The sequence below is a fragment of the Bradyrhizobium diazoefficiens genome (genome assembly GCF_016616885.1).
GTDB classification, from domain to species: Bacteria; Pseudomonadota; Alphaproteobacteria; order Rhizobiales; family Xanthobacteraceae; genus Bradyrhizobium; species Bradyrhizobium diazoefficiens_F.
Genome location: NZ_CP067102.1, coordinates 1,596,577 through 2,057,949, shown reverse-complemented (window position 1 = coordinate 2,057,949; position 461,373 = coordinate 1,596,577). Strand labels below are relative to the sequence as shown.

Genomic DNA, 461,373 nt, shown 5'->3' with positions numbered 1-461,373 from the left:
TGCTGCGCGAAGGATTCGGCTCTCGAATGGCGAGGGTAGACGGCGAAATTGAACGCTCTGGAGGAAGGCGATACGTCTAAGACGAGGCGTAGAAGCTGTAACAGCTCTTCTGTGGCTGGCTTCTGCCGTTTTCTTGCCTGGCATCAGGCGCGTTATCCCATCCGAATAAAGCCGCACAGCCAGAATCGGTGTATTGGAGCGCATAGGCGGCAGCTACGGCTGCTCTAGTCGCTGAATTGCGCTTCGCTTCTGCGACAGGATGGGAGGCTATGAAGCGAAACGGTGGCGCGCATCCTACCGGCACCGGCTCCGGACAGTATGAGCTTGCTTTCAGGTCTGAGCGGAACCCCTCCTTTTGGTAGGATTCATGTTGCAACCAACGCGAGATGAGGAGCATTCTTGCACTTGCAATTAGGACCACCTACAGAAAGTCAGGGAGCTCGAAAATGAACGACAATGTGTCTTCAGCGCAAAGCGATCTGCAGGGACTTAGGCTGATCCGCGCTTTTCTCCGGATCCGCGATCCACGCACCCGGTCCGAACTCGTCGAACAAGCCGAAAGGCTCGTCGCGGAAGAGGAGCCTGCGGAATCTGGTTCGAGCTTGCCCGGTTCACCTGATTTCGCCGAGCGTCCGGCGGATCCTCTTAGTTGATCTCTCGCCTTCTTCGTGTCGCCCAACGACACGTTCCAGTACCGCTCCTGTCTGCCCGCGTTGCAGGAAGCCCCTGATCTGCCCGCAATCGTCATAGCAGCGAGCCACGGCGGTCGTCGTCAGGATCGCCGCCTTTGCTTTCGCAGGGACGCGGCCGACCTCGGCGTTCGGCTCGCAGGTTAGAAAGCGCGAAGATGTCGGCGGGTTGCTTGGCCTTGCGCACGCTGGTCCAGTTGGTCCAGAGACCTCGCGAATGCGAGGACAGGGCAGCTCTCCTCGGGAGCGAACCGGACCGCGGCACCTTCTTGCCATCGATAGTGTCCGGAGAACGACGTGAACGGCACGAGGCAGCGGCTCTCCAGATCAAGCCAGCGCCCTCGATGCGTGCTCTTACTTGCGGACGTTGGTAGTGCCGCTGGATCCTCAGCAGCTCTTTCAAGTCGACTGGCCTGCCCTTTGCATCGAGCTTCTTCGTGGCGTCATCAGAACCCGGCGCGAGCTCGGCGTGCTCCAGCGCGCCATCACGAGTCCGAGTCCGCGCGGGAGAGTGAGGAAAAATCCTAGGCAGCGAAGGCAGGTCGCCGGTCCGCTTGTTCGCCGGCATGCCCCCGAAGAGCCGAATAACCCGGGCATCTATTTTTCTGCCAGAAACCCTTGCTTCCGGAAAGGACTAGCCCTATTTGAGCCCCGCCCGCGCTAGCACTCGCTGGCATTGACTGCTAACAACTCTGAAATCCCAACCCGAGCAACTACTTAGGAGAAACTGCATGAACTTCCGTCCGCTTCACGACCGCGTCGTGGTCAAGCGCATCGACGCAGAAGAGAAGACCGCTGGCGGCATCATCATTCCCGATACGGCCAAGGAAAAGCCCTCGCAGGGCGAAGTGATCGCCGTCGGCCCCGGCGGCCGCGACGAGAGCGGCAAGCTGGTTCCGATCGACCTTCAGGTCGGCGATCGCGTGCTGTTCGGCAAGTGGTCGGGCACCGAGGTCAAGATCGACGGCCAGGAGCTGTTGATCATGAAGGAGAGCGACATCATGGGCGTTCTCACCGACGCGTCGGCCAGGAAGAAGGCCGCCTAATCCAACGCTCGCACCGCTCACCGCTGAGGAGCGCCTGCGGGCGCCTCGCAAAGGGTGAGATGACATCAGTCAACTCAGGGACACCAATATGTCAGCTAAAGAAGTCAAATTCGGCGTCGATGCCCGCGACCGCATGCTGCGCGGCGTCGACATCCTCAACAACGCGGTGAAGGTCACGCTCGGTCCGAAGGGCCGCAACGTCGTGCTCGACAAGTCGTTCGGCGCTCCCCGCATCACCAAGGACGGCGTCACCGTCGCCAAGGATATCGAGCTCGACGACAAGTTCGAGAATATGGGTGCGCAGATGGTGCGCGAAGTCGCCTCGAAGTCCGCTGATGCGGCCGGCGACGGCACCACCACCGCGACCGTGCTCGCGGCTGCCATCGTCCGTGAGGGCGCCAAGGCGGTTGCCGCCGGCATGAACCCGATGGACCTCAAGCGCGGTATCGACCTTGCCGTCGATGCCGTGGTTGCGGACCTGCAGAAGAACACCAAGAAGGTCACCTCGAACGACGAGATCTCTCAGGTCGGCACCATCTCGGCCAACGGTGACGCGGAGATCGGCAAGTTCCTCGCCGACGCCATGAAGAAGGTCGGCAACGAGGGTGTCATCACCGTCGAGGAAGCCAAGTCGCTCGAGACGGAGCTCGACGTCGTCGAGGGCATGCAGTTCGACCGCGGCTACATCTCGCCCTACTTCGTCACCAACGCCGACAAGATGCGCGTCGAGATGGACGACGCCTACATCCTCATCAACGAGAAAAAGCTCTCCTCGCTGAACGAGCTGCTGCCGCTGCTCGAGGCCGTGGTGCAGACCGGCAAGCCGCTGGTCATCGTCGCCGAGGACGTCGAAGGCGAGGCGCTCGCGACCCTGGTCGTGAACCGCCTCCGCGGTGGTCTGAAGGTCGCGGCCGTCAAGGCTCCGGGCTTCGGCGATCGCCGCAAGGCCATGCTGCAGGACATCGCGATCCTGACCGGCGGCCAGGCGATCTCGGAAGATCTCGGCATCAAGCTCGAGAACGTCACGCTCAACATGCTCGGTCGCGCCAAGAAGGTGATGATCGACAAGGAGAACACCACGATCGTCAACGGCGCCGGCAAGAAGACCGACATCGAGGCGCGCGTGGCCCAGATCAAGGCGCAGATCGAGGAGACCACCTCGGACTACGATCGTGAGAAGCTCCAGGAGCGTCTCGCCAAGCTCGCTGGCGGCGTGGCGGTGATCCGCGTCGGCGGCGCGACCGAGGTCGAGGTGAAGGAGCGCAAGGATCGCGTTGATGACGCGATGCATGCGACCCGCGCCGCGGTCGAGGAAGGCATCGTCCCGGGCGGCGGCGTCGCCCTGCTCCGTGCCTCCGAGCAGCTCAAGGGCCTGCGCACCAAGAACGACGACCAGAAGACCGGCGTCGAGATCGTGCGCAAGGCGCTCTCGGCGCCCGCTCGCCAAATCGCGATCAACGCCGGTGAAGACGGCTCGGTAATCGTCGGCAAGATCCTCGAAAAGGATCAATACGCCTATGGCTTCGACTCGCAGACCGGCGAATACGGGAACCTTGTCACCAAGGGCATCATCGACCCGACCAAGGTGGTCCGTACCGCGATCCAGAATGCAGCTTCGGTTGCGGCCTTGCTGATCACCACGGAAGCCATGGTCGCCGAGCTGCCCAAGAAGGGCGGCGCCGGTCCGGCGATGCCTCCGGGCGGCGGCATGGGTGGCATGGGCGGGATGGACTTCTGATCCAGCCGTTAAGGCCAACCGCGGAAATGCGAAACCCCGGCAGCGATGCCGGGGTTTTTGGTGTGTGCCGAGCATGTTCGACAGCTCTGCGGAGATCAACCTGTTTAGCGGACTCGAACATCTGCTGAGTCGATGGGGCAGCCGCTGCCTGCGACGAATAGTTTCATCGCGTGCTAGCATATGAAGGACGCCAGTGGCTCAGCGAAAAGGCGATCGATTGAGATGATACGGTGTCGCGAGTTTGAACATATGATCGGCATCCTACGTCAGCGATCGAGCGAGATGGGCAATAGCCCTCTCTGAGGCCGGCGGAACTGTAATACGTCGGCGAAAAGCAAGGATGTGCCTTGGCGTGGAGCTCGCGATTACCGAGAACTGACGGTCAGAGCCGGGCTTCGGTGAAATGAACGAGTTGCGCCCCGATGCGATAGAGCGCCTCCCGCGTGGCGCGGAAGCGCGGCTCCTCCACCGGTGCGATCGGAAGCGGAAGATCTTTGTCCGCAACCTGCCCTAGCACATAGGAGGCGAGCACGCCTCCGAACACAGTGGCCGGCGCAATTCCGCGGCCGTTGTATCCATTGAACCCAATGACGTTGCGGTCTAACTTGTGAAAGCGAGGTAGGTTGTCCGAGGTCATACCGATCGTCCCGAACCAACCGGCCTCGAATTCGATGTCGGAGAGCTGAGGAAACAGCTTGCCGAGCGAACGGATGGCCCACGCCCTGTGCACTGCTGCACTGCTCCGCTCAAGAGCACCGACGCTGCCATAAACGAGCCGGCCTGCACGGTCGAAGCGAAATGAACTGAGCACCTGCTTCGTGTCCCAGGCTCCGTGGCGTTCGGGCAGGATCGATGCTCTCAAATGATCCGGGAGAGGTTGGGTCGCAAAGTTGAAGTAAGGCAGTTGGATCTGCTCCTGCCGGACCAGCGACCACGGTCCTCGCGCGTAGGCGTCGGTGGCAACAATCACCCAATCTGCACGCACAGATCCGGCTGCCGTATTGACCTTCCAGCGCGAGCCGCCATCGCTGGCGGCGAGAGCAGCGCTGTGGGTGAAGATTTTCGCGCCCGCAGCAAGTGCGGCGCCAGCCAAACCACGAACATAGGCCAGCGGCTGAATTGTGCCAGCGCGTTTATCCAGCAGTGCACCGGCGTAGTTGCCACCGCCAATCCTCCGGCGCGTCTCCTCGGCATCGAGAATCTCGACCGGCGCACCACGTCGCTGCCATTGTTCGGCACGAGCCTTGATTTCTTCCAATCCCCTGCGTCCGACTGCACAATGCAACGTGCCCGCGGGCTCTTGCTCGCAGTTAATATCATGTTGCGCAATAAGATCGAACACCCGTCGCGGCCCGTCGCCGAGCAGATCGATCAGGCGCTCCCCAAGGGTTTGTCCCAGCGTCGCCGCGAGAGCGTCCGGCATGACCCACATACCGGCATTCACGAGACCGACATTGCGTCCGGAGCCGCCGAAGCCGATTTCAGACGCCTCGAGGACAGCGACGCGCGCTCCTCCTTCTGCAAGATGGAGAGCGGACGAAAGCCCGGTATATCCGCCACCGATGACGAGGACATCGACGTCCATCTCGCCAGCCAGACGATCGGTCTGAGGTGCATGCGGAGCCGTCAGTTCCCAGAGCCCGTGCGATCTCGGATCCCCTTGCATCAGGTAAACTCCCTCGGCTGCAATTGTCCGTCACGTCAGCAACGCGCCAACAAGGCGCCCCGAGCTCCGCGGCCGTAGCGTAGGAACTCCGGAAGTACCGCGCAAGCTTGCGAACAATTCGCGGGGAGGTCAAATTTGAATGCCGATTGACAGCCTGGGCATGAAGCCCGCAAAGCGGATTTTCCTGAGGAGGCACAAGTCCCCATGGCACGAAACACCGCGATGGCTTCTTCACTGCATCGGGCTCGAGCACGTTGTTGACCGGAATCAGGCGAAAAAAGCCTGATCCTAGTTATCAGCTCCCAATCCGGACAGCCGGGCTAGCGATGTCCTGCCGGAACGCGCTGTGACGACGTCATTCATGGGGTAGCAGCTCCGCGGAGCGTGACGCGTCCCCGCCGAGCATCACCATTCGGCGCTGCGCGACCTCGATAAGCGATAGCAACAGCAGGGCGGGGCGCACCCGACGCTATGCCGACAACACATGTCATTCGCGCTCGCGCCGGAAATCAGACATATCACTTGACAATCAAGCCAGACGAAATCGCGAATTAAAAAAGACGTCGGGTTGGAGCGCCACTCGACCAGCTCACGGAGCCTTCTTCTGCGGCAAGATCGAGGGCAAAAGCTTCCGCCCTATACCGAACAGCAACTCATTTTCGTGGACGAGCCGCAGCGGGCCTTGACGCAGCAATCAACTTGATTGCTTGCTGCTGGGCCATTCGCGCCGAGATCGAGCTGAACACGGAAAAAACCTCCGGCCGCTTGCGCGCGACCGGAGGTTTGCCGATAAGAGTTGCCCGCGTTAGTGGCGCTTGCCGGCGGTCGGCGTGCCGCCGACTGAGGAATCGTCAGTTGCCCCCTTGTTTGGAGCGATTCCGGTGGTGCCGGCTGCACCCTTTGTGCTCTTGAGCGGCTTCATACCTGCCTTTCGGTCCGCAGCGCCGAGCTGAGCGGTCGAATCCTCATCATCATCGCCCATGCCCCCCTGTATGCCCTTGCCTTGCATGCCGCCGCGACTCTTGGCGTCGGTCGAAAGGTCTTGCGCAAGCACTTGGCTTGCAAACAAAGCCGAAAGGACACATGCGACTACAGAGGTCTTCACCAACTTCATCATCTCTCCTGGACTTGTTCGCGATTGAACGATTCCATCACTCCGACGCCATTCGCTTTCACCGGATCGTTCAACGCGTCAACACTGCGAACGGCGCCGTCAGCAGGAGCATGATTCTTGTGGTCATCGTTTAGAGATTTTGAGGCGATTTCGCGGAGTTACCTTCCTGTCGGCGGTGCATCGAGCATCTGCGCAAGGAATTCAACTGCCGGACCGAGATTCTCAATGTCAGGCCATGATCCGCACCGGAGGAAGCTTCTTGGGATCCGCTGATGGCAGCGGATGAACAAATGATGGCTGCGAGCAGCCCCACGACTGCCATCGCGGTAACAGGAGCAGAATGCGCATCTTGAGCCTCAACAGATCCGGGGCAGTTGTTCGCCCGACAACCAGTCGACGATCCGGGCACCGCCAAAGCTCGTCGCCATCTGCACGAAGTGATGATCATCGGGCACCGCTTCGCCGATATCGGCGGCATCGCGACCGAGCGGATGCGCTCTCATGGCGGCCAGCACGGCTCCGGCGAGATCAGGCGAGACGATCGCGAGCAGCTTCCCCTCATTGGCGACGTTGAGCGGATCGAGCCCGAGCAGCTCGCAGGCAGCCGCCACCCCCGGCTTGACCGGGATCGCCTCTTGCTGGAGACTGAAGCCTAGTTCGGACTGCTGGGCGATTTCGTTCAGTGTCGCCGCGAGCCCGCCGCGCGTGGGATCTCGCATCAGACGGATGCCGCAGCCGCCCGCCGCCACCATCCTGGCGACCAAATCATGCAGGGCGACCGAATCCGAGACGATCTCCGTTTCAAAGGCGAGGTTCTGGCGCTTTGACATGATGGCGACGCCGTGATCGCCGAGTGTGCCGGAGATCAGCACCCGGTCTCCGACCCTCGCATTCTCAGCGGAGAGATCGAATCCCTCAGGCACCAGGCCAACGCCCGCGGTCGAAATGAACAGGCCATCGGCCTTGCCGTGCTCGACCACCTTGGTGTCGCCGGTGATGATATGGACGCCGGCGGATTGCGCCGCCTGGCCCATCGAGTCCGCGATTGTCTTGAGGTCTGAAAACCGAAAGCCTTCCTCGATAATGAAGCTCGCAGACAGATAAAGCGGTAGGGCACCGGCCATGGCGATGTCGTTGACGGTGCCGTGCACCGCAAGCGAGCCGATATTGCCTCCGGGAAAGAACAGCGGCGAGACCACATAGGCATCAGTCGTCATCACCATGCGCCCGGCGCCGACGTCGAAGGCGGATTGATCGTTGCCGCGCGCCAGCCATTCGTTGCCGAATGATTCGTGGAACAGGCCCGAGATCAGTTGCGCCATCGCGCGGCCGCCGGAGCCGTGGGACAGGTCGACGCAGCCGTGCTTGATGTCGAGTTTGCGCTGATGGGCTTTCATGACGCCCGCTTCTGCTGACTATCGCGGAATCGACCATAGGTCCAATGCGCGGCACATGCGCCCTCCGAGGAGACCATGCAGGATCCCATCGGGGTCTCCGGCGTGCACACCATTCCGAACAGCTCGCAGTCGACCGGCTTCTTCACACCGCGCAGGATCGCGCCGCATTCGCAGGCCGGGTTGTCGGCGACGCGCAGCTCGCTCATGGCGAAACAGATCTCCGCATCAAATCTGGCGTAGGTTTGCTTCAGCTTCAATCCACTATGGGGCACGAACCCGAGGCCTCGCCATTCGAACGCGTCGCGCAGTTCGAAAATATCCGAGACCTCCGCCTGGGCACGCCGATTCCCATCGCGCATTACGGCACGGCTATATTGGTTCTCCACTTCGCTTCGGTGCTCGTTCACCTGACGCACCAGCATCAGAATCGCCTGCATCATGTCGAGCGGCTCGAAGCCCGAGATCACCACCGACTTGCCGAATTCCTCGGCAAAGACCTCGTAGGGCTCGGTGCCGATGATGATGCTGACATGCGCGGGCCCCACGAAGCCGTCGATCTCGGCGCGGCCGACGCTGCGAATGTCGGGACTCTCCAAAATTTTCTGCATCGCCGGCGGCGTCAGCACGTGGTTGCAGAACACGCTGAAGTTTTCGATCTGCTTCTTCTGGGCGCGCCGGATCATGACCGCGGTCGGCGGCGTCGTGGTCTCAAAGCCGATCGCGAAGAACACGACTTCGTGCTCGGGGTTTTCTTCCGCGATCCGGATTGCATCGACCGTGGAATAGACCATCCGCACATCGGCACCACGTGCCTTTGCCTTCAACAGCGAGGCACCTTGCGAGCCCGGCACCCGCATCAGATCGCCATAGACGCAAAGGATCACCTCCGGCCGCTCAGCCAGCTGGATCGCCATGTCGATACGTCCCGCCGGCAGCACGCAGACGGGACAGCCGGGACCGTGGATCATCCGCACGTTCTTGGGCAACATGTCCTCCAATCCATAGCGCGAAATCGCATGCGTATGTCCGCCGCAGAACTCCATGAAGCGGTAGGGCCTCTGCGGATCGGCTTCAGACCGGATCGCCCTCGCCAACCCCAGCCCGATTGCCTTGTCGCGAAATTCGTCGGCGTATTTCACTGCATTGCTCCCTGCCCTTCGCTGCTGAGCTCACGCATGAGCTCCAGCGTCCGCCTCGCCTCATCCGGATCGATCTTGGTCAGGGCATAACCGACATGGATGATCACGTAGTCGCCCACGGCGAGATCTTCGATCAGCATCACCGAAACCTCCTTGCTGACGCCGTCGATCGAGGCGACGGCCATCTCGCCGGGAAGCAGCTTTGTAACCTCTGCAGGTATGGCGAGACACATCAGGCGTTTCCTTCCAGCCTTTGTTCTTCGAGCATTTGGAGAGCGGCAACCCAGGCTTGGCCGAGGCTCAAGCCGCCGTCATTCGGCGGCACCTGGCGCGAGAGCCGCGGATTGAGCCCGACAGCGATGCAGCCGCGCTGCACCTCCTCGCTCAGGACCGCGTTGAGGAAGCAGCCGCCGCTCAAAATGACGGTGGCGAGGCCGGTCTCTCGTGCAGCACAGGCGATCCAGTCGACGCAGGCCGCGCCAAACGTGCCATGAAACAGCTCGGTGCCTACGGTCGGATCGGGGGCATCAGCCACAAGACGTTCAAACAGCGGATACAGCGACAACACGCCTTGTTCGATTGTCCAGGCGCCCTCAGCGACGCGTGTGCGACGAACACGCGCCTCCAGCTTCATCGCGGCTTCGCCTTCATAGCTCTGCCGCGTGGAGAATCCCAGCAATCCGGCGGCTGCATCGAACATCCGGCCGGCGCTGGTCGTCGTCGGCACGTCGGGCTGGTCGAGCAGGGCCAAAACACCCGCCGCCAACGGCTGCGCCGCAAACCGACGCGGAATCTCCGCGCCGCGCCCGAGCGCGTGAAGCACGCCGGCAGCCATCCGCCAAGGCTCGCGCGCGGCGCGATCGCCGCCTGGCATCCTGAGCGGCACCAGATGTCCGATCCGCCGGAAGCGCGCGCCCTCACATCGCAAGAGCTCGCCGCCCCAACTCCCGCCGTCGCTACCATGACCAAAGCCGTCAAGCACCAGTGCCAGCACAGGCCCGTCGATACCGTGCTCCGCCATCACGGACGCCGCATGTGCGTGATGGTGCTGAACCGCAATCAGCCTATGGCCGCTCGCCTCGGCAAAGCGGGTGGAGGCCATATCGGGATGAAGATCATGCGCCACGACGGCCGGCTCAACATCCAGGGTCGAGATCAGGTGCTCGATCGTCTTCTCGAAGAAGCGAATGGCCTCCACGGTATCGAGATCTCCGATGTGCTGGGAGACGAAGGCTTCATCACCGCGCGTAATCGCGACAGATGCCTTCAGCGCGCCGCCCACTGCGAGCACCGGCGGCACGGCACGCGCCAACCGAATCGGCTCGGGAACATAGCCGCGGGCCCTCCGGATGAATTGCGCGCGTCCGGCAACGACCGACACCACGGAATCATCAGCACGCGTGACGATATCGCGATCATGAGTGACGATCAGGTCGGCAATGCCGGCAAGTCGGCGCTCCGCCTCGTCATTCTCGATGACCGGCGGCTCGCCGCCCGGATTGGCGCTCGTCGCCACGACAACCCAAGGAGAGCCGTCGGCACGCTTGTGTGCCGAGTTCAGCACATGAAAGACCAGATGATGCAGCGGCGCGACCGGCAGCATGACGCCGATCCGCGACAGGTCCGGCGCGATTGCCGGCGCGAGTTGCCGACGCGACGTCAGTAATACAATCGGGCGAGCCGTTGACTCCAACAATTCCAGCTCTGTTGCATTCGCGCTAGCGATGTTCGCGACAGCGTCGACTGCGGCAATCATGACCGCAAACGGCTTCTGCTCCCGCTGCTTCCTCTGCCGCAGACGCCTCACCGCCTCATCGTCTCGGGCATCGCACAAGAGCTGATATCCACCGAGTCCCTTCAGCGCAACGATTTTGCCGCCGGCGACCTCAGCAGCGATCTCCTCGATGCCGTGGCTCAAGCGCGGACCACACAACGGACAGGCGATCGCCTCGGCATGAAAGCGGCGGCTTGCGGGATCGGCATATTCTGCGGCGCAAGCTGCGCACATCGCGAAATGCTTCATCGCGGTGGTGCCGCGGTCATAAGGCAGCCGCTCGACAATCGTATGGCGCGGACCGCAATGGGTGCAGTTGACGAAGGGGTAAAGATGGAAGCGGCTGCTCGGGTCTAACAGCTCGCTCAGGCACCGGGCGCAGGTGGCGGCGTCGGCGACGATCCGCGTCGATACCCTGCCTTGCTCGCTGGCGCGAATACAGAACTCGTCGCTGTCAACGGCGCCGATCTGCTGCACAGAGATCCCGTCGATCCGCGCCAGCGGCGGTTTCTCCAGCGGCAGCGCAGCGACGAAATCGGCAGCACGCGCACCTTCGACCTCGATCACGACGCCGTGCGGGTCATTGGCCACGAAGCCGCCGAGGCGATAGCGCATGGCAAGGCCATAGACATAGGGGCGAAAGCCAACGCCCTGCACGGCGCCGCGCACGTGCAGGCGCAGCCGCCGAGCATCGCGCGCTGCGGCTCCGCCGCTCATCATCATGCCGACACGGCACTCAGGGACGCCGCCCTCGCCTTCTCGGCGCGCTTCCGGATCCAGGCATAGAATGCCGCAAATCCCGCTCCGGTCCGCGCCGATACCGTCAGCACCTCGATCTTTGGGTTGACGCGCCGTGCATATTCGATCGTCCTGGCAAGATCGAGGTCGAGCACAGGCGCGAGATCGATCTTGTTGATCAGCATCAACGAGGACGCTGCGAACATGTTGGGATATTTGAGCGGCTTGTCCTCGCCCTCGGTGGTCGACAACACCACGATCTTGCAGGCCTCGCCGAGATCAAACGCCGCCGGACAGACGAGGTTGCCGACATTCTCGATAAAAAGGATGCCGCCGTTGAGCCAGGGCAACCGGTCATAGGCCTCGCCGATCATGGCCGCATCGAGGTGGCAGCCCTGACCGGTGTTGACCTGGACCGCCGGTACGCCTGTCGCGCGGATCCGCTCGGCGTCGTTCGACGTCTGCTGATCCCCCTCGATCACGCCTATCGGGCAATTGTCTTTCAGTTCGGACACGGCGCGGGCCAACAGCGTGGTCTTTCCGGCGCCGGGGCTTGAGACCAGGTTGAAGGCGAGCACGTCATCCGCGCGGAACCGCGCACGATTGTCGGCCGCAAGGCGGTCGTTCTTGCCGAGGATGTCACGCTCGACCTGGATGATGCGGTCGCTGCTCATGCCGGCGATCGTCTGCCCGGCCGGGTCGGCGCCGCAGTCGAGCAGGCCGGGATCGCCGCGCGTTCGATCGTGGTGATCGCGCGTTCGATCGTGGTGATGATGAAGGTGATGATCATGGTCGTGATGATGGTGTTCATCGTCACCATGATCGTGATGACCATGATGAGGAGGCGCGTGATCATGCCCATGGGGATGATCGTGCCCGCGCTCAATGGAAGCTTTGCCGTCACCGCAGCCGCATACTGTACACATCAGTCGACCTCCAATGCCCTGACCCGCATCTCTTCTCCACCGGCCACCTGCAACTGATAGCTGCCGCAGGCAGGGCATGGCTCGTCGCGCCGCTTGATTTTGACGCTTCTCGAGCAGGCCATGCACCAGGCGGTCCCAGGCGTCTCGACGATGTCCAGGGTCGCACCTTGTGCAATGGTATGTGCGGCGACCGCTTCGAAGCAGAATTTTATCGCCTCCGGCGCAACATGGCTCAACGCGCCGATCTCGATGCACACTGCCTTCACTTTGGCGAACGCGCGCCTGCGCGCTTCCTCCTCGACGATCTCGACGATCCCCTGGCAAACCGCCATCTCATGCATGGCCGACCTTACGAAAGCTGAGGTTAAATCCGACGCAGGGATCGAAGGAGCCGACGAGCGTGCGGACGGCATTCTGCCCCTCTTGACCGGCGGCAAGCGCCGAACCCTGCAGGCTGCGGACCAGCGGTCCACGCGCATGGAAGTTCCATTCGGTTGGAGCCAGCGATTCCAAGCGGACGATGCGGTGTTCATTATCGCACTCGACGAGCTGATAGAGCCGGCCGCGGGCGCATTCGACGGCCGCCGCACCTCTGCCGGCGCCAAGCCGATAGCTCTCGACGACGCCGTCCTCGAGCGCCTCATTGCCCGTCTCGAGCCAGGAGCAGAGGCGCGCCACTTCCGCAATGCGCGCCTTCTGTCGCTCGGCAGGCCTGCCGCGCGGCGGCAGGACCGGCTGGCGCCGGACCCGGCGTGCCCACACACCCGTCTCGGGAATTCGACCGTGGAGATCGGGGGCATCGGAGAAGCTCGCGCCATCCGCAAGCAGCCGCATGACGACATCGCGATCATCGGTGACGGAAAGAAACGAGTGTTCGACGACCGGCTGCAGCAGCGCATGCCCATCGAAGCTCGAAAGATGCGCTGCCAGCGCGCTGCCTGGCGTCGGCGCCTCTCCTTCGCCCGCGATTCCGAGTGCAGCGAGCACAGCCTTGATGTGCGATACCGCCTCGCAACGCGCCAAGACCTGCCCGCCTTCGCCGAGGACGCCAGCAAGGACGGCGGTCGCCTGCATCATGGCGCGGACCGCGGTGGCGCTCGCGCCATCCAGGGTGAGCTGGCCGACGAACAGACCACGGAACAGGTCCGTCAGGCGCTCGGCGACGACAGCGGTGACGCGGCGATGCATGGTCTCTGGAGGACAATCCTCGCCGCGCGCGGCTTCCACCGCTCCCAGAAACGCCACCTGATGTGCAACCGAGCACAGCGAGAACAGCCGCGGCAGCACGGAGAGCAGCAACGAGACGGGCTTGCCCGCAAACAGGCTCGTCAACGGCAGCCGGCTCCGGGGCAGGATTGCGACCTCGGCGATCGTATCCTTGGCGAGCCACACCGTGATGTCGATCTCGCTGCGGAAGCCCGGGTTCATTCGTGCTGCTCCGTCAGAACAGCCCGCATGAAGCTACGCCGATCGATCGCGCTTGTAGCGGGCTCGCGGCGTCGGGTCGCCTCCTTGCCGTCGGCCGGCAACATGAGTTCGTTGATGGCGGCTTCCGCCGTTGCCCGAGCGGAGGCCGCGTCAGCAAACCCGATCATGGGCGAGAACAGCGAACAGCTCGCGATGCGGCCCGCATGGTTGACATCGCTGAGGATGAACTCAATGTCGCCGGCCGGAAAGCGAAGGCGCAAGGTCGAAGCTGAGCCCGCCGGCGCCATTTCGCCGGTCGGCATCACCAAATTCATGAACCAGGGCGTGACCATGATACCGATGATCGTGCCGTTGAATCCGCGGAAGCCGACTGCCTCAACGTCGAGGGCGTCGTTGTAGATCGGCAGGTCGCGCATCGCGCGAGCGCCGATGTCCCGGTAGACGTGAGCCAGCCGCTGCCCCCAAGCTGCCGCGTCGGCGTCAGTGGCAGGCGCTTGCGCATCAGGTTTCATGCGATGGCCATGAATTTGGATTTCGGCGCGTCACAGTTCGGGCAGCGCCAATCGTCAGGAAGGACCGCGAAGGGCGTGCCGGATGCGATCTGCGCGACATCGTCGCCATCGGCGGGATCGTAGACCGTCCAGCAGATGCCGCATTCCAGCTGCGTGCCTTCGGTAACATCCTGGCGAACGCCAAAATTTTCGAATGCGCTCATTTGAAATAGGCCTCGATGATTTCCTGGAGGCGCTCAGCGGAGTCTTCGAAGTCCTCGTCAGCCGCGATTGCCACGGTCGGCACACCGCCAACCTCCAGCGTGTCAAGCATGATGGCATCCATGGCGTTGAAGAACTGCACCGACCAGACGTTGCGGATAGCCGTCGAGAGCACCCGGCAAGTGCCGTAGCCGCGCGAAACGAGCTGGACCGGCCCATTCCTGATGGTGTCCTGGAGGAAGCTCATGTCGACGGGGCTCATCGGCAGCAGCGTGAAATTGATGATTTGCGAGCGAATGCTCGGCCGCCAGGCCAGCGCGCGCTCGCGGATTTCCGCGAGCACCGGCAGCGCGTTCATCGCGCCTTCCGGCGCCTGCCCGATCTCGAAATCCGTAGTGGTAAGATCAGCAGCGGCGCGCTTGACGATTTCCGGGATTGCGCCGACTTCGAGGTACTCATGGTTGGCGTCGGTCTCGAGCCGGACGTGCCAGATTCCGGCCAGCACTGATTCCTGGATCTGCGCCATCGATCCGTCCGGCAGCGCGACGAAGCCGGCAATCTCACCTTCGCCGAGCACGTCCGCAATCAGCTTGCGCTCGAGATCGTCGAGATTGCCGAGCCGGAACAATCGGGTCGGCGCGTCGGTCTTCTGGCTTGCGATGGCCACGACCACTTTCGACAGCAGATCGATTGCATTCGGACAGCGCTTGGCCAGCTCCGCGCTGTCGAGCGTGGCAAGCTTCGCCAAGGCGCCCGCGGCTGTCAGGCTGCCGCTCGATGCATTCAGGCTTTCCTCGCCGAACGGAAACACGTTGATCGGCTGTTCGGCGGCTCCAGGCGCGGTCGGGAAACCCGCGTTCATGGTTCGATACCCTGTGAGCGATGCTGGGGAATGATGAGTGTCACAACAACACGCTCCCGCCGCGCGGAGGTCGATCAGCTTGGCGATGCGGTCGACATAGACCGGCCAGTCCTGGATCTTGGCGATCAATCCGAGCGTTTCGCCCTTGGCGACAAAGATCAGCGTGGGCTGCACCCGCACGCCAAAGCGCTGGCCGAGCTCGCTCTCGGCGCGACGCGCGATCACGGCCCCCCGCAACTGCCCCCGAAAGGCGTCAATCAGTTCCGGCAACACGACCGCGACGTCGATCGCCTCCATAAAACGCGCGGGATCGCCCGTCGACAACAGCACGGCCACCGCACCGGCGTCATTGGCCGCGCCAAGAAACCGATCGACATTCGCGGCATCGACCTCGGGCAGGCCGCGCCGCGTCAGATCATGCTTTCCCTGCTGGAATTCCATCAGCCTTCTGGCAAGCCTATTTCTCTGACGCGAGAGGTTAGCAAGGCACATGTCACGATTAGTTATCGCCTTTCCTGAGACCGATCTCATTGAGATAGATCATTCATTTTTCGCGTCCGCGAAGAGGGATGGTTTCGAATGATGACTGTCTTTCCGCATTCAACGGAATAGCTTGTCATCTGGAAGCTTGTCTTTCATCCGCAGCGGACCAACCCGAGCCGCCCGCGACGCGGGTTACATCGAGGATCGGATTTGGAATATGGGCCGCTTGGTCGAGCCGGAGATGCTCGGGCAGTTGCGGCTCTCGCTCGATGAGGTCGGCGAAGAAACGGTCGCAATCCTCGCCACCGAGCACCGCGGTCAGCCCCTCGATCGCATCAGCGATCAGTCGCGCCTCTGCCTCATCGAGCAGACGGATCGCGGTGTCGATATGGACGAGCACCTTGGTTCCGACCGGCAGGTTGCAGAGCAAAAGCATCGAGACGCGCCGCCGCTCGCCGCGAAACTCGCATAGCGCCGAAACCCCGTCAGTTTCAACGATCGTCATCGGCAGGCCAAGGCACATCCCGCGTCTCCGGTCGCGCACGCCGGTCAGACCGGCCGCATCCTCATCTCGTAGTGCTGATGGTCGATATCGTTGGCGAGCAGCCGTTCGGACTCCGGCAGCGGCTCGCTACGCAGACTCGCCGTCGCGCCCCACTCAGCCAGGATTGTGCAGACCAGCTCGATCGCCGGCCCGATCTGATCGCTCACCGGCTTGGTCAAAGGGCCGCCCCAGGCTTCGAGATCGCGCGGTTGGCAGCCGATCAACGCGAGATGCTTCGGGCAGCGCCCGAGCAGATCCGCCGCGCTGATGACTTCCTGAAATCCGGTCTGATGCAAGCTCATCTTCTTCGCACCCGTGAAACGCGGAACTTCCTCGTCGCGCACCAGCTTCAACTCTCCCGTCTCGAGCCCATAGTCGATCGCGTCGAACACGATCAGACGATCGGCCTCTTCCAGATAGCTGACGAGGTAGAGGCCCTGCGTCCCGCCGTCGAGAATGGTGACATTGTCCGATACGGCGTAGCGGCGGTGGAATTCCTCCACGGCGCGCACGCCGAACCCCTCATCGGCCCACAGGATATTGCCGATGCCGAGCACCAGAATGCGGTCTGTTGAAGATGTCGGCATAGGCCTCGTTTCTGGGTTCAGTCGCGAGATTGCCGTTCGCCGGAGACCATCGAGGAGATGATGCTCTGACGCGACATGATGTCTTCGCGGATCGCGGCATAGATGTGCACTATGACGAACGTCACGAGCGCCCACATGCCGAGATGATGCCAGGTGTGCACATCCTGGCTGTTCGGCCAGATCGCGAACACCCAGCCGAACAGCTTGTGCTGCCAGCTATCGATTCCGCTGGCTTCCGAATAGAGTGCAAAGCCGGTGATGATCATGTAGGCCACGAACAGCGTGAAGCCCGTGAACATCCCGGTCCGCGCCAAGGGATTGTGGCCGACATACATTTTCGGCTCGTGTTCCAGGAACGCGTACCAGCGGATTTCATCCAGCATTTCTCGCCAGAACTGCTTGCGATGAGCCGGCAAATAGAAGATCTGCCGGGAATGATGGTTGCCGACGAAAGCCCAGAAGAGGCGGGTGAGGAAGAACACTGCCAGCACCTGACCGGCCGCGAAGTGGACGAAGCGGATATAGCCCATTACGAAGTTCGCCTCGCCCTCCATCGACGGCAACGGCATTCCGATCAGGTAGCCGGTCACCATCAGCGCGACGACCGAGAACGCATTGACCCAGTGGCAGATTCGCACTGGTGCTTCGTAGACATAGACCATGGGACGTCCGATCGCATGTCCACCGTCCCCGTCCGCTGCGATCGCAGCGAGATTCGGCTCAGATTTCGAACGACCGTCAACCGCATCCGTCATGGTGCTTCATCCCTGGTTTACCTGACCTTGACGCTCGCCAGTTTCTGGCCATCCGGACTCATGAGGTGGGTCGAGCACGCCAGGCACGGATCGAAGGAATGAATGGTGCGAAGGATCTCGAGCGGCTGCTCGGGATTCGCCATCGGCGTATCCATCAAGGAGGCCTCGAATGCGCCGATATTTCCCTTGGGATCGCGCGGCGAGCCATTCCAGGTGGTCGGCACCACGCACTGGTAGTTGTCGATCTTGGTTTGCTTGATCTTGATCCAGTGCGCGAGCGCGCCGCGCGGCGCCTCGGTAAAGCCAAAGCCCTTGGCCTCCTTTGGCCAGCTCTCCGGCTTCCACTTCTCGACATTGGCGGTCGAGCTATCGCCGGCCTTGATATTGGCGACGAGCTTATCCTGGAAATAGCGCATCTGGCGCCCGGCCCAGACCGATTCCAGCGCGCGCGCCGCGGTGCGGCCGAGTGTCGAGAACAGGGCCGACAGCGGCAGGTCGAGGTCCTTCAGGAATTTGTCGACCGGATCCTTGAACTCCGCCTTGTTCTGGGCGTAACCGACGACCCAGCGCGCGAGCGGACCGACCTCCATGGCGTGGCCTCGCCAACGCGGCGCCTTGATCCAGGAATATTTGCCGCCCTCATCGAGCTGCTCGATCGCTGTCTTGGTGCCCTTCGCATTGGGCCCGAGCACGTAGTTCGGCTCGGTGACGCCATCCCAGGGGTGCAGGCCCTCGGTCTCGTCAGGATATTTGTACCAGGAGTGAACGACGAATTCCTGGATCTCCTCGGGGTTGGCATGGTCGACTGGAAACACCTCCGAGAGATTGCCGTTGATAATGGCCCCTTGCGGCAGCTTCAGGTTCTTTGAGGAGTAGTCGTTGGCGTGTTCGGGCACGTCGCCATAGGTGAGGACGCTCTTGCTCGAAAGACCCCCGCCATAGAGCCAATCCTTGTAGAAGGACCCGATCGCCGCCACGTCAGGCAAGTAAACCTGCTCGTTGAATTCGATCAGACGATCGATGATCGAGGAGATCAGGTTCAGCCGCTCCATGTTGATGGCTCCGACCGCGCCGGTCCCGTCGACATTGATCGGACAGGGCACGCCGCCGACGAGCCAGTTCGGATGAGGATTTTTGCCGCCGAAGATGGTGTGGACCTTTACGATTTCCTTTTGGAAATCGAGCGCTTCCAGATAATGCGCCACAGCCATCAGATTGGCTTCGGGCGGCAATTTGTAGGCCTTGCTGCCCCAGTAGCCGTTCTTGAAAGGACCCAACTGTCCCGACTCGACGAACTTCTTGAGGCGTGTCTGGAGGTCCTTGAAGTAGCCAGGCGATGACAACGGCCAATTCGACATCGACTGCGCGAGCGTGGAAGTCGCCCGCGGGTCGGCCGAGAGCGCCGAGACCACGTCGACCCAATCCAGCGCGTGCAGGTGATAGAAGTGAACGACATGATCGTGCACCTGCAGCGCGAGCTGCATCAGGTTGCGGATCGAATTGGCATTCTCTGGAATGATGATTCCGAGGGCATTCTCGACAGCGCGCACCGATGTCAGGGCGTGCGTGCCGGTGCACACGCCGCAGATCCGTTCGGTGAAGGCCCAGGCGTCGCGCGGATCACGATCCTTCAGGATGACTTCGATGCCGCGCCACATCGTGCCCGTGGATACGGCGTTCCGGATGACGTTGTTTGCGTCGACATTGACCTCGAGGCGCATGTGACCTTCGATGCGAGTGACCGGATCGACGACAATGCGCTTGCCGGAATTGTCGAGTTTGAATCCGTTCGGTGTCTGGATGCGCATCGTTAATCCCCTGAAATCGACTAACGATCTTGATTTGCGTCTGCGCGCCTGGAGGCGAGCCGCTTCACAGCGGTCACGGCCGCGTGCACCGCCACGGCGGCACCGACGGCGCCGGCCGCAGCCACGCCGATCTGGTCAGCGTTCTTCTCGATGCCAAACTCCTGGATCTTGGTGAGACGATCGTAGAACGAGCCCTTGTCCCAGAAGCCGTCCTCGGAGCAGCCGATGCAGCCGTGGCCCGACTGGATCGGGAAGGACACGCCGCCGTTCCAGCGCACGGTCGAGCAGGCGTTGTAGGTGGTCGGGCCCTTGCAGCCCATCTTGTAGAGGCAATAGCCCTTCCGCGCCGCCTCGTCGTCCCACTCCTCGACAAACTGCCCGGCATCGAAATGCGATCGTCGATAGCACTTGTCGTGGATGCGCTGTGAGTAGAACATTTTCGGCCGGCTATGACGGTCGAGCTCGGGCAGCTTGCCGAAGGCCGTGATGAAGGTGAGGACGCCGGTCATCACTTCGGCGATCGGGGGGCATCCCGGCACCTTGATGATCGGCTTGTTGGTAATGACCTTGTCGATGGGCGTGGCCTGCGTCGGATTGGGTTTGGCCGCCTGCACGCACCCCCAGGACGCGCATGCGCCCCAGGCAATGATCGCCATAGCGTCGTCGGCCATCATCTTAAGTTTCTCGACGAAGGGCTTGCCGCCGTCGATGCAGAACATGCCGCCCTCGTTCAGCGGCGGATTGCCTTCCACGGCAAGAATGTACTGACCCTTGTGTTTGGCGCGGGTCTCTTCGAGGATCGCTTCCGCCTGGTGGCCTGCGGCCGCCATGATGGTATCGTCATAGTCGAGCGAGATCATCGACAGCACGGCATCCTTCGCCAACGGATGCGCGGAGCGGATGAAGCTCTCTGAGCAGCAGGTGCATTCAAGACCATGCATCCAGATCACCGGCACACGCGGTTTGGCTTCGAGCGCGTTGGCGATGCGACCCGCCGCCAACGGCTCAAGCCCGAGGCTTGTCGCCGTCAGGCTGCAGAATTTGTGAAAACTCCGGCGCGTGATGCCCTGCCGCCTGATCACGCTGTAAAATGTTTCCATTGCCGCGCCCATGCCCCCTCCCGTCTTCGGCTTTGACTTATCGCTGCAACAAGGACAGCAAGAAGCAGGCCAGCCGCAGCGGCGCGCGCAAACTGGGGAAACTCCGAGATGTTACGGATTTGAATCGCCCAATTCACAGCGCGCGAAGAGATCGCGACAGTGAGAAACGGAACAATTCGATTTGCAGCTGGCAAGGAAGTTTACGGGAAGCATACCGAGCGATTCGGAAATATCTTGCAGAGTTCGTTCGCGAACTCATTTCTCCCGTAACATGACGCAAAAAGGGAGATGCCAAACAACCGGTTGGAAATCGTCATCTCCTGCTCATTCTCCGGCGCAATGACGCTTTCATCGAACAGCCGTTCTGCCACAACTCGCGCGAAACGCCTGATGATGCCTATGTCGGTTTGGTCGAGGCCGCGTACGGCAGCCAGGCATTGGATGGCCGGGTAGTGATGGCAGGATCGAGCGCTATCAGATGAATGCGCGACCGCCTGGAATTTCTCGCCTCGCGATTGCTTCGATGCCGACGGGCCGCTGTAGGCGGCACGGTCTTCAGCGTCTTAACTAGTAGTCAGGCTCACGCCGAAGCTTCTCATGAAATGAGACGGCGAAAGCTTGCTGACGGTTTCGGTTGGAATTGGCTGGGAAAGGTGCTCGGTCATCCGGAATATTAGCGGGACATTTAAAGGAGCGGCAGAAATACGCGAATGCGTATATCTTGGCTTTATACGCGCTCGCGTCTATTTTCTTGATATACGCACTTGCGTATATTGCCGATGTATACGAGATCGCGTATATTGGTGCTCGAGGTTCACATGCCGCAGCACATCGCCCGCACCGAAAAACAACTGGGAGCCATTCTGCGAAGGGCTCGCAAGCAGGCCGGACTGACGCAATCCGGGCTCGGAAAAAACATCCATCTGCGTCAGGGAACCGTCTCCCGACTTGAGGCGGGTGCACCCGCCATTCAACTCCACACCCTCATGGAAGCGCTGGCTGCCCTTGACTTGGAATTGGTGGTTCGCCCGCGAAGTAAAGCGAGTGCGGCCGATATCGAGAGCGCATTCTAATGCCCCGTCCGAAAGCCAACGCTCCGTTAAACGTGTTCGTAAATGGCCGCCTGGTCGGCGTACTCAAGCGCGAGTCCAGCGGCGCCATTGATTTTCGCTACGACGCGCAATGGCTCTCATGGCAGTCGACCTTCCCGATCTCGCTCTCCCTCCCCCTTCGCGAGGACCGCTATATCGGTGCTCCGGTCATCAACGTGTTCGACAATCTGCTGCCGGACAGCGAACAGATACGCAGGCGCGTCGCCGAACGTGTCGGCGCGACCGGTACGGACGCCTACAGCATGCTCTCGGCTCTCGGACATGACTGCGTCGGGGCACTCCAATTTCTACCGGAAGGCATCGATCCGGGGCCGGCGGGCAAGATCGAAGGCAAGCTCATCAGTGACGATGAAGTCGCGCATATCATTCAAAATCTGGCGACGGCTCCGCTCGGTCTCGATGAGGACGAAGATTTTCGAATCTCCATCGCCGGTGCGCAGGAAAAGACCGCTTTGCTGCGCCAGGACGGCAAATGGTACAAACCGGTGGGGACCACCGCCACCACCCATATCCTGAAGCCGCAAATGGGCCGCTTGCCGAACGGCATCGATCTCTCAAACAGCGTCGAGAACGAATTCTTCTGCCTCAAACTCATTTCAGCTCTTGGTATCCCGGCAGCGAACGTCGAGATGACTAAGTCTGGAGGCCGCCGGACGCTCGTTGTCGAGCGTTTTGATCGCCGCTGGACAAGCGACAAGCGATTACTGCGCCTGCCCCAGGAGGATTGCTGCCAAGCGTTGTCGGTCCCGCCGACCAGAAAATATCAGTCGGATGGCGGGCCCGGACTAAAGGACATTCTGGAGCTGCTGAAAGGAAGCGATGCACCAACTCAAGATCTCACGATGTTGCTCCGTGCGAGCATCGTGTTCTGGCTGATTGGAGCAACTGACGGTCACGCCAAGAATTTCAGCGTCTTTCTCGGCCCCGGAGGCCGCTTTCGTCTGACACCACTTTATGATGTGCTCAGTGCACAACCCAGTCTTGACGCAAAGCAAATTCAACCCAAGGTACTTAAGCTTGCGATGTCGGTCGGCAAGAGCCGACACTACACCGTGAATGAAATCCTACCTCGGCATTTCATACAGACGGCCGAGATTTCCGGCGTCGGGCTTGCCGTCGTACGCTCCATCTTCAAGGATCTCGCAGAAACGTTCGAAACAGCGTTTAACGATGTGCTCAAAGCCCTTCCTAGGGACTTTCCCGAGCAACTAACAAGCTCGATACGGACTGCCGCCCTTCATCGCACCAGCCTCATCGCCGAGGCCTGACATCCCTATAGCGATCTTGGCGTTGTTCGAAATCCGCCAAGATCATCTCGACGCGAGCGGCCAGACAACCAGTTGGTCGTCATCGTAGCGAGCGGCAACTCGGTCTGTTCGGTAGCGCGACGACATGGATTGTCGCCGCACCAGTTGTTCAGCTGGCGACGTCTGTTGCGAGAAGCAGCAGGCGGTTATTGAAGAAGACGTACAGGGTGTGGCGGCGGTGGTGGATGCCGTGGTGCCGGCGGCTGTTCTTGGCCATGAGCGCCGAGCGGTGCGCTGAAAACTCTGTTCAGACAACGGGGACCAGCTCTGTTGTTCACTTCACGGGAGCATATAGTGCCAATATATCGGCTGTAATTCTCCGAGATATCCGATCATTTCCATCCTCGCCATAATGCCCGCCGTCCATGTAAATTGGGCTGGCAACATCGGCAAAGATAGTACGCAAGTCATGAAACAGGTTTTGCTCCAAACTCTCATCTTCTCTCTTGACCAACTTGCTTCTCATCAGAGAGTAAAGATCGTTTTTTCCTGGAAGCCGTTTCTCTGATTTTAAAAGCTGATCCTCTTCATATTTTGTCCTGTGTGTTTTATCAGACAGCTGAGGCTCAAGGTAGAATAATGTTTTAAAGGATAAGCTCCTTGAAATAGCCTCTATAAACCGAACATTCCCTAGATAGACATCTAGAGCTCCGTCAGACAACACGTCCAATTTTTTCGAGCACCCAGCGAGCTGTGGTTTGCCGGTGAGCAGTCTTATCAGCGCGAAGTTTTCTAATCTTATACTTATGCGCGCTTTTGCCTCCTTTTTTGGAGGCCTTTTTTCGAGGTTTGAGTTGCCAAGCGGAACGCCCGGTTCTCCTTCATAACAAGCGGAGAAAGCCTCAACCGATCCGCCGTAAAAGACCACCAAATCAGGAACATTCCGCTTTCTCAATTCGAGAACGAGGCGAATCAAGCTTTGGGTCGTTACATCCCCAATGACTGCATAATTTGTGACGTCGGCGCTGATTCCATTTTCGGCTAACATTTTGGCGACAAGGGAGGGAATGGTGAAGTCGTCCCCAGATCCAAGCCCCCACAAAGTCGACCCGCCAAAAAAGAATATTTTCAACCTGGTACGCTTATCATCCTTAATTGCCTCGGAGTGCCACGTTCTTCTGGTGCCTTGGTGTACGTTAATGAATTTGCCCGCATAGTCCGTTTGTTGTGATTGCGTATATGAAGCCCACACCCGCGCCTTGGCATCGGTGAGTTCTTTGAAGTATTCTTCCGCCAGGTAGGGATTTGCATATACGCCAGAATTGGCTGCAGCCTTGGCGGCGCTTTGACGCTCTCTCTTGTCAGCTCTCTCGTAGTAGGATGTCAGCGATACTTCCAGAGTCGTCAGCAAAAGGAGAGCGACACCAAGGATTGCCCATATCTCGTTCAATAGGGCCGTCAAGCGAACGACCCTCGTCCTCACAGCGGCCGTTTTCAGCAGCGCATCTGCTTCCACACGGTTTTCCGTGGAAGAGGATTCCTTCAATTTGCAGACCCTCGAAAGTCTTCGGGAATTTGGGCCACAAGGACTCTCATAATTGAGTCGGCGTAGAGTCCGGCCGCTTTACCGTTTGGGTGGGAGTCTGTGTTCGTGACCCAGAGGGACCGTGGGGCTTGATTTTCCACAGCCGGAAGAAGGTCCAGAAATGGTATACTGAGCGCTTTCACCTTGGAGGCAACGAGACTCGTTATGTCCTGAAATGGATATGGGGACAGCTCGTGCAGTTCCGGGTAGTTAACTACAATGAGCTTGATGTTTCGCGCCTTGCAATAGCTCGCAAGTTCTTTCAAGGCAGCCTGTGCAACCAACCAGCCGGGTTCATTCTCTTGGTAGAGACCGCGGTAATAGTGCTGCCAATCAGCCTTGCCGAAGTATGTTCGCAGAAGGGCATCGAAACGACCCGCGATGAATACTGCTGAATAGAAGTGCTCTAGAAGGACATTCTCCGTCCTTCGCGGTGTTGGCTCTGCGTCATTGATAAAATAGTTCAGTACGACGATGTCAGGCTTGTATACGTAAGCCTTTTTCATGAAGTACGTCGCTTCCATAGCTGTGTTGGCATTTCCAATCCCAGCATTTATGACCTCGAATTTCTTTTCCTTCGCGTTCAGCAATCTTTCCAATCGGTATGATGTGACGTCTTCAGGTCTTGCGCCCCATCCAAACGTCAAGGAGTCGCCCAGCATCATGATTCGGACTGTGCCATTCTCTTTCTCCACGGAATGTTCGCGATCGCGCCAACCTGCTGAGTTGATTGTGACTGGCACCCCCATGTAAACACCACCCTTTCCAGGGGTATGTTCGTGCCCTGCACCGGGTATGTCACTAACCACTTTCAGGTCTTTGGCGTAACGCCACATTTCGATGTCAAAATTAGTGCCGTCTGCCTGCGTTAAACGCACATAGAATTCCAGTAGGGCGGCAGCCGTAATCAGGCTAGTAGCGATTGAAAGCATTCCGAAGATTGCGTTTTTTGTTTTGACATCCATGCGGATGGCTTTCTTCGAAATGCGCGCCAAAATCGTTCGTACAGGAGATAGAAATCACGACGGCTGCCAGGCGCACAGCTTGAACGCCTCGCGTTCTAATCGAGTTCATAGCAACGACGATAGTTCTTCATCAACGTTCTGCTCTGGTCTTCCTTCCGTAAGAGCGAATTGCCGACGGCCAGCACTTCGATTTCCGTTCCCATGAAACAACGGAACGCATCCTCTGGAGTGCAAACGATCGGTTCTCCTCGCACGTTGAATGAGGTGTTCACGAGAACAGGGCATCCGGTTAGCTCCTTGAACTTCGATATCAATCTGTGAAACCGCGGATTGGTCGTGTTGTGCACAGTCTGCACGCGCGCGGAGTAGTCCACGTGTGTGACGGCCGGAATTTCCGAGCGCACGACATTCAATTTGTCGATACCGAAGAGCTGCCTTTGCTTTTCTGACATCGGCAACTGCTTCGTGCTCAGCACGTCGGCCACAAGGAGCATATAGGGGCTGTCGGAATGAAGCTGAAACCATTGCGACACGTCCTCTCGCAAAACACTCGGCGCAAATGGGCGGAAAGACTCGCGATACTTCACCTTCAGATTTAGCTGCTTCTGGACAGTCGCTGAGCGGGGATCAGCAATGATGGAACGTCCGCCGAGCGCTCGCGGGCCGAACTCCATCCGACCCTGCATCCACCCAACCGCCTTACCGTCGACCAGAGCATGTGCGACACTGTCGATCAGTGCTTCATCGTTTTCCGCCGTGAATACCGCGCCGGCTTTTCCTAGACGCTCTTCGATTTCGCGCTGACTGAACTCCGGTCCGAGGTACGCGCCGTTCATGCTGTCGCCCGCATGGACGCTCCTGGGCTTTTCAAGCATGAGATGGTAGGCAGCCAGTGCTGCGCCCACTGCGCCGCCGGCGTCGCCAGAAGCCGGCTGAATCCAGATGTTGTCGAAGAGTTTTTCCCGCATGAGCTTTCCGTTCGCAACACAATTGAGCGCCACTCCTCCTGCGAGGCAGAGATTTCTCTGGCCGGTTGTAGTCCGGATTTCTTTTGCAAGCCGTAGGATGACCTCCTCGGTAACGGCCTGAATGGAGGCCGCTAGGTCCATCTCCCTCTGCGTCAACCCACTTTCCGGGCGTCTGGCCGGACCACCAAATAGCGTCTCGAAGCGACCATTGGTCATTGTTAGTCCGGTACAATAGTCAAAGAAGCTCATGTCCAGGTGGAATGACCCATCCTCCTTGATGTTGATCAGGTGCTTCTTTATTAGATGCACATACTTTGGCTCGCCGTAGGGCGCCAGTCCCATTACCTTGTACTCACCGGAGTTCACCTTGAAACCGATGTAGTAAGTGAACGCTGAGTACAACAAGCCAAGCGAATGCGGAAAGTGAATCTCCTTGTAGACTGATAGTTCCTTTCCCTTACCGATCGCAAGCGAGGTTGTCGTCCATTCTCCGACACCATCCATCGTTAACACTGCGGCTTCGTGGAATGGCGACGGGAAGAACGCCGACGCCGCGTGACTGAGATGGTGCTCTGAAAAGCGGAGTCGCCTCGACCAATCAACATCACTCCCGAGGTGCTCGTTCAGGGCCTCGGCAATCAACGTTCTTTGAAACAGCTTGTCCCTCAGCCAAACCGGCATCGACGTTGCGAAACTCTTAAATCCCTTCGGCGCGAAAGCTAGATAGGTTTCAAATATCCGCTCGAATTTACTAAAGGGTTTGTCGTAGAAGACTACATAGTCGACGTCGGCTGGACATAGCCTTGCAGCGCCGAGACAGTAACGAGCCGCACAGGCAGGAAAGCCTGGATCGTGTTTTTTCCGCGTAAAGCGCTCTTCCTGCGCGGCAGCTACCAGTTGGCCGTCTGAGACGAGACAAGCGGCTGAGTCGTGGTAGTAAGCTGAGATACCCAGGATATTCACTGGTCAGAACAGCGTGTAAACGAATGGCGCCATGACAGAGCCTTGCGCCAGAACTAGCAGAGCGGCTATGAGCACCATGAGAAGAATTGGGGGGGCGAGCCACATCTTTTTGCGAACACGCATGAAAGCCCAGAGTTCCTTGATGAAGAGAAACATATGCGCCTCAGAACTGGTGTGTGAAGGACTGACCTGTCGGACCTGGCGGGCTACGACTGATCCAGTAACTTGCGACCGGTCGTCGCTTCAAATGAAGCTCATCGCGCCCGAGCAAGCGAGCGATGAAGGCGATCGGTACTAGAAGCCCGAAATAAATGATGCCCAGAACCAGCGGGCTGACGATCCGTCCAAGCAACTCGCCGAAGTAGAACCAGAGTAGGTTGGGCGGCGTGAGAATTCGCGGGACGATCAATGCTATGCCGCCGAATGCGACACTAACCGCAAAGAGCGACACGTAAGCGGCAGCGACTTGTCCCTTGACGGCCACGCATGCGCCCAATGCAAGAAATACGGCGCAAAATGTGAGGCCGAAGCGTCGATTGGACGGCAGTTTGGCCGGCACTCTCATGCTATGGCCCCCGCTATGTATCGTGACTCACAAGAATGGCTGCGCGGACATACTCCGATAGTGTGGCGATCTGAGCCAGAAGTCCGGACGAGATTATTCCAAGGGCAACTGCTCTCGCGATGGCTCCGTTCGTCTCCGCGAAATAAAGCCAGCCTGTGTTGGGTGGCTGCAGACTCGCTGTGACGTAGACAGGTAGATGCCGCGCGAGATCATCGACCGGCTGCCGAAATGACGCCAGCCTGAGGATATCGATAATGTTGACGAGAGACGCGACCGAGCGCCAATTCAATGGACCGATACCGAACCATGTCATGACCAATCGCTTGGGCGCGAATGTCGCAGACAGAGAATGCTGAAATCCGGAACCAATCGTCAGCAGAGCATTCTTCAACCAGGCCCTCGTTAGCGCATCCGCACAATGCAGTGTTCTGAATACCACTGCGAACGCCTTTGAGAGGTCGCGCTGCCCAACGTCCCTGCGGCGGATGAACCTAGCTCCGCCGCCTGGCTCGTTCACGCGCATACGAGTGAAGCGGACATGCCAAGCGCGCCTCTTCCCGGTCTTCTCCGGGTCAACCTTCAGCGCGTGCTCGATAAGCAGCTTATTCCGGATAGGTTGCTCCGCGCAGCCCATGATTTCTGCGATCTTGCGAGTGGTGACGGTACTCATGCTCCCCTCGGAGTTCCCTGTTGGCATTGACGGCGCTCGGCCAAGGTTTGGCAATGATCGTGCCAAGACTGCGTCAGAGGAACAAATCCGTGCATTTGAAAGCAGATAGCGCGCGCGAGCGGCCTATCCGAACATTGTTGTGATCCCGACTTAGCCGCAGACCGCTGTTACAAACCCGACAACATCTGGCATCAACAACCCCTGCGTTTGCTGGTAGTGATGACAGTCACCAGCGCGCGCTCAGCAGGACAGCACCGGCTTCGTGGTTGCAGACTTGATTTGTTCGGATCGAGGTCGTCCGATAAAGCTCGAATGTGAATGGACAAAACGGACGCCTCAGCTTCTCATCGAGCAAAAGCAGCCGCAGGAGCGTCAGCATCGCGCCGCCCCTAGGCGGCGGGACGCGGGATCGACAGCCATCCTAGTTGCGATCAACAAGGACGACCGCTTACCCTGAGGCGCTTGGCGCCAATTCTGTCGCCTAGTTCACCGACGTCCTGACGGGTATCATCAACGGACAGCCAAATCGCGTCGACCGGCTACTGCCCTGGACCTACCGCACTCAAGATCTTAAGGCGGCGGCCTGAAAACGACGGAAATCCTCGGGTAATCGAATGATCCGCTACGTCGGGAGACCGGAGTGCCGAGGTGCTTTAGTCCGGAGGTCAAGTGGATCGAATCGCGTCCGCGACACGTGACGTTCGCTCGACGTGCCGCTGCGCTCGCAGTTAAGCTGCTGAGCAAAATACAGAACGACTTTTTTGGGGGCCCGTCTTGCGGAGTTGGCACGACTCTTGAGTTTCTCTCATTGTGCGGCGGCAGGGAGCTATCGCTAAATTTTGGTGACGGCCTGGCCGGTCAGGCGGCGGCGGTTATGGGCTGACGGTCAGTCGGTTTGGCGATGACCTCGATCCCGTCGTTGAATGTCACACCGAGAACGAGTTTTGGCAACTGGTTGTGGCCATCGAGACGACGCCAGCTTTTCTGCGCGGCTTCAAGCAGTTTGAAGACCATCGCGAGCGCCGTCCTGTTGGACAGGCAACCCTTCGATCGGATCGTGCGGTGGCGCACGGTAGCGAAGGTGCTTTCAATGGGATTGGTCGTCCGCAGGTGTTTCCAGTGCTCGGCCGGGAAGTCGTAGAACGCCAGTAGCGTGTCCCGGTCCTTGCTCAGGCAGTCGGCCGCCTTCTCGTATTTGGGCGTGTAGCTCTCGATGAAAGCGTCGAACGCCAGTTCGGCGGCGGCCTTGGTTTCGGCCATCCAGATCTCCTGCAACGCGCGTTTGGCCTTCGGCTGCTGGCTCGTCGGCAACTTGGCGATCACATTCGCGGTCTTGTGCACCCAGCAGCGCTGCTCGCGCGTTTTCGGCCAGACCTCGCCGGCGGCCTTCCAGAACCCGAGCGCGCCGTCGGTGATGGCGAGCCGCGGCGGCACGTCGAGCCCGCGCCGCTTCAGGTCGAGCAGCAGATCGCGCCAGTCCTGCGCGCTCTCGCGGGCGCCATCGGTGAAGCCGACCAGTTCCTTGCGGCCTTCCGGCGTCGCGCCGATCAGCACAAGGATGCACTGCTTTTCGTCTTCGAGGCGTGCTTGGAGATGGATGCCATCGGCCCAGATGTAGACGTAGCGCTTCGTCGACAGATCGCGCCTCTGCCACGCAGTGTGTTCGTCGAGCCAACCGTCCTTCAGACGGCCGATAGCCGATGCCGACAACCCGGCAGCATCCTTGCCGAGCAGCGCCGCCAGAGCCTCGGAGAAGTCGCCGGTGGAGATACCCTTCAGGTAAAGGATCGGCAGCAGCGTCTCGATCGATTTCGAGCGGCGCATGTAGGGCGGCAGGATCGACGGAGAGAACCGGATGCGGTCGGGGTCGATAGCGTCCGCCTCGCGATCGCGTACACGCGGCTGGCGGACGGCGACCGGACCGATACCGGTCATCACCTCGCGTTCCGGCAGGTGACCGTGGCGCACGACGCGCTGGTGGCCGTCCGCGGTCTTCAAATCGGCATGCTTGCCGAGAAAGTCCGCGACCTCGGCCTCGACCGCCTGGGCCAACAGAGCACGCGCCCCATTGCGCAAGATTTCGGTGAGTTGATCGTCGACGTTTCCTGGTTGAATCAGCTTGATGATGTTATCTTTGGACACGGCATATCGCTCCTTCGGTGGAGAAGTGGAGGCGTCAAGCACCCCCACGATATGCCGCCTTTCCGATTCCCGCCGTCACCAACTTTCAGCGATAGCTCGGCGGCAGGAGCTGCCAACCGGCCTCACTTACTGACCTTCGCATTTGAGAAGGAGCTAACAATGAAGACCGATATGTCACCCTATGGTGTGACCGAACTAACTCCGGAAAAAGGCGACCGCAACTTCGGGAAGGTGGTCTTGGGCGAATGGTGGCGTCGCAGCCGCTGTAGCCATATATGCGCGCGTTCGGTCCCTTGCACATAAACCGAAGAGCACAAGTGGCGCAAACGCCATCCTGAATGCGGATTAGCAGGTTCGAGGGAAACTGCTGACTGTGACTTGTGGCGTTGAGAGGACGGCCTTCAGGCATTCATCTGCTTTGGCAATCGACGGGTTAAGTCATGGATCGTCTGGACTTTCTTTGGACAAACATAGCGAACAAGGAGCTGCCAACCTATGTCTACGGCTATCCTTCGAAGCGAGCATATCGGGCTTTTTCCCAGCCACTCCGCATGACTGATGTCGTTGAGCAGGCCAGTCGCTCAAAGCAAATCAACATCTATATCCATATTCCGTTCTGTCGCTATCGCTGCACCTACTGCACGCTTTTTCTTACAACGCGCCATAGAGGGGAGACCGCGGCGTCTTACATTGCTCGACTGGTGGAGCACATCGCTCGATATGGAGAATACTTCGGAGATCGAGAGGTTGTAAGTATCTATTTCGGCGGCGGCACCCCAACCCTTCTGACGCAGCGTCAATTTGGTGAGCTCTTCGCCGCCCTCAATGCAGCCTTTCCAAAACGAAGCCCGCGATGTGAGACGACGGTCGAGAGCACGCCAGACTCTTTCGACAACAACCTCCTGGATTGCCTGAAGGCACTTGGCGTTGACCGAATGAGCATGGGTATCCAAAGCATGGAAGCCGACGAGCTTGCGCACTCTGGCAGGCCATATTCGCTCCAGACTGCAAAAGCGGCAATCAACGCCCTCATCGCGCGTTTCTCTCACGTCAATCTTGATCTGATCTACGGCTTGCGTGGTCAAACCCGTGATTCTTTGATCTCTTCGCTTGGCCGGGTGCTCGACTATGAGCCGCAGACCCTCTCTCTGTATCCCGTCGTTGTTCGTCCGATGACGAGCATCACTATCTCGAAGGCGCACAATCCTGAACTATTCCTCTCTGAGGCGGAAAAGTATGAGGTCTACGATCAGAACGTTGCACTGATGGCGTCCAAAGGTTACCGCCAGGAATCCTTCACACGCTTCACCAGGATTGCTGGCGATCATGCCTATCGGCAGGAGGTGTCGGATTTCAAGGGAACGCCCCTGCTAGGACTGGGGGCCGGCGCCAGAAGCTATTTTGGCCAATACCATTGTAGCACGGACTATGCCGTAGGCTCGAGTGCGGCTTTGCCCATCATCAACGCCTTCTCGGCCCGCCCCTTCGATCCCGACGCGATAGCATCGCACGGAATCAGGCTGACGCAGGACGATCTTCGGCATCGTTACGTCCTGCTTGGCCTCACATTGTCAGCTTTGAGCAGAAGTAGTTACGCTGCAGTATTCGGACGAGCGCTCGCGGCTGATTTTGGCGAAGAACTCGAGGCGCTTGAATCTTTGCAACTCGTGAATTTGGCAGATGGTGACGCTTATCAACTGACTCGAACGGGTTTTAAGTACTCCAGCATCATAGCTCGGATGTTTTACTCCGCCAGGATGGCAGCCCTCGAGGAGCAATATCAGGCAGCGTGAGGTGTGGCATGCAAAAGATGGCCAAGCATTCACCCTTTTGGTGGGATTCGGGCTACGCCGACCACGAGGTGTCGTGTATGGGCGGTCCGAGTCCCGAAATCTTCGAGATAACCCCAGCTCTGCGCGCCAAGAGTGTGATTGTCGAGCTGGGTTGCGGTGAGGGGCGCAACGCCCTCTATTTGGCCCAGTTTGGCCATCAGGTCATCGCAAGCGACATATCTGAAGCCGCCGTCGCCAAACTGAACCGGCTCGCAGGCGCTCTCGGCGTGAATGTAGCGAGCGGTGTCGCTCCTGTTGAAGCATTCCAGTCGCCTGCTTACCTCGACGTCTTTATCGCGCACTGCGTGTTGCATTTCACGGAACGGGCCGTCTGGAAACCGCTCGTGACTGTATTGATGGATCGGACACGACCTGGAGGGTTCCACTGCTTCACCAACACGCTTGATCAGGCAGACCATCCTATCCCTGAGGAGAGTTTGGCATGCGGTCACAAGAAATCGTTCTCGCGTGGAGAGCTTGAGGCAATCTATGCGCAGGCCGGCTGGGAGATCTTACGGTCCGATCATTACATTAAATGGGACTCGCACCCCGGCATTCCAATTCATTCTCACTGCATCGAGAAAGTTGTGGCTCGTAAGCCAATTGGATCTGAAAATCTCTCGCGAATGAGAGCTGAGCCCATTAAGGCAGGCGGAGTGATTCCGGCCAAACAGTTTGATACCTTGAAACTCGGCACACTCCGCGCTGCCGCAATTGAAATGTTCGGTCCTCCGGCAGGCAAGCAAGTAATGACAATCGCTCAGAAGACAGTTGGAGGCAACAATCAAGAAGCCATAGCCGACGGCTACGTGCGTGAGGATATGATTTATGGCAATCACGGCCTGCAGTTCGTTAACGGCACGCTCGCCGGCAAGTATCGATACTTTACGCCCCCGAAACGCTTAATCATTCGATGATGCGTGATCCTCGAGCGGAAGTTCTCACTGGCCGCCTTGGCCGCTGAGGGTTCGCATTGCCCTTGTCCAGCTCAAAGAAGAATATTTGCAAGCTTGCGAGGCCGCTCGAGCAAGAGACGAACTATTTGGCAAGAGAGCGGTGACGTATTCAATCCGGAATCGCCGAGCATGCGGGACGCGGTTTGTGTCCGTCATAAGACGCATCGCGTTTCAAATCCGCCATCCTTGACAGGAGAGGACGACCGCGCCGACGAAAAACCGCAGGCGATGCGCATCGCGTCTGCTGGCCTCGATCCTGCACACCTTAAGCGGCGTGGAGGCGGCGCCAACAACATCGGCCATTCGGGCTTGGTTGCAAGATGGCGCGCGCGTTGTGTTTTCGTGAGGTGAGATGCGATCTGGAGTTCTTTCTTGGAGTGCAGCAACAGTTGCGCTCGTTGCAAGCGGTGCGGTCAATTCGGCAGATCTTAAGCCCGCAGTAAAACCCCCACCGGTGCTGTGGAGCTGGACCGGAGGATATTTCGGCGCGCACGTCGGCGGGGGCTATGGCCGGACATCATTCACGGATCCGTACGGTCCGTCACTCTATGGGGACCTCGTCGATACGCCAGTGTTCCTGCTGGGAGGTCAGATCGGTTACAATTGGCAGAAGGACCGCTGGGTCTTTGGCGTTGAAGTGGATGCCAGTGGCGCTGCGTCGGACGGTACCAACACCTGTCTTGCCGTTTCCGGATCTGTTGTGAGCGCAACCTGCAATGCGAATCCAGACGTCTTTGTCACCGGCACCGGGCGCCTCGGTTACGGGTTCGGCTCGCAGGGACATACGCTGGCTTATCTCAAGGGAGGTGTGGCCTGGCAACACAATCAGGGCGATGTCGTCAACAACCAGGAATTTAGCTGGGCGCCACAGAATGCAACTCATTTCGAGTATGGTCGGGTCGGCGGCACAATCGGCGCCGGCGTCGAGCAGGCGATCACGCCTGCATGGTCCGTTGGACTTGAGTACGATTATCTGTGGTTTGGTGGACCAGGTGTTGCAACCCCTCCGACCGCAAGACTTCCGTTGGCAACCGTCCCAGCCAACATCACCCACCCGTCCAGCAGCTATCATATCGGCAAAATTGCTCTTAACTATCATTTCGGTGCTGATTCGACGACGCCGGGATGGTTCGAGACGCCGCCATACGGGGCAAGGCCCACTGTCAGCGCGTCGCCGATTGCCTTCACGCGGGGTTGGTCACAGGAAAGCGGCACACGCTTCTGGCTGAGTCGCGGAAAGTTTCAATGGGGCTTCGGGAGCGAGCTCGCATCAAGGCTGACCTACCACAAGCTGGATGGGATCTCCGGTGAGTTGTTCGAACGTGTGGACAGCCCATGGGGGATATTCCTGAAGGGCAATATCGGCGTCGGCCGCTTCAACAGCGGAAATGTGAACGATGAAGATTGGGGCGCGGGCTTCGCCTATTCCAACACGACATCGGGCCAGGCGAACGGAAGATTCATGTACTACACGGCCGATGCGGGTTACGATTTCTTGCGCGGCACCGCCTTCAAAGCCGGCGGGTTCATGGGCTGGACCTACTACGGCCAGAAATCTGACACGACAGGATGCACGCAGATCGCTTCCTCACCGCCATGCCATCAAGCAGTTGGCGGAAAGATGGTCATCGGCAGCCAAGACACTGATTGGAATGCGCTGCGCATCGGTCTGAGTGCTGAAACCATATTGCTCGACCGCTGGCGCATCAGCGCCGACGTTGCTTACCTGCCCTGGACAAACTTCCAGGGCCGTGACAACCATCTGTTGCGAGACTTGACGTTCTTCAGCGATCAACGCGGGAGCGGTGGCGGTGGTGTGCAGGTAGAAGGTACTCTCTCATATTTCCTCACCAACAATTTCAGCGTCGGTATCGGCGCCCGGTATTGGGCCATGTGGACTCAAAAACATAGCAAGATACTCCCCAATGAAGCCCAACGGGAGGACAGCTCTCCTGTTGCCTTGGGGGTCTTTCCTGCGAACTATCGCATGGAGCGATGGGGCACGTTCCTGCAGGCCTCCTACAAGTTTGACTGAAACTGCTAGCTCGCCGCTCCAAGCTTCGGAAGCCGTAACTATAGATGACGAAATCGCGGAGCTTGGGCTCGCGTCGGGCGGAGACCGAGAACAACGCTGCGTGCTTTCGGGCCGTTCGAGCCCGAAAGCACGCATTGCTTTGCCTCAGCTAATGGCTAGGCGCCATTGGATACCAACCGCTTTCTTGATTGGTGCCTGCCGCAATGGGAAGTCACTGAATCTCTGCAAGGTAAACGTCCGACGCAGTCCTGCCATTTTCTGGTTCGACCCGTCTGCCACAGCCCGCCAATTCGTAGCGATTGGAAAGGCTCATCTCGCGGCGTTGGCTGGAGTATCGGTCTGCTCAAGCGTTACCTTCAACGCCTGGCGCGCATCCATTCGGCGCAGGCCGCAGGGTCCCCGGGCAAGCAGTCCACGGCTTTCTTTGTAGAATCTGATCAGCTCGATCAGGCTCTTCGATTGCGAAGTCCGTGAACGCATTGAAGCCGTCTTCGCCAAGGCCTCAGACTCAGATCACCCTGCGCTCGGTCTCCATTTCAATCGAAATGTAGCCCGACCTCATCTTGATCCCGGGGTGATGGCGTGATGGACCTTGTTCACGTGTACAGGTTCTTCTGGCCGCTGATGCCGAGCCGCGCGACGAGGAGATCGCCGCGAGCGTTGGCGTGAGCGGCTCGACCGTGTCGCGGACCAAGGGCCGTTTCGTGGAAAGCAATATGGAGCAGGCGATGAGCGAAGAGCCGCGTCCCGGAGCAACCCTCGCGAAGCCCAGCCGCAGAGCACCACAAGTGAACAGGCCGAGAAACACCACTATAGCTGCATGGCTCCTGCACATTACGTGCGTCACTTCTTGAGAGCACTACCTCCACGGCTATGTAGGCTCAATGCTCCGGTCAGCGACGATGTCCGTGGTCAGATCAACCCGCGATCCCGATCGGCCTTGAAGTTGCGTGCCGGAGCGCTCGTCTGAGCTCAGCAAACTGGTGGAACATGACAAACAGTGCAATCATTCCAGCACCCAGCTCAGCGATCGCCTGACTGGCCAACAGCCCGTTGAAACCAGATATGACTGGCAACAACAGTACGGCCGGTATGAAGAAATAGCCGTGCCTGGCCAAGGAGACAATCACGCTGAGGCGTGCTCTCCCGAACGACTGAAGCATCGTCGTCACGAAACTCTCAACACCAAAAAGCCAAAAAAAGAGATGGAAAACGATACAGGTCAAGACGGCAATTTCCGTGACGTTCTCGCTATCGCTGAACAGCTTGACCAAAGGTCGGGCAAAACTCACAACGGCCGCAGAATACGCGACCGAAAGCGCGACAGTCATGAACAGCATGAGCTTTGCAGTCTTCCATACGCGGGGAAGATCGCGTGCGCCCCAACCGAAACCCAAGACAGCCTGAGAGCCCATACAAAAGCCGGTGACAGGCAGTGCGCCGATCGTCAGCAATCGCACAGCTATTCCCATGGCCGCGATGCAGTCGTCCCCGAACGGCGCAGCAGCTCCGTACAAGAGCATAGAGGCAATGGCAGACAAAATGCCGGTCATGGTTGCTGGCGCTCCTATGAACGCGAGCTGTCTGATGCGACGTGTTCGCAATGAGACGTAAGATATCTTGACGAGGACTATTCCGCGTAGCTTCGAAAAATGCGCAATATAGAGGCCAATGGCAGCGATCTGAGATACCAGCGTTGCGAGGGCTGCGCCTCGTACACCGAGATCCAGTAAGAAGATGAAGGCCGGATCGAGCACCGCGTTCAGTATGAAGGCGGTAAGCATCGTCCACATGCTGAAACGTGTGTTGCCCTCGGCTCTAACGATGAAGCCGTTGACGATGTTTAGAAGCATCAGGGTGTACCCGAACAATAGCGTCGCCGCATAGTCGAGCGCCACGGGCATGATGGTTGGAGTTGCCCCGAGCGTTACGAAGATCCGTCGCAAGTTTAGCAGTAGGAGAACCGTAAACATGACACCGATCGGAGCGGCCAGGGCCAGTGCAGTACTCGCGCCCCTACTTGCCTCCAGGTACTCACCAGCACCAAGATGACGAGATATGAACGAGGCTGTTCCAACCCCGATTCCCTGACCGACTGCCGTCAGCAGGACCACGACAGGCAAGGTCATGCTGACAGCTGCGATCGCCTGCGCGCCAAGTGCACCAACAAAGATCGCATTGACGGCCTGCTGTACCGCGTTGATCGATAGGCCAACAATAGAGGGAATTGCGAGTCGCAGGATAAGGCTCGCCAGATTGGGATCCGATAGATCGATGTTATGCTTCTTCTTTGCCATCACATCCCGATCGCACTCGACCGCTACTTCCGCATCCGGCTCATTCACGGATGACAGTGTCGCCGGCTCTTCCGAATTCGCTGATCGTCAGCAACAGCTCCTGTTGCAACACGTTGCAAAGATTCCGGGTCGCCTCATAACCGATCTCAGTTGGATCATATCTAGTTTCAATCTGTAGACGGCCGGCTTGATATCCGACATCAAACCAGAAGAGGTGACTCGCGGCTGCTTCATCCATGTCTTCGCCGATCCAGATTGGAGACGGTTCCTGGGCTAGGAGGCGGCGCGGAAAATGGCGCTGCAAACCCGCTCGATAATTCAGTCCAATTTTGGGTAAGGGCAGACGATCGATCCGGCTCCGCACGGCCGGATCTCGGTTTAGGAATTTCAAGGCCCGAAACCCTATTCCCCTGCGTGGCAGGACATTGCGCTGGCGGTTTATTGAACGAGCACGATCGGGACGGGACTCCGTTCCGGAAAGACTCAAGGAAAGCGGAACCAGTTCGCTGATATGGCCAATGATCTGCGATGGATCAATATCTGCAAACAGCTGACCTCGGGTCGAAGTAAGGCTATCAATCCAGAGCGAATAGTTGCCGTAAACACGTCCACAGGCGCCCGATATGGCGGCAAGAAATACGTCAATGTCCTTACAATGCGCCGATCTGGTTGCAATCTTGAGGAGATCAGCTGTCGCTTCGTTGCCAATCTCCAGATGATGCTTGGCGTGATCTTCCCCAAGGGATCGGCAATTTGCGTCCTCCTTGCGGCCTTCAAGGCGTGCATAATGCAGCTCTCTAGCGGTCACGTCCGAAAAGCTCGCGCCGCCGGATGAGGTGTCGCTGACGTCCAAATTGAATTGATCGTAGTCGATCCCCTCCCAGTATTCGAGTTCGGCTGGCGCTTCGCTGTTCGCGTAGTGCTCAAGGCGTCTCAGCCATCGAGAGAGCATTTGCATGTTCTCGGGACTGCTTATGGCGTGGCCTGAGCCAAAGCCGTCGTATGCCGCATCCAATGCTTCCAGGAACAGGCGATAGCCTATCCCGTCTGCTACGAAATGATGCATCAGGACCAGCAGATAGTAATCGCCGCTTTCCGATGTGCGGAACACCGTGACGTTAACAAGAGGCGTCTGGCCGTCAAAAACGAACATATGTTGACGTCTTGCTGAGATGCTCTCGATTGCCTTACGCTGCCGCAGGCTGGTCATTCCGACAAGATTGATCTCCTCCACGAGGCGCTCGGCCATGGAAGCTGCGATCGTCAGACGTAGACCATCGTCGGTTCGCGCGATACGGAGCCTGAGGCCTTCGTGCCTATCCATGACATGGGCAAGGGCGCGCTCCAGCAGCCGGATGTCCAGGATCCCGCCGGGCAGGAAGAACAGATCGCCTATGTTGTAATGCTCATCGAAGCCGACAAGAGCCTTCCAAGATGCGATCGCGGGGATAACTGGCAACGAGCCATCCGCGGAAGGGACGGTATGGGGTGTAACCGTCGCTCCATCTGCCGCCAATTCCCTAATGGTCGGGGTTCGATAGAGTTGGTCAACAGTAAGATTCAGCCCGGCTTTGCGCGCCAGCGTCACGCAGCGCACGCTCAGGAGAGAATCTCCGCCGATATCAAAGAAGACCTGATCAATTCCGACCCGCTTGACGCCCAGTAGATCCTGCCAGATCCCAGCAAGAACACGCTCCTTCCCCGTGCGGGGCTCGGCAGATGGAGCAGGCCCGACTTCTCGGTAAGGAACCGACATCAGGCCCGCACGGTCTATCTTCCCGCTCGTCGTGAGGGGGATACTGTCAATCAAACGAAAGGCTGCGGGAATCATGTAGGACGGCAATGTGTGGCGCAGGTGGACGACAATATCTTCAGAGATTAGAGAGTCGCGCGCGGGAATCACGTTGGCGATCAAGCGACAATGGCCGTCCATGGCTTCTGGGACGACCGCGGCCTTTGCGATTGCCGGATGAGACTCAAGAGCCTTTTCGACCTCCTCCAGCTCAATGCGATAGCCCCGTACCTTGATCTGGTTGTCCGACCGGCCGCAAATTTCGAGAAGGCCGCTGGTTGAGATGCGCGCGATATCGCCACTTCGATAGAGGACGCTGTATTGTCCATCACCATAAGGATTCGGCACGAAACAACGGGTTGTCCGCTCCTGATCCCGCCAGTACCCAGCGCTTACGCAGCGTCCCGCGATGCAGAGTTCACCGGCGGCTCCGACAGGGACTCTCTTCAAGCTGCCATCGAGCACGTAGAGCTTGACGTTATCGATTGGGCGCCCAACGGGGACGAGCGACGCGCCGTCGTCGGCATCCGACGTTTTGTAGACTGCGGCGTTGGATGCACATTCCGTAGTGCCATAGAAGTTCCACAACGGCACGTCCGGGAAAGACGCACGCCAGCGAACGGGCAGCGAAGACGGCATCGGTTCAGCGCTGCTTGTGACGAACCGCAAGGAAGTGGATCTTGGCTGCCGTTCTTGGGAAGCAATGAGGCCGGTCAGGAGTGGCGGCGAGGCAAATAAGTGTGTCGCGCGACGTCCCGCCAATGTGCTCAACAACAGATCTGGATCCAGCAACTGCTCCTGGGTCAGGATTAGCGTGGATACGCCTCTCAGAAGCCCCCCGAAGTATTCCCAAGCGGACGCAACAAGTGATGCGGACTTCTGGACAACCATTACGTCAGTATTGCCGAAGGGAGCGCTTCGCCACATCCAGTTCAGTCGATTAAGAACTGACGATTCCGGGATGAGAACCCCCTTCGCCTTCCCGGTCGAGGACGACGTGTATATCAGGCTCGCAATTCTCTGATCTGATGGTCCGCCGCTGCATATACACTCGTGCGCGAGCGCACCGCGTCCTTGAAGGGTCAACAGACAAATCGACGGCAGGTCAACACCAAGGTCAGTGGTATTTGCGTGTACCAAAAGCTTTGCCTGACTATCTCGCAGGATATGGTCGATCCGATCACGCGGATAATCCGGTGATATGGGGACAACGATTGACTGCAAGGCGCGTGCCGCAAGAATAACAGCGGCCACATCAGGCGACCGGTCGACCAGCATGGCGACCCTGTCGCCAGCCCCAACGTCAGACGCTTCCAGTAATGACCTGATCGCCGTTACGCGCTCACGCAGATCGCCGAATGTGATCTCACCGAAATCACCAAAATATGCCACCTGGGTGCAATGAGAGGCGCTGATTTGCTCGAACGCTTCGACAAGTGGACATTCAGTCGAGTATGACTGCGCCGAGCCATCCAGCGAGTCCAGCATAACGACATCGGCCGCGCTGAGGCAGCTCAGATCCTTAACGGGCGCAAGCGGATTATCAACGCAGGCTGCAATCAGACAGCGCAGATTATCAGCCATACGGCCGATGAGATCGCTGGAAAATATGTCTTGGGCATATGCTAGCTGGAGGGCCATTTCATCGCCCTGATCTTGTGCGTACAAGGTCAGATCGAATTTTACATAGCCGGTGTCGTATTCGCGGAAAGTCAGATTGAACTCATGCTGATCCGGTGGCTCCGCGGCCTCGGAGTACATGTTGAACATGACCTGGAAGATCGGCGATCGTTCCGCTTCGCGATATAGCCGGCTATCCCTTACCATCCAGCCGAACGGATATGCCGAATTTGCGATGGCATCGCTGACCAGGCCCTGGACGCGCAAGGCATGAACCGCAAAGGACTGACCAACATCGATCGCGGAACGGATCGGCAGCATATTCAGGAAAAAGCCGACAATGTCGGCACTGCCGGGCTGATCCCGTACGACGTGCGGTATGCCGACGATAACATCATCCTGACCGCTGTACATCCGTAGCAACAGCTTGAAGCACGCGAGGAGCGTTGTCGACGTGGTGCATCTATGTCGGCGCGCAAACTCCCGTACCTGATTGGAGAGCTCGCTGCCGAGCAGCACCGCATGCGACGCGCCCCGGTGAGACTTTGCCCGCGGCCGCGCTTGTCCCGTTCCAAGCGAAAGCACCGGCGGATCATCACCAATCTGACGGCGCCAATAGCTGCGCTGGCTTGCCAGCGCCTCTGGGGTCGCGTGCTGTTTTTCCCAGATCGCGTAGGTCGAAAGGGAGGCGCGGTTCTTTGGCAAAGACGCCGCAGCATGTAGGTACCTTTGTCGAAGGTCTCTGAGCAGAACAGAGATCGACCAGGCATCGATAATAATTTCGTGAGCGGTGATCAGTATCAGATGGTGGTCGGGGCCAAAACGGATCATGCGCCCGCGAAACAGATTGCCCTGGCTGAGATCAAAGCTGCCGTTCAGCTCTGTTCGCCGCAACTCTGCGATCAGCTCCTCAGCTTCCTGCGCCGACAGATGAGATGCATCAGCCAATTCAAGATGTGCACATTGCGGAGCATCAAAGAGCTGGACCGGACCATCCTCGTCGATAAAACGCGCAGAAAGGGCCTGATGGAAGCGAACGACATCGGTCCAGGCGCGATTGAACCCGGCCAGATCGATGATGCCTCTTATTCGCAGGCCGCCTTGAATGATGTAGTTCTTGGCAGACGGATCGAGCTGGGAGAGAAACCATAGGTGTTCCTGAACTCGCGTCAGAGGCGATCGCATAAGCTTTCCGTGCGCGGGGCCCATGCACGGTTTGGACTCGCTTCGGGTCGAGATCGAAGCCGCAAGGGATCGTATCGTTCCATTCAGGACGAGCCTGAAATCCGCTCTTACTCCGAGATCGGTCTGCAATTGGCCCAATATGAGCATCGCTCGGAGCGAGTCTCCGCCGAGGCTTATGAACTGATCATTCACGCCAATGTTCTCAATGCCCAGAATGCCTGACCAGATTTGACACAGCTTGGCTTCAACCTCTGTTCGCGGCCCCTCGAATGACGTCGGCATTGGAGGACGAACACTGGTCGGGTCCGGCAATGCTCCAAAGTCGACCTTTCCGTTTCTGGTCCGTGGAATACCGTCGACGTGGATGATCCTTTCTGGGAGCATGTAGGTAGGAAGCGCTTCGGCAAGAAATTCCAAGAGCTCGCATTCCGTCACTTCAGCCGGAGCTGACACATACGCGACGATTCGTCTCGATCCAGTTTCCCCCTCGGCGCCGGTTATGTCTCGCGCCGTAAGCTTTACGCCTGCGCAGACGGACGCCACCGCGACAGCGCGACCTACCAAGTGATGAGCGGAGAGACGCGCCTCGATTTCTCCGAGTTCAATTCTGTGCCCGCGGATTTTGACCTGACGGTCCCGTCGACCAAGACATTCCAAAAGGCCATCGGAACGAACGCGTCCAAGATCACCTGTCCTGTACAGGCGCCGGAACGACGGATCGTTCGAGAACGGGTTTGGCCCAAAGGCATCCTTGGTGCGGACGTGGTCATTGACGTAGCCAGTAGCCACACCAACGCCGCTAACGCAGATTTCGCCGATCTCTCCCGTGTCGCATAGACGAGATCCATCGGCGATGTAGACCTCAAGATTCGCAATCGGCTTGCCGATCGGCACATAAATGTCAGCCACCGCGGGCGGTACGGAAACCAGATTGTGGGTAACACCGTCGGCGCATTCGGTAGGCCCGTAGTGGTTTAGAATGGGGACCGTTGGATATAAGGCAAGCCATGCGCGCGCCAGCCCGGGCGTTAGGGGTTCTCCAACCGTGGAAATAATCCGCAAACTGTCCAGAGTTCGCTCAGCCGGCGCAAGGCGCTGCAGATATTCAACAAATGCTGCAAGCATTGACGGGACGAATTGAGCAACCGTCACGCCGTACCCTTGAAATGCTTTGAGAAGAGATACTGGTGATTTCAGTGTCGCATCATCAATGATCGCGATATTGGCTCCGATGCAAAGCCCTGCCAGAAGCTGCCACAGCGAGATGTCAAAACAATGCGATGCGGTCTCGGCAATGCAATCCGTTCGAGTGAGGGTCAGGGCATCAATTTTTGCCGCCAAATGATTGTTGAGGGCTGCACGCGCAATCATTGCGCCCTTAGGCTGGCCCGTCGAACCAGAGGTAAACAGAATGTAGGCGTGTCCATCCGCGCACGATGATGGCTGGAAGGCCGAAGGCTGGCGCTCACGCAGCTCCGCCTGTATCGGCATGAATTGGATGGTGCCTTTGCTGCTCGTCTGGAACAGGCTGAGCCAATGCTGCTGGTCGGGACCAATAATCAAAGCACAGCGACTCTGCTCAATTATGAACGATGTACGTGAAGCCGGTAACGATGGATCCAGCGGTAGGTACGTTGATCCGGCCTTCAAAATTGCGACGACCGCCGTCGCCCAGTCGAGGCCACGCTCACCCCAATATCCGACGACCGCGCCCCGAGCGCCATGCTCTCGTAGCCTGCTTGCGAGGGCATCCGATCTTAGTCGCAGCGCCTCGTAAGTGAGTTCGTCGGCGCCGCTCCTCAGCGCAATTCTCTCCGGATCGGATCTTGCAATGCGATCGATCGCCGTGTTCGCCTCGATCGGTTGACGTTCCACGTACGGGTTTTTGTCGGGTAGATCTCGGCTAGGCAAATGCGTCCCCCATTCATCGCCTTCAGGGGCCCTTGAATCAGAACACCGATGATCCTGATTGAGGGCATGCATTGCGTAGCCTCTCCGGTATCGGCCAGGCACAGTGTGCCGTTTGTCTGTTTCTTAGCTTCCCGTCCTTTGCGTTCACCACTGTTTCCTCGATGATGTCAGGGGAACGCGGCCGTACGCTAGGGCCTCAAATTTGCGTTGGCACCTACCGGATCTTGTAGTCGACACGCGTCAATCTGCATGGCACCCGCAACCAACGGGTGCCTGGACCATGGTTTGGTGCTCTCCTCACGAAAGCGGACTTGGCGCTCGCCGGGCTGCGGATCCCTACGGCGCCCAAGCGGTAACACCGATTGCGCGCGACTGATTTGTGCCTTTGAGACGACGCCAAGTCCTTGATGCGGCATTGAGGTCATGAACCCACCGGCAAAACACGCCGCCTGATCACCCCGTCACCTAAATCCCGAATAGCTCATGTTATCGAGCCGTCGAATTCAATGGAGATTTCTGAATGATTATTGATAACGAACAAGAAGTACCACCGGCTCAGGCCACCGGTGCGACGCATATGCTCATCGAGCTATGGGGAGCGAAAAACCTCGATGATCCGGACCTTGCGGAAGACGCAATCCGAAAAGCCATCCATGCAGCGAGTGCGACGTTACTCCACCTTCATGTGCATAAATTTTGTCCAGGCGACGGCGTGTCGGCAATAGCCTTGCTGGCTGAATCGCACATGACCTTACATACTTGGCCTGAGAGGTCCTACGCGGCCGTTGATGTTTTCGTATGTGGTGACAGCAATCCTGCGAATGCCGTGCCAGTTCTAGTTGAGGCTTTTCAGCCCGAACGGTCGGACGTTCGCAGCTTCCGGAGAGGTGTGTCAATCAAGCCAACCGGTTGAGAGGTAGTCGACCCCTTGGATCAGTCATCGAGATCGCTGCATCAATCGGACAACCATCTTGTGGCGCAGCTTCGGCGCGAGTGCGCCTTGGCAATGCCCATTGCCGCATTGCATCTTCAATCGATGCCGCCTCAGGTCGGCCGCAGCGCCTTGGAGCCGAGACCCAGCTCCTCGATCTGCTTGTTCCGCACGGACCCGGTCTTTGCACGGTGGTCGGTCGCTAGCACCACATAGACCGCCGGCAGCACGAACAGCGTGAACAGTGTGCCGATCGACATGCCGGCGACGACCACGAGACCGATCGAGAAGCGGCTGGCGGCGCCCGCGCCACTCGCGGTCAGGAGCGGAATCAGGCCGGTGATCATCGCGGCCGTCGTCATCAGGATCGGCCGCAGGCGGATGCGCGCGGACATCTCGATGGCCGAGCGGCGGTCCAGCCGCTCGTTGAGCTGGAGTTCGTTGGCGAACTCCACCATCAGGATGCCGTGCTTGGTGATCAGGCCGACCAGCGTCAGCAAGCCGACCTGGGTGTAGATGTTCATGGTGGCTGCGCCGAAGAACAGCGGGATCAGCGCGCCGACGATCGCCATCGGAACCGAGATCATGATGACCAACGGGTCGCGCAAGCTCTCGAACTGCGCCGCCAGCACCAGGAAGATGATGATCAGCGCGAAGGCGAAGGTGATTGCGAGCTGATTGCCTTCCTGGACGTACTGCCGGCTGTCGGCAAGGTAGTCGTGGCTGAAGCCCTGCGGCAGCTTCTTGGCCTCGCCTTCAAGGAACTCGACGGCCTGGCCGACGGTCACGCCGGGCATCGGCACCGCCGAGAAGGTCGCCGAGTTGAGTTGGTTGTAGTGGGTCAGCGAATTCGGCGCGGTCGTAGTTTCGATTGACACCACCGTCGATAGCGGCACTTGCTGGCCGGTGCTGGTCGCTACGTAGTAATTGCCGAGCGATTCCGGCGAGAGCCGCTTGGCGCGCGGCACCTGCGGGATCACCTGATAGGAACGGCCCTCCAGGTTGAAGCGATTGATGTAGTTGCCGCCGCCCAGGAGCGCGAGCGCGCTGCCGATGTTCTGCATGTTGATGCCAAGATCCTGCGCCTTGGCGCGGTCGACGTTCACCTTCACGGTCGGCTGATTGAAGGCGAGATCGCTGTCGGAGACGATGAACATACCACTCTTGCGCGCGGCGTCCTTTAACTTCTCCATCTGCTCGTAGACGGCCTGGAATCCCGCGGTCGAGTTGATCACCATCTGCACCGGCAGGCCGCCCGGGCCGCCCGGCAGCGGCGGCAAATTGAAGGCGAAGGCCTGCACGCCTTCGATCTTGGACAGTTCTGCCTGGACCAGCGGCTTCAGCGCGATCGAGGAACGCTTGCGTTCATCCCACGGCTTCAGCAGCATGCCGGCGATACCGTTCTGAGGGCCGTTGATACCATTCAGCACGAAGCGCAGATCGGTCTCGGGGAAGCTTTGAAATTTCTTGTCGAGCTTGTCGCCATAGAAATCGAGATAGTCGTTGTTGGCGTATTTCGGTGCCTTGGTCACCGCGAACACGATGCCTTGGTCTTCCTCGGGCGCGAGCTCACTCGAGGTGTGCAAGTAAAGGAACCCAACGAGGCCGAGGATCGTCATCGCGAATAGGCCCGTTACCGCCTTGTAGTCCAGCGAGCGGTCGAGCTTGCGGCCGTACCAGCGCGTCAAGGCACCAAACACCTTGTTCACGAGCATGGCGAAGCGGCTCTCTACGCTGTTCTTGAAGAGCACTGAGCACATCATGGGCGACAGCGTCAGCGCGATCACCCCGGACACGACCACCGAGCCCGCGAGCGTGAAGGCGAATTCACGGAACAGCGAGCCCGTCAATCCGCCGAGGAAGCCGATCGGGGCGTACACGGCGGCGAGCGTGATGGTCATCGAGACGACCGGACCGACAATTTCGCGCGCGCCTTGCAGCGAGGCCTGCACCGGTGTCTTGCCCTCCTCGAGATGGCGGTGGATGTTCTCCACCACCACGATGGCGTCGTCGACCACGAGGCCGATCGCGAGCACCATGGCCAGCAGCGTCAGCAGGTTGAAGCTGAAGCCCAGCGCCAGCATCAGCGTGCAGACACCAATCATCGACAGCGGGATAGTGACGACCGGAATGATCACCGAGCGGAACGAGCCCAGGAACAGGAAGATCACGACAACAACGATAACCACGGCCTCGCCCAGCGTCTTCTCGACCTCGTCGATCGAGGATTGGATGAACTTGGTCGAATCATAGGCGACCTTCATCTTTATCGACGGCGGCAGGTTGCGCTCCAGCTCGGGAAACAGCGCGCGCACGCCCTTCACCAGCGTCAGCGGGTTGCCCTGCGGCGTTGCGTTCATGCCGATGAAGATCGCGTGCTCGCCGTTAAAGGCCACGCTCGCATCGGTGGTCTGCGCGGCAAGCTCGACGGAGGCGATGTCCTCCATCCGGACGAACCCGCCATCCTTGGCTTTGACGATCAACTTCTTGAACTGGTTGACGTCGGTCAGGCCCGTGTTCGTCGTGATGTTCGAGACGATAAGGTAGCCCTTGGTCTGGCCGGCCGCCGACTGGAAGTTGTTGGCGGTGATCGCGGCCGCGACATCAGTCGGCGACACGTTGTGGCCGGCCATCTTCAACGGGTCAAGCCACAACCGCATCGCAAACGTCTGGCCACCCAGTATATCGGCGGACGCTACGCCATCGACGGTCGACAGCACCGGCTGTACGACGCGCGTTAGGTAGTCGGAGATCGCCGAGCCGGACAGCTCCTCCGAGGAGAAGCCGAGATACATCACCGCTGTCGTCTGGCCGGTGGTCTTAGTGACGACCGGATCGTTGGATTCCTTCGGGATCAGATATTTGATCGAATTCACCTTGGCGAGCACCTCGGTGAGTGCCTGGTTCGGGTCGACGTTCAGCTTGATGTAGACCTGGATCGTCGAGGTGCCGAGCACCGAGGACGAGGTGATGTAGTCGACGCCCTCGGCGGAACCGACCACCTGCTCGATAGGCGTAGTGATGAAGCCCTGGACCAAGTCCGCGGACGCGCCGGGATAGACGGTCGTGATGTTGATGACCGTGTTCGACAGCTTCGGATATTGCCGTATCGGCAGTACCATCGCCGCGCGGAGGCCGATCAGCAGGATCAGCAGACTGACGACGACCGACAGGACCGGGCGCTTGATGAAAATGTCGGTAAAGGCCATCTTGGCGATCTCGAATTCGTCTGCTTGAGGGGTGTGACCCGGCGTCAGGCCGGATCACGCGAGCGCGTTATCATTAGAGCGGGGGCTGGAATGGCCGGCGCCGGCTCGGACGAAATCGGTAATGCCGCACCCGAGTGCAGGCCGAGCGGTCCGACGGCGACGATCTTGCCGCCCGCTTCAGGCCGTTCGGCGCCTCCTTCGTGCTTGCCGGGCGTGACCTCTGGGCCAGTCGCTTTCCAATTCAGATCGGCGAACACGACTTGGCCCACGTTTGAAAACCGCTTCGCAGTCCTTTGTTACGCCTTTTTTTTGTGCCGAAGTGGCAACCGCGCGGCGCGTTGACTTTCTGGGCGGACTTTCAAAGCGGGATGCAAGCGACGCTACCATGTCGTCGGCCTCCTGAAGGCGCGTGTCGAGGACCTGTTCGACTTCGCCGCAGATTCCGACGCGAAAGCGGCAGACGCTGGCATCCTTGACCGCCTAAGTTTGGCGGCGCTGGCCGGTTGTGAATGCTCAGACATAACTCTCTAGACCGGTTTGACGACAAGACGCGATCGGCGGCTTCTGTCCTCCCTATTCGACCGTCACGGACTTGGCGAGATTCCGCGGCTGATCGACATCAGTGCCCATCACGACGGCCGTGTGATAGGCTAGCAGCTGCACGGGGATCGCATAGACCATCGGCGTGAAGACGGCAGGCATGTCCGGCAGCACGATGGTGGCGAACGTATCCAGTGTCGCCTCCTCAGCGCCCTTGGCATCGGTCATGAGGACAATGTTGCCGCCGCGCGCTGCCACTTCCTGCATGTTTGAGACCGTTTTCTCGAACAAGCGGTCATGCGGTGCGATCACCACGACTGGCACGGTCTCGTCGATCAGCGCGATCGGGCCGTGCTTGAGCTCGCCCGCAGCATACCCCTCTGCATGGATGTAGGAGATTTCCTTCAGCTTCAGTGCGCCTTCTAGCGCGATCGGGAAGCTCGTGCCGCGACCGAGATAGAGTACGTCGCGCGCTTTCGCGATGTCGCGCGCAAGCCTCTCGATCTGCGGTTCGCTGGTGAGCGCTGCCGCCATCAGGCGAGGAGTTTCCACCAGGCCGCGCACCAGCTCGATCTCCTCATCCTCGGACAGTTCACCGCGCGCCTTGGCGGCCGCGATGGCGAGCGCAGCTAGCACTGTCAGTTGACAGGTAAAGGCTTTCGTCGACGCAACGCCGATCTCCGGGCCGGCCAGCGTCGGCAGCACGGTTTCGCTCTCGCGAGCGATGGTCGACGTTGGTACATTGACGACTGCAAGTGTGTGTGCACCTTTCGCCTTGGCGTAGCGGAGCGCAGCAAGCGTATCTGCGGTCTCGCCCGACTGCGACACAAAGATCGCGAGATCACCTCTGCCCATGGCAGATTCGCGGTAGCGGAACTCGGAGGCGACGTCGACTTCAACGGGCACGCGGACAAAGCGCTCGAGCCAGTATTTCGCGACGCAGCCAGCATAGCTCGCTGTGCCGCAAGCGATGATCGTGATGCGGCGGACGTCTCTGAAGTCGAACGGCAGCTCGAGCGGCAGAGCAACGCGTTCGCTGGCTGCGTCGATGTAGCGCGCCAGAGTCTGCTCGACCACCTTCGGCTGCTCATGGATCTCCTTGGCCATAAAGTGCCGATAATTCGCCTTGTCAACCAGGAGCGACGACGCACCCGATTTCAGCGTCTCGCGGCGCGCGACTGCTCCTTTGGCATCGTAGATGACGTGGATCTTGCGGGTAAGCACGGCGCAATCCCCGTCTTCAAGATAAGTGATGGCGTCGGTGAACGGCGCGAGCGCAATGGCATCCGAACCGACATAAACCTCGTCATTGCCATAGCCGATCGCGAGCGGGGATCCCTTCCGTGCAGCGATCATGAGATCGTCGTGCTCCTTGAACAGGAATACCAGGGCAAACATCCCGCGCAGGCGCGGTAAGGAAGCCTTGACTGCCTTTTGGGGCGAGTAGCCCTCCCTCAGATAGGATTCGACCAGGTGCGCCACCACCTCGCTGTCAGTGTCGGAAACAAATCGAGCACCTTTCTGCTCAAGTTCGGCGCGCAACTCACGAAAATTCTCGATGATCCCGTTATGGACGACCGCGACGTTGTCCGTCGTATGCGGATGCGCGTTGTACTCCGTGGGCTTGCCATGAGTGGCCCAGCGGGTGTGACCAATACCGGTGTGACCCGCTAGCGGACTACGGCGGAGGCTGGTCTCAAGATTTTTCAGCTTGCCCTCGGCGCGCCGGCGCTCAAGATGATTGGCCTCGAGCGTTGCGACTCCCGCTGAATCATAGCCGCGATATTCCAGCCGAGTGAGCGCTTCGATCAACCGCTCCGCAACGGGTTCGCGCCCCAAAATGCCTACAATCCCACACATGCGGATCAACATCCCCCAATTTCAAGAATGGAGTTTTTGGAGCAGCTAGACTTTTCTTGAGACCTTCGATTGAAGGTGCTCAATGATTGTTGCGGATTTGGGTGCTTTGGATTCTGCGGCCCAATCCAAGCGCCCCCGACCGAAGCGCGGTTCGGGTGAGCAGGATCGAATACAAGCATGTGGCGGCAGTAGAAGGCGGTAAGACGCGTGTGCGTGGCGAACTGAAAGCCATGGCAACTGCAGACTGTTTGGAAGACCACAGTGTAGTCGCGGTGGGGGTGCTTGGTCACATCACGCAAGTTGCGTCTGCAAGATCGATGACACTCGATCCAGATCGAGGACCCGCGCGGTGTCGAGTTATCTGCCGGCATGAACTCCATCCATTGGATCCGTTGAGAGCCAAGCGTCATGGCGCAGCCTCCTTCGCAAGGCATTGGTAAAGCGGATGCTGGATAGTGGAATTCCATCTCGAAGCTGTCGCTCGTACATGGCACACAAAAGAAGCCCGGCGGCTTTCTGCGAACGGGCAGAAGTCAGCCTCGGCGGAACGGCGCTATTGCGCCAGCTTCCGTCGACGGTGGCAGGGCCTACGGGCCGCAGTACCCGCCCCAGCACGTGGCCGGATTAAAATGCACTGGATTGATGCTCGAGATGCACCGAAACTTTCCCCAGCTCTAGGCAAAGATCGAACACCAATTCTGATGGCCGAAGCCTTTTCTCCAGACCAATGTCTTTCTTATGCGGGATCTTATAGGCTTGGTAAAATCGATTGTGTTGATGGGCCGCATCTACAGAATGGATAGCTTCTTAGTCGAAGCGGCCGCAGTGACGCAGGCCCTCACCAATTTCCCGACCTGAACAGCCGCTATTCCAACCTGGCCGGCCGCCGGCAGAACCAAAAGTGTTTCGCCGCCCTGCAGCTTCCCCCGGCGCGCTGGGTGCATACAGTGCCGTCAAGTAATTGGCGAACAACGAGGCGCCGACCTCGGCTCTATACCTTTTGGCGTACCGAAAAGGTCCGCGCCTGGCACGCGAATATATTCGGCGAGGCCACCATTTCTGGCCATTCCGATGCCGGCGTAGCGGCTTGCGCTTCCGTCACGATCATTCGCACACCGGACCTCAACCCAGGGAGCGCGACTGCGCTAAGCACGAAAGGAACAGACAATGAAGCATCTGGTTTCATCATATTTGCTGCCGAATTGATCGCCTCTCCCCTTTGAATCCCCGTCCTTCTGCACTGGCGCAAAAACGTGATATCGAGGTCATATTGTTGCGTCGCGCTTGTTTCGCTGGGACACACGCGCTGCGCATCGATGGCAGAGAGATGCTAACGGGGAGCAGCGGGCTCGTCTTTGGCACCAAACACGCCTCGATACCAGATCTTTGCGCAGTGTGACCCTATGTGCTCGATCTCCGCCTCGCTCGGATCTTCCGACGCGAGATCAAATTTCATATAGGCAACCTGCTCCATGGTGGCGCCGAGCACTTCAGCAGCCATTTCAGGATCGAGTTCACGGCTGAGTTCGCCCACGCCCTGAAGCCGTATCAGCCAAGTCGCGGTGCGCCTTACGAAGCGGCTACGTTCCGTGACATACAGAGATAGAAACGTGGCTTTCTCGCCTCGAGCCGCCGCCTCGCGCATGACGCGCAACAGCTTGCGATGTTGGACATAGATCTTGAGATACGCGATCGTATTCTCAACGAATTCGGCTTCGGTTGCCTTCAACGAGCGGCCCGACCTTCGCTTACTCGCAACGTAAATCTCGTCAACCAGTGGCCGCAATACGGCCAGCAGAATCTCGTCCTTGTTTCGGAAGTGCCGGTAGAAGTTGCCGTAAGACGTTCGAGCGATCTTGACGATGTCCTGGACCCGGGTCGCCTCGTATCCTTTGCGCGCGAATACGCGCGCCGAGGCGTTCAGCAGGCGCTGACGCATTGCCGCCCCCTTCGCCGTGGCAGGGGTTAACGGCTCGAGCTCAGAGTCGGTCTCCAGCATTTGCGACCCATAGCACCGCGGCTGCTTGACCGCCAGCTCGGAACCCGGTAATATGACGTCAATGTCAGTTTTAAGGCTAGGCTCGAATCACAATGAATTCAAGGCCGGGAACTGCAGAGCTCGCCTGGCCTATCGATGCAGTCAGTAGCCCCGAGCAGGGGTGGGCGCCGTCGGTCGCGGCAATTCCGTCGCATGCAAAATTTCGCCTCTCCGTTGAAAGGCGACATCCAGGAATGTGTTGATGTATCCGGGCACCCACGCGCGAACAAATCCGGGCCGCCCTGTGCTCAGCATGGCGGCGGTCGGTGATGTCGTGACGTACGCCGAATTTGAGGATCGGTCTCGACGGGCTGCAAACCGGCTCTTCGACGCCGGCCTGCGGTCCGGCGACGTCGTGGGAGTGCTCTCTGACAACAACTCTCTTGGTTTTTTGATGTCTACTGGGCCACTCAGCCCTCCGGCCTGCATCTGATGCCGATCAATTGTTCGCAGAGCCCCAGTGAAGTCGACTACGTGCTCGAAAACTCCGGCGCGGCGGCGTTGTTCGTGGACGTGGTGAATTCGAGACGACATCAAAAATCGACGACCAGGAAAAACTAAAGCAGCGCATGTGGTCTGAAGGAAGCCTGGCAGCTTACGAACCGTACCAGGAGATCCTGGAAGCCTGACATCAAGCGCCTGGAATCAAATGAACCGCTCTGCTCTGCCGCCTCGCCATCGCATGTATGCCGCTGAATTTGGTCAACACAACACAATCCCATGTTGCTCCGCAATACGCTCCGTGACTATCGCTTGCCGCTCGATTCCTCCGATGCCGATGCTCTCGGCGTCGAGGCTGCCCTAGCAGTGCAGCACTTTCTCCAGCATAGGCAGGGGGCGGCCCCTACTCCGATGGTTTCACTGCCTGCCGTTGCGCGTCGTCTGGATGTCGGATCCATTTACGTCAAGGACGAAGGACAACGACTGGGCCTCGGTAGCTTCAAAGCACTGGGCGGGGCCTATGCAGTAGTACAGCTCGTCCTTGGGCTCGCGTCGCAACGGTGGGGCCGTCCAGTGGATATTTCCGAGTGGCGCTCGCCGGAGGTCGCCACGGTCGCCGCGGGCATCACCGTGACATGTGCCACCGACGGCAATCACGGCCGATCGGTCGCACAAGGCGCGCAACTCGTCGGTGCAAACTGCGTCGTCTTTGTTCATGCTGGAGTCAGCGATGAGCGCTGCCGAGCGATCGCGCGGTATGGTGCCCGTATCGAACGTGTTCAGGGCAATTACGATGATTCCGTTGCGTCGGCATCGAAAATCGCCAGCGAACGGGGCTGGATTGTGGTCTCAGACACATCTTGGCCGGGTTACGAACGGATTCCTCACCTTGTTATGCAAGGTTATACAGCATTGCTTCGTGAGGCCCTTGCAGCACTGCCGAGGCCTCCAACTCACGTGTTTGTCCAGGCCGGTGTTGGCGGCATCGCAGCGGCGACTGCCGCTCATTTTTCGCTTGTATTCGGAAAGGACAGACCCTTCTTCACTGTGGTCGAGCCGGCTCGAGCCGCCTGCCTTCTCGAGAGCGCCAAGGCCGGCCAGATCGTGAAGGTGCCGCACGACAGACCAACTGTTATGGCGATGCTTGAATGCTACGAGCCATCACTTGTTGCCTGGCGCATCCTCTCGCGCGTTGCCGATGCATTTATGACCGTTGATGATGCCGAGGCCGTTACGATGATGAAGCAGCTTGCTTATCCCGTTGACGGCGATGCGGCGATCGTCGCCGGCGAAAGTGGCGCAGTCGGTCTCGCTGGATTGGCAAAGGTGGCGGATGATCCGGCATTGCGTGTGGAGATCGGGCTGAAGTCAAATGCCTGTGTCTTCCTGATCAATACCGAGGGCGCGACTGATCCAGTGCTGTATCAGAAACTCGTGGGCGCTCGCCCCGAGGACTTGACCGGCTGAACCGACGGAGGAGAGCATACCATGCCGAGTTGTCCGACGTTTATGGGGTTTGCAGTGGCCGCGCGTGACCGCCGTGTCTGTGGCGGTCGCGATGAGACAGAGCTTTCGGTTTTTCACATGCCTTGCAAACACCGGCCATTGCATGTGGATTTCAAATACGATTCTGCGCTCTGGAACGGTTCGCGTTCCTTCGCCGGTTTGCAGTTATGGTTGATAGCTGCAGCCGCCTGCTCGCGTTTCACGGCAAACCCAAAGCGAAGTCGGAGGGCTTCTCGACTCTACGGAAGCAAGTAGCTGATATAGAGGCGGCGGGCGTTCGCCTGATCGCGTACAGCAAACCTTGGTATAGCTTTTCCAACCCTTTGTATGCAGCAGTTTGTCATCGAACTGCTATGTCTTAACTCTAACTCTCCATCTAAAATTTTGCCGCGACTCCCGTGAGCAGGTAAAATCGATTGTTTAGATGAAGCACATCCACACGATGGATAAATTCGCACCATGCGTTTCAACGGCCTTGATCTAAATCTTCTCGTCGCGTTCGACGCTCTCATGACGGAGCCGAACCTCACTGCGGCGGCGCGGCGAATCAACCTGAGTCAGCCGGCCATGAGCGCGGCCGTGGCCCGGTTGCGCACCTATTTCCACGACGAGCTTTTTACGATGATGGGTCGCAAGCTTGTTCCCACGCCGCGAGCCGAAGCGCTTGCAGCCCCCGTTCGCGAGGCTCTGTCGCACATCCAACTCTCCATTATCTCCCCCGACATCTCCCCCGGCGGATTTAAACCGACGCAGTCGAATCGTCGCTTCAGGATCATCCTGTCAGATTTCATGATGACCGTGTTTCTTCGAAAGATCGTGGATCGCGTCGCGCAGGAAGCTCCGGCCGTCTCCTTCGAATTGCTGCCACCCGAAGAGGACCCCGATCAACTTCTCCGGCGGGGTGAGATTGACTTCTTGGTTTGTCCGGATTTGTTCATGTCGCACACGCATCCCAAAATGCCGCTGTTTGACGAAAGATTCGTGTACGTCGGCTGTCCCAAGAACAAGCAGCTAGCTGAGCCGCTTACATTAGAGCGATACTTATCGATTGGACAGGTTACGGCCAGATTTGGGAGGACGATCAGACCTTCGTTCGCTGAATGGCTTTTGCTCGAGCATGATCTCAAGATTCGCGTCGAAGTCGCTGTGCCGGGCTTTAGCCTGATTCCCCCGCTGATATTGGGAACTGATCGCATAGCGACAATGCCATCGAGGATGTTCAAGCATTTCAAGAACACGATGCCCTTGCGAACGATCCAAGCTCCTTTGCCGGACTTCGCGTTCACCGAATCCGTCCAGTGGCCTGCTCTTCACAACGCTGATCCGGCGAGCATTTGGATGCGCAACATTTTTGTGCAGGAGGCCTCCCACATCGCATGAGTTCGCCTGAACTTGAATGCGCGGCGTAATCAACCACGGCACGTGGTGATCCACGATCTATCGAGTCACCGACTTGAGACGTAGGCATCCGCGCAGACCGTAGCCTGATTGGATTATTTGGCTGCGAGTGCTTGAGCCGGGTGGGATTTTAATTGTCTATCCGTTCGACCTCGATCAGGTTGATCCATACCGAATTCGGTGGAGGCTACGATACCCCCTTTTCTCGGAAAAGATGGACTCGGATGACGCCGTCCTCGATCTCAATCGTCGGCCAGCCAGTCTTCGTTTCGCCGAAACGCGACACCGTTCGCGAGAAAGGCGTCGCCTGATCATCAACGCTGGTTCGTGCTCGGTTCGGAGATCAGTGGCGCACCCCCGACCGAGACCGGCCCTTCTGGCTTAGCGGGTTGGACGGCTCGCTTGACCGGGCTCGAAACGGGACGGGAAGGCGGGGGAGAAGAAGGCGCGAGAAGAACGGGGGCAGGGACGGCCGGTTTCTGCAACAACTCAATTCTCGATGTCAGCGCCTCGATCTGATCCGCCATGCGTTTCAGGTCGTCTTGCTGCGCACCGATGTTACGATTGATCTCTCCAATTTGATCACTTGCCTTCTGCTGCTCGGAGCGAATCTCCAAGAGTGCCTCCCTATCTTCAGGTGACAGGCTTGTCGTTGGGACGACTTCAGGAGCCGACGGCTTCTCAAAATTTGCTTCGGCATTGATCCAAAAATAGGCTGCCCCGGCGCAGAGGCCGATGGATACGGCCGCGAGCGAGAAAAACGACGCAAACCGTCTTGACGACCTGTGCAAGACGGGCGGTGGTTCCAAGCTGCTCGCTTCATCGATCAGATTCGTCATCAGCCTGCCATTCTCATCCGTGTTGGCTTGTCTCGTGACGCGATAAAGGGCGATGGTCAAGAGATCCTGGGGACGAGAGCGCATCGTTTGCGCAACTTTGTCCAATCGCTTGGTCTCATGAGACGCATTGACAGCCACGCGACCAGCCGCGTGACCCTTACTTCGTTGAAACTGAGTTGCGACCCACGAGTGAGCGGTGCCCAAGGGAGTGCCGTCTTGGCAAGATCGCGCTCGTCGAGCTCCAGTGATCTCCTTTCAGACAAGCGCTAACGGGAGCGCCTGTCTCCTCGCCGCCCGTCGCCGCAAAAGGCTCAATCCTCGCAATCGCATATTTGAGTATCCAATTGGCTTACGCGGACGGTCCGTCGCGTTCAGCCCGTCGTTGGAAATGCCGGCATTTTTGCGCGCAGTCAAATGATGCTTCTGCTTGCGCTTTAGCCGCCGAACAGTCAGCTGCATGGAGAGATCATGGGACTGCAATCCAGCGCTCCTCGTCGCCGGCTCGCTCGTTCACTGCTTTCTTACGCAAAACGCAAACTCACGCACAAAAGCTGCAACGTGAACAGAAAAGCGCAGCCTGCATGCCTCGTCTCGGGTCTAATTTGCATCGCCGCAATGGGGGCTCACGTGACGAGGCACGATGGCGCGTGGCGCAATCGTTAACTCGCATCTGATTTGTCTTGGGGAGGTGCCCCCACCGCTTAACTCGATTTCGTTTGAGGGTCCGGACGCCCGAAAATTTAGAGGAAATTGAACAGATAAGAATGCAAACTATCCGCAATCATTTGCCGATGGGCTTTTTGATCACGGGCCGTGACCCGCGACTCTCATTGCCGAATCTACCGGTGCATGAGCCATCATCGCGAGATGGGTACTGCATCAGGACACGTCCTGCCGCCACGGGGACATCCACGCATACGCCAGCGCAGGAGTCGATGCGATGCCGATTGCCGAAATTGAATTGTCAGACAGAAGTCGCCATCGGAGTTCTGGCTCTTATGAGGATGGCTCGGCTGAGGCCCTTCACGTTCGCAGGCTTCGATTAAGAACGTAGAAGGGCTCAGCTAGGGTCTAAACCTGATCTGGTCGCGCAAGGCAGCAATACGGGATGTCTGCCTTGCCCCGTGAGAGATCAAGCGCGCCTGACGGCGCGACACAGCCGCCACAATCCGCGTAAGTGCACACACAATTTATGCAAATGTTGCGACGATTGAGTCCGGGATACCGCGTCGCGGTGCGCGGCGCCGCCGAGATTCCACCCGGGTTGGAGCCGCAGGGCTACCCTGAGCTGGGCCGTGCAACGGCAATTTGAGGCGCGGGCCAATCTCTGAGAAACCGAGCTTCAAGTACAATGCTGAGTTGGGACTGCGGTTCCACATCGGCTGCCTTGGCGCTCCCACTTCGAGTTGGCCCCAGCCTTTTGTAGTCCCATGGGTAACGGCCGCGTCGATGAGCGCCATCGCAACACCAGATGATCGCTGATCCGGCACCACGTAGAGCTCAGTGATAATGCCGTAGGTTCCGCGGGCAAAGAGGGCGGCGCTTTCCGATAGCATGATGAGGCCGACAGGGTGTTCCTCCGCAAAAGCAAGAAACCCCGAGATGCGCTCTTTCATGGCAAGCAGTTCCGCAACCAGCTGAGTATCTACTCCGGCCTCCACGTGACCGGCCCCAAGTTCGGCAAGCAGAGCACTGACCATCCGAGTCACCGTTGCGGCATCGTCGACCGAAACCTCACACGTCGTCACCATGTCACATCCTCCACCACGCAGTTCAGCGGCAAGGAACGGAGCCGCCGCAGCCAACAACCAAGAGTAGATACGCTGACAACTTGAAGGTCCCATGACGCGTTCGTTCACACCATTGAGAGGTCGCTAGATCTCCGCTTGGCTCCCAGCTGACGGTGACAGCTCAACGTTTAATGAAACCCACTTCCTCAGCGATCTGCGCGAACTTTCGATGTCGCCGGCCTCACTGCTAGGGCGTTGTTCGGGCGCCGCAACAAGACTACCAGACAGATTTTGCATCCTATGGGGCGACCCTATGAGGGGTTCGGTGGTGTTCTGCCTTACTTGGCGAGCTAAATGAGCTCGACGCAGGTCGCATTTTGCTCCATGCGAGCAGGTCCTCGGCCGTTTAATGCGACGCCAAACAATCGTTTATGGGGCATTCCGCGATCGGCGGTGTCAGCATGTTGACCCGACGTGAGTTAGGCCAAAAAACGACGCGCATGTCGGATCGTGCCGTGTGACTCGGAGTTGTCGAGCTCGTCGAAGGATCGCTCGATCTCATCAGTGTACCACGACGCACGAGCCATTGGGCGATAGTCTCAGAGAATGAACTACGGCGCGAGTCGAAGACGCACTCTTTTTTGTCGTGTTTGGAAAACCAGCTTTCTTATATTTGCGACGCACGGATCGTTTGTTGCCGCGTGAAAACATCACCGCCTGCTGCAGACGTATCTGACCAGTGCAACTGCATTGATCGCACCTCAAACAAGTCCTTGGCGGTTGCGGCCGTCCAACCAATTAGGGGGAAGCTGAAGAAGATGCCGAGGGAGCCTTGGTCGGGACACCATTTTGGTTTCTTCGCTCGAAATGATGCTTGTCTTGCTCGAAGCTGTTCCTCGCGCATCACTCAAGGGCGGCCAGCTGTGACGTGCGGCGGTCGAGGCCCGGCGGCATTGCGCCGGACGATCTCGGAAAATTACACGCGTCTGCGCAAGCGCGGCGATGATGCGGACGCTCCGCTTTCGCGCTCTTTTTCGGACTGCCGAAGCAGGACCCGACGCCTTGCGCCAAAATGCCGCGAAGACGTTCTATGGGCATTGTCGTGTTTTTTGGATTGGCTCCCCAATGCCGCCTCGGCCCAGTCTTTGATGCGTAGACGGCGTGAGCATGTCCTTGCTGAGGTATCGTCTGTCGCTCTCGGCTCGTTGCGCCGTTCTCACCGCGTTCTCACCTCGCCAGAGCCTGGAGCGGTGATGGTACTGCTTCTCTCGTCTGGGGCCAACATTTCAATCCCACTCGATCAGCACTCGCCATAGGTTAAGGGTGAAGCTCGCTTAGGCCATATCGTCCAACCAGCCGATCTTGCTCTTCAGGAATCGAAAACCAAGCACCTGAAAGCTGGCATGCTCCTTGTTGTCCCTGCCATAGCCGTGCCCACCCGCGTCTGCTTCGTAGAAATAGGCCTCGTAGCCCATCACCTGCAGTTTCGCTACCATCTTGCGGGCGTGCCCCGGATGAACCCGATCGTCCCGCCGCGTGGTGGCAATCAGAATCGACGGATAGCTTTGGCCCGGTTTGGCTGCATGATAAGCGGAATAAGTCTTGAGCCATTCCCACTCCTCAGGCTTGTCGGGATCACCATATTCCGCGATCCAGCTCGCACCGGCCAGCAGCTTTGTGTACCGACGCATGTCGATCAGCGGAATCGTGCAAAACAATGCGCCGAACCGCGCAGGATAGCGCGTGAGCATGTTGCTGATCAGAATGCCGCCGTTCGACCCGCTTTCGGCGGCTATCCGCCTCGGGCCAGTCACGCCGCGGCGCACCAGATCGGCGGCCACGGCCGCGAAGTCATCATGCGATAGTGTCTTGCCAGCGAGCCGCCCGGCGTCGTGCCAACGTGTGCCGAACTCGCCGCCACCGCGCAGGTTTGCCTGTACCGTGGTGCCACCACGCTCCAACCAAAGCTTGCCGAGAGCCGCATCGTAGTACGGCCTCACTGAGAGCCCAAAGCCGCCATAGCCGCTTAAATGGACCGGCGCGTTGCCGGTCTCCGCGGCTGGACCGGTCTGTACGTATGGAATCCGCTCGCCATCGATCGAGATCGCCTCGTGCTGCGTGACCACGAGGCCATCGGCGCTAAACGTCTTTGGCGCCTGCTTCAGCACAATCGGGCTGGAGATGCTGCGTTCGATCAACATCAGTGAAGGGGATGTGAGCGGATCCTGCACGGTGGCGAGAAGGTCGCCGTTGCTTTCGGTTGGATGGCGATCGAGGGGCCACACGTCGACCACGCCGATGCTGGGCAGCCCGCGCAAATTCTCGTGGCTCCAGCCCGCGGATGAAGGCGTGCAAGTCTCGAATATTGGGCGTAGCTCGTCGAGAATGGAAAGAACGAGTTTGTCGTCGGCCCAGAACAATCCCTGCAGTGCCCGGCGCGGCCCCGGCGTGAAAACGATCGTGAAGTTGCGATCGCCGGCCAGAAAGGCAGACAACGACATCCCAAGCACAGTATCGGGCGGGTGGGTGACCCCGGCAATGCTCCATGCTGAGCGCAGCTTGACGACAAGCCAGTCCCGGTGCACTCGCAGCCAGATGTCGGAGGGAAGGTCGAGCTTCACGCTCGCCCCGGTTTCGGTTCCGAGCCAGACGTCGGAGTTGAAGAAATCCAGGTGATCGACGAACCAGACACGTGGCAATGGTCCGGTCCGATCGACTTCGCAACAGGCCCACATGCGATCTGGTGTGGTCTCGAACACCACCGCGGCACGGTCCACAGGCTCGCCACGGCGCCACAATCGTACAGTCCTCGAATAGCCCGCTGTCGTTGCCATGCCGCGGCCATGCGCACTGGACAACAGCAGCGTGTCGGGATCGACCCAGGTGGCGCCACTCTTGGCTTCCGGCAACGTGAAGCCGTCGGCCACAAAATCTTTCGTGTTAAGGTCGAATTCGCGCAAGACGGCAGCATCGCTTCCGCCGCGCGACAGGCCCAAAATGATTCGTGGATGATCTCGTGGCAGCGAGGCCATTGAGTTCAAAAGCCAGTCCTCGCCTTCCTTTGCCGCGAGCTGGTCGATATCGAGCAAGGTTTCCCAGGAAGGATTCGGCTTGCGAAATTCGTCCGGTGTGGTCATTCGCCACAGGCCGCGTAGGTTGCTGGCGTCCCTCCAGAAATTGTAGAGATGATCACCACGCCGGGCGACATAGGGAATATTGTCCGATCGATTATAGATCGAGGCCAGCGCATCGCGATCCCGCTCGAACGCCGCTCCGCCGAAAGCCCGCATCGTCCTGCCGTTCTGCCGCTCGACAAAGTTTAGCGCTCGTCCGCCGTCTATCTCTTCCAGCCAGAGATAGGGATCATCATCGGGAGCGGAGGGCGTCGGCCTTCCAGCTTGCGACTTTGTCGTCGATCTTGCTTTCGACACTGTTCACTCCTCGGGCTGGCATTGGTGCGCACTTTTCGATGCGCCATCGGCTTGCATCATGCGCGGTTTGATCGCCACGCCGAGCCTACAACCTAACGCGGCATGCGATTCAAGTCCTTCCTTCGAAGTGCTCCGCAGATTGGGGCATTGACGTTGGCGCCGCGCCTTCAGCTCGTCGACGAGCGCCGTTAGTAGTTGGCGCTTTTATCATTCATTTGGCGACGCATGCATTGGAGGGATTTCCGGTCAAGACGCCGCAATGATAGTTGACCCAAGCACAAAGGCTGCAAAATGGACGTGGCAACAAAAGAGCGACGCGCGCGGCATTCTGCGCCGCCGTCAACGACCGATGTTAGTAATTGACGCCGACAACGGCGCGTCGTTCCTGGTTGATGACCTTCTACGGTGCGGACTCGCGAGGGCGACAGATCCAAGAACGCAACGCTGGATCACGACCGCGGGGTCCTATTGCGCGGTTTACCAAAGACGCGTGGTTTACCAAGGCGCTTCAGTGATGAGCAATCGTGATCCGTTCCGGTACGGTGACACTGAGTGGGTGCCATATGCAATGGGAGCAATCGACTTGCCTCAGAGCGTGCACCAGCAATCTCGCACTTAATTTGTCAGCGTGGTGGTGGATCTGAAAGGTGTTCACTTCCTCAAACGGCAGGCCCTTTTGGAGTGAAGATCGCCATTGTCCGATATACGACCATGTCGGAGGCGCAACATCGCTTGATCGAGCCGCCCTTTGTATTTGCGAAGTTTCCTCTTTGGCACGGCTAATGCTTTGGGGATTCGCATCGCGTTGGACCGACATAGTCCTGCGGAAGCGCACAGACTCTCGATTGGATTATCGGAGAGTCTAGAGCAACCGAGAGATGAAAATCGTTCATCCCTCATTCTTTATTCCTGACGAACTGCAATGGAGCTTTTGAACAGCCATGCCGATCCAGCAACTGATGAACTATGTCGACGGCAATATTGGAGCCAAATGCCGCGCGCTCTATCGTGCCTTCTCCTGGGATCTTTGGGCTCGGATATTTACACGAATCTCAATGTCCTCATACCGATCTGCGGCTTGCCTTCTTGCTGCACTGCTCGCGAGTTGCAGTCTTTCTAGCGCCAGCGCATTTGCCCAGACGACGCTCACGTCGGCGCGCCCCGCCAGCTTCACCCTCAACAACGGGCTTCGGGTCGTGGTGATCCCGGATCATCGCACGCCCGTGGTCACGGAGATGATCTGGTACAAGGTCGGCTCCGCCGACGAGACGCCGGGCAAATCCGGGCTTGCCCACTTTCTCGAGCATCTGATGTTCAAGGGCACGGAAAAGCACCCGATCGGCGAATTTTCCAAGACCGTGTTTCGCGTCGGCGGCAACGAAAACGCTTTCACCTCATTTGATTACACCAGCTACTTTCAACGCGTCCCGCGCGAGCAACTGCCGACGGTGATGGAGTTCGAGGCCGACCGTATGAACGGCCTCATCCTCAAGGACGAAAACGTGCTGCCCGAGCGCGACGTCGTGCTCGAAGAGTACAACATGAGGGTCGCCAACAGTCCCAATGAGCGTCTAATCGAACAGACCATGACTGCGCTCTATCTCAATCATCCGTATGGCCGGCCCGTGATCGGCTGGCATCAGGAGATTGAGAAGCTCGGCCGCGAGGACGCGCTCGCCTTCTATCGCCGCTTTTATTCGCCGAACAACGCAATCGTCGTGATTGCCGGCGACGTCGAACTCCCCGAAGTCCGCTCGCTGGTCGAACGCAATTTCGGTCCCATCCCGGCCCAGCCCGCGATCCCGGCGCAGCGCGTCCGCCCGCAAGAGCCGGAACCGGCAGCCCCGCGCACTGTCACGCTGTCCGACCCGCGCGTCGAGCAGCCCGTCCTGTGCCGCTTCTACCTAGTGCCCTCGGCGAGCACGGTCGCTCCGGGGGAGAGCGCGACGCTCGCCGTGCTTGCGCATTTGATGGGCAGCGGCAGCAACTCGTATCTTTACCGTGCGCTTGTCGTCGACAAGCCGCTCGCGGTGTCCGCCAGCGCCGGCTATTCGACCATCTCGCTCGATGCGACCCAGTTCTCGGTCTCGGCCTTGCCGAAAACCGGCGTGGGCTTTGCCGAGGTCGAGCAGGGGATCGACGGCGTCATCGCCGGCATCGTGCAGAACCCGATCCCGGCGGAGGACCTCGAGCGGGTCAAGACGCAGCTCGTTGCAGGAGCGATCTACGCCCAGGACAACCAGGTAACGCTAGCGCACTGGTATGGCGGCGCGCTGAGCACGGGCCTCTCGATCGAGGAAATCCGTAGCTGGCCGGACCGAATTCGCGGCGTGACCGACGAACAGGTCCGTGCGGCTGCACAAAAATGGCTCGATAAGAAGCGCTCGGCCACGGGCTATCTGATCAAGGACACCACCACCGCCAAGACTAACGGCAAGACTACCACCAAGCGCCAGGAGAAACGTTCGTGATCCATCCCATCCTTTACGCCCGACGCATCGTCCTGTCGTTGGCCGCTGGCGCAGCGCTCGCTTTGGCTCCGGTTTCGCCCTCCAAGGCCGCTGCAAAGATCCAGCGTCTGGTCTCGCCAGGCGGCATCGAGGCCTGGTTCGTGCATGACGCGACCGTGCCGCTGATCGCGATGGAATATTCATTCGCCGGCGGCTCGTCCCAGGATCCCAAGGACAAGCCGGGCGTCGCCAATCTCGTCGGCAATCTCCTCGACGAAGGCTCCGGTGATTTCGACTCCAAGACGTTCCAAGAACGTCTTGATCGCCGCGCCATCGAGCTGCGCTTCCGTGCCAGCCACGACAGGTTCCAGGGTAGCCTGCGCATGCTGCGCGACAACAAGGACGAGGCCTTCGACCTGTTGCGGTCCGCACTGACCTCGCCGCATTTCGACGCGGCCGATGTCGAGCGCATCCGTTCCCAGGTCATCTCTGGCCTGCGCCGCGAGACCACCAACCCGACCTCGCTGGCAAGCCGCAAATTCCTGGAGGTCGCTTTCGGCGATCATCCCTACGGTCGGCAGACCAATGGCACGCTGGACGGCGTGCCGACCATCACGGTCGCCGACATGAAGGATTATGTCGGCCGCATCCTCGCCAGGAATACGCTAAAGATCGCGGTGGTCGGCGACATCGATCCGGACACCCTCGGCAAGCTGCTCGACGACACCTTCGGCGCCCTGCCAGCCAACGCCAAACTAGCACCGGTCCCGGAGATCGAGGCCGCAAAGCCACCGCAGCGCGCCTTCGTGCCGCTCGACGTGCCTCAGACTGTGATCACCTTCGGCGGTCCTAGTTTCAGGCGCGACGATCCGCACTTCATGGCGGCTTATGTCGTCAGTCACATCCTCGGCGGCGGAATGTCCTCGCGGCTCTATCATGAAGTCCGCGAGAAGCGCGGCCTGGCTTATTCGGTATCGGAATCGCTGCACTGGATGGAGCACTCGGCGCTGTTCATCGGCAATACCGGCACGCGCGCCGACCGCGCCGGCGACACCATCGACGCCCTCGAGAAGGAGGTACGCCGCGTTGCCGAGGAGGGACCGACGCAAAAGGAGCTCGAAGATGCCAAGTCCTACCTCAAGGGCTCGCAGATGCTGGCGCTCGACACCTCCTCCAAGCTAGCCCATGCGCTGCTGCAATATCAGCATGATAAGCTGCCGATCGATTATATCGAGAAGCGCAACGCCATTGTCGATGCGGTCACGCTGGACGACGCCAAGGCGGCTGCCAAGCGGCTGTGGGGCCAGGGCCTCCTCACCGTCATCGTCGGCCGCGCACCGCAAGCCGCGGCACTCCCTGCCGCCGATCCGGTGCCGAAGTCAGACTGATTGGGCGCACATCGATGGCTGGGCTTGTCCCGGCCATCGACGTCATGATGGCTATTGGTATGTATTCTTGCTAATTCCCGGCGCCCACGCCGGTACACCTGCTGCGGTGGTCCCGCGACCCGGCCATTGCCGACCCGACATGCTGAGCCGGCCTCCCCTGCGCCTCAAGCGCGGCCGCACAAAGAGCAAAACCGTCGAGCGATGTCTGCTGGCGAAGCATCCCGACTGGCAACCTGTGTTGACGCTGGCTGGCCCTTCAGTTCGAAAAGGATGCTCGTGTCCTGGTCCGATAGGCCTCGCCAGAGACTTGCTTTGGAAAACTGCACAAGGCGCACGCCGATATGGCTCCTGGCCTCAGCCCCCGCTTGCCAAAGCAGGAACTCTAGATGAGGCGCAGGTTATCGGCTGATATTTTCCCCGAGCGGCCGATCTTCGGTTCGTAGCTGATCTTGTCTCCTTCTGGGAGCAAGACCAAGCCAGCCTTCTCCACCGCAGAGATATGAACGAACACGTCACGGCCGCCGTCGTCCGGCGCGATGTAGCCGTAGCCTTTAGTCGGGTTGAACCATCTCACGGTTCCAATCGCCACTGTCCTTGCTCCCTAAAACGACACTGAATCACGCGCTGCGATCTAGCAGCCGCGTTGCTCACCTCAGCAACTCGCGTGCCGCTCCCAACGCGCTGTAGATAGATGTGGAAGGCCGTGTGTTTGGCGCGAATTCGCGGGATTCTTTGTCTGTCGTTCTTGAATGCCACCCAGCGAATGTCTTCAATCCGACAACACTGGTACGACAAGATACGAGGGCGATGACTTCGGCCCCTCTCATTTGTCCTGTGCAGATCACATCACGGGACTCGCTGGACCGGCTTATTGAAGTGATGTTGAAGTTCGACGAGTGAAGTTTGGCAGTGGTCCAATTGACCAGGAGATCGCTGCGGGCCTCGGGCGAGCCGCTCGATCATTGGCAGACTTGAATTTTGATGGCAGTCGGCCATCCACCGCCAAATCACGTAACGTGTGCGCTACCTTCCAGATTCTTCTTGTGGCATGCTAGGCTCATGCATTTTGGACGGCTCGCAGGATCGGCACCGTCGAGCCGGGATGCAAACAATGCCACAAAGATCCGATCCGCGTGGCTCGCCGTTGGATCAGACGATGGGTCGTTTCAACGTTTCTTTCATTCGCCGATGGAGAGTCGATGTCTACCAGGCAAGCGATATGCCAGCTGAAACAGTCATTGGGAATGCTCGCTGGACTCGCCGGCATTGTTGGGATCTCCTGTGCTATCGCAGCGAGCAATCCGCGATGGGACAGCGCACAGGGCTTTGGTGCTGGAACGACGGGCGGCCTGGGAGGCGAAGTGGTTCAGGTCAGCTCACTCAAGGATCTGACTTATCAATTGTGTCGTTCGTATAGCTCTGGAATCTGCAATGACGATACTCCGCGCGTTGTCCAGATCGTCGGGACCATAGATTTCACAGGAACGGAAGGGCGCGGTAAGGGTCCGGGTTGCCAATACAGCAACACCTGTCAGACGCCCTACCAGGGTGAATCGCTTCTCCTCTTGGATGGGCTCGATACGCACTGCGACGGCAAGCTCAAACTGGACGTCAGCTTCGATAAGGCGGGCAAGCATCCCTTGGAGGTCGGATCAAACAAGACCGTGATTGGCGTCGGATCAAACGCTGCAATTAGGGGCAAGGGACTGCGACTGAATGGTGTGAGCAACGTCATTGTCCGCAACCTGACCATCAGTGACATTAATCCCGGCATTGTCTTCGCGGGCGATGCGATTGCGATTTCGCGAGCGAACCGGGTCTGGATCGATCATAACCGCTTTCATAACATCGGGCGCCAGATGATTGCCGGGGGCCTTGGGGCGACGACGAATATCACGGTCTCGTGGAACGATTTTGATGGCAGGGATAACTACTCCTCGTATTGCAACGGAGCGCATTACTGGAACCTGCTTTTCCTTGGCAGTCCTCAGTCGATCACGGTTGCCAACAACTACTTCCATGAGGTCTCCGGACGGGCTCCGCACATTGACGGTCTAGGGTCGGTCATTCACCTAGTGAACAACTACTTCCACAACACTGAGCTGCTGCAGCGCAATGGTTTCTTCCACGCCCTGGATGCCGGACCATCCGTTGAAGGCCTGGTTGAGGGCAACTACTTCGACAACATTGAAACCCCGATCAGGGCCGAGAGTGGGCATGTCTTTGGCGCGCTGGGGCACGTAAATCGGGAAATGCAAGACCACTGCCGAGCCACGCTTGGACGCATGTGTGCGGGCAACATCGCGAGGCCCGCCCCGCGCATCAATGGATTCCGGCTGGATGAAAGCGTCATTAGATCTTTTGGCGCTCTTCCGAAGGCGGCTGTTCATCGTCCTATCCAGCCGGATGATGTCCCGGCATTGGTCACCGCTAATGCAGGTCCCGGACACCTTTGAATTTTCCGATAGGATCCAGCGAAGCCGCAGCCGCACGCATCTGGGCCGATGGTCCGGCGGAATTCCTCCCTTTTTCCGGCAGACCAATTGCCGGTCCGTGACAGCTGCGCTTCAAAGAGCGCCTTAAGCGTTCAGGCGAATCGGTGCTCACTCCGGGACGCATGGATTTTTTGCAAGAGCGCAACCGCCTCGAAGCTTTGGCGGATCTAGTTCGGGCTCCCGCTCGCCCAAGTCTCAAATCCACGAAACACGATAGCGTCTGAACTGATTGAGACCTCATCGGCTGCCGTCGGTTCAAATACAAATGCCCGGCTTGTGTCGGCGAAAGCAGCTCTTGCTCCGCCGGGCTGCTTCAATGGGCTGACACAAAAAGACTTTCGGATGCAGCGTCCTATTCCTGCTGTTGCAGCCAAAGAACGCATTTTTCCATCGTGACTGCCGGACATTTAGCGGCCTTGCGGCGAAGACAAAGCAATATCTCGAGCTTGAGAGAGCTGGCATGAGTAAGTTGGATTAGCAGTCTTCCGGAGCGATGGCTTGATGCCACGCATGCATCCGGGGTGGCCAGTGAGAGTGCGTCATGGGCAGGAATTCTATAGAGAACTGGCGCAGCAGGCACGTGGTCTCGCTGAGCGGGCCGATCCGTTCACCAGGCAGCGGTTGCTGAAGCTCGCCGGCAGCTACGACGTGAAGGGCGGAAATTTTGCACGGTCGCCACGGCCGATGGAGCGTCCGCTGCCGATTCCGCGTACCACGCCGCCGGCATCGATCTTTTCGGGTCCGAGCGAGGTTGGATGAAGTTCGGTGCAGGCCACCCGTTCGCTGATCCGGAAGCCGCGGCACGCAAGCGATCGCTGGCGGCATCGAGTCCAATCTATAGGCCGTTCCTTTGCGATGCCAGCGGTACCGCCAGGAATTTCGAACGCGACTGGATCAAGCGGCATGAGTCCGGCACGCATGTGAGGCTGACTGGGGTAAGCACGGAGTCGGATCTCTGCTACTCGTCGAGCGCGAAACCAAGCGCTCTCCCTTTCGGTTGCTTTCGCTGGAGCCGACCAGCCCTGAATCGATCGCAAGTTCAGGCCGATCAGGCACGCAAAAAGCATGATCGACGAGCATTGGAAGGATGACGGCCATGATAGAAGACAATTTGGCTCGCATGCGGACACATCGGAACGCCATCGAGCGCCACCGAAGGCTGCTGAAAACCAAGCTCACCGAACAAGACCGGCAGTACGTCTGCAGACGTCTGTCGGAGGAAGAGTCCGCGCTCGAAAGCTTGCGAGCGGCGATTTTTCCGATGGTGTTCACCGAGAGCTCCAGGCCGATCACGTCAGCCTCCTAGACGGTACGGTCGTGTCGATAGCGACGGATTCCGCGCACAGGAGCGCCGCTATGGCACCCGCGTCTGCGAGTTCATATATCGGCTACAAATATTGGAGTCTTTTTTGGATGCGTGGCCTAGTGATTCTTTTTGTGGCCTTTGTGATTATGCTGGCGGCGCGCGGCCAGCATAAGATTGGTTTCGTGCCGCGTCCAACCGCATCCATGCCACCGGTCAATGTGCCCTAAGCCGAACGTTTGGGCCGAACTGCGCGGATTGCGCTACAACTTGCTTCCGTGTCTCCGGAAGCTCGGACCGGTTTGATCAGGCGGAGCCCGCTTTCCAATTTCTCTGAGGACCTGCAGGAAGCGGGCAAGCCATGCCTCAAGCCATGCGTCAGTTGAGGCCATTTGTGCTGCTGCGATCGAGCGCGCGCCCGTGTCGTCATCAAGGAAGATTTGAGGACGGCCGTTTTGGTTTCTGATTGGACCCTGCATTTCTCCCACCCTTTCGCGAGGAGCGTGGCAGGGAGGTGTCCGGACCTCCCAAGCCACGCAGCCGCAACAGCTCGGTCGGCGAGCGGTTTTGGCATGTGCAAAACTGTATCGCTTCCCGGGCAGGTTGAATTGATCTAGCGCAAACACGAGAGCCGTTCGTCTCTGACCCAGCAGATTTGTGGATTGTCCCGGTTGTGCAATCCGAGAGCACCAGCTGCGTTTTTCTGGGCGCGTTTTCAGGGCCGCGCTTTCAATGATAGTGCAGATAGCGCAAGTTTCCTGATCGTGATCGTCTTTTGCTTGCTCTGCGATGGAGTGTTGCCCGATGAAGTCTCTACAGCATGCCCTCAAAACGAGCGGGACCAAGTGAGTAGACCGGGCATCGGCGCTGGCTGGCCCTGCCTTGATCCTCTGAAGCTGCGGTCCGGCCGAATGTTCCGTGCGTGCGAGCGGGTCAGGACGCGTTTGCACTTCTTCGCAGATCGTCGGAGCGGCGGCGCTGCCGCCGCCCGCGTCGACCTGAGCGCGCGAGCACCGGCAGCGGGGCCGCGGGGCTGGAGTATTCAGGCGGATATTTTGCTGGCTCCGGACGGCTGGGGCGCGCTTCCATGAATTCCAAGACGGCGCGTCCCTTTTCGGTTATGCGCCACCCGCCGTTCATACGTTCAATCAGGGCTTGCGAGAAGATGTCAAGGTCGGGCACGAGCGAACCCAGTCGTCGGGTGCGTTCGGCCCAATCTTTACCGCTGGTCGCCAGGATCGCCATGTCGCGCTTCAAGTCCGCCATCACGGCAAACCCGTCCGGATAGCTCACCAGGATCTTAAGAACTGTGACCTGGAAGTTCACCCCGCCCTCTTGTGACTATCGCCACATCGTCGACGGCTTCGAGAGCGCGTCGTGGCGAACCTGCGGTACACAGTCGGACGACGTCTCTCCTGAGTGGCTGCTTTCAGGATTTTTGAGGCGACATTGGTCTGGCCGTCGGTGTCGCACCGGGACACATACTCGCGGATATCGTCAACAACCATGCGCATCAGAGCAAGTATGACCACCTGAATGTCGATGAACTAAAATATAAATAGAATAAGCCCGACCCAAGCTACGCCTCGGGATCGCAAGCTGCAACACCCCCCTCGAGGATACTGGTCGTAGTCCGAGGAGCCAAACCGCAAACAACACGGCGACTGGGTGTAGACCACGTCCAGGGTGACATCGGGTTTTAACGCCGTATGGGCCGCCATCTCGTTCCGTGCCGAGTCCTCCCACGGCATTGCCGCCGATGACAGGCCGTTGGCCCGGACGTCAGGAACCGCGGGCCGATGGGCGCCGATTATCAAGGTCGGCATGAGTTCGCGGGATCCAGGCGGCTGCCGGTTGCCTCCGATTATCCCATTGATGATGCAGCTGCCGATCCGACCGGCGACGGCACCATCATGACAACCATCATCATCGACATGTGCCTGGTTTCAGTCGGCGCCGTCCTATCGCCGGATGCGCAATCGCGACGGTCGTCACATCTCGGAATAAATGGCGTTTTCCCGGGCTCGGTGAAAGCAACGTTCGGATCGCACCAATTCACGCGAGGCGTCGATCAGGGCCTCCTTTGACCTTGGCGTTACCGATCGCGACGACTTTGACGTCTGGCGCCGACGGCCATCTCTCGTTCCTTGACTGGCGGCAAGACGAGCGAGATCGCTGGCCACGTCCCCTTCGTCCTCGCCACCGGTCCGGAAGGTCTGATCGTGACCGTCTTCCCGGACCGGGCCCCCGAACTGGCGGCGCGCTGGCGCGTCAGAATTTATCACGCGGCGGATAGCCGCTGTTGGCCGATGAGCTTCAGAGAGCATCCCTATGTGGGCAGCGGCAACCTAGGTGCGCCATCCATCCTCGCACCAGCGCCACTTGGCGCGATCCACGGCAGGGGACCTCTTTATGTCGCGACTGCGTCTTTAGCAACCTTGAGCGGTGACGCCTTGACCGACTTGCTGGCTGGCTTGGCTGCGAATTCCATCGGCTCCTTGGTGAAAGGATTAACTCCGCTGCGGGCTTCAGTAGCAGGCTTGTTCACGACCGACATCTTGGCGAAGCCGGGGATGACGAACTCGCCAGCCTCGTTCAACTCCTTATAGCCGACGATCGCCAACTGCTCGATGACGGCCTTTACGTCTCCTTTGGAAACCTGCGTTCCTTGAGCAATTGCGTCGATGAGCTGGTTCTTGGTCATCTTGGTCACGATGAAATCCTTTGTAACGCGGAACGATACAATGCGTGAAGCACGCCGGCGTCTGTTGCTCTTGTTCGAGCAGGGCAAAACTACACGAAATTGCTTCGTTCACTGACGTGCTGAGGCACCTATGGGAAGCGAAAACACAACGATCAGTTCGATCTGTGTTTCCAGCATTGGTTCACTCGTCACAGGTGGACGGCGCATGCCCTATTCGGTATGCAGCTCAATCTTTGAAATCGGCCGATGCAGGAGTCAGCGCGACAATCAGCCAATCCATCTCGGTTCTCGCAGACGAGTGATGATCGCATGACTTCATTCGCGATGACAGAGCCAGCCTCGTTCCATTTCAAACTTCGTAACGCTCGCGCGGACAGGTCACCTGCGAAGAAAACTCAGGGGTCCGCGATTGCTCTGTCGGGAGAGAAGCACAAGCTATTCCCCTCTATCTTACCGGCGATGCCCTAGAGAGATGCCGAGCTTGATTGCCTTTTGACGGAGAGAACCTTCCGTCCTTTTCATTGACTTCGCGATCTTCGCCACGGGCACCCTCGCCTTGGAGTGCGCGCGAAGTTCTTTGACGTCCGCCTTCGTGTACTCGCGGCGGACTACTTTCTTCACTTTCTTTGCCATTGGACATCTCCACTCGTTGTTGAGCGGGGCTTCTAGCACGAAAGATCAAATTGGCAATGTTGCGACGCGTCGAATTTCGTGCGATTTATAGACCGCTTTAGCGAATTCACTCCCCACTGATGCCTGCAAAAGTGCTGCCTTATTCAGCCAACCACATTGAGACGCTGAAGGGTTTCCGGACCTGATAGCGGCGCGATGTTTGTGCGCGCGTCATAGTACCACCGCCGGGTGTGCCTCGCATGCGATTAGGAGTGATGTGGGCACTGGGACTCGGTCGCGGCGCTGAATCATCCGTGTGTGCGCCTGCACTAGGATGCACTTACTCAGGAAACACATTCCTGTAACTCGCCTCGACCTTGGCGATCTCATCGTCGGTCAGTTTGGCGAATTCCTTTTCCCGGCCACGTTTCGACAGAACACCCGTGTTCTGGCGCAGGAAGCGAAACAACAGGTCGACGGTGCCGTCCGGCATGTCGACGATCTCCGTCACGCTACGCCTGAAGGTGTCGTAAGCTTCCAGATATCTGGCTTCCGCTGGCAAATCGATATCGATCGTCCTTGCCACGCATTCATAGAGGAATTCGGCGTGAGGCGTGGCATGAAAAGTCGAAATCTTCCACGAAAATCCATAACTTTTAAGCCGTTTGCGTGAAATATAGGGCCTCGTGACAAGAGGGGATGGTGCGGAACGGGCATTTCCTTGCTGACCTGATGGATAGAGCATTGTCGTTTAGGCAGGAGATCCGCCGATCCAAACCGCGTGACATTCATGATGGCCCTCAGTCATCCGCACTTCGGCCAGCAGTGGTTTCGGGATCAGCTCATTCAGGGGCGGCGCATTTGTGCTCAGTTGGATCGCCTTCATTTTAAACCGGGGTTTGAAGGCGAGCGGACGACCGCGGGCCTCCCTCGCGTTGCAGGGCTGTCCCGGGAATGATTCACTATGTCGCAGCGCATGCCCGGCCAATCCAGCGTGAACCGGATACTTTCTGGTTGTCGAGACACAGAAAAGGGCCGGGCATGCAATACGTGAATAGCATCTTTGGGCAGCTCCTCAAACCGATTGATCGACGGCAATTTCGGGACATCGTCGAGCGGCATAACGGCAATGCCTACGACAAGACTTTCAAAAGCTGGGATCATCTCGTGACGATGGTGGGCGCTCAATTGGGTGGGGTCGCAAGTCTGCGCGCTGTCGAAGCGACCTTTAAGGCAAACTCCCATCAGCATTATCATTTGGGGGCGAGGAACATTCCTCGCTCGACGCTCTCGCGTGCGAATGCACGTCGCCCGGTAGGCGTTTTCGCGGAAACCTTCGCCATGCTGGCGAAGAAAGCCGATCGGCACGCGCGAGTGGAAGGCGCCGAGATGGTTCGGTTGATCGACTCGAGCCCGGTCCCATTGGGCAAGATGTGCGAATGGGCCGAGTGGAATGGTCGTATCCGTGGCATGAAGATGCACACGGTCTACCAACCAGCGGGCAAATACCCGTGCTGCGTCGAGATTACGCCCGCGACCGTCAACGACGTCGAGATCGGTCGCCAAACCGAACTCGAAGCCGGCGCGACCTACGTTTTCGACAAAGGCTATTACCACTTCGGCTGGTGGAAGAAGATCAATGATGCCAAGGCTTTCTTCGTCACGCGCACCAAGGTGAGCACGCGCTTGCGCAAGACGAAGTCGCGGTATGTGCGCAAGAAGATCGGCGATGGCTTCAGAATCATCGCCGATGCCGACGTCGTTCTCGCCAGCAAGGGCGATTCCAAGCTGGAAATCCCGTTGCGGCGTATCAAGGTCAAACGCGACAAAGGTGGGACCATCACGCTTATCACCAACGATCTCGAACGCACGGCCATCGAGATTGCGGCGCTCTACAAGAGCCGCTGGCAGATCGAGCTTCTGTTTCGCTGGATCAAGCAGCATCTCAACCTCCGCAAGTTCATGGGCAAGAACGACAACGCCATTCGTCTGCAAATCATCGCCGCGATGATCGCCTATCTGCTCCTGCGCCTCGCCCGGCGTCTGAACTCCTTGCGGATGCTGGACCTGCGCTTCGCCGAACTGGTTTGCCAGCGCCTGTTCATGCGAAAGCCCATCGCGGAAATCGACGAGCCTCCACCTGTCAATCCGAGCAAACCAAGGCCCAAGCTCTCTCCTGATCAGCTGAGGTTCAACTATGTATGACTTTTCCCGGGACAGCCCTGCTCGCGTTGGGACTGCGGGCGCAAACAACTTTTCCAGGCCGACGGCGTTCTGACTATCGGGGCAAAGTCAGCACCGTCAGAAGGCGTTCGCCCTGTTCGCGGATGGCGTGCCGGCGCTCACGGCGTACGCGCCGACCGTGGTGCGTCAACGCCGCAAGCTGAGATGGGCAAAAGTCTGGAGCACTCAGTTTGAGCTTTTTCGGCCACCGGCGACGACGAGCTTCCATACTCTCCGACACGGCGCGTCCATTTTCCACTTTATGCAGCACCCGCGGGTTCGTGCGCTAGATCAGAGCTTGTGAAAAACGTCAGGGTTGGCATGTGCGAAGCCGGTCGTCCGGTGCGTTCGGCCCAATTCTGGCCGCTGGTCGCCAGGACCCTCATGGTAGCGTGAGGCCCGCCATCGCGGCGAATCTGTCCGGATAGCTTACTAGCAATGCCAACGTGACCTCAAGGTCGCCGCCTCGCGATTATCGCCACATCGTCGGCGCATGCGAGAGAGCTTCGTGGCCGACCTGCCGCAGACTGTCGGGCGAGGTTTCCCCCTTTGTGGCGGCTTCTAGAATTTTGGACGCCACATGGGTGCGGGCGCCGGTCTCGTGACGGGACACGCCCTCGCAGACCTCTTCCAGGACCGCGCGCAAGAGCGCGGTGGTAGCTGTATCCAACATTGGGAAGCCCCCAGCGGAAAGCTTCCTCCTAGCAGGTTTCTTCCTCCCGGAGATTCAACAGTGTTAAACTGACGGAAAACTTTTACGAGCCTCAAGGTCGCGGCGTGCATGGGTCGAGCTTCCTCTTTTTGGCTTCTACCGGCGCGCGCTTTTGCTCGCCATCTTCGTGCGAGTTCAGCGCGTGCTCGGCGGTCACGATGCTCTCGTGCTCAAATTCGGCCTTGCTCGCTTCGACCGGAGGGGACCTATCCTGCGTCAGCCCCAAATCTCCCTTCAAGACAATGACCATGGGTGCGGACGCGATGAGAAGATCGTCAGTCTGTGGGTAATGGTTGAATCGAACTGAATACAGTCTCCAGGATAGGTTGCGCCAATCCCGATGGCCACGCTGTCGACAACGGACTGCAGAGCTCGGTTGAAATCAACAGACGAGCGGCCGTCACGAGTGGAACGGCAATCACTGACGCGGCCATGCGAAGCGAGAGCATTCTCCTCCATCATCACCGGCAGAAGCAATGAAACGATTTTCGCGCGCACGAGCACGCGCCTCGTTAATTCTCCGCCGAGATGGCAGCTGCGCGCGCGAAAGAACTGTACATTCCCATGACTCTTAGCGCGGACCTGCCTAAAGCGGTCTCGCTCGCACAACCCTCACGTCCGTCAGCTGGCGGTCAGCTTCGCTGACTATGACCCTCGCCGGCATCATCAGCCGCCGGCAGTGTAAACGAATCACTGATAGGAACTCGACTCACCATGGACCGCCGAACCGGCCGCTACATCCACTTCAAATGGCCCGCGAGCGATGCAAACCGAGCTTATCCGCTGACGCAATTCCGACGAACGGAACTGGATCGGACCAATGTAGAGTGTCTGCAATGCCATGCTGAGCTGTGAGACGTTCTCGAAGCATCAAAGTGATCCTCCATTGATCTGGCAAGGGGGTCGCAGGCTAGCGAGAAGATCATCTCGGTCCACAGCTGAGTTCAGCTAGGGTGACCCGGCTCCGTGATGATCCAGTCTCTCGAAATGAGCCGAGTTCGGTTCCTACCTCGTGCTTCAAAAGCCTGATTGTCTGGCAGAGCGCGATGACCAGGGCCGTTGAGAAGCGGGAACGAGCCGGCGAAGACGCCTATCGCGCCGAGACGAGCAGCACTCGCGGGCAACAATCGAGTCGGAGAACCACGCTCGCCGCATGAGGCTTTCTCGCCGACATGTGACGGCTGATGATCGGAGCTTATCAACACCAGCATCGTGGCCAGTCGTAGCGGGTCGCGTTCGCTCTGGCCGACCAGTTCGGACCTCCGATCGACAATTTGAAACACGGAATAGGAGATGAATGATGCACTGGCGCACACCAAGACTACACCTGAATGAGGGCGAGGGCTATTTTTCGTCTGATGCCTCGAAGCCCCTGAGGACCTGGAGTCGCTGGCCGCTTGCGGCCCTTCTCCTCATCTTGATGCTTTGGGGCGCTCTCTTGCTCTTCGCCATGTTCTCGTAAACGCCAAGCCACCCACGGGCTCGCGGCCATCTGGCCGCGCTCCCGCTGGCTTGCACGAGCAAGCACATTCGATGGATCGAGATATCGGCGAATGCCACGTTTCGAGCTCAACAACACGCCCCCTCAGCGCCACAAAGCCCATGTGCGTTCCACAAGCACACCGTTGGTTCCAAGGACTGCCTCCTGCAGCTGGCAATGCTGTTCCCAGTACGATTCGTAGCTAGACGCGAACGAGCCAAGCCCATCCCCATGGACGCGATCAAGGCGCCAGCTGCGTCGATGCGGTTGGTCGGTCCGGGCTGCATACGGAAACTGCCGACAGCGCAACTCCCCTGAACGACCATGCAGCAGCTCCTGCTTGCGCTCTCTAACGTCAAAGGCGCAAGTTCCCGCATCTTCGGCATCCGGACTCAATTGGGCCGCGGGCGGCGACCATCTTCATGCAGCACGTCGCTGGACCTTGCAACGAGCGCGCGTGATGTCCAAACCGACTTGTTTTCGGACTCTTGGGTAACGCTTACAGCTCCCGAAGCACGTTTCGTAGAAGGCCGCTCCTGACCGACGGTCATCCCTGTTTATGCCATGCTCCATCGAGATGCCGCAGCATCTTGGAGCTCGGTTCACTCCGCTTGAAGAAGATCGCGCGAGACATTTGTCATGCCAGCATCGATTTGCAAATGAGTGATGGCGTTTTGCGCGAGAACAAGGCGGCTCGGTTCAGGTGTCGTAATTTGGATCGATCCCGAGTGGCAAGCCCGGACCTGCGCTGGTTGCGAGGTCGCGCACCGCCGGGCCGTTTTCCTGTTCATCCGAACCCAGCAGCATGGGGCAGATATGCGCACCATCACTTTCCTCTGCCCAATCACACGAGTTATGGTTCAGCACCGTCTAGCTGACGACGAAGCGGCCGAACACCAGTTTCAAGGCATGTTTTGCCCCGCCTGTTCCCAGCTGCACTTCGTAGATCGCAAGACCGGAGGGCTGCTAGGCAGGAAGACGAATGACAGCGCGTCCTCACAAAGCGGCTGAAGTACGGCGCCGCCGAAAACCAATCCACTGGCGATACGCGAGCATTGGGCTCCGAGTACCGGCAACGCGTGCGTGACTACGCAGCCTTCGTCCTCGATCCCGACCGCAACCGGATCGAGGCGGTGACGTTTCCGGCCGAATAGTCCTAGAGCTTCCGCGCGACTTCGGGAGCGAGCTGCTTTTCCGCCTCGGCGATCTGGGCCGCCGCCGATTTCAGTTTCGGCAGAATATCCTGGATGCAATCGGCCTTGAGGATATCGACGGAAAAGCCGACGCGGATGAACTCGGTCTGGCGCATGTGCGATAGCAGCGAGAACAGTGGCTCCCAGAAATTGTCGATATTGGCGAGCAGCACAGGCTTGGCGTGACGGCCGAGCTGCTTCCAGGTCAGTTGCTCGACCAGCTCCTCCAGGGTGCCGACGCCGCCCGGCAGCGCCACGAAAGCGTCGGAGCGCTCGAACATGAGCCGCTTGCGCTCGTGCATGTCGGGGGTGACGATCATTTCCTGCACCCGGGCCAGTGCTTTCTCGCGCTTCCGCAGGAATTCGGGAATGATGCCGGTGACAGTGCCGCCGTGATCCAGAACGGAGGTCGCGACCGAGCCCATCAGGCCGAGCGAGCCGCCGCCATAGATAAGGCGGACGCCATTCTCGGCGAGCGCTTTGCCGAACGCCTTGGCACCTTCGGTGAAGTGGGGATTGGTTCCGCGACCGGAGCCGCAATAGACACAGACGGTTTTGATTGTGCTCATTGGCACCATGATGGATTACAGCGAAGTCTGTCGATAGTCCAAGGTGTTGCGACGAATGATCCGCGCCAATTTGCATCTGAACCCGCGAGCTTTGCCTTGACGGGCTCCTGATCGCAAACGGCGCTCTTCGGCAACTCGACCGCAAGAGCAAGTGCAAGTTGCAACTTGGTCCGGCACCACCGATCTCGTGACTAGGTTTCTGGCCTGAATTCCTTGATGTGTCCCTTCTTTGCAGTTTCGATTGACGGCTGCAGGTGCCGGCCAGAGAGACAAGCTTGTGTCCTGCACTTATCGATCCATGTTCAGCCGATCAGAGGTGTTGCCCACCATTGATCGGCACTTCGACGCCGGTGATATAACTGGCGTCATCCGAACACAGGAAGAAGATGACTTTAGCGACCTCTTCAGGGGTCCCCACCCGGCGCAGCGGAATGTTCGGTACGACCCGTGCTTCCGTATCCGGTGACAAAATGTCCGTCTTGATCTCGCCCGGGGCAATCGCATTCACACGAATTCCATGCGGCGCATAGTCGTGAGCCATCTCGCGTGTGAGACACGCAAGAGCGGCCTTCGAAGTCGCGTATGCGCTGCCGGCGAAGGGGTGCACCCGCGAGCCTGCAATTGAGGTCACGTTGACGATAGATCCAGACGCGGCTTTCAATTCGGCAAAGAGCCCTTGCGCGAGCAGAATTGGAGCCACCAAATTGAGATGGAATACATCCATCCAGGTCTCGATCGAGGTCGCCAACGATGTGAGTCGTGCGCCGCTCGACGTCTTTGGTGACATCGCTGCATTGTTGATCAGGGCGTGCAACGGCGCGCCCGCGAGGCGCTCTTTGACGTCTGCGACGGCGCGCGGCAGCAAGCGATGGTCGCTGAGGTCGAGCTGGACATGATTATTGGATGCGGCCTCCCAAGGGCATCGCCGGGCATCGATCGGTTGGCGCGCACAAGAAATGATACGCCAGCCGGCTTCCGAAAACAGCTTTCCGGTGGCGTAACCTATCCCACGCGATGCTCCCGTCAGCAGCAGCGTCTTTCTTTCTCTCCGCCGGGCGCGTGCCTTATCGGATTTGAATGAACTGCCCTCGTTGTCAACCGACATTGGTCTGGCGACCGCATCCTTGTTCGGCAGATCGGCCCTCAAACACGCCTCCTATCAGATTACGCTCAACCTTCTTGGTGCAGGAATTGGGCCACCTCAATCGACAGAGTGATTCACGCGTGTTGGCGGAGCCAAGCCCGCGGTTCACGACCTGCTTGGCGAGTTCCGGACATCAATTCCGTTGGCTTTCCGACAGCGGCAACGCGAGGCCGCGCACACGGCCTTCGCTTTTTTCGCGCACAGGTGCGCACAATTTCGTTCAGTAGATGTGGGCTGAAAGCGCGAGTGAAGGTCCTGCCGACGTTGTGTGCCGCCGCTCGCGGCTCATCTCGATCCTCGAGAGAGTTATCAGCACCAGGAGGGATAATGGCACCCATCCGGTCATCCACTCGTGCATGCTAATTCGAGCCGCCCCTCGCTGGCAACTCCAGCGGTTCATACCGCTGCTCTTGAGGAGCTTCCACCAGGGGGCATTCGAACGCAGGCGCCGCGGTATGGAAGGCCATTCTCAGGCATCAACAACCTCAAAGTACCTGGCGTCAGGTCTCTCTTTGAATTGGCGACGCAACTCATCAAAATTCTCTACGGTTTGGTCTAGCGGTCGCACCTCCTGGCGCTGAAGTTTGACGCGACCGGAAACCGGCCGCACAGGAAGACCGAGGAATTCCCAAACCAATTCCAAGCACAGGTGCGGCTCGCGAAGAAGCCTCTCATACTCCAGCTCAAGGATGTTGGTCGGAGCGAAGGAGTGCCTGATCCTGTAGTGGAACTCAGCGGTTGTCTTGAAGTAGGTTTCGCATGCGCTGAGGCTTAGGCTGACGAGTGGCGGTGGCTTGCCGTCTCGATCAGAGCCGTATTTCAGCCATTCACCGGTTTGCCTCGCCTGCACGAGTGAGCGGAGTGATTCCAGCGGATTTCTACGACACACGACGACCTTAAGGCGCGGCCAACGAGCCAGCTCAGCCATCATGCCCGGGCGATCATAAAACTGCGGTTCGTTGATCTTGCACCCAACATGAGTCACGTCGATTTTGCCGCTCCGCGTCGGATAACGCAAGTAGGCGCACTCCAGAAGCTCGCGATCGCTACGTAGGAGCCGCGCCTTGTCGGGCCAATTTGGATCATATTCATTGAGCAATTCGCCGTTGCTCACCACGTTTGGATGCTCATTGAGCAATTCTTCCAGATAGTGGGTGCCACTCCTCGGCATGGCGAGGATCACGAATGGCTCAGGCGATCGTTCGGATTTCAACATTGTGACAGCTGCTGATTGACTCGGTCGAGGCAGTTCGACCCTTAACGAATGAGGCTAGGTCAGCCCACACGCGATACTATCGTTCCATAAGGCCGACATAACAGCGAGATACGAGCATCCTTGCCGTTGGCTTCCGCCCGTGACTTTTTCCGCAGAACTAATTCACACTATCTCGGGGATGGTTTGTTCAACGCATCAGGCGGCGGCGAAGCAGTAAAGCCGAAACGACGAACGCGACGACAGTGTATATGCAAAGTACGCCAACATGCAGGCCGACGCTGCTGGCGTCCCGATCCAGCATTGCCGGCCGAATGAGGTCAATCGAATGTGCTAGCGGCAACGCCTCTGCTACGCGCTGCAGCGCGATGGGCAGTTGAGCTACGGGAAAGATCGCGCCGCACAAGTACATCATGGGTGTGAGAAAGAGGGTCTGATAAAATACGAAGTAGTCGTAACTGGGCGCGAGCGCTATCACGACCATGGCGAGGCTGGCGAAGGCAACACCCGTGAGCGCAATGGCTGGCAGCGCGTAAGGGATAGAGGGCCACGCTGCATAGCCCAGCGCGGCGGCTACAATCGTAATTCCTGTTCCTGCCAGAACGGCCTTTGTCGCTGCCCACGCTAATTCACCGAGAACAACGTCGCCAAGTGTGAGCTCCGTGCAAAGGATCGCATCCCAGGTGCGCTGGGCGTGCATCCGAGCAAAGGCCCCATACACGGTTTCAAAGGTCGCGGAAATCATCGCGCTTGTCGCGACCATCCCAGCGGCCAGAAAGGCGATGTATGAAATGCCATCAACTTGGCCGATCATCAATCCCAGGCCGAAGCCGAGACCGAACAAGGCGCTCATGGGCTCAGCGAGGTTGCCAAGCAGCGATGCCAGCGCCGCTTTGCGCCAAGCCATATAATTCCGGCGCCATACGGCGCTCCAGTTCCACGCATTGGCGGGCAGAGCCGCCGCATACTGCTCCCACATCGTTCAGTCCCTCATCTCCCGTCCGGTCAGCCGTAAGAAGACATCCTCAAGGTTCGGTGGCCGCTGAAGCAGACGAAGACCGGTCCGCCCACGCAGCCGCGCGAGCACCTGCTCCGGATTGGGCGCATAGCAAAAGAGCGTCTCACCGCTGATTTCGGTGCGTTGAGCGAGCGGCTTGACGAGTGCGCAGAGCTCGTTCGGGTCACCACCGTAGACCTCAATGACTGGGCAACCGATCTGTTCGTCGATCAACGTGTGTGGCGGCCCTTCGGCGATCTTGCGTCCTGCCTCGAGGACGCACAGGCGATCGCACAATCGCTCCGCCTCCTCCATGAAGTGCGTCGTCAAAAGGATGGTCTTGCCGCGCGACAGCAGCGCGCGCAGCCGCTCCCAAATCAAATGCCGCGCATGCGGATCGAGCCCGGTGGTCGGCTCATCCAAGATAAGGATCTCCGGATCGTTGATGAGCGCCCGCGCCAGCGTAAGACGCCGTTTCATGCCACCGGACAGTTCGGTCACCCGCGCATCTGCCTTGCTCTCAAGGCGGGCGAACTCGAGAAGTGACGGCGTGATCTTCTCGACATCCTTTGCTGTCATCCCGAAATAGCGCCCGAACACCAGCAGGTTTTCACGGACGGTGAACTCGAGATCAAGATTGTCGGCTTGTGGAACGACGCCGATGCGCTTGCGCGCCAATCGAGCGCGTGCCGGCACTTTCTCGCCGAGCACAGTTATCTTGCCAGTCTCGGGCGAGGACATCCCGAGAATCAAACGCGCAATTGTGCTCTTGCCCGCGCCGTTCGGTCCCAACAGGCCGAAGCACTCTCCCGACGCCACCGTGAACGACAGCTGGTCGACGACCACCTTCTCGCCATAGGACTTTTTCACGGCCGTGAAGTCGATCGCCACGTTCGACACGCGCTCGGCCCCCTTGTCAGCCGGCGTGACCGGCGCCGGCTCCATCGCGATTGTTCGCCTTGAAATTGGCGCTGCTTCGACGCCGCCGAGCATTTTTCTATTCCTTCTGTTACAATTTGTCGCCGCGGCCAGCTCGCTGATCTCGCCTTCAACAGTCGCTATGCCATCCGTCTGCGTACGACCATTCTGACATATCGATATGTCAGCCTGCAAAACGGATCGCCTATGCAGCCGGCCTCCGAAAGCTGGCGATCAAGCAATCTTCGTTATCCGACTCACCTTGGCATTGGATACGCTCGACCTCGACCAGCGCTTCATTCAACATGGCGATGACCGTCTCTGCACCGGCCACGTGACCCCAGCGTCGGCAGATATGGTCGCGCGCCGATCCGAACACCACAAGCCCGCCTGGCGCGAGCATTCCTGCCAGGTTGTCGACCGCTGCGCGCATCTCCAGCGTGTCACTGAGGTAATAGAGGACTTCTGCTACAACAATAAGGTCGAACCGCTCTGGTGGTGAAAAGTGTTGAAGGTCGGCGACTTTCCAGCCGATGTGTGACCATCTTTCCGTCCGGCGACGTGCGCGGCTAATGGCCTGCGGCACGACGTCGACGACCGTGAGCCGTTTGCAGTGAGGCGCGAGCATTTCGGTAAATGCGCCGGCAGCGCACCCGACTTCCAACGCACTTGTGATGCTTTGGCGGGAGAGCGACATTCGAAGCATTTGCGTGTATCGCTCCCGCTCGAACGGATTCGCGTCCAGACGCCACGGATCATCGGCGACCAACTCTCGTTCCAGCAACTGATAGTTCTTGTCTAGGCTCACGAGCTTCTCACCTCTTTGACGCGCACAGTTAGACGCCGCCTCCAGGCCTGTCAGGTACCGTCAACGTCAAAAGCATGTGCACGTGTAGTCGTTTCGCCCATCGACGGTGCAATACCCGAATGGCCTGTGGCATCTAACCTGGCGCTCTGCCTCAGCGTGCTGGCCTGGCCTTCACCTGAATCTGGCATATTGGCGAACTTGCGGGACAACCAGTCGCTGTTGCTCAACGTACACAACGCATATGCCTTCACAGGAAGTAGCAGGAACATGCTGATCGGCTTGTGCAGAGCGAAAGCCAGAAAGCGAAGCTGTCGGGTCCGAAAGGCTGCCAGGCTGCAGCGAACCATGGTCATGGACGCGATGATCAGTATTGTCGGCCACGGCAACTCGCTCGCAACTGCGATTTGCGCAAGCGCGGTCAGTATTGAAACGCCGAGCAGAAGCGGAAGGAGGTTCTGCCCGACAATGTCCAGCGTGATGTAGAAGTCGAGCCTTGGCAGCAGGGGTAGCGCAAGCCCCGTGTCCCGGAAGGTACTGCGTGCCCACCGCAATTGTTGACGCAGATATGGCACCAGCCTATCCGGAACGACGGTTGCTGCGATCGCGTCAGGAACGTACTCAGTTCGAAATCCGGCCGCGAGCATCAGGATCGTGAGATGACGATCCTCGCCGAAGTCGCTTGGCTTACCTCGAAAATACTGCGTCTCGTACTCGTGAAGGACCAAATCGAGCGCCGATCGGCGATACATGGCGCACGGGCCGCAGCAACACAAGACGGCTCCGAAGCGAGCTTCCGCCAAACGCTCTTCATTACAGGCCAGCCAGTACTCCATATCTATCAGCCTGGTCAGCCAAGTGCCGCTTCGATTGCTGGCTGTGAGCTGCCCCATAACAGCGCCAACCGCTGGATCTTGCATCTTCCGCACAAGCTTGGTCACCACGTCGACGGCGATGGTCGTATCGGAATCGACGTTGAGAACCAAATCGCCGGACGAGCGGTGCAGCGCTGCAATTTGCGCTTTGCGCTTGCCGACATTCTTTCCGAGCCACATGAAATTGAACCGTGGATCATCTGCGTAGGCGTCCTGTACAGGCCACAGGTATTTACGATTTTCCGAGCCGTCATCTACCACGTACACCCGCACTTGCCCTTCGTAGTCTTGGCTTGCGATCGACTCCAGGCAAGCCGACAGAGTGCGCGGGTCCTCGTTAAAGCAGGGCACGATCACGTCGACGCTCGGCAGCGGGCCGATATCTGAAGCGTAGTCAGTCGGGGTCGGCACCTCTGTTCGGAGCGCGTTGAGGGTCTGCACGCTCCTGTACATGGCGGACAGCAGCGCATAGGACGACACGGCGACAACGCTTGTTGTTGCAAGCAGATTCATGGGGGCGGCTCTTTTTCAATGAGATTGAGGAAGTGAGCAGATGGCGAACCCTTGCTCGCCCAATGCTGGAATAAGCCGGGAAAGCGCCTCGAGGGTCTGATCGCGACCGCAATCGATGGCTTGTTCGCGCTCGACGGGAGGACATCCGTCGTGCAAGAGCACAACAGCACCGGGCCGGACCGACGCCAGCACTGCCTCAACAATCGCCGCAACCCCGGGACGAGACCAGTCTCTCGGGTCTATTGACCAGTGCAAGGGGATCAGTCCGGCTTTGGTTGACATCGCACGTACTTGGTCAGTCCAGATGCCGTACGGAGCACGTATGTGCCGCAGTGGCGCCTCGGGACAAATTGCCCTGATGACGTCGCTCGCCGACTGAATCTCATGTTGCACCTCAGCTGGTTCGCATCTGGAGAGATCGGGATGAGTCATCGTGTGGTTTCCGACTTCATGCCCTTCTGCGATTATTCGTTGGATCAGCTTCGGATGAGCTGCCGCGCACGCCCCGATGACGAAGAAAGTCGCCGGCACGCCGTGCTCCGCGAGAACGTCAAGAATAGAAGCCGTCCAGCGTGGATCCGGACCGTCGTCAAAGGTCAGATAAACGTTACGAGCTCCGGTGGCGCTCACGTGCTCGTTTCGCGCTTCCGACAAGCCGAGAGAGGTCACAGCTCTGGCCCGTTCCGGTCGATCATGGTCCCGGCCGGCCAATCGCTTATCGGACGTCCGATTGGGAAGACCAGAACCACCAAATCGTGGTCGGTACGGGTCGGCGGCAGGTCCATATGAATATCCGGCCGAGTTGAGCGCACGCTCACTCCCGGCAAAATCGTTGCGAGACCCTGACGGCCGACCAACTTGGTCACATGCTTCTGCAAGGCCGGCCGGACAGCCCCAAAGCCAAACGGAACGCCGAGCTGCTGCAGCAGCGGATACATCACCCGCATTGAGTGCGTGATCCCCAGCCCCTCCAGATCCGGACGTACGCCATACAATCCCAGCTCGGCCACGAGCAGGTCGACCTCTCCGACCTTGATGAAGCGGCGGAGTGCGCTGATGTGAGCTGCTATGCCGTTTGCATCGTAGCCGATGACACGAAGCTCAGGCCTCGCGCCGGCCCAGCTTCGTCCGCCTTCGAACGGTTTTGCATTGAATTCACCGGTGGGCCCGTATGTCTTGCGAAAGAACTCGGACAGTTCGATGTGTTCGGCAAGTTCTAGCTCGTTTTCCCAGCACACCCTCCACCGCACTTTGGAGTGCGTGGAGAACACTCCTGTATCGTTGGATATGGCAATGTTCATGGTTGTCCCCGTTGTGACGTTCGAGATCTGATCTGGCATTTTATGCATGCGAGTCACTCATTCCCGCCGGTTCATGAGCCAACGGGACACGTCGGCGCGCGTTGCCCAGTGCCCGCCGTTCGGAGGAGCCGCGTTCACGATGGAGATGACATCGAGGAGCGGCGCCATTCGCATGAGATCGGGCTGACATTTCGGCACCGCTTTGGGCAGATCGCCTTCGAGCCGCGATCCACCTGGACGCGCGAGCGCGCTTGACATCCGTGCGCGGACCGAGGAACGGCGGGGTCGCGGTGGACATGCGCCGCAGTGGATGCTTAGAGGACGCTAGAAAATCCCTCACGGGGCTGGGGCAACGATGAATAATCATTGTGGTACGCCTGACTCCGATCCGACGTTTTTGGTATCCCGCACCGCACCAAATTGGTAAAATCGATTGTTTCTATGGTAGACATCCACGGATTGGATACTTCCCACGATGCGCTTCAAAGGGCTTGATCTGAACCTTCTCGTGGCGCTCGACGCTCTCATGACGGAGCGCAACCTCACCGCGGCTGCGCGCAGAATCAACCTGAGCCAGCCGGCTATGAGCGCCGCGGTGGGCCGTCTGCGATCCTACTTTCGCGACGATCTATTTGCGATGAGGGGTCGAGAACTCGTCCCGACCCCACGCGCTGAGGGACTCGCCGGCCCAATTCGCGAAGCCCTGCTGCACATCCAGCTCTCCATCATTTCGCGGGATGCGTTCAATCCAGCTCTATCGGATCGACGGTTCAGGATCGGCGTTTCCGACTTCGTCATGGTCGTGTTTTTTCAGGCCATCGTGGAGAGGGTCGCACGAGAAGCTCCAGGTGTGGCGTTCGAATTTCTGCCGCTCGCCGACGACCCCGATGAGCTTCTCCAGCGCGGTGAGATTGACTTTCTTATCTTGCCGGAAATGTACATGTCGCGCTCCCATCCAAGGGCGACGCTATTCGAGGAGAAACTCGTATGCGTGGGGTGCCGGACCAACAAGCTGCTTTCACGCCAGCTGACGTTCGAGAAATACATGTCGATGGGACACGTAGCAGCCAAATTCGGGCGTACGCGAAGGCCTTCGATCGAGGAATGGTTCTTGATTGAGCACGGTCTCAAGCGACGCCTCGAGGTTGTCGTGCAGAGCTTCAGCATGATTCCGCCCATGCTCTTGGGCACTGGTCGTATAGGCACGATGCCATCGTTGCTGGCCAGGCATTTCGGAAAGACGACGCCCCTGCGGATAGTCGATCTTCCGCTGCCAATTCCGTCTTTCAGCGAGGCGGTCCAATGGCCGGCCCTTCACAATACCGATCCGGCAAGCATCTGGATGAGGACAATATTGTTGGAGCAAGCCTCGCGCATGCCTTCGGCGCGCGCGACTGCAGCAACTCGCAAGGCCATGGTAGAGTATTCGCCTTCCAAGTGAATGGAAGATTATTTCGCCGTTCAGATGTCAGCTGAAAGCCACCTGCTGGTGAACAGCTGGATAAGGAACCGAATTTTCTTCTATGGCACTTTCGCATTTGACGGCCATGCGTGATGCCGGACAAGAGCGAATGGCTGAACGAATGCTGCGACACTCGGCTGCTGACGGTGCCAAGCGTGCCGCCTCGAAGTCACTCTCCCCGCCCCGAAAGTTTGACGACGCCTCACTTTGATGGTAGCGGCGCACTCCTGCCGGTTTCATCGTCATGCAACGTGTCGTCCGCGAGCGCTTCGAGCAAAGAGCCAAGATGTTTGTCTCTCGCTGTGCTGATCGATGCCGATGATGGCCTGCTAGCGGATCAATTGGCACGATCGGCAAGGCGCAATGTGCGGCCGATTCAGATGTCGAACACGTCAAGGGGGTGCACGGATGTCCAAGTCGAGCTTGTCAGACCTTTTATGCGAAAACGGTCTCGCGCCCGCAGCAGCCGGAGTCATCCCTTTCACCACTGCGCGGACGTCAGCAGACAGCTTGCCCCAAGTATCCGCACGGGCACTGGATAATAGCTCGGTGCCATTGGCCGCTCGCGCAAAAGAGCGCCGGCTCTCCCTCAGTGACGTACCGCAACCGAGCCGCTCTCATGCGTCGTTCCCGCTTGCCATGGCCGGGCCGTCTATAATCCTGCCCCATCTCCGGCGCTCCCTCGCGGATGATCGTTCAGGCGCCGCGGTGCTCTGACACGAACAGTTCGACGTCAGTTTCGCGCACCATTCAGCTTTCGGATTCCGTAGAGCGTTCGACTACCTAGATTCGCCTGGCATCGGCTGCCTGCCCAAAGCCGGTCGCTGTTGCACAACCGTGTCACTTGAGCGCTTATCGCGCCTTCCTCGATGAACGCCGCCGATCTGTCGTCTTTTCGCCCAACGGCGCAGTCAAGCGCCTCGGCCACCCAACACGATCACAAACACGGAGCCGAATGTTGCTGCAGAATAGTGGTATCTACGATCCGGAAGATCTCACGGTCCTCGGCGCGATCTTCGATAAAGCCATCGCGTCGCTGCCGGCATCTATGCGAACGCCTGAAAACCGGATCACAATCGCCAAACTTATTCTGGAGCGTACAGCAGCAAGTCAATCCGGTTTGGCGTCCCTTATGCTCTTGCTCGACGTGCTTCCATCTGCCCACTCGCTTGAGCGGCGATCTGAGGAGAGCCAGCCTGCTTGCGCCAGAATGGACGACTGTTCAACCAGCTGATTCAAGTAGCTTGATTCTCACGTGACGTCAGGTTGTAGGCTTGCCAATTGAACATCATGATCAAAGCTACACCACGAAGGCGTCGATGGCGCATTGGAGAACTTGCGGAGGCGACCGGGGTAACGGTACGCACGCTGCATCACTACGAGCATACGGGTCTGCTCAGTGCGTCTGAACGCACGGACGGCGGTCACCGAATGTACGAACGCGAAAGCATTCAACGAGTGTCGCAAATTCGCGCCCTGCGCGAGCTTGGCTTCTCGCTGAATGATATTCGCACAGCAATGGGGGGCAAGACTTCACTTACTGACCTCCTGCGCAAGCATTTGGAGCAAATTGAGCTTCAGGTCACGCGCACGACCCAGTTGCGGGATCGTTTGCGAAACATGACGACGGGCTCTGACACGCAAGTCAGCGTGCATGAGCTGCCTGCTGCTCTGAATGCGGCTTCGCGCGCTGAAGCGCGCCCCCAGACTCCGCGATGCACGTGCGCGCTCGGCGTTGAGCGAGAAGAGCGCTGGCGAAAGATCCGGGATGAGCTGCGCGATTGCGTCGATCGTGGCGAGCACCCTTGCAGCGAGCGGGCCGCTGCCGTGGCGCTCAAGGCGCGCTCGCTCATCGAAGAAATTGCGGGGACTGACCCGGCGGCCTCAACCATGCTGAAAGTTCTCGCGCGACTGAGCACGCCGCGCAACCTGGCCGGCTGGAACCACAGCTTGATGCAGTACCTCGATCTCGCCATGGCCGCATTGCAGGATAGGCACTAACGCAGCCGCCGATTTAGCTGCGTCCTTCATTTACATGATTGGCGGCCGCAGGTTGCGACTGCGGCGATTCCGGCTCGGGCTCTTCCGTGCCTTCCCATCAACCTTGCGCTGTCGCCCCTTCCACGAGAACCACTCACGACCATTCGAGAGATGCGTATCTCGAACGGGCTTGAATCGGACGTAACGTCAGATTGTATGATTGAATCAGGCTGACGCAGGATCAGCACGGGGAACGCTCTCATGAGCGAGAGTTGCCCTGGCTCCGCACGCCTGGCTTTCCAAGGTGCGCGTTCTCGGCGTTCGACATACAATGAAGGATCGTTATGGCGCTACCAGAGTCTGATCAGCGCGAACTCGTTTGCGCCGACCGCGAGTGCGGTCCGAGCCGGCTTTCCTGCGACCCTGCCCGAGTGCTGGTCGGAAGAGAGGATCCTTGGGGCATACTTCGCCCATCTTCCGCTCCCCGCGGCACGCGCGCGAGCACCGGGCGGAGAACGGCTCACAGCAAGGGCCTCAGGTCCCACAGCTGTCATTGTGCGACGCCTCAGCAACAATAATCAATCCAGGCAAAGCCGCCCGCAAACTCAAGCCCACATGGGGATCTCATAATGTCAATCCATGGCGCCATTTCTCTCGCAGCTATTCCACTCCTTGCTTTGATGTCCGCTGCATCTGCGGCCGACATCAATATTGCTGTGGCAGGACCGATGACTGGAAGCAATGCTGCGCTTGGAGCGCAGATGCGAGATGGTGCCGCTGCCGCCGTCGATGATTTGAATGCGTCAGGCCTCCTTCCAGGAACGAAGGTCGTGTTGAGCATCGCCGACGACGCGTGCGATCCCAAGCAGGCCGTCGTAGTTGCCAATCGGCTTGCAACAGATCAGGTCAAGTTGGTTGTTGGCCACTTTTGTTCGTCTTCGTCGATACCAGCTTCCAACGTTTACGACGAGGCGCAACTTGTTCAGATATCACCCGGATCCACGAATCCTGCGCTCACAGAGCGTGGCATCAAATCCGTGTTTCGCATCTGTGGCCGCGACGACCAGCAAGGTGTCGTGGCAGCCGAATATATCGGCCGGCATTTCCCCAACACCAAGATTGCCGTACTCGACGACAGGAGCACCGCCGGCAAAGGCATTGCCGATGTCGTCGCGAGGCATCTTCGGGAGCAAGGGATCTCGGATGTCAAGCGACAAAGCTATGTGGCCGGGGAGAAGGACTACATGGCTCTGGTTTCGAGGATGAAAGCGGACGGAATCAAACTTGCTTACATCGGCGGCTACTACAATGAGATCGGGCTGATCGTGCGTCAGGCCTCAGACGCAGGTGCAGATATGACCGTGATGGCCAACGATCCGCTGATGACCCACGATTTTGCGATGATCGCGGGCAAAGCCGGAAACGGAACACTATTCACCTTTATGCCGGACCCCACCAGGAATGTTGACGCGGCGAGCGTCGTGGCACGACTCAAGGCCTCCAACCGTTCTGCAGAAGGTTACTCGCTTTACGCCTATGCCGCTGTCCAGGCATGGGCGCAAGCCGCAAAACGCGCCGGCACTTTTGATTCGATGAAGGTGGCAGCTACGCTTCATTCGCAGCCAATCGACACGGTGATCGGGGTCGTCCGGTTCGACGCCAAGGGAGACAATTCGGCTCCCGGCTTCATTGTCTACCGTTGGCAAGACAACATGGTCGAACAGGCCGAGTGAATTGATCGCAACTCATCTCGCCTCGATGGGGTCGTCCAGCCGCTCGATGCAGTGATGCACATGTCGAGGGGACGAGCGCACTGCTCGTGATTTTCGTTCCCCGTAGCAGGACTTCCCCGGAACTCTCGATAGTCGATCCAGCCGGTCAACTGGTTGCGGTTTTCCGCGCTTGTTGACCTGGGGCTGCACCACACCAAAACGGAGGCTCTCTAATGTGGAAGATACTTGTAGCTTGTAGCATGCTCGTTCTCGCTCAAGCTCAAGCCAATGCTCAAGATTCTCACCTGCTTGCCGCGGTGGAGCAACATGCCGCGCTAGGTGAAGCTGATGATCGATCGCCCCCAGCAATGTCTGCAAGGAAGCCATCTGGAACGCCAGAGGCTCCAAGCCCAGTTCCGACTGAGACCGCGGAGTTGGGGTCCATTGATGCGACCGTCATGTTTCTCGCGGACGTATATGGACCCGCGCCAGAAACAACGCAGCGTCGCACTCTTCGTTATGAACGAGCCAAGAGATACATTGACGCGCATCCGGGTACGCCTGGCGTGCTGTTCATTGAAGACGTCATCGATCACCGCGGCTCGAACGACTTAGCGCCGCATCACGAACTCGAGTATCGCGAGACCCCAGCTCACTATTACGTGGGCGGCGGGACCCTAAATGACACTGTGTTCGGGTTCGTTGATGGACCGTACCCTCCCGTCTGGACGATTGAAGCGGCACCGGTCTATTCCAGCCTCATCTATGTCGATGCACAAGGCAACGAGACGTATGTTAGCGAGAGCAAAGTCCAGCAGATGAACAGTCTCGACCCCGAGGTGCTCGACGAGATGATGCGACGCCAGGATGCGGATCGACGTTATCATGCCGGTCAAGGCTTTTTGGCGGATGAGATCAAGCGAGCCGCGGATAACGGCGACAACTTCCGCGTGGCCGAACTCACCGAGCAGCAACGGCAAGCACAAGCTGCGCATTGTGCGGCGATGCAGATGCGTCAGCAGCGTGACGCGGAGATTGATCGGATGTATGACCTCAAAGTGAAGGCCGATCTCGGCACGATCAGCGCTCCCGAACGAGGGGAACTCGACAACTACTCCAAGCGATCTGAGTTCATCGAGTCGACTGCACCGATTTCTGACCGCGATGCCGCTGGTCCTCCGCCAATCAGCTGCCCAGTGTGTCGGAGCACAAACATCGCAGTGTTGCGAACTCGACATTTTACCGGGACATTCCAGTTTACCTCCAACGATGACCGGTCTGTGGTCATGGCTTATCGCCACGGCGACACTGGTCCCGTTGGCGTGCTAGTCGGCCTGCCGAAGGATCTGTCAGGACCGATATTTGGCAGCTGGACCAGCGCGGGAATGACCGTGCCGCCTCCCCAGAAGTGACGGCAGTTTGCGCCGCCGCCCAGCATTGTCTGCGCAGGCACGATCAGGACCGGTCTTGCCCGTGCGGAGCTAAGCCCGTGCAGGCTGAAACACTCGGCGTCTGCTGAGGGCTTGGCGGCAGCGAAGCTGCGAAAGCGGTCGTCCGCGAGCACAGCTCGCCACGGCTACGTACGGCTCGAGGCGAGCCCACTTTTGTGGGTTGCACATCCAGGACGGTCGTCTCTCACCGAATGATCCGGTTGGTGCAGGGGCGGGCTGGGCATTCAAATGAGGTTTTGGCGAATCGCCTTTGCAATTCCGTGGGTCCGGTTTGAAGTACCGAGCTTTCGTATCGCGTTCTTGAGATGGAAGTTGACCGTATTCTCGCTCACCTCGAGTATCTTGCCTATTTCCCAGGAGGACTTGCCCTCTCCCACCCATCGCAAGCAATCCTTTTCCCGCTCAGACAGTGCAACTTCGCAATTTGAGCCGCTAACGGAGGGGCGCGAGATCTCGGCAAGGGCAATGTGGAAGTGCCAGGCTAGTACGTTGAGATGGCTCATCTGGCACTGCGGATCAGCATCGTCGAACGGGGATGCAAAGGATGCCAGAGCCACTTGCCCCAATGGTCCGTACAACGGCACGCTCATACCGTGCTTCAGACCTGCCTCTTTGGCCTCTGCGAGTACGCGCTGCTCGCTGGGTTGCAATTGACATTTCTTGGCAAGTTGATCCCACAGGAAAGGCCGCGAAAGCGTTGGTGCCCGTCGTACCACCGGATCGATGACACGGTACTTGCGCTCAACGTACCGGCCGCACCAATCGGGCGGGAAGGTCACCGTCACCGCAGAGGGCAGATACTCGGGCAGACCACATCCCTCCGCGAAGGTGAGGGCTCCATAAGCGACTTCACTGAAGCCTTTCTCGCTTGCGCAGCTTACGAGAAGGTCGAACAAGACCTTGATGGAGTGCGTTGCCTTGGCGCATTCGATGAAATTGAAAAGATCCATGTAGCGCCTCACGAGGCCGCGCGCCCCAAATGTCGTACTGCGTCGTTGCGCGGAGCTTGTTGAGGGCGGAGCGTCGCTCAATCGCCTTCAACGTTGGGCTTCGCGTCTCTGCAATGCGAGCGCTCGAGCGTTGCGGCACGCACTTCCCGAGTTGGTCAAGATCTCCCGAAACGCGCTCGGAAGGGATAGGCGCCTGGAAGCAGCGATCCGTCGAGAAGCTCGCGGACGCGTGTCGACGGCCTAAGCGCGCGTGCACACCGTAGCTGTCGTGCAGGCAGCTCTGTGAGATGGCTGCAGGAAGCAACCCGACGAGGAGCACGGTGCGGCGGCCTATTCGGCCCCAGGTCGGCTCCTGGATGCAATTCGGCTCGTCGCGGCGCGCAGGGCCGGCTATCACGAAGAGCGGAAGCGGCCGCTATCGCGCTGTCGGCGAGCATCTCGCTGCCTTGGGCATGACTGACCTCTAAAAAGGAGCGGTCGTGCAATCGCAGGCGCCATAGGGGCAGCGGAGCCTCGAGATCTCCGCAGCCCGGATCCACGGTGGAGCGAATCGCTTCCGCTCTCTTTGTTCGATGCCGGTGAAGACGCGTTCGGTGAGCCGCAGGAGATGGCCGTTGGCGAAGATCAGAGCCTCGCGCAAGACTCGCACGCCATCTCAAGCGCCAATGGCCAAGAGTCTCGGCTCGTCCCATCAGATGTTCCCTTGCCTCCGCCACTGCTCGCGCTGCGATCAACTCGTGCGGTCCAGCATGGTCGGAAGTACGCCGGCGCGCCGGAGCTAGAGCTCGGACGCGGACCCGGGCGCAGCCACAACTTTGCTTCATCGAGACGAAACGGTGCATGCGGGACTCCGGACCTTCCGAGCTGGCCTGAGGACAGCAAGTGTCGTACCAACTTCCGGCAGTCCTGAATTCACACCTGAACAGTCTGTTGAGCCACGCGGCGGTCATTCGCCCGGTCAGAGGACAGAAGCAACTCCGACATTCGTCTGAATGCGACACTGCGCTTTGCTACAGCCGCGACATTTGGCGATGCAGGTCAGCAAAAATACCGCCAACAACGAGATATGTACCCGTCTGCGGCACAAGGCAGGCGCGCAAGGGGCGGCCCTGTATTCCCATGCGCGGCGAAGCGCAGGCCGAGACCCGCTAAGCGCACAATCCTATGCGTTGCGATCGGCGATCGCGCTCCCCCTCGATGGTACAGCGTACTCGGCCGCTGGCTGGTTGACTTGCGGATTGTCTTGCGGGTCGTCGGCCAGCTCGCCCTTGCACGGTTGAGGACATTTTGCCGTCACGTGCTAGCTATCGAGGACTGGAATAAGCGAGAGGGAACACGTCATTCCAATTGCTCGGGACGACACCACTCCTCGATTGGGCTTTTCAAGGCGCGATCGTGTCAGATGGTGGACCGAATGCGGCACATGGTTGTTGCCAACAGCCTCCGTCGCGCTGCACCAGACACAGAACGTGTGACGACGGGGATTGTGGCGCGCAGCATCCCGTCGTCCTGGAGCGTTACGTCGCGCCGAAGGGAATGCGCCACAACCCAAATGCGCCACCCGCGAACAATACCCTCGGCGCCGTTTACATCCGACGTACGCCGAGGGCTTTTGCGTGCACGGACAATGACTCCGCTCGCAAACTCACATCAACTCTTTGGGCCCATTCATTGCAACTCACCGGTACGCGGACCGACGAATTCCAGAATCGACTCTGCCTTCCGAACCTCGCGCGCGAGGCGCTTGAAAATTCGAATCGCAGACGCCGGCGTAATGACGAGCCCAACTCTCTTGCAGGCGAGTTCGAAATGATGCGCAACCTGTTCGTTACTAGGGGCAACCCGACTCTGAAGCGCGCATCTGGTTAGTGAGGCGAGCATGTGCTCGACGACATCCATTTCAGCCTGGATCACCCCTCTTCCTTCTTTCAGCTGTTGGCCCCGCCCGCAAACGTCATCTCGCTAATTGACGGCCAAGTTGTGACCGACACACCAGCGAACCATCCGCGGCGAGGCCCGCCTCGCGAAGGCGCTAGCATGATGTGCGATCATGACACAACTCGCGATAATCTACGTCGATGCTCATGCTGCACACTTGGCTGCGCGATGCACCTCAACTGCCAAGCTGTCGAAGCTTCCAACAAGTCTACACTTCAGTCGAACGACCTCTGATTCGACCGCGGCACAGCGCACAATCTCCTCTTTCGGGTAAGCTGTTCCTGCCCCCCTGATCCAGTTTTTTCTGGCACTCGCGAGACCCGCTCTCGTTTGCCACGATATCTTGCACCCGCTCCGCTTCTAACGAGCGATAGACGTCGAACGTGCTTGGCGTTCGGAGTTCAAACCTGACGCAACGTCAGATCGGAGACGAGGGCCGCAGTCCGGATTCTCTGGGCTATCAGAAGGCCGCGAACCTGACGTAGAGCGTCGCCACGTCAGACATCATTCGTATAAATTTGCAAAACTTCGCCTACCTCTTCTTTCTGCCATGTTCACGTCCAAAGCAAAGACCGTCGATCGCGCCTCGCGGTTGGCGTAGCGTGTGTCTTCAAAGGGAATTCGATGGCGAAGCCGGTTGTGATTGTGGTGGGCGCGGACAAGGGTGGGGTCGGCAAGACGACCGTATGTCGGACGCTTCTGGACTATTTCAGCGTGAAAAAGGTGCAGACCCGCGCTTTTGATACGGAGTCACCGCGAGGTACGCTGAAGCGCTTCCATTCCAACATCACTGAGATCGTCGATATGACGACGACGGCGGACCAGATGAGGATCTTCGACACCTTGAACGCAGGGTTGTCGGTCACCGTGATCGACGTCCGCGCAGGCTTGCTATCGGTCGCCCTGAACTCATTGCGCGACATCGGGTTCTTGGACTCAGTAAAGTCCGGGCAGATCACCTTTGCCGTCTTCCATATCCTTGGCCCTTCGATCGCTTCTCTGGATGAGATCGCCGAAACTGCCAATTTCATGAACGGTGCGAAGTATTTCCTGGTCAAGAATTTCATCAACGATACCCAGTTCTTTCAGTGGGATCAGTCGACTTACGATTCGTATTTTCACCGGATCAAGGGCGCCACCGAACTGACAATCCCGAAGCTCAACGAGATGGCCTATGAGCAGGTCGAGGTCGCTTCCGTTTCGTTTGTCAACTTCGTCGCAAACAAGGGGCCGCTCGATGAGATCGCGAACTACTCCTTTGTGCTGCGGGGCTATGTCCGGCACTGGCTGGCTAATGTCTGGTCCGAGTACGACCGCATCGACTTGACCGATCTGACTGGCACCACGTCAGTACCCCGCGGCAGTGAAACGTAGCCCTTTTGGTATGCACCTTGGGGAATATACGAACCCGTTTGACGCCGCTGGAGATGCCACCTACGCCGGTCTACATCATCTGCTCTCCCAGCCTGCAGGTCGGCAAGACTCTGATCGCGCGGCTCTTGAGCGAGTTCTTGCTGCTCAAGAACGGATCCGTGCTCTCCTTCGATATCAATTTGAGGGAGCCGTCGCTGGTCGATTACCTGCCCTCAATTACCGAGACGGCAGACGTGACCGACACCTGGGGCAAGATGCAGCTGATGGACCGGCTCATCCTCGACGACGGAATCGCGAAGGTGATTGATCTCGGCTTCCACGCATTCGACGAGTTCTTCAAAATGTGCATCGAGATTGAGTTCGTGAGGGAGGCCGTACGCAACCAGGTCGCACCAATCATCCTATTTGTCGGGAGCGCCGATCGCGTCTCCTCACGCAGCTATGAGGTGTTACGGCACCAGATCCGGGCACCTGCGCTGATCACGGTCCATAATCAGTTCGTGCTGCGCGGCGAATTGCCCGAAGCAATGGACCGCGGTCCTGTGCTGCGCATTTTCGCACTGCCGCAATTTTTGAAAACCTATATCGATCGCCTGACGTTTTCCTTTACGGGGTATTTGCGCCACGAGAAGGATTCGACCACGGAGCTGCACCAATGGATTTGGCGGAATTACACCCTGTTCCGCGACATCGAGTTGAGCCTCATGCGGAGCGCTCGTCTCGGGGCGAGGCGATGAGTCGCTGACCCGTACAGGCGACGGACTGTCTCCATCTTGAAACACCGCAGGAGACGTGGACCGGTGGGGTCCAGCGTCCGAGTGGATTGGGCCGGGTGCCAACGGTGCACGCTGCCGATCACGAACGTGCTCTCATTCGTGCCAACAGCGACGCCGCCTCGGACGGTCCGAGGCCGACGACGCCTATGAAGGATGCCGGCGGCCTTGGAATGTTCTCACGAATGGGCTTCCAGAGGTGCAGGCAGTACCTGCTGTTGTTCACATATTGCGAATAAGGCGGGTGCAGCTGCATGACGCATTCCTCTTCATCCCAAAACAGGTCCTTGACGAAGCACATCTCTTCCCAGTTCGGACAACGCCGCGGCGTCGAGACGGAGACGTGCTCCCATCCCGGACGAACCAATGCTGCGATCTGGAGTTTACAGCCGCACGGTCCTTGAACAAAAAAGAGACCACAAGGACCTGACCCTGGCGCGCTGGCGAACTGCCCATGTTGTACGCGGCCGACCTCCAGTCTATCTATGATCTGCGCTCTCACGCGTCCTCCTTGGTCTTGCTAACTGCTTCGAAGTCGGCGCACACGACGGTGTCGGCCGGTGCTTCATCGACTCTACCCGATGCTACCGCACATAAGTCAGCCTGAAACAATCCCAATACGTCATCTATGTGGCCGCAGCCGTTGAGTTTGTCAGGTCGGTCGAACCAGCGCTCGCATTCGTCGCTCCATAACTCTCGCTCGAACGATCAGCCTGCTGGAAAGTGGCCTTCGGCGACGCGTTCCGAAAGAGCTTGGATAGCTGCGGATTTGAATATTTTCACGGGACATGTTGAGCAACAGCCGACTCATGGTCTGCGAACGCATGAATCCAAATGTCGCCGACTCCAAACCGCGGGATTCGAGCAACCTCAATATGGCCTTAACGAGTTTGGTTGACGCGAACGACGGTAAGAGACAACCCGCGCGCCGCTGAGCATTCACGTCCGGTTGGTGACAAGGATGTCGGAAACCGGACCATAAGCACGACACACCATTTGCCGGCGGCGACGCCAAGACCCTCGGCATTCGCGCGTCAGCGAACGCCTACGGCACCACTTCCTGCGGCACGACGATTGCTGAGTGGAACATGCGGCAGCGATCGCTTTCGCACAGGCCACCAACGCGGGATCGCCCGATGACACTTGCTAGACGCATGCCGATCAACCCGCGGACGATTCGCGGCTTGGCGCTTGTCCCAGATACACTTGACGGTCGTCGCAATCAGGATCGCACCGATACATGCCTCGACCATTGCGAGACCGGCCAGGGCTCGGCCTGCTTAACGTCCCATTCGGCTGCCGATGAGGCTGGCCGCGCGCTGGGCATTCCAGTCATCGATTTGCGAGAAACAGGCCGTTTCACCCGGTCATCGTGACTTTCGATTTCGCACGGATCCCGACGCTCGCCTCGATCCACCATGGCATGGATGAGCACTGATGATGCACTGGCGTGAACCAAGACGAGTTCCGATCAAGGCGCAGGACGCGGTGCGAGCAGCGCGTTGTGATCTTCTGCTGAGGTCGGTCACGCCACAACTTTTGTCGCTTGCTGCCATCGTCCTCGCCGCGCTTCTCTGCGTGAGCATCTGCTGGCTTTCCGGAGCTCTGTGAATGGGCGACCTCAACCGGCCACGGGCGCGCGCTGCGCTCAATGCGCCGACGACGGGGCTCGCCGAGTTCGCCCGCGCCCAGGCCAGATACAAATGATTTGGGGCATCGCGTTTTCGGTCAGCTTGTGGGCAATGCTGATCGCCTACTGCGTTGACAGTCCGGGGGCGTTCATCGCTGCGAGTCTTGCCGCAGCGCTGAGCCTGTGCCGCCTTTTTGATTAGGCCAAGTACCCGGAGGACGACGCAAATCCGCAGGCGAGAGTTGTGCACGAATCTCCTTTGCGGCACCCCGATTGTCGATGGGCGCCTCAACCGCGTCGGATCCTTGGCATTCGTCTTCGCTCCATGATCACAACTCCCATCTTGAGACACTCAGCCACGCACTTGGAAGGACGATCGGGAGCTGCGGCGTTGCTCGGCTGGAGCCGCGCGATGGTCCCAAGAGCGATGTCGGCGGTCGATGGAAGGATGAAAACGATCGCAGTGCCTCAACATGAAAAAGCCCGACGCCCTCGGGGCAGGAGGAGGTGCGCCGGGCCCAACCTGGCGAGGTTGGGGCATCGACGCGGCGCTGAGGGAGCCCATGTCCATGCCCACGATGATTGTTGCAAATGATGTGCCGCGGAAATTGGCTGAGAACTTTTCGCGAGGATCATTGAATGTGTTGCCGCGAGCTGTCGCCGGCCCTCCTGCGTGAGGGTCTGTCGCTATTTCTTGCGTGCCGATAATGTCCCAAGTCCTACGAATCCAACACGACGTGTCGATGTTCAACACCGGCCAAGGATGTCATATGCTGGTGGATACGGCTCAATGACCACCTCTCTGCTGAGCAGCACGAAAAGCCCGACGCGCCTTGCCGGGTCAGAAGGCGCGTCGGGCCAGCGAGGCGTAGGCCCTGGACAACCTACCCCTCAAAGGGCTTCAGCAAAACACGTGCCACGCTGAAGGCTGCGCGACAATCCGTCGTGTATGAATTGGCGGGACCACGCGCGTGCTCACTCCCAAATATGCGAGCCGTCCCGATCGTCCAGTTGGTGCCGCTCCTGGCCGACAGCACGAATGATCGTCGCATCGCTAGATTCGCTTATCTTCGAGCCGGTGAGGAATGTTCGGCATTTCCGAGGTCGCGTGCAACATGCGGATCAGGGGGCTGACGTGTCAGCGGTGCGAGCGCATAGGCCGCGGTCGCTTCAAATGCTGCCCGCCGGAGCCCAGAGAGATCTTCGCTGAAGGCAGCCAGATTGAAGATGCTCATTGCTCGTCATCGACATCTCTTAATCTTTCCCGCTCGTCGGCCCTCCGTTCCAACTTCCGATATTCCTCGCCGATCTTAAGCAGCTTGGCTTTTGACTTTGGACAATCGAACGACTCCGCCTTGGCAAGCGTCTCTTGCGCTCGCTGCCGCCAGTGTCTTGGACTTAACGATGGGCCTTTGCGTTTCATGGAAATGGATGTGCAACCGCTAGACCAGGTGAAGCGGCGTCCGACATCCGTGGTGATACGTAGGAACTTCTCGGGGTCACAATACCTTCAATATGGGAAGCGGCGCCATTTTCGGTCAGGGCGAACGTTATTGACGCAGATCGTTGGCGGAAATGCCTGAGGCGAAACGCGCGGGCCCCGGTTGTCTGAACGGACTCTCCGCGCTGACAAGTGAAGAGTCGGCGGCGGCTGGGCCGCCCTGCGGACCGGGATCTGGTGACGACGTCTGCGCAGCGAATTGTCCGCGGAACGGCGTGAGCCCGAACACACTCGCACGACCTTCATGGGGGCTTGAATCGCACGTGGCGTCAGATTGTACGGTTTTCGGATCAGGCGGGCGGGCCTTTGTTCGCCCTCGATCTTTTCCCGCGCAGTCACAGGAGGTTACACATGCCTTGCGGTTTCGGGTGCACGGCGCACGGGCTGCCGGTACGGAGTGGACCTGCGCATGACTGGCAGACCGCGGCGTCACAGACGTGCTGCCGACGGCAGACCTTCTGGATGCGGGCGTTCCTCGGGTCACTGCGCCTCGTAGCTCCGCCGCAGTCGATCGGTCGTTTCGTGCTCCTGACCTCGGGTCTGATCGGTCGTCCGTCAGCTACAGCATGCGCAGGACGTTAATCCTGGCTGCAGTCGGGGCCGCCACAATGGTCTCTCAAATGATGAACACCGCTCGATCGGCCGATCACGGATCGTCAGGTATGCCGACGATCGCGGTGTCGGCGGCTCGGCACCTCAAGCTTGACCGTCCGACGCTCGCTCCTATGGCATACACCATGTTCTGCCTGCGCTATCAGGATGAATGCCGCGCCCGCCTCCTGTTTCGCGGCGGTCCGGTCCACCTGACCGAGGCACGGTGGGCAGATTTGAAAGAAGCCAACCAGACCGTGAACAGCGCCATTATCCCGGAAGCCAGTGAACCCGGTCCCCCGGTGGAAGCCTGGCTCATTGATCCGGAGCGCGGCGACTGCAACGACTACGCCGTCAGCAAGCGCCACAAGCTTCTACAGCGTGGATGGCCGCCGCGAGCGCTACTGCTCGCCGAGGTCGTGACGACCTCGGGCCAACATCACCTAGTTCTGGTGGTACGGACGAAGAGCGGCGACCTCGTGCTGGACAATCTGACTCCGCAGATCCGATCGTGGTCGCACGCTCCCTATCGCTGGGTTCGCGTTCAGTCGCCAGGCGATCCGCGATATTGGCGTACTATCGCGCAGCGCGGCGAGTAAGCCCTTCACGGAGGAGATCGGAAATGTTCCCGGCTAGCGCCACGGGCGCACTGCAGATGATCGCGCCCTTGGGCGACTTCGTTCAGCGCGCCACCGGCCACTCTCCGACCGGCACCGCAATTGATCTGTGGTCCCGCGCTCTGATCGGCGGCTGTCAGCTATGACGATATCGCCTGCAATCAGACCCGCATCGCGCGCTGGTGAGATCGCTCTCTCAAGGCGCCGTTTTGATTCATCCATTCTCCCTGTTCCTTGGATATTTGCCTGGCGTGGTCGGGCGTCTTGGATCTGCGGAGCTTCAGAGCCGGCGAACATCACGCCTCTTTTTGCCCTCTGAGAAAACATGGATGATCACAATGAATGAATATCAGGGCCGATCCGACGCGCTCACGGGCCGCTATTTGTGGTGCCGTTGATGGTCCTCCGCCAAACTGACGGAAGAGATTCGCTATTGCTGTGCCACCCGCATCATCCCGGAGCATTTCTGGGAGATCGGCTTCTCAGCCCCGACGGGCTGTTGTGGCTAGCAGACTAGATGCTGGGTTTGGAGCGGAAGGCAGATCAAGCGGATCGATCACGCTGAACCGTACCAGGAGAGTTCACCTATGCGCTGCCCGAAATGTGAGGCCGACAAATGGTACGAAGTTGCAACGCACGATCCCTGGAGCGGTCGGCCGGTGATCGCCTGCAAGATCTGCGGCGAATATGCCGAGCCCGAGGCGCTCAGACGTGAGACCGCGCACGATGTGATTGCCCGCGCGCTGGCGGCCGACTGGGTCGGCGAAGGGCAGGCTGACGCGCGGGCCATCGCGAGCAAGATTCTCCGAGCGCTAGAGAATGCCGGTCTGACAATCAGCCGCTCCTGACGCGATTTCCTCGACCCTACCTCGTTCCGTGCCCGCGGAATCAGACACGATGGGGTCCCGTTCAAGGTTCTAAGCGGTTGGGACACTGAGGATGTCGTGCCGTCCGCGACGGGCTGATGTCTGTCAAGTCTCGATGATCGGTCGCAAAGCTGAAGCCCGGCCCATCGGACCTTGACGGGGCGCGTAGAAGTGCCCGCAGACGTGGTCTCGACCGTTAGCCATGACGATGGAGCTGCTTGTCTCCTCAATGCCGGTTATTGCGACGAGGCACATTTCGTTGTTTTCAGAGTGAAATAAGCTCCACTCGGCCATCGAAAAGGGCTTGAACCTTACGCTGCGTATGATTGTAGGCTTGCGGTTGCGGCGAAAGCTGGCTTGGCCTGCCACCGCCGAGATTATCGAGCCGCCAGAAGATCTGACTATTCGCTTGACATCGGCGGCTGTTGCTAAGGACGAACCGATGATACCGGCGCGAATGACGACGACAGTCACCTCAATCGACCGCATGTTTCTGAAGATTCGGGAACTGATCGACACAGACGACTCGATCCCGCTTGAGCTTCGTGCGTCGCTGCATACGACACTGGACAGACATCTTCGCCTGGCAAAGGAAGGAGTCTTCAAGGCGCCTGTGAGAAGCCAATAAGCGGCTTGCGTCGGCCGCCTCCTCCTCGGTTTACCGGCGGAGCCCGCGTCTCGGTGAGTTGGACCGAATTCACAACCGTTGCCGCGGCAGCAAACGTGGACTTTGTGACACGAGCATCATCGCACGCCGATAAACTTCTGCATCTGGATGCTAACGCGCCAGTTGCGTGCAGTTGCCTCTCGGATGCACAGCTCCGTCGCCTTCGGGCTTTGGCTCAAAGGTTGTAGCCATATCTCTGGCTTGAGCGCGTGATCGATAGGGAGGCTCAGCAGGTTTTGGATGTCGCCAGGCTTGCCCACCGGGTGTTTGATCTCATTGGCACGCCGCAAGGTTTCAGCCAGAACGGACCGCCTACCCGGCATGCCAACTTTCGGGCTGACCGTCACCCATGTGTAGGGATTCGCCTGAATGGCTTGGGTGCCCGATGTTTCCAACTGCACCGAGAATCCGGAACCGACGAGCAGCGTGGTCAGTGGCCGCAGGTCATACAGCGCGGGCTCGCCACCCGTAATCACGACATGTCGGGCGCTGAACGCCTGCACCGCGAGCAGGACGTCCTCCGGCGACATCATGGCCCAGGTGTTGGTGTCCTCGGTCTTGATCATCATATCGGCTATCGAGACCCGCCGCTCTGGATCGACGAACCAGGTGTGCTTGGTGTCGCACCACGGACACCTGACCGGGCATGCCTGCAACCGTACGAACACGGACGGTGTGCCCGCCTTGCAGGCTTCCCCCTGGATGGTTTCAAATATTTCGTTGATCGGCAGCACGGCCTGCCTCCCGATAGATGGCGCTGTTCGCGCCGTGCTCCTTCACTTCGACTGAGACCAGCCGGCAACGCGGAGCAAGTCCTTTCTCGAGCAGCCAGTTGCTGCCGACGCGATAGACGTGTTCGGCAAATTTTTCACAGCCGACTGCCGGTAGGACAACGATGTCCGCCAAGCCGCGCCGTGCGGCTTCGCGGAACCACTCAAGCTCGGGATCGTCCGCGGCTACGACTGTCTTGTGGTCAAACGTGCCTTCGAGGATCGCCCTCAGCTCCTTGAGGCCGCCAAAATCGACGACCCAATTCTTGTCGTCCAAAGTGTTGGCTTCGAATTCGAAACGAAACGACAGCGAATAGCCGTGCAGCAGGCGACAGTGCGACTTCGCGCGCCACTGGCGAAACGTGGCAGATAGGCCGACCTCATGTCCGTATGTCTTCGTCGATAAGTATGCCACGCCTAGTCCCTGATCTGTGCCATAAATTCGCTACGCATTGCCTTGCTGTCGCGGAAGGCTCCGCGCATGATGCTGGTCGTCATGATGGTTTCCGTTTCGCGGACACCGCGCCAGACCATGCACTGATGCTGTGCCTTGAGGACAACGGCCAGTCCCTTCGGCTTGAGACGGCCCTCGAGCTCGTCCGCCAGCATGACGGTGGCTTCCTCTTGCAGGTGGGGTCGCGACAAGATCCAGTTGGCGAGGCGTACAAACTTGCTGATACCGATCAGCTTGTCACCGGGCAGAACGCCGACCCACATGCGGCCGGTGACGGGTACAAGGTGGTGGGCGCACGCCGAACGCACTGCGATAGGGCCAAGCGAATAGACCTCATCCAGGCCGCTGTCGTTCTGAAACTCCGTCACCTCGGGGGCGGCCTCAAAGCGGCCGGCAAACACCTCGCGCACGTACATTTTTGCAATTCGCTTCGCGGTCCCCTGACTGTTGTGGTCGCGATTGGTATCGATGACCAAGGCATCCAGCACGGCCTGCATGTGCCGCTCGACCTCGCCCTGTATCACCTCAATGTCACCAGGCCGCAGGTGTTCTGCGATGTTGGCGTTCGGCGCAAACGACACGCCGGCATCGAGGAGGCGTTTACGAATTGCCTGCGTTGACCTCATCAAAACTCCCTGCCAGATGCTTTGCCCTTTTCCGCCAAGCACTGATCTGCAGTTGGATCGCGTGATCCACCCACCCCATCTGATCTGTCGGCCGAACGAGCCGAGGAATGGCCGCGTGGAGAAACGGCATTTTGGGGCGTTACTTGTGATTGAGAGCCCATCAAAGACGGGCCGTGAATCAGCGGTGCAGGCGCACGCTTTTTGATTTGTACAAATCGAGACATTTGAAATGAACTCCTGGGTTGGCACCCTGCGAGTACGCAATTGTTGAAATGAGTCTTCTGATCTCTAGCAATCAACATGCCGGATACGGCGTTGCGCAAGGTTGGCCGAGGAGACCACGGGCTTTGCGCCGCTCGTGGGGACGGCATACGTCGTCGCGTTGCGCCCCAGATATGGACGCCTTCGACCCGACGCGACTGATACGAAGATACGGCCACTCATTCTGCGACTCAATCGGCTGCCAGAGAAATGACGCTTCCCGTTCATCGGCTGGAGTCCGCGGCCAAGCGGCTCGATCTGGAAACTGAGAGGCAACCATAGAAAAGGAACGCCTCGCCGCCAAATGTGCGAAACGTCTTCTCACCGGCCTGGTGGCGGTCGATCACGCTATGTCGTTGACGCCCCGTTTGGTGCAGCGCATTGGCCCTGAGCTTCACGCTGTCAGATGTTTCAGCGTCGAGTTGCAGGCTTGCTCGGCATCGGCAAACGTCGTGAAGGGCGAGCCAGCGATCTTGATTGCGCTACGACTTCGATGAAGTGGGCGCCATGACGCCACATAGCCGGGACGTCCGTGAAAGCCGCGGCCTGCGCGGCTCGCATAAGCGATCACGAAGGAGAAGCCGTTTCCGCTTGCACTCCACACGTCCAAATGCTCGACGGCGCAGTGGAAACGCAGGATCATCGCCACTCGTAGCCTGCAACGTTCGGCTTAACGTTCTGTTCACGCACTCTGTCCGGCGCAAGCTTGTCGACGGCCGCTGCTCGTCCTAGCCGATTGCCCGAACCTCTCGCCGGGTCATGAGCCTCGGGCCAGAGCGGCGAGCTCGGTTTCAAGCTTGGGCTTCTGCTTGAAAATGGTGTCGATCAACGCCTGCGCCGGCTGCTCGGCCGCCTCTACGAGCGTCGCCTTCTCAGCCCGCGCCGAGGGCGCGAAGACGCGTTTGACAACGGTGGGCGAGCCTCTGAGACCGCATTTGGCGAGATCCTCGACACCAGCCTCCTGGGCATTCCATTTTACAATAGGCGCTCGAGCGGCGCGCAAAGCATCTGCCATTGCGCCGCGCCGAATCTGGTTGGTCGCCTCCATCATGGTGATGAGCGACGGCAGGCTTGCGCGCAGCACCTGGCTGCCGCCCTCGGAGCGCCGCTCCGCTTCGATTGTGCGCGCGGTAAGATCGATAGTCATGATCTTGGCAACATAGGTTAGCTGTTGCACAGCAAGCCGCCTTGCGATACCTGGCCCGACCTGCGCGGTGTCGCCATCGATCGTCTGCTTGCCCGTGAATATGAGGTCAGGCTGGCCATAGTCCTTGCCGATCTTGCGGATGGCGGTTGCCAGCGCGTAGGTGGTTGCCAGGGTGTCCGCACCCGCGAAGCAACGGTCGGTCAGCAGCACCGCGCGATCGGCGCCAAAGGTCAGGGCTTTCCGTAGAGTATCCTCGGCCGACGGTGGGCCCATTGTAAGGACGGTGATCTCACCACCAAACTTGTCGCGCAGATCGAGCGCGGCTTCGAGTGCGAACAGGTCGTAAGGATTGATGATGGTTGGTACGCCCTGGCGCATGATCGTGTTGGTCACAGGGTGCACGCGGATCTGTGCGGAATCAGGGACCTGCTTGATGCAGACGACATTGTGCATGTGGTTCTCCAGAGACTTTCGCAATCCGGAGAAGCACAGCAAATGTCGTACCATCTGCCGTTCAAGGTATGAGGCGATGAAAACAATGAGTTCTGAGGGCCTGACGTGCTCGAATACGTGCAGACGCATTTCGGACATTCGTCGTCATCGCGACAGCGCTATGTACGCAGCGACACCACACCGCTCAGAACCGCTTGATCTCGATACCGTATTTCCTCAGCGCGTAGCCAATCTGGCGGGGCGTAACGCCAAGTAGGCGCGCCGCCTTTGCCTGAACCCAACCCGATCGCTCCATGGCCGCGAGGACGCGCTCGGGATCGGTCATCTGTCCGGTACTTACGAGTGCGGCGCCGGCTGGCCCAAGCCCAACCTGCTCGTCCCGGACAGGCGAGACAGCGCCGGCGGCCGACCGACCAGCTTCAGCGCCGGCGCTGTTCGGCTTCGGGACCCCTGCGCAAGTTGGGCGTGCATGCTGCGGCACGTCTTCAGATCCCCCCTTCCACAGCATCGCCGAAAGGCACTGGCCATGGCAGCAGGCGAAGTCGTCTCTGCAGATCGAAGGTCCTGGGGCAAGGGTCGCTGTCCGCTGCACGCAATTTTCGAGTTCGCGGACGTTACCCGGAAACCCGCAATTCATCAGGACGTCCGTCGCACTTTGATCGAACGTCAACGTGCGGCCATTTTCGCTGTTGAAATTCCTGAGAAACTCCGCGGCGAGCAGCGGAATGTCGCTGCGCCTTTCGCGCAAGGGCGGCAGCAGCAAAGGAACCACGCTCACACGGTAATAGAGGTCAGCGCGGAACGCGTTATTTGCGACCGCCTCCTCCAGATTTCTGTTTGTAGCGGCAATTACGCGAACGTCGACTTTCATGGTCTGATTGCTGCCGACACGCTCGAATTCCTGCTCCTGCAGGACGCGCAGCAGCTTTGCCTGAAACGAGGGCGAGATCTCGCCGATCTCGTCCAGAAACAGCGTACCCTTGTCGGCCAGCTCAAAGCGCCCCTTGCGTGAACTAAAGGCGCCGGTAAAAGCACCTTTCTCATGGCCGAACAATTCGGACTCCAGAACCGTCTCGGGAAGCGCCGCACAGTTGAGCTTGATGAACGGCCGCTTGGAGCGCGCCGATAGGGCGTGAATAGCCTTGGCCACCAGCTCCTTCCCGGTACCGGATTCGCCGCGCAGCAGGACCGTGCTATTCGATCTGGCAACCACAGCGATCTTGTCGAGCAGCGCGCGCAGCGCCGGACTATCGCCAATAATGCCTTCCACATTGACCTTCTTGCGCTCGCGCGCGGGTTGCTGGATCTCGGCCAATTGCTTTTGCAATCGATCCTTTTCCGCCATCAGTCGCTCGCGGTCTGTCGCAAAGAGCCGATGCAGCTTCACGGTCTGCCCGACCAGATTGGCGATCATGGTGAGAAGTCTCACGTCGTATTCGAGTCGTACGCTTGAGCTGTCGTCCAGAACACGGTCGATGGTCAGCGCGCCAACGGCTTTTGCGTCGATCCGAATGGGAACACCGATGAACGACACCCGTGCGTTATCGGTGGCACCGAGCACTTGGAGGTCGGCCGTAGTGAACGCCGAATGGACTGCAATGTCCTCGGCGACGAGCGGCATGTCTGTCGCCACGATCTGATCGATTGCTCTCGGTGGCAGGCGCATCCGATACTGCTCGTCGCTGCCTTCGGTCCAGCCGACGCCGACCGTAACGTCTGGCTGGCCATCATGGTCGAAGAGCGAGACGATGCCGTGCCGCATCTGAACAAACGAATGCAGAATATCCACGACGTTGGCCAACGTGAGCTCGAGCCGGCAGGGGGCGGTGAGTATCTTCGAGATTTCGAAGATCCCGACAACCGCGCTTTCGTGCAGTGTCACAATGGGAACGGTTTGGCTCGTCTCCGACACTGAGTCGGACCTTTCGTGTGCGGAAGCGATGTTCAACATGACGACGTCTCCGTTATTCTCAGCATCCTCCCTACCATCTTGTTTGGATTTTGCGAGTTTGATGCTGCGTCTGATGCTCGTGCGCAATTCAGGGATGCCAGCGAGAGATATCGCTCTTTCATGGCACTGCTATAAACGCATCGTGGTCCTAACGTCCTTGTTACGAGGTCGTCCTGCGTTCACAGTGCACTGCATGAGTTCCATGAATCTGCGTCTACGATTTTCCGACTCCATCTGTAGCCGACCGCGAGCCGTCGGCAACCTTTGAATAGCAACTTGGCGCATGCGTCATCTTTTTCCCGATCAGAATGGAATTTTTTCCCGGCCAAACATTCGAATGCGACGCTAATGGTCTCTTCTGGTGCAGTCCCACGGGAGGAGCGCCGTAGGGATGCTCATTCGTGACATGCGACAAAACGCCTACTCGCGCATGCAATCGCACTGCCCGGAATCTGACGCAGTGTGTTGATGCGTGCGATTTCGCTCGTAAGACTCGGGAACCTCGCTTTGCAAGCAGGCTGATCGCTGCTTGCCAAGGCAGGTAAGCGCGCCGGCGATCACGATATCGATGCCGGCGTTGCTCTTAGCTAACGAACAGGATCACGCGGTCGACATCGGCTGCCCGGTTCAAGTGGAATAGACCGAGCGAAGTCCTGACTGAACTCGTCAACGGCGAGCTTCGTGACGTCCGGCGCCGTCGCAGGAATGCCGCCAGTGTCGATCCAGGCATGCGATTGCGTTCGCGAGCCATTCTTCGCGCCGCGATTGACGCTGGTCGCAGGGTCGCAGCTGGATCGCTCACGGACGTGTGCAGAGGGCCATCGGCCAGCCGGCTGCTCGAAACGGCGCTCCAGCAAGGCACTCGGGATTGCGCGAGGCCGCGGCCGGAACCAGCGTCTTGCGTCCTCGCTCGGGATATTACCTTCGAAAGCGTGAGGCCGACGGGCGCCAGTCGTCGGCTCCGGCCGACTGAATGTCCCACATTCTTCGCCAAGATCGAGGCACAAACACACACCGTGTTCCCATAACGCCATCTTTGAGCGCGTTGCAGGACCTGGGCCACCGCGATCAACAGCGTCGGAATTCGCAGCCAGATGTCGTCTCGCGAAGGGACGCGGACTCAGGACATCGGCTGTGTTTGCTTTCTGACAAAAGGGCAGAATTCCAACACGGGCCCGACGAGCCTTCCGCCACACACTTGCGCGAATTCGTACGAGGAGCACGTCGACAGGACTTGATTCGCACGTAGCGTCAAATTGTAGGTTCGGCAAACAGGCCGCCACGGCCTTCAGAAACACCGGCGTAGGTCAGTGCCTCGCCGGGGAGCATCGCATGACGCTGCCACGTATGTACCGACTTTCACATCAAGGCTTGCGAGTCGATCGCGCTGGGCCTGCAAGGGCTGGTTTAGCGACCCCACACCGCTACAAGCTGTCGAGGCTGGGATTGACAGAGCGCTCGCAACGTCGCGCACCAACAACCAGGTCGTTCTTGCGAGGCGCAGCACTTCAAGCGCCGCTATTTGGCTCGTGCATCGCCAACGTCCCAGGCGGCCGCCACGCCAGGTGTGCGAAACGGGCTTCTCGTTAGACCGCCTCAGGACACTCTCAGTGGCGACTGCCGTCTGCGCATCAAGAGGGAACATAATATGGTCGATGTAAAACTGCAAAGTGTGCTCTCTTCTCTCGCGCAGCCGGCCAAAGACCTAGAGGCCCAGTCGCCCGGCCAGCGGGCGCCAGATGCGCGTTACGTGAAGCTAAACACCAATGAGAATCCATTTCCACTACCAACAATGGTGTGGCGAAGTGCGATCTCGGCGCTCGAGCGTCAGTATCTGTATCCGGAAGACGATAACATCGGTTTGAGGGAAGCTGCCGCCAGTGCCTACGGCCTCTCGAAGGACCATGTGATCGCCGGCAACGGATCGTCGGAGCTTCTCGGCCTGATCTACAGGGCCTTTCTTGGGCCCGGCGACAGCGTCGCAATGATGTCTCCCGGGTTTTCGTTCAATCGCAAGCTAGCTGTGTTGCAGAGCGCCAAATTTCTCGAAGTTTCGTGGAGCGATTCGCATTCGATCCCGATTGACCAGTTGCTGTTCGGCCCGGCAAAGGACGCCAAGTTCATCTTGTTAGCCAATCCCAACAATCCGACTGGGACGTTCGTCCCTATCGCCGAGATCGAACGCCTCGTTGCACAGTCGGAGCGCTTAGTCGTGCTGGATGAAGCCTATGTCGACTTCGCACCTGATAACGGTCTAAGGCTCGTCCGCCGCTACCCCAATCTCCTGCTCTTGAGAACTTTGTCGAAGAGCTATGCGGCCGCCGGCATTCGCGTTGGCTTCGGCCTTGGTCATCCAGAGGTTATTGGACGACTGCGAAACATCCAGAACGTCTTCAACATGAATGTCATAGGGCATGCCGTTGGCGTCAGCATCCTCTCACATCGCGCGGCCTACGAAGAGAACCATAGGCATATCAAGCAGGAGAGAGAACGAGTTGCGGCCGAATTGCGTCAATTCGGGTTTTGTGTAGCGCCTTCCCATACCAATTTCTTGCTGGCGCGTGTGCCGAACGGACGGGACGGCAGGTGGTGGCATGCCGCGCTGGAGAGAGCCGGAATACTCGTTGCTGTTTTTGCAGATAACGGCCTCGACCACTGCATCCGCATCAGCATCGGCACAACGGAGCAGATGGACTCGTTCTTGGCAGCGGTTGCCGCGATCTTAGAAAACCCGACATGAGATGCGCGCGCCGATGTCCGCTCTTCTCACTGTACCGCAGATGGGCCGGGAAGACCACGACAGCGGCTCGAGCCAAGCAGAGATCGCCTCCAGCTGCCGGCCACGACGCCGCGCATTAAGCGCCTCCCCCTGCGCATGTTGCAGAACCGAAGCCAGACCGCGATCTCGTGCGGTCGGTGGCATGGGCACCGATCGAAGTCCAGACCCGACGACCGCGAGATGCGGCGACAATAAATACGACCCTTTAATCCCCCGGAAACGAGCAGGCAGTCGCCCCTCAACAAGGAGCTATTCTAATGACACACCCGCCTTCGTCAAAACTCACATGCGGCATTTTCGATCACCTGGACGACGACGGCCGCGATATTGGTCGTCAATACGAAGATCGCCTCATCTTGGCGGAGGCATACGATCGCCTCGGCTTCTATGCGTATCACGTGGCTGAGCACCATTGCACGCCTCATGGAAGAGGCCCTTCGCCGAGTCTTTTCCTGTCGAGTGTCGCGCAGCGTACGCGGCACCTCCGTCTCGGCCCGTTGGTCATGCTGCTTAATTTCTATCATCCGCTACGCGCATTCGAGGAGATCTGCATGCTCGATCAGTTGAGCGGCGGCAGGCTCGAGCTGGGTCTCGGACGGGGCGCTCTCCCGGTCGAGCGCGGCTATTTTGGAATTTCCGAGGACGTGGCGCCAAGCCGGTATGAGGAAGCCAACGACATTCTCCTGAAGGCAATGGAGGGCGGAGCCTTGTCCTACCAGGGTCGACATTTCCAGTTGGACGAGGTCCCCCTGACACTAGCCACGCATCAGCGTCCATGTCCCCCGATATGGGTGACCACCAATCGACCCGAGACGGCCATCTGGGCCGGGGGCAATGGCGCAAACCTAGCCTGCGTTGGGCCCGCCGCCGGCGTCCGCAAAATTACCGATGCCTACCACACCCATCGCGAACGCAGCCCCAGCGCCCCCGATCGTGGGCCATTTGTTGGATTGGTGCGCATGATCGTGATCGGTCGATCTGAGGCGGACGCTTATTCGCTGGCCAGATCCGCATACGAGCAATGGCTGCGGAGCTTCAAATTCCTTTACGAGCTCAATGATATCCCGCTGCCACAACCCCTTCCGCTGACATTCGATGCGGCAATCGAGAGCGAATTGTGCATCGTCGGAACGCCGACCTCCGTTCGAAACGTTCTGCTTCATCAGCTGGAGGAAGCAGGCGCAAATTACCTGCTTTGTCAGCTCGCATTTGGCAATTTGCCGCTAGATGCTTCGCTCTACACCGCGACGACGATCCAATCCGAGTTGCTCGGGCAATCCTGAGGCATCATTCCGTAGTTTCAACAGTAGTTCGCCTTCTATGCTCGTTCGCGTTTCGTCAATGCGCGGAACCAGCCACGACCTCGACCTTCGCCTACTCCATCAGGCGTTGGTCGCGGTGAACAGTATCATGACGAATGCGTTCGTCCGCGTTTGCAATGCGCACGTTCAGTCCAAGTTACTCCTCTTGCGCGCGCAGTTTCTGAATTGCGCGTGTCCTCCGAGGCAGGAACGGCGTCAGCAGTGGCGATCGCCGTTTCCACATCGGTCAGATCGACCCGCCGTTCAAGGCGTGCATGCAGCGTGGTCCGGTTGAGCTCGCCTTCCCACCAGGACACGAACACAACGGCAACGCCATTGCCTATGATATTAGTAAGTGCGCGCACCTCGCTCATGAACTTGTCGATCGAGAACACGATCGCCATCCCTGGCACCAGAGCCGGGTTGACCGCGGACAGTGTCGCTGCCAGCGTGATGAAGCCGGCGCCGCTGACGCCGCTCGCCCCTTTCGAGGTCAGCATCGCCACGATCAAGATCGTGAGTTGTTGGTCGAAAGCAAGGTCGAGCCCAAGGGCCCGCGCGATGAACAATGTCGCGAGCGTCATATAGATGTTGGTGCCGTCGAGATTAAAGGAATAGCCGGTCGGCACCACGAGGCCGACCACGGACTTCGAGCATCCCAGCCGCTCGAGCTTCTCCATCAACTGCGGCAGCGCACTCTCTGATGAAGATGTGCCGAGCACAACCAGGAGCTCGTCTTTGATATAGGCGATGAACTTGAAGATGGAGAAGCCGACGAACCGCGCGATCAGCCCGAGAACCACGATCACGAATAGCGCGGCGGTCGCGTAGAACAGTGCGATCAATCCGATCAGATTGGCCAGCGCCGAAGGTCCGAACTTGCCGATTGTAAATGCCATGGCGGCGAACGCTCCGATCGGCGCGGCCTTCATAATGATGGCGATCACGCCGAACACGGCCTGCGCAGCGTCGTCGATCGTGCTCCGCAGCCTCGCGCCGCGCTCTCCGAGCGCCATCAGTGAAAAGCCGAGCAGAATCGCAAACAGCAGCACCTGCAGGATGTCACCGCGCGCGAGCGCGCCGACCACGCTGTCTGGAATGATGCTCAGAACAAAATCAACGAACCTGGTCGCTTTCGCCTGCTCGACATAGTTGGCGACTGCGGCCGCATCGGGCTTGGCGGCAAGGCCGCGACCGATCTGGAACAGATTGCCCATGACGAGACCAATCACGAGCGCGAGGGTGGAGACGATCTCGAAATAGACCAGCGCCTTGATCCCGACCCGGCCGACCTTCTTCGCATCCTGAATATGAGCGATGCCGGAGACCACGGTGCAGAAGATGATCGGCGCGATCACCATCTTGATGAGCTTGATGAAGCCGTCGCCGAGCGCCCTCATCCAGTCAGAGGTGGCAAGCGACGGCCAGCCCCAGCCGACGATGATGCCGAGGAGGATTGCGAACAACACCTGGACGTAGAGGACCTTATACCATGACCGAGACGCCCGCGCGGTTGGCGCAGCTGCAATGGTTGTCATAACGCTCCTCCCAGGTTTGGCGGCGGTCCCGCTCGATGAGGTACCGGAGTTGCTCCGACACCATCCCGCGAGCGAACTTCTGACCCCACGAATCGTGGGCCAGAACATCTCGATGACGAGCGGTCTCTCGCTCTTCGTCAAAACGCGCCGATGGCGTTCCCTTCACTACTCGTTCACGGCCGACTTCTTTCCTGGCCAAGCCAAGGTTCGGCTTCAAGTTGACGGCGCTTAAGCTCGTTTGGGGAGCTCAGCGACGAGCGCATCATCGTTGTCCGGATCAACACGACTGCTTCTTGTCTCCCAAGCCGCATCGAGCGCCTGATACATATCCGCGATCAGGTCGCTCGCGTCCTCCAAGCCCGCGTGAACCCGTATTAGCGGCCCAGCGAGAGCAAGCGATGTTTCCGCGCGCTTCAGTGGGTCGACATGCATCACGAGGCTTTCATATCCGCCCCACGACCAGCCGATGCCAAAAAGCCGCAGCCGATTGAAGAAGGTCGAAAGCTGCGGTTGCGACATCGGCTTCAGCGCAAGGCCAAAAAGGCCGCTCGCCCCCGAAAAGTCTCGCTTCCAAAGCGCATGGCCAGGGTCGCTCGGACACGCCGGGTGCAAAATGTTATCGACAGCTGGATGCGACTGAAGGCTTTGGGCCAGCTCGAGGCCATTGTCCCAATGACGCCTCATACGGACGGCCAGGGTACGTAGTCCCCGAAGGGCCAAATAGATGTCATCCGGTCCAGCGATCTCTCCGAAGTCATGGGCACTCGACCGCAGCGCCGGCCACGCCGATTCGTTCGCAGTGGCAATACCAAGCAGGGCGTCTGAATGGCCGACGATATATTTGGTCGCCGCTTGGATCGAGATGTCGACGCCGTGCGCAAAAGGCTTGAAATACAGAGGCGTTGCCCATGTATTATCCATGACCAGTAGCGCATCGGAGCGACGGGCGATGGCAGCAAGCGCAGGGACGTTTTGCACCTCAAACGTGAGGGACGAAGGTGATTCCAGATAGATGGCCCGGGTATTGTGGGTGATTTTCGCTGCAAGCTCTGCAGGCCGCGTTGGAGAGAAGTATTGCACCGTGATCTGAAGTCTTGAGAGAACCTCGTCTGCAAATGTCCTGAGAGGTGTATAGACGCCGTCGCTGATCAGAACGTGATCGCCTGCGCGCAGAACGCCGAGAAGCGAATGCGTGCAGGCAGAAAGCCCCGACGGAAACAGCAGCGAGCGATAGCCGCCCTCCAGTTCGCAAACGGCCAGCTCGAGTGCTCGGGAAAGAGGCGAGCCAAAGCGGCCGTAGTTGGCCGCCGGATCGCTTTTGTTCCGCGATTCGTATTCCTCCAGGGTTTCCGAAACAATTGTGGAGCCCCGGTACACGGGCATGTTGACCATCCCGGAATGTTCGGCGGGCGCACGGCCGAGACGAGAAAGCCGGGTCTCGATGTCCAGGTCCTTGCTGTCCTCCAAGTACTTCATTGCTTCTTGCTTTTGAGATTGTGTTCGGCCTGCTCGGGGGAAAGGGCACCAGGTGCGGTTCGGATGGGCCTAATAGCCGCGAGTCGGTTTTGCAGGTCGCCTCCTCGTTCTAAATGAAATCGGCTCGTTCCTTCGCACCAGAACCACCTGCGTTGCGTTCGCCGCATCAAGATTGGTCGCACATCAGGACGGCGCAGTATCAAAGCGCGACTCCTTGTAAGATCCACCAACGGGCCGGCATTCACCGCCTCCTATCAAGTCGAGCCAAATCCTTTAAACGCCATCGAAGCAAGAGGTGGGCCAAACCTGCTGCGCCCTCGATCGCAACGGCTCATCGTGGATGCGCAGCGGCGTGGACGTCGCGCGCGCAGTTTGTCTCGAACGAAACGCGTCGTGTTGAGAACCCGCCATTATCGGCAACTATGTTCGAAGCGGTCTGTGATAGGTTAGCGGCGTGCGTGCCGCGTTTGATGCCAGTGCCGGTCTTGATCGTTTGAGCCTTCAGCCCAGTCACGGACCGTGACGTGATCCGTCATGAGGGACCAGATAGTGGCTGTTTCCGGTTTCCGGGTCGTGACGATCAGAGGAAATGGAACGACATGGTAGCGCTCGCTCGTTTCTCTACGATCGTCGCTGCATCAGTGCACGCGCCTGTCGTGATCGCTCTGGTTCGAGTGCAACGACGACTTCACTTCCATATTGGAGTTGACGCGTACGCTGTTGGGTTCGATACACGATGGACCACTGCGTGTTGTGTCGGTTTGATCATGATTGACGAGCGCACAACCTGACGCAGCGTTAGATTCAAGCGCTTCTGAAAGCGAGAATGTTGCGCGACAGCTACAGCAATTCGCGACAGCACTGTTAAGACGCGCGTGGCGCAGGGGACATGTGAAGGAGCGTATTCGAAATGAAGAAGTTGTTGCTTGTGACTGCCAGCATCGTCGCGTTGATCGGGGTAGCGCCCGTATTCGCCGCCGATCTCGCTCAGCAGCCCATCTACACCAAGGCACCGCCGCCGCCAGCACCGGTCGCGGCCGCAATCTATGACTGGAGCGGCTTCTATCTCGGTGCCAATGGCGGCTGGGGTTCGACCCATAGCTCCTGGGATTTTGGAGGCGTCACGCCCGAAGGCTCTCATGACGCGAGCGGCGGAACCGTCGGTGGCCAGTTTGGCTATCGCTGGCAGATGGGCCAGGTCGTTTTCGGTGTCGAAGGCCAAGGCAACTGGGCCGATTTCAACGGCTCCAATGTCAGCGCCGCCTTCCCGGGCGACATCAATCAGACCAAGACCGGGTCGTTCGGCCTGCTTACAGGCCAGGTCGGCTATGCCATCAACAACGTATTGCTCTACGCCAAGGGCGGTGCCGCGGTGACCGGCAATACCTATCAGATCAACACCCTCGCCGGCGCGCCGCTGGCGAGCACCGACAATACCCGCTGGGGCGGCGTGGTCGGGGCGGGCATCGAACTCGGCTTCGCGCCGAATTGGTCGGTCGGCGTCGAGTACGACCATATATTCCGGCAAGACGCGAACGTGAACTTCAACACCCCCGCGGGTGCGGTCGCTAGCGATCGCATCGGGCAGGATTTCGACCTGCTGACCGCGCGGCTCAACTACAAGTTCTGGGGCCCGGTCGTTCTTAAATACTGATTTCCATCGCGTTACAGCGGCGGATCGAGAGCCCCGGCCCCAGGCCGGGGCTCTTTTTTCAGCTGTTCATTTGCCTCCAACAACGAGCTGCGTGCCTTCTCGTGCAGGCCAGGTGTTGCGCCACGACATTAAGCTTGCGTGTCGTATCGGTTGAGTGTGTTCAGGTGACCGCATCGGGAACGGTCTGATGGCGCTGGCGTGGATGTGGCGGCGCCCGTTCTTCGTCATGGCTGACATCGAAGAGAATGCCCGGCGCAAGGCCGCCAGCAAAAGGGAAATCCCGCTCTCTCCGATCGCGATCGAGGTCGTGCGCCGGATCGATGCGTTGTTCGAGATCGAGCGCTCCATCAACGGAAAAAGCGCCGAGGAGCGTCTCCAAGTGCGGCGGACGCTGAGCTGCCTCTGGTCGAGGACCTTCAGGTCTATATGCGCGAGCAACTCGCCAAGCTCTCCCGGGGACACGACCTGGCCAAGGCGTTCAGCCTCGCCAGGATGCGCATCGCCCTCATTTTTGGCCTGCTCAAGGCTCACGAGCTTCAGCAATATAATAAGATCCTGACTTTTCATGTAAATTCGCTTCCGTCCTTTGTCCTAGGACCAAGGACAGGAGGCCATGGCGGGCCTTCCGATCAAGATAGACTGCTTTGTGGCGCCACGAACGACGGGAGATCTATCCCACTTTTTGGTTGCACATTAGATTTATCACTACTTCAAACAATTGCTGCTTCAAGTCTGCCCTTCCGGTCAGCCGAGTTCGAACCGGCCCGCCAGCGTTTCTAAAGAACCATAACCGCTCCCTGGCTGTGGCGCCCGTGTGGATTTCGCCTTACATCGAGCGCGGTTTGCGTGCCGTGGCGGCGATCATAAAGACGGCTCCGGATGCTCCCCTTGTAGGAACATCAGGCGACCACTCTCTCGAGAAATGGAAGTGGCAGAAGATGCTGTCTTTCAGTAACGTCGTCAGTGCATGCCATGTGCTGCCGTGTCAGAATCTAGAAGATCGATATCGTTCGAACCAAGCACCTGATCGCCGACAAGGCGGCCTCGGATCCGAATCGCGCAAATCCCTCGGCCAAGTTTAGCCCGTCGATCGGTTCATAGTCTTGCGTGGCCGCCCACTCCTCCAACAGCGGCAGGAAGCGTGCCGAGGTACTCCGCATACGTCCTCAAGGCAGGATCGAACAAGGTCAATCTCTGCGCCTCCTCGAGAAAAGTCATCAGGTGCCTGCACCGGGAAGAATCGGATCCTCGCCGAAGGGGCGGTTGATGATCGACAGGGCATCAGGCGCGGCAAAGACACGGTTGCGCGCATAGCCGGTACGCTCGTTCAGGATTTTATTCTCGACCAGCTGCTCCACCGCCTGCGACGCTGCAGGCACGGTAATGTCGAGAAGCGATGCGAGGCGCTTGACCGTCAGCACCGGATAATGCGGCAGAAGATCGAGCGCGCGCAGGCTGGCCGAGCCTTGACGAAACTTCCGCCGCTCCCGCCACAGATTGCCAAGTGCGGACAATGCATCGCGGGTTTTCAGAAGCTCATCGGTGGTTCCAACAATCGCATCCGCCATGAAACCGACCGCTTCATGCCATTCCAGGCGCTGCTGCGCTGCCTTTAGGGATTCGTAGTAGGCGTTTTTGTGTGCTTCGATATATGGCGACAGGTAAATCGGCATCATGCCTTCCGCGGCCATCATCAACGGTAGAAGCAGACGGCCGACGCGGCCATTGCCATCACGAAACGGGTGGACCGCCTCGAAATGCGCGTGCGCAACCGCCATTCGCACGATGGAGCTCTGGTATATAGCCTGCATGCCCTCACAGCGCATGTACTTCATCGTGTCCTCAAGACACGCGGCAATGTCGGACGGTGGCGTGGGATTGTAGCTTGAGTAAGCAATATCGCCTCTGCCGCCGATCCAGACGACAACCTGGCGAAGCTCGCCGGGCTTGTCCTTGTTTTCGGCGTCGCCGCGCATGACTGCACGATGCAGATCCTGCACCAAGCCGCTCGTGAAGATTTCCAGTTTCTCTTTCTTGGCCTGAGGCAGGAAGTCATCGAGCGCGAGCGCGTAATCACGTACCTGGACCGCCGCTGCGCTCTGCTGGGAATCTTCGCTTTCTTCACCGGACAGTAGTTCGTCGAGGGTGCTGTTGGTCCCCTCGATCGCGGAGCTGCTGACAGCTTCCCGCCGCGGCAGTATGCGGCTGATCAGATATGGATCCCTCAGTTCGGCGGCGAGCGTCTCGATTCGCACGAGGGCTGCATCCGCCGCCCTGACCCGTGCGAGGACCGGCCCCACGGCAACACCGTCCTCAGGTGGGGGAAGTGGAACCACGCCATAATGCGCGGCATGCGGTGCCGGAAGCCGCTTCAGTCGTTCCCGCACGGCATGGGTGAGATTATCGCGGTTCAAGGAAAACCTTTCGCAGGGGAGCTAGTTCTGGTCTCATAATAAAGGTTATTTCTATAAACTCCAATAAAGGCTCGATAAGCGGTCCGACCACAAAGTTTTCAAGTCCTTTAGGGAACCATTGTCACGTCCTCGCGCAGAGGTAGAGATAGCGACACGGCAACGCATGCTCCCAGGCAAGCCAGGACCGGATCATACTGAAAGTCGATTGCGCCGCTGGATTGCCTGTTCAGGCGCCTGACGAGACGGCCGTTCAAGAAGACATTCAGCGGGATATGCCGCCGCGGGCGGGCCATCAAAAGATGTCCTCGATCTCGGGCGCCTTTGCCTTCGTCCTGGAACGGATAACGAACTCGAGGTCGAGCGCTGCAAGAATGCCGCAAAGCGTTCCGAGCTGAGTCCCGGGCGCGCCGCTCTCGACCGCCTAGCTTTGTCTTGTCCCTGAGGCTGGTTGAGGCCGAGCTAGCGCCGCTGCCGGCGGATGGCAATCTCCGATTTGCTTGGGCGTTCGGACGATTTGGTCCACGGCGTACTTCTCTAGGCACGCCATATACGCTTCGGGGATAACTGTCAGTATACGCTTGAGCGTATAATAGCTGATATACTCATAGCGCGCTCTACGGGAGCTCTGGCTCCTCACAGCCCGTGAGCGCGCAGTTCGTAAGGCCCGCGTCCGAGTTGGACGACGAGGCCCTTTTGCTTCACGCGGGCGATGGTCGCCGCCGTGACTCGCGCCCTGGCAACTCGGAAGGGCGCGCGATGCCGCGCTCCTTGAGGAGTTCGATGGCACGGTCCTTTGCGTCGTTGATGGCTTGGCCATGGCGTTAGGATCTGATGTGTCGGACGTAGTCTGTTTATACCGTCCATTTCATATCGCCTGCGATCGCCGCGGTGTTCGCGTCGATGTGTCCAATGTCATCGAAAGGGCTCGAGCCAACACGTTTCGATTTTCCGGGACACTCATCATCGTGAGGTGGTCGCCTGGAACTGGCACCGCATGAATGGCCGTCGGAGTTAAAACCTGGTCCCATCCCCTCATGGGAGAACTTGCTTCGGGACCTATCGAGTTGCGTGATCGCGCCCGGCGGCTGAGGAGGGGCGCATCGGCATAAAATTGGTATATCTCGATCGGCAGGGATGGGACTTGGTAGGAGTTCAGCGCCCTTTGGAATTGGATCGCCTTTTCGTACCTCAGAGCGAGATTTTGGAGATCACAATCAAGGGGTATTGCCCGAATTTGCTGCGCCGTTTTAAGCAGCTGGGCGACTGAATTTTGCTCAGCTGAGCGCTCAAGCAATTCGAAGCGCTCATCATCCAGGAATTCAAAGGCATCCAGCAGCACTGCTCGTCTCGTTTGGCTGGTTGATAGGCTCGATCGATTGGCAGGTAACGCAACGTCGATGAACGCCATGAATGACACAGCTTCACCGAGACTCAGTAAGCGCTGCGCGATCGCATAAGCCAAAATTGCCCCTGAGGAGTATCCAGCAAAGCGGTATGGGCCGTGCGGCTGGATTTCTCTAATTGCCAGAATGGCCGCCGCGGCTATCTCCTTAAGAGATGGCGGATAAATGTCATTGAATGGCGGCCATGACAGCGCATAGACAGGAGAGTCTACGTCCATGTCCTTCACCAAACTGAAGACATAGGAGTAATCGCCCAAACCTGTGGGAACAAAGAAAAGTGGTGGCTTTGATCCGTTTGCCTGGACGGCAATGACGTCCGAACTGCTGAGCTGTCGCTGCCCAAGAGTTTTCAATGCAAGATCCTGTAGGATGGGGGCTTGGAAGAGATCGGCGGCGTTAAAGGACAGTCCAAGATCCAATGCCCGACGCAGGAATTGCACCGCCAACAGCGAGTGCCCGCCGAGCGCGAAGAAGTGGTCGTGGCGTCCGACCCGCTCGACGCCGAGCAGCTCGGCCCAGATCTGCGCGAGCGCGGTCTCGATCTCGCCCTGCGGGGCGGCGTAGCTGGCGCGCGCAAAGGCATCATCATCCGGCGCCGGCAGCGCGCTGCGGTCCAGCTTGCCGTTCGGGGTCAGCGGCAGCGCCGCGAGCCGCACCAGCGCCGCGGGCACCATGTAGTCCGGCAGCCGTGCGCTGAGGTGCCGGCGCAGCGTCGCGGCCAGATCGGCCAGATCGGCGTCGGCCGCATGCTCCGCCGCTGCAACGACATAGCCAACCAGCCGCGGCTCGCCGCGACCATGCTGTTGCGCCACCACCACCGCCTCGCGCACCAGCGGGTGCTCGGCCAGCCGCGCCGCGATCTCGCCCGGCTCGATGCGGAAGCCGCGGATCTTGACCTGGTCGTCATTGCGGCCCAGGAACTCCAGGTTGCCGTCCGGCAAGTACCGGCCGAGATCGCCGGTCCGGTACAGCCGGTCGCCATCGACAAAGGGGCTGGCGATAAACCGCTCCGCCGTCAGCTCGGGCCGGTTCAGATAACCGCGGGCAACGCCGGCGCCGCCGATATGGATCTCCCCCGTCGCCCCGAACGGAACGGGCGCGCCTCCACCGTCCAGCAGGTAGACCCGCGTGTTCGCGATCGGCCGGCCGATCGGGACAATGGCGCCGTCAAACGCGTCGGGGCAGCTCCACGCCGTCACGTCGATCGCAGCTTCGGTCGGACCGTACAGATTATGCAGGCCGGTCCAGGGCAACAAGCGACGGGCCTGATGCACGCTGGCGGCAGCAAGCGCCTCGCCGCTGCACACGAGACGCCGCAGCGATCTGCAGTGCTCGACTCCCTTTGCCGCCAGGAAGCTGACCAGCATGGACGGAACGAAGTGGAGCGTCGTGATGCGCTGGCTGATCACCAAGTCGACCAATGCAGCGGGATCCTTGTGCGCTCCCGGAGGCGCCAGCACCAGCCTTGCGCCTTGAAGCAGGGTCCAGAAGAACTCCCAGGCCGAGACGTCGAAGCCAAACGGCGTCTTCTGCAACACGACGTCGGTTGCCGCGAGCCCATAGGCCGTCTGCATCCAGACCAGGCGATTGACGATGGCGCGGTGCTCGTTCTCCGCTCCCTTGGGCGTGCCGGTTGAGCCCGAGGTGTAGATCACATAGGCGAGGTGGCGCGAACTCAGCCCGAGCGCGCGCGGGTCGAGGTCCGAGGCCGGCCGCTCGGCCCAATCGGGTGCGGCTGTCGCAAGATCGACCACCGTCAGATCGGCCAGCGCATCGGCGCCGAGCGCAGCGCGTCCGGCGGCATCGACGAGCAAGAGCTGCGGCGCCGCATCCGCGAGCACCTGCGTGAGCCGCGCCGGCGGATAGGCCGGGTCGAGCGGCAGATACGCCCCGCCGGCCTTGAGGATCGCCAGCAGCCCCACCACCATCGCCGGGCTGCGCTCCAGGCAAATCGCCACCGGCTGGTCCGGCGTGACGCCGAGCCCGACCAGATGATGCGCCAGGCGGTTGGCCTGGGCGTTGAGCTCGCCATAGCTCAGACGGGCGTCCGCACAGACCAGCGCGACCGCCTCCGGCGCCTTGCGGACCTGCTGCTCGAACAGCTGATGGATGCAGGCGTCTGACGGATAAGGCGCCGCCGTCCGGTTCAGCTCCTCCAGCAGGTAGGCTCGTTCAGCAGACGACAGCAGCTCAATGCGCCCGACCGCCTGCCCTGCATCGGCGGCCATCGCCCGCAGCAGCGTCAGCAAATAGCCGCGCTGCCGCTCGATCGTCGCCGGATCGAACAGCGCCGTCGCATAAGCCAGCGTCCCGGCAATGACCTCGCCCTGCTCGTGCAGACTCAGCTCCAGATCAAACTTGACCTGGTCGCCGCCGTCCCCCGCCGCCTCGACCCGCAGCCCGGGAAGTTCGAACGACCCGACCGCCTCGTGCTGCCAGGCCAACATCACCTGGAACAACGGCGTGTGATCAAGATGCCGGGGCGGCTGCACGATCTCCACCACCTGCTCGAACGGCAGGTCCTGATGCTCCTGCGCGCCCAGCGCCACACATCGCGTCCGTTCCAGCAGCTCCGCCACGCTCGGGCGGCCCGACAGATCGAGGCGGAGCGCCAGGGTGTTGACGAAGAAGCCGATCAACTCTTCGACCTCGCGCCGGCCCCGATTGGCGCTCGGCACCCCGATCACGATGTCGTCCTGTCCCGACAGGCGCGACAGCACCGCAGCCCACGCCGCCAGCACCGTCATGAACAGCGTCGTGCCATGCCGCCGGCTCAGCCGCTTCAGCGCTTGGGTCAGATCCGCATCGATCTCGACAGCGACACGGGCTCCGGCAAACGACTGTTGCGCCGGCCGCGGCCGGTCGCCCGGCAAGGCCAGACGGGCCGGCGCACCGGAGAGCGTGGTGCGCCAATACTGCGCCTGGCTTTGCAGCCGCTCGCCCGACAGCCATTGGCGCTGCCAGGCGGCATAGTCTGGATACTGGATCGCAAGCGGCGGCAGCGGATCGTCGTCTCCGGCCACGAACGCCCGGTACAGCTGGCTGAGCTCACGCAGCAAGACGCCCAGCGACCAGCCGTCAGAGACAATGTGATGCTGCGTCAACAGCACGACGTGCTCCTGATCCGACAGCCGGATCAGGCGGCCGCGGATCAGCGGACCGCGCGCCAGATCGAACGGCGTGCGCGCCTCCTGCTGGCACAGCTCCACCAGCGCCGCCGCCGCATCCGGCCTTCCCTGCAGATCGTGCTGCGCCAGCGGCAGCCCCGCCTCCGCCGGCACCAGCTCCACCCACGGCGTCCCCTCCGGCGCGACAAAGATACTGCGCAGCCCCTCATGACGCGCCAGCACGCGGTCCAGGCTGCGCTGCCAGGCGCTGCGGTCGAGCTCGCCGTGCAGCCGCAACAGCAGCGGCATGTGATAGTTCGTGCGGCTCTGGTCCAGCTGCGCCAAGAACCACAGCCGCTGCTGCGCAGACGACAGCACAAGCGGCGCATCACGCGGCACGGCGACAATCGCCGGCAAGGGGTGCGGATCGGAGCCGCTCAACAGCGCGACGAGGCTTGCCGCCAGATCGAGCAGCACCGGTTGGGCGAACAGCGTCGTCAGCGGCAGAGCGAGACCCAAAGCCTGCGAGACCCGGCTCAACAGCTGCACCGCCAGCAGCGAGTGCCCGCCGAGCGCGAAGAAGTGGTCGTGGCGTCCGACCCGCTCGAGGCCGAGCAGCTCGGCCCAGATCCGCGCGAGCGCGGTCTCGATCTCGCCCTGCGGGGCGGCGTAGCTGGCCCGCGCATAGGCCTCATCGTCCGGCGCCGGCAGCGCGCTGCGGTCCAGCTTGCCGTTCGGCGTCAGCGGCAGCGTCGCGAGCCGCACCACCGCCGACGGCACCATATAGTCCGGCAGCCGCGTGCTGAGGTGCCGGCGCAGCGTCGCGGCCAGATCGGCCTGCTCGGCGTCGGCCCCGTGCTCCGCCGCCGCAACGACATAGCCAACCAGCCGCGGCTCGGCACGACCATCCTGTTGCGTCACCACGACCGCCTCGCGCACCAGCGGGTGCTCGGCCAGCCGCGCCGCGATCTCGCCCGGCTCGATGCGGAAGCCGCGGATCTTGACCTGGTCGTCATTGCGGCCCAGGAACTCCAGATTGCCGTCCGGCAAGTACCGGGCGAGGTCACCGGTTTTGTACAGCCGGTCGCCGTCGACGCCGCTGAACGGATCGGCCATGAACCGCTCCGCCGTCAGCTCGGGCCGGTTCAGATAGCCGCGGGCGACACCGGCGCCGCCGATATGGATCTCCCCCACCGCCCCGAACGGAACGGGTGCGCCCTCACCATCGAGCAGGTAGATCTGCGTGTTCGCGATCGGCCGACCGATCGTCTCAACGACAGCGTCTCCCCGTCGCATGCAGATCCAGGTTGAGTATGTCGTGGTCTCGGAAGGCGCGTAGAGATTACAGATCTTCTCGACGCAACTGTGCTCGAAGGCCTTCTCTATGAGGCTCGCCTTCAGCCGCTCACCGGCCAAATTGATGACGCGCGTCGAACTCGGGAGCGCTTCCTTGTCGAGCAGAGCGGCAATCGCGGAGGGCACGGTGTTGACCAAGGTGACATCCAAGGACGTCTGCGTCAGCGCAAGCGCATTCTCGACCAGATAAATTGTGCCCCCTTGGGACAGCGGGACGAAGCACTCATAGACGGACAGATCGAAACTGATCGAGGTCGAAAACAGCGTGCGGCTGATCTCGGACGCTGCGTAGACTCCGCTACTCCAATGCAGCAGGTTCACAGTGCTCGCATGCTCGATCATGACGCCCTTGGGCGTGCCGGTTGAGCCCGAGGTGTAGATCACATAGGCGAGGTGGCGCGAACTCAGCCCGAGCGCGCGCGGGTCGAGGTCGGAGGCCGGCCGCTCCGCCCAATCGGGTGCGGCTGTCGCAAGATCGACCACCGTCACAGCGGCCAGCGCCTCGGCGCCGAGCGCAGCGCGTCCGGCGGCATCGACGAGCAAGAGCTGCGGCGCCGCATCCGCGAGCACCTGCGTGAGCCGCGCCGGCGGATAGGCCGGATCCAGCGGCAGATACGCGCCGCCGGCCTTGAGGATCGCCAGCAGCCCCACCACCATCGCCGGGCTGCGCTCCAGACAGATCGCCACCGGCTGGTCCGGCGTGACGCCGAGCCCGACCAGATGATGCGCCAGGCGGTTGGCCCGGGCATTGAGCTCGCCATAGCTCAGGCCGGCGTCCGCACAGACCAGCGCGACCGCCTCCGGCGCCTTGCGGACCTGCTGCTCGAACAGCTGATGGATGCAGGCGTCTGACGGATAAGGCGCCGCCGTCCGGTTCAGCTCCTCCAAAAGATATGTGCGCTCGTCGGCCGGCAGGATGTCCAGCTCCCGCACCGGCGTCGCCGGCGCCCGCTCCAGCGCCTCAGCCAGCTGTGCCAGCGCCTGCTGCATGTAGCCGCAGACCCGATCCGCGCAGATCCCCTCCGCCACCTGCGCCGTCAGGCCGAGCGCGTCGCCAAAATCCTCCACCGACAAGGTCAGCGGATAGTTGGTGCGCTCCTCCCCGCCCAGCCATTCCAGTCCGGGCAGAGCGTCATTGGTTGCGGCGGCGAGAGCCGGCGTGGTGTGGCGGTAGTTCAACAGCGAGCTGAACAGCGGCGCTGGCGCTGCAATTTGGCTGCAGCGTTGCGCCAGCGCCAGCGAGGCGTGCTCGTGCGCCAACAGCTCGGCCAGCCGGGCGTGCGTGGTCCGCACGCTGGCCTCGACCGCGGTGCCATCCAGATCAAGCCGCAGCGGCAGCGTGTTGATGAACAGGCCCAGGGTGCGCTCGCTCCCCGCACCGCCATGCAGGCGGCCAAACAGCACCGTGCCGAACACCACCTGTTCGCGCCCGCTGCTGCGCGCCACCACCTGGGCGAACGCCAGATGGCACAGGCTCGCCAGGCTGATGCCGAGCCGCCGCGCCTGGCTGCGCAATTGCGCCTGAAGCGCCGCTGGCAGCCGCCGCCGCGCCTCACCGACCGCGCTGCCGTCGCCGCGCACCTCGCTGAGGCCGAACGGCGTGGTCGGCGCATCGATCCCGGCAAGCATGCTCCGGAAGAACGCTTCATCCGCGCTGGCATCAGCACCGAGATGGGCCTGCGCCACCAGATCGCGGAACGGCTGCGGGGCTGCCAGCTCATGCGCGCGTCCCTCCAGCACGGCCCGCACCTCGGCATGCATCACCTCCAGCGTGGTGTGGTCCCCGATCAAATGGTGCTGCAGCTGCAACAGCAGCCAGCGCGCACTGCCGGGCTCGCGGGCCATCACAAACCGCAACAGCGGCGCCCGGCCAAGCGCGATGCGGTGCCGGCGCGGATCAAACCGCTCCTTGAGCTGCTCCGGGCCAGGAGCGCCTGAGTCATCGAGAGCGACCTCGCTCACCTCCAGCACCGCCTGGCGCCACACCACCTGGGCCGGGCGCGACAGCCCCTCCCAGACAAACGAGGTGCGCAGAATGTCGTGCCGGTCCACCACCCGCTGGACCGCGGCAAGGTAGCGGTCCAACAGGCCGCGGTCGGCAAACGCCATCTGCGAGGTCAGCAGGTAGGGATCGCCCTTTGCCGCCAGCAGATGGTGGAACAGGATGCCGTCCTGCAGCGGCGACAAGCCATAAATGTCCTGGATGTTGCCGATGCCGCCGGGCACCGTGGCGACGATCCGGTCGATCTCGTGCTGCGCCAGCGCGATCAGCGGCAGCATCTGCGGCGTGATCGCCGCACTCTGGTCGGTGATCAAATTGGCCGGGACCGCCACCTCGCGATGACGGCCCAGGCTCGCGGCCAGATCGGCCAGCACCGGCCGGGCGAACAGGGTGCGCACTTCCACCCCCAGCGACAGCTGCCGCAGACGCGCCATCAGCTGCACCGCCAACAGCGAATGGCCGCCGAGCGCGAAGAAGTGGTCGTGGCGCCCGACCCGCTCGAGGCCGAGCAGCTCGGCCCAGATCCGCGCGAGCGCGGTCTCGATCTCGCCCTGCGGGGCGGCGTAGCTGGCGCGCGCATAGGCCTCGTCGTCCGGCGCCGGCAGCGCGCTGCGGTCCAGCTTGCCGTTCGGCGTCAGCGGCAGCGCCGCGAGCCGCACCAGCGCCGTCGGCACCATGTAGTCCGGCAGCCGCGTGCTGAGGTGCCGGCGCAGCGTCGCGGCCAGATCGGCCAGATCGGCGTCGGCCCCATGCTCCGCCGCAACGACATAGCCAACGAGGCGCGGCTCGCCGCGACCATCCTGTTGCGCCACCACCACCGCCTCGCGCACCAGCGGGTGCTCGGCCAGCCGCGCCGCGATCTCGCCCGGCTCGATCCGGAAGCCGCGGATCTTGACCTGGTCGTCATTGCGGCCCAGGAACTCCAGATTGCCGTCCGGCAAGTACCGGGCGAGATCGCCGGTCCGGTACAGCCGGTCGCCATCGACAAAGGGGCTGGCGATAAACCGCTCCGCGGTCAGCTCGGGCCGGTTCAGATAACCGCGGGCAACGCCGGCGCCGCCGATATGGATCTCCCCCGTCGCCCCGAACGGAACGGGCGCGCCTCCACCGTCCAGCAGGTAGACCCGCGTGTTCGCGATCGGCCGGCCGATCGGGACAATGGCGCCGTCAAACGCGTCGAGGCAGCTCCACGCCGTCACGTCGATCGCAGCTTCGGTCGGACCGTACAGATTATGCAGGCCGGTCCAGGGCAACAAGCGACGGGCCTGATGCACGCTGGCGGCAGCAAGCGCCTCGCCGCTGCACACGAGACGCCGCAGCGATCTGCAGTGCTCGACTCCCTTTGCCGCCAGGAAGCTGACCAGCATGGACGGAACGAAGTGGAGCGTCGTGATGCGCTGGCTGATCACCAAGTCGACCAATGCAGCGGGATCCTTGTGCGCTCCCGGAGGCGCCAGCACCAGCCTTGCGCCTTGAAGCAGGGTCCAGAAGAACTCCCAGGCCGAGACGTCGAAGCCAAACGGCGTCTTCTGCAACACGACGTCGGTTGCCGCGAGCCCATAGGCCGTCTGCATCCAGACCAGGCGATTGACGATGGCGCGGTGCTCGTTCTCCGCTCCCTTGGGCGTGCCGGTTGAACCCGAGGTGTAGATCACATAGGCGAGGTGGCGCGAACTCAGCCCGAGCGCGCGCGGGTCGAGGTCCGAGGCCGGCCGCTCGGCCCAATCGGGTGCGGCTGTCGCAAGATCGACCACCGTCAGATCGGCCAGCGCATCGGCGCCGAGCGCAGCGCGTCCGGCGGCATCGACGAGCAAGAGCTGCGGCGCCGCATCCGCGAGCACCTGCGTGAGCCGCGCCGGCGGATAGGCCGGGTCGAGCGGCAGATACGCCCCGCCGGCCTTGAGGATCGCCAGCAGCCCCACCACCATCGCCGGGCTGCGCTCCAGGCAAATCGCCACCGGCTGGTCCGGCGTGACGCCGAGCCCGACCAGATGATGCGCCAGGCGGTTGGCCCGTACGTTGAGCTCGCCATAGCTCAGGCGGGCGTCCGCACAGACCAGCGCGACCGCCTCCGGCGCCTTGCGGACCTGCTGCTCGAACAGCTGATGGATGCAGGCGTCTGACGGATAAGGCGCCGCTGTCCGGTTCAGCTCCTCCAGCAGGTAGGCACGTTCGTCCGACGACAGCAGCTCAATGCGCCCGACCGCCTGCCCTGCATCGGCGGCCATCGCCCGCAGCAGCGTCAGCAGATAGCCGCGCTGCCGCTCGATCGTCGCCGGATCGAACAGCGCCGTCGCATAAGCCAGCGTCCCGGCAATGACCTCGCCCTGCTCGTGCAGACTCAGCTCCAGATCAAACTTGACCTGGTCGCCGCCGTCCCCCGCCGCCTCGACCCGCAGCCCGGGAAGTTCGAACGACCCGACCGCCTCGTGCTGCCAGGCCAACATCACCTGGAACAACGGCGTGTGATCAAGATGCCGGGGCGGCTGCACGATCTCCACCACCTGCTCGAACGGCAGGTCCTGATGCTCCTGCGCGCCCAGCGCCACACATCGCGTCCGTTCCAGCAGCTCCGCCACGCTCGGGCGGCCCGACAGATCGAGGCGGAGCGCCAGGGTGTTGACGAAGAAGCCGATCAACTCTTCGACCTCGCGCCGGCCCCGATTGGCGCTCGGCACCCCGATCACGATGTCGTCCTGTCCCGACAGGCGCGACAGCACCGCAGCCCACGCCGCCAGCACCGTCATGAACAGCGTCGTGCCATGCCGCCGGCTCAGCCGCTTCAGCGCTTGGGTCAGATCCGCATCGATCTCGACAGCGACACGGGCTCCGGCAAACGACTGTTGCGCCGGCCGCGGCCGGTCGCCCGGCAAGGCCAGACGGGCCGGCGCACCGGAGAGCGTGGTGCGCCAATACTGCGCCTGGCTTTGCAGCCGCTCGCCCGACAGCCATTGGCGCTGCCAGGCGGCATAGTCTGGATACTGGATCGCAAGCGGCGGCAGCGGATCGTCGTCTCCGGCCACGAACGCCCGGTACAGCTGGCTGAGCTCACGCAGCAAGACGCCCAGCGACCAGCCGTCAGAGACAATGTGATGCTGCGTCAACAGCACGACGTGCTCCTGATCCGACAGCCGGATCAGGCGGCCGCGGATCAGCGGACCGCGCGCCAGATCGAACGGCGTGCGCGCCTCCTGCTGGCACAGCTCCACCAGCGCCGCCGCCGCATCCGGCCTTCCCTGCAGATCGTGCTGCGCCAGCGGCAGCCCCGCCTCCGCCGGCACCAGCTCCACCCACGGCGTCCCCTCCGGCGCGACAAAGATACTGCGCAGCCCCTCATGACGCGCCAGCACGCGGTCCAGGCTGCGCTGCCAGGCGCTGCGGTCGAGCTTGCCGTGCAGCCGCAACAGCAGCGGCATGTGATAGTTCGTGCGGCTCTGGTCCAGCTGCGCCAAAAACCACAGCCGCTGCTGCGCAAACGACGGTGCAAGAGGGCTTTCGCGCGCAACCGATGGGATCGAGGGAGCTTCTTGGGCTCCGTTGCGGTTTCTCTTCTTGGCGAGTGCAAGGAGCTTCGCTAAATCTTGCGCATCGAGCTTCTCCAACTCAGTCCTGACGACATCGGTCATTTCCGGGCACCCAGAGAGACCAGCTTCTGAAGCTCGTCGTGGTCAAACTCGCGTTCGAGCAAAGCAATGGAAGCCTCGCGCGCGAGCTCGGCCAGCACTGGCTTGGCAAACAGCGTCGTCAGCGGCAGTTCGGCCCCCAATGTCCGCGCGACCCGGCTCAACAGTTGCACTGCCAACAGCGAGTGGCCGCCGAGCGCGAAGAAGTGGTCGTGGCGTCCGACCCGCTCCACGCCGAGCAGCTCGGCCCAGATCTGCGCGAGCGCGGTCTCGATCTCGCCCTGCGGCGGCGCGTACGTGGCCGAGGCGGAGGCGGCCCCGTCCTCAAGCGGAGGCAGCGCATTGCCGTCCAGCTTGCCATTTGGCGTCAACGGCAGCGCCGCGACCCGCACCACCGCCGTCGGCACCATGTAGTCCGGCAGCCGCGCCCGCACATGCGCGCGCAGGTCTCGGGCCAGCGCGCCTGCACCTTGCGCGTCCGGTCCGGCCTCAGGCGCACAGACCACATAGGCGACAAGATGTTTGGCACCTCTGTGGTCCTCGCGCGCCACCACGACAGCCTCGCGCACCAGCGGGTGCTCGGCGAGCCGCGCCGCGATCTCGCCCGGCTCGATGCGGAAGCCGCGGATCTTGACCTGGTCGTCATTGCGGCCCAGGAACTCCAGATTGCCGTCCGGCAAGTAACGGGCGAGATCGCCGGTTTTGTACAGCCGGTCGCCGTCGACAAAGGGGCTGGCGATGAACCGCTCCGCCGTCAGCTCGGGCCGGTTCAGATAGCCGCGGGCGACGCCGGCGCCGCCGATATGGATCTCCCCCACCGCTCCGAACGGAACCGGCACGCCTTCACCGTCCAGCAGATAGACCCGCGTGTTGGCAATCGGCCGGCCGATCGTCTCAATGACAGCCTCTCCCCGTCGCATGCAGATCCAGGTTGAGTATGTCGTGGTCTCGGAAGGCGCGTAGAGGTTACAGATCTTCTCGATCCGACTGCGCTCGAAGGCCTTCTCGATCACAGCTGCTTTCAGCCGCTCACCGCACGAGTTGATGACTTTTGCCGAAACCGGCACGGTCTTCTGGTCGACCAGAGCAGCGATCGCCGAGGGCACGGTGTTGACCAAGGTGACATCCAACGACGTCTGCGTCAGCGCAAGCGCATTCTCGACCAGATAAATTGTGCCTCCTTGGGACAGCGGGACGAAGCACTCATAGACGGACAGATCGAAACTGATCGAGGTCGAAAACAGCGTGCGGCTGATCTCGGATGCTGCGAAGACTCCGCTACTCCAATGCAGCAGGTTCACGGTGCTCCTATGCTCGATCATGACGCCCTTGGGCGTTCCGGTTGAGCCCGAGGTGTAGATCACATAGGCGAGGTGGCGCGAACTCAGCCCGAGCGCGCGCGGGTCGAGGTCCGAGGCCGGCCGCTCGGCCCAATCGGGTGCGGCTGTCGCAAGATCGACCACCGTCAGATCGGCCAGCGCATCGGCGCCGAGCGCAGCGCGTCCGGCGGCATCGACGAGCAAGAGCTGCGGCGCCGCATCCGCGAGCACCTGCGTGAGCCGCGCCGGCGGATAGGCCGGGTCGAGCGGCAGATACGCCCCGCCGGCCTTGAGGATCGCCAGCAGCCCCACCACCATCGCCGGGCTGCGCTCCAGGCAAATCGCCACCGGCTGGTCCGGCGTGACGCCGAGCCCGACCAGATGATGCGCCAGGCGGTTGGCCCGTACGTTGAGCTCGCCATAGCTCAGGCGGGCGTCCGCACAGACCAGCGCGACCGCCTCCGGCGCCTTGCGGACCTGCTGCTCGAACAGCTGATGGATGCAGGCGTCTGACGGATAAGGCGCCGCTGTCCGGTTCAGCTCCTCCAGCAGGTAGGCACGTTCGTCCGACGACAGCAGCTCAATGCGCCCGACCGCCTGCCCTGCATCGGCGGCCATCGCCCGCAGCAGCGTCAGCAGATAGCCGCGCTGCCGCTCGATCGTCGCCGGATCGAACAGCGCCGTCGCATAAGCCAGCGTCCCGGCAATGACCTCGCCCTGCTCGTGCAGACTCAGCTCCAGATCAAACTTGACCTGGTCGCCGCCGTCCCCCGCCGCCTCGACCCGCAGCCCGGGAAGTTCGAACGACCCGACCGCCTCGTGCTGCCAGGCCAACATCACCTGGAACAACGGCGTGTGATCAAGATGCCGGGGCGGCTGCACGATCTCCACCACCTGCTCGAACGGCAGGTCCTGATGCTCCTGCGCGCCCAGCGCCACACATCGCGTCCGTTCCAGCAGCTCCGCCACGCTCGGGCGGCCCGACAGATCGAGGCGGAGCGCCAGGGTGTTGACGAAGAAGCCGATCAACTCTTCGACCTCGCGCCGGCCCCGATTGGCGCTCGGCACCCCGATCACGATGTCGTCCTGTCCCGACAGGCGCGACAGCACCGCAGCCCACGCCGCCAGCACCGTCATGAACAGCGTCGTGCCATGCCGCCGGCTCAGCCGCTTCAGCGCTTGGGTCAGATCCGCATCGATCTCGACAGCGACACGGGCTCCGGCAAACGACTGTTGCGCCGGCCGCGGCCGGTCGCCCGGCAAGGCCAGACGGGCCGGCGCACCGGAGAGCGTGGTGCGCCAATACTGCGCCTGGCTTTGCAGCCGCTCGCCCGACAGCCATTGGCGCTGCCAGGCGGCATAGTCTGGATACTGGATCGCAAGCGGCGGCAGCGGATCGTCGTCTCCGGCCACGAACGCCCGGTACAGCTGGCTGAGCTCACGCAGCAAGACGCCCAGCGACCAGCCGTCAGAGACAATGTGATGCTGCGTCAACAGCACGACGTGCTCCTGATCCGACAGCCGGATCAGGCGGCCGCGGATCAGCGGACCGCGCGCCAGATCGAACGGCGTGCGCGCCTCCTGCTGGCACAGCTCCACCAGCGCCGCCGCCGCATCCGGCCTTCCCTGCAGATCGTGCTGCGCCAGCGGCAGCCCCGCCTCCGCCGGCACCAGCTCCACCCACGGCGTCCCCTCCGGCGCGACAAAGATACTGCGCAGCCCCTCATGACGCGCCAGCACGCGGTCCAGGCTGCGCTGCCAGGCGCTGCGGTCGAGCTCGCCGTGCAGCCGCAACAGCAGCGGCATGTGATAGTTCGTGCGGCTCTGGTCCAGCTGCGCCAAGAACCACAGCCGCTGCTGCGCAGACGACAGCACAAGCGGCGCATCACGCGGCACGGCGACAATCGCCGGCAAGGGGTGCGGATCGGAGCCGCTCAACAGCGCGACGAGGCTTGCCGCCAGATCGAGCAGCACCGGTTGGGCGAACAGCGTCGTCAGCGGCAGAGCGAGACCCAAAGCCTGCGAGACCCGGCTCAACAGCTGCACCGCCAGCAGCGAGTGCCCGCCGAGCGCGAAGAAGTGGTCGTGGCGTCCGACCCGCTCGAGGCCGAGCAGCTCGGCCCAGATCCGCGCGAGCGCGGTCTCGATCTCGCCCTGCGGGGCGGCGTAGCTGGCCCGCGCATAGGCCTCATCGTCCGGCGCCGGCAGCGCGCTGCGGTCCAGCTTGCCGTTCGGCGTCAGCGGCAGCGTCGCGAGCCGCACCACCGCCGACGGCACCATATAGTCCGGCAGCCGCGTGCTGAGGTGCCGGCGCAGCGTCGCGGCCAGATCGGCCTGCTCGGCGTCGGCCCCGTGCTCCGCCGCCGCAACGACATAGCCAACCAGCCGCGGCTCGCCACGACCATCCTGTTGCGCCACCACCACCGCCTCGCGCACCAGCGGGTGCTCGGCCAGCCGCGCCGCGATCTCGCCCGGCTCGATCCGGAAGCCGCGGATCTTGACCTGGTCGTCATTGCGGCCCAGGAACTCCAGGTTGCCGTCCGGCAAGTACCGGCCGAGATCGCCGGTCCGGTACAGCCGGTCGCCATCGACAAAGGGGCTGGCGATAAACCGCTCCGCCGTCAGCTCGGGCCGGTTCAGATAACCGCGGGCAACGCCGGCGCCGCCGATATGGATCTCCCCCGTCGCCCCGAACGGAACGGGCGCGCCTCCACCGTCCAGCAGGTAGACCCGCGTGTTCGCGATCGGCCGGCCGATCGGGACAATGGCGCCGTCAAACGCGTCGGGGCAGCTCCACGCCGTCACGTCGATCGCAGCTTCGGTCGGACCGTACAGATTATGCAGGCCGGTCCAGGGCAACAAGCGACGGGCCTGATGCACGCTGGCGGCAGCAAGCGCCTCGCCGCTGCACACGAGACGCCGCAGCGATCTGCAGTGCTCGACTCCCTTTGCCGCCAGGAAGCTGACCAGCATGGACGGAACGAAGTGGAGCGTCGTGATGCGCTGGCTGATCACCAAGTCGACCAATGCAGCGGGATCCTTGTGCGCTCCCGGAGGCGCCAGCACCAGCCTTGCGCCTTGAAGCAGGGTCCAGAAGAACTCCCAGGCCGAGACGTCGAAGCCAAACGGCGTCTTCTGCAACACGACGTCGGTTGCCGCGAGCCCATAGGCCGTCTGCATCCAGACCAGGCGATTGACGATGGCGCGGTGCTCGTTCTCCGCTCCCTTGGGCGTGCCGGTTGAACCCGAGGTGTAGATCACATAGGCGAGGTGGCGCGAACTCAGCCCGAGCGCGCGCGGGTCGAGGTCCGAGGCCGGCCGCTCGGCCCAATCGGGTGCGGCTGTCGCAAGATCGACCACCGTCAGATCGGCCAGCGCATCGGCGCCGAGCGCAGCGCGTCCGGCGGCATCGACGAGCAAGAGCTGCGGCGCCGCATCCGCGAGCACCTGCGTGAGCCGCGCCGGCGGATAGGCCGGGTCGAGCGGCAGATACGCCCCGCCGGCCTTGAGGATCGCCAGCAGCCCCACCACCATCGCCGGGCTGCGCTCCAGGCAAATCGCCACCGGCTGGTCCGGCGTGACGCCGAGCCCGACCAGATGATGCGCCAGGCGGTTGGCCTGGGCGTTGAGCTCGCCATAGCTCAGACGGGCGTCCGCACAGACCAGCGCGACCGCCTCCGGCGCCTTGCGGACCTGCTGCTCGAACAGCTGATGGATGCAGGCGTCTGACGGATAAGGCGCCGCCGTCCGGTTCAGCTCCTCCAAAAGATATGTGCGCTCGTCGGCCGGCAGGATGTCCAGCTCCCGCACCGGCGTCGCCGGCGCCCGCTCCAGCGCCTCAGCCAGCTGTGCCAGCGCCTGCTGCATGTAGCCGCAGACCCGATCCGCGCAGATCCCCTCCGCCACCTGCGCCGTCAGGCCGAGCGCGTCGCCAAAATCCTCCACCGACAAGGTCAGCGGATAGTTGGTGCGCTCCTCCCCGCCCAGCCATTCCAGTCCGGGCAGAGCGTCATTGGTTGCGGCGGCGAGAGCCGGCGTGGTGTGGCGGTAGTTCAACAGCGAGCTGAACAGCGGCGCTGGCGCTGCAATTTGGCTGCAGCGTTGCGCCAGCGCCAGCGAGGCGTGCTCGTGCGCCAACAGCTCGGCCAGCCGGGCGTGCGTGGTCCGCACGCTGGCCTCGACCGCGGTGCCATCCAGATCAAGCCGCAGCGGCAGCGTGTTGATGAACAGGCCCAGGGTGCGCTCGCTCCCCGCACCGCCATGCAGGCGGCCAAACAGCACCGTGCCGAACACCACCTGTTCGCGCCCGCTGCTGCGCGCCACCACCTGGGCGAACGCCAGATGGCACAGGCTCGCCAGGCTGATGCCGAGCCGCCGCGCCTGGCTGCGCAATTGCGCCTGAAGCGCCGCTGGCAGCCGCCGCCGCGCCTCACCGACCGCGCTGCCGTCGCCGCGCACCTCGCTGAGGCCGAACGGCGTGGTCGGCGCATCGATCCCGGCAAGCATGCTCCGGAAGAACGCTTCATCCGCGCTGGCATCAGCACCGAGATGGGCCTGCGCCACCAGATCGCGGAACGGCTGCGGGGCTGCCAGCTCATGCGCGCGTCCCTCCAGCACGGCCCGCACCTCGGCATGCATCACCTCCAGCGTGGTGTGGTCCCCGATCAAATGGTGCTGCAGCTGCAACAGCAGCCAGCGCGCACTGCCGGGCTCGCGGGCCATCACAAACCGCAACAGCGGCGCCCGGCCAAGCGCGATGCGGTGCCGGCGCGGATCAAACCGCTCCTTGAGCTGCTCCGGGCCAGGAGCGCCTGAGTCATCGAGAGCGACCTCGCTCACCTCCAGCACCGCCTGGCGCCACACCACCTGGGCCGGGCGCGACAGCCCCTCCCAGACAAACGAGGTGCGCAGAATGTCGTGCCGGTCCACCACCCGCTGGACCGCGGCAAGGTAGCGGTCCAACAGGCCGCGGTCGGCAAACGCCATCTGCGAGGTCAGCAGGTAGGGATCGCCCTTTGCCGCCAGCAGATGGTGGAACAGGATGCCGTCCTGCAGCGGCGACAAGCCATAAATGTCCTGGATGTTGCCGACGCCGCCGGGCACCGTGGCGACGATCCGGTCGATCTCGTGCTGCGCCAGCGCGATCAGCGGCAGCATCTGCGGCGTGATCGCCGCACTCTGGTCGGTGATCAAATTGGCCGGGACCGCCACCTCGCGATGACGGCCTAGGCTCGCGGCCAGATCGGCCAGCACCGGCCGGGCGAACAGGGTGCGCACCTCCACCCCCAGCGACAGCTGCCGCAGACGCGCCATCAGCTGCACCGCCAACAGCGAGTGGCCGCCGAGCGCGAAGAAGTGGTCGTGGCGTCCGACCCGCTCGAGGCCGAGCAGCTCGGCCCAGATCCGCGCAAGCGCGGTCTCGATCTCGCCCTGCGGGGCGGCGTAGCTGGCCCGCGCATAGGCCTCGTCGTCCGGCGCCGGCAGCGCGTTGCGGTCCAGCTTGCCGTTCGGCGTCAGCGGCAGCGCCGCGAGCCGCACCAGCGCCGCCGGCACCATGTAGTCCGGCAGCCGCGTGCTGAGGTGCCGGCGCAGCGTCGCGGCCAGATCGGCCCGCTCGGCGTCGGCCGCATGCTCTGCCGCAACGACATAGCCGACCAGGCGCGGCTCGCCGCGACCATCCTGTTGCGCCACCACCACCGCCTCGCGCACCAGCGGGTGCTCGGCCAGCCGCGCCGCGATCTCGCCCGGCTCGATCCGGAAGCCGCGGATCTTGACCTGGTCGTCATTGCGGCCCAGGAACTCCAGATTGCCGTCCGGCAAGTACCGGGCGAGGTCACCGGTTTTGTACAGCCGGTCGCCGTCGACGCCGCTGAACGGATCGGCCATGAACCGCTCCGCCGTCAGCTCGGGCCGGTTCAGATAACCGCGGGCGACACCGGCGCCGCCGATATGGATCTCCCCCACCGCCCCGAACGGAACGGGTGCGCCCTCACCGTCCAGCAGGTAGATCCGCGTGTTCCGGATCGGTCGGCCCAGCGGCACGCGCTTGTGGACATCGCATGGAGCAGGCACCGGATAGCAAAGACTAAAAGTGGTGTTCTCGGTTGGGCCATAGATATTTGAGACCTGCAGCGTCGGATGTCGTTTTTGACATACACTGATGGAAGCTGCGGAGACCTCTTCGCCCCCGACAAGCAGCTGCTGCAGCCGACCCGTGCTCCGCCCCTCCCCAACATAGAGGTCGAACAACCGGGCAGTCATAAAGGCGATGGTGACGCCTCGATCTCGAATGATTTGGGCCAGCGTTGCCGTCGAGAGGTGACGTTCAGGATAGAGCACAGCGCTGCCGCCGTTGCCCAAGGCGCCCCAGATCTCGAAAGTGGTTGCGTCGAATGTCGGCGAAGAGGCGTTGAGAAAGACGTCTTTGGGCGAGATTTCGACGAAATCATTTTCCGCCACCAGACGCACCACGCTCCGATGCTCGACCATGACGCCCTTGGGCGTTCCGGTTGAACCCGAGGTGTAGATCACATAAGCGAGGTGGCGCGAACTCAGCCCGAGCGCGCGCGGGTCGAGGTCCGCGGCCGGCAGGTCTGCCCATGCGGGTGTGGCTGTCGCAAGATCGACCACCGTCACAGCGGCCAGCGCCTCGGCGCCGAGCGCAGCGCGTCCGGCGGCATCGACGAGCAAGAGCTGCGGCGCCGCATCCGCGAGCACCTGCGTGAGCCGCGCCGGCGGATAGGCCGGATCCAGCGGCAGATACGCGCCGCCGGCCTTGAGGATCGCCAGCAGCCCCACCACCATCGCCGGGCTGCGCTCCAGACAGATCGCCACCGGCTGGTCCGGCGTGACGCCGAGCCCGACCAGATGATGCGCCAGGCGGTTGGCCCGGGCATTGAGCTCGCCATAGCTCAGGCCGGCGTCCGCACAGACCAGCGCGACCGCCTCCGGCGCCTTGCGGACCTGCTGCTCGAACAGCTGATGGATGCAGGCGTCTGACGGATAAGGCGCCGCCGTCCGGTTCAGCTCCTCCAAAAGATATGTGCGCTCGTCGGCCGGCAGGATGTCCAGCTCCCGCACCGGCGTCGCCGGCGCCCGCTCCAGCGCCTCAGCCAGCTGTGCCAGCGCCTGCTGCATGTAGCCGCAGACCCGATCCGCGCAGATCCCCTCCGCCACCTGCGCCGTCAGGCCGAGCGCGTCGCCAAAATCCTCCACCGACAAGGTCAGCGGATAGTTGGTGCGCTCCTCCCCGCCCAGCCATTCCAGTCCGGGCAGAGCGTCATTGGTTGCGGCGGCGAGAGCCGGCGTGGTGTGGCGGTAGTTCAACAGCGAGCTGAACAGCGGCGCTGGCGCTGCAATTTGGCTGCAGCGTTGCGCCAGCGCCAGCGAGGCGTGCTCGTGCGCCAACAGCTCGGCCAGCCGGGCGTGCGTGGTCCGCACGCTGGCCTCGACCGCGGTGCCATCCAGATCAAGCCGCAGCGGCAGCGTGTTGATGAACAGGCCCAGGGTGCGCTCGCTCCCCGCACCGCCATGCAGGCGGCCAAACAGCACCGTGCCGAACACCACCTGTTCGCGCCCGCTGCTGCGCGCCACCACCTGGGCGAACGCCAGATGGCACAGGCTCGCCAGGCTGATGCCGAGCCGCCGCGCCTGGCTGCGCAATTGCGCCTGAAGCGCCGCTGGCAGCCGCCGCCGCGCCTCACCGACCGCGCTGCCGTCGCCGCGCACCTCGCTGAGGCCGAACGGCGTGGTCGGCGCATCGATCCCGGCAAGCATGCTCCGGAAGAACGCTTCATCCGCGCTGGCATCAGCACCGAGATGGGCCTGCGCCACCAGATCGCGGAACGGCTGCGGGGCTGCCAGCTCATGCGCGCGTCCCTCCAGCACGGCCCGCACCTCGGCATGCATCACCTCCAGCGTGGTGTGGTCCCCGATCAAATGGTGCTGCAGCTGCAACAGCAGCCAGCGCGCACTGCCGGGCTCGCGGGCCATCACAAACCGCAACAGCGGCGCCCGGCCAAGCGCGATGCGGTGCCGGCGCGGATCAAACCGCTCCTTGAGCTGCTCCGGGCCAGGAGCGCCTGAGTCATCGAGAGCGACCTCGCTCACCTCCAGCACCGCCTGGCGCCACACCACCTGGGCCGGGCGCGACAGCCCCTCCCAGACAAACGAGGTGCGCAGAATGTCGTGCCGGTCCACCACCCGCTGGACCGCGGCAAGGTAGCGGTCCAACAGGCCGCGGTCGGCAAACGCCATCTGCGAGGTCAGCAGGTAGGGATCGCCCTTTGCCGCCAGCAGATGGTGGAACAGGATGCCGTCCTGCAGCGGCGACAAGCCATAAATGTCCTGGATGTTGCCGATGCCGCCGGGCACCGTGGCGACGATCCGGTCGATCTCGTGCTGCGCCAGCGCGATCAGCGGCAGCATCTGCGGCGTGATCGCCGCACTCTGGTCGGTGATCAAATTGGCCGGGACCGCCACCTCGCGATGACGGCCCAGGCTCGCGGCCAGATCGGCCAGCACCGGCCGGGCGAACAGGGTGCGCACTTCCACCCCCAGCGACAGCTGCCGCAGACGCGCCATCAGCTGCACCGCCAACAGCGAATGGCCGCCGAGCGCGAAGAAGTGGTCGTGGCGCCCGACCCGCTCGAGGCCGAGCAGCTCGGCCCAGATCCGCGCGAGCGCGGTCTCGATCTCGCCCTGCGGGGCGGCGTAGCTGGCGCGCGCATAGGCCTCGTCGTCCGGCGCCGGCAGCGCGCTGCGGTCCAGCTTGCCGTTCGGCGTCAGCGGCAGCGCCGCGAGCCGCACCAGCGCCGTCGGCACCATGTAGTCCGGCAGCCGCGTGCTGAGGTGCCGGCGCAGCGTCGCGGCCAGATCGGCCTGCTCGGCGTCGGCCCCGTGCTCCGCCGCCGCAACGACATAGCCAACCAGCCGCGGCTCGCCGCGACCATCCTGTTGCGCCACCACCACCGCCTCGCGCACCAGCGGGTGCTCGGCCAGCCGCGCCGCGATCTCGCCCGGCTCGATCCGGAAGCCGCGGATCTTGACCTGATCGTCGTTGCGGCCCAGGAACTCCAGATTGCCGTCCGGCAAGTACCGGGCGAGGTCACCAGTTTTGTACAGCCGGTCGCCTTCGACAAAGGGGCTGGCGATGAACCGCTCCGCGGTCAGCTCGGGCCGGTTCAGATAACCGCGGGCAACGCCGGCGCCGCCGATATGGATCTCCCCCGTCGCCCCGAACGGAACGGGCGCGCCTCCACCGTCCAGCAGGTAGACCCGCGTGTTGGCGATCGGACGGCCGATCGGAAGTCGACCGACTGTCTCGTCGATTGCGGTGATCTCGCAGACTGTCGCAAAGGTCGATGTCTCGGTTGCGCCATAGCAGTGCAACAGACGTTGCGGCCTACACCGGCGCAACACCCGTGCGACCGCCGCCACATCGACTGCGCCGCCGCCAACCAATAGCAATCGCAAACTCGCCAGCACCGGCGCCAAATGATCGGCGCTCCGGTTGAACAGTCCGGCTGTCAAATGCAGCACGGTGACGCTGTTCTGCTGAACCAGCCCGCACAGGATGTCCGGCTGCAGAACGGCACTGTATGGAACAACGATCAGGCGGCCACCGTGGAGCAGTGGCGCCCAGACTTCCAGCGTACTGATACTAAAGGCGGGATTGCCCACCCACGCCACCCGATCACTCCAGCTAAACTCCGCATATCCATTGTTGATGACAAGCCGGTTGACGGCACGATGAGGAACAGCAACCGCCTTGGGAACGCCAGTCGACCCGGACGTGTACATCACGTAAGCGGTGGCCTCGGCGGTCAATGTCAAGCCTGGATCGGCATCACGTCCCTCTCCAGCGATGATTGGCTCAATGGCCAGAACAGGAATGGCAGCCTCGACCACGGCATCATCGTCAGTTGCCGTGAGCACCAGGCGCACAGCACAGTCGATCATCATCCAGCTCTGTCGCTCGCATGGAAGACCCCGATCGATCGGGACGTAGACTGCGCCTGCCTTCAGGATGGCGAGCTGCGCCACGACAAGGGCGATGGAGCGATTCAACACTGTCGCGACGCGATCTCCCGGCTTGACTCCAAGCCCAATGAGATGATGAGCGAGCCGGTTCGCCTGCCCATTGAGCTCGGCATAAGTTAAGTCCGTCTCCGCATCGACCACCGCTACCGCATGTGGCGCTTTCCGGACCTCGGTTTCGAACAGCTCATGGATGCACTTATTCGACGGATAGGGCTGAGCTGTTCGGTTCAGTTCCTCCAAGAGGTAGGTGCGCTCATCACCCGACAACAGCGCAATCCGCCCCAGCGGCTGCCCTGCATCGGCCATCACGGCATGCAAAAGATGTTTCAGATGCGCCGTCATCCGCTCGATTTGCGTAGACGCCAGCCGACTTGTATCAAAGTGCCATCGAAAGCTCCCATCGAGCCCGCAGATTTCCAGCGTCAGCAAATCACCACATGGAGCCGCGTCGGAACTCGCGCGCGAAGCCAGATCACCAGCAGCCGAAGAGCTGATTTCAGTGATGGTGATGCCAATCGGCCAGGGTCGGCAGGACCGCAGCATCCCGATCTCCCGCAAGGCGGGGCAGCGCGCGATCAGATCCAAGGCAAAACTATCGTGCGCTCTCAGAACGGCGCATTCGGCCGTAACGACCCTGTGCACCTGCGCAAAGTCATGAGCAAGATCAATGGACACCTCCATCGGCACCACGGAGGCGACCAGCGCATCACCCGCCTTCAGGCCCGCACGCGGCCGGTTGGGTGCGGACTCCCAGCCGAGTTGAAGCTCAGATTCGCCTGTGATGCGGGCAAGATAGATCAGGAAAGCCGCTAGTACGCACTCCGTGCGATCGATCGGCAGCAATTCGACCAAAGCATCGGGAGACAGCCAAGCACTCGACTGCCGTCGGGGCGATACCTCTTGTGAAGGCGACGCAAAGGGAAGCTCTAATGACTTGAACCGCTCAAGTCGCTGTCGCCAAAAACTCTCCCGAGGCGCCAACATTTCATGGGCAACAGTCATGTGGGCGCACCTCGTCGTCGCTTAGAATCGGAAGGCCAGCGCCCCGGTTTAGCTTGCAGCGACTTGACAATGTGCGCGCATTCAGCGCCCAACCATCCGGGCCGCCGAACCAGACGCCAACAGACCTGTCGCGACACGCCAATGGCCGGGTGATTTTCAAGCCAGCAACTGATCGGGCGGCTGGAGCGCTGAGACGGCACCTGCAGGCTCCTGATGCGGACGATTTCGTCGCTGTGAATGCCTTTGGCGAACACAGCGGACTGAAGCGATGCGGGCCAAAGAAGGCGCGCACCATCCATCGATCAGCGAATACCGGCTTGTCGGCGGCGGTCAGCTTAGAGACCATAGGGCCGGCATCCCGCGGCAACAGATGGCCGCGCTTGAGCTGCAGGTTGACGGCGGCCAAATCGATTGTCGGATCGGAAGCTGAGAGAGCTAGCAAGACAGTCGTGCGCCTTGGACGCGAGCGCACCAGCAGGCCTCCGACTTTGATCAATCGCGCAAGTTTCATCTGAATACTTAGACCAGGTGCTGCAAGGCCGTCGTTGTCGCAACGGACGTCCCCCATTTTAAGCAACCGACATGCCAACGACGTAGCGTGCATTCTCTTCAAGAAACGATGAACATCCCGCCGCGCTGTCTGGGTGCAGACAGTTTGCTGTCGCGACTACGCTAACGACGTCTTGAACGAGACACAGCTCACAGCACAGCCGAACGCGATGTTTACCGATATCACCCTTGCCGGTCAGAACGCTCTCACCATCTTCGAGTGACGCGTTGTTGAGAGTCAGAACATCCTACCGATAGGCATGCCGCTCGATGCGGCCTACGCGCAAACGCGGCGAGAAGATCGTCCGAGCAAAGCAAAAGATCAGTTTGCTGGAGCGCGGCAATCCCCGGGCAGCCAATGCAATGAGAAAGACGGCAGAAACGAAGCGAGCATCATCGTGGCGTCACCGATTGTCGAAATGGATAGCTGGCCATCACCTCAGGATCGAACTCGCCGAAACCGCCAGACTTGCGTTACCAATAGCGCTAACGCAGCTTGGGCAGATTGCGATGATGGCGACAGATCTTGCCTATATCGGCCGCATCGGCACCGAGGCGGTTGCCGCAGCCGCCCTCGCCGGCATGGTCTTGTCGGTCGGCCTGACCTTCGGAGCAGGCGTGATATCAGCGGTAGGTCCGCTCGCCGCACAAGCCTGTGGTGCTGCCGATGCCCCCCTTGTTCGGCGTTCGCTGCGCATGGGCCTGTGGATCGCAGTTGTCCTGTGGGTGCCGATCATGGCCTTGCCGGCGCATGGCGAGCGAATTGTGCTTGCGCTAGGCCACGGCCCAGCGACGGCACGGCTTGCTCAGCAATATCTGTTCGGACTCGCCTGGGGCATCTTGCCGTCGCTGTGGTTCTTAGCGATCCGCAGCTTCATGGCAGCCGTCAACCGGCCAACGCCAGCCTTATGGATCACCCTCGCCGCCATCCCGATCAACGCGCTGCTGGCCTATCTGTTGATCACCGGCAAGCTTGGCCTGCCGCAACTTGACTTGTTCGGGGCGGGGCTTGCGACCAGTCTCGTGAACTGTGCGACTTTCTTGGCCGGTTTATGGTTCGTCACAAGGTGTCATCCCTTTCGTGACTACCGGGTGCTGCTCTATTTGTGGCGCTTCGACTGGCCACTGATGCGGCAGCTCATCGTGGTCGGCACGCCGATTTCGGCCGCCATTTTCATGGAATCGGGGCTTTTCTCTGCGACGGCGCTCCTGATGGGTGTGATCAGCACCACGGCGGTGGCCGCCCACCAGATCGCGTTCCAGGTTACCACGATCCTGTTCATGATTTCTTTTTGCATCGGCATGGCCGCCAACGTGCGGATCGGGCACGCACTCGGCCGCAACGATCTGTCGGCCATCAGGCGAGCTGGTTTGGCCGCCATCTTGCTCGGAGTCCTGATCGCGGCGATTGCTACGCTTGCGGTGATCGGCGCACGCTTTGAGATCGCCGCGCTGTTCGTCGGCCAAGCGGCCAGCAATGCCGGCGCGACGATCGAGCTGACTGCAGCGCTCATTCTTGTTGGGGCGAGCTTCTTTATGACTGACGCCTTGCAGAGCATTGCGGCGGGTGGCTTGCGCGGTCTGAAGGACACGCGCGTGCCGCTCCTTTTCGCCGCCGTCGCTTACTGGCTGATTGGCCTTTCGCTCAGTTACGTGCTCGGCTTCAAAACCGGCCTCGGCGCCATCGGCATCTGGATTGGCTTGTCGATCGGCAAGGCCGTTTACGCGGCGCTCCTTGTGCTCCGCTTGCAGCTCTTGGCGAACAGACCTGGGTTCGCTTCAAATCGAGCGTCGAACCAGGGGTAGGAGCCAACTCCAGGGGCGGGGCACCAGCTGCGGTGAGCGGCAGCGACGTGGCGTGCGGCAACTAGGGAACGGCGCAAATTTGTTCGCCACGAAGCCAAGCCCCTTGAGCCCAGGAACAGCCATTGCGCTAAGGCCGCTTAGCGCACCTTCAGGCCCACAACGTAGCCGTCGTCGCGCTTGGCTTTGGTCGAAAGACTGAATGGCAACGCCGGGTCATCGAGGGTTGATCCTGAGCAAAACGGCGCTTCGAACAATTCCCCGTAGTTGAACTTCGTCGTCGTTTTGGCCGGCACGATTCTCACCGGGCTGTGGCCAGTCGAGGTCCTGGCATCAACGCTGTAGACAAGGACACCATCGCCGGTTGTTGTGTCGCAAGATTCGCCCAATATTGCGTAATGAAGCTGCAATCAGTTGGGCGTTTGTGCGAGGACGAATTATAGAACTGACCAAGCTCACGCTCCTCCCAATTATGATAGTGAGCTGCGATCCGGCTTCCGGTATTCTTCCATTCGAACCAATAAATCGCTCGTAACGGAAATCGCCAGGGCGGGTGGAGAATGATGGATCAGTAAATTCAAAATCGTGAGACGCTCTCCGAGCCATCGTGGGACTTCGCCCCAGCGAGCGGAAGCAAGTTGAGAGGTAAGAACCTGAGGCCGAGCATGACTCCAGTATTCGCAGGTCACGTGCGCGAGGGCGCATCCGATGTCCTGCCGCGCGGTCTGGATGCGAGCGAGGTCAATCGCTTCCAGGATAGACGCAACAGCCTTTCTTCGAACGGTTGCGAAGGGACGATCGCGGCCACTCCTTTAGAGATACTCCCTATGGTCCGTATGGTCCATGACATCGTCATGAGCTCGAGCTGTTAGTGCATCCGGTTCCTCGACATTCAGATAGACCTAGGGGCAGTCAGCTTAGTGGAGGGACGACTGCATTTGGCGTGATGTCGAGAAGATGCTCGCAGTCAGCCTCGAGGCGGATCCCCCTACATCTTGGAATGTCGCGGCAGATTTGGCCGTCGCTCTACGTCTTCACTCCGCCTCAATGTCCAGCTTCAGCATCAATGCGACAAGCTGCAGGGCTCGCGGAGGGAGAATGACTGGCGCGGCGCAGCTTTCAAGAATTGGGGTGAGGCAGAGCGCAAAAGCATCGTGGGGTTCATACATCGGCCAACATCTGCGATGAGAGGAGTACTGGTCGAGGCAACAGCCTTAGGCGTGCGTGCAAATTGAAATGTGGAGACGTTGGGTTGCGAGCAGATTTTTCGCGTATCAATCGGGATAAAGCTATCTTCGATGACATTTACGCTTTGGATGATCCAAGAGCGTATTTCTCCGTCCTGGGAGGCTTGGATTATATGATCCCGGATGTGGCAGAGCCGGTCGTGCGTCAGATTCTGGCAGCGAAAGCTTCGGCAACCAGCGTTAAGCCGATCGTGCTTGATGTCGGCTGTTCATACGGCATCAACGCGGCGGTGCATCGGTTTCCACTGACCTTCGGCGGCTTGCGTCACCGCTATGCCCGGCGCGAGATGAGGGCGATCAGTTCCGAGACACTGGTGGATCTCGATCGCAAGTTTTATTCGGCTTGGCCTGATGTTGGTCTAGCGCGGTTTATCGGTCTCGATGTATCCGCACCGGCAATCCGCTATGCAACGGCCGTTGGCCTGCTTGAGCAGGGTATTGTCGCCGACCTTGAAAAGGAATCGCTTTCGACGGAAGGCGCGCGTATTCTCCGTTCCGCTGATGTCATCATGTCGACGGGCTGCATCGGCTACGTCACCGAGAAGACGTTCAGCAAAATTCTCGATGTGACAGAGACGCGTCCATGGATCATCTCTTTCGTGCTGCGGATGTTCCCGTATGATTCCCTGGCTGCGACGTTCGAAAAGCGTGGTCTTGTGACGGAACGCCTTACTGGTGCGACATTTATTCAGCGTCGATTTCGCGACGCCGAGGAATTTGAGAGGAGTTTGGCCACTTTGGCAGCTCTTGGCATCGATGCGACCGGACTTGAATCGGAAGGTCTGTTCCACGCCGATCTGATCTTGTCCCGCCCTGCATCGGATGCACGCGCCGCTCCCCTGGAAGACATTGTCACCGTCGCCAGCGGTCGAGGTCGGCCAATCGGACCGCGTTACGTTCACGTTGGAAGTCACGAGGGTTTGCAGGTCACACTGGAGCCGTGAGAGGTTCGCGTTTTCAAAGATAGCCGCGCGTGCGCCGCCGGAACGGCGGACGCAATTAGATCATGCTCCCTTCCTTTCGAGGTTGGAGCATGATCAGGCTTTGACTGCGCGGCTGCGACAAGCGTATCCGCCGAGCGTGGCGATGCCGGGTCCGGGCGAGGCGCGCATCGAGTAGCGCGCTGCCCGATATCTCTCTTGCTCGACTTGATAGCACGGTAAGCAAATTGGCTTCGCCCTTTCCGGGAGTGAAACGGAGCGACACCCCGACACCGATCGGTCAGTGAGGTGTCAGGATTTGCCCGCTCAATACCATGGTGTGAGTGGCCAGTATCGAAACGGCGCTCAGCGCTGCCGATCCGGAAGATGCCGACGACTTCAGAGCGAATGCCGCGCGGCTCAAGGGGTGTAACGCGACCCAGCACGCCTTAATTCGCATCTCACCTGCGAATAGCGCTCGCGCTCTGGATATCCCATGAGCTCGCAATAGCGGGCGAATGCGGCCCATATCGAGCATTGGGCTTGCGCCTCCGTTCGGCCCAACCCGCCCTGGCAGCGCATCGGTCTCAATCTATTCTCACAAGTGGCTCTCAAGAGGCTTGAATCGGACGTAACGTGAGCTTGTATCATACAAGTAAGGTGGCGGACCGCGTCCGACCTCCGGTCACTTCCTGACGCGCGATGAGAATTGTGAATCTTTCAGACCTTCGAACCTGCATCGCAAGACTTCTGTGCTGATGCCCGGGCACTCCCGACACGGCCAATCGGTCGCGATGCGAGCCGCCGGTCCGCTGGCCGCTCGGGTGATTCGGGCATCTGAGATCGGAGCACGACGTTCTCGGATCGCGGCGGGCTTGAACGCAACTCGCCCATCGCACGACCATCACGCGGTGCAGCATGAACAATATCGTAGATCACCCCGACAGAGGACAGCCGTGAACCACATGCAGCGCACCAACCGCTCGTCGCGCCCCAGAGCGCATCGCTATACAATTTCTCTTTTTGGCGTTTGGATGACGACAGCTCTGTGCTGCGGAAGTGCAGGTGCGCGAGATCGGCCGGTCCCAGTGGAGGCGCGACAGGCGTGCACACCGGATGCGTTTCGCCTCTGCGGCGCCCACATACCTGATGAGGACGCCGTTGCGGCCTGCCTCAAAGCCAATATCCAGCGCCTGAGCGTGCAATGTCGTCAGATCATCTCAGTTCGGGATGCTGCCACAGGAAATGGGAACCCAAGATGAGGTATGCGCGACAGCTGGTTTCGCTTGATCGTATTCGTGCTGCAGCAAGTGAACGTTTCGCCGCCTTAGACCGATCCGATTATCTGTTGTGACACGTGACGCTGGGCTGACCGGACGATCGTCCGCGCCCGAGCTCAACGTCTGTAGTCGGGCACACCAAGTAACTGAAGGTACGAGAATGCATGAACTCCCTTTTGATACCGTTCTGATCGCCAACAGGGGAGAGATCGCCGTTCGTATCATCAAGACCCTTCGCAAGTTGGGGCTTCGTTCTGCGATCGTCCACCACGACATTGATGCCCGCACGCTTGCGGTCTCTATGGCCGATGCAGCCATCGCGATCGACGGACCCACGCCGATTGCTGCCTATCTCGACATCCCGCAGATTATCGCCGCCGCCCGACAGGCGAGCGCTGGTGCACTGCATCCAGGTTATGGATTTCTGTCGGAGAATGCGAAGTTCGCCAGGGCCGTTACGAGCGCCGGCATCACCTTCATCGGACCTAGCCCCGAAAACATCGAACTGATGGGCGACAAAATCCGAGCTCGCAACTTCGTTCAGCAACACGGCTTTCCAGTCGTTCCTTGCGCCATCGAGGAAGATGATCCAACGACCTTCGTGCGCAGAGCCCGGGCCATGGGATCCCCTTTGCTGGTAAAACCTTCCGTGAGCGGCGGCGGCAAAGGCATGCAGATTGTGCGCGACGTCGGCGTGCTGGAGGACGCAATTGCGCAGGCGCGAAGCGAGGCGCAGCGCTACTTCGGAGATGGCCGGCTTTACGTCGAACGACATATCGAAAACCCGCGCCATATCGAAGTCCAGGTGCTCGGCGACGCCTTCGGAAACGTTGCTCATCTGTTCGAGCGCGAGTGCTCGATCCAACGTCGGTTTCAGAAGGTCATCGAAGAGGCGCCCGCGTCGGGGCTGTCGTCGGAGTTGCGCCAAAGGATCTGCGATACTGCCGTCGGCATCGCGCGTGCAGCCAACTATCACAGTGCCGGCACTGTCGAATTCCTCCTTGGCGGAGGAGAGTTCCACTTTCTGGAAATGAATACACGTTTGCAAGTTGAGCATCCCGTGACCGAGATGATTACGGGCGTTGATCTTGTTGCCGAACAGATCCACATCGCTGCGGGCCGCCCACTTGGATTGGCGCAGTCCGACGTTGTGCCGAGCGGACACGCGATCGAAGCCAGGTTGTGTGCCGAAGCGCCGGAGCGCGGATACGCTCCAACAACAGGTAAGGTCCTTGTGCTCGACTATCCCGGCGGCGAGGGTATCCGCATCGACAGCGGCCTTTCGCGAGGTCAGAAGATCACGACAGCATTCGACCCCTTGCTCGCCAAGATCATCGTGCATGCGCCCTCGCGTATCGAGACTGCGCAAAAGGCGCATCGCGCCATGCGGGACTTGGTGCTTCTCGGTTGCACAACCAACGCCAGCTTCCTTGCCCGTATCCTCGCGGACGACGGATTTCTGCATGGACAAATTCACACTGGCTATCTTGAGGAACATCCGCATATCGCCGCAGGTGACCCCCGGGCCGACTTATCGGCCTTCCTGGCAGCAGGCGCCCTCCTGACCGGACCGGTCCGCGAATCGGCAGATGCCGTGTCCGAGCTCCACGCGGCGCTGGGCAGTTGGAGAAACTAACGTGAACCACTGTTTTGAGGTCGATGGCGTCGAATACCAGCTATGGCTGTCACGATGCCGAGAGGACTACCGACTCTGCTTGCATGACAGGGTGATTGCCCCGGTCGCGTTCTCCCATCGCGGTGACGGCTGCGGTGTTGTTATCATTGCGGGTGAAAGCCAACCCGTCAGGTTCGCCATTGATGGCGACACCGTTCACGTGCACATCAATGGCGAAACGCGCAGTTTGCATTACCGCGACCCATTGCGAACGCTTGCTAGGTCGAAGCAGGAGACAAGCCAAGCCGTCGCTCGCGCGCCCATGCCGGGCGTCGTCATTGTCACCCGGGTTTCGCCTGGTCAGGCCGTTTCTGTTGGAACGCCCCTGATGACGATCGAGAGCATGAAGTTGGAGACCATCATACGTTCTCCACAAGACGGCATTGTCGACCGTATTCACTTCAAGCAAGGCGAGAGCTTTGAACAGGATGCTGTCCTGGTTACGCTCCTCGAGGAGCGGACCTGAAATGCAGCAGCTCTCGTCTCTGGTGGACGTCAGGTCAGAAGACTATCGGCTCAACGAACTTCATAACAGGCGACTTGCAAAAGAACTGGAGGAGCGTCAGCAGGCCGCCCGCTTCGCGCGTCCGGTACGGGATCTTGAGCGACTCAAGCGGCAAAACAAGCTGTTTGTGCGTGATCGGATCGAGGCTTTGCTTGATCCAGACACGCCGTTCCTCGAGCTTTCGACGCTGGCGGCTAACAAGGTCTATGACGGTGAAGTGCCCGGCGCCGCTCAGGTCGTCGGGATCGGCATTGTCGCGGGTCGAGAGGTCGTCATTCACGCAGATGACGCCAGCGTCAAGGGCGGGGCCTGGTATCCACTATCGGTCAAGAAGATCGTGCGGGCCTTGGACATCGCGATCGAGAATTGCCTACCGGTCGTTCACTTGTGTGACTGTGCCGGAGGTTTCTTGCCCTTACAGGCAGAGTTCTTCGCAGATCGCTATCACGCGGGTCGGATCCTTCGCAATCAGTCCATTCTCTCAAAGATGGGAGTACCGCAGGTCGGTATAGCCATGGGCCATTGCAGTGCCGGCGGGGCATATGTCCCGGCGCTTAGCGACTACAACATCATCGTTGAGGGCACGGGAGCGATTTTTCTGGGCGGTCCTCCGGTCGTCAAGGCTGCCACCGGCGCAGAGATTTCTGCCGAAGAACTTGGCGGCGCTCATATGCATACCAGCGCATCGGGGACGAGCGACTACCTTGCAAGTTCGGAGCTGCATGCGATTGCAATTGCCCGAGATATCGTCGCTCGCTTCAGTGATCCTGTAAAAGCCCCGATCAACCGAGCCGCTCCGGAGCCTCCCGCCTATAGTGCATCCGAACTGTACGGCATTCTTCCGAGGGATTCCCGGACGCAATTCGATATGCGGGAGATCATCGCCCGCCTGGTTGATGGCAGCCGGTTCCACGAACATAAGGCACGTTATGGCGAGACCCTTGTGTGCGGCTTCGCGCGTCTGCATGGCTATCAGATTGGCATTCTCGCAAACAACGGTGTGCTGATGAGCGAAAGCGCACTGAAAGGCGCTCACTTCATTCAATTGTGCGACAAGTCTCGAACGCCTCTCCTCTTCTTCCAGAATACGACCGGCTTCATGGTCGGCCGCGACTACGAGAGGCGTGGCATAACCAAGGACGCCGCAAAGCTGATCATGGCCGTCTCCGGAGCATCTGTGCCAAAATTCACAATCGTCTGTAACGCCTCCCACGGAGCGGGAACCTACGCTATGGCGGGACGGGCTTTCGATCCGCGTTTTGTGTTTACTTGGCCGCAGTCTCAGATTTCGGCGATGGGCGCCGAGCAGGCAGCGGGCGTCCTCACACACGTCAAGGCAAGACAGCTGGCCCGGCACAATGGGCACCTCTCCACGGAGGAGTTGGCAGCCATTCGCCAGCCGATTCTGGACGAATATCGCGAGCGGTCGAGCGCGTACTATGCGACATCCGAGTTGTGGGATGATGGCATCCTTGATCCCGTCGATACCAGAAATGCGCTTGCAATTGTTCTGAGTGCCTCGCTCAACAGCCCAATCATTTCGCCGCATTACGGCGTATTCCGAATGTGACGGTGGCAGTGAAGGCCGCGCACGGGGCGCGAGATGCCCTACTCCAGATGTCCGTCAGCATAAAGGTCAACTATCCCATCGCCAGAAACAGCTGGCCCGCTTGCGGGCCTTGAAGGGAACACCGAATCGCCGGGGGTTCATTTACGCCTTGAAACTCACGCGACGTCAGGTTGTAGGCTCGAAAGAGATGATGATCGATACTGCACCATGCAAGCCGCAACAGCTACACTGCACTCCCCTCAGTTCGTCACGCTGCCAGTGCAGAAGCCGCGGTCTACTTAAAGTCGCCACGAGATCAAAAGCCTGAACGAGGTCTTAGGCGCACTTGCGACGACGAGCGACCGAGGTTCGATCCACCATTTGATTGCGATTGCCATCTCCGTCGCCACGAGTGAGTGGCTCTAGATTCGAACGCGCCGGCGGCAGCTGGCGCAAGTGAAACCGCGGGTGACTGATGATGGATCTCCTTACACTGATTGAGCGCAACGTGGCGTTCGCTCCGGACAAGGCGGCGATCCGTTTCGAGGGCACGATCTTGAGCTACGACGCCTTCAGTAGGCGCATCGAACTGGCGGCGCGCGCCCTCAAAAGTCAGCTCGGCGTCGAAAAAGGTGATCGCGTTGCGATCCTGAGCCTCAATCGGCCTGACTATCTGGTGCTGCTGTATGCCTGCGCGCGGCTTGGCGCAATACTCGTGCCGTTGAACTGGCGGTTGGCTGTCACCGAGCAGCTCTTCATCCTGTCTGACGCTGCCGCCAAAGTGCTGGTACTCGAGCACGCTTTTGAGTCGATCCTATCAGCTTTAGCGGAGAGACTGCCCTGGACCGCCATCGTCGGTCTTGATTTCGCGCCGCGTTGCGGAAGCGGATGGGATGAGCTGCTTGAAGGAGGTCGGGGCGATGGCCGCAATGCCCACGCTGGCCTGTCCTGCCCGCTTGTGATTGTCTACACATCAGGCACGACGGGCCGGCCGAAAGGTGCCGTCCTGCGCCAGGAGGCATTACTGTGGAACGGGATGATGAGTCAGCACATGCACGGACTCACCTCAGCCGATCACGTCTTGACCGTGTTGCCGCTCTTCCACGTCGGCGGCCTCAACATTCAGACCACGCCAGCATTGCATCACGGCGCGACAATAACGATGCACAAGCGGTTTACGCCGGCCGCAACACTTGCTGCGTTCGACCGGGATCGACCTACGTTAACGGCGCTCGTACCTACCATGATCCAAGCGCTGATCGATCATCCTCAGTGGCCGACGACCGACCTATCCTCGCTGAAGGCGATCTCTACCGGTTCAACTATGGTCCCGCAGCAGACTATCGCAGGTGTCGCGGCGCGTGGGATCTCGGCGTTGCAGGTTTATGGGTCCACGGAGACCTGCCCCATTGCGATCTATACAAAGCTCGGCGGCGATCTTGCCCGTGAGGGATCGACCGGCCTGCCCGGCCTATGCTGCGAGGTGGTAATCATCAACGATGCTGGCGACAGATTGCCGGCAGGGATCCCAGGCGAGATCGCGGTCCGAGGACCCAATGTGTTCTGCGAATACTGGGGCAATCGACAAGAAACGCGCGAGGTGCTGCGCGACGGCTGGTATCGCACGGGCGACATCGGGCGTTGTGATGCCGATGGATATTTTTGGGTCTGTGATCGAAAACGAAATCTGATCATTTCCGGCGGAGAGAACATCTATCCGGCGGAAGTGGAGCGTGTACTCCTGGAGCACCCAGATGTCGCGGAATGCGCGGTCGTCGGACGGCCAGATCCGAGTTGGGGCGAGGTTCCGGTCGCCTATGTGATTCGGCGTTCAGGGGCTCAGATTGAACAACAAGCGCTGACGGCGCATGTGCAGTCGCAACTCGCCCGCTTCAAAGTGCCTCACGAGATTATCTTCACGGATGATTTGCCTCGAACGGCGTTGGGGAAGATCGAGCATTTTATCCTGAAAGCAATTCAAGCGGGATCACGCCCCTAGGTGAACAGAAGTTGGGCTAAGCCTTTTGCGTCTCGTCGTCTTACAGTCCAACTGATGTTGTCGGATATCATTCAGCGCCGATTGTCGGTTTTGAGACATTTCGCGCAACGTGACGCGACGCACGATTCAAGGCTCTTGAGGATACTTGTTCAAGGGCTTGCAGAAGCGCCAGTTTCAGTTCGGCACGCCATTTGCGTGTTGGGAGGACATCACCAAGCAATCGGTGATGTGGGGCGGATCCAGCGCCTGACAATACCCTACGTTGGGCCACCCCGTTTGTAATCGGAACAAGGCGGTATGCAGCGGTACGTCCGGACGGTTGCGGCGCGGTCGCGGTCACTCACAGGCTTCGTCGTGATGCCCTCGGGCTGTACGAACACGAAGCCCCGCGCGTACGACAGGACAGGTACCTCTACGCAGAAACATAGTGAATAGGTGGAAATCCCAATGCAGCCTATCGAACGAGCCGCGTTTGCAGATCCGGACCACTGGCGCTCCATGTTCGAAGATTTGCCTTTGCTGATAGAGGGCGAATCGAAGGTGATCCGCGCTATCGATGATCAAAACGTCATCGTGCGTTTAAAGCCCACGTTGTTTTCGTACTCCGCAAATCGCGCTGCCACAGTTGAGGGCACCGACTGGTTACGTCTACGCATCAGCGAGCGGCTTTGGCGGATGCTAGAGACTGAGGGTGTGCCTTCCACGATCGTTCACGTTGGTGAAGACTATTACATCAGTCGGCGAGTTGCGGCTCCGCCTATCGAGGTCATCGTGAAGGCCGCCTACATCGGGACACCAAAACATATTTACCTCGGGTTGGAGACTTTCCCAACGCGTCATGGCGGATACCTCCGACCCGATCAGCGACACGAACCCTATGTCCGCTTCGACTGGCGCAACCCACTACCGCATCGGGACGAATGCATGCCGAATTGGCTCGCGGACCGCTTCATCGATACGGATGCGGCCAGGCATTTGGCTTTGCGAGCCTTCACGGCGCTGGCGACAGTCTTGGCATCGTGCGAAATTGAACTGCTCGATATCTGCTTTTTTATCACCGCCGAAGGCGATGCGATATTTGGCGAGGTTTCACCAGACTGCATGCGAGCCAAGCACGCGTCAAATGATCTAGATAAGGACCTTTGGCGTAAGGGCAAAGATCCAGAGACTGTTCTCCGCCAGTGGCGAGCGTTTCTCGATCGGCTGAAAGCGCTTCCATGAAGACGAGCACTCCTATAGCCATCATCTTTGATTGGGGTAACACCCTTTGCGACTATCCATTGCGGACCGAGGCCGAACAGATTGAGTTCTTGCATGATTTCCTCACCGATCCGTCCAGCTTTATAGATTTGGCCACTGTCTCAGCGCCGAGATCCATCGCTAGCGCAACGTTGCAGGCGCTGAACAGAGAGCGTGAGGACTGTCGTGTGGTTTCTTTCGCCGATCGGTTCAGATGCGTACTGGCACCCGACATTGATGACGCGGATGCAAGGCTACTCGAGCTGCGTCTCTGCAAAAGAATCTTTGCTAATGGCCAGCTCATGCCACAAGCGGAGAAAGTCATTGCTACTGTTCGCCGAATGGGCTACCGGACGGCGATCTTGTCTAATACACCTTGGGGAACGAGCCACAGGTTGTGGCGAGCCGAGGTCGCTCGGCATACAAATATCAGCCGCAACTGCGATCTTGTCATGTTCTGCGGCGATTGCGGTTATCGCAAGCCCAGCCAAGCCGCCTTTGAAGCCTGTCTAAAATTTTTTCGTGAGGCGCCAGACAGGGTCATCATGGTAGGTGATAGCTTTCGCTCGGATGTTCTAGGCGCACGCGGCGCGGGCTGCCGAGCAGTCTGGTTTTGCCGCGACGCCTCGTTGCCAAAAGACGAATCGGTCACTGTCATGACGACGCTCGACGAGATCATTTCGCTCCTCTGCAAGGGCGCGTATCGTTAATTTTCATTTCTAAAAAGCGTTTGTGACTCCGGATGCCTATGCGCCACCGTCAGATCTAGCACTACGATTGGTGCGCCGGGAAACCGGCAAGGAGTAGGTGGCGGAAGTCCACTGCCAAGAGGGAGTAGGTGTGATACTCTTCGCTCCTCATCAGGACGAAGCGCATGCTCGGTCGCATCTCCGCCTCGCAGATTGCTTCTGCATCGGCCGCGTCGTTCTTGCCGCGCTAGAGGTAGGCCTTGACGTAGCTCGGCGACACTAGCTGGACCTGGTGGCCGAGCGCGATCAATTCGCGCGCCCAATGGTGCGCAGTCGCGCACGCCTCGATACCGATCAAGCACGGAGCGAGCCTGGCTAAGAACGCCAGCAGATCGATCGGTCGCGCAGAAAAGCTGGTGTCGTCTCGATGGCCACAATCACTAGCCAAAACTCGCTCTCAGTCTGACATTCAGGGACGGGATCAAGGTCAGTCGCACAGCCGCCGCCTCATGACCGGCCCAATCCGGCACCAGAATTCAGCGATAGCTCGCGATGACGCCGCAACCAGCTGAGCGGTTGTGCGAGGAACGATTCTAGCAGTGAACGCAAGCTCACGCACCTCCCAATCCTGATAGGGGAGCTGTGCTCCGGCTTGCGATATGTTCGACATTCAAACTGATCAATCGCTCGCGACCGAAAGGGCTGCAGCGGGCGGAAAATGATGGGTCGGTCCATTCGAAAATCGTCGGAAGCTCTCAGAGCCACCTTGGGCATTCGCCCAGACGAACGAAAGCAAGATGAGAGGTTTAGGCCGGAGGGCGATCATGAATAAAATATTGGCAGGTCACGCGCGCGAGGGGGCATATGATGTTGGTCTGAGTGATCTGGATGTCAGCGACGTCAAGCGCTTTCAGGATGACAGCATCTGGCCTTACTTCGAGCGGTTACGAAAGGAAGATCCCATCCACTACTGTCAAGATAGCCCCCACGGTCCGTATTGGTCCATAACAAAATACCACGACATCGTTGCAGTCGAGATGACTCACGGAGTGTTCTCGTCAGAGCAAGGCGTCACGATCGTCGATTTGCCGGAGGAGTATTGGACTCCGAGTTTCATTAAGATGAGCCCTCCGAAACATGGCGAGCAGCGCGACACGATCAGTCCGATAGTGGCGCCGGAGAACCTGGCCAAGCTAGAGGGCTTGATCCGTCGGCGAGTCAAGGCTGTTCTGGACAGCTTGCCGCGCAATGAAACCTTCGACTGGGTCGACAAGGTCTCGATCGAGTTGACGACGCAAATGTTGGCGACGCTGTTTGATTTTCCGTTTGAGGATCGGCGGCTGCTGACCTATTGGTCGGACGTCGCCGCCACAACTCCGCGAACTGGCCACGAGATCGACACCTGGGAGAAGCGACGGGCAGTCCTGTCCGGGTGCTTGGACTATTTCACCAGATTTTGGAACGAGCGCAAAAATGCCGAGCCCCGCGCAGATTTGATTTCGATGATGGCGCACTCACCAGCGACTCGGGATATGGAGCCACGCGAGTTCCTGGGCAACCTCATCCTGCTGATCGTGGGCGGGAACGATACCACGCGCAATTCAATGACTGGAAGCGTGTTGTTCATGGACCAGAATCCGTCCGAGCTCCGGAAGCTACGCGAGACTCCTCGGCTAGTGTCGAGCGCCGTCTCCGAGATCATACGGTACCAGACGCCGATCGCACACATGCGTCGCACCGCCGTGGTCGATATCGTGATACGTAACAAGCAAATCAGACGAGGCGATAAGGTCGTCATGTGGTATATTTCCGGGAACCGGGACGATGAGGTCATCGACCAGGCTGACAGCTTCATCATCGATCGGAAGAACCCACGGCAACATCTCTCATTCGGGTTCGGTATCCATCGCTGTGTCGGAAGACACCTTGCGGAACTGCAGCTGAAGATCCTTTGGGAGGAAATGCTGAATAGGCGCCTCGACATCAAGGTCGTCGGCGATCCGGAACGCGTCGCATCGAACTTCGTGCACGGTTTCTCCGCCCTCCCAGTGCAGATGGTCGCTTAGGGAGCAGGCTTGCCCTTGGGATCGATCTGAGATGACTCGGAGCTTGCAACCGTGAGCGGGTCCGGGGGTGCTCGCCCAAACTGAGGTGATAGTCCAGTCCGTCCGCTTCAGCAGAGCGGTCGAGTATCGCCGGCCTAACTGATTTCAGCTTCTATGCCTTCAGCGATCCGCGCGACGTCCTCATACCGATCGCCGGCAGAACCCGACCCTGCACGCCAATCCAAGCTGGACCTTCCACGCAGCCTTCGCCGGCCCGTTGGAAGCAGCCGTGGCCTTCGGCGTCTTCGCTCGCCGCGTCGGCTTCGCCGGCCAGCAGTCTTTGGCGGCCTTGCGGCCATGCCATCGAGGTCGCGCCAAGTACCAAGACTTTACGACGAATGCCGGTGCGATGCCTATCCAGTTCGATACCAGGGCAATCAACTTTGCTGGCTGCTCGGCTTCAGCGCATGGCAAGCCATCGACAGTACGCGCCAGCCTTCGTGGTGGCTCCTTTGAGCGGGATGTCTCTTCGACCAAGCCCTCAGCATGGCGCCCAAGGGATCTGAAACAATCATCGAAAGTGCCACGCCAAATTTGGGAGCCATTGACAGCTCGCCCCTCGGCCCGCGCTGATGTGGGGGAAGGCGCGATTGGCCGCAAGCGCCACAACAACACTTGGAAGGCCCGATCCCAAACATATCCCGACGATTGAAGCCCGAGCTCGATCAACTCCTCAAAAAGGTAGGTTTGCAGATTCGTTCGCAGCATTTAACTTTTGTGACGGTGCTCTAACAAGACCAACTTCGAACCGTAGAACTTTCTTGCGGAAGGCTCGATGACCGAGAGCGAGATGGCCAACAGAGCTGTCCCAAGCTGGCGGGGCATCGAGTCAGATCTTCGAACGGCCATTGACAACAATGAGTTCGGCGTCGGAAGCCAACTGCCGACCGAAGTCGAACTGATGCGCAAATTTGGGGCGACGCGCTACGCGGTGCGACGCGCGCTGAGTGCTCTACAAACGAGCGGCATCATCCGTATCGAGCAGGGACGCGGCACGTTCGTGCACGATGCTTATCTCGTGTCCTACAACATTGGCCGCCGCGCGCGATTCACTGATGTTCTCATCGGCGACAACATCACGAAGGTTCAAGAGATCCTAAGGATCGAGATCGTAGATCCCGATGATGACGTGCGCGACTTCCTACAGTTGCCGCGCGGCGGATCCACTATGTTCATGGAGATCTTGGGATATGCGAATGGGCAAGTGGTCAAACACGACAGACACTACTTCCCGCTGCCGCGCTTTGAGGGCTTTGATAAGGTGCTGAAAGTCAGCCAATCGGTGACGGAGGCGCTCACCCGGGTCGGGATCTCCGACTATCAACGCGTCAGCACCTCAATCATCGGCCGACTACCCACGGCGGCAGAGGCTCGACTGCTGCGACAATTGCCGAGCCAGCCGATCTTTGAATGTCAGCGCGTGGAGGCCGATGAGAGCAACTATCCAATCATCTACGGAATTACGGTGTTCAGCTGCGAGCGTGTGCGATTGACAGTGTAGACGCTTATGTGCCGGAAACGCGCTGACGCCCACCGGGCCCGGCCACGGCTGGATTTATCCGGTGGGCAATGTATCGCGCCTCGGGCGCGGACATGAGATTCCATCGCGCCGCAACGCCGGGACAGTGAGCGCGAAGCTGCGATGACTTACGCGCTTACGAGGGGTCCGTCGCAAGAGTTCTATTTTCGTGTCGCGGGGATGCTCAACCGCGTTCGTAACCGGGCACCTGGCGCGGAGATGGATAGCATCCCAGGATGCTTTTTCTCGCTCGGCTACAAGCAAAGATCCTCGAGCTCACTTTGAGCAGGATCTCGCGGTTCAGCCGTTTTTGCTGCAGCACACCCCCGATCGGCGCATCTATCGTCGGTAGCGGTCTATGCACAGTATGCACATTGCGGCAGTGTCCGCACTCCAATACGCGCGAGGGCTGGCGGCTGAATGATGCTCGGCGCCCTAGAAGATCAGCACTTCGTTGATAGGCCTTAGTCGCCCGACGATCGCAGGCTGTCGAGCGCTGCACCTTGGGTGAAACATGGCCCAATTATCCAGCAGGGCTACTGACTGAGATGCGCCGCCTCGTATGCCGGGACCGAAATGCGAGAGCACCAAAAATGATTAACTGAACGGCGTCTGCGACATAAGCTGATCGCACGCGCGCGAGCACACCGGATCCATAGCCTTGTAGCGGACGAATTCATCCCGAATTTGTTCTGCCGATTTGTATACGAAAATAGTCTCGGGGGTCGGCTGGCTGACCGACCGAATCTTTGCAACGACTAGATGCGGTCCGGGCCGGACCAACACATGATTGAGGGTGACGCGGAGCTCACACTCGCTGACGCACTCGCTGGCAGTTTTGTAGCCACAGGTCGCACCGATATCCCTCAGTGAGACAGTAGATGCAGCTGTGGCTTGGGCACCCGTGCTCTCGTAGACTCCGTTATCCAGGATGACATGCAGGAGACCCGGTCCACCTTCCGCCGCCGCGGTCGCCAAGAGACCGAGATGCATGAGAACAGCCCCATCGCCGTCGAGAACGATGCTCGTCGAATCTCCTTGTGCAAACCCCAGCGCGATGGCGGCGGCATGCCCCATTGATCCTAGCATATAGAAATTTCGCCCGCGATCCCTGATCCGGCGAAGTTCGCGGGCGATGAATCCAGTCGTAGCAATGATGGGCACGTGATCTTGTACTTGTTCACGCAGGACGTCGAGCGCGCGCGACCGAGTCAAAGAGCGATCTCGCACCCCGAGCCGTCGCGGCCTATCCGAGCCCGTTATGGCTCCACGCGCGACACTGAGCACTATTGGGCGGCCGTCTGATCGAGCGGCAAGCAAATCATCTGCGAGAACACTGAAATCCACAGTCTCGGCTGTAATCTTAATATGCGGAAGCTTAAGATGATCGATGATGACATCTACGAGCTCAGCCATAGCACGGTGCTGCAACTCGTCGGTACGTGCGTCGTGGCGGCTAACAATGATTAAGGGAGCCAGCCCATATGTTAAGGCAAGTGAAGTTAAGGGATTAACGAGATTCCCGAAGCCGGAATCCTGAATAATTGCGGCTGCTTTTCGACCGGCCAGTTCGTGCCCGCATGCGATCCCTAGCGCGGGCCCCTCGTTTGGCGCTGCCACGTAGGCCAATCGCGGATGCTGCTGTAAGGCTTTAATTGCGTGCCTCAGCAGGGAACACGGAACACCGGCGACTGCCACGATCCCAACTCGAAACAGCATCGATGCAAATTCACTTGCCGGGATTCCCACTACGGATTTACTCCTGAGGATCGCACCGGCGTGTTGGCTCGTACGGCACGCCACTTCCCGGCGCCGAATTGCGACTGAAACACAGGTCCAAGATGCTCGTCAGCAGCTGCGCCGAGTTGCAAGGTACCGGACATACTGTCGCCAGCGACCGCTCCTTCAAACCGGTAGTATGTCGCCATAGGCGTTGTCGAATGACGAGAGATCGCGTTAACTCGATTTTTCTCTACGGTTCCGATTATGTCGCCAAGCGACCCGAGCGCCGAATGACTCCCTCGGATTTCACCGCCTTGTTGCGTGAGGCAAAGGCAATGTTCGGCATTACCGTGGAGAAAGTCTATGAGGACCCGCCATTCGCCGGTCGTGTCGATGGATGGAGCAGCGGCGGACGATGAGCGCGTGGCGCGTGTTCGTGCTCGTCCAAGCACAGCCGAGAGAACCTCCCCAACCAGTGACGCTTCGTGTTTGGACAAATTGAATGGATCTATTGTGATGGAATTCTGAGTTGCCCAAAAATCATGAATCATTATTCGCGGCTTGTGATGAAGCAACCCTTGGCGAATGTCCTCGCTGTTTATAGGATACGCATCGGCCTTCCATGAGATCCGCAACCGAGGGACGACTGTTTCCGCGGTCCCGGGCGATATATCTGACGCGACTCCAGGCAAATCTCGAAGGTGCCATGCAATCGCATGCAAACGGTTTGACCATTGATTCTGATCGTAGGTGTTGTCACGGCTGAGCCACCGATCAAGAGCCGAAACTGCGCCAATTATTTCTTCTTTCCCAACCTTCATCGGGCGTCCCCAAGCCTGATGGGGCGCCGCATGGAGCCATGCCGAATGTGTAAGCGCCTTGTTGCCGAGAAGGAAACCTGTCGATTGAGGGCCGCGGACGTATTTGCCGCCAGCATACACGACGAGATCAGCTCCTCGCGACAGCCATGGGTCAGGCGAGGCCGGAGCCTGGGCTGCTGCGTCCACGAGCACCGGAACAGCTGACTGGCGACATAGGGTCGCGAACTGCTCGAAAGAACCGAGTTCGCCCAAATCCTTGCGCCCCAAGGTGCATGCCATTGCAGCCCCAGCGTCAAGGGTCCTCATCAGCTCATCAAGCGTCGAGACGGTAACGATCCGAGTCCCTGTCATGCGGATAGCGTGGTCATAGGCGAAGCGATGGCCGACAGGCATGATGACACAGGGCTGGGGCCCGAGGTGCCAGGGCAACGCAAGCATCAGCTGTGGATTATTCCCCGTTATACAGGCGGCGGTTGCGAGAGCCAGGCCGGCCGCGCTGCCCGAGGTCACTATACCCCACTCGGCCCCGGTAAGTTCTGCAAGACGCTGCCCCACGCCTGCCATCAGTTCGTCCATGTCGACAAACGCTTCGCTTGCAGCCCCCATCGCAAGCACTACGTCTGGCCCCGGATTGCTCCCGCCATAATTAGTGCGCACGCCGGCGCAATTGATGATCGGCTCGACCCCGAGCTCCCGATAAATCCAACCTGGCTGCCGAGCAAGCTGGCGATTCGTGCGCGGTCTATCCGTTGGAGTAAGAGACGTCATCAAGTCTCCCCCCATCTGACAAGCGCCACCGACGCGGCAATACTGAAAAGCGCAATGAACGCGTACATGACTTTGTTCGGGGCCGGCACGCGGATCGGCGCTACGTGTAGTGCTGAAAGGAGAAGAAGGCTCACGTTGAGGATAATTGCAAAAGCTCCCACTTCGAGCCATGGCCGAACCAGAAACAGCACTGCAAGCAATGGAACGTCATAAGACAACGGAACGCCCATAAAGCACTCGTCCTTGGAAAGGCCAAAGTTGTTGAAATAGCTAAGCCGAACCGTGCCCGAGATTAGTACTCCCACGGCGGCGAATAAGGACAGGTAGGATGCGCTCGCCTTAAGCACAATTACCGCCGGAAACGCGGCGCCATAGAGTAGGTCTGCAAAGCCGTCAAGGCTTTTGCCCATCTTGGCGAAATCGCCTGATCGATTAGGCGTATGCTTCGCGACGACGCCGTCGAGTTGATCCGCCAGCATCGCCCAGAGTACGATCGCGACAGCGAGCTCCGGCCTCCCTAACACGGCAAAGTGAAGGCCAATGGTGGAAAGCAGAATCCCGACCGTAGTGATCGCGTTTGCTGGATCAATAAGGTAACGAACCATCTCCTCCTCCATCCTCTAAGAGCTGATGGCATGGCGTAGAATGGATCGAATTCGCCAGCTGGAAGACATGTGCGGCCGCACCAAGACCGGTTGGGGCGCGGCCATCCTCGCCGGCGGCTTCGGCTCCCAAAGGCCGCTGAACTCTTCATGCGCCTTGAGGGGATGAGGCCCTTTGCGAGCGCCAAGCGTGGAGGTCATCGTAAAGTGCACCACCAAACTCTCTGCTGTTGGGAAGCTTGCGGACCTTTGTCAAACTCAAAGTTGACGCGATCTGACAATTCCGTAAACTACTAACTCTAGTTGTTGCCTGGAGCTTGATTGCAATTGCTCTGACGGTTCGAGGCTTCCAGGGCGTCCCCCGCGCGTGTCAATTTAGAGACCACCCCTTAGTTGCTGAAGCGATCGGGAAACAAACCGCGGGCGACAAAGTCATCTACTGGTGAACGGCCGCTCGGTTGTTCACGCTGCAATAGGCCTGGCGGCAGCTGTGCGCCGTCGCCCTTGCGCCCAACGGCGATTGCGATCTCGACCGCAAACCCCTCGGGCACCTTGAGCTCAGTGTGCGCCTTCACCACGTCAAATCCACTCATGCCGTGTGCGGCCCAACCAGCGGCCGTGGCTTGGTTGGCAAAATTGGCCCATGCGGCGCCACTGTCGAAGGAATGCGTGCGCGAGAATTGCGGCCTGGTCTTCCCAGGCGCGGTAAATTCCTTTCTCGACAGCAGATAAATCAGCGCCGCCGCCTGTCGCGCCCAACACTGATTGAACTCAATAAGAGGGCTAAGAAACCGTTCGAACTCTGAGTGGCCGCGCAAGGCATACAGAAATCGCCATGGCTGAGAATTAAAAGCGGACGGCGCCCACCGTGCGGCTTCGAAGAAGGTGTTCAGAACTCCTTCTGGAATCTGATCCTCGGCAAACCCGCGCGGCGACCAGCGGCTGACGAATATCAGATCCGCTGGGTAATCTGGCGCACGGCCATTGGAAAGCTTTTGAACAGTCAATGTTGTCTCCTTTTTGGTTCTCGGCCTCCGCGAACCTGTGGCGTCAATCGAAATAGTCAGGCTGCCCGAACCGTCAATATCAGGGACTAGGGGCCACGACGATTTCCCGGCCGGCGCTAGACGCTATGCAAATTGTTTGCCATTCAAAGTCGATTTCATCTGCATAATCCGTAGCAAAACAAGCAAACGCGACACGATTCTTTAAAAAGGCAGTTCGACACACTGACATCCGCGATTCCAAAGATCCGCTTTATCGAGTGCCCATGCGCTCGCATGACCACCAGTCCCGGCGGCAGGCATTTTTCTCGCGGGCACGTCGCGATATGCCGTAGCGGGCCGGACAATTGTTGCGTTGCTGATTACTATGGCAAAGATCGACGAACGCGATCCGCGGGCCCATTTGGCCGATGTGCTGGAGCAATCCTTTCTGGTCAAACCCAAGAGCAACCAGTTGCACAACCTTTTCCCCTGGAAGCGTAAGGCGGCCCCGCGAGCTCAGCGTACGGATCGCTCATGAGCCGGAGCCGCCGTCCATCATCACTGAAGCATTGACGACGGCAGCCGCCATCCCGCTCGGGGGATTGATCCTTGGCTGCGGGAGCATCGCGTCGGCTAGGAGACTTCCCATGCACAAGCTAGATCAACACGATCGCGGCTGGTCCGGTCGATGATTCCGCCTAACTGGACATGTCCGCTACTCGCTGCCGACGTAACCGCATTTTGACCATCGGGCGCGCCGCAGTTCGCTGTTGTTTCGGCCGTCGGCCACCCCGATATCAGTAGCGTTCCTTCCAAGCCAAATCGACCCATGCCCGTCCATGCCCGCGAGCCGAAAGGCGAGTTTGATCGGCGGCCTTGGTGCCATGAATTTTATGCCGCCATGCGGCCGCGACTATCGGTCCGGACAGGCCGCTCCACATCAGCGACATACGTTACGGCTTGGTCTTGCCCATCTCGCTGCACCACCTCGACAATCGAGAGCGTCCACTGCTTGGTACCAAAGAGGGGCCGCAAGACCTAGGAATTCCCGCGCAACGCCTAGGCCGACATTCCGATCCGCTATGGCCGCGCGCGCTGATCACTGAAGAAATGGGAGCTCACAGGGGTTACAGAACAAAGGATACTGCGACCCGGAAGTTTTGCCCTTTGAAGGCGCTTCCGAAACACGGGCTAGGTGGATAGCTTTGTCACGGAAGTGGGCCATCACATGCAAACCGCGTACTTCGGAGGAATCGATATCATTATGCGAGCATTACCTGCCATCAGAGGCCCCTCCTCACTCCAGCGCTTCTTCCGCGCAGTTCCTGGATGAACCACTTCCCCGGGGACTGCCTGAAACGTGAAACTTCGGCTGCCCCTCCAGCAGAGCCGGGGACTCCGTTGCGAGGCCAGATCAATGGGGTTGAGTGCATGCTTGGGACGAAACAACGGACGACTGGCGATCCGTGCTTGCGAACTGATTGAGTGGCCGCTTGAGACCGAGATTCTCTCTCAGTGTCTGTCCGGAGTATGCGGATCTGAATTTGCCTCGCCGGCGCAATTCAGGAACAACGAGCTCAACAAAATCGTCGAGTCCGCCGGGAACCGTCGCCGGTATTACGTTGAACCCGTCAGCCGCATGTTCATCAAATGTCGTCACCATGGTGTCGGAAATTTCGTCCGGTGTTCCGACAACCATCAGATGGCCCCAGCTATCTGATATTGAACGGACCAGTTGTCTCCACGTGAATTTCTGGCGTACGGCCAGGTCGAGAAGCACCTTCTGACGACTTTGGGTAAAATTGGTCTGCGGTAAAGTCTCTGGGACCAATGAGTCGAGATCCATTGAACGCAGGTCGGTGACAAATCCTAGCAAACGATCGGCCACTCCAATTTGGACGTCGATGTGCGTATATGACTGTAGTTTTTCAAGCTTCTCAGCTGCTTCTTGCTTGGTCCTTCCAACGATCGGGACGATTCCAGGCATGATTAGCACCTGATCATCCTCCCGCCCAAATGCGCGCGCTTTCTCTTTGAGAGCCGCATAGTATCGTTTACCATCTTCTAAGACTGGCTGAGCGGTAAATACAACTTCTGCAACCTCCGCAGCGAACCGTATCCCGGCATCGGATGCCCCAGCCTGAATCAACGCGGGATATCCTTGTGGCGACCTCGCGATGTTCAATGGGCCTCTTACTGACAAATAGTCCCCTCGGTAGTTAAGCAAGTGTAGCTTCGTGGTGTCAGCGTAAATACCACTTTGCTTGTCGCGGACGAAAGCATCATCTTCCCACGTATCCCAGAGTCCCTTGGCAATTTCTACGAACTCTCTCGCTCGAGCATAGCGCGTGTCATGATCTGGAAGTTCCTCATCGCCGAAATTTGGGGCTTCGAATTTCTGCTCCGAGGTGACAATGTTCCAGGCTGCTCGTCCTCGTGACAGATGGTCAAGGGAAGCGAACATGCGTGCAAGGTGATAGGGTTGGTGGTACGTCGTCGTCGCTGTTGCGACGAGGCCGATTCGTTGTGTTTTCGCCGAGAGCGTTGATAACTGCGTGATTGGCTCGAAACCGTCGTTCCGGCTTAGACGAGCTATGGTCGTGTGATCTTGATCTGCGACGCTTGGACTGTCGGCGCGAAACACGAAGTGAAATGCTGCCCCTTCGGCAAGGGCTGCCATTTGAGCATAAAAGTCGATATCAACTCCGCAATGCGCGGGCACGCTCGGATCGCGCCATGCACCTGCGTGATATCCCGCCTGAACGAGGTACAGTCCAAGCTTCATTTCATCATTGCGCTGCATGCCCTATCTCTCTTTAAATTGCACTACGCTCGCCAACTCGTCGCTTGATGCCGCAGCTGCCCGCTTGTTTGGCGCTTGGCGAGGTCCAATGTTCATCAGCTGATAGGTGACCCCCTGCTGCTCTTCAAAGCAATTGCTAGTATTGGTGGTTGACTGGGGACGTAGATTGCTACATCGCCATCGCGGCCAAAACAGTGATAGGCAGAAGGTCACGGCTTTGGTGGAGGAGATTCTTAGATTTAAAGCAGGCTCACTTTTGAGCATTGGGGAGATGGGTCCGCCAAAATTTGGAGACGTGACGTCGCGGTTCGTGCCTCATGTTGAGGATCTCACAAACGCGATCGGAACCGGAGCAAGCAACTCTCTATTCGTCTCGTTTATTGCGAAGCTGGCGAACTAGAATGCTTCACACCAGCCTCACGCCATGATCCGCCCTTGAGGGACTGCGCTCACCGGCTGAACACTGGAAACAACGAACCCGGTGCAACGTCGTGTTCGCAACAGATTAGCCACCGCTAGACAAGCTGGTTTACTTTCGACAGACAGCACGTGACGCGCGTTCAGTGTGAGCCCATTTCTTCCTCGGAAGCGTCGGGCAATTGGCCTGGCGCCTTCACAGGAATGGAGTGGTCGATGGGCGCGCCTGTGTTGAGGCCCACTCCAGATTTTTTTCACTCAAATAAGTTCGAGGTTCGCTGAGAAAGATAACACTGACATTTCCGATCTCCGTGGTTTGCACACCAAATACTCGGTCTTTGCCTTGTAAATTATTGTTGCCAGGCCCAAGAACCTACGCGGACCAAGGCAGCGAATAGGTTTTGATGTTAGTGAAGCTTTTCATCGATTCCCAAAGGCCCTCTTTATAGCCAAGGCCGGAGTCCTTTATGCCGCCGAACGGCGACATTTCAATCCGATAGCCGGGCACCTCCCAGACGTTCACGGTACCCACGTCGAGCTCGTTCACAAACCGCGTAATGTAGTCCAGCCGGTTCGTGCAGACACCTGAGGACAGACCGAATGCGGTCGAATTGGAGATGCTGATCACGCTTTCGATGTCATTTGGGACCCTGATGATCGGAACCACCGGTCCGAACGTTTCTTGCATCACCAACTCGCTTGTGTGGGGAACACGATCCACGACCGTCGGCGGATAAAGCGCACCCTTGCGGTCATTGCCGTGAAGCAGTTGAGCGCCATCATGAACGGCCGTATTGACGCGGCGTTCGAACTCCTTTGCTGCCACTTCAGTAATGACAGTGCCCACATCGACCGAGGGGTCCATGGGATCCCCGCATTTCAGAGAGCGGGCTTTCTTAAGGACCAGTGCAGAGAAATCATCTGCCACTGCCTCCACGCACAGGATGCGCTTGACCGCCGTGCAGCGCTGGCCGGAATTCTTGGTGGCCCCGATGACGGCCAGCTCTGCGGCTTTTTCCAAATCGGCATCTTCCATGATAATCAAGGGATCATTACCGCCGAGCTCAAGCACAATCCGCCTGTATCCTGCCGTAGCGGCGATGTGCTTTCCGACGCGGACCGATCCGGTAAAGGTCACTAGGTCAGCATCCGGGTCAGTGATCATCGCCTCGCCCATCGAATGGGGATTGCCCGTCACTACCGATAACATTTCCGGCGGCAAGCCGGCCTCGTAGAGCACATCAGCCAACGCGAGCGCTGTCAGCGGCGTTAGCTCGGTCGGCTTCAGTACGATACGGTTATTGGTAGCGATCGCTGGTGCGATCTTATGGCTCACCGTATTGAGCGGGTGGTTGAACGGCGTGATCGCCGAAATCGCACCAAGCAGCGGCGCTCGCGTCGAAAAGATCTTGCGCGCCTTGCCCTGCGGGCTGATGTCACAGGAGAAAGTTTCTCCATCGTCACGGATGGCAAGCTGCCCTGCAAAGGAAAACACGTCATAGGCGCGACCTACCTCGTACTGTGAGTCTTTGCAGCAAAGCCCGGATTCGGCGGTAATCAACCCCGCAAAGTCGCTCTTGCGGCTCGCTAGGATATCAGCCGTTTTCAGCAGTATCTGCTGACGTTCGTAACGCGTGAGTTTTGACTTGAATGTCTTGGCTTTCGCGAAAGCGTCGCGCACATGCTCCGGACGAGCAGCGGGCACCGAGCCGATAGGCTTCCCTGTGTACGGATTGAATACCTCGACCCGTTCTTCAACATCGATCTGAGCTCCTGCGATGCGCATTTGTTCGTGCCTGAAGGCTGGCGCCTGGACCTTCATGATTACCCCCTTGCTCTCACTGAATGCGATTTAGTGCGACATCGAACGCGTCGAAGTTTCGCAACGGATAGTCCGGCGGAAGCGCGATCTTTCGGTTCGAGATCAGCGGGACGCGCTGCTCTGTCAATCCGCCATGGGAGCGCAGTGGCTCGTGCAGGCTTGAAAGATCGTGGCGGCCGCGGCTGCTACCCAGTACCTTGTGCTTCGACGAGAGTACTACAATATCGCCGATCCGATCGGGCGGAAGCTCGAATTGTGCGCAGGCCTCCTCGCGCATCAAAGCCAGGTCGACGCCGTGAACAAGCCGCAGCCTTTGCAGCAATTCTTCAGCCGGCCATTCGCCGATGTAAACAGTCGCAAACGAGCCGAGCGAGCCGTGATGGGCGACGTAAGGATCGGTGATTGGGAGAATCACGCGCGCCTTCCCCTTACCAATCCATTCGTCCATCAGATCCTGAAGGTAAATGACGTCAGGTGCGCCATTGGCCAGGTGCTTGTCGTTCATCCCATGATCGGCGGTTGCCACGATGTTGCAGCCGAGCGCATCCAGCCACGCTAGATAGCCGTCGATCATCCCGTAGAAACGGTTTGCGATCTCCGCGCCGGGTGGCACCTTGTGCTGGATGTAATCCGTTGTCGAAAGATACATCAGGTCGGGCCGATGCACTTCTAAGAGCTTCACGCCGGCAGCGAATGCGAATCTCGACAGATCTGCGGAGTAGACCTCCGGCAATGCTTGCCCGACGAATTCGAGCACCTGGCCGATCCCATTTTCCTTGATGCTCGCCTGGTCGGCTTTTTCCGAGGAGAAAGCGATGGCGCGGCCAGTGGAGTAGTCCAGCCCGTCCGACAAAAGTGCGCGCAGTTTGTCTTTGGCGGTGATAGTTACGACCTTGTAACCCGCGTTATGCACGGCGGCCAGAATCGTCGGCGCGCGGAGAAAACGCGGGTCGTTCATCATCACTTCGGCGTCTCTGGCGGTGTCATAGAAATAATTGCCTGCGATCCCGTGAACTGCCGGAGGTCTCCCGGTGATGATCGAGAGATTGTTCGGATTCGTGAAGCTTGGAATGACGCAGTTTGCGTGGACATGAGTTCCGTCCTTCATGAATCGAGCGAACGTCGGCGCCATTCCGGCCTCGATCGCCTTCTCGATGTAACCTGGCTCTGAACCATCCAGACAAATCACGACGGTAGGCCGCTCCGGCGCCATATAGATGCGACCATTAACGGAGATGGTGCTTCCGTGGGATTTCATCATCGCTCTCCTCTCGCGCTCAATGCGGCGCGACGTGTTCCTTGCCGTGATCGGATGCGCCGGCGAGCCGCAGCCATATTTGATTGCCCCGTGTCGCGACAGGGGTTCGGAGACGACCAGCGCCGCATCATCGTCGCCGAAAACTGCATCAGAGTTGTAGAAGGCCCCCAACGGGCATGTCGGGAGCCTTCCCGGAGGTCAAACGTTTCTTTCTCCTTCTGTTGATTTCATAGAGGCTCACCAGTTGCGCTGAACGCGGAGCAACATGGTCAAGCTATTCTGATCTTTCAGCTCGTGAACCACGCCGGGCTTGGCTACGCCTGACTGAACCGGGAGCGTCACCGTGCTCCCGCTCGCATACTTCTGGTCGAGCATCGAGTAAGTGAGGTCGGCCGAGAAGCTCAGATTTTTGACAGGAGTCCAGATAGTCATTGAACCGATAGCTCCATAATTGAAGTCAGGATTGCAACCGGCTACGCCACTCGACAACGCAAGGTTCGCAGCGAACGCGCCGCAAATGTAGCCCTTGGCTGTGTTGTCATACCGTACAGCTGCCCACCCGCCATAGATGCTAGTGGCCCAGTTTGGATTCCAATTGTGGGTATAGCCACCTTGGAAGCCAAAGGTTCGGGTAAGCTCCTGGCCAGAGCCGGTCACGAAAACCGAGTCAGAAACACCCCCAAGGCCGACGCTCTGGTAAGCGCCCGCTAGTCCCGTACCGCCATACATTGCGAACGTCGTGGTGTTCATCTGGTCGTGGAAATTGTAGCGACTCGCACCATTGGTGTAGACCGCCGACATGTTGATTGTATCGCCCGATCCGCTCGGGATGTTCTTGATCGATAAGGCTAGCTGAGCAGCCCAACCCCACCTGTCACCCGCATAGCCGCTCGCCTCGGTCGCACCGTAGTAGGCGGAGTGATTGTTATGTGCGGCGAACGAACCTTGGAAAAGACCCCAAGCCTGATCAATGCGAACTGCTGCTATTAGGTCCGGTGCGCGCGAACCACCAATGTCGCTGGCCCCATACGCACCGGTTGCGAGACCAGCCAGCGTCGCGCCGCTCACGTTCCAGATATTTGTCGACTCTGCAACCGGATCCTGGGCCGAGAATGAAGCCGTAACCCCTTGACCGAAGTCAGCGGTGTAGGAGAACTGGTTCACACCAGCGGTCCAGCTTCCGGCGCCCGGCAATCCGTCGAAATTGTTGGCCGGATAGTTGGCCCAAGGTGCAGAGAACTGTGAGACCGCCCTACCCATCGTAAAGCCAGCGAATTGGATGAAGGCGGCAAAGACCCCGAGCGAACCACCACCGACCTGAGAACCAATCGATGTCGTATAGGCAGTCGATCCGTTCACGGCAGTTGTGCCTGCCCCCGTGTAGGTGCCCGAGATCCAGGTGAATACACCATTGAAGTAGGTGCGAACGACGCCGTACTCGGTCGCCGTGCGCGTATCGATGTTTAGAGTTTCCCGAGATTTGGCGTAGTAGTAGTTGCTGAGACGGTTATGTGCGCCGGCCAGACCAGTGTTGCCGGCGTCATATACGGAGTTTGAAGCGAAAGCGGCTTCGGCGCGTAGATAACCGCCCAGCTTGATGCAAGTATCGGTACGTGGAATGTAGTAAAACCCAGCACCATAGAGCGTGCACACTTTCACGTACTCGACTGCCTTCGCCTTCACGGGCAGGTCTGCCGCCTGCGCGGAGCTTAGCGCAATGAGACCAGCGGTCGAGCTGAGCAACAGGCTTTTCGCCATCTTCATAAAAGTCCCCCAATTTCATTCGCCTCAAGATGGCCGCTCGACTGTTGCGGAGGAAGCCAGCCACCTGCCCTATATCATTCTCGCACTACAGGGCTCTTCTCGAACGCCAACTGACAAGATCCGGCAGCTAACGTCGCGGTGCGGATCATTCCGCCTCTCGCATGATTACGATGCCAAATTGCGCGCGCGATCGGTAGGCGAACTGTGTATGGATCAGACGAAAGCGCGTAAGCTCTCGGCGGGCGTGCTTTGGTGGCCTCAGAAATGTTTGTTTCCGACCGAGGCCAGCTATGGACGAGCGTCTGCAACGGCACTGCGCCGCTGAAAGAATGTTGAACCGAATTGTGCTGAAGGTAGTCGCAGACGTATTGACGCGCTGTTGCAGACCACGCGCACTGGCTCCGTTGCCTGTAATCGGTAGGTCAGAACGTTGTCTCAGCTAGGCCGCGGGATATTCCGACGGTATCGCAGATTCAGAAAGCGTATACGCGCCAGAAATGAGCCTGTAACAGTTGCACGTCTTTTGCTCGAGGCGCTTGCGTTCATCGATTTGCAAGACGCCTCTCGTTTTCCGAATCAGGCCTTCTTCTGCGAGTTTGATTAGCGTCTCCGTGATCCCCGCTCGGGGCATTCCCAAGACGGACGAAAGGTACTCATGGGTAACCGGAAGCACGTGAGAGTCTGCAGCATCACTCGCTAAGCACAGCCAGCTTGCAAGTCTGCGTTCGCGATGGTGCCAAACGCCACAGAAACCTGTCTGAATACAATGCGAGGTTAGCGCTCGAACATACCGAGATAGATGTTCGCGGATTTCAGATTGCTCGCTCATGAGCTGCCGCAAATCCTCAACACGGATCCTAAGAGCGCTTCCGGGAAATAACACGACAGACTGATGCGTAAAAAGGTGCCCCCCCAGCAACAGCGAGGCACCGACGGCGCCGCGATATCCTATCAACGCTGTCTCGAAGATCCTTCCCGCCTCGACAATTCTCAATGAGGCCAGGCCTGTTTCGATAAAATAGACGTAATCAGGATATCGGTACGGCTGATGCAGAACCATACGTTCTCTTAAAACGATAGGCTCAAGGAGCCTGCCTATTGCCGCTTGATCTTGAAGGGAGAGCTTTGCGAGAATCGCATTCTTGACAAACCGCCGCGAATGGGGACGCAACCTCGCCTCTCTGGCGCCTGATCTCAGTCCGTCGGGCCATACCATCCTGCAACCAAGACGGCCGTTGGTATTCCCAAGAAGTGTATTTGCGTGGTCCTCGGTCACTGGCTCAGCACACCTTGGATAATGGCGGCTGCACCTTCAACGTCGTCAACTGAGATGCCCCAATGCGTGACGAGCCGCAAGCGGCCGCGACGATAGTTGGACACTAGTAGGCCCTTCAATCGCAGCGAGGTCATAACGTCAGCGGCTTCGGCATCCGATCGTAGCTGGAGCATGACGATATTGGTTTGCGGCGGACACACTGACACGCCATCCGGCAGACCACTCTCTAGGATCTTGGCCAGTTGTCGAGCACGTTGGTGCGCCCGTTCAACGCGTTCGGTCCACTCGTCCAGCGCAGTGGCAGCTGCGGCCGCGAGAACACTGACCGGGCGCCACAGGCCACCAAACATTTTTTGAACGCGTAAGGCTTGGGCAATGAAGTCGTGGTTGCCGAGGAGCATCGCGCCCTGTGGAGCTCCTAGCCCCTTGTTCAAACAAAGCGTTAGACTGGAAACACCAGCGGTCATTTGCTCAGGGGGCGCTTGGGAGGCGAAAATCGCATCGAACAGGCGGGCCCCGTCGAGGTGGATCGGTAGTCCGTGCGCTTGGCAGATCGCAGCGATTTTCTCCTGCCAGCCAGCGGGCATGACCGTCCCCCCGGCGCGATTGTGGGTATTTTCGAGCCACACGAGGCGGAGCGCGCGTTCCGGTGCCGAGCCTGGAAGCGCCTTGATCGCGGCTGGGATCGCGTCCGGGTGCAGATGACCCAGTTCTCCAGTAATTGTCCGTATGACAGCACCTCCGAGCCCCGCAACCGAAGCCGCCTCACTGCTCGCAACATGGCTTTCGGGATCTGCTAGCAGTGCCTCGCCGGGTTGGCACCAGAGCCGGACCGCGATTTGATTGGCGAGCGTTCCAGTCGGCAGGAATAGTCCGTCTTCGAAACCGAACATCTCTGTTAAGCGCTTGACCAACTTTTGCTGCTGAACATCTTCGCTGCGTAAGAAGGCAAGCGGCGCGCGAGCAGCCGCGGCCATCGCAGCTATGATTCTCTCAGAGGACGGCGCAAGGACGTCGCTGCGCATGTCAATGGTCGCCGAGCGCTCATGTGTCGATTCGGGACCGCCTATACCGACGAAGCGATGCAGAATTGTTCGGTCATCAATGATGCATTCAACGATACCGGCGGTTGTTCCCTTCGGAACGAATGGTGGCGTCGACTCGTTGAGCGCCAGACGTGATGCGGTCGGAATAAAGACACACTGGATACCGTCGCGATTCACGACACGGTATTCATGGCGATGACCACTAACGACGAGACGCACTGCGTGCTGGCGTAGAAGATCCCATAGTCTGGTCCGGACGTTCTGAGGTAGGGTGGCAGTACCAGCCTGCGGCTCGTCAGAAGCGGTGAGGAAAATCGGCTTGTGGACGAAGACCGCAATTTCCTGTGACCCGGCTCCCGCGAGTGCTTGTTGAAGGAAGGTCCATTCAGCCTCTTCCTGCGGAAGGCCCGAACCGAACAACATACTGTTGGTGCCGATCAGCCGCCACTTCTCGATATCGAGACTCCAATGTGATGCGTCGTATGTTTCGACGAAAGCATCGACAAGCGCTTGGGTGATGGTCATAGTCGCCGGTGGACCATCGCCTACATCATGATTGCCGGGAATGGCCAGCCATTTTGATCCTAGGGCATCGAGGTGTTTGCGCGCGTACGCATGATCCTCGCGACAGTCTGGGCGGTCCAAGACTATGTCGCCTGTATGGATGACGAGGTCTGGCTGCGCGTCTTGAATGCAGGACGCAAGATCCTTCCAACCGGTGTTGGTGCAGCCGTGGTCGGCGGAAAAATGTGTATCGCTGATCAGGATAAGTTTAAACATCAGTCCTTTTCCAGTCCGGCACGAACGCAGGCTGGGCCTTTGGCAAGTGCGGAGATTTTGGTAAAAAGCGAGATCGTGCAGCAGGAATCACACGCCACAGTCCGAACTCGGATGCAGACGTTCAGGCCGTATGACTTCCAACCCCGGTATTTTTCCTGGGCTCACGCAGGACCCCAGCTCGGGATGGCAGCAACGGTAATCATCGGATCCGAACCGCTCTTTCCGAGCAGGCCACCACGGTTCGAATAGCTACTGGCGATCTGGATTGTCGGGGGTTTTGGCATCTCACGATTTCCTCGATTGGAGCGGGCAAGCTTTTCAGGCCGTCGAGCGCGCGGACCAGGTCAGGCGACTGACAAAGGCAGCAGCAGCGGACGACGGCTCGAACAGCGCGTGCGGTGTTTCTACGGCAACGATCCTTCCGTCGCGCATAAGAACGACTTCGTCGGCTACTTCGCGAATAAATGCCATTTCGTGGCTCACAACCAACATCGTGGTGCCGACGGAGGCCAGATCACGAATGACTGCGAGCACCTCGCCAGTTAGTTCCGGATCGAGCGCTGAGGTCACCTCATCTAGGAGAAGCAATTCCGGCTCAAGCGCCAAGGCACGGGCAATCGCGATGCGTTGCAGCTGCCCACCGGACAGTTGGTGCGGATAGCGATGCTGAAAACCGGGTAGCCCGACTCGCGCCAGCCAGTGATCGGCCAATTCCGATGCTTTGGTACGCGAAAGCTTTTTTACGTGACGCAGGCCGAGAGTAATGTTGTCTTCAACACTGAGGTGCGGAAAGAGCGTGTAGCTTTGAAACACCATGCCGATACGCGACCGCTCGCCTGCCAGCAAACGGTCCGGCAGACGTCGTCGCGCGGAGCCTTCGCCGGCATAGCTTAGTTGCTTGCCAGCAAGGCGAATCTCGCCGGCCTGGTAGTCTTCAAGCGCATTGATACAGCGGAGCAGGGTCGACTTACCGGCGCCGGACGGGCCGATCAGCGCGGTGACAGTACCACGGCGCACACTGAGGCTGACATCGGTTAAGATCGACTGAGTGCCGATGAGCTTGCTTAAGCCTTCGATGAAAAGTATCGGGCTTTGATTAGAAGCTAATATGCGCAAATCTTTGCTCCAACCGGCTGCCGAGAACCGCGGTGACAAGACACAACACGACGTAAGTAAGCCAGAGGAGCAGATAGGTTTCCGGAATGTACAAGGTGCGGATGGCAACCTGCTGGCCAGCGAGAAAGAGATCGCTTACCCCAAGAACGGAGATCAGCGTCGTCGACTTGATGATCTCTATTGCGATATTTGTGGCTGACGGAATGGCGCGCCGGAGTGCTAGCGGCAAGACGATGAGTACGATGCGAGCGGGAAATGTCAGTCCGATCGCCTTGGCGGCTTCGAATTGCGAATGGGGGATTGCCTGAATGGCGCCGCGGAAGATCTCAGCGAACTGCGCGCCAGCGAATAGCGCCATAACCGCGACTGTCAGAGCAAAAGCCGGCAGCGCCGGCCAAAGGGCGCCGACGCCGAAGTAGGCGAATAGGATGATGACAAGCAAGGGCAAGCCACGCAGCAGATAAATGTAGAGGCTAATGGCCGTGCGTAGAACTTGCGAACCGAACACCGCCGTGACGGCGGCCAAGGCGCCGATTGCAATGCCAAGCCCCACAGAGAGGCAAGCGGCGAGGCACGTCTCTCCAAGCCCGTTGAGGAGCGCGAAGCGGCTGTTCCATAATGCAAGGAGCGCAGAATGATCGGACATCAGGCACTCCGTCCGGGCAGGCGCCGCTCAATGATTTGCAGGGTCAACGCGATCAGCGCAGAGGCGACGAGATAGATCAAGGAAACAGCTGACCAAGCCTCGAAAACCCTGAAATAATTGGTGCTAATCTCCTTTGCGACATACGTGAGCTCTGCGACCGCAATGACGGAAGCAATTGAAGTATCTTTGAAAGTCGCAACAATACTATTGGTTAAGGCGGGAAGGGCGTGACGCACCACAAGTGGTAGAACTACATAAAACTGGCGTTGCAAGCCGGTTAACCCGATACTCTTGGCCGCATCCATCTGATGCCGCGGCAGTGACTCGAGGCCGGCGCGAAAGTTCTCCGCTAAATAGCCTCCAGCGGTAATCGACAAAGCCGCGACGAAAGCGGAGTAAGGGCTGAATAAGCGGATACCCCATTGCGGGAGGACCAGATAAAACGTGAAGACCAAGAGTAGCAACGGGGTTGACCGGATGATCCGTCCCACTATCGAGGCGGCAACGCGGATGCGAGTCGACGATGCCACATTGAGATAGGCGAGACAGAGGCCGAATGCTAAGCCGATGACAATCGAAGCCGCAGCGAGCATCAGCGAAAGGCAAAGTGCGTCGGACAACGCCGCTCGATATTGCCAGATGATTTGCCAATTCCAATTGTAACGCATCATCGCCGCAGTCACGCTTCAAGAGATCAGCTCGTGTGGATATCCGATCTTCGGAGTGGGCACTGTCACGCCCAACCATTTCTTCAGCATGCCCGCATAGCGCGTATAGTCGACGCCGATCATGGCTTCACGCAGCGCCGTATTGACAAAGTTGAGAAATCGGAACTGGCCAGGGGCAATGCCGCAGGCAAGCGAACCCGCTTTATGGGTGAAACCGCTGTCGATATAGCGGTCTGGCATCTTCGCCAGCATATAATCGATCTGGCTGTGATCGATATACTGCGCATCCGCCTGCGCGGCATTGAGCGACTGGAGAGCCGCGTCCGGCGTCGGATACTGAACAACCTTTGCATCAGGCAGGATCTCGTGGACCCAGTCGGCGATGAAAACGTTTTGCAACGCGCTGATGGTCGCGCGGGCGCCAGCGCCCTTCAGCTCGTCGAACGACTTGTAGGGGCCGCTCTTGCGCATCAGCAAACCCTGGCCAGTCCGATAGTAGGTGATAGAGAACTCGATCTGCTGTGCGCGCGGCGCGGTCACAGTCAGATTTTGGATGGTGATATCGACGCGGTTCGATAAGAGATTCGGGATGCGCGAGTCCGATGTCTGCACAACGAATTCGACTTTTCTTTCATCGTTAAACAGGCCCTTGGCGAGAAGCCGTGCCAGATCAATCTCCAGCCCGTCGAAATCTCCGTTTTCATTGGTGAAATAGAAGGGCGGGAGATCGCTGCCGGTACCTACGATGAGGTGGCCCCGGGCCAGCACCTGCTGCAGCTTATCGCCGCTACTCCCCTGCGCTCGCGCCGGTGTGGGGGAAATGAGTGTGCTCGTGCCCGCGAGCGTTGCCGCACCGCCCAGCACGCCCATTCCAAACAAGTTGCGACGACTAAAGTTGAAGCTCATGGCCAGCGCCCTCATAAAAAGGTTTGCGAATTGGTTCGAACCATTGAACTAGTCCTGTGACGGTGCTATGACAGCTCGCGTGCGGGGAAAGTAATTTTTCTGGGAAGGCTCAATGAGTAACGGCGAGGTGGACAACAGCACTGCGCTCGGCTGGCGCGAAATTGCATCGCGGCTTCGAACAGCTATTGAAAACAATGACTTCGGAGTCGGAGGCCAAATTCCGACCGAGGTCGAACTGATGCAGAAGCTAGGTGCGACACGTTACTCGGTGCGGCGGGCGCTGGGTGCGCTACAGCAGAGCGGCTTGATCCGCATCGAGCAGGGCCGCGGCACATTTGTGCATGACGCCTATTTGGTTTCCTACCAGATCGCTCGCCGCGCGCGCTTCACTGATGTGCTCGTAGCCAACAACATTACGCCGGGCCAGGAGATCCTAACAATCGAGATCGTCGAAGCGGATGATGAGATACGAGATTTTCTCAAATTGCGGCGCGGTAGCTTCGCGATGTTCATGGAGCTGTTGGGATATGCAAATGGACAAATCGTCAAGCACGACCGAAACTACTTTCCTCTTCCACGTTTTGAGGGATTCGAGAAGGCTTTGAGAGCCAGCCCATCAGTGACGGAGGCGCTCGCGACGGTAGGAGTCTCCGACTATCACCGAGTGAGTACCTCGATCATCGGCCGACTACCGACAGCTGCAGAGGCTCGGTTGCTGCGACAATTGCCGAGCCAGCCCATTTTTGAATGTCAGCGCCTGGACGCCGACGAGAGCAATGATCCAATCATCTACGGGACTACGGTATTCAGCTGCGAGCGAGTGCGCTTGACCGTCTAAAATCGCTCCATCAGAACAGCCGGAGGCAGAAATCCGCGCCTGCTTCACATTTGCTGCAAATTGAAAAGTGTCAAAAATAGCTTCCTCGCACCATAGAGTTTCTGTTTCCGGACATTCATGATTGCCTGACCGTCAAGCTGGACGCAATGTGGCGGTTGAAGCGCAGGCACGTCTTCATCGGCGCACATTCGCCGCTGGGTGCACCGTGACACACACGCAATCTCAGCGCGGCCGCGCGTAGGCTCGTCCGCGGCTCTTTCGAGCGCTAGGAAACATGGAACGATGGCCAACAACCCGATGAGGCGAACGAGAAACTGAAGTCGAACTCGGGATCAACGATATTTCTCTTCATCCAGTCAACCGCCCGGAAATTTGTCGGAGCTATCACGATTAGCCTTTACCTCGCGCCGAGCGCCCCTTAAGTTTTCAATTTTTCACGTATTGGTTGAACCTGAAAGCGAGTCGACGTGCAAGAGCACCTACGATCCATTTTGCACCTTCAAGATGAACTTCTTAGTTCGAACAAGATGTATATCGTCGACGAGGTCATTGCAGAAATAGCGCGTGCAATACCGCAAGATGGAAAAGTATTGTTCTATATGCGGCAGCGGCGCCACTTCTCCGACCCGCATGCCGCGGAATCCCCCTACTTGCTTTTTCCTTATCTTGCGTTCGAAATTCTACATGGGAGTATTCGGAGGTTCGGACACAGGAATGACCTGCAAAAAAGAGAATCAGAGATAACAGGCGAATATTCGGAGGATTCTCTCTCCGAGAGCGCGGTGGTGCGCTGGGTTCCGCATGCTGAAATCAGTCGGTTTCTGGTAGAACAGATCCGCCGTACCTTCTTGGTGTTTTACCACGTGAGCGGCTCTCGCGAGCACTTCATCGAAAGTGTTTCAAGAAGGTTTGTTCGCGAATTCGTGAGCAGCAAAACGGGGCGCGACATAATTGACTACGATCATCATTTCGCTGAAATTCGACGGCGCCTGGGCATAGATATCCTGCTTGGACTTCAAAGAAATCCGTTTCTGAAACTGGATGAAGTCCAAAAGATAGACGATATCATCGATATCGATCGCGGCTCATCGGGCGTTTTGAAAAAAAATCGCCAAGAACAAGGATTTCCTGAAAGACCTGTTTGGGTCAATCGCGAGGAAAACCGTCAACTACGGATACATAGATAAACCAAAGATATATTATTGTATCAATACATTGACGGAGGAGCATTTTTTCCTGGACCGGGGAGGTCAAGACACTGCGTTTCAAGTTGCGAGGCAAGCTGTCCTGATTTTCATTAAGGGAGGCGACCGGCTCAGTCTCGACGCGGTCCATAACGCAACGAAGCTCAGCCGCGCTCGCCTCGGCGCGCTGTGCCGAACAATAGGGACTGATCTGAGGAGTACCGCGGCGCCGACTCGCGGGTTGCGCATGTGCGGGTGCCGCCAAATGCCAGCCAAAGCCATCCATCTTGTAAGTTTCCGATTTTCTTGATGCATCGCCGGCCCTATGTCGCACCCTGCGCCATCCTTTCATCAAACAAACGGGCCGGACAGTAATGGAAGATACTATTTTCCTGTAGGCGGCAGTGGCGTTGTGTCAGTCCGCGTGGGCAATATCGGATACTCGATCTTGGGCAGCTGCCCGGTCAGCGAGTTCAGAAACGCGACGATATCGTTCTTTTCCTTATCGTCGAGTTTAACGCCAAGCTGGACTTCAGCCATCACGCCAATAGCTTGCTTAAGGCTCCAGACCTGACCCGAATGGAAGTATGGCGGTCGCAGCGCGACGTTGCGCAACGGCGCTGCGCGAAAAACGTACTCATCGCTGGCCAGCTTGGTAACCGCGGATCGGCCCTTGTCGGCGGCCGGAAGCAGGCTGGCGGCTGGCCTTTCGACCGCGCCAAACGGAAAATAGTCCTGGCCACCGACGTTGATTCCATTGTGGCAAGACGAGCATCCTGTTTCCATGAATAGCTTCAATCCAGCTTTCTGCTGATCATCGAGAGCATTCGAATTGCCTTCAAGGTACCGATCCAAAGGGGCCGCGGGCGTAATGAGAGTCGCTTCGAAGGCCTCGATCGCCCTTCCGAAATTGTCAAAGGTGACTGGCGATCCCTCATTTGGAAACGCCTTTTTGAACATGACGACGTAGTCGCTCATCGAGTTTAGCGTGCTGATCACATGATCTGGGCTCGCGTTCATTTCGACACTAGCCTGCACGGGGCCCTTTGCTTGCGCTTTGAGGTCCGCGGCACGTCCATCCCAGAACTGCGCCACATTGAATACTGCGTTATAGACGGTTGGGGCCCGACGTGGCCCTCGTTGCCAGCCGTGCCCCACCGAAGTCGGTCCGGCATCCACTCCGCCTGTACCTAGATTGTGACAGCTATTGCAGCTAATAATCTCGCTACCGGACACGCGCGGATCGAAGAATAGCATCTTACCGAGTTCGACCTTCTCGCGGGTGACCGGGTTGTCCTTCACCGCAGGCACGACCGGGGGGATCGGTTTAAATGTCCGCCTCGCAGCCCTCATCAGATCATCATCTGCGCCAGCTTGCGATGAGACCAGGATCGCAACGACAGCAACACATAACGCGCGTACAAGGCGGAGTTTTCGGATCGCGGACTTTCTCCTGATAAGCATCATCGACACCAGTTCCGGAACATTGGAAGCCACGATGGCACATTCGGCGCCCGCCCGGGCCAGCGTGCTGCAACACCACTCGATATTCATGCTTCAGTTCCACAGCAAGTATTCAAGAGAGCAAAACGCCTCAGTCATGTTTCACGCATAGTCTTAAGAGACGCATGCCGCATTTCGAACCATGCGCTGGCACCAAATGCGACCGACCTGCACCCGCTTGCGTGACCGCGCCCGCACCTTGATGCTGCATTTGGTCGGATTTGGTCGCGCGAGAGTGGCCTCAAGTGATGGCAGCGGCCGAGTCCGTGAGTTCCCTACATAGGCGAAGTCGACGATCATTGCGTTCTTCAATGCCGATCGTGGGATCAGGTCAGCGCCTTTCGCGCGGACGCCTCCGTGGGAAGTCCGGCTACGATAAAACTGATAGTGGTTCCCCTTCCTTTTGGCCTATTGGTTATAGATGACCGGACGCACGCAGGATTGCGCGAAGTCGGCAAGCTGCTTGATAGCTGGGCACGCGGTCCTCCATAACGTTCGGAAGACCTGGGATGAGCACAGCAAGTCCCGTACCAGTTGCGACGCTCGGGCAATCCGCGTGGAGAAGACGCGCTTGAAAACATCGACGATCGATTGCGTCGCGTCACGCAATCAAAGCAATTGCGGCCCACGTCGGAAATAGGACGTTTCCGTTTCGATCAGCCCAGACAGTGGCTGATATCGAACGCGCTCGGCTTGTGACGCGTTTGTTGACTGCATCCGTGCCGAGAGCGAGGCACGCAAGCAAGGCGAACGATCGCGACGTTCACGGAGGAAGGAGAAACGTCGACCCAACTCGCCTGGATCAGGCTTTGCCGCGTCACGATCCAATCGAGATATCCAGATTTGCCGCAGGTCGGGCAACGCGAGAAGCCGCGGGGCTGATAAGATTTGCCGGCTGGCAAACGCGTGCGCTCTTCGACTTTCCGCCGACACGACCAAATGTTTTGCGATCGGAGTATCCGCAACTCAAGCGCTAATTACAAGGAGGTCGAACACGCCGTGCCCTGGTCAACTACCAACGCTGGTCCTTGATCAGGATGACAGACGTGTGTCAGCTATAGATTGAGCTGCGGGATCGCCCAAACGACTTGGTCATCCAGAACTGGACCAAGCACGCAGTGTACGCTCGACAGGGGCGAATGAATCAAGGAATCGGCATGCAATATCAACCAAAATCGGCTGTCGAAAATCGCCAAGAGCGAAGCGCAGGCCCCTCACTCTCACAAGAGCTTCGCGCTGAGATCTGTTCCGAGAGCGACCTCTTCTTCCTGATGGAGGCTCACGATGCGCTTTCGGGCGCGATTGCCAAGCGCGCAGGCTTCAAAGGCCTCTGGGCGTCGGGCCTATCCATTGCAAGCTCTCTTGGCTATCGCGATGCCAACGAGGCCTCGTGGAGCCAGTTCGTCGATGTGGTCGAGCGCATAGTGGACGCGACCGAATTGCCAGTCCTCGTAGACGGCGATGGCGGATTCGGGAATTTCAACAATGCGCGCCTTGTGGCACGCAAACTTCGACAGCGTGGCGCTGCCGGGATTGCGCTGGAGGACAGCTGTTTTCCGAAGATCAACTCGTTTGTTGGAGATCGGCATCCGCTAGCCGATATCGGCGAGTTCTCCGGTCGACTGCGCGCCGTAAAGGATACAGTGGCGGACGACTTGGTCCTGGTGGCGCGGACCGAAGCGCTGATAGCCGGCCATGGATTGGACGAAGCAATTTCACGTGCTGGAGCTTACGCTGCGGCCGGTGCTGATGCGATCCTCATTCACTCACGCAAGAGCACCGCGGAGGAGATCATCTCGTTTGCAACTGCCTGGCGAAACCGCCTGCCTGTGGTGATCGTCCCGACGAAATACTATCGAACACCTGTCTCTGAATACCGTGATGCCGGCATCTCCACAGTGATTTGGGCCAACCATTCCGTGCGGGCTGCAATATTGGCTATGCGACACGTCTGCGGTCGCATCATTGCGGAAGAAAGCATTGCCGGCGTTGAGCCGAATATCGCAGCTCTCGACGAGATTTTTGAATTGTTGAGGTACGACGAACTTGCCCATGCGGAAGCGCGATATCTCAACTTCACCTGACCTACCCCACTCCCCCTACTGGCAGTACCCGCCTTGACTAAGTCCCGCCAGGCAAGACTCCCTTCCCATCGTCACACGCTTCACGGGAATGTCCATCCACGCTTGAGGTTGCCTTCCTGACACCGGATATTTCACACAATAGCGCGAGGGCTCTCATTGATCACTTTCTCTGCGTTGCCGCTGCTTTTGGTTTCTCCGCACGGATATTCAGGTCGCGATCAGCCCCTAACGCCTTAAATGACGGTTCCCTCCCAATGAAAGGTCATTCGATGGCTAGCAATGCTACCAAGAAGGCCGTCATTCTAGCGGCCGGCTTGGGCTCGCGCCTGCGTCCGCTGACAGATCTGCGTCCCAAGCCCCTGGTCGAGATCAACGGCACTCCGATCCTTCACAACGCTCTCCACAATCTGCAAGCGGTCGGTGTCGAGGAGGTGACGATCGTCGTCGGTTATCGGAAGGACGCTATTCAATATGCCTGCGGCAGCTGCTTTGGGAAACTCAAAATCAAATACGTGGAGTCGTCTGTCTTCGCCCACACCGGCAGCGCATATTCCTTATGGTTGGCACGCGACGCACTTCTTTCGGACGACTGCTTTCTTCTCGAGGGTGATGTCTTTTTCGAGAAGGACGCGTTGCGTTACCTTCTGCTCGGGCCGGCGGCCGATATGGCTGCGGTAGCCCCCTTCGACGAGCTGATGGAAGGGTCAGCAGTCCTGTTGTCGGATAGCGGCTTCATCTCAGCTTTCCGCATGAAGCAGACCGCCGCCAACATTGCAGCGGATGGTCCAAGTCTATTCAAGACGATGAACCTGCTGCGGTTCTCGGCGTCGACCCTCCGGGAAACAATCGTCCCGGCGCTCGACGATATCATCGCTTCGGGAGCTAGGCAGGCATACATCGAGGAGCTTCTTGCCGACTTGGTGGAAAGGCGGGGTCTAAAGCTCGCAGTGGCACGTTGTGACGATCTCAAGTGGTACGAAGTCGACAGCATCGACGATCTGCGCGCGGCGGAGCGCATTTTCGCCTGAACGAACGCGTTCGGTCGTGTCGAATGAACTTCAGGCTAAGTGGCAGGTCGAGGTGGCCAGCGACGATGGTGAAGCGCCCTCGGCGCGGTCCGCAGACGTCAAGGCGGGCGCGCGATACGATCACAATTACCTTGCTCTGCCGGCGGTCATGACGGGGGAAAATGCCTTTTGGTGGCGCCCCGAAATTGTTGTCAGCGATCTCGTACGTGGCGGCGTCCTGCACCTGGTACCGGGGTCACGTGCTGCAAGCGGCATGCAATATCGGGCCTATGCGGTCGACCGCAGTGACAAGACTGAAATCGCACGTGCTTTTTTGCCGCTGGCTGTCCGCCTCTGCAAAAAGGCAGCTCTCCTGGAAGCCGCTTGACCTCCCAAAAGCTATCGCTGGGACCACTAAGGTGAAAGTAGCATTCACGCCTCGGCGTTGAGATGGATATTCGAAAGTTGACGCCCAACGAACACCGCCTTTCCTTGGACCCGCAGCGATAGCCATATCGGGCTGCTAAGGGGAGGCTCCAACAACTGCTGAGAGCTGGTCTGGTCAGCCCGCTAGACCGGGCGCGCCAACAGAAGCCGGCTAGGTCAAAGGACTCTAAAGTTTGGGCGGAAGCGAACGCCGCGCGCGAGCCTGTTGGTTAGCATGGATCATTCGCGCCGAGAGCCGCGAATGATAAGGCGCGTTCAGCAGCATCAGAAAAAGCGCTCGGTCGGCTTCATAGCGAGCATCTGATCGGCTGCTTCTTGAACCTGTCATGACCAGCGTGCCGCCGGTCGTGCGGACCGACCACACCCAGCTTCGTCTGCGCTGTTCCAAGATAACGTCAAAGATTGGAAATCGATCAGACATCTCATCAGCCCCTGAACAAATAATCTCCACCGTCGTGTGCACGTCTGCATCCATAGCCAAACCTATCCGGTGTCGGCTTTCCGCTTCCGCCCTACTGGTTCTACGCATGCTCGGTTTGGGTTCTCAGAAAACATTTTGGCCGCTCCATCTGTCGCTTTTGAGCGAAATCTCTTCAGCGGCGAACCCGTGGCTCCGGTGGGCGATGCTGATTTGGTCATTTCGGCAGGCGTCCGGGTCTGAACTCACCGAAATCGGTAAAGGGCCGCAGGCGTCTCGCCGAGGATTCGCCCTCGGGCGTCCTCGTCTGGGACGAGGTCCTGAAGCCACTCAAGTGTCTGCGCATAGGATGGCGCGTAGGCGTGGGCGGCTCCGACGTGCGGCCACTCCGAGCCCCAGAGTAGCTGTTTCGGCCCGAGCTCCCGCAGCATTCTGGCCGCAGCTGCATGGGCCCAGCCGTCTGGGACGCGTCCGATCCCCGACAGCTTCACCCACACCTCGGCGCCCTGCGCGAGCGCCAGAAGCCGTGCGAGGCGAGGATCCCAGGCAGGATCGCGGGCGCTATCCGCAAGTCCGAAGCCGCGGAAAACCAGTCGATGGCCGTCGGCGAGGAGCAACTCTGCGAGGTGCTCACGTCCTTCGAGGCCACCCGACACCTCCAAGTGCAGGCCCAGCTGGAGCGCGGCCTCGAGGGATTCGGCGAGCGGATCGGAATCGGTGAGGGTTAGCGCTAAACCAATGGCGCCTGATCGAGCCCACTCCTCCAGCACCTCAGGCGCCACCGGTTGCACGAGGGGCGGAATGAGCCTCACGGGTATCCGGGTCTGGCTCGCCCGGGCGAAGAGCTCGGCCGGGTCGCCGTTCAGGAAGGCAGGCTGAACCAGGACCAGGCCGGTGATCTCCGATCCCCGCGCGGCGCCTTCCAGCGTTTCCATGGAGCCGTCGATGATGGGCGCAGCCTGCCGGCTCTTAAGACGGAAAGCATGCACCTCGCAGTCGATCTTCATGAAGCGCCCTCGCCGCAGAGCTCCGCCTGAACAACGCTCATAAGGCCGCAGCGCGCACCCATATTCACATCCTCGATGCCAGCGCGAGGGTCGAGACTTTCCAGCTCCTGCTCAAGCACTCTGCCGGTGATGTCCGGCTGCGCGTCCGCGCGATAGAGATCGGCCGCCATGCCTTCACCGATCCGGCCGAATCCGACACGGAGTGCTCGCGCGCCGCTGCAAATTCGGGCTCGCGGCAGATGCTCTTCTTGGTCATTTGGCCGGCCATGTAAGTCTCGTCGCGAAAAAAGATACGGGATGCAGATAAGTCAACACGGTCCGATTCTCTTGCAGTGACGCCATTCGGAATGGCTTCGCTATGACAGGCCCTACGATCATTTCGCGCGATGCAAATACCGTGCGAGCGAAATCCAGATCGTTCGCAGCGCCGTGCGTATAATTATCATCCTTCCGCCAATGCCGCCGCCCGCATTTGTCACGATTGAGCGCGCCCGGCCGCCGTCTTATGCTTGCGGTCGGCTCTAACAACCGTAAGGCCTACATGAGATTTATGCGTGCAGCATGCCTTCTTTGATGACACCCAACTCCCTTAGCAATCTCGCGTAAGGCATTTTCTAGTCCGGATAGCAGTTCGCTTTGCAGCAAGCTCGCAACGCAGAATTAAGTCGCGCAGAAATCCAGCAATTTTTGCTCCATTACGCAGGATGCCACCCTCCGCAATGACCGATGATTGCGCGCCATCGACAAGGCTAAGGCGCCCGCCCCTCGCTTTCCGGCAGCGGATGGCTGCAGGAACTGGAGCGGCCGGCGATTGAGCTTGGGAAGTCGAAGAGGTGGTCAGCTATAACAGCAGCGAACTCACCAGCAACACGATCTTGACCTCGAGCTCGGGACATCAAGGCTGCCAGCAGCATGGGCCTCGTTCACTCTAGTCACGCACGCAGGGGCGGCCTTGCAAAATTGAACACGTGAACCAGAAAGCACAGCAATGACTGAGCACATCAGAGCACAATTTTTGCCTGCAGCGCCGCGTGAATTCGGCCCTCAGCTGGCGCCTGGAGATGAGAAGCGCGTCGTGGCGAGCAGGTAGCTGATTGATCGGCCGGCTCCTTGATCGTAGATCGATCATCGATTTCCGAAAGAACGACGACACGGCCGTCGGGAACGTTTGCAAGTTCAAGGCTTCGAACGACCATGGCGGCAACTTCAGGCGTGCCCAGAGGGCGAACCCTGCCGGCTTGCTTCGTGATAGCGGTGCAGACGTCGATCGCGGAGCGCGATCATGGGAAAACCGTCAAATCCGCATCCACCGAGCGGATTTGGGCGCTCGGAGTGCGATCCAATCAGGATCCGACCACGACCGCTCCACCTCAAACCGAACAAAGGAATCAGATAGTCCCGTATGATGATCGTACGTGAGCTTCGCTGGCTTCATCCTCGGTCAACTGCTTCGCCTCATTGGCATCCGCATATTGAGTTGTGGTCGGGATCAAACGTCTCCTTCCGAAGGAAAACCTCACATCATCGAAAAGGAACAGAGCACTAGGCCTCAATAGCCGTATTGCTGCAAAAGCAGCCGCCAGATCGACATAGATCGAATGGCTACCGTCGAGATAGATGATGTCGAAAGTCTCTCGATTTCTCGCCAACCTGATCAAGTTGAACAGGTATGTTCCTGACGCATTTCCCAGAAAGGTGATGTTTCGATCGGCGATGCCGGCACTGGACAGATCGGCACGGCGTTGGGCGCAAACATGTTCGAAGTCCAGGCCCACATAGCGGATGTCGAGCTCGTTGATAGCCCTGAACCGCTCCTGCCTGAAGGTCGGCCCTACGCCGATCTCGAGAAAGCGGCACCCCGGATTTTGTCGAAGCAACTGGACCAGCGGAACATGAACAGACTGCCTGTATGCCCGGTAGTTGCTGGGCAGAGGATGGCTACCGTCAAATAGAACGTCGTGACGGTCACCATTCATCAATCGTCTCGCAGTTGATCAGAAGAATGCGTCTGGCATGCAGTACGCACGGCCAAGAGCCCCACCTTCCCGGCCACGACCAACGATGGCCAATGTCGGGCCGTTTCCGGCGAATACTGCAAGATCAGAATGCCGAGGGCCCGCTCAAGCCGAAGCGGCGACATTCATGCCGGCACTTTGCTAAGGGCGCGTGATGGAGTCGCTTGATCGCGGTTCGCTCCATCTGTCGTGAGCGCCGCCAAATAATGAGCAAAGAGCGAGATTGTCCGGGTGTGCGAGTCGAGGGAACTCTTCTCGCTCCTCCCCGCCAGCCAATCGTCAAACAGCCTCTTGCGGCCAGCGCCAAGATCAGCGTTTCGGACAAGCGTGTCCCGTGCGGGATAACGCCGCTCGCGTAAAACTGCGCCGCCGAGGAAACCGGCATTGCGCCAAAGCGTGATGTGCGCCTCCCTTCTCAGTTCCGGGTGATCTTCCATGTTCAGGTGTGGGCGCTTGAAAATCCTGGCCTCGATCGCTACGAAGGGACCGATATTCAAGCGAATGGTCTCGGAACCGTACCGTCCGTTCTTGTTGTAAACATCGGCCGGCAGTTGCCGCCAATTGCGCAGTGAGACGCTGGTCTGCAGAAGGTCGAGCCGAAACAGGCAGACGGTCTCGCGACTTCCGGGACGCCTTGCGGCTCCGGACGAGACAATATCCGTCTCACCCCAGAATGGTGGCGCGGGAAACAGTGCAGCGTCTGGCGCGTCGCCGCGAAGCCTGCGGACCGGATCCGGGCCAATCTGCCCGACCTGGTCGGCGGCGCTCGCCCGGTGGACATCCAGCTCAACCGCCAGCCTCCCAAAGTGCTCCTCATTGTGAGCCAGGAGACCAGAGAGAATATCGATGTAGTGATAGCCGGAATGGCAAAGCATTCCGTAGCCGTAGCGGTAAGGATGGTCCTCCCGGGAGAGGATCTCCTCCTCCGTGTTCCACACTCCCGCGTGATGCTCGATACCAATATAGGTGACCGGCGTGCCAAGGTTTCGGGAGGCGCGGCGCGCATAGCGTCCAATCAATTCGTACACTGCGTTGAAGCGGCGCGGCGTCATGACCACGCAACGGCCGCCAGTCCGGTCGCAGATTTCCTTGAGCTCGGCGACCGCACCAACCAGACGGTCCGCTGCAGGGCGTCCATTCGACCCCATCGGAAGAACGACGGGCTTGTCGACCAGGCAATCAAGGCCAAGTCCAAGAGCCGCGCGAAGGTAGCCCAAATGGGCCTTGGGTTCGGTCGCGACGATGACTTTCATGCCTGGACGTGCCAGAGCCGTCAGGACGTCCTCCCCATGGCCGGAATACCAGATCGCCCGCCGCCGGAGATCGGGTACCCATGAGACGCTCGCCGGCTGGCAGGTGCGGGTCCGGAAAAAGGCTTCCACGTCGTCTCGCGCACTGTCGAGCTCGACGACGTGGAAGGCCGATGCTCGACCGCTGGAGACGGCATCCTCGATAAGAGGAATATACTTCGCCCGGGCATAAGCACCGAGCCCGACGAGAATGATATCTCCTTGCATGCCTTCTGATACTCTCTCGCTTTTGCCTCAATCAGAACCTCGGACGCAATGAGGGCAGACACCGGGTCTACCTGACGGACGCTGACAAGGTGGGATACTGCCGCCTCGCGCATCGAGGACCGCCGATATGGAGACCGCATTTCGTTCATCGTTCGCCTGGTCAGGCGCAGGCGAGCGCACGGTTCTCGATATTCTTCAGGAGGGCGACCTGGCTCGGGCATTGGCCGCAGCCACTGTTCGCCCGAAATTTCTTGAGAGCCGGCGATGTACGCCAAACCTTCTCCAGATCGAATTCCGGCGATCGGATATTGCCGAGGAGGAACTCCTGGCTATCGGGATCACCGACAACGAAGGAACAGGGATACAAATCCCCGTTTGTAGAGAGGTAGACCGCGGTGTTACCGCAGTCGCATTCGGTATATCGGACGTTTGGCCGCGGCTGCGACGTATCGACGAAAATCGGCGGCGGCAGTTCGAGGCGTGATGAGCTGGGCTCCGCAGCAATCCCCATCAGGGCCTCCTGCAGCTCTCGAATTTCGTCAGCCGAGCCCAAGAGCGCGTCCTCATTGTCGAGGGCAACACCCGAGGCGAACATCGGCTTGGTTCTGAAGGAGTGGACGCCGACCGACGACAGGAGCCGATAGGCGTCCAGCGCCTCACTGATGTTGTGCCGGTTAGCCGTCATCCTGGCTTGCACCAAGACTCCGCAATTGACCGCCTCTGCCATCTGCCGGAGTGCGGAATCGTAAACACCCGCCCTCCCCCGGAAGCGTTCCACGGTCTCCCGCTTTGCACCGTCAAAACTGAATTGGAACGTTAGTTTCTTGGGATCGTCGAAAATTGAGACGACATCAGGAATCGGCACCTGGCCGAGCCCTCCTGTGTTCAATTGCACCTGAAGGCCTCGCTTGTTCGCATGGGCCATCAGGGCTGCCGTGCGCGGAAACACCAATTTCAGAAGCGGCTCGCCACCCGTCAATGAGACTTTTCTCAGGGAATATTTGTCGGCGAGAAGGTCGATGAAATCTGTCATCTCCTCGACAGACAGTTGTGATGGCTCCAAAAGACGCTTGTATTGATCCCGATACTCTTCGGGAACATAGCAGTGCTCGCAATGAAGATTGCAGTAGAAAGATACACAAATTCTCGCGTGGTTGAAGACAATGGGCAGCGCATGTTCGCTTGGCATGGCATCCTCCTGGCTTTCTCCCAGAAAGGTTGCAGCAGGATTTATGCCAGAGCGACGCGCCGAATCGCTGACTAGTTTGAGGGTCCAATGTCGTGCTCCAAACAGCTTGGCGGATTCCCGACATCCGGCGCGCTTGGTTTCAGACAGATGCACGCGCACGCACCGCCAGTCGCCAAGCCGCTCTACACACTTCCGACAGCGCGCCCAGCTCCATCGGCGTTATTGGTCGCGGCATTGGCAGCGATGAGCATTTCACTTTCTAGCCAGTAAAAGTCGCATCATCCGTCCCACCCACCACAAAGCGTCGATCTGACGAGGAGAGTGCAGTCAGCGAGCGCCAATTGCGGGAACAGCTCTTCTTCATCTGCGCGTTACCGAGCAGAAACTTCTAACCCTTCCTACTAATAGGGGGAAGCCGGCGTAGCCGGAACGATTTGTCGCGTAACACCCATTCGATTTCTCTCGGAATTCGCGGAGCCGTTAAGCTCGTCACCGCGTGCGTGGGACGATGTCAGACGCGTGTTCGTAAACCACGGCGCGCATCAGCTTCAGCGAGTGGCACACCGATTGCTGAAACGAAAACGAAGAAGCCGCCGCCAATACGGTGGGTCGATTCCAAGAGCTGCCAATGAAGCTAGCCCGATGACTCCTGATGTGTGCGCTGACGAGGCAACGTCGCGGTTGGCGCGACGTTCGTCAAGCGTATCGCTGTCGCTTGTAAACAGCGCGCGTTGCAACCAAACGATCCTGCGCCGCCGACGTTTGAGCCTTCTGGATTCGGCAGAGGTCGGCCGAGAAGCATACCATTCGAGCTTAGAAGGATGATGATCATGAAGCTCGACAAACCTCCTTCGTGCAGGCCTGCAGCGCCGACCGTCTTTGTTGGCAGGAACCGTCGTGGCAACTGGATTGCTTGCGAACAGAACGGCATTTTTGGCGGCCTCTTCGTGAACCGCGCCCAAGCATTAAAGTACGCATTGCGCGAGAATGGCTATCATCCGGAAACGATCGTCGAGCTGTCGCATGAAATCGAGCTCGATGTTTCTGCCAATTCGGAGATCGCGGCCACGAGGCGCGTGGCCTGAAAAGTCGGCGCACAATTGAACAGGGCGACCGCACGAGGTTCCTTGTGCGTCAGCGCTCGGCGCGCATGCCCTCGAGGTAACGGGGCAGATCACGCCAGGTCTGCCGCGTTCGACCGGTCGAGGCGGCCACTGGGCGGGCGACCTGATATCACAGCAAGTTCTGTAGGTCCGTCAATCTGGCTAACGTCGACTTATGACGGCACTTTCTTTGATCTTGCGAGCTCCGCGTCCGATAGCATCTGGGTGCCGATGATGCCCTCCTTCGCCAAGTGCCCGATCTCGGTGTCGGAGAGATCGAGAAGCCCTGATAGGATCTCTTTATTATGTTGTCCCAGCGTCGGTGCCGCTGTGCGGACCGCATATGGCCGCGCACCTTCGCGAATCGGTATCGAGGGTTGCGGATGCGGACCAATGAAAGCGCGTTCGACTTCCTGCAGAAATGCACGGGACTTGACGTGTGGATCGTTGAGCAGGTCAATCGGCAGGCGCGCCACGCCGGCGGCGACCCTTGCAGCCTGCAACTCGGACATCGCCTGATCCGCATCCCGGCTGAGCGTCCAGGCTTCGACAGTTCTCTCGATCAGATCCTCGATGCCGCGGCGGGCTTCAGCAGATCTTAGCGATGTGTCCGTGGCCCAGTCTGGCCGGCCAATAACGGTGGCAAGCCTCTGCCACATGCCCTCCTCGGTCGCCGATACCACGATCCAATCGTCCTCCCCAGCACACCGGAAGCAACCATGCGGCACGAACTGCGGATGTCGGTTGCCGTATCTTACCGGGGGCGTACCGCCGATCGAATGGACAGTGATCCAAGGCGCCGCAAAGGGCATCATGCATTCGATCTGCGAGAGATCAATGAATTGTCCCTGCCCGGTTTTGCGGGCGTGCATCAATGCAACCAGAACTGCAGCGCAGCCATTCAACCCGCCGACCGCGTCTCCGAACGCGATGTGGCTCATGAGGGGTGGCCCGTCCGGCTTTCCGATCACGCTCGGCAACCCCGAGCCCTGCTCGAGAGTCGAGCCGTAGGCCCGGCAACTGCGATGGACGCTGTTCGTGCCGAAGGCTGACATCGACATCATCACGAGCTGAGGATTGAGCGTTCTGAGCACGTCATACCCGAGCCCGAGCTTGGGCAGCACATCGGCCGAATAATTGTCGACAACAATATCACCTCTCGATATAAGCCGTTTGGCGAGAGTCCGGCCCGGCCGGCGCGTCAGGTCGAGTGTGATACCGCGCTTGTTGCGGTTTATCATGCAGAAGCGCAGCGTCTTTTCGTACATCTGGTCGTCGACGTAGGCCGGCCGGCGGTCAACGCCGCGCCACCAGTCGGGATACTGGACCGCTTCGATCTTGATGACATCCGCACCGAGATCGGCAAGTGTGCGCGTACACAACGGACCCGCCCACCCCATCGTAAAGTCGATGACACGAATCCCCTGCAAGGGTAGCCCATCAGCATCGATGAGGCCGGACGACGCCGACGCAGCGTCGCTCAAGTGTCTTCGGGCAATCGCGAAAGCCTGCTGCTCACCGGGAGCCGGAACCCTTCCACCCCGGCGCGGCGGCGTCAATGTCAGTCGCTGCATCGAGCCGGCCGTCAGGCCCTCTTCTTCGCCGAGCAGCACGGGCACGATTGCGCCGCGCTCTCTCTTCTCCGCGCCCTGCAGCAGATCGGAAATTTCTGGTACTGGCACGATTGGAATCTTGCGCTTCAATCCCTCCGCAAACCATTCCTGCGCTGTCCGCGTCTTCAGCCTGGGCATGAACTGTCGCTCGATCTGCTCCCGGCGTTGCAGACGGTCCTTCCCGAGCACGAGAGCTGAATCGTCCCGCAATTCGGATAAGCCGAGCATATCACAGAACGCGTGCCATTGTGCCGGAGTGATTGTCGTAACACCGAGCCAACCTTTTTTCGTCTCGTAGATGCCGGTTGGAAAGTTCGGCCAGAAGCGGTTAACGCCAATCCGGCGCATCATGTCGCTGCGCGCAAACGCCTCAAACAGCTGATACTCGCTGAGCGCGAGACTCGATTCGAATATGCTGAGCGACCACGACCGCCCTGCTGCACCCTGCATTCTCGCAAACGCCGAAGAAGCCGCGGCGACAAAACCCCATAAGCCGGCAAGAATTCCGACCTGAAAGTCCGGTGCGTGCAACGGCGGACCCTCGACCGGTCCAACCAGCTTGATGAGACCGGCGAGCGCGCGCACGGTGGAGTCGGTTGCGGCGAATTCGGCGTAAGGGCTGTCGCGAGCAAACCAACTTGCCTCGATATAGATCAACGCGGGACGTCGCTGCCGGATCGCCCCGATATCTATCGACGGGCATTCCGCAGGATCAACATCGCGGCCATCGACCAGAATGTCACACCCCTCGATCAACTCCGTCAGGCGTGTGATCGCGTCGGGTCCGGCGCAATCTATGATGATGCTCGATTTGTTGAAGTTCAAGAATGCGAACCACGCGCTCTGACCACCTGGCGTGAGTGGACCGCTGCGGCGCAGTGGATCGCCGGTTGGCGGCTCGACTTTCTGAACGTCGGCGCCGAAATCGGCAAACAAGCGCGAGCAATAGCAGGTTGCCGCAGAACTGCCGATCTCAATCACCCGCAGATGTGATAACGCTCCCATCGAGGGTTCCTCTTTTTTGGCCGCGGCATTTGACGGCAACGGAACGCTTTCGTGCCAAATGCGATATCCATCGCCTTATGCGGCGAACTCGCCGCCCGTGATATCGATGGTTGCGCCGGTGATAAAGCCGGCCAGTGGCGAGGCCAGAAAGGCTACGACGTGCGCTACCTCTTCGGCCGTTCCAAAACGGCCGACCGGAATCCGGCTGAGGGCGGAGCGGTTGACAGCAGCCTCAGGTGGTCCGGTCAGATCACTGAGGATCCGCCCTGGAGCGATACAATTGACCGTAATACCGCATGGGGCCAGATCCCGCGCAGCAGCGCGGGTTAATCCGACCAGCCCAGCCTTTGAGGCGGCATAGTGGGGCCCCGCGATCAACGGCATAGCACGGCCCGCGAGTGACCCGATATTGATAATCCGCCCATAGCCTTTCGCGATCATTTCTGGCGCCAAGAGCCTTATGAGAATGAAGGGACCTTTGAGATTGACATCGATGACCCGCGCCCATTCATCGAGAGACATCTGCGAAAGCCAAGGAGCATCCTGGTCCGTGCGCTTTGGAGAAATGCCTGCGTTGTTCACCAAAGTCCCAATGTCGCCCCAGCGCGCCTGGATGCGATCAACAAATCGCTCCACCTCGTTTTGTCGCGTTACGTCGATCGCCTCGGCATAGAGACGATCTTCTGGGCCGCTAAGACTCTCAAGCGCCCGCTCCACATGCTCTGCTCTCGTCGCCACAAAGGCGACCTGATAGCCATCGGCCGACAACCGACGTACGATCTCGAGTCCAATCCCGCGTGCCCCTCCCGTCACGAGAGCAACGCGTCCGTCGCTTCGACCCCTGAGTTTTCCTGGTGTCATCATGATCGCCAAACGGTCGCAACAGCCGTATCTGGCGAGTCCACAGCGCTGGAAATGCACAGGGGAGTCCACAGCAGGTGGAGGTACCCTTGCGGTGTCGCGATGCAGCGCAGCCTGCCTATAGCAGCAGTCATAAGCGTAATGATCGGTCCGATGCAGTCCCAGATCCGGCCAATATGCATGGCCAGGAGAATCGGCTGACTAAGTTCGAGAACGGCGGCTCGGAACGCCCACATCTTCCGGAGGCCTTTGAAGCCGGTCCAGCCGGACGTGAGATGAAGTGGCCTTGCGATCGAGAACCGCAAACTTTCGAGCGGGAGGCGCCCTTTCAGGAGTTCACCGAATTCCATCGGCATCGGCGCCTGTATGCCCCCTCCGGACCGCTCGTTTGCGGGCGCCGCATCGGCTTGAAGGAGCTTGAAAAGCGCACGGGCCGCTGGGGCAGTACCAGTGGCAAGGCATCGCGCCAATGTCGCCAATCTGAAACGCTTTCCCAATGCGAGATGACCTACACTAAGTCCATACCTCATTCGGGTGTAGGCGCCCTCTGCAAGAGTATTCGATTTCGCGTAAGTACGCGCCGATGACGTTGACCGTAACAACTCGGAGACGCCCTCGTAATTGAACACTGGATCGAGGTTTGACGGGTCTTCGTCCTGCTTATTCGCATCAAAGGCAAGCAACTTGGTCGTGCCGGGCAGCTCGACGAATCTCCTCCGCTCAATAGTCATTATCACCTCTGGCAACGGCGGATGGCATACAGAGCTTGGCCGTTGTGTCGGGAACCCTTTCCAAGATGCAGTCGCAGAGCCGCTCTATGTCGCCGGTCTCATGATCGGCCGTAATGCACACCCGAATCCCTGCGCTTCCCTGCGCGACGGTCGGGAAGAACGTCACCGAAGTATAGAAACCAGCGTCGAGAAGCCCTCTTGCGATTGCAATAGCTTCAGCCTCGGATCCAATGGCGATCATTCTGATCGGAAATGGATTGCCCTGCTCGGCGGTTGGGACACGGCAGTCAAATACCTTGATCCGTTGCGCCAACCGCCGCTGTCGTTCACCCAGCTCTGACGAGCGATGAATCTTGCACGAGCCAAGCGCCGCGCCAACTGCAGCCAGGTTGGGAGCCACCGAAAACGCGTAGGGAATCGAGTATCGTCTAAACAGAGCCTCATGTTCGGCCGTTCCGAGCATCACCATACCGCCCGATGCGCCGAATCCCTTGGCCAAGGAAGCTACTATGATCGTGCGGTCACCCAAGTCTTTCGGAAACTGAGAGCGAGCAAATCCTTCACCTCGGCGTCCGAACACCGATATCCCATGAGCATCATCGATATAAAGGAAGAGTCCATAACGTTCCTGAAGCTGACGCAGTTCCTTGATGGGCGAATTCCCTCCCATCGAGTAAACACCATCGCATACATAGACGACCACTGGATGTTCGCGGCACAAGCGTTCGAGAGAATCGATGTCGTTGTGCGCGATCGTTTCCACCCGCGTTTCATCAGCCACCACCGGCTTGTGATATGCGAGCGATATGTGTGCAATTCGGTCGAACACCACGATCGGCTTTTTTTCGCCCGTCAATTGCCCCGAAGCAAGGAGGGGCATCGCGCCTAAATTGGCGAGCATGACGGTGGAAAAGGCGAGTACGCGTGCGCAAAACATCTCCGACAGGGTCGCTTCAAGCTCTGCCAGAAGATCGAAATTGAGCCTTGTTCGTGCACATGACCAGTGCAACGAATGATGCGCCTCAATTGCTTCGATCGCGCCAGCAACGATAGCGGGATGATTGTCCAGGCCAAGGTATGAGCATCGCACGAAATCGATTACCTGCCGTCTATGGTCAAGTGGACCCGTACCCAAAGCAATGGAGCGCCCGGCCGTAGAACGTCCTTGGACCGCCATGAGACCAGCCGCGTGGGCTGCATCGAAATACTGGCGGCTCTTGTTGATCACGTAGGCGGTGTTCCGAAAATGTTCGGGCGGCCGACTATTTGACAGCGGGCTCCCCTGTTGCATTTCGTTCTCCTTCCACTTGGCAAGACAGCGGGCACCGTCCGCTTGAGTGCGACGACGAGCGGCTTGGTGACATAGGGCCGAAGTGGAAGATCTCTACAGTCCACGGGCAGCTGGATCGGCCTTTGGTTCAAACACTAAACCACTGGCGACTTCCCTTGGGCAGCTATCAGATCAGAGGGGTAGATCGCGTAAGGGGCGCGCTCGCCACGCCGACACGGCACTGACTGTGAAATGGCCCCAATGGGTGGGAAATGGTGCTGCCCTATTGCGACTGTACCGGGCCGACCCGGAACTGGCGTCCATTCTGAGGAGACGCAACCACCATGCTCTTCGAGACGTTTGCGAGCGCACTCACACACACGCAATATGGGCATCGGTAGCGCTCGAGACTTTCAACACCCGGCGCAAATTGCCTGCGTGACTTTTCTATTTCGTTCGTCGGCTCCAGTGACGGAGGGCTCTTCAAATCGGGCTTCGAGAAGCCGGTGCACGGCGATAGCCGAGGTCGGACCGACTCCGGAGCCTGATGCAAGGAATTATGTGTTCGTGGCCACACAGCGTCGTCGAGGCTTGCCACATGCGAGTTTCGCTCTCGACGGCGCAACAAAACAGATCGCAACGATGCACGCGGCATCGCGCAGATGATGCGACCGCGGCCGGTACGACGCCGTCCATGTCAAGATTATCGACATGCAGAAGATGCGTACGCTGCTGACCAAGCGGAAGCTGCTCAAGCGCACACTAACGGCCCTCGAAAGCCACATTCGTGGTTCGCTCCGGGGCTATGGGTTGCTCGTTGGCGCCGGTGCCCGCGGTGCCGTCCGCGAGCCGATCGAGCGCAGCGATCCAATCCTCACAGTGATCATCGAGGGCTTGTGGATTCGCGCCGCGCATCCTCGGGGGTTACGATCGGCTGCATCGTGTTCTGCTGCAAGTGGTGCAGCATGATTCTCTCTGCCGGCGTCTGATGACGGTTCCCGGCGTCGGACCCTTTGCCACCTTGTCGTTCAAGGTCGGCGTCGATGATTCCCGGCGTTTGCCAGATCACGAACGGTAGGCGCGCATTTTGACTTGGCGCTGCGGCGCGCACAGCATGCTCGACCGTTTGGCAATCCGCAGGCCCCACGCCCGCAGTACCGACCATTTTCTGCCCCGCAGCAGCAGGCTTGCGGCCGCCCCGCAAAGCGCCGCGCGGAAGCTACGTCGCCTGTTTGCTAATGCGCCCTTCGTAGTTGATCGACGTGCCGGATGTGCCGCATCACTTCGGCCGTCGCATGCTCGTCATCAGGTTCGTAGATAGGGCTGTCCGAGCAGTCCGGCGCTCTCGTCTCAAGAGCGGTAGCAGACAAGAGAGGCGGACAGTCCCCATTTCGCGCCCCGCCAGAGGACGCTCACCGTGCGCGGATCTCCAATTTTGCTCCTCCTCAACATGCCGGGCGTAAACCAAACGACGCTAATCAGTCATCATCTGCCTCGCGGCTACCGTGCAGGTCTCAACGGAAGCCGTTGCGTGATTTTGGCGCCAAATCCGACATGGAAATCGGTCTCGCTGACCCATATTCGGTGCAGAATGCTCGCGAGCTTTCACGCCATCGCGGTGATCAAAAAATAAAACGAGCGCTTAGTCGGCATCCCACGCACAACTACTGTTTTACGCGTCGGTTTGCTCTCATCCTCTGAAGGACTCTCTTACCACAATATAACTCTCTTCTAGCGGCTTCGGCTGATGGGGCCGACAGCGGCCGGACGAAGCGGCGGATCCGGGGAAAGCAGCCGCGCCACTGACCATCCGTGTATGAGCGGAGCGCGCTCCAGGAGCCTGATCTATCTAAGAGCTGCAGCAGACTGACGAAGCGGCTTGCCAAATGCCGCGCTCTAGGTACACAGTGCTGACACGAAGCGCAGGCGTTTAGCGCGCTTCCCAGATTCCGTGACGGCGCTCCGTTGGTTTAGACAACCGCATACTCACGGAGTTTGGAAAATCGGAGGGTAGGTTCGATTTGCATCCAATCTCGAGCACAAAAACAATTTTGCGGTGCACTTTAACTTCGACGAGACGGCAGTCGCAAGATTGCGGGGCGGCGCTTTTGAGACGCACCATTACAGTTCAACAGCACACGCGCACAAAGGCCGTTCTCCGGAGAATGGCGAATGCGAAGCGGGGCGCACATGCGCGGCTGTGCTTAGGTCATGTGCGTACCTGTCTCGACTCGATGATGTCTTGATGGCTATCGAGAAAGCTTGCGAACACATCAACGATCAAATGAGCGTCGTCGCGGGTCATCGGTGTCGAGATCGCAGCGGCAGCGCCATGCGGCAGGATGATCCCGTTCTCCGCGAAGAAGCGCGTTAGCTGCTTCATTACAGTTGCTCCGGCGGGCGTGGGATGGGCATCACGGTTGTCGTTCGGGACACGTGACATCGGATGGATGCGAAAGAGTGAAGCGGCTCCGGTTACGCACAGGGGCGCGCTCCGGCTTGAGATCGCCCGGCCAATCCCGTCCCGAATAACGTTTCCAAGCGCTTCAATATGCTCAAGAGCCGAATGGTCTAGATGGCGCATTGCGGCAAGACCGGCCGTCATGGATAGAGGATTGGCGGAAAATGTGCCGCCCTGCGGAAGCATTGGCCGGCCCGCCGAGGCATCGAAGACTTTCATCACGTCGTCACGACCGCCGATTGCTCCAATGGGCAAACCTCCTCCGATGATCTTGCCCATCGTGACGAGGTCCGGAACAAGGCCGTAGCGGGCGGACGCTCCTCGGAAGCTCTGCCTGAGATTAAGGACTTCATCGGCAATTACCAGAATGTCGTTCTTACGAGCAGTTTCCTGAATCGCATCAATGAATTCGGGATTCGGCGCAATTAGACCACCGCGGCTTGGCATCGGATCCAAAATGACGCCAGCAAGCTCGTGCGCATGCAAAGACAACAACCGCCGTACGCCTTCAACATCGTTGAAGCGAAGCACAACCACTTCGTCGAGCACACTTGCAGGCATCCCGCGATAGAAGGCTGTACATTTTGGTGCGCTGGGATCACCCCAATTATCCGGCGTTGCCGCCAGACTCACTTCGGCCCAATCGTAGGCGCCATGATAGGCTCCCTCGAGCTTTGCGATTTTCGAACGTCCAGTGAAGGCCCGCGCAGCCTTGATCGCAAACAACACGGCCTCAGTTCCCGTATTAACAAAGCGAACACAATCAACCTGTGGAATGCGGCCACAAAGTAGCTCGGCGAGTTCGACCTCGCTCGTTGTCGGATTTGCGAAGCAGCTGCCGCGCTGGAGCTGATGGGTGAGCGCCTCGACGACGGGCGCGAAGGCATGACCATGAATCAACGTCGTGAAGTTGCAATTAAGATCGAGAAATCGACGGCCGTCGATATCGAGCAGATAACTGCCAAATCCACGCTCGACGTAAAGCGGCTGTGGATCGCGCTCGATTGTTGCTCGCGACGTGCCGTCAGGAAACACCATTTGCGCGCGGGTAAAGCTCTCTTTAGATCTCTGCCCAACACGCGCGACTGCCATATTGGGACCTTCACCCCCCTTTTCCATCGTGTGTCCTCCATTGCCATTTCTGGACTGGCCGGGCGCTACTTGTCGCAGTGAGCACTCTTTGTCCGCTTTGCCATTCGGTCGGCTGCCTTCGAAGTGCCGGCGTTTCTCTGGAGTGAAATCGACCCGATCTGTGCATCGCGGCGTTTACCTGGCCTGAAGACGGCGGTGGACCAAGTCAGCCAGCTCTTGTGTTGAACTGCTGACGTTCGACTTACGTAGATGACTCCCAACATATCGCTCAGTGCATGTACCTATTTCGGGCTCCAGATGCACCTCGGGCGCATGGGGCCGCAGGAGCGGCTCCGAGTTCGCGGCACTGCAGTCAAATGTCAATATCGGCTCCTTTGCGCGCTCGGACCATGCTGTGGATTCCGAGGGCGCGCAGTGATCTTCATTCTGTGTGATCAGGCCGGCGAGATTGACCGATCTAAATGTGACTCGGTTCTGTCATGATGATCAACAAGTCTCCTTAACTCCTCGCCGGTCATCCAAACAAGCAGATCTTCATCCGCAATATCTTCTTCCACGAGCTGCAATATCGACCCGCCGGGTTCGTGACGTGCATGTCCATATTGTGCAAGGACGCCCTTATCCAGGAGCCAGCGCTCTGCGAGTCCGACCACAAAGTCCGGAGCCCACATTGCAAACGATACGCCCCGCAATGTTGCAGCCATTATCTTGGGCATGCCTTGACCTCTAAAATCTTTGCGCAACCAAAAGTCCCCGTGGTAAGCTACCTTCCCAGTAATCGTCTTTGCGCTTGGGGCTATGCAGGTACAACGGTCCTGAGGATGCGCATGTATGGTTGGGTCGGCGTAGAACGCCTTCAGGGATTCAAGATGTTCTGCAAAGTTGCTGTGCGAAAGGTCATAAAGTCGAGCAGCCTGCACAAGCGCCACGTCGCTATTATTGTCTACGCCTATCATCCAATACCCCTCTCCTAATTTAATTGGCGAGCGATCTGGCCGGAAATTTGGATATGTCGGCCTCTTTGTTGGAAGGCTGCGTGTGATAGAAACATACTCATGAAAATCGAAGCCTATCGAGAGCTTGATACCTTTTTGCGCGGCGGCATCGTCATATCCTCGAAGGAAGCGTGAGACTTGCAACGGATTAGCTACGGTTGTCATTGCTCCACCTTCGTGCTCCCGTGATGAGCTGCGCTCTAGCTCAGCAGCGACTTACGAGCTGACGGTACAGCATTAATAGTCGATCTAGGCACTACCTACTCTGGTGAGGGAGATCGAACTCGATCTTTGAGCTAGCGGTATCCCGCATCAGCATTCAAGGACGGCGGAGTGCGCTTCAGCAGCAGGGGGATCGATAGCACTGCGCCGCCTATGCGCAGCGGATGATGTCGTCAGGCCGGTTTGACGAGCTGGTCATTGTTCCCGAGCTTCAGTTGTTCATGAACCGCGACCGGCAGCCCGTCACAGACGGTGGAAAAACTGCGATCACCGCCGCTTCGTCCGACCGTACGAAGGACGCGGAACGCCAGACAGCCAATGTCACATCGGCGGACGAACTTTGCCCTCCACAGTGTTCCCGTCGGACCGCGGCACTCTTGTCGGGCTAACCCGTCGTCCAACCGAGCACAATCGTTGCTAGCGTATACACCTGTCGATCTGCCCGTGCGATCTTTTAGCGTTAGTGGGTTGCTGAGACGGCGTAGAGGAGGAAGCAGCGTGCCTGCTCTTGCGCCGGTATGCAGTGCCGGCTCACGGTTTGCTTGGCGAGGACGCCGGCTGACTATTGGTATTCCCGCTCGGTCCACCATGGAAAACAATCCGGCATGTCGGCCGACACCTTACCCGTGAACACTGGGGGCCGCTTCTCCAGGAATGCCATTATGCCTTCCTTGGCGTCGGCAGAACGGCCGAGCGCATAGCTCACGCGGCTGTCGATCTTATGGGCTTCCATAGGGTCATCGGCGCCCAGCATGCGCCACATCATGTGCCGGACTAGGGCAATGGACACGGGTGGGGTCTTCTCAATAATGTCGCGGGCGAGTGCACGCGCTGTGGGCACAAGTAGATCGGGCGGCACCACCTTGCTGACGAGCCGACCGGCAAGCGCTTCCTGTGCCGGGAAGACCCGACCACTATAGCACCATTCCAGCGCCTGCGCGACGCCTACGATGCGCGGTAGGAACCAGCTGGAGGCCGCCTCCGGCACGATGCCACGTTGAGAGAATACAAAGCCAAAACGCGCGGCTTCAGACGCAATGCGGATATCCATCGCCAGCTGCATGGTGGCTCCGACACCAACGGCCGGCCCGTTCACCGCGGCGATTACGGGCTTCAGGCAGTTGAAGATCCGCAAGATGAGTCGGCCACCGACATCGCGGGCATTTGGATCGCTATAGTCCACAGTGGCATCAGGCAGCCGTTTCACCGGCTCTCGTTGCGCGTCGATGTCAAATGCGTCGGCGCCCAAGGAAAGATCGGCGCCCGCGCAAAAGGCACGGCCCTCGCCGGTCACGATGATGACGCGGATCTCGTCATCATTGTCGGCGCGGTCGAAGGCGTCGATGAGTTCCCGTTGCATGGTGTTGGTGAAGGCATTGAGCTTCTCCGGCCGGTTGAGCGTGACGGTGAGGACTTGGTCGGCGATCTCATATTTAATGGTGCTGTAGGCCATGGCTGCTTGCGTCACTTATTGTCTAGATGAACGGCGGGATCCAGGTCGCTAGGGCCAAGACCGTAGCGTTTCGGCCAAAGACTCCTCGAATATCTCAAGGCCTTTGTTTAATGTCTCAAGGTCAATCGTGAGCGCGGGCAGGAATTTCACAACTTGGTCAATGGGTCCGCACCGTTCGATCATCAATCCCTTCCCAAATGCCTTGCGGCTGACAGCTTCTGCAATTTCGGCCACCTGGCAATCAAATCCCAACGCCATGCCCCTGCCTCGAACAGCAAACGTGTTTGCATACTCAGACGCGATGGTCTCAAGCCGGCGCCGCATAAGGTCTCCCATACGCTGAACCCCGTGCGATAATGTCGAGGTACGCCAATAAGTATTTAGAGCCGCAGTTGCGGACACAAGTGCAAGGTTATTTCCTCGAAACGTGCCTGTGTGTTCGCCCGGCTGCCACGCGTCGATCTCCTCTTTAATCAATAACATTGATAGCGGCAGGCCATATCCGCTTAGCGACTTCGACAGCACGATAATGTCTGGCGATAACGATGCGAACTCGAAGCTAAAGAATTCACCCGTGCGACCACAGCCCATTTGGATATCGTCAACTATGAAAAGGGCACCAACATTTTTTGCCGTGGCTTGGATTGCCTGCAACCACTGCTTGCTAGCTACATTTATCCCTCCTTCTCCCTGGACAGTTTCGACGAGAATTGCAGCTGGACGATCGACGCCACTGCTCTCGTCCATCAGCGCTTTTCGCAGATAGTCAGCCGTATCAAAACCTAACCCAAGATAGCCGTCATAGGGCATGAATGTTACGCCAGACAAAGATACGCCGCTACCTGCGCGATAAAAGCGATTACCGCTCGCAGCAATCGCCCCCAAACTCATGCCATGATATCCATGCGTGAATGAAATGATGTTTTGACGGCCTGTTACCTTGCGTGAGAGCTTTAACGCTGCCTCGATGGCATTAGCACCTGTTGGTCCCGTGAACTGGAATCGGTATCGCGGATCCCGTTCTCGAAGTATGACCGAGCTGAAAGCCTCCATAAAATCCCGCTTGGCAGGAGTAGCCATATCAAGCCCGTGAACTACGGCATCCGATGATAGATACTCAGTAATATCGTCTTTGATCCGGTGATTGTTGTGGCCGTAGTTCAGCGTTCCAGCACCGGAGAAGAAGTCTATGAATCTTCGACCATCCTCCGTAAACATAATGGAGCCGCGCGCCCGACTGAAAATGGCCGGAAATGAGCGTGAGTATGATCGGACGTTCGATTCTAGGGTTTCAAAAGCTTCCATATTACGCAGATTGCTGATCACTTTCTCCATGATCGTCCCTTTGCAAGTAAGTGGTTCAGTGAAGACATGCGTCGCATCTCGGCGGCGTCGGACTATACGTGTCTTCACGAACGAGCTTGAGCCACTTACCCCAGCGCCGAGAACAGCGAACCTACTAAGCTTGGCAGTATTTGTCTGATCCACACTCTAGGCGTATGCGCTGCGATGTAGTCGCGTCGTCGACATGGCATTGCTGCGCCAGGCGTCTCGAGGAGGCTCTGTTTGTCGCGCGATCCCACCTCAAGCTGGAGCAGCCAGTTTGATTTTGTTCGAGCGGTGTGTGTTATGTTCGCTGAGTCAATCGCGCCGCATAACCGACCACGTTTCGCTGCGGGAAAAAGTTTGTTCCGGTGCTGCCTGGTTAGTCGCTTGATTACCACGGAAAAGTCGCAGTGCCCGGAACAGTGGACTAAGTTGCGACATCCTGATTATTAGCGGGGGGTGGCCGATCAGAAAGCCTGAGAATTCGTCAATCTGAACCGGTCAATCTGACGACATCTTTCTTGTTTTTGCGAGCTCCCCTTCGGAGGGCATGGCCGTACCGATGACACCCTCGCTCGCCAATACCGCAATCTCGGCGTCGGATAGTCCGAGAAGCCCCGACAATATCTCTCTGTTATGTTGTCCGAGCGTCGGTGCTACTGTGCGTATCGCGTAGGGCGCTCCACCCTCGCGAATCGGGATCGAGGGTTGCGGGTGCAAGCCAATGAAATCGCGTTCGACGTCTTGCAGAAATGCACGCGAGCGGAGATGGGGATCCTTGAGCAGCTGAATTGGCAGACGGGCCACGCCGGCAGCTATCCTTGCCGCCTGCAACTCGGACATGGCCTGGTCTGCATCGCGAGTGAGCGTCCAGGCTTCGATGTCTCTCTCGATCTCATCCTCGATGCCACGGCGACCTTCCGCAGAATTCAGCGATGGATCCGCAGCCCAGTCTGGCCGGCCAACTAGGATTGCTAGTCTCTGCCACATGTCGCCGTCGCCGACAGCTACCATGATCCAGCTGTCTTCACCTGAACAGCGGAAGCAGCCATGCGGCACGTACTCCGGGTGTCGATTGCCGTATCTCGCCGGCGGAGTACCGCCGATCGAGTGAATAGTGATCCATGGCGCCGCAAACGGCATCATGCATTCGATCTGCCCAAGGTTAATGAGTTGTCCCTGCCCAGTCTTGCGCGCGTGAAGCAGCGCAACCAGAACTGCAGCGCAGCCATTCAAGCCGCCGACGGGATCGCCAAAAGCGGTGTGGCTCATTACGGGTGGCCCGTCGGGCCTTCCGGTGACACTCGGCAACCCCGACCCCTGTTCAAGGGTCGAGCCGTAGGCCCGGCAATCGCGATTGACGCTGTTTGCGTCAAAGGCTGACATGGACATCATGACGATCCGAGGGTTGATTGCTCGGAGCACATCATAGCCAAGCCCGAGCTTCGGCAGCACGTCAACGGAATAATTGTTGACAACGATGTCAGCTCCGGCCAACAGCCGCTTGGCAAGAGCAACACCTTGTGGTCGCTTCAAGTCGAGCGTGATACCGCGCTTGTTGCGGTTCATGATGCAGAAGCACAGCGCCCTTTCATACATCTGGCCCTTGACGTAACCAGGGCGCCGGTCAACGCCGCGCCACCAGTCCGGATATTGGATGGCCTCGATCTTGATGACGTCAGCGCCGAGATCAGCTAGAGTCCGCGTACACAATGGGCCGGCCCAGCCCATCGTGAAATCGATGACGCGAATCCCATGCAGCGGCAGTCGATTGCTATCGATCGAGCCTGGCGCGCCCGGCGCAGTGAGCAACACATCTGATCGGGCATCGGCCAAGCTTTGCTGCTCGCCGGGAGCCGGAACTTTGCCGCCCCGACGCGGGGGCGTCAATGCTAGCTGCAGCATTGAGCCAGCCGTCAATCCCTCTTCGTCGCCAAGCCGGATGGGAACGATTGCCCCGCGCATCTTCTTCTCCGCGTCTTGAAGCAAATCGGACATTTCGGGTAGTGGAATGATAGGAATTTTGCGCTTCAGTCCCTCTACAAACCACTCCTGCGCTGTCCGGATCTTCAGCTTCGGCATGATCTGTCGTTCGATCTGGTCGATGTGTTGCAGACGACCTTCGTTGAAGACCAGAGCCGGATCATCGCGCAATTCGGAGAGGCCGAGCATATCGCAGAATGCGCGCCATTGTTCCGGTGTGACGGCCGTAACGCCGAGCCAACCACTTCTGGTTTCGTAGATGCCGGCGGGAAAGTTCGGCCAGAAGCGATTGATGCCAATCCGGCGCATCACGTCGCCGCTCGCAAACGCCTCGAATATGAGGTATTCGCTGAGAGTCAAGGTCGATTCGAAAATATTGAGCGACCACAACCGCCCTGTCCCGCCGTGCATTCGCGCAACTGCGGAAGAAGCTGTGGCGATGAAGCCCCATAGGCCAGCCAGGATCCCCGTCTGGAAATCCGGTGCGTACAACGGCGGACCTTCGACGGGTCCAACCAGCTTGATGAGGCCGGCGAGCGCTCGAACCGTCGAGTCAGTTGCGGCGAATCCAGCATACGGACCCTCTCGGCCGAACCAGCTCGCTTCGAGGTAAATCAACCCGGGCCGTCGCTGCCGAATCGCAGCTAAATCAATTGACGGACAATCCGCCGAATCAACATCCCGTCCATCGAGCAGAATGTCGGAATTTTCGATTAGCACCGTCAGCCGTGTTATCGCGTCCGGGTCGGCAGGATGAATGATGATGCTTGATTTGTTGAAGTTCAGGAACGCAAACCAGGCGCTTTGGCCACCTGGCGTGAGTGGCGCGCTCCGGCGAAGTGGGTCGCCTTCCGGCGGCTCAACCTTCTGAACATCGGCGCCGAAATCCGCAAACAACCGCGCGCAATAGCTCGTTGCCGCGGAGCTACCGATCTCGATGACCCGCAGATGCGACAATACTCCCATCGATGGCTCCATTTTATCGACCGTGCTGATGCTCTGGGGCATCATCTCCTATGCGACGTGAGCCTGTGGCCACACGAGTGAGGCCTTGCTTACAAGCATTGCTGCGCAGGTGCTTGCGACTGTGCGATGCGACGCATCGGGACCGGCCGTACACGTGGCACGATCCGCCGTCGCGTCTTCGCGATACCTATCGATCTCGAACGCCGAGGCACTCGATACGGCCCTGCCGTTGGGATAGAGGTCGCACGGTCGCCATTTGGAGACTGGAAAAGGATCGGGCCTACTTCGGCGGGATGATAAACACCAAGGCCGCCGTGCTCGATCGCCGTGGGCTCACGCACGTCGATCGAGGTATTCTTCGCCACAATGGCAACGTCGCAGCAGCGCGGCATCGCCGCGCTATCACTGAAGCAGTAGCCGGAAACGACTGCGATGCGCACCATAGAGGACCCATCGAACACAGTCATGACGAGCCGATCGGTATCACCCGGCCGAGGTCGTCCACTGACGTCTACGTAGAACACCATGGGCATCCACCACTCCCGCGCCAACGTCAGCATGCGACGGAGCTTGTTGCCACCCATTTGGCCCTCAGTTCCGGTAAGCACGGTGTAGTCGTACGCGATCACATGCAGCGGTCCCCTTCCGGGCCAAAACAAGGACTGTTGATCGCAACGAGCCTGGCCGCTGACGTATTCTTGATTAGGTCTTGGAGCAGCGGCAGTCGCTGCGCCGCAATCGGAAGAGTGCGGTATTCGACCAGCGAACCTGAATCGACCTGCCGCGTGACATTTCGGCCAGCCGCGCCCCGTTTGGTTTTGTAACTTAGCTCGATCGTCCCCCGTTCGGTTCTTGTCAAGCGAATCGGCCTGCGGTGCGATTACCTCCGCCAGATCCAAATGCATGTAGTTGAGGCCGACTTTCGTGCTCGGAAAGTGGTCAGTCGTGCGACCAGCAACAGAGAGCGCGACCCGGTGTTGCATTTCGTTCTCCATCCAGAACGGCCCAGAACATGCGCCCCGGACACCCAGATGGATCGGCGCGACCATGCGGCTTGGCGACATCGGGGCGAAGCGGACGTTCTATACAACTGGTTCAGGGTGCTCGATCAGCCGCGTAGTTTAACCGAATTAAACCATTGGCGATCTCGCTAGGCAGCTACCAAATCAGGTAGACTAGAGGGCGTAAGGGGGCGTCCGTTGAGCAGTGCAAGGCGCTACTATCAATCGCGGAGGACAGCCGTTACTCCCTCCTATCGGGCGCCGCGGACAGACGAAAGGTGGCCTTCCTCGATCGGCTATCGCCTGAGATGCCAGCCGGGAACATTTCGTTGATGCGGATCGAGAAGAGTGGCCCAAGTTAAGCCGCAAGGCCGCGTTGGCGAACTGTATCGTTGCAGAATGCCTATCTGAGTCGGTGGTCGCACCCGGCGCGCGCCCTCCCGCGCACGCAACAAAAGTATCAGGTTATGGATGCCATTGTCAGCCGACAGAGGTCCGTGATGTCGTAGACGGGTAGCTTCGCGACACGACGGAGTACCGACGCGACTATCGGGAACGCTGCGCATTCGAGCAGGATAACCGCGATTTCCGGATGAGCAGCCTGCAGTCGCAGTATGCAGGCGGCGACATCGGTCTCAATCGCGGCGACGTCGATTGGTGGCGCCGGACGCTTCAGCTCGTCATGCCAGAACTTGCCGCCTTCGATGCCGCCGATCAGGATCCTCGCTCGCTCGGCCGGATCGTCGACCCCTAACAGGTCCTCCCCGCAATGGGTCGAGTCGTAAGTCAGGACGGCTATTTTGGTTCGCGCGGGTAGCTGACGAAGCAACGCCGGTAACAGGAGCAGGCTCGACATCACCACGGGCACATTTACGGAGGTGGCAACCGCCGGCTGATGCCTGATAGAGAAGCCGCAGGTCGAACTTATCGCGCCAGCGCCCCGCTCAACCAGGCGCCTGGCAGCTGCTATGAAGGCCGGCTCGAGCGCTGGGTCGCCGCGGACGACGTTCTCCACCCACGCTCCTGCGACGGTTTCCGAGATGACCGGGAAGTTGAACGTAGCAGGATTCAACAACGAGCCGGGCAGCGGCGTCGGTCGCGGGGCACCAGGCGGCAGCCCGCGTTCCAGATGCAGGACTCCGAGAGGACGTAGGGTTTGCGATGTCATGAAGGAAGCATAGTCCGACCTTAAGCTGAATTACCGCAGGGTGACGGACGATTACTTGTACTCCCGCTCGGTCCACCATGGAAAACAATCCGGCATGTCGGCCGACACCTTACCCGTGAACACTGGGGGCCGCTTCTCCAGGAATGCCATTATGCCTTCCTTGGCGTCGGCAGAACGGCCGAGCGCATAGCTCACGCGGCTGTCGATCTTATGGGCTTCCATAGGGTCATCGGCGCCCAGCATGCGCCACATCATGTGCCGGACTAGGGCAATGGACACGGGTGGGGTCTTCTCAATAATGTCGCGGGCGAGTGCACGCGCTGTGGGCACAAGTAGATCGGGCGGCACCACCTTGCTGACGAGCCGACCGGCAAGCGCTTCCTGTGCCGGGAAGACCCGACCACTATAGCACCATTCCAGCGCCTGCGCGACGCCTACGATCCGCGGCAGGAACCAGCTGGAGGCCGCGTCAGGCACAATGCCGCGCTGAGAGAACACAAAACCAAAACGCGCGGCTTCAGACGCAATGCGGATATCCATCGCCAGCTGCATGGTGGCTCCGACACCGACCGCCGGCCCATTCACCGCGGCGATTACGGGCTTCACGCAATTGAATATCCGCAGCGTGAGTTGACCGTGGGCGTCGCGGAATTTCGGATCGCTGTAATCCACTGCGCCATCAGGCAGCCGTTTCGCTGGTCCGCGTCGCGCGTGTCCCTGAAATGCGTCGGTGCCCAAGGAAAGATCGGCGCCCGCGCAAAAGGCACGGCCCTCGCCGGTCACGATGATGACGCGGATCGCGTCGTCATTGTCGGCGCGGTCGAATGCATCGATCAGCTCCCGTTGCATTATGTTGGTGAAGGCATTGAGCTTCTCCGGCCTGTTCAACGCGACGGTGAGGATCTGCTCCGCGAGCTCACATTTAATTGTTTCATAAGCCATGGTGGCTCCTCGGTGGTCGACCGGAAAAACCGCAGGCGGCATCTCCCAAAGCGGCTCGACTTCACTTACCTGAGAAACGGAGGGATACAATCTACGAACTCTAGTAGCATTCTGTCAGTCGCAGTATGGTGCGATGGAGGGGCCGACTACGGAGAACTGCTTTTCCGTGCTTTGACTCGCGATTTCCGAACGAGCGACCTAGCAAGCTGCTGAAAAAGTCGTATTGCGAGTTGGTTGGAGTGTGATTCCGTGCATGCATGTGATTCCTTTGGGCTGGGGAGTGCGATGCGCGGGGCGATCAGAAGGCATATTCAGTTACGTGCGGTTGGAGCAGCGCGTTCCGGCGGATCACCCACTGCGTGCGATCCGCGACCTGGTTGACGCGGCGCTGAAGGATCTGTCGCGCGACTTTGGCAGGCTGTACACCCGCCATGACCGGCCATCCATTCCGCCGGAGCGGCTGTTGCGGGCGCTGCTGCTGCAAGGCGTTCTATACAGTGCGCTCGGAACGGCAGCTGATGGAGCAGCTCGATTACAATCTGTTGTTCCGCTGGTTCGTCGGTTTGTCGATTGACGATCCGGTGTGGGATGCGACCGTGTTCTGCAAGAACCGGGATCGGCTGCTCGACGGCGACATCGCGGCCAAGTTCTTTGCTACCGTGCTGAACCTGCCGCAGGTGCGTGGGCTCTTGTCCAGTGAGCACTTTTCGGTCGATGGCACGCTGATCGAGGCATGGGCCAGCATCAAGAGCTTCGTGCCAAAGGATGGCGACGATCCACCATCTGGCAAGCGATCGGGCCGCAGTCAGGGGCGCAATGCCGAGCGCGACTTCCATGGCGAGAAGCGCAAGAACGACACGCATTCCTCGACTACCGACCCTGACGCCCGCTTGTTCCGAAAGGGCGCGGGCAAGGAGGCCAAGCTCTGCCACATGGGGCATCTGATGATGGAGAACCGCAACGGGCTGATCGTCGACGCGCGCCTCACGGAGGCCAACGGTACGGCGGAGCGAACGACCGCCCTCGACATGATCGAGGACAACGCCAGGCCGGGCAGCACCGTGGGCACCGACAAGAACTATCGTATCAGCATGACCAAGCGCAAGCGAATCGAAGAACCATTCGGGTGGATCAAGACGGTCGGCGGTCTGCGCAAGCCCGGCATCGTGGCTGCGGCCTGGTCGAGTGGTTCTTCGTGCTCACCGCCGCCGCCTACAATCTCGTTCGCATTCCGAAGATGCTGCCAGCAACGTGACGAATCTGTCTGGAGCGCCAAACATGAGACAAAACCACAGCGAAACCTGCGCGTGCGGCGCCGTTTACCGCGCATCGATTGGCTCATCGTCACCACGCACATCAGGAAAATCGCCCCTCGCACCCATTTTTCAGCAGCCTGCTAATCGCCCGATTCAGTCAGATTGAAGGGTATCAGTGCTTGAGTTTGACGCGGGCTTTGGACGGTCAGGCCCCCAACCTGCCGGGCGGCGCGACGACGCTCTGGCCCACCAGGGGATGAACGCCATCCCTATCCGCCACCATGGCTTGCTAACGCTGCGCTTCTGGCGAGGCGAGAGACAGCGGCTCTGGGGGATGGCTCAGTCGGCCCCCATGATCGAATTTGCTGCAACTGAGGCTCAGAGCTTGAGGACGATGTCCCGCATCTTAGCGGTATACAGCAGTATGCCGATGATCACTCAAGCCCCAACCGCCACCGTGAGAACCAGCGAACAGAGTTTACACATTGTGCTTCGGTCAACTACCAACGTTAGCAATTGATCTACATTGCAGAAGCATGTCACTGACCAGTAGTACACCTCGCGCTCGTTGCGCGTCAGCTGATGTGTTCGGGATGCAACAGCAATCACGAGCCGCTCGCGGAAATGGCCGCGATCGTCGTGCGCACAGATTTACAATCCTATGGAGGGCGGGCTCATCAGTCATCTGCTCTCTCTTGACTACCGCGCTGAAATGACACGTCACCGACGTCGTAAATGCCGACCGCCATGTGAACTGAAGTCAGAAGAACGGCAGAGATGTCCGAAGACATTCGCCGAGAAGTGCAGCCACTTTGGAAGGATAGATAACTGTGAAAGCATTTTCCCACGGAACCAAGCTGCCGGCTTCTATCGCATCCCGACTGAGCCTACCCCTGATCGTCGCCCCCATGTTCCATGTCTCTGGGGTAGATCTTGTGACTACTGTCTGCCGGTCGGGAGCGATCGGCGCTTTCCCCACAGCCAACGCCCGATCGGTTGAGGAGCTCGAGCATTGGCTAATCCGGATTGAGCATGATCTCGCTAAGCTCGATCAGCCAGCTGCCCCTTACTGCCCGAATCTCATTGTCCGCGAAACACGGTTCAAGGATGATCTTGCCTGCCTCATACGCCACAGAGTCGAGATTGTGATCACCAGTGTGGGGTCGCCCACGGCGGCCATCAGTCCGCTGCACGAAATCGGTTGTCTCGTGTTCGCCGGCATCGCGTCTCTGCGTCATGCGGAAAGGGCAATCAAAGCCGGTGCGGATGGCTTGATTCTGCTCACCGCCGGGGCTGGGGGCCATACCGGTTGGGTTAATCCGTTTACTTTTGTTCGCTCGGTTCGCGCCATGTTCGATGGTCCAATCGTAGTTGCGGGTGGTGTCACCGACGGCGTCTCGCTCGCGGCAGCGCGCTTGCTCGGGTGCGAGCTCGCTTGCATGGGTACTTGCTTCATTGCCACGCACGAGAGCATGGCGAGTGATGCTTATCGTCAGATGTTGGTCGACAGCACGCTTGATGACGTCATGCTGACCAGGGCTTTCTCGGGGTTAGGTGCCAACATGCTGCGGCCTTCAATAGTAGTGGCCGGTCTCGACCCCTCAAAACTCGACGAGGCTGTGTCTGAGGCACGTGCGAAGGAACAATTTGGCGGCAAAACTTCCGAAGGACCGCGGCGCTGGATCGATATCTGGAGTGCTGGTCATTCAGTTTCAGGCGTGCGCTCCATCATGGGCGCCGCCGAGCTCGTGAAGGAACTCGCGAGGCAATATGAAGAGGCTGTGGCGAGCTGGGTCTGATAAAGACCTATAGAACACTGAATGACAATCGGCGGACCTGCTCGGCGAAGCTCTCCAAGCCTTCCCACCTGGAGAATGCTCCGATTATCGCGCAATTTGGATTATCGAGCCAATCTCTTCATGCTTTCGAGCAGAGTGTGTCGCAATCGGCGGGCCACTCGCGTCAATTTAGCTCCGTCAGGTTTGTTAAATTCAAATTGGGGGAAATCAAAGTTCGACTGCCGCTCGCGCAGTACTTAGCTTTCGAGCGCCGTCCCGGCTGCTGCAGCGTCCGCCCGAGCGAAAGCAAACGAGGAGACGGCGGAGTTCTGGTTAGCGGTAGCGGTGAGATGCGCAATCCTGATCTGCATCTCGCTCACGCGGCCAGCTCTCGAACTGGCAATGATTGCTCCAAGTCGGGGAAATAGTCCTGATGCGCACACCTCTCGACAGAGAAGTGCGGTCGCCGCGGGCTGGCGCCACAGCTTCAACGCGAGCTTCAGCAGCGCATAGATTCCTGATCTGGGAATATCCATGCAATATCGAGCTGGAGCGCAGCCATGACGTTTTGCGGAATTGTTCGAACCGCAAGGCGCAGACAGTTCGTAGATAGTTCGTTACGTCTGCCGGCTTGACCGCTTCAAGAGCAACTTTACGCACGGCCAGGTACGCAAGAAAATAGCCAGTAACTGTGAACTGCAACAACTAGATTAGCTCGCTCGCGTGAGCACATCCTTAAGTTTCGCGAGAAAGGTAGCGCGTCCATACGGCACGATGGCTCAGTCAACTGTGTTTGATCCACAGCCACGCTCTGATACTGGAAATTATGCGCAGCAGATCGCAACCCTTTTTTGGCTGATCTCGGCCGCGCTAAGGATCTTCCTTCACATTATGATCTGCTGCTGATAAATTAAAGAATGCCGAGCTTGCCATTATTCGAACCAGGGTACGATATAGCGGGCGTGATCTGATCATGGCTCGATGAGATTGAGGTCAGCGTCATCTAACTAAGCAACTCAACGGTATATTCCTCACGGTATACTGGCCGAGCCGAACCGCGCGGTGAGATTGTGATCGAGACAGTGCTTGGGGCCGTAGGCATGGCCTAGCTCATGGAAGTAATGCGACGTAAGCAATCGCGTCATGGAAGCCGGCAAAAGCCGGGCTGGACGAAGTCCTTGGACGGGATGTAGCATGCCTATGATCCGCTATGCGGGATTTCGATGTTGAGGGCGGCACAGAAGCATTAGGCATGTGCGATACGTTCGGTCTCTGACAGGATCGGCATCTGGGGCGGCGTATGGCCGCCAAATTGCACGCTATGCTTGAGCGAACCCCAATTACAAACCTTATGCATTTCATCTCACCCTAAGTCATGACGCAGATATTGCCGTGGCACGACCCCTTTTGTAACCACGAGCCACCGAAACCGGGAACCATGGTTTGGTGTGCTTCCATTCAGGTTCGTGTCAGCCGAGCGCTCAGGCTTTCGGTGCCTTCGATCACTCGCGAGATGCATGTCCCTCACCCACATTGAGCATGCCATGCCGTAGAACGGAACCGCAGACTGGCCGGCTCACTCCGTCGAAACGTCTCCGCGGCCATCTGCAAGATGGAGTGCCAAACTTCGGGAGGGACCTGACTTGGGATGTCACGTGCACCACTCAAGAACTCGATATATTGAGCCTCGGTCATAGAAACTGCCTCGGTCGCGTCGAGAGAAATGCAGTTCCCGAGGCCGGGATATTGGTTGAGAAGGGCCTCGTAGGTTCTCATCTGACCGATGACTGGAGTAATCGCCCGTTCAATAGCCGGTGCAATGTCGCGTATCTTCTTTTCGATCTCGAGTTGAAAGGGATCCGTCTCATAATCCGGAAGGTGGAGTGTTATCGTGAAGAACCCGCGAGGCCGTAAAATTCGCATGCTTTCGCGAAGCGCTTCGCGTGTGTTCGCCAAATGGAACGACGTGCTGTAGCAAACCCAGTCTAGCGAATCGTCGGCCAGACCCGTGCATTCTCCCGACGCATTGATCCAAGATACGCCGGGATAAGTTTGACCGAGCCTTTGGCCGACCGCAACCATCTGACTATCAGGTTCGACTGCATAGCCAGAAAGGCCCATGTCGGCCAAGGAATAGGCGATCGCGCCTGTACCCGCGCCGATATCCCCAAAAGTTGGGCTCTCGGTTAGGCTCTTCACTTGGTCAATAAGCATCCGAAGGATTCGCCGTGAATAGGATGGGCGCCCCGGATAAAGCTCTGCTACTTCGGAAAAGCTTTTAAAGGAACGCCTATTAGACACTTGCATCTTCTTCTCCTCTATTACTTTTATGACTTGTTAGGGTGCGGTGGCCGCGCTAACCCGCTGGTCGAATTGCCGATCGAACGTCACGCCGTTGTGCTTACACCCGCGCCAACGATCACTGTCAGGCTGCCATTCTCGATGATCTCCTCGAACTCGTAGGCAATGGTCGCGGGATCTCCATCGCGAGAAATCGCTATCTCGCGAGCGACCACCAGTTTTGGTCAGATTGGTCGGGTCAACTATGATCAATTGCGGACGCTGCCTCCAGTCATCCAAAACAACGCGCGGAAGCGCCCGTCTGCTGACGATCACGTTGGAGTTGATTGGGAGTCTCTTAAACATCCCCAAAAACCGCGATTTGCGGATTGAGAAAGCAGAGTCTGGTTCGATCTGTTCGACAGAAAGGCCAGGCATGCTGAGAAATTCGCGTTCCGCCGAAGCAATGCGCTTGCGCCTTATATTCATCGCTCGAGCCTCACCACTAATTGCTCTAAACGCCCCAACGATCTTGTCTTTACCAACCTTCATGGGCGGACCATTTGATTGGCCGCGCGTTCCGTTCACCGCCTGCATAGTGCTTCCGAACCGAGCTAAAAAGCTGGTGGGTGCTCCTGATACGAGGTCTGAGAAGATGAGGTCTGAGAGCTCCTTTTGATTGCCAGACTTACCGATGCCCTCCTTCGCGTCGAATGCGATCTGACGCAGACCTGACATGTTCCTTTCCTTCCTTGGTTCCATCCATCGCGGTCCCACGCGACATCTGCTGGTTGGCAGCCTCCCGCCGCTTCGCAAGAAAACAGATCAAGACTCGTGCCAACTTGGCTGACCACACCGAAGTAAGCGTTTGTGATTGCTTTTCGGCTATTTAATCCGGTAGGCAAAACGAGTGATTGGCCATACGTCTTTGTCGCGAAGCCGACAAGCCCAACAGAAAGTGTCGGCATTTCTGCGTCTATTGTGCGGACTCCGATGATCTCGCTCTTATAGCAAGGCAGTCGCGGTTCAGCGGTTCTCTATTTTATTGCGGCTGTGGACATGTGGGCAACTCGACCCGCTTTGTCCAAGCGCAGTGTCATGTCGACAATGCTACTTGCTTGGCCATCAGGGGAGACTTTACGGATTCGTCGCATGCTCTCGCCGTTGAGATCGAGGCGGTGGGCGTTATGGACCGGATGGTCGAGGACGGCGTCGGAGGTATCGCTGATCAGCACGTTGGCGCAACCTTAGAAGGCGTTCAATTAAGCTCGCTCGGCGACAAGCCGGTCGACATCCTGATTCAAAATTCAACGGAGCGCCGAAGGACTAATCCACTAGCAGTTTGCTGAAAAACCTTGAAATGGAGAGTTTTCGTGTTCTTGCCGGTCGTTGTTGGGGGCAGCGCGGTGGAGTTGGTTGTAATTTCCTAGTCTGGTGCTGGGTGTACCCTGACGCGGGTGGCTAAGCGGCAAGCAGTTTGGGAATGCGGATCAGGTTGTAGGCGATCAGATTGAGCAGGAAGTCGGCGGCGACGCGCGCGATGCCGCGATGTTTGGTCTTGCGCATGGTGCCGTGCTGCTTGCCCCATCCGAAGATGCATTCGATCATCGCCCGGCGTGATTGCGACATGCCATATCCCGGATGCCGCGTGGTTCGTTCGTCGATGGCGCTGTTGCGGGTCTTGCCGGTTTTGGTGACGGCTTGGTTCTGCGTCACATGCGGCGTCACGCCGATGGCGCGAAGATTGGCGACATGATCGGCGGTATCGTACGCCTTGTCCTCACCGGCCGTGATGCGGCGACCTGCGGCTTTGCGTCTCGCCTTCAGCATGATCTCCGAGGCCCGGCGTTCGGCGGTGCCATTGGCATGCGTGACCCTGCCGGCCACCGCCAGCCCATGCCGGTTCTCCATGGTGGCGTGGCCCATATAGCAAAGCTTGGCCTCCCGTCCGGCCGCCTTGCGATAAAGTCTGCTGTCCGGGTCGCTGGTACTCGCATGGGTGTCGTTCTTGCGCTTCTGGCCGTGAAAGTTGGCGCCGTCATCATCGTCGCCGGAGCCGTCCTTGGGACGAAAACTCTTCTGTGAAGCCCAGGCTTCAATCAGCGTCCCGTCCACCGAGAAGTGCTCGTCCGACAGCAGCGGCTTGACCTGCGGATGGTTCAGAGCCAGGTCATGAACTTCGTGAACACATCGCCGTTCTGCAGCCGCTCCCGGTTCTTGGTGAAGGTGGTCGGATCCCAGACCGGATCGTCCGGCGACAGGCCCACGAACCAGCGGTACAAAAGATTGTAGTCCAGTTGCTCCATCAACTGGCGTTCCGAGCGGATGCCGTAGAACACCTGCAGCAGCAAGGCGCTCAGCAATTGCTCCGGAGGGATCGAAGGACGTCCCTCGCTAGCGTAGAGCCTCCCAAGGCTGCGGTTCAAATCACTCAAGACATCCCGGACAAGTTCCCGGACCTTCCGCAGCGGATGGTTCGCTGGCACACGCTTTTCCGGCGCGATGTACGAAAACAGGCCGCCCTGATCCGTAAACCTGCCGCGCATGATCGCCTCCACCGAATCGGGATGATAAAGTGAATCATCAAGCCCTCTCCGTGGCGAGCGGGTTCTTCAGCAGACTGCTAGAGCAGATTCCGATCAGATTGAACTATATCCTGCGGCCAGGAAGTAGTTGGCGCATTCGTTGGGGGTGAATGCTCGGTAGGCGTTGGCGATTGCGACTTGGAGGGTGTCGACGGTCCTGGCGGCGGCTTTGCGCAGGCTCGATTTGAATTTGGCAAAGGCGTTCTCGATCGGATTGAAGTCGGGCGAGTATGGCGGCAGCAGCAGAAGACTGGCGCCGCAGGCCTCGATTGCGGCCCGGACGGCGGCACCTTTATGTGCCGGCAGGTTGTCCATTACGACGATGTCGTCGGGATTGAGAGTAGGTACCAACACCTGTTCGACATAGGCGAGGAAGGCGACGGCGTTCATGAGGCCACCAGGATCTGGCAGTCGTGGGGCACGACCGAGGAAGAGGCAGTGCGCGCGCTATTGCCGCTGGCAAAGGGCACATTGTCGTCGATAGAGTCGGCAGGCATCGCCAATGGCATGGCCGGTCCGGTGTCGCGTGGAGACGTTGGCAGCATCGAGAAGCATGTCGCGGCGCTGTCGAAATTGCCGCCGGACGTGATGGAATTCTACCGGATCGTCTGCGATCGAACAGTTGGGCTCGGCATCAACTGCGGAACCATTGATGAAGAAAAGGCTGCGCGCCTTCGCAGGATCCTGTCCGCCCCCTAATCGTAGTGCCCGCCACTCCCGGGGGGCTGCGACAAACTACATCGCCGACCTTTCCATCGCGATCCTCCACGACCCCAGCTGGCCAGCCGCTCGGAGTGGCCTGCCGCGAGCGAAGCATGCCTCGCGACGCCAGCCATCTGAGCTCGTCAATCTCCCGAGCCTCGACCTAGCGATCCGGAGTGTCTTTGCGCCGCGGATTGATGGCGACGCCGGCTTGGGTCACGAGCACATCGATCGTTGCTCCGGCCTCGTGACTGGGCCAATCTTATCGATCATCTTGGCCCAGAAGATTCGCCGAGCTGAGTGAATCGAAGGGGATGATCGGGATAGGGGAACGTCTTGCGACGCCGCCCCTCCCACACCACCGGGCATACGGGTCCGTACCACGGCGGTTCGATCGAGTTAAGCCGGCCCAGGCACGGTCAGGAACCGGCTTATCGAGGCCCTCACCCTTTCGCCGTCGTGGTGGGTGCGAACGTAGATGTTGCAATCATCGCGTAACAGCAGAACCGGTGACCACGTCGAGCCAATTGCTTGCCGAGATCGTCGAGCACGACATTGCTGAGGAAGGGCGAGAGCGGACCGCCTTGCGGGGTCCCTTCGTTCACCGGTCGGACCAAACCATCTTCCAACACGCCGGCATTCAGGAATGCCCGGATAAGTTTGAGCACGCGTTTATCGGGTATCCAACATCAGGATGTCGTGGTTAACTCGGTCGAAAAAGTCTTTCCAAACCGAGATCAACCACTACGTTGTAACCATCGGCGACGTAACGCTGTGCCTGGACTATAGCCTGATGGGCGGACCGCCCCGGCCGAAATCCGAAACTGTGTTCCGAAAACGTCGGATCCATTGCTCTTGGAGAAGTTGCAGCACGGCTTGTTGAATCGGCGGTCGACGACACAGGGGGACGCCGAGTTTCCTGACCCCGGGATCTGGCTTTGGGATTTCGAGCCGCTTAACCGGCTGAGGCCGATAGTTTCCGTCGAGCAGTTAAGACCGACTGTTTGGCCAGTGCTGACGCAGGAACGCCTTCGCGTCCTCGATGGTCCGTGACTACGCGCTGGAAACGCTTGGCGATGAGGACGCGGTTCAGGTCATCGATGAGACCGGCTTTTTGAAACAGGGCAAGGCCTCGCCAGTAAACTGGCTCGGCGGGCAAGATCACCAATTGCCCGATCGGAGTCTTCGCCTCCTATGTGTCGCGGCATGGCCATGCCTTCATCGACCGGGCGCTCTGCCTGCCAAAGGAATGGACGGACGAACCCGTTCACCTGAAGGCCGCGCATGTCCCGGGTCGGCGGTGGAATCGAACGATCCTAGCCGGATGGTGCGTGGGGTGACGAGCGCGAAGAAGAGTTCGACCTAAACTGGGCTGGCCTCAAGAACACGCCGCACGAGCGAGCACCGTTGATCGGTTTCAAGGATTCGGAAATGTCATCGTACTTGTGACGTTCAGTCGCCCGAGGCAACGGATGTTTTTATGCGTACGGACTGTCGGTCCGAATGGCGGCGGCGCGTCAGACGATCGCATCACCGACGGCTCAGAGCTCGGTAGGGATGGGACAGGAACAAACCTGATTGGTGATGCAGGCAACTGGATCGAAGCCGGGAGCTGACGTCTATGTCACCATCAAGCGTACTGCGTTCATGTGGAGAAAGCCCGAGGGTTTGATCGCTTCTCGACCAGCGTTTGTCGTATACTCGACAATACAGAATATCTTTTCGCAACGTCGGCCTGCGCGATCCTAATTCCTAAATGCACGGCTTCATGCCTGGCTCTGGCACGGTGCTTGCTGGGATCGACTGGTAAAATGGAGAACACAGCCATGACTGAAACGGCTTTGATCGATGGTGCTAACATCGTCAGATGCACAGCGCGCATCGGCGCTGAAATCAGAAACATCAAGCTGTCGGGCGATTTATCGAGTCGGACGATCGGTGCGATCAACAGCTTGCTGCTCGAGCATAAGGTCATCTTCTTCCGGGACCAGGGTCATCTAGACGACGCCGAGCAAGAGCGCTTTGCTGTTCGTCTGGGAAAGCTCGTGCCACATCCGACGCTCCATGTGACAGAGGGGACGGCGTCGATTCTCAACATTGACTCCACCCGCGGTGGCAGGCGGTCCGATCTGTGGCATGTTGATGTGAGTTTCGTTGAAGCCTATCCCAAAATTGCCGTGCTGCGGGGGGTTGTGATCCCGCCAATCGGCGGCGATACGATTTGGTCAAATACGGCAGCTGCATATCTCGACCTACCGCCGCCGCTGCAACGGCTTGCGGACGAGCTATGGGCCGTTCACAGCAACGCCTACGACTATACCGTAATGCCGCGTATCAGCGAGGCTGAAAAGAAGTTTGTTGATGAGATCTACGCCAAAACGATCTATGAGACCGAGCATCCGGTTGTGCGTGTCCACCCCGAGACCGGGGAGCGTACGCTGGTCCTCGGCGATTTGGTGAAGGGCTTCGTTGATATCCCGAAATATGATGGCAATAGACTCTTCGATCTGTTCCAGTTTCACATCACCGCGCCCGAAAATACCGTGCGCTGGAGCTGGAGGGAGGGCGATGTTGCGATCTGGGACAACCGCGCGACCCAACATTATGCGGTCAAGGATTACGACCAGCATCGCGTTGTTCGTCGTGCCACCATTGATGGCGACGTGCCCGTCAGCGTCGACGGCCGGCGCAGCGTAATGCGAAGACCATCAAACAGCCGCCCGTGAAGGTCACCTAGCGCGTTCGCAGATCCGGACGATGCACGCTCTAGTGGACAATCCGGCTTCTATGAGGTCGCACGCACGATAGAGCGCGCGGCTCGCGTCTGTCTCGGACGAGCCGGACATTGATTACGCCATGGCCGACGCCACTATCGTCAAGGTCCACCGCCACGGACTGCGCACAAAAGGGGGACTCAAAGCCAGGCCATCGGCCGTTCGAAGGGGCTGCATGACCACCAAAATCGTGACGCTCACCAATGCGCTCGACAATCTCGTTCGCTTCGTGCTGCTGCCCGGACAGCGCTTCGACACGGTCGCGTTCCGCCGCTCATCAACGGGTCGGCCTTCGATGCGCCGATCGCTGACAAACCGTTCGACAGCAACGCCATCATCGCCGAGCTCGACGCACGCGGCGCCAACGTCGTCATCTCCCAGCATCCGTGCCGCGCGAAACCTCTCGCCATCGACCTCACCTCCGGCGCCAGCATGAGCAACGCGCTCGACGGCGGCGGCCTTAGGAGATGTACAAATGGTGGCATCTGATCTCGAACTTCTTCGAGAAGCTCAAAGAGTTCAAACGCATCGCCATGCGCGCCGACAAGACCGATCAAGCTTCGTCTCCATGATCCATCTGGCCGCTGCCGTGATAAACTCCCGATGAATTCCAACAGACCCTAGTCGAAACTACCGCTGTTTGCTTCGCCTTTGCAGGATTTCTCTTATCCCGCCGCGATTTACGGGATTTTGTCGACGGCAGGCGGTATTTTTCGTGCTGTCCACCTGTTCGAGCAGGTGATCTTGTCAACGCTAAAGAGTACTGAAACGTACTTCCAGAGACACCGGTCAAGCAAGCCAGCGGTGTGGCGCGGGCGCCTGAGCGATCCCGCAGATTCGCGTGGGTCCGGATGGCAACAATCGCGCAAGATCCAATGCCGAAAAGCCAGCTTGCTGTCTAAGCTCAGTAAGTAACCCAAGGAAAAACCAAGTATGACCGCACATTCCAATTTGCGATCGGTCCACGCGATCGACCGCCTTTTCCGAGCGGAGTCCGTCGCGATTGTGGGAGCTTCCCCTAAGGGAGGCTATGTCACGAGCATCCTCAAGAACCTTAAGAAATGGGGCTTCTCGGGCAAGCTCGCGACCGTGAACCCGCGTTACGAGCAGATTGAGGGCACGCCTTGCTTTCCGAGCCTGACGGCCGTCCCCTTTCCGGTCGGCCTTGCCGTGATCGGCATCCGTAGTGACGGCATTCAGGCCGTGCTCGACGATTGCGAAGCCGCCCAGGTCAGAGCGATCGAAATCATCTCGAGTGACTTTGCCGAAGTGGGCGGCGAAGGCGTCGCGAGGCAGCACCGGCTCGTGCAATGGTCCGAACGGTCGGGCGTCCCCATTGTCGGCCCGAACTGCGTTGGGTTGATGAGCGCTGCCAACGGTCTGATCGCATTGGCAATGGCATGCCAACCTTCGAGCCTAAAGGCGGGCGGGGTCAGTCTTGTGCTGCAAAGCGGCATGCTTTCTACCGGGCTCCTCATGCCGCTAGCGGCCCGGGGGATCGGAATTGGGAAACTCATCACGACCGGCAATGAAGCCTGCTTGGATGCGGCGGATTTCATTGACTACCTCGCTGACGACCAGCACACGCGCGTGATCGCTTGCTACTGCGAACAGATCAAGCGTCCTCTAGAATTTATCAAGGCCTGCGAGCGCGCGGCGGACAAAAACAAGCCGATCGTCATGATCAAGATCGGCCGCTCCGAAGCTGCGCGCAACGGTGCTTTGGCTCATACTGGCTCTGTGGCGGGCTCGGACGTGGCAATCGACGCCGTGCTGAAGAAGCTGGGCGTAGTTCGGGTCGACACGCCCGATGAGCTCATCGAGACCGCGGCAGCACTGTCGACTACCAAGCGGCCTCGCGGTCGGCGCGTCGCCTTTGTGTCCTCGTCCGGTGCCGCAGTCAATCTGCTGTCCGACCTTGCCGAGCCTTGTGGCATAGAATTCTCACCCCTGCCTCCGGCGGTGAAGACGCGGCTCGATGCCATAGTGCCCGAGTACGGCAGCGTCAGCAATCCGGTCGATCTCACTGGGCAGAGCTTCCACGATGAGCGCATCACCGACGAATCCCTGCAATTGCTCGCCACTTCTGGTGCTTATGACGTGGTCGTTTGGGGCAACGACTTCGCTTCGTCCATTGATATGGGCACGATCACTGGCCAAGCATTGAAGCGCGCCGCTCATGCGGCGCCGGAGGTGGTCTTCCCGGTGATGAGCTTTGCGGGCGGTCAATTTTACCCCGAGCGCGACCCACAAAACCCAATGCTTGAGCCTCGAGCCGAATTCGATGGCATGCCCTTCCTGCAAGGTGTGGGCCCGGGACTGAAGGCGCTCTCCGCACTGATCGGATATGCCGAGTTCCAGCGCACGCGCAAACCCGGCAATCGCCTGTCCGCGCACCGCGGCCAGCGCAGCGCCTGCTATGCGGAGGCGGTGCGCATCCTGCGCGAGGCCAAGGGCGACGTGCTGCGGGAGGGCAAGCGCTTGCTTGCGCTCTATGGCATCCCCGTCACTCGCGAAGCGCTGGCGACGGATGCGAAGCAGGCGGCGCGCGTCGCTGAGGATCTCGGCTTTCCTGTGGCGATGAAGGTCGAGTCAGCGGACATAGTGCACAAGACCGATGTCGGCGGCGTCGCGCTGAACATCTCCTCGTCCGAGCAGGCTGCCGCAACGTTCGAACAGATCGTGGGCTCGGTGCGATCGCGATGTCCCGAAGCGAACATCGCCGGCGCGCTGGTGCAGGAGATGGCCACACCCGGCGTCGGAATGATGCTGGGCGCGACGTTCGACCCGCAATTCGGGCCGGTGATCGTCTTCGGCCTAGGCGGCATCTGGGTGGAGGCGCTGAAGGACGTGCGTGCGCTGATGCCGCCCTTCGATGCGGCCGAAGTCAAGGCGGAGCTTGGGCGACTGCGCGGCGCGAGCGTTCTGCGGGGCGCGCGGGGCGGGGCAAAGCCGGACCTGGAGGCCTTTGCCGATTGCATCGTCAAGTTCAGCACGCTCTGCAGCGATCTTGCCGACGAGATCGGAGAGATCGACGTCAATCCCATCATCCTTGCCGCCGGTGGTGCCGGACTGACCGCGGTCGACTGCCTCATCACCAGGAAAACGCCGCAGAAAGTTTGACGAACACTCGTCGAGGCCACACACGCTAAGAGGCATTGCGAGGGGGCAATCTTCTCTGGTGGGTGTTGTTGGCCTTGGCGCACTTATTTGCACCGAAGGAAGCAAAACGATGGATCTGAGCTTTACCGAAGATGAACTCGCCTTCAGAGACGAGGTCAGGGCTTTTCTCCGCTCCGCAGTGGCTGCCGACATCCGGGAGAAGCTCATCGCAGGCAGACAGCCCAGCAAGAACGACAAGCTGCGTTGGACAAAGATCCTCGCCGAGAAGGGCTGGAGCGTGCCGCACTGGCCGGTCGAATATGGCGGCACGGGCTGGAGCCCGGTAAAGCAGTACATCTTCGCTGAGGAGATCAGCCAGACGCCGGCGCCCGAACCGGCCGGCAGCGGCTACGACCTGGGCGGTCCCGTCATCTACACCTTCGGCAGTGAGGCGCTGAAGAAGCGATTCTTGCCGCGAATCGCCACGCTCGAGGACTGGTGGGCACAAGGCTTCTCCGAGCCTGGAGCCGGATCCGACCTCGCCGCGCTCAGCACGAGGGCGGTGCGAGATGGCGACCACTATATTGTCAACGGGCAGAAGACCTGGACCACGGGCGCACAGTATGCCGACTGGATCTTTTGCCTGGTGCGCACAGATCCGACAGCGAAGAAGAAGCAGCAGGGCATCTCCTTTATGCTGATCGATCTGAAGTCTCCTGGCGTAACGGTGCGTCCGATCGAGCTGATCGACGGCGGCTATGAGGTTTGCGAAGTGTTCTTCCAGGACGTCCGCGTTCCGGCCGAGAACCTCGTGGGTGAAGAGAACCGCGGCTGGGACTACGCCAAGTTCCTCCTGGGCAACGAACGCTACAACATCACCTACGTGGGTATTTCCAAGTTGCGGATGGGCCGCATCAAGGAGCTTGCTGCGCGCACGCGGGTTGGAGGCGAGCGGCTGATCGACCAGGCGGATTTCCGCAAGCGGGTGGCTAGCATCGAGGTCCAGCTGAAGGCGCTGGAGATGACGCAGCTTCGGGTTGTTTCCAACAGATCGAAACGGCAGAAGGGAACGGCGGACCCGGCGGGCTCGATTCTGAAGATCAAGGGCTCGGAAATCCAGCAGGCGATTGCGGAGCTTCTGCTGGACGTGGTCGGCCCCTACGCGTTGCCGTATCAGTCGGACGAGGAGATCGAGCGCAAGGAATTGCCGATCGGGCCCGATTGGGCCGCACCCATTGCGCCCGCTTATTTCAACGTGCGCAAAGTGCCGATCTACGGAGGCTCCGACGAGATCCAGAAGAACATCATCGCCAAGGTGATCCTAGGCCTGTGAGGCCCATTCAGGAGAGTTTCAGCAGTGGACTTTGATTATTCCGAGGAGCAGCAACTCCTCAAGGATAGCGTCGAGCGAGTGATGCTCGACAACTACAGCTTCAACGATCGCTGTAAGTATCAGGCTGAAAAGGTCGGCTATAGCGAGGCGATGTGGGCGCGCTATGCTGAACTCGGGCTTCTGGCATTGCCGTTTTCCGAGGCGCATGGCGGCTTGGGCGGTGGCGCGATTGAGACAATGATCGTCATGGAGGCCTTCGGCAAGGCGCTGATCCTCGAACCCTATTTCGCGACCGTGGTGCTCGCCGGCGGCATCCTGCGGCAAGGAGCGAGCGAAACGCAAAAGGCCGAGATGATCCCGGCAATTGCGGAAGGCCGCATGAAGCTCGCCTTTGCCTATGCCGAACCACAGTCGCGCTACGATCTCTTCGACGTTCAAACGCAGGCGAAGAAGGACGGGGACGAGTGGGTTTTGAACGGCATCAAGGGGCTCGTCCTCCACGGCGAGGCGGCCGATAGGATCATCGTATCGGCGCGGACGGCCGGGGATACGCGGGAGAAGGATGGGATCGGCCTATTCCTGGTTCACAGTAGTGCGCCCGGTGTTGCCCGCCGCGGCTATCCAACACAGGACGGTCTGCGCGCGGCCGAGTTCACACTCGACAATGTGCGCGTCCAGGCAGCCGATGTCATCGGCGATCCGGCGGGTGCCTTCCCGATCATCACGCGGGTTGCAGACGAGGCGATCGCAGCGCTGTGCGCCGAAGCGGTCGGCTGCTTCGCGGTAATGCAAGCCACCACCCTTGAGTATCTGAAGACGCGCAAGCAGTTTGGCACGACGATAGGCTCATTCCAGGTGCTGCAGCACCGGGCGGTCGACATGTTGATCGAACTGGAGCAGTCGCGCTCCATGGCGATGTACGCCACGATGATGGTGAGCGAAGACGGCGCGGCCGAGCGCGAACGGGCGATCTCGGCGGCCAAGGCCCAGATCGGCCAGTCGGCCAAGCTGATCGGACAGCAGTCGATCCAGCTGCATGGCGGCATCGGCATGACGATGGAGTACAGCGTCGGCCACTATTTCAAGCGCGCGACCATGCTGGACAAGTTGCTCGGCGATGCAGACCACCACATGCAGCGGCTCGCCGCGCTCGGAGGACTCATCGGCCAAGAAGCGACTCCGCCTGGCACTCCTTACGTCCGTACCACCGACTGAACGCGCGGCAAGAGGTGGAGCAATGATCGCAGACCTGAAATTCTCGGGAGTTCGCGCAGGGGCCCAAATCACCACTGGGATGCTTTCGCGATCTGTGGGTAGAAAGTACTGATAACCGTTGGCACTTCGCGTTCAAACTAAAAATGGGTGCGAAGGGCGATTTTCCTGATGTGCGTGGTGACGATGAGCCAATCGATGCGCGGTAAACGGCGCCGCACGCGCAGGTTTCGCTGTGGTTTTGTCTCATGTTTGGCGCTCCAGACAGATTCGTCACGTTGCTGGCAGCATCTTCGGAATGCGAACGAGATTGTAGGCGGCGGCGGTGAGCACGAAGAACCACTCGACCAGGCCGCAGCCACGATGCCGGGCTTGCGCAGACCGCCGACCGTCTTGATCCACCCGAATGGTTCTTCGATTCGCTTGCGCTTGGTCATGCTGATACGATAGTTCTTGTCGGTGCCCACGGTGCTGCCCGGCCTGGCGTTGTCCTCGATCATGTCGAGGGCGGTCGTTCGCTCCGCCGTACCGTTGGCCTCCGTGAGGCGCGCGTCGACGATCAGCCCGTTGCGGTTCTCCATCATCAGATGCCCCATGTGGCAGAGCTTGGCCTCCTTGCCCGCGCCCTTTCGGAACAAGCGGGCGTCAGGGTCGGTAGTCGAGGAATGCGTGTCGTTCTTGCGCTTCTCGCCATGGAAGTCGCGCTCGGCATTGCGCCCCTGACTGCGGCCCGATCGCTTGCCAGATGGTGGATCGTCGCCATCCTTTGGCACGAAGCTCTTGATGCTGGCCCATGCCTCGATCAGCGTGCCATCGACCGAAAAGTGCTCACTGGACAAGAGCCCACGCACCTGCGGCAGGTTCAGCACGGTAGCAAAGAACTTGGCCGCGATGTCGCCGTCGAGCAGCCGATCCCGGTTCTTGCAGAACACGGTCGCATCCCACACCGGATCGTCAATCGACAAACCGACGAACCAGCGGAACAACAGATTGTAATCGAGCTGCTCCATCAGCTGCCGTTCCGAGCGCACTGTATAGAACGCCTTGCAGCAGCAGCGCCCGCAACAGCCGCTCCGGCGGAATGGATGGCCAGTCATGGCGGGTGTACAGCCTGCCAAAGTCGCGCGACAGATCCTCAGCGCCGCGTCAACCAGGTCGCGGATCGCACGCAGTGGGTGATCCGCCGGAACGCGCTGCTCCAACCGCACGTAACTGAATATGCCTTCTGATCGCCCCGCGCATCGCGCTCCCCAGCCCAAAGGAATCACATGCATGCACGGAATCACACTCCAACCAACTCGCAATACGACTTTTTCACACTCGACCATGTTGAGCCAACAGGCGTGCTTCGGGCTGAAGTGGAATTCGAGGCGGCGCAGGATACGTCGGGCCTCGGCGGGCGCAAAGGCCTCATACAGCGCCCAAGGCTTGTGGATTGACAAATTGTCCTGCACGACACGGATGCAGGTGGCGCCGGGATAGTGGGCGTCGACAAGTTCACGCATGCAGTGGGCATAGTCCACGGCGGCGCGGCGGTCGGTAACCTTGACGCTGCGCCAACCCCGATATGGATCGAAGGTGACGAAGAGATTGGCGGTGCCGCTGCGACGATACTCGTAATCGTAGCGGTCGCGTCGTCCCGGTTGCGCCGGGACCGGCTGGCGCATCTCACCGATGAGCTGGACAGGGGTCTCGTCGAAGCAGACAGGGGCCGCTCAGGGTCAGGCGCTTCAGCATAGAGATCGAGCACATCTTCCATGCGAGCGACATATTTGTCATCGACATGGGGAATGCACCACATGTCCCTGCGCCATGGCTTGAGGTCGTTATCGGCCCGCGGGCGACGCACGGTTTCGCCCGACAAGCTCTCGTGATCAGTGAGCTTGACCGTCGTGTCGGCCAACGGCGTTTGCGGCCGGCGGGCGGCTTGGCGCACGCGGTCGCCACCAGCAGGGCCTTCTCCTTGCCGGTCAGCTTGCGCTCCGCGCCCGGACGCGGCCCCTCGCTCAAGGCCCGCTCCAGATTGCCTTCCACGAAGCGGCGCTTGGTCCGGCCGACGGTGGAAAGGCTGACCCGGACGGTTCGGACAATCTCCGCGTCGCAGCGGCCCCATAGGCCGCCAGCAATATCTGCTCCCGCTTCAGCTTGCGGGCGGCGTGCTTGCCGCCGCCGAGCATCGCCGTCAGTTCATCGTGCTCGGCTTGGCTCAATTCGACCCGATAACGTACATTCATGCTTTGCCTCCTTGTCGGAGGCTGGGATGAATCCAATGATGAGTCAAAAATCGGGCGCGCTTCACCGAGCATCGAAATCCTCGTGCCGCTCGAAAGCTTGCCGATCCTCGAATGACTCGGTATCAAAACGTCAAAATCACGTTGAACCACTAGTGCACGACCGCGACATTTCCAGACGCGGTTTAGCTGGGTAAGCGGTCGACATTGGCGCCCGACTATGATGAGCTATTTTCGAGTATACGTAGGTGTTCGTCGCCAGACGCTGGGTCTCTGGCAACGTTCTTGCCATTCGGTCGACGTCTCGACAACTCTGCGAACGTCATCACGCCGGCACGTTTCTCGGAGGTCACCAAGGGATTTGGTCTCACCAGAACTGCTGGAAAATCCCGCCGCCTTCCAATCCGATCTCGCTCATATGGCGCTTGATGCCTACCGCACTTTCGTCTGCTTCGCGCCCATGTCGCTCTGCACCCAGCCCGGCTCCGGGATATATACCACAATGCCCTGATGCGCCAAGTCGCGAGCTAGAGCACGATCCCTTTAGTCATTTTCACTTGTCGCTCTCGACTAGGCAGCAACGGCTGTATGGACCACTCGCCCTTTCTTTTTGCGATAGACTTTAATGGGCCACCCATATTCGCCAACGCTTCGCCGGATTTTTCGGCTCTCAACCGAACGAAGCTTTAGCGGGGCGGAAAAGGCCAGGCGAGAATGATCGTGTGGCATCCCTCGCAACTACACCAACGCGCCGCCTTCACTGACGCGGCGGAGGTGACAATCAGCATCGCCAAGTGTGTTATCGATGGTGGTCGGCCTCTTGAAATAGTAACCGATCTTGGGCTCCATTGTCACGCCGATGCCGCCGTGCAGCTGAATCGATTGCTGACCAATGAATTTGCCGCTCCTGCCGATCTGCACTTTTGCCGCCGATACTGCTTTCGTCCGCTCGGCGGCATCGCCGAACCTGGTGGCCATCGTTGCGAACATCGACATCGAGCGCGGTCGTTCGAGCGCCACAAACATATCGGCGGCGCGGTGCTGTAGACTCCGGAAGGATCCGATCGGCAGGCTGAACTGCTTGCGAGTCTTCAGATACTCGACGGTGATTTCGGCGATTCATCCATCAGTCCGACCGCCTCCGCGCAGAGCGGGGCGCGAGCCTCATCGACCACGCGCTCGATTAGCGGCGACGCGAGGAGGCCCTGCTCGGCAAGGCGCCGCCAGATTGCTCTGCTCCAGCCGCACTTGTTCTTCATGTACTCCTTCCGCCGCTCGAAATCATAAGCATTGGTCAACAGCCCATCTACGCTTTCCTTGAGGAGGCGCTGTTCGTCCGACAACTCAAAATCCGTTTCCTCCACCTCCACACGACAAAACTTGATTGAACCTCTTGACCTCGCCTCCCGAGGAGAGTCACAGGCATCGCACTGCTTTGGTATAATATTGTGCTGTAATTCATTCGATCCCCCGCAAATCGAGAGCCTGCGGCTATTGAAGTAGTTGGCGCTATTTGCGCTGTCCAATTCAGAATCCGGATACTCGTCATAGGGCGCTACGAAGGGCCCAATCACATCCATCACGAGATCCGTCGTCGTCTGATGGATCTCGGCCGCCTTGATTTTGAACGCCGAATAGGCGGGATTTGGCTTGCCCTGCCCTACTTGCCTTCATCCGCCACGACCCCAGGTGCGTGAGCTCCAGCGTCTTCAGTTCGATCTCACAGGCGGGGAGCTTCTGGGGGAATCCGAGACCCTCAGACCCTCAATCATGGCCGACGCAGGATTCGAAGTTCGAGGCTATCCCACCGATATGGCGGATGCGCTCCTTGGAGATGCCGACACGCACCATGCCGGTGCGGCTCGTTACCGAGTAGGACTTTTGCATAGTCCTAGCCCTTATTCTCATCGCCGACGAGATTTTCCATGGCACCTCGACTTCATCGAAGAACACCTAGCTCACCTCATGGTCGCAGTCGATGATCTGGATTGGGCGCACTGTGACGCCCTTGCTCTTCATATCGGTCAGGATAAGGGTGATGCCGGCCTGTTTCTTCGTGGTCAGATCGGTGCGGCAGAGGCAGAAGATCATATCGGCGTATGGGCCAGCGTAGTCCAGGTCTTCTGGCCGTTGTATTTGTCGCCTTTTCGCTCGGCCTTGGTCTTCAGCGATGCAAGGTCGGAGCCCGAGCCCGGTTCTGAAAAACCCTGGCACGACCAATCATGGACCGCGGCAGTAAATAGCTCTTCTGCGCCTCGTTACCGAAAGTGTAGATAACAGGGCCGACCATTGAGACGCCGAAGGCGAGCGGCTTCGGTGCCGGATGCACCTGTAGCTCCTCCTTAAAAGATGTAGTGCTGCACAGCGGCTCTTCCTCAATGGCCGCGTAAGCTGCTTCGTTCTATCCTCCTTCGCAACACAATTTCCGGCAACTCCTAATGCACGTTCGTGGTTCTTTCCGATTCCAAATCAAGGCGTTGGTGGTTCTTCACATGCCGTAATCGTGGCTGACGGCCTTCTCGAAGAAACGAGGTTGGATAGGATCTGTCTACGCGGAATAGCGAAAGGGAGCAGCTCTAACTGGCTCGCAAAGTCGACGCCATGCTCGCTGAAGCACCGCACTTGCGAGATATTTTCGCACCGCTGCTCCTTGCCTGTTCTGTTTGATCGAGCGAATCGAAAAAATATGATCGGTGGGCGACCAGGCTGTTCGGCGAATGATGACCGTTCCTAGCATCGGTCCCAAGACCACCCTGCCCTTCGTCGTTTCCATCGATCACCCCCACTCGCTTTAGACTTTCCACCGACGTTGGCGCCTATCTCGACCTAACACCAAGACGTCATCAATCCAGTGAGATCGATCGCACTGGCCGCATCTCCAAACGCGGCGACCACCAGGTTCGAACTTATCTGTTCGAGGCCGCGAACGTCCTGCTGACCGTTGTCAGACGAGGTTCTGCGCTCAAGCGCTGGGGCAGCAAGCTGGCAAAACGCATCGGCGCCAAAAAGGGCGAAGGTTGCGGTCGCGCGTAAAATGGCTGTCATCCTCCATGCCATCTGGACCGATGGCATCGAGTTCAAGGCATAGATGCGCACTGCATGAACCGGTCTAAAATAAATCCAGATGCGCCCTCGCCGGAACATGCGTCCCTGCTGGAACGAAGGCGTTGGCAATCTCGAAGTCGTCCCTGCAGGCGTTACGCGCACCGCTCTTCACATCGAGATACCGCGCCTCTTGAACGTCACCATGCGGCGCTCCTGCATAGAGACGACCGCGGAAAGAATCATGAACCCGACAGTGAATCATTTTTGTCTATGGGGTTGACACCGCGCCCGCGATTAAAGATCGGACGACTAATCCGAGTTAGTCTCCATCAGATCTCTTCCCCAACTGAAGCTTGGGTTCTTCACGGAAGAGCCGGCCGGGGTGGTGGGTCGCGGTCGTTTCGCATTTCCGAATCGCCTTTATTCCCCAGCTACTATCGCAGCAGCATGATCGGCGGATGCCCCAGCCGTGCACCGAGCGAGCGGCGACTGAAACGGCAGACGAAATCTCGGCCGTTCAGGCGTAGTACACGAAGAAGCGAGCCTCTATGCTCTGACGCGGCTTTGCGCTTGGGTGCGCACGGCGATTGTCGAAGGACGAGTGCGCGACCTTCGGATTGCAATGCTCTTCAGAATCATAGCCCTTAAAAAGGATTAGCTCGTCCGCAGTCATTTCCGGAAAGTAGTACCAACGCTGAGCCGGATTGAAGTGTAGGAGGCAGCCCTTATACGTCTGCGAGGCAAGGTCAGACGTATAGTGAACCACCACAATATCGCTATCACTAACTGAGGTGCTGTCGCAGAATGCCAACGGGAAGTCCTGCGGAGGCGGCGAGAGGGCATGCCAAGCCTGGATGATCATCAATCGCGAATACGCTCGAATCGGAATGCCCTGCGATTGGCTCTCGACTGCGGCAAGCATAGGCCCGGCTACTGGCGCGTAGTCAATATGAGCCACTGTACTCGGTTCCCAAATTTTGGGGATTGAACCCCCGCCGGCAGAACGAAAAGCGACGGCTCGTCGACGGGGCACGACCCACGACGCATTGAAGTAGTTCTTAATGAACGGAACCATCTCTTCCAGATATCTGTCGCATATAGTCTCTGGATCACTCTCTTTTGCACAGGATATCTTGTGCTGAATAAGAGCGAACCCTTGCCGCTCAAGGGACAGTTCGTCAAGGATCGGACGCGCGTTCCGAACGGTAATGTCATAGCTGAGCAGCGGAAGGCGGTAGCCCGGATGGACAACTTCGGGACCTTTTTCGTCGGATGTTCGTCTGGCAAAGACGACTTGACCTTGTACGCACTCCAAATAATCTTGGTTTACTTGCATTGCGGATGAGACATTCGCATTTCTCATGACTGCTACTCTCTCTCGAGCTCCTAAGATGCCTCACAACTTGCGAAACTTCAGTTGCACGCAGCCCGTGGAGGATACAGCAAAGTGGAAAGGAGTCGCCTACCAATTCTGGAAGGAAGCGGAAGATTATTCTGGATACTCTTCGCTCAATCCAATCATCTTTAGAACTCACCCATCATAGAAATAGCGAAACTGGAGAGTTGGCCTGTGTGCGGAATTGTCTTCGTCGATTAGCGAGCGCGATGCGACCGAAGAGATGGCTGGACGGCGGCCTGCATCAGGTTGGACTGGATCAGATCACCCTTTAGATACGGAAGGTCGACCGAACGCCCGTCCGGATCTATGCAAAATGCGCGCGTGCAGACCGGATGTCTGCCAAGCCGCACTGTCGTGTCTGGTCGGAGCGGCAGCGCCTTAGTAAATTAGGTACGACCCTTGACACAAGAATAGTGAAGCTGTGCATCACGGACCACGACGCTAACAAACTCACCGAGTCCGTGCAGTGTTCCCTGATCGCACGGAATTTCGACAGGCCAATCTCGCCAGCATAGCGCAATTCTCTTGTCGGGCGAAGTCGATTATGACGGTCATATGTCCCGGCGCGGCGACAATCATCTGCGCGGAGTGTTGCATGAAGCAGGACCGTGATCCTCAGATGCGCCAGGACGCTGCCTGTCTGAGGCCTGAAAGTCAAACAGAGAATTGGGTTCAAGCGAGCCGCGGTTGCGGTCGCGCGCAAGCTTGCCGTGATCATGCGTGCCATGCTGGCGTACTCTTCGAGCGCTCCATCGCTACTGAAATCTGACATGTGTAACAAGACGTCAGAGGCAGCGCTCTTCTGATCTGACTTTCTATCGTTTGCGCGCCGATCCGTCCTCTCGGGACGTGGACGGGATCATTCCGCTATATGGGCTGCACTTGCCACTATCTTGGTACCAAAGTGCGTCAATTGCCATTGGAAGAGCTGTCCCACGAAGGCCTAGCCTGCAGCGGGCGCTTCCCGACCGCCTAAACGAACCCGTTCCCGACAAACGGAAATGGTCAGCGCAGCAGAAGTTGGAGGAGTGCTACAAACCAGCTGCGCCTACGCCGAGACGAATGCAGAGATCGAAGAAAGATCGAAATTGACCCTTACGGAGTCATGTGTGGACGACGCCCGCATTGCAAGAAGAATCTGACGTTCGGCTTGCGGTCGGGTGCAAGTCATGTGTCCGGCCTGTTTGCGCGGCACCATGACCGCTGGCCCTGATGTAATCCGCGGATCGGGTCCCAATCATTCGTACGGGCTTTGACGCCCATGACTCAACAGCGGTTATCCCAATCGACGGCTCGACCGTTTCGCATCACGCCATCATCACCCTCGCAATTCGATTTGTCTTGCGCCGCCGTCGCCTCACGCTCCCATTGCCAAGCCTCTTCAGGCGGCGGCAGCAAGCGCCGGTGCTCGATAGTGTCCTCCTTTGGCCATGATCGCCCAAGCGATGCGCGCCATCTTGTTGGCAACGGCAACGGCGACGAGCTTGGCCGGCTTCTTGGCCAGCAGCTTCATGACCCAGGGATGCTTGTGTGGATACTGCCGCGCGTGTCGCACAACCGCCGTTGCACCGATGACGAGCTACCGTCGGAGATAGCGATCTCCCTGCTTGGAGATGCCGCCGAGCCGCTCCTTGCCGCCCGTCGAGTGCTGCCGCGGCACAAGTCCGATCCATGCTGCCAAATCCCGACCGGATTTGAAGACACTCGGGTCTGTAACAGTGGCAGCGATGGCCGTAGCCCCGATCACGCCTATTCCCGGCACGGTCTCGAGGCGGCAGCTTTATCATTGACACTGTGATGGGCATGAATGGCCCGATCCAGAGCCCCGATCTGCAATTCCAGAGCAGCAAGTTGATCGAGAATGGCCTGCAGCGCCTGTTTCATCGCGGACGGAAGAGCTTCGCGATTACTCTCGTCCGTGATGATCGCGGCAAGCTGCGCGAGACCTTCCCGTCCCATCTCCGCAACGAGGCCGAACTCAGCAAGATGGGCTCGGAGCGCATTGATCAGCTGCGTGCGCTGACGGATTAAAAGATCCCTCGTTCGATGCAACATCAGCAAGGCTTGCTGATCGGCCGACTTGATCGGCACGAACCGCATCGATGGGCGTGTCACGGCCTCACAGATGGCGGCTGCGTCGGCAGCATCGTTTTTCGACCGCTTAACATAGCCCTTCACGTAGCTCGGCGGCATCAGACGCACGGTATGACCAAGCTTGGAGACTTCACGCGCCCAGTGATGAGCAGTTCCGCAGGCTTCCATGCCGACCAGGCAAGGAGGAATCTTGCTAAAGAAGTCGATAACCTGCTTGCGCCGCAACTGACGGCTGATGACGACCTTACCCGAACTATCCACGCCGTGCACTTGGAACACGTTCTTGGCGAGATCAACGCCGATGCTGCTAACCTGCATATGGACGACTCCCTCCGGTGATTCGTTGTTCAACGATCACCCGTTTGGCACACTCGATGCCGATAGCGGGCGTCGTCCACTACATCATCCGTGAAGAATGTGGATCAATCTGAGAAATAAGCAAAAGTTGTCTCGATAACGTATTTGATTTTGCGGGAAAGCGCAGTGTTGGACCTCGCTTTCCTGCGTTTTGGCGTTTTGCTTTTGAGCGATTCGTGATTCCCTGACGGCGGTCGTCGGTATTGGGGAAGGCGATGAGCAAACCGCGGGACGATCCCAGAAAGACCTGCTGCTTCCGGCCCTCGATCAAATCATCGACATGGGCCACCCGTTGGTGCGACTGGCGGCGCTGATCGACTGGAAGTTTCTGGATGACCGCTTTGGTTGGGTGTGCCAAGGCGGTCCGGGGCAGCCTGGTTTGCCGACGCGGCTTGTCGCCGGCCTGTTCATTCTGAAGCACGTGCACAATCTCTCGGACGAGGTGCTGTGCGCCCGCTGGATCGAGAACCCCTATTATCAATACTTCTGGGGCGAGTTGAGCTTTTGCCACCGGCTGCCATTCGATCGATCGTCGACGACGCGCTGGCGCCAGCGGCTCGGCGAGGAACAGCTCGCCGCGCTGATCCAGGAAAGTCTTTCAGTGGCGCACAAGACCGGCGCCATCGGTCCCAAGGACCTGGAACGGGTGGTCGTCGATACCACGGTGCAGCCCAAGGCGGTTGCACATCCGACCGATACGCGGCTGCTGCATGGGCAATCATCAAGCTGGTCGGGTTCGCCAAGCGTAACCGTGTGCCGCTGCGCCAGAGCTATCTGCGCCTGGCCAAGCGCGCCGCCATCATGACCGGCCGCTATACCCACGCCCACCAGTTTCAAACGCGCCCGGCGGCAGCTCAAGTTCCTGCGGACACGGCTTGGCCGGATCATCCGCGACATCCGCCGCAAGATTGATGGCGATGCGGCGCTGGAAGCTCGCTTCGGCCCGCTGCTTGATCTGGCGCAGCGGGTGCGCACCCAGGATTAGCATCAGCGCGGCCCCAAGGTCTATGCGTTACATGCGCCGGAGGTCGAGTGCATCCGCAAAGGGAAAGCCCGCGCGCCCTACGAGTTCGGCTGCAAGGTCAGCATCGCCACCCCCGTGACGCCGCCGAAAGGCGGACAGTTCTTGCTCAATGTCAAGGCCCTGCATGGCAATCCCTTCGACCGGCACACGCTCGGCCCCGTAATCGGCGACATCGAGAAGCTCACCGGCGTGCAGGTTCGCCGCATCCACGTCGATAAAGGGTATCGCGGGCACAACCACCCGCACCGGTTCAGGGCCTGGATCTCGGGTCTGGTCCGCCGCGTCACGGCTTCCATCCGTAGCGAGATGAAGCGTCGCGCGGCTGTCGCGCCTGTCATCAGCCAAGGCCGAGCACCGCATGGACCGCAACTATCTCAAGGGCCCCGTCGGGGACGGCATCAACGCTATTCTCGCCGCGGTCGGCTACAACTTGGCCTGCTCCTGCGATGGCTCGCAGAACTCTTGCGTGCCATCATCCGGGCCTTCGCTGGAAACTGCGCACGCTCAAAAGATCACTTCAATCAACGCGCCCGCATTCTTCACGGGAGGACTGCGGAACCCGCGAGCAGTGATGATATCGAGCTGTCGCGACGCGCAGCTACGCTGCCAAATCGCCGAGCCGTATGTTTGTCTGCCACTCGTTGACGAGGTGTTTGATTTTGAGATCCTGAGCCGACGCTAGCAACGGGTACGCAAACGTACACGGAGCGATTTGTTCGATGACCGCAATGAACGACAGCGAAGTTTGAACAATCTTTGAGAGAAGCTTAAGGTAGCAGCTGCAGCCGAGCTTAGCGACGCGTAAAATCTGCAAGATATCAAGACAAACGCCGCCAATCCTCCCGAAGAAGTGAGTATGCGATGTGGGCTCGCACGATTGACGACGTTTCGTACGAGATTGGAGTTGCCAGCGAGTTTCATCTACTTACTGCGCTCCTATTCAGTGCCCTTCGAAGCTTCTCCTCCCTGACCTGGCCGCGCGGTATCTATCGCGGCCATTTTTCACTAAAGACGCGATCGCTCGTATTCGACGGTCCCCCAGGAGCAACGCAATGACCCCGACCGCCGCCGCAGGAGCTCTGCAAGGCTCGTCCACCCTGCGGGACCGTCTTAAGGACCCGTCGCTTCTGCGCGAGGCCTGCTACATTGATGGCTCCTGGATCGGCTCACCCAGCTATTCGGTGAACAATCCGGCGACCGGCATGGAACTCGCCAAGGTGCCGCGGCTCTCAGCCGACGATGCTACGCGCGCCGTGGAAGCCGCCGAGCGCGCCTTCGCGGCCTGGGCCAAGCTCACGGCCAAGCAGCGCTCCAACACCTTACGCAAATGGTACGAATTGATCGTCGCCAACCGCGAGGACCTAGCACTCATCCTCACCTCCGAGCAGGGCAAGCCGTTCACCGAGGCGCTTGGCGAGATCGATATCGGCGGCGCCTATGTCGAGTTCTTCGCCGAGGAAGCTCGCCGCGTCTATGGCGAGACAATTCCCTCGCCGCGCCCGGATGCAAGGCTGCTTGCGATTAAGCAGCCGATTGGCGTCTGCGGCGCCATTACGCCGTGGAACTTCCCGAATTCAATGATCACCCGCAAGGTCTCGCCGGCGCTCGCCGCAGGCTGCACCGTTGTGCTGAAGCCAGCCAGTGAGACACCACTTTCGGCACTGGCGCTTGTCGCCCTCGCCGAGAAGGCCGGCGTACCCAAAGGTGTCTTCAACGTGATCACCGGGGATTCGCGGCCGATCGGCAAAGTTCTGTGCGAGCATCCCGCCGTGCGCTTCGTCGGCTTCACTGGCTCGACCGAGGTTGGCAAGATCCTCTACCGGCAGGCTGCTGTCGGCGTGAAGAAGCTCGGCCTGGAGCTAGGTGGTAACGCGCCCTTCGTGGTGTTCGACGATGCGGACATCGATGCCGCGGTCGAAGGCGCAATCGTCTCGAAGTACCGCAACATGGGCCAGACCTGCGTCTGCGCGAACCGCCTATACGCCCAAGCGGGCATCTACGACGAATTCGTGCAGAAGCTGTCGAAGAAGGTCGCGGCGATGAAGATCGGCGACGGCACGGAAAGCGGCGTCGTGCAGGGGCCGCTGATCAACATGGAGGCAGTCGACAAGATCGAGCGGCATATCGCGGACGCCGTGAAGCGCGGCGCCAAGGTCATGACCGGAGGCAAGCGCCATGTGCTGGGACGCTCGTTCTTCGAGCCGACCGTGCTCGCGGACGTCACGTCGGACTCGCTGGTCGCGCAGGAGGAGACCTTTGGGCCGCTCGCGCCGATAATCCGCTTCAAGGACGAGGCCGACGTGATCGCGATGTGCAACGCATCGCCGTTCGGGCTCGCCTCCTACTTCTATTCCCGCGATCTCGGCCGCGTCTGGCGCGTCGCGGAAGCGCTGGAATCGGGCATGGTCGGCGCCAACACCGGCCTGATCACGACGGAAGTCGCGCCTTTCGGCGGCGTCAAGGAAAGCGGTTTGGGACGCGAAGGCTCCCACCACGGCATGGAAGAATATGTACAGATCAAATACGTGATGATGGCGGGACTTTAATCCCAGTGGCCTGCGGGTCGAGCGGCGATCCTCGCGATCACCAATTTTGTTGTCTCGATCAAGCTATGTCGACTAGCCGCAGACGACCGCCAGCGCCTCGGCTGCCATATTTGCACGATCAGGTCAGTTCGACTCGAAGCTGTTTCTGACCGCTTTCACTGATGCGACTATGAATCGATGAACTTCCTGGACCCGTCGTGTTTCGTGAGTATCGGGATGAGAGGTGAGCCAGTAACTTCGTACGAACCGCACATCAGGGAGCAAACGCTGCAGCTCCGGATAAAGCCGGGCAGCATAGTCGTGTAAAATTCCGATCCCATGGCCGCTTCGCACGGCCTCCATTTGAGCAACGACACTTCCGCATTCGTATCGGCGCGACATGAGCTTGCCGAGTGCTGATGCGTAATCGAGCGCCCGGCTGTACGCGAAGTCCTCTACATGCGTGACGAAGAGCCGACCTGTCAGTTCAGACTGTCTTTCAATTTGTCCTTCACGCAACAAATAACTTTCGGCGGCATAGACGCTGAGCGTGTAATCGGTCAGTTTCGACAGAACTAATCGTCCCTGCTTCGGCCTGTCCAGAGTAATCGCGATATCAGCCTCTCGCCGCGACAATGAAAAGGTGCGTGGAAGCGGCACGAGTTGGATCACCAGTTCAGGATGTCTGGCGGCAAGCGTCCCCAGTTGATCAGCCAGAAAATAGTTGCCAAGTCCATCCGGCGCCCCGACGCGCACAGTGCCGGTGATCGCTTCAGCCGCGCCTCCGATGCTGCCGCCCACCTTGAGAAACTCGCTTTCGGCGCGTTCCGCAGCTGCCACAAGGGCTTCGCCTGCCGCTGTCAACGCACAGCCGGACGTATGGCGCTCAAGCAGCTTAACCTTGAGACCCTTTTCCAACGCCGTGACTTGACGCGCAACAGTCGCATGGTTCAGCCGTAAATGCTTTGCCGCCTTCAGGAACTGACCTGCACGTGCAACTTCCAGGAAGATGCGGACTCTCTCCCAGTTCATGGGCGACACTTTCTGCACAACAGAGCCGCGAATTCGGTCGTTGAGGCGCAACTTCATGCTCTCATTATGAGATGTGATCAAGCGTTTTACAGAGGAGCACTGCCGTGTCCGCGACTATTCTGAACTTCATCAATGGCGAAGTGGTGCAAAGCAGGAGCGGCAGGACTTCGCCCGTGTTCAATCCTGCAACTGGCCAACAATCCGGGACGCTCGGTTTGGCTTCGCCGGACGACGTGAGAGCTGCTGTAGCTGCCGCGCGTGCCGCCTTCCCGGCTTGGGCCGCTACGCCTCCGCTCCGGCGAGCACGGATCCTCAATCGCTTCTTGCGCATTCTTGGAGAGCGGACTGACGAACTCGCCCATGCCATCACAGCCGAACACGGCAAGGTGGTTTCGGATGCCAAGGGTGAGGTCCAACGCGGAATGGAAGTGGTGGAGTTCGCCACGGGCGCACCGCAGCTCTTGAAGGGTGAAATTACGGAGAACGTCGGTACGCGCGTTGACAGCCATTCGCTGCGGCAGCCGTTGGGTGTTGTGGCCGGCATCACGCCATTCAACTTTCCGGCCATGGTCCCGATGTGGATGTTCCCCGTCGCCCTCGCCTGCGGCAACACTTTCATTCTCAAACCATCTGAGCGCGATCCGTCTGCTTCGCTCATCCTGGCGAAATGGCTCGAGGAAGCAGGCCTGCCCCGCGGCGTCTTCAACGTTGTGCAGGGCGACAAAGAAGCAGTTGACGCGCTTCTCACACACCCTGATGTTGCAGCCATGAGTTTCGTCGGATCGACGCCAATTGCGCGCTACATTTACGAGACCGCGACCCGGTACGGCAAGCGTTGCCAGGCGCTTGGCGGCGCCAAGAACCATATGATTGTCATGCCGGACGCTGACATGGATCAGGCGGTGAATGCGCTCATGGGCGCCGCCTACGGCTCTGCCGGCGAGCGCTGCATGGCGATTTCAGTTGCGGTCCCGATCGGCGAGACGACTGCCCAACGCCTAATCGAAAAACTGGCCCCGAAGGTGCGAGCGTTGAACATCGGGCCCGGTACCGACCCCGACGCCGAGATGGGCCCCTTGGTGACCGAGCAGCACCTCGGCAAGGTTCGCGCCTATATTGACACTGGTGTAGCCGAGGGCGCTGAGCTCGTGGTCGATGGGCGCGACTTCAGGCGTCAAGGTTATGAAAATGGCTATTTCATCGGAGGAACGCTTTTCGACCGTGTCACGACGGACATGAAGATTTATCGGGAGGAGATTTTCGGTCCGGTGCTAGCGGTCGCTCGCGCGAGATCGTACGACGATGCAGCCGATATGATCAACCAGCACGAATTTGGCAACGGCACCGCGATATTCACCAGGGACGGCGATGCGGCCCGGGAATTCGCCCATCAAATTCAGGTCGGTATGGTCGGCGTCAATGTACCAATTCCGGTCCCGATGGCATTTCACTCGTTCGGCGGCTGGAAGGCATCCTTGTTTGGCGACCACCACATGCATGGTCCGGAGGGCATTCGGTTCTATACCAAGTCGAAGACAATCACGACAAGATGGCCGACGGGTATTCGGGCCGGAGCTGAATTCGTGATGCCGACGATGGGATAACCCTTTCGGGTGCTCAATTGGCTTGGCGGCAGCGGCCGCGCGCATTTTCAAGCGGTCGCCACTGCACCGCTCGAATGCAGCGGAGATCGCCAAATCAGGCTGCAGTCCCGAATGGACCTTGTGGTGACTTTCGGGGCGCACGGGCTCCACGCGTCGGATCGGGACTCACCTGCACCAGCATCTTACCGAAATTGTCTCCGCGTAGCATTTCGGCGAAAGCGCTCGGGATGGTCTCCAATCCCTGGCGGATGTCCTCGCGGTACTTGACCTTACTCGCCTTCACCAGGGGCGCGAGATAGGCCAACATCTCCTCGTGCTGCTGACGGAGAGATTCCCTACCCTCACGTTCCGCGCCTTGAAGATTGGTTTACCCTCTTCATCAGCGCTGCGCGTCTGTCGACGCCCCGTCCTCATCACCATAATGGGCGATGAGGCCGCAGATGGTCATCCGCACGCCTGATTGAACAGCGGAAGCACTGCCTCGAATACTTTGCCGCCCGCATTCTCGAAATAGACGTCAATGCCGGCTTGGCAAACCGCGGTGAGATCGGCTGATAGACTAGGCGAAAGATGGGAAAGGCAGGCATCAAAGCCCAGCTCAACAGTTACAAGCTTGCATTTGGCATCACGCCCAGCGCTCCCAATGACCCGCGCGCCCCGCTGTTTGGCGAACTGCCCGGCGATCTGGCCGACCCCGCCCGAAGCCGCCGACACCATCACCGTCGGCTGTAGCGAGGCCATTAAGTTCATCCGGGCGTGGGGGGTCAGCCCCAGTATTCCAAGCACGCCCACGGCTTGCGAGATGCGTCCGACGGACGGATCGAGCTTACGCGGGACCATGTAGCCCGGGCGCCAGACCCATCCCCTCGCCCATGAGCGCATATTCGGTCCAGCCGTTGTGTTGAATACGAAGTCGCCGACCGCAAATCCGTCCATCCGGCTCTCGATGACCTGAGAGACGGTGCGCGCGTGGCGGGGCGCGCCGGTGGGCCCAGTGCGCTCTCGCTGAGTAGTACAATTGATGTGGGTCGAGCGACACATAGATGGTGCGCGTCAGCGCCTGCCCCAACGCGGGCACGGGAGCGCCGCCTCCTTCAGCCGAACGTCTCCTCCTGTGGCCATCCCGCCGGCGACTAGTCCGTCGAGGTCCAGCATCGATTTCTTACGACGTCTCATTAACTTTGTGGGCACCGCCCTGATGCCTTGTCTCAAGTTGGTCATCCATCGGGTCCGGCGATCTTCACCCGCCCGTGCAAGCGGGGCTCTCTGCCTTCGCTAGCAGATCGGTTCAGAAGAAACACACCAATCCCTCGGTTTACCAAGTCAAGTCTTCGGACCACCCGAGCAAGGCAAATGGGTGCCAATCCGAAATCTCAAAAGCGCGGGAGCGCACCTAGATGCGGCTCGAACACGCTTGATCGCTTAGCAGCTCAGCCTAAGCATATTTGTTGGTCCACTGCGCACTATTAACTTTACCGCCAATCCCGCCGCCTGCGCGAGTTCGAGCTTCGGCAACGCGGTGCGGGACTAGCACCACATCGCGGGCCTTCATTGCAAAACACATGGCCTCATAGTAACGATGCCTAAAATTCCTTTCGCCGATTTTCGACGGCGGCACGCGCTATTCCGGCGCAAATCCCCTTCGCATCGTACTAAGTTGTTCGCGCAACCTTGTGAGTACCAAGCGCGGCGTCGAGATTCTTGTAACGAGCAATGGGTTCTGCTGGCCCGTTCGTACCTCGCCTCAGCCAGTCCAGAGATCTGAGACGCTGCTGCCGCGACGTACCAAGCACCAAACGGCACCTCGCTCAAACTCTCGTTGGATTTGGCACACGAATGCTCCTGCTTCACGGCAGCCGGATCGAGATCGATCAGTTTGACGCGCCTGTTTGACATGTCGCGGCCAAAGTGCCCTCGAAAACCAGCTCAGTTGATGGAGCTGGCCGTCAGTTCGCGCCGACAGATGTAATCGAGTTCTTGTCTTCAGCCGACTGGTTCAGCCTGACGACGGCCTTCTCAAGGTATTTACTTGCCCATATGATGTCGTTTGCCAAGGCAAGGCGTGCGCCTGCACCATCTCTTGCGGCCAGGCTCGCCAATATCGATCGGTGTGGATGATCCTTCGCGGTTGCGGATGCACTGAAATCATTAAGCGTGAGAAGCGGACCGATCTGAACCCACAGGCTTTCAATCAGTCCGCAAACCACAGGCAAGTCTGACGATCTATAGATCCTGAAATGAAACTCTTCGTTGATTGAGAGCACGGTCTGCACATCGCGCTGCCGTCTTGCGAGCATCAGTCGCTCATGCATCTTCTCCAACGCTAAGATATCGTTCGATGAGATGTTGTTCGCGGCAGCTTCTGCCGCGCGCCCTTCCAACTCAATTCGAATGTCGCGAATTTCCCTGAACCGGGCCACACTCAAAACTGGAACCATCATCGTGCGCGACTGATGCGCAACAAGGCCGCGCTCGGAAGCCAGCCGCAGAAGCGCCTCCCTCACAGGGGTGACACTAACGCCAAGTTCCTCGGCCAATGGTTTCAAAAGAAGCCGCTGACCCGGCCGGAACCGACCAGCCATCAGAGCTTTGCGAAGCATCAGATATGCCCTCGCGTGCAAGTTGTCACGCCCGACGTGTAGCCAATCAATCTCGGTGGGCATGGGGAGCGTGAATGACGAAGCAGAGGACTCTGCGTCTCGAGATCCTGCTTTTCTCATTTTCTGTTCGTTCCCGTCTCGATTGGCGCAACCGTTGGTAAGCCTGCTCCTCATAGGCAAGTCCGTGTACCACGGCGGTGGGGAGCCACAAAAGACTAAAGGGGCCGCGCGGCCCCTCTAAGATATGTCAGGGCCAAGGAATACCGGCCTAGCTTCCGGACGGCGCGGTCCACGGCAAGGGAGCCAACGCCTCAAACTCCGTCACCACGTCGATAACTGCGGGCTTACCGGACCGCCGCGCATCGTCGAATGCCTTGGCTAAGTCGCCGGGCTTCTCGACCCGCGCACCGAAGCAGTCGAAATCGCGCGCGATTTGCGCGAAATCCGTGTCTCGATAGGCAAAGATCTCCTCCTTGTTGCCTTTCCTTCCTTCATAGGCGATGTCGATGTTTCTTCTACCCTGTCCAAGGCAGTGATTGTTGTTCACGATCGTGATCACGTTAAGGCCATACCGCCTAGCCGTTTCCAGCTCGGGAAGATGATACATAAAGCCTCCATCGCCGGTTAAGCAGACGACGGGGCGATCTGGCAAAGCGCACTGGACGCCGAGCGAAGCAGGAAAGGCCCAACCCAAGGAGCCGGCGGCTCGCAGGTACCCCTGTGCCGGATCGGTGAGATAGACGAGCGTCCCGCTCCAGTGCGATGCGTATCCGGTATCGGCCACCAGCATTGCGTTTTTCGGAAGCCAGTCCGAAATCTCCCGGCACAGGCGCTCCGGTCTGATCGGCGTCGCGTCAGACGATCGCGCTATATCCGCTTCCGCCCGCCATTCGTCGACGTAATCAGTAACCTTCCGCTGCCAACCAGTTCGCGCACGGGATGGCAGTTCCGAGGCAAGGCGCTCGAGAGCCGCTTTCGGGTCACCGTGTATACCAATTGCTTCGGGGAAGTTGCGACCAAGCTCCGCCGGATCAATGTCGATCTGTACAATTTGCGTCTCGGGCTTCGGCAGCTTCCAGTGATTCGTGATCATGTCGCCGGTATCGCTGCCGATGAACATGACAAGATCCGCGTCATGCAGGATTTTGTTTGCACAGGTTCGCGAGTAGGTCCCGGCTACTCCTCCGTTTTGCGGATGAAACTCCGGAAGAGCGTGCTTCGCATCAAGGGACATCACTACTGGAATGCCGTGATGTTCGACGAACGCCTTCAGGGCATCTTCGGCTCCCGACATCATCAAGCCGGCGCCGGCAAGGATCACAGGGCGCTCCGACGCCGCGATTGCGGCAGCAGCACGGCGGACTGATTCCGCGTCCGGAGAAAGACGGAAAGCCGGCACCTTCGCGAAGGTCTCTTCGGCAAAGATGGCGGCCGTGAATTCGGCGGCGCCAACGATGTCGCCCGTATAACCGGCGATGTCGAGATGGACAGGGCGGGAGGCACCGGTGGTTGCCTCTCTGAATGCTTGACGGAGGAGATGGGGCAATTGCACCACCTCATCGACCCGACCTCTGAACTTTGTGACGGAGGCGTAAAGCGGCTCGTGTGGAAGTTCCTGATACGCGTTTCGATACTGATAGTTGGCCGCGTGGCGACCTGTCAACGCGACAACGGGCGAGTAGGCAAACCAGGACTCCTGGAGAGCCGCGGCAAGATTGGCGGCCCCGACGGATTGCGCCATGCAAACGGCAGGCCGTCGCAATGCGCGCGCATAGCCGTCCGCCATGTATGCGATTCCCTTTTCGGAGTGCCCAAGAATCCGTTTGATGCCGAGATCTTCCATCTCAGTGAGCGCCCGCCGCAGAACAGCATCCATGAAGAAGACGTGAGAGATACCCTTCGCCTTGATTGTCTCGGCAATGAAGCGGCCCCCGGTCATGCGGCGGGCCGACTCGAGCGTGGGAATAGATTTAGACAACTTTAGATTATTCATCTCACTCTGTCTCTTTATCGGTTTCGCGCGGGATAACGGCTGCAGAACGGCTCTGGCCTGACCCACAACTCCCCTTCGGTAGATGCATCTCGCGTTGCGCGAGCTTTTTATATGATATAAGAGATCTCGTCAATGCGAGTTCGCAGCCCGCGGCCGGCCCTGCGCTCCGCCCACGACCGGGCTCGCTTGTGAGAAAAACCAACGAAGGAGAGACCATGATCCGCTATGAACTGTCGGGAAAAAGAGCGCTCGTCACAGGTGCCGCTTCAGGCATCGGCTTGGCGACTTTGAAGCGGCTGGCAGAGTCGGGGTGCAGTGTTGTGCTGAACCACCTTTCCGATGATCCAAGGGGGCCTGAGGAGGTGAGCAAGCTCCGCGCGGACGGTTACGACGTCTTTGGCGTACCGGGCGCCATCGGTAATGGGAAAGAGGCAGAGCTGGTAAACGCCGCCGTTGACAAGATGGGCGGCCTCGACCTTCTCGTTAACAATGCTGGCACGCCGGGAGCACGGAAGTCCATTTCGTCTTCCGAACTCGACCTCATTACTGATGAGCTGTGGTCGGCGGTGTTGGACACGAACCTCATCGGGCTTTTCCGATGCACGCGCGCGGCCGCACCGTCCTTGCGGTATTCGAGAGGTGCAATCGTAAGTTTGGCGTCAGTGTCAGCATTGACCTCGAGAGGGTCTAGTCTGGCCTATGCGGCAAGCAAGGCGGGTATCATTGCGATCACCCGCCATCTTGCTCAAGGTCTCGCACCAGAGATTCGGATTAACGCGGTGGCGCCGGGCGCGGTTGATAGCACCTGGCAGATCGAGTGGACGGAAGCGCAGCGGCAAAGCTCTATCGAGCGCACTCCCCTGCGGCGCAGATGCGTTCCCGAGGATATTGCCGAAACGATCGTCTATCTGGGCTTTGCAGCGCCTATGATCACAGGACAGACTATCGTCATAGATGGTGGTCTGACGCTTTAGCTAGGGATCGATTCGATCCTGAAGTTTTCGATTGCATGGAAACATAAATCTACTTGGATCGTATTCGAACCACCCAGCGACTGCCGTGCTGGAAGAGTGACCTAAAGTCGAATCGTGGCAATAGGGATGCTAGCCCGCCGCGCAGAAGCTGCACCAGGTGGCGACAAAGTCGCGCGAACCGCAACTTTGCCGTTTCCCGATTGAGACTTAGTCTGCAAAAGGGATATTATTAACGTGTTCCGACGCAGGTCGTCGTGTTCAGCGCTCGATCAGATCGAAGGTGTCGATGAGCGCGCACATATTGATGAGCCGGGCGGCCTCAAATGGCGAACTGGGCAAAGCGTAGCGCGATTGGCTTTTTGGAAGCGCGCGTCTCCACCGAGCAGCGTAAAATGTAGGCTGCGGAATGGAAGCCGAGTATAGTCATCTCGCGGTCGAAACGGCGAACCTGAATCTTGTCGCGGATGTAACGGAAGAATTCCAGCACAGCACGCCTGCCATACCGGATACCGAGAAACGGAGACGTGTTAATGGGACTGTAGCGCGCCCACCATCGAGCAGACCTTGATAGTCGTTGATCGCGTGATGCAAGGCGCGCGAGAAGCGCCAATAGCAATCCTCTATCATGCGGGCAATTCCTGCAGGTCGATTTTGAGAAGAGTAGCTGCTACGTCGGCGTCCATGTGGACAACCTAAAAGGTGGTCTGAGTGGGCCAAGTGCATCATCGCCGCCGCCCACGCGCAGGGCGAAATGCGGGCTTCGCGCGCTTATCTGGCGCTCGGCGTGCGCCAGGAGCACTGCGAGCTGCGCCGAACGATCCCATCGAACAAGCAGACGAGCTGTGAGCTCGTCAGCGACACCAGGCCGTCCTGGCCAAGGCCAAATAGAGCGCCACGTCTCAAGGCGCTTGGCGTAGAGTGACATGGCGATCCCATTATGCCAAATGATCTTCACGAGGGAGCTGCTACGCCAACAGCCGCGAATGGATCGCGTGAAAAGTTGTGCTGCAGCATCGCCGACGGGTTCTGCATCCCGCATCGCATATCGGTCTGGCCCATCGCGATCCACACCCGCGCACCCGATGGAATCACCGCAACGCCGTAGGCCGCGGCAACGATCACCGGCGATGCCGACGCAAAGATGCTGACCCGCTTACCGCGCGCCAGATCGATGACCATCGCAGAATGGATGCCAGGACACGCACCTCCGGCGTCCTGGATCATCTCCAGTTCGGCGAGCCGGAGCACCGACAGCTCATCGGGCATCGGTTCGCCGCCCGCTTCGCAGAACTTGCGCCGCCACGTGTAAACCAGCGCTGTTCAAACATAGCGTCGCCGAGAGACCTCGGCCACACACTCCTCTGACGAGACCGCGTCGGTAAGGGTCCGCAGCCGCTCTTCGTCACTCCACCGTCGCCGCGCTCGGGCCGCGAAAACAGGGCGACCATCGACCGCTCCTAATGGCAAGTCCCCGAGGCTTGACTCACGAAGGGGATTGATCTGGCGGTGTTCAGCGAGCACTTGCGCACTGGTCGATGTCCGCGCGCTATGGGAGGGCGTCGTAACCACCACACGATTTTCGGCGCCAGGCTCTTTCGCCAGCACCTTGTCGAAATCGGCGTTTGCCGGTCCGTCGCAGCTTTTTGCTGGACCATGCGAGCCATTGCGGCAATGGAACGATCGAGAAGCTGACGACCAGCCTGCGCGCGCTCTTGCGGTATCTCGCTGTCAAAGGCCTTGCCGAGCAGGTCTCGCCGATGTCAGTCCACGCTGGCGGCTTGCTGAGTTGCCGCGGCGTGAGTCCTTCGGCAAAAACCTCCACGCACAAACAGGGCAATATCTGCCCCATATCAGCTCTACACGCAGCTCCACCGCAGACCCGCGGGCGGAAGCCGACATGCGGAATATTTCCGCGTCAGCCCGCCTTCGGCGCAACAGATGGTGCCGACGCTGAAACATGCCGGCCTCATCGGACGGACAGCAGTCAACGACCCCTCCCATCATCGAGATCTTCGTTGATTCTAAATTCCTACCAGAGCTAATCTGACCGCCAGACCCAAGTCGTCAAAATCACAGTACAGAGCTACTACTGGCTTCGACCACAATGCTCTGTGGCGTTCCCGTCGTTAGACTTGAATGCATGCAGCGCCACTCTCTTTGGGTGAGGGAAAGGCCGCGCAACCTACGACGCGGTCTCAAAGACTCTGAGGTGAGCGCCTTGGTGAAGCAGAGCTTTCTGAATGTCTCGAACAGGCATTTCAGATGGTGACACGCCAGTGTTCGCTGCGAGCCCGGCGGCTACACCGGCTGCATGGCCAGTCAGCCAGCATTGCGGTATCTCACGCATGAAGGTTTGCGATGACGCGTCCGTCGAGATGTGCCGACCGGCAACGAGAAGGCCGGATGTCCCCCGCGGCAGCAGGCTGCGGTATGGAACCGACACTGGATCAAATTTTGGCCCGAGACTAGGACTTATGGCGATTTCGTCGTCATGGACCACTCCCTTTCGCCAGTCCTCCCGGATCATAATCCCCTGCCCGAGAAGACGACGAGTCTGGCGCACACCGATCTGCGGTGCCGTCAGCAGGATCCAAGCATCCTTGAACCCAGGGGCATTCGCTCTGTACCAGGAGAGCATCTGCATCATCTTGTCGCGAGACCGCAGTTCGACTTCGGTGAGGTCATCAACATCTAGACCACTGTATCCCGACCAGCGGGGCCCCATGAAGACAGCAACATCGTTCCGCCAGGTCGCCATAGCCACTTCGTAAAGGCCAAGCTCACGCCTTGCCCGAGAGGTAAAATCCGAGAACTCGGCGGTACTTTGGAATGCCAGCCAAGTTTCGTTGTTCACGCCACCCAACAGCCAAGACGTGTTCATGCAGTGATGCATGTTGTTGGGCTCAATGTCGGATGCCGAGGTTTCGCCGGCGTCCGCGAAGATGTCGCCATCGCCGGTGGTATCGATGACAACCTTGGCAGTTACGGCAAATCGCCCCTGCTTGCTTTCGAACACAACCCCGTTAAGGCGGCCGTCCTGGACGATCGCCGAGGAGGCCCAAACATGGAACAGCAACTTGACTCCAGCTTCACGGACTGCCTGGAGTGAGACAGCCTTGAGTGCCTCAGGATCGACCATTGGCGAATGCGTTACGATGCCGTGAAACGCCGAAATGCGCGGTTTCCAGGTCGCGACATGCTCGGCAGCGCGGCTGCCCCAGAGGGACTCCGCAGGCCCCAACACCGCATCTTTAGGCAAACGGTCAAGCAGCTCGCGCCCCAGCCCGGCAATGAGGAGTCGACCATCCCAATCGGTCATTCGGTCGATCCAGATGACTAGGCCACCCGTCGAGAGGCCACCCAAATGGTTGTAGCGCTCGGCCAGGATGACTTTGGCGCCAAGACGACCAGCGGCAATTGCAGCGGCAGTGCCAGCCGGCCCACCTCCAACGACGAGAACGTCAACGGCGTGGCGAACGGGAACTTGCCGCGGCGGCTCGTTCACCATACCCAGGATCTTGCGCTCGCGTCGCTGGCCCCCGGCATTGATTTCCGCCGAATAGCATTCGGCAGCTTCGTCCATCGGCTCGTACATTCCTCAGCTCGCCTCCCGTGTAGATAAATTTCCATTGTGAATTACACCCAGCCTAGAAGTCTAAAACTGCGAAATGGCGGCCTAATTGAATAATTTCTGCAACAAGAACGTCAGTTTTACTGATTTCGAGTTTTATGAGACCTTACCCCGGCCGCTCGCTGGATTCCGGTGCTAGAGATAGCGATAACGGAACATCCAATGCTCATACACCCTAACGGACTGTGCATGTTCCCGTTGGGCTGCGGTTGCTCGCCGGGACGGCCCACCGAACAAATTTGGTTGCGCGACTGGCCGGCGAACAACTGGTACTGGTGCACGCCAGCCATAAACTAGTTTCGGAACCAAGTTACGCTGCGCCACGCAAAAGAAATTTAGGCCAGAAACGAATAGTGCCAACAAATGCAAGATTGGCGCGAACCAACGCTCTGGTGCGAATGGCCGCACGCGGACTTCCTTGGTCATTTTGTGAAACTGGTATCCGTGTTGCTGGATCCGAGCCACATCAGGGGTGGGGAGGCGAACAAAGTGGGGAGGCGAAAGAGGTTCGAGCCCTCGTTGGTTGAAACAATTCGTCCCTCGGGAGGAATCATCTCATGCTCGGTATCTGCCCCTACAACGATCGCATGAAGCTTGGGGAACCGAATTCGCGCCGACTAGCCCGCATTTCTCACAGTGTTGAGGCGCATCGGGGCGCGAATCAGCAAAAGTTCTTTTGCGAGAACGACTTTGCGATGATTCAAGGAATGCCCCGATGCCGACAGAGTGTAGCGCAGAGCAGTTTGATTTTGGAAAGGTGGAAGGCCGCGCCGTGGAAGCGGCCTTTGTGGCGGCCCGGTGACGTCGGATGCCGGGGCGCTTCTTCTGGGCACCGCCGACCGGGCGATCGATCTGGTGGGTCGCTTTGCGGACTGCTTTCGCGATCATCGCCGTCAGGACTTGATTGAGCATGTGGTCGGCACGCTGCAGTTCGTGGACGTGCATCAGACCGTCAGCCATCGATCGCTTACGTATTGGGAGCCGCGCTCCGATTGTGATGTACCGCAACGAGAGCGACGATCGCCTGGACCGGCAAGCTCTTGAGATCGATTTATTGGTTAACCCCTGCCAGTCGACCCGGCGCGCCGAGTAGCCTGGCTTATCCCTGCCGTCGAGGCGAAACGCACATCCGTTGATACATCGTAGTCGGCCGCGAACCGCAGCCTCGCCTAGCGGCCGTACTCGCCTGATAGATTCCTGGTACAGGTCATATGCTTTGTAAGCTGCGAATTCCGTCTCGTTGTCGAACTCATCATACACAACGTCAATATCGTTGCCGAGCTGGTCGATCTTGCCGTTACGCGCTATTTCGAGCCGGCGTGCATGTGGGATTGTGGGAGAACCGATAGGCCTTCGACCATTTCGACCACATGGGTCTTAATCCCTGGCAGTGAACAAGACGATGTGACGAATCATGGATGGCCCTCGGTGATGTCGAAGCAGGTCGCACTACTATCTTGGGATGGAGCCCGCTGCAACGCTCCTCCGGCATGCCACGTCGCGATCGGCGCAGAGGCGTTGCTGGCGATGCTTCCGCACGTGCTCTGGCTCGCTATCTGCGGCAGTAGCGGCGTCCGAGGCCGAGGGCTGAGCGCGCTGCCGAGCCCCGTGACTTGAGCCGCCGGCCCTCAGGCGTCGTCGGAGGCGATTGCCTCGGCTGGCAAGTGAACCCGCTGTTGAAAACCAATCCGTCACGACATGGTCTAGACGCCCCTGATGTCGGAGCTCGTAGAAGAGGTGCCATGTCAATTGCTCATAGTCCCTCCATTGTCTTGGCGGCGCGATCACGAGCACGAACTCCGATTCCTCCGGTGAGACAATAGCTGCTCACGATCGCGGGTGCGGCCCGCTGTTGAAGCGGCCGACCATCGCGGTACGCTCGGCGATCCAGCACTAGTGAGAAGGCCGTCGAGTGCCGATGACCTCGGCGTGACACGATCGAAGCGTCACTCGCTCGAGGTAGGGCCTTCAATACTCCCGCACCTTTGGCAGATCCCGCGTTGGACTTCTGCGCCACAGCGGGAAAACTAGCCGTATATATGCGTCCTCACGACACGCTTCCCTCGGCCTTGTGAATCCGATGGTTGCATCAGAGCACTAGCGACCGCCAGGTCCGGAGATCAGATTAAGGCGGCGCGCCCCTGTCATTTGCCCAATTCCTGCGATCCAGGACTGATTTTGCGGTCTTCCGGTATCTAAACTCGTCCATATGTCGCCACATCGGAAGACCGGCACAAGCTGCCGCGGTTGAGGACAGGTCCATGTTGTTTAAGAGCTATATCAGGGGCTGCGCCGTCCTTCGAAATGTGATTGACGGCTTCCTAAAGGGACCGGCATGGGCGAAATTCGATCCTGAGTTAGGCTACTTGCAGGCCAATTTTGTCCGCCAAGATGGCATTGACGGCGCCGCCTCTGTTTACACATTCCGACCCCATGGGGCGCGCACATCGTTCCTGTACGCCAACAGGAAGCCGCGCATCAACAGTTATGGAAATAGTTTCACAGAAGGGGAACAGGTCAGTGATGGGGAGACGTGGCAGGAATATCTGGCAGCGCACATCGGCGAACCGATCGGCAACTATGGCATAGGATCCTATGGCGTCTATCAGGCATACCGGAGATTGGTCCGGCAGGAGCGGACGGAACACGGAGCTGAATATCTCATCTTCTATGTATGGGGAGATGACCCAACGAGGAGCCTCATGCGGATGCAACATTGCGCATTCTACGCGTGGTTTAGGGCCAAGGGCGGCCGTGCCGAGAATTTCCATGGAAATCCCTGGGCTCATATTGAAATGAATTTGAATACGGGGCTTTTCGTCGAAAGGGAAAATCCCCTGACAACGCGGGAATCACTTTACAAAGTGACAGATCCGGACTGGATGGAGTCACACCTAAAGGACGATCTTGCGCTCCAGTTGATGACCTATTCAGAAGGACTCATCGATGATCTTGATCGCAACGCGATCGACAAGCTTGCTAAGATACTCGACTTCCCATTCGATTGGAACGCCGATCCTAGTGGAGGCATGTTAGAGAACCCTATCGCTATAACTCGAAGGGTCGCGCCGCGCACAGCTATGCAGGCTCAGGCCGCAGCTCTGCTGAACCGTTATTCTCAACGTGCGAACATCTATACGTTGGAGAAGCTTCGCTCCTTCGCCAAGCGCGACGGGAAGAAGATTCTTTTCGTGCTTTTCGACCCTTACGGCGCAATGCAAGAAATGAATAAGAACCTGCCACGTCGAGACCAGGAGACTGTCGATTATTTGAAAGTAACTGAGCAACAATATATCGATATCAATCAGGTCCATCTACGGGATTTTGCAAAATATCGCCTAAGCTGGGAAGACTATCAGAAAGAGTATCTGATTGGGCACTACAATCCGCATGGAAACCATTTCTTCGCTTTTGCGATCAAGGATAAGGTAGTCCAATGGCTGGATCCCAAGCCGACAAACTATAGTAGGCCTGACGCCAGTAGAGTTGATTTTGAGGGCTATTTGCAAGGTTATTGAGGAATGAGCGGCACTCAAGGACGATATCGTGGAGCAGGAGTGTACGTCCACCGGCTTAGAGCCTAGTCCGAAATTCGGTAGAGTGGTATCAGCTTGGAGGGTACAGGCAGGGCGATCGAACTTGCGCGGATGTTGGCTGCGCATTTCGTTGATTGTGAGCGGCGATTTCACGCGATGGTGAGCGTTCGTTTCGCTTGATCGTGAGCATGAATTTCACGCGATCATGAGCGGCCGCTTCGACTGACAAGGTGATTGGGTCAGGGGTTTGAGTTTGCGTTTAAGAGTTTGATTGCGGGCAGTCTGCTTTCGCATGCTTTCTCCGATGAATTGAAGGCGATGGGCGTTGTGAACGAGACGGTCTAGGATGCCGAACACGGCAGAGTGCCACAATTCCTGGCCGGATCGTGTCTCATCGACTCCCGTTATTTCGTTTTTGGACACCGGCTTGTGGTGGTGCCGGAGCGATCGGCACGCGGCTCCGCGTACGTGGTTGTAGCGTTACCTGACGGGCGTCGCCAAGCTGCGCTCGGCGCGTCCTGCGATTACCGGAGCCATATCGGTTGGCAACGTACGGTGATGAGTTCGCGGATTCGCGTTTGAAAACGCTGATTTCGAGATTTTTTGGACTGCTAAGTCGTTGATTTGAAACGATCGAGGTCTTCCATTGTAGCCAAGAACGGCTGTAGTGAAGACCTACCGGATTCCCAAGCGCGGCATGGTGCGGATAGATTCGCCGCGTCATGTTTCTCCGACGCACCGAGCGAAAGAAGAACGGCAAGACGCACCACTACTGGAGCGTGGAGAACAAGCGTCTCGATGACGGCCGCGTGGTGCAGCGGCATGTGCTGTATCTAGGCGAGATCAACTCTTCGCAGGCCGCGAGCTGGCGCAAGGCGATCGAAGTATTCGACGAGGACGCCAGCCGGGCTCGGACACTAGCGCTGTTCCCAGAGGATCGATGCAAGGTGGTCGCGGGGATGCGTCCGTCGTTCAGCTTCGCCTATCCGAGATGCGGCTTCACCGTCCGCGGCAATGGGGCGCCTGTTGGTTGGCCGGACAGCTGTGGCAGGAGCTTCAGCTCGATCGGTTCTGGACCGATCGGCTGCCGCCGAGCAGGAAACGAACACCGTGGGATCAAATGCTGCAGGTGCTGGCGACCTATCGTCTGATCGCGCCGGGGAGCGAGTGGCGGCTGCATCGGCAATGGTTCGGTCTCAGTGCGATGGCCGATCTGTTGGGAGCGGACTTCGGCCTAGCGGAAGAACACAAGCTCTATGCCTGCCATGATCTGCTGCTCGAGCACAAGGAGGTGCTGTTCTCGCATCTGGTCGGGCGCTGGCGCGATCTGTTCAACGCCGACTTCGACGTGCTGCTGTACGATCTGACCAGCACCTACTTCGAGGTCAATGCCGCTGACCTGCCGGAGGGAAGCAAGCGTCGCCACGGCTACAGCCGCGACAAGCGGCCGGACTGCCCGCAAGTGGTGATCGCGCTGGTGGTGACACCCGATGGCTTGCCGCTGGCCTACGAGGTGCTGCTCGGCAACACTGCCCACAGCAAGACGCTGCGAATGTTCCTGGGCAAGATCGAGCAGCAATACGGCTAGGCGCGCCGGGTCTGGGTGATGGATCGCGGCGTGCCGACCGAGGCCGTGCTGGCCGAGATGCGCAACAGCGATCCGCCGGTGCAGTATCTGGTCGGAACGCCGAAGGGGCGCCTGAACTGCCTGGAGAAGCACCTCGTGGACAAGCCCTGGCAGAATGCGCGCGAGGGTGTGAAGGTCAAGCTTCTGGCCGAGGACGGCGAACTCTATGTCTTCGCGCAGAGCCATGATCGCGTCACCAAGGAACGCGCCATGCGCCGACGGCTATTGAACTGGCTGTGGAAGCGGCTCCGGCAAATCGCCGCCATGGAAATCTCGCGCGAAGAACTGCTGATGAAGCTCGGCGGCGCACGCTCCAAGGTACCGGCGGCCCGGCGCCTTGTCCACATCGAAGTTGACAAGCAGCGCCCGAGCTTCACCTTCGCGCTCAATCGCAGCAAGCTGCGCAGAACGCGCCGGCGCGAGGGGCGCTATCTGTTGCGGACCAATCTCACCGAGAACGATCCCGCCCAGCTCTGGCAATACTACACGCAACTCGTCGCCGTCGAAGAGGCGTTCCGCAATCTCAAAGGCGACCTCGCCATCCGTCCGGTCTTCTATGAAGACGAGAAGCGGATCGAGCCCACATCTTCGTCGCCTTCCTGGCTTACTGCATGCAGATCACGCTCACGCGTCGCCTTCATGCTTTGGCACCCGGACTGACCGCGCGCAGTGCGCTTGAAAAGTTCGCCCCGTCCAGATGATCGAGCGAGCTGTATGATTGCAATGCGTGGAGGTCAGGCAGCTTGCTGATCAGCGGGCTTGTCAGCTTGGCGCAGAAGCTTCCATTCTCAGGGCAGCAGTTCGCGCAGACGCGATGCAGGAAGATCGGCGATACGGGCGAGGACGTCGGCGAGCCAAGCCTTGGGATCGACGTCGTTGAAGCGACAGGTCGTGATCATCGTCGGCATGATGGCGGCATGGTCGGCGCCACGCCGGCTGCCGGCGAAGGTCCAGTTTCGCCTTCCCAAGGCGATGCCTCTCAATGCGCACTCAGCGCAATTGTCGGTCAAGCAGATTCTGCCATCGTCGAGGAAGCGGGCGAAGTCGGCCCAGCGCCTGAGCATGTAATTCATAGGCTTCAGGACCTCGGAGGAGCGCGAGAGGGTTTCGCGCTGACGGAGCAGCCAAGGGTGGATGTTGTCGAGAAGCGGCTTGCTCTGCTCCTGGCGCACCGCGCGCCGCTCGTCGGCGCTACGGCCATCGATGGCGTTCGATCTCGAACAACGCGTCGAGGCGCCTGACCGCCTCCAGCGCGATCGGGGAGATGGGTTTGCCCTTCTGGCCTTCCCGGGCGTTTTCTCGATGTCGGCCAGCTCGAGCATTCAGCGGTGGTTTGCTGACCGCTGGGGTAAACCCACAGAACATCTTCTGCGAATGCGGCCCCAGGACCGATCGTGGCCGGAAGCAATAACCGAGAAAGTCAAACATGACCGTCTCGCTTTTACCCCGGCGTTGATCATCCTTGCAGTAGACAATCCTCGTCTTCGTAGGATGCAATTCCAGGCGGCACTCTGCGAGCCGAGCCTGGAGCGCTTCGCGAACGCTTTGCGCCTCCATCTCATTCCGACAATGTACCAACCCGTCGTCCGCATACCGACACCACCTCAGAGCGGGGAACGCCCGCGCCATCCAGAGGTCAAATGCGTAATGCATAAAGAGGTTGGCGAGGATCGGGCTCACCACGCCCTCTTGTGGGGTCCCGCGGCTTCGCTCGATCACTGTTCCATCCTCTTGCACCATCGGCGCTGTCAGCCATCGTTCGATGTAGAGCAGCGCCCACGCGCACGTCATATGTTTCCGAACAGCCCGCAGCAGAAGCTCGTGGTCGATATTGTCGAACAGTCCCTTGATGTCGAACTCTAGAACCCAATCGTACTTCCAGCACCGCTGTCGCGTCACGCCTACGGCATCGAGGGCCGATTTACCGGGTCTGTAGCCGTAAGAATCCGCCAGAAAGATTGCGTCGAGAGCCGGCCCAATCAATTGTTTGACAACCGTCTGTGGCACGCGGTCTGCCACAGTGGGCACCCCGAGGATCCTTTGGCCCCCACTCTTCTTCGGAATGGAGACGGCGCGAACAGGCGCCGGGAAGTAAGCGCCTGAGCTCATTCGATTCCAAATCTTGTAGAGATTGCTCTTCAAATCGGACTCGAACTGCTCAATCGTCACTCCGCGACACCGGCTGCACCACAATTGGCTCGCACCTGCAGATATGCTTCGTACACCTCTCTCTTGTCGATGTTGAACGGTTTACTCGGCTGGTTCACCGTCGTCCTCCTGTTGTCAGTTGCAACGATTGCCAGCCCACCTGATCCGATCCCTTTGCTCCGGCCCATTACGAGCCTTCATCGCTAATACGGATCGGTCCGTCCCAGTGCTCGGCGTCGGTACTCTCGCCTCGCGGTCTTCTCCGCTTGTGCTTCTCCCTTTCCATCGGAGCGACTGGTTCCTGCAGTTCCGCGGCAGCGCCTGCATCCGATTCACGCCCATCAACGCCGGTTGCCGCCCGCCCGGTCATCAGGCTTCCGGCGGGCTCATCCCAGAGGGACGACACACCTCTGGTTTTGACGACGATTTCCACGTTGCTCGATCATCCTTTCTGTGCTTCTGCAGCACACTGTCGTCGCCATGAAGGCGCTCAGCTGCGAGCACATGACGCTCGATCAGCTGGAAGAGCTGCATGACAGCGAAAGTTCGGTGGCCGACCTGGTCGGCCATCGTCGACAATGGCAGGTCGATTCCTTCGCACTTGAAGCGCATGCTCTGGCGGTTGAGCGGGATATGCATGCCGAACTTGTCGAATAGGATCGTCGCCAGCAACTGCGGGCCGATGAAGCCGTGCGGCGTGGCATGGAAGGGCGCCGGCGGCTGGGTGATCTTCTCGCAATCGCGGCAGGTGAACTTCTCACGCACCGTCTCGATGACCTTGAAGAGCCGCGGGATCTCCTCCAACGTCTTGGTCACATCCTCACCGATCTTCGCCAGCCGCGATCCACCGCAGCAGGCACAGATCGTAGGGGCCTCAATGACGACGCGCTCGCGTTCGATGTAATCCGGCCATAGTTTGCGGACCGGCCGCTTGCGCATGAAGGGGCGAACGTTTCTGCGTCTTCGCCGCTGCGGCCTGCGCGGCAAGCTCATGCTCGCTCGCCTGGTGACGAGCTCTTCGAGCTCCAATTCCAGCTACTCGAGCAGCCGTGGCGTGCGCTCGGAGCGCTGCCCGTACAGTGCGCGTTTGAGCTTCTCAATCCGCAGCTCGAGATGCGCGATCAGCGCCTCCTTGTCCGACAGCTCCGCCCGCGCACCGGCAGCCGCCGCCTCGGCTCGCAGCCGCGCCTCACGCTCGGCCTGAAGCGCCGCCAGGGCGCTCGCAAGATCCGATGGAAGATTGTTCGGCTTCGATATCATGACGCCATTGAATCAGATCAGGCTGCAGATTCAAATCGTAAAAGCGGCTATCCGACCCGCGTCGGACGCTGGGTTTCTTGAGGGTTGCGCCAATCGATCCCGGACAACGAGGGGATCGAGAGATACCCATAAGAGTGACGATGACGTAGCCACCTCCGAAGAAGTGGAAGTTATCGATCCGCGCCATCCGCTTTATGGCCGGCGCTATCGATTGATCTCGATCGGCAAGGAGACGACAACACGTGGAGCGTGCAAGGAGCTCTTTGCACGTGTAGATTACCGATTCGGTCTCACGCTTCTTTTGCCGCTCGGGGTGACGAATCTCGAGCGGAATGGCTTTCTGCGCGCCGCGCCGACCAAGCTGAGCCTCGAGGCGCTGCAGGACTTAATCGCGTTGGCCGAAGAGAGCGGGGGCACATGCCCATCGAACCTCGAGAGGTCTGGCGCAGTCTGCCGGAATCGCTCCGGCAGACGATCGCAGAAGATCTCGGCCAAGTCCTGCGGGAGATGAGCGATGGGCTCGGAACTCGTCAAGCCGGATCACCTGGACCGCAAAGCAGTGGTGTATGTGCGGCAGTCGACACCGCACCAAGTGATCACCAATCAAGAAAGCCTGAAGCTTCAGTACGCCCTCTCGCAGCGCGCTCGCGACCTCGGATGGCGCGAGGCGGACATCGACGTGATTGATAGCGATCTTGGGTTGAGCGGCGCTGCGGCAGCCCACAGGAAAGGATTTAAGGACCTGGTCGCGCGGGTCACTCTTGGTGAAGTTGGCCTTATCCTGTCGATGGACGTGACGCGCCTGGCGCGCAATTGTTCGGATTGGTACCCGCTGCTTGATGTCTGCGGGCACCGCCGTTGTTTGATCGCCGACCGGGATGGCGTCTATGATCCCGGAACGCCCAATGGGCGCCTTCTGCTCGGCTTGAAGGGAACGATCTCAGAGCTGGAATTGCACACGATCAAGAGCCGGATGACGGCTGGGCGTATGGCAAAGGCCGAACGCGGTGACTTGGCCCTGCAATTGCCGGCGGGCCTTGTCCGGGACCCTTCTGGGGTGGTCACGAAGGATCCCAATCTCGAGGTGCAGGGACGTCTGTCGCTGCTCTTCGAGACCTTCCTGAAAGTGCGAACGGCCGCACAAGCGATGCGGGCCTTTGTTGGCCGCGGCTTGGCACTGCCTCGCCGCGACCGCCATTGCGATCTGCGCTGGCAGCCCGCGACGGTATCGGCCGTGACGGCGATCCTCAAGAATCCGGCCTATGCAGGCGCCTTTGTCTATGGAAGGACTTGGCAGAAGCCGTCCAAAATACCGGGAGAGCGTCCACAAAAAACTCCGCGTCGTGGAACGGACTGGAGGATCGTGGTGAAGGGAAAGTACCCGGCCTATATCGATTGGGAGACCTTCGAGAAGATCCAGGCGATGCTGCGTGACAATCGTGCGGAGTACCAGCACATCAAGAGCCGTGGCATCCCGCGTGATGGGGCAGCCCTGCTCCACGGTATCACCTATTGCGGCGAATGCGGACACAAGATGACCGTGCGTTACAAGGGCGGCAGTCAATATGTCTGCAATCATCTGAAAATCCAGCGCGGCGTGCCGGAATGTCAGAATCTGCGTGCTGCACCGATCGACGCACAGGTTGCCGCGGCATTCTTGGAAGCGATGGCGCCGGCGGAAATTGATGCGTTATCCAAAGCGCGTAAGACCCATCTGGAGTCCGAAAAAGCACTGCGCCACGCCGAGGAGCAGCAGATTGAGAGGCTGCGCTATCAGGCAGCCCTGGCTGAGCGTCAGTTCAATCGCGCCGACCCCGACAACCGGCTGGTGACTGGCGAACTGGAACGGCGGTGGGAAGCCGCTCTATTGGAGGTGCGCCGAGCCGAGGAAGCGTTGGTCCAGCGCAAGATACCCAAGGCCAATGAGCCCTTGGGCGTTCCTCACGATCTGCGTGCCAAGGTGATCGCCCTTGGAAATCGCCTTCCTGAGCTATGGGACAACCCGGCGACCCGCAGGGACCACCGCAAGGCGCTCCTGCGCTGTCTGATCGAGAAGGTCGTCATGCGCCGCTGCGCCCGCGACAAGGCTGAGGTGCGCATTGTGTGGCGCGGCGGCGCTACCACCGAGCTTGTAGTCACCCTACCTGTCAATGCTGTGGCTGCGCTGCCGCGTCACAAGGAGATGGTGGAACGCATATACGCATTGGCGCGGGATGGCGCCTACGACGATGAGATCGCGCGCATTCTGACGCAGGAAGGACATCACTCGCCATGGGAGGCTGACAAAGTTTTGCCGATCACAGTCCGGCGCATTCGTCTTAAACACCGCCTCAAGGTGCGGCATCGAACACGGTGGCCGGCGGTTGCCGACCATTTGACAGTAACCCAACTGGCACAACGCCTCAGGATACCCGTCAAGTGGATCTATGTTCAGCTCAAGCGAGGGCGCATCCTGACCACCCGAGAGGCTTCCGGCCGCTTTCTCTTTCCTGACAACACAATCGCGTTGCAAACCATTCGCAGCTTGAGAAATCATCGTGTCGCGAAGATTGATCTGAGGGAGGATCACCATGAAAAGTAGGGGCATCAACAACAGCCCTCGAACAGATAGCTCAACTGCGCCGGAGAGATCGTTACCGATTCGCCGGCAACTGATGTCCAGATAAACCTTCCTCTCTCGAGTCTTTCGGTAAACAGGCATACTCCCTGGCTATCGGGCCAAATGACCTTCAAAGGATCGCCGCGTTTGCCCCTGAAGCAGAAAAGACTGCCGCCCATGGCGTCGCGCTTGAGCAATTCCTGCACGCGCAGAGCCAGGCTCGGAAAGCCACCCCGCATGTCTGTATGGCCCGTCGCCAGCCACACTCGCAGGCCCGTCGGGATCGGGATCACCGTAGTGTCTCCAACCCTCGCATGATCTGTAGCAAAACCGCGACATCGACGTTGCGATCCACGATCACGCGTCGGCCATTCGCGGTCACAACTTCCAGAGTGCCAGTCGCCGCCGGTACCGCACGCTCCATCGTCGACTGGACCTCCGACACAATCCGGGCCGGCACAAATCCACCTACCTGACAGCCGGCAAGCTGTCCTTCGGAATAGGCCTTGCCACGAAAACAGAAGCTGTTTCGAAAGGCCATGATGCCGTGCTGTCGCCGACACCAGCCGCGGACCCGAAAAGCTTTCCTCGATAATCCGCAGCTTCTCGGCAGCCGACCAGCGCCGACGCGGACCAGTCTCCACAATTTCAAGGCGACGCACTTGGCGACTATCAGTAAGGATATCCATACCGACAGTCAGCTACAGACCGGATAAACTCGCAAGACGGCCGTCCTCGGACGAGTACAGCGTATCGGCCACGACCGCATGCTATGCAGAGTGCGTGCTGCTGTCCGAAACCAAACGCGCCCGATGTCTGGAACACGCCAAAGCGCTTGCAAAACGACATTCGGCGGCAAAACCGCCAATGATGTCTCTAGTTCGCGCTGGCCCAAATCCTGCTCCGTGCTACGGAGGGGTCCTGATTTGAGGTTCGAACCATTCGGAATGCCGGCGTTACGACATGGAGGCAACTATGCGCATCTGCGGTATCAAGCTGACGCATGACGGGGCGATCGCTCTTGTCGAGGACGGGCGGCTTGTCTTTAGTATCGAGCAGGAGAAGCGGGACAACAATCCGCGGTACCACACTATCGACAATCTCAATGCAGTTGTCGTCGCCTTGGCGGAGCACGGTGTGGATGCGCGGGATGTTGATGAGTTCGTTCTCGACGGCTGGATCGGGGACGTAGAGTCGCACTTCCAGGTCCTCAGTGGGGCGGCGCCTATCACTCTCAGAGGGGGTCCGTATCTTGAACGGCATGCCGAGGGCTTGATCAATTCGCACGACGGTTTTGGCCTCCTGCTCGATGGCAAGGGTTTTCCTTATAGAAGCTATCCGCATGTGACGGGCCATGTGGCCTCCGCGTACTGCACCAGTCCCTTCGCCAAAGCTGGACAACCCGCGTTCTGCCTGGTGTGGGACGGCTGTATGTTTCCACGTGTCTACTATGTAGAGCGCCGCGGCGCCCGGCACCTCGAATGCCTATTCCCGATGTATGGGCAGGCTTATGTCGTGGCGGGTCTTCATTTCGGACCTTACAATAGAGCGAACTACACCGGGTGGGGGGACCGAGGTATCGCCGGCAAGGTCATGGCTTATATCGCGCTCGGGTCTGTTGATCAAGATATCGTGGCGGTGTTTCGGGAGCTTTACGAGGAGCGCTTTGCGGCCGACGCGAAGCTTGCCCCTCATCACCGTGGGGACATCAACAGCATGGAGGCCTCACTTGCGGCTCTGCACGGCTTTTTTAATGCCAGCGCGCTCCGGTTCGAATCCAAATCATCTGAAGATGTGCTTGCGTCGTTTCATTGGTTCCTCGAGCATCTGCTAGTTCGCGAAATGGGGATTGCTTTGCAGCGGCACTCGCATCTTTCGAGATCGCGAAATTTGTGTATAGCCGGGGGCTGCGGGCTCAATATCAAATGGAACAGTGCACTACGGGCGACCGGGCTGTTCGATGCTGTTTGGGTGCCGCCCTTTCCGAATGACAGCGGCTCAGCGATAGGTGCTGCTTGCTCCGCAATGGCCGAGCACAAAGGTTTCGTGCCCTTGGAATGGTCGGTCTACAGCGGCCCGGCTCTGCAACCCAGCGAAGTTCCGCCCCAATGGGAAGTCGCGCCGTGCAGTATGCGTGAACTTGCTATCATCATTGCGAGCAACAAGCCCGTGGTTTTTCTGACCGGCCGTGCCGAGCTTGGACCTCGAGCGTTGGGTGGTAGAAGCATTCTTGCGGCCGCGACTTCGCCGCGAATGAAGGATCATCTCAATGGCATCAAACTTCGCGAATACTTCCGCCCAGTCGCGCCGATATGCCTGGAGGATCGCGCGCCCGAAATTTTCAATCCTGGAACGCCGGATCCTTATATGCTTTTTGAACACCAGACGCGAGCCGAATGGCGACACAAAATCCCCGCCGTTGTACATCTCGATGGGTCAGCGCGATTGCAGACCGTTTCTCGAACCTCTAAGCACACAGTCGCCGAGCTTCTCGTGGAATATGAAAAACTCACGGGCATTCCGCTGCTTTGTAATACGAGTGCGAACCTGCATGGACGTGGGTTTTTTCCGGATGCGGCAGCTGCTTGCCAGTGGGGACGCGTTGAAGACATATGGTGCGACGGCCTGCTTTGGACGAAAACGCGTACCTAGTGGCTCTGCACAGTGATTTTGATGGGTTGCGCCCCGCGGCGGTCAGGTTAGCTCCGGCAGGCTCTTGGGATCAACGAGGACCTCGATACTGCGAGGGGTCCTGGGCTGTCTCTTGATGAGGCCAGCGCGTTCCAGCGTCAGCACCATCTGGTGAACCGACGGCGGGCTGACGCGGAAATATTCCTGCATGTCGGTTTCGGCCGGGGGCCTGCGATGCAGCCGGGTATAGAGGTGGATAAAAGCCAGATACTGCTCCTGCTTGGGCGTGAAGGTTTTTGCCGCAGGACTCGCGCCGGCCATCCGATTCAGTTGTTCGTGCGTGCCTCGAACGAGGAGGCACGCCATGAATGTACGCTATCGTGTCGAACTCAGCCAAATCGAGCGCACTGAAGTCAGGGCGCTACTCAGCGGCGGCAAGCATGCGTCCCGCAAGCTCAAGCGGGCACAGATTTTACTGGCCGCCGATGGCGGAGCCAGCGACGAGGAGATCGCAAGGAGCGTCAGTGTCGGCGGGTCGACCGTGTACCGGACCAAGCGACGTTTCGTGGAAGGCAATCTGGAGCGAGCGCTAAGCGAAGAACCGCGTCCCGGAGCGGAGCGCAAACTCACGGGCAAGGAAGAAGCCTTGCTGGTGGCGACTGCCTGTACCAGTCCGCCAAAGGGCCGTGCCCGCTGGACGCTTGAGCTGCTGGCAGGCGCAATGGTCAAGCTCACCGAACACAAGAGCCTGTCGCACGAGACGGTTCGGCGGCGCCTGGCCGAAAATGGCCTCAAGCCCTGGCGCAAGGACATGTGGTGCATTCCGCAGGTCGACGGCGAATACGTCGCCCGCATGGAGGACGTGCTCGACCTCTACGCCGAGGCGCCCGACCCAAAGCGGCCGGTGGTGTGCTTCGACGAAAGCCCGGTGCAGCTCATCGGCGAGGTCCGTCAGCCGATCCCGGCCGAGCCCGGACGGCTCGAACGTTACGATTACGAGTATCGTCGCAATGGCACCGTCAACCTCTTCGTTCTCCTCGACGTGCATCGTCCCTGGCGCAAGGTCAAAGTCACGGAGCGGCGGGCCGCAGAAGAGCCCAATGCATGCGCGACCTCGTCGACATCCATTATCCCGACGCCGAGACGATCCGGGTCGTTCAGGACAATCTATCGACCCATTCTGCCGGCGCCCTCTATCAGGCGTTCCCGCCTGCCGAAGCCAGACGGATTTTGCGGCGGATCGAGTTCCACTACACCCCCAAGCATGCAAGCTGGCTCAACATGGTTGAGATCGAGATCGGCGTCTTGCGCGGACAGTGCCTCGATCGCAGGATCGACGACTCCAAGCGACTGCGCCGCGAAATCACCGCTTGGGAACGGCAGAGGAATGCTGCGCGCTCCCGCATCAAATGGATGTTCACCACAGACAAGGCCCGCGCCAAAATGGGCCGAGCCTATCCAGATCCTTGCAAAGAGTCATAATCACTGTGCAGAGGTACTAGTACCGGAATCAGAGCTGGGTGATAAGGCGGCCTTTGAATCGGCATTGACGGACGTGCGCAATGGCCGCTTCGGCCGGCAGCCCGCTGGGCACGACGTGCTCCGGGGCGTGCGCCTGCACGACAGGGCCCGAGCAGTGGCGACAGATGTGTTTCGGGCGGCGCATGCACCCGCCATTGCGCCGGGATTACGTCGAGGCGTTTGCTGACGTCCTCCCCGATCTTCGTCATGGCGCCGCAACCGCACGGACAGAGCGTGCTCGCAGGCTCGATGATCCGTTCCATGCGCGGCAAATGGGCAGGCAAGCAGCCGCGATTGCGATGAGAGCCTTGATCCGGCACGCTCCGCGATCGGCCCTTGATCACAGCCTCGGCTCTCTCCTGCGCCGCGTCCACGATGCCTTGCGCGATCTCCACGTCTTCGAGTGGTAAGTGATACTGATCTGGCCGCAGCTTCTCGGACTTCGCGCCGAACTTCTCGCGTCGCAATTCGCCGAGGATGACCTCCAGCCGACGCCGCGCTTCCTCTGACGCCGCCAGCGCCCCCTGGTGCTCGCTCAAGGCCGCCTGCGTTTGCGCCAAAAGCGCTTTCAGTTGTTCATTATCGTCGCGCAGTGCCGCGATGCTCATGCGCTATTTCGAGCACATCGCGGCCGCGCGTGCCACGTTCAAAATAGCTTCCGAGTCATTCTACCGCAGTTATCCAGCCGCCTGGGGACGCCGCGCTTCTTCCGGGCGGACCAACCTCCAATCCAGCCCCTCGAACAGGGCTGCGAACATCGCCGGCGATATCCGCATCACGCCGTCTGTGATCGTTGGCCAAACAAACCTGCAACCTTCGAGACGCTTGTGCGCCAACACCAGACCCGTTTGATCCCAGACCAAAATCTTGATCCGGTCCGCTCGTTTCGATCGGAACACGAAGGCTGCGCCGCTGAAGCGGTCGAGACGAAGCATCTCCTGCACCTTCGCCTCAAGCCCATCGTGGCCACAGCGGAAGTCGATCGGCCGCGTCGCGATGTAAATCTTCAGATCGGCACCGGCCGCGATCATCGTGACGCTCGCACTGCGCGGATCACCCGGGACAGCTGCTCGCGATGCCTCGCACGGCGCCAACATGCCTCTCTGTCGAAAGCGTCGGCGCCAATCGTAAATCTGCCAGCGCGTCGCTCCGTGCTTGCGCGCCACCTCGGACACCTGGGCACCAGGTAGCAGACTCTCGGCGACAATCCGGGCTCTCTCAGCCTCCGAACGCACACGGCGCCCCGACGGTCCTTCGAGGACCTCCAGTCGGCTTACCGGCCCTACCGGTGAGCCGTCCAAATGGACGTCCTTTTTGCTGTCCAATCCCATCCAAACCTCCGTTCCAAGCCGGAGGCTTCTTCGCACATTCATTCTAACTCTGAAGCAAGGGTATCGGCTTCGCGCTTACGGATTTTCTGGAAAAGTTGGATCCAATCAAAAGAGGCCTCCGGCGGGCATGCCGGAGGCCTCCTTGGAGGTTTTAACTTAGCTGTTTAGAGCTATTCCCTTTTCTCCTTCCGCTAGTTTGGTAGAAGCTCACCAGTTGCGCTGAGCACGCAGCAGCAGCACGAGACTGTTCTGGTCCTTCAGTTCATAGGTAGCGCCCGGCTTGGCGATACCGGCCTGTACCGGCAGGATCACGGTGCTTCCGCTCGCATACTTCTGGTTAAGCATCGAGTACGCGAGGTCAGCCGTGAAGGTCAGGTTCTTGACGGGAGTCCAGCGCGTGACCACACCGACAACCCCGTAATTGAAATCGGGGTTACAACCGCCGAGACCGCTTGAGAGCGCGAGGGTTCCGACGAAGGCGCCGCAGATGTAGCTCTGCGCTGTGTGGTTGTATCGCACAGCAGCCCACGCACCGTAGACGGCAGTATTCCACTGCGGATTCCAGTTGTGAGTGTAGGCGCCGTTGAAGCCGTAGGTCGTGGTCAACTCCTGGCCAGCGCCGGCAACGAACACGGAGTCGGAAACGCCAGCCAAGCCGACGCTCTGATAAGCGCCGGGCAGGCCCGTACCACCGTACATCGCGTAGGTATATGACGTATACGGGTGAAAGTTGTAGCCGCTTGCGCCGTTCGTATACACACCCTGGATATTGATCGTGTCGCCCGGGCCGGTCGGGATATTCTTGATCGACAGTGCGAGTTGACCAGCCCAGCCCCACTTGTCGGCGGGATGACCGGTTATTTCATCGACGCCATAGTAGCCAGTGTGGTTGTCATGCGCCGCGAGCGACGCCTGGAAGAGTCCCCAAGCCTGGTCGACACGAAGCGCGGCGATGAAGTCCGGCGTTCGCACAGCGCCGATGTCGCCAGCACCGTACGTTCCGGTGGCGAGACCTGCCGCCGTCGCGCCGCTCACGTTCCAGATGTTGGTTGTATAACGGACGACTTGGTCCTCAGCCGAGACGCTGAACGTGATGCCTTGGCCGAAGTCAGCTGTGTAGGCGAACTGATTCACCGCGTCCCAACCCGCTCCGCCCGGCAGGCCGTCGAAGGCGTTGCCCGGATAGTTTGTCCAGGGAGAAGAGAACTGGGACTGCGCCCTGCCCATCGTGAAACCGGCGAACTGAATGAACGCGTAGTAGATGCCGAGCGAACCACCCGTGATCGAGCCGGAGCCACTCGTGCCCACCGCATTTCCATTGTAGGACGTCGAGCCATTCACGGCAGTTGTGCCTGCGCCCGCGTAGCCACCCGCGGTCCACGCAAAGGCCAAGTCGGCGAAGGTGCGAACGACGCCATACTCGGTCGCAGTGCGCGTATCCATGCTGAGATCAGCACACGATCTGCTGGTGTAATAGTTACTGAGGCGGTTGTGGGCGGCGCCGATGCCGTTGTTGGCCGTGTTGAAGATGGAGTTGCTACCCACCAGCGTTTCAGCGCGGATGTAACCGCTCAGCTTGACGCAGGTGTCGCTGCCCGGGACGTAAGAGAATCCGGCGCCATACAGCGAGCGCATCTTCACGTACTCGATGGTCTTGGCCTTGGCGGGGAGGTCGGCTGCCTGTGCCCCGGCCACTTGCGAACATTGCCGCAGAACCGAGGATAAGACTCTTTCATCAGTTTCATGTATGAACCTACAAGTTGGAAACGTCGTTTCCGTCCTTCAAAGATCCGCTGCTGCTGGCCTCCCCCGACGGGCAGGTGCTGGACGGAACGACTTTCGGGGCCCCCTCGCGTCGATCAAACGCGTATTTCCGATTGCCAAATTGCTGCAATTAATTAATTCGGACAAGTCATCTTTCGATGGACGAGTGTCGCAATTGAGCAGCATCCGGGATAGTTGGATACTTTATAGGTCAAAAAAAGCCCCCGGGGCACCGGAGGCTCTCGTTGGAGATATTACATGATCGGTGCGTCAAACCCTCAACGATCCAGGTTCATACGTCGTACCCCAAATTGATTGTCTTAATTACTTTATTTATTACATGCCTCTCTTGCGGTTTGAGGTGTTTCTCGGTCGGGCCAAGAAGGCTAGGTCTTCACTTGTGGGAAATCACCGAGCGCCAACCGATCAGACCGGGTTTTGGCGGAAAGACCAACATGGCCGAACAAGAACAACTCGATAGAGCCCTTAAGGACTTCATCTGGAACATTGTCGAGGTCCACTCGCAACTCGAAGAAATACACAAGAGTTGGGCTCAGACGCTGGGAATAACTCAACCACAATGGTTGATCCTGATGGCTATTGATGAGCTCGACGAAGGTCGCGGGGTCTCGGGAATTGCGGTCGCAAATAAACTTCGAATTCATCCCGCCTTCGTTACAAACCAAACGAAGAGGCTCGAGGCGATGGAGTTTCTCAGCCGCGTAACATCGCCTGACGATGCACGATTCCTGCAAATCTCGCTGACGCCAAAGGCGCAAGCCGAAATCATGATGCTATCAAACAAAAGACAAGCGCTCATTTCGACAATGTTCAGCGGGCTCGATGAGGAATCCCTCAAGTACCTCAACAAGCGGCTTGCCTCGATCGCCAAGAATAGCCGATTGGCATCTCAAAAACTGAGTATCGGCTTATTATAGCGCGCGTCGATCGTGTTGACCTCGCGCTTGGCCAGTCCTTGCAGAACTTCGCGTATCAGATCGAGAACATCAATACGGCCATTCGCGGACAATTATGGCCAGCGGGCGCGACGCGCGCTTGAAAGGACAATGCGTTTGGAGCGATAAGAGAGCTTCTCTATCTATTTTGCTCCATCCCGGACTGGAGGCAACGATCACCTTTACGTCAGGATCTCCTTGCTCCCGAAACTCGGGTGGTTGCCCCTCTGAGATAACACCGCCCCAAGCATTTACTGCATCGAGGAAGTTCTGCTTACTGTCCTGGTCGACAATGCTTATGACGTCGAGGTGTGCGCGAGCTTATCCTCCAACCATCGGAAGATGCGCTCGTCGGAGACCACAAAGTTCTCGATCTCCCCCAGTGGGGTTTGGGCCACCCGTGGCATAGCCAACTCCAAGTCAACACGCGCCGCTGCACAGTCAGCTTGGAACTCGATCGCCTCGGTGGCTCTGACCATACTACTCCCACCGGCGACCACGAGAACTGGGCACCTCAACTGTTGCACCAATCGCGAGCGACGCGTCGACGCGGCATCCTCGTCCACTACATCTGCAGTCCTCGTCAACCAGCCTACAGAGGCCTCACTCCAGGCCCAATTCCAAAGACCGCCGTCGCAAACCGCCGCAGCAACGCGACGATCAGATACAGCGAAATCAGTGGCTAGAGCAGCTGACAGGCCCTCTCCGTAGATGCCAATCCGGCTGGCATCAACGTCGGGTCGAAGTGACAAATACTCCAAACAGGAAGACAACAATTCTTCCGATTGGCCGCGCCAGTAGTTTGCGACGTCGCGGTGAGAGACCACAAGAAGCGAGATGCCCCGATCTCTCACCGCTGACAAGAGCCTTCCGAGTAGAGTCGTCGCTGTTTCTTCTTCCCGGCTGATGCAAATGACTGCCGGGACGCATAAATCGCGACCACCTGCTGGCAAGTAGTAGGCCTGAAATTCAGATTGATCCCAGCACGGAATTTCTACGCGCTCTACCTTATGCTCCAGAGATAGCCCGAACCTCCGAATGCCGGCCTCGACCTTCGCTAAAATCTCTTCGTTTTGTGGATCGTCTTCATCAACTAGCCGCCTAGCAACTTCAAAGGCGGTAAGCGCGCAAAGCCAAGCCTCGGCCGCTTCAGCGAAGGCTCCCCTTTTCAGCTCGAGGTCACACTGGAGATAGTGAACATCCCCAATGTTCATCCATTTTGCTGCCCAGTTCTGCCGACCTAAGGCCTCGTAAATATCCTCGAGATTGTCGACGAACAGCTCGACTCCTCGACGTGTCGAGGCAAGATCACTCCTGATACGAGGCCAAGCAGCGCACAACATCCGTTTCGCCCTCGGTGCGGATCCCCACCATTCGTGACGGAATATTGACGGGCCTGTGGGCCGAAATTGCCTAATATGGGGCCCGATACGGAGGAAATTCTGCTTCTAATGGCGCAACGCGCAGGTTAACAGTCGAGCGACAGCCGCGAATAGAAAATTGCTGTCACACACCTCGGGCCTTGGCCGAAAGGTCTCCTTTCAGCCGTCAAGTATTGCATGTCAGATGCTAATCAAGTCCGTTGAAAGGGCTGCGTCTCAATCCACGGACGAAGAACTCCACCATCGAGGTGAAATCGAAGACGGGAATCCCGGTGGCCCGCTGGACGGCCGCGGCGTAAGGCGGGAGCTCTGAGCACTCTAGGAGAAGAATCCCAATATCCGGGCGTTTACTCAGCAGCGCCACCGCGGCATCGATTGTTTCGGTCTCGACGGCACTGATGTCCAGGTCACCGCTGCAAGTCACGAAAGCAGCGGTGAAAGCCGGGGCCGCCTCCAACCCGACAACGACAACACGCTCAGACTTCGCGCACAGCCCGGCAGCCGCAAGTAAGTCCGGCGTCAGAGAAGAAGCCGTCGCTGTAACGATACCGAGCGCCCTGTCTTGCGGAAGCATTCGTTCGAGGAACGGCCCAAGGAGCAGACTGGATAGCAGCACTGGTACATCGACCGCGGCGCGAACCGCCTCTTGGTAGCGGATCATGAACCCGCAATTAGAGGTGATCAGTTGGGCGCCCTCGGCTACCAGTTCGGTCGCGGCCTGCGCCACAACCGGCTCCAAGTCCCCAGCGTTGGGCCCAAGAATACGGTCGAAGCTGACGCCCGGTGGTAGCGCCTTGTAACGCACAGGGACACTCCATGTGCTGGCATTGCCGACGCTGCCCGGGATGAACGGGCGGTTGTAGGGATCACGAGGACGCTCGAACATTAAGATGCCCACAGGGGCGCCGTAGAACTGTGGTTTGGGCTTCAGCGGGGCGGAGCGCCGCTTCGTTTTAGTCGAATCTATCATCTAACATCAGATCCAATACGAAACAGACCAGTTGCACCGGCGGTAGCGTTCCCTCATTTGGCGGATCGCATCACCCGTCTACTATAAAATAAAACCATATCAAGGACCAATGACCGCAAGAGCTGGCGCTGGATAGAGGAAATACTGCGAAATGAGGCTGGCTCCTGCAGATCTTGAGCGCATCAGCCTTCGTCGGTTTCGATAGCCACGGTCGTCACCTGGGATTGATCTCGATGTCGACCCCGTTTCGCCAACGCGTTCGATTGTGGGCGCCGTGTCCTATGCGGAGTCAGAGTTTGGCGACTGCTGCACGGCACCTGCGTCCACGGGAGCACCGATCCGCAACGGCGCCTCCAGGCACTTCATCGTGCGGCACGGCACATGTTCACCGATGACGAGGGGCCCATGCAGGTCTTGCAGGCGTGAGCCGCCAAGAAGGCGTACCTGAACTCGGACGGAAGACCACTTGCAGCGCGGTGCCGCGCCCGCAACTCAGCGCTTGTCCGCTGGCTATCGATTATTGGTTGCCGCCGGTTCGCCAAGCTGACGACCATATCAATCCTGGATAGCGCCTCCGACAAAATTCGCCAGCCTTGAATCACTGGAGAATTTGGACCATTCTCTTTGCGCAATGTTCAATTCTTTCTACTCACTCCTGGTTAGGCGTGTGTTCGGCGCTCGCATCCAAACCGACAGCCGAGCTTTCACAATCGCAGTCCTTCGATCATCTGCCGGTGAACCTGGCGACTGCGATACAGCACCATCTCCTGCCAATCGGCTCTCTCCGGGTAATAGACCTGCTTGAGGCGTCGCCGAATTTCATAACCCACATCCGTTTCAAATTCGGTCGAGCGATAGGCGTAAAGCCAGTGGTCGGCACGCATTGCTGCTCTGACTGCTTCCGTAGGATAAGTTCCAAACTCCAAGCAAACGTAGACATGCCGATCGCCGAGGAGCCGCTGCCAGTAGTCATCCTGAGTGCCATTGAGCGCAACAGCCGACGAAGTCCCAAGATCCGGCGAGGTGACTGAAGGGCCAAAAATGTCATGGGCACGTTGGTAGCCGAACATCCCTGAGGCCTGCTCGCATTGGAGCTCGCCGTAGCCATAAGGTCCAAGGCCCGTGTGGTAGTCAACGATCAAGACGAATCGACGAGATTCTATACCATAGTCCAATACTATTCGTTCGAGTGTTTGACGCGCGACAGTCGGAGCGAAACCGCCGAAAAAGATCCCAGTCGGATGTCGGTACTGCCCGCTAGTCCGCGCTTTTCGTAAAGCAAGTTCACCGTGTGCTGTACGGAACTTACCTATTGTTGCCTCGGCGGCGGCGAAAAGTGGCCCGTCTAACTCACGCGGCACAAGGGAATCAGCGAGTAGATCGTAGGCTTCGTTATCAGGTAAGGGGCCCGTGAAATCGACAAAGTTTCGATTGAGGTCGCAGCCTTCTTGCGTGACGCGTCGATCCCATGCGAACCCATAAGGATTCAGCGCATGGATCAGTAATATCGCTTCATCAGATTTGAGCCTCTCGTAACCGCGTCCGGCGAGCCAATCGAGCTGTGCCGCGGATCCACAATACCCTTCGACACCATGCGTACCCGATATCATAATAGCCACTTTTGGGGCGCGCCGGTCGCCGAACCAGGCGACATCTGTCGAGAGTTCCTCGCCACGAGGCCCACGGGCCGCCGATGGATAGACTGCGGCATGGCCAACTGCGGCGTCGGCAACGTAATCGCGAAATTTTTGACGGGCCTCGAAATAAGTCGATGAGAAATGCTTATTCGCTGCATCCACAATGGCGTCGTTCATCGACATTTCAATCAAGCCTCACGATAAAATGGCAGGTACGGCAGCCAGTGGCGCGTACCTACGGACGCCACTAACGAAGACGGATCTAAGCTACAGTGTGAATCTGAGGCATTGCCCCAGCAAGTCGCGCGGCATCCTGCTTAGCGTTCCCGCGCTGTTTTTGACCGCCTCAGTCTAGCTAAACATTATCACCGTCATTCTTTCCAAGGCGTCGATAACTATTGTGGCAGCATCGTCTTGGGGTTGAGTACGGTCTTACCGCCCTCACGCGACGGACGCCATCGTCATCCGGCAGAGATCGGTGATGTCGTAGACAGGCAATCTTGCGATACGACGAATCCCTCTCGCAACCATCGGGAACGCCGCGCATTCGAATAGGATAGACGCGATCTCCGGATGCTTGGTGCGGAGTCGCACGATGCAGGCAGCGACATCCGTCTCGATCGCAGCCACATCGATCGGTGGCGCGGGACGCTTCAGCTCGTCGTGCCAGAACTTACCGCCTTCGATACCCCCGATCACAATTCTCGCTCGCTCGGCCGGATTGTCGATCCCAAGCAGATCTTCGCTGCAGTGAGTCGAATCGTAGGTCAGGACAGCAATCTTGGCCCGCGGCGGCAGCTGGCGAAGCAACGCCGGTACCAGGAGCAGACTCGACATCACGACAGGCACATCCACCGACGCGGCTACCGCCGACTGATGTCGGATGGAAAAGCCGCAGGTCGAGCTTATCGCAACGGCACCTCGCCCGACCAGCCGCCGAGCGGCGGCCACGAAAGCTGGCTCAAGCGCGGGATCACCGCGGACGACGTTTTCGACCCAAGCTCCTTCGACGGTTTCCACGATAAGCGGAAAATTGAAGCTAGCCGGGTTCAGCAGTGAGCCAGGCAGCGGCGTCGGGAGCGGAGCACCGGGTGGCAACCCGCGTTCGAGATGCAGTACTCCGAGAAAACGTGGGCTTTGCGATTCCATGGACGAAGTATATGGGCCATCTAAGGTCGATTTTCCCAATTTTAGACCTCGGGCAGCCGAAATTCTGCGTTGGAGCGACGCTATGCGAAGCTTGGTTGCAACGTCCAGCAAAAGAGACGGCGTGGTCGGGTGAGATTAAGGTCTACGAGTGACACATCGCGTTTCGAGCGAATTCATCCGATCGGAAAACAGCGACTATGGCTTAGATCTCTGCCTAGTCTAGCCTGTACCGCTCCAAGGCAGCGGAGCCAATGCCGGCGGATCAGTGGGAACGTCGATTAGAGTCGGCAGAGGCGACGCACGCGCTTCCAAATGCCTTCGAAAGATCCGCCAGATAAGGCCCGCGCCAAAATGGGCAGCGCCTATCCAGTTACTTCTAAACAGTCGTAATCACTGTGCAGAGACACTGGTTGTCGAAATCCAGCAGCGCTCAGCCGCTTTTTGCAAAAAACCGGCGCAGCGGAGGCCCTTTTTCGCCCTCACGTTACGAGGCCTCTGGCTTATGCTGTTGCGACACTGCCTCACATGTTTTGTGGTAGGCTACTAACTTTTCAGAGAGCCGACACATTGAGCATGGTTTTCACAAACCCAACCAACAGAGGTGTCTCTGCGATGACGAAAGTGCTGATTACGGGTGCCAACCGCGGTGTTGGCTTCGGTCTCGTGCGTCAATATGTCGCTGATGGAGCGGAAGTAATTGCCTGCTGTCGCAATCCCGCCAACGCTGACGCGTTAGGGGACCTCGCTTCTTCCTTCGAAGGTCGAATCCGCGTAATGCGCCTCGATGTCGGCGACGAGGCTTCGATCTCGTCGCTCAAGGAGTCGCTCGGTGACGAACCTATCGACGTCCTGATCAGCAATGCAGGAATTAACGGGACACCGAAGGACCAATCCGCCACCAGAATTGATCCCGAAAACTGGATCAACACGGTGCGGGTCAACGCGCTTGGTCCGATGCTCCTCGCGCAAGCTCTGGCCGAGAACTTGAGGTGCGGGTCTAAGAAAAAACTCGTGGCGATCAGCAGCGTGTTTGGCTCGAACGCGAAGGACTATGGCGCCGGGGTCGCAACCGCAACAAACAGATATGCTTACCGCGCCTCGAAGGCGGCCCTCAACAATGGCATGCGTGGTCTGGCACGGGACTGGGCAAAGGATGGCATTATCGTGGGCATCCTTGACCCGGGCTGGGTGCGCACCGATATGGCCGGCGAGGCTGCAGTCGCGTCTCCAACCTCGATTTCCGCCGACGAAAGTGCGAGCGGCATCAAGGGTCGAATCGACCTGCTCGGACCCGAGAGCAGCGGGATTTTCCAGCGGTTCTGGGGAGAGCCTATTCCCTGGTGATGCGCGGCGCAGCGGCAGCGACGGCATCCACTGTTGTCGCCTCTCTATGGGATCCAACTTTGCCGGATGCTTCGACCTCGAGGGCCGAGGTCGCCTGCAACGTACGCATCCGGCGTAGGCCGCAGGCTATTCGGGCGTCCAGCGCTTGAGCAGCTCTGGATTTTCTTTGTAAATTTGGATGAGCTCGATGAGGCGTTCAATGCCGAAGTCGGTGAACGCCTGGACACCATCTTCGCCAACGCCAAAGACCCATATGGCTCCATCCTCGATCTCCATTTCATTGGCGACGTCTCGTAGCCAATCTTCGTCTTCGCCGAGGTCTCTCGCGACCTGGGTGACGGTGGTGACGTGATGGACCTTGTTGACGTGGGTGGTCATGCCGCCGCTCGAGCGGAGAGCGCTGATGCCGGCGTCCAATTCCAGGGCAGCAGCTCGTCCAACCGATGAGCCGGGTGGGCCGCAATACGGGCAAGGACGTCGGCCAGCCAGGCTTGCGGATCGACGCCGTTCATCTTGGCTGTGACGACTAAGCTGTATATGGCGGTGGCGCGTCGCCCGCCGCGATCCGACCCGCAGAACAGCCAGGATTTTCGGCCAAGAGCAATACCCCTCAGCCCTCGCTCGGCGGCATTGTTGGAGAGGCACGCGCGTCCGTCCTCCAGGAACAGCGTGAAGCTCGCCCAGCGCTTCAGGATGTAGTTGAACGCCTTGGCCAGGTCGTGCCCACGGGAGAGCTTGGCGAGTTGGTCGCGCATGTAGACCTGGAGATCCTCGACCAGGGGCCGGCTCAGCGTCTGTCGCACCTGAAGACGCTCCTCGGCGTGTTTGCCGTTGATGGAGCGCTCGATCTCGAACAGCGCATCGATCCGTCTCACGACCTCGATCGCGATCGGCGAGAGCGGGATCTCCTTCTTGCCGGCGGCCTTGCGCCGGGCATTCTCTTCAATGTCGGCCATGGCAAAGAACGGCCGCCGTCCGTGTGACCAGCAGGCAGCCTCCCGGATCGGCCTAGGCTGGCGTCCCGCCAGATAGAGCTGGTTGTACCCGTCATAGGCGTCGGCCTGCAGAATGCCGGCATATCGGGCCAGATGCCCCTTCGGATGCTCGCCCTTGCGGTCGCGTGAGTAGCAGTAGAACATCGCCGCCAGCGGATCGGCGCCCCCAATTGGGGAGTATTCAGCGCCCGATGACACCAGCAGCGTCCCGTGTCGGTCCTGCCCTTGGCCAGCACCGGTACGGTCGTATCATTGGCATGAAGGCGCCCGGCCGCCATGACATGGGCCTCAAAGCGGTGCAGCAACAGATCTGGCGAGGCACAGACCGCCCCAAGGACATCCGCCATGGTCGACAGCGCAATCGGTACACCCTCCAGAGTGTAGCGCTCAGCGTGGCGGTTCAACGGCTGGTGCTGGAACTTCTCGAACATGATCTTGGCCGGCTGGCTGGGCCCGGCCCATCCGCTTGCGATGGCATAAGCGGTGCCGGTGCCTGACCGATTTTATCGCAGTCGTGGCAGGAGAACTCCAGAACTCCCGGACGATCTCAATCACCTTCCACTGACACGAGACACTTCCAGCGTCCGCATCACATCCTCGCCGAGCCTTGCGCAGGCGATTGCCGCCGCAGCATTCACATGCGAGATTGATCACCACACGCTCGCGTGGCGGGTGTTCGGGTAAGGTCTGCGCTCCGCGCGCTTGTGCGTAGATCCACGCACCGTCGGCGTCTTGGCCGGGGCCCGCTCGGCCGCTAGACGAGTTCGTCCTCGGTCGCGCCGGCTTCCAGCTCTTCGAGAACGCCAATTGCTCGATCAGCCGCGCCGAATGCTCGGACCATTGCTCATAGATCTCGAGCGATCCGAAGCTCCCGTGACGCGGAGAGCGCCCATTCCGGACCGTTCCATTCGGTTACCCGAGCGCGCCGGACTTGGTGAGCTCCTCGAGCTGCTGACTGGTAAAACCGAGTTCGGAAAGCACACTATTCGTATGAGTTCCGCGCGCCGGCACGCGCGCGGGTCCGGACAACGGTATCGCGGAAAACCGCGGTGCCGCGACCGCCTGCAGGACCCCGTCGACAGTCGTATAGATACCTCGTTCAGCGTTGTGCGGGTGCACGGCCGCCTCAGGTGGACTCAGGATGGCTGCGAAACAAGCATCGGTACCCTTGAACAATTCGCACCATTCGTTGCGCGTCTTGGTCGCGAACAGCGAATCCAATTCCGCCGAGAGTGCCTGCCATGCCTCGGGATGCTGCTGCGCCCTGACAAATCGCTCATCCTCGTCCAAACCGAGACATTTGATAAGTTCGGCGTAAAAGTGCGGCTCATCGGCTTCGAGACGGATCCACTCCCCGTCTGCGCACCGATACGAACGAGCGTAGAATTTTCCGTAGCTGTTTGGCCTAGCGAGCTCGAAGCTGCCGCCGCGATACGGAATAATCAGCGAGAGCATCAGATTGAGCATGTTCGCGGCCCCATCAACCATTGCCGCATCCACTACTTGTCCGTGGCCGTCCACGCGCGCACGAAAGAGGGCCGCGAGGAGGCCGAACGTGAGGTAGAGCGCTCCGCCGCCTACACCTGCAAGCAAGCCCAGCGGAGGCTCGGGCCGTTCGCCGGCCTGAGTCGAAACCCAGGTCGCGCCAGAAACAGCCGCAAAGGTGCTGTCGTAGCCTGCGGCGTGCGAAAGAGGTCCTGATTGTCCCCATCCCGTCAAGCGACCGTAGACCAGGCACGGTCGGCGTGCGAGGCAAACATCTGGCCCGAGTCCGAGCCGCTCCATCACGCCAGGTCGCATGCCTTCGATGAGGGCGTCGGCTCCTTCGATAAGCTTCAGTACAGCGTCGACCGCCTCTGGCTGCTTCAGATTCAGGATCATCGAGCGTTTGCCGCGGTTGCAAATTTCCCACGGCCTCGGTTGACCGGCATCGGCGGCCGGGCGCTCGATGGTGGTCACCTCCGCACCGAGGTCCGCGAGAAACATGCCGCAGAACGTGCTGGGCCTCGCAGACGCGATCTCTACCACCTTGATTCCATCCAATACACCCATCGATTGAACCTCTCCGTCTCGATGATTTGGCAAATAGCGCTTCGGCTAGCGACTCACCCTAACGCGCCCGACTGCCTCAAATCATCGATCTCCCGCGGGCCAAGCCTCAATTCGTAAAGCAAGTCTTCCGTGTGTGCTCCACGTGCAGGCACCCCGCTTGGTGCGGCTGACGGCGTGGACAGAAAGCGCGGCGCCGCCACGACTTGTAAGATGCCGTCGAGCTGCGTGTAGAGGCCGCGGGCAACGTTATGCGGATGCACAGCTGCGTTCGGAGGGCTCAGAACCGGCGCAAAACACGCATCGGTTCCTTCCAGCGACTCGCTCCATTCGTCACGCGACTTGCTGGCGAAAAGCTGGGTGAACCTTTGGGAGAGAATTGGCCACAACTCGGGATCGTCCAGCCCACGTGCGGCCTGTTCATCTTGGTCTAGGCCAAGCAGCGCAATGAGTTCCGAATAGAACTTCGGCTCCATGGCGGCAAGATTGATCCAATTGCCGTCGGCGCAACGATAAGAGCGGGCAAAATGCCTCTCGTCGGACGCAGGCTTCCCGCTACAAAAGTTTCCGCCCCCTTGCGCAATCGTGGACAAGAGTTGGTTGAGCAAGTGAGCAGAGCCGTCCACCATCGCGGCGTCGACCACTTGGCCGCGTCCGCCTTTGCGTGCGTGCATGACGCCGGCGAGGACGCCGATTGCGAGATAGAGCGAACCTCCTGCGACATCTCCGAGCAAACTCAGTGGTGGTTCGGGACGCTGACCCCGCGCGATGGACAGCCACAGGGCCCCTGAGATACCGATGTAATTGCCATCGTGTCCGGCAGTGAGCGCAAGCGGACCGTGCTGGCCCCAGCCGGTCATGCGCCCATAAACGAGTGATGGCCGTCGCGCAAGGCAAACGTCGGGACCGAGCCCGAGCCGTTCCATGACGCCTGGACGCATGCCTTCAATGAGTGCGTCGGCCCGCTCGACAAGCTTCAAGACGGCATTTACCGCCCCTGGCTTCTTCAAATCCAGCACTATCGAGCGTTTGCCTCGGTTATAGATCTCGGAAGGCCTCGGTTGACCTACATCCGTGGCGGGTCGCTCGACCATGACCACGTCCGCGCCGAGATCAGCGAGCATCGAGCCGCATACCGGCGCTGGGCCCAAGGAGGCCATTTCGACCACCTTCAATCCATCAAGCACGCCCATCAATGTTCCTTTCCGTCATATCCCCTCTGCTGCACCTCAATGGCTTGCGCCAAGGGAAGGCGCTTTAACAGCCCGGCTGGGCAAGGCCGGTACAAAGTATTCGAGATCCCCTCCCCCTTTATTTGACGAAGACTGGCTTAGACCTGCAGCCGGTAGAAGCGTGCGGCGGTGGCGAAGAAGAGTTCATGCTTTTCGTCTTCCGAGTAGGGTCTGGCCAATAGCTTAAAAGCGTTCCACAACTTTGCGTAGTTACAGGTCAAAGCGTCGACCGGAAAATTGCTCTCGAACATTGCACGAGAGGGCGAGAACGCCTCAATGCATGCGTCGATGAAAGGTCGCCATTCGTCGGCTAGCTGCGCAGAAGACGCGGGCGGCTCGGCCATGTACGAAGGAAACGCGGCATAGTGCATCCCCAGGCCGCCCAACTTCACATAGACGTTCTCACATTGTGCGAGTAACTCGATATTGGCGCGCCAGATGTGGAAACGGTCCGCGCGTTTACCGGCGTACACCCCAGTTCCCAGCGGTGCGCCGACATGGTCGAGGCAGATCGGCGTGTCCGGGAAGGCGCGCGCGAGATCGATCAGGTCCGGAAGCTGCGGCTCGAGCAACCAAGCATCAAATGAAAGACCAAACCGAGCAAGGCAGCGAAAGCCCTCACGGAATCCAGCGTCCCGTAGCAGGCCAGGTCGACGACGTGGAGAAGGTGCCACAACATTCGGATCGGCATCATAAGCCGCGCTTTGACGAATCCCGCGAAACCGTCCGCCGCCAGCCATGGTGTGAGCTTCGAGCACTGCCATAACGCGCGATCCAAGGGTGAGGTCGGCATAGCCTACGATCCCAGCGCACGGCCGTCCGTCGCCATATGTACCGCTGGCACCCATTGCCGCGATTCCATTGACGAACTCGGTTTCGCCGACAGGCGCCATTTCGTTAGCTCCACTGGCGCGATACATCGAATCGCATTCGAGATGGACCGTAGCGCGAATATTGTGACCGCTATTCAGATCAGCGAGCAACTCGTCGAGCAGGTATCGCGGCGTGTGCACTCGAACATCGTCGAAGGGATCCCTTGGTGCGGCCGATGCTGCCACGCGGCGACTTAGATCCCACAGGTGGTGGTGCGGATCGATAATCGGCCGCGTGGGCTCGAGAATAGATTCGTCGTTACGGCCGTTCATCGGTTCAGGGTCAAGCGCTATGGAGAGTATGCGGCGTGCTGCTTAGGAGCTCCGCGCCCTTATCGGTGACGAGCACATGCTCGCTGCACCCAATCATGATGTCGCTTTCCCCGAACAGGATAACGGGCATGTGGAATGTCATACCAGCCTCTAGGATGTCCTTCGATTCGGGTTCGAGACTCAGGTTGGCCCGACCACCCCAATGGATTCCCGTGTGGTAGCCAGTGCGGTGGCGGAACGCCCGTGGAAGGGCTGATTTCCTAACCACCTTGCGCGCTGCAGCATCCACCGAAGCCGCGGTAACACCCGCCTTGATCGCGCCGAAGGCCTCTTCGAGGGCGTCCACGGCCAGAGCATGCACGAACTCCGCTTCGGGATGCCTTCCCAGGACGGCAGAGCGGACGATCCCGGCCGCGTACCCGTGCTTCGCTCCGCCGACCTCGATCATGGCAGGCTCATTGTTCTTAATCTGGTGAGATGTTGCCACGCCGTGTGGAATCTTCGTGCGCTCACCAAACGCGATGTTTGTTGATGTTGTCCAGAGTTCGCCACCGACTTTCGCGACTTCCCTCGTCATGGTGTCGCTCAATTCCTCCTCGCTGAGGCCGGCGCGCAGCGAATTCTGGAAGGTACGCACCGCAATATCCGTCATGGCCATGGCCTCGCGCATCACCTTGAGCTCGAGATCAGTCTTCACGGCCGCGAGCTGCGGGATCAGGTGGGTCGCATCGACCAACTTCATGTTCGGCAGCTCCGCCTGCAGCTCGGTTACATCTTTAGGCGCAAGATTCCAGCATCCGAGCTGCAGCCCGACCCTTTTGTCATGGACGCCATAACTCTTCAGGACCCCACCGATGGCCTTGGGCCAGTCGGGCAGGTGCGTGTAAGTCACGAACGTGTCAATGCAGCTGTACGCGCGAACACCAGTCAACTCGTACTCGCGGATCACATACACGGGCGATCTGCCTGGCACAAAGACGACCGGGAACGGCCTAAAATACCCACCATATCCGTTATAGCCGGTAAGGTACCGCTGATGGTGAAAGGCGGTGACAAGCAGCGCATCGATTTCGAAGCGCTCCATGGCCTTGAATACCTTCTCGTGCCGGAGCTGGTATTCCCACTTCGGGAACGGAATGCCAGTGAACGGAATTGGCTCGGATGTAGTCATCATATCTCCCTTGAGCCTGCAAGCACTGCGGACGATCTTTAGGAGAGTCTCTTTCGAGCTCTCACATTAGCTGCATGCGCAACCTTCTCAGATGTTGAACGCAGTGATGGCGCTCGCGACGCCCTGCACCTGGAGGGCCCCCCATCTCGAAGAAGGCGCACGCGGGCGCGACGCAGCTTTTCAGTTGGCGCATCCACAATAAGGTACGGGAAACATTATGCGCGAAGGCGGCAATTTCCCAGGGCGCATTGCAGGAAATCTGCATTGGATAAAGGTTGTTAGTCGGGAAAAGACTCTCTCCAGAACATGCTCTGCACATTGGTGTAGAGCAATCTTGTCCCGGTCGACGGAGGAGCAAGGCCGCATGAATGGTATGCATTGAGATGGAGGATCGAGGTGTTCCACGAGATTCTTAAATCGGGCGACGAAGCTCCCGACATTGCTAGCAAGATCATCAACTTCGGCTTATAGTCGGGTTACTCAATGCTCGAATGAGCAATGCAACTGAGGTACCTTGATAGAGCCGGAGCTGAGTTATGCGGGATTTTGGGGCGCGCCCCGAAGGGGGCGTATCAACAGTGGAGAAAGATTTCTCCCAGAGAGTTGTCGATTGATTTGATAGCTGACGAGCGGCTCGGAGGACAACTGACGGATCGGAGCCTCATCAATTGGACGGCTGAGCGATCCAGCGGCCGTAACGTGAGTGAACTCAGAGCAGGCCTCGAAAGAAGCAATGTGGATGCACCCCCCAATGTGGACCGCCATCTCACATTGTGAAGATTCGTCCCGGATTTAGGATGTTTTTCGGATCGAGCGCGCGCTTGAGCGTACGCATCGTTTCAATTTCCTCCTGCGTCCGACTCATCCTCAGGTAAGGACGCTTCAGAATGCCGATGCCGTGTTCGGCCGAGATCGACCCGTCAAATTCGCCGGTGATCTGATAGACAAGGTTCTCGAATTCCTCCCGCCTGTCAGGCGTGTGCTCATGATGAAGCACCACATGCAGGTTGCCATCACCGACATGACCGAAGACGATCACGAACGCGCCGGCGTCGACCGCCTTGATGCGCGATCCGATCACTTTTACATATTCCTCTGTCCGATCGATGGCGAGACTGATGTCGAAGCCGATACGTGCGGCGTAAGGGAAGCTACGGTCAAGTTCCGATGTGGAATCGCGGATGCGCCACATCGCTGCTGCGGATGAATTCGAGGTCGAGAGCGTGGCGTCAAGGATCATGTTCTCGGCCATTGCGAGCTCGAGCAGCTTCTCGAGATCGGCATGGACACGGTCGGGGTCATCACCGCAAGCCTCGATCAACACGTAGAAGGGATGGTTGGTAGGCAGCGGCCCGATCACACCCTTCACTCGCTCGACGACCATGCGGTAGTACTCGTTCCACATTACCTCGAACGCGGTCAGTTGTCCGTCGAGGTGTTTTCGAGCCATGCCCAGGAAGGAGGTGACTTTTTCGAACGACGGCAGAGCGCAAAGCGCCACTTTCCGCTCCTTAGGTGCGGGAAAGATGCGCAACGTGGCGCGGGTCACCACGCCGAGAATCCCCTCGCTCCCGATGAAAAGCTGCTTCAGGTCGATGCCGGCGTTGTTCTTGATGTATTTGCGTAAGCCCTGCAGCACGGTCCCGTCGGCTTTCACGACTTCGAGGCCGAGGATCAGCTCGCGCGTCATGCCGTAGCGAATTACACGGTTGCCGCCGGCATTAGTCGAGATGTTGCCGCCGATGGTACAGCTACCGCGCGCACCGAGATCGAGCGGAAACATGTAGCCTTCCTGCTCGACCCGCTCCTGGATTTTTTGCAGTGGAGTTCCGGCCTGCACAACGGCTACGCCTGCCGAGATATCCACCTCCTCGACCGCGTTCATGCGTTCCATAGACAACACAAGTTCGTTGGCATTCGGCAGCGCGCCTCGCACCAACCCTGTCATGCCGCCCTGCGTCGTCACCGGCACTTCTTCACGATGACAAAGCTGCAGGAACGCCGAGATCTGTTCCGTTGTCCTTGGACGGACGACCGCTCGCGGCTTGGCGACCGATTTACCAGCAAAATCATGGTAGTAGCGCGCGTCTATGTCGGTGCCGGTCAACACCGAACCCTTGCCGAGCGCTTCGCGCACTTCGTCTATGAAACGATCAGACATGCTTCCTCAATGCCAAGTTCATGAGCCAACCTCGGCAGCCGACATTCGCAATTGATCCGATCTTGGACAGCCCTTGGCAACCGCGCAGAACGACATGATGATCGACGAGAGTGCGCCCATAGCTCTGCGCCCGCGTACGAGACCAAGTATTGAGCAACGGCTGAGGCCACAAAATGAAATGCTAGCAGTATCCCTCTTCGTCAACGTTCCCCCTCGTCAATACCGACCTAGTATGCCCGCGCTCGGCCGAACTTCGATACCACGTTGAGATATGATCGTTGCGTCGCCGGCGACATATTGCGGTCCGACAAGTCGTCGATCATGCGTCGGGGGAGAGGGCTCATCTGGACCACCTCCTGTCTGAAGGGTTGAGCTCTGAAAACTCTCGATCCTCTCAAACAGGAGGTGACCGTTACGACCTCCAGGCAAATATCGCCAGCGGCTTCGTTCAATACTCTAATGTTAACGGGCCTCGCCGGTGACGCCCCCCTCCCCGCGCACTCGACCGAGCCATTGATTGCAATGGAACTCATGATGCCCGCCAAGTCGTCCAACGCTCCTGAATGTGATCTATGTTGGTCTTGCCGTCCGCGCGCTTCGCATCAAGCCAAGCGGTGTCTTCGATGATGCACTTCGAAGCGTTCTCCGGACTGACGGAGAGCAGCGGTCTCAACTCCGCGGGCAGGTACTTGAGCTGATCTGGATTCGGCGCGGGATATCCGGTACCCAGGGTCCACCCGGCCGCAATCTGCGCGCGGTTCATGAAGGCTAGGAGCTTCTGCGCGTTCGCTGTGTTGGGCCCACCCTTCAGGATCACTGAGTAGCTGTTGGTCAAATAGGCACCGTCCCAGACAAATTTGATTGGCGCTCCTTGGCGGATCGCACTAACCAAACGACCGTCGTACGCGCTGGCTATCGCATATTCTCGGTTGATCAGGAGTTGAGGCGCTTCTCCGCCGGCACTCCACCATTTCGTAATATGCGGTTTGATCTCGTTGAGCTTTTCGAAGGCGCGATCGAGCTTATCATCAGTGAGCGGCCAGATATCCCTGGATGCGACACCGGCGGCAACAAGTGCACTCACGTAGTTAAACTTAGCCTCGGCAGCGTAGAGTCCCCGCGGCCCCGGAAAGCTCTTGACGTCCCAAAAATCCACCCAATTTTTCGGACCCCCCTTCGGAAAGGCGCGCTTATCATAAGCGAGCACCATCGAATACGAGTATCCGACGACCGCATCTTTGTTGAGGCGAGTGTTCGGCGGCAACGCCTCGATCGACTCCGGATCCCAGATGCCGTAATCAATCGGCGCGAACATCCCGGCTTTATGCATTTCTAGATAAGGCGGGCCAAGAGTGGTCATATCCCAATCGATGCGGCCGGCCTTATTCATGGCCTCAATCAGGGGACCAGGGTGGTCGCCCGTCGCATCGATCACCTTGATGCCGGTGGCCTTCGTGAACGGATCGAAGACATATCGCCGAATACCTTCGGTGAAAGAGCCACCATAGCTGAAATAGATGACTTCGCCGCTACCGGCGAGTTTTTCCTCCGCCCAAGCCACCGTGCTCTTGGCTACGAAGGGGATGCTTAGCAAGGCCGCCGCTGACTCGAGTAATGAGCGTCGGCTCAACCCGCAAAGGGATTGGTCACCGGAATTTTGATTGGTCATAATGTTGTCCCCCTCACTCAAGCAGAACTATGATCCGCGGATGCACGATCGTGACCGGATGCCGACGCATAAAGTCTGCGTAATAGGGCTAGAATTGAAAAAATCCTGCAAAATTAATGCCGCATTTTGCTTTTCGGCATGATGAGCTGCCAGACGTCCCGACACGCAGGCCCACTCAAAACCGGGCTGCGGCGTGAGCCGATGTGCCGAGAATGGTGTCTTTGAGCCCACCATGAGTGCCGCAAAGCGGATACAGGCGGAGTCGGGTAGTCGCCTTGACGAAGACGCGGCCGGCAGACGCTTGCGTCCGAAAACAGTGATACTGAATGTCACCATATTACCGTTGGCAATTCGTTTGGACAATGGGCGATATCTACCTGCTTGGTACCCTGGATCAGCGTCATCGCAATGTTGCTGACCACATTTGGTGCTTTGGACCGCAACAACGAACTTGCGTCTGAAGCAGGGATTGAGGGCCGTCCGATATTTGCTCTCTTGGGACGCAGCCATCGACCCCATTGTTCAGGCCTTGCCAAAACCAGCAACTGCTTTGACTTCTAAGTACTCTGCGAGACCGAATCGCCCACCCTCTCGGCCGTTGCCCGATTGTTTGTACCCGCCGAATGGCGCATCTCGGCCGAACGAAGCGCCTTGTAAGGATACATTACCAGCTCGAATTAGTCGGCTAACCTTGCGTGCACGATCTAAGGAACCCGAATATACGTAAGCGGCCAGGCCGTACGGCGTATCGTTGGCAATTCGGATGGCGTCGGTATCGTCTTCCGCACCGATAATGCTGAGAACCGGCCCGAAAATTTCCTCACGCGCTACGGTCATCTCGTTGGTGACGTCCGCAAAAATCGTTGGACGGACATAGAAGCCCTGATCCAGGTCCTCGGGGAGGCCTAGACCGCCGGTGAGCAACGTCGCTCCCTCGTCTAGTCCTTTTTGGATGAGCGCTTGTATCTTGCTCCATTGAGCGCGGTTTACCACTGGTCCAATTGTGGTGCCTTCCGCGCGAGGATGGCCAACCTTCACCTTTGCCGCGGTCGCTTTCGCGATTTCAGATACTTCCGCCATTTTGGAGCGGGGCACGATCAAGCGCGAAGGCGCACTACAAGTCTGGCCAGAATTCAGAAATATTTGGGTGACGCACTCACTGACAGCCGCTTCCAGGTCAGCGTCGGCGAGAATGAGGTAGGGCGACTTGCCCCCGAGTTCTTGACTAACGCGCTTTACGGTCGTGGCAGCACGGTTGGCGACATCGATCCCGGCCCGGGTCGATCCAGTGAAGGATATCATGTCAATATCGGGGTGCTCGCTCATCGCGGCGCCCACCTGTGTGCCCAGGCCGTTAATTAGATTGAAGACGCCTTTGGGCACCCCCGCTTCGTCAAGGATCTCGGCAAATATCAGTGCAGAAGTGGGAGTGAATTCCGAAGGTTTAAGGACCATGGTACAGCCAGCAGCCAGTGCAGGCCCCACCTTGCAGGCAATCTGGTTCATCGGCCAGTTCCAAGGTGTGATCATGCCGACCACGCCGATCGGCTCTTGAAGAACGACTGCCCCGTCGATGCGCTCCTCGAAAGAGTAACCCTCAAGCACTTTGAGCGTTGTTACGAGGTGGCCGAGACCGGATTTGGCTTGCATGTCTTCTGCGATCCGAAGGGGGGCGCCCATCTCATCAGAGATAGCTTCACCGATTTCCTTCAAGCGGCGTTTGTAAATTTCGATAATTCGCGACAACAGCAAGATACGGTGTTCGCGGCTACTATTTGAAAAGTCCTCGAATGCAAGCCTACTTGCTATCACCGCCTTGTCGACGTCGGCTTTTGACCCGAGTGCGACGTCAAACATTTGCTGTGCTGATGCCGGATTGATGAGCGGCATAGTCTTTGTAATGACAGGGTCCACCCAAGCGCCATTTATGTAAAATTTCAATCGATTGACCACGTTACCCTCTGAGTTGGAACTGCCATGCCGGCTTCATCGCCAATCGACTGCTCGATACTGTCCCCTCGGCGCTCACATCAACAAGCACTCACTTTCAAGTTGGACTTGCTTCTTGGCCGATGAGTCCTCCGAGCGCGGCGAGCCGCTGCATGTGGTGGTCTGCATCGCCGAGCAACTTGTCCAGCATGGTCGCGTGCTTGAAATAGTGGCCGACGCTGTACTCCATTGTCATGCCGATGCCGCCATGCAGCTGGATCGACTGCTGTCCGATCAGCTTGGCCGACTGGCCGATCTGGGCCTTGGCCGCCGAGATCGCCCGTTCGCGCTCGGCCGCGCCGTCTTCGCTCACCATCATCGTAGCGTACATCGCCATGGAGCGCGACTGCTCCAGTTCGATCAACATGTCGACCGCCCGGTGCTGCAGCACCTGGAATGAGCCTATCGTCGTGCCAAACTGCTTGCGCGTCTTCAGATACTCAAGGGTGGTGGCTTGCATTACCGCGAAGCAGCCGACCGCTTCGGCGCACAGCGCTGCGACCGCCTCGTCTGCAACCCGCGTGATGACCGGGAAGGCACCCGCCGGATCGCCGATGACATCGGCTGCCTGGACGCGCACATTGTCGAGTGTGAACTCGGCCGCGCGCAGACCGTCCTGTGTTGGATAGCCGCGGCGGGCAACACCGGGCGCACTACTGTGAACCAGGAATAGGCCGATCCCATCCTTCTCCCGCGTATCCCCGGCCGTCCGCGCCGATACGATGATCCTATCGGCCGCCTCGCCGTGGAGGACGAGCCCCTTGATGCCGTTCAAAACCCACTCGTCCCCGTCCTTCTTCGCCTGCGTTTGAACGTCGAAGAGATCGTAGCGCGACTGTGGTTCGGCATAGGCAAAGGCGAGCTTCATGCGGCCTTCCGCAATTGCCGGGATCATCTCGGCCTTTTGCGTTTCGCTCGCTCCTTGCCGCAGGATGCCGCCGGCGAGCACCACGGTCGCGAAATAGGGTTCGAGGATCAGCGCCTTGCCGAAGGCCTCCATGACGATCATTGTCTCAATCGCGCCACCGCCCAAGCCGCCATGCGCCTCGGAAAACGGCAATGCCAGAAGCCCGAGTTCAGCATAGCGCGCCCACATCGCCTCGCTATAGCCGACCTTTTCAGCCTGATACTTACAGCGATCGTTGAAGCTGTAGTTGTCGAGCATCACTCGCTCAACGCTATCCTTGAGGAGTTGCTGCTCCTCGGAATAATCAAAGTCCACTGCTGAAACTCTCCTGAATGGGCCTCACAGGCCTAGGATCACCTTGGCGATGATGTTCTTCTGGATCTCATCAGAGCCTCCGTAGATCGGCACTTTGCGCACGTTGAAATAAGCCGGCGCAATTGGTGCGGCCCAATCGGGCCCGATCGGCGGCTCCTTGCGCTCGATCTCCTCGTCCGACTGATACGGCAACGCGTAGGGGCCGACCACGTCCAGCAGAAGCTCCGCAATCGCCTGCTGGATTTCCGAGCCCTTGATTTTCAGAATCGAGCCCGCCGGGTCGGCCGTTCCCTTCTGCCGTTTCGATCTGTTGGAAACAACCCGAAGCTGCGTCATCTCCAGCGCCTTCAGCTGGACCTCGATGCTAGCCACCCTCTTGCGGAAATCCGCCTGGTCGATCAGCCGCTCGCCTCCAACCCGCGTGCGCGCAGCAAGCTCCTTGATGCGGCCCATCCGCAACTTGGAGATACCCACGTAGGTGATGTTGTAGCGTTCGTTGCCCAGGAGGAACTTGGCGTAGTCCCAGCCGCGGTTCTCTTCGCCCACGAGGTTCTCGGCCGGAACGCGGACGTCCTGGAAGAACACTTCGCAAACCTCATAGCCGCCGTCGATCAGCTCGATCGGACGCACCGTTACGCCAGGAGACTTCAGATCGATCAGCATAAAGGAGATGCCCTGCTGCTTCTTCTTCGCTGTCGGATCTGTCCGCACCAGGCAAAAGATCCAGTCGGCATACTGTGCGCCCGTGGTCCAGGTCTTCTGCCCGTTGACAATATAGTGGTCGCCATCTCGCACCGCCCTCGTACTGAGCGCGGCGAGGTCGGATCCGGCTCCGGGCTCGGAGAAGCCTTGTGCCCACCAGTCCTCGAGCGTGGCGATTCGCGGCAAGAATCGCTTCTTCTGCGCCTCACTGCCGAAGGTGTAGATGACGGGACCGCCCAGGTCGTAGCCGCTGCCGGCCGGTTCGGGCGCCGGCGTCTGGCCGATCTCCTCAGCGAAGATGTACTGCTTTACCGGGCTCCAGTCCGTGCCGCCATATTCGACCGGCCAGTGCGGCACGCTCCAGCCCTTCTCGGCGAGGATCTTTGTCCACCGCAGCTTGTCGTTCTTGCTGGGCTGTCTGCCTGCGATGAGCTTCTCCCGGATGTCGGCAGCCACTGCGGAGCGGAGAAAAGCCCTGACCTCGTCTCTGAAGGCGAGTTCATCTTCGGTAAAGCTCAGATCCATCGTTTTGCTTCCTTCGGTGCAAATAAGTTCGCCAAGGCCAACAACACCCACCAGAGAAGATTGCCCCCTCGCAATGCCTCTTAGCGTGTGTGGCCTCGACGAGTGTTCGTCAAACTTTCTGCGGCGTTTTCCTGGTGATGAGGCAGTCGACCGCGGTCAGTCCGGTACCACTGGCGGCAAGGATGATGGGATTGACGTCGATCTCTCCGATCTCGTCGGCAAGATCGCTGCAGAGCGCGCTGAACTTGACGATGCAATCGGCGAAGGCCTCGAGGTCCGGCTTTGCCCCGCCCCGCGCGCCCCGCAGAACGCTCGCGCCGCGCAGTCGCCCAAGCTCCGCCTTGACTTCGGCCGCATCGAAGGGCGGCATCAGCGCACGCACGTCCTTCAGCGCCTCCACCCAGATGCCGCCCAGGCCGAAGACGATCACTGGCCCGAATTGCGGGTCGAACGTCGCACCCAGCATCATTTCGATGCCGGGCTTGGCCATCTCCTGCACCAGCGCGCCGGCGATGTTCGCTTCGGGACATCGCGATCGCACCGAGCCCACGATCTGTTCGAACGTTGCGGCAGCCTGCTCAGACGAGGAGATGTTCAGCGCGACGCCGCCAACATCGGTCTTGTGCACTATGTCCGCTGACTCGACCTTCATCGCCACAGGAAAGCCGAGATCCTGAGCGACGCGCGCCGCCTGCTTCGCATCCGTCGCCAGCGCTTCGCGAGTGACCGGGATGCCATAGAGCGCAAGCAAGCGCTTGCCCTCCCGCTCGGTCAGCACGTCGCCCTTGGCCTCGCGCAGGATGCGCACCGCCTCCGCATAGCAGGCGCTGCGCTGGCCGCGGTGCGCGGACAGGCGATTGCCGGGTTTGCGCGTGCGCTGGAACTCGGCATATCCGATCAGTGCGGAGAGCGCCTTCAGTCCCGGGCCCACACCTTGCAGGAAGGGCATGCCATCGAATTCGGCTCGAGGCTCAAGCATCGGGTTTTGTGGGTCGCGCTCGGGATAAAATTGGCCACCCACGAGGCTCATCACAGAAAACACCACATCCGGTGCCGTCTCTGCGACGCGCCTTAAGACGTGCCCGACGGGCGACCCCATGTCGATAGACGAAGCGAAGTCGCCGCCCCAAACGATGACGTCATAAGCCTCGCAAGTAGCGAGTTCCCTCAAGGAATCATCGACGATGCGTGTTTCATAGAAGGCCTGGCCCGTGAGATCGAGAGGGTTATTGACTGTGCCGTACTCGGGAAGAATAGCCTCGAGTCGAGCCTTCACCGCTACAGGGACCGGAGGGAACTCAATGCCGCAAGACTCGGCCACATCGGACAGAAGGCTGACCGCCGCACCCGACGACGACGCGAAGACCACCCGCCGGCCGCGCGGCCGCTTGGTCGTCGACAGCGCGGCCGCGGTCTCGATCAAGTCATCAGGGGTGTCAACCCGAACCACACCCAGCTTCTTCAGCACGGCGTCGATCGCCACGTCTGAGCCCACCAGCGAGCCGGTATGGGCTAAGGCACCCTTGCGAGCCCCCTCAGAGCGGCCAACCTTGATCATGACGATCGGCTTGTTATTGTCCGCAGCGCGCTCGCAGGCCTTGATGAATTCCAGAGGACGCTTGATTTGCTCGCAATAGCAGGCGATGACACGGGTGTCCTTATCCTCCGCGAAATAGTTGATGAAATCGGCGACGTCGACGCAGGCTTCGTTACCTGTCGTGACGAGACACCTAACACCGATCCCCCGACCGGCCATCGGCATGAGCAGTCCAGAGGAAAGCATGCCGCTTTGCAGCACCAGGCTGACTCCGCCCGCCTTCAGGGTTGCTGGTTGGCATGTCATCGCCAACGCTATCAGCCCGTTCGCAGCGCTCATTAGCCCAACGCAGTTTGGACCGACGACTGGGATGCCCGTCCGCTCGGACCACTGTATAAGCTGGCGCTGCCTCGCGGCGCCATTACCGCCTTCTTCCGCGAAGCCACTCGAAACGATCTCTACTGCCGCGACCTGAGCGGCTTCACAATCGTCGAGAACGGCTTGTATGCTGTCGCTGCGTACGCCGATCACGACCAGGTCGACCGGGAATGGGATGGCTGCGAGGCTTTGGAAGCACGGTACTCCTTCGATCTGGTCGTATCGCGGGTTAACCGCAGCAACTTGGCCTGAGAACCCCCATTTTTTGAGGTTTCTAAGGATGCTCGTGACATAGCCTCCCTTGGGGGAAGCTCCCACGATAGCTACGGACTGCGCTTGGAAAAGACGGTCGATAGCGTCGACTCGTTGCAAATCAGAGTGTGCGGACATGGCTCGCTGACTAAATTCGTGGGTTGGAAAGATGGTGTGTTGTGGGTACGACGCGAATATATGTCGTACCCACGCATAACCGCCGCAAAAAACCGGCCATAAGCTAGGAAATTCTGCGAAATGGCGGATTTCGACGATGATATCGAGCCATGTTGATCGGCGCTCCGGTCAGGGATTTGTTATACCACGGAAGGCGCGAGACCCCAGGCTCGGTCGCCACGGTTAGACAAGCTGCCGCCGCGGCTCGGTTCGAAGAACACGTTCCGCTGCAGGCTTGCCCATCCGATGCGCGCCGGCTTTGCGATAAGCGCCACGATGGCGACATTGCAATGGGCGCGGGCCACCAAGCCACGCAACCATTTTCCGAGATGCGCGGCGCTCTTGGCGAGGGACGGCAGTGCGGCCCGCGTGCCGTGAATCGGCAGCATGCGCAGCTATTTGTTGCCGCGCTTGGTAGTGCCGAGAAGCTTCAACTTCCCTCCTGTTGTAGCCTGTCTGGGGACCAGTCCCAGCCAAGCGGCGAACTTGCGACCGAGCCTGAGGGCGCTGCCGTCGTCGATCGCGGCTATGAGCGCGGTGGCGTTGAGCACGCCGATGCTAGGAATTGTAACGAGGCATTGGAATGCCTCATCCGCGCAGACATGTTCCTTGAACCAGCATTCAGTGCCGCTATGTGCCGATCGAGCTGTTACTATTCCTCGCGCATCTCGATTACCAGGTGCGCATGCGGCCGTTGATATCGAGGTCATCACCGGGCAGCATCTTGTCGAGCGCCCGATCGAGCTGCCGGGGTGCCTTGGCTATAACCTGGTCACGCTCGAGCAGGAACGCCCGCAACTGGTTTGATCAGCGTGTTGCGCGCGTTGACCCGGCGCGAGCGCACTCCGTGCAGTGATTGCAGGTCGAGCTGATCAGCGCTCTTCAGTTCTACGAACCGCATCGTGGGCCGCGCCACAACGCAGCGTGGCAGACCGGATGCAAACTGAACGACGGTCTTATGGCGCATGCGCCGCCTGCTGCACCGGTTCTTGGCCAGATCGATTCCAGGATCACCATATTCATGGCTCGCTTCCTTTTGACCTTGCCCCCAAGTTTTATCCAGCTCTGAGTTCGCCCTTGCCGTTGGATTTGCCCTGCTGGGCGGTGGAAGCGACGGGAGCTGGCGCGGAGCCTTCGGCATAGCGCAGCGCCAGATCCCGGCGCGGGTGGCAGGTCATGGCGAACTCGGATGGAGTTTTCCATCCGAGCTGCGAGTGCGGCCGTGTGTCGTTGTAATCGGCCCGCCAGCATCCAAGCGCGACGCGGGCTTGAGCCAGTGACGTGAACAGCGTCTCGTTCAACAATTCATCCCGCAGCCGACCGTTGAAGCTCTCTATGAAGGCATTCTGCATTGGCTTGCCCGGCGCGATGTAGTGCCATGCGACACGGCTCTGGTCAGCCCATGCGAGAATGGCGTTGCTGGTGAGTTCGCTGCCGTTGTCGCTGACCACCATCTTGGGTTTGCCACGCTCGATCACCAGTCGGTCCAGTTCTCGCACCACGCGGACACCGGAAAGCGAAGTGTCGGCCATCAGTGCCAGGCACTCGCGGGTACAATCATCGACGACGGTCAGGATGCGGAAGCGGCGACCGTCGGTCAGCTGATCCGACACGAAGTCGAGCGACCAGCGGTCGTTCGGCGTCATCGGAACCAGCATCGGCGCCCTGGTCCCAATGGCCGCTTGCGGCCACCACGGCGGCGCACCGTCATCTCTTCCCGATAGAGACGGAAGAGCTTTTTGTGGTTGATCAGATATCCCTCCCGCTTGAGCAGAACATGCAGCCGTCGGTAGCCGAAGCGGCGGCGTTCCTGGGCAATCGCCCTCATGCGCTCGCGAAGGCTGGCATCGTCAGCGCGGGTTGTCCGATATCTCATGGTCATGCGGCAGCAGCCGATGGCTTTACACGCTCGCCGTTCGCTCATCCCGTGGGCATCCACCAGATGAGCGACAGCTTTCCGCTTCCCCGCGGGCGTCACCACTTCTTTCCCAAGAGGTCCTTCAGCGCCGCATTGTCCAGCATGGCGTCGGCCAGGAGCCGCTTCAGCTTCGTGTTCTCGTCCTCCAGCGTTCTCAGCCGCTTGGCCTCGGAGACGTCCATCCCGCCGAACTTGGCCTTCCATTTGTAGATGCTGGCGTCGCTGACGCCGTGCTTGCGGCACAGATCCGAAACCCCGGCCTCGTGCTCCTTCGAGATCCCGATGATCTGCTCTTCCGTAAAACGATTGCGCTTCATGCTCTGGTCCTTCGTCTTGGGCCAGAGCGAACTTCAAACTGGATTAAGCCCGTGGGGGGTCACTTTCTTTCCAACACCAGGATCCTAGCTGATGCCTCTCGGGAGGAGCGGGACCATCCCATAAAAGCCGGTGCCGCCAAGCGATGATAGCAGCGACCTACTCGTGCCGGCGGTGCTTACGGTCGCACTGTTCTAGACGACCTGCGCAGGCAAATGGCGAGCTTGCAAGACGCTCCGGCCGGGTGCGGGAGGACACCGAAGACCGTACACTACATCAAAATGCGGTGCTACCATCTTGCCGATCTGGCCCATCCCCAGTCGTTGGACGCATATTCGGCATCGACGATCTCGTCAACACAGCTTGCACAAATTTGACTCGCCGTTAGCGAGCCGCACCCCACACTGGATACACTCTGACCGACGGGCTTACGGAACTATCGCACCGATGTAGGCCAATAACTCGGCCTTGGTCGCTCACCGCTTGTTCGCCAGTTGATGGGGTAAGGTACGAACAAATGGACGGCTTTGTCCCCGCCGTACTTCAGCCGCGTCCCCTTCGGTAACCAAATAACGTCGCCCAACTTGGCTTCCATGACGCGACTGAAATTTTCGCCCGTCACGGCTCGGAAGGTTCCACTGAGACCAACGGATGCTTGGTCATATTTTGTCGTCCACTCGATAGAGCAACCGTCGAAGGTAGCCATCGTCGCGCCGAGTGTGTTACTGATCGCTGGACCGATCAAACTACAAGTAGATGCATAGCCACCGGCAAGAACCTGCATCTGGTAGAAGATCATTGACGAGGCTGGGAGATGGAGCACCTCAGTGGTCGGCTTCACCTCATCATTGGCATCCCCACGTGTTTCCCAATCAACAGGATAAAGTGAATAGAACACCTTAGCCTGTTCGCCTTCATATTTCAGGCGAGTTCCCTTTGGCAGCCAGATCACGTCACCAAACCGTGCCTCTATCACGCGGCTATAGTTTTCCTCTGTTAGTATCCGAAAAATTCCACTCAGAACCATGACGATCTTGTCGTATCTCGTTGTGGACTCAATCGAGCAACCGTCATAGGTAGAAACTCCCACGCCCAACGTCTTGCTGGTGTTTGGACTGAGCAATTGGCAATTTGAGGCGTGGCCAATTCCATTGCAATTCACTTGCGAAAAGACCATGTCTTCGCTTTTTAGAAGGAATGGTTCGATCATCGTTGTCCTCCGTTCAACTAGCTTCAGATTTTGAATTTTGCGTTCGACGAGATGTAACTCACTTTAATCCGCTGCCAGGAATGCTCTGCGGCTACCGAGTCCCCACCGCCTCGTCCAAGTCGCCCATGGCACCCCGGGTCCCAGCTTGATGTTCTTCCGGGCACGACCATTCGGCCCTATTCACAAATAGGTTAGTCCGCCAGGCATTCCGCCAAATGGCAGTGGCTGTTAGGGAGTAGTGCTTGTGGCGCTACACACGCTGGCTTTGGCGGCGAACACCGAGACGCTGGAGATGGTTTCTGCATTGGTTGTTCCTACCACCCCAACTGTTGCGGGTTTCGGATCCCCTGCGGCGATTTAAATCTCCCGTGTCGGCTCTTGACTATCACATCTGTACTTCGATCAAGCGAGGCCCCGGCTCGCGGATTGCTTCTTCGAGGGCCTTGTTGAACTCGTCCGCCGTCGTGATTGCGCGACCGGGAACGCCCATGCTCTTGCCAAGCGCAACAAAGTCAATGGTTGGCCGGTCGAGCTGAAGCATGTCCTGCGCACGCTTGCCAGGCTCGCCTGCGCCAACATTGTCGAATTCACCGCGCAGAATTTGATAGCTCCTATTGGCGAAGACGACGGTCACGACTTCGAGTCCCTCTCGCGCCTGCGTCCACAGGGACTGAATCGTATACATTGCGCTGCCGTCGCCGACTAAAGAGATAACCTTGCGGTCCGGGCAGGCCACAGCTGCGCCTGTTGCAGCCGGCGTTCCAAAGCCGATTGCGCCACCCATGTCTTGCAGCCAATCGTGGGGTGCGGCAGCTCTCGTCGGCTGGACTAAGTTGCGTCCGGCAGTGACGGACTCATCCACCACAATGGCGTTTTCTGGCATCGCGCACGCGATCGCTTGTGCAATCGAGTTCAGCGTCAACGGACCCGTCGGTTTAATCAGTTCGACGTACGCTTGCGGCCGCACGTCTCTTGGCGTCGCGTGAAGCGCGTGCGCCAAAGCCTCCAGTGCCGCCACCGAATTGTCGCCTACGGCGGTCATGCGGTGAACCTCGCACCCGGCCGGTTTGAGCACGCTCGGCTTGTTTGGATAGGCGAAGAATGCCACGGGGTCAGCGGCCTCAACCAACACGATGCTCTTGAAATCCTTCAGGGCCGAAAGCGCCTGGTCCACAACGTAAGGGATTCGGTCGATCGCGAAACGACCCCTACCACGTGCAATTCGCGAATTTTGGGTTGGACTCATTACCCTGCAGCCCGTCTTGCCCGAAATTTGCGCTGCCAGCGCCAGCCCGCGCTCGGTTAGTGCACTGCCGGCAAGCAAGAGTAGTGTCTGCGCACTGCGACCCAGCACTTTTGCCGCGTTATCCACTGCCTGAGGCGAGTAGCTTGAAGTCTGCGCTGCCGTCGGTACCTGGGCGACTCCCTCGGCCTCGTTCCATGCGGTATCGGCAGGCAGAATAAGGGTTGCGATCTGTGGTGGAGAACTCTTAGCGGCCGCGATGGCCGCAGCACCGTCTCGCGCGACCGACTTGGCATCCGGCGAGGTGCGTACCCACGCCGAGGTATGCCCTGCCAGCCCCTCGATATCCGAAGTTAGAGGCGCGTTGTAGCCGATGTGATAGCCCGCATGCTGACCGACGATGTTTACTACGCCGGAAAGCGCCTTTTTGGCGTTGTGCAAATTAGCAACCCCGTTTGCAAGACCAGGGCCGAGATGCAGCAGCGTCGAGGCCGGCGTGCCCTTCATTCGGAAATAACCGTCTGCTGCGCCTGTCACAACGCCCTCAAACAGACCGAGAACGCATCGCATCCCTTCGACTCTGTCCAGAGCCGCAACAAAATGCATTTCTGAGGTGCCGGGATTGGCAAAACAGATATCAACGCCGCCCCCCACAAGCGTTCTCACAAGGCTTTCCGCACCATTCATTGCATCCACTCCAAAAGTTTCATGCACGCACCAACGATTCGATAATCTACTTTCGCGCGCTTGATCCGACCAGTCATCTCACGCTCCAGGATATTCTTACATTCTATAGATTGGTTTGAGATCGATTTGGCATCTCGACGCCGAAAATCTGCGCAGTTAGCAATGTAGGCGCGCGATTTTGGCGCGATCGAACAGAGATGTCCTATGCTATGTCGCCAGCGAAAGTGAAGAATACGCGTCGCTACTTGCACCGTGAAGACGTTCGGTCAGATTGAACGAGGTGCGGCACGATGCAATTGCGTGCTGTGCGAGTGTCGCACCTCGCTCTTTGCTCTGACCAGGAGAGAGCGGTGACCTACGGCAATTGCGGCCCGCTCTCCAATAGCAGCAGATTGTGTATATGCTCGCGCCGCGACTCCTTGCTCAAGAATTGGGCAGCGAGGCGTTACCACTTCGAACGAGGTCACCTAACATCCATGCCAGCGCGCGGCTCGCTTTTCGGCAAAGGCACGCGGCCCCTCCTTGGCATCCTCGGAACCACGCAGTCTCTGGTAGACGGCACACGCATCGCTCCGCATAACTCGATATGCTTCGGGCAATGGCAGGTTTTCAGTCTGCAGAAGTATCTCCTTGTAAGCGCCAATTGCAAGCGGCGCGGATGCACAGACGCTCTCAGCAAGCTGCCGGGCGCGCGGGAGCACCTCCGCCGCGGAGGTGACGGCATTTACGAGGCCACGAGTGAGCGCCTCGCTCGCGCTCATCCGGCGGCCGGTGAAAAGCATCTCCATCGCAATAACATGCGGCAGGCGGCGCGGCAGGTGAAAAACGCCGCCGGAATCTGCAATGACACCAAGACGTGCTTCAGGGAGAAAAAATTCGGCATGCTCCGCGGCTACCACGAGATCGCAAGCGAGCACCAGTTCGAAGCCACCTCCAGCTGCGAGGCCATTCACGGCGGCAATTACTGGTTTGCCGACATCAAACAACTCGGTGAGCCCAGCGAAGCCGCCCGGGCCCCAATCACGGTCGGGCGACTCAACGGCGCCACTCTTGAGATCCCAGCCTGCCGAAAAGAAGCGCTCTCCAGCACCAGTGACAATACCGACACGCAACGAAGGATCATCACGCAGTTCGATGAACACTGCGCCAAGTGCTCGGCTTGTTGTCGCATCAATCGCGTTTGCGCGCGGTCGGTCCAATACGATTTCGAGAACAGGCCCATTGCGTTGGGTACGCACACTCGTCATCTCTACTTCCTTTCCACCTTATCGGAAATGCAGGAAGATGTCCTGCAACTCTGATTGATGTTGGCAGGCATTGCGGAGCGAAAAAATGCCCCGACCTCGTCTCTGAAGACAAGTTCTTCCTGATAACGCGCAGATGCATCATTGCTTCCTCGAGCAACCTGGGTGGAGGCGCTCAACAACATGCGTGCATTGATGCCGCCCTTCGATGCGGCCGATGTCCGCGTGGAGCTCGAGCAGCTGCGCGGTGCGAGTTCTGCGCGGTGCGCGACTCGGGCGGACCTCCAGGCTCCATCTGATCTTGCATCGCAACTGGGAAACGCAAGATCCTGTGCAACGCGTCGTCTGCTTCGCATCTGTTTCCAGAGCCTCGCGAGGGCCGGGAGCGCCTTAGAGCGCAAGCAAGCGCTTGCCATCGCGCTCGGTCAACCCAGTGGCGTCGCGCATGATGCGCACCGCATTCGCATAGTAGGGCCGCGCTGATCTCGGTGCGAGGATAGGACATTGCCGAGCTTACTCGTGCGCTGGAACTCGGGATGCCCGACGAGTGATAGCGCGTTGAGCCTCGGATCCGCACCGGGGAGCTGCCACGATCCTGAAGAGCCAGTCGAATATTTTCGCGGCGCGAGCCTGAAGGGTACATGGTCGACGAGCTCGGGTGCTCCCGGCAGCACGCCATCAATGTGCATATCCCCGGGCTTTTCATGATGTTTAGTCATTCCGTTCCCGCGCGCAGTTGCGTTGCGACGGCCAATCTGGGCGGACTATGGGCCCATCAAGGGCGCGATATAACGCGCCTACATGCTAGCGATGGGCTTTGCAGGGATCAGTCAAATTTTGCGGATAAAAATGTAATTTTCAGCGAAGTTGCGCCACCGAACGCAGGTTTTCACCATAGAGAGGTAGTATATGGACCCAACGGAAACACAAGCACACACATACACACGAAAGGTCTCATGTGCCGATCCGTAACTGCCGCGAGACGAAAGCCAAAACGCGGTATCGATACTGAGCGCGAACCGATGCGCCGAAGAGCTTGGTACATCAAGGCTAGTCAAAAGCGGCTGGGTTGAATACCAGAAGATTCGCCTATACGCGGATGGCCTGTAGCTGCAAGGCGTTGCGGCAAGCTCAGTCGTCCTAGGGTTGTATCGCCCGCCATACGTTGGAGCATTAATCATGGCACAAACAGTGCAAATCGATTCGGGTACAAGTGAATTGCTGGCTGAAATCCGTGAGCGCGTGGCCGTTGTCACGCTAAATCGTCCGGAGGCGCGGAACGCGATCTCCGATGGAATGCTCGCAGCGTGGGAGAACTTGATTCCACGTTTCGGTGAGGATTCGCGAGTTGGTTCAATCCTTATCATGGGCGCACAAACCGCGTTCAGCGCGGGGGCCGATGTGAAAGGCTTTGGCCAGAACTCAGGGCTGGCCGAAGTAACATTCGAACAGCGGGTGGCTGGCCAACGCGCCTATCACCGCAGGCTGATCGGTTCCCTCATGTCGGTCCGAAAGCCGACTGTTGCAGCCATCGGAGGCCCCGCCGCGGGCGCCGGCCTTGCGGTCGCGCTCTCCTGCGACATGCGCATTGCTGCAGAGTCAGCCGTTCTGACGACAGCATTTGCACGCATCGCTCTATCCGGGGATTGCGGTATTAGCTGGCTGCTGACGCGGCTGGTCGGATTCGCCCGCGCCCGCGAACTGATGTTTCTCTCCGAACGCATCGATGCACAGCGCGCGGCAACCATCGGCCTCGTTAACCGCGTTGTGCCCGCCACTGATCTTGGCGAGACGGCTTTTGGCCTGGCCGCTTCGCTGGCGGCGGGTCCCACATTCGCATTCGCCCGTATGAAGGATAGCTTGGATCACGCCGTGACCTCTAGCCTCGCGGAATCGATGGACTATGAAGCGGTCAATGTGATCATGACGGCACAGAGTCTCGACCATAAGGAGGGTGTGCGCTCGTTTATGGAAAAGCGAAAGCCTGCTTTCGAAGGGCGTTGACCTTCAATCTCGCACTGACCGCTCCCATTAAACTTTCTTCAGCGACGAATGCAGCCGGCGACAAGCTGTTCGTCGACTATGCCGGCGACGGCGTGCCGGTGGTGGTCGATCGCCTCACCGGTGAGCACAGAATGGCGCAGCACTTCGTCGCGGTGCTCGGCGCCTCGAGCTTCACCTACGCGCAGGCGACGTGGACGCAGGGGCTCGCCGACTGGATCAGCGCCCATGTTGGCGCCGTCGCGGCGATCGGCGGCGTACCGGCGCTGCTGGTGCCTGACAACATCAAGGTCGCGGTCATCAAGGCGCACCTGTACGACCAGCAGATCAATCGCACCTATGCGGAAATGGCGACGCATTACGGCACCGCCATCTTGCCGGCGCGGCCGCGCAGGCCGCGCGACAAGCCTAAGGTCGAGCAGGCCGTCCTCATCGTCGAGCCCGTCTGCGTCATCGCACCTTCTACAGCCTAGCCGAGGTCAATGCGGCGATCGGCGAACTGCTCACAAGGCTCAACGAGGAGCGGTCGATCCGACGGCTCGGCGTGACGCGCCGCCGGCTGCTCGAGGAGTCGACCGGCCGGCGCTCAAGCCATTGCCGGCGAGCCCCTACGTGCTCGCTGAGTGGCGGATCCGCCGCGTCAGCCTCGATTACCACGTCGAGGTGGAGAAGCATTGCTACAGCGTCCCCATCGCTTCGCCCGCGCCGAGGTCGAGATCCGGCTCACCGCCCGCACCGTCGAGATCTTCCACAAGGGCGAGCGGATCGCTGCGCATCAGCCCATGAGCGGCAGTCACAAACATGTCGACGAGGCAACGCGCGAGGTTATTCTAACAATCCATTGGGGCGGCGGTCAGCATTCACGGCTCCGCGTCCGTAAGCCGAAGACAGGCGAGCACGGATGCCGCACATCTGAGGAAGCGCTTGCCGTGATGCGAGCCATGGCGACCCGATGGTCGGACCAGGATATCGCCGCGTCGCTAAATCGGATGGGGATGCCGGCCGGCCAGGGCAAGACATGGACCGCGCACCGCGTCAGCTCGGTACGCAGGGTGAACGGCATTCATGCGTACTGTTCGGCGGAGAAGGACGGCAAATGGTTGACCATGTCGGAAGCCGCGGCAAAGCTTGGCGTGTCGCATCATCGGATTCGCCGCCTTTAAGGATCGTATTCTGCTTGCAAGTGGTACCTTGGCGCGCCTCATCAAAATTCGATCGTCTGATCTCGAGACCGATGCTGTGACTACCGCGATCCCGCGAACAGGTCGCCCGTGTCGCACCGATTCCGAGAATCAACTCCCAACGATTTCCAAACACTTGACGAGGAGGTACAATGAACAAGCAAGACCGCGCAGCACCCGTTCGGCGGCATTGTTCGTGAGGCAGATGCGCCCCTCATCAAAGAAGCGCGTGAAGCCTGCCCAGCGCTTGAGCATGTAGTCGATCGGCTGGGCGACGGGTTCGTGGCGCGAGAGCTTGGCCCGTTCGCCACGCATCCACTCTTCAAGTTCGGCGACGACCGGCGCGCTCCTTCGCTCCTGACGGATAGGCGCTGCTCAGCAGCCAGTCCATTGATATCACGCTCGATGTCGACAGGAGATCGTCGTCGGTGAAAAATCCTGAAGCAATTGAGCGGCAAAAGGAAAATGCCGGAATTTGCGGGATTGGATTTGCCAGCAACCGGTGCTTGGGAGGCGGTTTTCTTGCCAAATGCCCAGCCGTGCGGGAAGCGTCCTGTCTCGTAGGATCGTGTTGTCGAAGACACGAACCCTGAGACGAGGAGCTTCCCATGAATGTGCGTACCACGAACCGGTCGACCGTTGTCAAGCCGATCAGCCCGCTGCGGCGGCGCATGATCGATGACATGACGATCCGCAATCTATCGCCAACCACGCAACGATCCTACCTCCACGCAGTCGAAGCTTACAGCCGGTATTTCGGCAGGTCGCCGGACCAACTCGGCCTCGAAGATGTCCGCGCTTATCAAGTGCATCTTGCGGGCAAGGGCATTGCCTGGGCGACGCTGAATCAGATCGTGTGCGCGCTGCGGTTTCTCTATGGCGTGACGCTTGGCCAGGACGAGGTGCCTGAGCGCATTCCCTATGCCCGCAAGCCGCGCACTTTGCCTGAAGTCCTGAGCCAGGACGAGGTCGTACGCTTTCTCGAAGCCGTCTCGAGCCTGAAGTGCCGTATCGCGCTGACAACGGCCTATGCGACGGGGATGCGCGTCTCAGAAGTCACCGGCGTCGAGGTGCGCAACATCGACAGCGGCCGCATGGTCATTCGCATCGAGCACGGCAAGGGCGGCAAGGACCGCTATGTCATGCTGTCGGCGCAGCTGCTCGGCATCCTGCGCGCCTATTGGAAGCTCACACGGCCGCAACGGTTTCTATTCCCCGGTCGCGATCCGGACACGGCCATCAACGTCACGGTTCTGCACGCCGCCTGCCGATCGGCGTACGCGGCCGCTGGCATCGACAAGAAGGTCAGCGTTCATACGCTGCGGCACAGCTTTGCGACGCATCTTTTGGAACAGGGTACCGATATTCGCATCATCCAGGCATTGCTTGGCCACAATAACCTGTCGACGACGGCGCGCTATACGCGCGTGGCGACGACCACGATTGCGGCGACCGAGAGCCCGCTCGATCGCCTAAGCTTGATGGTCGTGCCGCCGTCGTAAGACGCATCTCATGTCACGGCCTGCGTTAGAGGTGGCGGATATTCTCCGCCGCCACGGCGACGCCTATCGCGAGATCAATGCCGGGCATCTGAGCCGGGGCCAGCTCAAGGTCATGGGAGCGGTTCGCGCGTGCCGGACGGCGGCGCTTGGCGGGCACGTCGAGCGCTGTGGCGACTGCGGTCACAGCCAGATCGCCTACAACAGCTGCCGCAATCGGCACTGCCCGAAGTGCCAGGCCGGCGCCGCGCATAAATGGCTCGAAGCACGGCAGGCCGATCTGCTGCCGGTTGAGTATTTCCACATCGTGTTCACGCTGCCAGCGCCGCTTCGGCCGATCGCCTATCAGAACAAGGCGGTCGTCTACGCCATCCTGTTCGAGGCGGCGGCCGAGACGTTGCGCACGATCGCCGCCGACAAGAAGCACCTCGGCGCCGAGATCGGTGTGACGATGGTCTTGCACACCTGGGGTCAGACGCTCACGCACCATCCGCGCCTCCACTGCATCGTGCCGGGCGGTGCCTTTCGTCCGGCGCGGCGCGTTGGATCTCTTGCAGGCCAGGCTACTTCCTGCCCGAACGCGTGCTGTCGCGCCTGTTCCGCCGTTTGTTCCTGACGAAGCTCATGGTCGCGCATAAATCGGGCAAGCTGCGTTTCTCGGGTGATCTGGCCGGGCTCTCCGACGCCAATGTGCTCGCCAAGCTACTCGCTCCTCTGCGCCGGATCGAATGGGTCGTGTACGCCAAACGCCCGTTCGCCGGTCCCGAGCAGGTGCTCGCCTACCTGAGCCGCTACACGCACCGTGTCGCTATTTCCAACCGCCGTCTCGTCGCTTGCTACGGGACCCGCGTCACCTTCACCTGGAAAGATTACGTGCACGGCGCCGCACCCAAGTGCATGACGCTCGACGCCGCCGAGTTCATCCGCCGTTTCCTCCTGCACGTCTTGCCCGACGGGTTCCAACGCATCCGGCATTATGGCTTTCTCGCCAACGGCCACCGCCGCGTCAAGGTGGCGCTGATCCTCAAAATTCTCGACGCAAGGCCAGGGGCGACGCCAGCGCCCACCGCCGAGGATGAGCCGCCACATGTCAATACGGCAGAACCAAAGACGCCCTCCTGCCCCTGTTGCGGCGGCGCGATGAGTATCGTCGAGATCCTGCCGGGCCCGCGCCGGCATCACCGAAGGTTCGACAGCTCATGACGACACCGCGCTCGAGCGGCCCAAACATGCTGCGGTTGGTCCGCCGCCGCGATTGCCGAGCCATGCTTATACCTCTACCGGCCGTCGATTTTTGGGCTGATGGCAAAGCCGGGACATGCGCCGTTGATCGTGGGGGCGGCCGCTGCGGCCGTAACCAGCATCCTGGTCAGCCAACGCCACGCCTTGAAAGCCCTGCGGCACGCGATCAATCCCCATAACTGCCGCCAACCGTGGCCCGCGGTTCAGCTCAATCCGGTTTCTATGAGGTCGCCGACCACAACTGCCGCACGGTCATCGTCTTGCGACCTCACAGAAACCTCCAGATTCCCTCGAATCTCGCGCTGTGATTCCCTGCTGCTGGCGGTGACGAGCGGAGGATTCGATGCGGCTACGGGAGCGTCGGGAGAGCGGCGATTAGGATCTGTTTCGTTCACGGTTTGACCAGATCATCGACACGGAACACGCGCTGGTGAAGCTGGCGCGGACGATCGATTGGGGATTTCTGGAGGCGAAGTTCGGAGCGGTCTACACCGATGACCCCGGCCGTCCGCCGCTGCCGACGCGCTTGATGGCGGGGCTGGCCATTCTCAAGCACACTTGTGACCTGTCCGACGAGGTGCTTTGCGAGCGCTGGGTCGAGAACCCCTATTACCAGTTCTTCTGCGGCGAGGAGTTCTTCCAGCACCGGCTGGTGTTCGATCGCTCGTCGCTGACGCGCTGGCGCAACCGCATGGGCGAAGAGCGGTTGCAGGCGCTGATCCAGGAGAGCCTGTCGGTGGCCGCCATGACCAGGGCGATCAAGCCGTCCGACCTATCCCAGGTGATTGTTGACACCACCGTTCAGCCCAAGAACGTGACGTTCCCCACCGATGCAAGGCTTCTGAACCGGGCGCGCGAGAAATTGGTGCGGTTAGCGAAGCTGACGGGGTGTCTTTGCGCCAGTCCTATGCGCGCCTGGGCAAGTTCGCCCTGATCCAGCATCAGCGTTATGCCCATGCCAAGCAGTTCAAGCGCGCCGCCGACTACGGCGTCAACGTCACCGCGCACCTCGAACTTCTGAAGACGGCTGAGCCGGCGGGCCGCAAGGCCGGCGTCAAGGTCAAGGACGTCGCCGGGCTGGTGTCGAAGCTCAAGAACGAAGCCGGGGTGCTCTGATGACGACGTTGCTGATTGCCGAACACGACAATGCGTCGCTGAAGGATTCGACCAACAAGGCCCTGACCGCGGCTGCCGCACTCGGCGCCGATGTCGATGTGCTGGTGGCTGGGGAGAATGCCAAGGCCGCGGCCGATGCCGCCGCCAAGCTCGCCGGTGTCAAGAAGGTGCTGCTCGCCGACGGCGCGCTCTATGCGCACGATCTCGCCGAGCCGCTGGCGGCGCTGATCGTTTCGCTGGCCCCATCCTATGATGCGATCGTCGCGCCGGCGACCTCGCGCTTCAAGAACGTGATGCCGCGCGTCGCCGCTCTGCTCGATGTCATGCAGGTCTCGGAGATCACCAAGGTGGTTGCCCCCGACACCTATGAGCGTCCGATCTATGCCGGCAACGCCATCCAGACGGTGAAGTCGAAGGACGCCAAAAAGGTCATCACGGTGCGTACCTCGACCTTTGCCGCGGCGGGTGAAGGCGGCAGCGCCACCGTCGAGAACGTCGCGGCGGCGGCCGATCCGGGCCTGTCGTCCTTTGTCGGCGAGGAAGTCGCCAAGAGCGACCGCCCCGAGCTGACCTCGGCGAAGATCATCGTCTCCGGCGGCCGCGCCATGCAGAGCCGCGAGAACTTCGCCAAATACATCGAGCCGCTCGCCGACAAGCTTGGCGCTGGTGTCGGTGCCTCACGCGCCGCGGTCGACGCCGGCTATGCGCCGAACGACTGGCAGGTCGGCCAGACCGGCAAGGTGGTGGCGCCCGAGCTCTATGTCGCGATCGGCATTTCCGGTGCGATCCAGCATTTGGCCGGCATGAAGGACTCCAAGGTGATCGTTGCGATCAACAAGGACGAGGACGCGCCGATCTTCCAGGTCGCCGACTACGGCCTGGTCGCCGATCTCTACCAGGCGGTTCCTGAGCTGACCGTGGAGCTTGGCAAGCTTGGGCGACAAGGCGCCGGCTATCAATGATGGCAATCACAATGCACCGGATCTTCCGCACGAAATGCGGCAAAAACTCCCTGCGCCGTAGCGAGCGCCACGTCATATTCGGTCTCTAGATCCGACATCGCCGTGTCCCGTTGCCTGCATCAAAACACAGCTAGGGCGTCGTCGAGAATTGGGCAGTTCTGGCTTCGTTGATCGAGACCTGTAAGCTCAATGGCGTCAGTGCCGAGCACTGGCTCGCTGATGTTCTCGCGAAGCTCGTCAATGGTTGGCCTGCGGCGCGACTGGACGAACTGCTCCCTTGGGCGTCGATCTACACGATGCATGCACACGATCCGAGGCTGGCGGCATGAGCCTGAACACGACCGCGGTCCGGATCAAGGTGACCCTCAAGGACGTGAAACCGGAGGTAATGCGATGCCTTGTCGTGCCGCTCACGCTGCGCCTTGATCGGCTGCATCTGACGCTTCAGGCGGCGTTTGGCTGGACGAACAGCCATCTCTTCGAGTTCCTGGCCGGCGAAGGACGTTGGGGTATCCCTGATCCCCATGGAGATTTTGACCCTCAGCCCATCGATGCCCGCAAGACGCGGCTCTCTAATATCGTTCAGGAGACCGGCGCGAAGACGATCCATTATCTCTACGACTTCGGCGACAGCTGGGATCACGTGATCAAGCTTGAAAAGTGGTTCGACAACACGACAACGGAGGGACTTCCGTTCTTGCTCGAGGCCGCCGGCCGTTGTCTTCCGGAAGATGTCGGCGGTGCGCCAGGCTATGCCGAATACCTCGACGCCATCAGCGACCCCACCCATCCGGAGCACGAACAAATGCGCCTCTGGGGTCCGGAGCAGTTTGATCCCAACGTTGTCGACCGGAAGGCGATCGAGGCCGCTGTCAATGCGTTGTCCGACATATGGAAGCCGCGCCGGCGCACCACGCGCTCAAAATAGACGTCAAGCGCCAATCAAATGGGCCTCAGAGCTACGCTTACTTTTGAGGTCACCGACAAGCAAGCTCAACTAGGGTCCCGGCCTCATGGCGCCCCGGAAATCTACGAATTGATATGACGCGGCGGGTTCCGATGGCGCGCTGATCTGCGAATGGCCCAATCGGGCTGTTGAAGAACTCAGGAGCGTGCGCATACGAAGCCTGAGTCGTCGCCGCTGTGGATCTAGAAGTGGCCGACGAGCCTACCTGCAGTGCCGATCATAGCCCATCCGCGACCGCAGGACGGATCGTTCTCGTGTCTTCCCATGAGAACTCTGCGCAGGGCGAACTGTTCGCGCGCCATGGCGGAAGTCGAGGAAGCCCTTCAGCCGCACCGGAGGCAACTTCACCGTCGGTGTTCTATGCAACATGCGGCGTCACGTTCATCGAGCGCAGGTCGTTGACGAAGTCTTCCGCATCGTAGGCTTTGTCCGCGCCAAGCATGATCGCTGTCGACCCGTCAGCGCGAGGCTCGATCATCTGCAGCGCGGCCACCCGTTCGTCATGCCCGTCGGCCTGCGTCAGGCAGGCGTCGATCAGCAGTCCGTGGCGGTTTCCCATCGGCGCGTGCCCAATGAAGCAGAGCTTCGTCTTCTTGCCTTCCCCTTGCGGTAGAGTCTGGCGTCCGGATCGGTGGTCGAAGTATGGGTGTCGTTCGAGCGTTTCTGGCCATGGAAGTTCGCTTCCGCATTGCGCCCGCGGAACAGCAGGTCGTATTCCAGCCGCTCCATCGGAAGCCGCTCCGAGCGGATCGAATAGAACGCCTGCATCAGTATCGGCCGCAGCAGCTTCTCCGGCAGGATCGACGGGCGCCCAATCGACGAGTAGAGCGTGGCAAACTCGCGCTCCAGCGACAACAGCACCTCGTTCACGATCGTCCGGATCGCTCGCAGCGGATGATCGCGCCGCACCCTCGCCTCCAGGTCAACGTAGCTGAACAGCTCGCTCGTTCGATTGTCCCCGCCGCGCACCCACCATCTCCGAATCTTGTCGGAGCCAATGAATCACCGTCACCGGTCGTCGGCGAGCGCACTTTTCAACGGGCTGCTAGATCAACCTCTCGATCAGCCCAACTTGACGTACAGCTTGCGCGAGATCAGCGTTAGTGGCTCGTGCCCGTTCTCGGTGACTGCAAAAGGTTGCGTAATCGTGATGCCCACATCATCGAGCCAGAGACCGGACATCAGATGGAAGCACATGCCGGCCTGCAGCACCGTCTTGTCTCCCTTGCGCAGACTGGCCGTGCGCATCTGCATCGATGGAGGGAATCCGATGCCGAGCGGATAGCCCACTCTCGCCTCCTTTTCGTAGCCATGCCTGGCGAGCGCCTGTGCGAACGCGGCCTGCACTTCTTCACAGATGCGACCCGGACGAACACTTTCCAGGCCCGCGTTCAAGCCCTCGACAACGATCTCCGAAAGCTTCTGGTAGGCGGGAGCGGGCTTGCCGACCGACACTGTGCGGGCGAGGTTGATCTGATAGCGATGCCGCACCCCGAACATCTCGATGTTAACGGTCGTCGATTCAGGCAGCGGTTCCTCGGTCCAGGCGGCATGGGGCGCGACGGCGCGCGGACCGACGCAAAGATTCGGGGGCGCGCTCGCATAGGTGCCGCCGAGATCGGGCGTGCCCGAGACCTGCTGGTGGTATATTGCTGCGGCGATGTCGCACTCGCGCACACCCGGCTCGATCATGTCGATTGCGCGCTGGATCGTCGCATCGGCGATGCGCCCGGCTTCCCGCATCACCGCGATCTCGGCCGGGCTCATTACAAGCCGGATCCAGTTCACCAGCAGGTCCGCGTCGACGACCTGTGCCTGCGGCAGGGCCTTGACAATGTCTGCGTGGGCGCGAGCGGAATAGTAGAACCCGCCCATCTCCACGCCGATTTTCGCCTTCTCGCCGCCATACTCCCTCACGACCTGAGCCATGAAGTCGTACGCGGACAAAGTGGCCGAACCGACATACACGTCTGGGTATGGCCTGATGTTGTCGTCGGACAGATAGGTGGTCATCCTCGCCGACACGGCGTCCATGAACCGCCCCATCCAGACCGGCTCATCCTGCTTTAGCGACACCATCACCATTTGCGGTGCGTAGAAGGAATACGCGTCGTAGCCGGTCAGGTAGTTCTGATTGGCAGGCTCGGATAGCAGGAGGATGTCGAGAGCTCGCTTCGCCATCTCCATCTTGACCTTAGCGAGGCGCTCCACAAACTCCGCGCGTTCGAAAAGCAGTTCCTTTTTCATGGGAATGTGTCCTTTGGTTAAAGAGGTGGCCGCGATAGCGTGGCGGTGCACAAAGAGCAACCTCCACACGACCATCTTCTAGCAGTCCGCTCTATTCGGATAAAAAGTGATTCTTTGTAGAGTTGCGGATTCTGCGATCCCGTTTCTGGCTGGCCTATCTGCGCCGTTACATTGATAGACGCGCCATTTGACGCTTGCCGATCTTCGCCCACAACATGCGCGTAATACGTAAGGATCGGGCAATTGCTGTTCGTCACCACGGGCTCACCTAGATGCAGGCCAATTCCCCAATGGATCATCTCCGCCTGGCGGCGAGTGTACCTGCCGACCGGTAATCCCCGAATAATGACGAAACCGCGGCCTTCGTTCAGCTGGCGCTTGATCGCCTTCAGCTTGTCGGCGAAATGACCCAGAGGGAACGCGTCCCTCGTCAGTGAGACGAGGGACGCGCCTGCCCGCTCGACGTGCAGCAACGCAGCCTCGAGTGCAGTTACATCGGCATCTTCAAGCCGGTAAACCCAATTGTTACGGCGCGTGATGTCCGGGCCACGCCAGTTGGCAGGGTCGATGAGGGGCCCATGCGGCGTCCGTGTTTCGCTTTTGATTCCGGCTTGCTCAAGCATCTTCAGTCCCCAGCTTGACGGGCAAACGGGTTCAGCCCAGCAGCCATGGCAAAAAGTATGCAGGAGAGCGAGCGCGCGAATCCTGCAAAAAATGGTGGCGCTCGTCCAGAATTCTGCACTGCGAAGCCTCGTCGATCGTGCCTGGCGTTAGATCCGGAAAAGCTTGCGCGAGGGTGAGGGCCATTAGCGCTTCGGCGCGGCTTCCGTGACACGCTAGCGTCCGGCTATTTCGACGCAGAGCAGGTCCGGCGGCAAATCTACGAACTGGGTACGCGCGATAACGCTCCACGACAAGAAGCGCCGGGCCAGATCAGCGGCGGAGGCCCCGGCCGGCTGCATCGGCCGCTTGTCTTCGGCCTGTGCGACGTTGGCCTAGGCTTGGGTCCCATCTCATCGTCTTGCCAGGTACCATCGCTGAAGAAGCGAGAGCTTTTCATTCGGTTCAGAGCCGGAAACCTGCCGAACCGTCAGAACGACTTCAGCGATCGGGACCGCGAAATGCGCACGCGTCTTTATTCGTCGCCTGAAGAAAGTCTAATGGGAGTGGTCGGTTCGATCGAGGGTCAACGTCCTTCGAAAGTGGGGCTTTCTGGCGACGTTCTTGTCCGTGATCGGCTTCTTCTTGGCCTTCATGATGTTGGGCAGCGACGCATAGCGCGGCTCGTTGAGACGGAGATCGGTGGTGACGATCGCCGGTCCCTTCAGCTTTACGGTTTGGAGGCCGCCGTCGACTTCGCGAGTGACCTTGAAGTCAGAGCCATCGACCTCGAGCTTCGAGGCGAAGGTCGCCTGCGACTAGCCGAGCAGCGCGGCGAGCATCTGGCCGGTCTGATTGCTGTCGTCGTCGATCGCCTGCTTGCCGAGAATGATCAGGCCGGGCTGCTCTTCTTCGGCGACCTTCTTCAGGATCTTGGCGACAGCGAGTGGCTCGACGGTGCCCTCGGCCTTCACCAGGATGCCGCGGTCGGCGCCCATGGCGAGACCGGTGCGGATCGTCTCCGACGCCTGCGCCGGTCCGATGGAGACCACCACGACTTCGGTCGCCTTGCCGGCTTCCTTCAGGCGCAGCGCTTCCTCGACCGCCATTTCGTCGAACGGGTTCATCGACATCTTGACGTTGGCGAGTTCAACGCCCGATCCATCGCCCTTGACGCGAACCTTGACGTTGTAATCGACCACCCGCTTTACCGGCACTAAGACCTTCATCGATCCTCTTTCGCTTGAAATTGCGTGAACAAATCGGTTGTCCATCTTATTGCGGATGCTCGGCGCGAAGGCGAAGAATGGCACTGACATAGTGCCGGCTTCGGCGCCAGGCCGATCCGATCGCGGGAGAACGCTTGCCTCATTCGGCCTCGCTCCCTTGAGCCGGAGGAGCGCCACGTTGGCGTTCTCGGCGCGCTAAATTGCCTTGATCGCAGGCAGGATAGCTTTGCGGGGCGAAGGCCGCGCTTGACCACTTCACTTTTACGCTCTTCACTTTCAAGTTGGACTTGCTTCTTGGCCGATGAGTCCTCCGAGCGCGGCGAGCCGCTGCATGTGGTGGTCTGCATCGCCGAGCAACTTGTCCAGCATGGTCGCGCGCTTGAAATAGTGGCCGACGCTGTACTCCATCGTCATGCCGATGCCGCCATGCAGCTGGATCGACTGCTGTCCGATCAGCTTGGCCGACTGGCCGATCTGGGCCTTCGCCGCCGAGATCGCCCGTTCGCGCTCGGCCGCGCCGTCTTCGCTCACCATCATCGTAGCGTACATCGCCATGGAGCGCGACTGCTCCAGTTCGATCAACATGTCGACCGCCCGGTGCTGCAGCACCTGGAATGAGCCTATCGTCGTGCCAAACTGCTTGCGCGTCTTCAGATACTCAAGGGTGGTGGCTTGCATTACCGCGAAGCAGCCGACCGCTTCGGCGCACAGCGCTGCGACCGCCTCGTCTGCAACCCGCGTGATGACCGGGAAGGCACCCGCCGGATCGCCGATGACATCGGCTGCCTGGACGCGCACATTGTCGAGTGTGAACTCGGCCGCGCGCAGACCGTCCTGTGTTGGATAGCCGCGGCGGGCAACACCGGGCGCACTACTGTTGACCAGGAATAGGCCGATCCCATCCTTCTCCCGCGTATCTCCGGCCGTCCGCGCCGATACGATGATCCTATCGGCCGCCTCGCCGTGGAGGACGAGACCCTTGATGCCGTTCAGAACCCACTCATCTCCGTCCTTCTTCGCCTGCGTTTGAACGTCGAAGAGATCGTAGCGCGACTGTGGTTCGGCATAAGCAAAGGCGAGCTTCATGCGGCCTTCCGCAATTGCCGGGATCATCTCGGCCTTTTGCGTTTCGCTCGCTCCTTGCCGTAGGATGCCGCCGGCGAGCACCACGGTCGCGAAATAGGGTTCGAGGATCAGCGCCTTGCCGAAGGCCTCCATGACGATCATTGTCTCAATCGCGCCACCGCCCAAGCCGCCATGCGCCTCGGAAAACGGCAATGCCAGAAGCCCGAGTTCAGCATAGCGCGCCCACATCGCCTCGCTATAGCCGACCTTTTCAGCCTGATACTTACAGCGATCGTTGAAGCTGTAGTTGTCGAGCATCACTCGCTCAACGCTATCCTTGAGGAGTTGCTGCTCCTCGGAATAATCAAAGTCCACTGCTGAAACTCTCCTGAATGGGCCTCACAGGCCTAGGATCACCTTGGCGATGATGTTCTTCTGGATCTCATCAGAGCCTCCGTAGATCGGCACTTTGCGCACGTTGAAATAAGCCGGCGCAATTGGTGCGGCCCAATCGGGCCCGATCGGCGGCTCCTTGCGCTCGATCTCCTCGTCCGACTGATACGGCAACGCGTAGGGGCCGACCACGTCCAGCAGAAGCTCCGCAATCGCCTGCTGGATTTCCGAGCCCTTGATTTTCAGAATCGAGCCCGCCGGGTCGGCCGTTCCCTTCTGCCGTTTCGATCTGTTGGAAACAACCCGAAGCTGCGTCATCTCCAGCGCCTTCAGCTGGACCTCGATGCTAGCCACCCTCTTGCGGAAATCCGCCTGGTCGATCAGCCGCTCGCCTCCAACCCGCGTCCGCGCAGCAAGCTCCTTGATGCGCTGAATGCGAGACATCGAGATTCCAATCCACGCCGCATTGCCGCGCTCGTTGCCCAGGAGGAACTTGGCGTACTCCCAGCCGCGGTTCTCTTCGCCCACCAAGTTCTCGACTGGAACGCGCACATCGTCAAAGAAGACTTCATTGACCTCGTAACAGCCGTCGATCAGCTTGATCCGGCGCACCGTCACACCAGGCGATTTCAGATCGATCAGCATAAAGGAGATGCCCTGCTGCCTTTTTGGCGCGGTGGGATCTGTCCGCACAAGGCAGAAAATCCAGTCAGCATATTGTGCGTGCGTCGTCCAGGTCTTCTGCCCGCTCACGATGTAGTGGTCACCATCACGCACAGCACGCATCTTCAGCGCGGCCAAGTCCGAGCCTGCACCGGGTTCCGAGAAACCCTGGGCCCACCAGTCATCAAAGTAGGCTATGCGTGGGAGAAATCGCTTCTTCTGCGCCTCGGTGCCGAAGGTGTAGATGATGGGGCCGACCAAGTCGTAACCACTGCCGGCTAATTCCGGCGCCGGCGCTTGGCCCATTTCCACGGCGAAGATATACTGCTTTACCGGACTCCAGCCTGTGCCGCCATATTCGACTGGCCACTGCGGCACGCTCCAGCCCTTCCTTGCAAGATTCTGAGCCCAGCACAGCGCTTCGTCCTTGCTGGGATGCCTGCCTGCGATGAGCTTCTCGCGAACCTCGGCGGGCACTTCGGACCCAAAAAACGCCCTGACTTCGTCTCTGAAGGCAAGTTCGTCTTCGGTAAAGCTCAGATCCATCGTTGCTCTCTTCGGGCAAACATTTCGGGCACGCCTGCAAGATCTGCCTACGCTCGTTGCTCGTCAAACTTTCTGCGGCGCTTTCCTGGTGATGAGGCAGTCGACCGCGGTCAGTCCGGTACCACTGGCGGCAAGGATGATGGGATTGACGTCGATCTCTCCGATCTCGTCGGCAAGATCGCTGCAGAGCGTGCTGAATTTGACGATGCAGTCGGCGAAGGCCTCGAGGTCCGGCTTTGCCCCGCCCCGCGCGCCCCGCAGAACGCTCGCGCCGCGCAGTCGCCCAAGCTCCGCCTTGACTTCGGCTGCATCGAAAGGGGGCATCAGCGCACGCACGTCCTTCAGCGCCTCCACCCAGATGCCGCCCAGGCCGAAGACGATCACCGGCCCGAATTGCGGGTCGAACGTCGCACCCAGCATCATTTCGATGCCCGGCTTGGCCATCTCCTGCACCAGCGCGCCGGCGATGTTCGCTTCGGGACATCGCGATCGCACCGAGCCCACGATCTGTTCGAACGTTGCGGCAGCCTGCTCAGACGAGGAGATGTTCAGCGCGACGCCGCCAACATCGGTCTTGTGCACTATGTCCGCTGACTCGACCTTCATCGCCACAGGAAAGCCGAGATCCTGAGCGACGCGCGCCGCCTGCTTCGCATCCGTCGCCAGCGCTTCGCGAGTGACCGGGATGCCATAGAGCGCAAGCAAATGCTTGCCCTCCCGCTCGGTCAGCACGTCGCCCTTGGCCTCGCGCAGGATGCGCACCGCCTCCGCATAGCAGGCGCTGCGCTGGCCGCGGTGCGCCGATAGGCGATTGCCGGGTTTGCGCGCGCGCTGGAACTCGGCATATCCAATCAGTGCGGAGAGCGCCTTCAGTCCCGGGCCCACACCTTGCAGGAAGGGCATGCCATCGAATTCGGCGGCCGGCTCGACCATCGCACTTCCCGGGCCGGGCGCTGCAAAGAAATGGCCGCCCGCGAGGGCCATCACCGAGAAGACCACATCCGGGGCTGCCTCTGCAGCACGCTTGAGCGCCTGACAGACGGGAGAACGCATATCGAGGCGCGACGGGGCTCCGCGCCCCCAGACCACCACATCATACGTACCGCAAGTCGCGAGCGTCTTCAGGGATTCGTCGATGATGTGCGTATCGTAGTCGGCTTGCGAGGTGAGGTCGAGCGGGTTGCTGACGTTGCCGAATTCGGGAAGAACGGCCTCCAGCCGCGCCCTTGCCTCGGCGGGTGGCGGCGGAAACTCGACGCCGAATGGCTCGGCGACGTCAGACAGTATGTTCACGGCGGTGCCGGAGAACGACGCAAGCGCGATACGCCGGCCGCGCGGCCGCTTTGTCGTCGACAGAGCGGCTGCAGCCTCAATCAAGTCATCGACCGTGTCGACGCGAACCACGCCCAGCTTCTTCAGCACGGCGTCGATCGCCACGTCCGAGCCCGCCACAGAGCCAGTATGAGCCAAAGCACCCTTGCGCGCAGCTTCGGAGCGGCCGATCTTGATCATGACGATCGGCTTGTTTTTGTCCGCCGCGCGCTCGCAGGCCTTGATAAATTCCAGAGGGCGCTTGATCTGTTCGCAGTAGCAAGCGATTACGCGGGTATCCTTGTCATCCGCGAAGTAGTTGATGAAATCCGCCACATCAAGGCAGGCTTCGTTACCGCTTGTGACGACGCGCCCGACGCCGATGCCGCGAGCCAGCAGGGGCATGACCAAACTGAACATAAGCGTTCCGCTTTGCACCACGGCGCTGACGCCACCTGCCGACAATGAATAAAAGTCTGCGGGGGTCGCAATCAGCCGATTTTCCCCGTTCAGCAACCCGTAACAGTTCGGGCCGACGACTGGAATGCCAGTCCGTTCGGCCCATTGGGCGAGCTGGAATTGCTTCGCGACGCCTTCGCCACGCTCCTCAGCAAAGCCGCTCGAGATGATCTGGATCGCGCGCACACCAGTCACTTCGCAATCGTGAAGTACTGCGGGTATGGCATTGCTGGGAACGGCGACTACGGCGAGGCCGATCGGAAACGGGATAGCCGTCAGGCTTGGAAAGCACGACACACCCTCAATCTGCTCGTAACGAGGATTCACCGCGACGAGCCGGCCCGAAAAGCCCCACTTCTTGATGTTCTTGAGGATTTCCGTGGCAATACCTCCCTTCGGGGAAGCTCCTACGATCGCCACGGATTCTGGCCGGAAGAGCCGGTCGATCTTGCTTGCCGCTTGGCGCTCACCGAACTCCTCTTCAACGGGCGCGGGCACACCACCAACATGCATGTCCATCCGCCTCTTCATGTCATACCGTCCTTTTTTGCTTCTTGTTTTCCGCACGCAGTTTCGTAGTGCAATTGATCAGATTTATCGCATTACCCAATGCTAGTCACGCTGGCCCAACGGACCCGTCGCTCAAGTATGCCCGCGCCTTGTTGGCAAATCTCCCCAATCTGGCGAGATAAATGCCGAAAATCTGCGCTCTATGGCGACAATGCGATGCTTCCGTGCGTAGCAATCGCCCGCATGTCGCATTCAATAAGGGATGCACCGATTTCTCAGCGGTTGGAACTTCTATGCAGCGCGCTTTCAGGACCACATCCTCAAGTGTGCGTGAATAAATGGGACAGTACTCTAAGCGTTGAGCTACCGAACTTCTCCAGTCAGGGCCGTGGCAATTTCCTGTCGGGAAAAACGTGTCGTTCTGAGGACCGACCAAGCCTTCGTGGAGCGTGTCCTTTGCGCGATATGGGGCGCCGCAGATGTTCCTCGTTAAGAGTTGGTGCAGAAGCAGATCGCATGGCGACGACGCCGTCGCCGAGAACTGCAATCGCCGAACGTTTGGTTGCTCGTCAGGAGTACAGGGTCTCGCTCATCGGGGCGGTTAATTCGCCTAGAATGCGAGATTGGCTCCGACTTTGTCGATCGGCAGCTAGCTGGTTCGACAATGATCACCAAGCGGCCGCCGGATAGAACTTCAGCTTATCCTTCAGCAGCGCTTCGAAATGTGCCTAGCAGGTTGTTGAAGAACTAGGCGCGTTCGCATACGAAACCTGAGCCGTCGCCGCCCTTGTAGATGTAGAAGAGGCCGACGAGCCGCCTGCAGGTGCCGATGATAGCCCATCCGCGACCGCGGGGCGGATCGTTCTCGTCATGCCCTTTCCATGAGAAGTCTGCGCAGAGCGAACCGTCGCGCGCCGTAGCGGACGTCGAGGAAGCCCTTCAGCGCACCGGAGGCAATTTCACCCTCGGACTTACCCTCGAGAGTGAGATGTGCCTCCTCGACGAGATCGAGAAAGTCGTTGTCCCGGACGTCCATCTCGACGATGCGCCAGCAACCGGAAAAGGCCTTCGCGAAGCAGCGCACCTTGGCCATTAGCTAGCCTCCGCGATCAGCATCGACGATGCGGCCTAGGCCCGCAGTGTTCCCGAAGAACCGCGACCGGCTGCTGGAAGGCGACATCGCGGCTAAGTTCCTGGGCGGCATCGGAATGACACTCATGGTTCGACTACGGATCTGGAGCCAGGCTCTACCGCAAGGGGCAAAGGCAAGGAGACGAGGCTGTGCTTCATTGGACACGGCCTGATTGGAAACTGCTATGGCCTGCTGATTGACGCCTGCCTGCGCAGGCCGACGGGCCTGCCGAGCGGGTGGCCGCGCTGCTCATGATCGAGCCTTGCGCTGACCGGCCGACAGCGCTCCGGCTTGGCGCGGACAAAGCCTAATGCGGACGACTTCGTCAGCGAGCTGCGCTCGATGAACATCACACCGCATGTTGCACATAAGAAATGGTACGTGCGGGGCCGCGACAATCGAGCGGGCGAGCTGTTCAGCTGCGTTGACCTTCGGAGGTCGTTCACGGAAAGCGGGCGCTGTTCGGCGATTCAGGGGCGCGAAGGGTCGAGGACCCTCATTCGTACGAGAAGATTGGTTCCCCAAGCACTGATCGAATCGGCTGAGCCCCGAGCCCTGGCATATCAACGGTCGCGCGCAACCGTCACTCAACTCAGAGCTCCATCGCCGGTATGCAAGAGCACACAGAACTCCACGAGCCGTTGCGAGCGAGCCGGGATGCGTCGATAGAGATTACGGCGCCAACTCGCACTTTGCAAATGGCGGCGATCAATTTCTCGAATCCGGGATGGGCGGTGCCGCCACCAAAGCGGCCGAGATCATCCTCGATCACGATGACTTCGCTCCAGCCAAGCTGCCGCGCAGGGTCGGCTAAGTCGTACTGACGCTGCCGGCACTCTTTGTTGTGGACAACCTGGTTGTTGTGTACAACCTGGCGCATTCGTTTTTGTCACGAATTCAAAAGCGCCGAAATATCGAAATCCACTTCCTGTAGCTGTTGCTTCATGATTTTCCGGCGAGCTAGAAGTCTGCGTGCCGACATATGCTCGCGCGGCCGGTTTACGCTCTCCACGCAGATGCAAGCATCTTTCCGGAAATGGAATACAGAAATGTCAGACATCGCCCCAGGTCGCACAACGCTCTCGGTGGCACCAAATGGAAGTCCAACAATCTGAAGCTTTAAGTCGTATTGGTCTGACCAAAACCAAGGCAGAGAATCATATGCCCTGTCTACGCCCGCGATGACGGCTCCTGCAATTCGCGACTGGTCGGTGGCGTTCTGCACGGACTCCAGTCGAATTCCGTTCGAATTGAAAGGGCCACGAAACAGCGCGCAGTCGCCAGCAGCAAATACGTGTGCCCGGCTAGTGCGTGATCGCGAATCGACAACGACACCGTTTTCGCTGAGCAAACCGAGCTGTTGAGCCAATTCCAAGTTCGGAATCGATCCGATCCCGACAATGACGACGTCTGCGTGTATAGACGTGCCGTCCTCAAGCAAGACTTGACGGACGACACCGCTCTCACCGACGAGCGAGCGCACGGCGCGAGCGGTCTGCACTTTCACGCCGTGATCGACGTGTTTCGACGACAAGAATTGAGAAATTTGCGGCGCGACAACGCGGGCGAGCACCCGGTTTTCCGCTTCGATAACCGTGACGTGCTTTTGCTGCTGTGCAAGCGTTGACGCGACTTCAAGACCTATAAATCCGCCGCCGATCACGACAACGTTCTCTGCGTCTGCGGTCGCGGCTCTAATCAAGCGAGCGTCCACTATGGACCGCAGGTAACAGACGTTACCAAGATCGGCGCCTGCGCACGTGAGTCTTCGTGCACGCGCCCCGACCGCAAGGGCGAGGGTATCAAAGGTGAAATGTGTACCGTTCGAGAGTACAGCCTTGTTCGTTTCGGGCTCAAGACGGATCACCTTGGTACCCAGTTCGAGATCAATGCCATTTTTCGAATAGAAGGCCGCCGACTTGAGAGGCGTCGCTGCATCCGACGGACCTTTAAGAAAAGCCTTCGAGAGTGGCGGGCGATCATAGGGAAGCTCCGACTCGTCGCTCACCAAGACTATGTCTTCGCCGTACCCGTTTTCCCGGGCGTGTGATGCAATTTCACATGCGGCATAGGACCCACCGACAATCAGTAACGTTTGATGCATGGATACCAAAATTTACAATGATGCGAAAATTGAGGATCCACTAATGACATCGAACCGCGTCTCAGCTCGCGCCCGAAGACACGTGATCGACGTTCGGCGCTTAAGCAAAAGCAGCACCAGGCGCGAGTGTTACGGTCAGGCCATCCAAATCCTCCGTCAACTCAATCTGGCAGGACAGTCGAGAGCTCTCTTTTCGCTCCTCGACTACGTCCAGCATTGCATCTTCGATTTCACCAATAGGCTTGAGTTTCGCTCGCCAAGTATCGTCGACATACACATGACAGGTTCCGCAGGACGCACACCCCCCACATTGCGCAGTTAGATTCAATCCTGCATCCCGCATCGCCTGCATAAGCGTTTTTGCAACGACATCGTTGAGTTTGACCAACTTCCCTCTTTGGTCGGACACTAGCACCTTCATTGTAGAACGTTCCTAAAAGAGTACATGCAAAGGACCATACGACCGGTGAGAAAAACCACGGAGCCGCGGGGCCTCCTTCTCCGGATCAAGGCGCAAATCTGGAAGACGATTGATAAGCACCTTCAGGCATTCTCGCATTTGAAGTCTGGCGAGGTGCATACCCGGGCAAATTCGGGGACCGGAGCTGAACGCCATGTGATCAGTGGGCGGCTTTCTATTCAAATCAACCAAGTGCGGGCAAGCATAATGTTCGGGGTCTCGATTTGCAGCTGCGTGTAAAAGGCAAATCGGGTCATCCTTCTTGACGGTCGCACCTGCGAGCGACACGTCCCGATTGGCTTTTCTGAACCGCCATTGGAGCGCTCCCAAGAGCCGCAACGACTCTTCGACAAGCGCATTAAGGGCGTATTCCTGATCCTTTGTGACTGCTTCACGTACAGCAGAGTCAGATAAGAATAGATAAATCGCGTTAGCGATGGCGTTTGTAGTGGTTATCCCCGCGCCAAGCTCAATATCCCTCACAATCCCCATCACGTCATCCGCATCAACTTCACCCCAATCTTCCGGGGCTCGAGACCAGATTTGGCTGATGAAATCATTCCCGCGTTTCTCCCTTCGCTCAAGGACAAGGGGCAAGAACAGTTTGTTTAGTTCATAGGATACGCATTTTGCCTTCTGGGTCAGCTCCTCGTTGTTCCTGTCGTACATCCAAGCGAGCAGATCTTTATGCCACTGGGAGACATTCGCGATCAGTGCGTCATTCTTCCAAGGAAGCCCAAAAAGCGAGGCCATGATTCGCGCAGGTACCAGATCAGAAAATTGAGTGATTAGCTCAGCGCTGCCTCTGTCAAGAAAGCGATCGATAGCGTCGTTGATAATGGGGCGGACATGATCTTCCCGATATTGCGGCATAGCCTGCTGGTTGAGGAGCCTCAGATAGAGCCGGCGCATACGAGCGTGCTCCGTACCGACCAGGTACGTAACAGCCGTTCTTTTCATGTCACCCTTGAGCTCCGCTTCCAAAGGACCTTCGTCAAGGGTCGGAAGCCGATATGTAGTCTCGTCGGCCTCAATCACCCTGCAGAGGTCGTAACTCAACACGAGCCAGCAGTTCATGCCTGGATCCCAAACGACCGGGCCCCTTTTCCGCAATACGTCGTAACTCGGAAAAGGGACCTTGTCGGCGAGTGACCGCATAGACCACTCCGTGGAAAGCGGCGAAATAGGACCAGCGCTCATATGAAGTCCTCCTCTGGAAGCTTGGTATTCAGTGTGTGCGTCGGCGTCGAGCTCTGTCGAACGCGACTATAGAAACCGCTGTTCCGATGCGTAAAGCATAGAGCGTCTGAAGAGCTCGAAAGCTGCGAAAGTCGCGTTGGGAGTAGGGAAATTATGCAAAAAAAGCTATTGTCTGCCGATTTTAAGTCGAGCTATAGGGCCGGCTCCGGAAATTTGCACAGTGCGATAAGTGGAGTTTCTGCCTGACGGCGGGCAAGATTGACCCGCGAATCAGGAGAGACGATGACGAGACGACACGCCGAAACCACACACCGGCTTTCAAGGCCGAAAGTGGCGCTTGCCGCGCTGAAGGGGGACCGGACACTGACTCAATTGGCTGAGCAGTTCGACGTTCATCCCAATCAGATCACCTCGTGGAAAGCGCAGCCTGAAGGCGGGGCCGTCGATGTGTTTGGTCCGGGGAGCAGCGCAGCGGCGGCGCTACCCGCCATTGACGTGAAGTCGCTGCACGCCAAAATCGGAGAACTGACGCTGGAGAACGATTCCTAAGAAACGGCGGCAGCACCAGCACCTGCCTGCGGGGCTCCACGATCGTGGTCGAGTAGCTCAGCCATTCGGCTTTCGCCCTCACAGATCCGGGCGGGCGGATTTCCCGCACCCGGCTCTTCCCGAGAGTAACCCGCGTCGTATCCGCGCCTGCGCCCAAGTGCGAGTGATGCGTGGAACGGGCAGACGGAAGCGAGCCGTCAGGGTCTCGAACTCCGACCAGCCCATGCGCCGACTTTTCTGACTACGCCGTCTCAGACAGCGCAGCCACGTCCGACGCAGGTTCCGGTAGAAGCCGTCGAGCGCAGGGTAGTTGTGCGGCCTGCCGTAGTAGCCGTAGTGTCCACGCAGAACAGCGGCGAACCACTTGTGCTGAGTGGCCAGTGACTCGTGCATGAGCCGCCATGCGTCCTGGCGCAGCGCCGTCAGCTTGCGCGTCAGGCGTTTCCCTTCAGTCTTGTGCTTCACGATGAACCGGCCATCTCGGGTCCGCCCGCAGTAGTGGATGAAGCCGAGGAAGGCGAAGGTCTCTGGCCGCCGCTCGCCGCGCCGCTGACGCGAGAGGGCCGCGAACCGGCCAAACTCGATCAGCCGCGCCTTGTCCTGTGGAGCGTCAGACCGAAGTTGGCCAGCCGCGCCTTGAGGGCCAAGAGCATTTCCTGCGCATCGGCGTTGCTCTCGAAGCCCATGACGAAGTCGTCGGCATAGCGCACGATCACAACGTGACCGCCTGCATGACGACGGCGCCATTGGTGGGCCCAGAGATCGAGGATGTAGTGCAGGAAGATGTTGGCAAGGAGCGGGCTAATGCCTGCCCCTTGCGGAGTGCCTCTGTCCGTCTCTTGCAACTCGCCGCTCTCGAGAACGCCGGCTCGCATCCACAGCCCGATGAGCCGCAGAATGCGAGGATCGGCAATCCTGTGCGCCACCATCCGCAACAGCACCGGTGCGGGACGAGAGTCGCCTGTAAAAGGCACCGAGTGCCGTATCGGTGCGTCCGACTGTGACCGCAGCAAGACGAAGAAGTGCCGTGGCCCGCCCGCCGAACCGGCGCGTTCGTGACGAGATCATTTTGCCGCCGGATCTCGGCGCCAGTCCCAGCGAAGACACCGCTTCGATCCAATCGTCGCAGGCAGATGCCTTCTCCTGGTAAGCGTCGTAGAGGGCGAGTGCCTGCTCGAGCGCAAAAAAATGCGCGGCGCGGGAGCTCCCGGTAAGCGCCTTCGCGATGGTCTCAGGACTGGAATGGCAACTGTAATGGCGGAAGCCCGCCAGCGTCTCAGGGTCGCGCACGTCGGCAAGGATCGCGCGAACCAGACCAGCCACTCCGGTGATATCGGCGACGACGTGGTGGAGCTGAAGATTCATCTCGGTCAGCGCCTTCTGCATATGCTGGATGTGCGAGGCCGAGTACTCCAGCAGACGCTCGCGCTGACGCACATAGGCTCGCAGTTCGGCAATCTGCCCTTTGGGCCAAAAGCTGGCCCGCAGTAACCCGAAACGAATGGAGCCGCTGCAGCCACTGCGCGTCGCTGACATCGGTCTTGCGCCCCGGCACGTGCTTGGCATCGCGTGCTTTGACAAGGAACACCGCAAACCCGCGCGCATCGAGAAGCTCGAAAATCGGTTTCCAGTAGACGCTGGTCGATTCCATGACGACCGTCTCGACCCCGCATTCCGCAAACCAGTCGACCAGTCGATGCAGATCAGAAGTGAAGGTACCGAAGCTGCGTACGGGCTCAGGTGTGCGATGTGCCCTCACGGCAGCCATGTGCATGGTCGTCCCAATGTCGATGGCAGCCGCGTTCGGGTGCACCATGGGCATCGTGCGGTCGACCTTGGACTTCGATCCATTGCGGCTCATCTCCAATCCTCCTGCTACCAAAGCGGAAGGGCTGGGCTGCGCACGTCACCACTCTCAAGTGCGCAACAGCTCTTTTGAACAGGGTTACATGCCACCAAAATCATATCGGCCGCTCCCTTCCGGCCCACAGTCTAGCGGCATGCGTTTCTATCCCACAGGGAGCGAGCAGCGCTGGGGTCAGTTTTTTAGAAGGTGCGCTCACCAAGGCGGGATTGCTGAGCGCAAAACGATGATCGACCGTGAGCACGATCTGTCGATCACCAGACAGGCGGAAGTTTTGAAGATCAGTCGTGGCAGCGTGTACTATCTGCCGCGTCGGTGTCGCTCGACGACCTCGCTATCATGCAGCGTCTCGATCGGCTGCATCTGGAGTACCCCTTCGCCGGTTCGCGTATACAGCGTCGGCTGTTTCGATCGAAACTATGTTAAGCGTAGTCCACCTTGCCAATCGCTCGCGCTGCCTCCCACTCATCGCCCCAAATCATCACGGCATGGCCGGGCGATATCTCACGGTACCGACGCACGGGAGGCACGTAGTCGGACGACCGTAGAGGGCTCTTGATCTCGTCGTTGGATACCGCGCGCTTCTGAAGCCGTCGCGCCGGATCGGCGATCGGAACCGCCGCGAGCAGGCGCTTGGTATACGGATGCTGCGGATTCTGGAAGATCGCCTCGCGCGACCCGATTTCGACAATCTCGCCAAGATACATGACCGCAACGCGGTGGCTGACCCTCTCCACGACCGCCATGTCGTGCGAGATGAAGAGATAAGCCAGCTTCATCCTCTCTTGCAGTTCCAGCATCAGGTTGACGACCTGCGCCTTGACCGAGACATCCAGCGCGGAGACCGATTCGTCCGCTACGATCAACTTCGGCTCAAGCGCGAGCGAGCGCGCGATGCAGACGCGCTGCCGCTGACCGCCCGAGAATTCGTGCGGGAATCGGCTCGCCATGTCTGGCTGTAGCCCGACCCGGCGCAGCAATTCGCCGGCCCGCTCGCGAGCCTGTGCCTTCGTTGCCAGCCCATTGATCAGCAGCGGCTGGGCGATGGCGGTACCGGCGTTCATACGCGGATTGAGAGAGGCGAACGGATCCTGGAAGATCATCTGCATGTGCCGTCGCTGCTGTCGCAATTTCGCGGCAGAAAGACCGAGCACTTCGACTCCGTCCAGCAGCACCGAGCCCGACAGCGGCTCCGTCAATCGCAGCACAGAGCGCCCCGTCGTAGACTTGCCGCAGCCGGATTCGCCGACCAGCGCCAACGTTTCACCAGCCTTTACACTGAACGAGACATTCTCGACGGCATGCACGCAGCCGGCAACTTTGCCGAACAATCCTGAGCGGAGTTCGAAGCGGGTCGTGAGCCCGGAGACCTCAAGCGCGGGCCGCTCGGCTTGCGCGACAGTATCTGCTGTCTCGACCGGTACGTCGGACAGGCCGGTCGAGCGGTCTACTATGGGGAAGCGCATAGGCCGCCGTCTGCCGGTCATGGAGCCGAGTCGCGGAATCGCCGCGAGCAGCGCTCGCGTATAAGGATGCTTCGCGCCGCCGAAGACCGTCTCGGTTGGCCCAGCTTCGACCGCCTGGCCGTCATACATCACGACGGTGCGCTCAGCGATCTCTGCGACCACGCCCATGTCATGGGTGATGAAGAGGACGGACATGCCCTCCTCCTCCCGCAACTCCTTTATAAGCTCCAGGATCTGCGCCTGGATCGTCACGTCGAGCGCGGTGGTCGGCTCGTCGGCGATGAGCAGCTTCGGCTTGCATGCCAAGGCCATCGCAATCATCACCCGCTGGCGCATACCGCCCGAGAAGCGGTGTGGGTATTCGTTGATACGGGACTTCGCCGCGGGGATGCGCACCTTTTCCATTAAACGAACCGTCTCCGCTTCGGCCTGCGAACGCGACAGGCCGCGATGCAGCATCAGAGCCTCGGCAATCTGGAAACCGATCGTCAACACTGGATTGAGCGACGTCATCGGCTCCTGGAAGATCATCGCGATCTCGTTGCCGCGGATGTGCCGCATCTGCGATTCCGGCAGGTTTAGGAGCTCCTTGCCGGCGAGCTTGACCGAGCCCTCCATTCGGCTCGACCCTGCAGGTGTCAGACGCATGATCGACAAGGCGGTCACGCTCTTGCCCGAACCGGATTCGCCCACCACCGCGACCGTTTCGCGGGGACCGACATCGAACGAGATTCCGCGCACAACGGGCCGCCACTTCCCGTCGACTCGGAACGCGGTGGTCAGTCCCGAAACTGACAGGATTGGATCGGCCATTGCGGTTAATCCCGGGAGACGACGGTCTTGGCGCCATTGATGAGGACGCGCCCGTCGAGGTGCCACGCTACGGCGCGCGCCAGGACATGCCGCTCGGTGTCCCTGCCCTTGCGGACGAGGTCGTCTGGAGCGTTACGGTGCGAGATGCGCTCGACGTCCTTTTCGATGATCTGACCCTCATCAAGATCGGCCGTGACGTAATCGGCAGTGGCGCCGATCAGCTTCACACCACGCGTATGCGCTTGGTGCCAGCTCAGGCCGAACTGGTCGGCGATCACGGAGAATTTTTTACGGATTGCCGTGAGCGAGCCGCTTTGCGGAAAATTGAAGACGACGGGCATGAAGAAGCTGTCAGTCTCGACATCGTCGAATTGATTGGCGTTCAGGATGTTGCCACTATTCTCGAACAGACGGCACGACATCGACACAACGATCGCCGGGCGATCTCGGCAGGACAGGTTAGAAGGTACTGCTCTAGGCATGAAGGCGCTCTCATCATCGAAACTTCGGCCAGCGGGTCTGGGAGCCGAGGTACCTAGAGGTTGCCCCGGCTTCATCATCACTAGCTGCTTCTCAGCCCCACGACCATTCATAGACATTCCAGGCTTTGCTGGTCACATACTGGTTCGGCCTGACGCCCTGCAGGGCCTTGTGAAATATTTGCCCGTTACGCAAGCCACACTGCGGGGCGAAGGGCACCTCCTCCAGCAAGATCTGCTGGATGCGTCCATAGATCTTCTTGCGCTCCGACCGGTCCATCTGCTTGATGCCTTCATCGAGTAGCCGGTCGACCTCCTTGTTCTCGTACTGGGTGTAGTTCGCGCCGCTACCGGTCTTCAGCGGGATCATCTTGGAAGACGCGCGGTTCGTGTAGTCGGGATCCATGCCGACCGGCGGCTCCCACGCAACCAGTAAAGTGTCGAACTGCGATCTGGTGGTGTACTCGCCCCAAACCACCGATGCGGGCATATTCTTGATCTCCATCTCGACGCCGATCGCCTTCCAGTTCTGCTGGAACAATGCCTGACATGCCCGCCGACTCGCGACGTCGGTGGTGGTAGACATCGAGAATTTTAGCTTGACGCCCTCCTTCTCGCGGACGCCATCAACACCGACTTTCCAGCCGGCCTCATCCAACATCTTGGCGGCGAGTTGTGGATTGGGAGTCTCCTCCTTTAGATCGTGATTGTAGGCCCAGTGGCTGGTGTGAAGATATGAAAGCGTGCGTTCGTTGGTGCCGAAGTAGAGGTCATCGATCGACTTCTGCATCTCAAGCGCAATATATAGCGCCTTCCTGACCTTGGGATCGCGGAACTGCGGCTTTCCGCAATTGAAGTAGATGAATTGGACCGCCGGGTAAGGCAACGTAAAGAAGGTCCGGTCTGGCAGTTTCGCGGCCTCAACCCAACGATCAGGCGGAACTTGGGTGAAATAGTCAATCTCGCCAATGCGTGCCTGGCCATAGGCGACGGATAGATCCGGTATGAATTTGTGGATGAACTGCCGAATACGTGGAGGCCCGCGATGGTAGTTGGGGTTGGCCTCATAGACCATATGACTACCGGGCGTTCGCGAGCGTAGGATGTAAGGACCTGTGCCGACCGGATTCGTGTTGAAGCTGGACGTGTTGATATCCGCCTCGGCCGCGAGCAGGTGACTCGGCACGATATGCATGTCCTGCCATGCCCAGATGAAGGGCACGTACGGCCTGTCGAGCTCGATCTCGATCGTGTAAGGATCCATCACCTTGAAATTCTTGATGAGGTCCATGCCGCTGCGCGAGCGCACCGCCACCCTAGGGTTGACAATGGTCTGATAGGTAAATTCCACGTCCTTGGCAGTGAATGGTTGGCCGTCGGCCCACTTGACGTCGCGCTTCAGCTCGATCCGCCAGATCTGGCCATCGGCGGAGAGGCCGCCGTTCTCACGTGTTGGAATACGGATCGCCAAGTTGGGCACAAACTCGCCCTTTTCATTAACCTCCCAGAGCGCATCGAACATGCAAGATTCCGGGATATTCTCGACGCCGGCGTTGACGTAGAGGAGAGGGTTGAACTGCACGGGTTCCTGCGTCGTGCCGAAGATAACGCGGTCGCGCTGCTGCGCAATTGCGGGGCTGTAAATGCCGCTCGCCGGGATCGCGAGTGTCGATGTGGCGATTGCCTTGATGGCGGAACGGCGCGTCAATCTAAACTGCTTGGACATGTTACTCTCCCATTTGATTTTATGGATCGATCTTAAGTCTTACATCGAAGGCATCCCGGAGGCCGTCGCCCAAGAAGTTGAAGCCCATGACGGTGAAGGTGATCAGGACGCCGGGAAGGATCGCTAGGAACGGCACAGTGTCGAAATAGCCTTGTGCGTTCGTGAGCATATTGCCCCAACTCGCCATCGGCGGCTGGATGCCGTAGCCGAGATAACTGATGTAGGATTCCATCAACACGGCGTTTGCGACCTTGAGTGTCGCCGCAACCACGACCGGTGCCACTATGTTCGGCAAGAGCTCCACCAGCATGATGCGCCAATTCGAGGCGCCGAAGCCGCGAGCAGCCATGACGAAATCTGTCTCCTTGAGCGTCGAGACCTGCGCTCGCACGATGCGTGAGACCTCCATCCATGAGGTCAAACCGATGATCAGCGAGATTGACAGGATCGTCGGTGGCACAAAGGCGGCCACGACCAGCAGCAGGAAGACCTGGGGAAAGCACAATACGGTGTCGACCAAACGCATCAGCAGATTGTCGATGATACCGCCGCAACAGCCGGCGGCCAGGCCAACCAGCGTGCCAGTGACCATGGTCGTGATCATCGCGACGATGCCAACGGACAACGAGACTTGGCCGCCATACAGCAGTCGACTTAGCGTGTCGCGTCCGAGATCGTCCGTGCCAAGAGGATTGGTCCAGGACGTGAACGGCAAAAGGAAGGGTCGCGATGTGTCGATCTGCAAGGGATCGCACGGCGACAGGAACGGAGCGAACAACGCGGAGGCGCACAGCAGCAGCACCATCACGGCTCCGAAAACCGCGATGCGGTGGGTCACGAAACGTCGCGCGATCATCCGAGCAAACGACTGCTGCGATGCAGAGGAGCTGGCTGGAATATCCGTCATTGCCATAATATCCGTCATTGCCATGCCCTCAGAAAAGCTTCACGCGTGGATCGATCAGCGCAATCGCAATGTCAGCCAACAGATTCCCGACAATGACGGAGAACGCTGTGAACATGATCATGCCCATCAGGATCGGATACTCCTTCATGCCGAGCGCATCGACGAAAAGGCGGCCCATGCCGGGCCAGCTGAAGATCGTCTCCGCGACCAGCGCGCCTGAGAACAACGTCGGCAATTGCACGCCCATCAGTGCGACCAGCGGGATGACCGCATTGCGGAAGGCATGCCGCGTCAAAACCTGGCGCGTGCTGAGGCCTTTCGACTGGGCGGTGCGGATGTAGTCTTGCTGGATTACGTCCAGAAAACTCGAGCGCGAATAGCGGCTCCAGGTCGCGACCAGCACGAGCGTCAACACCATCACGGGCAACACCAGATGGCGCAGCAAATCCCAGGGGTTTCCCTCTTCCCCAATCTCGTACATGCCGCCGGAGGGCAGCCAGCGGAGCTGAATGGCGAAGATGTAGATCGCCATCAGGCCAAACCAGAAAGTCGGGAAAGATAGCGCCAGCATGGCGCCCGTCGTGGCCAGATAGTCGAAGAGCGAGTTCCGCCGGACGGCGCCGAGCATACCGATCGCGGTGCCGATCAGGATTGCGAGCGCCAGCGCGGTGCCCATCAGGATCATCGTCGCTGGAATGCGCTCTACGATGACGTCCAGCACCGGCCGGCCGCCGAAGAAAGTCACCCCCCAGGAGCCGGTGAGCATGGCCTTGGCCCAGCTCAGATATTGCAGGTAGAGGGGCTGGTCGAGGGCAAGCGCTGTGCGGATGCGGTTGATGTCAGTGACGGTAATGCTTGGGTTCAGCGTATAGACTGCCAGCGGGCCGCCCGGCGCTAGGTGCATGATGCCGAAGCCAATAATGGAGACGCCAACCACGAGAGGGATCGAATAAATGATCCGCCAAACGATATATCTCAGGACGTCTCCACGCATCGTTCAGCCCGATCCAATTCAGTTTGAGGTCTTCGACCGACCAGTTCTTGCGCATCCTCGATGCCGATTGAGAAACGACTCAGCTGGATGCGGCCGCGCGCAGCTTTCTCCTGTCTTGGTAGATGACGCTTGCCCTCCTGCAATGTACCGGGTTGCGACCCTCAACAGTGTCACCGAGCTCAAGAGCGCCATCATGGAATGCACGAGCCGGTGGTTGAGGGCGTTCGCGCAGAGCCTCAGCACGAAGTACGCGGCCCTTGGACCTGGTCCACGACCCATCCCCCCCGACTCGGAATGTCCTGATTGACTCAAAGTTCGAAAAGCTTCCGTGGCGCACGCGTTAGTACTTCGACGCCGGACTCGGTGACACGAAATGTCTCGCTCACGAAGCAACTGAAATCCTCCTCGAGGAAGTTGCAGAGAAGCAAATGGAAAGCCATGTTCGGCTTCAGCACTGTCATGTCCCCATCCACGAGGTACGCGCTCGGTTCTAGCCCATTAAGGCCTTCGGAGTGACCACAGAGCGTATCCTTCTTGAAACCGTGCTTTTCAATCGCGCGATGGGATGCGTTAGCGACCTCGCTGCAGGTGGCGCCCGGCCGCACCGTGTTCAGCGCGGCCTCCAGACCGGCGACCTGCGCCTCATGCAGCCGGCGTAGGCGGTCGGAGGGTTTACCAATGGAGAAGGTACGCATGATCGTTGCAATATACCCATAGCGCACTGCGCCAAGTTCGATGTTGATCTGCGAGCCATCGCGATAGGCATCCTCACTGAATGACATGTGGCCTGCGAAAGTCCGTGGTGAGGCGCTCACATACATCAGGGGAATCCCTGTTCCAGATTTGCCGTTGGTCCCGCGCAGCAGCGTGGCCATGATCTCGGCCGCCGCGTCTGCTTCCCTCACACCGGGGCGTATCACCTCTGCCGCATGCATGATTCCCGCATCAGTAATGGCAGCAGCTTCCCGCATGATGGCTATCTCGAGATCGGACTTAACTGTCCGGATCCAGTCGACAGCTTTAGCGCAGTCCACGATCCTCGCTTTCGGCAGTCGCGCCTTGAACTTCTGTTGGTCCTGCGCGCGCAGCGAATCCAATTCGAGCCCCACACCACGGTTTGCGAGCCCAGCTTCATGGAGAAAATCAATGACTGCGTCGAAGCCATCCACACCCGGGTTTGCAGTGAGCGATGGATAGCCGATCACACTTTCGGGTTTAAGGAATGTCAGATAGACGGCCGCCGGTACATGGTGGCGAGCTAGGATGAACGTCGGCTCCTCTTCGTGAAGAGTAACCACAAGGCCCTGTATGAGATATGAGGCTGGCGAGTAACCCTTGGTGGTGAAACCCGAGAGATATGCGACGTTGCCAGGGCTGCTTACGAAAAGTGCATCGATCTCGCGGTTTCCCATTTCCGATTTCACTGCAGCAAGCCTTCGCAGGTACTCAGAGCGCGGAAAGGCCTGGGGGCCTTTGCTGATTGTCATTGCCTCACCTCATCGTCGTGTTTGGTTGCTCGAAAAACTCTGTGTCCGCCGAGCCTGCAAAGCGCTCGCCGAGTTACGTTCTCATTTTCTATCGGAACATCTTCGTATCGCGGAAAAATAGATGGGTGATGGTTCTTCCCTCGAGGAGCGCTGCGGAAAAGCCATCTAACCTTCGACTCGCTCTAAACGTGCCCGATTGATTTTGTGAATTGCCTGCGTTGCACCGGTCGTAGTCATCGGTAGCTCCAAATCGAATACCGTAAAATGGACTATAGATCGGTCCGCTCGGCTGAATAACGGCGAAATCGCGTTTGTATTGCAGAAAGACGTCGAATCCGTCCGGTTCTTTGGGAATTTAGTCGCAGAGAGGTTGTCGCCGTGGGCTTGGGATCGTTAAGGACACGCGGCGATGGATCATATCCGCCACCACATGCGAATCCGGTAGGCCCCTCGGACCAATCGACATTTAGGGTTCCTTGGCTGACGGTTGTATGAATCATGGGTTTCTAGAGACTAGTGCGACCGGATGCCCTGGCCGCTGGTCCTGATGGAGATCGGGGATCGAGGCCTCATGAACGGGTCGCGCTTGTGCGCTTAAAGCTCTTCCGGGTTGCTCGGTCCCCAGCTCCGCCCGTTTCCATCATGTTGTCTTCGCCCTCACACCACGAGGTGGCCGGGATACGCCGCAGGTCAGGCCGCGAGCTTAGGCCGATAGAATTCTCCTGTCGTCATCATCGCCCAGATGATCCGAGCCAACTTTCGCCATCGGATTGCCGCACCGGTCCTGCGGTTTCTGGTCGGTCGTCGTGGAGTTAACCCGAAATCTACACTGCATTGCCTGCTAGAGAATGGCGGAGATCTCCAAATGCGGGATGCCGCTACAACTGCGGCTTCTACGGTCGGTCTTCGAAGAGGTCCGCGTGAGCCTTTCCCGGTACGAGACCGGCGCTCGAGCTCACGTCGCCGCAAAAATTCTAGAAGCGGCCACCACAGGTGAGAAGAGGCCTGACCGCCTCAAACAGATCGGTCGCGAAGCACTTTCGAAAGCTCCACTTATGTGGCGATAGGCCCACGGCATCATACACACCTGGAAGGACGTTCTTGATCTTGGCGCACACGCTGCTCGTCGACGGCGAACGAACCGATTGCAGCAGGTCGCGCACGTGCTTGGCCCGGGCGTCGTGCAGATCACTGACCGCCCAGCCGCGAGCGTCCGGATCGCCGGTCGCCTCTCCTTCGTCATCAACATCGAGATCGCTCCTGCGGCGGACGAATCTCTGCGCCCGCCGATTCGTTCCGGCAGTTGACGCAGGCCCGCGATTCGCAGTCGTAACGGCTGTCGCCTTTGCGCGTGTTGCGCCTGCCTGTGCAGAACCTAAGAAGCTATCGATAAGATCTCCTGGGGGAGATTAAAGTGAGCCAGCGCACAACCTGTCGAAGAACAACGACACGACCAAGGCGATCAATTATGCCTCAGCCGCTGGGATGCATTCACCCGCCGCTGTGCATGTCGAATAACGTCAGCGCGAGCTACGGGCTGCCGGATCACCCCGCCAAGCGATTCAAGAACTCCTGCCCCGGAATTGGCGTCCGCCGAGCATCGCTCACGCTGCTAAAAGCAGCCAGCCAAGCGACCCAACCACGGGCCGTTGCCAGGATGCGCGGGATAGCCCAGATATAATCCACAGGTTCAACAAGGCCATCGAATCGTCAGCTGAAATCATCAAATGGCTGTTCAGTCACTGGCGAGCCTGACTTTATTCAGTACGTTACCGTGGAGAGTATGCAAGACTATGATCAGTTCACTCAGCGGTTTTGGAACTCGGACATCAAGGCTTTCAAGACAATGGTGATACTGGATCGCGTCAAAGCGGGTTTTGCCGTTCCAATTGAGGTTCAGAGAATTGAAACTGATCCAGGTCAGCACCTCTGCCACAAAGCCAAGCAGACTTTATGTGACTAAGCTTAAATCATCCTGAGTTGGCGGGGTTTGGATGACGATGCTCAACCGTTCGGCTCCAGACGCATCGCCAACCCTCGCGTTGACCGCGACTGAAATCGGCGTGCTCGATCGCCTCGTGAACGACAGACCAAAAGCAAGACGGAAAACGCTGTCGCACTATCTGATCAAGGTCGCCCGGTTCGGCGGTTATCTCGCCCGCGCCAGCGATCCGCCGCCCGGCAATACCGTCATGTGGTGCCGGCTGTCACGTCTCACCGACATAGCGTAGGTGTCATGGTCGGAGGAGAATTTGTGGGTAATTGAAAGCCTCACCGGATGCTTACGAAGCGGTAAAATTGCAGACGATGAGGTAATTGCGGTCGGTGCCCGCGGCTCGAAAGGTCCGCTATCTTCAAGCCTTCCCGCAATCTCCCGAATCGGATGTGGCCATGAAGCAATATGTTGGGCTGGATGTCTCGCAAAGAGAAACGTCGGTATGTGTGGTTGACGAAGTAGGTCAGGTCTTGTTCGAGGGAAAGGTCAAGTCCGACCCCGGGGCGCTCACGGCACTGCTTCGCAAGCGGGCGCCACAGGCGGAGCGCATCGGATTTGAGACCGGGGCGATGGCGAGCTGGCTTTGGCATGAACTTCGTAGAGTTGATCTTCCGGTGGTCTGTATCGACGCGCGGCATGCCCACGCGGCTTTGTCCGTGCGCATGAACAAGAGCGATCAGAATGATGCTCGAGGACTGGCCGAACTGGTGCGAGTTGGCTGGTATCGAGAAGTCAAGGTCAAGAGCGAGGAAAGTCAGAAGATCAGCGCTATACTCGTCGCGAGATCTCGGCTCGTGGCCATGCGTCGAGATATCGAGAACCAGGTCCGCAGCCTCATCAAAGAATACGGTTTGCTGTTGCCTCGCGCGATCGGACTGCAGTTTCGCAATCAGGTCTGCCAGCTATTGGGCAAAGATCATCAGCTCCTCGGTGTGATTGCGCCGCTTCTGTCGATCCATGAACAGATCTGCTAGCAGCAAAGCAACTTCGACAACGAAGTCCGCCAGTTGGCAAAGTCCGATGAGACGACGCGCCGCCTGATGACGGTTCCTGGTGTTGGTGTGGTGACCGCTTCCGCCATACGATCGACGACCCATCGCGCTTCCGATCGGCATTGAGCGTAGGCGCCTATCTGGGTCTTACACCTCGGCGCAATCAATCTGGCGAAACTGACATCAATGGCAAAATATCACGATGGGGCGACCGTCTTCTCCGAACTTACCTGTTCGAGGCCGCGACCGTCCTGCTTTATCGAACGAAGAAATGGTCCTCCCTCAAGGCCTGGGGAATGAAGCTCGCCAAGAGGATTGGCGCGAGGAAGGCGAAGGTCGCCATTGCGCGCAAGATCGCCGTTGTTCTGCACTGCATCTGGGTCGACGGCACATCATTCGACTGGGGCCAGGCGAAGGAAGCCTGATCCGATTTGTAAAGTTTCTGGTCCGGTCTGCCGGACTGGCGATGTCCCGCTGGGACGGTGTTGTGGCGACCTCGTTCATTCGGCTGGTTGGCGGCTTGACTGTACTCCGCTGCAGACGTTGAGGCGTCCGACCCGGACATCATCATGAGGCGCTGCGCGACCTCGGAAAGGACCATGACCCTAGCGAAGACATCAACCAGCCCGTACGCTCCAATGGCTGGCCAGCAGAGCATGTATCAGCCGCGCCCGCGCCGTCTCCGCAACCCCGAACAGCTCCGACGTCGCGGGCGCTACCACCGTGCCAGGGAGTTCAGAAATGTAAGCTTGACAATAAACCGCAATTAAAGGGCCGAATGACACTCACACCCTACGAAGCCATCTGTACAGCTTGGGCAAACGAGCCAGACCGCTTCCGGCTCGATCCCATCCACTTGGCCTCGGGACTGAACACCTAGTCTACGCTCGCCGCGAATCACACTTCATCATCCTGCCGTGATGGTGGCTCAGGCTCCCAGCGACGCCTGGTCCGGTAGACGGTCGAGCCGCTCACGCCAAAGCTTCTTGGGATCTTGTCGTCACCGACGGCGGCATCAACAAGCGGTAGAATCTGTGCTCGCCGAAGCTTCCGGAGAGGTGCTTTCCGCCACTCGAAAAAAGTGTTCTGAGTTTGGTCCGCTCGATTTCCCGACCACTTCGTTCGCGGCTGAACGTAGCTGAGCCCTCGTCACGGCTCTCATAGCTTCGGGGTCCTTCGAGACGACCAATTTGCAGGAAGCAGCTCCATTCTGCGTCTTCAGGCGAGAGTCTTGCTATGTGGAAGTCGCAAATCTTAGAAAAGGCTCCCGGCGGGCATGCCGGGAGCCTTCTTGGAGGTTAGACTTTGATGTTACAGAGCTGCTCTTTTGCTCTCCTTCTGCTAGTTGTCGGAGACTTAGAAAGTACGCTGTGCGCGGAACAGCAGCACCAAGCTGTTCTGGTCCTTCAGCTCGTACGTAGCAGCAGGTTTTGCGATACCTGACTGCAGCGGAAGGGTCACCGTGCTTCCGCCAGCGTACTTTTGATCGAGCATCATGTAGGCGAGTTCAGTCGAGAAGGTCAGGTTCTTCACCGGGGTCCAGCCTGTCTTCGTACCGATGACCGCATAGTTGAAGTCGGGATTACAGCCGGCTGCGCCACTCGACAGCGCGATGGTAGCGATCATCGCTCCGCAGATGTATCCCTTAGCCGTGCTATTGTATCTCACAGCAGCCCAAGCGCCGAAGATGGACGTGTTCCAGTGCGGATCCCAGTTATGAGTGTAACCACCATTAAAGCCATAGGTTGTAGTCAACTGCTGGCCGGCACCGGTGACGAACACAGAGTCAGCGACGCCTGCCATGCCCAAACTCTGGTAAGCACCTGCCAGTCCGCCGCCGCCATACATCGCGAACGATCTAGACATATAATCGTTGAAGTTGTAGCTGCTCGCACCATTTGTATAGACGCCCGTTAGGTTGATCGTGTCTCCCGGGCCAGTCGGAAGATTCTTGATCGACAATGCGAGCTGGCCAGCCCAACCCCATTTATCGCCTGGATGGCCGGTCGTTTCATCTGCTCCATAGTATCCAGCATGGTTGTCATGCGCCGCGACCGAAGCTTGGAAAAGGCCCCAAGCCTGGTCAACACGAACCTTCGCAACGAGGTCGGGGGCTCGCGACCCTCCGATGTCGTTGGTGCCGTAAGCTCCAGCCGCCAGACCTGCGGCCGTCGCACCGCTCACATTCCAGATATTAGTCGTGTAAGCCTGTACCTGATCCTGGGCAGAGAAAGACGCCGTAATGCCCTGACCGAAGTCGGCTGTATACGTGACCTGGTTGATGGGATCCCAGCCGGCGCTGCCCGGCAACTCGATGATATTCGCCGGATACTCTGCCCAAGGCGTCCTAAATTGCGATTCCGCTTTGCCGAAGGTGAACCCAGCGAATTGGATGAAAGCGTAGTAGACGCCGAGCTTGCCTCCGGCGATCTGGCCGCCACCGCTTCCAGCGGGATTAGAGGCGTTATAGGCGGTCGAGCCATTCACGCCGGTCGTGCCGGCGCCTCCATATCCGCCGGTTGACCAAGTGAACACACCCTCGAAGAAGGTCCGGACCACACCGTATTCGGTCGCGGTTCGGGTATCGATTTGCAGATCCTGACGTGCCAAGGTCGTATAGTAGTTACTGAGGCGGTTTCGCGCGCCACCCAAACCGCTGTTCGCGAAATCAAAGTCAGAGTTCGTGCCCAACACGGTATCAACGCGCAGATACCCTCCCAGCTTAATGCACGTGTCGCTTCCCGGGATGTAGTAGAATCCGGCGCCATACAGCGAGCAGATCTTTACATATTCGATCGCCTTCGCCTTCATCGGCAGATCGGCTGCCTGCGCCCCCGCGCCTACGAACATTGCCGCAGAACCGAGGATGAGACTCTTTGTTAGTTTCATTTTTAGTTTCATCGAAAACCTCCAGGTTGAATGTCGTTTCCCGTCAGATCCGCCGCGACGAGCCTCACCCCTTGGGCGGGTGTTGACGGAACGACTTCGAGGCGCCCCCTCTCCGTCCATCCCCGTATAATTATCTAAATCAATTGTTTCAATTTATTATTTATCCAGTGCTATCGTTTTCGTTAGTATCGTTGCCATTCGGCAACAGAACCGTATTGGAAATGTGACCAAAGGTTGCGACAAGTACCAAAGACCCCCGGGGGGTCGCCGGAAGGCTCAACTTGGAGGTTTTCACATGACCGCCGGCAGGAAGTCTCTGAGCTGAGATAGGACAAATTAATTATTTAAGTCAATTACCTTTGCACATCTCCATGCCTCACCAATTCGTATCGAGACGCCCACGCGCATTCCCGCTAATGATCAGCTGCGCGCCTATCGGCGGGTGCCGATATCTGACGGGAAGACCAATGGGCGAAAAAGATCAACTGGATAGAGCCGTTAGGGACTTCATCTGGAACATCGTCGAAATCCACTCCCAACTCGAGGAAATACACAAGAGCTGGGCGGCGATGATGGGGCTAAGCGAACCTCAATGGTTGATCCTGATGGCTATCGACGAACTCGACCAAGGTCGTGGGGTGGCCGGGGTAGCGGTCGCAAATAAGCTGCGGATCCACCCTGCCTTCGTGACAAATCAAACGAAAAAACTTGAGGAAATGGGGTTTCTGTCTCGGGTGACATCGCCTGACGATGCAAGATTCCTGCAGATGTCGCTCACCCAAAGGGCACAGGCAGAAATCATGAACCTGTCAAACAAAAGAAAAGCCCTCAACTCGACAATGTTCGCCGGGCTGGACGACGCATCCTTTGACTACCTCAATAAACGACTCGCCTCGATTGCCAAAAATAGCCGATTGGCCTCTCAAAAGTTAAGTATAGGCGTTCTGTAGTGAGCTGGCTCCGCAAATCTGGACAGGGCGATAAGTGGAGTTTCTGCCTGACGGCGGACAAGATTGTCCCGCGAATCAGGAGAGACGATGAGCAGATGAACTCGCCGGCACCACGCACCGGCATTCAAGGCCAAGGTGGCGTTAGCCGCGATCAAGGGCGAGATGACGCTGGCCCAACTGGCTGAGCATTTCGACGTGCATCCGAACCAGATCACGCAGTGGAAGTCCCAGCTTCAGGAAGCGGCGTCCGGTGTGTTCGGTCCTGGCGGTGGCAACAGAACGAGCGAGCCCGCCGTCGACGTGAAAGCACTGCACGCCAAGATCGGGGAGTTGACGCTAGAAAACGATTCCTAAGAAACGGCGGCGCTGGGTGTCGGCTCCACGGGCTGGAGAACAAAGCCGAATACCTTGGCGCGTCGATGCAGATTATCGATCACCCGCGTGCGATAGCGGGTTTCATAGAATGATGCGCCGGGATCGACGTAATCCATTCCGTGACGCACAGCGTTATAAAATAGCACGGCAATTTTGCGTGCCGTGGCGGTCACCGCCTTCCTTGCCGATGCGTGCGGACAGCCTCCGATAGAATGCGCCCAGCGCTGTTTCGGTCCGTCCAACAGTTACGGCGGCAAGGCGCAAAAGCGCTGCGGCCCGGCTCCCGGAACGGCGTGTTCGTGACGAGAGCACTTCCCGCCGGAGATCTTATTGCTCGGCGCCAATCCTAGCCATGAGGTGAAGTGTTTTGCACTTGCCCACGCGGAAAGGTCGTCGCCGCATTCAGCGATCAGCTTCAGCGAGAGGTAGGGACCGAGGCCGTCGATCTGCGTGATGTCCTTTCCAAGCAATGCGAAGAGTGCCGCAGGGACATCGAAGGCCAGTCCGTTCGCTTGATCGGATCTCGGCCGGCTTGGGGACAGCAATGAATCTGATCTGCGACCGCGACAGATGCTGAGCTCCTTCAATACGGCTTCGATCCGGGCGTCGCAGGCAGACACCTTCTCGTGGTAGGCGTCGTAGAGGGCGAGCGCCTGCTCCAGCGCAAACAGGTGCTCGGAGCGGTAGCTGCCGGTGAGCGCCTTCTCGATCGTCTCAGCATTGGCGTGGCACCGGTAATCGCGCAAGTGCGCGAGCACTTTGGGGTCATGCTCGCCGGCGAGGATCGCGCGGATGATCCGCAGACCCGTCGCGCCAGTGATGTCGGCAACGACGTGGTGGAGCTGAAGATTCATCTCCGTCAGCGCCTTCTGCATATGCGTACGTACGCACGCAGCTCGGCGATCTGGCCTTTTGGCCGAAAGCTGGCACGAAGCAGACCGTAGGAATGTAGCCGCTGTAGCCACTGCGCATCGCTGACTTCGGTCTTGCGTCCGGGCACGTGCTTGGCATCGCGCGCATTGACGAGGAATACGGTAAAGCCACGGGCGTCGAGGAGTTCAAAAATTGGAATCCAGTAGACGCTGGTCGATTCCATAACGACCGTCTCGACGCCGCATTCCCTAAACCAATTTACCAGGCGATGTAGATCGGCCGTGAAGGTACCGAAGCTGCGCACGGGCTCAGGCGTGCGATCTGCCCTTACGGCAGCCATGTGCATAGTCGCCCCAACGTCGATGGCCGCCGCGTTCGAGTGGATCATCGGCATCATGCGATCGATTTTGGGTTTCGAGTTTTTCCGGTTCATCTCCAATCCTCCTACTGACGACAGCGGAAGGGCTGGGTTGCGCTATTGGTCAAATTCCTAAACGGGATCGCCGGATGGCGTCACCAGTCTCAAGTGCGCAACAACCCATGGACCATGTTTTTTAACGGGGTGACATGCCACCAAAATCGTGACGGCCGCTCCCTTCCGGCCGAAGTCTAGCAGCCACCCGTTTCTATCCACAGGGGGTGCGTAGCGCCGAGACTAGCTTTTTTAGAAGGCGCGCTCAGCAAAGCCGGCCTGCTGAGCGCAGCGATGATCGATCGTGAGCACGACCTGCCGATCACCAGGCAGGCGGAAGTTTTGAAGATCAGCCGCGGCAGTGTGTATTATCTGCCGCGTCCGGTCGCCCGCCGACCTCGCGATCATGCGACGGCTCGACGGGTTGCACCTGGAGTTTCCTTTCGCCGGTTCGCGAATGTTGCGAGACCTGCTGGCTGCCGAGGGGTGCAAGATCGGCCGCCGGCATGTCAAACCTGCTGCGCGGGATGGAGATCACACGCCCGAACCAGGTCTGGGCGATGGACATCACCTACATCCCGGTGCTCGACTGGTTCAGCCGCCGGGTGCTGTCGTGGCGTGTCTCGATCACGATGGAAGCCGCATTCTGCGTCGAGACGCTGGAGGACGCTCTCGCTCGCCACGGCAGGCCGGACATCTTCAACACCGACCAGGGATCGCAGTTCACGGGTGCCGCGTTCACCGGCGTGCTCACCAGTCATGGCATCGCCATCAGCATGGACGGACGGGGCGCCTGGCGCGACAACGTGTTCGTCGAGCGGCTGTGGCGCAGCGTCAAATATGAGGAGGTCTGTCTGCGCGCCTATGACACCGTGTCAGACGCCCGCGCCTCGATCGGCCGATACCTCGCCTTTTACAATGGCCGGCGTCCCCACTCGAGCCTTGACCGCGGCACCCCGGATCAAGCTTACTTCAACCCGCTGCCGTTCCGCGCGGCAGCCTAACTCTGGCAGAAGCTCCTCTCATCGGCGCGGAGTTGCTGTTCAGACAACCGGGACCACCTCAGTAGCCTAATCTCTCGATGCCGGGGCTTACTCGCGAGTCCCTTCTCGATTGTCGTTACGCCATCGAAGGGACGGAGGGAATTGGCCAGCACCCTGACAATGGGCTGCCCGGACCGTGCTTGAGCTTTCGCTCTAGCCAGCCAAAGACGCAATCATCCGAAGCCACGAAGTTCTCGATTCGCTTTGAGGAAGGCCAGATCGTCCGCAGCATGAGCAATTCGAGATCAACGTGTGCCATCCTGCAGTCAGCTTGCAGCTTGACCGCCTCCGACGCGTTGACCGTCCCACATCCACCGACGAGCACGAGGACTGGGCATCTCAACTGCCTCACCAAGCGCGAGCGACGGACCGACGCTACATCCTCGTCCACGAGATCCGCAGTCCCAGTCATCCAGTGGACAGATGCCAGGGTCCTCGCCCAATTCCAAAGCCCGCCATCGCAGACTGCCGCAGCGACCCGATGATCAGACACGGCGAAGTCAGTGGCAAGAACAGCCGACAATCCGTCTCCATAAACACCAATTCGAATGGGATCGACGTCCGATCGACCTGAGAGATAATCCAAGTAGCAGGACAGAAAGCTTCTGCTTGGCCGCGCCAGTGATTCGAGACGTCGTCGTGAGATACAACGAGAATCGACATGCCTCGGCCTGTCACAACGGGCAATATTCTTCTAAGTAGCGTCGTCCCGAGTTCTTCTGTTCTTCTTCGTTGCTGATGCAAATGACGGAGGGGACACGCAATTCTGGACCGGCGGCGGACACGAAGTAGGCCTGAAGTTCCTGATCACCGCCCGCAATTTGTACGCGCTCGAGTGTTAGTCCCGGAAATCCGAGGCTCTGAATAGCCGCCTCTAGTTTCGTGGAAACCCGGTCACGCTGCTAGTCGTATTCATCAAGTCGCCTGGGTCGGCGCTTCGCAAGGCGAGGCAGGGTGACGACGCTTATTCGCACGAAAAGATCGGTTCTCCAAGCGCCGATCGAATCGGCTCAATGCCGAGTCCTGGCTTATCCGACGGCCACGCGCATCCATCACTGACCTCAGGGGCCCCAGTTGCGGTGTGAAACGACAATCTGGAGTTTGCGAGCGACGCGGCCAGACGCATGTGCTCCGGCGTGGAATGTGCGAGATGACACACGGCTGCGGCACCAATATCCGTACAAGCAGTGTCTTCAATTCTCATCATGATTCCGTTTTGGGCGCAAACGTCGCGTAGGAGGCGAGAGTTTGTCAATCCGCCCAATCTGGAGACCTTAAGGCTTATTGCATCCATTGCACGGTCCCCAATCGCCCGCTGCAAGACCGCCAAGGAGTCCACCGACTCATCCAGTAGAAAGGGGTTATCGAACCGTCGCCGGACGCTCAGACATGCTTCGTAGCTCTGACAGGGCTGCTCGATGAATAGGTCCAGATCCCGAACTGCGCGCACGACCTGAGCCGCTTGGCTCATTGTCCAGCCACCGTTCGCATCTGCGTAAACACTACCGCCGGGTCCCATCGCGTCAATTACTGCTTTGATCCGTTCAATGTCGCCAACCGGATCGCTTCCCACCTTTGCCTGAAAATCGACGAATCCCTGGCTCTTTAGGTCACGAACCCAACCCGCCATATCCTCGGGCGGAGCAATAGGAATGGCTCGATAGAGTCTTATGCGATTGCCGAACTGCCCGCCAAGTAGTGTTGAGACTGGCAACCCGGTATGTTTTCCCAAGATGTCCCAGCAAGCGATGTCCAATGCGCTTTTCGTATAAGGATGCCCGCAAAGCGCAGCGTCCATTTTATAGTTTATTTTTCCAAGCTGGGTTGGATCGGCTCCGATAAGTGCAGGCGCTATTTCACGAATACCAGCGCGCGCCCCCTCCGGGTATGCAGGGAGATAGCTAGCGCCGAGTGGAATAACTTCTCCCCAGCCTTCAATGCCGCTGTTTGTCTGAACGCATACTATAGTGCTGTCGAACTCGTCCGCGGTTCGACCTCCCGACATGGTGTAACTTGGATAAGTTCCTTTAAGGGGGACCAGCACTCGGAAGCCGAGGATTCGGGTGATTTTCATAGACGCCGGCAATGCAATGCTCCCTCTTGTCTCCGTCGCTGAGCTAATACTACTGGCCTCCTCAAGCCGAAGCTCTCTGAATTGTCCCCTCTCCATGCTGAAATTCGGCGTCCAATTGGCGCGCGCCGCCTTTTTCACGCGAGTAACATCGATCTCTGGGGCCACGCAAGCAGAGCATCGGAACGCGATCTGATGTTTGGAGTGATCGAACCGGCACAGCACATCAATGCCCGCAACGGCAGGTTGAGTTGAGTTGGTCGGAACGGCCGCGACTGCAAGCTCCAGCGAAGTCGATCCCTTCGTCGGCCGCGACCGCCACCGTGCAGGGACCGATGTGGCACGACAATTTAGTTTCTCGAGCCGCAGAGCGAACTGAGAATCTCGAGCACCCCTTTGGCTCTATCGATTTACTGCCACGGGAATCGCGACTGGGCAGACGCTGAGCCCCAAGGCTTGTTCGTCTTTAATGTCCCTACGTGGCGGGGCGCGCGAAACAAGCGGCGGCACTCCTAACCGGTCGCGCAACTCTCGCAGGCGAACAATCCGCTCGTGGATGCTTAAATAAGGTGTTCGCGGTTCTCTCCGGCCTTCACCCGCCTAACTGTACCTGCAAATTGCCGAAAAATGCTGCGCAAGCTAGCATGCTTCAGAACCGGTTGCGGTGCGGTAGCCAGAAACCTTGACCGTCTTATGACCGTCGCAGTCCGTCCGCCGATCGTCATCGAAAGAAAGCTTGAGTGTGACAGAACTCCGAGTTCAGAGCAGCAGTCCTGCTGTTTGTAGAACGGAACGCATCTTTCCAGCGTGATGAGGTGTCAATCGGCTTGCAAATTTGGCTCTGACGCAATTTCGATGATTGATTCAGGTTCATGGTGCGCCGATAAGTCGGGCCTGAAGGAGATCGAGTTTGGCGCGCCCGTACATTTGACGTTTGACGAGCTTAAGCTTGGTGATTTGAGCTTCCACCTGACCATTGGACCACGGCTGCGTGATCGCCGCGTGCACCGCGCCCTTGTCGTTGGCGATACCGGTCGCGAACGAGGCGATGAGGCTCCGCTTGGATTCCTCGATCCAAGGTTCGAGCTCAATCTCGGCCTTCTTTCGGATCATCGCGTGGAAGCGGTCAACGAGAGTTCGGGCATCTGCCAGCATAGGAACGCTTTGTTCAATGGCCGCGACCGTGACGGTCTCGGCCTTGGTCAACTGGTCTCGCTTCGTTGTCATTAGCCTCGCTATCGACCTGGCGGCGGGGATCTTCTGCAGTTGTTGATCGCTGGCTTTTTCAGCGTGCCGCCGCCGTGTGGCCCATTCGGTGACCACCCGTAGGGAGCCTTGAAAGCCTTGCCCGTTTAACCGGCGCCAGAGTTCGGCGCCGTTGCGACAACCGCCTGTCCATTGCACCTCCAGGAACGGCAGATAGCCGTCGAGCATGCTCAGACGGGTCCGGAAGACGTCCGTTCCCCCGCCGCGACTGATCTGGCGGACAAAGTTACGGCTGTGCCCTGTCCGGCGGACGATCTCTTTGAGCGGTACTTTGTTGCTGACAAGCGCGGCAATTGCATCCTGGGCGTCCTGACGCCGCAGATAGCCCTGATATCGCAACCTTTCCGCAGAGGTCAGGAGGGATGGATTGATCGTCATAGCGCCGATTGCAGTGCGAATCCCGCGCATGGACCGACGTACGGCGTCGAGGAACGCCGCGCTCGCGTTTTCCATCAGATGCCAACGATCAGCCACCTGGATGGCGTCAGGGATCGCCCTGCTCGCAGCCTCACCGTATCCGCCGCCGCGATCACGCGAGACAATCCTGATCCCCGGATGCTTGGAAAGCCAAGCCTGCACGGTGGCCGTTTCCCGATTAGGCAACAGCGCCACGATCCGCCTTCGCTCCAGATCACATACGATTGTCCCGTAACGGTGATTCCTGCGGAAGGCCCAGTCATCGATACCCACAACGATCAGCGGATCGGATGGCATGACGGTACGTCGTCGCACGACCCGCAGCAGGGTATCATTACTGACGGGCAGCATGAGTCGTTGGGCAAAGCCTGCTGCCGGTCTTCCGCCGAGCGCCAAGCCGAGATGATGGACAATGCGCTCCAGCCGCGCCGTACGACGCGCCCGGATCGCAACAACATCGTCTCCGAACCGCTCAGCAAAGAACTGCCGGCGGCAATCCGCCACCTCGCAAACGAACCGCCGTGTGATCATTCGGATGCGTACCTCCTTGCCGGCGCTGGGCAGATCGGCAACCTGTCGAAGGTAGCGACTGTGAATTCGGCGCGAAACTATCCCGCACAACGGACAATCGGCGGCCACCATCTCCGAACGCACTGTCAAAATTATCGAGTCCGTTGAATCACTTACGCTGTCAAACGCTAACCCAGGAGGCACAAGTGACGAAATTCGAAGGCCAGTTCGCATGGCGTTGATTCCCCATTGGAGAATCCGAGGTCGCCAGCGAAAATCATCGGAAGTGAGTCAGACCCAATATTGCAGGCCGAATGACACGCCGGCGCACCACGCGCTCAAAATAGACGTCAAGCGCCAATCAAATGGGCCTCAGAGCTACGCTTACGCTAAAGGCACTGGCAGGCATGATCCACCGCCGCTACTGAAGCGGCCTCCCTCGCTACCTACGCTTGGCAAACGAGTGTGCCACAACATGGGCCGCCATTCCGGCGAGTGTCCCTGGGGCTCAATCTGCCGCCTGAACCGCTGATCTCGGGCCGCTCAACGACTATTGCGTGATCGCTACCTTGCTCTAGAAGCCTGCGGCCTTGGCGATTCGCGTCTGAGAAAGAGCGATCGGATGGTAGAAAGCATTCCGCTGGTGTGCCAGGACTGGCTAATACCAAGGCCGGGTATCGTTTTTTCTCCAACGACCGAGTCGGTGAGGCGGGCATTCTGGCCGGCCACTTTCAATCGACCGTGAGCGCACGATTGCCACCGACGGGCCTATTCTAGTGCTCCACGATACGACCGAGTTCAGTTATCAAAGAGAGAACTCAGACGCGATCGGGATCACCAAGAGCATAAACAGCGGGCGCGACAAGGCGGCTCGCCTGAGGTCGCACACGGTCTGCGGCATCCTGAGGCACTCGAGCCTGGCGGTGACAACCGAAGGGCAGCCGCTTGGACCGACGGCGGCAAATTCTGGACCCGGAAGAAATTCAAGGGGACTGCCGCGCTTGAGAAGAAGATCAATCCGAGGCGGGTTCCCATCGAGAAGAAGTAGAGCATTCGGTGGCTGGACAATGTCCGTCAATCCACAGAGCTGCTGGGCGAGGACTTGCGTTGGTTTGGCCGGGGATGGAAATCACACGATCGCCGACGAAATGGACGAGGTTGCCGTCAAAGGACTGCATCGCATCAACGTCAGAAACAACAACGGCGATCCCGATGAAGCCGTCCTCGAGATCAGATATTGCAAGCTTCGCGTCCTGCCGCCGATCGGAAAGCAGAAGCGCTATCCCGCGCTGACATTGACGGTGATCCATGCCGAAGAACGCCTGACGCCGAAGAATAGAAAGAAAATCGAGAGGAAGCTAATCACAAATCAGCCTGTTAGCTCCCGCACCGACACCATTGAAGCTCGAATGGTATGCTTTGAGATGGAAGATCGAGGTGTTCCACAAGATCCTCAAATCAGGCTGCAAAGCTGAGGAGTCAAAGCTCAGGGCCGCCCAGCGTCTGACCAATCTGATCTCGCTCTTTTGCATTCTGAGTTGGCGGGTCTTTTGGATGACGATGCTCAACCGTTCGGCTCCAGACGCGCCGCCAACCCTCGCGTTGACCGCGACTGAAATCGGCGTGCTCGATCGCCTCGTGAACGACAGACCAAAAGCAAGACGGAAAACGCTGTCGCACTATCTGATCAAGGTCGCCCGGTTCGGCGGTTATCTCGCCCGCGCCAGCGATCCGCCGCCCGGCAATACCGTCATGTGGCGCCGGCTGTCACGTCTCACCGACATAGCGTAGGTGTCATGGCCGGAGGAGAATTTGTGGGTAATTGAAAGCTACGCCGGAGGAATACGTTATGAGAGGCCGTGCTTCGACCATTGAGCTACAAGCTCCCGTCGCGGGCGATCGCTGAAGGATCGACGTGTGGGCAATCCTAGGGGAAGTTGATGTCGAACAAGAAATTCTTCTCCCGCCCCGGACTCTAACAGCTTCTGTTGGAAGAGCGCAGCGGTAGGTCACAATGCCGTAAACGTGGCTGAACACACTCCGATGTCCTCTGATCACGGCAGGTCCGGCGGCAGCATCATTTTTCGAGGACGACCATATCGGACGGCGCCCAGCAAAGCCGCACGCGCGCGCCGGGTTTGAGCCGCGTTTCGGCACGCTGGGACATCATCTTGGCAGTAATGGTCATGCTGTTCTCCGCCTGGATGGTCACGCGGGTCATGCCGCCAACAAACGAGACGCTGGTGACTTCGCCGCTCAGGACATTGCCGCTCGCCGCGAATGGATCGTCGATCCTGAAGATGCGCATTCTCTCGGGCCGGATCATGACGAGGAGCTCCGCCCCCTCGGTCCATGCGCCGGCCGGAATGGCGATGGATTTGTTTCCGACGATCGCCAACCGCCCGCCGTCACTCGCTTGCCCGCCGATGAGGTTCGATTCGCCGATGAACTCCGCCACGAAGCGGTTGCGTGGTTGAAAATACAATTCGTCCGGCGTCCCGAGCTGAGCGATCTGGCCCGCGCTCATCAGGCAGATGCGGTCGGACATGTTGAGCGCTTCTTCCTGATCGTGGGTGACGTAGATGAAGGTCGTGCCCAGCTCCTTGTGGAGACGTTTAATCTCGCCCTGCATCTGCTCGCGCAGATTCTTGTCCAGCGCGCCAAGCGGCTCATCCATCATAATGATGGTAGGCGAATAGACGATGCAGCGCGCGATGCCAACGCGCTGCTGCTGGCCGCCGGATAATTGGCGCGGCTTGCGATCCTCAAAGCCGCTCAGGCCGACACGTTCGAGCGCCTCCTTCACTTTGGCGCGGATCGTCTTTGCCTGTTCGCGGCGCGCACGCAGTGGATAGGCCACGTTGTCGAACACAGTCATGTGCGGCATCAGCGCGTAGTTCTGGAACACCATGCCGATCCCCCGCTCGCGCGGCGGCGTGCGGGTGATATCGCGCCCGTCCAGCAAGATGGCGCCCGTTGTCGGTCCGGTCGCCCCCGCAATCAGATTCAGCAAGGTCGTCTTGCCGGAGCCGGACGGACCAAGCAGGGTCAGGAATTCACCCCTCTCCACGCTGAGATTGGTGGGATGCAGAGCCGTCACCGGACCGTATGTTTTGGATATGCCTTTCAACGCGATCGCGTGCGCGATCTGGCCGCCGAGAACGGTGTTGTCGTGCATCCGGATCACTCCTTCGTCGGAACGTTTCGGGCGGCGCGCGAACGTCCGATCATGTCGCTGAATGTCTTCAATGGGTTCCTTTCCATTCGACGCATCTTGCGGAACTGAATCCCCCGTTGTGGGATGATATGCATCGGATTACCGAGTCATACAGGTTAGGTATCGACCGGTGCTCCTTTTCTCAATACGATCGCGGCGATGGTGACCAGCAGGGAAATCGCCGTCAACAAGGCCGACACCGCGGCGATCACTGGCGAGACCTCAAATATGAGATCGGTATACATCTTCACGGGCAGGGTGATCGTGTCCGGACCGGCCAAGAACCAAGAAATGATCACTTCGTCGAAGGACAGGAGAAAGGCGAAAAGTGCAGCGCTGACCAGCGTTGGAATGAGCTGCGGTATGACCACCGTCACGAACATGCGTAGGGGTCCGGCCCCCATCAGTTCCGCGCCGAATTCGAGATTGCGGTCCAGCTTGTTGACGCCCGCCAGCACCATGACGATGACATAGGGTAGACTGACCATGAGATGACCCAGTACTATGGAGAGCGTCGTCGCATCGATCCTCAAATAGGAAAAGTAGAAATACAGGCCAAGCGCCGCCACGATGGTAGGGACGACGAGCGGGCTCATGATGAGTCCAGTCAGAAGCCCCTTGCCGGCGAATTCATGGCGCGCGATCCAGTAGCCCGCCGGAGCACCGGCGAACATCGCCACCGCCATGACCGCCCCCGCGACCTTGAGGCTCTCGAACAGTGGATTCAGCCAGCCGGGAGAACGGAAGAACATCCTGAACAGGTCGAAAGAGTAATTCGCTGGCGGGAAGGTTAATGAATTCGCCGGGCCGAATGCCATGGGGATGGTGACCAGGAACGGAGCCAAGAGAAACAGATAAACGGTCACTGCCAGCGCGGTGCCCACAACGCGGTGACGACGCGCCTGCGGGTCATGAATGATATCGGACATGGGCGCCTCCTAGATTTTGCGACGGCGCCAAAGTGCCAAGGGCGCTGCGAAAAAGAACGCCATGCCGAGCAGAAGCACACCAATCGCTGAGGCCATGGGCCAGTTCAGGACCTCCCGGTTATAGAAATCGACCAGGTTCGACAGCATGGCATCCCGCGGCCCGCCCAGCAGCGCCGGGATGACGAAAGCGCCGAGCGACAGCACAAAGGCGCTCAATAGGCCGGCGAATACGCCCGGCAGGCTCATGGGAATGGTGACCGTCCAGAAGATACGAGCTGGTCTTGCACCCATGATGGCGGCCGCGCGGTAAATCGCGCGGTCGATCGCGAGGAGGCTGGCGAGAATTGGCAGGACGACCAGCGGAACGAGATAGCTGGTCATGCCGACAAGGACGCCGAAAAGATTGAGCACGAGCGGCAGCTCGATCTTCGTTTGGAATATCCAGCTCAGGAGCGAATTTATGAGCCCGTCGCGCCCCAGGATGATCATGAAGGCAAAGGTCTTGACCAGAACGTTAGTCCAGAACGGTAGCAGCACCAGGATCATCAAGAAACCTCTACGCCGCGCCGGCTGACGGGCAAGATGCAACGCGACGACAAATCCCAGAAACAAGCTCAGCAAGGAAGACAAACCGGCAATATAGAGCGTCGTGCTCAGCGTTTGCCTGAACAATGTGCTGGTTAGAACCGCACTGAAAGAGACCGGCGACAGCGCGAGGCCATGGACGCTAGTATAGAAGACGAACAAAAGCGGCGGCAACACGATCCCGGCTGCTATCAATGTGGCCGGCGACATGAAGATGGCCTGCGCGCGCAAGCTGCTTGTTGGGGTCATGGGATAGCCGGGCGGTTCGAAGGGAGATGGAGTTAAGCGTGATCGCTCCGTGGGGGAGAGGCCCAACGGACCTGTCCCCCACGGCGAAAGCGCAATCAGGTCTTTATCCATTCCTTGAAACGCAAGCCTACCGACTCCAAATTGTCCGCCCAGTACTCGTTGCTTACGATGACGTTATTGGGATTATTGAAGTCCGGCTGCCATTTGCGCGCCTCGGGCGACAACATCGTGGCAGCTTTCTTTGATACCGGCACGAGGCCGACCAGATCATAAAACCGCGCCTGGACCTCCGGCTTCAGCATATAGGCGATAAGTCTCATCGCATTTTTCTTCCGCGGCGCGCCCTTGACGATTGCGACGGCATCGACGCCAATCAGGTTCTGCTCAAAGGAAAAAGCCAGAGGCACCCCACCACCCATCTCGGTCGTTCCTTTGACGCGATTAGAGTAATTTATGGCGAAATCGACCTCGCCGGTCTGTACGTAGGAAATTGATTGCGGAAGCCCCGCTGGCCATACGGTATTCGACTTGATCCGGTCGAGCGATTTGAACGCGCGATCCAAATCCAAAGGATAAATGTCCTTTGGCGCAACGCCATCGGCGAGCAGCGCTATTTCCAGAGTCAGGTTGGGGTTAGGACGCATCGCACGACGCCCTGGGAATTTCGCCAGGTTGAAGAATTCGGCAAAGGAGGCCGGATGCTTTCCCGGGCCATATTTTTTCGGATCCCACACTACCCCTCCGGGAAAGACTTCATTCGCAACGTAGTCGCCCGCCGGCTGAATCGTCAGGTCCTTGAGATCAAACATGGACAGATCCAGCTTCTCCCAAAAACCCTGCTTGGATCCGGAAGCGGTCGATGGACCATCGCTGGTCCAAATGTCTATTTGGACATTGCCCGTGAGTTGCATGGCCTTAATTTTGTCGAGTCCCGGGGAAGGCAAGTACTCGACCTTGATTCCAGTTTCCTGGGTGAATGGATTGGATATCGTCTTGATATGGGCTTCTTGATAAGAGCCACCATAACTTACGATCGTGACCGAATCGGAGTTGGCTTCGGCGCGCGAGGCTCGGAGCACAATCGGCGCCGCAATGATACCGGCTACGCCGGCAAGAAAAGAACGGCGCGAAGCCGTGGAAATACTATTCTTCATGGACTGGTCCTCCCATTTTTTGCCGAAATGGCCCCTACCGTCCGCCCGCGGCTCCCACATTTTTATTTGGTGATCCCGCTCGGCCGAAATCCGGTTTAATAGTTGACGTTACCAGACGCCTGAAGGCGAAATTCGCTAAATCAACAGCTACTGCCATTGGGATTCTGCGCCTGATGGGAGAAATGCGAAGCTTTGATGCGACTTTTGGGTATTGCTGATGCCAACCTACAGCCGGCCGCGCATCCGCTTCAAATCGTGAAGCACGCAGGCGGTGTGCTCGTAGCTGCGCACGTGGCGCCGCTTACATGAACTGGCGGATTAAGGCGGCCGGCGTTTTGCCTTGCGAAATTCCTGCGATCCAGGGCTGAACTTGCGGTATTCCGGCATCCAAACTCGTCCACATGTCGCCATGTAGATCCATATGTCGCCATGTAGAGGAGACCGGCACTATGTCGTTTAAGAGCTATATCAGGGGTGCGCGGTCTCTCGAAATGTGATCGACGGTTTCCTGAAGGGACCGGCATGGGCGAAATTCGATCCTGAGTTGGGCTACTTACAGGCCAATTTCGTCCGCCAAGATGGCATTGATGGCGCCGCCTCTGTTTACACATTCAGACCCCATGGGGCGCGCACATCGTTCCTGTACGCCAACAGAAAGCCGCGCATCAACGGTTATGGAGATAGTTTCACAGAAGGGGAACAGGTCAGTGGGAGACGTGGCAGGAATATCTGGCAGCGCATATCGGCGAACCGATCGGCAACTATGGCATAGAATCATATGGCGTCTATCAAGCATACCGGAGATTGATCCGGCAGGAGCAGACGGAACACGGAGCTGAACATCTCATCTTCTATGTATGGGGAGATGACCCAACGAGTAGCCTCATGCGCATGCAACATTGCGCCTTCTACGCGTGGTTTAGGGCCAGGGGCGGTCTTGCCGAGAATTTCCACGGAAATCCCTGGGCTCATATTGAAATGGATCTGAATACTGGGCTTTTCGTCGAAAAAGGAAATCCCCTGACAACGCGGGAATCGCTTTACAAAATGACAGATCCGGACTGGATGGAGTCGCAGCTAAAGGACGATCTTGCGCTCCAATTGATGACCTATTCAGAAGGACTCATCGATGATCTTGATCGCAAGTCGATCGACAAGCTTGCCAACATACTCAACTTTCCATTCGATTGGAGCGCCGATCCTAGTGGAGGCATGTTAGCGAACCCTATCGCTATAACTCGAAGGGTCGCTCCGCGCACAGCTATGCAGGCACAGGCCGCAGCTCTGCTGAACCGTTTTTCTCAACGTGCGAACATCTTCACGTTGGAGAAGCTTCGCTCCTTCGCCAAGCGCTACGGGAAGAAGATTCTTTTCGTGCTTTTCGACCCTTACGGCGCCATGCAGGAAATGCATAAGAACGCCCCACGTCGAGACCAAGAGACTGTCGATTATTTGAAATTAACTGAGCAACAATATATTGATATCAATCAGGCCCATCTGCAGGATTTTGCAAAATATCGCCTAAACTGGGAAAACTATCAGAAAGAGTATCTGATTGGACATTACAATCCGCATGGAAATCATTTCTTCGCTTTTGCGATCAAGGATAAGGTAGTCCAATGGCTGGATCCCAAGCCGATAACCTACAGTAGGCCTGACGCCAGTAGGGTTGATTTTAAAGGCTATTTGCAAGGTTATTGAAGGACGGGCCGCACTGTAGGCGGCGGAGCAATAGTAGGCCACGGAGCGGCGGCACTTTGCGGCTGCGTGGCGGCGTAAAACCCGGCCACTTTTGAGGTTGACCCTTTTCTGATTTGAGTCGGAAGGGCGGTCGGGGATGTTCGCGGTGGAGACTTATGCGGCGGTACGCCGGTTTATTTTTGTCGAAGGGAGAAGCTGGCGAGAAGCGGCGAAGGTTTTCGGGCTGAGCCGGGATACGATTTCCACCTTATCGACGGTGGCCTTGATGCCTTCATGGGCGTCGGACACGACCAGCTTGACGCCGCGCAGTCCGCGACGGGCGAGCTTGCGCAGGAAGGCCGTCCAGAACGTCTCAGCCTCCGAGGGGCCGATATCCATACCGAGAACTTCGCGCCGGCCATCGCTGTTGACGCCGACCGCGATGATCACTGCGACTGAGACGATGCGCCCCTGCTGGCGCACCTTCACGTAGGTGGCGTCGATCCACAGATACGGCCAGTCGCCCTCGATCGGGCGGCCGAGAAAGGCCTTCACCTTGTCGTCGATCTCGCCGCACAGCCGGCTCACCTGGATGCCGGTCATGCCCATAGCCTGCACCAGATCGTCGACCGAGCGGGTCGAGACGCCCTGCACATAGGCTTCCTGAACCACGGCGGTGAGCGCCTTCTCGGCCAGGCGGCGCGGCTCCAGGAAGCCCGGGAAGTAGGAGCACTTGCGCAGCTTGGGGATGCGCAGTTCGACCGCGCCGGCCCGGGTCTCCCAGATCCGGTCGAAGGTCACCGTTGCGCTGGGCCAGACGCTCGGGGGTCTTCTCGCCGTACGCCGCCCGGTCTGGCTTTCAACCTCCAGCTCCATCAAGCGCTGGGCCGCAAAGCCGATCATCTCGCGCAACAGATCGGCATCAGGGGTCTTCTCCACGAGCGAGCGTAGGTTCATCATGTCGTGGGTCATCGGTGGTTCCTCGAATCAGGTTGGTGTCGCAACCCAAACCTTACCGACGAATCATCGATGACCACCGCAAAGCCGCCCGCCCGCTACGGCGCTATGTGAGGCGCGCGTACGGGCGGCTTTGCTCTACCGAGCTACACCATCACCGGGGACACGACCCAGTAACGCGTTCGCTTGCTCGCTGCGCCAGGATTTGAGCCGACGTTGAAGCGTTCGAAGAAGCTTGTCCGGATAGGCTCCAGGATATTCCACCTGCAACCGGGAGAGCAGTTCGCTACCAGTCCGCCAGGGCTCGGCTTCAAACCATTTTCGCAAATCTGGCGTTGCCCGGATGATCGGCTCGGGACGACGCCGGCCTCTTTTCGCTTTTCATGATTGGCCGATCCGTCGGGCGCATAGCTCCGTCCTTCCAGGCGGTTCGGAGGCTCCCTAGAACTCGGCCGGCACAACCAGCCATGCGCCGCAGCGTGTTGCACAACCGGCGCGCGCGACCAAATGGTAAGAAGGCAATTCGGCGGGCTTGGGCGCGAATTCGGCCTGATGGACCACCTGCAAAGCGAACTACGCATCAAGGGCTATGCGATCCGCTCGGGCGCGGCGCTGCTAGCGTGGCTACAATCGCCGTGGCAAGACTGGCGCGGATTTGCCGCGAGCCGGAACGGCCTTGGCGAAGATCAACACATATGTCGGACGGGGGGCGCTATCGCCGCCGGCGATACACGGTTTTCGAGGTAACCAAGGGCAGCATTAATCGGCAACCGCACTACCAGGCCAAGGTCTATAACCGCCTCAATGGTGGTCTCGAGCGCTGGTTTGAGCCGGTCTTACCTGAGATTGGCCAACATCCGATCGTTCGAACGCTTATTGGGGCCTGGCGACGACATTTGAGAGGCAGTTATGTTGGCCCCCGGCACCGTGCCAGCGTGGCATGTCGAACTGCATCAATTCCGCATTGAAGCGGCGGCGGGCGAGTATGGCCTGCCGGCACCCGAAGGTATTCATCGCGATGGCGTGGACGGGGCTTTTGTCATGCTGATCTGCCGCAGCAATGTCGTCAGCGGCACCACCCAAATCTTTGACCCACAAGGCGCGCCTTTGGGAAGCTTCACGCTGACCGATCCCGGCGACGCCGTCTTTCTGGATGATGCGCGCGTCTTCCATGGCGTGACCCCAGTCACCCCCTTGGAAGACAAAACGGCCGTCATCCGGGACGTTCTGGCAATAACGTTTACGCGGAAGACCCACGCCCATGAGCCTTAAAGACTTCTCCGCCGAAGAGCATCGGAAAGTGATGGATGCGCAAGCCAAATATGGGAACGCATGGCGCTATCTTGCTTTGAAATGAAGAACCATCCCGATGGCGACCAGTCAAGCGTCGCGATCCCCTACGCCGAGCCTAAGCGATACATTGCAGATGTTGCAGTTTTGAAAGCATCAAGGCCAGATATTTCTGCTCTGGTCTTGACAGGCAAAGCATACGGGACTGCATGTCTCTGACCCGAACGCGGGATGCTCGGAGATGCACGCCTTTTGACAAAGCCAAGATCGCGAAAAAGCGAATCATGGCTGAAGGAGGGCCGCCGCGGATATGACTAGGACTGTCGCCGATCTTACATGCGCTTCCCCTGCTGCATACCGGGGGACCTCGGAGCCCTCACAGATGTAGCGGCAGTTGCACTTCACGGCGTTCGCATAAGGAGAGGTTTACGGCGTCGGTCCATTCCATATACTTCACGCCGGTTAGGAAATCAGTGTGCGTCACCTGTTCGCAACCGCGCACAGCGTTGACGAACTCTTCCTCTACGCGCCAGGCGCCGCGCTTGGCCGGGTCGATGGCTAGCGGTCCTATCGCGCCCCCCATTTTCGCCACCTGAAGGTAAGGTTCGCCTTCGTGCGGAATGCAGTAGGCCAGTGTGCCCTTCTCGCCGTGGAACCAAGCCTCGCTTCTGCTCGTCGTGTGGCCAATAGTCGATGACACGATGAGACGATACTGGCCGCCCTGCTGCAAGTATCCTGTAACATCGATGTGATCCGGGATCGTCATCGGCACGCGGTTGCCGGCTGCATCCTTCCGATGCCTCACCACCACCTGGCCCACCGCGAACGCGCTTGCCGCAGGGCCGACCCAGCGCATTATCTGCTCATACCAGCCTCCGAGCGCCATGATGTTATTGCCGCAAAGGTCGCGGCTATGCAGCCAGTGCAGCGGTGTATCCGCGATCGGATTGCCGCTGCTGGAGACGCGGAGGTCGACGGCGATGAGATTGCCAATAGCGTCACTCGCAATGGTGTCGGCGATGGTTCGGTCCACGGGAAGCGCGTACGGTGCGGGCACAATCTGCGCAACAAGCTGCGGATTGCGCCGCGAGGCGGCGAGCATTGCATGCGCCTCGCGAGCGTTCATCGCCATCCGCGCCTCGCACAAGACATGCTTTCCAGCCTCGAGTGCCGCGATCGTCATTTGCGCGTGCATGTAAGGCCACGTGCCGATGCACACCGCGTCGATCGAAGGATCGGCGACGATCTCGGTCCAGTTGGCGTAGACCTTCGGAATATTCAGCTCTTTGGCGGCCTTTTTGCTCGAGTCCTCGCGGCGATTGGCGAGGCCGACGAGTTCAACGCCGTTCTGCGCGCGCAGACCCGGAATATGCTTGAGCCGCATGTTGGCGCCAGCGCCGATGATGCCGACGCGCAAGGGCTCTGTAGTCATGGATGTTTCTCCCTTTAAGTTCAACGCGCTCGACCAGCGAGCTCGGAATAGTAGAAAGGTCAACGGCACCGGCGATGCTCGACGGTACAACGGGTTGACCATCGAGTAGCACCAATGTCCTAGAGAACGCCCAATTGGCGTAAGTTCACCAAGTCCAATCCTGTTGGCCCGCAAGAACCAGCAGCGCATCGGCGAAGTACTGAGTGTCTTGCACTATGTCGATCGGCGTAGTGCAGCGGGCAACCGTGCGCTTCTGCTGGCGCCGACCCAGGCGGGTCCCACCCCTGATGCAGCAGTTGACCGATCAGGCCGACAATTTCGCGCGCTATCTTGTCGGGCAAGGGCAAAGGGCGCATCACGGCCCCCGGTCGCGTGGCCGGCGAAACGCGCCTGGGCATGCAGTCGTTTGGTGAGGCCTATGGACGCGGCGAAGCCGCGACGGATGAAGATCATCCCGTCACCGTGGTGAGCCAGCCCAACCCGGCCCGTATGAAAGTCCGTCAGGCAACGGATCGCGATCAGTGACGGCCCTCCACCTCTACGATTGTCACCGGTGCACGTTCGATGAAGCCGGCGGCGTTCCAGTGAACAAGGAACCCGCTCCTTCGCGGTACGGCACGGCACCCAATAGCCGAAGCGCCTCCCACACAGTGACTTGGTTGGCTGTCAGTACAGGCTTGGCCACTGCGGCCTCGAAACGCGCAATTCCGCCGACAGTGCGCATGGCTGTATCTGGCACCAAGATCGCCTTGGCCCGCGGGTGATCCGCGGCCCGAACGAACTCCAGAACCTCGTCTTCGGACAAGAGACTGACCTCGGGCCCAGACATGATGCCATGACTTTGCCCACCCACCACATGATGGCCTGCCTCTTGAAGGAGATCCAGAAAGGGCCGGGTGAGCCCTTCGGGATACGACGCTGCAACCGCAACTTCATCGATATCTAAAGCATCGAGCGCTCTGACGAACGCAAGCGACGTGCTAGATGCGGGACCTCCGAAGTCCTCCGCAAGCTCGTCGACCTGTCGCTGCGCTCCGTTAAGACCGAACACGAAGCTCCCGCTCGTGCAGGCCCACACCGCGACATCAGCGTCTCGGCTCTTCAAAGTAATCGCTCCGTCGCCAAGCCGCCATCGAGCCCCAGTGTCGATGAGCGCCTCGATGGTATGGACGTTGTTAGCCTCGGCGTAAGTCGTGTAGGCAATATCAGCAATCACGGAGCCGTCGGGAAAGAGATCGTTAACTAGGCGAGGGTAGTCGTTATCGGCCCCACCCACGGACCGACCTCCGTTACCAGGGTATAGGAACCCAAGACGCTGTTGATGCAGTTGCGACATAGTGTCAATGCCTCCAGAAAATCATTCACCGGAAGCGGTGTCCGAAAAGATTCCATTGTTCTCCGCCCCCTGAACCAAACCTCAAGCCCGTTCCCTTGAACCGGTCCGGGAATGGCGAATTGCCAAAACAGTGGCACACGAAACGGGCATCAAATAAGGTGTTCTCGGTTCTCTCCGGCCTTCACCCGCCTAACTGTACCTGCAAATTGCCGAAAAATGCCGCGCAAGCCAGCACGCATCAGACCGGTTGCGGTGCGGTAGCCAGAAACCTTGATCGTCTTCTGGCCCATAAGTCGAAGGGCGAAAAATGCGGCGGAGGCGGCCGCTTTTCGAATTATTTTCTCTGCATGCATCTGGTCGATTTCTTCTACTGAGACAGGTGCAACTTCGAGATAACCTTCCGCGACGGCGGCCTGCAGCAACTCTTGGCCGGCTGACGTGCGAACGATAGCCACGTTCGTTCCCGGCGCCTCCTCGTGAATTGGCCGGCCGTCCCGCAGTATCCAGCCGTCGGGCGCAGAAATATCCGCCACCTCTCCGACTTGGTCAGGACAAACCTTACAGCGAAACTGAAGTTCGTAGGAGAACTTCCCTGTTTGGTAGGCTCCCGGATAGAGCAAGTCGTAAATAGCCCCGTCGTGTGTCTGGACGCGGAGCGGGCCAGGCCACCCCTCCCCGCGATATCGATACAAGGCAACGTTTTGCTCATCGATGCTATGGTGGCGCAACACCGCCTTAGCAACGTGAGCGGAGAAAACCCCGCCACAGAAAATGGTCAACATGTAGGGGATAAGCTGCCCGACCCGAGGATCGACACGCCCAAGGGCGCGAATAGCCGAGATGTCGCAAGGTTTAGCGATCACCGCAAAGCGTTTGCCCTCGTCGAGCAATCTGTGCACATTGACGAGAGGCGACGATGGGCCATAGCGCGACTGAGCCGCACCTAGCACATCGTCGGGCGTTCTCGAAATTGTGGACGTTGTAAGCCATGGCTTTTGATCGTCGGCACGTACATGCAACACCGCTTCGACACGACCACTGGCCAGAAGATATCGACCGAGCGCCGTCAAGGTGCCACCGGCTGCGGCCTTGTGACGGACGACCGGATCGCTCGACCATGACCTATGGATCTCACGCATCGGTCCCCACACAGGATGGGTGGTGACCCCTTCGGGTTTGCCGGGTCCTTGTACTGACACGCCTGGGCAGGTGGCCATGATCTGCGCGTTTTTGTCCCTCCCGATTTCCTGTCTGACGAGGGGCCGCATATTCCCTTCTATATTGATGCCCATGGAGATGGCGGGGCCAGCGATGCTGGCGCATAGTCCGCAGCCCGTGCAAAGGCCCGAGCCGACCACCTCCTCGATCGTCTCGGCCTGCGCCATGCGGGACCGGTGTACACCATTCTGTTTATCCACCGTGGATTGTCCCTCGTCATAAACTCAGGCGCGCTGAATAAGCAACCGAGTGCATTGCCAATCGCTCCAGCCTGATTGCCCTTGCGCTGCTATTATGATTCAACCGACCAAAGCATTTTCACTAATTTGCGCAGGTGAATGCAGTAAGTCTGCGCGGATAGACGAGGTATTGATGTTTTACTTCGCCGCACGACATCTATCGCAGGTCGGCGGACTTGTTCGTGGCGAGCTTGATCAGTGAGGTCAATCTGATACCCCATCACGCTCATATCGGGCGTTGTTCACAGTCCTGCAGGCGAGAAGTTGTCTGCGCCGCAATGGACTGACGCAAACACGGATGCAACTCTTTGCATCCACCCCGAACACTGCGGCTCCAAATGAGAGCCGCAGCGATCTCTGGTGAGAATCGGGGGGCGCATTGCCGACATCACATCTGTTGAGATGCGACGATCTTAGAACTGCAGCGAGTCCGGATTGGTCGCCCGTTAAGAAGCTGATTTGAGCGCGGGCGGAACGGCGAGCAGCCGAAACAAGGCGTTCATGATTAGGCGCAACGGAATCCTTAGCCAGGCGGGGACGAGGCGCAGGTTGTGGCGGACGGCGGCCGCATCGCCCTCCCGACTTCTGAGATAGCAGCGGCGAGGTGTCCGTCGTGTTCATGTGACCGATCACGGGCTTGATGGCTGAGCGGCGCTGAGCTAGCGTTTGATGGCGTCGAAGACGCTACGCCTCTGGCCGGAGGCAATGACGCGGCGCGGGTTTTCCGTTTTGTGGCCGCGATAGCCCTTGTCATACGGTAGCCTCGATGACACCGCGGAGCGTGTGGCCGTCCTATTCGTTGCCCGGCAGCGCCTTGGCATGCAGCACGAACTGGCCGCGCGGGCGGGGTCGGGGTGAACCACCGCACCCTGGATCACGGAGAGCTGTTGAACCGGCTGTTGGCACAGAGCGTCACGGCGCTGGCGGCGGAAGGATTGATCGACTTGGCGATGTTGGCGCAGGATGGGGTTCGGGTACGGGCCTCGGCCGGGGCCTCGTCGTTTGGCCGGCGGGCGCGGCTGGAACAGCGGATTGCCGACGTGAAGGCGATTCTGGCGGAGCTTGCCAAGGAGGTGGGGAGCGACCCTGTGGCCAACGAGAAACGGCTGCGGAAACGGCGGACGCAGCGGGCCGCGGAACGGCTGTCCCGGCTGGAGGCGGCGGTGGCCAAGGTTGCGGAGATCGAAGCGCAGCAGCCCAAGCGTAAGCCACAACCCGCGCTTCCGGACGACGACTCCCCAGACGGCAAGTCTTCGACAAGCGCTCAGGCGCGGCACAAAGAACCCGCGTGCCTCGACCACCGACCCCGACGCACGGGTGGTGAAGATGGCCGATGGCGGGTTTCGTCCGGCCTACAACATGCAGATTGCGAGCGTCGCCGGGGAGCAGATCGTGGTGGCGGTTGAGGTCTCCACCAGCAGTTCGGATCGCGGTTTGGCCCGACCGATGCTGGAGCAGATCGACGCGACCTACGGGGCACTGCCGAAACAGCATTTGATCGACGGCGGCTTCACCAAGAATGACGAAATCGAATGGGCGCACGGCGCCAACGTGGCCATGCATTGCCCGCCGATCGTGAACAAACGCAACACCGACCCGTTCGCGCCGCGACCCGACGACGGACCGGGCGTGAGCGCGTGGCGGAAACGGATGAACAGCGACAGCGGCAAGGCGACCTATCGGAAGCGCTCGATCCATGAATGCAGCAATGCCCGGTTCCGGCAGTGCGGCCTGGTGCAACTCACCGTACGCGGCCGAGCCAACGCCACCATCGTGCTCACCTGGTACGCCGTGGCCAACAACATCCTCCAAGGCGCGCGGCTGAGACGGATGGCTGCCGCCGCCTGAGCCGAGGCCCAGCGCTTCGACGTCACACCCTCAACTCACGGTTGCCTCACCGTGTGCCCCAAGCGCCAGCGCTGACAAAACAAACGATTGTTGCCGGAAACCTCACAGCAAAAGCCCGCCACGCTCCCGATCGACATGCGATGCAAAAAATCACAAGCTCTGACTTCATAGCTCTGGATTTCGCACCAGTCGCAGGCTTCGATCGCACATGATTCTTTCTTCTATCCCGCAGCATTCGTCTTCGCGACGGCGGCAATTCTCGCCTTCCAACACACGTACGGCCGTTCAATCTGTTCAACCAGACAGTGCCTGAGTATGATTCGGCGCTCTGTAGCCTTCCCAAATGTGATCGACGTGTGGGCAACCCTAGGGGAAGTTGATGTCGGACAAGAAATCCCTAACGACTGAGAAGTCTCCGAACGATATCGTGGTAGCGTTTCAGTTGGCACTCTTTGAAATTGGCGAGCGATGAAGATCGGTCCAACCTTCGAATATTTCTGGCCCCATGGTGCCGAGGGAGCGATCCACGCCTGCACACTGTCCTTGGGCGGAGCGATTGCCGCACTTGCCTTGAGCCGTCAGCCAATTCTGACCGCGGCCGCCTTGCCACGAGCAGCGGCGTACCGCTGGCGAAGCGATCGAGGTTATCTTGTGACCTCGGCGCCGACCTCGATCGGGTGAGATCAACCCCACCAGAAGATGTAGGTACGGTGGCAATGAAGATATGCAACACTAGTCTCTAGCAAACAGGAGGCGATATCGAATATCGATGAAGCAAGCGATAACCAGCCATCGAGAGGCGCTAACCTTGATGTCCGGAAATGTCTTCAATGCCTTTCGTGTCACATCTAAATCGTTTTGTCTGGCGAGAACGCCACAATCTTGGAGAATTCTGCCGTGAGTGAAATGGTCTTGATGGGTAACATCATTCCGCGTACCGACATCGTCAAACGCACGGTGCGCATCGGCGCTGAAATCAGGAATATCCGGCTGTCGGCCGATTTGCCAGATCAGACCATCGCTGCGATCAATGGTCTGTTGCTTGAGCACAAGGTCATCTTCTTCCGCGACCAGGGTCATCTGGACGATGTCGAGCAGGAGCGCTTCGCCATGCGTTTTGGGAAGCTTGCGCCGAATCCGACGTTCGCCGCTACCAAGGGGACGACGTCGGTCGTCGAAATTCATTCCGTATACCCACCTTTCTCAACTGACAACTGGCACATCGACTGGTCCTGCATGGACGCCTATCCAAAGATTTCGGTGCTGCGAGGCATTGTGATCCCACCAATCGGCGGCGACACCGTGTGGGCAAACACCGCGACCGCATATCTGGACTTGCCCACTCCGCTGCGACGGCTTGCCGACGACCTCTGGGCTATTCACAGCTTCGCCGTGGTTGGCCGCCCTACCGATGCCGATAAGACTCTTTATGACGACGCCCTTACTGGAGCGAGGTTCGAGACCGAACATCCCGTCGTACGGGTCCACCCCGAGACTGGAGAGCGCACGCTGGTTCTTGGCTCTTATGTGAGACGTCTTGTTGACGTCTCGAAATGTGACGGCCAGAGGCTAACCGATCTATTTGAATCTCATATCACCAAGCCAGAAAACACAGTCCGCTGGAAATGGAAGCAGGGTGATGTCGCTATCTGGGACAACCGCGCCACGATTCATTATGCGGCCAATGACTACGGCGATAAGCCTCGTATTGTTCGTCGCGCAACCATCGAGGGCGAGGTGCCCGTCAGCACCGACGGCCGACGCAGTGTGGCGCGCGTCAAGGTCATCAAGCCGCCCCCCGCGAATGTCGTCAAAGAAAGCCTTCTCGCGCAGTCAGGAACTTGACCTCGACTTATTCCGGCTTGGATAACGATGATCGGACGACCGGCGGCTGGAGCAGCTCCCGCTTTCGCGTGATCATCACGAGTCGTCCGTTCAAAAAACCGCTTCAAGCGGTGGGGGGGCGTGGACGGCTGCGATGAGGCCGTCAGGAAGAGGCACCAAAGAGTCCTGAGCCAGGCGAGGATGCGGCGGAAGTTGTGGCCGACGGCTGAGAGGATGACTTGGCGGTGTCGCCGGCGCGGCGTTTGAGGTAGCAGCAGGCCGAGGTGACCAGGTGCCGATGATGGGCTCGATGGCGGAGAGGCAGCGCAGTTCGCGCTTGATGATACCGAAGACACCGCGCTCTCTTGCGCTCCTTCCACTTCGCGACAGTCGTCTGGTTGATCCCGTAGCGCTTGGCGAGCGTTCTCAGGCTCTCTTGACTTTGTATTGCTCGACGGACTGCGTCCGTCGTGGTTGCGCAGCCGTGTAGAATTTGTCCCATGTCGCATCCTTCGAATCGTGCGATAAGAATGCACCATCAAAGCCTGGGACTAAACACCTAGATGCCCCTGATTCACTTCGCCGCAGGGCGGCCCACAATTATCCGGCTTGCGTCGGGACGACCGTATCTCGTGCCTCGTGGACGCGCCGCCGATCAAGCCCTTCGAGCCGCGCCGACAATTCCGCCGCCGACAAACGCATCACGCCATCCTCGATCTTCGGTCAGAGGAAGATGCCTTCCTCGAGCCGCTTGGCGAACAGGCACAAACCTGTCCCGTCCCAGAAGATCAACTTGATCCGATCCGCGCTTGGACACGGAACACATAAACAGCGCCCGAGAATGGTTATGTTGCACGCAACACAACACATTCTTATGTGTCGGGCGAGATTATGTGGCGGAGGCGCCCTAACGCCAGCCACGGCTAGATTCCTCTGCCACATAATAATCAGATGCTGGCCAGCAGCCGCAGGATCGTGTCGTTCGGCCGGAAGCGCGCGCTGCGGTCGCCTGAGACGCCCGCCTTCTCGAGAGTCCTCGGCGCATCATCTCGACATCCGCAGCGGCGTACCGGTGGGTTGTGGCGACCTGAGCATGGCCAAGCCAAGCCTGGATCGTCAGGAGGTCCACGCCCGACTGGAGAAGCTTCATGGCGAGGGAATGCCGGAAGATGTGCGGCGATATCGGCTTGCCCTCCAAGCTTGGCCTCGTGGACGCGGCCTGGGAGGCGGCACGCGGCACGATGTGTGTTGCGCCGAAACGCGTCAGGCGCTCGTTGTGGACCCCGACGAAGATCGGCCGCGGTTCATGATTGGCGAGGCCGCGTTCGCTCAAGGATTAGAACGCAGGGCATCGTCCGATCGTCGATCGGCTGTTCATAGAGATGGTCGTGCATAGGTGGAGGCGCAACCGAAGGACGTCGGTGATCAAGCTCTGATGCGCGGGTTGGCGACCGCATTCCCGATTGTGCGTCCGAGGTCTGCTCCTATCTTACTGCAGGCGTCGGCGCTCTTGCCGGCCACAAAGCGTCTGACGGGCATTCCCTCTGCCGTGGTCCTGCCTCCGCCCGTGCACGATGACTAGAAGAGCGCCCAATCAGGCTGTCTGCACTTGCTTGGCGACTGCCCACATGAACCCGACCAGTGCACGGGCGATAGCGGTGCAGACCACCGTTGTTCGTTTGCGGCGCGCAGCCAGCTTCGGGTAGCGGGCCGTCAAACGGCTCTGCGCCTTCCAGGCAATCTCTCGCACGGCTGGCGACGTCTGCTCGAGCAGCCGGTATAGCTTTATCTTGCCGATCTTCGGCGGGTGTCGATATGTCCAGGCGCTCTCGACCAACATGTGGCGAACACGGCCGTTGCCGGCCTTGATGATGCCGCCACGTCTGACAGACTCTCCCGTCGATCGGTCGCTTGGCACCAGGCCGAGGTAACCCATAAGTTGACGTGGGCTCTCAAAACGGCTCACGTCACCAACCTCGGTCGCGAACGTCACCGCGACGACCAGACCGACGCCGCGCAATGTTTGGAGCGCCCGCACGAGCGGCTCCAGAGACCAGGCCGAGACGAACTTCGATGAACTGCTGTTCCTGGAGCCAACGCAAATAGCGCATCGTCCAGCCTTTTTTGCGGGGATAGGTGCGGCCATGCTTGAGCATGAAGGCACTCACCTGCTGCCGATGGATCCGCAGCGTCTCAACCGCTGCCGATTGGGCTCGAACCAGGTCGCGTATCGCTTCATGACCTTCATCGGGAACCCACACAGCTGTCAACTCGCCGGCGCGCAATAGCCGCGCGAGAGAAACGGCGTCCCGACGGTTCGTCTCCACACGATCGCCCGGCTTCCTTGGGATTAGCGATGGCGCCACTACCGTGCATTTGTAGCCGAGGAACCGGATCAGGCGATAAAGACCATAGCCAGTCGGGCCGGCTTCGTAACAGAAGTGGACACGGTCAAAGCGGTTGGCGATCCGCCCAAAGACGCGGCGCATGTTGGTGGCCGAAGCATCGACCTTACCGAAAAAGCGAACCTCCCCGTGGCGGCCTGCGTCCGCTTCGCGACTGCGTTTCTGAGCTTGGCTACATCGATTCCGACGAATGCTTCCCTATAATCTGCCACGGCTCGTCCTCCTGTGATGAGGATCGGCTCGGTCCACCCGAGCAACCCTCGGACCCTCAGTGTAGGGCGAGCCATCTCATCGGCAGAGGCGGACATACGGTCTTACTATCGAGCATCTGCTCGGCCAGAAGCTTCTTCAGCTTCGCGTTCTCGTCCTCCAAGGCCTTCAACCGCTTCGCCTCGGAAACGTCCATGCCGCCGAATTTGGACTTCCAATTGTAGATCGTCGCCTCGGAGCTCCCGTGCTTGCGAGCCAGGTCGGCCGTCTTTGCCCGGCCTCATGCTCCTTCAACACCGCGATAATCTGCTCTTCCGTGAACCTTGCTGACTTCATCTGTCCGTTCTTCGTCAGGCCGGACTCGAGCTTCATCCGGAGGAAATACGCAGTGGAAGGTCACCCAATACTGAAAACGCTCAGAAGCAGACGTCTTTTTGAACCGGGCGGAAATCGCAGGATTCATGCAGGGTACGGGCTATCCAGCATCAATCCGGAAAACCACTCCAATTTGGTCCTGCAAGATACGAGTGGCTTCTCAGACTGTAAAAAACGACTGACGGCTCCAAATGCAGCCGTGCGGCTATCTGCTCCACCCCAGACCAATGTTCTGTTGCTGACATACGATTCCCAAATCGACGCGAAGGGGCGAATCTACGCCGATGGGAAATATCTGATCACACCCGCCCTCAAGCCAACGCTCGCCGACAGCCCCTTATGCGCCAGCTACGCCACCTTTTGTGCTGTGTTCCTGTCCCGGACCAGCGACTCGAGCCACTCGCGATTAGCTACTTACTTGAGTAGGGCGCTGGCTCCAGCTCGTTCTGTTTATCTCTAGCGCAAAGAGCCGGGCAGCGCTGCTCATTATTCAAATGAACGGCAGGCGTCACCGATGCGTATAGCCCGTGCCGGCAAATCTACTCGGTCAGAATGGTCGCGTCGGTTGCATGCCACGAGGCGACACAGGGGCAACCAATCTCGAGCATGGCTTCAGCCGACACGTTCAGCACTTTCGACTTGAGCTGCAATCCGGAGTCGCTGCGGAATTCCAAGATCGTCGCGTCTCCAACGAATGTCATGTCGACAATGCGCCCCTGAATTCCCCCTGAGGTTTGGATACTATCAAAACGCGAATGTTCGGGTCGCACGCAAAGCGTTGCATTGGTGTCCGCGCCAGTCCATCGCTCCGCGGGCAATCTTTCGCCTGCAGCATTGAGAGCGACGCCAGATTTGATCGTCGCAGGTATGAGGTTGACCTCACCGACGAAACTCGCGACGAACAAGTCCGCCGGCCGGCGATAGATGTCGTGCGGCGCAGACACCTGTCGGATCCGGCCCTCATGCATGACGGCCACCCGATCGGACATGGCGAGCGCCTCATCCTGATCGTGCGTGACGTAGACCATAGTCTTGCCGACCTGCTTATGCAAGTTCTTGATCTCGTTTCTGAGATGCTCGCGCAACTTCCTGTCCAGCGCGCCCAGCGGCTCGTCGAGAAGAAGAACGGGCGGATCGAAAACCAGTGCCCGTGCGATGGCCACTCTCTGCTGCTGACCGCCGGACATCTGGTGGGGATAGCGTGAGGCCAAAGTACCGAGGTGCACTTGGTCAAGAACGCGACGCACGCGATCTTCGATATCCGCTCTGGCCATACGCCGCATACGAAGCGGATATGCCACGTTCTCGGCAACCGTCATGTGCGGGAAAAGCGCATAGTTCTGGAAGATCACCCCGAGTTCGCGACGGTGGGGCGGCAGGCGCGTGATGTCCTTGTCATCCAATAGCACTTGACCGCTGTCTGGCAGCTCGAAACCAGCGATCATCATCAGAGTTGTCGTCTTTCCCGATCCGCTGGGCCCGAGCAACGAAATAAACTCTCCAGGCGAGATGGAAAGACTGACATCGTCAACGGCCGTTGCACCGCCGTAACTTTTTTGCAAGTTATGCAGCGCAATGCCACCGCTTTTCACATCGGTGCGGCTCAAGCTAGCTCTCATCAACATTTCAGCTCCCTAGAGTCGTTTAAGTACTTAGTTATCGCAAAACCTGCGTTTGAGTTCGATCGGTCAGGTGTTCTTCCGGCGCCTCAACACGGCGGCGACGAAGATAACTGTCCCCGCGAAAAGCATCTGCAACGTGGCCACGGCCGCAATGGTGGGATTGATATCCTGCTTAATCCCTTCCCACATGCGCATCGGCAAGGTGGTGATCTTTCCGATGCCGAGGAACAGCACGTAGACGACGTCGTCAAACGAACTCAGGAACGCAAAGAAGCTGGCGACGATGAGGGCTGGCATAACGAGCGGCGCGATGATCGTGCGGAAGGTCACGAGAGGCCCTGCGCCAAGGCTGCGGGCCGCACGCTCGTACGACGGGTTCAGGTCGCGCAGATTGGCGACCACGATCACCACCACGTACGGGATTGCGTGGACCGCGTGACCAAGTGCCAAGCCGAATTCGGTGCCCTGAAGGCCCAGCCGCGCAAGCAGGAAGTAAGTCGCGACCGCCGCTATAATGCTCGGCATGATGATCGGCGAGAGCACAAGGGCGACCATTGCTCCGCGACCGCGGATGTTGCCGCGCGATAAGCCAAAGGCAAGCATACTGCCGAGCACGGTGGCCATGCCGGCCGCCATTAAGGCAACGCGGATGCTAGCGACGGTTGCGCCTATCCACATTGGATAGGAAAAATAGGCTTGGTAGTTGCGCAGCGAATAGCCTGGCAAGGGGAAGACAAAGTAAGCCGAATCGCTGAACGAAAGGTACGCGACGATCAGTACCGGCAGGAGGAGAAGCACCGCCAGGAAGCTCGCCAGGATCGGGATACCGCGGCCTCCCATCGAAGGGAGCCAGCGGTCGAGTGCATTTGACGCGGAGCCGACACGCATCAGCCATTGGGTTCCCATTTGTCGGCGGGTGAGGGTTTCCGAAACGACGTTGCTATCGGACATTCCCAGAAGCTGCTCAATGGGAAAAAAGCGGGAGCCGATCCACAATATTCCGAAGACAGTTACCAAGAGGACCACGGAGAGGGCTGAGCCGAAGTTCCAATTGAGTCGTTCCACGACTTGGGAGCTGATCTCCATCGTAATTGTGAGGTCAGATAACCCACCCATCAATGCAGGTGTGATGTAGAAGCCGAGACAGTAGATGAAGACGAGCAGGACTCCCGCAATAAGTCCCGGCAGGCTGAGCGGCAGAAATATCGTGAGGAACGCGGCAAGCGGGCTCGCGCCGTTGGCCCTCGCGGCACGCAGCAACCTCCGGTCGATTCTGGACATGACTGTGTACATCGGCAGGATCATGAGCGGCAGGGCGATGTGCGTCATGCCGACGATGACGCCGAACCGGTTGTAGAGCATGGTGACCGGCTGGGACACCAAGCCGAGCTGAAGCAGAATCTCGTTAATGACCCCACTGCGCCCAAGCAGGACAACCCACGCGAAGGTTCGCGCCAGAACGCTCGTGAAATACGGCAGCACAACCGCGATGAGTAGGAAGGTACGCAGCATCGCTCCGCCCGTCGTGAGGGCATAGGCGATGGGGTAGCCAAGCACGAAGGCGAGCGCAGTCACCGAAATGCTGATCTCTAGCGTGGTGCGCAATATGACGATGTAGGCAGGGTTCTCGCTGATGCGTAGGAAATTTGCCAACGTCCAGTTTGGCATCCCAAATGAAAGCAACAAAAGCTCCGTGAGCGGCATGATAAAGAGCACCGCAAGGAAGATGCTTCCAGGCAGAAGCAGCCATGCCCACTGTGTGGGCCCGGGCGATGACGAAGCCGAGGACTTCGCCCGGCCGTGGATTACGATGGAGCTCATTGCGTCCTCCATGCCTGCCAACGCTCCTGAATGTGATCTCCGTTGGGTTTGCCGTCTGGGCGCTTCGCCGCGAGCCACGTGAAATTCTCGCTGATGGTCTTCGCAGCGTTTTCCGGGTTTACGTTGAGTAGCGGAATCAAGTCGGCTGGCAGGTGCTTGAGCTGATTTGTATTCGGCCCCGCATAGCCGGTTGCCTGCGTAAAGGCGGCCGCAATCTGCGCGCGGTTCATAAAGGCGATCAACTTTTGCGCGTTCGCTGAGTTCGGGCCACCTTTCAGAATCGCCGCATGGGTACGACCCAGATAGGCCCCCTCCCAGACCAGTTTGATCGGCACGCCCTGACGGATCAGGCCGACCAAACGGCCGTCGAACGCGGCGGTCATCACGTATTCTCGGTTGACCAGGAGCTGGGCCGATTCTCCGCCGGAGCTCCACCACTTCGAAATGTGTGGCTTGATCTCGTTAAGTTTTGCGAAGGCGCGATCGAGCTTGTCATCGGTAAGGGGCCAGATATCCTTGGCTGCGACACCGGCGGCAAGCAGCGCAAACTGGATGGCATGTCTGCCGAGGACAGCCTCGAGCCCCCGCGGCCCCGGAAACCTCTTGACGTCCCAGAAATCCACCCAGTTTTGCGGCCCGCCCTTCAGAAAGGCGCGTTGATTATAAGCGAGCACCTCTGCCCATTGAACAACTGCAACTGTTTCTTTGAGACGAGCGTCGGACGGCACGCCCTCTAGCGACTCTTGATCCCAGAGACTGTAATCGATCGGCACGAACATTCCGGCTTCATGCATTGCTGGATAGTTCTGTAGTTGGAGGTAAGCAATGTCCCAATCGACGCGGCCCGCCTGGTTCATCGCCTTGACCTGGGGCTCGGCATTATCGGCGATCACATCGAGCACCTTGATGCCAGTTGCCTCCGTAAACGGCTCGTAGACAGCTCGCCGCATGCCATCAGTGTAAGGGCCACCCCAGCTGAAAGCCACGACTTCACCACTGCCAGCGAGCTTTTCCTGCGCCCCAGCTGCGGTGGCTTTGGCGACGAATGGCACACTTAGTAAGCCCGCCGTTGACTGAAGCACTGAGCGGCGGCTCAGGCAACCGAGTGAACGATCACCAGGATGCTGCTTGGTCATAACCTTCCCCCTTTGTTATGCAGAACTGGCTTGCTGCATGGAATGATCACCAAAGCTGGATGAAGTACCAGTAGCCCGCAACCTTGAACACGCTTCAAGGACCATGATCCGCACGGTGAGGGTTCCCCGGGATACCGCCCGCATGAACACAGCCGGCCATCTACTCAGCCATACGAACATAGGCCGGCTATGCGGGTTACCGCACGGACGCGATGGCCACGTTTCGAAATGGTTCGTCCGGGGAGGCGCTCGACATGCGACATCGCCCTTTCGCTGACATCAGCTTCGTCGGGCTCGTAACAGCCATTGTGATTTGTCACCTCCGGATCGCGCCAATCCGCAGGACCCCAGCCCCATGCTGCGTGGATGGCTTGTGGTGCATTTCGAACTGCGGCAGCATTCTACAAACTTTCGTCTTGAGGCGGAGGAGACCTCGACTAGTCGGACACGGAAAAGTGTAAAGCGTGCCTGCGCCCTAAAAATGCAAAAATCGGCCCGAATCCGGCGAAATCGAGCGAAATCGGCCGGTGATGCATAAGATTTCACCAAATTCGCGGTTTGCTTGCATGAGCCCGCACGGCCTACTCAAAGCTCCTCAGTGCCTTCCGGGAAGCATAACGAAACGAGGCCAACCTGGCGCGGATCATCATGAGGAAGGCCATCAACAGTTGAGCGGGCCTTCGAGCTAACGAGCGGGGTCGCAACCGCCTTGTCGGCCGTAGATAGATAAAAGAGCTCCGCGCGCTCGCTAAAGTAAGATGCAGGCTTTCGCTGCCCTGAGCGCACACGAGCACGCGGGCTTCTGGCTATCGCCCGCTCTTGCGCGATGATCGCACCTACTGCCGCGCCTCGTTCGCTCCCCGCACCGCGTCCGTCTCATTCCCGATGACAGTTTGTTTCGGATTTCTGTGTCGACGCAAGGCAGAATGTCGACGGCCCAGGGGGTGGCATTCGAAGATGAGTTGCAAGCCGAGCGTGCAGCACTCGACTAGCAAAGGATTATTGAACTCAGCCTACGCGGAAGATACCGCACCATGCACTGAACTGAAACCGGCTACTGTTCAAACATTGGGGCGCCGAACCAACAAGCGCCAGGTGGTTGTTGTGCTCGGGCGTCCGTATTCACGGTAGTAAGTCGCTAGCATTACGGTTGCAATTTTTGCTCCCGCGATGGACTTGCGAGCGTTGCCCGATGAGCCCTGCGCCGGGACGACTATACGAGGATGTGGGCGTGCGGGAGGCGCCGCTAGGCAAGCCTGATGGCGATGCGGCGGATTTCTGGATCAGCCAGCGGATCAAGAACGATGCTTCGGTCGAAGCCGCGGCCGCGTTTTTTTGAGCGACGGTCCGATGACGGATGACGGCCATCATGGCGAAAGCAAGCATGACGAGTGAGACATGGCGATGCCAGCCATGCAGGGAGCGGGTTTCGTTGTGATCAAGGCCGAGTTCGTTCTTGGTGCTTTCGAAGCTGTCCACGATGGCCCAGCGATGACCTTCCACGGACAGGAGCTTCGGCATGGAGGTGCCCTAGTACCCACTTTCCCTGGGAAGTGAGTCATGATTCAACATCGGGATGATACCCGAAGCAAGAGAAGTCCACCTTTCGAGGAAAGATCGCAAGGTGCTTGAGGAACGTTGCCGCTCACCGGTGACGTTGCAGCGCGATTTGAAGCGGGCGCGGATCGTTCTTTTGGCGGCGGATGGGCGCAGCACCCGATCGATTGCCAAGGAGGTTGGGGTCCAGCCGCGGATTGTCAGCCTTTGGCGGCATCGCTATGCGGATCATGGTCTTGAAGGTCTGCAAAGCAAGCCGCTGCCGGGCAAGCAGCCGATCTATACGAAGGCCACCGACAAGCGGATTTTAAAATTGCTCGATAAGCCGCCTCCCGCGGGATACGCGCGCTGGACTGGGCCTCTGCTGGCTGAGGAACTTGGTGATGTCGACGTGCAATATGTCTGGCGGTTCTTGCGCAGCAACAAGATCGATCTGGCGGCTCGCAAGTCCTGGTGCGAGAGCAACGACCCGCAGTTTACGGCCAAAGCCGCCGACGTGGTTGGCCTCTACGTCGCCCCGCCCAAGAAGGCCATCGTCCTATGCGTGGACGAAAAGCCCTCGATCCAGGCCCTGGAACGAGCGCAGGGCTATCTGAAACTGCCCAACGGCAGATCCCTGACCGGGCAAAGTCACGACTACAAGCGGCACGGCACGACCACGCTGTTTGCAGCGCTGGAAGTCGCCACCGGGAAGATCCTTGCGGCGCATTCGAAACGACGTCGTGGGTCGAGTTTCTCGACTTCATGGATCGCGTCACCGCAGCATTTCCGAACCGCCAGCTTCACGTCGTTCTCGACAATCTCAGCACCCATAAAAAGAACGAGGAATGGCTCAAGGCACATCCCAACGTGAAATTTCATTTCACGCCCACCAGCGCGTCCTGGCTCAATCAGGTCGAGGTGTGGTTTTCGATCTTGCAGGGGCAGTCGTTGACCGGCGCCTCATTCACAAGTCTCAAACAGCTCGAGCAGCACATCGATGCCTACATCAACGCCTACAACGACAAAGCCGAGCCATTCGTCTGGACCAAGAAAAAGGTCCGCCAGCGCCCCTTCAAGGGCCGCCGTATCACCCGGCTATGATTCCGGGTACTAGGAGCACCATGCGGTGAAGAAGGTCAAGCTGCCGTCGGCAATGTTGCAGCGGATCAGAAGACTCCGCGTCCATTCGCCGACAAGGGCGCGTCGTTGTATTCACTGGCCTTAAGATCGGCCAGCTTGAGATAGGCCCAGTCGTGCCAGCACGGCCCTTTGATCTCGTCGCCGGACGGCAGGAGGCGTCAGGCCTTCTTGGGAGGCTCTGGGCTATCGCGGAGGCGTGCCGGCGACAGGCTGCTGCTTGCCCCAGGAACGGAACACGTGATTGGAAGCGACACCCAGAACACATAGCCCCGCCTTACGCAGCAGAATTTCGATCTTGCCCGTGCTATACACGCTGTCCGCCGCTACGAACAAGAACGGCACCTTTGCGGCGATCGCGCGAGCGATCATTCGAGGCGCGACCTTGGGCTTCGTCGCAAGGCCCGCATCGCCCGGGACATGCGCTCCCGGGACATGCGCTGCCTTCAGGCGAGCGGGGTCGTCCGTCCATTCCTTTGGCAAGTAGAGTGCCCGATCGATGAAGGCATAGCCATGCCGCGACACGTAGGCGGCGAACACACCGATCTGGCAATTGGTGATCTTGCCCGCCGAGCCGGGGTACTGGCCCGCGACGCCGCATGCAGCCTTGCCCTATTTTGAGAAGCCGGTCTCATCGATGACCAGAATTGCGTCCTCATCGCCTACTCACTTGCAATGTCGCGCAGCTCAACGGCGCCCCACCGCCCCCGACCCAGGACTGCCTGCTGGCGCGACGGGCCTAGATCGCCGGCTGCTTCCGCCGACATCCAACCCGTCTCGTACGGCTCGTAGCCCAATAGTCCGTCGAGAAACTGCCCCGCCGAGGTCGCGACCCGCTCCTGCGTAAACAGTCGACGGATGCGCTGCTTTACATCTCGCAACGACGAAGCCCGCAGGGTCAGGGTATCCTCAGCCGACGCACCACCAATCATCAGATCCCGAATCATGGTCGCCGGTGGAATTTAGACTCTCGATAAAAATGCAACTGTAGTGCTAACGTTGACAGTGTCGACACGCGGGAAAACATTCTTTCGCGGCTTAATGGCTGGCCTGCATGCTTCCCTACCGACGCTTCGCCGGCATCCTTGCGGATGCCTGCGCACGACTCGGGACCGATGTGGTTCGCTACACCTTCATCGTAATGGACTTGCGCCATCAACTCGTTACCGGTCTCCCGGCACACCATTGCTCGACTGCGTGAGCGATCAGAAATTCCTTCTCGGGAATACAATCAGTCGCCTTTCGCAAGCACGCACTGGCTGTCTAACGAGTTGGCCACCGCCAGCCTCTTCTAAGAGCTGCGCCTTAAGTTATCGTGCAGCGCGTAGGCGATGAGCATTGGACCGAGAGCGACCTCTGTCGCTCAGTCGAAGTAGACGAAGAAGCGAGCTTCGATGCTCCTACGCTGCTTTGCGTCAGGATCTGCCCGACGATTATCGAATGCCGCGTGAGCCGCCCTTGCATTAGAATTCTCATCCGAATCGTAGCCCTTGAACAGAATGAGATCGCTTGGGCTCATATCAGGGAAGTAGTACCAACGCTCAAGGGGGTTGTAGTGAAGGACGCAACTGTTAAATTTGGAACCGACATCTGATGTGTAGTCATGCACCATAACATCGGTCTCGAGCAACGAGTTGTTATCGCAGAGTGCCAAGGGGAAATCCTGCGGAGATGGTGAAAGAGCACGCCACGCTTGAATGAGCAACAACCGAGAATACGGTTCGATCGGAATACCCTGCAGTTGGTTCTCACGCGCGGCAAGCACGGGACAATCAAGCGGTGCATAGTCAATATGAGCCATCCCGCCCGGCCCCCTTACGCCGGGAGTGGAGTTCTCGCCGGCCGAGCGAACAATGACGCTTTCTCGGCGGGCCACGACCCGCGAGGCGTTGAAGCAGCTCTTGATGAATGGAATCATTTCCTTCAGATACTGGGCACACAGAACTTCCGAATCAGCTTCGTTCAGGCAGGCGGCCTTATGTTGAACCAGAGTGAAGCCTTCTCTATCGAGGGATAGCTCTCCCACGATCGGACGCGCATTGCGAATAGTCACGTCGTAGCTGACCATGGGCATCTGATATCTGGGCAGATGGACCTCGGGAGCCTTTTCGTCGGAAGTGCGCCGGGCGAAGGCAATTTGGCCTTGTACGAACTCGAGTTGATCACGGTTTACTCGCACCGTCGACAAAGCTCGTGCTGCATTTGCCATGGACGCCTCCTTCTCGCGCCTTCATATAACGTAACCGTAAAGCCAGAAACGAGTCCGAATGCAGCGTAAAGCCGGCGGCAGGCGTTTAAATTCTGCAAAAGCAGAATATTACCGGCGGGCGATGTCCGAGAAGCGGTTAGAGGTTGCTGTCATCTCACGTGAAAGCATCGGGTGGATGGAACAATGAATTCCAGGGCCTTCACCACCTATCCAACAGCTCTAATAAAATGCTGTCTTAAGAAGTCACAGGAACTGTTGTGCTGCGCCCTTTTACCAAGCTGCCTACCAGCATTGAACCAAACGGAAATGCGGAACAGTAGTCCGCGTTAGTGGCGGAGGCGCCAATTTGAGTTCCCGCAGCTTCTCGTGAGAGGCACATAAATCTGGCGACGCCACTCTGCCGATAACGACTTTACGTCGATGCGCGGGACTTGATGGTTGCTGCCACGGACTGGTGATCGTTGCAAAGCGCGCCGCGGTCTGGATCGTGCTTGCTGCGACGCCTGCGTCCTGCAGAACCTTTTCATGTGCATCGATGCAGGCGCCCTAGCCGTTGATGGCGGAGACCGCCAGTGACCACAGTTCGAAGTCCGACTTGGCCACGCTGGCAGCGCCGCCCGGAATGTGATTGGGATTCGTGGCGCGATCTCCAGCAACGCGAAGTTATCTGATCATGCGGCGAGGTGGATTTGGCTGATCGATGGGCTTTGTGGCGAGCTCTTTCCAGCCATCGACTTTCACATGTTGATTTGACCCGAGTCGAGCAGCGTCCGGAACAGGATCGCTTCCGTGTTTGTCAGCCGATGGCGGCACGGTCTGCGTCTTGATCCGTCGCTAGAACTCCTCGTGCAGCCGCTCGATGGGATTGGTGGTACGCGCGCTCTTCCACTGGCTCGGCGGAAGACGCGTGAAGAGACTGTCACCGGCTTCCTGCAGGCTGTCGGCCACCGCCGGATGCTTGAGCCGCCATTTGCGGATCAAGGGCTTTGCGCCGCGCCTCGATCTCCTCGCACGTCGCCGCGTAGATCATGTCGTTGTGATCGGCGGTGACCTCCTCGTGCAGGCGCTCCGGCGCATACCCAACAGGTTGCGTGCTTGTGGACCGTGCAGCGCTCCACTGGTACGCCGTCCCACACGGCGGCGATCGCGCTTTCGAGCTCAGGCGCGCCGTCCACGATGAGGAACTCGGGCCACCGCAGGCCGCGCCTGATAAGATCGTCAAGCACCGTCCGCCAAGATTCGGTGCTCTCGCTGCCCATCGCCTTGACCGCGAGCAAGATCTTCTGGCCCTCCGCGCGCATGCCGACGACAACGAGCAGTGAGATCGATATGGCCTTGCGGTCGAGCCGCACCCGCACACGGTGCCTTCGAGGATCGGCCGCACGATCGGCTCCTCGGCCAGCGATTGGTCATTCCACGCATCCCAGTCGCTCTTTCACTTTGCACCACACCCGGCTCACCGTGTCCTTGCCGATCGCGCCGCCGAACAACGCCCCTAGCGCGCGGCGCACACGGCGCGTGTGGGCCTGCCAGGTAACAGCCGGCGATTGGCGCGTCGGCGGCCAATGTGCGACGTTAGTAGGCCCGCAGTGCGCCGCTTTTCCACTCGGTCGTCTTGCCTTCGGACGTATTCAACCGGGCGCGCGGCACTGCGATCTCCACTTTCCCGAACGTGCCCAGCAGTGGCCGCGACCGATGCCCGTGGCGATGACCGGTGGCGGCGGGCGTGACCTCCGAATCGCCGCTCGCCTGCCTCGCCCGTTGGGCATAGCGAGCGCGCTAGCACCTCGTCGAACTCAGCGTCGAACATCGCTTGCAGGAATTCTCAGATTCGCTTACGAAGGCCGGCTTCGATCGGGTCGAACCAGTTGTCGAAAAACAACGCCGTCGTCTCGATTTCGGCACGCGGCAGGCAAGGCGTCGTGATAGTCTTCATCATGGCGTGATCCCCACCGGCGCTGAAACGCCGGAATCGCGTATTGGTCCAAGCTGGAGATTACGCCGCCTTCATTTTCCAACACTCCCGCCACGGCACCCAGCCGGGATTGCCGATCACGTTCATGCGCGGCCGTGACGACATCGCTCCGCACTCCTTGTTCGAGGCAAGGTGCACGAAGCGATAGTGATGTTGTTCATTGCCATCACAGAGGCAGCCGCCTTCGGCCGCGATCGCCGTCGCCGTCAGCTTCTCGGCCGCGGGCGCCTCGAACGTCGACATCACATGCGCGTAGGCTTTTGGCGTCCGCGCAAACGGCGGCGGACTAGCCAGTCAGCAATCGTGGATCTAGAAGGCAAGAATCACTTTCGAGTGATTGTCGTCTCTTTCGCAAGCTCATCCATTACCTGCTTAGTCGCCCGATACGCCAAGTCAACGATCTCGTCTATTTCAGACTCGGATACAATGAGAGGTGGGGCGAAACCAAGAATGTCGCCGTGCGGCATCGCTCGGGCGATAAGGCCCCGATCACGAGCAGCCTTCGAAATGCGAGCGCCCACCTTGAGCTGCGGATCAAATCGGCATTTTGTCTGGCGATCGGCCACAAACTCGATTGCGCCGAGCAAGCCCACGCCTCGGACCTCACCAACGATTTCTAGCTGTGCAAAGCGTTCCTTGAGTCGCTTTTGAAAGTGCGAGCCGACTGTCCTCGCGCGATCGCTCAGCCTCTCCTTCTCGACAATATCGAGGACTGCGTTGGCGGCAGCGGCCGCAATCGGATGTCCGGAATAGGTATATCCATGCGAGAATGCGCCTACGCGATCGGCTGCCTCCTCCATCACCGCATAAACTCGCTCACCAACGATAGCTCCGGAAAGCGGCACGTAGCCCGACGTCAGACCTTTGGCCACAGTCACCAAGTCAGGCTCGATCCCGTACAACGTGCTGCCGAAGTCAGCGCCAGTTCGACCGAATCCACAAATCACCTCGTCGGCGATCAGCAGAACATCGTAGCGCCTGAGCACGGTCTGAATTTCAGGCCAATAGCCCGCCGGCGGCGGCGTGATACCGCCCGTACCCAGCACCGGCTCAGCAATGAAGGCACCGATTGTTTCGGGCCCCTCTCGCACGATCAGCTCTTCGAGCTCAGCTGCACGGCGGCGAGAGAACGCCTCCTCCGTCTCGCCTGGTTCCGCGCCCCAATAGTGATGAGGTGTGCCCGTGTGCAGAATGCCTGGAAAGGGAAGGTCCATGTGATCATGATAGAACGACATACCCGTCATCGAACCGGAGATTACTGAGCAGCCATGGTAGCCACGCTCGCGCGAAATGATCTTCTTCTTCTTAGGCTGGCCACGGAGATTGTTGTAGTACCAAACGAGCTTTGCTTGAGTCTCGTTGGCGTCTGATCCGGATAGCCCAAAAAATACTTTGCTGGGCTTGCCCGGCGCCATTCGCACCAGACGATCCGCCAAGGTTGCCAGCGCTTCGGTCGTGTGGGCTGCGTAAGTATGATAGTAAGCAAGGTTGTAGGCTTGCCGCGCGATCGCCTCCGCCACCTCGGTCCGACCGTATCCAATATTTACACAGTAAAGGCCAGCAAAGCCGTCTATGTAACTACGCCCCTTCGCGTCTTCGACGCGAATGCCTTTTCCCCCGGTGACGATCGTCGGATCACCAGCTTTACCAGTAGCGAATTCCTTAAGTTGGGTAAAAGGATGCAGAACACTTGAGCGATCTCGTTCAGCAATGGTTCTAATATCGTTCATATGTTTTCTTCTCCTAAGTCGCCAAATCGCCGAAGCAGACGTATTTCATTTCCATGTATTCCTCGATGCCGTGTCGCGAGCCTTCGCGACCGATACCGGATTGCTTCCATCCTCCAAACGGAATTGGCGGCCCCGTGAATGAAGCTGTATTGATACCGACCATACCGTACTCGATGCCCTCAGAAAGTCGGAGCGCTCGACGCAGGCTGTCCGTATAGACGTACGCGGCTAACCCCATCTCACTGGTATTGGCCCGAGCGAGAGCTTCTTCCTCAGAGTCGAAGGGAAGTATTGCAGCTACCGGGCCAAACGTCTCCTCACACGCGATAAGCATGTCGTCCGTGACATCACTCAGCAGTGTTGGAAGAACGAAGTTTTGCCCCAGCGCTTTGTCTGCTTTCGCGGAAATGACCCGCGCTCCCTTTGCTGCCGCATCGTCGATTTGAGCCCTGCACTTAGTGGCCACCGACAACTTCGTCATTGGCCCGACATCTGTTGCAGGCTCCAGGCCGTGGCCGACCTTGAGCGGAGCCATTGCCGCAGCAAACGCGTCGACAAAGGCAGTATAGATGCTTCTCTGCACGTAGATGCGGTTCGCTGCCAAGCAATCTTGTCCCGACGTAGCGAACTTGGCGGCCATCGCCCCTTTGACCGCCTTGTCCAGATCGACGTCGTCAAAGACAAGGAAGGGGGCATGCCCCCCAAGTTCGAGCGACACTTTCTTCACTGTCCGCGCGGCCCCCTCCAGCAGGAGACGCCCAACTTGGGTAGAACCTGTGAAGGAAAGAGCGCGTATTCTCGTATCGCGCAACAGAGGCGCGGAAAGTTCGATCGGATCACCGACGAGCACTTGAAACACGCCGCGCGGGATCCCCGCCTCTTCAGCCAAACGAGCTAGGGCAAGGGCAGAGAGCGGCGTCTCCGGGGCAGGTTTCACAATGACCGGACAACCGGCCGCAAGAGCGGCCCCCGCCTTTCGCGCAATCATGGCGACAGGAAAATTCCAGGGAGTGATCGCCGCGGCAACGCCGACCGGCTGCTTTCTGACCTGGAGCAGACTTCCCGGCTTATGGCTGGGTATCGTCTCTCCGTAAGTTCGCTCCCCCTCTGCAGCGAACCACTCGAGAAATCCAGCACCGTACGAAATTTCATAACGGGCCTCAGCGAGTGGCTTGCCCTGCTCGCTCGTTACCAGGATCGCGAGCTCCTCCGAATGGTCGAGCATCAATGACGCCCACGCTTTAAGGATCGCCCCGCGCCTAGCTGGCAATAGTTCTCGCCATGCAGCAAACGAGCGTTCAGCTGCAGTGATCGCCAACTCCATATCCGCAGGAGAGCAACGCGCAACATCCGCGATCTCCTCCCCGGTAGCGGGATCGATGACAACGTCTCTTTGCTGGCTTGCAACCCAGCGGCCATCGACGAGCGCCGCCCCCGCCAGAAAATCGCGGCGGCGCAGGCCCTCCAAGTGCCTCGCAGCAAGACCGACCAAATCCGGGCTTTTGTGCCGCACAGATTGAAAGACCATTTGAAAGTTCCGCAGTCATGTTGAAATTCACTGAGCATTCAGGATACTTAGGACGCAAATAGATTTGCGTCGCATTTCGCTGTCGCCTAGGCGGTTTCCTGCACCCCAGAGCCACTTTGCGGCGAAATTCACCTGGAGCTCGATTATGCAATATGACCGAACAGACGCCCGGATCCTCGAGATCGTGCAGAAGAACAACCGCCTGACTTCCGAGATCATCGGCGAACTTGCGGGGCTTTCTGCTACCGCCTGCCAACGACGACTGAAGAGGCTTCGCTCGGAAGGCATCATCGAGGCCGACGTCTCAATCGTTTCGGCGAAGGCGGTAGGACGACCTATTCAAATGCTTGTGCTCGTGAGCCTGGAGAGGGAGCGTGCAGACATCATCGACAGGTTCAAGAAAGCTATCAAGGGGTCAGCCGAAGTCGTGAATGGATTTTACGTCACAGGCGACGCTGACTTCGTCCTATATATTACAGCGCGCACCATGGAAGATTATGAGCAGTTCACTCGACGTTTCTTCTATGAGAATCCGGACATCAAAGGGTTTAAGACGATGGTCGTGATGGACCGCGTGAAGGCAGGCTTTGCGATTCCCGTAGAGATTCCGCACGAAGATTGATGTAGACAAGCGGCGGTGTCTCACGCTGCCGACCCATGTCGTTGCGCTCTTTTTCGGCGCGTACACGCTTAGAATGCGAGAAACCCGCACTGTCGCTCCTCTAGTCTGTAGTGCTGTCGCGCTTGCATTCACGAGAGGTCGTTGGCGGATGTATCTTCAATCAAAATTTAGGTTCTTGAATGTCGCGCCTGGCTCATTGCGGGCTCTGTTTGCGAACTAGTTGGTAGCGGGACACGGGTGCCCTTGAACGCGGCCAAGGCCATTGGTGCTGACTTGACGATAAGGTTGGCGTCAGAGGCAACCAGCTGCAGCTTAACGTTATGGAAACTGTGATCGCTTGCAGCGTGCCGCAGTCTATTTCATTTCTGGCTAACGCCGCTCGAGTGCTTCGCGAAAACTGCATTGTTCGGATAAACGGCCAATGCGTTCGATGTTGCCTACAGCAACACTGAAGAGTGCTCACAACATTTGAGGGTTCTCCAAATCAGAGCTGCACCTTCCGCCCGAGTTTCTCAATCAAGTCACGTGATCCATCCATTCTGCCGAGATCATGGAAAGCTCAGGAATTGGAGTTCAAGACGTCCGTCTCAGGGTCAGCTCATGACGCAATACCGTGCTTCAGGCGACTATGACCTTAATGCAACGTTGCTGGTTCGGCCAACAAGCTGGCGATCGAGATCGTGGTCGAACACGACGTGCAGTACCTCGCCCTAGCCCAATCTGGGACGGCGATCATTACGCCAGGGCGGGTGATGGCCTTGCTATGTTGCCGAAATTGAGAGAGCGAGACGCGCGTTGCCTGACGCTCACCCTTTGTGGACGAGAGGCGGCTTTTCGAGCGGGAGGCGGGAAATACAAATTGACATGCGTGCGTCGCGACATTGGGGGAACTAACAGTGCCTGCGCGCGCAAAGTGTCCAAAGTAGACGTGGTTCAAAGTGGCGCTTGCCACTTTCTAGCACCTAATTTTCAGACCGTCACCGATGTTGTCCAATTTCAAGCCGTCACAAGCGAGGCAGACTCCGACATGACCGAAGCGTCCGAACCCGCCCCCTTGAAAGTCAACGGCATCACAGCTCCGCTGCGTTATGCCACCTTCCGGCGTATATGGTTGGCTAGCTTGTTGTCCAATCTCGGCATTCTGATCCAGGGCGTCGGTGCGGCTTGGGCCATGACCGAGCTGACTTCGTCGGCTGACAAGATCGCGCTGGTCCAGACGGCGTTGATGCTTCCCGTGATGCTGATTGCGATGCCGGCGGGTGCCATTGCGGACATGTACGATCGCCGTGTCGTGGCGCTGGTTGCACTTTCCATCGCGTTTTGCGGCGCGACGGGGCTGACCGTGATCGATTGGTTGGGCCTTACCACGCCGAATCTGTTGTTGATGTTTTGTTTTGTGGTCGGCAGTGGTATGGCATTGATGAGCCCGGCTTGGCAATCATCTGTCCGTGAGCAGGTGCCGGCCGACTCCCTGCCGGCGGCGGTGACGCTTAACGGCATCAGCTACAATATTGCCCGTAGCTTCGGGCCCGCCATTGGCGGCATTGTGGTAGCGATTGCAGGCGCAGTCGCAGCCTTTGCGCTCAACGCGCTTTTGTATCTGCCGCTGATTGTCACGCTGTTCCTGTGGAAACGCGAGGCTGAGTCGTCGCGGCTGCCGCGCGAACGACTGAGCCGCGCCATCATCTCGGGCGTGCGCTACATCACCAATTCGCCATCCATCAAGATCGTGCTGACTCGTACCATGGTAACAGGCGTGATCGGCGGTTCGGTGTCGGCGCTCATGCCGCTGGTCGCCCGCGACCTGTTACATGGCGGAGCGCAGACCTACGGCATCATGCTCGGCGCGCTCGGCTTTGGCTCAGTAATTGGGGCGCTTTACATTGGCGAGGTGCGTAGGCGCATGAGCGGCGAGGCTGCGGTGCGCGCTTGCGCGCTGTCGATGGGCGGCGCGATCACGGCGATTGCTTTGAGCCGTGAGCCGATTTTGACAGCTGTCGCCCTGATCCTGGCCGGCGCCGTCTGGACGATAACATGGATGCTGTTCAACATCGGCGTACAGCTTTCAGCTCCGCGCTGGGTCGCTGGCCGCTCGCTTGCCGCCTGGCAGGTTGCAATCTCCGGCGGTATCGCGATTGGTAGCTGGGGCTGGGGCCGCTTCACCGATGCCGCTGGTGTTCGGATTGCGCTGCTTGTTTCCGCCGTATTGATGCTGCTGTCGCCAGTGCTTGGTCTCTGGCTCCGCATGCCGCGCATCAGTTCACACGGCGAGGACGCCGAGCCGCTGGCGGATCCACAGGTGCGGCTCCCGATTAGCTACCGCAGCGGACCGCTGGTGGTGGAGATCGAATATCGCGTCGCGCCGGAAAATGCGCGGGCCTTTCACAATGTTATGCAAAATGTACAGCTGTACCGACAGCGCAACGGAGCCTATAGTTGGTCGATTGCGCGCGATATCGCTGATCCTGAGCTATGGACGGAGCGCTATCACTGCCCGACGTGGCTCGATTATTTGCGCCAGCGCAACCGCGGGACTCAGTCAGAGCGCGCGCTGGATAATCGGGCGGGCGCTTTCCACATCGGCCCCGGCCCCGTGCGCGTCCGCCGGATGCTCGAGCGCCCGTTCGGATCGGTGCGTTGGATGGACGATGTGCCGGATCCCGCCGCGAGCAAAGTACTGCCCGTTAATTTGAAGCACGACGGGATCCAGTAATAGTCGCGAGCAAGGACCAAGCGCGCATGCAGGCCACTGGCGCTGGGCTGCAGCGCTTTAGTCTGCCCTCCGGCGAACATGCCTCGCATCGGACACCGAGCAGAAGCGCCGAGATTGTCGTTGGAGCTGCGAATACAAGCAAGAGATAAGGCAAGGTCTGCATGCTAGATCTCGTGAATTTGTGAACGCCAATCGACTTTCACCGGCGGCTGTTTGGTGGCCCTAATTCGCATTACGCTGCGCCTGCCGTCGACGCTGGTCGGCACGTCACCATCGATTGTGGCGCAGCGAACATCGCGATGTTGGTCGCCGTAATCGTTGAGCGCATAATGTTGCGTAGCGCGGTTGTCCCAAATCGCGACTCTCCTTCCTTCCTGCCTAGTGCACCGCGTTTTCGGACGCAGTGACATGAGACTGGAATAGATCGAACAGCTTTTCGCCGTCATATTCGGGATACCAACAAAACGCTGCACCAAAGCGCCGAGCACCAACATTTGGGACGCGCCTAGTCGTCGGGCACGTCCCCTAGCCGCTACGCACTACGTCGCACTCGGATCTCGGGGTGGACGCGCACAATCGAATGCTCGGTTTCATATGTAGTTCTGGCGTAGATCTCATCAACAAACTTCCTTTCGGCTTCGCCTAAGCGGGGCATTACGGTGGCGTCGAAGGCGTTGCTGTGAACGGCCCATAGCTCGTCGGCGAGCCGTTGGAGCGGCGGCGGCAGGTCGAGATAGGCGGCCGCAGCGTTCGACCAGACCGTATCGCCACCCGAATGGTGGGATCACAATGCCTCGCAGTACCGCAATCCTAGGATAGGCGCGTCAACGAAGCTCGCATCCGTATGCCATATATCGGACCGCCTACCGCCACGGGTCAAATCGATAACGAGGATTGAGGCCATTCCCTCAGCGACACTGAGCGTCGGTGCGGGACAGGTTTTCCCAAGCGAAGAGCAAACCGCTCCTGATCGGAATCATTAAGACCCTGGTCGCGAAAGAAGTTGACCTTGTGCTTGAGTACCAAGCCATTAATTGCAGCGATCGTCTGGTTCGGCAAATCGCCTGACAGCTTGATATTCCTGATTGCCGACGCGCACCGCGCCCCAGCAATGGCCGTGCGAGTCGCGAAAACCGGGCGTCACATCATCATTCTTCTCATGAAATAGCCTATCCGGGCAGCGATAGGGAACCTTGTGGGTGCGAAAATGGACCTGCTGATGTTGTCGTGGATATGACAAACGCAGGTCGAGAGACGACCAGACCGTTGGGCCTACTACGAGGGGCAACACACATGATCGGCGCATAACTGCCAAGTCGGCTTTCCGAGGGAGTTTGCTCTACCAGTATAAACCTGAGGTCAGTTGTGCTCTTCTCGTCCTCAGGCGAGGCGGAGCACTGCCGTGATGATCTGATGTGCCTGCGACACACAGGGCTCATGCGCGCAGGACATTTAAGGTTGATACTGAAAGAACCTACGTCAGCTTCATCTGCCCTGCATTTGCATCACCATGTTTCTCCTCCAGCGCCATCTCTTGCAGATCGTCGGCGATCGCTAGAGGAAGATCAAAGAGCGCGACGTATTCCGGCGCGACCCGTAGTCCAGAATTTCGCCGGAACCGCCAGACATGTAGGAAGACCAAGTCGTCCATTCAGCCGCGCGGCTCGATGACTTGCCGCGATCGACCGTCGTGTGTTGCACGATGTCTCAAAATGGACCTGTGGGCGCAATGAAAGATTATTGTGTAGGTGGCGAAAGCGGGCAGAGGAAAGACGGCACCGCCGCTACAATCTCGGCCGCATCGATATTGAACTAGTGCCACCATCCCTTGAATTCCTCTCTGGTTCAGAACTTGGCGGCTGCGATCGCAGCGGCGCATCCGGTGATAGTGCGAGACTGGAATCCATTACGGTGCCGAAAACGGCGTACGATCGGAGGCGAGCCGCAAGCCGTTCAGATCAACGGCAATCTGGTTTTGCACTAGCGGCAACACCGATCAGACCAGAGTGCCGCTCGCACCAACGTGACGGAGATGATAACTGGCATCACCAAAGGTATTTTCAATCATCGCGAGCCGCTTGAAATAGTGGCCTATCTTGGCCTCCATGGTCACGCCAATGCCGCCATGGAGCTGTATCGACTGCTGCCCGATGAATTTACCCGACTTGCTGATCTGCACCTTGGCCGCGGCGACCGCCTTCGAGCGTTCGGTGGGATCGTCGAAATCGGCGGCCATCGTCGCAAGTATCGACATCGAGCGCGCCTGCTCCAGTGCCACGAACATGTCGGAGGCGCGGTGCTGCACGCTCTGGAAGGAGCCAATCGCCACCCCGAACTGGTTGCGCATCTTGATGTATTCGACGGTCGTTTTGAGCGACTCGTCCATCGCCCCGACCGCCTCCGCGCACAGCGCGACACGGGCGCCATCCACCACGCGCTCGATCAGCGCGAGCGAATCCTGGGGGTCATCGATTGCCGACTCCCCGCCGACCTCGACGCCCGAATAGGAGATGTCGGCGGCGCGCAGGCCATCCTGGGTCGGATATGACTTTTTCTTCAGGCCCTCGGCGTTGGCGGGGACCAGGAACACACCGATGCCATTACGATCGCGATGGTCGCCCTTGGTGCGCGCGGTGACGATCAACGTGTCGGCGTTCTCGCCGTTGAGCACGACGAACTTTTCGCCGTCGATGACCCAGCCATCGCCCTTCTTCTTCGCGGTCGTGGTGACGTCGAAGAGATCATAGCGCGAGTTCTTCTCGAGCTGGGCAAATGCGAGCGTCTTGCTGCCGTCGATGATGCCCGGCAGATGTGCCGATTTCTGCGCATCCGAGCCGGCATGCCGCAGGAAGCCGCCGCCGATTACGACAGTTGCGAGATACGGCTCGAGCACCAGCGCCTTGCCAAGCGCTTCCATCACGATCATGATCTCAACGCCGCCGCCGCCGAAGCCGCCGTCGGCCTCCGCGAAGGGCAGGCCGAGCAGGCCTTGCTCCGCGAGCTTGCCCCAGACGGCCTTGCTCCAGCCGCCCTTCTCCGCCATGTACTTCTTGCGGCTCTCGAAATCGTAGCAATCGGTCAGCAGGCCGTCGATGCTGTCCTTCAGGAGCCTCTGCTCCTCGTTCAAATCAAAATCCATGTTCTTTGCTTCCTCGTACCCAAAACTTTTGTTCCGTCATTCCGGATGCGCGCCTTGGCGCGTGGACCCGGAATCCACAGGTGACGGCGCGAGATTCCGGGTTCGCGCTGCCGCGGGCCCCGGAATGACAGCGCATCACAACCCCAGCACCGCCTTGGCGATGATGTTGCGCTGGATCTCGTTGGAGCCGCCGTAGATCGAGACCTTGCGGTTGTTGAAATAGCTCGGCGCGATCTGGGCGGTCCAGTCCATGGTCTCGTTCGTACCGTCGTCGCTATGGATGTCGTAAGGCGCGGCAAACGGGCCGATCACTTCCATGAGAAGCTCGGTCGTGGTCTGCTGGATCTCCGAGCCCTTGATCTTGAGGACCGAGGACGCCGGATTGGGCTTGCCGATTCCGTGCTTGCCTTCCTGCGCGATGACGCGGAGCTGGGTCAATTCCAACGCCTTGAGCTCAATCTCGCAGGCCGCCAGCTTCTCGCGAAAGGCGGCGTCCTGGATGATCGGGCGGCCAGCGGACTCGACCTTCGAGGCCAGCTCCTTGATGCGGTGCAGCCGCTCCTTGGAGACGCCGACCCGCGCAATCCCGGTACGCTCATTGCCGAGCAGGAACTTTGCGTAGTCCCAGCCCTTGTTCTCCTCGCCGATCAGGTTCTCGACGGGCACCTCGACGTTGTCCAAGAAGACTTCGTTGACCTCGTGGCCGCCGTCGATGGTCTGAATCGGACGTACGGTGACGCCCTTCGACTTCATGCTGAAGACGATGAAGGAGATGCCCATCTGCTTCTTCGCCGACGGATCGGTGCGGCAGAGGGAGAACATCATGTCGGCGTGCTGGGCGAGCGTCGTCCAGGTCTTCTGGCCGTTGATGATCCACCTGTCGCCCTTGCGCTCCGCCTTGGTCTTCAGCGAAGCGAGGTCCGAGCCGGCGCCGGGCTCCGAGAACCCCTGGCACCACCAGTCCTCGACATTGGCGATGCGGGGTAGGTACTTCTCCTTCTGCTCCTTGTTACCGAAGGTGTAGATGACCGGGCCGACCATGCTGACGCCGAAGGCGAGCGGCACTGGCGCTGGATACATCTGCAGTTCTTCCTTGAAGATGTAGTTCTGCACCGAGCTCCAGTCCGTGCCGCCATACTCCTTCGGCCAGTGACTGACACCCCAGCCCTTCTTATTGAGAATGCGCCACCAGGCGACCATCTCCTCTTTCGAGACATGGCGGCCCTCGACCATCTTGCGCCGCATCTCCGGCGACACGTTGTCGCGCAGGAATTGCCGCACTTCTTCACGAAACGCCTGCTCCTGCCTTGTGAACGCAAGATCCACCAGATTCTCCTGTGAGCAGTTTCAATACCGAAGCATCGAGATCGCAAATTTAAGGCGTACGAAACCGGCGGTGAGATCGGCCGGAAAGCGCTGTGGATCGCCCATTGCGGCCGCCTCAATGTAATCAAACTGGGGAGTGTACCGCCGAGGGCTGGCGAAGGGCAAAGGACGCGTGTAAAATTTTCGAACATCTTTTCGGGCCGATGCAAAGCATCGAACCCGTCCAGAGATCCCCGCGATACAACAGTATCTTGCGCCCTTCTCGGCCGATCCCATTCCCGTGCCCTGGGAAGCGTACGATTTCTCTCTAGCATTTCTGCGACAGAGCGCGATTTCTCTGGCTGAAAGCATGTTGCTGCTCTCCATCAACGGATTGACAAAGCGTGCGCGGCCGCTCCCTCGCGTGCGGCTCTCTTTCAAACGAGAAGCCCTGCAGGACGAGAGTGTCGCTGGTCCTGCACGTTCGAATGCATTTCGGCCCCTCACTCGGCGTTGCCGCCTCTCAATAGCAACGGCCGTGCCAACCGCATTCAAAAAGCATAAAGCTCTTGATTCACTTCGAAAACAGTTTGAATGCGAGAAATGGCACCATTGTTTTGAACTCTGCAGCGGTATTGCCCGCTGTTCGAAATCGGACAAGGATCAGCGGTCGGATTCCGCAAAACACTATAGGTGCAGATATTGGCGCAAGTGGAGGCGCGGCGGAACTTCCGTTAGCTGCGAGACGCGCTCAACGCAAGGAGATCTCGACTAACCTGCACCACTCTTCAAGTCCAAATCCGAGATGCATTCTCGGAATCCACTTACCTGACAGGCTCGATCCGCGGCACCCTTGTTTGTTGTGCTCAGAAAGGCAATTGTGCATTGCCTACGGGCGCAGCGTGGCTGCCTTAGCAACCACGAGCGCGACTGTAGAAGCGGTAACTTTTACGCGCGCGAAAGCTTAACGTCGCTCGCGTACCGAGCCTTCCTGGGCGACGGAAGCGACCAGTGTGCCGTCGGGTTTGAAGATCAGGCCACGCGTGAGGCCGCGTCCGCCCTGAGCGCTTGGCGACTCCTTCGCGTAGAGCAGCCACTCGTCGGCGCGGAATGTCCGATGAAACCACATGGCGTGGTCAAGGCTTCCCGACAGTATACGCCCGTCGAACAGCGTGCGGCCATAGCGCGCCATCACCGCATCGAGCAGTGATAAGTCCGAGGCATAAGCCAACGCGCATATGTGCAACGCCGGATCGTCCGGCAGCTTCGCTGCGGTCTTCATCCAGATGTGAATGCGGCCGTCGTGGATACTCTCACCGAAATAGCGGCCAATCTCCACCGGGCGCAATTCGACTGGACGGTCAGGTTCATAATAGCGGCGAATGATTTCCGGCATCTCGGAAAATACTCGCTGTCTGGAGAGTTCCTCTGCCGAGAATTTTTCAGGCGGCTCGACTTCCGGCATCTTGTCCTGGTGATTGAAGGCGCCCTCCTCGTCGGCGTGGAATGAGACCATGATCGAGAAGATCGCTCTCCCATGCTGCATCGCAGTAGCGCGCCGGGTCGAATAGCTCTTGCCGTCGCGCAGGCGTTCGACTTGGTAGATGATGGGCACCTGTGGATCACCGGGTTGGATGAAATAGCAGTGCAGCGAATGCGGCAGCCTCCCTTCCACCGTGCGGCATGTCGCGGCTATGGCCTGTCCGATCACTTGGCCACCGAACACCCTTTGCGAGCTGGTGTTCGGATTGGTACCGCGAAAGAGGTTCACTTCGACCGGTTCAAGGTCGAGAATGGAGAGTAGGTCGATGATGGCTTTTGGCATTTACTTTGTTCGGTTTCTTCGGGCTTGGTCCAGGCAAAGCCACGAACGTGAATCTGAGGAGCGCCTCTATTGGGGGCCGCCCCGGTTTAACGGCGTCGGCGGGTTTGGACCCTTGCCTTCCATCTGTTTCGCTATCACCGTCTCCACCCACTCTGAGTCAACGGTCCGCGATCAATAGTTTGCGTCGATCGCATTGATTCGCGAGAAATTTCATTTTGAACTCTTGGGTCGAGGACTGATGCCGCCATTGCCATAACGGGGGCACCACCCCCCAAGCAATCGGCGTGCCGTAAAGAAGCGGTGCGAGCCCTGCCCGAACAGACGGAAGCCATTTGATTCATATCGCGCAGCCATGCCTCTACGTACGCATCCGACGACGGCCCCCGGCTAGACCGTTTTTGGCGGAAGGTCGATCGCGCTTAAGCGGCGTGAGCCCGCAACTTTCTGAGGAAGTTGCCGCTCACTCTGCGGCTTCAGCCGCGCGGTTTCGGCCATGGCGGCTGGGGCGGTGGCGGCTGGGGCCATCGCAGGGGGCATATCGCGCGTCGAGCACCGAATAGACGATGCTTTGAGGCTGCCAACTCCAAGGGAGCAGTTCGTGAATGTGCTTGGCAGGAGGATCCGATAGGTGCGCCAGCACGTCGGCAAGCCAAGCCTGTGGGGCGATGCTATTGAGCTTGGCGGTTCATGCCGCCGCCGAACTATGCCGAGCGGGTCGTTTCCCCCAGATTTTTCGCTGACCGGCGTTTGGTCGGTTCGAGTTCGCGCGCCTAGTTCTTAGGATGGTGCGCAACAGTGTCAACTAGTAGCGGTCCCAGCCGAAGCCGCACCATTTTTAAAACTTTACGCCGTGATTTTGTAACTACGCGCCGTTCTTGCGCCTCTGCACAATTTGGGAGGATCAAGCATGTGGCCACTCCGCCCGACTCGGCTTCATGCGGCGAGTGCCGTCTCGACCAGGTTCACCCAATAACCAATTCCATAAGGCAGGGCTTCGTCGTTGAAATCATATGCCGGGTGATGCAAGCCGGCGGCCGATCCATTACCAATAAAAATAAAGGCGCCCGGCCGTGCCTCAAGCATATAGGCGAAATCCTCCGAGCCCATTCGCGGTTTGATCTTGTCGTCCACGCCGGCAGGCCCCACGATCTTACGTGCCGCGTTGATCGCCATATTGGTCTCTTCCGTGTGATTGAAGGTGACCGGTCCGGATCGACAGTACTTGAACTCGACATCCGCGCCAAATCCGCGCGCAATACCTTGAGCGGATGCCAAAATCTGTGTTTCGGCGAAGTCCCGCAGTTCGGGTACGAGGGTCCTAACGCAGCCGGCCATTTCCACGTGATCGGGAATGATGTTGTAGGCCTGAGCCGCGTTTAACTTGGTGATAGAGATCACGAGCGCCTCAATCGGGCTCGTGTTGCGCGAGACCAAGATTTGTAGGCCGAGAATGATTTGTGCTGCAATCACTACCGGATCGACCGTCTCCTGCGGCTTCGCGGCATGTCCACCCCTGCCCTTCACGACTAGGTCGAACTCATCAAGCGCCGCCAGAATTGGCCCATCGCAAATACCGAACTTGCCTACCTCCATGCCCGGCGCGTTGTGCATGCCAAAAACCTGCGAGATACCGAAACGGTCCATGATCCCTTCCTGGACCATCCTTTGGCCGCCCAGTCCATCTTCTTCCGCGGGCTGAAAGATCAAGGCAACGGCGCCTTTGAAGTTGCGGGTGTTCGCTAGGTATTTTGCTGCGCCCAGCAGCATGGCCGTGTGACCGTCATGGCCGCATGCGTGCATTTTGCCAGGAATTTTTGATGACCACGGTCTATTTGACGCTTCAATGATTGGTAAGGCATCCATGTCGGCCCTCAACCCAATCGTGCGTCCTTCTCCGCCTTTGCCTTGAATTAGTGCGACGATACCGGTTATCCCTATTCCCGTTTCGATATAGCTAATACCAAACGAAGATAACTTGGCTGCCACAAAGCTCGCGGTGTTGTATAGCCGATAGTCGAGCTCGGGATTTTCGTGCAGGTAGCGGCGCCACTCGACTGCCTCGAGCTGCAAATGCCGAAAAGCTTCAACGCTGTGCAAGGCTGCCACCCTTAGAACTCAAGCGCGATAGAGGGTATGTGGTGTATTGCTGAGTATTTCTGCGCCGCGCTCCGTCACCACGACGTGTTCGCTGCACCCATTTAAGTAGCCGCTTTCCCCGAACAGAATGAATGGCATGTGGAAGGTCATACCGGCCTCGAGAATGTCTTCCGCTCCTGGCTCCAGGCTCAGGTTACCGCGTTCCGTCCAATGGATGCCAGTTTGGTATCCGGCGCGGTGGCGAAAGCTCCGCGAGCGGCCAGCCCGTTCGATCACCTGACGCGCGGCGGCGTCCACCGCACCGGCGGCTACGCCCGGTTTGATCGCGGCAATTGCCGCTTCCAGGGCTTCCTCTGATAGGGCGTGCAGAGATTCGGTCTCAAGATGCCGACCAAGCACCGCGCCTCGGACCAGCCCTGCGGCGTACCCGTGCTTCAGGCCGCCGATTTCCACCATCGCAGGCTCATTGCTTCGGATCGGATGGCGCATCGGACTGCCGTGCGGCACCTTCGTCCGCTCGCCGAATACCAAGGTAGAAGACCGCCAAAGTTCACCGCCAACCTTGCTCACTTCTCCCACAATGGTCGTGTAGATTTCTGTCTCGGTGACGCCCTCGTGCAGTGAGTTCTGAAACGTGCGCACGGCTAGATCGGTCATGGTCATCGCTTCGCGCATCACCTTGAGCTCCAGCTCGCTTTTTACGGCTGCTACCGACGCTACCAGACGACTCGCATCAGCGATCTTCAAGTCGGGAAGTTGCACACGAAGTGCACTCACATCGGCCGGCGCGAGATTCCAGCAGCCGAGCTCGAGGCCTACCCTCTGGACCTGCAGTCCATACCGCCGAAGGACATCACTACAGACCTTCGCAAACTCGTTCTCGTGGGTGTACGGGACGATCTCGCCGACGCACCCCTCCGCGCGAACCGCCTCCACGTCGTATTCTCGGACAACGTATGTCGGCGGCCGCCCCGGCGCGAGGATCAACGGGAACGGCGCGAAGTACCCTCCAAATCCGTGATATCCGGTGAGGTATCTGAGGTGACCGTGCGCGGTGACCAAGAGAGCGTCGAGTTTAGCGCGATCCACCGCCTCGAGCACTTTCTGATGCCGGCGCTCGTACTCCGAGGGCGGGAATGGGACAATGGTCAAGGTATTCGCGGAGAATGTTGTCATGGCCACAACTCACCTCCATTGCTTCCGGCGAGATTAGACTTACGCTCTCCACGCAGCCAGCTGTCCACCTCAATCGACCAAGTCAGGGACCCGATGCACAGCGCCAAGTTGCTCTCCAAAAGCTACTGCCAAAAGTTGCACAACTTTATGCGCGATCATCCCTCTCTGTCAGAAGCAGGCACGGGTTCAAAGAAGAGCATACTAGTCTTGCGCGCTTACGCGCACTCGGCCTCACCCTGCGTTGCTACATCTCAATAGCAACGACCGTGCCAGCAGCATCAGCGCGCATTAGGCGACTGATTGCGCTTTGTAAACTCCTACAACTCTTCAGAGCGTCCGGTGTCTCGAACCTGACGGCCCTGTACCGAATGTCGGAACTTCGACGCGAACCGCCACGTGCGCTTCCGGAAAGAACATGCGGCGCGGCCAGTCGCACAAGATTGGCTGCGGGATGTTGGGGGAGCGACTCCATACATCGCCGGGATGGCGCTGCAGCAAAGAGTTGCGAGTAGCGCCGAAATGTGCGTGAGGCAACCGGAACAGTGCAGCGCTGTGTTGACGGACACTCACGGTCAAGTAGTCGCTGATTTGTTCTACTTTGGCCGTCTGAGCGAGCTGCGCGCTTCGCGCTCCTGAAAGCTCAATAGGCCAATAATATGTCTCTACGGAGGTCTCCCCCGACCAGATCAGGGAAGCTGCGTTCAAAGCTCGGTCCGCGCGCGCAGATCTCAGGGCAGAGCATATTAAAAGCGTCGCACTCCCAAGGAGTGATGGGCAGTGAGATCACAGCTCTGATTGCCGGGAACCCAACTCGTTGACATCTCGCCGCGCCGAATGTCTGATCGCATGGTTGGAACACAGACGTCTTCGGCGTTGGTCTCTCCGCCATTGGCAACAACATGGCCACTCTTGGGTTGATCGCCTCGACCATGTTCGCCGTCAGCTGCGCCTCCGCGGCGGACCTATGGCCTCCTGAGATCGTTGACCACGACAGACGCGCTCTCGCGCCGAGCAGCTTTGCGCACGGCTCACCTCCATCCGCGGCGTGAGCTGGGCTCGGCCTTACCTGCCTCGCGATTTGCTAAGGGATGAGTCGCTAGAGATAGGATCTCGATCCTGTGGTCACCAACCACGTCCGCCGTCTAGCCGAGCAACGTCATGCCGTTCTTGACTACCGTGACGCCGCGCGCTTTCACCTTGGCCTCGAACGAGATCACGTCACGATCCCTCCACAACTCCAGTGTCACAGTCTCGCCGGGAAACACCGGCGAGGAAAACCGCGCCGCGTGGCGTTTGAACGCAGCAGGGTCGTAATCGGCGTAACTTTGCAAAACGCCGCGGCAGGTAATCCCATAGGTGCACATGCCGTGCAGAATCGGTCTGGGAAAGCCGGCGCGTTTGGCGAACTCCGGATCCGAGTGCAGCGGGTTGCGGTCGCCGCACAAGCGGTAGATGAGTGCCTGATCGGGTCGGGTCGGAATATCAAATGTTATGTCAGGCGCGCGCGTTGGAACCTGATGCGGCTCGGGCTGGCCTTCCGACGGCCCACCGAATCCTCCATCGCCTCGTGCGAAGACTGAGGCGACAACCGTCGCTAGCAATTCGCCGCCGGCGCTCTTCAGCACGGTCTGGTGCCGGATCACGGCGCCCTTGTCTTTGCCCTTGTCGAACACCGCAAGCACCGAGGAATCCGCGGTGATGTCCGCCGCGATTGCAAGCGGTCTGTGAAAGGTGATGTCGCGCTCGCCATCGACCACCGTCATGCGGGTGAGATTCATTTCGCCGGGCCGCGCGCCCCAAGCAGCTACCGAGGCGAAGGTCGGCACCACCATCAGCGGTCGCGCTGTTGCTCTCGCCTCGTTCACAAAAGCAAGCTCCTTCTCATCTAGCGGATCGGCCCCCATGCCGATAGCATAAGCGTAGAGCATCGCCTCGCGGTCCCCATAACTGTATCTCTGATCGAGCCTCTTCATGGCCATGAGCTGTTTGTAGTTGATCGGCATCCTTCACACCTCCTCTCCGAGTCCCATTGACAGTGGTCCTTGTTGCGCCTCCGCTCTCGTGCTAGCGGGCGGCCTTGCTGCCGTCATACTCGCCGGCAAGTCGCGTGCCAGCAAGCCAACTGATGATCGGACGCGCGTTATTCGCCTGAGGACGCATGTCCGGTTTGCGACTTCCCCCTATGCATCGCGGGCGTGTAATCAGACGAGCTGTTACTCGTCACAGCCATTGAAGCGTCACGCGCCCGAGCGACAAACAACATTTGTCGGACCTTGCGCTGGCCGGCGTGGTTGGCTTAGACCGAGAGCGAGAGAACACCGCGCTCGGCCGCGTGACAATGAGTGAGCCCCTCTGGCTGAGCACTCCTTGTCCTTGTAGATATCGTCAGCCAACGTGGGGCCCCCGACTGTTTCTCGGGGTCCCATAGGAACCTATTTCACCGACCCGTTGGCATACTTGCGAAGTTCAAATCTGGCTATAGCGCGGTAATGCACTTCATCGGGACCATCTGCAAAACGCATGGTGCGCGCCGACGCGTAGTCGCGCGCGAGCCCTGCTTCGTCGGAAACGCCGGCGCCACCGAACGCCTGGATCGCCTCGTCGATGATCTTCAGCGCCATGTTGGGAGCTGCGACCTTGATCATGGCGATTTCGGCCTGCGCGGTCTTGTTGCCGACCTTGTCCATCATGTCGGCGGCTTTGAGGCAGAGCAGACGCGTCATCTCGATGTTGGTGCGGGCCTCGCCGATGCGCTGCTCCCACACCGAATGCTCGACGATCTTCTTGCCGAAGGCGGTGCGCGACATCAGACGCTTCACCATCTTCTCCAGCGCTTCCTCGGCCTTGCCGATGGTGCGCATGCAGTGGTGGATACGACCCGGTCCGAGGCGGCCCTGCGCGATCTCGAAGCCGCGACCCTCGCCGAGCAGGATGTTCTCCTTCGGCACGCGTACGTTCTCGAGCAGCACCTGGGCATGGCCATGCGGCGCGTCGTCGAAGCCGAACACCGGCAGCATCTTCTCGACCTTTATGCCGGGGGTGTCGAGCGGAACCAGGATCTGCGACTGCTGCTGATGTTTTGCGGCGCTGAAATCGGTCTTGCCCATCAGGATCGCGATCTTGCAGCGGGGATCGCCGACGCCGGACGACCACCATTTGCGGCCGTTGATGACGTAGTGATCGCCATCCTTCTCGATGCGGGTCTCGATATTGGTCGCGTCGGACGACGCGACAGCCGGCTCCGTCATCAGGAAGGCAGAGCGGATCTCGCCGTCCATCAGCGGACGCAGCCATTTGCGCTTCTGCTCCTTGGAGCCGTAGCGCATGAACACCTCCATGTTGCCGGTGTCGGGCGCGGAGCAGTTGAACACTTCCGAGGCCCAGGAGATGTGGCCCATCTCCTCCGACAGCAGCGCGTATTCGAGGTTGGTCAATCCCGCGCCGCGGAATTCATCATCTTCATGCTCGTTCGGCGGCATGAACATGTTCCATAGGCCCTCGGCCTTCGCCTTCTTCTTGAGGTCTTCGAGGACCGGAATGACCTTCCAGCGGTCGCCGCTCTTGTCCTGCTCGTTATAGATTGGCACTGCTGGACGCACGTGCTTGGTCATGAAGGACTGCACGCGCTCGAGCCATTCCTTCTGTTTCGCCGATACCGTGAAATCCATGCAAGCTCCTTACCTGCGGCACTGTTCTCCCGCCCGGTCGCGATCCAACACTGTCTCACACTTCGAGACGGCATGGCGGACCAGGTTCTAGCGCGGGCAAGCTGCGCATTGATAAGTTCGTCTTCAAGTGAAATTTCATACAAAGACTTGACATGCAACTCCCAAACTTGGGGAGTTGATTCATGCAGTGAGAATGTCTCGGCCGCCATTATCGTTGCAGCCGATGGCATTAGGCCGGTGTCTGGTTTGGCGGACTATGCTGTGCGACATCGTGATTACTTGTCACCCCGGTGAATGACGATTTCGGCTGCACGCGCGAGCTGATCTTTGAATAATTCTTCGCCTTAAGGCGGCAGATTAACCGCGAGTGCCTATGCAATTGCAAGGCAGAAAACACGGAAGAGCGGGGTTCAGATGCGCCATTCTGCCCCTTGATCGAAATCACTATTTGCACGCTTGTCGCGATCCCCGATATGCTGCACTCCGCCATGCGCCGTTCGAGCACACAATGGATCAGCACAAGGTGGTTTTCCACGTGTTCCGCACTTCAGACAGGCGCCGCATGCAGCCGCCCCTGTCACACATAAAGTCTCAACTGGACTTGGCTGAATACGACAACAGACAACACAGGCCGTCTAACAACGACTACTTCCTCTCGAGGCAGAACTCGAACGTCTGCGCGAGGATAGGCAAAAAGGGCGACATCAGGATCGAGGCGCCGGCAAGGTCCGGACCTGCAAGTTGCCGCAAACAATCCACCGCTGTATTGTGTGGGCTCCACTTTCGAGGTTCGGCAGAGGCGACGGACGAATTGGACGATAGACAGATTTCGAGCATCGCTCCTCTTCATGTTTTCCTCCTGCTCCAACTGCGCTTTAAGCTTTTCTATGACTCGTTTTGCACCGCATAGAAACCGCTGTCAAAAGCCACTTCGCTGTTGTAGATGGCCGTGACTGGAGCAATGAGGACCGGAACAGGCTGTTCTGTTTCGTCCGCGATAAGCTCCGCACCGTCCAGGGACGTCGTTTTCAGCTCAACCAACTTGATCGCGCGAACCGTTTTTGCCGCTCTCGTAGTAGTACTGCGGGACCGATCCATAGGACACGAACTTGGGGCAGTCGGCTTTTTGCGAAGGATCCAAGGCCAGGATGTGTCTTGACAACACCTTGCCATCGCAAAGGCCTCGGCAAGAACGTTGTCCCTTGCCGGATCGAAGAGTCGGCGCATGGCCGCCGCCGTCCGAACCGTTGATTTTTGGTCGATCGCGTCCCGAAATTCGTGCACGAATGGCAAGCCGGACCGCGTGTCGTGCATTTTAAGGAGCACCAGATCCGCGATCCGCGCGGACCACGCGGAAATTGGACTCGCTCCGGAACCGCCGCGACGGCCTCCTCGAACGCCGAAAAGCGCCGTCGCCCAATCCTCTGCATTCATCGCCAGCCTCATGTTTGGCGAAGATCGGTTCTGCCAAGGCCTATCGGCCCATCATTTGGCGCATCCCGGGTTCCTCCGAGGCGATCCACCCCATACCGGCAGCTTTCCCTTCATCGCTGATTCAGTGGAAGGACATGGCTACCACAATCTCCAGCAAGCGCCCGCACGCCGGAGGCTAAACGCTTCGGTTTGGAGGTCATCATGGGGCACGTCATCTCCAAGCAGACGTTCACACAATCAGGAGGAAGCCGTTATCATCTTCAGCCTCCATCTTGCCCGCCGTCGGCGTTTGGTTGAAGCCGCCGATGTCGGAAACCTGACAAGGCAACTCATCGCTTCACGGGGCCTAGCTTGTACTAGCACTTGGTTCACATCTTAAGCAGCGCACAGAACCATACTCCGCGGGCGGCACGCCGCTTGCTGGAATGGAGCAAAGAATCGCCGTTGCCAGCGTGGTCGCAGCGGCCCCATCTCAGGAGTCTGCAATGACGCTTGCCCGGTTTTCCCTCATTAGTTCCATTCCGATGCTTCTGGTGGTTGGAAATCCGGAAGCTGCGAACATCACCATGGCGCACGCCACGGATGCGCCGATGCAGACCAAAGAGATTGGAACGGCACTAACGAAGAGCCGGCACGAGACGATCGTGTGCTGTGGCGCGAGCGAAGAGTCTTTCAGGCAGATCACACAAACCGTCTCATTGCAGGAATTTCTCTCAAGTAATCGCTTCTGTCTTTGCAAATTGATTGAGAACGATCTTGCGGATTCCGACGGCTGCCTCACAGAAGCGCCCAGCTGCTTCCTACCGTGGATATCGAGTGTAGATTTTGTGGGTCGTGCGAAGACGCTGAAGAACCCCTGTTTGACAAAACCATGTACCTGCAATCCGGCCGCACCGTGTCCTGAGCCAACTCCACCGAGAGAGATCAAAGCGCTCGGCGTTCGTGAAGCGATGCAACAAGCGCGGGTCGAGACGACGAACACGCAATCCAATCAATTTACCGCGACTGCCAATGTCAAGCCGACATTCGTCGCGCTTTCGGAGCTTACGGATGGCGGAACCGGCGCTTGCTGGTTGGGACCGCAGGAGTCTCCTGATCCTCTCCGGCAGCACGCCGCTTTTGGCGACTGGCTTAAAGGGTAGACCCGCCCTCATCGATCTTCTCAAAGGACGCAGGCATCGCGCGCCGCGGTTCCGTGCGGCAATCGTAAAGTTGACACGCATGGAAGGCCTTTCAGAGATCTGGGTGTCGGTCAGACTAACAATCGAGCTCGCGAGTATCACGACCGTGATCCTCTTGATACTTGGTACGCCGCTTTCGTGGTGGCTAGCGCGTTCGAAGAGCACGTGGAGCGAGGCCGTGGCGACGATCATCGTACTGCCACCAATGCTGCCGCAACCGGTGCTCGGCTTCTATCTGCTGGCCTTGCTCGGCCCGACCGGTCCGGGCGGCCTGCTCGCCTCTCTCTGGGGCGAGCGCACGCTTGCGTTCGCCTTCGCAGGGCTCGTTATCGGATCGGTATTGAGCGCGCTGCCTGTTGTCGTGCAGCCTATCTGCAACGCCTTCACTACCATGGGCGACAGACCGCTGGAAGTTGCGGCCACTCTGCGCGCCTCTCCGTCATATGCCTTCCTTACGGTCGCACTACCTTTGGCGCGACCGGCTTTTCTTACCGCCGCCGTGCTTGGCTTCGCGCATACAGTCGCCGCATTCGGGATCGTGCTGATGATTGGCGGCAGCATTCCTGGCCGTACCAAAGTACTGTCCGCCTTTCTCTTCGAATATATCAAAGCATCACGCTGGCACGAGGCAAGCTTGGTTGCCGGCGGCATGTTGATGTTCGCCTTTGCCGTCATCCTGATCTTGACCTTAATCGATAAATACCTCGGACGGAGGAGCACGTGAGGACAGCCACACCGGGCCGGATCGAAGTCGCGTTCAGCGAGAAGCGCGCTCGCTTCCCGCTGAATACGCAGTTCAGCATACCGGCCAAAGGCGTGGCAGGGATTTTCGGGGCGCCAGGTTGCGGCAAGACCACGGTGGCGCGCTGCATTGCGGGACTCGAGCGTTTGTCGACCGGCTTTTGCGCTATCGATGGCGAGCTGTGGCAGGACGAGACGACGTTCCGCGCGCCACATCTTCGTCCGATCGGCTATGTCCTTAAGGAGCCGTGCCTCTTTCCGCATTTGTCGATCAGGCGCAACTTGCTATACGCCGCGCCCAAACCTATGTCGAGGTCGATTGCGTTTGATGAAGTGGTCGAATGGCTTGGTATAGCGCCACTGCTCGACCGCTCACCAGCGCATCTCTCCGCCGGCGAGCGGCAGCGCGTCGCTATCGGCCGCGCGCTGTTATCTCAGCCAAGAGTTCTTCTGATGGACGAACCGCTTGCCACCCTGGATCGCTGCGCCAAGAGTGAGATTTTGCCATGTCTTAAGCGCCTGAATAATAAGCTCGCCGTGCCGACGATCTACCTCAGCCATGACATAGCCGAAATCGAACATCTCGCCGATCACCTCGTGATGATGGAGCGTGGCACGATCACCGCAGCCGGGCCGTTGCATATCCTGCAGAGCGATCCAGCGCTGCCCCTTGCGGCGAGCCACGAAGCCGCCGTCAGCCTTGATGCCATGGTCGGCGGCTATGACGGGCGCTATGGGCTGCTCATCCTCCGCCTCAAAGGTGCGCGGCTGTTGGTGCCGGCGGCGCCGCTTGCACCCGGCGTACACCAGCGGCTGCGCATCGCAGCCACCGACGTCAGCGTCTCGCGCGAAGCTCCGCGCTCAAGCACCATCCTCAATGTCTTTCCGGCGCGGATTAAAGCTTGTTTGCCGCTTGGCGCGTCCGAGATCACTCTGGTTCTTGCGCTTGGCACCGGCGGCTCAGGTACGAACATTTTGGCGCGCATCACGCGTTACGCGTTTGATACGCTACGGCTCAAGGACGGAATGGACGTATACGCCCAGCTCAAGCACGTCTCGCTGGTCTCGGCCTCTGAAGCGCCATCGCAAGCCCCAGAATCCTCCACGTCAGCAGGAGATGCCGGACAGGCAAGCGTCGCTGCTTAAAATTAGCCAGTAAGAAAATCAAGATCTGGATGGCCAACCTCGCGTGCACCGCCTCCAATTCCGTCGAGGCAATTCTCGACCGTCTGGAACATGATCTCGATTGCCTACGGACTTAGCTCAGACCCTCGCGCGATCGATCGGGTGTCGCTCTGATCGGCCCAATCTCCAAGAGGAGGCGCGATGCAATGGCATTCCCCATCCTCAAGGCCAAACTCGTTCGAGTCTTCTTATCTATAATACCGAAAATACTGAAGCTTTACCTGCGACCGTCGGCGGACCTCTCCGATCGCCTTAACTGGAGCGGTCAAGCTAACCTGCTTACGGCTCAGCACTCAGCGCTGCTCGTTCAAGCTGCACTTCGACCAATGCGATGGAAGCTGGATGCTGCTTCAAAGGTACGCCGAAGCGCCCGCATCACGATCACTTTCTCGGTGCGCTCGACACCGGCGTACGCCGCGTACGATCGAAGGCGGCTTCTTGCCGCGTTGGTCAATCGACCAACGCGAATGGCTGGACGAGCTGAGGCTCCCGGAATTTCATGAGGATGGATCATCGAGCAGCTTCAGATGTCCAAGGGGCCTGACGTACACGTCAGTTGAACTGAACGGGTGGCACACTAGGCTCTCCTCCCGATGCGCTGGCCCAACAACGGCAGAAGTCCCGCTTCAGCCAACGCTAAGGTTTTCAGCCGACATCTTGCCGGAGCGGCCGGGGACGAGCTCGTAGTTTACGCGCGAGCCCTCAGCTAAAGTTGTATATCCCGCCTTTTGAACCGCCGATATATGAACGAAGACGTCAGCGGTGCCGTCCTCGGGCCTGATGAATCCGTACCCCTTTTCAGGATTGAACCACTTCACAAAGCCTATCGCCACTTTCACAATCTCCAACAGTGCTCAGACTCGAGCTTCCATGAGCGCAGACGGCCGCCGCCGTGACCGGCGGGGCTTAGCACCGAGCGCCGTACCATGTGTCCGGCTTCGTCTCGCCTGTTGCAAGGTTTGAGCCAGACTCGTGATTTCCACTGATCGCGCCCAGACAATCAGATCGGAGGACAGGCGGGCCAACCCGTATTCTGTGTGGGCGAGGCCGTTCCGCAATGAAAGCCCACCCGGATTGAGGCCAGCATTTTCGCTGCTCCGAGGCCCCCGACCACCGCCACGGCGACTATCGACGCCCTGAGCCACATCTGGGCGCCGTCGCCCGCCTAATATGCATTGCGGGCACAGTGCTGTCGGATCCCATCGGCTCCCGCTGCGCCTGCGGACCAAGAGTCGCGAACATATCGGACTCGTCATGCACGCAACTCTATCCCGGGACTTCATCGTCGAACTGGACATGCGAGGGTCTCACAACTCATAAGTATATTTACGTTTCACCGAGATCGCTTCAGGTCGTCGACATCGCCCCGAGGTTCTGGAAGACACAATGACGAGCGGGGCAATTCACGGGTTCGCAAGATCTGGACCATTCTCAAGAAAAGGCTAGCTGGTGGACTCGCGGGATTCTGGCGGCTAGTCACCAGGTCATTCCGCTTGAAGGTACGCCGGTGAGCACGGCGACGAGAACAGCAACGCCATAGCCATTGGCGTCATAGCAGTTCCCGCGCCTAACCTCGCTTCCCCAACAGTGCTCCACAATCGCCGACGCGAGCGCCGGTCTCCCTCGAGCGTTGTCAGCTGCCCCGCAGCGGCAGGTTCTACTCCCTTGCGGCCAAGTCTCTGTTGCGACTCCGAACATGAGTAGCGGGTCGGCCACATCGTCGACAGCCAAACGATAGCCAATGTGATCTCAGCTTCGATCGGCTGTACTGCGCGTGCGCTGCCGTTCGTTCGCGGTGGAACTCGCGGACTATCGCGTGGCGATAAAGGGTGATTTACCAACATCAACCGGGCTGCCGTCGATCGCTTCTCCCCTGAAAAACTTGTCGCGTCTCAAAAGGAACCGCCGTCAACGGGTGGGTCAATACGTCGTTCACTGTCGTTCTCTGGCAGTGTGCATCGCACGGCCAAACCTGGCGGCAGATCAAGCGCCTGTTGCCCGTAGCGTCAATCGCCAGCCGCGCGGGGCGCCGGAGCGTGCCGTTCTAGCCACGGCTGCTCACCAGCGTTCCATGAGGAGCGCCTGGGCGAGAGCCTGACAGGGCAGCAATGATTGGTGCGGCTTGGGTGCTGCCTTAGGTTCCGACATGGCTGTCATCACCGACAGCGACCCTCATGTGATCGATGGCGTTCTGGATGTCGTCGCTGGCTTCGCGCCGGGAATGCGCTGCATCGTTCTTACCAGTCCCGGTCCCGGTCAGGGAGGACGACCTGCCTTCGAGCGTACTCACTTCTTTGCCGAGAGCCTGACTTCGCATTTGGACCGTTTCGAGCGACCGAATTAGTTCGCGGACTCTTTCCTTCCTGGCCTTGATCATCTGGTCTCCTGATTCCTATGCTGATAGCGCTCACTGCGCGGCATTTGGTTTGGGCTGGGGTATGGGCAGGCTCATTCGGACCAGGCCAAGTGCATTGCCCAGCGGGAATAATGAATGAGATACAATGCGCCCTCATCGCAGTGGACTCGACGTGTATCGCTCACCGTCAACAGCAAAGGGCATGCCTATTGGCCTGAGCTTAGTCGGTAGCACTTCCTGTTCCCACAGGAACGGGATCATTCCCTCCAGCTCCGCCCAGACGCTCCGGAGGAAAGCCTTATCGAAAAATCGCTTGATGGTGATTTGCAGGCCAAGCAGACGACGATGCACCGCTTCATTCAACCGCGCGACTTGACGGTGTATTGCAGCCCAAACCCCAGGTGCCCAGCGCCGAGAGACCTCGATCGCGCCGAGGACTAGTTGCGGTCACAACTCCCTGCCCTGGGCTGCAACTCGAGCCGTAGTGCTTGCTGTGGTCAAGCTCAGGACCTTGCTTCCAGCCTTATTCTGTTTCTCGCCGTGGACATCGTCGCGGACCTGCTCACGGATCGGGGTCGGGCACCTGTCTTGTTGGTCGCGTGCTGTCGACGGAGCTTGCTATAGATCTTCGTTCTCCGGATCTGCTGGTCCAAGACGGTTTGAATTCAGGAGCCGCGGTCTTTGATGTCACAGCATGGCTTGAACCCGTCATAACCACGAAAGGAATGTTGTAGGAGCGACAGTTAAGCCGAGCGATCTCATGGCACATCGCTTGCTTCGCTGATGGCGCGAGATCAGAGGGCTTCGCCCGAAGTACACAGTGGGGACACAATGCTTGGAATTGGAAGTAAGTTGCCGTCGTTCCAAATCACCGGGGTAAAGCCCGGCTTTCACTTGCATGAAGAGAAGGGACAGAGCGCATTCGAGACGCTGACCGAAGGGAGCTTTCCTGGGAAATGGAAGATCATCTTCTTTTACCCTAAGGATTTCACCTTTGTCTGCCCGACCGAGATCGCCGAATTCGCCCGCCTGGCGAAGGATTTCGCCGACCGCGATGCGGTCGTGCTGGGCGGCTCGACTGACAACGAGTTCTGCAAGCTTGCCTGGCGGCGCGAGCACAAGGACCTGCACCATCTGCCGATTTGGCAGTTTGCCGACACGGACGGCGCGCTCGTCGACGGTCTTGGCGGCCGCTCGGCCGATGGCGTTGCCCATCGCACGACCTTTATTGTCGATCCTGAGAATACCATCCAGCATGTCTATGCCACTAATCTCAATGTCGGTCGCAGCCCGAAGGACACGCTGCGCGTCTTGGATGCCCTGCAGACTGACGAGCTCTGCCCCTGCAACCGCGAGATCGGCGGGGAGACGTTGAAAGTCGCTTGAGGGGACATGTCCATCGACCAGCTGCAAGGCAGATTCCCGATTTCGCCAAGGATGTCAGGCTCAACGTGGCGTCGATGACGGCGGACGAACCCTGTCACCATAGAGCAAACATGGATTGCTGCTGGCGAGCGCGATCGCCGCGCAATCCGATCGTGACGGCCGCAATATAAGCCGCCGCAGGCGTGGTGATGACGCAGCGGCGGTCGAGGCGGCGAAATCCATAGCATCCGTCATGGCGATGAACACCGTCTGGTACCGCTTCACTCACCTAGCCTCCAACCCGGAAAACAAGACAATGCCTGCTCGGCTGCGCATGAACGTGTTGGGCGATCTCAAGTAGACAGAGCCGATTTCAAGGTGTTGGCACTGGCGGTAAGCGCAATCAATGGGTGCGGTGCCTGCATGGACCGCCCATGAAAAGGCGCTGCGGCAATCCGGTGTCAGCTTGGACGCAATTCAAACGGCCGTGCGCTTTGCCGTGATCGTGCATTCAGTTGCCGTTGCGATCGAGGCGGCACGGCATGGCACCCGCAAGGGGCCGAGTAGTCCACCTTTTTGCACCTTTTGCCCCTCTTCTCCGGGCATGGTCGACGTGGAAGCCCATATCCAGGAGCTGAGTTCGCCGAAAGCGCTCTCACGGCCAAATATTCGGGCGTTGGTCGACTTTCGTCTGGCGCACGCAAGCTACGGCGATCTAGCTCCGCCGCGAGATCTTCTCCGCCGGGCGGATAACACGGCGGCAATCATAACTGCCCTCACCCGAACTTGAACAACACCCCATATCCGCCACGCGGATAGCCCCATTCGATGTCGCCGGTGGGCTCGCCGATGACGCGGCAGGTGCCGCACTCCATGCAGCCGTCGACGGTGACCTCGACCTGCCCCTTGTCATTAAGGTCATAGCAGCGCGCGGGGCAGGCTCTCAAAAGCGCAAGAAGCTGCGGCGAAGGCCTGGTATGCGCACGCACCTTGATGTGGGGACGTCCGGCGTCCACAAGATAGCGGTTGCAAAACAATTTGTCTTCGACACGCACTGATCGCTCGATTTTCATATTCAGCCTCGTTGATTCGAGTTGTGTTTCAAAGAATTAGCGCCAGGCGCGGGCGAAGCGGAATGCGTCGCCGAACAGCCCGGTCCAGGACCGCGCATTGACAAAGGATTTCAGCGTCGACTTCTGTTTCTCAGACTTTGGCGTACCGTCAACCCGAAGGTAGGTCTGCATCGCCTTGGAGATGAGCTGGGGGTAGGTCAGAAAGAAGTTTTGCGAGTTGGTATGCATCAGCCTCGGCATGTCCTTGTACTTCTTCATGTCCTTCAAGACGAAGGAGCGATCCAGCATCCTCTTGTAGAGCGCGAGATTTTCCGCGGTCATGCCAAGCCGGCGCGATTTCACCTGGAAGATCGCTTCGGCCGCGATCCGTCCGGACGTCATCGCAAGGTTGGACCCCTCGCGATGAATGGCGTTGTTGAGCTGCGCCGCGTCACCGACCACGACCCAGCCGTCTCCGTAGAGCTGCGGGATTGCCTTGTAGCCGCCCTCCGGGATGAGGTGCGCTGAATATTCCTTGACCTCCGACCCCTCGATCAGGGGCGCGACCGACGGGTGGCGCTTGAAGTGGTCGAGCAGCTCGTAGGGTGTCCGTCCGGTGCGTTGGAAGTCTGCGACAAGACACCCGATCCCGAGCGAAATGCATTCCTTATTGGCGTAGATGAAGCCCATCCCCGTCATACCGCCGGAAATGGTACCCGCAGCTTCGATCACAACGCCTTCGTCGCCGCTCAGATTGAAACGCGCTTCGATGGTCTCGCGCGGCAAAAAGTGCATTTCCTTTACCGCGAGGGCCACCTTGTTAGGTTTGGGGCGGTCTCGCAGGCGCGCACGCGTGCCGAGCAGGCCGTTCACGCCCTCGGCCAGCACCACGACATCTGCGTGGATCTCGCCGTCCTGGCGATCTGTACGAACACCGATGACTCTGCCATAGGCATCCTGCGCAAGATCGGTGACGGTGGTCTCGCACAGCACGGTCGCGCCTGCCTCGCGCACTTTTGAGGAGAACCAGCTATCGAACTGGGCCCGGATAATCGTGTACCGGTTAGCCCGCTCCTCATTGAAATCCTCCGAGCGGTAATGCAGCCCAACATGGGAGCGATCATCCATGATCCAGAACCGTTGTTCGACCAGATGTCGCTCAAGCGGTGCGTCCTCCCGGAACTCCGGGATCAGCTTTTCCAACATGTCGGCATAAAGTATTGCGCCCTGAACGTTCTTCGATCCGGCATATTCGCCGCGCTCGAGCTGCAGCACCTTCATGCCTTTCCTGGCCATGGTCAGTGCCGCCGCATTGCCCGCCATGCCGGCGCCGACAACGATTGCATCGAACCTTTCCTCGATCATGATAGTCTCCTTTAGCTCGCGATCCGGTCGCGCGAATGTGGCGAGAGCCGCGCCCGAAACGCGTCCGTCAGCGCCGGCAACAGGTGCATGGCGTCGCTGACGATGGCGATATGGGCAAAGTCGAAGATCGGCGCGTTCTTGTCGGTATTGATGGCGACGATCAGATCGGCGCCCTCGACGCCGACCCGATGCTGGATCGCGCCGGACACGCCCGCGGCGATATAGAGCTTTGGCCTGATCGTCTTGCCCGTCTGGCCGATCTGTCGGTCATAGGTGACCCATCCCTTTTGCACGAGGGGCCGGGAACAGCCATACTCGGCACCGAGCACGCCGGCCAGCTGCCGCACAAGCTGAAAGTTTTCTTGAGAACCGAGCCCAAGCCCACCGGCGACCACGACGTCGGCGTACGCAAGATTGGATTTGGCCGAATCACGGTCGGGGATGAACGACAGAACCTTGGTCACGATATCGTCTTCCACCAGGCCGAGCGGATGGACGATGATGCGGCCGGGATCGCGCGCGACACGCTCCGGCATCGGCATCACGCGCGGGCGGACGGTTGCCATCTGTGGCCGGTAATTCAACGTGTAGATCGTGCAGAGCAGCGAGCCGCCAAAGGTCGGACGGGTCGCCGCAAGCGAGCCATCCGCATCGACGTCGAGTTCGGTGCAGTCGGCGGTAAGACCAGTCAGCAGTGTGGTGGCGACCGAGCCCGCAAGATCGCGGCCGAGCGTTGTTGCTCCTAACAGCAAGATCTCGGGCTTGTAGATCTCCACGAGCTCGGACAGCGCCTTGGTGTAGGACTCGTTACGATAATCCGAGAGCACATTGTCGGCCACGAGATAAGTCAAATCGGCGCCGTAACAGAAGGCTTCGAGCGCGGCGTTGCGTGTGGCCTCGCCCTCAGGGCCGACGACAATAGCCGCGAGCTTAACCTTGAGCCTGTCGGCGAGTTTGCGGCCCGCCCCCATCAGCTCCCAGGAGACGGGATGCACTTGTCCGCGCTCCTGCTCGACGAAGACCCAGACATGTTTGTAGCCTTTGAACCGATCCGGCAACTGCTTCTTCGTTGCTGCGCGGCCCGCTGCGGCTGATGTGGGAGCCTTGATGACGTTGCTCATAACTTTGCATTCTCCTTCCGATCGATGCGCCTGCGCGACTAATCGGGTTCTGCCTTGGACTGTCGATTGAACATGGCTTTGATAAGTGATGAGCGCCCTTCGCCATTTGCTCGACGTCTCACACCCGCGGCCTTTTTCTCCGGGCATCGTACCTTCGACGCTCCGCGTCAGAAGCTGCGGACGCGGAGATCGAGGCCGACGGTTGTGGCGAGGTGATTGAGCTGCAGCAAACAGGGCTACTTGGCGATCCAGGCGCCGTCAATGTTACCGTCGATGGCCGACTTGCCGAAGAAGACGACAGCGAGCCAAGCAGACACTTACCTGATCTTTCGGATCGCGGCCGCGCGTGCGTGCGTCGTGGATGGCGTCGTAGCGCCGATAACGAAGCGCTCGGTGAGCAGCACCGCACCTTCGGCACCCAAGGTGTGCCGCTCCCGCGGTGAGTACTCGGCTGAATACGGTCCCATAGCGTGCACGGTAATCTCACGGGGTGGCTAGTCACTGAACTGGGGGGCGCCTCGGGGGCTACGGCTTCGCAACGGTTGGTCGGTACACCCCGCTGCACAATCGTGTTTGACAGGAACCGCGCGCGGATCTTCGCTGGCGCGGCGGGGACCTGTTTGATGCAGACGACGCTATGCATGCGTTTCTCCAGGACAAGCTCGATTCGTTGAGCGGACTTAGGTGCAGAGCAGCAAGTGTCATACCAACTGAGAACACCGCGAGGTCATGCACCAAAGGAATGAATTGGGCGCAGTTGCTAAAGTTGTTCTTGGCATCGGGGCAACAGGGCGCGGCGACATACGTCGGAAACGCGACAGGGCCGTCTCCCGCGTCGCTCCACAGACTCGACCGAACGAAGAGGCGCGCGCCGAGGCACGCCGCCGCTATTTGCTCTGCGGCAGACGGCATTTAAGAGAACGCTATTTCAACGTACTGAGCGGCACGAAGGCGGCCGGCTTTTTGGGTTCCGCGACCGCATCCTTCAGGACTTTGAAGACCCGCTGGTCGATTGGCGAAGACGCCACGAAATCGGCATAGGCCTGCTCCAGCATTGCCTTGCAGCGCGCAGCGATCTCCGCTTCCGCGGCACCGGCGAATTGCTCCTTGGCGAGATGTTGCCCCATGCGCTTTAGGATATGCAGGCGCGCGACATTGACGACCTTAGGATCGTAGTCGACGCCAAGCAGCGCAAATATCTCCTCAGCCGAGGAGGCCTTGTTGAGCCGATCGAGGATGCCGGCCCTCTGGTGTGTATTGCTCATCGAAACTGTCCCTGGATTGGCCTAGCAGTCTGGGTCGATATCCGGCAGCGCCTGGTGAGTTCGCGGAAAAAGCCGTTTCACGTGGGCCCTGCTGGAGATGGCCACACAGCCCATGTCCTCGGACTTCAACGCGATCTGCGAGAGCTTGGGCCGCGCTCCGATTGATTTGGTGGCGGGCCAGGTGAAACGCGAGAACTCACTCACGTGCGATCAGAACAGCATTCGCAAACATCGCGCCAGATCGCTGCCACCGTCTCGCGCGCGACCAGCCGCTTGTGCTCGATGGCGTATTTTCGCACGCGGGACAGGATGCGTCTGCTCTGCTCGGTGGTGGCGGCGAGTTGCAATTCCGCGAGCAGCGTGGTGATGGCCGAGAGCCCGGAATGCTTGCCGATCACGATCCGGTTGGAGCGCCCAAGCAAATGCGGGTCGAGCGCTTGATAGGTGCGTTCGTCCTTTAACAATCCATCGACATGAATGCCGGATTCGTGCGTGAACACATGCTCCCCGACGATCGCCTTGTTGAGAGGAATCGCACGTGTGGCCGCGGTCGCGACCAACGCGGCGACCTCTATGAGCTCCGGCAGAATGATGCCGGTGTCACGCCCGTAGAGCTGTTTGAGTGCGACCGCAACTTCCTCGAGCGGCGCATTGCCCGCCCGTTCGCCTAACCCGATGACAGTGACCGAAGCGTGGCTCGCGCCGCCCCTGATGGCTGCGAGCGTGTTGGCGGTCGCCAGCCCAAGATCGTCATGACCGTGAAATTCGAGCTCGAGATCGCTGGTGGCGCGCAGGCGCGCGATCAGCGCATAGGCCGAATCAGGGTCGAGCACGCTGAGCGTATCGGCGATCCGAAACCGCCGCGCGCCCGCGGCGTTCGCAGTCGCGATGAGACTGATGAGAAAGTCGACATCGGCGCGGGAGGAGTCCTCGCCTCCGACGGCGACATCAAGCCCTCGCCCGCGGGCGTAACCCACCACCCGCTTCACCTGCTGCAAGGCCTGGTCGCGATTCCCGCCAAGCTTGGCCGCGATCTGCACGTCCGAAGCCGGAATCGAAACATTGACCATCGACACCTTGGCCTCGATCGCCGCGTCGATATCGGGCTCACGCATGCGGCACCAAGCAATAGGGGTGAGCGGCAGACCCTCCTCGACAATGGCACGGATCGCCGCGATCTCATCATCGCCCATGGCGGGGGTTCCGGCCTCGATCTCCGTGATGCCGGCCCGGGCCAACGCACGCGCAATGGCCACCTTTTCCGCTGTGGTGAACGCAACACCAGGCGCCTGCTCGCCATCGCGCAGCGTGGTGTCATTGAGCACGGTCCGCTGGTTCCATACCGCCTCGGGCCATGATGGCTTGGCAGCGATGGTTTTGGCGTCGATCAACGAAGCCTCCTGATTGTGCTTGGCCAGGACTGCTTTTGGCAAACCGCATGCCACGCCCGCAGCTTCCGAACCCATTGACAATTCTTCATCTTTGCCATCGATGGGATGTCGACAGCGCGACAGTGTCGCAATACGGACGCGCCAGTTGAGCTCTCACCATTCTGCGTCCCGGATCAGCTTCGGTTGCGAGGCAGATCGACGATCAGATCGAGGCGTTAGGGTTCATCGGGTCGCAAACCCGGGCATATCGCATCAGGAGATTGGCTTCGGTCATGAGAAGCAGAACGCCACCGCCGTAGACAACATTTTCGGATGCGGGTGGGTATCGGTGTCGAAAACCGTCGTCAGGCATCAGACATCATCCAAACGCAACAGGACCGCTTGTGCGAATGATCAACAATGTGATGGACGCCGGCTTGCCGAGCCCGGGACGCAGGCGTTGGGCAGTCTCGCCCGAACACATCGCCGCTCGACATCCCTTCTCAGCGCCGGCAAGGCAAAGTTCCCTTCAGACCACAGGGCTTGCGGCTTGGGCGCAAGCTGGCCTTGAGCAGAAGAGCGACCCGCTGGTTCGCGCCTAATCCGCTGCACCAGATTTGGCTGCATCACCTGCACGTCCTCGACCAGCTGCGCGGCCGTCGGCCAGCAGTTGCGCCAAAGAACCATCTGTCGGCCGGCGGGAATACGGGTCAGCTGCCGCCCGCGATCGGAGCGGCCGGCGCCAACAGAACATCGCGCCGGCGCTCGGCCATGCGGCTCTCACCGCTTTCATCGCCAAAGCAGTGGTTGAAGTCCTTGCAGTCTGTGCACACCGGCGTCGTGCACAAGATGAGGCCCTCGTCCTCGCATAGCCTGCGATAAAAGAAGCGCTTCCAGCGCATGTTTTTGACGTTGCGCCTGGCGAGCGGCCCGAAATGGCGGTTGAGGAGACGCAACAGTTCACCACGATTGCGCAATCCGAGATCTGCCCACAGATGATTCGGCTCCATGACGCGGCGCGCGATCATCGCGGCCAGCCAACGGCCGGTGTCCCCTTCCGTCGATCGCTGCGCGAGCAAGAGATCACGTACCATTGTGACCTCGTCGTTGTCGACGTGCTCGAAATCCCGCGGCAACTCCTCCTCTTTGATCCGAACCGATGGAAAGCGTTGCTTGAGCAACGCCGCCAGCTCATCGCTGGACAGGCCGACCTTCTCGAAGAGGAGTCCACCTTCCATCGCACCGGCAGCCAGAATGGACGCCAGCACGTGACAGTCGAAACTGCTGTCATTGCTTGTGTCCGCATCTGCGGGGTGCATCCCGGTCAGCAGACGATAGCTCGCAATTCCCCTACATCCCTGGCCGCTCCCATCATTCCTCTCGGCAACCATGACAGGATAGAACTGCTCTTCGAACATGGGCGTCCGGTACCCTTTCCACATTGGTCAAGTCTGCCTCACCGTGTCGGCACGCGGGAGACACCCTTTCGCCCAACTGCCGGCCCTCCTTTTTGGGTATTGGGAGGGCCGGGCTGCGGCGTTGCGCCCTTTTACGATGCCGCAAGTTCGGCAGCGCTTTTGCCGACGATGGACTCATCAACGGCCTTCATGATGCCGTGCTCCATCAGCATGTCCTCGAGCTCGTCCATGGAGATCGGGGTCGGGATGATGCCTTTGCCGCCATTGTTGTGGATCTTTGCCGCGAGGTTGCGATAATGATCGGCCTGCTTGGAGTCCGGCGCGTATTCCAACACGGTCATGCGCCGCAGCTCCGCATGCTGCACAATGTTGTCGCGCGGCACGAAATAGATCAGCTCAGTGCCGAGCTTCTTGGCGAGTGCTTCGGCGAGCTCCAGCTCCTTGTCGGTCTGCCGCTCGTTGCAGACGAGGCCACCGAGCCGCACGCCGCCAGAGCTTGCATATTTCAGAATGCCCTTGGAGATGTTGTTGGCGGCATACATCGCCATCATCTCGCCGGACATCACGATGTAGATTTCCTGGGCCTTGTTTTCGCGGATCGGCATAGCAAAGCCGCCGCAGACGACGTCGCCGAGCACGTCGTAGGAGACGTAGTCGCGCTCCTCATAGGCGCCGTTCTCTTCCAGGAAGTTGATCGAGGTGATGACGCCGCGCCCGGCGCAGCCGACCCCGGGCTCCGGGCCACCCGACTCGACGCAGCGGATATCCTTGTAGCCGATCTTCATCACGTCCTCGAGTTCGAGGTCCTCGACGCTGCCGGCGTTGGCGGCCAGGCTCAGGATCGTATCCTGCGCCTTGGCGTGCAGAATAAGGCGAGTCGAGTCCGCCTTTGGATCGCAGCCCACGATCAGGATCTTGTGACCCATCTCGGCCAGTGCCGCCAGCGTGTTCTGCGACGTGGTCGACTTTCCGATACCGCCCTTGCCGTAGAACGCGATTTGTCTCAGTGAAGCCATGTTGCTCTCTCCATCAACCGATTTGCCAAAGATTGCGTGCTGTTTTTCACGCGAGCTTGTTTCTCTTTCAGAAACGGGGCACACGGGTCCAAGGGTAGGAGAGCATCGCTCGTCTTGCGCGTCGGCGTGCACTCAGCCCTTACTCAGTGTTGCTGCATCGCAGTAGCAACTGCCGTGCCAATGCTGGGTCTCCTATTTAAGCTTCTGATGATGCACTGCAAACTTCGCGATCGCTCACCGCGCTGGATGTTTCGAACCTGACAGCAGCTGCGCGGCTGTGAGCAATCTGACAGCGCTCACATTTTCGGAGACATAAGTCTCCTTCCGACCCACTCATCCGCGAAACGCAACCGCCTCAATGGAAGGTCAAATGCAAGTGCGGCCGAGCCTCTCGGCACGAGTTTCAAAGGCGATGTTCCGATCAGCATCGAAACTCGAGCACATAGACCTCAAACCGGGGTTCGCGCTTGATGAAGATGTCGTGACCGGTTGGTCTTAGCCTCACGCTGCATCAGGAATTAGGGGCCGAGACATTTCCGGCGCCCGCGCGCAGAGAGATCGATCGGCCGGAATTCTATCTCGTGCTGACTGGGCTTTGTTGGAGGACCCACCGATGCGCGGACGCAGATCGGTCATCGAGAGCCCGATTGTCGGGCGGCTCGCATGCGTTTTATTCACGACAATCGACGGCGAGACCGCGATAGAGACCTTGAGGGGGCCCCACACGGCCGCTCGCGGACCGCGTGCCCACGATCCGGTTCCAGCGGCTTCTCATAGATAGCCGCGCGCATGCCAATGTTGATGGACGCGCCAGCCCATCGTCTCCATGATGAACTCGAACCCTCATCGGTGCGAAAGCGGCAGCGCCACCGCGCCGTCGGCGGTCTTTCCGCGTCCGGGAACTCGTCACGGCGGTAACGGTGATGCGCCTTGCCCGCACCCTGCGACAGGGACGTAAACGTCTGCGAATGCAACCCCAGTCACCCCGAAGGGTCCCTCGCCGCCAGAACAATGCCAATCGCCAGCAGCGGATCGGCTGTGATCTGGACACAGTGTTCGGACCGGTCGAGCAAGTGCAGGTCAAAATGCGGAAAGCTGCGAAAGGGCGGCTCGGTGACATCCGACGCATCGCATCGCACCAGGGCGAGATGGGGAAAGCGGCGCCGGAGCTCGGTAAAGGGGCTCGCGCGGCCTTCTGCGGCTGTGATCACTTGCTCAAGTTCGATCAGCTCGTTTTCGTTCAGTGCCATTGACCGCCTTTTATCGTTTGTGGGCGTAAACAATAGCGTTATCGCCAGAACACCCGGTCGAGATCGGCATTAACCTCATCGGTCACTGCGTTCAGCCGCTGATGGACGCTGTGGAATTGCCAGCTTCCTCGCGCATGGTCTTTCCAGAACAGCTTCCACAATCCGCATATGGCGTCATGATGGATCAACGCGACATCAATCACGCGGCCCTCCTTGTCGATGTCGCGTGAGCAGCAGGGGCTCTCGATGAGATAGCCGCCCTTAACCGGCTTCACACTGGGTGAGACATAACGATAGCGTCTGCGGGAGCCCATTGCACATTCGATCCGCTTGCGATCGACCTCGTTCGGGTGAGCATTCAGGCCGACGACTGCCCTTTTCATGACCGCAGCATTCATTGCGAAAGCCCCCTTTAAGGCCGCGTTCTTTGCGCTTCAGGACAGCCGACCGGCCGCCCGGCAAAACTCTAGAGGCTAGGTCCGTACGTTCGCTTGTGTGTGCGCTCTCAACCGTACGATCTCGCCGATGCGGCCGACGCCGGCCAAAAGGTCCATCAAGCCGGCGACCATCCGTGAAACAGCCGCCGTTTGTGTGGTTGCCGGCGGATCTGAGCCGCGGGCGCCATTCGGATGTCGAATGACGGGGCGCGATCATGACGGGAGCCCTTCTCGCGATAGCGGGCCCTCGAGCTCGGTGCGTGCGTCAACCGAATCAAGTTCCTTGCATTTCATTCCGACGCGGCGGCCGGTTTGAAGAAACTCGACGCCGTAGACGTAGAATTGCTGCAGGAACGTGCCGATAGAAACGACGTAACCGACCTCGCCTTTCTTGGCCAGGACGTCCCCGATCTCCTTGCCGGCATAGGTCCCGTCATTGCGGACGGTGCGATTGGCCCTCACCTTTTCACCAAGGTTGAAAACCGGCGGTCCATCCAGCTCTATGACGTCACTGTCGCGGACGATGTTGTTCATGCATCACTCCGTCGTGAACTTGATCGGGTCGCATTCTGCGAGCTCGCTGGCCGCCGTGGCCCCAACTGCCGGGATGAAGCGGGCGATTTTCTCTTCAGCTACTGTCAACGTGAACTCCATGACGCTTACGCTTTCAGGCCGGCGGCTGGTATCGCGGCAATGAGGTGTCGATGACGCAGGTCTTGTCGACCGGGCAGACCGCAACACATTGCGGCTCCTCGAAGTGACCGAAGCATTCGGTACATTTTTTTGGGTCAATCACGAACGTTCCGCCCTTCTCGAAGATCGCCACGTTGGGACATTCGGTCTCGCAAGCGGAGCAGCCCGTGCATTGCGAAGAAATGATCTTGAACGGCATTCGATGTCCTCTTCACGCTACCGAAACCATCGGGTCCTGCCGGATCGCTCCGTCACCCCGTTCGACATGCTGGATGTCGCCGCTTTTCACCTTCTCGAGATAAGAGCTGAACCATGCGATCGCGGACGTCTCGATTAACTCGTGCGCGTATTGATCGACCGGCTCGATGCCAGCCTTGTGGAGTTCGCCCCTCGGCCGACCGCCGATCCTGGCGACGAACACGGCATGGCAGTCATTGATGGAGCGGATGATGGCGGCAAGGTCATCCTGCGCGCCATAACCGCCCTGGCAGTAGTGATCGACGCGGCGGTCACCGACGAATTTGGCGCCGGATCTCGAAACTTCATACACCTGGAACTCCTTGGCATGCCCAAAATGCTCGTTGATCAGGCCAGCGTCCTTGGTTGCGACCGCGATCAGCACTTTGATGTCGCTTGTCCCGCCTGCATGCTCCCCCGCTCCCTCCTGCGTAGGAACTATTCTGGCGTGGCGTTCCTCCTCGATCCTGGCCTGGTAGGCCTTGCGCGCCTCAGGGTCGTAGTTGACGGTCATGGTCACAATCTTCTCCTTCGTAAACTCCGCGCGTCGATCCTCGCCGAGCAGTCCGACCGCGTCGGCGCGGCATTGGCGGCAATGGCGCATCATGTTCATCTCGCCTTCGCATGCGTCCTGCAGCGCCTTCAATTCGCTTGTCCTCGGCACGCGCTGGCCCTTGAGGCCGAATACGGTGCCGTGCTCGGGGGCTGCGATCAGCGGCATGATGTTGTGCAGGAACGCGCCGCGCGACTTCACGGCTTTGTTGACCTCAACCAGGTGCCGCTCGTTGATGCCCGGGATCATGACTGAATTGATCTTGCAGAGAATGCCTCGCGCGGAGAGCATTTCGAGACCCTTGAACTGACGGCTGGTCAAGATTTTCGCCGCCGCAATCCCGCGGTAGCGCTTGTGGTTATAGAAGATCCACGGATAGATCTGGGTGCCGATCTCGGGATCGATCATGTTGATCGTGATGGTGACGTGCTCGATGTTCAATCGGGCGATGGTGTCGACGTGATCCGGCAAGGCGAGCCCGTTGGTCGATAGACATAGTTTGATATCGGGCGCGGCTTTGGCCACGAGCTCGAAAGTCCTGAAAGTCTTGTCTGGATTGGCCAGGGGATCGCCGGGACCGGCAATGCCAAGCACGGTCATCTGCGGAATGCGGGAGGCGACCGCGAGCACCTTTTTGGCCGCCTGCTCGGGCGTGAGCTTCTCGCTGGTCACGCCCGGGCGCGATTCGTTGGCGCAGTCATATTTGCGATTGCAGTAGTTGCACTGCATGTTGCAAGCTGGCGCCACCGCAACGTGCATGCGCGCGTAGTGGTGATGCGCCTCGACGCTGTAGCAGGGGTGCTTCTTCACCTTGTCCCAGATCGCCGGCGGCAGATCGGCTTGGCCACCGTGTGCCCCGCAGCTCGCTTTGCCGCGGCTGACCAAGGTGCCGCAGCTCTTAGGCTCGGTGGCCAGCGTGGTCTCGCCGCCATTTCGTGTCTTTCTAGCGCTGCTGCCGCGCTCCGCTGCGTCCATGTCCAATTCTTTCTCCAAGCCGAACAGGCTTCCCGGAGCCACTCCTGGGCGAACTCCTGAACTTGGATTAGCAACTCACATGCCATCGCCGCAGGCGACCGATTTTCTCATCTCCGCCAATCAGTTAGTCAGAGCTACCTGCGCTGTTGCGCAGCCGACAGCGAGCATACGGCGTGTTGGAAATGCGACAGGCGTTGGGATCCCGGGAGCGATCACGGCACCTGTCCATTGACACTCCCGCTCGGCGGCACCGGCACCTTTCACTGTGATCGGACGGCTGCCACGGCTGGACCGAGGTGGGCGAGCTTCGCTTTGCCAGCGCCTCTAATTGGCCAGCAAGATCTCCACGGCGCGCGGGATCGCAATCGCGAGCGGGATCAAGCCTTGGTCGATCAGGAATCTCAGCTCGTTGCGCGAGAGCGCATCCGGTTCAACAAGTGCGTAGTGAACGTCTGCCGAGCGCTTCATGATCTGCCGCGCATAAATGCGCAGCAGCTGATCGTCGAACCGACAGCCGATGAAAAGAAAGCTCCGCCCAATCCGCCGCTGCTTGACGATCCCCGGAATCGGCGTCTGGATATCGATCTCGGTCAGGACCTCGACATAATCGGCGTCGGAGATCAGGAAGTTTCTGGCCGGCAGCACGCCGCCATGTGGCTTGTAGAGGACCGTGGTCCAGTTGCCGGCCGCCAGAGAATCGACCTCGTTGCCATCGGCGTCATAGAAACGATACCAGCGGACCTCGCCGATGCCGGCGCGGGTGATGCCCTGGATTTCGCCCCATCCGTCATGCTTGGCAAGTGCCGCGCGCATCGCGCCATCATACCAGGTATCGACGATCATCGGTAAGCGTAACGCAGCGAGATGACGATGCAAGGCCGCCGGCTCGACCGGTGCGGCAAACGCCTGGGCCATCAGGCCCGTCACAGTGGACCGATGCTTGCGGCTCTCGATATGTTGTGCTGCAGCCCAGACATTGCCGCGGGCCCGGCGCGGCAGCGCGATCTTGGTGCCGAAGAAGATCGCCAGCGCATCAGGTGTCAATGGCACGTCAGGCTTGGACAACGCGGCGAGGCCGGGGCCGAGATAGGGAACAATGCTGCCGGCACGGAGTCTCGCCGCAACATCGGCGAGCAACGCCTCCGCATCCGTCCCCTTGAGAACGGTGATTTGTGGCAGCGCGCTCATCGTTCATCGCCGTCCCCGCCAACTCTTTTGGCATTGATCGTGATCGGCAGCGGCGTATCGCTCGCCAGTTCGGGCAGACAGAGCACCCATCCATTCGTCAATCTGATCCAACCGCCCCACAGCGTCTCGTGCTCGGATTCGACGATTCTCTCTTCAATATCCTTCTTCGGCACGTAAATCGACAAGCCCGCCTCCGGAGAGCGGCGGATCATGATTTTCATGAGATCAACTCCAGGAATTACGAATTGCTAGCGGGGCGAGCTCTCGGGACATGCCACGCAGACGAGCCAGGATTTCGGATAGCGCACGCGCGACCTGGTTGATCTCTTCATCGGTGGTTTCATGGGATAGCGAAAAGCGGATCGCGCCGTGCAGGCTGTTTGCCGGCACCTGCATGGCGCGCAGGACATGCGAGGGCTCCATCGCGCCGGAGCTACAGGCCGATCCGAGCGACGCGGCAATGCCGGCGCGATTAAGGTGATGGAGGATCGCTTCGCCATCGAGACCGTCGAAGGCGATATTGGTTGTGTTCGACAGCCGGTTACTGGGATCGCCAAGGACCTCGCAGTGCCCGCTCTGCAATATCAGTTGCTCCAGGCGATCGCGTAGCGCCGCAACACGAACGCACGCTCCGTCGAGCCGCTCTGCGGCAAGCTCTGCCGCCTTTCCGAGGCCGACGATGCCCGGGACGTTCTCGGTTCCGCCGCGGCGACGGCGTTCCTGGGCTCCGCCCCAGATCAGCGGTCTGAAGTTCGTGCCTTTGCGCAAATAAAGCGCGCCGATCCCCTTGGGTCCGTGCAGCTTGTGCCCGGACAGCGACAGCATGTCGATAACGCTAGCCTTCAGGTCAATGGGTACCCTGCCGACCGCCTGCACGGCATCGGTATGAAACAGCGCGCCGGAGGCACGCGTCCAGGCGGCCAGACGTTCCACCGGGAAGATAGTGCCGGTCTCGTTGTTGGCCCACATCACCGATGCAATCGCCGTACGTGGTCCAAGCGCCGATCGAAACGCTTCAAGGTCGAGCCGGCCGCGCGAATCCACCGCGATCAGATGAACTTTGACGCCGCTTTTAGCCAACTGTTCGACCAGCGCCAGGATCGCCTGATGCTCGACCGAGGTGGTGACGATCTCGTCCCGACCCTCCTGCCTCGCAAGCGCCGAGACAATGGCGGCATTGTTGGATTCCGTTCCGCCAGAGGTGAAGACGATCTCATCATCGTGGGCAGCCCCTAACAACGACTGCACGCTGCGGCGTGCCTGCCCCATCGCGCCCGCGACCTGCCTGCCGAAGGCATGGGCTGAGGAGGCATTGCCGAACTCTTCGGTAAAGAATGGCAACATGGCCTGCACGACCGACGGGTCCGTTCGGGTCGTCGCATTGTTGTCGAGATAAACCGCCACTGAAGCCTTGCTCAATGTGGCGCCGTCGGTGCGCCGGCGACGGGGATCAGGCGAACGAATTCGCCGAGCTTTTCGATCAGCCGCGCCTGAATGCCCTCAAGCGTTGCAGCTGACAGCTTGCAGAGCACACAGGCCCCGGTCAGCTTGACCATGATCTTGGTGCCGTCGATGGCAACCAGTTGACAGTCACCGCCATCGCGTTTCAGATTGGGGCGGATCTCCTCGATCACAGTGCGAATCACTTGCTCCCGGTCCACCTCAGTGGCCGGCGTTTGCTTCAGATGCTTGGATTCGGCCAGCATGCTTGTGATCCCTTTCATCAGCCGAAGGATTTGCCGCACGAGCAGTTTGCCTTGGCGTTCGGGTTGTCGAAGGTGAATCCCGAGCCCTCCTGCGCCAGCACGAAATCGATGGTGGTGCCGGCGAGATATTTGTGGCTGTCGTTGTCGAGAAACAACCTGACCCCGTCGCGCTCGATCACGGTATCGTCGGATTTCGTCTCATTGGCCAAGCCCATGATGTATTTGAAGCCGGCACAGCCGCCGGACTCAACCGTAATGCGCAAGCCGCTCGCTCCCGATGTTGAAATCACGCCCCTGATCGCGTTCAGTGCGTTATCTGTCAAATTGATCATGGCTCACCCTTTCACCTGCGTGGCTTGGCTGGCTGCAAGTTGGCAAATCGCATGCCAGCGCACACGCGCCTGATAGGCTTGAGTTTTTCAATTCCTGCCTGTTGGCTTTGCGACCCGTGTCGTCTTCCTGACGATGCCGTTTTCGGGAGTGAAGCGCGCACGTCTCGTTTCTTCAGGTGCTACGCAAGTGAAGCGCAGTCCCAGGGCCGGCAAGCAATTTGCATTCCGTGTTGTGCCGGTCGAGGGCCGGCGATGAGCTTAGATCGAGGACGATTTTCATGACTGCAATCGAGAACACCGCGCTCGGCCGGCTGGACAAGGAGGGACGACTTCTCAATGCCGTACTCAAGGGCGAGACGGCCAAGCCGGGCCGATTCGGTTTTCGTGGCGATATCGCGCTGAAGTTCCAGGCCCAGCTCGCGGACGAGAAGCGGCCGCCGGAATATTCAATCGAGCAGGTCTTGACGATCGTGCAGGAGGGCGAAAGCACGATCCCGGTGCTGGCCGGCTATCTGCATTCATTGGCCTATCTCACCGAGGTCGGCAGCGTTCTTGACGGCGCGCTGAGGCCTGACGGGCGCTACTTCATGTTCTGCAACAATATAGATCTGTTGGCGAAGTACCGGACCAAGGTCGGCGACATCAGCTTCCACATCCTCCCGTGCGATGAATCGACCGTCTGGAAAGAGATGATGGGGTTGGCCGGGCTCGACAAGAACGACTTCAAGAAGTTCGATGCAGGCGGCAAGCTGGATTACCTGCTCAACGCAGCCGTGGCCCTCGATGTCTCCTATGAGGAGATTACTTACGAGGACGGGCTAAAGCGGATGGGGCCCGTGAAGAACCGCAACCAGAACCGCCCGGTCTGAGCGCTGGCTTCGAATCTGGCCAAGGCGCCCTCCTCGACAGGTCAAACCGTCAGCAGATGTGCCCTCCATTTCCATCGCAGTGATGAGCGTGAGCCGCGCGCGCTGCAGCGCGTCAACGCAGCGAGCGTGCGGCGCTCGATGCGATCTTCCTTGCCACGCATCAGCCAGATGCCGTTGGCGCGGAAGAACTGCCGGCGTTCGCCCCCGAATTGATGGCGATTCCAAACTTCGGGTGCAAAAGAAACGGCTTGGCTCCAGCACACCACACGGGGACAGCCGACGACCTGCGGCTGTCGTTCGAGTCAACGATCACGCGATGGAAATGCATGCGCCCAGGCGCACTGTAGGAGGTTTGACTGAAGAGCAACGTGGATCGATTCGGGATTTTACGCGATGTGCTTTTCCAAACAGGTTTACGGCTCTGCAACAAGCCATTCGCTTGCTTTGGCACATAACTCACAGTGAACGGCCCTGCTGTCATTCGCGGGACCAGCACTCGGGCCCCTGTTAATTGGCGCGGCTCTTGCTCACGTGCCTCACCGTAATCATGCAGCGCAACTGCGTTGTCGGCAGCGTTTGCTGCAGCGAGGACACTTCTCTTCGAGGTCCAAATGTCTCCAGGAACTGATCACCAGGGTCGACTGTTCGCGATTATCCTCGGCACCAACGAGATTGCATCCGCGATCGCCATCCAGCTTGCGCGCGGCGGAACTTGCGTTGTGCTGTCGCATGATCCCGATCCGCCTGTGATCCGGCGCAGGATGGCCTTCCATGACGCTCTGTTCGCCGGGATCGCACAGGTCGAAGATATTGTGGGTGAGCGCCTCGACGAGGCCATGCAGGTGCTTAGAGCGCTACGCGAGGACGCTAGCCGACGAAGACGGGTGATCGTCTCCCATCTCGGCCTTGTCGACCTGCTGCCGATCCGCCGTATTGATGTGCTGATCGACGCGCGTCTGCAGAAGCGCCGGATCAGGCCCGACCTGCGGCGGCTCGCGGGACTGACAATAGGTCTGGGCCCCGGCTTCTCCGGAAGCTCGAACTGCGATGTCGCGATCGAAACCCGGCCCGGCAGGATCGGCCTGGTCCAGCGAGATGGGTGGACGGATGCGGCTGACGGAATTGCGAGCCGGCTCGGTGATCTCGGCGCGGAACGTTTTGTTTATTCCAATTTCGTTGGCACCTGGCGAACATCGATCGCAATTGGAACGCATGTCGACAAGGATCTCGTGCTCGGTCATCTCTCCGGGATGCCCATCATGGCGCCGCGCGATGGCGTATTGCGCGGCATCATCCGTGATGGGACCGAGGTCCCTTGTGGCGTCAAGCTGCTCGAGATCGACCCGCGCGGCATACTGGCGCAATGGACCGGTATCGACGATCGCGGCCGGGCAATCGCCAGCGCGACCTTAAGTGCGGTCCTTCGAGGTGCGGCGCAGCGGTTCGGCCTCGTCATTGATGCGGAGATGTCGGGACAAGCGTAACGGGCCGCCCTACCGGCCGCCTCAAACGCGTCACTTTGCTCTTTGGAGAGGGCCAAAAATCCGCTCCGCATGGTCGGGTGAGCTGGCATTGGGCAGGAACGTTGCAGACCTCAATCCTGAAAAAGTATTACGATGCCCGCCTGCCTTGGTACACCATCTATCCAACAGTACCTGATTTCTCGGCGGCCGTCGGCGCCAGGGATTGTGAGGAATGGCTGAGGCGCCTGCCGACGGACGAGGCCGTGTCGCTCTATATCCACGTTCCGTTCTGCCGCTCGATCTGCTGGTATTGCGGTTTTCCGAGGAGCAGCACTGGCCGGGATGCGCCGATCCTCAACTATCTGGCGGTGCTGCGTGAGGAGATCCGCTTGGTGGCTGCGCAAGCGCCGGATGCGCTGCCCGTGAGCGATGTGCATTTCGGCGGCGGAACGCCGACCCTCATCGCGCCAGCCGAGTTCCTGGCCCTGATGGAATTGCTGCGCGGCCGATTTAGCTTTTGGCAACCAGCTGCGGTCGCCGTCGAGATCGACCCGCGTACGTTCACAGTCGAAATGGCCGAAACTCTCGGAGCGGCCGGCGTCAACCGCGCGAGCCTGGGTGTGCAGAGCTTCGATCCTGTTGTTCAAAAAGCCATCAACCGGATCCAGAGCGAAGCAGAAACCGGGAGTGCCATCGAAAATCTCCGCCGGAATGGAATAGACCGCATCAACTTCGACCTCATCTATGGTCTTCCTCATCAGACAGTGCAGTCCTGCGTCCAGACCGCGGAGATGGCGGTGGCGATGCGCCCCGACCGCCTTGCGGTGTTTGGTTACGCGCATGTTCCCTCCTTCAGGAAAAATCAGCGCCTGATCGAGGAGGCCGCGCTGCCGGACACGGTTGCCCGTGCCGAACAAGCGGCGGCCATGGCCGGCACGCTGGTTGCTGCCGGCTACCGCCAAATCGGGCTCGACCATTTCGCCTTGCCGGACGACGAACTCGCGCTGGCGCAGAGAACCGGGCGCTTGCGGCGCAACTCGCTGGGTTACTCGGCTGATACCTGTAAAACTGTTATCGGCCTGGGTGCTTCGGCTCTCGGCCGTCTCGGCCACGGTTATGTCCAGAACGAAATTGCAACGGGTTCTTACACGCGGCACATCCGAGCTGGCCGCCTGGCGGCCTCAAAGGGCTATCATCTCTGCAACGAGGACCGTGTCCGGGCCGCGATCATCGAGCAGCTGATGTGCGATCTAGAGGCTGATGTTCCGTCAATCTGTGCGGGCTTTGGCTTTGATCCGGTTCCCCTGCTCGATTCAGCTGAACGCTTGCCGATGCTTGCAGAGGACGGGGTCGTGGACATCGAAATCGGCTTCATCCGCGTGAGGCAGGAGCATCGCTTTTTGCTTCGTGCTGTTGCTGCGGCATTCGACGCTTATCTCGACCGCTCCCCCTACTAACTCATGGGGGCTACCTTCGTGGAAGGCAACTACCAGCAAGGGCCGGCGTGGTGGGTTGCTTCGTGCAAGTGGCCTGCGTTCGACACTCGGCTGTGTCATCAATCCGGTGAGACTTGCGATGATCGCCCTGGCTCTCGGCTGAGCATCGCATTGCTCACGCTCGCGCGTTCGGCAGTGACTTACGCGCGCCGCTCTGACGCCAAGTCACTCGGCCGCTTGCACATCTGAAACACCGCTCCCAATGCAGGCAAGCACCCGTTCGCGAAGATTCATCGACAGGCGGTTTCGCCATGCCCGCGGGCGTCCCATCGCGAGCCGCTTTCATCTCCAAACCGCTGATCTGGAGCACATCCCGACGATTCAGGCAGCCGGGTCTATCCTTACATGGGCGAAACAGTTGTCTCTGCGCGAATACGCGAGCTTCGTGAAGCTCAGCTCGAGACGATCACGAGACCAGCATCGCGGCGATTTTGCGGTTCTGCTAAACAAAGCCCGGCGACGTCGCCTCGAACGATTGAGATATCAATTCTAGGATCCCTGCGGCTAGCCTGCCCGCGAGATATGGCTGAACTCGGTGACCTGTCTCTCGAACAGCCCGCGATAGATTCCGCCGGGCCGCTTGGTCAGTGTAAGATGCGTGCCTTGCTCGACGATGTGGCCGCGGTCGAACACCAAGATACGGTCGAGGCCGCGCACCGTCGAGAGCCGGTGCGCGATCACGATCGAGGTCCGTCCCTTCATCAGCCGCTCCATTGCCTGCTGGATCAGCGCTTCCGACTCCGAATCGAGGCTAGAGGTCGCCTCATCCAGGATCAGCACCGGCGCATCGGCCAGGAAGGCGCGCGCCAGTGCCACCCGCTGCCGCTCGCCGCCAGAGAGCTTGACGCCGCGCTCGCCGACCAGGGTGCCGTAGCCCTTGGGCAGGCGCAGGATGAAGTCGTGGGCGTTGGCAAGCCGCGCGGCCTGCTCGATCGCCTTCAGGCTGGCGCCTGGTTTGCCATAGGCGATGTTCTCGGCAAGCGAGCGGTGGAACAGGATCGGCTCCTGCTGCACGATTGCGATCTGGCTGCGCAGCGATTGCTGCGTGACTAGCGCGATATCCTGCCCGTCGATCAGCACGCGGCCGCCGGAGACGTCGTAGAGCCGCTGCACCAGCTTGACGAATGTCGTCTTGCCGGAGCCCGAGCGGCCGACCAGGCCGACGCGCTCGCCGGCGCGGATGCAGACCGACAACCCCTCGTAGAGTGGCGCGCAATGGTCGCCATAGTGGAAGGTGACGTCGTCGAACGCGATCTCGCCGCCCTCGATCAGGATCGGGCCCGCATCCGGTGCATCCTCGATCCCGATCGGCACGTCATGGATCGCAACCAGCTCCTCCATATCGTTGACCGACCGCTGCAGGATGTTGATGTGCATGCCGACGTCACGCAAATAGGCGTGGATGACGTAATAGCTGGTCAGCACATAGGTGACGTCGCCGGGCGAGGCATACCCAGACATCCATAGCAGCACTGAGACCCCGATCACCGACGTGCGTAGGCACAGCAGCAGCAGCTGCTGCGATATCGCGCTGCAATTGTAGCGCAGCCAGTTCCGCCGCACGCGCACCCGCCAACGGTTGATGACGCGGGCGAGCCGCGCATTCTCGCGCGGGTCCGCGCCAAACGATTTTACCACCGTATTGCAGGTCAGCGCATCCGCGAGCGTACCGCCGATCTTTGAGTCCCAGGCATTGGAGATACGGGCAGCTGGCGTGATGTAGCGCATCGAGAACAGCGCGGCCATCACGACATAGAGCACCCCGCCCAGCGCGATCACCACGCCGAGCGAGGTCCAGCGCACCCCTAGCAGGATCATCGAGCCGACCAGCACGCTGAATGAGGGCAGCAGCACCATCATGATGGTGTTGTTGATCTGTTCGACAGCCCACATGCCGCGCGTGATATCGCGCACGGTCGAGCCGGCGAAAGAGTTGGCGTGCCACTCGGTCGAAAAGCGCTGAACGCGCATGAATGCCTCGCACGCTACGTCCGACATCGTCTTGAGCGTGAATGGCACGATCCCTTGCAGACCGACCAGGCGCAAGGTGACCGATGCCAAGCCGAGAGCGACGATGCTTGCAAAGGCAACCAGCACCGCATGTCGCGTCGCCTGGTCGTAAGGGCCTGACGTCAATGCGTCGATGAGATGGCCGGAGTAGACCGGCATGAACAGGTCGACCACCGCTCCACCAACAAAACCAACGAGCACGATGGCGGCGCGGTAGGGCTCGAGCAGCCAATGACGTAACACGAACGGAATCACCGCGCGCATCGCGTTAGGCCGTTTGTCAGCTGGGGCGCTCATAGCTCAATCCGGCCATGCTCGCCGCGCAAGCTGGCTCTTTCTGAATTATCCGCAGCGTCGCAAAGGCGCGAGAGATCGCCGGTGCTCGGTCGGTACCCCTTCGCGGAGCGAGACGCTCGACGCCAACAGCCCAAGTTGGTCGGACCTGGAAGCCTGGCATTCTTGGCCGACCGGGAACGCCCCGCCTCTTCCACCATACGGCTTCGGCATTTTCTCACACATAGCGTCTTGCTCGCGGCAAGACCTCTCCTTCGAGGGATCGCAGTGATCGGAAAGCAGGGCGGCGCGCGCCTGCTCGGCAATCGCGACCGAGCATCTATCATGCCTTTGCGTGATAAAGAAACGATCGCGCTTGGAGTAACGCTTGTCGTTGCAGACGGCCAGTCAACATGCCCATCGGGCTCGTTCGCGCGCACAGACCTCAATTGCATTTCCGATTTCCTCGACGCATGACATGCGCAGCGTCATGCCGCCACGATTGCCACGTGTGCGTCGAATCCATCAATTGCTAAGGTTAGTAGTTGACTGGGGTGCAAGGCGTTCCTTCCGGCGCTCGTAACGCGGTTGTTACAGGCTCTGAGTGAGCACGCCCCGTCGTCTAGACGAACCCCGGACATCTTGATTGACGCCGCCTCGTCAGCGGTAAATTACGGACACTCGTGTTCTCTCATGCGTCGGAGGACAGGGCTGGCCTGAGCCATCAGGACGCCTCTTGTCTGAAGGTCAGCGTCGGAAAGTCCTCAACCCTCTCAGACAAGAGACGGCCGTGCAAATTCTCCTCGCATCTCACAATGCGTCCGCTTCTCTCATTCTCGCCTCGGGTACCGCAGGGTACACTGTCGGGATCCTGACGGAGCGTTACGAGGCGTTGCGATACCCCGCGCCATTTTTGGATTCGCCGGTCAAGCACCACATTTCATTCGGCAAGCAATTTGCATCGCGTATCGCGCCACCCAAACGGGAGGCATTGTCTTAGCTAGAGGGATCATTCTCATGACTGCAGCCAAGCATGACGCCGCCAAGCCGCTGGAGATCGAGGCGCTCCTCCTGATCGGCCGATGCGAAGGTGTGGCCACAAAGCCGCGCGACTTCGAAGCCCACGGCGGGTTGAATTCGACGTCACATCACGAACGCGACACGGTCACTGGACTATTCAGCCAAGAAGCGAACAGCGACACTCGCCAGCGAACCCCATTTGCGAAGCTGGCGTGGTCCCTTCTCAGTCGCCTCAGCGATCTATGCCTGTCATGGGAGCCAGTTCATCCCCTCCATCTCATACTCTAAAGCGCATCGTCAGGCGGTCAGCTAAATCGCCGCCCGTCCCCAGCTGTCTCTCGGGTTCGGGCATAGGACGATTCAGAGCTCCTGCACTGCCTGGGGACCTCCAGCTTTGCAGGCCTTTCGTCCCAGCGAGCTTGGATCGGTCCAGACTGGCGGAGGTAACCAGATTGACCGATTCCAGGAAGGCCCGCACGGGGGCACCGCCGTGCGGGCCTTTTTATTCTCAGTGGTGGCCGGCGTCGTTCGCGAGCGCGGTATGGGCTACGTCGCCGCCCAATAGAAACCACATCACAATTCGATTTCGCTCACACAAGCGGCCGGTTGCGGCGTGCCAACAGCCCGCGTTGTCGCAAGTCGCGCCCGTTACGTTCCGAACCGACGTAACTTTGACTGGTGTTGAACATCATCCAACGCAGGGGTCAGAAGGACATTCGGACCGTCAAGGGCTGGATCTGCCGTTCTTGTGCGGCGTCTCCATGATCTGCCTCACCGCCGCATGCATCTGACCTTCTCGATGGAATAGCACGCAATCGAGAAACACCCTGATCTCGGCGATGCTTTGCTCGTGGTACTCGCTCCACACGCACCTAATGAAGACTTATTTTCCAAGGATGGCGCACTGTATCGCTACTTGCGCCAATGACACATCGTCAAACAGCAGCGGCCACGCATACAGAGAGATCCCCATCTCTTCTACTGGTCTACCTGCTGAGTCATGGCCCATGGGGATACAAGGAGCCCGACGGCAGCATTCCGTCGTCGATCTTGCGTGAACGTGGATAGGCTTGCGTCTCGGTCAACTACCAATCTTCGCAATTGTACGAGGTGACCCGGCATGTCAAACGACCGGAAAATGAGACGTCGTGCAGGTCAATCGTGGTCTCGTTGTTATCGCGTGAAACGCGCGGCAACGGGTCCATAGCAGCGGAATTTGATGCCGCCTGCATGTTCCGTCCATCCTGCGACTTACTCATTCGCGTCCCGCCCCACAAAGGTTGGTTTTGCGAACAGATGCGTTTTTAGGAGAATGACGGCATGACCAAGATATCTTCGGTCGACAGTATCATTCCGCAAGCCGATATCGCAAAGCGCGCGGCGCGGATCGGCGCTGAAATCAGGAACATCAAGCTGTCCGGCGATTTGCCGGCGGAGACGATTACCGCGATCAACAGCCTGCTGCTCGAGCACAAGGTTCTCTTCTTCCGCGATCAGGGCCATCTCGACAACGCAGAGCAGGAGCGCTTTGCCCTTCGTTTCGGAACGCTTATGGCGTATCCGATACTCGGTGCCATCGAGGGAACGGTATCGATGATCGAGCTTGATTCCGCGCGCCCCCCTCGCCGAGCCGACCTCTGGCACAGCGACGGGACCTTCTTCGAGGCTTATCCTAAAATCGCGGTCCTGCGAGGCGTTGTGATCCCACAATTTGGCGGCGATACGATCTGGTCAAACACCGCGGCCGCCTATCTGGACCTCTCCGCGCCGCTGCAACGGCTTGCCGACGAACTCTGGGCGGTTCACAGCAATGCGTTCGACTACTCCGTCATGGCCAACAGCGAGGCCGACAAAAAGCATCTCGACGAGGTGTTCGCCAGGACGGTCTATGAGACCGAGCATCCCGTCGTGCGTGTCCATCCCGAAACCGGAGAACGCGCGCTGGTGCTCGGCGACGTGGTGCAACGCTTGGTTGGCATCCCGAAATATGATGGCCAGAGGCTATTCACCCTTTTCCAGTCCCATATCACCGCGCCCGAAAATACCGTGCGGTGGAGGTGGAAGGTGGGCGATGTGGCGATCTGGGACAACCGCGCCACGCAACATTATGCGGTCAGGGATTACGGCGACCAGCGTCGTGTCGTTCGCCGTGCCACCGTCGCTGGCGAGGTGCCCGTCAGCACCGATGGTCGATTGAGCTCGATGCGCATAAAGGCTGCGAAGGAGCCGCCCGGTTAGGTCGCTTAAGGCTCCCCAGAGACGTCAAAGATCCCGTCGACGCAGTCTCTTCCGCTCGTTTGCTCTTACAGCATCCACGAGCTTGGTCCGCTGTCGGCATTGAACAATGTCCAGTCCCGGCGCCTGCAGCGATGATCTCATCTCCGGCCGCGATCTCCCCTTGCTCATGGACGTCCATGACGCGGTTTCTGACGCAGCGGCTTCCGGGCGTTGCGGGTGAGCTACGGACCAATGTGGTCGGCGCGCACTCTATCAAGGCCGGCAACGTGGAGGGGCAACTCACGCCGCATACGGGCGTGCCGATGACGGTTCGCACTCGCTCGGCTGCGCCTCCGGTCTTCAGCACTCGATCAATCATGTCGCAAACCGGGCTTGCCATCGCCGTATCCTGTGCGGCGAGTCTCGTCTGCAGCTCGGCCTTGGCAGGGGCTGAGAAGGCATCAGACACCAAGAGTGAGGCGCCGGGTGAGACTCCTGGACCAGAAATTCAAAAGCAGAGCGGCGCGACTATCAGTGTCCGAAGCCGTTGGCTCAAACGAACAGAGCCTCTCGCCGCGCCCTCGGCGCCGGCACGAGCGATCAATACCCCAGATTCGAGGCACGATCGTCCGGACAAAGTTGCTGAGACTACGCCCCCAGAGAAGATCGCCCCGTTCGCGAAGTTCGATAACCTGCGTGAGAAAGGCATTTGGCTCAATATGCCCGGGCCTGCGGATACGATCGATCAGGACAGGGGCGGGGTTAGATCTGCGCTGGCGAATCTCGGAATCGGCTATGTGGGCTGGACGCAAAACAGCTTGATCGACAACCGAATGCCGAATGCATCCAAGAGCACCATCTTCAATCAGCGGTATATTGGCGAGAGTCCGACATTCGGTACCGTAAATTCCATGATCGTGACCTACGATCTCGGCCGATTTGGAATTCCTGATGGTCAGATAACCGTGGGGGCCGAGCAACAATATTGGACCTGGAAGCCCGCCGGGCCAGATCGGGTGGGAATCAATACAATCGCCTATTACCAGACGTTCTTCGACAGGACGCTCGAACTCAAGATGGGTTACCTCCGAAATCATGACGAGTTCCTGGGAATGAATCCGTTCGGGCCGACGCCAATCATCTTGTCCCAAGCTGGAATGAGCAACAATTCCGCGCCGACGCCGGCTCTCAACGTGAAGTACAATCTTGACGACCGCCTCTACAACAAGATTTCGATCCAGCGCTCGGTCAGTCCGGATGGACAATTAGCGCACATGAGCGAAAATCCCACCGGCTTGAACTGGCGCACGGTCAATGCCGGCATTTTGTTGCTTGATGAATTTGGATACAAGGCCAAGGCGACTGAGGGATCGCCCGAGACCTGGTTGCGGGCTGGAATCGGTTTCAACGACAGCCGCTATCCGAACTTGGCGGATCCGAGCCAACCGAGAGCCAACGCGAACAGCGCCTATTACGTGGCCATGGACAGGCAGTTTTGGCAATCTGATGCCGAAGGGTCGCCAGCTCGGGGGATCTATGGTGGGTTCTCCGCCATGTACGCTCCGTCTGACGTCAACAAGGTCAGCCGCTATCTCGAGCTTCGTCTTTATGCGAAAGGACTATTTAGCAGCCGGCCCGGTGATCAGATTGCCATTGCTGCCACCAATACCGCTTGGAGCCACTTTGCTGTCGATGCCGCCTTGGCTAAAGGCGATCTCGTCCATCGCGATAGCACGGCGATCTGGGGCAGATACACCGCGCGGCTGGCACCGGGCGTCTATGCAACCTTGGGCCTGCTATACATCAATAACCCGACAACCATCACATATTCACGCCAAACCGGACATACCCTGAACGTCTTGGTGTCGACATCAGTATTCTTCTAGTCCGTTGGTGGATTCAGCCGCGAGTACCACGCCAGAGGCAGCTGCCGAGTTCTGAGCACGATCTGCGCAAAGACTCCGCCGTCGCAAGGCCACCGCGAGCTTCAGTCCGAGCAGCGAATGGTCCCGTTTACTTAATGCGGCGAGACGACGACCACGGCGGTGGTGTCATCCCCGCCGCGCATGGAGACAACCTCCATTGCCCCATTCGCTTGGCAAGCCGTTCGTTGAGGTTAGTCCTCGCCGGTCTTTTTCGCCCCTCCCATTGATCATTCCCACCTGAAGTGAGCATACCTTTGCGACCGGACATCATCACCATGGCTTCGTCGGAGGAGACGAGCATGTTCGTGTGTTCGGATGCTCATCGAAGCGAGTGAGCTATTGTCCGTGGGTTTCGCCAGGTTGCGCCACCGAACGCGTGGCGTGAAGTTGCGACCACCGGAATTCTCTCGCCCGTGCTCTCGCAGCGAGTGTCCGTCCTTGTCCTGCACAGACGAACAGGGCCTGCCCTTAAGCCCCTTCTGCCACGGCAGGCGCGTGAGTCTGGCAGTTGGCCGGGCAGACCCGGGCGCAGGCGCCGCAGCCGATACAGGCGCCCTCATCATTCATCACCATGACCTTTTTTTCGATCTCATCGTCCTCGTCGCTGTCAAGCTCGACAAGATCGCCCTCCTCGTTGATCCCTTTTAATATCATGACGTGGCGACCACAGACCTTGAAGCAGCGTCCGCATCCGATACATTTGCCGGAATCGATCGAGACGAGATAATCGGGCATCCAGCCGCGGCCGTCGCGCGTTGCAAATGACATGCTTGTATACCCTTAGCCCCTTTCCTGCGCCTTGAGATCCTCGCGCTTTTTCTCGAGCTCGGCAAACGCCTCATGTGCTCTTTGCGCCACCACCATGATCGAGTGCCAGTTGAGCGGCAGCTCCTCTGACAGGTCGTGCAGATCCATCTTGGCCTGCGTCGCCTTGGCTGACAGCTTCTTGATGTCCGCCTTCAGGCTTTCAAGTTCGCTCATGTCCCGCCCTCAATAATTCGCCGCGTCCGGGAATTTCTGGATCATCCGGGTCCCGTCTGCGACATACTTTTCACCCTCGGCGGCGAGCTTCGCAAGATTTTCGAACCCGAAGCGATGCACGTCGCGCAGCTGCTTATTGACGACGATCAGGCGGCCTCCGATCAGCACCATGCGGCCAAAGCCTTCATGATGCATCTTCAGCATCGGCTGGATCATCACGCCGGTTTTCTTCTCGATCGAGAGGGCGACCGCGTTGAAGAACAGCTCCACGCGCCATACCGTGTCTGGATCTGGATCTCCCACGATCGGCAGCGCGTGCCGCTTCTCCTTGTCCAGGATATAGGGGTCGAGCAAATCGAGATCGCTCTTGCTCTCCCAAGCCCCATGACTGTCTTCAGCGCGCCAGATCTTGACCAGCTGCTTAACGAAGGGCGCGTCAAGAACAATATCCGGTTGCGCCGCTTCTGCGGTCTCAGTCATGTGATCCTCATTCCTCGAAATCAAATGTGCGCTCCTTGGCCTTCGCCAGGGCCTTGCGGATCCAGGGGGGCGGCGTCCCCTTCAGCATCCGTTGGAGCTTTTGCAGCAGCTCCAGGATGTTCTCGGGCTTGTTCACCTTGATGGGGTGGATTTTATTCGCCACCACCCGCGCGGCACCGGAGCCGCCGATCGCAACGACATAGAGGATGGCGCAATCCTTGATCGCCTCGATCTTGGGCGCGAGCTTATCCTCGTTGCCGTCTTCCCTGAGATCGCCGTCGAACTGCACCGCCTTCAGAAAGACGTGCCCGTCCGGCCCGACGTCATAGACGACAATGTTCTTGGCCCAGCCGAAATGGGCATCGACGCGCCTCAAGTCCTGGGTAGCGAATGCGACCTTCATGCAATCGACCTCTCTGTTGCGTCGATGAAGCCGCGCCCGGACTTGAGAGGCGGCGTTGAGGTCCGCCAGCTATCGGGGCAAGGCTTATGATTTTCCTCGCGATCGGCGATGACCAAGTTGGCAAGATGGAAGATCAGATCGCGCGTGCCGCGATACCCAACGGACAGCTGGTGTCCTGCGCCAAGGCGGTCGAACATCGGAAATCCCGCGCGATGGAACGGAATCTTCAGCCGAGCCGCCGCTTGGCGGCCATGCGAATGCGTGATCAATAGATCGCAATTCTCTCTCCGGGCGCGCTCTTCCAGGTCCTCGAGATCGCCGATCACTACCTCCTCGGTCCTTATCCGCTCCAGCACGGGCGAAGGCGTGGTCGTCACGGCTGCCGTAACCTGCGCGCCCATGTCATGCAGCATGCTGGACAGGTCGAACAGGAGGTCAGGCTCTGCACCGATCGCGATTTTACGGCCGCCGATATGGAAATGGGCGTCCAGCATCGCATCGGCGAGCTGTCCGCGCTGGCGCCGATATTTGGTTGGCACAGGGCGGCCGGAGATCTCGCTCAGGAACGCGATGAATTCGTCGTTGGGGAGGAGGCCGCACAATCGCTCGAACAGGCGAAACGGCGCCCCGGTCCTGCTCTGCATGGCTTCTGCCGCCCGCCGCATCTGCGCACCGATGGCAATGGTCCAGCCGGACTGGCCCATGCTGGCAATTTCCTCAATGCCGATGCCGCCGATGGTCGTTGACGTAAACTGCTCAGGGATATGCCCGTCCAGCGATCCCGCCACGTCAGGCAGGAAGCTTGGTGTTAGCCCGAAATCCTCGATTATTGTCCTGACCTCATCAAGGTCGGCGGGCGTCAGGTGACATCCGGGCAGGACATTCACCCGCGTCTCATCGCGCTCTGCCTCGATCGTCGGCGCGCTGACAAGCACCTCAACCATGCGCGCCACTGCCTTTTCCCAGCCGTCCTGAAAAGCATCCTTGAAATCGGGCGTCGAGACATGGACCAGGGGAAATGTGGCGAGTTGCGGATGCTTCTTGCGGATCATCTTGATGGTGCCGTCGATATCGTCGCCATTCGTTTCCGTTACCCCGGTCGAGCAGATCCCGATGATTTCCGGTCTGGTTCGATGGTGGATGTTGAGGATGGCTTGCTCGATATTTTCAAACCCGCCGAGCACGGTCGTCACCTCGCTCATCGCGGTGGTCTGCAGCGGGACCGGCTCCTTGAAATGCCGCACGAACAGCGTGAGTCCAAACGACGTGCAGCCTTGCGAGCCGTGCAGAACCGGCATCGCCCCGCGCAGGCCCATGAACGCGAATGCGCCACCGATCGGCTGGCTCATCTTCAGCGGGTTGACCGTGCAGGCCTTGCTCGGCGTGCTGACGATAGCCATGACGCCGTCCTATTCCGCGGCCTGCCGCATGGCAGGCGGCGGGGAGACCGACATCGCCCTCAGGATGTCCTGGATCCGGCTCCTGCAACAGCCGCCGAACGCGTCGGTGTGCTCTCTGACAGCCTCGACGCTGGTCAGACCGTGCAAGCGGATTGCATCCTCGATCGTGCCACGATTGACTGTGTTGCAGAGACAGATCCTTTTTGCGCGGCGGCTCGCCTCCATAAGCGCCGGGGTTTTTGCGGTCTCGGCGGGCTCTCCGTCGCTCTGCGCAAGGGCCAAGCGCATGGGCTGGCCATCCTTGGCGATCTCATCCCATGGGGCCGGCCGGCGCAGCTGCTCCCATATCGGGTTGAACAGCGCCTTGTCGATCTCCTCGACCAGCTTCACGATCCCCAAATAGCCCATATAGGCATGAGAGCGCTCCTGGTTGATGTCGAGCCAGGGCATCGCCGCCTTCAGCGCGACGAATTGCGACTTGCCGCCGGAGAGCATGATGTCCGCTTTTGCGGCCTTCAGCATCCTGTACATGTCGCGTGGCGCCATGTCGTCGATCATATGGGCGTCCTGCCCCATCCGCTGCTTGATGCGCTCCTTGTCTTGGTTTGTGGATTTTTTGACGCTGGTGCCGACCAGCTCAAGGCCGGCCTCCTGCAACGCGGCCAGCACGGACCAGGATTTCACGCCACCTGTGATGAGGAGTGCCCTCTTGCCGGCGAGGCGCGGCCTGTAGGATCCGATTTTGGCCCAGGCGCTCGCCTCCTCCCGCGCTATGAGCGCCTCGGTACGGCCGATCAGATCTTTCGGGGCCCCGCGCGCGACCAACACGCGTGCAATGTTGCGCAGGGCGTCGCTGGAGTCCTGGATACCGTAGAACGAGCCTTCGAAGAACGGGATGCCGTAGTGCTCTTGCATCTTGCGCGCCACATTGATCATGGACTTCGAACACACCAGCATGGCGGCGCGCGCCCGATGCGATGAGGCAACTTCACGATATTTCCCATCTCCGGAAATGCAGGAGAGGATGCGGATGCCGAGCTCGTCCAACAGCGGCTTGACCTGCCACAATTCGCCCGACAGATTGTATTCGCCGATCAGGTTGATGTCGCAGGGCGTGGTGTGGTCCGGCTCTTCGGTGCCGATGACATGATCAAGCAATGCTTGGCCCGCAAGCTTATTGCCGAGGTTTTTCGAACCTACGAAGCCTGGCGAATTGACCGGAATCACGGGCTTGCCGAACTTCCGAGAAGCCGCCTTGCAGACGGCATTGATGTCGTCGCCGATCATGGCCGGAATGCAGGTCTGATAGACGAAGATCGCCGCCGGATCGTATTTCTCGAAGATCTCCCTGATTGCCTTGTAAAGTCGCTTCTCGCCGCCGAACACGATATCGGTTTCGTTCATGTCAGTGGTGAAGCCGGTGCGCCAGATGCTGGCACCGGATGAAGCTGCACCCCGGTTGTCCCAGGAATTGCCCTCACAGGCGATGGGTCCGTGCACCAGATGGGCCACGTCGGTGAAGGGCTGCAGCGCGATCTTGGCGCCGTCGAAGGCGCAGCCCCCGGCCGCACTGCCCGGCTTAGGTTGCTTGGTGCAGCCCTTCTTGCGGTCAGCCTCCGACTTGTCGGCGTTTTTGGCGCAGCCCGGCTCGTTGAAGACGTCCAGGATTCTGGCCGAAAGCGAACTCATCGGTCTCTCCCCTCAATCGCGATTATGTGAAAAGCGGCCCGTGCTTCGCTCAGCCATCGCCGATGTCTGCTGGCGATGGCTTCGCGTCGATCGTCATCAACGAATGATGTCAAAGCTATAGTCGGTGCCTGCAGCGCTGGTCTTCCTGTCGATCTCGTCAAAGATCTTGTCGAGGATCTTCACCAAAACGTTCATGCCGCCTTGATAGCCCCACAGCGGGGAGCGGTGATGGTGATGCCGATCAAAAATCGGAAAACCAATGCGGATCAGCGGGGTGCCGGTATCGCGCTCCAGATATTTGCCATGCGTGTTGCCGATCAGGAAGTCGACGGGTTCCGTGAACAGCAGCGAGCGCATGTGCCAGAGGTCTCGCCCTGGATAGGCAGTGCAGTTCTGCCCAAACGGCGAGCTCGCAAACAACGCCTGCATTTTATCGTGCCAGGCCTTGTTGCCGTTCGTGGACAGCACATGGACCGGTTCGGCGCCCAGTTCGAGCAGGAAGGCAGTTAGCCCATAACATAGGTCTGGATCGCCGTAGATCGCGAATTTCTTGCCATGGATATGCGCGCTGGAGTCGGCGATCGCGTCGACCAGGCGGCCACGCTCTCGCGCCAGCGCCTCGGGGATTTCCTTGCCGGTGACGCGCGATAACGCCATGAGGAGCTCGTCGGTCGCGGAGACGCCGACCGGATGGTTGAAAGCCAGGACCTCTTGGCCATGGCCGGCGATGAAGGCAAGGGTCTTTTCCGTGCACCATTGCTGCGCAGATATCGTCGCCTTGGCGTGAACCGCGTTCGCGGCGTCTTCCAACGTGGTGCCGCCGTCATACATCCTGAACTCGCCGTCGGTCGGCGTATCGAACACATCGGAATTGTCCGCGAGGATGGTGTACTGGACATCCATCAAATCGAAGATGCGCTTGATTTCACGGGTATTCCCAACAGTGTAGCCGTCAAAGCCGCCGATAAAATTGATCTTCTCGTTGGGGGTGCGCTCGAGCTTCGGTGCTGTCCCGGCTTTTCCGTCCCAGAAGTGTTCAAGGATACCCTTCAGCGCATTGTCATAGCCCGTGATGTGGCTGCCGACGAAGGCCGGGGTGTGCGCGAACGGTACATCGAAATGCTCTGGGACAGAGCCTCTCTCCTTGGAGGTCTTGATAAAGGCGTTGAGGTCGTCCCCGATCACCTCCGCCATGCAAGTCGTGGAGACCGCGATCATCTTCGGCTTGTACATGTTATAGCTGTTGGCGAGCCCATCTGCCATGTTGTTCAGGCCGCCGAACACTGCAGCATCTTCCGTCATCGACGAGGAGACGCAGGAACTCGGCTCCTTGAAGTGCCGCGACAGATGGCTGCGATAATAGGCGACGCAACCTTGGGAACCGTGCACGAAGGGCAGCGTGCTCTCGAATCCCACGGATGCGAAGACCGCACCGAGCGGCTGGCAAGCCTTGGCCGGGTTTATCGTCAGAGCTTCCCGCGCAAAGTTCTTTTCGCGATATTCGGGCGTCTTCGACCATTCCCTGATGCGTTCGACCTCCGCGGGATCTCGAGCGTTCTCGAACATCTTCTTCTTGTTGGCCAGCATTTGCTGGTATTCCGGACCGCGGAACAGCTCGACATGATCGAGCACGTGTTCTGCATTCTGCGCCATTTCGTGGGAATCCTCTTGAAAATCGTGGTCAATGTCGGCTCGACGCCTCTGCAGAGAGGCGGAGAGGCCGCCTATTCCGCAGCCATGAGCCTTGGTTCTGCGGCAGCCTTCCAGGGCGCCTTGGTCTTCCTCCAGACTGGCGAGTTGATGGCCATGTCCATGTCGCGCGCGAAGATCGGAAAGCCGTCATAACCGTGGTACGGACCCGAATAATCCCAGGAGTGCATCTGCCGGAACGGCACCCCCATCTTCTGGAACACATATTTTTCCTTGATGCCCGAGCCGACCAGGTCGGGCTGCATCTTCTCGACGAAGCGCTCGAACTCATATCCATTGACATCATCGTAGATGAGCGTGCCATCCTTGACGTAATGCTGGGCGGTTCGCTGATAGTCATCGTTGTGGCCAAACTCATAGCCGGTGCCGACGACTTCCATGCCGAGGTCCTCATAGGCGCCGATCACATGGCGCGGACGCAAGCCGCCGACGAACAGCATCACGGTCTTGCCTTCCAGGCGGGGGCGGTATTTTGCGACGACCGCATCGACAAGCGGCTGATATTTTGCAATCACGCGCTCGGCCCCTTCCTTGATGCTGTCGTCGAAATAGACGGCTATCTTGCGCAGTGATTCGGCGATTTTTGAGGGACCGAAGAAGTTGTATTCGCACCACGGAATGCCGAACTTCTCCTCCATGTGACGGGAGATGTAGTTCATCGAGCGGTAGCAATGCAGTATGTTGAGCTTGGCCTTGGGCGTGGCCTCGAGCTCGGCCAGCGACCCGTCTCCGGACCACTGGGCGATGACGCGTAGGCCCATTTCCTCCAGCAGGATTCGAGACGACCAGGCATCACCGCCGATATTATAGTCTCCGATGATCGCAACGTCGTAGGGCGTCGACTCGAAGCGGGACTTCTCGGGCGTGAGCCTGTCGAAGACCCAATCACGCACGGCATCGTTGGCGATATGGTGCCCGAGCGACTGCGAGACGCCGCGGAAGCCTTCGCAGCGAACCGGCACGATCGTCTTGCCGCCATATTCCTTCGACTTGGCCTTGGAGACCGCCTCGATATCGTCGCCGATCAGGCCAATCGGGCATTCCGACTGGATGGTGATGCCGTTGTTGAGCGGGAACAACTCCTGCAGCTCGTCGATGAGTTTGACGAGCTTCTTGTCACCGCCGAACACGATATCCTTTTCCTGGAAGTCGGACGTGAACTGCAAGGTCACGAACGTATCGATACCGGTCGTGCCGGCGTAGTAGTTGCGCCGCGATCCCCAGGAGTACTGGCCACACCCCACCGGACCATGGCTGATATGGATCATGTCCTTGATCGGCCCCCAGACTACGCCCTTGGAGCCTGCATAGGCGCAGCCGCGGATCGTCATCACGCCGGGGATGGATTTGAGATTTGACTTAACGCCGCAATCCGCCTTCCCTGCCTCGTGAACGTTCAGGTGCTTGGCGCGCCGCTTTCCAGTCTTCTCGGGATAGACCGTCAGCACCTCCTGGATGAGATCCTTATTGCGGGCCTTGATCTCCTCGATGCTTTCGGTCCTAGCGAAGCTCATGCTGATATCCTTTGAGAGTTAGCGCGACGGTGCTCGGGGAAGAGTTTAGCAACGAGCGTGCCAGCCGCGCGCAAGCGCAAAAACTAGCGGAATTGGAAGCACATAGCCTTGTCGGCAAGCCCGGCCGGCACTGTGTTGCAAACCCGACATCGGAGCTTCTCCATCGACGGCTTCGTTTGCGCCTGTTCGATAGAAAACAAGGACGAGCGCGTGTCATGCACCGCTGATATTCGACTGCAAAGCGTTAGCCTTGGGTGGGCTTGGCGCGCCCGCTGACGACTGCATCATAGCCCGGCGGGCACCAGCTCAGACCGGTCGCACCAGCCGATGCGCTGAGATGTACGCAAGAGAAGCGCGCCTGGATGCATCCGCCAGGTCGATGCGTTCTATCAAAACAATGAATTATTCTATTTGGCTGATGAGCAATATGAACGGCCAGGTGGCGTGGTGGGGGCTGTCTAACAAGGAGTATTCGCGATGGACAAACCCATTATTGGCGGTCCGGGCAGCAATAGTCTCTTTGGCGGCGACGGTAACGATATCATCACCGACCCCAGGGGCGATGACTGGATCGACGGTCGTGCCGGAAATGATGTCATCTCGGCCGGCGAGGGCAATGACCGAGTCTTCGGCGGCCAGGGCAACGACAACGTCTTCGGCGACGAGGGTAACGACTTCCTCTACGGCGACAACGGCCCCGACAAACCGCGAATCGTCAATGAGGGCAATGATAAACTCTACGGCGGCCCCGGCGACGACGTCCTCTTCGCGGGTGACGGCAGGGATTCCCTGACGGGAGGCACCGGCAACGACACCTTTGCGTTTCAGTTCCACGACCCGCACCCCGGATTTGACCAACAGTACGGGCCGGCCCCCGACCACACCACTATCGTGGATTTCGACCCGGCACAGGACACCTTCACATTCGACGCGGTCGGCTTTGGCAGCGACGGGCTCAACGCGAACTTCCTCAATCACGTCAGCCAGCGGTCTGGCAATCAGGTGGACACCTTCTACAGTGGCCCGGCCTCAGGTGCTCACGGGGAACATGTCGTGGTGATCACCGATCGGGGTTTCTCCAACGGCTCTGACGCAGCCACTGCCATTTCCGCGGCCCCCGGCGACATTATCGCCTACTTTGGGTACAACAGCATGACTGCGAATCTGGCCTACGTCACCTCCGCGAACCACGTTGACGAGTTCGCCCACCTGAGCAATGTGCACAGCGTGGACGGCCTGGCCAGCTTGGGCCTGAGCGCATCGGACTTCACATTCCACTGACCCGCAACCCATGCTGAACCGCGCTCGCCCCGTTCGGGCGGGCGCTTTCGTTTTCCGCTGCTTGCCAGGCGATGGCCGGCGTAGCGTGTTCAGCTTGATGAAGCTGTGTGTCGCGCGCTGGCCGCGGACCCGATCCTCCTGAAGCTCGTCGGGCAAACACCCCAAAGTTCAATCAATGCGTTTGCTGGCACCACTTGATCTCGCGGCACGGGCTTGATCTCGAATGGCAGCCCGCTCCGACCCTCCGGAAGGTCCGTCCCTAACGAGGCATCTCTACCGCTTGTTTGATTTGGTCCTGCTGGAGCGCAGCCTCGACCTCGAGGCCTGTTATCCTGATAACCGACACAGTGGCGGCTCTGAGCGCTCCAGGCCAATTCTGCCGACGCGCGACGCCTTGCGCCCGCCACCGTCTTGTTCTCGCTGCTTAAGCGACCCTGTAAACGTCAGGAAATTGCTGAACCTGGGCCGGCGACGGACTTGAATCGTACGTAGCGTCAGATTGTAGGTTTTCCGACACGGCCGCGCGACTCTTCGGTCCCGCCAAAACATCCCAACAGCTAGCAAGAATTACGAATGTCTCAAGCTCTCAAGGTTGCCTCGCAGCCTGCTCACGCGCCTCGCGGCAGCACGTCATCGAGATGGCCGATGAGCCAGGCGGGAGAACCATCGCCGCCCGATTTGCCCCAGGACAAAGACCGTCACTTGGAGAGCAGGGATAGCCATCTTCGCCTCGCCGCTGGCGGATGGGAGAACGATCTGAAATCGAGTTCCACATCCGAGGCGCCGCCGGTATTCTTATGCGAGGTCAATTCAGGCTACGCGTGCTCGCACCGCATGCGCGACCGGTGCAATGCCGGGATGGATGGACCGGCCAAGGTTCACTGCCTCTCGAGAGGCTGCAGCGTCGAGAGCGTACGTGAGTCGGTTTTGGGAATCGCCAAGGTGCGGGATGTGTTTTCGGGCAAGACGTAGATTGTCTCGTCGGGAGCGTATGGCGGGCGAATGCGCGAGGGTGTTGTCAGGGCTCTTGGTCCCTTCACTGATTCGGAGCCACCCTGCCGAAACCAGGATCACCGCAAGCGTTGCCGAGAACGCTTGCGATCCACAGCGGACGGCCGAAGTTACCGGTAGGCCGATGGACGGATCGGATAAACTGATCGTTGACGACTGGTGCTCTGCGCCAATGCCGACTTCCGGCCGTTTACGTCAAAGGAGAGCTTTACAAGACCCGCGTGGCCTCACGGTGGACGATGAACCGCTCAACCATCCCATCGTAGATTGACGAGAGAAGATGAAATGCGAACGCTACTGGTTGATCATCAAACCGCCTTTGCGCGTGCCGTCCAAGGAGCACTCGTGGCTTGTGGTTTCGCCGTCGATGTGACGCGCACTCTGGACGAAGCGGCGGCAGCCCTTGATTGCGCATGCTATGACATTCTTCTTCTCGAGCTGGCTCTACCGGATGGAGACGGCTTGGACTGGCTGAAGCAATTGAGGCGGAGCGGCAAATCGATGCCCGCGATGGTGATAAGCGGTCTCAACGATCTCGATCGCCGGATTGCAAGCTTCAATGGCGGGGCGGACGATTTCCTGCCGAAGCCCCTGTCTACCGTTGAACTCATCGCCCGGATGCGAGCCATTCTACGGCGATCAAGGCAAATGACGGCCCCACTCATCGTATTTGGGAATGTCGAATTCGATCCGATTGCCCGGCAAGCCTGGGTTGATGGACGGCCGCTCGGCATCGCGCGTCGTGAACTGTGCCTTCTTGAGCATCTGCTCAGCCATGCAGGGCGCACGGTGCCGCGCGCCTCACTGGAGGATAGCATTTATTCGTTCGACAATGAGGTCTCGACCAATGCGCTTGAGGCGGCAATCTATCGTTTGCGCGGACATTTGAGGCGGTCCGCCGCAACGCTACGGATCAGGTCCGCGCGCAGCATCGGCTACTCTCTTGAATTGAATGGCGCGCATCCACCCCGCCATGGGTAGAACTTGGAAGCAAGACTTCCATCGTTTCTTGAAAATCGCTGGTCCTTTCCTTTCGCCCCCCGGGCGTCGTTCGTTCTCGCCTGCCCGATCCTTCTTTCTTCTTTCCTCTTTCCGGCCCTTCTGGAAGGTCCACTTACCGCCGCAGCAAGGATCAAGCGGGTTGATCGACTGGCGTAGCCGACCGGCGCCGTGTTCGTTCAAGAGCTTGATGAGCTGCTCTTCCGGGAACTGCCTTTACGCATCGTCTTTCTCCCTGGAGAGCAGAAGCCCTAACTTGAAGCCGGGTGGTTCAGGGCAGCAGGTCGCTTAGTGTCCAGAATGCCGTGCCCGCGCGGGAGGCGATCCATGTCGAGGCGGCATTTTTCCTGCTTCCAGTTTCTCGGACCCGCCTTGGTGGATGACGAAGGCACTGAATTCACCAGACCGCTGCAGCCGCGCAGCTACGGAACTCGGATCGCGAGTCACATCAGCATGGACGACTGGCACTCGCGCGAAGCCGACGTATGGACGTGGATGCGGACGGCCGCGTGATCGCACGCCATCCCGGTGATCGCGAACTGCAAAGCAAGTTCCCCAACCGGTCGTGCCTCAGAACGAGACCATCAAGATCCGTACCGGTCGCTGACTGGCAGCTTACGTGCCTGCAACAGCATCGCTCGACCGCAACTCTGTCTGAACCAACAAGCGCCATCGATCCGAGCGATAAAGTTGTGCCTGGCGACCGACGTCACACGCAGCAGATTTCGTGATGAGCTGGTTGCTTGACCTGCACTTGAGCTGAGCGCGCCGTATTACGCCCTGATCTTGATCAAGAAATCGCTGACCTGCCCCTGCAACGAAGCGACATTGTTGCTCAAATTCTTGATCTTCCCGACGGCTTGGCCCGCCGATGAGCCAGAGGCACGCGAAGCATCGTTGAGTTGGTCAATATCGCGGGACGCATCGCGCATATCAGCACTGATGTTGGTAATGCTTCTTGAGATGTCGTTCGTCACGATCGACTGCTCCTCTATCGCCGCCGATATGCTGCTGGATATCTCCTGCAACTTGTCGATGATGCCGGCGATGTCGCTCATCGCCGCAGTCGCAAGTTCCGTCCTTTGTTGAATGGCAACAATTTGAGCATCAACCTCGCTCGTCGCTTTTGCTGCCTGCGCGGCAAGATTCTTCACTTCACCCGCCACCACTGCAAAGCCTCGCCCGGCTTCGCCGGCGCGTGCTGCCTCGATGGTTGCGTTGAGCGCCAGCAAATTGGTTTGCGAGGCTATGCCCTCGATCATTTGGACGACGCTGCTGATCTTCGTCACCGAAGCGACGAGCTCACCCAATGTGGCCTCAGCGTGCCCGGTCTTGTCGCGCGCAACCTGCGAAATCTTCGCTGCCGTCGAAACTTGCCGGCTGATTTCCGAAATCGAGGCCGAGAACTCCTGGGCGGCCGAAGAGACCGCGGTCGAGTTTCCTTCGGTCTTTTTCACCATTTCGGTCATGGCTTCGGTGCGAAGACAGACATCGTCCGTTGAAGCTGTAATTTCCGATGCGGCCGCTTGCATGTCCTGCATTGAGCTCACCACAACGTCGACGACCCGCGACACGTCGCTATCAAATCTTGTCGCAAGACTCAGCCGCTCTTCTCGCATACGAACCAGGTCGGTTATATCCTGCCAAACGCATACCACGACCGGACGGCCGCTGAATTCCGAAACAACAAGGCTTATCCTGACCGGAAGGGAGGATTGATCCTTCCGCTGAAGCCACCATTCGATCGCGACGTGGCCTGACCGCCTCACAACCTCGTTGGTCTGTTCGAACATCTGCGCAACAGTCTTGCCGTTCGGTTGAGGATCCAGCGAGAGCGAAGCGATACTCAACCCTTTCAGTTCTTCTCCGCTCGAAAACCCGAGCATGTGAGCTGCAGCGTCGTTGCCGAGCACGCATTTGTCAGCATCATAGACGGTAATACCGTCCTTGATCGACTCGAAAGCCTTGATCGCCATCGCTTCGTCCAAGGTCACTGCTGATGGCTTCTCTCCTCTCCTTGACGTCACGATGGAAAGGACCAACATAAATCCGCCAACAACGAGCCCGCTCCAGAAGTGAAGTGATAGGACGTCTGCATTAGCTGCGACTGTCGCTGTCGGGACGGACAATGCCAGGGCGAGACTTGATATCCGAGTGTGCCACATGTTTCAAACTGCCGGTTGAATCCAACGAAAGTGGTCGTATCGAACCTCGATTAAGACTTCCCTTACGCAATTGTCCTGTCGGCAGCGTTTGCGCATTTTTACATTTATCATCTTCTAAACACCGAAACCGACTTCGATCCAACCCAAAGGGGACGAGAGAATACTTGATCAAACGGCAGAGGCGACGGCGACGACAAACCTGATGAGTAAGTCCAGCTCGAACTCAGCTATGATTGCTCGTCCTAGAATGAGTTTGGCGATCTGCTTTCGGTTACGAAGCGTTCGCATCTCTTCCGGCAATGCCGCAACCGCATGATCATAAATTCGTCCCAGGACGGACAGCTGTTCCGGATCGCATAGGCTGCTGTAGTCCTGTATGACTGGCCCATCTCCACTACCTATGAGCTCGCCGCCGGGTCGCTCGTCGCGTTTTGCCCAGAGGGCGAGCGCTGCGGCTATCAGCTCGATTGTGAGCTCATTCAGCAGTTCGGTGGCCTGGCGTACGTTCTTGCCATCGTCAATCAGGCTTCTGATCTCTTCGATTTGTAGCCCAATCCTCTGCTTGAGCTGCCGGACGCTCGAATTGCAGCGATGAAACTGCGCCATGCGCTCTAAAGGGGGAGGATCGGCTGGACTGTGCTGCGCACGTGTCCTCACCGGGACGACGAAAAACGCTTGACGCATCTGCGCAGGTGAATCGCGGTTAGTCGAAGGGCCAGCGCTCAAAACGCCTTCACTCGATACGCTCGTTTCAGGCGCTCTACTGGCCGATTCCGTAGACCCGTCCCCACTCATAGTCATGACTGCCTCATGCACCCTTCTGGCACGCGAATTTGGAGATTGAGACCTGCCGGCCCGATCGCGCAGGGCTGCCCGACCGCCTGATCAATCGACAAGCGATCTTGACGACCTGCGGTGTCTCAGTTCTAAATTCACCGGCGCGCTGACTATCCAGCGTTTAGGTCAATCGGTAAAATCGATTGTTATGATCGAATGTATCCACGCCGTGGATACACGACAGGAGCTTCGTTCTTCAGCTCCAGCCGCGACCCGTGTGGTCGCTTGCCTCTTGATTGTCGGCGGACGAATGCACCACCGGACACCCGAGACAGTCTGTTTTGACGGGCCGCCCACGAGGATGCTTACGCGCGCACACATTCGACGACGCGCCCCGACAAAGCGCCGATCCTGACGTGGGACAATCGCCTAGCCCTCTTGCTCAACAATGTCTGTTGCTGACGATCATCTGCCGCGCGACGGCTGGTTCGGACAATTTCGAAACCGGCCAACGGCCGCCGTCCGCGACGGCCATATTTTGAGGGTTTGACACGACCAGCCGACATGAAACGTCTCTCATGCCGGGACACCTCACGCTGGGAGCCAGTGAGGTTGGTGGTCTTTCCGGACGATCAGCTTTGCGTTTGCAACACATCATCTGCTGGACCGATTCGAGCAGCCCCCGACACGTCCTGGGCCATCGGAGTCAATCCGGATCAACGGGCGGACTCAGGCAGAATGGACCGACGCGTCCCGACGGTGCGCTGAAAGACGTTGAGCTCGCTTGCGAACCCTGGGACCGCTAACGCGGATAGATCCGGCCGCATTAAAAAGAGCCCGACCCTTTTGGGGCCGGGCGAAGTTCAGTCTGGGAGGAGCGATGCTACAAAACATCGCACCAGCTTCCGTCGGCAGATGGAGGGCTGCCGGCGGTTCATGTACGGCGAGGGCATTCGCCGTTAACTTTGGCGACGAGCAAGCCGATATCCATTACGAATACGAAGTGCTGTCGCTTCCGACCTTTCCATTGATGGCGCGAGTCGAACAATTCTTCCGAACATTCGCGCGTAGACAAGTCGACACCGACCTTCATGAGACCTTCAACACGTCAAAATGAAGGCCATTGCCGAATGGCGCCCGCCGAAAAGATGCGGATGATAAGCCCCTCAAGAACCGACAATCGGCATCTGAGACGGCCCTCACATGAAGCGAGGCAAACCGGCCTGATGATCTATTTCTCCAACTGAGCCTTTCTATCCGCCATTCCGCACAATTGGTAAAATCGATTCTGTCGATGGCGCACATCCAGACAATGAATAGAGAGAATCGCTCCATGGTTTCGGTCTTGAAATGGAGTTGATCTTGATCTCCTCATCTCATAACAAACGGCTTCGAGCACGGGAGTGAGGTGGTCATTGCAGATGCGATCTGTTCCCAGCTTTCTCCGTTCTCAACCGTTGCGCTGGCGGGATAGGGAAACGAACGCTGCACCTCCGCAAGGCACATGATCTGGATGAGTTTCGAGAAGCCCGCGCGGATACTCGCGCGTGATTTCTGTTCACCGTGACGGACGCTGAGAGCGACCCATGCGCTATGGCAAGCTAGATTATCGAAACGGCGAGTTGCCGCGCGGGGAATCGCAGATGTCTAAAATGAACGCACAAGAGATCACCAAACCACAGACTCGCACGCTGCCGCGGCATCTGCGGCGGCTCGAGGCCGAGTCCATCGAGATCATGCGCGAAGTGGTTGCCGACTTCCGAAAGCCCGTAATGCTTTATTCGAGCGGCAAGGATTCGAGCGTCATGCTGCACCTGGCGCAGAAGGCCTTCTATCCGGCGAAGGTCCCGTTTCCGCTGTTGCATGTCGACACAACCTGGAAGTTTCGCGAGATGATCAGCTTTCGCGACGAGACGGCCCAACGTCTCGGCATCGACCTGATCGTTCATGTGAACCCGGACGGGATCGAGCGTGGCATCAACCCGATCGAGTCCGGATCGACGCTGCATACCCAGATCATGAAGACGGACGCGCTGAAGCGGGCGCTCGACGTCCACGGCTTTGACGCAGCGTTCGGGGGCGCCCGGCGCGATGAGGAAAAAAGCCGGGCGAAGGAGCGCATCTTCTCTTTCCGTTCGCATGGACATGTCTGGGACCCGCGCAACCAGAGGCCGGAGCTGTGGAATCTCTTCAACACCCGCAGCCTGAAAGGCGAGACAATGCGCGTGTTTGCCATTTCGAATTGGACGGAGCTCGATGTCTGGGAATACGTCATGCTGGAAAACATTCCCGTCGTTCCGCTTTATTTCGCAAAAATGCGATGGGTGGTCCATCGCAATGGCGCGCTGATTATGGTGGATGACGAGCGCCTGCCTTTGTCTCCGAACGAGACACCGGAGCTTAAGATGATGCGTTTCCGCACACTTGGTTGCTATCCGCTGAGCGGCGCCATCGAGTCCGACGCCGCCACCATCAAAGACATCGTTGCGGAAATGCAGGTTGCGACACGTTCCGAGCGTCAGGGACGGCTGATCGATACCGATGAATCGGCCTCCATGGAGAAAAAGAAGCGGGAAGGCTACTTCTGAATGGATACTGATGCGCTGCGAGAGCTCTCCTTCACCGGCAGCAAGGATCAGCTGTGTTTCATCACCTGCGGGTCGGTGGACGATGGAAAGTCGACGCTAATCGGCCGGCTTCTGCACGACAGCAGGGGGATCTATGAGGATCAGCTGCAGGCGCTTGCGCGCGACAGCGTCAAGCACGGCACAACTGGGGATGCTATCGACTTTGCCCTGCTGGTCGACGGACTTGAGGCTGAACGCGAACAGGGCATCACCATCGATGTCGCCTATCGTTTCTTCACCACGCCGCGCCGATCGTTCATGGTGGCCGATACGCCCGGTCACGAACGATATACGCGTAACATGGCGACCGGCGCTTCCAACGCCCAGCTTGCGGTCATCCTTATCGATGCGAGCAAAGGCGTCCTGGTGCAGACAAGGCGCCACTCCTACATTTGCGCGCTCTTGGGCATCCGGCACGTGGTCGTGGCCTTGAACAAGATGGATCTGGTCGATTACCGCAAGCAGGTTTTTGATCGCATCGTGGCCGACTATGTCAGGTTCGCTTCGAACCTTGGCTTTACGTCGATCGCGGCTGTCCCGATCTCCGCACGATGCGGCGACAACATCATCAACCGGTCCCGCAATACCGACTGGTTTCAAGGCCCTTGCCTGTTAGACTATCTCGAAAGTATCGACATTCAGTCCGAGACGGCCGGCTTGTCCTTCCGTTTCCCGGTACAATGGGTGAACCGGCCGAACTTGGATTTCCGCGGCTACGCTGGGACAGTGGTCTCTGGCAGCATTGCGGTTGGCGACGAAATTGTCGTTCCAGCATCGGGCCGAAATTCGCGCGTGAAGCAGATCGTGACGTACGATGGTGAGCTTGTGCGCGCCGAAGCCGGCGATGCAGTGACCATTACGCTGACCGACGAAATCGACATCGGCCGCGGAGATGTCATCGCCAAGCCGACGGAACGACCGCAGGTCGCTGATCAGTTTGCCGCCCACGTGATCTGGATGGACCAGGAGGTCATGGTACCGGGCCGGTCCTATGGCTTCCGGATCGGCACGCAATCGTTTGCGTCCGGCCGCATCACCGCGATGAAATACAGAATCGACGTCAGCACGGGCGCGCATGTGGCGGCCCGCAGTTTGCGCCTCAATGAAATCGGCTTCTGCAAGATTGCAACCGTACTGCCGGTAACCTTCGATGCCTATGAAGCGAACCGTCGCACCGGTTCCTTCATCGTGATCGATCGCGACACCAACCGGACCGTCGGCGCTGGCATGATTGCGTTTCCCTTGCGGCGTGCCGCAAAGGCCTGCCAGCCGCTCTCACTCGGGAAGAAGGAGCGCGCCGCTCTCAAGCACCAAGGACCCTGCATCATCTGGTTTACCGGGCTTTCCGGCGCGGGCAAATCGACCATCGCCAACGTCGTCGACCAGAAATTATTTGCGATGTCATATCACACCATGCTCTTGGACAGCGACAATCTCAGGCACGGTCTCAATCGAGATCTCGGCTTCACCGAATCGGATCGGATTGAAAACATCCGCCGCGCCGGCGAGGTTGCCAAACTGATGGTCGATAGTGGCTTGCTCGTGATCTGCTCGTTCATCTCGCCCTACAAGGCTGAACGAGACATGGTGCGCGATCTCGTGGGCGACGGCGAATTCATAGAGGTCTTTGTGGATACGCCGATCGGCGAATGCGTGCGGCGCGACCCGAAGGGGCTCTACGCCAAGGCGAAATCAGGCATGATCAAGAATTTCATCGGCATCGATGCGCCATACGAGGCGCCGAGCGCGCCCGAGATCCATTTGACAACACTGAACCAGCAGCCGGAACGGTTGGCCGATACGGTGCTAAACTGCCTGGCCACACGAGGGATCATCGTGCCGACTAATCGGACGGAGAATTAGCCGGCTCGGCTGTCAGAGCTGTTTGCCGACGGACTGACATTTCTCACCTCCAACCTAATCTGGCTGATCGGACCAAACACCACGGCGTCACATGATGCCAAGCTCCTGCACCATCCGCCGACGTCGAGCTTTGCGGGCTTTACATCGCTAGCGAGCCTGGATCGGTCTAGGCTGGCCCGACATTCTCCAGCATGAAAGGCGCGGTTCGGACGCGGCGCGCTCGCTTTGGCTTCTCTGGTAACGTCATGCCTTCCTGCGTCAGTCGGGGCATTGACCAACAGCTGACTACGGTCCCTCTTATAAAAGGCGCCTTGGTGTTGTGGTAGAGCTCGTCTCCGGCATTAGCTTTACCCACACATGCTCGTGTCTCCGGTTCAGACGGCGTTGTGGATCAAATGCGCGGCTTGCGAGCCCCGCTCGCCACATCGCGCCGGGTGGGATAGGTACGCCCTGGCCTTTGCTGCTGAAGTGCGACAAGGTTCTGAGCAGTTCCTGGAAAACGACTCTGCTGCCGAATTAAGCGTCCGCGTGATGTCGCTCCTACCCAAAAGAGCTGCTTGCATTCGGCGTTACTCCGCCGATTCGGGTACTTTACGTAATGTCGCCGCAGAGAGATTCATTGGTCACCTCTAGCACGCGCTCTTGAACGGAGCTGCAGGCCCCACGATCTACGGGGACTCGGTCGGTCGTTACACAACTCCTCTCGACTTCGTTCTGGACAACGCGAACCCACCAAAGAAATCGCATTCCAAGCTTCAGTGTCACCTCCGCTAAACATGTTTCCTGTATGTGTCGGGCGTGACGGCAAGCAAGCCGATTGCACCAATCACTAGACGACACGGGATTATCGAACGGTGGGCTTCGGCGGATCTTCTCAGGAACACTGGGTGAGGGCCGAAGCCAACGCGCACAGATTTGATCCGTTGGATGAGCCTCATGACAGCTGCGAATTCAGAAACTCACTTCCGTGCCGTGTTGCGACGCGTCCTGGACGATGCTGTCCAAATGGTGCCGGAACCTGCGCGGACGTCTTCCTTAAAAGCATGCCTTGCCGAGAAGATTCTAAATCTCGCCGCGGGCGGCGAAACAAATCCAAAAACTCTGACGCGGCTTGCCGTCCGGCTGATTCAGGACTCATGTCCGAGCTGTTCGGGATGTGAAGGTTGGCGACCGGCCCTTACGGCGAGGAAGCGCACCGATCACCCACATGCCGCACATCCACTCTCGTCAGACTAGCGCGACCCGAGGCGAACGACGTATGCACGCCGGGGTCTTCCTAAATGCCGTCGTCTTTCCTGAGCAGTCAGCCGAAAGATTGTGCTGGAACATCGGAAGACAGGCCGCAATTGAAAGAATG

307 protein-coding genes and 61 pseudogenes are annotated in these 461,373 nt (G+C 59.3%); 125 read left to right on the top strand and 243 right to left on the bottom strand.

Annotated elements, in window-relative coordinates:
- Positions 1 to 446: 446 nt before the first annotated feature.
- From JJC00_RS09235 to groL, 3 genes are all read left to right on the top strand, one after another.
- The gene (locus JJC00_RS09235) at positions 447 to 653 is read left to right on the top strand and encodes a hypothetical protein (RefSeq protein ID WP_200472282.1); all 207 of its coding nucleotides are present in this window, start codon (positions 447 to 449) and stop codon (positions 651 to 653) included.
- 767 nt (positions 654 to 1,420) lie between these two features.
- Positions 1,421 to 1,735 (top strand): co-chaperone GroES, encoded by a 315-nt coding sequence (gene groES, locus JJC00_RS09230; protein WP_200472281.1) that lies wholly within the window; start codon positions 1,421 to 1,423, stop codon positions 1,733 to 1,735.
- A gap of 88 nt (positions 1,736 to 1,823) precedes the next feature.
- Complete coding sequence (gene groL, locus JJC00_RS09225; RefSeq protein WP_200298516.1) at positions 1,824 to 3,473, top strand: chaperonin GroEL; 1,650 nt, start codon at positions 1,824 to 1,826, stop codon at positions 3,471 to 3,473.
- A gap of 382 nt (positions 3,474 to 3,855) precedes the next feature.
- Here groL and JJC00_RS09220 read toward each other — a convergent pair whose 3' ends face one another.
- From JJC00_RS09220 to JJC00_RS09135, 18 genes and pseudogenes are all read right to left on the bottom strand, one after another.
- Complete coding sequence (locus JJC00_RS09220) at positions 3,856 to 5,139, bottom strand: NAD(P)/FAD-dependent oxidoreductase (protein WP_200472280.1); 1,284 nt, start codon at positions 5,137 to 5,139, stop codon at positions 3,856 to 3,858.
- Between the two features lie 805 nt (positions 5,140 to 5,944).
- Positions 5,945 to 6,253 carry a hypothetical protein gene (locus tag JJC00_RS09215; protein ID WP_200472279.1) on the bottom strand — a complete coding sequence of 103 codons (309 nt, stop codon included), beginning with the start codon at positions 6,251 to 6,253 and terminating at the stop codon, positions 5,945 to 5,947.
- 356 nt (positions 6,254 to 6,609) lie between these two features.
- Positions 6,610 to 7,650 (bottom strand): hydrogenase expression/formation protein HypE, encoded by a 1,041-nt coding sequence (hypE, locus tag JJC00_RS09210; RefSeq protein ID WP_200472278.1) that lies wholly within the window; start codon positions 7,648 to 7,650, stop codon positions 6,610 to 6,612.
- Positions 7,647 to 8,789, bottom strand: coding sequence for a hydrogenase formation protein HypD (hypD, locus tag JJC00_RS09205; protein ID WP_200472277.1), 1,143 nt, complete (start codon positions 8,787 to 8,789; stop codon positions 7,647 to 7,649). The genes hypE and hypD overlap by 4 nt, the downstream gene beginning before the upstream one ends.
- Entirely contained in the window at positions 8,786 to 9,022 is a 237-nt protein-coding gene (locus tag JJC00_RS09200; RefSeq protein ID WP_200472276.1) for a HypC/HybG/HupF family hydrogenase formation chaperone, read from the bottom strand. The genes hypD and JJC00_RS09200 overlap by 4 nt, the downstream gene beginning before the upstream one ends.
- Entirely contained in the window at positions 9,022 to 11,286 is a 2,265-nt protein-coding gene (gene hypF / locus JJC00_RS09195) for a carbamoyltransferase HypF (RefSeq protein ID WP_200472275.1), read from the bottom strand. Before hypF ends, JJC00_RS09200 begins: the two co-directional genes overlap by 1 nt.
- Complete coding sequence (hypB, locus tag JJC00_RS09190) at positions 11,283 to 12,227, bottom strand: hydrogenase nickel incorporation protein HypB (protein WP_200472274.1); 945 nt, start codon at positions 12,225 to 12,227, stop codon at positions 11,283 to 11,285. Before hypB ends, hypF begins: the two co-directional genes overlap by 4 nt.
- The gene (hypA, locus tag JJC00_RS09185; protein WP_200472273.1) at positions 12,227 to 12,568 is read right to left on the bottom strand and encodes a hydrogenase maturation nickel metallochaperone HypA; all 342 of its coding nucleotides are present in this window, start codon (positions 12,566 to 12,568) and stop codon (positions 12,227 to 12,229) included. The genes hypB and hypA overlap by 1 nt, the downstream gene beginning before the upstream one ends.
- Positions 12,561 to 13,655, bottom strand: coding sequence for a hypothetical protein (locus tag JJC00_RS09180; RefSeq protein WP_200472272.1), 1,095 nt, complete (start codon positions 13,653 to 13,655; stop codon positions 12,561 to 12,563). Before JJC00_RS09180 ends, hypA begins: the two co-directional genes overlap by 8 nt.
- The gene (hybE, locus tag JJC00_RS09175; protein ID WP_246774152.1) at positions 13,652 to 14,071 is read right to left on the bottom strand and encodes a [NiFe]-hydrogenase assembly chaperone HybE; all 420 of its coding nucleotides are present in this window, start codon (positions 14,069 to 14,071) and stop codon (positions 13,652 to 13,654) included. The genes JJC00_RS09180 and hybE overlap by 4 nt, the downstream gene beginning before the upstream one ends.
- Before the next feature lie 92 nt (positions 14,072 to 14,163).
- Positions 14,164 to 14,370 (bottom strand): rubredoxin, encoded by a 207-nt coding sequence (locus tag JJC00_RS09170; protein ID WP_200472270.1) that lies wholly within the window; start codon positions 14,368 to 14,370, stop codon positions 14,164 to 14,166.
- On the bottom strand, positions 14,367 to 15,230 hold the full coding sequence (locus tag JJC00_RS09165; RefSeq protein WP_200472269.1) for a hydrogenase expression/formation protein: 864 nt from the start codon (positions 15,228 to 15,230) through the stop codon (positions 14,367 to 14,369). The genes JJC00_RS09170 and JJC00_RS09165 overlap by 4 nt, the downstream gene beginning before the upstream one ends.
- 156 nt (positions 15,231 to 15,386) lie before the next feature.
- A pseudogene (locus tag JJC00_RS38945) lies at positions 15,387 to 15,671 on the bottom strand (hydrogenase accessory protein); the annotation flags it as partial.
- 277 nt (positions 15,672 to 15,948) lie between these two features.
- A pseudogene (locus JJC00_RS09155) lies at positions 15,949 to 16,236 on the bottom strand (HypC/HybG/HupF family hydrogenase formation chaperone); the annotation flags it as partial.
- 26 nt (positions 16,237 to 16,262) lie between these two features.
- The gene (locus JJC00_RS09150; RefSeq protein WP_200472267.1) at positions 16,263 to 16,844 is read right to left on the bottom strand and encodes a HyaD/HybD family hydrogenase maturation endopeptidase; all 582 of its coding nucleotides are present in this window, start codon (positions 16,842 to 16,844) and stop codon (positions 16,263 to 16,265) included.
- A 17-nt stretch (positions 16,845 to 16,861) separates the two neighbouring features.
- Positions 16,862 to 17,599 carry a Ni/Fe-hydrogenase, b-type cytochrome subunit gene (gene cybH, locus JJC00_RS09145; protein ID WP_200472266.1) on the bottom strand — a complete coding sequence of 246 codons (738 nt, stop codon included), beginning with the start codon at positions 17,597 to 17,599 and terminating at the stop codon, positions 16,862 to 16,864.
- Positions 17,600 to 17,616: 17 nt separating this feature from the next.
- Positions 17,617 to 19,407 carry a nickel-dependent hydrogenase large subunit gene (locus JJC00_RS09140; protein ID WP_200472265.1) on the bottom strand — a complete coding sequence of 597 codons (1,791 nt, stop codon included), beginning with the start codon at positions 19,405 to 19,407 and terminating at the stop codon, positions 17,617 to 17,619.
- A gap of 20 nt (positions 19,408 to 19,427) precedes the next feature.
- The gene (locus JJC00_RS09135; protein WP_283816808.1) at positions 19,428 to 20,519 is read right to left on the bottom strand and encodes a hydrogenase small subunit; all 1,092 of its coding nucleotides are present in this window, start codon (positions 20,517 to 20,519) and stop codon (positions 19,428 to 19,430) included.
- 806 nt (positions 20,520 to 21,325) lie between these two features.
- On the opposite strand from JJC00_RS09135, the gene JJC00_RS09130 reads away from it, so the two are divergent.
- The 3 genes from JJC00_RS09130 to JJC00_RS38730 all read left to right on the top strand — a co-directional run bounded on the left by JJC00_RS09130 (position 21,326) and on the right by JJC00_RS38730 (position 23,079).
- On the top strand, positions 21,326 to 21,580 hold the full coding sequence (locus JJC00_RS09130) for a helix-turn-helix domain-containing protein (RefSeq protein WP_200472263.1): 255 nt from the start codon (positions 21,326 to 21,328) through the stop codon (positions 21,578 to 21,580).
- Positions 21,580 to 22,887 carry a type II toxin-antitoxin system HipA family toxin gene (locus JJC00_RS09125; RefSeq protein WP_200472262.1) on the top strand — a complete coding sequence of 436 codons (1,308 nt, stop codon included), beginning with the start codon at positions 21,580 to 21,582 and terminating at the stop codon, positions 22,885 to 22,887. The genes JJC00_RS09130 and JJC00_RS09125 overlap by 1 nt, the downstream gene beginning before the upstream one ends.
- 72 nt (positions 22,888 to 22,959) lie before the next feature.
- A complete protein-coding gene (locus tag JJC00_RS38730) occupies positions 22,960 to 23,079 on the top strand; it encodes a transposase (RefSeq protein WP_349643538.1) in 120 nt (39 codons plus the stop codon).
- A 121-nt stretch (positions 23,080 to 23,200) separates the two neighbouring features.
- On the opposite strand, the gene JJC00_RS09115 is transcribed toward JJC00_RS38730, so the two are convergent.
- From JJC00_RS09115 to JJC00_RS09085, 8 genes are all read right to left on the bottom strand, one after another.
- On the bottom strand, positions 23,201 to 24,382 hold the full coding sequence (locus JJC00_RS09115; RefSeq protein WP_200472261.1) for an SGNH/GDSL hydrolase family protein: 1,182 nt from the start codon (positions 24,380 to 24,382) through the stop codon (positions 23,201 to 23,203).
- Positions 24,383 to 24,408: 26 nt separating this feature from the next.
- Positions 24,409 to 25,416: an SGNH/GDSL hydrolase family protein gene (locus tag JJC00_RS09110; protein WP_200472260.1), complete on the bottom strand. Its 1,008-nt coding sequence runs from the start codon at positions 25,414 to 25,416 to the stop codon at positions 24,409 to 24,411.
- A gap of 95 nt (positions 25,417 to 25,511) precedes the next feature.
- Positions 25,512 to 27,347: a carbamoyltransferase family protein gene (locus JJC00_RS09105; RefSeq protein ID WP_200472259.1), complete on the bottom strand. Its 1,836-nt coding sequence runs from the start codon at positions 27,345 to 27,347 to the stop codon at positions 25,512 to 25,514.
- 3 nt (positions 27,348 to 27,350) lie between these two features.
- Complete coding sequence (locus JJC00_RS38010; RefSeq protein ID WP_433996522.1) at positions 27,351 to 27,452, bottom strand: DUF5989 family protein; 102 nt, start codon at positions 27,450 to 27,452, stop codon at positions 27,351 to 27,353.
- Positions 27,453 to 27,510: 58 nt separating this feature from the next.
- Entirely contained in the window at positions 27,511 to 27,912 is a 402-nt protein-coding gene (locus JJC00_RS09100) for an SxtJ family membrane protein (RefSeq protein ID WP_200472258.1), read from the bottom strand.
- 13 nt (positions 27,913 to 27,925) lie between these two features.
- Positions 27,926 to 28,582 (bottom strand): hypothetical protein, encoded by a 657-nt coding sequence (locus JJC00_RS09095; protein ID WP_200472257.1) that lies wholly within the window; start codon positions 28,580 to 28,582, stop codon positions 27,926 to 27,928.
- Positions 28,583 to 28,808: 226 nt separating this feature from the next.
- Positions 28,809 to 28,961: a hypothetical protein gene (locus tag JJC00_RS09090; RefSeq protein WP_200472256.1), complete on the bottom strand. Its 153-nt coding sequence runs from the start codon at positions 28,959 to 28,961 to the stop codon at positions 28,809 to 28,811.
- 479 nt (positions 28,962 to 29,440) lie between these two features.
- Entirely contained in the window at positions 29,441 to 30,724 is a 1,284-nt protein-coding gene (locus tag JJC00_RS09085) for an IS256 family transposase (protein ID WP_200471915.1), read from the bottom strand.
- 440 nt (positions 30,725 to 31,164) lie between these two features.
- On the opposite strand from JJC00_RS09085, the gene JJC00_RS09080 reads away from it, so the two are divergent.
- The 3 genes from JJC00_RS09080 (at position 31,165) to JJC00_RS09070 (ending at position 35,547) form a co-directional block, all read left to right on the top strand.
- Positions 31,165 to 32,517 (top strand): coproporphyrinogen-III oxidase family protein, encoded by a 1,353-nt coding sequence (locus JJC00_RS09080; protein ID WP_200472255.1) that lies wholly within the window; start codon positions 31,165 to 31,167, stop codon positions 32,515 to 32,517.
- A gap of 8 nt (positions 32,518 to 32,525) precedes the next feature.
- Positions 32,526 to 33,473 carry a class I SAM-dependent methyltransferase gene (locus JJC00_RS09075; RefSeq protein ID WP_200472254.1) on the top strand — a complete coding sequence of 316 codons (948 nt, stop codon included), beginning with the start codon at positions 32,526 to 32,528 and terminating at the stop codon, positions 33,471 to 33,473.
- A 391-nt stretch (positions 33,474 to 33,864) separates the two neighbouring features.
- A complete protein-coding gene (locus JJC00_RS09070) occupies positions 33,865 to 35,547 on the top strand; it encodes an outer membrane beta-barrel protein (protein WP_200472253.1) in 1,683 nt (560 codons plus the stop codon).
- A 917-nt stretch (positions 35,548 to 36,464) separates the two neighbouring features.
- Here JJC00_RS09070 and JJC00_RS09065 read toward each other — a convergent pair.
- Positions 36,465 to 37,844 (bottom strand): MATE family efflux transporter, encoded by a 1,380-nt coding sequence (locus JJC00_RS09065; RefSeq protein WP_200472252.1) that lies wholly within the window; start codon positions 37,842 to 37,844, stop codon positions 36,465 to 36,467.
- A gap of 40 nt (positions 37,845 to 37,884) precedes the next feature.
- Positions 37,885 to 44,424, bottom strand: coding sequence for a non-ribosomal peptide synthetase (locus tag JJC00_RS09060; protein ID WP_200472251.1), 6,540 nt, complete (start codon positions 44,422 to 44,424; stop codon positions 37,885 to 37,887).
- 448 nt (positions 44,425 to 44,872) lie between these two features.
- Between JJC00_RS09060 and speD the strand changes: the two genes are divergently transcribed.
- Positions 44,873 to 45,265 carry an adenosylmethionine decarboxylase gene (speD, locus tag JJC00_RS09055; protein WP_200472250.1) on the top strand — a complete coding sequence of 131 codons (393 nt, stop codon included), beginning with the start codon at positions 44,873 to 44,875 and terminating at the stop codon, positions 45,263 to 45,265.
- Between the two features lie 131 nt (positions 45,266 to 45,396).
- Here the strand turns inward: speD and JJC00_RS09050 are convergent, their stop codons facing one another.
- The 3 genes from JJC00_RS09050 to JJC00_RS09035 form a co-directional block, all read right to left on the bottom strand.
- Entirely contained in the window at positions 45,397 to 48,492 is a 3,096-nt protein-coding gene (locus JJC00_RS09050) for an efflux RND transporter permease subunit (protein ID WP_200472249.1), read from the bottom strand.
- A gap of 573 nt (positions 48,493 to 49,065) precedes the next feature.
- Positions 49,066 to 50,892: a glutamine--fructose-6-phosphate transaminase (isomerizing) gene (glmS, locus tag JJC00_RS09045; RefSeq protein ID WP_200472248.1), complete on the bottom strand. Its 1,827-nt coding sequence runs from the start codon at positions 50,890 to 50,892 to the stop codon at positions 49,066 to 49,068.
- 1,330 nt (positions 50,893 to 52,222) lie between these two features.
- The gene (locus tag JJC00_RS09035; protein WP_200472246.1) at positions 52,223 to 52,891 is read right to left on the bottom strand and encodes a TetR/AcrR family transcriptional regulator; all 669 of its coding nucleotides are present in this window, start codon (positions 52,889 to 52,891) and stop codon (positions 52,223 to 52,225) included.
- Positions 52,892 to 53,132: 241 nt separating this feature from the next.
- Between JJC00_RS09035 and JJC00_RS38940 the strand changes: the two genes are divergently transcribed.
- From JJC00_RS38940 to JJC00_RS09020, 3 genes are all read left to right on the top strand, one after another.
- Positions 53,133 to 53,363 carry an AMP-binding protein gene (locus JJC00_RS38940; RefSeq protein WP_200472245.1) on the top strand — a complete coding sequence of 77 codons (231 nt, stop codon included), beginning with the start codon at positions 53,133 to 53,135 and terminating at the stop codon, positions 53,361 to 53,363.
- Between the two features lie 287 nt (positions 53,364 to 53,650).
- Positions 53,651 to 54,838, top strand: a complete 1,188-nt coding sequence (locus JJC00_RS09025; protein WP_200472244.1) for a diaminopropionate ammonia-lyase — start codon at positions 53,651 to 53,653, stop codon at positions 54,836 to 54,838.
- Between the two features lie 498 nt (positions 54,839 to 55,336).
- Positions 55,337 to 56,257 carry a LysR family transcriptional regulator gene (locus JJC00_RS09020; protein WP_200472243.1) on the top strand — a complete coding sequence of 307 codons (921 nt, stop codon included), beginning with the start codon at positions 55,337 to 55,339 and terminating at the stop codon, positions 56,255 to 56,257.
- Positions 56,258 to 56,589: 332 nt separating this feature from the next.
- Here the strand turns inward: JJC00_RS09020 and JJC00_RS09015 are convergent, their stop codons facing one another.
- The 3 genes from JJC00_RS09015 to JJC00_RS09005 form a co-directional block, all read right to left on the bottom strand.
- Positions 56,590 to 57,219, bottom strand: a complete 630-nt coding sequence (locus tag JJC00_RS09015; RefSeq protein WP_246774151.1) for a hypothetical protein — start codon at positions 57,217 to 57,219, stop codon at positions 56,590 to 56,592.
- Positions 57,220 to 58,304: 1,085 nt separating this feature from the next.
- Positions 58,305 to 58,865: a GNAT family N-acetyltransferase gene (locus tag JJC00_RS09010; protein WP_200472242.1), complete on the bottom strand. Its 561-nt coding sequence runs from the start codon at positions 58,863 to 58,865 to the stop codon at positions 58,305 to 58,307.
- Between the two features lie 1,313 nt (positions 58,866 to 60,178).
- The gene (locus JJC00_RS09005; protein WP_200472241.1) at positions 60,179 to 62,275 is read right to left on the bottom strand and encodes a prolyl oligopeptidase family serine peptidase; all 2,097 of its coding nucleotides are present in this window, start codon (positions 62,273 to 62,275) and stop codon (positions 60,179 to 60,181) included.
- 1,055 nt (positions 62,276 to 63,330) lie between these two features.
- On the opposite strand from JJC00_RS09005, the gene JJC00_RS09000 reads away from it, so the two are divergent.
- Positions 63,331 to 64,746, top strand: a complete 1,416-nt coding sequence (locus tag JJC00_RS09000) for a M16 family metallopeptidase (RefSeq protein ID WP_200472240.1) — start codon at positions 63,331 to 63,333, stop codon at positions 64,744 to 64,746.
- Entirely contained in the window at positions 64,743 to 66,113 is a 1,371-nt protein-coding gene (locus JJC00_RS08995) for a M16 family metallopeptidase (protein ID WP_200472239.1), read from the top strand. Before JJC00_RS09000 ends, JJC00_RS08995 begins: the two co-directional genes overlap by 4 nt.
- 382 nt (positions 66,114 to 66,495) lie before the next feature.
- On the opposite strand, the gene JJC00_RS08990 is transcribed toward JJC00_RS08995, so the two are convergent.
- Positions 66,496 to 66,702: a cold-shock protein gene (locus JJC00_RS08990; protein ID WP_200472238.1), complete on the bottom strand. Its 207-nt coding sequence runs from the start codon at positions 66,700 to 66,702 to the stop codon at positions 66,496 to 66,498.
- A gap of 610 nt (positions 66,703 to 67,312) precedes the next feature.
- On the opposite strand from JJC00_RS08990, the gene JJC00_RS08985 reads away from it, so the two are divergent.
- The 3 genes from JJC00_RS08985 to JJC00_RS08975 all read left to right on the top strand — a co-directional run bounded on the left by JJC00_RS08985 (position 67,313) and on the right by JJC00_RS08975 (position 70,141).
- Positions 67,313 to 68,569, top strand: coding sequence for a right-handed parallel beta-helix repeat-containing protein (locus JJC00_RS08985; protein ID WP_200472237.1), 1,257 nt, complete (start codon positions 67,313 to 67,315; stop codon positions 68,567 to 68,569).
- 567 nt (positions 68,570 to 69,136) lie between these two features.
- The gene (locus JJC00_RS08980; protein WP_246774150.1) at positions 69,137 to 69,367 is read left to right on the top strand and encodes a hypothetical protein; all 231 of its coding nucleotides are present in this window, start codon (positions 69,137 to 69,139) and stop codon (positions 69,365 to 69,367) included.
- Positions 69,368 to 69,673: 306 nt separating this feature from the next.
- Positions 69,674 to 70,141 (top strand): hypothetical protein, encoded by a 468-nt coding sequence (locus tag JJC00_RS08975; protein ID WP_200472236.1) that lies wholly within the window; start codon positions 69,674 to 69,676, stop codon positions 70,139 to 70,141.
- A 703-nt stretch (positions 70,142 to 70,844) separates the two neighbouring features.
- On the opposite strand, the gene JJC00_RS08970 is transcribed toward JJC00_RS08975, so the two are convergent.
- From JJC00_RS08970 to JJC00_RS08955, 4 genes are all read right to left on the bottom strand, one after another.
- Complete coding sequence (locus JJC00_RS08970) at positions 70,845 to 71,237, bottom strand: hypothetical protein (RefSeq protein ID WP_200472235.1); 393 nt, start codon at positions 71,235 to 71,237, stop codon at positions 70,845 to 70,847.
- Between the two features lie 1,084 nt (positions 71,238 to 72,321).
- Positions 72,322 to 72,624 (bottom strand): HU family DNA-binding protein, encoded by a 303-nt coding sequence (locus JJC00_RS08965; protein WP_200472234.1) that lies wholly within the window; start codon positions 72,622 to 72,624, stop codon positions 72,322 to 72,324.
- A gap of 441 nt (positions 72,625 to 73,065) precedes the next feature.
- On the bottom strand, positions 73,066 to 73,248 hold the full coding sequence (locus JJC00_RS08960) for a hypothetical protein (RefSeq protein WP_027544425.1): 183 nt from the start codon (positions 73,246 to 73,248) through the stop codon (positions 73,066 to 73,068).
- A gap of 319 nt (positions 73,249 to 73,567) precedes the next feature.
- The gene (locus JJC00_RS08955; RefSeq protein WP_200472233.1) at positions 73,568 to 73,972 is read right to left on the bottom strand and encodes a hypothetical protein; all 405 of its coding nucleotides are present in this window, start codon (positions 73,970 to 73,972) and stop codon (positions 73,568 to 73,570) included.
- Between the two features lie 296 nt (positions 73,973 to 74,268).
- On the opposite strand from JJC00_RS08955, the gene JJC00_RS08950 reads away from it, so the two are divergent.
- A complete protein-coding gene (locus JJC00_RS08950) occupies positions 74,269 to 75,432 on the top strand; it encodes an IS4 family transposase (RefSeq protein WP_200474056.1) in 1,164 nt (387 codons plus the stop codon).
- 490 nt (positions 75,433 to 75,922) lie between these two features.
- On the opposite strand, the gene JJC00_RS08945 is transcribed toward JJC00_RS08950, so the two are convergent.
- Positions 75,923 to 76,123 (bottom strand): hypothetical protein, encoded by a 201-nt coding sequence (locus tag JJC00_RS08945; RefSeq protein WP_200472232.1) that lies wholly within the window; start codon positions 76,121 to 76,123, stop codon positions 75,923 to 75,925.
- A gap of 91 nt (positions 76,124 to 76,214) precedes the next feature.
- The gene (locus tag JJC00_RS08940; RefSeq protein ID WP_200472231.1) at positions 76,215 to 76,412 is read right to left on the bottom strand and encodes a hypothetical protein; all 198 of its coding nucleotides are present in this window, start codon (positions 76,410 to 76,412) and stop codon (positions 76,215 to 76,217) included.
- Between the two features lie 2,303 nt (positions 76,413 to 78,715).
- Here JJC00_RS08940 and JJC00_RS38000 point away from each other — a divergent pair.
- Positions 78,716 to 78,796, top strand: a pseudogene (locus JJC00_RS38000) (VOC family protein); the annotation flags it as partial.
- A gap of 2 nt (positions 78,797 to 78,798) precedes the next feature.
- On the opposite strand, the gene JJC00_RS08935 reads toward JJC00_RS38000, so the two are convergent.
- The 9 genes from JJC00_RS08935 to JJC00_RS08895 all read right to left on the bottom strand — a co-directional run bounded on the left by JJC00_RS08935 (position 78,799) and on the right by JJC00_RS08895 (position 87,170).
- Positions 78,799 to 79,404 (bottom strand): TIGR00730 family Rossman fold protein, encoded by a 606-nt coding sequence (locus JJC00_RS08935; RefSeq protein ID WP_200472230.1) that lies wholly within the window; start codon positions 79,402 to 79,404, stop codon positions 78,799 to 78,801.
- 310 nt (positions 79,405 to 79,714) lie between these two features.
- Positions 79,715 to 80,509: an SDR family NAD(P)-dependent oxidoreductase gene (locus tag JJC00_RS08930; RefSeq protein WP_200474055.1), complete on the bottom strand. Its 795-nt coding sequence runs from the start codon at positions 80,507 to 80,509 to the stop codon at positions 79,715 to 79,717.
- A 508-nt stretch (positions 80,510 to 81,017) separates the two neighbouring features.
- The gene (locus tag JJC00_RS08925) at positions 81,018 to 81,764 is read right to left on the bottom strand and encodes a sulfotransferase (protein WP_200472229.1); all 747 of its coding nucleotides are present in this window, start codon (positions 81,762 to 81,764) and stop codon (positions 81,018 to 81,020) included.
- Positions 81,765 to 81,951: 187 nt separating this feature from the next.
- A complete protein-coding gene (locus JJC00_RS08920; protein ID WP_200472228.1) occupies positions 81,952 to 82,740 on the bottom strand; it encodes an ABC transporter permease in 789 nt (262 codons plus the stop codon).
- A 3-nt stretch (positions 82,741 to 82,743) separates the two neighbouring features.
- Complete coding sequence (gene nodI / locus JJC00_RS08915) at positions 82,744 to 83,703, bottom strand: nodulation factor ABC transporter ATP-binding protein NodI (protein WP_246774264.1); 960 nt, start codon at positions 83,701 to 83,703, stop codon at positions 82,744 to 82,746.
- 178 nt (positions 83,704 to 83,881) lie between these two features.
- Positions 83,882 to 84,484: a nodulation methyltransferase NodS gene (gene nodS, locus JJC00_RS08910; RefSeq protein WP_200472226.1), complete on the bottom strand. Its 603-nt coding sequence runs from the start codon at positions 84,482 to 84,484 to the stop codon at positions 83,882 to 83,884.
- A 50-nt stretch (positions 84,485 to 84,534) separates the two neighbouring features.
- A complete protein-coding gene (gene nodC / locus JJC00_RS08905; RefSeq protein WP_200472225.1) occupies positions 84,535 to 85,869 on the bottom strand; it encodes a chitooligosaccharide synthase NodC in 1,335 nt (444 codons plus the stop codon).
- Positions 85,870 to 85,884: 15 nt separating this feature from the next.
- Positions 85,885 to 86,499 (bottom strand): chitooligosaccharide deacetylase NodB, encoded by a 615-nt coding sequence (gene nodB, locus JJC00_RS08900; RefSeq protein WP_246774149.1) that lies wholly within the window; start codon positions 86,497 to 86,499, stop codon positions 85,885 to 85,887.
- A gap of 35 nt (positions 86,500 to 86,534) precedes the next feature.
- Positions 86,535 to 87,170 carry a NodA family N-acyltransferase gene (locus tag JJC00_RS08895; RefSeq protein ID WP_200472223.1) on the bottom strand — a complete coding sequence of 212 codons (636 nt, stop codon included), beginning with the start codon at positions 87,168 to 87,170 and terminating at the stop codon, positions 86,535 to 86,537.
- A 475-nt stretch (positions 87,171 to 87,645) separates the two neighbouring features.
- On the opposite strand from JJC00_RS08895, the gene JJC00_RS08890 reads away from it, so the two are divergent.
- The 5 genes from JJC00_RS08890 to JJC00_RS08870 all read left to right on the top strand — a co-directional run bounded on the left by JJC00_RS08890 (position 87,646) and on the right by JJC00_RS08870 (position 93,736).
- A complete protein-coding gene (locus tag JJC00_RS08890) occupies positions 87,646 to 88,611 on the top strand; it encodes a LysR family transcriptional regulator (RefSeq protein WP_200472222.1) in 966 nt (321 codons plus the stop codon).
- 976 nt (positions 88,612 to 89,587) lie between these two features.
- On the top strand, positions 89,588 to 89,866 hold the full coding sequence (locus tag JJC00_RS08885; RefSeq protein ID WP_200472221.1) for a hypothetical protein: 279 nt from the start codon (positions 89,588 to 89,590) through the stop codon (positions 89,864 to 89,866).
- 56 nt (positions 89,867 to 89,922) lie between these two features.
- A complete protein-coding gene (locus JJC00_RS08880) occupies positions 89,923 to 90,633 on the top strand; it encodes a MerR family transcriptional regulator (protein ID WP_200474054.1) in 711 nt (236 codons plus the stop codon).
- Positions 90,634 to 91,241: 608 nt separating this feature from the next.
- On the top strand, positions 91,242 to 92,345 hold the full coding sequence (locus JJC00_RS08875; RefSeq protein ID WP_200472220.1) for a branched-chain amino acid ABC transporter substrate-binding protein: 1,104 nt from the start codon (positions 91,242 to 91,244) through the stop codon (positions 92,343 to 92,345).
- A gap of 437 nt (positions 92,346 to 92,782) precedes the next feature.
- The gene (locus tag JJC00_RS08870) at positions 92,783 to 93,736 is read left to right on the top strand and encodes a hypothetical protein (protein WP_200472219.1); all 954 of its coding nucleotides are present in this window, start codon (positions 92,783 to 92,785) and stop codon (positions 93,734 to 93,736) included.
- A 263-nt stretch (positions 93,737 to 93,999) separates the two neighbouring features.
- Here the strand turns inward: JJC00_RS08870 and JJC00_RS08865 are convergent, their stop codons facing one another.
- Positions 94,000 to 94,725, bottom strand: coding sequence for a helix-turn-helix transcriptional regulator (locus JJC00_RS08865; RefSeq protein WP_200472218.1), 726 nt, complete (start codon positions 94,723 to 94,725; stop codon positions 94,000 to 94,002).
- A 2,562-nt stretch (positions 94,726 to 97,287) separates the two neighbouring features.
- On the opposite strand from JJC00_RS08865, the gene JJC00_RS08860 reads away from it, so the two are divergent.
- Both JJC00_RS08860 and JJC00_RS08855 read left to right on the top strand, forming a co-directional pair.
- A complete protein-coding gene (locus tag JJC00_RS08860) occupies positions 97,288 to 98,037 on the top strand; it encodes a hypothetical protein (protein ID WP_200472217.1) in 750 nt (249 codons plus the stop codon).
- Positions 98,038 to 98,090: 53 nt separating this feature from the next.
- Positions 98,091 to 98,774, top strand: coding sequence for a hypothetical protein (locus JJC00_RS08855; protein ID WP_200474053.1), 684 nt, complete (start codon positions 98,091 to 98,093; stop codon positions 98,772 to 98,774).
- Positions 98,775 to 98,892: 118 nt separating this feature from the next.
- Here the strand turns inward: JJC00_RS08855 and JJC00_RS38935 are convergent, their stop codons facing one another.
- Complete coding sequence (locus tag JJC00_RS38935; RefSeq protein ID WP_433995797.1) at positions 98,893 to 99,111, bottom strand: DUF7694 domain-containing protein; 219 nt, start codon at positions 99,109 to 99,111, stop codon at positions 98,893 to 98,895.
- Positions 99,112 to 102,603: 3,492 nt separating this feature from the next.
- Here JJC00_RS38935 and JJC00_RS08850 point away from each other — a divergent pair.
- From JJC00_RS08850 to JJC00_RS37995, 4 genes are all read left to right on the top strand, one after another.
- Positions 102,604 to 103,131 carry a transglutaminase-like cysteine peptidase gene (locus JJC00_RS08850; protein ID WP_246774148.1) on the top strand — a complete coding sequence of 176 codons (528 nt, stop codon included), beginning with the start codon at positions 102,604 to 102,606 and terminating at the stop codon, positions 103,129 to 103,131.
- Between the two features lie 23 nt (positions 103,132 to 103,154).
- On the top strand, positions 103,155 to 103,295 hold the full coding sequence (locus JJC00_RS08845; RefSeq protein ID WP_200472215.1) for a hypothetical protein: 141 nt from the start codon (positions 103,155 to 103,157) through the stop codon (positions 103,293 to 103,295).
- Between the two features lie 441 nt (positions 103,296 to 103,736).
- A complete protein-coding gene (locus JJC00_RS08840; RefSeq protein WP_200472214.1) occupies positions 103,737 to 103,997 on the top strand; it encodes a hypothetical protein in 261 nt (86 codons plus the stop codon).
- Between the two features lie 322 nt (positions 103,998 to 104,319).
- Positions 104,320 to 104,643 (top strand): hypothetical protein, encoded by a 324-nt coding sequence (locus tag JJC00_RS37995; RefSeq protein ID WP_246774147.1) that lies wholly within the window; start codon positions 104,320 to 104,322, stop codon positions 104,641 to 104,643.
- Positions 104,644 to 104,759: 116 nt separating this feature from the next.
- Here the strand turns inward: JJC00_RS37995 and queE are convergent, their stop codons facing one another.
- The 6 genes from queE to nifA form a co-directional block, all read right to left on the bottom strand.
- A complete protein-coding gene (queE, locus tag JJC00_RS08830; protein ID WP_200472213.1) occupies positions 104,760 to 105,416 on the bottom strand; it encodes a 7-carboxy-7-deazaguanine synthase QueE in 657 nt (218 codons plus the stop codon).
- Positions 105,391 to 105,867, bottom strand: a complete 477-nt coding sequence (locus JJC00_RS08825) for a 6-pyruvoyl trahydropterin synthase family protein (protein WP_200472212.1) — start codon at positions 105,865 to 105,867, stop codon at positions 105,391 to 105,393. The genes queE and JJC00_RS08825 overlap by 26 nt, the downstream gene beginning before the upstream one ends.
- A gap of 2 nt (positions 105,868 to 105,869) precedes the next feature.
- Positions 105,870 to 106,532, bottom strand: coding sequence for a GTP cyclohydrolase I (gene folE / locus JJC00_RS08820; protein WP_200472211.1), 663 nt, complete (start codon positions 106,530 to 106,532; stop codon positions 105,870 to 105,872).
- Positions 106,533 to 107,187: 655 nt separating this feature from the next.
- Positions 107,188 to 107,436 carry a hypothetical protein gene (locus tag JJC00_RS08815; RefSeq protein ID WP_200472210.1) on the bottom strand — a complete coding sequence of 83 codons (249 nt, stop codon included), beginning with the start codon at positions 107,434 to 107,436 and terminating at the stop codon, positions 107,188 to 107,190.
- Between the two features lie 114 nt (positions 107,437 to 107,550).
- The gene (locus tag JJC00_RS08810) at positions 107,551 to 108,393 is read right to left on the bottom strand and encodes an electron transfer flavoprotein subunit beta/FixA family protein (RefSeq protein ID WP_200474051.1); all 843 of its coding nucleotides are present in this window, start codon (positions 108,391 to 108,393) and stop codon (positions 107,551 to 107,553) included.
- Positions 108,394 to 108,577: 184 nt separating this feature from the next.
- Positions 108,578 to 110,344, bottom strand: coding sequence for a nif-specific transcriptional activator NifA (nifA, locus tag JJC00_RS08805; protein ID WP_200472209.1), 1,767 nt, complete (start codon positions 110,342 to 110,344; stop codon positions 108,578 to 108,580).
- A 1,648-nt stretch (positions 110,345 to 111,992) separates the two neighbouring features.
- Between nifA and hisC the strand changes: the two genes are divergently transcribed.
- Positions 111,993 to 113,084, top strand: coding sequence for a histidinol-phosphate transaminase (gene hisC / locus JJC00_RS08800; RefSeq protein WP_200472208.1), 1,092 nt, complete (start codon positions 111,993 to 111,995; stop codon positions 113,082 to 113,084).
- Between the two features lie 296 nt (positions 113,085 to 113,380).
- Positions 113,381 to 114,406 (top strand): LLM class flavin-dependent oxidoreductase, encoded by a 1,026-nt coding sequence (locus tag JJC00_RS08795; RefSeq protein ID WP_200472207.1) that lies wholly within the window; start codon positions 113,381 to 113,383, stop codon positions 114,404 to 114,406.
- 125 nt (positions 114,407 to 114,531) lie between these two features.
- Here the strand turns inward: JJC00_RS08795 and dctA are convergent, their stop codons facing one another.
- Both dctA and metC read right to left on the bottom strand, forming a co-directional pair.
- A complete protein-coding gene (dctA, locus tag JJC00_RS08790) occupies positions 114,532 to 115,962 on the bottom strand; it encodes a C4-dicarboxylate transporter DctA (RefSeq protein ID WP_200472206.1) in 1,431 nt (476 codons plus the stop codon).
- 228 nt (positions 115,963 to 116,190) lie between these two features.
- Positions 116,191 to 117,438, bottom strand: a complete 1,248-nt coding sequence (gene metC, locus JJC00_RS08785) for a cystathionine beta-lyase (RefSeq protein WP_200472205.1) — start codon at positions 117,436 to 117,438, stop codon at positions 116,191 to 116,193.
- Positions 117,439 to 118,348: 910 nt separating this feature from the next.
- Here metC and JJC00_RS08780 point away from each other — a divergent pair.
- Entirely contained in the window at positions 118,349 to 119,092 is a 744-nt protein-coding gene (locus tag JJC00_RS08780; RefSeq protein WP_200472204.1) for an outer membrane protein, read from the top strand.
- 208 nt (positions 119,093 to 119,300) lie between these two features.
- A pseudogene (locus JJC00_RS08775) lies at positions 119,301 to 119,575 on the top strand (IS66 family transposase); the annotation flags it as partial.
- 734 nt (positions 119,576 to 120,309) lie between these two features.
- Here JJC00_RS08775 and JJC00_RS08770 read toward each other — a convergent pair.
- The 4 genes and pseudogenes from JJC00_RS08770 to JJC00_RS08760 form a co-directional block, all read right to left on the bottom strand.
- A complete protein-coding gene (locus tag JJC00_RS08770; protein WP_246774146.1) occupies positions 120,310 to 121,506 on the bottom strand; it encodes a Fic family protein in 1,197 nt (398 codons plus the stop codon).
- 125 nt (positions 121,507 to 121,631) lie between these two features.
- Positions 121,632 to 121,799 (bottom strand): annotated as a pseudogene (locus JJC00_RS38930) (HipA N-terminal domain-containing protein); the annotation flags it as partial.
- Positions 121,800 to 122,371: 572 nt separating this feature from the next.
- Positions 122,372 to 133,000 (bottom strand): non-ribosomal peptide synthetase, encoded by a 10,629-nt coding sequence (locus JJC00_RS08765; RefSeq protein WP_200472203.1) that lies wholly within the window; start codon positions 132,998 to 133,000, stop codon positions 122,372 to 122,374.
- A complete protein-coding gene (locus tag JJC00_RS08760) occupies positions 132,997 to 144,942 on the bottom strand; it encodes a non-ribosomal peptide synthetase (protein WP_246774145.1) in 11,946 nt (3,981 codons plus the stop codon). The genes JJC00_RS08765 and JJC00_RS08760 overlap by 4 nt, the downstream gene beginning before the upstream one ends.
- Before the next feature lie 1,236 nt (positions 144,943 to 146,178).
- Between JJC00_RS08760 and JJC00_RS08755 the strand changes: the two genes are divergently transcribed.
- The gene (locus JJC00_RS08755) at positions 146,179 to 147,714 is read left to right on the top strand and encodes an MATE family efflux transporter (RefSeq protein ID WP_246774144.1); all 1,536 of its coding nucleotides are present in this window, start codon (positions 146,179 to 146,181) and stop codon (positions 147,712 to 147,714) included.
- A gap of 137 nt (positions 147,715 to 147,851) precedes the next feature.
- On the opposite strand, the gene JJC00_RS08750 is transcribed toward JJC00_RS08755, so the two are convergent.
- A complete protein-coding gene (locus tag JJC00_RS08750) occupies positions 147,852 to 148,007 on the bottom strand; it encodes a hypothetical protein (RefSeq protein ID WP_200472201.1) in 156 nt (51 codons plus the stop codon).
- A 1,064-nt stretch (positions 148,008 to 149,071) separates the two neighbouring features.
- Between JJC00_RS08750 and JJC00_RS08745 the strand changes: the two genes are divergently transcribed.
- The 7 genes from JJC00_RS08745 to JJC00_RS08715 all read left to right on the top strand — a co-directional run bounded on the left by JJC00_RS08745 (position 149,072) and on the right by JJC00_RS08715 (position 158,835).
- A complete protein-coding gene (locus tag JJC00_RS08745) occupies positions 149,072 to 149,902 on the top strand; it encodes a class I SAM-dependent methyltransferase (protein WP_433996521.1) in 831 nt (276 codons plus the stop codon).
- Positions 149,903 to 151,318: 1,416 nt separating this feature from the next.
- Entirely contained in the window at positions 151,319 to 152,794 is a 1,476-nt protein-coding gene (locus tag JJC00_RS08740) for an acetyl-CoA carboxylase biotin carboxylase subunit (protein ID WP_200472199.1), read from the top strand.
- A gap of 1 nt (position 152,795) precedes the next feature.
- Positions 152,796 to 153,299, top strand: a complete 504-nt coding sequence (locus tag JJC00_RS08735) for an acetyl-CoA carboxylase biotin carboxyl carrier protein subunit (protein WP_200472198.1) — start codon at positions 152,796 to 152,798, stop codon at positions 153,297 to 153,299.
- Position 153,300: 1 nt separating this feature from the next.
- Entirely contained in the window at positions 153,301 to 154,908 is a 1,608-nt protein-coding gene (locus JJC00_RS08730) for an acyl-CoA carboxylase subunit beta (protein WP_200472197.1), read from the top strand.
- A 457-nt stretch (positions 154,909 to 155,365) separates the two neighbouring features.
- A complete protein-coding gene (locus JJC00_RS08725) occupies positions 155,366 to 156,886 on the top strand; it encodes a class I adenylate-forming enzyme family protein (protein WP_200474048.1) in 1,521 nt (506 codons plus the stop codon).
- Positions 156,887 to 157,333: 447 nt separating this feature from the next.
- The gene (locus JJC00_RS08720; protein ID WP_200472196.1) at positions 157,334 to 158,107 is read left to right on the top strand and encodes a phosphoribosylaminoimidazolesuccinocarboxamide synthase; all 774 of its coding nucleotides are present in this window, start codon (positions 157,334 to 157,336) and stop codon (positions 158,105 to 158,107) included.
- Entirely contained in the window at positions 158,104 to 158,835 is a 732-nt protein-coding gene (locus JJC00_RS08715; protein ID WP_200472195.1) for an HAD family hydrolase, read from the top strand. The genes JJC00_RS08720 and JJC00_RS08715 overlap by 4 nt, the downstream gene beginning before the upstream one ends.
- A gap of 136 nt (positions 158,836 to 158,971) precedes the next feature.
- Here the strand turns inward: JJC00_RS08715 and JJC00_RS08710 are convergent.
- Positions 158,972 to 159,202, bottom strand: a pseudogene (locus JJC00_RS08710) (IS110 family transposase); the annotation flags it as partial.
- Positions 159,203 to 159,638: 436 nt separating this feature from the next.
- Between JJC00_RS08710 and JJC00_RS08705 the strand changes: the two are divergent.
- Together JJC00_RS08705 and JJC00_RS08700 are read left to right on the top strand one after the other, a co-directional pair.
- Complete coding sequence (locus tag JJC00_RS08705) at positions 159,639 to 160,880, top strand: cytochrome P450 (RefSeq protein WP_200472194.1); 1,242 nt, start codon at positions 159,639 to 159,641, stop codon at positions 160,878 to 160,880.
- Positions 160,881 to 161,694: 814 nt separating this feature from the next.
- Complete coding sequence (locus tag JJC00_RS08700; RefSeq protein WP_200472193.1) at positions 161,695 to 162,420, top strand: GntR family transcriptional regulator; 726 nt, start codon at positions 161,695 to 161,697, stop codon at positions 162,418 to 162,420.
- Between the two features lie 615 nt (positions 162,421 to 163,035).
- Here the strand turns inward: JJC00_RS08700 and JJC00_RS08695 are convergent.
- From JJC00_RS08695 to JJC00_RS08630, 14 genes are all read right to left on the bottom strand, one after another.
- Complete coding sequence (locus JJC00_RS08695; protein ID WP_200472192.1) at positions 163,036 to 164,136, bottom strand: thiamine pyrophosphate-dependent enzyme; 1,101 nt, start codon at positions 164,134 to 164,136, stop codon at positions 163,036 to 163,038.
- Between the two features lie 50 nt (positions 164,137 to 164,186).
- Complete coding sequence (locus tag JJC00_RS08690; RefSeq protein WP_200472191.1) at positions 164,187 to 165,749, bottom strand: hypothetical protein; 1,563 nt, start codon at positions 165,747 to 165,749, stop codon at positions 164,187 to 164,189.
- Positions 165,749 to 166,354 (bottom strand): CDP-alcohol phosphatidyltransferase family protein, encoded by a 606-nt coding sequence (locus tag JJC00_RS08685; protein WP_200472190.1) that lies wholly within the window; start codon positions 166,352 to 166,354, stop codon positions 165,749 to 165,751. Before JJC00_RS08685 ends, JJC00_RS08690 begins: the two co-directional genes overlap by 1 nt.
- A 386-nt stretch (positions 166,355 to 166,740) precedes the next feature.
- Complete coding sequence (locus tag JJC00_RS08680) at positions 166,741 to 167,358, bottom strand: nitroreductase family protein (RefSeq protein ID WP_200472189.1); 618 nt, start codon at positions 167,356 to 167,358, stop codon at positions 166,741 to 166,743.
- A 1,393-nt stretch (positions 167,359 to 168,751) separates the two neighbouring features.
- Positions 168,752 to 170,140, bottom strand: a complete 1,389-nt coding sequence (locus JJC00_RS08675; protein WP_200472188.1) for an LLM class flavin-dependent oxidoreductase — start codon at positions 170,138 to 170,140, stop codon at positions 168,752 to 168,754.
- 790 nt (positions 170,141 to 170,930) lie between these two features.
- Positions 170,931 to 172,379 (bottom strand): phosphonoacetaldehyde dehydrogenase, encoded by a 1,449-nt coding sequence (gene phnY, locus JJC00_RS08670; RefSeq protein ID WP_200472187.1) that lies wholly within the window; start codon positions 172,377 to 172,379, stop codon positions 170,931 to 170,933.
- Between the two features lie 16 nt (positions 172,380 to 172,395).
- Positions 172,396 to 173,640, bottom strand: a complete 1,245-nt coding sequence (phnA, locus tag JJC00_RS08665) for a phosphonoacetate hydrolase (RefSeq protein ID WP_433996520.1) — start codon at positions 173,638 to 173,640, stop codon at positions 172,396 to 172,398.
- A 234-nt stretch (positions 173,641 to 173,874) separates the two neighbouring features.
- A complete protein-coding gene (locus JJC00_RS08660; protein WP_200472186.1) occupies positions 173,875 to 175,401 on the bottom strand; it encodes a porin in 1,527 nt (508 codons plus the stop codon).
- 439 nt (positions 175,402 to 175,840) lie between these two features.
- Positions 175,841 to 176,230, bottom strand: a complete 390-nt coding sequence (locus tag JJC00_RS37990; protein ID WP_246774263.1) for a Crp/Fnr family transcriptional regulator — start codon at positions 176,228 to 176,230, stop codon at positions 175,841 to 175,843.
- A 443-nt stretch (positions 176,231 to 176,673) separates the two neighbouring features.
- A complete protein-coding gene (locus JJC00_RS08650) occupies positions 176,674 to 178,503 on the bottom strand; it encodes a GntG family PLP-dependent aldolase (protein WP_200472185.1) in 1,830 nt (609 codons plus the stop codon).
- Between the two features lie 318 nt (positions 178,504 to 178,821).
- Positions 178,822 to 179,619 carry an amino acid ABC transporter ATP-binding protein gene (locus JJC00_RS08645; protein ID WP_200472184.1) on the bottom strand — a complete coding sequence of 266 codons (798 nt, stop codon included), beginning with the start codon at positions 179,617 to 179,619 and terminating at the stop codon, positions 178,822 to 178,824.
- A complete protein-coding gene (locus JJC00_RS08640; protein ID WP_200472183.1) occupies positions 179,600 to 180,265 on the bottom strand; it encodes an amino acid ABC transporter permease in 666 nt (221 codons plus the stop codon). The genes JJC00_RS08645 and JJC00_RS08640 overlap by 20 nt, the downstream gene beginning before the upstream one ends.
- Positions 180,265 to 180,948, bottom strand: a complete 684-nt coding sequence (locus JJC00_RS08635; RefSeq protein WP_200472182.1) for an amino acid ABC transporter permease — start codon at positions 180,946 to 180,948, stop codon at positions 180,265 to 180,267. The genes JJC00_RS08640 and JJC00_RS08635 overlap by 1 nt, the downstream gene beginning before the upstream one ends.
- A 3-nt stretch (positions 180,949 to 180,951) precedes the next feature.
- Positions 180,952 to 181,839: a transporter substrate-binding domain-containing protein gene (locus tag JJC00_RS08630; protein ID WP_200472181.1), complete on the bottom strand. Its 888-nt coding sequence runs from the start codon at positions 181,837 to 181,839 to the stop codon at positions 180,952 to 180,954.
- A gap of 112 nt (positions 181,840 to 181,951) precedes the next feature.
- Between JJC00_RS08630 and JJC00_RS08625 the strand changes: the two genes are divergently transcribed.
- Both JJC00_RS08625 and JJC00_RS08620 read left to right on the top strand, forming a co-directional pair.
- Entirely contained in the window at positions 181,952 to 182,677 is a 726-nt protein-coding gene (locus JJC00_RS08625) for a GntR family transcriptional regulator (protein WP_200472180.1), read from the top strand.
- 527 nt (positions 182,678 to 183,204) lie between these two features.
- Entirely contained in the window at positions 183,205 to 183,864 is a 660-nt protein-coding gene (locus JJC00_RS08620) for a hypothetical protein (RefSeq protein ID WP_200472179.1), read from the top strand.
- Between the two features lie 381 nt (positions 183,865 to 184,245).
- On the opposite strand, the gene JJC00_RS08615 is transcribed toward JJC00_RS08620, so the two are convergent.
- Positions 184,246 to 185,325, bottom strand: a complete 1,080-nt coding sequence (locus JJC00_RS08615; RefSeq protein ID WP_200474045.1) for a cytochrome-c peroxidase — start codon at positions 185,323 to 185,325, stop codon at positions 184,246 to 184,248.
- A 1,310-nt stretch (positions 185,326 to 186,635) separates the two neighbouring features.
- On the opposite strand from JJC00_RS08615, the gene aepX reads away from it, so the two are divergent.
- The 3 genes from aepX (at position 186,636) to JJC00_RS08600 (ending at position 188,843) form a co-directional block, all read left to right on the top strand.
- Positions 186,636 to 187,448, top strand: coding sequence for a phosphoenolpyruvate mutase (aepX, locus tag JJC00_RS08610; protein WP_246774262.1), 813 nt, complete (start codon positions 186,636 to 186,638; stop codon positions 187,446 to 187,448).
- A gap of 269 nt (positions 187,449 to 187,717) precedes the next feature.
- Positions 187,718 to 188,476: a phosphocholine cytidylyltransferase family protein gene (locus JJC00_RS08605; protein ID WP_200472177.1), complete on the top strand. Its 759-nt coding sequence runs from the start codon at positions 187,718 to 187,720 to the stop codon at positions 188,474 to 188,476.
- A 16-nt stretch (positions 188,477 to 188,492) separates the two neighbouring features.
- A complete protein-coding gene (locus JJC00_RS08600) occupies positions 188,493 to 188,843 on the top strand; it encodes a hypothetical protein (RefSeq protein WP_200472176.1) in 351 nt (116 codons plus the stop codon).
- Positions 188,844 to 189,068: 225 nt separating this feature from the next.
- On the opposite strand, the gene JJC00_RS08595 is transcribed toward JJC00_RS08600, so the two are convergent.
- From JJC00_RS08595 to JJC00_RS08570, 6 genes are all read right to left on the bottom strand, one after another.
- Positions 189,069 to 189,377 (bottom strand): hypothetical protein, encoded by a 309-nt coding sequence (locus tag JJC00_RS08595; protein ID WP_200472175.1) that lies wholly within the window; start codon positions 189,375 to 189,377, stop codon positions 189,069 to 189,071.
- A gap of 188 nt (positions 189,378 to 189,565) precedes the next feature.
- Positions 189,566 to 190,327, bottom strand: a complete 762-nt coding sequence (locus JJC00_RS08590; RefSeq protein ID WP_200472174.1) for an amidohydrolase family protein — start codon at positions 190,325 to 190,327, stop codon at positions 189,566 to 189,568.
- Complete coding sequence (locus tag JJC00_RS08585) at positions 190,324 to 190,497, bottom strand: hypothetical protein (RefSeq protein ID WP_200472173.1); 174 nt, start codon at positions 190,495 to 190,497, stop codon at positions 190,324 to 190,326. Before JJC00_RS08585 ends, JJC00_RS08590 begins: the two co-directional genes overlap by 4 nt.
- Before the next feature lie 1,218 nt (positions 190,498 to 191,715).
- Positions 191,716 to 192,303, bottom strand: a complete 588-nt coding sequence (locus JJC00_RS08580; protein WP_200472172.1) for a class I SAM-dependent methyltransferase — start codon at positions 192,301 to 192,303, stop codon at positions 191,716 to 191,718.
- Positions 192,304 to 192,467: 164 nt separating this feature from the next.
- Positions 192,468 to 193,859 (bottom strand): hypothetical protein, encoded by a 1,392-nt coding sequence (locus JJC00_RS08575; RefSeq protein WP_200472171.1) that lies wholly within the window; start codon positions 193,857 to 193,859, stop codon positions 192,468 to 192,470.
- Positions 193,860 to 194,019: 160 nt separating this feature from the next.
- The gene (locus tag JJC00_RS08570) at positions 194,020 to 195,048 is read right to left on the bottom strand and encodes a radical SAM protein (RefSeq protein ID WP_200472170.1); all 1,029 of its coding nucleotides are present in this window, start codon (positions 195,046 to 195,048) and stop codon (positions 194,020 to 194,022) included.
- Between the two features lie 830 nt (positions 195,049 to 195,878).
- Between JJC00_RS08570 and JJC00_RS08565 the strand changes: the two genes are divergently transcribed.
- Positions 195,879 to 196,133: a hypothetical protein gene (locus JJC00_RS08565; RefSeq protein WP_200472169.1), complete on the top strand. Its 255-nt coding sequence runs from the start codon at positions 195,879 to 195,881 to the stop codon at positions 196,131 to 196,133.
- Positions 196,134 to 196,324: 191 nt separating this feature from the next.
- Here the strand turns inward: JJC00_RS08565 and JJC00_RS08560 are convergent, their stop codons facing one another.
- The 3 genes from JJC00_RS08560 to JJC00_RS08550 form a co-directional block, all read right to left on the bottom strand.
- Positions 196,325 to 198,769 carry a CaiB/BaiF CoA-transferase family protein gene (locus JJC00_RS08560; protein ID WP_200472168.1) on the bottom strand — a complete coding sequence of 815 codons (2,445 nt, stop codon included), beginning with the start codon at positions 198,767 to 198,769 and terminating at the stop codon, positions 196,325 to 196,327.
- A gap of 75 nt (positions 198,770 to 198,844) precedes the next feature.
- The gene (locus JJC00_RS08555) at positions 198,845 to 199,537 is read right to left on the bottom strand and encodes an SDR family oxidoreductase (protein ID WP_246774143.1); all 693 of its coding nucleotides are present in this window, start codon (positions 199,535 to 199,537) and stop codon (positions 198,845 to 198,847) included.
- Positions 199,538 to 200,350: 813 nt separating this feature from the next.
- Positions 200,351 to 201,652 (bottom strand): aminotransferase class I/II-fold pyridoxal phosphate-dependent enzyme, encoded by a 1,302-nt coding sequence (locus JJC00_RS08550; protein ID WP_200472167.1) that lies wholly within the window; start codon positions 201,650 to 201,652, stop codon positions 200,351 to 200,353.
- Positions 201,653 to 202,342: 690 nt separating this feature from the next.
- Here JJC00_RS08550 and JJC00_RS08545 point away from each other — a divergent pair.
- Positions 202,343 to 202,600 (top strand): hypothetical protein, encoded by a 258-nt coding sequence (locus tag JJC00_RS08545; protein WP_200472166.1) that lies wholly within the window; start codon positions 202,343 to 202,345, stop codon positions 202,598 to 202,600.
- 1,240 nt (positions 202,601 to 203,840) lie between these two features.
- On the opposite strand, the gene JJC00_RS08540 is transcribed toward JJC00_RS08545, so the two are convergent.
- The 7 genes from JJC00_RS08540 to JJC00_RS08510 form a co-directional block, all read right to left on the bottom strand.
- A complete protein-coding gene (locus JJC00_RS08540; protein ID WP_246774142.1) occupies positions 203,841 to 205,211 on the bottom strand; it encodes an aspartate aminotransferase family protein in 1,371 nt (456 codons plus the stop codon).
- 407 nt (positions 205,212 to 205,618) lie between these two features.
- A complete protein-coding gene (locus tag JJC00_RS08535; RefSeq protein WP_200472165.1) occupies positions 205,619 to 206,344 on the bottom strand; it encodes a hypothetical protein in 726 nt (241 codons plus the stop codon).
- Positions 206,345 to 206,963: 619 nt separating this feature from the next.
- Positions 206,964 to 207,854 carry a crotonase/enoyl-CoA hydratase family protein gene (locus JJC00_RS08530; protein ID WP_200472164.1) on the bottom strand — a complete coding sequence of 297 codons (891 nt, stop codon included), beginning with the start codon at positions 207,852 to 207,854 and terminating at the stop codon, positions 206,964 to 206,966.
- A gap of 48 nt (positions 207,855 to 207,902) precedes the next feature.
- A complete protein-coding gene (gene ectB / locus JJC00_RS08525) occupies positions 207,903 to 209,159 on the bottom strand; it encodes a diaminobutyrate--2-oxoglutarate transaminase (protein WP_200474042.1) in 1,257 nt (418 codons plus the stop codon).
- Between the two features lie 522 nt (positions 209,160 to 209,681).
- A complete protein-coding gene (locus JJC00_RS08520) occupies positions 209,682 to 212,129 on the bottom strand; it encodes a CaiB/BaiF CoA-transferase family protein (RefSeq protein ID WP_200474041.1) in 2,448 nt (815 codons plus the stop codon).
- Between the two features lie 1,461 nt (positions 212,130 to 213,590).
- Positions 213,591 to 214,298 carry a hypothetical protein gene (locus tag JJC00_RS08515; RefSeq protein ID WP_200472163.1) on the bottom strand — a complete coding sequence of 236 codons (708 nt, stop codon included), beginning with the start codon at positions 214,296 to 214,298 and terminating at the stop codon, positions 213,591 to 213,593.
- 51 nt (positions 214,299 to 214,349) lie between these two features.
- Positions 214,350 to 215,240 (bottom strand): crotonase/enoyl-CoA hydratase family protein, encoded by an 891-nt coding sequence (locus tag JJC00_RS08510; protein ID WP_200472162.1) that lies wholly within the window; start codon positions 215,238 to 215,240, stop codon positions 214,350 to 214,352.
- Positions 215,241 to 215,493: 253 nt separating this feature from the next.
- Between JJC00_RS08510 and JJC00_RS08505 the strand changes: the two are divergent.
- Positions 215,494 to 216,495 (top strand): annotated as a pseudogene (locus tag JJC00_RS08505) (IS5 family transposase).
- 909 nt (positions 216,496 to 217,404) lie between these two features.
- Complete coding sequence (locus JJC00_RS08500; protein WP_200474040.1) at positions 217,405 to 218,295, top strand: NAD(P)H-dependent flavin oxidoreductase; 891 nt, start codon at positions 217,405 to 217,407, stop codon at positions 218,293 to 218,295.
- 1,503 nt (positions 218,296 to 219,798) lie between these two features.
- Here JJC00_RS08500 and JJC00_RS08495 read toward each other — a convergent pair.
- The 4 genes and pseudogenes from JJC00_RS08495 to JJC00_RS08480 form a co-directional block, all read right to left on the bottom strand.
- A complete protein-coding gene (locus tag JJC00_RS08495) occupies positions 219,799 to 220,581 on the bottom strand; it encodes a class I SAM-dependent methyltransferase (RefSeq protein ID WP_200472161.1) in 783 nt (260 codons plus the stop codon).
- Positions 220,582 to 220,611: 30 nt separating this feature from the next.
- The gene (locus JJC00_RS08490; protein WP_200472160.1) at positions 220,612 to 221,292 is read right to left on the bottom strand and encodes a hypothetical protein; all 681 of its coding nucleotides are present in this window, start codon (positions 221,290 to 221,292) and stop codon (positions 220,612 to 220,614) included.
- Between the two features lie 723 nt (positions 221,293 to 222,015).
- A pseudogene (locus JJC00_RS08485) lies at positions 222,016 to 223,100 on the bottom strand (IS5 family transposase).
- A gap of 93 nt (positions 223,101 to 223,193) precedes the next feature.
- Positions 223,194 to 223,535 (bottom strand): annotated as a pseudogene (locus JJC00_RS08480) (transposase); the annotation flags it as partial.
- 42 nt (positions 223,536 to 223,577) lie between these two features.
- On the opposite strand from JJC00_RS08480, the gene JJC00_RS37980 reads away from it, so the two are divergent.
- Complete coding sequence (locus tag JJC00_RS37980; protein ID WP_246774141.1) at positions 223,578 to 223,838, top strand: DUF2520 domain-containing protein; 261 nt, start codon at positions 223,578 to 223,580, stop codon at positions 223,836 to 223,838.
- Positions 223,839 to 224,284: 446 nt separating this feature from the next.
- Here the strand turns inward: JJC00_RS37980 and JJC00_RS37975 are convergent, their stop codons facing one another.
- Positions 224,285 to 224,509, bottom strand: a complete 225-nt coding sequence (locus tag JJC00_RS37975; protein ID WP_246774140.1) for a reverse transcriptase domain-containing protein — start codon at positions 224,507 to 224,509, stop codon at positions 224,285 to 224,287.
- Between the two features lie 374 nt (positions 224,510 to 224,883).
- Here JJC00_RS37975 and JJC00_RS08460 point away from each other — a divergent pair.
- From JJC00_RS08460 to JJC00_RS08435, 6 genes and pseudogenes are all read left to right on the top strand, one after another.
- A pseudogene (locus JJC00_RS08460) lies at positions 224,884 to 225,133 on the top strand (transposase); the annotation flags it as partial.
- Positions 225,134 to 225,667: 534 nt separating this feature from the next.
- The gene (locus tag JJC00_RS08455) at positions 225,668 to 226,567 is read left to right on the top strand and encodes a TauD/TfdA dioxygenase family protein (protein WP_246774139.1); all 900 of its coding nucleotides are present in this window, start codon (positions 225,668 to 225,670) and stop codon (positions 226,565 to 226,567) included.
- A gap of 223 nt (positions 226,568 to 226,790) precedes the next feature.
- Positions 226,791 to 227,051, top strand: a complete 261-nt coding sequence (locus JJC00_RS08450) for a hypothetical protein (RefSeq protein WP_200472156.1) — start codon at positions 226,791 to 226,793, stop codon at positions 227,049 to 227,051.
- Positions 227,052 to 227,548: 497 nt separating this feature from the next.
- A complete protein-coding gene (locus JJC00_RS08445; RefSeq protein WP_200472155.1) occupies positions 227,549 to 229,738 on the top strand; it encodes an acetate--CoA ligase family protein in 2,190 nt (729 codons plus the stop codon).
- Between the two features lie 109 nt (positions 229,739 to 229,847).
- Positions 229,848 to 231,050 carry an acyl-CoA dehydrogenase family protein gene (locus JJC00_RS08440; RefSeq protein ID WP_200472154.1) on the top strand — a complete coding sequence of 401 codons (1,203 nt, stop codon included), beginning with the start codon at positions 229,848 to 229,850 and terminating at the stop codon, positions 231,048 to 231,050.
- 24 nt (positions 231,051 to 231,074) lie between these two features.
- A complete protein-coding gene (locus JJC00_RS08435; RefSeq protein ID WP_200472153.1) occupies positions 231,075 to 232,265 on the top strand; it encodes an acyl-CoA dehydrogenase family protein in 1,191 nt (396 codons plus the stop codon).
- Between the two features lie 137 nt (positions 232,266 to 232,402).
- Here the strand turns inward: JJC00_RS08435 and JJC00_RS08430 are convergent, their stop codons facing one another.
- The 4 genes and pseudogenes from JJC00_RS08430 to JJC00_RS38725 form a co-directional block, all read right to left on the bottom strand.
- Positions 232,403 to 233,536, bottom strand: a complete 1,134-nt coding sequence (locus tag JJC00_RS08430; protein WP_433996519.1) for an IS5 family transposase — start codon at positions 233,534 to 233,536, stop codon at positions 232,403 to 232,405.
- Between the two features lie 24 nt (positions 233,537 to 233,560).
- Positions 233,561 to 234,496 (bottom strand): annotated as a pseudogene (locus JJC00_RS08425) (IS630 family transposase); the annotation flags it as partial.
- Positions 234,497 to 235,231: 735 nt separating this feature from the next.
- Positions 235,232 to 235,689, bottom strand: a pseudogene (locus JJC00_RS08420) (acyl-CoA dehydrogenase family protein); the annotation flags it as partial.
- A gap of 237 nt (positions 235,690 to 235,926) precedes the next feature.
- Positions 235,927 to 236,868, bottom strand: a pseudogene (locus JJC00_RS38725) (acyl-CoA dehydrogenase family protein); the annotation flags it as partial.
- Between the two features lie 400 nt (positions 236,869 to 237,268).
- On the opposite strand from JJC00_RS38725, the gene JJC00_RS08410 reads away from it, so the two are divergent.
- Positions 237,269 to 237,526, top strand: coding sequence for a transposase (locus JJC00_RS08410; protein ID WP_200474038.1), 258 nt, complete (start codon positions 237,269 to 237,271; stop codon positions 237,524 to 237,526).
- A gap of 529 nt (positions 237,527 to 238,055) precedes the next feature.
- On the opposite strand, the gene JJC00_RS08405 is transcribed toward JJC00_RS08410, so the two are convergent.
- Entirely contained in the window at positions 238,056 to 238,901 is an 846-nt protein-coding gene (locus tag JJC00_RS08405; RefSeq protein WP_246774138.1) for a CmcJ/NvfI family oxidoreductase, read from the bottom strand.
- A 564-nt stretch (positions 238,902 to 239,465) separates the two neighbouring features.
- Between JJC00_RS08405 and JJC00_RS37965 the strand changes: the two are divergent.
- Positions 239,466 to 239,743: pseudogene (locus JJC00_RS37965) on the top strand (hypothetical protein); the annotation flags it as partial.
- Between the two features lie 575 nt (positions 239,744 to 240,318).
- On the opposite strand, the pseudogene JJC00_RS08400 reads toward JJC00_RS37965, so the two are convergent.
- Positions 240,319 to 241,349: pseudogene (locus JJC00_RS08400) on the bottom strand (IS110 family transposase).
- A 254-nt stretch (positions 241,350 to 241,603) separates the two neighbouring features.
- Between JJC00_RS08400 and JJC00_RS08395 the strand changes: the two are divergent.
- Together JJC00_RS08395 and JJC00_RS08390 are read left to right on the top strand one after the other, a co-directional pair.
- Positions 241,604 to 242,895, top strand: a pseudogene (locus JJC00_RS08395) (IS5 family transposase); the annotation flags it as partial.
- A 569-nt stretch (positions 242,896 to 243,464) separates the two neighbouring features.
- Entirely contained in the window at positions 243,465 to 244,958 is a 1,494-nt protein-coding gene (locus tag JJC00_RS08390) for an NAD-dependent succinate-semialdehyde dehydrogenase (protein WP_200472152.1), read from the top strand.
- A 123-nt stretch (positions 244,959 to 245,081) separates the two neighbouring features.
- Here JJC00_RS08390 and JJC00_RS08385 read toward each other — a convergent pair whose 3' ends face one another.
- Positions 245,082 to 245,969 carry a LysR family transcriptional regulator gene (locus JJC00_RS08385; protein ID WP_200474036.1) on the bottom strand — a complete coding sequence of 296 codons (888 nt, stop codon included), beginning with the start codon at positions 245,967 to 245,969 and terminating at the stop codon, positions 245,082 to 245,084.
- Positions 245,970 to 246,073: 104 nt separating this feature from the next.
- Here JJC00_RS08385 and JJC00_RS08380 point away from each other — a divergent pair, with 104 nt between their 5' ends.
- The gene (locus JJC00_RS08380) at positions 246,074 to 247,573 is read left to right on the top strand and encodes a CoA-acylating methylmalonate-semialdehyde dehydrogenase (protein ID WP_200472151.1); all 1,500 of its coding nucleotides are present in this window, start codon (positions 246,074 to 246,076) and stop codon (positions 247,571 to 247,573) included.
- 444 nt (positions 247,574 to 248,017) lie between these two features.
- On the opposite strand, the gene JJC00_RS08375 is transcribed toward JJC00_RS08380, so the two are convergent.
- The 3 genes from JJC00_RS08375 to JJC00_RS08365 form a co-directional block, all read right to left on the bottom strand.
- Entirely contained in the window at positions 248,018 to 248,509 is a 492-nt protein-coding gene (locus tag JJC00_RS08375) for a zinc-binding dehydrogenase (RefSeq protein WP_200472150.1), read from the bottom strand.
- Between the two features lie 1,010 nt (positions 248,510 to 249,519).
- Positions 249,520 to 250,173 (bottom strand): GntR family transcriptional regulator, encoded by a 654-nt coding sequence (locus JJC00_RS08370; protein ID WP_200472149.1) that lies wholly within the window; start codon positions 250,171 to 250,173, stop codon positions 249,520 to 249,522.
- Positions 250,174 to 250,441: 268 nt separating this feature from the next.
- A complete protein-coding gene (locus JJC00_RS08365; protein WP_200472148.1) occupies positions 250,442 to 252,166 on the bottom strand; it encodes a thiamine pyrophosphate-binding protein in 1,725 nt (574 codons plus the stop codon).
- 215 nt (positions 252,167 to 252,381) lie between these two features.
- On the opposite strand from JJC00_RS08365, the gene JJC00_RS08360 reads away from it, so the two are divergent.
- Positions 252,382 to 253,140 (top strand): SDR family NAD(P)-dependent oxidoreductase, encoded by a 759-nt coding sequence (locus JJC00_RS08360; protein ID WP_200472147.1) that lies wholly within the window; start codon positions 252,382 to 252,384, stop codon positions 253,138 to 253,140.
- A 319-nt stretch (positions 253,141 to 253,459) separates the two neighbouring features.
- Here the strand turns inward: JJC00_RS08360 and JJC00_RS37960 are convergent, their stop codons facing one another.
- The 3 genes from JJC00_RS37960 to JJC00_RS08345 all read right to left on the bottom strand — a co-directional run bounded on the left by JJC00_RS37960 (position 253,460) and on the right by JJC00_RS08345 (position 256,735).
- Entirely contained in the window at positions 253,460 to 253,627 is a 168-nt protein-coding gene (locus JJC00_RS37960) for a hypothetical protein (protein WP_246774137.1), read from the bottom strand.
- A 464-nt stretch (positions 253,628 to 254,091) separates the two neighbouring features.
- The gene (locus JJC00_RS08350) at positions 254,092 to 254,406 is read right to left on the bottom strand and encodes a hypothetical protein (RefSeq protein ID WP_200472146.1); all 315 of its coding nucleotides are present in this window, start codon (positions 254,404 to 254,406) and stop codon (positions 254,092 to 254,094) included.
- A gap of 916 nt (positions 254,407 to 255,322) precedes the next feature.
- Entirely contained in the window at positions 255,323 to 256,735 is a 1,413-nt protein-coding gene (locus JJC00_RS08345; RefSeq protein WP_200472145.1) for an FAD-dependent oxidoreductase, read from the bottom strand.
- A 751-nt stretch (positions 256,736 to 257,486) separates the two neighbouring features.
- On the opposite strand from JJC00_RS08345, the pseudogene JJC00_RS38925 reads away from it, so the two are divergent.
- The 3 genes and pseudogenes from JJC00_RS38925 to JJC00_RS37950 all read left to right on the top strand — a co-directional run.
- Positions 257,487 to 257,698: pseudogene (locus JJC00_RS38925) on the top strand (transposase); the annotation flags it as partial.
- 1,334 nt (positions 257,699 to 259,032) lie between these two features.
- Positions 259,033 to 260,289: a hypothetical protein gene (locus tag JJC00_RS08335; RefSeq protein WP_200472143.1), complete on the top strand. Its 1,257-nt coding sequence runs from the start codon at positions 259,033 to 259,035 to the stop codon at positions 260,287 to 260,289.
- 740 nt (positions 260,290 to 261,029) lie between these two features.
- Positions 261,030 to 262,623: pseudogene (locus tag JJC00_RS37950) on the top strand (IS1634 family transposase); the annotation flags it as partial.
- Positions 262,624 to 262,722: 99 nt separating this feature from the next.
- On the opposite strand, the pseudogene JJC00_RS08315 reads toward JJC00_RS37950, so the two are convergent.
- The 3 pseudogenes from JJC00_RS08315 to JJC00_RS08305 form a co-directional block, all read right to left on the bottom strand.
- Positions 262,723 to 263,250 (bottom strand): annotated as a pseudogene (locus JJC00_RS08315) (IS66 family transposase); the annotation flags it as partial.
- Positions 263,251 to 263,374: 124 nt separating this feature from the next.
- A pseudogene (gene ltrA, locus JJC00_RS08310) lies at positions 263,375 to 264,103 on the bottom strand (group II intron reverse transcriptase/maturase); the annotation flags it as partial.
- A gap of 446 nt (positions 264,104 to 264,549) precedes the next feature.
- A pseudogene (locus tag JJC00_RS08305) lies at positions 264,550 to 265,342 on the bottom strand (IS66 family transposase); the annotation flags it as partial.
- On the opposite strand from JJC00_RS08305, the gene JJC00_RS08300 reads away from it, so the two are divergent.
- On the top strand, positions 265,323 to 265,853 hold the full coding sequence (locus JJC00_RS08300; protein ID WP_200472140.1) for a hypothetical protein: 531 nt from the start codon (positions 265,323 to 265,325) through the stop codon (positions 265,851 to 265,853). The pseudogene JJC00_RS08305 and the gene JJC00_RS08300 overlap by 20 nt on opposite strands.
- Positions 265,854 to 265,856: 3 nt before the next feature.
- The gene (locus JJC00_RS08295) at positions 265,857 to 267,923 is read left to right on the top strand and encodes a recombinase family protein (RefSeq protein ID WP_200472139.1); all 2,067 of its coding nucleotides are present in this window, start codon (positions 265,857 to 265,859) and stop codon (positions 267,921 to 267,923) included.
- A gap of 5 nt (positions 267,924 to 267,928) precedes the next feature.
- Here the strand turns inward: JJC00_RS08295 and tnpB (JJC00_RS08290) are convergent, their stop codons facing one another.
- The 3 genes and pseudogenes from tnpB (JJC00_RS08290) to JJC00_RS38715 form a co-directional block, all read right to left on the bottom strand.
- Positions 267,929 to 268,234, bottom strand: a complete 306-nt coding sequence (gene tnpB / locus JJC00_RS08290) for an IS66 family insertion sequence element accessory protein TnpB (protein ID WP_246774136.1) — start codon at positions 268,232 to 268,234, stop codon at positions 267,929 to 267,931.
- On the bottom strand, positions 268,231 to 268,482 hold the full coding sequence (locus JJC00_RS38720) for an IS66 family insertion sequence element accessory protein TnpB (RefSeq protein ID WP_349643537.1): 252 nt from the start codon (positions 268,480 to 268,482) through the stop codon (positions 268,231 to 268,233). The genes tnpB (JJC00_RS08290) and JJC00_RS38720 overlap by 4 nt, the downstream gene beginning before the upstream one ends.
- Positions 268,483 to 268,495: 13 nt before the next feature.
- Positions 268,496 to 268,630, bottom strand: a pseudogene (locus JJC00_RS38715) (IS66-like element accessory protein TnpA); the annotation flags it as partial.
- Between the two features lie 286 nt (positions 268,631 to 268,916).
- Between JJC00_RS38715 and nodU the strand changes: the two are divergent.
- Entirely contained in the window at positions 268,917 to 270,593 is a 1,677-nt protein-coding gene (nodU, locus tag JJC00_RS08280; RefSeq protein ID WP_200472138.1) for a nodulation protein NodU, read from the top strand.
- 42 nt (positions 270,594 to 270,635) lie between these two features.
- Here the strand turns inward: nodU and JJC00_RS08275 are convergent, their stop codons facing one another.
- A complete protein-coding gene (locus JJC00_RS08275; protein WP_433996518.1) occupies positions 270,636 to 270,893 on the bottom strand; it encodes a LexA family protein in 258 nt (85 codons plus the stop codon).
- A gap of 43 nt (positions 270,894 to 270,936) precedes the next feature.
- Here JJC00_RS08275 and JJC00_RS08270 point away from each other — a divergent pair.
- Positions 270,937 to 272,054: pseudogene (locus JJC00_RS08270) on the top strand (IS630 family transposase).
- Here JJC00_RS08270 and JJC00_RS08265 read toward each other — a convergent pair.
- From JJC00_RS08265 to JJC00_RS08255, 4 genes and pseudogenes are all read right to left on the bottom strand, one after another.
- Complete coding sequence (locus JJC00_RS08265; RefSeq protein WP_246774260.1) at positions 272,027 to 272,524, bottom strand: IS66 family transposase zinc-finger binding domain-containing protein; 498 nt, start codon at positions 272,522 to 272,524, stop codon at positions 272,027 to 272,029. The pseudogene JJC00_RS08270 and the gene JJC00_RS08265 sit on opposite strands and share 28 nt — an antisense overlap.
- A 246-nt stretch (positions 272,525 to 272,770) precedes the next feature.
- Positions 272,771 to 273,124: an IS66 family insertion sequence element accessory protein TnpB gene (gene tnpB / locus JJC00_RS37945; RefSeq protein WP_246774259.1), complete on the bottom strand. Its 354-nt coding sequence runs from the start codon at positions 273,122 to 273,124 to the stop codon at positions 272,771 to 272,773.
- A gap of 114 nt (positions 273,125 to 273,238) precedes the next feature.
- Positions 273,239 to 273,424, bottom strand: a pseudogene (locus JJC00_RS37940) (transposase); the annotation flags it as partial.
- A 207-nt stretch (positions 273,425 to 273,631) separates the two neighbouring features.
- Positions 273,632 to 275,129 (bottom strand): annotated as a pseudogene (locus JJC00_RS08255) (porin).
- 514 nt (positions 275,130 to 275,643) lie between these two features.
- On the opposite strand from JJC00_RS08255, the gene JJC00_RS08250 reads away from it, so the two are divergent.
- Positions 275,644 to 276,126, top strand: a complete 483-nt coding sequence (locus JJC00_RS08250) for a MarR family winged helix-turn-helix transcriptional regulator (protein WP_200472135.1) — start codon at positions 275,644 to 275,646, stop codon at positions 276,124 to 276,126.
- Positions 276,127 to 276,440: 314 nt separating this feature from the next.
- Here JJC00_RS08250 and JJC00_RS08245 read toward each other — a convergent pair whose 3' ends face one another.
- The 4 genes from JJC00_RS08245 to JJC00_RS37935 form a co-directional block, all read right to left on the bottom strand.
- Positions 276,441 to 277,487: an alpha/beta hydrolase family protein gene (locus JJC00_RS08245; protein WP_200472134.1), complete on the bottom strand. Its 1,047-nt coding sequence runs from the start codon at positions 277,485 to 277,487 to the stop codon at positions 276,441 to 276,443.
- Positions 277,488 to 277,713: 226 nt separating this feature from the next.
- Positions 277,714 to 278,496 (bottom strand): hypothetical protein, encoded by a 783-nt coding sequence (locus JJC00_RS08240; protein ID WP_200472133.1) that lies wholly within the window; start codon positions 278,494 to 278,496, stop codon positions 277,714 to 277,716.
- A 704-nt stretch (positions 278,497 to 279,200) separates the two neighbouring features.
- Positions 279,201 to 280,310: a M14 family metallopeptidase gene (locus tag JJC00_RS08235; RefSeq protein WP_200472132.1), complete on the bottom strand. Its 1,110-nt coding sequence runs from the start codon at positions 280,308 to 280,310 to the stop codon at positions 279,201 to 279,203.
- Between the two features lie 264 nt (positions 280,311 to 280,574).
- Positions 280,575 to 281,282: a hypothetical protein gene (locus JJC00_RS37935; RefSeq protein ID WP_246774135.1), complete on the bottom strand. Its 708-nt coding sequence runs from the start codon at positions 281,280 to 281,282 to the stop codon at positions 280,575 to 280,577.
- 612 nt (positions 281,283 to 281,894) lie between these two features.
- On the opposite strand from JJC00_RS37935, the gene JJC00_RS08225 reads away from it, so the two are divergent.
- The gene (locus tag JJC00_RS08225; RefSeq protein WP_200472131.1) at positions 281,895 to 282,626 is read left to right on the top strand and encodes an SDR family oxidoreductase; all 732 of its coding nucleotides are present in this window, start codon (positions 281,895 to 281,897) and stop codon (positions 282,624 to 282,626) included.
- A 126-nt stretch (positions 282,627 to 282,752) separates the two neighbouring features.
- Here the strand turns inward: JJC00_RS08225 and JJC00_RS08220 are convergent, their stop codons facing one another.
- The 18 genes and pseudogenes from JJC00_RS08220 to JJC00_RS08130 all read right to left on the bottom strand — a co-directional run bounded on the left by JJC00_RS08220 (position 282,753) and on the right by JJC00_RS08130 (position 306,450).
- Positions 282,753 to 283,004, bottom strand: a complete 252-nt coding sequence (locus JJC00_RS08220) for a hypothetical protein (protein ID WP_200472130.1) — start codon at positions 283,002 to 283,004, stop codon at positions 282,753 to 282,755.
- Positions 283,001 to 284,476, bottom strand: a pseudogene (gene tnpC, locus JJC00_RS08215) (IS66 family transposase); the annotation flags it as partial. The gene JJC00_RS08220 and the pseudogene tnpC, both read right to left, overlap by 4 nt.
- A 57-nt stretch (positions 284,477 to 284,533) precedes the next feature.
- Positions 284,534 to 285,673 (bottom strand): CaiB/BaiF CoA transferase family protein, encoded by a 1,140-nt coding sequence (locus tag JJC00_RS08210; protein ID WP_200472129.1) that lies wholly within the window; start codon positions 285,671 to 285,673, stop codon positions 284,534 to 284,536.
- 53 nt (positions 285,674 to 285,726) lie between these two features.
- On the bottom strand, positions 285,727 to 286,863 hold the full coding sequence (locus JJC00_RS08205; protein WP_200472128.1) for a CaiB/BaiF CoA transferase family protein: 1,137 nt from the start codon (positions 286,861 to 286,863) through the stop codon (positions 285,727 to 285,729).
- A gap of 137 nt (positions 286,864 to 287,000) precedes the next feature.
- Positions 287,001 to 288,047, bottom strand: a complete 1,047-nt coding sequence (locus tag JJC00_RS08200) for an amidohydrolase family protein (RefSeq protein WP_200472127.1) — start codon at positions 288,045 to 288,047, stop codon at positions 287,001 to 287,003.
- Positions 288,048 to 288,057: 10 nt separating this feature from the next.
- Positions 288,058 to 289,218, bottom strand: a complete 1,161-nt coding sequence (locus tag JJC00_RS08195) for a M24 family metallopeptidase (RefSeq protein WP_349643536.1) — start codon at positions 289,216 to 289,218, stop codon at positions 288,058 to 288,060.
- Between the two features lie 766 nt (positions 289,219 to 289,984).
- Positions 289,985 to 291,379: an FAD-binding oxidoreductase gene (locus JJC00_RS08190; RefSeq protein ID WP_200472125.1), complete on the bottom strand. Its 1,395-nt coding sequence runs from the start codon at positions 291,377 to 291,379 to the stop codon at positions 289,985 to 289,987.
- 242 nt (positions 291,380 to 291,621) lie between these two features.
- Positions 291,622 to 291,732: pseudogene (locus JJC00_RS38920) on the bottom strand (tyrosine-type recombinase/integrase); the annotation flags it as partial.
- A gap of 176 nt (positions 291,733 to 291,908) precedes the next feature.
- On the bottom strand, positions 291,909 to 293,048 hold the full coding sequence (locus JJC00_RS08185) for an ABC transporter substrate-binding protein (RefSeq protein ID WP_200472124.1): 1,140 nt from the start codon (positions 293,046 to 293,048) through the stop codon (positions 291,909 to 291,911).
- Between the two features lie 522 nt (positions 293,049 to 293,570).
- Positions 293,571 to 295,001 (bottom strand): aldehyde dehydrogenase family protein, encoded by a 1,431-nt coding sequence (locus JJC00_RS08180; RefSeq protein WP_200472123.1) that lies wholly within the window; start codon positions 294,999 to 295,001, stop codon positions 293,571 to 293,573.
- A gap of 94 nt (positions 295,002 to 295,095) precedes the next feature.
- Positions 295,096 to 296,259, bottom strand: a complete 1,164-nt coding sequence (locus JJC00_RS08175; protein WP_200472122.1) for an acyl-CoA dehydrogenase family protein — start codon at positions 296,257 to 296,259, stop codon at positions 295,096 to 295,098.
- A gap of 24 nt (positions 296,260 to 296,283) precedes the next feature.
- On the bottom strand, positions 296,284 to 297,486 hold the full coding sequence (locus JJC00_RS08170; protein ID WP_200472121.1) for an acyl-CoA dehydrogenase family protein: 1,203 nt from the start codon (positions 297,484 to 297,486) through the stop codon (positions 296,284 to 296,286).
- Positions 297,487 to 297,595: 109 nt separating this feature from the next.
- Positions 297,596 to 299,791, bottom strand: a complete 2,196-nt coding sequence (locus JJC00_RS08165) for an acetate--CoA ligase family protein (protein ID WP_200472120.1) — start codon at positions 299,789 to 299,791, stop codon at positions 297,596 to 297,598.
- A 179-nt stretch (positions 299,792 to 299,970) separates the two neighbouring features.
- Positions 299,971 to 300,797, bottom strand: a pseudogene (locus tag JJC00_RS38915) (IS110 family transposase).
- 88 nt (positions 300,798 to 300,885) lie between these two features.
- Positions 300,886 to 302,065, bottom strand: a pseudogene (locus JJC00_RS08145) (IS3 family transposase).
- A 434-nt stretch (positions 302,066 to 302,499) separates the two neighbouring features.
- On the bottom strand, positions 302,500 to 303,273 hold the full coding sequence (locus JJC00_RS08140) for a hypothetical protein (protein ID WP_200472116.1): 774 nt from the start codon (positions 303,271 to 303,273) through the stop codon (positions 302,500 to 302,502).
- 385 nt (positions 303,274 to 303,658) lie between these two features.
- Positions 303,659 to 305,203: an acetolactate synthase large subunit gene (locus tag JJC00_RS08135; protein WP_200472115.1), complete on the bottom strand. Its 1,545-nt coding sequence runs from the start codon at positions 305,201 to 305,203 to the stop codon at positions 303,659 to 303,661.
- 467 nt (positions 305,204 to 305,670) lie between these two features.
- Positions 305,671 to 306,450: an enoyl-CoA hydratase-related protein gene (locus tag JJC00_RS08130; RefSeq protein ID WP_200472114.1), complete on the bottom strand. Its 780-nt coding sequence runs from the start codon at positions 306,448 to 306,450 to the stop codon at positions 305,671 to 305,673.
- A gap of 1,176 nt (positions 306,451 to 307,626) precedes the next feature.
- Here JJC00_RS08130 and JJC00_RS08125 point away from each other — a divergent pair.
- Positions 307,627 to 308,451, top strand: coding sequence for an enoyl-CoA hydratase-related protein (locus JJC00_RS08125; protein WP_200472113.1), 825 nt, complete (start codon positions 307,627 to 307,629; stop codon positions 308,449 to 308,451).
- A 47-nt stretch (positions 308,452 to 308,498) separates the two neighbouring features.
- A pseudogene (gene istA / locus JJC00_RS08120) lies at positions 308,499 to 309,608 on the top strand (IS21 family transposase); the annotation flags it as partial.
- 180 nt (positions 309,609 to 309,788) lie between these two features.
- Here the strand turns inward: istA and JJC00_RS08115 are convergent.
- Positions 309,789 to 310,039, bottom strand: a pseudogene (locus JJC00_RS08115) (IS66 family transposase); the annotation flags it as partial.
- Positions 310,040 to 310,237: 198 nt separating this feature from the next.
- Between JJC00_RS08115 and JJC00_RS08110 the strand changes: the two are divergent.
- From JJC00_RS08110 to JJC00_RS08080, 7 genes and pseudogenes are all read left to right on the top strand, one after another.
- A complete protein-coding gene (locus JJC00_RS08110; protein WP_349643535.1) occupies positions 310,238 to 311,131 on the top strand; it encodes a tyrosine-type recombinase/integrase in 894 nt (297 codons plus the stop codon).
- A 10-nt stretch (positions 311,132 to 311,141) separates the two neighbouring features.
- Positions 311,142 to 312,331 (top strand): annotated as a pseudogene (locus JJC00_RS08105) (IS91 family transposase).
- A gap of 421 nt (positions 312,332 to 312,752) precedes the next feature.
- Positions 312,753 to 313,348: pseudogene (locus tag JJC00_RS08100) on the top strand (IS5 family transposase); the annotation flags it as partial.
- Positions 313,340 to 313,486 (top strand): annotated as a pseudogene (locus JJC00_RS08095) (electron transfer flavoprotein subunit beta/FixA family protein); the annotation flags it as partial. The pseudogenes JJC00_RS08100 and JJC00_RS08095, both read left to right, overlap by 9 nt.
- Complete coding sequence (locus tag JJC00_RS08090; protein WP_200472112.1) at positions 313,486 to 314,448, top strand: electron transfer flavoprotein subunit alpha/FixB family protein; 963 nt, start codon at positions 313,486 to 313,488, stop codon at positions 314,446 to 314,448. The pseudogene JJC00_RS08095 and the gene JJC00_RS08090, both read left to right, overlap by 1 nt.
- Before the next feature lie 143 nt (positions 314,449 to 314,591).
- Positions 314,592 to 314,777, top strand: a pseudogene (locus JJC00_RS08085) (transposase domain-containing protein); the annotation flags it as partial.
- Positions 314,774 to 315,376, top strand: a complete 603-nt coding sequence (locus tag JJC00_RS08080; RefSeq protein ID WP_200472111.1) for a plasmid pRiA4b ORF-3 family protein — start codon at positions 314,774 to 314,776, stop codon at positions 315,374 to 315,376. The pseudogene JJC00_RS08085 and the gene JJC00_RS08080, both read left to right, overlap by 4 nt.
- A 400-nt stretch (positions 315,377 to 315,776) precedes the next feature.
- Here the strand turns inward: JJC00_RS08080 and JJC00_RS08075 are convergent.
- From JJC00_RS08075 to JJC00_RS08040, 8 genes and pseudogenes are all read right to left on the bottom strand, one after another.
- A pseudogene (locus JJC00_RS08075) lies at positions 315,777 to 316,384 on the bottom strand (transposase); the annotation flags it as partial.
- A gap of 93 nt (positions 316,385 to 316,477) precedes the next feature.
- Entirely contained in the window at positions 316,478 to 317,662 is a 1,185-nt protein-coding gene (locus tag JJC00_RS08070; protein WP_200472110.1) for a M24 family metallopeptidase, read from the bottom strand.
- Positions 317,663 to 317,679: 17 nt separating this feature from the next.
- The gene (locus tag JJC00_RS08065) at positions 317,680 to 318,285 is read right to left on the bottom strand and encodes a hypothetical protein (protein WP_200472109.1); all 606 of its coding nucleotides are present in this window, start codon (positions 318,283 to 318,285) and stop codon (positions 317,680 to 317,682) included.
- Positions 318,286 to 318,876: 591 nt separating this feature from the next.
- Positions 318,877 to 319,491, bottom strand: a pseudogene (locus JJC00_RS08060) (electron transfer flavoprotein subunit beta/FixA family protein); the annotation flags it as partial.
- Between the two features lie 276 nt (positions 319,492 to 319,767).
- Entirely contained in the window at positions 319,768 to 320,931 is a 1,164-nt protein-coding gene (locus JJC00_RS08055) for an acyl-CoA dehydrogenase family protein (protein ID WP_200472108.1), read from the bottom strand.
- A gap of 24 nt (positions 320,932 to 320,955) precedes the next feature.
- Positions 320,956 to 322,158, bottom strand: coding sequence for an acyl-CoA dehydrogenase family protein (locus tag JJC00_RS08050; protein ID WP_200472107.1), 1,203 nt, complete (start codon positions 322,156 to 322,158; stop codon positions 320,956 to 320,958).
- Positions 322,159 to 322,221: 63 nt separating this feature from the next.
- Positions 322,222 to 324,447 carry an acetate--CoA ligase family protein gene (locus tag JJC00_RS08045; protein ID WP_200472106.1) on the bottom strand — a complete coding sequence of 742 codons (2,226 nt, stop codon included), beginning with the start codon at positions 324,445 to 324,447 and terminating at the stop codon, positions 322,222 to 322,224.
- 738 nt (positions 324,448 to 325,185) lie between these two features.
- Positions 325,186 to 325,531, bottom strand: a pseudogene (locus JJC00_RS08040) (hypothetical protein).
- A 114-nt stretch (positions 325,532 to 325,645) separates the two neighbouring features.
- On the opposite strand from JJC00_RS08040, the pseudogene JJC00_RS37920 reads away from it, so the two are divergent.
- Positions 325,646 to 325,936 (top strand): annotated as a pseudogene (locus JJC00_RS37920) (IS5/IS1182 family transposase); the annotation flags it as partial.
- Between the two features lie 226 nt (positions 325,937 to 326,162).
- Here JJC00_RS37920 and JJC00_RS08035 read toward each other — a convergent pair.
- The 4 genes from JJC00_RS08035 to JJC00_RS08020 form a co-directional block, all read right to left on the bottom strand.
- On the bottom strand, positions 326,163 to 326,450 hold the full coding sequence (locus JJC00_RS08035) for a recombinase family protein (protein WP_200472105.1): 288 nt from the start codon (positions 326,448 to 326,450) through the stop codon (positions 326,163 to 326,165).
- 9 nt (positions 326,451 to 326,459) lie between these two features.
- On the bottom strand, positions 326,460 to 327,674 hold the full coding sequence (locus tag JJC00_RS08030) for an NAD(P)/FAD-dependent oxidoreductase (protein ID WP_200472104.1): 1,215 nt from the start codon (positions 327,672 to 327,674) through the stop codon (positions 326,460 to 326,462).
- A 100-nt stretch (positions 327,675 to 327,774) separates the two neighbouring features.
- Positions 327,775 to 328,095 (bottom strand): 2Fe-2S iron-sulfur cluster-binding protein, encoded by a 321-nt coding sequence (locus JJC00_RS08025; RefSeq protein WP_200472103.1) that lies wholly within the window; start codon positions 328,093 to 328,095, stop codon positions 327,775 to 327,777.
- A 12-nt stretch (positions 328,096 to 328,107) separates the two neighbouring features.
- On the bottom strand, positions 328,108 to 329,211 hold the full coding sequence (locus JJC00_RS08020) for a cytochrome P450 (RefSeq protein WP_200472102.1): 1,104 nt from the start codon (positions 329,209 to 329,211) through the stop codon (positions 328,108 to 328,110).
- A 405-nt stretch (positions 329,212 to 329,616) separates the two neighbouring features.
- Here JJC00_RS08020 and JJC00_RS08015 point away from each other — a divergent pair.
- Positions 329,617 to 329,877, top strand: a pseudogene (locus tag JJC00_RS08015) (transposase); the annotation flags it as partial.
- An 84-nt stretch (positions 329,878 to 329,961) separates the two neighbouring features.
- Here the strand turns inward: JJC00_RS08015 and JJC00_RS37915 are convergent.
- The 3 genes and pseudogenes from JJC00_RS37915 to JJC00_RS08005 form a co-directional block, all read right to left on the bottom strand.
- Entirely contained in the window at positions 329,962 to 330,348 is a 387-nt protein-coding gene (locus JJC00_RS37915) for a hypothetical protein (RefSeq protein WP_246774133.1), read from the bottom strand.
- Between the two features lie 119 nt (positions 330,349 to 330,467).
- Positions 330,468 to 330,812 (bottom strand): reverse transcriptase domain-containing protein, encoded by a 345-nt coding sequence (locus JJC00_RS37910; protein ID WP_246774132.1) that lies wholly within the window; start codon positions 330,810 to 330,812, stop codon positions 330,468 to 330,470.
- A 10-nt stretch (positions 330,813 to 330,822) separates the two neighbouring features.
- Positions 330,823 to 331,744, bottom strand: a pseudogene (locus JJC00_RS08005) (IS110 family transposase); the annotation flags it as partial.
- A gap of 181 nt (positions 331,745 to 331,925) precedes the next feature.
- On the opposite strand from JJC00_RS08005, the pseudogene JJC00_RS08000 reads away from it, so the two are divergent.
- A pseudogene (locus tag JJC00_RS08000) lies at positions 331,926 to 332,164 on the top strand (IS3 family transposase); the annotation flags it as partial.
- 5 nt (positions 332,165 to 332,169) lie between these two features.
- Here JJC00_RS08000 and JJC00_RS07995 read toward each other — a convergent pair.
- The 6 genes from JJC00_RS07995 to JJC00_RS07970 form a co-directional block, all read right to left on the bottom strand.
- Entirely contained in the window at positions 332,170 to 334,026 is a 1,857-nt protein-coding gene (locus JJC00_RS07995) for an ABC transporter ATP-binding protein (protein WP_200472101.1), read from the bottom strand.
- A 5-nt stretch (positions 334,027 to 334,031) separates the two neighbouring features.
- The gene (locus JJC00_RS07990; protein ID WP_200474031.1) at positions 334,032 to 334,508 is read right to left on the bottom strand and encodes a formyltransferase family protein; all 477 of its coding nucleotides are present in this window, start codon (positions 334,506 to 334,508) and stop codon (positions 334,032 to 334,034) included.
- A 91-nt stretch (positions 334,509 to 334,599) separates the two neighbouring features.
- Positions 334,600 to 336,231, bottom strand: a complete 1,632-nt coding sequence (locus tag JJC00_RS07985; protein ID WP_200472100.1) for a peptide ABC transporter substrate-binding protein — start codon at positions 336,229 to 336,231, stop codon at positions 334,600 to 334,602.
- 19 nt (positions 336,232 to 336,250) lie between these two features.
- Positions 336,251 to 337,138: an ABC transporter permease gene (locus JJC00_RS07980; protein WP_200472099.1), complete on the bottom strand. Its 888-nt coding sequence runs from the start codon at positions 337,136 to 337,138 to the stop codon at positions 336,251 to 336,253.
- 28 nt (positions 337,139 to 337,166) lie between these two features.
- Positions 337,167 to 338,132 (bottom strand): ABC transporter permease, encoded by a 966-nt coding sequence (locus tag JJC00_RS07975; protein WP_200472098.1) that lies wholly within the window; start codon positions 338,130 to 338,132, stop codon positions 337,167 to 337,169.
- 308 nt (positions 338,133 to 338,440) lie between these two features.
- On the bottom strand, positions 338,441 to 339,619 hold the full coding sequence (locus JJC00_RS07970) for a M24 family metallopeptidase (RefSeq protein ID WP_200472097.1): 1,179 nt from the start codon (positions 339,617 to 339,619) through the stop codon (positions 338,441 to 338,443).
- 1,145 nt (positions 339,620 to 340,764) lie between these two features.
- On the opposite strand from JJC00_RS07970, the gene JJC00_RS07965 reads away from it, so the two are divergent.
- The 4 genes and pseudogenes from JJC00_RS07965 (at position 340,765) to JJC00_RS07950 (ending at position 343,032) form a co-directional block, all read left to right on the top strand.
- A complete protein-coding gene (locus JJC00_RS07965; RefSeq protein ID WP_200472096.1) occupies positions 340,765 to 340,926 on the top strand; it encodes a hypothetical protein in 162 nt (53 codons plus the stop codon).
- 476 nt (positions 340,927 to 341,402) lie between these two features.
- Positions 341,403 to 341,582 carry a hypothetical protein gene (locus tag JJC00_RS37900; protein ID WP_246774131.1) on the top strand — a complete coding sequence of 60 codons (180 nt, stop codon included), beginning with the start codon at positions 341,403 to 341,405 and terminating at the stop codon, positions 341,580 to 341,582.
- A 31-nt stretch (positions 341,583 to 341,613) separates the two neighbouring features.
- A complete protein-coding gene (locus tag JJC00_RS07955) occupies positions 341,614 to 341,850 on the top strand; it encodes a hypothetical protein (RefSeq protein WP_200472095.1) in 237 nt (78 codons plus the stop codon).
- 160 nt (positions 341,851 to 342,010) lie between these two features.
- Positions 342,011 to 343,032, top strand: a pseudogene (locus tag JJC00_RS07950) (IS110 family transposase).
- Positions 343,033 to 343,504: 472 nt separating this feature from the next.
- Here the strand turns inward: JJC00_RS07950 and JJC00_RS07945 are convergent.
- Positions 343,505 to 343,639: a hypothetical protein gene (locus tag JJC00_RS07945; protein ID WP_200474030.1), complete on the bottom strand. Its 135-nt coding sequence runs from the start codon at positions 343,637 to 343,639 to the stop codon at positions 343,505 to 343,507.
- Positions 343,640 to 343,963: 324 nt separating this feature from the next.
- Positions 343,964 to 345,496 carry a porin gene (locus JJC00_RS07940; protein ID WP_200474029.1) on the bottom strand — a complete coding sequence of 511 codons (1,533 nt, stop codon included), beginning with the start codon at positions 345,494 to 345,496 and terminating at the stop codon, positions 343,964 to 343,966.
- A gap of 467 nt (positions 345,497 to 345,963) precedes the next feature.
- Here JJC00_RS07940 and JJC00_RS07935 point away from each other — a divergent pair, with 467 nt between their 5' ends.
- On the top strand, positions 345,964 to 346,446 hold the full coding sequence (locus tag JJC00_RS07935) for a MarR family winged helix-turn-helix transcriptional regulator (protein ID WP_200472094.1): 483 nt from the start codon (positions 345,964 to 345,966) through the stop codon (positions 346,444 to 346,446).
- A 135-nt stretch (positions 346,447 to 346,581) separates the two neighbouring features.
- Positions 346,582 to 346,794, top strand: a pseudogene (locus JJC00_RS07930) (transposase); the annotation flags it as partial.
- 2 nt (positions 346,795 to 346,796) lie between these two features.
- Here the strand turns inward: JJC00_RS07930 and JJC00_RS07925 are convergent.
- Positions 346,797 to 348,127 (bottom strand): annotated as a pseudogene (locus JJC00_RS07925) (IS110 family transposase).
- A 203-nt stretch (positions 348,128 to 348,330) separates the two neighbouring features.
- Here JJC00_RS07925 and JJC00_RS07920 point away from each other — a divergent pair.
- Positions 348,331 to 349,110, top strand: a pseudogene (locus JJC00_RS07920) (IS3 family transposase); the annotation flags it as partial.
- A gap of 1,003 nt (positions 349,111 to 350,113) precedes the next feature.
- Here JJC00_RS07920 and JJC00_RS07915 read toward each other — a convergent pair.
- On the bottom strand, positions 350,114 to 351,361 hold the full coding sequence (locus tag JJC00_RS07915) for a mandelate racemase/muconate lactonizing enzyme family protein (RefSeq protein ID WP_200472093.1): 1,248 nt from the start codon (positions 351,359 to 351,361) through the stop codon (positions 350,114 to 350,116).
- A 729-nt stretch (positions 351,362 to 352,090) separates the two neighbouring features.
- Entirely contained in the window at positions 352,091 to 353,647 is a 1,557-nt protein-coding gene (locus tag JJC00_RS07910; protein WP_200472092.1) for an ISL3 family transposase, read from the bottom strand.
- 833 nt (positions 353,648 to 354,480) lie between these two features.
- Between JJC00_RS07910 and JJC00_RS37895 the strand changes: the two genes are divergently transcribed.
- Positions 354,481 to 354,888, top strand: coding sequence for a hypothetical protein (locus JJC00_RS37895; RefSeq protein WP_246774130.1), 408 nt, complete (start codon positions 354,481 to 354,483; stop codon positions 354,886 to 354,888).
- A 79-nt stretch (positions 354,889 to 354,967) separates the two neighbouring features.
- Positions 354,968 to 355,204 carry a hypothetical protein gene (locus tag JJC00_RS37890; protein WP_246774129.1) on the top strand — a complete coding sequence of 79 codons (237 nt, stop codon included), beginning with the start codon at positions 354,968 to 354,970 and terminating at the stop codon, positions 355,202 to 355,204.
- Positions 355,205 to 355,490: 286 nt separating this feature from the next.
- Here the strand turns inward: JJC00_RS37890 and JJC00_RS07900 are convergent, their stop codons facing one another.
- From JJC00_RS07900 to JJC00_RS07885, 4 genes are all read right to left on the bottom strand, one after another.
- Positions 355,491 to 356,591: an ABC transporter ATP-binding protein gene (locus tag JJC00_RS07900; RefSeq protein WP_246774128.1), complete on the bottom strand. Its 1,101-nt coding sequence runs from the start codon at positions 356,589 to 356,591 to the stop codon at positions 355,491 to 355,493.
- A gap of 155 nt (positions 356,592 to 356,746) precedes the next feature.
- Positions 356,747 to 357,559 carry an ABC transporter permease gene (locus JJC00_RS07895; RefSeq protein ID WP_200472091.1) on the bottom strand — a complete coding sequence of 271 codons (813 nt, stop codon included), beginning with the start codon at positions 357,557 to 357,559 and terminating at the stop codon, positions 356,747 to 356,749.
- Between the two features lie 9 nt (positions 357,560 to 357,568).
- Positions 357,569 to 358,504: an ABC transporter permease gene (locus tag JJC00_RS07890; protein WP_200472090.1), complete on the bottom strand. Its 936-nt coding sequence runs from the start codon at positions 358,502 to 358,504 to the stop codon at positions 357,569 to 357,571.
- A complete protein-coding gene (locus tag JJC00_RS07885; protein WP_200472089.1) occupies positions 358,489 to 359,547 on the bottom strand; it encodes an ABC transporter substrate-binding protein in 1,059 nt (352 codons plus the stop codon). The genes JJC00_RS07890 and JJC00_RS07885 overlap by 16 nt, the downstream gene beginning before the upstream one ends.
- An 885-nt stretch (positions 359,548 to 360,432) precedes the next feature.
- Here JJC00_RS07885 and JJC00_RS07880 point away from each other — a divergent pair.
- Positions 360,433 to 361,248: a hypothetical protein gene (locus JJC00_RS07880; protein WP_200472088.1), complete on the top strand. Its 816-nt coding sequence runs from the start codon at positions 360,433 to 360,435 to the stop codon at positions 361,246 to 361,248.
- Between the two features lie 243 nt (positions 361,249 to 361,491).
- Here JJC00_RS07880 and JJC00_RS07875 read toward each other — a convergent pair.
- Both JJC00_RS07875 and JJC00_RS07870 read right to left on the bottom strand, forming a co-directional pair.
- Positions 361,492 to 362,199 (bottom strand): annotated as a pseudogene (locus JJC00_RS07875) (IS256 family transposase); the annotation flags it as partial.
- Positions 362,200 to 362,322: 123 nt separating this feature from the next.
- Positions 362,323 to 362,635 (bottom strand): annotated as a pseudogene (locus JJC00_RS07870) (ISNCY family transposase); the annotation flags it as partial.
- On the opposite strand from JJC00_RS07870, the gene JJC00_RS38910 reads away from it, so the two are divergent.
- Positions 362,568 to 363,152 carry a 2OG-Fe dioxygenase family protein gene (locus JJC00_RS38910; protein WP_433996497.1) on the top strand — a complete coding sequence of 195 codons (585 nt, stop codon included), beginning with the start codon at positions 362,568 to 362,570 and terminating at the stop codon, positions 363,150 to 363,152. The pseudogene JJC00_RS07870 and the gene JJC00_RS38910 overlap by 68 nt on opposite strands.
- On the top strand, positions 363,094 to 363,456 hold the full coding sequence (locus tag JJC00_RS38565) for a 2OG-Fe dioxygenase family protein (protein ID WP_200472086.1): 363 nt from the start codon (positions 363,094 to 363,096) through the stop codon (positions 363,454 to 363,456). The genes JJC00_RS38910 and JJC00_RS38565 overlap by 59 nt, the downstream gene beginning before the upstream one ends.
- Before the next feature lie 394 nt (positions 363,457 to 363,850).
- On the opposite strand, the gene JJC00_RS07855 is transcribed toward JJC00_RS38565, so the two are convergent.
- Positions 363,851 to 364,906 (bottom strand): Gfo/Idh/MocA family protein, encoded by a 1,056-nt coding sequence (locus JJC00_RS07855; RefSeq protein WP_200472085.1) that lies wholly within the window; start codon positions 364,904 to 364,906, stop codon positions 363,851 to 363,853.
- A gap of 330 nt (positions 364,907 to 365,236) precedes the next feature.
- On the opposite strand from JJC00_RS07855, the gene JJC00_RS07850 reads away from it, so the two are divergent.
- On the top strand, positions 365,237 to 365,431 hold the full coding sequence (locus JJC00_RS07850; protein WP_200472084.1) for a hypothetical protein: 195 nt from the start codon (positions 365,237 to 365,239) through the stop codon (positions 365,429 to 365,431).
- A 22-nt stretch (positions 365,432 to 365,453) separates the two neighbouring features.
- Here the strand turns inward: JJC00_RS07850 and JJC00_RS07845 are convergent, their stop codons facing one another.
- The 3 genes and pseudogenes from JJC00_RS07845 to JJC00_RS37880 form a co-directional block, all read right to left on the bottom strand.
- Positions 365,454 to 366,182 carry a maleate cis-trans isomerase family protein gene (locus JJC00_RS07845; RefSeq protein WP_200472083.1) on the bottom strand — a complete coding sequence of 243 codons (729 nt, stop codon included), beginning with the start codon at positions 366,180 to 366,182 and terminating at the stop codon, positions 365,454 to 365,456.
- Between the two features lie 209 nt (positions 366,183 to 366,391).
- Positions 366,392 to 367,660 carry a Coenzyme F420 hydrogenase/dehydrogenase, beta subunit C-terminal domain gene (locus tag JJC00_RS07840; protein WP_200472082.1) on the bottom strand — a complete coding sequence of 423 codons (1,269 nt, stop codon included), beginning with the start codon at positions 367,658 to 367,660 and terminating at the stop codon, positions 366,392 to 366,394.
- Between the two features lie 485 nt (positions 367,661 to 368,145).
- Positions 368,146 to 368,542, bottom strand: a pseudogene (locus JJC00_RS37880) (IS5/IS1182 family transposase); the annotation flags it as partial.
- A gap of 44 nt (positions 368,543 to 368,586) precedes the next feature.
- Between JJC00_RS37880 and JJC00_RS07835 the strand changes: the two are divergent.
- The 3 genes from JJC00_RS07835 to JJC00_RS07825 all read left to right on the top strand — a co-directional run bounded on the left by JJC00_RS07835 (position 368,587) and on the right by JJC00_RS07825 (position 371,392).
- Positions 368,587 to 369,105 (top strand): hypothetical protein, encoded by a 519-nt coding sequence (locus tag JJC00_RS07835; RefSeq protein ID WP_200472081.1) that lies wholly within the window; start codon positions 368,587 to 368,589, stop codon positions 369,103 to 369,105.
- The gene (locus JJC00_RS07830; protein ID WP_200472080.1) at positions 369,059 to 369,547 is read left to right on the top strand and encodes a hypothetical protein; all 489 of its coding nucleotides are present in this window, start codon (positions 369,059 to 369,061) and stop codon (positions 369,545 to 369,547) included. The genes JJC00_RS07835 and JJC00_RS07830 overlap by 47 nt, the downstream gene beginning before the upstream one ends.
- An 897-nt stretch (positions 369,548 to 370,444) precedes the next feature.
- Positions 370,445 to 371,392, top strand: a complete 948-nt coding sequence (locus JJC00_RS07825) for a TauD/TfdA dioxygenase family protein (protein WP_200472079.1) — start codon at positions 370,445 to 370,447, stop codon at positions 371,390 to 371,392.
- A 143-nt stretch (positions 371,393 to 371,535) separates the two neighbouring features.
- Here JJC00_RS07825 and JJC00_RS07820 read toward each other — a convergent pair.
- The 10 genes and pseudogenes from JJC00_RS07820 to JJC00_RS07775 form a co-directional block, all read right to left on the bottom strand.
- Positions 371,536 to 371,743: pseudogene (locus JJC00_RS07820) on the bottom strand (IS5/IS1182 family transposase); the annotation flags it as partial.
- Positions 371,739 to 371,873 (bottom strand): annotated as a pseudogene (locus tag JJC00_RS07815) (IS481 family transposase); the annotation flags it as partial. The pseudogenes JJC00_RS07815 and JJC00_RS07820, both read right to left, overlap by 5 nt.
- Before the next feature lie 221 nt (positions 371,874 to 372,094).
- Entirely contained in the window at positions 372,095 to 372,241 is a 147-nt protein-coding gene (gene tnpB / locus JJC00_RS38905; RefSeq protein WP_433996517.1) for an IS66 family insertion sequence element accessory protein TnpB, read from the bottom strand.
- Between the two features lie 37 nt (positions 372,242 to 372,278).
- A complete protein-coding gene (locus JJC00_RS07805) occupies positions 372,279 to 372,704 on the bottom strand; it encodes a tyrosine-type recombinase/integrase (RefSeq protein ID WP_246774127.1) in 426 nt (141 codons plus the stop codon).
- A 261-nt stretch (positions 372,705 to 372,965) separates the two neighbouring features.
- Positions 372,966 to 373,988: pseudogene (locus JJC00_RS07800) on the bottom strand (IS110 family transposase).
- Between the two features lie 104 nt (positions 373,989 to 374,092).
- Positions 374,093 to 374,322: pseudogene (locus JJC00_RS07795) on the bottom strand (transposase); the annotation flags it as partial.
- 578 nt (positions 374,323 to 374,900) lie between these two features.
- Complete coding sequence (locus JJC00_RS07790; protein WP_246774126.1) at positions 374,901 to 375,968, bottom strand: ABC transporter ATP-binding protein; 1,068 nt, start codon at positions 375,966 to 375,968, stop codon at positions 374,901 to 374,903.
- Between the two features lie 81 nt (positions 375,969 to 376,049).
- Positions 376,050 to 377,804 (bottom strand): ABC transporter permease subunit, encoded by a 1,755-nt coding sequence (locus tag JJC00_RS07785; protein WP_200472077.1) that lies wholly within the window; start codon positions 377,802 to 377,804, stop codon positions 376,050 to 376,052.
- Positions 377,801 to 378,940: an ABC transporter substrate-binding protein gene (locus JJC00_RS07780; protein WP_200472076.1), complete on the bottom strand. Its 1,140-nt coding sequence runs from the start codon at positions 378,938 to 378,940 to the stop codon at positions 377,801 to 377,803. The genes JJC00_RS07785 and JJC00_RS07780 overlap by 4 nt, the downstream gene beginning before the upstream one ends.
- Before the next feature lie 1,347 nt (positions 378,941 to 380,287).
- Positions 380,288 to 380,452: pseudogene (locus tag JJC00_RS07775) on the bottom strand (IS701 family transposase); the annotation flags it as partial.
- Positions 380,453 to 380,516: 64 nt separating this feature from the next.
- Between JJC00_RS07775 and JJC00_RS38710 the strand changes: the two are divergent.
- Both JJC00_RS38710 and JJC00_RS38705 read left to right on the top strand, forming a co-directional pair.
- Positions 380,517 to 381,173, top strand: a pseudogene (locus JJC00_RS38710) (IS630 family transposase); the annotation flags it as partial.
- Positions 381,110 to 381,580: a transposase gene (locus JJC00_RS38705; RefSeq protein WP_349643544.1), complete on the top strand. Its 471-nt coding sequence runs from the start codon at positions 381,110 to 381,112 to the stop codon at positions 381,578 to 381,580. The pseudogene JJC00_RS38710 and the gene JJC00_RS38705, both read left to right, overlap by 64 nt.
- Before the next feature lie 15 nt (positions 381,581 to 381,595).
- On the opposite strand, the pseudogene JJC00_RS37875 reads toward JJC00_RS38705, so the two are convergent.
- Together JJC00_RS37875 and JJC00_RS07760 are read right to left on the bottom strand one after the other, a co-directional pair.
- Positions 381,596 to 382,563: pseudogene (locus JJC00_RS37875) on the bottom strand (IS701 family transposase); the annotation flags it as partial.
- Between the two features lie 416 nt (positions 382,564 to 382,979).
- Complete coding sequence (locus JJC00_RS07760) at positions 382,980 to 383,825, bottom strand: CmcJ/NvfI family oxidoreductase (protein WP_246774125.1); 846 nt, start codon at positions 383,823 to 383,825, stop codon at positions 382,980 to 382,982.
- A 58-nt stretch (positions 383,826 to 383,883) separates the two neighbouring features.
- Here JJC00_RS07760 and JJC00_RS38560 point away from each other — a divergent pair, with 58 nt between their 5' ends.
- The gene (locus tag JJC00_RS38560; RefSeq protein ID WP_283816805.1) at positions 383,884 to 384,012 is read left to right on the top strand and encodes a hypothetical protein; all 129 of its coding nucleotides are present in this window, start codon (positions 383,884 to 383,886) and stop codon (positions 384,010 to 384,012) included.
- 263 nt (positions 384,013 to 384,275) lie between these two features.
- On the opposite strand, the pseudogene JJC00_RS38900 reads toward JJC00_RS38560, so the two are convergent.
- From JJC00_RS38900 to JJC00_RS07740, 5 genes and pseudogenes are all read right to left on the bottom strand, one after another.
- A pseudogene (locus JJC00_RS38900) lies at positions 384,276 to 384,440 on the bottom strand (carboxymuconolactone decarboxylase family protein); the annotation flags it as partial.
- Positions 384,441 to 384,488: 48 nt separating this feature from the next.
- Positions 384,489 to 385,737 (bottom strand): annotated as a pseudogene (locus tag JJC00_RS38555) (IS256 family transposase).
- Positions 385,738 to 385,821: 84 nt separating this feature from the next.
- Positions 385,822 to 386,043: a hypothetical protein gene (locus tag JJC00_RS38895; protein ID WP_433996496.1), complete on the bottom strand. Its 222-nt coding sequence runs from the start codon at positions 386,041 to 386,043 to the stop codon at positions 385,822 to 385,824.
- An 80-nt stretch (positions 386,044 to 386,123) separates the two neighbouring features.
- Positions 386,124 to 387,530, bottom strand: coding sequence for an aminotransferase (locus JJC00_RS07745; RefSeq protein ID WP_200472075.1), 1,407 nt, complete (start codon positions 387,528 to 387,530; stop codon positions 386,124 to 386,126).
- Positions 387,531 to 387,543: 13 nt separating this feature from the next.
- Positions 387,544 to 389,022, bottom strand: a complete 1,479-nt coding sequence (locus JJC00_RS07740; RefSeq protein WP_200474025.1) for an NAD-dependent succinate-semialdehyde dehydrogenase — start codon at positions 389,020 to 389,022, stop codon at positions 387,544 to 387,546.
- 181 nt (positions 389,023 to 389,203) lie between these two features.
- Here JJC00_RS07740 and JJC00_RS07735 point away from each other — a divergent pair, with 181 nt between their 5' ends.
- Both JJC00_RS07735 and JJC00_RS07730 read left to right on the top strand, forming a co-directional pair.
- Entirely contained in the window at positions 389,204 to 389,680 is a 477-nt protein-coding gene (locus JJC00_RS07735; RefSeq protein ID WP_200472074.1) for an Lrp/AsnC family transcriptional regulator, read from the top strand.
- Positions 389,681 to 390,707: 1,027 nt separating this feature from the next.
- Positions 390,708 to 392,393: an MFS transporter gene (locus JJC00_RS07730; protein WP_200472073.1), complete on the top strand. Its 1,686-nt coding sequence runs from the start codon at positions 390,708 to 390,710 to the stop codon at positions 392,391 to 392,393.
- A 164-nt stretch (positions 392,394 to 392,557) separates the two neighbouring features.
- Here the strand turns inward: JJC00_RS07730 and JJC00_RS07725 are convergent.
- The 11 genes and pseudogenes from JJC00_RS07725 to JJC00_RS07675 form a co-directional block, all read right to left on the bottom strand.
- Positions 392,558 to 393,506, bottom strand: a pseudogene (locus tag JJC00_RS07725) (TauD/TfdA dioxygenase family protein).
- A gap of 361 nt (positions 393,507 to 393,867) precedes the next feature.
- Positions 393,868 to 394,044, bottom strand: a complete 177-nt coding sequence (locus JJC00_RS07720) for a hypothetical protein (RefSeq protein ID WP_200472072.1) — start codon at positions 394,042 to 394,044, stop codon at positions 393,868 to 393,870.
- Between the two features lie 345 nt (positions 394,045 to 394,389).
- On the bottom strand, positions 394,390 to 395,532 hold the full coding sequence (pimD, locus tag JJC00_RS07715; protein ID WP_200472071.1) for a pimeloyl-CoA dehydrogenase small subunit: 1,143 nt from the start codon (positions 395,530 to 395,532) through the stop codon (positions 394,390 to 394,392).
- 135 nt (positions 395,533 to 395,667) lie between these two features.
- Positions 395,668 to 396,858, bottom strand: a complete 1,191-nt coding sequence (gene pimC, locus JJC00_RS07710) for a pimeloyl-CoA dehydrogenase large subunit (protein WP_200472070.1) — start codon at positions 396,856 to 396,858, stop codon at positions 395,668 to 395,670.
- A gap of 943 nt (positions 396,859 to 397,801) precedes the next feature.
- A complete protein-coding gene (gene tesB / locus JJC00_RS07705; protein ID WP_200472069.1) occupies positions 397,802 to 398,662 on the bottom strand; it encodes an acyl-CoA thioesterase II in 861 nt (286 codons plus the stop codon).
- Positions 398,663 to 399,236: 574 nt separating this feature from the next.
- Positions 399,237 to 399,347 (bottom strand): annotated as a pseudogene (locus tag JJC00_RS38700) (transposase domain-containing protein); the annotation flags it as partial.
- 248 nt (positions 399,348 to 399,595) lie between these two features.
- Positions 399,596 to 400,759, bottom strand: a complete 1,164-nt coding sequence (locus JJC00_RS07695) for a M20 aminoacylase family protein (protein WP_200474024.1) — start codon at positions 400,757 to 400,759, stop codon at positions 399,596 to 399,598.
- An 18-nt stretch (positions 400,760 to 400,777) separates the two neighbouring features.
- Positions 400,778 to 401,935: a M24 family metallopeptidase gene (locus JJC00_RS07690; RefSeq protein ID WP_200472068.1), complete on the bottom strand. Its 1,158-nt coding sequence runs from the start codon at positions 401,933 to 401,935 to the stop codon at positions 400,778 to 400,780.
- 1,142 nt (positions 401,936 to 403,077) lie between these two features.
- Entirely contained in the window at positions 403,078 to 403,938 is an 861-nt protein-coding gene (locus JJC00_RS07685) for a MaoC family dehydratase (protein WP_200472067.1), read from the bottom strand.
- A gap of 429 nt (positions 403,939 to 404,367) precedes the next feature.
- Complete coding sequence (locus JJC00_RS07680) at positions 404,368 to 405,603, bottom strand: acyl-CoA dehydrogenase family protein (RefSeq protein ID WP_200472066.1); 1,236 nt, start codon at positions 405,601 to 405,603, stop codon at positions 404,368 to 404,370.
- Positions 405,604 to 406,488: 885 nt separating this feature from the next.
- Positions 406,489 to 407,037 carry a hypothetical protein gene (locus JJC00_RS07675; RefSeq protein WP_200472065.1) on the bottom strand — a complete coding sequence of 183 codons (549 nt, stop codon included), beginning with the start codon at positions 407,035 to 407,037 and terminating at the stop codon, positions 406,489 to 406,491.
- 485 nt (positions 407,038 to 407,522) lie between these two features.
- Here JJC00_RS07675 and JJC00_RS07670 point away from each other — a divergent pair, with 485 nt between their 5' ends.
- From JJC00_RS07670 to modC, 3 genes are all read left to right on the top strand, one after another.
- Entirely contained in the window at positions 407,523 to 408,179 is a 657-nt protein-coding gene (locus JJC00_RS07670; protein WP_200472064.1) for a hypothetical protein, read from the top strand.
- A 79-nt stretch (positions 408,180 to 408,258) separates the two neighbouring features.
- Entirely contained in the window at positions 408,259 to 408,942 is a 684-nt protein-coding gene (locus JJC00_RS07665; RefSeq protein ID WP_200474023.1) for a molybdate ABC transporter permease subunit, read from the top strand.
- A complete protein-coding gene (gene modC / locus JJC00_RS07660) occupies positions 408,939 to 410,105 on the top strand; it encodes a molybdenum ABC transporter ATP-binding protein (protein WP_200472063.1) in 1,167 nt (388 codons plus the stop codon). Before JJC00_RS07665 ends, modC begins: the two co-directional genes overlap by 4 nt.
- Positions 410,106 to 410,770: 665 nt before the next feature.
- Here modC and JJC00_RS07655 read toward each other — a convergent pair.
- Both JJC00_RS07655 and JJC00_RS07650 read right to left on the bottom strand, forming a co-directional pair.
- On the bottom strand, positions 410,771 to 410,977 hold the full coding sequence (locus tag JJC00_RS07655; RefSeq protein WP_200474022.1) for a cold-shock protein: 207 nt from the start codon (positions 410,975 to 410,977) through the stop codon (positions 410,771 to 410,773).
- A gap of 1,301 nt (positions 410,978 to 412,278) precedes the next feature.
- Positions 412,279 to 412,521 carry a hypothetical protein gene (locus JJC00_RS07650; RefSeq protein WP_200472062.1) on the bottom strand — a complete coding sequence of 81 codons (243 nt, stop codon included), beginning with the start codon at positions 412,519 to 412,521 and terminating at the stop codon, positions 412,279 to 412,281.
- 810 nt (positions 412,522 to 413,331) lie between these two features.
- Between JJC00_RS07650 and JJC00_RS07645 the strand changes: the two genes are divergently transcribed.
- Positions 413,332 to 413,886, top strand: coding sequence for a peroxiredoxin (locus tag JJC00_RS07645; protein WP_200472061.1), 555 nt, complete (start codon positions 413,332 to 413,334; stop codon positions 413,884 to 413,886).
- A 6-nt stretch (positions 413,887 to 413,892) separates the two neighbouring features.
- Positions 413,893 to 414,403: pseudogene (locus JJC00_RS07640) on the top strand (carboxymuconolactone decarboxylase family protein); the annotation flags it as partial.
- Positions 414,404 to 414,641: 238 nt separating this feature from the next.
- On the opposite strand, the gene JJC00_RS07635 reads toward JJC00_RS07640, so the two are convergent.
- From JJC00_RS07635 to JJC00_RS07555, 17 genes are all read right to left on the bottom strand, one after another.
- Entirely contained in the window at positions 414,642 to 414,938 is a 297-nt protein-coding gene (locus tag JJC00_RS07635; RefSeq protein WP_200472060.1) for a ferredoxin family protein, read from the bottom strand.
- 36 nt (positions 414,939 to 414,974) lie between these two features.
- Positions 414,975 to 416,282, bottom strand: coding sequence for an FAD-dependent oxidoreductase (locus JJC00_RS07630; RefSeq protein WP_200472059.1), 1,308 nt, complete (start codon positions 416,280 to 416,282; stop codon positions 414,975 to 414,977).
- An 11-nt stretch (positions 416,283 to 416,293) separates the two neighbouring features.
- Complete coding sequence (locus tag JJC00_RS07625; RefSeq protein ID WP_200472058.1) at positions 416,294 to 417,403, bottom strand: electron transfer flavoprotein subunit alpha/FixB family protein; 1,110 nt, start codon at positions 417,401 to 417,403, stop codon at positions 416,294 to 416,296.
- Positions 417,404 to 418,326: 923 nt separating this feature from the next.
- Positions 418,327 to 418,668: a nitrogenase stabilizing/protective protein NifW gene (gene nifW / locus JJC00_RS07620; protein WP_200472057.1), complete on the bottom strand. Its 342-nt coding sequence runs from the start codon at positions 418,666 to 418,668 to the stop codon at positions 418,327 to 418,329.
- 200 nt (positions 418,669 to 418,868) lie between these two features.
- Complete coding sequence (gene nifV, locus JJC00_RS07615; RefSeq protein ID WP_433996495.1) at positions 418,869 to 420,059, bottom strand: homocitrate synthase; 1,191 nt, start codon at positions 420,057 to 420,059, stop codon at positions 418,869 to 418,871.
- Between the two features lie 689 nt (positions 420,060 to 420,748).
- Positions 420,749 to 421,456 (bottom strand): nitrogen fixation protein NifQ, encoded by a 708-nt coding sequence (locus JJC00_RS07610; protein WP_433996494.1) that lies wholly within the window; start codon positions 421,454 to 421,456, stop codon positions 420,749 to 420,751.
- A gap of 131 nt (positions 421,457 to 421,587) precedes the next feature.
- Positions 421,588 to 422,472: a nitrogenase iron protein gene (nifH, locus tag JJC00_RS07605; protein WP_200472055.1), complete on the bottom strand. Its 885-nt coding sequence runs from the start codon at positions 422,470 to 422,472 to the stop codon at positions 421,588 to 421,590.
- A 980-nt stretch (positions 422,473 to 423,452) separates the two neighbouring features.
- Positions 423,453 to 423,722 (bottom strand): hypothetical protein, encoded by a 270-nt coding sequence (locus JJC00_RS07600; protein ID WP_200472054.1) that lies wholly within the window; start codon positions 423,720 to 423,722, stop codon positions 423,453 to 423,455.
- Positions 423,723 to 423,760: 38 nt separating this feature from the next.
- Positions 423,761 to 424,120, bottom strand: a complete 360-nt coding sequence (locus tag JJC00_RS07595; RefSeq protein ID WP_200472053.1) for a DUF3024 domain-containing protein — start codon at positions 424,118 to 424,120, stop codon at positions 423,761 to 423,763.
- A 252-nt stretch (positions 424,121 to 424,372) separates the two neighbouring features.
- Positions 424,373 to 424,693 carry a nitrogen fixation protein NifZ gene (locus JJC00_RS07590; RefSeq protein WP_200472052.1) on the bottom strand — a complete coding sequence of 107 codons (321 nt, stop codon included), beginning with the start codon at positions 424,691 to 424,693 and terminating at the stop codon, positions 424,373 to 424,375.
- Between the two features lie 133 nt (positions 424,694 to 424,826).
- Positions 424,827 to 425,051, bottom strand: a complete 225-nt coding sequence (locus JJC00_RS07585; RefSeq protein WP_200472051.1) for a 4Fe-4S binding protein — start codon at positions 425,049 to 425,051, stop codon at positions 424,827 to 424,829.
- A 12-nt stretch (positions 425,052 to 425,063) separates the two neighbouring features.
- Entirely contained in the window at positions 425,064 to 426,617 is a 1,554-nt protein-coding gene (gene nifB / locus JJC00_RS07580) for a nitrogenase cofactor biosynthesis protein NifB (protein ID WP_200472050.1), read from the bottom strand.
- Positions 426,618 to 426,941: 324 nt separating this feature from the next.
- A complete protein-coding gene (locus JJC00_RS07575; protein ID WP_200472049.1) occupies positions 426,942 to 427,805 on the bottom strand; it encodes an SIR2 family NAD-dependent protein deacylase in 864 nt (287 codons plus the stop codon).
- Entirely contained in the window at positions 427,802 to 428,026 is a 225-nt protein-coding gene (gene nifT, locus JJC00_RS07570) for a putative nitrogen fixation protein NifT (protein ID WP_200472048.1), read from the bottom strand. Before nifT ends, JJC00_RS07575 begins: the two co-directional genes overlap by 4 nt.
- 4 nt (positions 428,027 to 428,030) lie before the next feature.
- Positions 428,031 to 429,224 (bottom strand): cysteine desulfurase NifS, encoded by a 1,194-nt coding sequence (gene nifS / locus JJC00_RS07565; RefSeq protein WP_433996493.1) that lies wholly within the window; start codon positions 429,222 to 429,224, stop codon positions 428,031 to 428,033.
- Complete coding sequence (locus tag JJC00_RS07560) at positions 429,221 to 429,511, bottom strand: NifU family protein (protein ID WP_200472046.1); 291 nt, start codon at positions 429,509 to 429,511, stop codon at positions 429,221 to 429,223. Before JJC00_RS07560 ends, nifS begins: the two co-directional genes overlap by 4 nt.
- Positions 429,512 to 429,528: 17 nt before the next feature.
- Positions 429,529 to 429,843: a HesB/IscA family protein gene (locus JJC00_RS07555; RefSeq protein ID WP_200472045.1), complete on the bottom strand. Its 315-nt coding sequence runs from the start codon at positions 429,841 to 429,843 to the stop codon at positions 429,529 to 429,531.
- A 278-nt stretch (positions 429,844 to 430,121) separates the two neighbouring features.
- Here JJC00_RS07555 and JJC00_RS07550 point away from each other — a divergent pair, with 278 nt between their 5' ends.
- The 3 genes from JJC00_RS07550 to hemN all read left to right on the top strand — a co-directional run bounded on the left by JJC00_RS07550 (position 430,122) and on the right by hemN (position 433,632).
- Entirely contained in the window at positions 430,122 to 430,712 is a 591-nt protein-coding gene (locus tag JJC00_RS07550; RefSeq protein WP_200472044.1) for a hypothetical protein, read from the top strand.
- A 611-nt stretch (positions 430,713 to 431,323) separates the two neighbouring features.
- Complete coding sequence (locus tag JJC00_RS07545) at positions 431,324 to 432,196, top strand: xanthine dehydrogenase (RefSeq protein WP_200472043.1); 873 nt, start codon at positions 431,324 to 431,326, stop codon at positions 432,194 to 432,196.
- Between the two features lie 101 nt (positions 432,197 to 432,297).
- Positions 432,298 to 433,632, top strand: a complete 1,335-nt coding sequence (gene hemN, locus JJC00_RS07540; protein WP_200472042.1) for an oxygen-independent coproporphyrinogen III oxidase — start codon at positions 432,298 to 432,300, stop codon at positions 433,630 to 433,632.
- 543 nt (positions 433,633 to 434,175) lie between these two features.
- Here the strand turns inward: hemN and JJC00_RS07535 are convergent.
- A complete protein-coding gene (locus tag JJC00_RS07535; protein ID WP_200472041.1) occupies positions 434,176 to 435,978 on the bottom strand; it encodes an ABC transporter ATP-binding protein in 1,803 nt (600 codons plus the stop codon).
- 264 nt (positions 435,979 to 436,242) lie between these two features.
- On the opposite strand from JJC00_RS07535, the gene JJC00_RS07530 reads away from it, so the two are divergent.
- The 4 genes from JJC00_RS07530 to JJC00_RS07515 all read left to right on the top strand — a co-directional run bounded on the left by JJC00_RS07530 (position 436,243) and on the right by JJC00_RS07515 (position 441,077).
- Positions 436,243 to 436,431, top strand: coding sequence for a hypothetical protein (locus tag JJC00_RS07530; RefSeq protein WP_200472040.1), 189 nt, complete (start codon positions 436,243 to 436,245; stop codon positions 436,429 to 436,431).
- Between the two features lie 540 nt (positions 436,432 to 436,971).
- Entirely contained in the window at positions 436,972 to 437,262 is a 291-nt protein-coding gene (locus JJC00_RS07525) for a hypothetical protein (protein WP_200472039.1), read from the top strand.
- A 1,032-nt stretch (positions 437,263 to 438,294) separates the two neighbouring features.
- Positions 438,295 to 439,212 (top strand): TauD/TfdA dioxygenase family protein, encoded by a 918-nt coding sequence (locus JJC00_RS07520; RefSeq protein ID WP_200472038.1) that lies wholly within the window; start codon positions 438,295 to 438,297, stop codon positions 439,210 to 439,212.
- Between the two features lie 176 nt (positions 439,213 to 439,388).
- Positions 439,389 to 441,077, top strand: a complete 1,689-nt coding sequence (locus JJC00_RS07515; RefSeq protein WP_246774124.1) for a carbohydrate porin — start codon at positions 439,389 to 439,391, stop codon at positions 441,075 to 441,077.
- Between the two features lie 507 nt (positions 441,078 to 441,584).
- Here the strand turns inward: JJC00_RS07515 and fdxB are convergent.
- The 8 genes from fdxB to nifD form a co-directional block, all read right to left on the bottom strand.
- The gene (fdxB, locus tag JJC00_RS07510) at positions 441,585 to 441,884 is read right to left on the bottom strand and encodes a ferredoxin III, nif-specific (RefSeq protein WP_200472037.1); all 300 of its coding nucleotides are present in this window, start codon (positions 441,882 to 441,884) and stop codon (positions 441,585 to 441,587) included.
- Positions 441,885 to 441,896: 12 nt separating this feature from the next.
- Positions 441,897 to 442,097, bottom strand: a complete 201-nt coding sequence (locus tag JJC00_RS07505; protein ID WP_200472036.1) for a CCE_0567 family metalloprotein — start codon at positions 442,095 to 442,097, stop codon at positions 441,897 to 441,899.
- 9 nt (positions 442,098 to 442,106) lie between these two features.
- Positions 442,107 to 442,577, bottom strand: a complete 471-nt coding sequence (locus tag JJC00_RS07500) for a NifX-associated nitrogen fixation protein (protein ID WP_200472035.1) — start codon at positions 442,575 to 442,577, stop codon at positions 442,107 to 442,109.
- Between the two features lie 7 nt (positions 442,578 to 442,584).
- Entirely contained in the window at positions 442,585 to 442,980 is a 396-nt protein-coding gene (nifX, locus tag JJC00_RS07495; protein WP_200472034.1) for a nitrogen fixation protein NifX, read from the bottom strand.
- On the bottom strand, positions 442,977 to 444,380 hold the full coding sequence (gene nifN, locus JJC00_RS07490) for a nitrogenase iron-molybdenum cofactor biosynthesis protein NifN (protein ID WP_200472033.1): 1,404 nt from the start codon (positions 444,378 to 444,380) through the stop codon (positions 442,977 to 442,979). Before nifN ends, nifX begins: the two co-directional genes overlap by 4 nt.
- A gap of 9 nt (positions 444,381 to 444,389) precedes the next feature.
- Positions 444,390 to 446,069 carry a nitrogenase iron-molybdenum cofactor biosynthesis protein NifE gene (nifE, locus tag JJC00_RS07485; RefSeq protein ID WP_200472032.1) on the bottom strand — a complete coding sequence of 560 codons (1,680 nt, stop codon included), beginning with the start codon at positions 446,067 to 446,069 and terminating at the stop codon, positions 444,390 to 444,392.
- A gap of 96 nt (positions 446,070 to 446,165) precedes the next feature.
- On the bottom strand, positions 446,166 to 447,722 hold the full coding sequence (gene nifK / locus JJC00_RS07480) for a nitrogenase molybdenum-iron protein subunit beta (protein ID WP_200472031.1): 1,557 nt from the start codon (positions 447,720 to 447,722) through the stop codon (positions 446,166 to 446,168).
- A 71-nt stretch (positions 447,723 to 447,793) separates the two neighbouring features.
- The gene (nifD, locus tag JJC00_RS07475) at positions 447,794 to 449,293 is read right to left on the bottom strand and encodes a nitrogenase molybdenum-iron protein alpha chain (protein WP_200472030.1); all 1,500 of its coding nucleotides are present in this window, start codon (positions 449,291 to 449,293) and stop codon (positions 447,794 to 447,796) included.
- Between the two features lie 477 nt (positions 449,294 to 449,770).
- Between nifD and JJC00_RS07470 the strand changes: the two genes are divergently transcribed.
- Both JJC00_RS07470 and JJC00_RS07465 read left to right on the top strand, forming a co-directional pair.
- On the top strand, positions 449,771 to 450,574 hold the full coding sequence (locus tag JJC00_RS07470; RefSeq protein ID WP_200472029.1) for a calcium-binding protein: 804 nt from the start codon (positions 449,771 to 449,773) through the stop codon (positions 450,572 to 450,574).
- A 1,296-nt stretch (positions 450,575 to 451,870) separates the two neighbouring features.
- Positions 451,871 to 452,566 carry a response regulator gene (locus JJC00_RS07465; RefSeq protein WP_200472028.1) on the top strand — a complete coding sequence of 232 codons (696 nt, stop codon included), beginning with the start codon at positions 451,871 to 451,873 and terminating at the stop codon, positions 452,564 to 452,566.
- Between the two features lie 791 nt (positions 452,567 to 453,357).
- On the opposite strand, the gene JJC00_RS07460 is transcribed toward JJC00_RS07465, so the two are convergent.
- Both JJC00_RS07460 and JJC00_RS07455 read right to left on the bottom strand, forming a co-directional pair.
- On the bottom strand, positions 453,358 to 454,572 hold the full coding sequence (locus JJC00_RS07460; protein WP_200472027.1) for a methyl-accepting chemotaxis protein: 1,215 nt from the start codon (positions 454,570 to 454,572) through the stop codon (positions 453,358 to 453,360).
- A gap of 345 nt (positions 454,573 to 454,917) precedes the next feature.
- Positions 454,918 to 455,355: a NolY gene (locus tag JJC00_RS07455; RefSeq protein ID WP_200472026.1), complete on the bottom strand. Its 438-nt coding sequence runs from the start codon at positions 455,353 to 455,355 to the stop codon at positions 454,918 to 454,920.
- Positions 455,356 to 457,178: 1,823 nt separating this feature from the next.
- On the opposite strand from JJC00_RS07455, the gene cysD reads away from it, so the two are divergent.
- Together cysD and cysN are read left to right on the top strand one after the other, a co-directional pair.
- Entirely contained in the window at positions 457,179 to 458,114 is a 936-nt protein-coding gene (gene cysD, locus JJC00_RS07450; RefSeq protein ID WP_200474019.1) for a sulfate adenylyltransferase subunit CysD, read from the top strand.
- Entirely contained in the window at positions 458,115 to 460,016 is a 1,902-nt protein-coding gene (gene cysN / locus JJC00_RS07445; RefSeq protein WP_200472025.1) for a sulfate adenylyltransferase subunit CysN, read from the top strand.
- Positions 460,017 to 461,373 lie beyond the last annotated feature (1,357 nt).

What these genes read in the sequence shown, in the direction of transcription:
- JJC00_RS09035 (WP_200472246.1), bottom strand. Translation starts at nt 52,891, where the DNA reads ATGCTGGAGACCGACTCTGAGCTCGAGCCGTTAACCCCTGCCACGGCG.
- JJC00_RS07745 (WP_200472075.1), bottom strand. Translation starts at nt 387,530, where the DNA reads ATGAACGATATTAGAACCATTGCTGAACGAGATCGCTCAAGTGTTCTG.
- JJC00_RS07880 (WP_200472088.1), top strand. Translation starts at nt 360,433, where the DNA reads ATGCGCATGCAACATTGCGCCTTCTACGCGTGGTTTAGGGCCAGGGGC.
- JJC00_RS08335 (WP_200472143.1), top strand. Translation starts at nt 259,033, where the DNA reads ATGTTGTTTAAGAGCTATATCAGGGGCTGCGCCGTCCTTCGAAATGTG.
- JJC00_RS08935 (WP_200472230.1), bottom strand. Translation starts at nt 79,404, where the DNA reads ATGAGCACAATCAAAACCGTCTGTGTCTATTGCGGCTCCGGTCGCGGA.
- JJC00_RS08245 (WP_200472134.1), bottom strand. Translation starts at nt 277,487, where the DNA reads ATGTTGTGCGCTGCTTGGCCTCGTATCAGGAGTGATCTTGCCTCGACA.
- tesB (WP_200472069.1), bottom strand. Translation starts at nt 398,662, where the DNA reads ATGCCAAAAGCCATCATCGACCTACTCTCCATTCTCGACCTTGAACCG.
- nifD (WP_200472030.1), bottom strand. Translation starts at nt 449,293, where the DNA reads ATGAGCTTCGCTAGGACCGAAAGCATCGAGGAGATCAAGGCCCGCAAT.
- JJC00_RS07575 (WP_200472049.1), bottom strand. Translation starts at nt 427,805, where the DNA reads ATGAGCGCGCTGCCACAAATCACCGTTCTCAAGGGGACGGATGCGGAG.
- hybE (WP_246774152.1), bottom strand. Translation starts at nt 14,071, where the DNA reads ATGCGCGACCTGCCGATCTACAACGACGCCCTCGACGTTGAGGCAGTC.
- JJC00_RS07855 (WP_200472085.1), bottom strand. Translation starts at nt 364,906, where the DNA reads ATGACTACAGAGCCCTTGCGCGTCGGCATCATCGGCGCTGGCGCCAAC.
- JJC00_RS08550 (WP_200472167.1), bottom strand. Translation starts at nt 201,652, where the DNA reads ATGCAACAGGGGAGCCCGCTGTCAAATAGTCGGCCGCCCGAACATTTT.
- nodI (WP_246774264.1), bottom strand. Translation starts at nt 83,703, where the DNA reads ATGGAGCCGGCGCCGGTCACGCCGGCTGACAAGGGGGCCGAGCGCGTG.
- JJC00_RS08020 (WP_200472102.1), bottom strand. Translation starts at nt 329,211, where the DNA reads ATGAACTGCTGGCTCGTGTTGAGTTACGACCTCTGCAGGGTGATTGAG.
- fdxB (WP_200472037.1), bottom strand. Translation starts at nt 441,884, where the DNA reads ATGTCATTTGCAACGCGCGACGGCCGCGGCTGGATGCCCGATTATCTC.
- JJC00_RS38010 (WP_433996522.1), bottom strand. Translation starts at nt 27,452, where the DNA reads ATGTGGCTCGCCCCCCCAATTCTTCTCATGGTGCTCATAGCCGCTCTG.
- groES (WP_200472281.1), top strand. Translation starts at nt 1,421, where the DNA reads ATGAACTTCCGTCCGCTTCACGACCGCGTCGTGGTCAAGCGCATCGAC.
- JJC00_RS08725 (WP_200474048.1), top strand. Translation starts at nt 155,366, where the DNA reads ATGGATCTCCTTACACTGATTGAGCGCAACGTGGCGTTCGCTCCGGAC.
- JJC00_RS08700 (WP_200472193.1), top strand. Translation starts at nt 161,695, where the DNA reads ATGACCGAGAGCGAGATGGCCAACAGAGCTGTCCCAAGCTGGCGGGGC.
- JJC00_RS07515 (WP_246774124.1), top strand. Translation starts at nt 439,389, where the DNA reads ATGACGCGGTTTCTGACGCAGCGGCTTCCGGGCGTTGCGGGTGAGCTA.
- JJC00_RS08755 (WP_246774144.1), top strand. Translation starts at nt 146,179, where the DNA reads ATGCGGCCTACGCGCAAACGCGGCGAGAAGATCGTCCGAGCAAAGCAA.
- hypF (WP_200472275.1), bottom strand. Translation starts at nt 11,286, where the DNA reads ATGATGATGAGCGGCGGAGCCGCAGCGCGCGATGCTCGGCGGCTGCGC.
- JJC00_RS08675 (WP_200472188.1), bottom strand. Translation starts at nt 170,140, where the DNA reads ATGCAGCGCAATGATGAAATGAAGCTTGGACTGTACCTCGTTCAGGCG.
- JJC00_RS08030 (WP_200472104.1), bottom strand. Translation starts at nt 327,674, where the DNA reads ATGCATCAAACGTTACTGATTGTCGGTGGGTCCTATGCCGCATGTGAA.
- JJC00_RS08515 (WP_200472163.1), bottom strand. Translation starts at nt 214,298, where the DNA reads ATGACATCGCAAACCCTACGTCCTCTCGGAGTCCTGCATCTGGAACGC.
- JJC00_RS07635 (WP_200472060.1), bottom strand. Translation starts at nt 414,938, where the DNA reads ATGAAAATCGAGCGATCAGTGCGTGTCGAAGACAAATTGTTTTGCAAC.
- JJC00_RS08070 (WP_200472110.1), bottom strand. Translation starts at nt 317,662, where the DNA reads ATGAAAAAGGAACTGCTTTTCGAACGCGCGGAGTTTGTGGAGCGCCTC.
- JJC00_RS08745 (WP_433996521.1), top strand. Translation starts at nt 149,072, where the DNA reads ATGATCCCGGATGTGGCAGAGCCGGTCGTGCGTCAGATTCTGGCAGCG.
- JJC00_RS07520 (WP_200472038.1), top strand. Translation starts at nt 438,295, where the DNA reads ATGACCAAGATATCTTCGGTCGACAGTATCATTCCGCAAGCCGATATC.
- JJC00_RS09080 (WP_200472255.1), top strand. Translation starts at nt 31,165, where the DNA reads ATGGATCGTCTGGACTTTCTTTGGACAAACATAGCGAACAAGGAGCTG.
- JJC00_RS07455 (WP_200472026.1), bottom strand. Translation starts at nt 455,355, where the DNA reads ATGGCGCAGTTTCATCGCTGCAATTCGAGCGTCCGGCAGCTCAAGCAG.
- JJC00_RS08375 (WP_200472150.1), bottom strand. Translation starts at nt 248,509, where the DNA reads ATGGACGGATTTGCGGTCGGCGACTTCGTATTCAACACAACGGCTGGA.
- JJC00_RS09130 (WP_200472263.1), top strand. Translation starts at nt 21,326, where the DNA reads ATGCCGCAGCACATCGCCCGCACCGAAAAACAACTGGGAGCCATTCTG.
- JJC00_RS08640 (WP_200472183.1), bottom strand. Translation starts at nt 180,265, where the DNA reads ATGTCCGATCATTCTGCGCTCCTTGCATTATGGAACAGCCGCTTCGCG.
- metC (WP_200472205.1), bottom strand. Translation starts at nt 117,438, where the DNA reads ATGAAGTACTTGGAGGACAGCAAGGACCTGGACATCGAGACCCGGCTT.
- JJC00_RS08570 (WP_200472170.1), bottom strand. Translation starts at nt 195,048, where the DNA reads ATGCCAAGCGAACATGCGCTGCCCATTGTCTTCAACCACGCGAGAATT.
- JJC00_RS08615 (WP_200474045.1), bottom strand. Translation starts at nt 185,325, where the DNA reads ATGCTTATCAGGAGAAAGTCCGCGATCCGAAAACTCCGCCTTGTACGC.
- JJC00_RS08795 (WP_200472207.1), top strand. Translation starts at nt 113,381, where the DNA reads ATGACACACCCGCCTTCGTCAAAACTCACATGCGGCATTTTCGATCAC.
- JJC00_RS08190 (WP_200472125.1), bottom strand. Translation starts at nt 291,379, where the DNA reads ATGTCTGATCGTTTCATAGACGAAGTGCGCGAAGCGCTCGGCAAGGGT.
- JJC00_RS08855 (WP_200474053.1), top strand. Translation starts at nt 98,091, where the DNA reads ATGCCACCTACGCCGGTCTACATCATCTGCTCTCCCAGCCTGCAGGTC.
- JJC00_RS07470 (WP_200472029.1), top strand. Translation starts at nt 449,771, where the DNA reads ATGGACAAACCCATTATTGGCGGTCCGGGCAGCAATAGTCTCTTTGGC.
- JJC00_RS07560 (WP_200472046.1), bottom strand. Translation starts at nt 429,511, where the DNA reads ATGCTGGCCGAATCCAAGCATCTGAAGCAAACGCCGGCCACTGAGGTG.
- JJC00_RS08730 (WP_200472197.1), top strand. Translation starts at nt 153,301, where the DNA reads ATGCAGCAGCTCTCGTCTCTGGTGGACGTCAGGTCAGAAGACTATCGG.
- nifE (WP_200472032.1), bottom strand. Translation starts at nt 446,069, where the DNA reads ATGAGTTCGCTTTCGGCCAGAATCCTGGACGTCTTCAACGAGCCGGGC.
- JJC00_RS08185 (WP_200472124.1), bottom strand. Translation starts at nt 293,048, where the DNA reads ATGACCAATCAAAATTCCGGTGACCAATCCCTTTGCGGGTTGAGCCGA.
- ectB (WP_200474042.1), bottom strand. Translation starts at nt 209,159, where the DNA reads ATGGAAGCTTTTGAAACCCTAGAATCGAACGTCCGATCATACTCACGC.
- JJC00_RS08205 (WP_200472128.1), bottom strand. Translation starts at nt 286,863, where the DNA reads ATGGGCGTGCTTGATGGATTGAAGGTGGTCGAAATGGCCTCCTTGGGC.
- JJC00_RS08880 (WP_200474054.1), top strand. Translation starts at nt 89,923, where the DNA reads ATGATCAAAGCTACACCACGAAGGCGTCGATGGCGCATTGGAGAACTT.
- JJC00_RS07885 (WP_200472089.1), bottom strand. Translation starts at nt 359,547, where the DNA reads ATGAAGAATAGTATTTCCACGGCTTCGCGCCGTTCTTTTCTTGCCGGC.
- JJC00_RS07630 (WP_200472059.1), bottom strand. Translation starts at nt 416,282, where the DNA reads ATGATCGAGGAAAGGTTCGATGCAATCGTTGTCGGCGCCGGCATGGCG.
- JJC00_RS08895 (WP_200472223.1), bottom strand. Translation starts at nt 87,170, where the DNA reads ATGAACATTGCCATATCCAACGATACAGGAGTGTTCTCCACGCACTCC.
- JJC00_RS08545 (WP_200472166.1), top strand. Translation starts at nt 202,343, where the DNA reads ATGCAGAAGATGCGTACGCTGCTGACCAAGCGGAAGCTGCTCAAGCGC.
- cysD (WP_200474019.1), top strand. Translation starts at nt 457,179, where the DNA reads ATGAACGCACAAGAGATCACCAAACCACAGACTCGCACGCTGCCGCGG.
- JJC00_RS07780 (WP_200472076.1), bottom strand. Translation starts at nt 378,940, where the DNA reads ATGACCAAGCAGCATCCTGGTGATCGTTCACTCGGTTGCCTGAGCCGC.
- hypA (WP_200472273.1), bottom strand. Translation starts at nt 12,568, where the DNA reads ATGCATGAGATGGCGGTTTGCCAGGGGATCGTCGAGATCGTCGAGGAG.
- JJC00_RS08295 (WP_200472139.1), top strand. Translation starts at nt 265,857, where the DNA reads ATGGGCTCGGAACTCGTCAAGCCGGATCACCTGGACCGCAAAGCAGTG.
- phnY (WP_200472187.1), bottom strand. Translation starts at nt 172,379, where the DNA reads ATGAAGGTCCAGGCGCCAGCCTTCAGGCACGAACAAATGCGCATCGCA.
- JJC00_RS08275 (WP_433996518.1), bottom strand. Translation starts at nt 270,893, where the DNA reads ATGGCCGGCGCGAGTCCTGCGGCAAAAACCTTCACGCCCAAGCAGGAG.
- nifW (WP_200472057.1), bottom strand. Translation starts at nt 418,668, where the DNA reads ATGAGCAATACACACCAGAGGGCCGGCATCCTCGATCGGCTCAACAAG.
- JJC00_RS08445 (WP_200472155.1), top strand. Translation starts at nt 227,549, where the DNA reads ATGACCGCACATTCCAATTTGCGATCGGTCCACGCGATCGACCGCCTT.
- JJC00_RS08975 (WP_200472236.1), top strand. Translation starts at nt 69,674, where the DNA reads ATGATCGACGAGCATTGGAAGGATGACGGCCATGATAGAAGACAATTT.
- JJC00_RS09090 (WP_200472256.1), bottom strand. Translation starts at nt 28,961, where the DNA reads ATGCTGACGCTCCTGCGGCTGCTTTTGCTCGATGAGAAGCTGAGGCGT.
- JJC00_RS38935 (WP_433995797.1), bottom strand. Translation starts at nt 99,111, where the DNA reads ATGTGCTTCGTCAAGGACCTGTTTTGGGATGAAGAGGAATGCGTCATG.
- JJC00_RS09170 (WP_200472270.1), bottom strand. Translation starts at nt 14,370, where the DNA reads ATGAGCGCATTCGAAAATTTTGGCGTTCGCCAGGATGTTACCGAAGGC.
- JJC00_RS07995 (WP_200472101.1), bottom strand. Translation starts at nt 334,026, where the DNA reads ATGGCCGATCCAATCCTGTCAGTTTCGGGACTGACCACCGCGTTCCGA.
- JJC00_RS09070 (WP_200472253.1), top strand. Translation starts at nt 33,865, where the DNA reads ATGCGATCTGGAGTTCTTTCTTGGAGTGCAGCAACAGTTGCGCTCGTT.
- JJC00_RS09140 (WP_200472265.1), bottom strand. Translation starts at nt 19,407, where the DNA reads ATGCGCATCCAGACACCGAACGGATTCAAACTCGACAATTCCGGCAAG.
- JJC00_RS09200 (WP_200472276.1), bottom strand. Translation starts at nt 9,022, where the DNA reads ATGTGTCTCGCCATACCTGCAGAGGTTACAAAGCTGCTTCCCGGCGAG.
- JJC00_RS08860 (WP_200472217.1), top strand. Translation starts at nt 97,288, where the DNA reads ATGGCGAAGCCGGTTGTGATTGTGGTGGGCGCGGACAAGGGTGGGGTC.
- JJC00_RS38910 (WP_433996497.1), top strand. Translation starts at nt 362,568, where the DNA reads ATGATTGGCCGATCCGTCGGGCGCATAGCTCCGTCCTTCCAGGCGGTT.
- JJC00_RS08195 (WP_349643536.1), bottom strand. Translation starts at nt 289,218, where the DNA reads ATGACTACATCCGAGCCAATTCCGTTCACTGGCATTCCGTTCCCGAAG.
- JJC00_RS08580 (WP_200472172.1), bottom strand. Translation starts at nt 192,303, where the DNA reads ATGAATGGTGACCGTCACGACGTTCTATTTGACGGTAGCCATCCTCTG.
- JJC00_RS07505 (WP_200472036.1), bottom strand. Translation starts at nt 442,097, where the DNA reads ATGAGCGAACTTGAAAGCCTGAAGGCGGACATCAAGAAGCTGTCAGCC.
- JJC00_RS09095 (WP_200472257.1), bottom strand. Translation starts at nt 28,582, where the DNA reads ATGAGTACCGTCACCACTCGCAAGATCGCAGAAATCATGGGCTGCGCG.
- JJC00_RS07590 (WP_200472052.1), bottom strand. Translation starts at nt 424,693, where the DNA reads ATGAACAACATCGTCCGCGACAGTGACGTCATAGAGCTGGATGGACCG.
- JJC00_RS07735 (WP_200472074.1), top strand. Translation starts at nt 389,204, where the DNA reads ATGCAATATGACCGAACAGACGCCCGGATCCTCGAGATCGTGCAGAAG.
- JJC00_RS08650 (WP_200472185.1), bottom strand. Translation starts at nt 178,503, where the DNA reads ATGTTTAAACTTATCCTGATCAGCGATACACATTTTTCCGCCGACCAC.
- JJC00_RS07645 (WP_200472061.1), top strand. Translation starts at nt 413,332, where the DNA reads ATGCTTGGAATTGGAAGTAAGTTGCCGTCGTTCCAAATCACCGGGGTA.
- JJC00_RS37895 (WP_246774130.1), top strand. Translation starts at nt 354,481, where the DNA reads ATGTCCGTCAATCCACAGAGCTGCTGGGCGAGGACTTGCGTTGGTTTG.
- JJC00_RS08165 (WP_200472120.1), bottom strand. Translation starts at nt 299,791, where the DNA reads ATGTCCGCACACTCTGATTTGCAACGAGTCGACGCTATCGACCGTCTT.
- JJC00_RS08885 (WP_200472221.1), top strand. Translation starts at nt 89,588, where the DNA reads ATGTTGCTGCAGAATAGTGGTATCTACGATCCGGAAGATCTCACGGTC.
- JJC00_RS08875 (WP_200472220.1), top strand. Translation starts at nt 91,242, where the DNA reads ATGTCAATCCATGGCGCCATTTCTCTCGCAGCTATTCCACTCCTTGCT.
- JJC00_RS08685 (WP_200472190.1), bottom strand. Translation starts at nt 166,354, where the DNA reads ATGGTTCGTTACCTTATTGATCCAGCAAACGCGATCACTACGGTCGGG.
- JJC00_RS07985 (WP_200472100.1), bottom strand. Translation starts at nt 336,231, where the DNA reads ATGTCCAAGCAGTTTAGATTGACGCGCCGTTCCGCCATCAAGGCAATC.
- nifN (WP_200472033.1), bottom strand. Translation starts at nt 444,380, where the DNA reads ATGGCTATCGTCAGCACGCCGAGCAAGGCCTGCACGGTCAACCCGCTG.
- JJC00_RS07760 (WP_246774125.1), bottom strand. Translation starts at nt 383,825, where the DNA reads ATGGCAAATGCAGCACGAGCTTTGTCGACGGTGCGAGTAAACCGTGAT.
- JJC00_RS08495 (WP_200472161.1), bottom strand. Translation starts at nt 220,581, where the DNA reads ATGCAAGTGTCTAATAGGCGTTCCTTTAAAAGCTTTTCCGAAGTAGCA.
- JJC00_RS38720 (WP_349643537.1), bottom strand. Translation starts at nt 268,482, where the DNA reads ATGGCCTTTCGAAACAGCTTCTGTTTTCGTGGCAAGGCCTATTCCGAA.
- JJC00_RS08535 (WP_200472165.1), bottom strand. Translation starts at nt 206,344, where the DNA reads ATGACAACCGTAGCTAATCCGTTGCAAGTCTCACGCTTCCTTCGAGGA.
- JJC00_RS37900 (WP_246774131.1), top strand. Translation starts at nt 341,403, where the DNA reads ATGCAAGACTATGATCAGTTCACTCAGCGGTTTTGGAACTCGGACATC.
- JJC00_RS07890 (WP_200472090.1), bottom strand. Translation starts at nt 358,504, where the DNA reads ATGGATAAAGACCTGATTGCGCTTTCGCCGTGGGGGACAGGTCCGTTG.
- JJC00_RS08765 (WP_200472203.1), bottom strand. Translation starts at nt 133,000, where the DNA reads ATGACCGATGTCGTCAGGACTGAGTTGGAGAAGCTCGATGCGCAAGAT.
- JJC00_RS38940 (WP_200472245.1), top strand. Translation starts at nt 53,133, where the DNA reads ATGTATCCGGGCACCCACGCGCGAACAAATCCGGGCCGCCCTGTGCTC.
- JJC00_RS07785 (WP_200472077.1), bottom strand. Translation starts at nt 377,804, where the DNA reads ATGAGCTCCATCGTAATCCACGGCCGGGCGAAGTCCTCGGCTTCGTCA.
- JJC00_RS08035 (WP_200472105.1), bottom strand. Translation starts at nt 326,450, where the DNA reads ATGCGCCAGGTTGTACACAACAACCAGGTTGTCCACAACAAAGAGTGC.
- JJC00_RS08050 (WP_200472107.1), bottom strand. Translation starts at nt 322,158, where the DNA reads ATGGATCTGAGCTTTACCGAAGACGAACTTGCCTTCAGAGACGAAGTC.
- groL (WP_200298516.1), top strand. Translation starts at nt 1,824, where the DNA reads ATGTCAGCTAAAGAAGTCAAATTCGGCGTCGATGCCCGCGACCGCATG.
- JJC00_RS07940 (WP_200474029.1), bottom strand. Translation starts at nt 345,496, where the DNA reads ATGAAACTAACAAAGAGTCTCATCCTCGGTTCTGCGGCAATGTTCGTA.
- phnA (WP_433996520.1), bottom strand. Translation starts at nt 173,640, where the DNA reads ATGATGAAATCCCACGGAAGCACCATCTCCGTTAATGGTCGCATCTAT.
- JJC00_RS07465 (WP_200472028.1), top strand. Translation starts at nt 451,871, where the DNA reads ATGCGAACGCTACTGGTTGATCATCAAACCGCCTTTGCGCGTGCCGTC.
- JJC00_RS08925 (WP_200472229.1), bottom strand. Translation starts at nt 81,764, where the DNA reads ATGTTGAAATCCGAACGATCGCCTGAGCCATTCGTGATCCTCGCCATG.
- JJC00_RS07910 (WP_200472092.1), bottom strand. Translation starts at nt 353,647, where the DNA reads ATGCGAACTGGCCTTCGAATTTCGTCACTTGTGCCTCCTGGGTTAGCG.
- cysN (WP_200472025.1), top strand. Translation starts at nt 458,115, where the DNA reads ATGGATACTGATGCGCTGCGAGAGCTCTCCTTCACCGGCAGCAAGGAT.
- JJC00_RS08705 (WP_200472194.1), top strand. Translation starts at nt 159,639, where the DNA reads ATGAATAAAATATTGGCAGGTCACGCGCGCGAGGGGGCATATGATGTT.
- JJC00_RS38560 (WP_283816805.1), top strand. Translation starts at nt 383,884, where the DNA reads ATGCAGCGTAAAGCCGGCGGCAGGCGTTTAAATTCTGCAAAAGCAGAA.
- JJC00_RS09100 (WP_200472258.1), bottom strand. Translation starts at nt 27,912, where the DNA reads ATGAGAGTGCCGGCCAAACTGCCGTCCAATCGACGCTTCGGCCTCACA.
- dctA (WP_200472206.1), bottom strand. Translation starts at nt 115,962, where the DNA reads ATGACAACCATTGCAGCTGCGCCAACCGCGCGGGCGTCTCGGTCATGG.
- JJC00_RS07975 (WP_200472098.1), bottom strand. Translation starts at nt 338,132, where the DNA reads ATGCGTGGAGACGTCCTGAGATATATCGTTTGGCGGATCATTTATTCG.
- nifT (WP_200472048.1), bottom strand. Translation starts at nt 428,026, where the DNA reads ATGAAAATCATGATCCGCCGCTCTCCGGAGGCGGGCTTGTCGATTTAC.
- JJC00_RS08450 (WP_200472156.1), top strand. Translation starts at nt 226,791, where the DNA reads ATGACCACCAAAATCGTGACGCTCACCAATGCGCTCGACAATCTCGTT.
- hisC (WP_200472208.1), top strand. Translation starts at nt 111,993, where the DNA reads ATGGTCGATGTAAAACTGCAAAGTGTGCTCTCTTCTCTCGCGCAGCCG.
- JJC00_RS07665 (WP_200474023.1), top strand. Translation starts at nt 408,259, where the DNA reads ATGGAAGGCCTTTCAGAGATCTGGGTGTCGGTCAGACTAACAATCGAG.
- JJC00_RS09215 (WP_200472279.1), bottom strand. Translation starts at nt 6,253, where the DNA reads ATGAAGTTGGTGAAGACCTCTGTAGTCGCATGTGTCCTTTCGGCTTTG.
- JJC00_RS08840 (WP_200472214.1), top strand. Translation starts at nt 103,737, where the DNA reads ATGCGCTGCCCGAAATGTGAGGCCGACAAATGGTACGAAGTTGCAACG.
- JJC00_RS09050 (WP_200472249.1), bottom strand. Translation starts at nt 48,492, where the DNA reads ATGGCCTTTACCGACATTTTCATCAAGCGCCCGGTCCTGTCGGTCGTC.
- JJC00_RS08940 (WP_200472231.1), bottom strand. Translation starts at nt 76,412, where the DNA reads ATGGTCATTGTCTTGAAGGGAGATTTGGGGCTGACGCAGGATAGGTCC.
- JJC00_RS38895 (WP_433996496.1), bottom strand. Translation starts at nt 386,043, where the DNA reads ATGTCGACGTTCGAGGCGCCCGCGGCCGAGAAGCTGACGGCGACGGCG.
- folE (WP_200472211.1), bottom strand. Translation starts at nt 106,532, where the DNA reads ATGAGGTCAACGCAGGCAATTCGTAAACGCCTCCTCGATGCCGGCGTG.
- JJC00_RS09235 (WP_200472282.1), top strand. Translation starts at nt 447, where the DNA reads ATGAACGACAATGTGTCTTCAGCGCAAAGCGATCTGCAGGGACTTAGG.
- JJC00_RS09010 (WP_200472242.1), bottom strand. Translation starts at nt 58,865, where the DNA reads ATGGTGACGACGTGTGAGGTTTCGGTCGACGATGCCGCAACGGTGACT.
- nifH (WP_200472055.1), bottom strand. Translation starts at nt 422,472, where the DNA reads ATGGCTTCACTGAGACAAATCGCGTTCTACGGCAAGGGCGGTATCGGA.
- JJC00_RS08955 (WP_200472233.1), bottom strand. Translation starts at nt 73,972, where the DNA reads ATGCTCTATCCATCAGGTCAGCAAGGAAATGCCCGTTCCGCACCATCC.
- JJC00_RS07690 (WP_200472068.1), bottom strand. Translation starts at nt 401,935, where the DNA reads ATGACAACATTCTCCGCGAATACCTTGACCATTGTCCCATTCCCGCCC.
- JJC00_RS08920 (WP_200472228.1), bottom strand. Translation starts at nt 82,740, where the DNA reads ATGTGGGAGCAGTATGCGGCGGCTCTGCCCGCCAATGCGTGGAACTGG.
- JJC00_RS09110 (WP_200472260.1), bottom strand. Translation starts at nt 25,416, where the DNA reads ATGGATGTCAAAACAAAAAACGCAATCTTCGGAATGCTTTCAATCGCT.
- JJC00_RS08540 (WP_246774142.1), bottom strand. Translation starts at nt 205,211, where the DNA reads ATGGAAAAGGGGGGTGAAGGTCCCAATATGGCAGTCGCGCGTGTTGGG.
- JJC00_RS07500 (WP_200472035.1), bottom strand. Translation starts at nt 442,577, where the DNA reads ATGACTGAGACCGCAGAAGCGGCGCAACCGGATATTGTTCTTGACGCG.
- JJC00_RS08560 (WP_200472168.1), bottom strand. Translation starts at nt 198,769, where the DNA reads ATGGGAGCGTTATCACATCTGCGGGTGATTGAGATCGGCAGTTCTGCG.
- JJC00_RS08985 (WP_200472237.1), top strand. Translation starts at nt 67,313, where the DNA reads ATGTCTACCAGGCAAGCGATATGCCAGCTGAAACAGTCATTGGGAATG.
- JJC00_RS08625 (WP_200472180.1), top strand. Translation starts at nt 181,952, where the DNA reads ATGAGTAACGGCGAGGTGGACAACAGCACTGCGCTCGGCTGGCGCGAA.
- JJC00_RS07595 (WP_200472053.1), bottom strand. Translation starts at nt 424,120, where the DNA reads ATGAATGCTGCGGTCATGAAAAGGGCAGTCGTCGGCCTGAATGCTCAC.
- JJC00_RS08815 (WP_200472210.1), bottom strand. Translation starts at nt 107,436, where the DNA reads ATGATCCTGCGTTTCCACTGCGCCGTCGAGCATTTGGACGTGTGGAGT.
- glmS (WP_200472248.1), bottom strand. Translation starts at nt 50,892, where the DNA reads ATGTGTGGGATTGTAGGCATTTTGGGGCGCGAACCCGTTGCGGAGCGG.
- JJC00_RS08870 (WP_200472219.1), top strand. Translation starts at nt 92,783, where the DNA reads ATGTTTCTCGCGGACGTATATGGACCCGCGCCAGAAACAACGCAGCGT.
- JJC00_RS07610 (WP_433996494.1), bottom strand. Translation starts at nt 421,456, where the DNA reads ATGTTCGAAGAGCAGTTCTATCCTGTCATGGTTGCCGAGAGGAATGAT.
- JJC00_RS08360 (WP_200472147.1), top strand. Translation starts at nt 252,382, where the DNA reads ATGATCCGCTATGAACTGTCGGGAAAAAGAGCGCTCGTCACAGGTGCC.
- JJC00_RS09060 (WP_200472251.1), bottom strand. Translation starts at nt 44,424, where the DNA reads ATGCATGCCCTCAATCAGGATCATCGGTGTTCTGATTCAAGGGCCCCT.
- pimD (WP_200472071.1), bottom strand. Translation starts at nt 395,532, where the DNA reads ATGGATTTTGATTTGAACGAGGAGCAGAGGCTCCTGAAGGACAGCATC.
- JJC00_RS08045 (WP_200472106.1), bottom strand. Translation starts at nt 324,447, where the DNA reads ATGGACATGCATGTTGGTGGTGTGCCCGCGCCCGTTGAAGAGGAGTTC.
- JJC00_RS08605 (WP_200472177.1), top strand. Translation starts at nt 187,718, where the DNA reads ATGGCTAGCAATGCTACCAAGAAGGCCGTCATTCTAGCGGCCGGCTTG.
- JJC00_RS08130 (WP_200472114.1), bottom strand. Translation starts at nt 306,450, where the DNA reads ATGACGAGTGTGCGTACCCAACGCAATGGGCCTGTTCTCGAAATCGTA.
- JJC00_RS08135 (WP_200472115.1), bottom strand. Translation starts at nt 305,203, where the DNA reads ATGAATGGTGCGGAAAGCCTTGTGAGAACGCTTGTGGGGGGCGGCGTT.
- aepX (WP_246774262.1), top strand. Translation starts at nt 186,636, where the DNA reads ATGGAGGCTCACGATGCGCTTTCGGGCGCGATTGCCAAGCGCGCAGGC.
- JJC00_RS08370 (WP_200472149.1), bottom strand. Translation starts at nt 250,173, where the DNA reads ATGCTTCGCAAAGCTCTGATGGCTGGTCGGTTCCGGCCGGGTCAGCGG.
- JJC00_RS08440 (WP_200472154.1), top strand. Translation starts at nt 229,848, where the DNA reads ATGGATCTGAGCTTTACCGAAGATGAACTCGCCTTCAGAGACGAGGTC.
- JJC00_RS07550 (WP_200472044.1), top strand. Translation starts at nt 430,122, where the DNA reads ATGACTGCAATCGAGAACACCGCGCTCGGCCGGCTGGACAAGGAGGGA.
- JJC00_RS09220 (WP_200472280.1), bottom strand. Translation starts at nt 5,139, where the DNA reads ATGCAAGGGGATCCGAGATCGCACGGGCTCTGGGAACTGACGGCTCCG.
- JJC00_RS09135 (WP_283816808.1), bottom strand. Translation starts at nt 20,519, where the DNA reads ATGGGCGCGGCAATGGAAACATTTTACAGCGTGATCAGGCGGCAGGGC.
- JJC00_RS08590 (WP_200472174.1), bottom strand. Translation starts at nt 190,327, where the DNA reads ATGAAGATCGACTGCGAGGTGCATGCTTTCCGTCTTAAGAGCCGGCAG.
- JJC00_RS08365 (WP_200472148.1), bottom strand. Translation starts at nt 252,166, where the DNA reads ATGAATAATCTAAAGTTGTCTAAATCTATTCCCACGCTCGAGTCGGCC.
- JJC00_RS08490 (WP_200472160.1), bottom strand. Translation starts at nt 221,292, where the DNA reads ATGTCAGGTCTGCGTCAGATCGCATTCGACGCGAAGGAGGGCATCGGT.
- JJC00_RS09020 (WP_200472243.1), top strand. Translation starts at nt 55,337, where the DNA reads ATGCGTTTCAACGGCCTTGATCTAAATCTTCTCGTCGCGTTCGACGCT.
- JJC00_RS08385 (WP_200474036.1), bottom strand. Translation starts at nt 245,969, where the DNA reads ATGAACTGGGAGAGAGTCCGCATCTTCCTGGAAGTTGCACGTGCAGGT.
- nifX (WP_200472034.1), bottom strand. Translation starts at nt 442,980, where the DNA reads ATGAAGGTCGCATTCGCTACCCAGGACTTGAGGCGCGTCGATGCCCAT.
- JJC00_RS08390 (WP_200472152.1), top strand. Translation starts at nt 243,465, where the DNA reads ATGACCCCGACCGCCGCCGCAGGAGCTCTGCAAGGCTCGTCCACCCTG.
- JJC00_RS07555 (WP_200472045.1), bottom strand. Translation starts at nt 429,843, where the DNA reads ATGATCAATTTGACAGATAACGCACTGAACGCGATCAGGGGCGTGATT.
- JJC00_RS08930 (WP_200474055.1), bottom strand. Translation starts at nt 80,509, where the DNA reads ATGTCGGTTGACAACGAGGGCAGTTCATTCAAATCCGATAAGGCACGC.
- JJC00_RS08890 (WP_200472222.1), top strand. Translation starts at nt 87,646, where the DNA reads ATGCGCTTCAAAGGGCTTGATCTGAACCTTCTCGTGGCGCTCGACGCT.
- JJC00_RS07955 (WP_200472095.1), top strand. Translation starts at nt 341,614, where the DNA reads ATGACGATGCTCAACCGTTCGGCTCCAGACGCATCGCCAACCCTCGCG.
- JJC00_RS07685 (WP_200472067.1), bottom strand. Translation starts at nt 403,938, where the DNA reads ATGCCGATCAACTACAAACAGCTCATGGCCATGAAGAGGCTCGATCAG.
- JJC00_RS08170 (WP_200472121.1), bottom strand. Translation starts at nt 297,486, where the DNA reads ATGGATCTGAGCTTTACCGAAGATGAACTCGCCTTCAGAGACGAGGTC.
- JJC00_RS09165 (WP_200472269.1), bottom strand. Translation starts at nt 15,230, where the DNA reads ATGAACGCGGGTTTCCCGACCGCGCCTGGAGCCGCCGAACAGCCGATC.
- JJC00_RS09065 (WP_200472252.1), bottom strand. Translation starts at nt 37,844, where the DNA reads ATGGCAAAGAAGAAGCATAACATCGATCTATCGGATCCCAATCTGGCG.
- JJC00_RS08690 (WP_200472191.1), bottom strand. Translation starts at nt 165,749, where the DNA reads ATGACGTCTCTTACTCCAACGGATAGACCGCGCACGAATCGCCAGCTT.
- JJC00_RS09000 (WP_200472240.1), top strand. Translation starts at nt 63,331, where the DNA reads ATGTCCTCATACCGATCTGCGGCTTGCCTTCTTGCTGCACTGCTCGCG.
- JJC00_RS08125 (WP_200472113.1), top strand. Translation starts at nt 307,627, where the DNA reads ATGGCACAAACAGTGCAAATCGATTCGGGTACAAGTGAATTGCTGGCT.
- nifB (WP_200472050.1), bottom strand. Translation starts at nt 426,617, where the DNA reads ATGGACGCAGCGGAGCGCGGCAGCAGCGCTAGAAAGACACGAAATGGC.
- tnpB (WP_246774259.1), bottom strand. Translation starts at nt 273,124, where the DNA reads ATGATCGCGGCCGGTGCCGATCTGAAGATTTACATCGCGACGCGGCCG.
- JJC00_RS07650 (WP_200472062.1), bottom strand. Translation starts at nt 412,521, where the DNA reads ATGATCAAGGCCAGGAAGGAAAGAGTCCGCGAACTAATTCGGTCGCTC.
- hypE (WP_200472278.1), bottom strand. Translation starts at nt 7,650, where the DNA reads ATGAAAGCCCATCAGCGCAAACTCGACATCAAGCACGGCTGCGTCGAC.
- JJC00_RS07545 (WP_200472043.1), top strand. Translation starts at nt 431,324, where the DNA reads ATGTCTCCAGGAACTGATCACCAGGGTCGACTGTTCGCGATTATCCTC.
- JJC00_RS08565 (WP_200472169.1), top strand. Translation starts at nt 195,879, where the DNA reads ATGAAGCTCGACAAACCTCCTTCGTGCAGGCCTGCAGCGCCGACCGTC.
- JJC00_RS08090 (WP_200472112.1), top strand. Translation starts at nt 313,486, where the DNA reads ATGACGACGTTGCTGATTGCCGAACACGACAATGCGTCGCTGAAGGAT.
- JJC00_RS08455 (WP_246774139.1), top strand. Translation starts at nt 225,668, where the DNA reads ATGACTGAAACGGCTTTGATCGATGGTGCTAACATCGTCAGATGCACA.
- JJC00_RS08585 (WP_200472173.1), bottom strand. Translation starts at nt 190,497, where the DNA reads ATGGCGGCCGATCTCTATCGCGCGGACGCGCAGCCGGACATCACCGGC.
- JJC00_RS08575 (WP_200472171.1), bottom strand. Translation starts at nt 193,859, where the DNA reads ATGCAAGGAGATATCATTCTCGTCGGGCTCGGTGCTTATGCCCGGGCG.
- JJC00_RS08405 (WP_246774138.1), bottom strand. Translation starts at nt 238,901, where the DNA reads ATGAGAAATGCGAATGTCTCATCCGCAATGCAAGTAAACCAAGATTAT.
- JJC00_RS08025 (WP_200472103.1), bottom strand. Translation starts at nt 328,095, where the DNA reads ATGAAGGTGCTAGTGTCCGACCAAAGAGGGAAGTTGGTCAAACTCAAC.
- JJC00_RS08740 (WP_200472199.1), top strand. Translation starts at nt 151,319, where the DNA reads ATGCATGAACTCCCTTTTGATACCGTTCTGATCGCCAACAGGGGAGAG.
- JJC00_RS07935 (WP_200472094.1), top strand. Translation starts at nt 345,964, where the DNA reads ATGGGCGAAAAAGATCAACTGGATAGAGCCGTTAGGGACTTCATCTGG.
- JJC00_RS09180 (WP_200472272.1), bottom strand. Translation starts at nt 13,655, where the DNA reads ATGAACCCGGGCTTCCGCAGCGAGATCGACATCACGGTGTGGCTCGCC.
- JJC00_RS08950 (WP_200474056.1), top strand. Translation starts at nt 74,269, where the DNA reads ATGCAATACGTGAATAGCATCTTTGGGCAGCTCCTCAAACCGATTGAT.
- JJC00_RS08720 (WP_200472196.1), top strand. Translation starts at nt 157,334, where the DNA reads ATGCAGCCTATCGAACGAGCCGCGTTTGCAGATCCGGACCACTGGCGC.
- JJC00_RS08630 (WP_200472181.1), bottom strand. Translation starts at nt 181,839, where the DNA reads ATGAGCTTCAACTTTAGTCGTCGCAACTTGTTTGGAATGGGCGTGCTG.
- JJC00_RS07525 (WP_200472039.1), top strand. Translation starts at nt 436,972, where the DNA reads ATGACTGCAGCCAAGCATGACGCCGCCAAGCCGCTGGAGATCGAGGCG.
- JJC00_RS08430 (WP_433996519.1), bottom strand. Translation starts at nt 233,536, where the DNA reads ATGCATGTGATTCCTTTGGGCTGGGGAGCGCGATGCGCGGGGCGATCA.
- JJC00_RS07730 (WP_200472073.1), top strand. Translation starts at nt 390,708, where the DNA reads ATGACCGAAGCGTCCGAACCCGCCCCCTTGAAAGTCAACGGCATCACA.
- JJC00_RS07670 (WP_200472064.1), top strand. Translation starts at nt 407,523, where the DNA reads ATGACGCTTGCCCGGTTTTCCCTCATTAGTTCCATTCCGATGCTTCTG.
- JJC00_RS38565 (WP_200472086.1), top strand. Translation starts at nt 363,094, where the DNA reads ATGTTGGCCCCCGGCACCGTGCCAGCGTGGCATGTCGAACTGCATCAA.
- tnpB (WP_433996517.1), bottom strand. Translation starts at nt 372,241, where the DNA reads ATGTGTTGTGTTGCGTGCAACATAACCATTCTCGGGCGCTGTTTATGT.
- JJC00_RS08960 (WP_027544425.1), bottom strand. Translation starts at nt 73,248, where the DNA reads ATGGCAAAGAAAGTGAAGAAAGTAGTCCGCCGCGAGTACACGAAGGCG.
- JJC00_RS08845 (WP_200472215.1), top strand. Translation starts at nt 103,155, where the DNA reads ATGTTCCCGGCTAGCGCCACGGGCGCACTGCAGATGATCGCGCCCTTG.
- JJC00_RS08235 (WP_200472132.1), bottom strand. Translation starts at nt 280,310, where the DNA reads ATGAACGACGCCATTGTGGATGCAGCGAATAAGCATTTCTCATCGACT.
- JJC00_RS08110 (WP_349643535.1), top strand. Translation starts at nt 310,238, where the DNA reads ATGAATGTGCGTACCACGAACCGGTCGACCGTTGTCAAGCCGATCAGC.
- JJC00_RS08140 (WP_200472116.1), bottom strand. Translation starts at nt 303,273, where the DNA reads ATGATCGAACCATTCCTTCTAAAAAGCGAAGACATGGTCTTTTCGCAA.
- JJC00_RS07900 (WP_246774128.1), bottom strand. Translation starts at nt 356,591, where the DNA reads ATGCACGACAACACCGTTCTCGGCGGCCAGATCGCGCACGCGATCGCG.
- JJC00_RS08080 (WP_200472111.1), top strand. Translation starts at nt 314,774, where the DNA reads ATGAGCCTGAACACGACCGCGGTCCGGATCAAGGTGACCCTCAAGGAC.
- JJC00_RS08240 (WP_200472133.1), bottom strand. Translation starts at nt 278,496, where the DNA reads ATGATAGATTCGACTAAAACGAAGCGGCGCTCCGCCCCGCTGAAGCCC.
- JJC00_RS07675 (WP_200472065.1), bottom strand. Translation starts at nt 407,037, where the DNA reads ATGAATGCAGAGGATTGGGCGACGGCGCTTTTCGGCGTTCGAGGAGGC.
- JJC00_RS09075 (WP_200472254.1), top strand. Translation starts at nt 32,526, where the DNA reads ATGCAAAAGATGGCCAAGCATTCACCCTTTTGGTGGGATTCGGGCTAC.
- JJC00_RS08510 (WP_200472162.1), bottom strand. Translation starts at nt 215,240, where the DNA reads ATGGCTTATGAAACAATTAAATGTGAGCTCGCGGAGCAGATCCTCACC.
- JJC00_RS08225 (WP_200472131.1), top strand. Translation starts at nt 281,895, where the DNA reads ATGACGAAAGTGCTGATTACGGGTGCCAACCGCGGTGTTGGCTTCGGT.
- JJC00_RS08780 (WP_200472204.1), top strand. Translation starts at nt 118,349, where the DNA reads ATGAAGAAGTTGTTGCTTGTGACTGCCAGCATCGTCGCGTTGATCGGG.
- JJC00_RS08220 (WP_200472130.1), bottom strand. Translation starts at nt 283,004, where the DNA reads ATGACCACCCACGTCAACAAGGTCCATCACGTCACCACCGTCACCCAG.
- JJC00_RS08345 (WP_200472145.1), bottom strand. Translation starts at nt 256,735, where the DNA reads ATGTACGAGCCGATGGACGAAGCTGCCGAATGCTATTCGGCGGAAATC.
- JJC00_RS08620 (WP_200472179.1), top strand. Translation starts at nt 183,205, where the DNA reads ATGTATATCGTCGACGAGGTCATTGCAGAAATAGCGCGTGCAATACCG.
- JJC00_RS08520 (WP_200474041.1), bottom strand. Translation starts at nt 212,129, where the DNA reads ATGGGAGTATTGTCGCATCTGCGGGTCATCGAGATCGGTAGCTCCGCG.
- JJC00_RS08850 (WP_246774148.1), top strand. Translation starts at nt 102,604, where the DNA reads ATGCCGACGATCGCGGTGTCGGCGGCTCGGCACCTCAAGCTTGACCGT.
- nifK (WP_200472031.1), bottom strand. Translation starts at nt 447,722, where the DNA reads ATGGCGCAGAATGCAGAACACGTGCTCGATCATGTCGAGCTGTTCCGC.
- speD (WP_200472250.1), top strand. Translation starts at nt 44,873, where the DNA reads ATGATTATTGATAACGAACAAGAAGTACCACCGGCTCAGGCCACCGGT.
- JJC00_RS08200 (WP_200472127.1), bottom strand. Translation starts at nt 288,047, where the DNA reads ATGAACGGCCGTAACGACGAATCTATTCTCGAGCCCACGCGGCCGATT.
- nifA (WP_200472209.1), bottom strand. Translation starts at nt 110,344, where the DNA reads ATGTTGAACATCGCTTCCGCACACGAAAGGTCCGACTCAGTGTCGGAG.
- JJC00_RS09125 (WP_200472262.1), top strand. Translation starts at nt 21,580, where the DNA reads ATGCCCCGTCCGAAAGCCAACGCTCCGTTAAACGTGTTCGTAAATGGC.
- JJC00_RS07625 (WP_200472058.1), bottom strand. Translation starts at nt 417,403, where the DNA reads ATGAGCAACGTCATCAAGGCTCCCACATCAGCCGCAGCGGGCCGCGCA.
- hypB (WP_200472274.1), bottom strand. Translation starts at nt 12,227, where the DNA reads ATGTGTACAGTATGCGGCTGCGGTGACGGCAAAGCTTCCATTGAGCGC.
- JJC00_RS37935 (WP_246774135.1), bottom strand. Translation starts at nt 281,282, where the DNA reads ATGGAATCGCAAAGCCCACGTTTTCTCGGAGTACTGCATCTCGAACGC.
- JJC00_RS07990 (WP_200474031.1), bottom strand. Translation starts at nt 334,508, where the DNA reads ATGCCTAGAGCAGTACCTTCTAACCTGTCCTGCCGAGATCGCCCGGCG.
- JJC00_RS07585 (WP_200472051.1), bottom strand. Translation starts at nt 425,051, where the DNA reads ATGCCGTTCAAGATCATTTCTTCGCAATGCACGGGCTGCTCCGCTTGC.
- JJC00_RS07895 (WP_200472091.1), bottom strand. Translation starts at nt 357,559, where the DNA reads ATGTCCGATATCATTCATGACCCGCAGGCGCGTCGTCACCGCGTTGTG.
- JJC00_RS08210 (WP_200472129.1), bottom strand. Translation starts at nt 285,673, where the DNA reads ATGGGTGTATTGGATGGAATCAAGGTGGTAGAGATCGCGTCTGCGAGG.
- JJC00_RS07535 (WP_200472041.1), bottom strand. Translation starts at nt 435,978, where the DNA reads ATGAGCGCCCCAGCTGACAAACGGCCTAACGCGATGCGCGCGGTGATT.
- nodU (WP_200472138.1), top strand. Translation starts at nt 268,917, where the DNA reads ATGCGCATCTGCGGTATCAAGCTGACGCATGACGGGGCGATCGCTCTT.
- JJC00_RS37910 (WP_246774132.1), bottom strand. Translation starts at nt 330,812, where the DNA reads ATGGTGGCGCACAGGATTGCCGATCCTCGCATTCTGCGGCTCATCGGG.
- JJC00_RS08945 (WP_200472232.1), bottom strand. Translation starts at nt 76,123, where the DNA reads ATGTTGGATACAGCTACCACCGCGCTCTTGCGCGCGGTCCTGGAAGAG.
- JJC00_RS07970 (WP_200472097.1), bottom strand. Translation starts at nt 339,619, where the DNA reads ATGACAATCAGCAAAGGCCCCCAGGCCTTTCCGCGCTCTGAGTACCTG.
- JJC00_RS08865 (WP_200472218.1), bottom strand. Translation starts at nt 94,725, where the DNA reads ATGGATCTTTTCAATTTCATCGAATGCGCCAAGGCAACGCACTCCATC.
- JJC00_RS07830 (WP_200472080.1), top strand. Translation starts at nt 369,059, where the DNA reads ATGCAGATTGCGAGCGTCGCCGGGGAGCAGATCGTGGTGGCGGTTGAG.
- JJC00_RS07720 (WP_200472072.1), bottom strand. Translation starts at nt 394,044, where the DNA reads ATGGACGACTTGGTCTTCCTACATGTCTGGCGGTTCCGGCGAAATTCT.
- nodC (WP_200472225.1), bottom strand. Translation starts at nt 85,869, where the DNA reads ATGAATCTGCTTGCAACAACAAGCGTTGTCGCCGTGTCGTCCTATGCG.
- JJC00_RS08810 (WP_200474051.1), bottom strand. Translation starts at nt 108,393, where the DNA reads ATGCACAATGTCGTCTGCATCAAGCAGGTCCCTGATTCCGCACAGATC.
- JJC00_RS37890 (WP_246774129.1), top strand. Translation starts at nt 354,968, where the DNA reads ATGACGATGCTCAACCGTTCGGCTCCAGACGCGCCGCCAACCCTCGCG.
- JJC00_RS08350 (WP_200472146.1), bottom strand. Translation starts at nt 254,406, where the DNA reads ATGCCCGATGAGCTGTCGGTGCTCCGGCTCGCCGAACTGGAGATGATC.
- JJC00_RS09150 (WP_200472267.1), bottom strand. Translation starts at nt 16,844, where the DNA reads ATGCCGACATCTTCAACAGACCGCATTCTGGTGCTCGGCATCGGCAAT.
- JJC00_RS08595 (WP_200472175.1), bottom strand. Translation starts at nt 189,377, where the DNA reads ATGGATGCAGACGTGCACACGACGGTGGAGATTATTTGTTCAGGGGCT.
- JJC00_RS07680 (WP_200472066.1), bottom strand. Translation starts at nt 405,603, where the DNA reads ATGGATTTCACGGTATCGGCGAAACAGAAGGAATGGCTCGAGCGCGTG.
- JJC00_RS07980 (WP_200472099.1), bottom strand. Translation starts at nt 337,138, where the DNA reads ATGACGGATATTCCAGCCAGCTCCTCTGCATCGCAGCAGTCGTTTGCT.
- JJC00_RS08715 (WP_200472195.1), top strand. Translation starts at nt 158,104, where the DNA reads ATGAAGACGAGCACTCCTATAGCCATCATCTTTGATTGGGGTAACACC.
- JJC00_RS08530 (WP_200472164.1), bottom strand. Translation starts at nt 207,854, where the DNA reads ATGGCCTACAGCACCATTAAATATGAGATCGCCGACCAAGTCCTCACC.
- JJC00_RS08250 (WP_200472135.1), top strand. Translation starts at nt 275,644, where the DNA reads ATGGCCGAACAAGAACAACTCGATAGAGCCCTTAAGGACTTCATCTGG.
- JJC00_RS09025 (WP_200472244.1), top strand. Translation starts at nt 53,651, where the DNA reads ATGTTGCTCCGCAATACGCTCCGTGACTATCGCTTGCCGCTCGATTCC.
- JJC00_RS08500 (WP_200474040.1), top strand. Translation starts at nt 217,405, where the DNA reads ATGTTCCATGTCTCTGGGGTAGATCTTGTGACTACTGTCTGCCGGTCG.
- JJC00_RS37990 (WP_246774263.1), bottom strand. Translation starts at nt 176,230, where the DNA reads ATGAGCGAGCAATCTGAAATCCGCGAACATCTATCTCGGTATGTTCGA.
- JJC00_RS08065 (WP_200472109.1), bottom strand. Translation starts at nt 318,285, where the DNA reads ATGCTTGAGCAAGCCGGAATCAAAAGCGAAACACGGACGCCGCATGGG.
- JJC00_RS07600 (WP_200472054.1), bottom strand. Translation starts at nt 423,722, where the DNA reads ATGGCACTGAACGAAAACGAGCTGATCGAACTTGAGCAAGTGATCACA.
- JJC00_RS08660 (WP_200472186.1), bottom strand. Translation starts at nt 175,401, where the DNA reads ATGAAGATGGCGAAAAGCCTGTTGCTCAGCTCGACCGCTGGTCTCATT.
- cybH (WP_200472266.1), bottom strand. Translation starts at nt 17,599, where the DNA reads ATGACGGATGCGGTTGACGGTCGTTCGAAATCTGAGCCGAATCTCGCT.